General features: G+C 64.3%; 438 protein-coding genes, 5 tRNA genes and 3 pseudogenes (2 of these 446 running past the window's edge). 249 read left to right on the forward strand and 197 right to left on the reverse strand.

What is annotated here, in order from left to right:
* The 3 genes from SOQ14_RS06065 to SOQ14_RS06075 all read right to left on the reverse strand — a co-directional run.
* Positions 1–268, reverse strand: partial view of an amino acid aminotransferase gene (locus SOQ14_RS06065; protein WP_322897164.1) — the 5' portion only. It extends 908 nt beyond the left edge of the window; the window shows 268 of its 1,176 coding nt (coding positions 1–268); its start codon is at positions 266–268; its stop codon lies beyond the left edge, outside the window.
* 62 nt (positions 269–330) lie between these two features.
* The gene (locus SOQ14_RS06070; RefSeq protein ID WP_322897165.1) at positions 331–1,140 is read right to left on the reverse strand and encodes a DUF1134 domain-containing protein; all 810 of its coding nucleotides are present in this window, start codon (positions 1,138–1,140) and stop codon (positions 331–333) included.
* A gap of 94 nt (positions 1,141–1,234) precedes the next feature.
* On the reverse strand, positions 1,235–1,363 hold the full coding sequence (locus SOQ14_RS06075) for a hypothetical protein (protein WP_322897166.1): 129 nt from the start codon (positions 1,361–1,363) through the stop codon (positions 1,235–1,237).
* A 62-nt stretch (positions 1,364–1,425) separates the two neighbouring features.
* Here SOQ14_RS06075 and SOQ14_RS06080 point away from each other — a divergent pair.
* The 3 genes from SOQ14_RS06080 to SOQ14_RS06090 all read left to right on the forward strand — a co-directional run bounded on the left by SOQ14_RS06080 (position 1,426) and on the right by SOQ14_RS06090 (position 4,881).
* A tRNA-Ser gene (locus tag SOQ14_RS06080) sits at positions 1,426–1,516 on the forward strand.
* A 433-nt stretch (positions 1,517–1,949) separates the two neighbouring features.
* A complete protein-coding gene (locus SOQ14_RS06085) occupies positions 1,950–3,908 on the forward strand; it encodes a putative bifunctional diguanylate cyclase/phosphodiesterase (RefSeq protein ID WP_322897167.1) in 1,959 nt (652 codons plus the stop codon).
* A 604-nt stretch (positions 3,909–4,512) separates the two neighbouring features.
* Positions 4,513–4,881 carry a hypothetical protein gene (locus tag SOQ14_RS06090; RefSeq protein ID WP_322897168.1) on the forward strand — a complete coding sequence of 123 codons (369 nt, stop codon included), beginning with the start codon at positions 4,513–4,515 and terminating at the stop codon, positions 4,879–4,881.
* A gap of 6 nt (positions 4,882–4,887) precedes the next feature.
* On the opposite strand, the gene SOQ14_RS06095 is transcribed toward SOQ14_RS06090, so the two are convergent.
* From SOQ14_RS06095 to SOQ14_RS06115, 5 genes are all read right to left on the reverse strand, one after another.
* Positions 4,888–5,730 (reverse strand): hypothetical protein, encoded by an 843-nt coding sequence (locus tag SOQ14_RS06095; protein WP_322897169.1) that lies wholly within the window; start codon positions 5,728–5,730, stop codon positions 4,888–4,890.
* The gene (locus SOQ14_RS06100; RefSeq protein WP_322897170.1) at positions 5,727–9,896 is read right to left on the reverse strand and encodes a fimbria/pilus outer membrane usher protein; all 4,170 of its coding nucleotides are present in this window, start codon (positions 9,894–9,896) and stop codon (positions 5,727–5,729) included. The genes SOQ14_RS06095 and SOQ14_RS06100 overlap by 4 nt, the downstream gene beginning before the upstream one ends.
* A gap of 51 nt (positions 9,897–9,947) precedes the next feature.
* On the reverse strand, positions 9,948–10,655 hold the full coding sequence (locus tag SOQ14_RS06105) for a fimbrial biogenesis chaperone (protein ID WP_322897171.1): 708 nt from the start codon (positions 10,653–10,655) through the stop codon (positions 9,948–9,950).
* A gap of 84 nt (positions 10,656–10,739) precedes the next feature.
* Complete coding sequence (locus SOQ14_RS06110) at positions 10,740–11,291, reverse strand: hypothetical protein (protein WP_322897172.1); 552 nt, start codon at positions 11,289–11,291, stop codon at positions 10,740–10,742.
* A gap of 394 nt (positions 11,292–11,685) precedes the next feature.
* On the reverse strand, positions 11,686–11,889 hold the full coding sequence (locus SOQ14_RS06115) for an Arm DNA-binding domain-containing protein (RefSeq protein WP_322897173.1): 204 nt from the start codon (positions 11,887–11,889) through the stop codon (positions 11,686–11,688).
* A 31-nt stretch (positions 11,890–11,920) separates the two neighbouring features.
* On the opposite strand from SOQ14_RS06115, the gene SOQ14_RS06120 reads away from it, so the two are divergent.
* Positions 11,921–12,091, forward strand: coding sequence for a hypothetical protein (locus SOQ14_RS06120; protein ID WP_322897174.1), 171 nt, complete (start codon positions 11,921–11,923; stop codon positions 12,089–12,091).
* A gap of 168 nt (positions 12,092–12,259) precedes the next feature.
* Here the strand turns inward: SOQ14_RS06120 and SOQ14_RS06125 are convergent, their stop codons facing one another.
* Both SOQ14_RS06125 and SOQ14_RS06130 read right to left on the reverse strand, forming a co-directional pair.
* On the reverse strand, positions 12,260–13,918 hold the full coding sequence (locus tag SOQ14_RS06125) for a site-specific integrase (protein WP_322897175.1): 1,659 nt from the start codon (positions 13,916–13,918) through the stop codon (positions 12,260–12,262).
* Between the two features lie 88 nt (positions 13,919–14,006).
* Positions 14,007–14,093, reverse strand: a tRNA-Leu gene (locus SOQ14_RS06130).
* 230 nt (positions 14,094–14,323) lie between these two features.
* Between SOQ14_RS06130 and SOQ14_RS06135 the strand changes: the two genes are divergently transcribed.
* A complete protein-coding gene (locus SOQ14_RS06135) occupies positions 14,324–15,292 on the forward strand; it encodes a complex I NDUFA9 subunit family protein (protein WP_322897176.1) in 969 nt (322 codons plus the stop codon).
* Positions 15,293–15,501: 209 nt separating this feature from the next.
* Here the strand turns inward: SOQ14_RS06135 and SOQ14_RS06140 are convergent, their stop codons facing one another.
* Positions 15,502–16,365, reverse strand: coding sequence for a dienelactone hydrolase family protein (locus tag SOQ14_RS06140; protein ID WP_322897177.1), 864 nt, complete (start codon positions 16,363–16,365; stop codon positions 15,502–15,504).
* 115 nt (positions 16,366–16,480) lie between these two features.
* Here SOQ14_RS06140 and SOQ14_RS06145 point away from each other — a divergent pair, with 115 nt between their 5' ends.
* The 3 genes from SOQ14_RS06145 to SOQ14_RS06155 are packed head-to-tail and all read left to right on the forward strand — an operon-like array spanning position 16,481 to position 20,252.
* Positions 16,481–18,649, forward strand: coding sequence for a PQQ-dependent dehydrogenase, methanol/ethanol family (locus SOQ14_RS06145; protein ID WP_322897847.1), 2,169 nt, complete (start codon positions 16,481–16,483; stop codon positions 18,647–18,649).
* A 29-nt stretch (positions 18,650–18,678) separates the two neighbouring features.
* The gene (locus SOQ14_RS06150; protein WP_322897178.1) at positions 18,679–19,803 is read left to right on the forward strand and encodes a WD40/YVTN/BNR-like repeat-containing protein; all 1,125 of its coding nucleotides are present in this window, start codon (positions 18,679–18,681) and stop codon (positions 19,801–19,803) included.
* A gap of 2 nt (positions 19,804–19,805) precedes the next feature.
* Positions 19,806–20,252 carry a protein-tyrosine phosphatase family protein gene (locus SOQ14_RS06155; RefSeq protein ID WP_322897179.1) on the forward strand — a complete coding sequence of 149 codons (447 nt, stop codon included), beginning with the start codon at positions 19,806–19,808 and terminating at the stop codon, positions 20,250–20,252.
* Here SOQ14_RS06155 and purU read toward each other — a convergent pair.
* The 6 genes from purU to SOQ14_RS06185 all read right to left on the reverse strand — a co-directional run bounded on the left by purU (position 20,249) and on the right by SOQ14_RS06185 (position 26,659).
* Complete coding sequence (purU, locus tag SOQ14_RS06160) at positions 20,249–21,115, reverse strand: formyltetrahydrofolate deformylase (protein WP_322897180.1); 867 nt, start codon at positions 21,113–21,115, stop codon at positions 20,249–20,251. The two genes, SOQ14_RS06155 and purU, sit on opposite strands and share 4 nt — an antisense overlap.
* Position 21,116: 1 nt before the next feature.
* Positions 21,117–22,130, reverse strand: coding sequence for an NAD(P)H-dependent flavin oxidoreductase (locus SOQ14_RS06165; protein ID WP_322897181.1), 1,014 nt, complete (start codon positions 22,128–22,130; stop codon positions 21,117–21,119).
* Positions 22,131–22,141: 11 nt separating this feature from the next.
* Positions 22,142–23,326, reverse strand: a complete 1,185-nt coding sequence (gene purT, locus SOQ14_RS06170; RefSeq protein WP_322897182.1) for a formate-dependent phosphoribosylglycinamide formyltransferase — start codon at positions 23,324–23,326, stop codon at positions 22,142–22,144.
* A gap of 12 nt (positions 23,327–23,338) precedes the next feature.
* Positions 23,339–24,319 carry a GGDEF domain-containing protein gene (locus tag SOQ14_RS06175; RefSeq protein ID WP_322897183.1) on the reverse strand — a complete coding sequence of 327 codons (981 nt, stop codon included), beginning with the start codon at positions 24,317–24,319 and terminating at the stop codon, positions 23,339–23,341.
* A gap of 255 nt (positions 24,320–24,574) precedes the next feature.
* Entirely contained in the window at positions 24,575–25,240 is a 666-nt protein-coding gene (locus SOQ14_RS06180) for a helix-turn-helix domain-containing protein (protein WP_322897184.1), read from the reverse strand.
* Positions 25,241–25,372: 132 nt separating this feature from the next.
* Positions 25,373–26,659, reverse strand: coding sequence for an aspartate kinase (locus SOQ14_RS06185; RefSeq protein ID WP_322897185.1), 1,287 nt, complete (start codon positions 26,657–26,659; stop codon positions 25,373–25,375).
* Between the two features lie 52 nt (positions 26,660–26,711).
* Here SOQ14_RS06185 and ubiG point away from each other — a divergent pair, with 52 nt between their 5' ends.
* Positions 26,712–27,449: a bifunctional 2-polyprenyl-6-hydroxyphenol methylase/3-demethylubiquinol 3-O-methyltransferase UbiG gene (gene ubiG, locus SOQ14_RS06190; RefSeq protein WP_322897186.1), complete on the forward strand. Its 738-nt coding sequence runs from the start codon at positions 26,712–26,714 to the stop codon at positions 27,447–27,449.
* A 103-nt stretch (positions 27,450–27,552) separates the two neighbouring features.
* Here the strand turns inward: ubiG and SOQ14_RS06195 are convergent, their stop codons facing one another.
* Together SOQ14_RS06195 and SOQ14_RS06200 are read right to left on the reverse strand one after the other, a co-directional pair.
* Positions 27,553–28,590: a glycerophosphodiester phosphodiesterase family protein gene (locus SOQ14_RS06195; protein WP_322897187.1), complete on the reverse strand. Its 1,038-nt coding sequence runs from the start codon at positions 28,588–28,590 to the stop codon at positions 27,553–27,555.
* On the reverse strand, positions 28,569–28,922 hold the full coding sequence (locus SOQ14_RS06200; RefSeq protein WP_322897188.1) for an arsenate reductase: 354 nt from the start codon (positions 28,920–28,922) through the stop codon (positions 28,569–28,571). Before SOQ14_RS06200 ends, SOQ14_RS06195 begins: the two co-directional genes overlap by 22 nt.
* A 172-nt stretch (positions 28,923–29,094) precedes the next feature.
* On the opposite strand from SOQ14_RS06200, the gene SOQ14_RS06205 reads away from it, so the two are divergent.
* The 3 genes from SOQ14_RS06205 (at position 29,095) to SOQ14_RS06215 (ending at position 31,023) form a co-directional block, all read left to right on the forward strand.
* Positions 29,095–29,274, forward strand: a complete 180-nt coding sequence (locus SOQ14_RS06205; RefSeq protein ID WP_322897189.1) for a hypothetical protein — start codon at positions 29,095–29,097, stop codon at positions 29,272–29,274.
* 31 nt (positions 29,275–29,305) lie between these two features.
* Positions 29,306–29,755, forward strand: a complete 450-nt coding sequence (locus SOQ14_RS06210) for a hypothetical protein (RefSeq protein ID WP_322897190.1) — start codon at positions 29,306–29,308, stop codon at positions 29,753–29,755.
* Positions 29,756–30,093: 338 nt separating this feature from the next.
* Positions 30,094–31,023 carry a hypothetical protein gene (locus SOQ14_RS06215; RefSeq protein ID WP_322897191.1) on the forward strand — a complete coding sequence of 310 codons (930 nt, stop codon included), beginning with the start codon at positions 30,094–30,096 and terminating at the stop codon, positions 31,021–31,023.
* A 51-nt stretch (positions 31,024–31,074) separates the two neighbouring features.
* Here SOQ14_RS06215 and ruvC read toward each other — a convergent pair whose 3' ends face one another.
* Together ruvC and SOQ14_RS06225 are read right to left on the reverse strand one after the other, a co-directional pair.
* Positions 31,075–31,548, reverse strand: coding sequence for a crossover junction endodeoxyribonuclease RuvC (ruvC, locus tag SOQ14_RS06220; RefSeq protein WP_322897192.1), 474 nt, complete (start codon positions 31,546–31,548; stop codon positions 31,075–31,077).
* Positions 31,549–31,693: 145 nt separating this feature from the next.
* Positions 31,694–32,437, reverse strand: a complete 744-nt coding sequence (locus SOQ14_RS06225) for a YebC/PmpR family DNA-binding transcriptional regulator (protein WP_322897193.1) — start codon at positions 32,435–32,437, stop codon at positions 31,694–31,696.
* A gap of 50 nt (positions 32,438–32,487) precedes the next feature.
* On the opposite strand from SOQ14_RS06225, the gene SOQ14_RS06230 reads away from it, so the two are divergent.
* Positions 32,488–33,249 (forward strand): CPBP family glutamic-type intramembrane protease, encoded by a 762-nt coding sequence (locus SOQ14_RS06230; RefSeq protein WP_322897194.1) that lies wholly within the window; start codon positions 32,488–32,490, stop codon positions 33,247–33,249.
* On the opposite strand, the gene SOQ14_RS06235 is transcribed toward SOQ14_RS06230, so the two are convergent.
* From SOQ14_RS06235 to SOQ14_RS06245, 3 genes are all read right to left on the reverse strand, one after another.
* Positions 33,246–33,593, reverse strand: a complete 348-nt coding sequence (locus SOQ14_RS06235; RefSeq protein WP_322897195.1) for a heavy metal-binding domain-containing protein — start codon at positions 33,591–33,593, stop codon at positions 33,246–33,248. The genes SOQ14_RS06230 and SOQ14_RS06235 overlap by 4 nt on opposite strands.
* Positions 33,594–33,667: 74 nt before the next feature.
* Positions 33,668–33,913, reverse strand: a complete 246-nt coding sequence (locus SOQ14_RS06240) for a DUF2312 domain-containing protein (RefSeq protein ID WP_322897196.1) — start codon at positions 33,911–33,913, stop codon at positions 33,668–33,670.
* 80 nt (positions 33,914–33,993) lie between these two features.
* Positions 33,994–34,305 (reverse strand): DUF1244 domain-containing protein, encoded by a 312-nt coding sequence (locus SOQ14_RS06245; protein ID WP_322897197.1) that lies wholly within the window; start codon positions 34,303–34,305, stop codon positions 33,994–33,996.
* Between the two features lie 81 nt (positions 34,306–34,386).
* On the opposite strand from SOQ14_RS06245, the gene pyk reads away from it, so the two are divergent.
* A complete protein-coding gene (gene pyk / locus SOQ14_RS06250) occupies positions 34,387–35,871 on the forward strand; it encodes a pyruvate kinase (protein WP_322897198.1) in 1,485 nt (494 codons plus the stop codon).
* On the opposite strand, the gene gltX is transcribed toward pyk, so the two are convergent.
* The 4 genes and pseudogenes from gltX to rpoB form a co-directional block, all read right to left on the reverse strand.
* On the reverse strand, positions 35,868–37,232 hold the full coding sequence (gene gltX / locus SOQ14_RS06255; RefSeq protein ID WP_322897199.1) for a glutamate--tRNA ligase: 1,365 nt from the start codon (positions 37,230–37,232) through the stop codon (positions 35,868–35,870). The two genes, pyk and gltX, sit on opposite strands and share 4 nt — an antisense overlap.
* 242 nt (positions 37,233–37,474) lie before the next feature.
* Positions 37,475–37,708: a hypothetical protein gene (locus tag SOQ14_RS06260; protein ID WP_322897200.1), complete on the reverse strand. Its 234-nt coding sequence runs from the start codon at positions 37,706–37,708 to the stop codon at positions 37,475–37,477.
* A gap of 316 nt (positions 37,709–38,024) precedes the next feature.
* Positions 38,025–42,171 (reverse strand): annotated as a pseudogene (gene rpoC, locus SOQ14_RS06265) (DNA-directed RNA polymerase subunit beta'); the annotation flags it as partial.
* Between the two features lie 70 nt (positions 42,172–42,241).
* Complete coding sequence (gene rpoB / locus SOQ14_RS06270) at positions 42,242–46,432, reverse strand: DNA-directed RNA polymerase subunit beta (protein ID WP_322897202.1); 4,191 nt, start codon at positions 46,430–46,432, stop codon at positions 42,242–42,244.
* Positions 46,433–47,024: 592 nt separating this feature from the next.
* On the opposite strand from rpoB, the gene SOQ14_RS06275 reads away from it, so the two are divergent.
* The 5 genes from SOQ14_RS06275 (at position 47,025) to SOQ14_RS06295 (ending at position 50,641) form a co-directional block, all read left to right on the forward strand.
* The gene (locus SOQ14_RS06275) at positions 47,025–47,573 is read left to right on the forward strand and encodes a DUF2975 domain-containing protein (RefSeq protein WP_322897203.1); all 549 of its coding nucleotides are present in this window, start codon (positions 47,025–47,027) and stop codon (positions 47,571–47,573) included.
* A complete protein-coding gene (locus SOQ14_RS06280) occupies positions 47,573–47,815 on the forward strand; it encodes a helix-turn-helix domain-containing protein (RefSeq protein ID WP_322897204.1) in 243 nt (80 codons plus the stop codon). The genes SOQ14_RS06275 and SOQ14_RS06280 overlap by 1 nt, the downstream gene beginning before the upstream one ends.
* Positions 47,816–48,146: 331 nt before the next feature.
* Positions 48,147–48,662: a 50S ribosomal protein L10 gene (gene rplJ / locus SOQ14_RS06285; protein ID WP_322897205.1), complete on the forward strand. Its 516-nt coding sequence runs from the start codon at positions 48,147–48,149 to the stop codon at positions 48,660–48,662.
* A gap of 84 nt (positions 48,663–48,746) precedes the next feature.
* Complete coding sequence (rplL, locus tag SOQ14_RS06290; protein WP_322897206.1) at positions 48,747–49,118, forward strand: 50S ribosomal protein L7/L12; 372 nt, start codon at positions 48,747–48,749, stop codon at positions 49,116–49,118.
* A gap of 122 nt (positions 49,119–49,240) precedes the next feature.
* On the forward strand, positions 49,241–50,641 hold the full coding sequence (locus tag SOQ14_RS06295; RefSeq protein WP_322897207.1) for an MATE family efflux transporter: 1,401 nt from the start codon (positions 49,241–49,243) through the stop codon (positions 50,639–50,641).
* Here the strand turns inward: SOQ14_RS06295 and SOQ14_RS06300 are convergent.
* Both SOQ14_RS06300 and SOQ14_RS06305 read right to left on the reverse strand, forming a co-directional pair.
* The gene (locus SOQ14_RS06300; protein WP_322897208.1) at positions 50,613–51,470 is read right to left on the reverse strand and encodes a mechanosensitive ion channel family protein; all 858 of its coding nucleotides are present in this window, start codon (positions 51,468–51,470) and stop codon (positions 50,613–50,615) included. The genes SOQ14_RS06295 and SOQ14_RS06300 overlap by 29 nt on opposite strands.
* Before the next feature lie 147 nt (positions 51,471–51,617).
* Positions 51,618–51,941: a hypothetical protein gene (locus SOQ14_RS06305; RefSeq protein WP_322897209.1), complete on the reverse strand. Its 324-nt coding sequence runs from the start codon at positions 51,939–51,941 to the stop codon at positions 51,618–51,620.
* Positions 51,942–52,168: 227 nt separating this feature from the next.
* On the opposite strand from SOQ14_RS06305, the gene groES reads away from it, so the two are divergent.
* Together groES and groL are read left to right on the forward strand one after the other, a co-directional pair.
* Positions 52,169–52,456 carry a co-chaperone GroES gene (gene groES / locus SOQ14_RS06310; RefSeq protein WP_322897210.1) on the forward strand — a complete coding sequence of 96 codons (288 nt, stop codon included), beginning with the start codon at positions 52,169–52,171 and terminating at the stop codon, positions 52,454–52,456.
* Positions 52,457–52,515: 59 nt separating this feature from the next.
* A complete protein-coding gene (groL, locus tag SOQ14_RS06315; RefSeq protein WP_322897211.1) occupies positions 52,516–54,147 on the forward strand; it encodes a chaperonin GroEL in 1,632 nt (543 codons plus the stop codon).
* A gap of 116 nt (positions 54,148–54,263) precedes the next feature.
* On the opposite strand, the gene SOQ14_RS06320 is transcribed toward groL, so the two are convergent.
* On the reverse strand, positions 54,264–55,016 hold the full coding sequence (locus SOQ14_RS06320; RefSeq protein ID WP_322897212.1) for an SDR family NAD(P)-dependent oxidoreductase: 753 nt from the start codon (positions 55,014–55,016) through the stop codon (positions 54,264–54,266).
* A gap of 7 nt (positions 55,017–55,023) precedes the next feature.
* Positions 55,024–55,491: a hypothetical protein gene (locus SOQ14_RS06325; protein WP_322897213.1), complete on the reverse strand. Its 468-nt coding sequence runs from the start codon at positions 55,489–55,491 to the stop codon at positions 55,024–55,026.
* A 133-nt stretch (positions 55,492–55,624) separates the two neighbouring features.
* On the opposite strand from SOQ14_RS06325, the gene SOQ14_RS06330 reads away from it, so the two are divergent.
* On the forward strand, positions 55,625–57,244 hold the full coding sequence (locus SOQ14_RS06330; RefSeq protein ID WP_322897214.1) for an AMP-binding protein: 1,620 nt from the start codon (positions 55,625–55,627) through the stop codon (positions 57,242–57,244).
* Here the strand turns inward: SOQ14_RS06330 and SOQ14_RS06335 are convergent.
* Positions 57,241–57,654: a hypothetical protein gene (locus SOQ14_RS06335; RefSeq protein ID WP_322897215.1), complete on the reverse strand. Its 414-nt coding sequence runs from the start codon at positions 57,652–57,654 to the stop codon at positions 57,241–57,243. The two genes, SOQ14_RS06330 and SOQ14_RS06335, sit on opposite strands and share 4 nt — an antisense overlap.
* A gap of 124 nt (positions 57,655–57,778) precedes the next feature.
* Positions 57,779–58,387 carry an HNH endonuclease gene (locus SOQ14_RS06340; RefSeq protein WP_322897217.1) on the reverse strand — a complete coding sequence of 203 codons (609 nt, stop codon included), beginning with the start codon at positions 58,385–58,387 and terminating at the stop codon, positions 57,779–57,781.
* Between the two features lie 81 nt (positions 58,388–58,468).
* On the opposite strand from SOQ14_RS06340, the gene gluQRS reads away from it, so the two are divergent.
* The 4 genes from gluQRS to SOQ14_RS06360 are packed head-to-tail and all read left to right on the forward strand — an operon-like array spanning position 58,469 to position 61,139.
* Positions 58,469–59,359: a tRNA glutamyl-Q(34) synthetase GluQRS gene (gene gluQRS / locus SOQ14_RS06345; RefSeq protein WP_322897218.1), complete on the forward strand. Its 891-nt coding sequence runs from the start codon at positions 58,469–58,471 to the stop codon at positions 59,357–59,359.
* Between the two features lie 25 nt (positions 59,360–59,384).
* A complete protein-coding gene (locus tag SOQ14_RS06350; RefSeq protein ID WP_322897219.1) occupies positions 59,385–59,615 on the forward strand; it encodes a hypothetical protein in 231 nt (76 codons plus the stop codon).
* An 18-nt stretch (positions 59,616–59,633) separates the two neighbouring features.
* On the forward strand, positions 59,634–60,209 hold the full coding sequence (locus tag SOQ14_RS06355) for a cob(I)yrinic acid a,c-diamide adenosyltransferase (RefSeq protein WP_322897220.1): 576 nt from the start codon (positions 59,634–59,636) through the stop codon (positions 60,207–60,209).
* 60 nt (positions 60,210–60,269) lie between these two features.
* The gene (locus SOQ14_RS06360) at positions 60,270–61,139 is read left to right on the forward strand and encodes a 3-hydroxyacyl-CoA dehydrogenase family protein (protein ID WP_322897221.1); all 870 of its coding nucleotides are present in this window, start codon (positions 60,270–60,272) and stop codon (positions 61,137–61,139) included.
* 18 nt (positions 61,140–61,157) lie between these two features.
* Here SOQ14_RS06360 and mutS read toward each other — a convergent pair whose 3' ends face one another.
* Complete coding sequence (mutS, locus tag SOQ14_RS06365; RefSeq protein WP_322897222.1) at positions 61,158–63,791, reverse strand: DNA mismatch repair protein MutS; 2,634 nt, start codon at positions 63,789–63,791, stop codon at positions 61,158–61,160.
* 144 nt (positions 63,792–63,935) lie between these two features.
* Between mutS and SOQ14_RS06370 the strand changes: the two genes are divergently transcribed.
* Together SOQ14_RS06370 and SOQ14_RS06375 are read left to right on the forward strand one after the other, a co-directional pair.
* Positions 63,936–66,197 carry an NADP-dependent malic enzyme gene (locus SOQ14_RS06370; protein WP_322897223.1) on the forward strand — a complete coding sequence of 754 codons (2,262 nt, stop codon included), beginning with the start codon at positions 63,936–63,938 and terminating at the stop codon, positions 66,195–66,197.
* Positions 66,194–66,595 (forward strand): hypothetical protein, encoded by a 402-nt coding sequence (locus SOQ14_RS06375; protein ID WP_322897224.1) that lies wholly within the window; start codon positions 66,194–66,196, stop codon positions 66,593–66,595. Before SOQ14_RS06370 ends, SOQ14_RS06375 begins: the two co-directional genes overlap by 4 nt.
* On the opposite strand, the gene trmB is transcribed toward SOQ14_RS06375, so the two are convergent.
* The 4 genes from trmB to lptB all read right to left on the reverse strand — a co-directional run bounded on the left by trmB (position 66,582) and on the right by lptB (position 70,656).
* Positions 66,582–67,283 carry a tRNA (guanosine(46)-N7)-methyltransferase TrmB gene (gene trmB, locus SOQ14_RS06380; RefSeq protein WP_322897225.1) on the reverse strand — a complete coding sequence of 234 codons (702 nt, stop codon included), beginning with the start codon at positions 67,281–67,283 and terminating at the stop codon, positions 66,582–66,584. The genes SOQ14_RS06375 and trmB overlap by 14 nt on opposite strands.
* A gap of 165 nt (positions 67,284–67,448) precedes the next feature.
* Positions 67,449–68,144: a response regulator transcription factor CtrA gene (gene ctrA, locus SOQ14_RS06385; protein WP_322897226.1), complete on the reverse strand. Its 696-nt coding sequence runs from the start codon at positions 68,142–68,144 to the stop codon at positions 67,449–67,451.
* A 206-nt stretch (positions 68,145–68,350) separates the two neighbouring features.
* Complete coding sequence (rpoN, locus tag SOQ14_RS06390) at positions 68,351–69,868, reverse strand: RNA polymerase factor sigma-54 (protein WP_322897227.1); 1,518 nt, start codon at positions 69,866–69,868, stop codon at positions 68,351–68,353.
* A gap of 11 nt (positions 69,869–69,879) precedes the next feature.
* Positions 69,880–70,656: an LPS export ABC transporter ATP-binding protein gene (gene lptB, locus SOQ14_RS06395; protein ID WP_322897848.1), complete on the reverse strand. Its 777-nt coding sequence runs from the start codon at positions 70,654–70,656 to the stop codon at positions 69,880–69,882.
* 270 nt (positions 70,657–70,926) lie between these two features.
* On the opposite strand from lptB, the gene SOQ14_RS06400 reads away from it, so the two are divergent.
* Complete coding sequence (locus SOQ14_RS06400; protein ID WP_322897228.1) at positions 70,927–71,295, forward strand: hypothetical protein; 369 nt, start codon at positions 70,927–70,929, stop codon at positions 71,293–71,295.
* Positions 71,296–71,345: 50 nt separating this feature from the next.
* Here SOQ14_RS06400 and ppa read toward each other — a convergent pair whose 3' ends face one another.
* Positions 71,346–71,930, reverse strand: coding sequence for an inorganic diphosphatase (ppa, locus tag SOQ14_RS06405; protein ID WP_322897229.1), 585 nt, complete (start codon positions 71,928–71,930; stop codon positions 71,346–71,348).
* Positions 71,931–72,081: 151 nt separating this feature from the next.
* On the opposite strand from ppa, the gene hisS reads away from it, so the two are divergent.
* The 6 genes from hisS (at position 72,082) to metK (ending at position 79,404) form a co-directional block, all read left to right on the forward strand.
* Positions 72,082–73,362: a histidine--tRNA ligase gene (gene hisS, locus SOQ14_RS06410; protein WP_322897230.1), complete on the forward strand. Its 1,281-nt coding sequence runs from the start codon at positions 72,082–72,084 to the stop codon at positions 73,360–73,362.
* Between the two features lie 114 nt (positions 73,363–73,476).
* Positions 73,477–74,544: a peptide chain release factor 1 gene (prfA, locus tag SOQ14_RS06415; RefSeq protein WP_322897231.1), complete on the forward strand. Its 1,068-nt coding sequence runs from the start codon at positions 73,477–73,479 to the stop codon at positions 74,542–74,544.
* Between the two features lie 113 nt (positions 74,545–74,657).
* On the forward strand, positions 74,658–75,476 hold the full coding sequence (prmC, locus tag SOQ14_RS06420; protein WP_322897232.1) for a peptide chain release factor N(5)-glutamine methyltransferase: 819 nt from the start codon (positions 74,658–74,660) through the stop codon (positions 75,474–75,476).
* Between the two features lie 258 nt (positions 75,477–75,734).
* The gene (locus SOQ14_RS06425; RefSeq protein ID WP_322897233.1) at positions 75,735–76,442 is read left to right on the forward strand and encodes a DUF4167 domain-containing protein; all 708 of its coding nucleotides are present in this window, start codon (positions 75,735–75,737) and stop codon (positions 76,440–76,442) included.
* Positions 76,443–76,485: 43 nt separating this feature from the next.
* A complete protein-coding gene (lnt, locus tag SOQ14_RS06430) occupies positions 76,486–78,093 on the forward strand; it encodes an apolipoprotein N-acyltransferase (protein WP_416232746.1) in 1,608 nt (535 codons plus the stop codon).
* Between the two features lie 87 nt (positions 78,094–78,180).
* Positions 78,181–79,404, forward strand: a complete 1,224-nt coding sequence (metK, locus tag SOQ14_RS06435) for a methionine adenosyltransferase (protein ID WP_322897849.1) — start codon at positions 78,181–78,183, stop codon at positions 79,402–79,404.
* A 63-nt stretch (positions 79,405–79,467) separates the two neighbouring features.
* Here the strand turns inward: metK and SOQ14_RS06440 are convergent, their stop codons facing one another.
* The 5 genes from SOQ14_RS06440 to polA all read right to left on the reverse strand — a co-directional run bounded on the left by SOQ14_RS06440 (position 79,468) and on the right by polA (position 85,857).
* Positions 79,468–80,625 (reverse strand): CaiB/BaiF CoA transferase family protein, encoded by a 1,158-nt coding sequence (locus SOQ14_RS06440; protein ID WP_322897850.1) that lies wholly within the window; start codon positions 80,623–80,625, stop codon positions 79,468–79,470.
* Positions 80,626–80,627: 2 nt separating this feature from the next.
* Positions 80,628–81,098 carry a DUF2269 family protein gene (locus SOQ14_RS06445; RefSeq protein ID WP_322897235.1) on the reverse strand — a complete coding sequence of 157 codons (471 nt, stop codon included), beginning with the start codon at positions 81,096–81,098 and terminating at the stop codon, positions 80,628–80,630.
* 5 nt (positions 81,099–81,103) lie between these two features.
* A complete protein-coding gene (locus SOQ14_RS06450; RefSeq protein ID WP_322897236.1) occupies positions 81,104–81,784 on the reverse strand; it encodes a 3-oxoacid CoA-transferase subunit B in 681 nt (226 codons plus the stop codon).
* A gap of 95 nt (positions 81,785–81,879) precedes the next feature.
* On the reverse strand, positions 81,880–82,596 hold the full coding sequence (locus SOQ14_RS06455) for a CoA transferase subunit A (RefSeq protein WP_322897237.1): 717 nt from the start codon (positions 82,594–82,596) through the stop codon (positions 81,880–81,882).
* Positions 82,597–83,004: 408 nt separating this feature from the next.
* Positions 83,005–85,857 carry a DNA polymerase I gene (gene polA / locus SOQ14_RS06460; protein WP_322897238.1) on the reverse strand — a complete coding sequence of 951 codons (2,853 nt, stop codon included), beginning with the start codon at positions 85,855–85,857 and terminating at the stop codon, positions 83,005–83,007.
* Positions 85,858–86,073: 216 nt separating this feature from the next.
* On the opposite strand from polA, the gene SOQ14_RS06465 reads away from it, so the two are divergent.
* Complete coding sequence (locus tag SOQ14_RS06465; protein WP_322897240.1) at positions 86,074–86,352, forward strand: hypothetical protein; 279 nt, start codon at positions 86,074–86,076, stop codon at positions 86,350–86,352.
* A gap of 61 nt (positions 86,353–86,413) precedes the next feature.
* Here the strand turns inward: SOQ14_RS06465 and SOQ14_RS06470 are convergent, their stop codons facing one another.
* Positions 86,414–87,460, reverse strand: a complete 1,047-nt coding sequence (locus SOQ14_RS06470) for a serine hydrolase (RefSeq protein ID WP_322897241.1) — start codon at positions 87,458–87,460, stop codon at positions 86,414–86,416.
* Between the two features lie 289 nt (positions 87,461–87,749).
* Here SOQ14_RS06470 and SOQ14_RS06475 point away from each other — a divergent pair, with 289 nt between their 5' ends.
* From SOQ14_RS06475 to SOQ14_RS06485, 3 genes are all read left to right on the forward strand, one after another.
* Complete coding sequence (locus tag SOQ14_RS06475) at positions 87,750–90,098, forward strand: DUF305 domain-containing protein (RefSeq protein ID WP_322897242.1); 2,349 nt, start codon at positions 87,750–87,752, stop codon at positions 90,096–90,098.
* Positions 90,099–90,277: 179 nt separating this feature from the next.
* Complete coding sequence (locus tag SOQ14_RS06480; protein ID WP_322897243.1) at positions 90,278–91,177, forward strand: ABC transporter ATP-binding protein; 900 nt, start codon at positions 90,278–90,280, stop codon at positions 91,175–91,177.
* 15 nt (positions 91,178–91,192) lie between these two features.
* On the forward strand, positions 91,193–94,792 hold the full coding sequence (locus SOQ14_RS06485) for an ABC transporter permease/M1 family aminopeptidase (protein ID WP_322897244.1): 3,600 nt from the start codon (positions 91,193–91,195) through the stop codon (positions 94,790–94,792).
* Positions 94,793–94,799: 7 nt separating this feature from the next.
* Here the strand turns inward: SOQ14_RS06485 and asd are convergent, their stop codons facing one another.
* Positions 94,800–95,648, reverse strand: a complete 849-nt coding sequence (gene asd / locus SOQ14_RS06490; protein WP_322897245.1) for an archaetidylserine decarboxylase — start codon at positions 95,646–95,648, stop codon at positions 94,800–94,802.
* Positions 95,649–95,876: 228 nt separating this feature from the next.
* On the opposite strand from asd, the gene SOQ14_RS06495 reads away from it, so the two are divergent.
* From SOQ14_RS06495 to SOQ14_RS06520, 6 genes are all read left to right on the forward strand, one after another.
* Positions 95,877–97,502 (forward strand): NAD(P)/FAD-dependent oxidoreductase, encoded by a 1,626-nt coding sequence (locus tag SOQ14_RS06495; protein ID WP_322897246.1) that lies wholly within the window; start codon positions 95,877–95,879, stop codon positions 97,500–97,502.
* A gap of 10 nt (positions 97,503–97,512) precedes the next feature.
* Positions 97,513–97,950 (forward strand): GtrA family protein, encoded by a 438-nt coding sequence (locus tag SOQ14_RS06500; protein WP_322897247.1) that lies wholly within the window; start codon positions 97,513–97,515, stop codon positions 97,948–97,950.
* The gene (locus SOQ14_RS06505) at positions 97,947–99,731 is read left to right on the forward strand and encodes a hypothetical protein (protein ID WP_322897248.1); all 1,785 of its coding nucleotides are present in this window, start codon (positions 97,947–97,949) and stop codon (positions 99,729–99,731) included. Before SOQ14_RS06500 ends, SOQ14_RS06505 begins: the two co-directional genes overlap by 4 nt.
* 122 nt (positions 99,732–99,853) lie before the next feature.
* Positions 99,854–100,918 carry a glycosyltransferase family 2 protein gene (locus SOQ14_RS06510; protein ID WP_322897249.1) on the forward strand — a complete coding sequence of 355 codons (1,065 nt, stop codon included), beginning with the start codon at positions 99,854–99,856 and terminating at the stop codon, positions 100,916–100,918.
* Positions 100,890–102,518: a hypothetical protein gene (locus SOQ14_RS06515; protein WP_322897250.1), complete on the forward strand. Its 1,629-nt coding sequence runs from the start codon at positions 100,890–100,892 to the stop codon at positions 102,516–102,518. The genes SOQ14_RS06510 and SOQ14_RS06515 overlap by 29 nt, the downstream gene beginning before the upstream one ends.
* Positions 102,515–103,468 (forward strand): lysylphosphatidylglycerol synthase transmembrane domain-containing protein, encoded by a 954-nt coding sequence (locus tag SOQ14_RS06520; protein ID WP_322897251.1) that lies wholly within the window; start codon positions 102,515–102,517, stop codon positions 103,466–103,468. Before SOQ14_RS06515 ends, SOQ14_RS06520 begins: the two co-directional genes overlap by 4 nt.
* A gap of 149 nt (positions 103,469–103,617) precedes the next feature.
* Here SOQ14_RS06520 and purH read toward each other — a convergent pair whose 3' ends face one another.
* Genes purH through rpe form a run of 3 tightly spaced genes read right to left on the reverse strand, consistent with a single transcriptional unit; the run spans position 103,618 to position 107,759 of the window.
* Positions 103,618–105,219, reverse strand: coding sequence for a bifunctional phosphoribosylaminoimidazolecarboxamide formyltransferase/IMP cyclohydrolase (purH, locus tag SOQ14_RS06525; RefSeq protein ID WP_416232747.1), 1,602 nt, complete (start codon positions 105,217–105,219; stop codon positions 103,618–103,620).
* 15 nt (positions 105,220–105,234) lie between these two features.
* Entirely contained in the window at positions 105,235–107,097 is a 1,863-nt protein-coding gene (locus tag SOQ14_RS06530) for a heparinase II/III family protein (protein WP_322897253.1), read from the reverse strand.
* A complete protein-coding gene (gene rpe / locus SOQ14_RS06535) occupies positions 107,097–107,759 on the reverse strand; it encodes a ribulose-phosphate 3-epimerase (protein WP_322897254.1) in 663 nt (220 codons plus the stop codon). Before rpe ends, SOQ14_RS06530 begins: the two co-directional genes overlap by 1 nt.
* 193 nt (positions 107,760–107,952) lie before the next feature.
* On the opposite strand from rpe, the gene SOQ14_RS06540 reads away from it, so the two are divergent.
* From SOQ14_RS06540 to SOQ14_RS06595, 12 genes are all read left to right on the forward strand, one after another.
* Positions 107,953–108,468: a DUF2141 domain-containing protein gene (locus SOQ14_RS06540; RefSeq protein ID WP_322897255.1), complete on the forward strand. Its 516-nt coding sequence runs from the start codon at positions 107,953–107,955 to the stop codon at positions 108,466–108,468.
* A 157-nt stretch (positions 108,469–108,625) separates the two neighbouring features.
* Entirely contained in the window at positions 108,626–111,499 is a 2,874-nt protein-coding gene (locus tag SOQ14_RS06545; protein WP_322897256.1) for a monovalent cation/H+ antiporter subunit A, read from the forward strand.
* Positions 111,499–111,864: a Na+/H+ antiporter subunit C gene (locus SOQ14_RS06550; protein ID WP_527194248.1), complete on the forward strand. Its 366-nt coding sequence runs from the start codon at positions 111,499–111,501 to the stop codon at positions 111,862–111,864. The genes SOQ14_RS06545 and SOQ14_RS06550 overlap by 1 nt, the downstream gene beginning before the upstream one ends.
* A complete protein-coding gene (locus SOQ14_RS06555; RefSeq protein ID WP_322897258.1) occupies positions 111,861–113,372 on the forward strand; it encodes a monovalent cation/H+ antiporter subunit D in 1,512 nt (503 codons plus the stop codon). Before SOQ14_RS06550 ends, SOQ14_RS06555 begins: the two co-directional genes overlap by 4 nt.
* Positions 113,369–113,857 carry a Na+/H+ antiporter subunit E gene (locus SOQ14_RS06560; protein WP_322897259.1) on the forward strand — a complete coding sequence of 163 codons (489 nt, stop codon included), beginning with the start codon at positions 113,369–113,371 and terminating at the stop codon, positions 113,855–113,857. Before SOQ14_RS06555 ends, SOQ14_RS06560 begins: the two co-directional genes overlap by 4 nt.
* Positions 113,854–114,123, forward strand: a complete 270-nt coding sequence (locus tag SOQ14_RS06565; RefSeq protein WP_322897260.1) for a K+/H+ antiporter subunit F — start codon at positions 113,854–113,856, stop codon at positions 114,121–114,123. The genes SOQ14_RS06560 and SOQ14_RS06565 overlap by 4 nt, the downstream gene beginning before the upstream one ends.
* Positions 114,124–114,132: 9 nt before the next feature.
* Positions 114,133–114,573 carry a Na+/H+ antiporter subunit G gene (locus SOQ14_RS06570; protein ID WP_322897262.1) on the forward strand — a complete coding sequence of 147 codons (441 nt, stop codon included), beginning with the start codon at positions 114,133–114,135 and terminating at the stop codon, positions 114,571–114,573.
* 184 nt (positions 114,574–114,757) lie between these two features.
* Positions 114,758–114,952 carry a hypothetical protein gene (locus tag SOQ14_RS06575; RefSeq protein WP_322897264.1) on the forward strand — a complete coding sequence of 65 codons (195 nt, stop codon included), beginning with the start codon at positions 114,758–114,760 and terminating at the stop codon, positions 114,950–114,952.
* Positions 114,952–115,629: a peptide-methionine (S)-S-oxide reductase MsrA gene (gene msrA, locus SOQ14_RS06580; RefSeq protein WP_322897265.1), complete on the forward strand. Its 678-nt coding sequence runs from the start codon at positions 114,952–114,954 to the stop codon at positions 115,627–115,629. Before SOQ14_RS06575 ends, msrA begins: the two co-directional genes overlap by 1 nt.
* 32 nt (positions 115,630–115,661) lie before the next feature.
* Positions 115,662–116,132, forward strand: coding sequence for a Fur family transcriptional regulator (locus SOQ14_RS06585; protein WP_322897266.1), 471 nt, complete (start codon positions 115,662–115,664; stop codon positions 116,130–116,132).
* A 244-nt stretch (positions 116,133–116,376) separates the two neighbouring features.
* Positions 116,377–118,299, forward strand: coding sequence for a 1-deoxy-D-xylulose-5-phosphate synthase (dxs, locus tag SOQ14_RS06590; RefSeq protein WP_322897267.1), 1,923 nt, complete (start codon positions 116,377–116,379; stop codon positions 118,297–118,299).
* Positions 118,300–118,305: 6 nt separating this feature from the next.
* On the forward strand, positions 118,306–119,103 hold the full coding sequence (locus SOQ14_RS06595) for a crotonase/enoyl-CoA hydratase family protein (RefSeq protein WP_322897268.1): 798 nt from the start codon (positions 118,306–118,308) through the stop codon (positions 119,101–119,103).
* Here the strand turns inward: SOQ14_RS06595 and SOQ14_RS06600 are convergent, their stop codons facing one another.
* The 5 genes from SOQ14_RS06600 to SOQ14_RS06620 form a co-directional block, all read right to left on the reverse strand.
* A complete protein-coding gene (locus SOQ14_RS06600) occupies positions 119,104–119,781 on the reverse strand; it encodes an NnrU family protein (RefSeq protein WP_322897269.1) in 678 nt (225 codons plus the stop codon). It abuts the gene before it with no gap.
* 27 nt (positions 119,782–119,808) lie between these two features.
* Positions 119,809–120,270, reverse strand: a complete 462-nt coding sequence (locus SOQ14_RS06605) for an FKBP-type peptidyl-prolyl cis-trans isomerase (protein WP_322897270.1) — start codon at positions 120,268–120,270, stop codon at positions 119,809–119,811.
* 32 nt (positions 120,271–120,302) lie between these two features.
* On the reverse strand, positions 120,303–121,616 hold the full coding sequence (locus SOQ14_RS06610; protein WP_322897271.1) for an amidohydrolase family protein: 1,314 nt from the start codon (positions 121,614–121,616) through the stop codon (positions 120,303–120,305).
* Complete coding sequence (locus SOQ14_RS06615) at positions 121,613–123,028, reverse strand: amidohydrolase (RefSeq protein WP_322897272.1); 1,416 nt, start codon at positions 123,026–123,028, stop codon at positions 121,613–121,615. The genes SOQ14_RS06610 and SOQ14_RS06615 overlap by 4 nt, the downstream gene beginning before the upstream one ends.
* A 90-nt stretch (positions 123,029–123,118) precedes the next feature.
* Positions 123,119–124,657 (reverse strand): peptide MFS transporter, encoded by a 1,539-nt coding sequence (locus SOQ14_RS06620; protein ID WP_322897273.1) that lies wholly within the window; start codon positions 124,655–124,657, stop codon positions 123,119–123,121.
* 184 nt (positions 124,658–124,841) lie between these two features.
* Here SOQ14_RS06620 and SOQ14_RS06625 point away from each other — a divergent pair, with 184 nt between their 5' ends.
* The 6 genes from SOQ14_RS06625 to SOQ14_RS06650 all read left to right on the forward strand — a co-directional run bounded on the left by SOQ14_RS06625 (position 124,842) and on the right by SOQ14_RS06650 (position 129,634).
* Positions 124,842–125,180, forward strand: coding sequence for a GntR family transcriptional regulator (locus SOQ14_RS06625; protein ID WP_322897274.1), 339 nt, complete (start codon positions 124,842–124,844; stop codon positions 125,178–125,180).
* Positions 125,181–125,383: 203 nt separating this feature from the next.
* Positions 125,384–125,665, forward strand: coding sequence for an integration host factor subunit beta (locus SOQ14_RS06630; protein ID WP_322897275.1), 282 nt, complete (start codon positions 125,384–125,386; stop codon positions 125,663–125,665).
* A gap of 138 nt (positions 125,666–125,803) precedes the next feature.
* A tRNA-Leu gene (locus SOQ14_RS06635) sits at positions 125,804–125,888 on the forward strand.
* Positions 125,889–126,973: 1,085 nt separating this feature from the next.
* Positions 126,974–127,456 carry a hypothetical protein gene (locus tag SOQ14_RS06640; RefSeq protein WP_322897276.1) on the forward strand — a complete coding sequence of 161 codons (483 nt, stop codon included), beginning with the start codon at positions 126,974–126,976 and terminating at the stop codon, positions 127,454–127,456.
* Between the two features lie 200 nt (positions 127,457–127,656).
* Positions 127,657–128,985, forward strand: coding sequence for a TrkH family potassium uptake protein (locus SOQ14_RS06645; protein ID WP_322897277.1), 1,329 nt, complete (start codon positions 127,657–127,659; stop codon positions 128,983–128,985).
* On the forward strand, positions 128,975–129,634 hold the full coding sequence (locus tag SOQ14_RS06650) for a potassium channel family protein (protein ID WP_322897278.1): 660 nt from the start codon (positions 128,975–128,977) through the stop codon (positions 129,632–129,634). The genes SOQ14_RS06645 and SOQ14_RS06650 overlap by 11 nt, the downstream gene beginning before the upstream one ends.
* Before the next feature lie 10 nt (positions 129,635–129,644).
* On the opposite strand, the gene SOQ14_RS06655 is transcribed toward SOQ14_RS06650, so the two are convergent.
* From SOQ14_RS06655 to SOQ14_RS06680, 6 genes are read right to left on the reverse strand one after another with little or no spacing between them, the layout of a single operon-like run.
* Positions 129,645–130,325: a response regulator transcription factor gene (locus SOQ14_RS06655; protein WP_322897279.1), complete on the reverse strand. Its 681-nt coding sequence runs from the start codon at positions 130,323–130,325 to the stop codon at positions 129,645–129,647.
* The gene (locus SOQ14_RS06660; protein ID WP_322897280.1) at positions 130,318–132,957 is read right to left on the reverse strand and encodes an ATP-binding protein; all 2,640 of its coding nucleotides are present in this window, start codon (positions 132,955–132,957) and stop codon (positions 130,318–130,320) included. The genes SOQ14_RS06655 and SOQ14_RS06660 overlap by 8 nt, the downstream gene beginning before the upstream one ends.
* A gap of 9 nt (positions 132,958–132,966) precedes the next feature.
* Positions 132,967–133,521, reverse strand: coding sequence for a potassium-transporting ATPase subunit KdpC (kdpC, locus tag SOQ14_RS06665; RefSeq protein WP_322897281.1), 555 nt, complete (start codon positions 133,519–133,521; stop codon positions 132,967–132,969).
* 13 nt (positions 133,522–133,534) lie between these two features.
* Entirely contained in the window at positions 133,535–135,193 is a 1,659-nt protein-coding gene (gene kdpA, locus SOQ14_RS06670) for a potassium-transporting ATPase subunit KdpA (protein WP_322897282.1), read from the reverse strand.
* 34 nt (positions 135,194–135,227) lie between these two features.
* The gene (gene kdpB, locus SOQ14_RS06675; protein ID WP_322897283.1) at positions 135,228–137,237 is read right to left on the reverse strand and encodes a potassium-transporting ATPase subunit KdpB; all 2,010 of its coding nucleotides are present in this window, start codon (positions 137,235–137,237) and stop codon (positions 135,228–135,230) included.
* Positions 137,237–137,326 carry a potassium-transporting ATPase subunit F gene (locus SOQ14_RS06680; RefSeq protein ID WP_267619191.1) on the reverse strand — a complete coding sequence of 30 codons (90 nt, stop codon included), beginning with the start codon at positions 137,324–137,326 and terminating at the stop codon, positions 137,237–137,239. The genes kdpB and SOQ14_RS06680 overlap by 1 nt, the downstream gene beginning before the upstream one ends.
* A 283-nt stretch (positions 137,327–137,609) precedes the next feature.
* Here SOQ14_RS06680 and SOQ14_RS06685 point away from each other — a divergent pair, with 283 nt between their 5' ends.
* The 4 genes from SOQ14_RS06685 (at position 137,610) to SOQ14_RS06700 (ending at position 143,043) form a co-directional block, all read left to right on the forward strand.
* Positions 137,610–138,395: a transporter gene (locus SOQ14_RS06685; RefSeq protein WP_322897851.1), complete on the forward strand. Its 786-nt coding sequence runs from the start codon at positions 137,610–137,612 to the stop codon at positions 138,393–138,395.
* 336 nt (positions 138,396–138,731) lie between these two features.
* Positions 138,732–139,148 carry a DUF2946 family protein gene (locus tag SOQ14_RS06690; protein WP_322897284.1) on the forward strand — a complete coding sequence of 139 codons (417 nt, stop codon included), beginning with the start codon at positions 138,732–138,734 and terminating at the stop codon, positions 139,146–139,148.
* A 128-nt stretch (positions 139,149–139,276) separates the two neighbouring features.
* Positions 139,277–141,397 (forward strand): TonB-dependent receptor family protein, encoded by a 2,121-nt coding sequence (locus SOQ14_RS06695; protein ID WP_322897285.1) that lies wholly within the window; start codon positions 139,277–139,279, stop codon positions 141,395–141,397.
* 11 nt (positions 141,398–141,408) lie between these two features.
* On the forward strand, positions 141,409–143,043 hold the full coding sequence (locus tag SOQ14_RS06700; protein ID WP_322897286.1) for a PepSY domain-containing protein: 1,635 nt from the start codon (positions 141,409–141,411) through the stop codon (positions 143,041–143,043).
* 73 nt (positions 143,044–143,116) lie between these two features.
* Here the strand turns inward: SOQ14_RS06700 and SOQ14_RS06705 are convergent, their stop codons facing one another.
* The 7 genes and pseudogenes from SOQ14_RS06705 to SOQ14_RS06730 form a co-directional block, all read right to left on the reverse strand.
* Positions 143,117–143,749, reverse strand: coding sequence for a tyrosine-type recombinase/integrase (locus tag SOQ14_RS06705; RefSeq protein ID WP_322897852.1), 633 nt, complete (start codon positions 143,747–143,749; stop codon positions 143,117–143,119).
* 302 nt (positions 143,750–144,051) lie between these two features.
* Positions 144,052–144,369 carry a transcriptional regulator gene (locus tag SOQ14_RS06710; RefSeq protein WP_322897287.1) on the reverse strand — a complete coding sequence of 106 codons (318 nt, stop codon included), beginning with the start codon at positions 144,367–144,369 and terminating at the stop codon, positions 144,052–144,054.
* Positions 144,366–144,815, reverse strand: a complete 450-nt coding sequence (locus tag SOQ14_RS06715) for a hypothetical protein (RefSeq protein ID WP_322897288.1) — start codon at positions 144,813–144,815, stop codon at positions 144,366–144,368. Before SOQ14_RS06715 ends, SOQ14_RS06710 begins: the two co-directional genes overlap by 4 nt.
* On the reverse strand, positions 144,812–145,624 hold the full coding sequence (locus SOQ14_RS06720; protein WP_322897289.1) for a CPBP family intramembrane glutamic endopeptidase: 813 nt from the start codon (positions 145,622–145,624) through the stop codon (positions 144,812–144,814). Before SOQ14_RS06720 ends, SOQ14_RS06715 begins: the two co-directional genes overlap by 4 nt.
* A 397-nt stretch (positions 145,625–146,021) precedes the next feature.
* Positions 146,022–146,705, reverse strand: coding sequence for a Fe2+-dependent dioxygenase (locus SOQ14_RS06725; RefSeq protein ID WP_322897290.1), 684 nt, complete (start codon positions 146,703–146,705; stop codon positions 146,022–146,024).
* A gap of 37 nt (positions 146,706–146,742) precedes the next feature.
* Positions 146,743–147,444, reverse strand: a pseudogene (locus SOQ14_RS14465) (energy transducer TonB); the annotation flags it as partial.
* A 6-nt stretch (positions 147,445–147,450) separates the two neighbouring features.
* Positions 147,451–149,673, reverse strand: coding sequence for a TonB-dependent receptor (locus SOQ14_RS06730; protein ID WP_322897291.1), 2,223 nt, complete (start codon positions 149,671–149,673; stop codon positions 147,451–147,453).
* A gap of 233 nt (positions 149,674–149,906) precedes the next feature.
* On the opposite strand from SOQ14_RS06730, the gene SOQ14_RS06735 reads away from it, so the two are divergent.
* From SOQ14_RS06735 to SOQ14_RS06755, 5 genes are all read left to right on the forward strand, one after another.
* Entirely contained in the window at positions 149,907–150,605 is a 699-nt protein-coding gene (locus SOQ14_RS06735) for a PepSY-associated TM helix domain-containing protein (protein WP_416232737.1), read from the forward strand.
* A gap of 27 nt (positions 150,606–150,632) precedes the next feature.
* Positions 150,633–151,115 (forward strand): DUF2271 domain-containing protein, encoded by a 483-nt coding sequence (locus SOQ14_RS06740; RefSeq protein WP_322897292.1) that lies wholly within the window; start codon positions 150,633–150,635, stop codon positions 151,113–151,115.
* Between the two features lie 23 nt (positions 151,116–151,138).
* On the forward strand, positions 151,139–151,978 hold the full coding sequence (locus tag SOQ14_RS06745) for a DUF4198 domain-containing protein (RefSeq protein ID WP_322897293.1): 840 nt from the start codon (positions 151,139–151,141) through the stop codon (positions 151,976–151,978).
* Positions 151,975–152,961, forward strand: a complete 987-nt coding sequence (locus SOQ14_RS06750) for an FAD:protein FMN transferase (protein ID WP_322897294.1) — start codon at positions 151,975–151,977, stop codon at positions 152,959–152,961. The genes SOQ14_RS06745 and SOQ14_RS06750 overlap by 4 nt, the downstream gene beginning before the upstream one ends.
* 361 nt (positions 152,962–153,322) lie before the next feature.
* Positions 153,323–153,895: an MOSC domain-containing protein gene (locus tag SOQ14_RS06755; protein WP_322897295.1), complete on the forward strand. Its 573-nt coding sequence runs from the start codon at positions 153,323–153,325 to the stop codon at positions 153,893–153,895.
* 142 nt (positions 153,896–154,037) lie between these two features.
* Here SOQ14_RS06755 and SOQ14_RS06760 read toward each other — a convergent pair whose 3' ends face one another.
* The 11 genes from SOQ14_RS06760 to SOQ14_RS06805 form a co-directional block, all read right to left on the reverse strand.
* Positions 154,038–154,523 (reverse strand): DUF5946 family protein, encoded by a 486-nt coding sequence (locus SOQ14_RS06760; protein WP_322897296.1) that lies wholly within the window; start codon positions 154,521–154,523, stop codon positions 154,038–154,040.
* Between the two features lie 173 nt (positions 154,524–154,696).
* A complete protein-coding gene (locus tag SOQ14_RS06765) occupies positions 154,697–155,311 on the reverse strand; it encodes an HAD-IA family hydrolase (RefSeq protein WP_322897297.1) in 615 nt (204 codons plus the stop codon).
* Between the two features lie 67 nt (positions 155,312–155,378).
* The gene (locus SOQ14_RS06770; protein ID WP_322897298.1) at positions 155,379–156,122 is read right to left on the reverse strand and encodes a class I SAM-dependent methyltransferase; all 744 of its coding nucleotides are present in this window, start codon (positions 156,120–156,122) and stop codon (positions 155,379–155,381) included.
* A gap of 142 nt (positions 156,123–156,264) precedes the next feature.
* Positions 156,265–157,272 carry an acyl-CoA thioester hydrolase/BAAT C-terminal domain-containing protein gene (locus tag SOQ14_RS06775; protein WP_322897299.1) on the reverse strand — a complete coding sequence of 336 codons (1,008 nt, stop codon included), beginning with the start codon at positions 157,270–157,272 and terminating at the stop codon, positions 156,265–156,267.
* Positions 157,269–158,105: a MerR family transcriptional regulator gene (locus SOQ14_RS06780; protein ID WP_322897300.1), complete on the reverse strand. Its 837-nt coding sequence runs from the start codon at positions 158,103–158,105 to the stop codon at positions 157,269–157,271. The genes SOQ14_RS06775 and SOQ14_RS06780 overlap by 4 nt, the downstream gene beginning before the upstream one ends.
* A 107-nt stretch (positions 158,106–158,212) precedes the next feature.
* Positions 158,213–158,608, reverse strand: a complete 396-nt coding sequence (locus tag SOQ14_RS14470) for a GFA family protein (protein ID WP_416232738.1) — start codon at positions 158,606–158,608, stop codon at positions 158,213–158,215.
* The gene (locus tag SOQ14_RS06785; RefSeq protein ID WP_322897301.1) at positions 158,605–159,132 is read right to left on the reverse strand and encodes a DUF2239 family protein; all 528 of its coding nucleotides are present in this window, start codon (positions 159,130–159,132) and stop codon (positions 158,605–158,607) included. Before SOQ14_RS06785 ends, SOQ14_RS14470 begins: the two co-directional genes overlap by 4 nt.
* Before the next feature lie 543 nt (positions 159,133–159,675).
* Positions 159,676–160,746, reverse strand: coding sequence for a DUF3667 domain-containing protein (locus SOQ14_RS06790; RefSeq protein ID WP_322897302.1), 1,071 nt, complete (start codon positions 160,744–160,746; stop codon positions 159,676–159,678).
* Positions 160,747–160,967: 221 nt separating this feature from the next.
* Positions 160,968–162,203, reverse strand: a complete 1,236-nt coding sequence (locus SOQ14_RS06795; RefSeq protein WP_322897303.1) for a serine hydrolase domain-containing protein — start codon at positions 162,201–162,203, stop codon at positions 160,968–160,970.
* Positions 162,196–163,623: a carotenoid oxygenase family protein gene (locus SOQ14_RS06800; protein ID WP_322897304.1), complete on the reverse strand. Its 1,428-nt coding sequence runs from the start codon at positions 163,621–163,623 to the stop codon at positions 162,196–162,198. The genes SOQ14_RS06795 and SOQ14_RS06800 overlap by 8 nt, the downstream gene beginning before the upstream one ends.
* Before the next feature lie 11 nt (positions 163,624–163,634).
* The gene (locus tag SOQ14_RS06805; protein ID WP_322897305.1) at positions 163,635–164,111 is read right to left on the reverse strand and encodes a DUF2141 domain-containing protein; all 477 of its coding nucleotides are present in this window, start codon (positions 164,109–164,111) and stop codon (positions 163,635–163,637) included.
* A gap of 185 nt (positions 164,112–164,296) precedes the next feature.
* Here SOQ14_RS06805 and SOQ14_RS06810 point away from each other — a divergent pair, with 185 nt between their 5' ends.
* The gene (locus SOQ14_RS06810; protein WP_322897854.1) at positions 164,297–165,094 is read left to right on the forward strand and encodes a LytTR family DNA-binding domain-containing protein; all 798 of its coding nucleotides are present in this window, start codon (positions 164,297–164,299) and stop codon (positions 165,092–165,094) included.
* Here the strand turns inward: SOQ14_RS06810 and SOQ14_RS06815 are convergent.
* Entirely contained in the window at positions 165,091–167,616 is a 2,526-nt protein-coding gene (locus SOQ14_RS06815; protein ID WP_322897306.1) for a S41 family peptidase, read from the reverse strand. The genes SOQ14_RS06810 and SOQ14_RS06815 overlap by 4 nt on opposite strands.
* A gap of 566 nt (positions 167,617–168,182) precedes the next feature.
* On the opposite strand from SOQ14_RS06815, the gene SOQ14_RS06820 reads away from it, so the two are divergent.
* The 4 genes from SOQ14_RS06820 (at position 168,183) to SOQ14_RS06835 (ending at position 171,531) form a co-directional block, all read left to right on the forward strand.
* Positions 168,183–169,139 carry a 3'-5' exonuclease family protein gene (locus SOQ14_RS06820; RefSeq protein ID WP_322897307.1) on the forward strand — a complete coding sequence of 319 codons (957 nt, stop codon included), beginning with the start codon at positions 168,183–168,185 and terminating at the stop codon, positions 169,137–169,139.
* Between the two features lie 256 nt (positions 169,140–169,395).
* The gene (locus tag SOQ14_RS06825; protein WP_322897308.1) at positions 169,396–170,073 is read left to right on the forward strand and encodes an RNA polymerase sigma factor; all 678 of its coding nucleotides are present in this window, start codon (positions 169,396–169,398) and stop codon (positions 170,071–170,073) included.
* Between the two features lie 78 nt (positions 170,074–170,151).
* Positions 170,152–170,613 (forward strand): hypothetical protein, encoded by a 462-nt coding sequence (locus SOQ14_RS06830; RefSeq protein ID WP_322897309.1) that lies wholly within the window; start codon positions 170,152–170,154, stop codon positions 170,611–170,613.
* A gap of 279 nt (positions 170,614–170,892) precedes the next feature.
* Positions 170,893–171,531, forward strand: a complete 639-nt coding sequence (locus SOQ14_RS06835) for a PilZ domain-containing protein (protein WP_322897310.1) — start codon at positions 170,893–170,895, stop codon at positions 171,529–171,531.
* 5 nt (positions 171,532–171,536) lie between these two features.
* Here the strand turns inward: SOQ14_RS06835 and msrB are convergent, their stop codons facing one another.
* From msrB to SOQ14_RS06855, 4 genes are all read right to left on the reverse strand, one after another.
* The gene (msrB, locus tag SOQ14_RS06840; RefSeq protein ID WP_322897312.1) at positions 171,537–172,031 is read right to left on the reverse strand and encodes a peptide-methionine (R)-S-oxide reductase MsrB; all 495 of its coding nucleotides are present in this window, start codon (positions 172,029–172,031) and stop codon (positions 171,537–171,539) included.
* An 85-nt stretch (positions 172,032–172,116) separates the two neighbouring features.
* Positions 172,117–173,460: a cytochrome P450 gene (locus SOQ14_RS06845; RefSeq protein ID WP_322897313.1), complete on the reverse strand. Its 1,344-nt coding sequence runs from the start codon at positions 173,458–173,460 to the stop codon at positions 172,117–172,119.
* A gap of 127 nt (positions 173,461–173,587) precedes the next feature.
* Positions 173,588–174,865, reverse strand: coding sequence for an ABC transporter permease (locus SOQ14_RS06850; protein ID WP_322897314.1), 1,278 nt, complete (start codon positions 174,863–174,865; stop codon positions 173,588–173,590).
* Positions 174,862–175,854 carry an ABC transporter ATP-binding protein gene (locus tag SOQ14_RS06855; protein ID WP_416232739.1) on the reverse strand — a complete coding sequence of 331 codons (993 nt, stop codon included), beginning with the start codon at positions 175,852–175,854 and terminating at the stop codon, positions 174,862–174,864. Before SOQ14_RS06855 ends, SOQ14_RS06850 begins: the two co-directional genes overlap by 4 nt.
* Before the next feature lie 46 nt (positions 175,855–175,900).
* Here SOQ14_RS06855 and queG point away from each other — a divergent pair, with 46 nt between their 5' ends.
* Positions 175,901–176,962 carry a tRNA epoxyqueuosine(34) reductase QueG gene (gene queG / locus SOQ14_RS06860; RefSeq protein ID WP_322897315.1) on the forward strand — a complete coding sequence of 354 codons (1,062 nt, stop codon included), beginning with the start codon at positions 175,901–175,903 and terminating at the stop codon, positions 176,960–176,962.
* On the opposite strand, the gene SOQ14_RS06865 is transcribed toward queG, so the two are convergent.
* The 5 genes from SOQ14_RS06865 to SOQ14_RS06885 form a co-directional block, all read right to left on the reverse strand.
* Entirely contained in the window at positions 176,946–178,184 is a 1,239-nt protein-coding gene (locus SOQ14_RS06865; protein ID WP_322897316.1) for an NAD(P)/FAD-dependent oxidoreductase, read from the reverse strand. The two genes, queG and SOQ14_RS06865, sit on opposite strands and share 17 nt — an antisense overlap.
* Before the next feature lie 86 nt (positions 178,185–178,270).
* Positions 178,271–182,968, reverse strand: a complete 4,698-nt coding sequence (locus SOQ14_RS06870; protein ID WP_322897317.1) for an NAD-glutamate dehydrogenase — start codon at positions 182,966–182,968, stop codon at positions 178,271–178,273.
* Between the two features lie 100 nt (positions 182,969–183,068).
* Positions 183,069–184,064 (reverse strand): LLM class flavin-dependent oxidoreductase, encoded by a 996-nt coding sequence (locus tag SOQ14_RS06875; RefSeq protein WP_322897318.1) that lies wholly within the window; start codon positions 184,062–184,064, stop codon positions 183,069–183,071.
* Between the two features lie 4 nt (positions 184,065–184,068).
* Positions 184,069–184,926 carry a tetratricopeptide repeat protein gene (locus SOQ14_RS06880; RefSeq protein WP_322897319.1) on the reverse strand — a complete coding sequence of 286 codons (858 nt, stop codon included), beginning with the start codon at positions 184,924–184,926 and terminating at the stop codon, positions 184,069–184,071.
* 1 nt (position 184,927) lies between these two features.
* Entirely contained in the window at positions 184,928–185,683 is a 756-nt protein-coding gene (locus SOQ14_RS06885; protein ID WP_322897320.1) for an alpha/beta hydrolase, read from the reverse strand.
* 91 nt (positions 185,684–185,774) lie between these two features.
* On the opposite strand from SOQ14_RS06885, the gene SOQ14_RS06890 reads away from it, so the two are divergent.
* The 4 genes from SOQ14_RS06890 to SOQ14_RS06905 all read left to right on the forward strand — a co-directional run bounded on the left by SOQ14_RS06890 (position 185,775) and on the right by SOQ14_RS06905 (position 190,873).
* Positions 185,775–187,448, forward strand: a complete 1,674-nt coding sequence (locus tag SOQ14_RS06890) for an alkaline phosphatase D family protein (protein WP_322897321.1) — start codon at positions 185,775–185,777, stop codon at positions 187,446–187,448.
* A 258-nt stretch (positions 187,449–187,706) separates the two neighbouring features.
* Positions 187,707–189,710: a threonine--tRNA ligase gene (gene thrS, locus SOQ14_RS06895; protein WP_322897856.1), complete on the forward strand. Its 2,004-nt coding sequence runs from the start codon at positions 187,707–187,709 to the stop codon at positions 189,708–189,710.
* 2 nt (positions 189,711–189,712) lie between these two features.
* Positions 189,713–190,120, forward strand: a complete 408-nt coding sequence (gene copM, locus SOQ14_RS06900) for a CopM family metallochaperone (protein WP_322897322.1) — start codon at positions 189,713–189,715, stop codon at positions 190,118–190,120.
* A 9-nt stretch (positions 190,121–190,129) separates the two neighbouring features.
* Complete coding sequence (locus SOQ14_RS06905) at positions 190,130–190,873, forward strand: TSUP family transporter (protein WP_322897323.1); 744 nt, start codon at positions 190,130–190,132, stop codon at positions 190,871–190,873.
* Here SOQ14_RS06905 and SOQ14_RS06910 read toward each other — a convergent pair whose 3' ends face one another.
* The 3 genes from SOQ14_RS06910 to SOQ14_RS06920 are packed head-to-tail and all read right to left on the reverse strand — an operon-like array spanning position 190,874 to position 193,757.
* Positions 190,874–191,029, reverse strand: coding sequence for a hypothetical protein (locus SOQ14_RS06910; protein WP_322897324.1), 156 nt, complete (start codon positions 191,027–191,029; stop codon positions 190,874–190,876).
* Positions 191,030–191,064: 35 nt separating this feature from the next.
* Complete coding sequence (locus SOQ14_RS06915) at positions 191,065–192,048, reverse strand: agmatine deiminase family protein (RefSeq protein ID WP_322897325.1); 984 nt, start codon at positions 192,046–192,048, stop codon at positions 191,065–191,067.
* Complete coding sequence (locus SOQ14_RS06920; RefSeq protein WP_322897326.1) at positions 192,048–193,757, reverse strand: M28 family peptidase; 1,710 nt, start codon at positions 193,755–193,757, stop codon at positions 192,048–192,050. The genes SOQ14_RS06915 and SOQ14_RS06920 overlap by 1 nt, the downstream gene beginning before the upstream one ends.
* Positions 193,758–193,876: 119 nt before the next feature.
* On the opposite strand from SOQ14_RS06920, the gene glnE reads away from it, so the two are divergent.
* From glnE to SOQ14_RS06960, 8 genes are all read left to right on the forward strand, one after another.
* Positions 193,877–196,633, forward strand: coding sequence for a bifunctional [glutamate--ammonia ligase]-adenylyl-L-tyrosine phosphorylase/[glutamate--ammonia-ligase] adenylyltransferase (gene glnE, locus SOQ14_RS06925; protein ID WP_322897327.1), 2,757 nt, complete (start codon positions 193,877–193,879; stop codon positions 196,631–196,633).
* Positions 196,630–197,103 (forward strand): peroxiredoxin, encoded by a 474-nt coding sequence (locus SOQ14_RS06930; protein WP_322897328.1) that lies wholly within the window; start codon positions 196,630–196,632, stop codon positions 197,101–197,103. Before glnE ends, SOQ14_RS06930 begins: the two co-directional genes overlap by 4 nt.
* A gap of 3 nt (positions 197,104–197,106) precedes the next feature.
* Positions 197,107–197,901: a ferritin-like domain-containing protein gene (locus SOQ14_RS06935; RefSeq protein WP_322897329.1), complete on the forward strand. Its 795-nt coding sequence runs from the start codon at positions 197,107–197,109 to the stop codon at positions 197,899–197,901.
* Between the two features lie 90 nt (positions 197,902–197,991).
* Positions 197,992–198,714, forward strand: a complete 723-nt coding sequence (locus tag SOQ14_RS06940) for a M23 family metallopeptidase (protein WP_322897330.1) — start codon at positions 197,992–197,994, stop codon at positions 198,712–198,714.
* Positions 198,715–198,970: 256 nt separating this feature from the next.
* Positions 198,971–200,530 (forward strand): acyl-CoA synthetase, encoded by a 1,560-nt coding sequence (locus SOQ14_RS06945; RefSeq protein ID WP_322897857.1) that lies wholly within the window; start codon positions 198,971–198,973, stop codon positions 200,528–200,530.
* Positions 200,530–201,828 (forward strand): cytochrome P450, encoded by a 1,299-nt coding sequence (locus SOQ14_RS06950; RefSeq protein ID WP_322897331.1) that lies wholly within the window; start codon positions 200,530–200,532, stop codon positions 201,826–201,828. The genes SOQ14_RS06945 and SOQ14_RS06950 overlap by 1 nt, the downstream gene beginning before the upstream one ends.
* Positions 201,829–201,944: 116 nt before the next feature.
* Positions 201,945–202,574 carry an OB-fold-containig protein gene (locus SOQ14_RS06955; protein ID WP_322897332.1) on the forward strand — a complete coding sequence of 210 codons (630 nt, stop codon included), beginning with the start codon at positions 201,945–201,947 and terminating at the stop codon, positions 202,572–202,574.
* A gap of 41 nt (positions 202,575–202,615) precedes the next feature.
* Positions 202,616–204,394 (forward strand): flotillin family protein, encoded by a 1,779-nt coding sequence (locus tag SOQ14_RS06960; RefSeq protein ID WP_322897858.1) that lies wholly within the window; start codon positions 202,616–202,618, stop codon positions 204,392–204,394.
* A 40-nt stretch (positions 204,395–204,434) separates the two neighbouring features.
* On the opposite strand, the gene galU is transcribed toward SOQ14_RS06960, so the two are convergent.
* Positions 204,435–205,313 carry a UTP--glucose-1-phosphate uridylyltransferase GalU gene (galU, locus tag SOQ14_RS06965; RefSeq protein ID WP_322897333.1) on the reverse strand — a complete coding sequence of 293 codons (879 nt, stop codon included), beginning with the start codon at positions 205,311–205,313 and terminating at the stop codon, positions 204,435–204,437.
* 146 nt (positions 205,314–205,459) lie between these two features.
* Here galU and murA point away from each other — a divergent pair, with 146 nt between their 5' ends.
* Entirely contained in the window at positions 205,460–206,740 is a 1,281-nt protein-coding gene (gene murA / locus SOQ14_RS06970) for a UDP-N-acetylglucosamine 1-carboxyvinyltransferase (protein ID WP_322897334.1), read from the forward strand.
* 10 nt (positions 206,741–206,750) lie between these two features.
* Here murA and SOQ14_RS06975 read toward each other — a convergent pair whose 3' ends face one another.
* Together SOQ14_RS06975 and panC are read right to left on the reverse strand one after the other, a co-directional pair.
* Positions 206,751–206,987, reverse strand: coding sequence for a ribbon-helix-helix domain-containing protein (locus tag SOQ14_RS06975; RefSeq protein WP_322897335.1), 237 nt, complete (start codon positions 206,985–206,987; stop codon positions 206,751–206,753).
* A gap of 10 nt (positions 206,988–206,997) precedes the next feature.
* Positions 206,998–207,870, reverse strand: coding sequence for a pantoate--beta-alanine ligase (gene panC / locus SOQ14_RS06980; protein ID WP_322897336.1), 873 nt, complete (start codon positions 207,868–207,870; stop codon positions 206,998–207,000).
* 92 nt (positions 207,871–207,962) lie between these two features.
* On the opposite strand from panC, the gene SOQ14_RS06985 reads away from it, so the two are divergent.
* The 4 genes from SOQ14_RS06985 (at position 207,963) to SOQ14_RS07000 (ending at position 213,128) form a co-directional block, all read left to right on the forward strand.
* Positions 207,963–208,817: a division plane positioning ATPase MipZ gene (locus SOQ14_RS06985; RefSeq protein ID WP_322897337.1), complete on the forward strand. Its 855-nt coding sequence runs from the start codon at positions 207,963–207,965 to the stop codon at positions 208,815–208,817.
* Positions 208,817–209,134, forward strand: a complete 318-nt coding sequence (locus SOQ14_RS06990) for a J domain-containing protein (protein ID WP_322897338.1) — start codon at positions 208,817–208,819, stop codon at positions 209,132–209,134. The genes SOQ14_RS06985 and SOQ14_RS06990 overlap by 1 nt, the downstream gene beginning before the upstream one ends.
* Positions 209,135–209,209: 75 nt before the next feature.
* On the forward strand, positions 209,210–210,625 hold the full coding sequence (pgmG, locus tag SOQ14_RS06995) for a phosphoglucomutase/phosphomannomutase PgmG (protein WP_322897339.1): 1,416 nt from the start codon (positions 209,210–209,212) through the stop codon (positions 210,623–210,625).
* A 31-nt stretch (positions 210,626–210,656) separates the two neighbouring features.
* Positions 210,657–213,128 (forward strand): ligase-associated DNA damage response DEXH box helicase, encoded by a 2,472-nt coding sequence (locus SOQ14_RS07000; protein ID WP_322897340.1) that lies wholly within the window; start codon positions 210,657–210,659, stop codon positions 213,126–213,128.
* 64 nt (positions 213,129–213,192) lie between these two features.
* Here the strand turns inward: SOQ14_RS07000 and SOQ14_RS07005 are convergent, their stop codons facing one another.
* From SOQ14_RS07005 to SOQ14_RS07020, 4 genes are all read right to left on the reverse strand, one after another.
* Positions 213,193–213,651, reverse strand: a complete 459-nt coding sequence (locus SOQ14_RS07005; RefSeq protein WP_322897341.1) for an ExbD/TolR family protein — start codon at positions 213,649–213,651, stop codon at positions 213,193–213,195.
* Between the two features lie 31 nt (positions 213,652–213,682).
* Positions 213,683–214,213 carry an ExbD/TolR family protein gene (locus SOQ14_RS07010; RefSeq protein ID WP_322897342.1) on the reverse strand — a complete coding sequence of 177 codons (531 nt, stop codon included), beginning with the start codon at positions 214,211–214,213 and terminating at the stop codon, positions 213,683–213,685.
* 224 nt (positions 214,214–214,437) lie between these two features.
* A complete protein-coding gene (locus SOQ14_RS07015; protein WP_322897343.1) occupies positions 214,438–215,196 on the reverse strand; it encodes a MotA/TolQ/ExbB proton channel family protein in 759 nt (252 codons plus the stop codon).
* 72 nt (positions 215,197–215,268) lie between these two features.
* On the reverse strand, positions 215,269–215,940 hold the full coding sequence (locus tag SOQ14_RS07020) for an energy transducer TonB (protein ID WP_322897344.1): 672 nt from the start codon (positions 215,938–215,940) through the stop codon (positions 215,269–215,271).
* 391 nt (positions 215,941–216,331) lie between these two features.
* Here SOQ14_RS07020 and SOQ14_RS07025 point away from each other — a divergent pair, with 391 nt between their 5' ends.
* Positions 216,332–217,216: a hypothetical protein gene (locus SOQ14_RS07025; protein ID WP_322897345.1), complete on the forward strand. Its 885-nt coding sequence runs from the start codon at positions 216,332–216,334 to the stop codon at positions 217,214–217,216.
* 102 nt (positions 217,217–217,318) lie between these two features.
* The gene (locus SOQ14_RS07030; protein ID WP_322897346.1) at positions 217,319–218,617 is read left to right on the forward strand and encodes a homoserine dehydrogenase; all 1,299 of its coding nucleotides are present in this window, start codon (positions 217,319–217,321) and stop codon (positions 218,615–218,617) included.
* Positions 218,618–218,626: 9 nt separating this feature from the next.
* Here the strand turns inward: SOQ14_RS07030 and SOQ14_RS07035 are convergent, their stop codons facing one another.
* Positions 218,627–219,253, reverse strand: a complete 627-nt coding sequence (locus SOQ14_RS07035) for a hypothetical protein (RefSeq protein ID WP_322897347.1) — start codon at positions 219,251–219,253, stop codon at positions 218,627–218,629.
* 123 nt (positions 219,254–219,376) lie between these two features.
* On the opposite strand from SOQ14_RS07035, the gene glpX reads away from it, so the two are divergent.
* A complete protein-coding gene (gene glpX, locus SOQ14_RS07040; protein WP_322897859.1) occupies positions 219,377–220,333 on the forward strand; it encodes a class II fructose-bisphosphatase in 957 nt (318 codons plus the stop codon).
* Between the two features lie 165 nt (positions 220,334–220,498).
* Here glpX and SOQ14_RS07045 read toward each other — a convergent pair whose 3' ends face one another.
* Positions 220,499–221,842 (reverse strand): alkaline phosphatase PhoX, encoded by a 1,344-nt coding sequence (locus SOQ14_RS07045; RefSeq protein ID WP_322897348.1) that lies wholly within the window; start codon positions 221,840–221,842, stop codon positions 220,499–220,501.
* 88 nt (positions 221,843–221,930) lie between these two features.
* On the reverse strand, positions 221,931–222,335 hold the full coding sequence (locus SOQ14_RS07050) for a MerC domain-containing protein (protein ID WP_322897349.1): 405 nt from the start codon (positions 222,333–222,335) through the stop codon (positions 221,931–221,933).
* A 129-nt stretch (positions 222,336–222,464) separates the two neighbouring features.
* Between SOQ14_RS07050 and SOQ14_RS07055 the strand changes: the two genes are divergently transcribed.
* A complete protein-coding gene (locus SOQ14_RS07055) occupies positions 222,465–223,697 on the forward strand; it encodes a GTP-binding protein (RefSeq protein ID WP_322897350.1) in 1,233 nt (410 codons plus the stop codon).
* Positions 223,698–223,763: 66 nt separating this feature from the next.
* On the opposite strand, the gene SOQ14_RS07060 is transcribed toward SOQ14_RS07055, so the two are convergent.
* Both SOQ14_RS07060 and SOQ14_RS07065 read right to left on the reverse strand, forming a co-directional pair.
* Positions 223,764–224,768 (reverse strand): DUF6607 family protein, encoded by a 1,005-nt coding sequence (locus SOQ14_RS07060; RefSeq protein ID WP_322897351.1) that lies wholly within the window; start codon positions 224,766–224,768, stop codon positions 223,764–223,766.
* A gap of 38 nt (positions 224,769–224,806) precedes the next feature.
* Positions 224,807–227,107 (reverse strand): TonB-dependent hemoglobin/transferrin/lactoferrin family receptor, encoded by a 2,301-nt coding sequence (locus tag SOQ14_RS07065; RefSeq protein ID WP_322897352.1) that lies wholly within the window; start codon positions 227,105–227,107, stop codon positions 224,807–224,809.
* 423 nt (positions 227,108–227,530) lie between these two features.
* Between SOQ14_RS07065 and SOQ14_RS07070 the strand changes: the two genes are divergently transcribed.
* The 8 genes from SOQ14_RS07070 to SOQ14_RS07105 all read left to right on the forward strand — a co-directional run bounded on the left by SOQ14_RS07070 (position 227,531) and on the right by SOQ14_RS07105 (position 236,411).
* Positions 227,531–228,238, forward strand: coding sequence for a helix-turn-helix transcriptional regulator (locus SOQ14_RS07070; RefSeq protein WP_322897353.1), 708 nt, complete (start codon positions 227,531–227,533; stop codon positions 228,236–228,238).
* Entirely contained in the window at positions 228,202–229,716 is a 1,515-nt protein-coding gene (locus tag SOQ14_RS07075; protein WP_322897354.1) for a S41 family peptidase, read from the forward strand. The genes SOQ14_RS07070 and SOQ14_RS07075 overlap by 37 nt, the downstream gene beginning before the upstream one ends.
* A gap of 313 nt (positions 229,717–230,029) precedes the next feature.
* Complete coding sequence (locus tag SOQ14_RS07080; protein ID WP_322897355.1) at positions 230,030–231,073, forward strand: fatty acid desaturase; 1,044 nt, start codon at positions 230,030–230,032, stop codon at positions 231,071–231,073.
* Between the two features lie 81 nt (positions 231,074–231,154).
* Positions 231,155–233,002, forward strand: a complete 1,848-nt coding sequence (locus SOQ14_RS07085) for a DUF885 domain-containing protein (protein ID WP_322897356.1) — start codon at positions 231,155–231,157, stop codon at positions 233,000–233,002.
* A gap of 900 nt (positions 233,003–233,902) precedes the next feature.
* The gene (locus tag SOQ14_RS07090; protein ID WP_322897358.1) at positions 233,903–234,652 is read left to right on the forward strand and encodes a hypothetical protein; all 750 of its coding nucleotides are present in this window, start codon (positions 233,903–233,905) and stop codon (positions 234,650–234,652) included.
* 17 nt (positions 234,653–234,669) lie between these two features.
* Positions 234,670–235,245, forward strand: a complete 576-nt coding sequence (locus tag SOQ14_RS07095; protein WP_322897359.1) for a hypothetical protein — start codon at positions 234,670–234,672, stop codon at positions 235,243–235,245.
* A gap of 360 nt (positions 235,246–235,605) precedes the next feature.
* Entirely contained in the window at positions 235,606–236,061 is a 456-nt protein-coding gene (locus SOQ14_RS07100) for a hypothetical protein (protein WP_322897360.1), read from the forward strand.
* A gap of 179 nt (positions 236,062–236,240) precedes the next feature.
* Positions 236,241–236,411, forward strand: a complete 171-nt coding sequence (locus SOQ14_RS07105) for a hypothetical protein (RefSeq protein ID WP_322897361.1) — start codon at positions 236,241–236,243, stop codon at positions 236,409–236,411.
* A 273-nt stretch (positions 236,412–236,684) separates the two neighbouring features.
* Here the strand turns inward: SOQ14_RS07105 and SOQ14_RS07110 are convergent, their stop codons facing one another.
* Positions 236,685–236,840: a hypothetical protein gene (locus SOQ14_RS07110; protein ID WP_322897362.1), complete on the reverse strand. Its 156-nt coding sequence runs from the start codon at positions 236,838–236,840 to the stop codon at positions 236,685–236,687.
* Positions 236,841–237,038: 198 nt separating this feature from the next.
* Here SOQ14_RS07110 and SOQ14_RS07115 point away from each other — a divergent pair, with 198 nt between their 5' ends.
* Positions 237,039–237,713: a recombinase family protein gene (locus tag SOQ14_RS07115; RefSeq protein ID WP_322897363.1), complete on the forward strand. Its 675-nt coding sequence runs from the start codon at positions 237,039–237,041 to the stop codon at positions 237,711–237,713.
* 153 nt (positions 237,714–237,866) lie between these two features.
* A complete protein-coding gene (locus SOQ14_RS07120; RefSeq protein WP_322897364.1) occupies positions 237,867–238,385 on the forward strand; it encodes an HIRAN domain-containing protein in 519 nt (172 codons plus the stop codon).
* A 123-nt stretch (positions 238,386–238,508) separates the two neighbouring features.
* Here SOQ14_RS07120 and SOQ14_RS07125 read toward each other — a convergent pair whose 3' ends face one another.
* Positions 238,509–240,014: a tyrosine-type recombinase/integrase gene (locus tag SOQ14_RS07125; RefSeq protein ID WP_322897365.1), complete on the reverse strand. Its 1,506-nt coding sequence runs from the start codon at positions 240,012–240,014 to the stop codon at positions 238,509–238,511.
* Between the two features lie 92 nt (positions 240,015–240,106).
* Positions 240,107–240,181, reverse strand: a tRNA-Thr gene (locus SOQ14_RS07130).
* A gap of 110 nt (positions 240,182–240,291) precedes the next feature.
* Here SOQ14_RS07130 and SOQ14_RS07135 point away from each other — a divergent pair.
* From SOQ14_RS07135 to SOQ14_RS07175, 9 genes are all read left to right on the forward strand, one after another.
* Positions 240,292–240,450: a hypothetical protein gene (locus tag SOQ14_RS07135; protein ID WP_322897366.1), complete on the forward strand. Its 159-nt coding sequence runs from the start codon at positions 240,292–240,294 to the stop codon at positions 240,448–240,450.
* Between the two features lie 35 nt (positions 240,451–240,485).
* Positions 240,486–241,172: a 2,3-diphosphoglycerate-dependent phosphoglycerate mutase gene (gene gpmA, locus SOQ14_RS07140; protein WP_322897367.1), complete on the forward strand. Its 687-nt coding sequence runs from the start codon at positions 240,486–240,488 to the stop codon at positions 241,170–241,172.
* Positions 241,172–241,678, forward strand: a complete 507-nt coding sequence (gene purE, locus SOQ14_RS07145; protein WP_322897368.1) for a 5-(carboxyamino)imidazole ribonucleotide mutase — start codon at positions 241,172–241,174, stop codon at positions 241,676–241,678. The genes gpmA and purE overlap by 1 nt, the downstream gene beginning before the upstream one ends.
* Positions 241,678–242,745, forward strand: coding sequence for a 5-(carboxyamino)imidazole ribonucleotide synthase (locus tag SOQ14_RS07150; protein ID WP_322897369.1), 1,068 nt, complete (start codon positions 241,678–241,680; stop codon positions 242,743–242,745). Before purE ends, SOQ14_RS07150 begins: the two co-directional genes overlap by 1 nt.
* Positions 242,742–243,245, forward strand: coding sequence for a dihydrofolate reductase (locus tag SOQ14_RS07155; RefSeq protein WP_322897370.1), 504 nt, complete (start codon positions 242,742–242,744; stop codon positions 243,243–243,245). The genes SOQ14_RS07150 and SOQ14_RS07155 overlap by 4 nt, the downstream gene beginning before the upstream one ends.
* The gene (locus tag SOQ14_RS07160; RefSeq protein WP_322897371.1) at positions 243,245–244,183 is read left to right on the forward strand and encodes a bifunctional riboflavin kinase/FAD synthetase; all 939 of its coding nucleotides are present in this window, start codon (positions 243,245–243,247) and stop codon (positions 244,181–244,183) included. The genes SOQ14_RS07155 and SOQ14_RS07160 overlap by 1 nt, the downstream gene beginning before the upstream one ends.
* A gap of 113 nt (positions 244,184–244,296) precedes the next feature.
* Complete coding sequence (ileS, locus tag SOQ14_RS07165) at positions 244,297–247,305, forward strand: isoleucine--tRNA ligase (RefSeq protein WP_322897372.1); 3,009 nt, start codon at positions 244,297–244,299, stop codon at positions 247,303–247,305.
* Positions 247,302–247,838: a signal peptidase II gene (gene lspA, locus SOQ14_RS07170; RefSeq protein ID WP_322897373.1), complete on the forward strand. Its 537-nt coding sequence runs from the start codon at positions 247,302–247,304 to the stop codon at positions 247,836–247,838. Before ileS ends, lspA begins: the two co-directional genes overlap by 4 nt.
* A 2-nt stretch (positions 247,839–247,840) precedes the next feature.
* Positions 247,841–248,254: a DUF3035 domain-containing protein gene (locus SOQ14_RS07175; RefSeq protein WP_322897374.1), complete on the forward strand. Its 414-nt coding sequence runs from the start codon at positions 247,841–247,843 to the stop codon at positions 248,252–248,254.
* Positions 248,255–248,278: 24 nt separating this feature from the next.
* Here SOQ14_RS07175 and SOQ14_RS07180 read toward each other — a convergent pair whose 3' ends face one another.
* Complete coding sequence (locus SOQ14_RS07180; RefSeq protein WP_322897375.1) at positions 248,279–249,583, reverse strand: hemolysin family protein; 1,305 nt, start codon at positions 249,581–249,583, stop codon at positions 248,279–248,281.
* Between the two features lie 170 nt (positions 249,584–249,753).
* On the opposite strand from SOQ14_RS07180, the gene SOQ14_RS07185 reads away from it, so the two are divergent.
* The gene (locus SOQ14_RS07185) at positions 249,754–250,449 is read left to right on the forward strand and encodes a YiaD family glycine zipper/OmpA-like lipoprotein (protein WP_322897376.1); all 696 of its coding nucleotides are present in this window, start codon (positions 249,754–249,756) and stop codon (positions 250,447–250,449) included.
* Positions 250,450–250,541: 92 nt separating this feature from the next.
* On the opposite strand, the gene SOQ14_RS07190 is transcribed toward SOQ14_RS07185, so the two are convergent.
* A complete protein-coding gene (locus tag SOQ14_RS07190) occupies positions 250,542–251,330 on the reverse strand; it encodes a 3'(2'),5'-bisphosphate nucleotidase CysQ (RefSeq protein WP_322897377.1) in 789 nt (262 codons plus the stop codon).
* A gap of 128 nt (positions 251,331–251,458) precedes the next feature.
* Between SOQ14_RS07190 and sucC the strand changes: the two genes are divergently transcribed.
* The 4 genes from sucC (at position 251,459) to SOQ14_RS07210 (ending at position 255,547) form a co-directional block, all read left to right on the forward strand.
* Positions 251,459–252,658 (forward strand): ADP-forming succinate--CoA ligase subunit beta, encoded by a 1,200-nt coding sequence (sucC, locus tag SOQ14_RS07195; protein WP_322897378.1) that lies wholly within the window; start codon positions 251,459–251,461, stop codon positions 252,656–252,658.
* A 153-nt stretch (positions 252,659–252,811) separates the two neighbouring features.
* On the forward strand, positions 252,812–253,558 hold the full coding sequence (locus tag SOQ14_RS07200; RefSeq protein ID WP_322897379.1) for an electron transfer flavoprotein subunit beta/FixA family protein: 747 nt from the start codon (positions 252,812–252,814) through the stop codon (positions 253,556–253,558).
* Positions 253,559–253,672: 114 nt separating this feature from the next.
* A complete protein-coding gene (locus SOQ14_RS07205) occupies positions 253,673–254,602 on the forward strand; it encodes an electron transfer flavoprotein subunit alpha/FixB family protein (RefSeq protein WP_322897380.1) in 930 nt (309 codons plus the stop codon).
* 72 nt (positions 254,603–254,674) lie between these two features.
* A complete protein-coding gene (locus SOQ14_RS07210) occupies positions 254,675–255,547 on the forward strand; it encodes a TonB family protein (RefSeq protein ID WP_322897381.1) in 873 nt (290 codons plus the stop codon).
* Between the two features lie 9 nt (positions 255,548–255,556).
* Here the strand turns inward: SOQ14_RS07210 and SOQ14_RS07215 are convergent, their stop codons facing one another.
* From SOQ14_RS07215 to SOQ14_RS07240, 6 genes are all read right to left on the reverse strand, one after another.
* Positions 255,557–256,855, reverse strand: coding sequence for a DUF445 domain-containing protein (locus SOQ14_RS07215; RefSeq protein WP_322897382.1), 1,299 nt, complete (start codon positions 256,853–256,855; stop codon positions 255,557–255,559).
* 50 nt (positions 256,856–256,905) lie between these two features.
* Positions 256,906–260,364 (reverse strand): efflux RND transporter permease subunit, encoded by a 3,459-nt coding sequence (locus tag SOQ14_RS07220; RefSeq protein ID WP_322897383.1) that lies wholly within the window; start codon positions 260,362–260,364, stop codon positions 256,906–256,908.
* A 33-nt stretch (positions 260,365–260,397) separates the two neighbouring features.
* Entirely contained in the window at positions 260,398–261,588 is a 1,191-nt protein-coding gene (locus SOQ14_RS07225) for an efflux RND transporter periplasmic adaptor subunit (protein ID WP_322897384.1), read from the reverse strand.
* Positions 261,589–261,794: 206 nt separating this feature from the next.
* The gene (locus tag SOQ14_RS07230) at positions 261,795–262,076 is read right to left on the reverse strand and encodes a GlsB/YeaQ/YmgE family stress response membrane protein (RefSeq protein WP_322897385.1); all 282 of its coding nucleotides are present in this window, start codon (positions 262,074–262,076) and stop codon (positions 261,795–261,797) included.
* Positions 262,077–262,179: 103 nt separating this feature from the next.
* Positions 262,180–262,479, reverse strand: coding sequence for a CtrA inhibitor SciP (sciP, locus tag SOQ14_RS07235; RefSeq protein WP_322897386.1), 300 nt, complete (start codon positions 262,477–262,479; stop codon positions 262,180–262,182).
* Entirely contained in the window at positions 262,476–262,868 is a 393-nt protein-coding gene (locus SOQ14_RS07240) for a hypothetical protein (RefSeq protein ID WP_322897387.1), read from the reverse strand. The genes sciP and SOQ14_RS07240 overlap by 4 nt, the downstream gene beginning before the upstream one ends.
* A 134-nt stretch (positions 262,869–263,002) precedes the next feature.
* Here SOQ14_RS07240 and mnmA point away from each other — a divergent pair, with 134 nt between their 5' ends.
* Complete coding sequence (gene mnmA / locus SOQ14_RS07245) at positions 263,003–264,172, forward strand: tRNA 2-thiouridine(34) synthase MnmA (protein ID WP_322897388.1); 1,170 nt, start codon at positions 263,003–263,005, stop codon at positions 264,170–264,172.
* On the opposite strand, the gene SOQ14_RS07250 is transcribed toward mnmA, so the two are convergent.
* A complete protein-coding gene (locus tag SOQ14_RS07250) occupies positions 264,169–264,510 on the reverse strand; it encodes a hypothetical protein (protein WP_322897389.1) in 342 nt (113 codons plus the stop codon). The two genes, mnmA and SOQ14_RS07250, sit on opposite strands and share 4 nt — an antisense overlap.
* 47 nt (positions 264,511–264,557) lie before the next feature.
* On the opposite strand from SOQ14_RS07250, the gene SOQ14_RS07255 reads away from it, so the two are divergent.
* Complete coding sequence (locus SOQ14_RS07255) at positions 264,558–265,697, forward strand: serine hydrolase (protein ID WP_322897390.1); 1,140 nt, start codon at positions 264,558–264,560, stop codon at positions 265,695–265,697.
* 30 nt (positions 265,698–265,727) lie between these two features.
* Here the strand turns inward: SOQ14_RS07255 and SOQ14_RS07260 are convergent, their stop codons facing one another.
* Positions 265,728–266,531: a PhzF family protein gene (locus tag SOQ14_RS07260; RefSeq protein WP_322897391.1), complete on the reverse strand. Its 804-nt coding sequence runs from the start codon at positions 266,529–266,531 to the stop codon at positions 265,728–265,730.
* A gap of 10 nt (positions 266,532–266,541) precedes the next feature.
* Positions 266,542–267,204: a pyridoxamine 5'-phosphate oxidase gene (gene pdxH / locus SOQ14_RS07265; protein ID WP_322897392.1), complete on the reverse strand. Its 663-nt coding sequence runs from the start codon at positions 267,202–267,204 to the stop codon at positions 266,542–266,544.
* A gap of 225 nt (positions 267,205–267,429) precedes the next feature.
* Here pdxH and SOQ14_RS07270 point away from each other — a divergent pair, with 225 nt between their 5' ends.
* The 4 genes from SOQ14_RS07270 to SOQ14_RS07285 are packed head-to-tail and all read left to right on the forward strand — an operon-like array spanning position 267,430 to position 271,119.
* A complete protein-coding gene (locus tag SOQ14_RS07270) occupies positions 267,430–268,401 on the forward strand; it encodes a DnaJ C-terminal domain-containing protein (RefSeq protein ID WP_322897393.1) in 972 nt (323 codons plus the stop codon).
* Entirely contained in the window at positions 268,398–269,288 is an 891-nt protein-coding gene (locus SOQ14_RS07275) for a YihY/virulence factor BrkB family protein (RefSeq protein ID WP_322897394.1), read from the forward strand. Before SOQ14_RS07270 ends, SOQ14_RS07275 begins: the two co-directional genes overlap by 4 nt.
* Positions 269,285–270,091 carry an enoyl-ACP reductase FabI gene (gene fabI, locus SOQ14_RS07280; RefSeq protein WP_322897395.1) on the forward strand — a complete coding sequence of 269 codons (807 nt, stop codon included), beginning with the start codon at positions 269,285–269,287 and terminating at the stop codon, positions 270,089–270,091. Before SOQ14_RS07275 ends, fabI begins: the two co-directional genes overlap by 4 nt.
* Positions 270,092–270,105: 14 nt before the next feature.
* Positions 270,106–271,119 (forward strand): NAD-dependent epimerase/dehydratase family protein, encoded by a 1,014-nt coding sequence (locus SOQ14_RS07285; protein ID WP_322897397.1) that lies wholly within the window; start codon positions 270,106–270,108, stop codon positions 271,117–271,119.
* A 3-nt stretch (positions 271,120–271,122) separates the two neighbouring features.
* Here the strand turns inward: SOQ14_RS07285 and SOQ14_RS07290 are convergent, their stop codons facing one another.
* The 9 genes from SOQ14_RS07290 to SOQ14_RS07330 all read right to left on the reverse strand — a co-directional run bounded on the left by SOQ14_RS07290 (position 271,123) and on the right by SOQ14_RS07330 (position 278,534).
* On the reverse strand, positions 271,123–271,737 hold the full coding sequence (locus SOQ14_RS07290; RefSeq protein WP_322897398.1) for a hypothetical protein: 615 nt from the start codon (positions 271,735–271,737) through the stop codon (positions 271,123–271,125).
* 96 nt (positions 271,738–271,833) lie between these two features.
* Positions 271,834–272,355 (reverse strand): demethoxyubiquinone hydroxylase family protein, encoded by a 522-nt coding sequence (locus SOQ14_RS07295; RefSeq protein WP_322897400.1) that lies wholly within the window; start codon positions 272,353–272,355, stop codon positions 271,834–271,836.
* A 30-nt stretch (positions 272,356–272,385) separates the two neighbouring features.
* A complete protein-coding gene (locus SOQ14_RS07300) occupies positions 272,386–272,838 on the reverse strand; it encodes a disulfide bond formation protein B (protein WP_322897401.1) in 453 nt (150 codons plus the stop codon).
* A 9-nt stretch (positions 272,839–272,847) separates the two neighbouring features.
* Positions 272,848–274,197 carry a carboxyl-terminal processing protease CtpA gene (gene ctpA, locus SOQ14_RS07305; RefSeq protein ID WP_322897402.1) on the reverse strand — a complete coding sequence of 450 codons (1,350 nt, stop codon included), beginning with the start codon at positions 274,195–274,197 and terminating at the stop codon, positions 272,848–272,850.
* A 93-nt stretch (positions 274,198–274,290) separates the two neighbouring features.
* Positions 274,291–275,514: a murein hydrolase activator EnvC family protein gene (locus SOQ14_RS07310; protein WP_322897403.1), complete on the reverse strand. Its 1,224-nt coding sequence runs from the start codon at positions 275,512–275,514 to the stop codon at positions 274,291–274,293.
* A 17-nt stretch (positions 275,515–275,531) separates the two neighbouring features.
* On the reverse strand, positions 275,532–275,957 hold the full coding sequence (locus SOQ14_RS07315; protein WP_322897860.1) for a 23S rRNA (pseudouridine(1915)-N(3))-methyltransferase RlmH: 426 nt from the start codon (positions 275,955–275,957) through the stop codon (positions 275,532–275,534).
* A gap of 116 nt (positions 275,958–276,073) precedes the next feature.
* Positions 276,074–276,430: a ribosome silencing factor gene (gene rsfS, locus SOQ14_RS07320; protein WP_322897861.1), complete on the reverse strand. Its 357-nt coding sequence runs from the start codon at positions 276,428–276,430 to the stop codon at positions 276,074–276,076.
* Between the two features lie 147 nt (positions 276,431–276,577).
* The gene (locus tag SOQ14_RS07325; protein WP_322897404.1) at positions 276,578–277,246 is read right to left on the reverse strand and encodes a nicotinate-nucleotide adenylyltransferase; all 669 of its coding nucleotides are present in this window, start codon (positions 277,244–277,246) and stop codon (positions 276,578–276,580) included.
* Between the two features lie 7 nt (positions 277,247–277,253).
* Positions 277,254–278,534, reverse strand: coding sequence for a glutamate-5-semialdehyde dehydrogenase (locus SOQ14_RS07330; RefSeq protein WP_322897405.1), 1,281 nt, complete (start codon positions 278,532–278,534; stop codon positions 277,254–277,256).
* Positions 278,535–278,852: 318 nt separating this feature from the next.
* On the opposite strand from SOQ14_RS07330, the gene SOQ14_RS07335 reads away from it, so the two are divergent.
* Both SOQ14_RS07335 and SOQ14_RS07340 read left to right on the forward strand, forming a co-directional pair.
* A complete protein-coding gene (locus tag SOQ14_RS07335; RefSeq protein WP_416232749.1) occupies positions 278,853–279,962 on the forward strand; it encodes a M23 family metallopeptidase in 1,110 nt (369 codons plus the stop codon).
* A gap of 4 nt (positions 279,963–279,966) precedes the next feature.
* Positions 279,967–280,332: a bactofilin family protein gene (locus SOQ14_RS07340; protein WP_322897407.1), complete on the forward strand. Its 366-nt coding sequence runs from the start codon at positions 279,967–279,969 to the stop codon at positions 280,330–280,332.
* Between the two features lie 50 nt (positions 280,333–280,382).
* On the opposite strand, the gene SOQ14_RS07345 is transcribed toward SOQ14_RS07340, so the two are convergent.
* The 6 genes from SOQ14_RS07345 to SOQ14_RS07370 all read right to left on the reverse strand — a co-directional run bounded on the left by SOQ14_RS07345 (position 280,383) and on the right by SOQ14_RS07370 (position 286,799).
* Positions 280,383–282,047 carry a long-chain-fatty-acid--CoA ligase gene (locus SOQ14_RS07345; RefSeq protein WP_322897408.1) on the reverse strand — a complete coding sequence of 555 codons (1,665 nt, stop codon included), beginning with the start codon at positions 282,045–282,047 and terminating at the stop codon, positions 280,383–280,385.
* Positions 282,048–282,169: 122 nt separating this feature from the next.
* Positions 282,170–282,922, reverse strand: a complete 753-nt coding sequence (locus SOQ14_RS07350) for a DUF1013 domain-containing protein (RefSeq protein ID WP_322897409.1) — start codon at positions 282,920–282,922, stop codon at positions 282,170–282,172.
* A gap of 142 nt (positions 282,923–283,064) precedes the next feature.
* Positions 283,065–284,126, reverse strand: coding sequence for a glycosyltransferase family 4 protein (locus tag SOQ14_RS07355; protein ID WP_322897862.1), 1,062 nt, complete (start codon positions 284,124–284,126; stop codon positions 283,065–283,067).
* 41 nt (positions 284,127–284,167) lie between these two features.
* Entirely contained in the window at positions 284,168–285,085 is a 918-nt protein-coding gene (locus SOQ14_RS07360) for a UDP-2,3-diacylglucosamine diphosphatase (RefSeq protein WP_322897410.1), read from the reverse strand.
* 102 nt (positions 285,086–285,187) lie between these two features.
* The gene (locus SOQ14_RS07365) at positions 285,188–285,829 is read right to left on the reverse strand and encodes a glutathione S-transferase family protein (RefSeq protein ID WP_322897411.1); all 642 of its coding nucleotides are present in this window, start codon (positions 285,827–285,829) and stop codon (positions 285,188–285,190) included.
* A complete protein-coding gene (locus SOQ14_RS07370) occupies positions 285,822–286,799 on the reverse strand; it encodes an NAD(P)H-quinone oxidoreductase (protein WP_322897412.1) in 978 nt (325 codons plus the stop codon). Before SOQ14_RS07370 ends, SOQ14_RS07365 begins: the two co-directional genes overlap by 8 nt.
* 170 nt (positions 286,800–286,969) lie before the next feature.
* On the opposite strand from SOQ14_RS07370, the gene SOQ14_RS07375 reads away from it, so the two are divergent.
* The 5 genes from SOQ14_RS07375 (at position 286,970) to SOQ14_RS07395 (ending at position 292,958) form a co-directional block, all read left to right on the forward strand.
* Positions 286,970–287,182, forward strand: coding sequence for a DUF1192 family protein (locus SOQ14_RS07375; RefSeq protein WP_322897413.1), 213 nt, complete (start codon positions 286,970–286,972; stop codon positions 287,180–287,182).
* Positions 287,183–287,318: 136 nt separating this feature from the next.
* On the forward strand, positions 287,319–289,679 hold the full coding sequence (gene clpA, locus SOQ14_RS07380) for an ATP-dependent Clp protease ATP-binding subunit ClpA (protein ID WP_322897414.1): 2,361 nt from the start codon (positions 287,319–287,321) through the stop codon (positions 289,677–289,679).
* A gap of 67 nt (positions 289,680–289,746) precedes the next feature.
* The gene (locus tag SOQ14_RS07385) at positions 289,747–290,751 is read left to right on the forward strand and encodes a ligase-associated DNA damage response exonuclease (RefSeq protein ID WP_322897415.1); all 1,005 of its coding nucleotides are present in this window, start codon (positions 289,747–289,749) and stop codon (positions 290,749–290,751) included.
* Positions 290,751–292,349, forward strand: a complete 1,599-nt coding sequence (locus SOQ14_RS07390) for a cisplatin damage response ATP-dependent DNA ligase (RefSeq protein ID WP_322897416.1) — start codon at positions 290,751–290,753, stop codon at positions 292,347–292,349. Before SOQ14_RS07385 ends, SOQ14_RS07390 begins: the two co-directional genes overlap by 1 nt.
* A gap of 93 nt (positions 292,350–292,442) precedes the next feature.
* Positions 292,443–292,958, forward strand: a complete 516-nt coding sequence (locus SOQ14_RS07395) for a DUF1993 domain-containing protein (protein WP_322897417.1) — start codon at positions 292,443–292,445, stop codon at positions 292,956–292,958.
* On the opposite strand, the gene SOQ14_RS07400 is transcribed toward SOQ14_RS07395, so the two are convergent.
* Genes SOQ14_RS07400 through SOQ14_RS07415 form a run of 4 tightly spaced genes read right to left on the reverse strand, consistent with a single transcriptional unit; the run spans position 292,955 to position 296,842 of the window.
* Positions 292,955–293,533, reverse strand: a complete 579-nt coding sequence (locus SOQ14_RS07400) for a gamma carbonic anhydrase family protein (RefSeq protein WP_322897418.1) — start codon at positions 293,531–293,533, stop codon at positions 292,955–292,957. The two genes, SOQ14_RS07395 and SOQ14_RS07400, sit on opposite strands and share 4 nt — an antisense overlap.
* Positions 293,530–294,099 (reverse strand): GNAT family N-acetyltransferase, encoded by a 570-nt coding sequence (locus SOQ14_RS07405; protein WP_322897419.1) that lies wholly within the window; start codon positions 294,097–294,099, stop codon positions 293,530–293,532. The genes SOQ14_RS07400 and SOQ14_RS07405 overlap by 4 nt, the downstream gene beginning before the upstream one ends.
* Entirely contained in the window at positions 294,092–295,087 is a 996-nt protein-coding gene (gene hemB, locus SOQ14_RS07410; protein ID WP_322897420.1) for a porphobilinogen synthase, read from the reverse strand. The genes SOQ14_RS07405 and hemB overlap by 8 nt, the downstream gene beginning before the upstream one ends.
* Positions 295,088–295,135: 48 nt before the next feature.
* Positions 295,136–296,842: a M23 family metallopeptidase gene (locus SOQ14_RS07415; RefSeq protein WP_322897421.1), complete on the reverse strand. Its 1,707-nt coding sequence runs from the start codon at positions 296,840–296,842 to the stop codon at positions 295,136–295,138.
* Positions 296,843–297,038: 196 nt separating this feature from the next.
* On the opposite strand from SOQ14_RS07415, the gene SOQ14_RS07420 reads away from it, so the two are divergent.
* The 6 genes from SOQ14_RS07420 to SOQ14_RS07445 all read left to right on the forward strand — a co-directional run bounded on the left by SOQ14_RS07420 (position 297,039) and on the right by SOQ14_RS07445 (position 302,568).
* Complete coding sequence (locus SOQ14_RS07420) at positions 297,039–299,735, forward strand: helicase-related protein (protein WP_416232740.1); 2,697 nt, start codon at positions 297,039–297,041, stop codon at positions 299,733–299,735.
* Positions 299,732–300,106 (forward strand): S4 domain-containing protein, encoded by a 375-nt coding sequence (locus SOQ14_RS07425; RefSeq protein WP_322897422.1) that lies wholly within the window; start codon positions 299,732–299,734, stop codon positions 300,104–300,106. Before SOQ14_RS07420 ends, SOQ14_RS07425 begins: the two co-directional genes overlap by 4 nt.
* A 42-nt stretch (positions 300,107–300,148) precedes the next feature.
* A complete protein-coding gene (fdxA, locus tag SOQ14_RS07430) occupies positions 300,149–300,487 on the forward strand; it encodes a ferredoxin FdxA (RefSeq protein WP_322897423.1) in 339 nt (112 codons plus the stop codon).
* 261 nt (positions 300,488–300,748) lie between these two features.
* Positions 300,749–301,282, forward strand: coding sequence for a CarD family transcriptional regulator (locus tag SOQ14_RS07435; protein ID WP_322897424.1), 534 nt, complete (start codon positions 300,749–300,751; stop codon positions 301,280–301,282).
* Positions 301,283–301,418: 136 nt separating this feature from the next.
* The gene (locus tag SOQ14_RS07440) at positions 301,419–302,198 is read left to right on the forward strand and encodes a GIN domain-containing protein (RefSeq protein ID WP_322897425.1); all 780 of its coding nucleotides are present in this window, start codon (positions 301,419–301,421) and stop codon (positions 302,196–302,198) included.
* 40 nt (positions 302,199–302,238) lie between these two features.
* The gene (locus SOQ14_RS07445) at positions 302,239–302,568 is read left to right on the forward strand and encodes a hypothetical protein (protein ID WP_322897426.1); all 330 of its coding nucleotides are present in this window, start codon (positions 302,239–302,241) and stop codon (positions 302,566–302,568) included.
* A 6-nt stretch (positions 302,569–302,574) separates the two neighbouring features.
* Here SOQ14_RS07445 and SOQ14_RS07450 read toward each other — a convergent pair whose 3' ends face one another.
* The gene (locus tag SOQ14_RS07450) at positions 302,575–303,495 is read right to left on the reverse strand and encodes an L-threonylcarbamoyladenylate synthase (RefSeq protein WP_322897427.1); all 921 of its coding nucleotides are present in this window, start codon (positions 303,493–303,495) and stop codon (positions 302,575–302,577) included.
* A gap of 54 nt (positions 303,496–303,549) precedes the next feature.
* Here SOQ14_RS07450 and SOQ14_RS07455 point away from each other — a divergent pair, with 54 nt between their 5' ends.
* Both SOQ14_RS07455 and SOQ14_RS07460 read left to right on the forward strand, forming a co-directional pair.
* Positions 303,550–305,292, forward strand: coding sequence for an acyl-CoA dehydrogenase family protein (locus SOQ14_RS07455; protein ID WP_322897428.1), 1,743 nt, complete (start codon positions 303,550–303,552; stop codon positions 305,290–305,292).
* Positions 305,292–306,116: a DUF815 domain-containing protein gene (locus tag SOQ14_RS07460; protein ID WP_322897429.1), complete on the forward strand. Its 825-nt coding sequence runs from the start codon at positions 305,292–305,294 to the stop codon at positions 306,114–306,116. The genes SOQ14_RS07455 and SOQ14_RS07460 overlap by 1 nt, the downstream gene beginning before the upstream one ends.
* Here the strand turns inward: SOQ14_RS07460 and SOQ14_RS07465 are convergent.
* Positions 306,113–307,594: a PQQ-dependent sugar dehydrogenase gene (locus tag SOQ14_RS07465; protein WP_322897430.1), complete on the reverse strand. Its 1,482-nt coding sequence runs from the start codon at positions 307,592–307,594 to the stop codon at positions 306,113–306,115. The genes SOQ14_RS07460 and SOQ14_RS07465 overlap by 4 nt on opposite strands.
* Before the next feature lie 63 nt (positions 307,595–307,657).
* On the opposite strand from SOQ14_RS07465, the gene msrC reads away from it, so the two are divergent.
* Positions 307,658–308,158, forward strand: coding sequence for a free L-methionine (R)-S-oxide reductase MsrC (gene msrC, locus SOQ14_RS07470; RefSeq protein ID WP_322897431.1), 501 nt, complete (start codon positions 307,658–307,660; stop codon positions 308,156–308,158).
* Positions 308,159–308,182: 24 nt separating this feature from the next.
* On the opposite strand, the gene SOQ14_RS07475 is transcribed toward msrC, so the two are convergent.
* The 6 genes from SOQ14_RS07475 to SOQ14_RS07500 all read right to left on the reverse strand — a co-directional run bounded on the left by SOQ14_RS07475 (position 308,183) and on the right by SOQ14_RS07500 (position 314,119).
* The gene (locus SOQ14_RS07475; protein WP_322897432.1) at positions 308,183–309,154 is read right to left on the reverse strand and encodes a ParB/RepB/Spo0J family partition protein; all 972 of its coding nucleotides are present in this window, start codon (positions 309,152–309,154) and stop codon (positions 308,183–308,185) included.
* Positions 309,151–309,927: a ParA family protein gene (locus tag SOQ14_RS07480; protein ID WP_322897433.1), complete on the reverse strand. Its 777-nt coding sequence runs from the start codon at positions 309,925–309,927 to the stop codon at positions 309,151–309,153. Before SOQ14_RS07480 ends, SOQ14_RS07475 begins: the two co-directional genes overlap by 4 nt.
* Before the next feature lie 32 nt (positions 309,928–309,959).
* Positions 309,960–310,613: a 16S rRNA (guanine(527)-N(7))-methyltransferase RsmG gene (rsmG, locus tag SOQ14_RS07485; RefSeq protein ID WP_322897434.1), complete on the reverse strand. Its 654-nt coding sequence runs from the start codon at positions 310,611–310,613 to the stop codon at positions 309,960–309,962.
* Positions 310,610–312,463 (reverse strand): tRNA uridine-5-carboxymethylaminomethyl(34) synthesis enzyme MnmG, encoded by a 1,854-nt coding sequence (mnmG, locus tag SOQ14_RS07490; protein WP_322897435.1) that lies wholly within the window; start codon positions 312,461–312,463, stop codon positions 310,610–310,612. The genes rsmG and mnmG overlap by 4 nt, the downstream gene beginning before the upstream one ends.
* Before the next feature lie 87 nt (positions 312,464–312,550).
* The gene (gene mnmE / locus SOQ14_RS07495) at positions 312,551–313,834 is read right to left on the reverse strand and encodes a tRNA uridine-5-carboxymethylaminomethyl(34) synthesis GTPase MnmE (protein ID WP_322897436.1); all 1,284 of its coding nucleotides are present in this window, start codon (positions 313,832–313,834) and stop codon (positions 312,551–312,553) included.
* Positions 313,835–313,849: 15 nt separating this feature from the next.
* Entirely contained in the window at positions 313,850–314,119 is a 270-nt protein-coding gene (locus SOQ14_RS07500; RefSeq protein WP_322897437.1) for a DUF6489 family protein, read from the reverse strand.
* Between the two features lie 104 nt (positions 314,120–314,223).
* Between SOQ14_RS07500 and SOQ14_RS07505 the strand changes: the two genes are divergently transcribed.
* Together SOQ14_RS07505 and SOQ14_RS07510 are read left to right on the forward strand one after the other, a co-directional pair.
* Positions 314,224–314,919, forward strand: coding sequence for a dienelactone hydrolase family protein (locus SOQ14_RS07505; RefSeq protein ID WP_322897438.1), 696 nt, complete (start codon positions 314,224–314,226; stop codon positions 314,917–314,919).
* 32 nt (positions 314,920–314,951) lie between these two features.
* Positions 314,952–315,311: a nuclear transport factor 2 family protein gene (locus tag SOQ14_RS07510; RefSeq protein ID WP_322897864.1), complete on the forward strand. Its 360-nt coding sequence runs from the start codon at positions 314,952–314,954 to the stop codon at positions 315,309–315,311.
* Here SOQ14_RS07510 and SOQ14_RS07515 read toward each other — a convergent pair.
* The 4 genes from SOQ14_RS07515 to hemE all read right to left on the reverse strand — a co-directional run bounded on the left by SOQ14_RS07515 (position 315,308) and on the right by hemE (position 318,674).
* On the reverse strand, positions 315,308–315,700 hold the full coding sequence (locus SOQ14_RS07515; RefSeq protein ID WP_322897439.1) for a BLUF domain-containing protein: 393 nt from the start codon (positions 315,698–315,700) through the stop codon (positions 315,308–315,310). The genes SOQ14_RS07510 and SOQ14_RS07515 overlap by 4 nt on opposite strands.
* Before the next feature lie 46 nt (positions 315,701–315,746).
* Positions 315,747–317,012, reverse strand: coding sequence for a transcription termination factor Rho (gene rho / locus SOQ14_RS07520; protein ID WP_322897440.1), 1,266 nt, complete (start codon positions 317,010–317,012; stop codon positions 315,747–315,749).
* A 197-nt stretch (positions 317,013–317,209) separates the two neighbouring features.
* A complete protein-coding gene (locus SOQ14_RS07525; RefSeq protein WP_322897441.1) occupies positions 317,210–317,653 on the reverse strand; it encodes a CopD family protein in 444 nt (147 codons plus the stop codon).
* Positions 317,654–317,657: 4 nt separating this feature from the next.
* Positions 317,658–318,674, reverse strand: a complete 1,017-nt coding sequence (gene hemE, locus SOQ14_RS07530; RefSeq protein WP_322897442.1) for a uroporphyrinogen decarboxylase — start codon at positions 318,672–318,674, stop codon at positions 317,658–317,660.
* A 336-nt stretch (positions 318,675–319,010) separates the two neighbouring features.
* On the opposite strand from hemE, the gene SOQ14_RS07535 reads away from it, so the two are divergent.
* From SOQ14_RS07535 to SOQ14_RS07580, 10 genes are all read left to right on the forward strand, one after another.
* The gene (locus SOQ14_RS07535) at positions 319,011–319,856 is read left to right on the forward strand and encodes a pyruvate, water dikinase regulatory protein (protein ID WP_322897865.1); all 846 of its coding nucleotides are present in this window, start codon (positions 319,011–319,013) and stop codon (positions 319,854–319,856) included.
* On the forward strand, positions 319,853–320,446 hold the full coding sequence (locus SOQ14_RS07540) for a Maf family nucleotide pyrophosphatase (RefSeq protein WP_322897443.1): 594 nt from the start codon (positions 319,853–319,855) through the stop codon (positions 320,444–320,446). The genes SOQ14_RS07535 and SOQ14_RS07540 overlap by 4 nt, the downstream gene beginning before the upstream one ends.
* Complete coding sequence (gene aroE, locus SOQ14_RS07545) at positions 320,443–321,324, forward strand: shikimate dehydrogenase (protein WP_322897445.1); 882 nt, start codon at positions 320,443–320,445, stop codon at positions 321,322–321,324. Before SOQ14_RS07540 ends, aroE begins: the two co-directional genes overlap by 4 nt.
* The gene (coaE, locus tag SOQ14_RS07550) at positions 321,321–321,932 is read left to right on the forward strand and encodes a dephospho-CoA kinase (RefSeq protein WP_322897446.1); all 612 of its coding nucleotides are present in this window, start codon (positions 321,321–321,323) and stop codon (positions 321,930–321,932) included. Before aroE ends, coaE begins: the two co-directional genes overlap by 4 nt.
* A gap of 45 nt (positions 321,933–321,977) precedes the next feature.
* On the forward strand, positions 321,978–322,673 hold the full coding sequence (gene dnaQ / locus SOQ14_RS07555) for a DNA polymerase III subunit epsilon (protein WP_322897447.1): 696 nt from the start codon (positions 321,978–321,980) through the stop codon (positions 322,671–322,673).
* 63 nt (positions 322,674–322,736) lie between these two features.
* Positions 322,737–323,303, forward strand: a complete 567-nt coding sequence (gene hpf, locus SOQ14_RS07560) for a ribosome hibernation-promoting factor, HPF/YfiA family (RefSeq protein WP_322897448.1) — start codon at positions 322,737–322,739, stop codon at positions 323,301–323,303.
* A gap of 153 nt (positions 323,304–323,456) precedes the next feature.
* The gene (locus SOQ14_RS07565) at positions 323,457–323,918 is read left to right on the forward strand and encodes a PTS sugar transporter subunit IIA (RefSeq protein WP_322897449.1); all 462 of its coding nucleotides are present in this window, start codon (positions 323,457–323,459) and stop codon (positions 323,916–323,918) included.
* 12 nt (positions 323,919–323,930) lie between these two features.
* Positions 323,931–324,410, forward strand: a complete 480-nt coding sequence (locus tag SOQ14_RS07570; RefSeq protein WP_322897450.1) for a PaaI family thioesterase — start codon at positions 323,931–323,933, stop codon at positions 324,408–324,410.
* A complete protein-coding gene (locus SOQ14_RS07575; RefSeq protein ID WP_322897451.1) occupies positions 324,407–324,742 on the forward strand; it encodes a DUF1491 family protein in 336 nt (111 codons plus the stop codon). The genes SOQ14_RS07570 and SOQ14_RS07575 overlap by 4 nt, the downstream gene beginning before the upstream one ends.
* A 202-nt stretch (positions 324,743–324,944) precedes the next feature.
* The gene (locus SOQ14_RS07580; RefSeq protein WP_322897452.1) at positions 324,945–325,604 is read left to right on the forward strand and encodes a cell wall hydrolase; all 660 of its coding nucleotides are present in this window, start codon (positions 324,945–324,947) and stop codon (positions 325,602–325,604) included.
* A 106-nt stretch (positions 325,605–325,710) separates the two neighbouring features.
* Here the strand turns inward: SOQ14_RS07580 and xth are convergent, their stop codons facing one another.
* The 3 genes from xth to SOQ14_RS07595 are packed head-to-tail and all read right to left on the reverse strand — an operon-like array spanning position 325,711 to position 327,344.
* Positions 325,711–326,505 (reverse strand): exodeoxyribonuclease III, encoded by a 795-nt coding sequence (xth, locus tag SOQ14_RS07585; RefSeq protein ID WP_322897453.1) that lies wholly within the window; start codon positions 326,503–326,505, stop codon positions 325,711–325,713.
* A 38-nt stretch (positions 326,506–326,543) separates the two neighbouring features.
* Entirely contained in the window at positions 326,544–326,873 is a 330-nt protein-coding gene (locus SOQ14_RS07590) for a HesB/IscA family protein (protein WP_322897455.1), read from the reverse strand.
* Positions 326,874–326,912: 39 nt separating this feature from the next.
* Complete coding sequence (locus SOQ14_RS07595) at positions 326,913–327,344, reverse strand: CBS domain-containing protein (RefSeq protein WP_322897456.1); 432 nt, start codon at positions 327,342–327,344, stop codon at positions 326,913–326,915.
* A 124-nt stretch (positions 327,345–327,468) separates the two neighbouring features.
* On the opposite strand from SOQ14_RS07595, the gene SOQ14_RS07600 reads away from it, so the two are divergent.
* Positions 327,469–327,780 (forward strand): hypothetical protein, encoded by a 312-nt coding sequence (locus SOQ14_RS07600; RefSeq protein WP_322897457.1) that lies wholly within the window; start codon positions 327,469–327,471, stop codon positions 327,778–327,780.
* Between the two features lie 9 nt (positions 327,781–327,789).
* Here SOQ14_RS07600 and SOQ14_RS07605 read toward each other — a convergent pair whose 3' ends face one another.
* The 5 genes from SOQ14_RS07605 to SOQ14_RS07625 form a co-directional block, all read right to left on the reverse strand.
* Positions 327,790–328,206 carry a (2Fe-2S) ferredoxin domain-containing protein gene (locus SOQ14_RS07605; RefSeq protein ID WP_322897458.1) on the reverse strand — a complete coding sequence of 139 codons (417 nt, stop codon included), beginning with the start codon at positions 328,204–328,206 and terminating at the stop codon, positions 327,790–327,792.
* Complete coding sequence (locus SOQ14_RS07610; protein WP_322897459.1) at positions 328,203–330,359, reverse strand: S9 family peptidase; 2,157 nt, start codon at positions 330,357–330,359, stop codon at positions 328,203–328,205. The genes SOQ14_RS07605 and SOQ14_RS07610 overlap by 4 nt, the downstream gene beginning before the upstream one ends.
* Positions 330,360–330,431: 72 nt before the next feature.
* Positions 330,432–330,935: a DUF2497 domain-containing protein gene (locus SOQ14_RS07615; RefSeq protein WP_322897460.1), complete on the reverse strand. Its 504-nt coding sequence runs from the start codon at positions 330,933–330,935 to the stop codon at positions 330,432–330,434.
* Positions 330,936–331,000: 65 nt separating this feature from the next.
* A complete protein-coding gene (locus SOQ14_RS07620; protein WP_322897866.1) occupies positions 331,001–332,455 on the reverse strand; it encodes a TolC family outer membrane protein in 1,455 nt (484 codons plus the stop codon).
* Positions 332,456–332,469: 14 nt separating this feature from the next.
* Positions 332,470–333,090: a protein-L-isoaspartate O-methyltransferase family protein gene (locus SOQ14_RS07625; protein ID WP_322897461.1), complete on the reverse strand. Its 621-nt coding sequence runs from the start codon at positions 333,088–333,090 to the stop codon at positions 332,470–332,472.
* A gap of 165 nt (positions 333,091–333,255) precedes the next feature.
* Here SOQ14_RS07625 and fumC point away from each other — a divergent pair, with 165 nt between their 5' ends.
* The 3 genes from fumC (at position 333,256) to SOQ14_RS07640 (ending at position 336,823) form a co-directional block, all read left to right on the forward strand.
* Positions 333,256–334,674 (forward strand): class II fumarate hydratase, encoded by a 1,419-nt coding sequence (gene fumC / locus SOQ14_RS07630; RefSeq protein ID WP_322897462.1) that lies wholly within the window; start codon positions 333,256–333,258, stop codon positions 334,672–334,674.
* 141 nt (positions 334,675–334,815) lie between these two features.
* Positions 334,816–336,078: a sensor histidine kinase gene (locus tag SOQ14_RS07635; protein ID WP_322897463.1), complete on the forward strand. Its 1,263-nt coding sequence runs from the start codon at positions 334,816–334,818 to the stop codon at positions 336,076–336,078.
* The gene (locus SOQ14_RS07640) at positions 336,068–336,823 is read left to right on the forward strand and encodes a LytR/AlgR family response regulator transcription factor (RefSeq protein WP_322897464.1); all 756 of its coding nucleotides are present in this window, start codon (positions 336,068–336,070) and stop codon (positions 336,821–336,823) included. Before SOQ14_RS07635 ends, SOQ14_RS07640 begins: the two co-directional genes overlap by 11 nt.
* 133 nt (positions 336,824–336,956) lie before the next feature.
* On the opposite strand, the gene SOQ14_RS07645 is transcribed toward SOQ14_RS07640, so the two are convergent.
* Positions 336,957–337,280, reverse strand: coding sequence for a UrcA family protein (locus SOQ14_RS07645; protein WP_322897465.1), 324 nt, complete (start codon positions 337,278–337,280; stop codon positions 336,957–336,959).
* Between the two features lie 228 nt (positions 337,281–337,508).
* On the opposite strand from SOQ14_RS07645, the gene SOQ14_RS07650 reads away from it, so the two are divergent.
* Positions 337,509–337,781: a hypothetical protein gene (locus tag SOQ14_RS07650; RefSeq protein WP_322897466.1), complete on the forward strand. Its 273-nt coding sequence runs from the start codon at positions 337,509–337,511 to the stop codon at positions 337,779–337,781.
* Entirely contained in the window at positions 337,754–338,530 is a 777-nt protein-coding gene (locus tag SOQ14_RS07655; protein WP_322897467.1) for a metallophosphoesterase family protein, read from the forward strand. Before SOQ14_RS07650 ends, SOQ14_RS07655 begins: the two co-directional genes overlap by 28 nt.
* Positions 338,531–338,604: 74 nt before the next feature.
* On the opposite strand, the gene rpsI is transcribed toward SOQ14_RS07655, so the two are convergent.
* The 4 genes from rpsI to SOQ14_RS07675 all read right to left on the reverse strand — a co-directional run bounded on the left by rpsI (position 338,605) and on the right by SOQ14_RS07675 (position 341,159).
* Positions 338,605–339,120 (reverse strand): 30S ribosomal protein S9, encoded by a 516-nt coding sequence (rpsI, locus tag SOQ14_RS07660; protein WP_322897468.1) that lies wholly within the window; start codon positions 339,118–339,120, stop codon positions 338,605–338,607.
* Positions 339,120–339,599, reverse strand: a complete 480-nt coding sequence (gene rplM, locus SOQ14_RS07665) for a 50S ribosomal protein L13 (protein WP_322897469.1) — start codon at positions 339,597–339,599, stop codon at positions 339,120–339,122. Before rplM ends, rpsI begins: the two co-directional genes overlap by 1 nt.
* A 169-nt stretch (positions 339,600–339,768) precedes the next feature.
* A complete protein-coding gene (cutA, locus tag SOQ14_RS07670) occupies positions 339,769–340,092 on the reverse strand; it encodes a divalent-cation tolerance protein CutA (protein WP_322897470.1) in 324 nt (107 codons plus the stop codon).
* Entirely contained in the window at positions 340,089–341,159 is a 1,071-nt protein-coding gene (locus SOQ14_RS07675; RefSeq protein WP_322897471.1) for a COX15/CtaA family protein, read from the reverse strand. Before SOQ14_RS07675 ends, cutA begins: the two co-directional genes overlap by 4 nt.
* A gap of 136 nt (positions 341,160–341,295) precedes the next feature.
* Here SOQ14_RS07675 and SOQ14_RS07680 point away from each other — a divergent pair, with 136 nt between their 5' ends.
* From SOQ14_RS07680 to SOQ14_RS07690, 3 genes are all read left to right on the forward strand, one after another.
* Positions 341,296–341,685, forward strand: coding sequence for a MerC domain-containing protein (locus tag SOQ14_RS07680; protein ID WP_322897472.1), 390 nt, complete (start codon positions 341,296–341,298; stop codon positions 341,683–341,685).
* Between the two features lie 52 nt (positions 341,686–341,737).
* Entirely contained in the window at positions 341,738–342,721 is a 984-nt protein-coding gene (gene thiS, locus SOQ14_RS07685) for a sulfur carrier protein ThiS (protein ID WP_322897473.1), read from the forward strand.
* A gap of 102 nt (positions 342,722–342,823) precedes the next feature.
* Positions 342,824–343,360 (forward strand): hypothetical protein, encoded by a 537-nt coding sequence (locus SOQ14_RS07690; RefSeq protein ID WP_322897474.1) that lies wholly within the window; start codon positions 342,824–342,826, stop codon positions 343,358–343,360.
* On the opposite strand, the gene SOQ14_RS07695 is transcribed toward SOQ14_RS07690, so the two are convergent.
* The 4 genes from SOQ14_RS07695 to SOQ14_RS07710 all read right to left on the reverse strand — a co-directional run bounded on the left by SOQ14_RS07695 (position 343,357) and on the right by SOQ14_RS07710 (position 349,182).
* Positions 343,357–343,995 carry a Fic family protein gene (locus SOQ14_RS07695; protein WP_322897475.1) on the reverse strand — a complete coding sequence of 213 codons (639 nt, stop codon included), beginning with the start codon at positions 343,993–343,995 and terminating at the stop codon, positions 343,357–343,359. The genes SOQ14_RS07690 and SOQ14_RS07695 overlap by 4 nt on opposite strands.
* Positions 343,996–344,395: 400 nt before the next feature.
* A complete protein-coding gene (locus SOQ14_RS07700; RefSeq protein ID WP_322897476.1) occupies positions 344,396–346,264 on the reverse strand; it encodes an AMP-dependent synthetase/ligase in 1,869 nt (622 codons plus the stop codon).
* A 144-nt stretch (positions 346,265–346,408) separates the two neighbouring features.
* The gene (gene ggt, locus SOQ14_RS07705; protein ID WP_322897477.1) at positions 346,409–348,127 is read right to left on the reverse strand and encodes a gamma-glutamyltransferase; all 1,719 of its coding nucleotides are present in this window, start codon (positions 348,125–348,127) and stop codon (positions 346,409–346,411) included.
* Positions 348,128–348,138: 11 nt separating this feature from the next.
* Positions 348,139–349,182, reverse strand: a complete 1,044-nt coding sequence (locus tag SOQ14_RS07710) for a quinone-dependent dihydroorotate dehydrogenase (protein ID WP_322897478.1) — start codon at positions 349,180–349,182, stop codon at positions 348,139–348,141.
* A gap of 314 nt (positions 349,183–349,496) precedes the next feature.
* Between SOQ14_RS07710 and SOQ14_RS07715 the strand changes: the two genes are divergently transcribed.
* From SOQ14_RS07715 to SOQ14_RS07775, 13 genes are all read left to right on the forward strand, one after another.
* A complete protein-coding gene (locus SOQ14_RS07715) occupies positions 349,497–350,399 on the forward strand; it encodes a helix-turn-helix domain-containing protein (protein ID WP_322897479.1) in 903 nt (300 codons plus the stop codon).
* A gap of 62 nt (positions 350,400–350,461) precedes the next feature.
* The gene (locus SOQ14_RS07720; RefSeq protein ID WP_322897480.1) at positions 350,462–352,276 is read left to right on the forward strand and encodes a DUF885 domain-containing protein; all 1,815 of its coding nucleotides are present in this window, start codon (positions 350,462–350,464) and stop codon (positions 352,274–352,276) included.
* Between the two features lie 89 nt (positions 352,277–352,365).
* The gene (locus tag SOQ14_RS07725) at positions 352,366–352,806 is read left to right on the forward strand and encodes an SUF system Fe-S cluster assembly regulator (protein WP_322897481.1); all 441 of its coding nucleotides are present in this window, start codon (positions 352,366–352,368) and stop codon (positions 352,804–352,806) included.
* The gene (sufB, locus tag SOQ14_RS07730) at positions 352,803–354,299 is read left to right on the forward strand and encodes a Fe-S cluster assembly protein SufB (protein ID WP_322897482.1); all 1,497 of its coding nucleotides are present in this window, start codon (positions 352,803–352,805) and stop codon (positions 354,297–354,299) included. Before SOQ14_RS07725 ends, sufB begins: the two co-directional genes overlap by 4 nt.
* A 145-nt stretch (positions 354,300–354,444) precedes the next feature.
* Complete coding sequence (locus SOQ14_RS07735; protein WP_322897483.1) at positions 354,445–354,852, forward strand: hypothetical protein; 408 nt, start codon at positions 354,445–354,447, stop codon at positions 354,850–354,852.
* On the forward strand, positions 354,849–355,397 hold the full coding sequence (locus tag SOQ14_RS07740; protein ID WP_322897484.1) for a DUF559 domain-containing protein: 549 nt from the start codon (positions 354,849–354,851) through the stop codon (positions 355,395–355,397). The genes SOQ14_RS07735 and SOQ14_RS07740 overlap by 4 nt, the downstream gene beginning before the upstream one ends.
* A 116-nt stretch (positions 355,398–355,513) precedes the next feature.
* A complete protein-coding gene (gene sufC, locus SOQ14_RS07745) occupies positions 355,514–356,257 on the forward strand; it encodes a Fe-S cluster assembly ATPase SufC (RefSeq protein ID WP_322897867.1) in 744 nt (247 codons plus the stop codon).
* The gene (locus tag SOQ14_RS07750) at positions 356,257–357,021 is read left to right on the forward strand and encodes a SufD family Fe-S cluster assembly protein (protein WP_322897485.1); all 765 of its coding nucleotides are present in this window, start codon (positions 356,257–356,259) and stop codon (positions 357,019–357,021) included. The genes sufC and SOQ14_RS07750 overlap by 1 nt, the downstream gene beginning before the upstream one ends.
* Positions 357,018–358,244 carry an aminotransferase class V-fold PLP-dependent enzyme gene (locus SOQ14_RS07755; RefSeq protein WP_322897486.1) on the forward strand — a complete coding sequence of 409 codons (1,227 nt, stop codon included), beginning with the start codon at positions 357,018–357,020 and terminating at the stop codon, positions 358,242–358,244. The genes SOQ14_RS07750 and SOQ14_RS07755 overlap by 4 nt, the downstream gene beginning before the upstream one ends.
* Positions 358,245–358,250: 6 nt before the next feature.
* On the forward strand, positions 358,251–358,709 hold the full coding sequence (locus SOQ14_RS07760; RefSeq protein ID WP_322897487.1) for an SUF system Fe-S cluster assembly protein: 459 nt from the start codon (positions 358,251–358,253) through the stop codon (positions 358,707–358,709).
* A gap of 5 nt (positions 358,710–358,714) precedes the next feature.
* Positions 358,715–359,212 carry a GNAT family N-acetyltransferase gene (locus SOQ14_RS07765; RefSeq protein ID WP_322897489.1) on the forward strand — a complete coding sequence of 166 codons (498 nt, stop codon included), beginning with the start codon at positions 358,715–358,717 and terminating at the stop codon, positions 359,210–359,212.
* On the forward strand, positions 359,209–359,574 hold the full coding sequence (locus SOQ14_RS07770) for a HesB/IscA family protein (protein WP_322897490.1): 366 nt from the start codon (positions 359,209–359,211) through the stop codon (positions 359,572–359,574). Before SOQ14_RS07765 ends, SOQ14_RS07770 begins: the two co-directional genes overlap by 4 nt.
* Before the next feature lie 8 nt (positions 359,575–359,582).
* Positions 359,583–359,870, forward strand: coding sequence for a hypothetical protein (locus SOQ14_RS07775; protein WP_322897491.1), 288 nt, complete (start codon positions 359,583–359,585; stop codon positions 359,868–359,870).
* 2 nt (positions 359,871–359,872) lie between these two features.
* On the opposite strand, the gene SOQ14_RS07780 is transcribed toward SOQ14_RS07775, so the two are convergent.
* Positions 359,873–360,817: a hypothetical protein gene (locus SOQ14_RS07780; RefSeq protein ID WP_322897492.1), complete on the reverse strand. Its 945-nt coding sequence runs from the start codon at positions 360,815–360,817 to the stop codon at positions 359,873–359,875.
* A gap of 60 nt (positions 360,818–360,877) precedes the next feature.
* Positions 360,878–361,282: a hypothetical protein gene (locus SOQ14_RS07785; RefSeq protein WP_322897493.1), complete on the reverse strand. Its 405-nt coding sequence runs from the start codon at positions 361,280–361,282 to the stop codon at positions 360,878–360,880.
* A gap of 131 nt (positions 361,283–361,413) precedes the next feature.
* Between SOQ14_RS07785 and SOQ14_RS07790 the strand changes: the two genes are divergently transcribed.
* Positions 361,414–362,421, forward strand: a complete 1,008-nt coding sequence (locus SOQ14_RS07790) for an adenosine kinase (RefSeq protein WP_322897494.1) — start codon at positions 361,414–361,416, stop codon at positions 362,419–362,421.
* A 51-nt stretch (positions 362,422–362,472) separates the two neighbouring features.
* Here SOQ14_RS07790 and SOQ14_RS07795 read toward each other — a convergent pair whose 3' ends face one another.
* Together SOQ14_RS07795 and purD are read right to left on the reverse strand one after the other, a co-directional pair.
* Entirely contained in the window at positions 362,473–362,814 is a 342-nt protein-coding gene (locus tag SOQ14_RS07795) for a hypothetical protein (protein WP_322897495.1), read from the reverse strand.
* A 6-nt stretch (positions 362,815–362,820) separates the two neighbouring features.
* Positions 362,821–364,107 carry a phosphoribosylamine--glycine ligase gene (gene purD / locus SOQ14_RS07800; RefSeq protein ID WP_322897496.1) on the reverse strand — a complete coding sequence of 429 codons (1,287 nt, stop codon included), beginning with the start codon at positions 364,105–364,107 and terminating at the stop codon, positions 362,821–362,823.
* Here purD and xseA point away from each other — a divergent pair.
* Together xseA and SOQ14_RS07810 are read left to right on the forward strand one after the other, a co-directional pair.
* Complete coding sequence (gene xseA, locus SOQ14_RS07805) at positions 364,106–365,584, forward strand: exodeoxyribonuclease VII large subunit (protein WP_322897497.1); 1,479 nt, start codon at positions 364,106–364,108, stop codon at positions 365,582–365,584. The two genes, purD and xseA, sit on opposite strands and share 2 nt — an antisense overlap.
* A gap of 24 nt (positions 365,585–365,608) precedes the next feature.
* The gene (locus tag SOQ14_RS07810; protein WP_322897498.1) at positions 365,609–365,815 is read left to right on the forward strand and encodes a DUF2093 domain-containing protein; all 207 of its coding nucleotides are present in this window, start codon (positions 365,609–365,611) and stop codon (positions 365,813–365,815) included.
* 125 nt (positions 365,816–365,940) lie between these two features.
* Here the strand turns inward: SOQ14_RS07810 and rpmB are convergent, their stop codons facing one another.
* On the reverse strand, positions 365,941–366,231 hold the full coding sequence (gene rpmB, locus SOQ14_RS07815) for a 50S ribosomal protein L28 (protein WP_322897499.1): 291 nt from the start codon (positions 366,229–366,231) through the stop codon (positions 365,941–365,943).
* 120 nt (positions 366,232–366,351) lie between these two features.
* On the opposite strand from rpmB, the gene SOQ14_RS07820 reads away from it, so the two are divergent.
* From SOQ14_RS07820 to SOQ14_RS07840, 5 genes are all read left to right on the forward strand, one after another.
* The gene (locus SOQ14_RS07820) at positions 366,352–366,807 is read left to right on the forward strand and encodes a nucleoside deaminase (protein ID WP_322897500.1); all 456 of its coding nucleotides are present in this window, start codon (positions 366,352–366,354) and stop codon (positions 366,805–366,807) included.
* Positions 366,808–367,052: 245 nt separating this feature from the next.
* Entirely contained in the window at positions 367,053–368,507 is a 1,455-nt protein-coding gene (locus tag SOQ14_RS07825) for an efflux transporter outer membrane subunit (RefSeq protein WP_322897501.1), read from the forward strand.
* On the forward strand, positions 368,504–369,823 hold the full coding sequence (locus tag SOQ14_RS07830) for an efflux RND transporter periplasmic adaptor subunit (protein WP_322897503.1): 1,320 nt from the start codon (positions 368,504–368,506) through the stop codon (positions 369,821–369,823). Before SOQ14_RS07825 ends, SOQ14_RS07830 begins: the two co-directional genes overlap by 4 nt.
* The gene (locus SOQ14_RS07835; RefSeq protein WP_322897504.1) at positions 369,823–370,536 is read left to right on the forward strand and encodes an ABC transporter ATP-binding protein; all 714 of its coding nucleotides are present in this window, start codon (positions 369,823–369,825) and stop codon (positions 370,534–370,536) included. Before SOQ14_RS07830 ends, SOQ14_RS07835 begins: the two co-directional genes overlap by 1 nt.
* A complete protein-coding gene (locus SOQ14_RS07840) occupies positions 370,536–371,732 on the forward strand; it encodes an ABC transporter permease (protein WP_322897505.1) in 1,197 nt (398 codons plus the stop codon). Before SOQ14_RS07835 ends, SOQ14_RS07840 begins: the two co-directional genes overlap by 1 nt.
* 114 nt (positions 371,733–371,846) lie before the next feature.
* Here SOQ14_RS07840 and SOQ14_RS07845 read toward each other — a convergent pair whose 3' ends face one another.
* A complete protein-coding gene (locus tag SOQ14_RS07845) occupies positions 371,847–373,028 on the reverse strand; it encodes an acetyl-CoA C-acyltransferase (protein ID WP_322897506.1) in 1,182 nt (393 codons plus the stop codon).
* A 118-nt stretch (positions 373,029–373,146) separates the two neighbouring features.
* Positions 373,147–373,596, reverse strand: coding sequence for a MaoC family dehydratase (locus SOQ14_RS07850; RefSeq protein WP_322897507.1), 450 nt, complete (start codon positions 373,594–373,596; stop codon positions 373,147–373,149).
* Positions 373,597–373,920: 324 nt separating this feature from the next.
* On the opposite strand from SOQ14_RS07850, the gene SOQ14_RS07855 reads away from it, so the two are divergent.
* The 3 genes from SOQ14_RS07855 (at position 373,921) to gltD (ending at position 381,360) form a co-directional block, all read left to right on the forward strand.
* Positions 373,921–374,883 (forward strand): hypothetical protein, encoded by a 963-nt coding sequence (locus tag SOQ14_RS07855; protein ID WP_322897508.1) that lies wholly within the window; start codon positions 373,921–373,923, stop codon positions 374,881–374,883.
* Between the two features lie 260 nt (positions 374,884–375,143).
* Positions 375,144–379,790 (forward strand): glutamate synthase large subunit, encoded by a 4,647-nt coding sequence (gltB, locus tag SOQ14_RS07860; RefSeq protein WP_322897509.1) that lies wholly within the window; start codon positions 375,144–375,146, stop codon positions 379,788–379,790.
* A gap of 133 nt (positions 379,791–379,923) precedes the next feature.
* Positions 379,924–381,360 (forward strand): glutamate synthase subunit beta, encoded by a 1,437-nt coding sequence (gene gltD / locus SOQ14_RS07865; protein WP_322897510.1) that lies wholly within the window; start codon positions 379,924–379,926, stop codon positions 381,358–381,360.
* Positions 381,361–381,363: 3 nt separating this feature from the next.
* On the opposite strand, the gene SOQ14_RS07870 is transcribed toward gltD, so the two are convergent.
* A complete protein-coding gene (locus SOQ14_RS07870; RefSeq protein ID WP_322897511.1) occupies positions 381,364–383,661 on the reverse strand; it encodes a penicillin acylase family protein in 2,298 nt (765 codons plus the stop codon).
* A gap of 168 nt (positions 383,662–383,829) precedes the next feature.
* Here SOQ14_RS07870 and SOQ14_RS07875 point away from each other — a divergent pair, with 168 nt between their 5' ends.
* From SOQ14_RS07875 to SOQ14_RS07890, 4 genes are read left to right on the forward strand one after another with little or no spacing between them, the layout of a single operon-like run.
* Positions 383,830–383,991, forward strand: a complete 162-nt coding sequence (locus SOQ14_RS07875; RefSeq protein WP_322897512.1) for a hypothetical protein — start codon at positions 383,830–383,832, stop codon at positions 383,989–383,991.
* Positions 383,992–383,994: 3 nt separating this feature from the next.
* The gene (locus SOQ14_RS07880; protein WP_322897513.1) at positions 383,995–384,429 is read left to right on the forward strand and encodes a hypothetical protein; all 435 of its coding nucleotides are present in this window, start codon (positions 383,995–383,997) and stop codon (positions 384,427–384,429) included.
* Positions 384,426–384,629: a type II toxin-antitoxin system RelB family anti-toxin gene (gene relB / locus SOQ14_RS07885; protein ID WP_322897514.1), complete on the forward strand. Its 204-nt coding sequence runs from the start codon at positions 384,426–384,428 to the stop codon at positions 384,627–384,629. The genes SOQ14_RS07880 and relB overlap by 4 nt, the downstream gene beginning before the upstream one ends.
* Positions 384,626–385,498: an alpha/beta fold hydrolase gene (locus tag SOQ14_RS07890; protein WP_322897515.1), complete on the forward strand. Its 873-nt coding sequence runs from the start codon at positions 384,626–384,628 to the stop codon at positions 385,496–385,498. Before relB ends, SOQ14_RS07890 begins: the two co-directional genes overlap by 4 nt.
* A gap of 13 nt (positions 385,499–385,511) precedes the next feature.
* Here the strand turns inward: SOQ14_RS07890 and SOQ14_RS07895 are convergent, their stop codons facing one another.
* Both SOQ14_RS07895 and SOQ14_RS07900 read right to left on the reverse strand, forming a co-directional pair.
* Positions 385,512–386,294, reverse strand: coding sequence for an enoyl-CoA hydratase (locus SOQ14_RS07895; RefSeq protein WP_322897516.1), 783 nt, complete (start codon positions 386,292–386,294; stop codon positions 385,512–385,514).
* Between the two features lie 2 nt (positions 386,295–386,296).
* Positions 386,297–386,983, reverse strand: coding sequence for a uracil-DNA glycosylase (locus tag SOQ14_RS07900; RefSeq protein ID WP_322897517.1), 687 nt, complete (start codon positions 386,981–386,983; stop codon positions 386,297–386,299).
* A gap of 63 nt (positions 386,984–387,046) precedes the next feature.
* Between SOQ14_RS07900 and SOQ14_RS07905 the strand changes: the two genes are divergently transcribed.
* From SOQ14_RS07905 to SOQ14_RS07915, 3 genes are read left to right on the forward strand one after another with little or no spacing between them, the layout of a single operon-like run.
* Positions 387,047–387,667: a ribonuclease D gene (locus tag SOQ14_RS07905; RefSeq protein WP_322897518.1), complete on the forward strand. Its 621-nt coding sequence runs from the start codon at positions 387,047–387,049 to the stop codon at positions 387,665–387,667.
* 10 nt (positions 387,668–387,677) lie between these two features.
* Entirely contained in the window at positions 387,678–388,355 is a 678-nt protein-coding gene (gene lptC, locus SOQ14_RS07910) for an LPS export ABC transporter periplasmic protein LptC (RefSeq protein WP_322897519.1), read from the forward strand.
* Positions 388,352–388,924: an LptA/OstA family protein gene (locus tag SOQ14_RS07915; RefSeq protein WP_322897520.1), complete on the forward strand. Its 573-nt coding sequence runs from the start codon at positions 388,352–388,354 to the stop codon at positions 388,922–388,924. Before lptC ends, SOQ14_RS07915 begins: the two co-directional genes overlap by 4 nt.
* A gap of 10 nt (positions 388,925–388,934) precedes the next feature.
* Here the strand turns inward: SOQ14_RS07915 and SOQ14_RS07920 are convergent, their stop codons facing one another.
* From SOQ14_RS07920 to SOQ14_RS07935, 4 genes are read right to left on the reverse strand one after another with little or no spacing between them, the layout of a single operon-like run.
* Positions 388,935–389,999: a DNA polymerase III subunit delta gene (locus tag SOQ14_RS07920; RefSeq protein WP_322897521.1), complete on the reverse strand. Its 1,065-nt coding sequence runs from the start codon at positions 389,997–389,999 to the stop codon at positions 388,935–388,937.
* Positions 389,996–390,517 (reverse strand): LPS assembly lipoprotein LptE, encoded by a 522-nt coding sequence (lptE, locus tag SOQ14_RS07925; RefSeq protein ID WP_322897522.1) that lies wholly within the window; start codon positions 390,515–390,517, stop codon positions 389,996–389,998. Before lptE ends, SOQ14_RS07920 begins: the two co-directional genes overlap by 4 nt.
* Complete coding sequence (gene leuS / locus SOQ14_RS07930) at positions 390,517–393,105, reverse strand: leucine--tRNA ligase (protein ID WP_322897523.1); 2,589 nt, start codon at positions 393,103–393,105, stop codon at positions 390,517–390,519. The genes lptE and leuS overlap by 1 nt, the downstream gene beginning before the upstream one ends.
* A 50-nt stretch (positions 393,106–393,155) precedes the next feature.
* The gene (locus tag SOQ14_RS07935) at positions 393,156–393,557 is read right to left on the reverse strand and encodes a DUF3576 domain-containing protein (protein WP_322897868.1); all 402 of its coding nucleotides are present in this window, start codon (positions 393,555–393,557) and stop codon (positions 393,156–393,158) included.
* Positions 393,558–393,975: 418 nt separating this feature from the next.
* Here SOQ14_RS07935 and SOQ14_RS07940 point away from each other — a divergent pair, with 418 nt between their 5' ends.
* The 5 genes from SOQ14_RS07940 to hisN all read left to right on the forward strand — a co-directional run bounded on the left by SOQ14_RS07940 (position 393,976) and on the right by hisN (position 397,958).
* The gene (locus SOQ14_RS07940) at positions 393,976–394,734 is read left to right on the forward strand and encodes a hypothetical protein (RefSeq protein WP_322897524.1); all 759 of its coding nucleotides are present in this window, start codon (positions 393,976–393,978) and stop codon (positions 394,732–394,734) included.
* Between the two features lie 251 nt (positions 394,735–394,985).
* Positions 394,986–395,708, forward strand: coding sequence for an acetoacetyl-CoA reductase (gene phbB, locus SOQ14_RS07945; protein WP_322897525.1), 723 nt, complete (start codon positions 394,986–394,988; stop codon positions 395,706–395,708).
* 106 nt (positions 395,709–395,814) lie between these two features.
* The gene (locus tag SOQ14_RS07950; RefSeq protein WP_322897526.1) at positions 395,815–396,750 is read left to right on the forward strand and encodes a ribose-phosphate pyrophosphokinase; all 936 of its coding nucleotides are present in this window, start codon (positions 395,815–395,817) and stop codon (positions 396,748–396,750) included.
* The gene (locus SOQ14_RS07955; protein ID WP_322897527.1) at positions 396,750–397,097 is read left to right on the forward strand and encodes a ribose-phosphate pyrophosphokinase; all 348 of its coding nucleotides are present in this window, start codon (positions 396,750–396,752) and stop codon (positions 397,095–397,097) included. The genes SOQ14_RS07950 and SOQ14_RS07955 overlap by 1 nt, the downstream gene beginning before the upstream one ends.
* A 90-nt stretch (positions 397,098–397,187) precedes the next feature.
* A complete protein-coding gene (gene hisN / locus SOQ14_RS07960) occupies positions 397,188–397,958 on the forward strand; it encodes a histidinol-phosphatase (RefSeq protein ID WP_322897528.1) in 771 nt (256 codons plus the stop codon).
* 9 nt (positions 397,959–397,967) lie between these two features.
* Here hisN and SOQ14_RS07965 read toward each other — a convergent pair whose 3' ends face one another.
* Positions 397,968–398,795, reverse strand: a complete 828-nt coding sequence (locus SOQ14_RS07965) for a cytochrome b (protein ID WP_322897530.1) — start codon at positions 398,793–398,795, stop codon at positions 397,968–397,970.
* Positions 398,796–399,022: 227 nt separating this feature from the next.
* On the opposite strand from SOQ14_RS07965, the gene rpmI reads away from it, so the two are divergent.
* The 10 genes from rpmI to SOQ14_RS08015 all read left to right on the forward strand — a co-directional run bounded on the left by rpmI (position 399,023) and on the right by SOQ14_RS08015 (position 409,553).
* Positions 399,023–399,226, forward strand: a complete 204-nt coding sequence (gene rpmI, locus SOQ14_RS07970) for a 50S ribosomal protein L35 (protein WP_068865903.1) — start codon at positions 399,023–399,025, stop codon at positions 399,224–399,226.
* A 47-nt stretch (positions 399,227–399,273) separates the two neighbouring features.
* Positions 399,274–399,633: a 50S ribosomal protein L20 gene (rplT, locus tag SOQ14_RS07975; RefSeq protein WP_322897531.1), complete on the forward strand. Its 360-nt coding sequence runs from the start codon at positions 399,274–399,276 to the stop codon at positions 399,631–399,633.
* Positions 399,634–399,749: 116 nt separating this feature from the next.
* Positions 399,750–400,667, forward strand: coding sequence for a helix-turn-helix domain-containing protein (locus tag SOQ14_RS07980; RefSeq protein WP_322897532.1), 918 nt, complete (start codon positions 399,750–399,752; stop codon positions 400,665–400,667).
* A gap of 77 nt (positions 400,668–400,744) precedes the next feature.
* Entirely contained in the window at positions 400,745–401,845 is a 1,101-nt protein-coding gene (pheS, locus tag SOQ14_RS07985) for a phenylalanine--tRNA ligase subunit alpha (protein ID WP_322897533.1), read from the forward strand.
* Positions 401,842–404,274, forward strand: coding sequence for a phenylalanine--tRNA ligase subunit beta (pheT, locus tag SOQ14_RS07990; protein WP_322897534.1), 2,433 nt, complete (start codon positions 401,842–401,844; stop codon positions 404,272–404,274). Before pheS ends, pheT begins: the two co-directional genes overlap by 4 nt.
* Positions 404,271–405,020 (forward strand): SDR family NAD(P)-dependent oxidoreductase, encoded by a 750-nt coding sequence (locus SOQ14_RS07995; RefSeq protein ID WP_322897535.1) that lies wholly within the window; start codon positions 404,271–404,273, stop codon positions 405,018–405,020. Before pheT ends, SOQ14_RS07995 begins: the two co-directional genes overlap by 4 nt.
* Before the next feature lie 138 nt (positions 405,021–405,158).
* Entirely contained in the window at positions 405,159–406,679 is a 1,521-nt protein-coding gene (locus tag SOQ14_RS08000; protein WP_322897537.1) for a peptide chain release factor 3, read from the forward strand.
* Positions 406,680–406,800: 121 nt separating this feature from the next.
* Positions 406,801–407,670, forward strand: coding sequence for an alpha/beta fold hydrolase (locus SOQ14_RS08005; protein ID WP_322897538.1), 870 nt, complete (start codon positions 406,801–406,803; stop codon positions 407,668–407,670).
* A gap of 177 nt (positions 407,671–407,847) precedes the next feature.
* Positions 407,848–408,186, forward strand: a complete 339-nt coding sequence (locus SOQ14_RS08010) for a P-II family nitrogen regulator (protein ID WP_322897539.1) — start codon at positions 407,848–407,850, stop codon at positions 408,184–408,186.
* Positions 408,187–408,209: 23 nt separating this feature from the next.
* On the forward strand, positions 408,210–409,553 hold the full coding sequence (locus tag SOQ14_RS08015) for an ammonium transporter (protein WP_322897540.1): 1,344 nt from the start codon (positions 408,210–408,212) through the stop codon (positions 409,551–409,553).
* Positions 409,554–410,105: 552 nt separating this feature from the next.
* On the opposite strand, the gene SOQ14_RS08020 is transcribed toward SOQ14_RS08015, so the two are convergent.
* The 4 genes from SOQ14_RS08020 to SOQ14_RS08035 are packed head-to-tail and all read right to left on the reverse strand — an operon-like array spanning position 410,106 to position 413,547.
* Positions 410,106–411,689, reverse strand: a complete 1,584-nt coding sequence (locus SOQ14_RS08020; RefSeq protein ID WP_322897541.1) for a GMC family oxidoreductase — start codon at positions 411,687–411,689, stop codon at positions 410,106–410,108.
* A gap of 27 nt (positions 411,690–411,716) precedes the next feature.
* Complete coding sequence (locus SOQ14_RS08025) at positions 411,717–412,679, reverse strand: sterol desaturase family protein (RefSeq protein ID WP_322897542.1); 963 nt, start codon at positions 412,677–412,679, stop codon at positions 411,717–411,719.
* The gene (locus SOQ14_RS08030; RefSeq protein WP_322897543.1) at positions 412,672–413,100 is read right to left on the reverse strand and encodes a hypothetical protein; all 429 of its coding nucleotides are present in this window, start codon (positions 413,098–413,100) and stop codon (positions 412,672–412,674) included. The genes SOQ14_RS08025 and SOQ14_RS08030 overlap by 8 nt, the downstream gene beginning before the upstream one ends.
* 15 nt (positions 413,101–413,115) lie before the next feature.
* Positions 413,116–413,547: a protein tyrosine phosphatase family protein gene (locus tag SOQ14_RS08035; RefSeq protein WP_322897544.1), complete on the reverse strand. Its 432-nt coding sequence runs from the start codon at positions 413,545–413,547 to the stop codon at positions 413,116–413,118.
* 291 nt (positions 413,548–413,838) lie between these two features.
* On the opposite strand from SOQ14_RS08035, the gene SOQ14_RS08040 reads away from it, so the two are divergent.
* The 7 genes from SOQ14_RS08040 to SOQ14_RS08070 all read left to right on the forward strand — a co-directional run bounded on the left by SOQ14_RS08040 (position 413,839) and on the right by SOQ14_RS08070 (position 420,643).
* Entirely contained in the window at positions 413,839–414,600 is a 762-nt protein-coding gene (locus tag SOQ14_RS08040; protein WP_322897545.1) for a cold-shock protein, read from the forward strand.
* Positions 414,601–414,741: 141 nt separating this feature from the next.
* Positions 414,742–415,938: an aspartate aminotransferase family protein gene (locus SOQ14_RS08045; protein WP_322897546.1), complete on the forward strand. Its 1,197-nt coding sequence runs from the start codon at positions 414,742–414,744 to the stop codon at positions 415,936–415,938.
* A gap of 1 nt (position 415,939) precedes the next feature.
* Positions 415,940–416,869 carry an ornithine carbamoyltransferase gene (argF, locus tag SOQ14_RS08050; RefSeq protein WP_322897547.1) on the forward strand — a complete coding sequence of 310 codons (930 nt, stop codon included), beginning with the start codon at positions 415,940–415,942 and terminating at the stop codon, positions 416,867–416,869.
* A gap of 43 nt (positions 416,870–416,912) precedes the next feature.
* Positions 416,913–417,815 carry an Hsp33 family molecular chaperone HslO gene (gene hslO / locus SOQ14_RS08055; RefSeq protein WP_322897548.1) on the forward strand — a complete coding sequence of 301 codons (903 nt, stop codon included), beginning with the start codon at positions 416,913–416,915 and terminating at the stop codon, positions 417,813–417,815.
* 82 nt (positions 417,816–417,897) lie between these two features.
* The gene (locus SOQ14_RS08060; RefSeq protein WP_322897549.1) at positions 417,898–418,317 is read left to right on the forward strand and encodes a hypothetical protein; all 420 of its coding nucleotides are present in this window, start codon (positions 417,898–417,900) and stop codon (positions 418,315–418,317) included.
* 25 nt (positions 418,318–418,342) lie between these two features.
* Entirely contained in the window at positions 418,343–419,023 is a 681-nt protein-coding gene (gene queC, locus SOQ14_RS08065; protein ID WP_322897869.1) for a 7-cyano-7-deazaguanine synthase QueC, read from the forward strand.
* A gap of 51 nt (positions 419,024–419,074) precedes the next feature.
* Positions 419,075–420,643: a spinster family MFS transporter gene (locus tag SOQ14_RS08070; RefSeq protein ID WP_322897550.1), complete on the forward strand. Its 1,569-nt coding sequence runs from the start codon at positions 419,075–419,077 to the stop codon at positions 420,641–420,643.
* 403 nt (positions 420,644–421,046) lie between these two features.
* On the opposite strand, the gene SOQ14_RS08075 is transcribed toward SOQ14_RS08070, so the two are convergent.
* The 4 genes and pseudogenes from SOQ14_RS08075 to SOQ14_RS08090 form a co-directional block, all read right to left on the reverse strand.
* Complete coding sequence (locus SOQ14_RS08075; protein ID WP_322897551.1) at positions 421,047–422,189, reverse strand: OmpA family protein; 1,143 nt, start codon at positions 422,187–422,189, stop codon at positions 421,047–421,049.
* Positions 422,190–422,369: 180 nt separating this feature from the next.
* On the reverse strand, positions 422,370–422,780 hold the full coding sequence (locus SOQ14_RS08080) for a DUF2793 domain-containing protein (RefSeq protein WP_322897553.1): 411 nt from the start codon (positions 422,778–422,780) through the stop codon (positions 422,370–422,372).
* Positions 422,776–423,228: pseudogene (locus tag SOQ14_RS08085) on the reverse strand (terminase large subunit domain-containing protein); the annotation flags it as partial. The pseudogene SOQ14_RS08085 and the gene SOQ14_RS08080, both read right to left, overlap by 5 nt.
* Positions 423,225–423,662 carry a hypothetical protein gene (locus SOQ14_RS08090; protein ID WP_322897554.1) on the reverse strand — a complete coding sequence of 146 codons (438 nt, stop codon included), beginning with the start codon at positions 423,660–423,662 and terminating at the stop codon, positions 423,225–423,227. The gene SOQ14_RS08090 and the pseudogene SOQ14_RS08085, both read right to left, overlap by 4 nt.
* Positions 423,663–423,876: 214 nt before the next feature.
* Between SOQ14_RS08090 and SOQ14_RS08095 the strand changes: the two genes are divergently transcribed.
* Both SOQ14_RS08095 and SOQ14_RS08100 read left to right on the forward strand, forming a co-directional pair.
* Positions 423,877–424,524, forward strand: coding sequence for a YqaA family protein (locus SOQ14_RS08095; protein WP_322897555.1), 648 nt, complete (start codon positions 423,877–423,879; stop codon positions 424,522–424,524).
* A gap of 92 nt (positions 424,525–424,616) precedes the next feature.
* Positions 424,617–424,886, forward strand: coding sequence for an usg protein (locus tag SOQ14_RS08100; RefSeq protein WP_322897556.1), 270 nt, complete (start codon positions 424,617–424,619; stop codon positions 424,884–424,886).
* 48 nt (positions 424,887–424,934) lie between these two features.
* On the opposite strand, the gene spt is transcribed toward SOQ14_RS08100, so the two are convergent.
* Together spt and SOQ14_RS08110 are read right to left on the reverse strand one after the other, a co-directional pair.
* Complete coding sequence (gene spt / locus SOQ14_RS08105) at positions 424,935–426,173, reverse strand: serine palmitoyltransferase (RefSeq protein ID WP_322897557.1); 1,239 nt, start codon at positions 426,171–426,173, stop codon at positions 424,935–424,937.
* 2 nt (positions 426,174–426,175) lie between these two features.
* Positions 426,176–426,418, reverse strand: a complete 243-nt coding sequence (locus SOQ14_RS08110) for an acyl carrier protein (protein ID WP_322897558.1) — start codon at positions 426,416–426,418, stop codon at positions 426,176–426,178.
* 118 nt (positions 426,419–426,536) lie between these two features.
* Here SOQ14_RS08110 and SOQ14_RS08115 point away from each other — a divergent pair, with 118 nt between their 5' ends.
* The gene (locus SOQ14_RS08115; protein ID WP_322897559.1) at positions 426,537–427,079 is read left to right on the forward strand and encodes a Pycsar system effector family protein; all 543 of its coding nucleotides are present in this window, start codon (positions 426,537–426,539) and stop codon (positions 427,077–427,079) included.
* 22 nt (positions 427,080–427,101) lie between these two features.
* On the opposite strand, the gene SOQ14_RS08120 is transcribed toward SOQ14_RS08115, so the two are convergent.
* A complete protein-coding gene (locus SOQ14_RS08120) occupies positions 427,102–427,479 on the reverse strand; it encodes a response regulator (protein WP_322897560.1) in 378 nt (125 codons plus the stop codon).
* Between the two features lie 72 nt (positions 427,480–427,551).
* Here SOQ14_RS08120 and SOQ14_RS08125 point away from each other — a divergent pair, with 72 nt between their 5' ends.
* Genes SOQ14_RS08125 through SOQ14_RS08145 form a run of 5 tightly spaced genes read left to right on the forward strand, consistent with a single transcriptional unit; the run spans position 427,552 to position 430,785 of the window.
* Positions 427,552–427,821, forward strand: coding sequence for a DUF3572 family protein (locus SOQ14_RS08125; RefSeq protein ID WP_322897561.1), 270 nt, complete (start codon positions 427,552–427,554; stop codon positions 427,819–427,821).
* On the forward strand, positions 427,818–428,462 hold the full coding sequence (locus tag SOQ14_RS08130) for an HAD family hydrolase (protein ID WP_322897562.1): 645 nt from the start codon (positions 427,818–427,820) through the stop codon (positions 428,460–428,462). Before SOQ14_RS08125 ends, SOQ14_RS08130 begins: the two co-directional genes overlap by 4 nt.
* Positions 428,459–428,917, forward strand: a complete 459-nt coding sequence (locus tag SOQ14_RS08135; RefSeq protein ID WP_322897564.1) for a RidA family protein — start codon at positions 428,459–428,461, stop codon at positions 428,915–428,917. Before SOQ14_RS08130 ends, SOQ14_RS08135 begins: the two co-directional genes overlap by 4 nt.
* A 6-nt stretch (positions 428,918–428,923) precedes the next feature.
* Positions 428,924–429,652 (forward strand): glycerophosphodiester phosphodiesterase family protein, encoded by a 729-nt coding sequence (locus SOQ14_RS08140; RefSeq protein WP_322897565.1) that lies wholly within the window; start codon positions 428,924–428,926, stop codon positions 429,650–429,652.
* Entirely contained in the window at positions 429,649–430,785 is a 1,137-nt protein-coding gene (locus tag SOQ14_RS08145) for a GNAT family N-acetyltransferase (protein WP_322897566.1), read from the forward strand. Before SOQ14_RS08140 ends, SOQ14_RS08145 begins: the two co-directional genes overlap by 4 nt.
* Here SOQ14_RS08145 and SOQ14_RS08150 read toward each other — a convergent pair whose 3' ends face one another.
* Complete coding sequence (locus SOQ14_RS08150) at positions 430,786–431,115, reverse strand: SEL1-like repeat protein (RefSeq protein ID WP_322897567.1); 330 nt, start codon at positions 431,113–431,115, stop codon at positions 430,786–430,788.
* Positions 431,116–431,394: 279 nt separating this feature from the next.
* On the opposite strand from SOQ14_RS08150, the gene dksA reads away from it, so the two are divergent.
* From dksA to kynU, 4 genes are all read left to right on the forward strand, one after another.
* A complete protein-coding gene (gene dksA, locus SOQ14_RS08155) occupies positions 431,395–431,853 on the forward strand; it encodes an RNA polymerase-binding protein DksA (protein WP_322897568.1) in 459 nt (152 codons plus the stop codon).
* Positions 431,854–432,040: 187 nt separating this feature from the next.
* On the forward strand, positions 432,041–432,352 hold the full coding sequence (locus tag SOQ14_RS08160) for a PilZ domain-containing protein (protein WP_322897569.1): 312 nt from the start codon (positions 432,041–432,043) through the stop codon (positions 432,350–432,352).
* A 102-nt stretch (positions 432,353–432,454) separates the two neighbouring features.
* Complete coding sequence (locus tag SOQ14_RS08165) at positions 432,455–433,921, forward strand: ABC transporter substrate-binding protein (RefSeq protein ID WP_322897570.1); 1,467 nt, start codon at positions 432,455–432,457, stop codon at positions 433,919–433,921.
* A 16-nt stretch (positions 433,922–433,937) separates the two neighbouring features.
* Positions 433,938–435,173, forward strand: coding sequence for a kynureninase (kynU, locus tag SOQ14_RS08170; protein ID WP_322897571.1), 1,236 nt, complete (start codon positions 433,938–433,940; stop codon positions 435,171–435,173).
* Between the two features lie 27 nt (positions 435,174–435,200).
* Here kynU and SOQ14_RS08175 read toward each other — a convergent pair whose 3' ends face one another.
* Positions 435,201–436,382, reverse strand: a complete 1,182-nt coding sequence (locus SOQ14_RS08175) for an HPP family protein (RefSeq protein WP_322897572.1) — start codon at positions 436,380–436,382, stop codon at positions 435,201–435,203.
* 27 nt (positions 436,383–436,409) lie between these two features.
* Positions 436,410–437,264 carry a LysR family transcriptional regulator gene (locus SOQ14_RS08180; RefSeq protein WP_322897573.1) on the reverse strand — a complete coding sequence of 285 codons (855 nt, stop codon included), beginning with the start codon at positions 437,262–437,264 and terminating at the stop codon, positions 436,410–436,412.
* Positions 437,265–437,387: 123 nt separating this feature from the next.
* Between SOQ14_RS08180 and uraH the strand changes: the two genes are divergently transcribed.
* The 3 genes from uraH to SOQ14_RS08195 are packed head-to-tail and all read left to right on the forward strand — an operon-like array spanning position 437,388 to position 439,246.
* The gene (gene uraH, locus SOQ14_RS08185) at positions 437,388–437,786 is read left to right on the forward strand and encodes a hydroxyisourate hydrolase (protein ID WP_322897574.1); all 399 of its coding nucleotides are present in this window, start codon (positions 437,388–437,390) and stop codon (positions 437,784–437,786) included.
* 8 nt (positions 437,787–437,794) lie between these two features.
* Positions 437,795–438,268 (forward strand): GlcG/HbpS family heme-binding protein, encoded by a 474-nt coding sequence (locus SOQ14_RS08190; protein ID WP_322897575.1) that lies wholly within the window; start codon positions 437,795–437,797, stop codon positions 438,266–438,268.
* A gap of 51 nt (positions 438,269–438,319) precedes the next feature.
* Complete coding sequence (locus SOQ14_RS08195) at positions 438,320–439,246, forward strand: DMT family transporter (protein WP_322897576.1); 927 nt, start codon at positions 438,320–438,322, stop codon at positions 439,244–439,246.
* Positions 439,247–439,599: 353 nt separating this feature from the next.
* Here SOQ14_RS08195 and SOQ14_RS08200 read toward each other — a convergent pair.
* Positions 439,600–439,676 (reverse strand) — tRNA-Arg (locus tag SOQ14_RS08200).
* 179 nt (positions 439,677–439,855) lie between these two features.
* On the opposite strand from SOQ14_RS08200, the gene SOQ14_RS08205 reads away from it, so the two are divergent.
* The 14 genes from SOQ14_RS08205 (at position 439,856) to SOQ14_RS08270 (ending at position 452,541) form a co-directional block, all read left to right on the forward strand.
* On the forward strand, positions 439,856–440,263 hold the full coding sequence (locus SOQ14_RS08205; protein ID WP_322897577.1) for a hypothetical protein: 408 nt from the start codon (positions 439,856–439,858) through the stop codon (positions 440,261–440,263).
* 48 nt (positions 440,264–440,311) lie between these two features.
* The gene (locus SOQ14_RS08210; protein ID WP_322897578.1) at positions 440,312–440,794 is read left to right on the forward strand and encodes an MmcB family DNA repair protein; all 483 of its coding nucleotides are present in this window, start codon (positions 440,312–440,314) and stop codon (positions 440,792–440,794) included.
* A 55-nt stretch (positions 440,795–440,849) separates the two neighbouring features.
* Positions 440,850–441,638 (forward strand): sterol desaturase family protein, encoded by a 789-nt coding sequence (locus SOQ14_RS08215; RefSeq protein WP_322897579.1) that lies wholly within the window; start codon positions 440,850–440,852, stop codon positions 441,636–441,638.
* Entirely contained in the window at positions 441,635–442,072 is a 438-nt protein-coding gene (locus SOQ14_RS08220) for a DUF2141 domain-containing protein (RefSeq protein ID WP_322897580.1), read from the forward strand. Before SOQ14_RS08215 ends, SOQ14_RS08220 begins: the two co-directional genes overlap by 4 nt.
* 120 nt (positions 442,073–442,192) lie before the next feature.
* Positions 442,193–443,938, forward strand: coding sequence for a PAS domain-containing protein (locus SOQ14_RS08225; protein WP_322897581.1), 1,746 nt, complete (start codon positions 442,193–442,195; stop codon positions 443,936–443,938).
* A 63-nt stretch (positions 443,939–444,001) separates the two neighbouring features.
* Entirely contained in the window at positions 444,002–445,384 is a 1,383-nt protein-coding gene (locus tag SOQ14_RS08230; protein ID WP_322897582.1) for a M48 family metalloprotease, read from the forward strand.
* 9 nt (positions 445,385–445,393) lie between these two features.
* Positions 445,394–446,104, forward strand: coding sequence for a DsbA family protein (locus SOQ14_RS08235; RefSeq protein ID WP_322897583.1), 711 nt, complete (start codon positions 445,394–445,396; stop codon positions 446,102–446,104).
* Between the two features lie 14 nt (positions 446,105–446,118).
* Entirely contained in the window at positions 446,119–447,123 is a 1,005-nt protein-coding gene (locus tag SOQ14_RS08240) for a M48 family metalloprotease (protein WP_322897584.1), read from the forward strand.
* Between the two features lie 104 nt (positions 447,124–447,227).
* Positions 447,228–448,463 (forward strand): sensor histidine kinase, encoded by a 1,236-nt coding sequence (locus SOQ14_RS08245; RefSeq protein ID WP_322897586.1) that lies wholly within the window; start codon positions 447,228–447,230, stop codon positions 448,461–448,463.
* Positions 448,464–448,469: 6 nt separating this feature from the next.
* Positions 448,470–449,276, forward strand: a complete 807-nt coding sequence (locus SOQ14_RS08250; protein ID WP_322897587.1) for a LytR/AlgR family response regulator transcription factor — start codon at positions 448,470–448,472, stop codon at positions 449,274–449,276.
* A 206-nt stretch (positions 449,277–449,482) separates the two neighbouring features.
* Positions 449,483–450,355 carry a carboxylating nicotinate-nucleotide diphosphorylase gene (nadC, locus tag SOQ14_RS08255; protein ID WP_322897588.1) on the forward strand — a complete coding sequence of 291 codons (873 nt, stop codon included), beginning with the start codon at positions 449,483–449,485 and terminating at the stop codon, positions 450,353–450,355.
* Complete coding sequence (locus tag SOQ14_RS08260; protein ID WP_322897589.1) at positions 450,352–450,795, forward strand: hypothetical protein; 444 nt, start codon at positions 450,352–450,354, stop codon at positions 450,793–450,795. The genes nadC and SOQ14_RS08260 overlap by 4 nt, the downstream gene beginning before the upstream one ends.
* The gene (locus SOQ14_RS08265) at positions 450,773–451,483 is read left to right on the forward strand and encodes a ribonuclease T2 family protein (RefSeq protein WP_322897590.1); all 711 of its coding nucleotides are present in this window, start codon (positions 450,773–450,775) and stop codon (positions 451,481–451,483) included. Before SOQ14_RS08260 ends, SOQ14_RS08265 begins: the two co-directional genes overlap by 23 nt.
* A gap of 74 nt (positions 451,484–451,557) precedes the next feature.
* Positions 451,558–452,541, forward strand: a complete 984-nt coding sequence (locus tag SOQ14_RS08270; protein ID WP_322897591.1) for an alpha/beta hydrolase — start codon at positions 451,558–451,560, stop codon at positions 452,539–452,541.
* A 55-nt stretch (positions 452,542–452,596) separates the two neighbouring features.
* Here the strand turns inward: SOQ14_RS08270 and SOQ14_RS08275 are convergent, their stop codons facing one another.
* Entirely contained in the window at positions 452,597–453,073 is a 477-nt protein-coding gene (locus tag SOQ14_RS08275) for an OsmC family protein (RefSeq protein WP_322897593.1), read from the reverse strand.
* Between the two features lie 219 nt (positions 453,074–453,292).
* Here SOQ14_RS08275 and SOQ14_RS08280 point away from each other — a divergent pair, with 219 nt between their 5' ends.
* Positions 453,293–453,347 carry the start of a sterol desaturase family protein gene (locus tag SOQ14_RS08280; protein ID WP_322897594.1) on the forward strand. 809 nt of this gene lie beyond the right edge of the window, so the window shows 55 of its 864 coding nt (coding positions 1–55); its start codon is at positions 453,293–453,295; its stop codon lies off the right edge, out of view.

Consider the following 453,347-nt stretch of genomic DNA (forward strand, 5'->3'; position numbering starts at 1 on the left):
CCATCGTCGCATCCGCGCCGAAGATATAGGGCATCAGCGCGTTGACGAAGCCGATATCGCCTTCGGGGCCGAGATAGCTCTTGGAATCCTGCTCATCCACCAGCCGCTGTTCCGCAGCCTTGATCGCGCGGAACACCGGCGTTGCGCCCTCTTCGGTGCGATAGACCCCGACGCCGAGATCGATCTTGTCCTCGCGCGGATCGGCCGCGTGGAGACGGATAAGGGCGAGCAGCGGGTCAGGCGCTTGGGGGCTGAGTCGGTCAAGCATGGTGCCATGGCGCATGGCGCCATGCGCGCGCCTATGCAACCGGGTTTTCGCCGGAAAATCCCCTAGAATGGCACCCAGCGCTGCTTTTCGGAAAAGCGCATGTAACCCGCATTGACCCCGAGCCGCAGACCCGCGCCAACCCGGATCGGGATCAACACCACATCGCCCTTGCGCAGATAGCTCGCGTGGAACCCGCCGATGAAATAGGCCTGCCCTTCACCCGCCGGAAAGCGCGCAAACAGATCCTGGCTATCATAAAGGTTGTAGACGAGCACAAAGGTATTGGCGGCATTGGCACCGGCATCAAAGCCGATCGAAGGCCCGGTCCAGTACACTGGCCGCGCGCCTTCGATCTTATGATGCAAGGTGCCCGAGCCATAGCGCGCGCCGACGATCAGCGCGCCGCCCGCCTCGCGCCCGACAATATAGGCATTGGGGCGGCCTTGCTTCGCCAGCAGATCCTCGATCAGCTTGGCGAGCCCTTCGGCACCTTTGCCGAACAGGCCTTCGGCAGCGCCGATGAGATCATCCTGCCCATAGGTAGCAGAGCCGGTATCGGCAGGAGCGGGTGTCGCCGCGGAGGGATCGGGTGCCGGGGCGATGTCGCTGCCTGCCGCTGCGCCAACGGGCGCGCCCTCAGCCACGGCGCCGGGTGCGGGGAGCGGGGATTGGGAGTCCTGCGGCGCTGTCAGATCGCCATCGATCCCGCCGCTTGCGGGCGCATCGCGATAGGCCTCATCGGGATCAAACCGCTCGACGCTCTGGGCGTGGGCTGCCATCGGCATTGCTGCGGCCGCGAGCGCTACCGCGGTCAGCGCCAGCCGGGCTGCCAGCCCGCGGAGCGAGAAGAGAGGATGGGCAAGATCATTCATGGGTCAGCCTTTCACGCCGTCTTTGGGCAAAGACCGGCAGCCTCGAAAAGAATCCTGCCGGCACAGGCCTGCAAGCTTCCGGCGACGAGGCGAATCAAAATTGCGCCGGAATGATGGCTGTGCCGCAGGCGAGATGAACCTGCGGCGAATTGGCCGGGTTGGGCGAGGCTTGCCTGCGGTATCGGTAGCGCCGGGTACGCGGCGAGGGCGAAATTCTTGCCATGCCACCTTGCCGAGCCTTCTGCTGATGCTTATAGCGCCCGTTTCGCGCGAGCATTGCGCCGCGGAGACGTGGGTGAGTGGCTGAAACCAGTTCCCTGCTAAGGAACCGTACTCTATCAGGGTACCGAGGGTTCGAATCCCTCCGTCTCCGCCAGTGCATTTTATCTCGGAAAATTGAAATCTTAAGGGGTTCGCGCTTCGATTTCTGCGCGCTTCCGCTCCGCATGACCGTGTGTGACGCAGTCGGCTGAATTCCGGCGACGGTATCAAATGCGTTTCCCTGACCGCTCGACGAAAAAAGCAACAGTTCAATTCATCCAGCCATCCTCGACAGCTCTCAACCCAGAGCCGGTCGTTCATGAATGCCAGATTGAACGTCTGGCCACCTCGTCGCGCGCGAATACATCAACCGTTCAAGCAGTGAGGAACTGACCGGGAATTAAGGGACAACGATACTCGCGGCTGCCAATGGTTCGAAGACTAATGCTGCACTCGGCCCAACTGTGGCATTCTCCACTATGCTATTGGCAGACGACAAGCCCACCGATTAACGGATTGTTTGCCGCGGTTGCCCTAATATTGGCACCATGTTTCGCGCGCTCTCATATCTAATTCCTGCTCAATCTTCATGCGAGCTCCGCGAGCAGGCAGTGACGAATTTCAGGAGCCTTCGACAGCAAATTCCGCTGCTCTACGCCGCGGCTCTCGTAAACCTTGTCGGACTCCATGTTGCGACTGGTGGCGAAGAACTGGTTCTGATTTCGCCAGTCAGCCTTCTCACTGCCTTGCTGTCGTGGAGAATGATGGTCTGGCTGTTTTTTCAGCGAGACTCCGATGATTTGAATGTAATTGCCCCCCAATTGATCAAGATGGTGGCACTGACTGTGCTGCTGTGCGTCGGTTTTTCGATCTGGACACAGGTCCTCATATCGAAGCACCCCAACGAGACAATGAGTATTCTATTGTTCAGCATTCTGGCCGCGTTGGGCGCTGCCTACGGCCTCAGCAGTTTTCCGCGAGCTGCGATCCTACCGCTCGCCATCTTGGGCCTTCCGATCGCGACCAGACTTTTGTTCATGAATAACGCAACAACCACCGGGATCGGCATAAGTCTATTGCTGGTGCTCTTGCTGTTAATGCGCCTGCTTCACACGCATAGCCGTGCACTGGCGGGACTGGTGACCAGCAAACTGGCTGTTGCAAAAGAACATAACCGCGCCATTTCGGCGGAGGTTGCTGCCCTCAAACGAGCAGACCAAGATGCGCTAACCGGACTGGCCAACCGCGCAAAAATCTTCCGCGAAATGCAATCCCATATGTCTCAAGGGCCGTCATCAGGGGGCGGTAGCGTGGTCGCAATCTGCGACCTCGACGGATTTAAAGCTGCGAATGATGCATTCGGTCATGCGGCGGGAGATGCGATCCTTCAAGCTTTTGCGGCGAGACTGTCAGACGCGTTCGGCGATAAAGCCAGTGTAGCCCGAACTGGTGGCGACGAGTTTGTCATATTCTGGCGCGATGGCCTGACCAAGCGCGATATCGCCAAGGTAGGCAACGCGATTTGTGCCTTGGCCAGCACCCCGATTGAATGGGATGGGAAAGGCCTGAATATCGGGGTTTCTTGCGGCATTACTGAAGCGGGTCCTATTTCCTCTTCGGTCAGCGAATTTGTCCGGCAGGCCGACTCGGCGCTGTATCGCGCAAAAGCATCAGGGAGAGGTGTTTGGCGGCTATACGACCGAAAGATGTATGCCTTGGACAAGCGCCGTGCAGCGCTAGAAAACATGCTTATGGATCGCAAGGCGCAAATGGAGACGACAATCCATTTCCAGCCAATCATTTGCCTGGCATCGGGGCAAGTGGTGTCTTGTGAAGCGTTGGCCCGGTGGAACAATGAACAACTTGGGATTATCCCTCCCAGTGAATTCATTTCCGTTGCAGAGCAGCTCGGCGTCATTGAGGGGCTCAACGAAATCTTGCTACAGAAGGCCATAAACGCGGCTACGCCATGGCCGCCGGAGTTGAGGCTTTCGTTCAATTTGAGCGCCATACAGGTCAGTCAGGAGGGCTCTGCTGACAGGTTATTGGGCCTGCTAGAAAAGGACGGTTTCTCTCCTTGTTCAATTCAATTTGAGGTAACCGAAACCGCATTTCTTACCGATTTGGGAAGAGCGAAACGCGAGCTGCAGAAACTGAAGGATGCGGGCTGCATAATCGCGTTGGATGATTTTGGCGCTGGTTACGCGTCTGTTTCCTATCTGCGCGACTTGGTGTTTGATGTGGTTAAGCTCGACGGTTCCCTCACAACCGATATTCAACATTGCGAACGTTCGCGTCGAATCCTGCTTGGCCTGATCGAACTTTGCCATGCCAGCGGCGCGAAATGTGTCGCAGAGCACGTTGAAACAAAGGAGCAATTGTCCCTGATCCGAGCCATGGGTTGCGATTTTGCGCAAGGTTACCACGTCGGACGCCCGGCGCCCGGAATGACCATCCTTGCGATGAGTCCTGATCGGACCGCTATGCCATTGCAACAGACCGGCTAACCTTCGGCCAACGACTGCTCTGTCGCGAAAACAAACTGAAGGTGCAAGTTTGACCGGTCATCCGCCACATCAATTGGGAAGGGCAGGAAAATTCCACAACACGTCCCTCGCCTTCGCGCAAATCTCGACCCAGATCAGATCTTAGGCGACCGCCAACCTGAATCCCTGATTTTAACAGAAAAAGTCATCTTGTTTTCTTGATCGTGCATCTGACCCGGTCATGGCCGCAGATTAGCGGAAGTGTGCCCGACTGTTTTCGCGAGGCTTGCCAAATAACCACCTCGCGGGAGGGTCAGCTCTTCCAGAAACAGAGCTATCAGGCCTGATGGGGGATTCGACGCCAGACTTGGCATAGACCCACGCAAGTTGAGCGCGCCCTATGCCTGCGACCGAACCGCGGCAGGTTGCAATCCCGCCGATATCGCAACGCTCGAGCGCAAACAGCGCCACATCTGTTTCGGCAGCGATGAACAGTTGTTCGATTGACCCTGAAGAAGGCGCGATCATCCCTTTGCCCCGAAGCTAATTAATAGTTTGTATACTATAGTCGTTCCACACGATTTAATTCTAGTTCTGGCAACACAGGCGCGAAAGGATACGTGCAATGTTCGCTCTAACTTCTATCGCGCTGCCCGCGTTGCTATTTGGCTCTGCGGCGTCAACCGTTAGTTTCGAGCTACGGCTGCGGGTGCCTGTGGTTTGCGCAATCGAATCGTTGTCGGGCAGCCCGGACAACCCACGCGTCTTGCGGGTGTCGACACGTTGCAACACCGAGAACATCGACTTGTCATTTAGTGGCGACCTTGCCAACAACCGCATTACTGATGTTACATCAGGCAGTTTCATTGCGAGCCGTGGCGTAAACACTGTAAGGCTACGCCAATTCCGTCCCGGTCGGGGCGAAGTCGAAATCGTTTTTGATGATGAGATAAAAGACTTCTCAAGCAATTCGGTATCGCTGGCCGGTTACTGACCACCGCTAATTGGCGGTGAAGGTGATCGTCAACGTATCGCGGTAGGTGCCGGCGAAAGCAACCGGCTGAGGGTCAACATTGACGGCAAGTGTGCCGGTTCGCTGCCGGGAATCCACAAAGGGTAAGGTGACTGGGGATTGTCCCGTCAAATCTATGATCTTGCCGTCGATCCGCGCGGTGTAGGGAACGCGCCCGAAGGCCTCGCCATCTTCGTGAAGCAAGGTCCCACGGTTGTCGGAATAGGCCGTGACGAGCAGCGACGAATTGGTGCGATACAAGAAGTCCGATCTTGCAAATCCGCCGTCGCTCACATCGCCGAGCGAGAGGTTGCGACTGGCTCCGCCGTCCAACAGCGTGACAGAGGGAGCAACGAACAAGCTGACGCGGAAGCTCACGGGCGGCCCGCTGCCGACCCGCATCGCCAGGTCCGCTGAATATTCGCCAGGAGGCACAAATTGTCCGCTGGGCGCTTCAAGCATATCGAGAAGCAGAACCCGGTCCCTGATCATATCGCGCCGCGCAATACCGGTCAGACGGATTAGATTGTCGGCTGGCTGGGCGAAGCGCGGCGAACGGACGAAGCGCGTGTTGAGTTCATGTGACCCGTTGCGTAGCGCGATAGAGTAGCCTGCTTGCTCGGTGATCTCGATTTCCGCCGATTGGCAGGAGTTGTCCAGTTGCTCCGGATTCCGTTCCAACTGGACCGTAACGACCTTGAACCCGGGATCAGCCGGATCGTAGGTTCGTTCGCCAACTTGAACGGCGTCGGCTTCGTAGGTCGCGCAAGGTGCTGCCTGCAAGGACGTAGCCGGCAGCAGCCCTGCTCCGATGATAACAAGCCATTTCATTTGCCGCTCCTCAGCTCGATATTGCCCAGCGAAATGTTGGCCGGATCATCTTCACGCACTTCAAACTCGAACTGCAAGTCCGTTCCGTCGATTTCGGCCCGATATCGTCCCGGAACAAGCTGGGTGAATACGGCCCGTCCTACCCGATTGGTAAAAAAGGCAAGCGCCTTGCCCGTCTCGAGGTTGATCAGACGACCTGTGGTGAGACCGACGACTTTGCTGTCAAAACCTGTCAAGGTTGCGGTCGCGATGCGATACTCTTCGGACCCGACGGTAATGGCGATTCCAGTGCGCGCGCCCGGCATCGCGACATACTCTCCGGCGCCAATATTGTAGCCCATCGGCGCGTTCTCTGTAGAGACCCGGATTTCCTGCGCGCGATAGGGAATGAACACCGGCACAACTGCCGGGCCGGCTGAGTTGGCGAAGCCCAGGTCGCGGCCAACTGCGCCCGTCGAGACGCGAACCTGCGCATTTTCGAGCGACGGGTGTTTCTTGACCATGATGAATCCTCGCGAAGGATCGCGGCCAATACCAAAGGTGCCGTTGGCGAACCCGATCCCGGTTTGCAGCCGGACAGAGGACTGATTGCGAAACTCCGAAGTAGTGGAATCATATTCCTGCTGGATGTCCACGAGCGCCTCGAAACGCGATGTGCCATAGCCAAATCGGCCGCCGACCTCATAGCTGTCGGGGCCGTATTGAGCGCGCGCGCCGTAGTCGATTTCGGGCAAGGTCAGCGGACGAAGCTGCCGATACTCGACACGCGCTGTCTGGCTCACAGTGTCGACCGTCGCAAAGATGTTCGAGCGCCTGCCAAGCCGCATCGCGGCGGTCACCAGAGCGCCGAACTCGCGCCGCGAGTTGAACTCGGAATAACGGAGGTTGACGCCGAGATTGAAACGTCCGAGCTGCTTCTGGAGACCACCGAACAGCCCATACCGCTCCTCGTTGTTACGATGCGTGGAGAAATAGGTCGCCCCGACGATGGCCTGCATGGTCGGCGAAATGTTCGCGCGCACATCCGCAGCCAGATCAAACTCGATATCCTCTAGAAACCCGAAGCTCGCGAGGCTCTGAAATCGGGGCGTGCGATATTCAGCCCTGAGATTCGTCTGGGCGCCGCCGAAACCGAGATCGATAGGCGACCCCCGGTAAGTCAGTGCCACCACGGCGCCTTCACCGACATTGCTGCTGCTGGCCGCAACATCGATCTGGGTGACGCCCCGAAAGGCCGCAAAAGCCGCGGACAAGCCGATGTTCTGGTAATTTTCAGAGATGATCGCGCTTCCGGACAGGGTCAGCGATTCCGATATGCCCTGCCGGTAAAACAGGCTCGCGACGGGATCAGATGTGTAGGAAAATCCAACCACTCGGTTGTCGCGCAGCAGGCCAGCATTCAACGAAAACTCGTTCAAGCCTTCGCCAAGCAGGTTGATATCATTGCCAAGCGTAAAGCTGTCGACCTCGCGCCGCCCCAGCGCGTCCTCGATGACGATGGTGACCTGATTGCTAAGGTCTGCGGCAGGGATGTCGCGAATGTCGATCGGGCCGGGTCCGGCGCTGAACGTGCGGAGCAGGGCGCCATTAACGTAGATCTCGATCAGGGAGGGGCGCTCGAGCAAGAAAGAACGGCTGCCGAGGGGCCGCACGTTGCGGTCGGGCTGCAGGTCTTGGTAGAAACGTTGGACACCTATGCCGAGCAGATCGAAGTCGCCTCCGTAACGCGATTGCAAGGGCTGAATGTCGCCAGCGGAATAGCGCAGGACGTTGTTCGTGTCGTCCTTGAAGGCAATAATCCGGTCGCGGACGAAGAGCTTCTCGCTCCCGGTAAAGTCGAATTGCCCGCCGAACAGGATACTGACGCCGTCACTCCCCCCGACGTTAGTGAAGCCATTAACCAGGAGGCTAGAACTGACACGCTCCATCGCCACGATGTCGCCGGTGGTGAACGAGGAAAAGGAGAGGCCGGCCGAAAAGTCTGACGGCAATGCCACCGGAATTCCGGAATAGTCGATCTGCCGGCTCCCGGAAAAAACACGTTTTCCCCGCGACGCGAGTGGGATGTCGACAGACAAGCTCAATGTCGAAGGCACAAAGGTTATGACCAGCCCGATTTCGCGCAGGCGATCAACCGGCACGAGGCCCGAACCGAGGGGCAGCAGCCATTCGCGGGTCGCATCGTTGACAAGTGAGCCGAGAACCTTGGCTATATCTGCGGCAGAAACGCTAAGGACGCGGGTCGGCGTGATTTCGGCCTGCACATTGCCAAGGCCGGCACCTTCGAAGAGCAGAGGGACGCTTAGAACGGCCGAGCGTTCGGTGACACGCGACAATTCGGGCTTTTGCAGCGAGCCGGAACCAGACTCGGTAACGGGGAGCAGGGGGTCTTGGGTAACCGCGGGCGATGCGACAGGCTGTTGTTCGCCATCGAGACGCTGCGGAACGAGATCTGCTTCGCTGGCTGCCCTTTCGGGCGATGTCACCTGAAGACTGGCACCCCCGAAATCGGTTGCGGCCACCACCGCATTGGTCTCTCTCTGAACGCTATCAAGACTCGCATTGGTATCTTCGGCAAGCGCGACACGGCCGTGCGACCGGGCGTCGGCCGGGATTGCGGCCGGGATTGCGGCCGGCACCTCAATCGTGGTTTCATCGGGACTTAGGGGTCTTTCGGCAGCAAGTGCGAAGGTTGTCACCAAGGCTTCGTCCTGCACCGGCCGCTGCAGCTCCTGTTCGCGGACGAGGTCTGTCAGTTCGCCTGGGTCTTGGGCGGGGTTGGCGGTCGCATCAAATGCTTCGGCAGAGGGCGAAGCCGAAGGAGGGCCAAGCCCGCTAGTGCTCGCTGCCGCGCCCGGCGCGCCAAGCGTGAACGTGGTTTCCTCTGCGGGGGTCGGTTCGTGCAACTCGAACCCGTCGTGGATCGGATCGTATGAAACCGGAATGCCTGCTCTGCGCAAGTCCGCAAGCGACAGATACGCGTCAAGCGCGGACGCGTTTTCCATCCGAGCCAGCTCGCTCGCTGTGAACCGGTCGCTTAGCAGGTTGACCAGGGATCCGACCCGGACATAAAGCCCGTCAAGAGTTTGCTGGAACTCAAGCATTCCCGCCACCTGCTCGTCAATCATGATGGGCAGACGCGATTCGACCTTCAATGCGGGGACAATCGTTGCCGGAACCGATTCGGGCGAGGTGGCGAGGCGAAGCGCCTCGACATTCATGGTTTCCCCCGGAGCCGGTGCAGTGCCCGACACGGAGGAGTGAGCAAATCGGGGTGGGACAGCCGGTGACGTCGGCTCTAGCTGCTGTTCTTGGCCATCGCCGTCTTGCAAATTCTCAATCTGGCGGGTTTGCAGTTGAGCGAGAGGGGCCGCCGCGTCTGGTGTTGCCGAAGCGGCCGATACAGACGAGATTGGGCTGGGCATTTGATCCACGCCGGCCTCTTGGTCCCGGCTGATTGCTTCCATACCAATCGAGGAAAGCGGGGTCGAAGGTTGTATTTCTGCGGACGCCCCGCCCGCGAGATCGAACGTTGGCAAGGTCGGCACAACCTCTTCCGCAAGGATGGCCGCATCCGTTCCCGGCGTAGTCTCAAGGCCGAGCGGGAACGGCTCCTCGGCAGGAAAAGGCGCGGCCTCGCTTCGCTCCAGATCTGTAACGCTTTCGGCTGCAATCTTTGCCACCTCGGATGGCGACGCGGGTGCTGGCGAAATGATCGCGGCATCGATTACGGAAACCTTCGCCGGTGCGGGTTGCGATGACTGCGTAACCAAGATTGGAGGTGGATCTGCCTGCGCCGCAAAGAAAGCCTCCCCCTCCTCGCGCGCCGTTGGTAGAACGGCCATTGCCGGTGACGTTGTGCTCTTCAAGGAGCGTATGGCCGGGTCACGAAAAACCAGACCAGGTTCAGGTAAAACCGGCACCAAAAGATCCGGCGCTGCCTGCTTGCCCGGTTGCATGACGATGCGTTTGGTTTCCAACGGCTTGGGACCCGCAGGCAACTTCTGCGGCGGCATGGTTTCAATCACGAGCACGCTGCCAGGCAGGAGGCCGAGGAGGAGGCATCGACCTATCGCAACCTTGCTGGCTCCGCTCAGCGGCCACCATCGGTGCTTTCCGCCCGATTTTTTCTGGACGTCTCCAGATTTTCGCTCGCTCTCACGCATCCCTGCGCCCCCTGAGGCTGGCAAAAGGAGAAGGCTGCCCCCCTTCAAACACTAAGGTTGTCGGAACTCTGCCTGCAAGGTGCCAGTGGCCGGAAGGTTGTCTAGGGTCATGGCAAAAGAAATCCGCCCGCCAGGAGGAACAAGACCGTTCTGGATAAGCTCAGCCAACGCGGCCGACCCGTAGACCCGCCGGTTGCCATCCAACAAAAGAACCAGTTCCATTCCGGTCAGAAGCGCATACTTGCTACCGCTATTAGCGACATCAAGCAAAAGCTTGCCGTTCTCAATACGGGCTTTTGTGGCAAGCTTGGCAAAGGCGCGGGGTGGTTCGACATAGACGGCCACGCCAAAGTTATAAGCGAACTGCACGCCAGTGAACCCGGGGGGCACAACCGGAACCTCGGCTACTTCGATGACGTAACCGACGGCGGCATCTGTCGGCGGCGGGCCAATATATTCGAAGCGAAAGGCCTGCGACTTTCCTGCTGCAATCGCAATCTGCGGAGGGAAAACAATAAAATCTTCATCGGCCGGCACAAAACTCTGCGTGCCGTCTTCGGCGATGATGCGACGCTTGACGATGATTTCTACCGGGAGTTCGGTGTCGCGGATGTTATTGACAGTAATGGTGGAATTGGTCCGGCCTTCGGCAGGCACGAGCGTGACCCGCATCGGCGTCACTTCATAAGCATTTGCCGATGGCGTTGTGCCCACCAACACGATCACAGCGAAAAGCGCGGCGAGAAGGCCCTTGATCATGCCGGACAAAGATGTCGCTCCCCCGAAACGAGGAAGCAGGCAACCTTGACGGCGCCTGCTTCCCGAATTCACACCAGCTTAGGTTCAGTTCGCCACAACTGCAATGGTCACCACGTCAGTGTAATCACCAGCGAAAACGGTCGTGCCCGGCGCATTATTGCCGCCCAGGGCTGCAGCGACACCAGCCACGCGAAAGCTCACGCTGCCGGTCTGGCCCGCCAGGAATGCGGTCGAACCGCCAAGGTTCGTGACAAGGTTAGAGGTCAGCGCAACGAAACCTCCGGTGCCGAGGCCGCTACCGCCGCCATGGCTCATTTCGAACGGAATGGAATTTCCGGCACCGCCCGAACTACCGGTGCGGATCATCACACCATTGTTGGCTGACGAGATCGTCCGGGTGAAACCGCCCGGCGCGTTGCAGCGATAGGTTGCCGAGCCAGCGGCCGCGGTGACAAAGGTGTCTGAAGGTGTGGTCGACAGTTCGGCGAAGTTCACCGGAACGGTGGGACCGTCAAACTTGTAGACACCGCATTTCACGGCGACTTCGGCGTCAAGTTCGTAGGTCAGCGTCTGGGCAGCAGCGGGAGTAGCGGCCGCGACGGTGGCCGCGGCGGCCAAAAGCATTTTCTTCATCATAAGTCTTCCCTCTTCATGTTTCCAGGTCAGAAGCCATATCTCCACCAACAGGAGCGGCATCGTGCTCGCGACCACAGATCGCCAATTAACCTGTTAGCTAACCGACGAAGGATCATTAATCTCCTGTTTACTACAAGGCAACCATCGCCCGCAGACTTTCATCCAGCTGTTCCAAATTGGGAAGAAGGCCGCCCATAAGTTAATCCGGACATGCAAAGCGCTGAAATTTCGGTGGCAAGGAAAATGCTCCGGCGTCTAACTGCGAGTATAAAGTTAGCTGCCGCATGCCGCAGAATCACGGCAACGAGGCAGGCCTTGGCTGTCCTGACACCACATGGGCTATCGCGCTGCTACCCAAGCTTGGACCACGCGGCTCTGGAGTTTTCCGCGTTGCTCAGGTCCGGTGGGCTGCCTGAAGACTAACTTCAGGCCAGGCACCAAGAGCAATGCGCTTTTGCCTGCCGGCGAAGTTGTACTTCAGCCGCGAGATCTTTAAGCCGTTAGCGAAGACCTCAAGGTAGAGCCCGCGCTCATCGGCGCGCTTGTAGGCGGTAGCACCCGGCGAAAAAGCTCGGATTTGCAAGGCCGTCAGTGACATTTGGGGACATGACCTTTCGCCGGAAAGGGGCATGTGGGGGCGCGGCCTGAAACAGCGTGAAACACGCGACATCAACATCCAGCCCAAAGCGAGAGATTTCGGCGGTTTTTTCGAGATTTTTGATGCCACTCCCGCAGGAGTTTTGGTGCCAGAAGAGGATACGCTCACCCAGTCCATTACCATTAGAAAAACAACGAGTTAGCTCGCCGTCTGCGAGCAGTTGTGTAGCAGTCTGGTGGGGCGCGATCAAGGGGTGCCGGTCGTCACTCTAAGGCGTTGCAGATTTCGGCGATCTCAGCGGCTGCTTGCGTTAGGGTCGCTTCTTCTTCTGGCTCCAGATGGTGATTTACGGCGGCAAGGCATTGGAGCGTTAGGCGTGTTGCTGTTGCGATCGCTGGAGCCAGCCATGCCGGTTCAAAGTAATGGCTACGTGGCTTGGGGTGCTCAAAACATCCTCGCACATGGGATAGCCCGCGCCGCCATACTGGTCCGAACTTCCGGCCCGCTTGGTGCGTCCGACGAGCTCCTGCCCGATGTCCGAGTTGTGCAGCCCGGCGGCCCGCAGGCGATCCTGGAAGTTGTGGCGGAAGCTGTGCAGGCCCAGCCGGTTGCCGGTGACGCCGAGGTCCTTCAGCCGTCGCCCGAACCAGTCGCCGAGACTGTCGCCCCACTTGCCCGCGATGTCAGGCTCCTCGCCAGCGAAGAGCAGCTCCCCGCCTTCCTTGCGGCGGCGTTCGACGAACGCGAGGAAGCCCATGCGGATCAGCTCCGGGTGCACCGGCAGGGTTCGCCGGGCGTTGCGCGTCTTGAGACGCTTCGAGCCGCCGGGGCGGATGCGGATCGAAGGCACGCCGTCGACTTCGTCGATGTCGGCAATGTGGAGCTGGGCGATCTCGCCCCGCCGCATCCCATGGAACAGGGCCATGAGCGGCCCCCAGAAGCGGATCGGCTTTTCGCCGACGCCGTCAGGTGCAGTCCAGGGCTTTGCCGCGAAGATCGTCTTGAGCTGCGCGGGGGTGAAAGGATCGCGCTTGTCCTCGGGTGCCACCGGATCGGCCACCGCGAGGCCGCGGAAGGGATTGCCGCTCGTCCATTCTTCCTGGTGCGCCCAATTGAACAGCGCCGAGATGTGGGCGAGGTAGGCGCGGTTGACGGTCGCCGGGGCAATCACCGCGAGGCCGAGCTTCTCGCCTCGGTCTGCGGCGTCACGCAAGGAGAGCCCGCGGAGCTGCTTGAGCTTGCCGAGGCCCGCAGGCAGTCGCCGTAGGAGGGAGAGGACCTCGCGCGCCTCGGTGCGGCCGATCTCGGCAGCCGGGCGTTCGCCGATGGTTTCCCGCAGGAGCCGGTTTACGGGTTCCTTGGCGCGCAGGGTGGACGGAGCCCACCGCTCGCTCTCGGCTTCCTCGAAGGCCTCGATCAAGTCGTTGACGGTGCGCGCCGGTTTGCCTGCGGCGTGCACCAGGCTCGCGACACTCGCATCCGCCGGGCGATAATCCTCCACGCCCCGCAGCCGCGCCGCCACCCCGCGGTGCAGCTCGATCATGGCCCTGAGGTTCATCATGGCGAGATGCGCCAGCGAGCCGCTGTCCTCGGGGATGGGCAGTCCTTTGCGCTCCACCATGTTGCGCGTCAGCGCCGCCACCGGAGCGACATCGCGCCGCGCGAGGTGATCCTCCAGCGTCTCGATGGTCTTGTCGGTAGCTTCGAGGAGCTCGTCGCGCTGGGTGCGATCGAGCGGGCCGCGGACTTGGTAGTGGCGCAGCGCTTCGGTGTAGAACTCGGTTGCCAGCCGCCTGATCTCGACCTCGGAGAGATCGCGGAAGCGATTGTCGGCGAGCCGCCTGCGCGCGTCTTCCACGATCGCCACATATTCCGCGGAGATGATCGGGAGCTTCGCTTCGGCGAGCTTTCGGTCGCTCTCGCCGGTGGATCGGGTGAACTCGCCCTTAAGGAGCGGGGCAACGTCAGTCGGCCAGCGCTTACGCACCTGCCACAAAGACGAGCCTTTCCGCTTGCTGATCTTGAACATGAGATCGCCGCCCTGTGTAGCACTTTTGTGGTGCAGTCGGCGGGTTTTTCTCATGGTTTTTCAGTAAGATCAGAACCTTACATGGTGTTGGTGCCCAGAAGAGGACTCGAACCTCCACGACCTTGCGATCGCCGCCACCTGAAGACGGTGCGTCTACCAATTCCGCCATCTGGGCACTTTGCGCAACGCCGATCAAAGCATCGGCTGCGGGTAGGGGCGGGCCAATAGCGAGCCCTGCCCCTGCCTGTCAACGCAAACCTCGCGGCAAATCGCATGTCGCGCGGCAGAGGCGGAAATCACGGCGCTTTTCGTGCCCGGAACGCTTGCCCTGCCTTGCGCATTGAAGCATGGGGCAGCGCGTCAACCCACCGGGCCAATCACTCGCATTGCAAGAGCTTTCCTGCCATGACCACACCCTCCCCTCTTTCCGGCAAGCTTGTCACCCTGTTCGGCGGCAGCGGCTTTATCGGCAATCATGTCGCGCAAAAGCTGCTCGAGCGCGGCGCGCGCCTGCGCATTGCCAGCCGCAATCCTGAGAAAGCCTTTGGTCTCAAGCCGCTTGCCAACCTTGGCCAGCTGCAATTCGTCCCCTGCAATCTGACGCATGAGACCAGCGTGGCCGCAGCGCTGGCGGGGGCCAGCCACGCCGTCAATCTGGTGGGTGTCTTTGCCGGCGATGTGACGGCGGTGATGGGCGAAGGTGCGGGCACCCTTGCCCGCCTCGCCAAGGACAGCGGCCTCGAAGCGCTCGTCCATGTCAGTGCGATCGGGCCGGGCGCGGCGTCAAGCGTGCCCTATGCACAGGCCAAGGCGCTAGGCGAAGAGCGCGTGCGCGCCGCATTCCCCACGGCAACCATCCTGCGCCCCTCGATCGTGTTCGGGGGGGATGACAATTTCCTCAACATGTTCGGCGGGATGATCGAACTTGCCCCCGTCCTGCCGGTGTTCGCGCCCGAAGCGCGGCTGCAACTCGTCGTTGTCGATGATGTCGCCGAAGCGATCGTCACCGCGCTCGAGCACCCGGAGCTGCACGGCGGCCACACCTATGAACTGGGCGGGCCGGAACAGATCAGCATGATGGAGCTGAACCAGCGGATTGCCGCCGCCCAAGGGCGCAGCCGCCGCTTCATCGCCATGCCCGATACGCTGTCCGCGATCTTTGCCGCACTCCCCGGCACCCCGATGAGCCGCCACCAGTGGGCGCTGCTCAAACCGGGCAATGTTGTCGCCGAAGGCGCTCGCGGTTTTGCCGAGCTCGGGATCGAACCGCGCGCGCTCGGCCTGTTTCTCGACAAGTGGATGCTGCGCTTCCGCAAGCATGGCCGCTTTGGCCTCAGCAATGAACGCGCCAAGGCGCGCAAGGCCGCCGACTGATTCGCGCCCGTTTCATGCAGCAGCGGCGATGGGAGTCTGAATGTTGGAGACAGTTGAGACACTGTCTTGAACGCAAAAACGGCCCCTCCCCGCACGCCCGGATCACGGCGGAACGACAGCGGAAGGGATAGGCCGGGCTTGGGCATCAGGGCGCAATCCTAGCGGTGGATCGCCCGCGTAGGAAAGCGCCCCTGATGAAAGGCCGCAGGCTAGAGCTGGCGCTTGTAAAGCGCGAGCAGATCCGCCTCGCCCTTGCGGGCAACCGGTGCGGCATAGGCCGGGCTATCGGGCACCATCCAGCCGTGATTGCCATTATAGACCGCGACAGTCGCGGCCACACCGGCCGCCTTGGCGGCCTCGGCGAAAGTCACCTTGTCCGCGGGTGCCTTGGCATCATCATCCTTGGCGACTGCAATCAGCAACCCGGCCTTGACCGTGCCCAGCAGCGCATGCGGGCTCATCGCATTATCCGGCCGCACCAGCCCGCCGCCGTGGAAGCTCGCCGCCGCCTTGACCCGCGCAGGCACCGCAGCCGCGCTCCACACCGTGAACGGCCCGCCCATGCAATAGCCCTGCGTGCCGATCCCGCGCGCCGGATCGACCGCCGCCTGCTGATCGAGCCATGCGGTGACGGCGCGGGTGTCGCTCATGATCGCTTCGGCATTGAGCTTGCCGCGCCACGGGTCAACCTTCTGGAAGCCGCCCTTGGCGATGAAATCGGCAAAATCCGCAAACTGCTCACCGGCGACATCGCGGTAATAGGGGTTCATCACCAGCACGGCATAGCCTTGCGCGGCGAGTTCGCGCGCCATCACGCGCTTGGCCTCGCGCAGGCTGGCAATATCCGGCCACAGGATGACAGCGGGATGCTTGCCTTCGGACGGATGCACGAAAAAGCCATCGGCTGTCCCGTCGGGGGTCGCAAAGGTTACCTTGCGCTCGGTGAGCGCTCCGGCCGCCGCGAGCGGCCCCGCTGCGCCGGCCGCCAGCACGCCTGCGCCTGTCAGCGCACCGAATTGGCGCCGTGACAGCGTCTCGCGCGCCCAGTTTTGCAGATTTGCCTCATCACACATGCCAGTCTCTCCGGTGCCCCGTCCGGGGGTCTGATAGGCCCAAGCAACATGGATGGACAAGCGCCCATTGGCTTGGCAACATAACATCCGAGAAGCGGGGAGAATTTTTATGAAGATGGCTTATCGGACATTGCTGCCAGCCGCACTGCTTGTGCTGGGCGGAGCGACAGCATGCGCCGATCTGTTCGGTTCGGGGGAACAGGGCGGGATCGATGGCGCGATGCTGCTGGCGGCCGATGCCGACAGTGCCAACTGGATCACCCACGGGCGCACCTATTCCGAACAGCGTTATTCCCCGCTCGACAAGGTCAATACAGACAATGTCGGCCAGCTTGGTCTGGCGTGGTATGCCGATATGGATACGGCGCGCGGGCAGGAGGCGACCCCGCTGGTGATCGACGGCAAGCTGTACCTCACCACCGCGTGGAGCAAGGTGAAGGCCTTCGACGCCACGACCGGCGCCAAGCTGTGGGAGTATGATCCCAAGGTTCCGGGCGAAACCGCCGTGAAGGCCTGCTGCGATGTCGTGAACCGCGGGCTGGCGGCTTACGGCGACAAGCTGTTTTTCGGGACGCTGGATGGCCGCCTGATCGCGCTCGACCGCGAGACGGGCAAGGTCGCGTGGGAAAAGGTCACGGTCGATCAGTCCAAGAGCTACACCATCACCGGCGCGCCGCGCGTGATTGATGGCAAGATCATCATCGGCAATGGCGGGGCGGAATTCGGCGTGCGCGGCTTTGTCGCGGCCTATGATGCCAATGATGGCGAGCAGCTGTGGAAGTTCTACACTGTTCCCGAAGGCGGCGATGCCAAAGATCAGCCCGCCTATCTCCAGAAGGCCGCGCAAACGTGGAACATGGATGTGCTCGGCGCCAATGACGCGATTGGCGGCGGGGGCACGGTGTGGGATTCGATGGCCTATGATCCCGCGCTTGATCTGCTCTACATCGGGGTGGGGAATGGCAGCCCGTGGAACCGCGCCTATCGCTCGCCCGGCAAGGACGGGACGGGCGAAGGCGATAACCTCTACCTTTCGAGCATCGTCGCGATCCGGCCCAAGACCGGCGAATATGTCTGGCATTACCAGACCACGCCGGGTGAAACCTGGGATTTCACCGCCACCCAGCACATCATGCTCGCCGACATGGAAATCGACGGGAAGCCGCGCAAGGTGCTGATGCAGGCACCCAAGAACGGCTTTTTCTATGTGATTGACCGCGAGACCGGCAAGTTCATCTCGGCCAAGCCCTATGTCAGCGTCAACTGGGCGAGCGGGATCGATCCCAAGACCGGCCGCCCGATCGAAAATCCCGAAACCCGCGTCGACAAGACGGGCAAGCCCGCGCTGGTCACCCCCGGTGCGCTCGGCGGGCACAATTGGCACCCGATGGCCTACAGCCCGCAGGAAAACCTCGTCTATATCCCGGCCTTCGAAGCGGGGATGATGTATGCCCCCGAAGCCAATTGGAAGCCCGATACCGCGCGTGGCTTCAATGTCGGCTTCAACCTCGGGGCGGGCGATCTGCCGCCCGATAATGGCTTCCGCAAACAGGTCGCAGGCAGCTTGCGCGGGATGCTGGTCGCGTGGGACCCGGTGGCGCAGAAAGCGCGCTGGACGGTCGAGCATCCGGGGCCGTGGAACGGCGGCTTGCTGGCGACCGGCGGCGGCCTTGTGTTCCAGGGCACCACGGGCAGCGAATTCAACGCCTATGATGCCGGCACCGGCAAGAAACTGTGGAGCTTCGCCGCGCAGACCGGCGTGGTTGCACCGCCGATCACCTACACCGTCAATGGCGAGCAATATGTCGCGGTGCTGGCGGGCTGGGGCGGCGCCTATGCCCTCTCGGTCGATGGCGATATCATCAACCGCAAGGCGCCGGTGCGCAACGTGTCGCGCCTGCTGGTGTTCAAGCTTGGCGGAACCGCGAAACTGCCGCCCGAACCGGCGCTGGCCGAGCTCCCGCTTGATCCCCCGCCGAGCACGGCTTCGGCAGAGCTGATTGCTGTGGGGCAAGCCAAGTATGGCCGCTATTGCGCGGTCTGCCATGCGCCGGGCGCGGTCGGCTCGACCGTGCTGCCCGATCTGCGCCGCGCCGGATCGCTCGAAAGCGCGCAGGCGTGGAATGCCGTGGTCGAAGGCGGGATGCTCAAGGACAATGGCATGGCGAGCTTTGCCGGATCGCTCTCCAAGCAGGAGATCGAGGCCATCCGCGCCTATGTGATTCACCGCGCCAACGAAGAGAAGGCGCTTGAGAGCACGAGGAAAATCGCGCAGAGGGACTAATCTCTCACAAAGTCAAAGGGTCGCAAACCATGATGATACGAAATACGGCGGTGCTGTCCGCCCTTGTGCTGCTGTTCGGCATGGGGGCGGGGGCACCCCAGCCCTCCTCCGCCCAGCCCGCCGCCAGCGCTCCGGCAGCGGGCGAATGGCGGACCTTCGTGACCGAAGCCTATCCCGGCAAGCGCGATTCGATCAGCTTTGTCGATGACACGCATGGCTGGTACGGCACCGGTGCGGGCGATCTGTTCGCCACCAAGGATGGCGGCACCACCTGGCAAAAGGTCGCCAGCCGTCCCGGCACCTTTGTGCGCGCGGTCGGCTTTCTCGATAGGAAGAATGGCTTCATCGGCAATATCGGCACGGATTACTACCCCGGCGTCATCGACGAAACACCGCTCTACCGCACCCGCGATGGCGGGGTGACATGGGAGGCGGTCGATACCGGCGAGGCGACAATCAAGGGCATCTGCGCGATCGACATCCTGCGCACCCAGCGCATCTATCAGGGCAAGCTGGTGCCCCGCACTGTCATCCACGCTGCCGGGCGCGTGGGCGGGCCGACGGGCATCCTGCGCTCGGTCGATGGCGGTGAGACCTGGTCGGTTATCGACATGCGCGCGCATGCGGGGATGATCCTCGACGTGAAGTTCTTCGATGAGAACACCGGGTTGGTGTTTGCCGCCACCAGCGCCGATGCCGCCGAGGCAGAAGGACTGGTGTTGCGGACCGAGGATGGCGGCAAGACATGGCGTGAGGTCTATCGCTCGGGCCGCACGCTCGAACTGATCTGGAAGGCCAGCTTCCCGGCAGGCGGGCCAACCGGCTATGCCACGGTGCAAAGCTACGATCCTAAGCGCGCGACCCAGCTGGTGATCCGCAGCGATGATCGCGGGGCGACCTGGCGCGAGATCGAAATGGCGCAGGATGCCAGCGCGCGGCAATTCGGCATCGGCTTCGTCAACGCCGATATCGGCTTTGTCGGCACCGCAGCCGGGGGCTTTGCCACCCGCGATGGCGGCAAAACGTGGGAACGCGCGCCGATTGCGCGGGCGGCTAACAAGTTCCAGACGGTGACAACCGGCAGCGGCGTACGGGTCTATGCCATTGGCACGCAAGTGCAGGCGATTGATCTGCCCGCACCCCCTAAAGGCTGATGATGGCGCGTGATCCCGACGATATCCGCAACTGGCAAAGGCGGCCCGACGGGATCACCACTTCCGGCAAACTCGAAGCGCATGATCCGCCGCGCCTCGCGGCCATTGGCGTGCGGCACGTGGGGAACCTCGCGCTGGACAGCCATCCCGAAGCCTTGGCGCAGGAGGCCGCGCTGCTCGCGGCCGAGGGGATCGCCTACACGCACATCCCGGTGCCCTTCGACGCGCCGACGCCTGCCCATGTCGCGGCGCTGGCCGAAGCGCTCGCCGCCCATCCGAGCCCGCATCATGTCCATTGCATCATGAACTGGCGGGTGACGGCGTTCCTCTACCTGCTCGACCGCGCGGGCGGCGTGCCCGAGCCTGAGGCCCGCGCGCGGATGGCAAAGGTGTGGAACCCGCTCGAGGACGAGACCGCGCCCGCCGTGTGGCGGGCATTGCTTACCTAACCTCTGAACACCACTGTCCGCGCGCCGTTCAGCAGCACGCGCTCTTCGACGAACAGCCGCACCGCTTCGGCGAGAACGCGGCGTTCGGTGTCGCGGCCCTTGCGCACGAGGTCTGCGGGGCTGTCGGCATGGGTGATGCGCTCGACATCCTGATGGATGATCGGGCCTTCATCGAGATCGGCGGTGACGAAATGGGCGGTCGCGCCGATGATCTTCACCCCGCGTTCGTGCGCCTGATGGTAGGGCCGCGCACCCTTGAAGCCGGGCAGGAAGGAGTGGTGGATGTTGATGCAGCGGCCTGCGAAATGGGCGGATTGTTCGTCCGAGAACACCTGCATGTAGCGCGCGAGCACGATCAACTCCGCGCCTGTCGCATCCGCCAGCGCGCGGAATTGCGCCTCGGCGGCAGGCTTGGTCTCGGGGGCGACGGGGATGTGGTGGAAGGGAATGTCGCCAATATCCACCCGGATCGCGGCCTCGCGCGGGTGGTTGGAAACGATTGCCACCGGATCGATGGCGAGTTCTCCCGTGCGCCAGCGGTAGAGCAGATCGACCAAGCAGTGATCGAACTTGCTGACAAGGATGATCGTGCGGCGCGGCCGGTCTTCGCGCGCCATTTTCCATTCCATCGCGAACTCGGCTGCCAGCGCGGCGAAATCCGCGCGCAGCCCTTCGGGCGTTGCGCCATCGGGATCGAACACCACGCGCATGAAGAAGCGGTCGGTTCCACCGACTTCCGCGCGGTCGTTGAACTGCTGCGCGTCGAGAATGTTGCACCCGCGCGCGAACAGGAAGCCGGTAACCCGTGCCGTGATGCCGGGCCGGTCTGCGCAGGCGAGCGTGAGGACGAGGGGTGTCGCCACCTTACCGCGCGAGCGCCGCCTCGCACTGGCTCATCAGCTCGGCGATGATGTCGGCAGCGGGCTCTTCCTTGGTGACCATGCCGACCGACTGGCCCGCCATGACCGAGCCGTTCTCGACATCGCCTTCGATCACTGCGCGGCGCAGCGCGCCAGCCCAGAAGTGCTCGATCTGCAATTGCGCTTCGCCCATGTCGACTTCGCCCGCATCGAGCAGCGCGGCGACTTCGCGCTGCTTGGCGGTGAATTCCTCGGTGCCCTTGTTCTTCAATGCGCGCACGGGGATCACCGGCAGGCGCGGATCGACCTGCACAGAGGCGACGGCTTCGCGGGCCGAGGCGCGGAAGAAGGCCTTCTTGAAATCGGGGTGGGCAATGCTCTCGGTCGCGCAGGCAAAGCGCGTGCCCAATTGCACGCCCGCCGCGCCCATTTCGAGGTAGGAGGCAATCGCCTCGCCCCGGCCAATGCCGCCCGCAACGAAGATCAGGTGCTGGCCCGCGAGTTCGGGCAGGATTTCCTGCGCCAGCACCGAGGTGGAGACCGGGCCGATATGGCCCCCTGCCTCCATGCCCTCGATCACCAGCGCATCCGCGCCCGAACGCAGTAGCTTCTTGGCGAGTGCCAGAGTCGGCGCGAAGCAGATCACCTTGATGCCGGAATCGTCCGCCTTGATCGCCTCGACGCTGCCCTTGGGCGGGATGCCGCCCGCCAGCACCACATGGGTGACGCCATGCTTGCGGCATACCGCGATCAGATCGAACAGCGCGGGGTGCATTGTGATGAGGTTGACGCCGAAGGGCTTGGTCGTGAGCGCCTTGGTCGCGGCGATTTCCGTATCGAGCAGTTCGGGCGTCATCGCCCCGCAGGCGATCACGCCAAAGCCGCCTGCGTTGGAGATTGCGGCGACAAGGTTGCGCTCGCTCACCCAGCTCATCGCGCCGCACAGGATCGCGGTCTCGCAGCCGAGGAAGTCGGTGCCGCGCTTCATCAGGGCGGCGGTCTTGGGATAGGTGCTCATGGGCGCGGCGCTTAGTCGGCTTCGGAGGAATAGACAATCCGCACGGCTGCGGCGGCTTGCTTGGCAAGTTCGACAGCAGCGGGCGCGTCGGCCGCGCGGGCCAGCGCCACCCCCATCCGGCGATAGGGCCGGGTGACGGGCTTGCCGAAGATCCGCACATCGGTGTCGCCGAGTGCGAGCGCTTCGGTGAGGCCCTCGAAAGCGAAGCTGTCGCTCTCGCGGTCGGCGAGGATCACCGCCGAGGCCGCAGGCTGCGCGGCGATGCTTTCCGACACGGGCAGGCCGAGGATCGCGCGGGCGTGGAGATCGAATTCGGTGAGGCTTTGCGAGGCGAGCGTCACCATCCCCGTATCGTGCGGGCGGGGCGAGAGTTCGGAGAAGATCACCTCCTCGCCGCGCACGAAGAACTCGACCCCGTAGAGCCCCCAGCCGCGCCCTCCGCCTTGCAGCGCCATCACGACCTTGGCGGCCATGTCCTGCGCAGCCGCCAGCGCGGCAGCGGACATGGCGGCAGGCTGCCAGCTTTCGCGGTAATCGCCGCGCTCCTGCCGGTGGCCGATCGGCGGGCAGAAGCTGATCCCGCCCGCATGGCGCACGGTCAGCAGGGTAATTTCATAGTCGAAGGCGATGAACTGTTCGCAGATCACCCGCGCCCGGTCCCCGCGCATATTGGCCACGGCATAGTCCCATGCGGCCTCCAAGGCCACGGGCCCATCGACTTTGCTCTGGCCCTTTCCCGATGAGGACATCACCGGCTTCATCACCAGCGGATAGCCGATGCGCGCGGCAATGGCCTGCGCTTCAGCGTAGCTTTCGGCATAGCCGTATTGCGAGGTCACGAGGCCCAGCTCGCCCGCCGCCAGATCGCGGATCGCATCGCGGTTCATGGTGAGCTGCGCGGCGCGCGCCGAGGGGACGATGGTGAAGCCCTCACCCTCAAGCTCGGCCAGCATTTCGGTGCGGATCGCCTCGATTTCGGGGACGATCAGATCGGGCCGATGCTTTTCGGCGGCCGCCCGCAGCGCCGCGCCATCCAGCATCGGGAAGACCTCGCGCCCATCCGCCACCTGCATCGCGGGGGCATCGTCGTAGCTGTCACAGGCAATCACCCGCGCCCCGAGGCGCTTGGCGGAAATGACGAATTCGCGGCCCAGCTCGCCCGAGCCGAGCAGCAGGATGGTGGCAATGTGGCTCATAGCCGCAAGGCTTTAGCCGCGCTGCATCCCAAGTCCAGAGGAAGGCACGACTTCGCTGCGCGGCAAGACCCCGCGCACCACCTGCCCGCCGCCGCCCGCACGCGCCATGACAAGGCCAAGCTCGGCTTCGCGCAAGGTCCAGTCGATGGTGCAGGCCACCGGGGCAAACCCGGCGCTGGCGGACAGCCGCAAGCTGCGCGATCCGGCGGGTGTCGTCAGCGAGGCGAAAGTGGTCAACACCTCGGCGCACCAGGCGCGCGCTGCGGCTTCATCACGGTGGGGCAGGATCACCCCGAACCTTTCCCCATCAAGCTGCGCGATCTCGCTTCCCGGCAGGGCCATGGTTTCCAGATAGCGGGCAAAGCCCCACAGGACTTCATCAACGGTGCGCTGGCCATAGCGCATCAGCAGCGCGCGCAGCCCGTCCACCGCCAGCACGGCCGCCATCTGCCCGCCGCCCCGCGCGAGGTGGCGGCTCAGGCTGGCGCAAAAGGCCTGCCGGTTGGCGAGCCCGGTCAGCGGATCGGTGACCGCGCGGCTGTGCAATTCCCCTTCGAGATTGCGCACCTGCTGCACCGAGCGCAGCAGGCCGAGCGCGCCTTCAGGCTCGCCCGAATGGCGCATCAGCGGTCGCAGGCTGAGCGCATACCAGCGCCGGCATCCGTGGTGATGGCGATGGCGCTGCGCGGGCGCTGCGCCCGGCGCATCTGGCGCGCAGACCATGATCGGAAATTCCACCCAGCCCACCAGCGGATGGCCTGCGAGCACGCCATTGACCTTGCTGCCGACAAAGGCCGCGTGATCGCGATCGGCCAGATCCGTGATGTGCGGCGGCACGAGACTGGCAGCGACATCAAGCCCGATCTCGGCGATGTTGGCCGAGGCATGGGCCAGAAAGCCGCGCTCGTCCAGACGAATGACAATATCCCCCGAAGCCTCCTCCAGCAATCCGTGCAGGATCTTGCCTTCGACTTCACTCAAACCAATTTTCATGCCCACCTGCCCCAAGGTTACAGCATGATGATCCGTATTCAGGTCACTGTGATTGTTAATCAGGTTAACTAGCAATATAAAAACAATCACTTTTTAATCAAAAGGATGTTATTTACTTGTTAGCTAGAGTAAGATTAACTAACTAAAAAACGAATCAACTGCTAAAGTTCGTTTACCATATTTCAGGCGAGGGCCACCTTTCCATACGCATTCACCGGGTCCGTAATCATCCCGAGGTGCGTCAGCAGGGCGGGTTTACAGTTCGAGCATGATCCGCACGGCGGTGGGCGACAGGTTGAAGGCACCCGCGATCCGCAGGCGGCATTCCTCGATCACGGCCTGCGATTCCGCATCCGCGACGGTCGCTTCCTGAAGTTCATCGGGGCTGACATCGAGCGCGGCGGCAATCGCGGCGATACGATCAGGCAAGGGACGCGCCTTGCCCTTTTCCCACGCCCATACCGTCGGCTTGCTGACCCCGAGCGCGCTGGCGACATCGGCCAGCGTCAGCCCGCGCTCCCGTCGCAAGCGATTGAGTTTGGCGCCGATTCCCGGCCCGAAAGGTTCGCGCACCGGGGGCGTCGGTTGCACCGCCGGTTCGGCTGGCGGCAGCGCGCGCAACTGCACGGCGGCGAGCGCCGCGCTGCTCAGGGCCGTCGCAAAAGCGCAGCCATAGAGCCGCTCGCTGCGCCACACGATCACGGCATCCACCGCACCGGCTTCGGGCAGATCAATCGTGAGGTTTTCGCCTAGGCTGAGTGTGAGGCTGGTTTCCAGCAAGAGGCCTGCGGCTGACAGGTTATGCACCGTGACATTGGTTTCAGCCCCGTCATCGAGCCGCCCGCTGGTGTCGAGCCGCAACGAACGCCGCGGATTGGCGCGCTGCCCCTCACCGCTCTGCAATCGTGCCTTTATCGCCATGTCGTGCCACTCCTCGGGAAGAGCAGCGAGTCTCAGGGCAAAAGGTTAACTGGTACCGTGCAAACATGGTTAACGGCGCCGCTGAGTGCCTAAAAGCTGATAACCGGTTAGCCGCGCGCGCAGGGGCGGCGTTCAGTCCTTGGCGTCGAGGCCATAGGCGGTGTGCAGCACCCGCACGGCAAGCTCGGTTTCGTCCTCGTCGATCATCACGCTGACCTTGATTTCGGAGGTGCTGATCGCCTGAATGTTGATGCCCCGGTCGCTCAACGCGCGAAACATCGTGCTGGCCACGCCCGCATGGCTCTTCATGCCGACGCCGACCACGCTGATCTTGGCGATCTTGTTATCGGTGATGATGCGGTTGAACCCGATCGCGCTGCGACGATCCTCCAGCAAGGCCTGCGCCCGCGCGAGATCGGACTGCGGCACGGTGAAGGTCACATCGGTCTCGCCCTTGTCGCGGCCGACGTTCTGGATGATCATGTCGACATTGATGCTGGCCGCGGCAAGCGGTTCGAAGATATTGGCCACCGCGCCGGGCCGGTCAGGCACACGAGTGAGGATGACCTTGGCTTCGTTCTTGTCATGCGCGATACCGGTTACAAGCTGGCGTTCCATCAGGCCCTTCTCCACCAATTCATCCATTTCCTCGTCCGACACGATCAGGGTGCCGGGCAGATCATCGGCAGGCGGCGCGCCTTCGCCGATAAAGCTCGACAGCACCTGCACCCGCACGCCTTCCTTCATGGCAAGGCCGACGCTGCGGGTCTGGAGCACCTTGGCGCCGACCGATGCGAGTTCGAGCATTTCCTCATAGGTCACCGCCTTCTGCTTCTTCGCCTTGGCGACGATGCGCGGATCGGTGGTGTAGACGCCGTCGACATCGGTGTAGATATCGCAGCGATCCGCCTTCACGGCGGCGGCCACGGCCACGGCGGAGGTGTCCGAACCGCCGCGCCCCAGCGTGGTGACCCGGCCCTCTTCGGACACGCCCTGAAAGCCGGGCACGACCGCGATCTCGCCCGCTTCGAGCGCCGCGAGCATGGCAGGCGCATCGATCGAATCAATCCGCGCCTTGGCGTGGGCTTCGATGGTGCGGATCGGCAATTGCCAGCCGAGCCAGCTGCGCGCCTTGCAGCCCAGCGCTTGCAGGGTGAGCGCCAGCAAGCCGCTTGTCACCTGTTCGCCGCTCGCCACCACCACATCATATTCCGCCGGATCGAACATCGGGTTCGCCTCGCGGCAGAAATTAACGAGGCGATCGGTCTCGCCCGCCATCGCGCTGACCACGACGACGACCTGATCGCGCGTGCCATCGGGCTTGGGCGCAGCCTGCGCGCGCACGATATTGGCAACGCGGCGGATGCGCTCGGTTCCGGCCATCGAGGTGCCGCCAAATTTCATCACTATTCGGGCCACGGTGTGCCTGCTCCCGCTGGTGAGTTGTCGTGCGCGCTGTTAGTGTCGGGGAATGGATAAGGCAAACGGAACAAATGTAACCATTCGCCCGGAAGAAGCGGCGTTCTTTTCGGGCCTCGCACGGGACTGGTGGAATCCCAAAGGCCCGATGGCGTCCTTGCATCAGGTGAACCCGGTGCGGCTGGGCTTTGTCCGTGATGCCATTGATGCGCATTGGCCCGATGCCGCGCGCGCGGCCAAGCCGCTGGCGGGCAAGGCCGCGCTCGATATCGGGTGCGGCGCAGGCCTGCTGTGCGAGCCGCTGGCGCGGCTTGGCGCCGAGGTGACCGGGGTGGATGCTGCTGCCGATAACATCGCGGCGGCCAGCGCCCATGCCGAGGCGATGGGGCTCGATATCCGCTACATGGCGGGCGAGGTCGGCGGACTGGATATCGGCACCTTCGATTGCGTCACCTGTGTCGAGGTGATCGAACATGTCGCCGACAAGCCGGCCTTCCTTCGCGACGTCGCGGCGCGGCTGGCCCCTGACGGATTGCTCGTCATGTCCACCCCCAACCGCACGGCGGCTTCGCGGGTGCTGCTCGTCGGCGCGGCGGAGGCAGTTGGCTATGTGCCCAAGGGCACGCACCACTGGGAGGATTTCATCACTCCTGACGAACTCACCGCCTTGCTGGGCGAGGTGGGCCTGACGGTGACGGAAACGCGCGGTATCGCCTGGCGCCCCGGCAAGGGCCTGCACCTGTCAGACGATATGGCGCTGAATTATATTCTTTCGGCCAAGCGCGCCTGATTCACCACTTCCGTTCGCCCTGAGCTTGTCGAAGGGCCGCACTTTCTTTGACACGACGTTCGAAGAAAAAGGCCGTGCTTCGACAAGCTCAGCACGAACGGAGTTAAGGGCAAACCCGCCCTTTCAGCGCCCCGTCGCTGAACACGCCTGCAACGCCTGCCGCCCTGAGCATCCCGGCAAGCCGCACATCGCCGCAGCCCCGCCCCTTGGGATCAGCGCCGCTGCGCAAGCTCACGGGGAGAAATTCGTTCTCCGGCCGCACCGTCCACGCATGCACCGCAAGGCCTGCCGCCTTGGCATCGGCAACCAGCGGCGTCGGCGTGCCATCGGGCCCTAGCACCAGCGCGATATGCGCGCCGATCGCATCGGCATATTGCGCAATCTCGGCAAGGCCGGCCGGCGTGATCATCTCGGCATAGCGCTGCGCCGGCTCATCCGCCGGGCCGCTGATCGGGGCCAGCAGCTGCACCAGCCGGAAATCGCCGCGCTGCTTCAAGCGGCGCAGCGGAGCGATTTCAAAGCTCTGGATGAACAGCGGATCAGCCGCGGTCAGGCCCAGCGCCTTGAGATCGCGCAGCAGCAGATCGACCAGATCAATCCGTTCGGTCTGGAGCATGAAGGTCGGGTGCTTGAGTTCGGGATAAAGCCCGATCCGCCGCCCGGTTTCCGCTTCCTTGGCGCGCACCAGTTGCACGATCTCGGCAAAGGTCGGCACGGGATAGAGCCCGTCATAACGGATGTTCGCCGGCCGCAGCGAAGGGATGCGCTCCTTGGCGCGCAGCGTGCGCAATTCGGCGAGCGTGAAATCCTCCGCAAACCAGCCCGCCACGCGCTGACCATCAATGGTCTTTTCGCGGCGGCGGTCCTCGAACTCGGGGCGGCTGGCAACATCGGTGGTGCCTGAAAGCTCGTTCTCGTGGCGGGCGACCAGCACGAGATCCTTGGTCGCGACAAGATCGGGTTCGATGTAATCGGCGCCGCGATCAATCGCCAGCTCGTAGGCGGCAAGCGTATGCTCGGGACGATCCGCACTCGCCCCGCGATGCGCGATGACGAGCAGATCGCTCTCCCCCGCCGCCGCCAGCACCGGAGCTGCCAGCCCCAGGGCCGCTGCCGCCATCAATCGAGCAAGACGCGCCATTCATCCTCCTTGAAGCCCACCAGCAGCCCGCCGGCATGTTCGGCAATCGGCCGTTTGATTACCGAGGTGTGCTGGACGAGCAAAGCGACAGCCGTGTGACTATCCGCGGCCGCGGCCTGTTCCGCCTCGGAGAGCTTGCAAAAGGTCGTGCCCTTGCGGTTGACGATCTGATCAAGCCCCGCCGCCGCGATCCAACTGGCGAGCTTGGCGGGGTCGGCGCCTTCCTTTTTGTAATCATGGAAGGTGTAGGCGAGCCCGTGACGCTCAAGCCAGACACGCGCCTTCTTCACCGTGTCGCAATTGGGGATGCCGTAGAGGTCGATATGAGACATTGATATTCCTGATAGTCTGCTGGCCGGACTCGACGCCAGACTGCCTATGTCACAAAATCACGGCGGCTTTGCCATCGTTTTGAAAAAAGCTGCCATTCAACAACCGACCCCATTGTTGACATAGAAATCACATGGTTCGAGGCTATCGCAATGCGAGATCAAGAGGTTTGTAATGTCGAAGATCATGATTGCGTTGAGAAATGCGATGCTCGGTTCGACAGCCACGCTTATGGCGCTCGAATGGGCAGGAACCGCCTCGTTGACTCGAGAGATCGGGATGGCGTTTTCACTAGCGATTCTTCTGACTGTCTATACGTCGTTCGATCAGCCAAAGGCTGATATTTCGCGCTAAATTCTAGGGACTTAGCCTGGGAGACCAACAAATGATACTGTTGATGATAGCGCAGGCAACGCGCGTGTTGGGAGGCGATCCGGCCGAGGGCACCGACCATACTCAACAGGTCGCCATCGTCGCCGAGTTTTTGGCAGGGGAGCAAAGCGCGGTCAGCCCTTCAGTTATGATTTTGAACCGCGATAACCCGAACCTGGTCACGATGGCCGATCTTCGATCGTATGCTTCTGAATGCCCAATCAAAGAGATAACGGCGGTGCCCAGCGCCAGTAAACCACTGCCCATTGCTGTAAGCTGGTCGTGTCTGCGCTTCATCGAAGTCGACGGACAGGCAAAGTGGGAGGAGCGGAGCGCGGGCTTCTGGGTTGAAGGTGGAACGATCACAAAGATCACCTTCGGGACGCCGCCGACCATAGAGCTTGAAGATGTGCGAAAGGGCGCGGCAAAACGTCTGCGTGAGCGAGCTCAAGAAGGTCAATGACCTCGGCCGTATGATAAGCCTCATGGCAGGAATCCACCCACTTCCCGTCATTCGCAATTCGCGCTGGCCATCCCAGAAGCGGTCATCCAATCAATTTTTGTGCGGAAAGCCTGACAGGTTTCACGCAATTGGGGATGCCGTAGAGGTCGATACGAAGCATTGATATTCCTGATAAATTATCCCATTACAGGGGTGCTGGAGCGGGAATGCCCATGCGGCATATCTGCGGGCATGGTGGGGGCGAGCTGGCCCGGTCTTGTCGCGGTGCACGGCACTTGAGCCGGGAAACGGGACAGGAAACAGCAGATCATCGGAGGTTCGGGAGCATGTTTGCAGCAATGGCCAGAACACCGGCCTGCTGGGCCATTCTGGCCGCACTGGCTTTCAGCGCACGCCCTGCTGCCGCGCAAGATGCGCCTCTCGTCGTCGATCCGGACGAGCCCTTGGACATCGAGATTGATGGCACGATGCTGGCCGTGTCGCTGCACACCGGAAGCATCAACAATCTGACGCTTTATCCCGAGGCGACGGCTCGCCTCGCGATCAAGCCGGTGCCCATGTTCGGGAACTGGCGTTTGTCGATAGGGCAGACCAAAGTCCTGAGCGGACGGAGCCGCGCGACAAGGGTCATTCTCGAAGGCATCCCCTACCGAACGCGCGTGGTCTGGCTTGAAGGCGCAACGGGGGTGACGGGTGATGGCACGATCGGGCCCTTGGCGATCCCGGCCGATCATGTCGCGATCCGGCTGGGCGGCGCGAAGACCACCGTCCACAGCTTCCCCATGCTCGGCGTGATCAACAGCGAAGTGGGGACCGGCTTTGCCCATGATGGCGGCAAGATGCGCGTTGTCTTCGCGGTGGAGGCCACGGGCCGCTATCCCATTGCCTCGGCTGCAGCCGGGGCAGACATTGCCAAAGCCTATGCGGGCGTCCCCACGGACGAAGTCTGGGACGAGCCCATCGTCTTCGGGATCCGAAGGCCGGTGCGGCTGGTTCGGCTTGGCCGCCCACTGGTGATCGGGCCGTTCCGATTCGATGCCATTGCCGTGCGTGTGCGCGATCGGCTGGATGGAGCAGGCTCGGGCGATAAGCTCCCGGAACCGCCCGATCCTGATGCCGATGCGGATCGGTCAGAGATCATCGTCACCGGTCCTGACAAGAAGGGGCAACGGCCGATCTACTCGCTCACGATCGGGCGCCCTTTCCTGCAGCAATGCGGCATCCTGGAATATCGCAAGGCCGCACAGGAAATCCGGCTCAGCTGCTAGGGCGCCGGCACCTGCGCCCGGAGGCTGTGGTGTGACAGCAGGCAGGCTGGATCACGCCCGCGGCGACAGGTGCGCATCGGCAATCGCCACCGCCAGCGCATCGGCCGCATCCGCGCCGGTGATGACAACGCCGGGCAGCAGTACCTTGACCATCGCAGCGACCTGCGGCTTTTCCGCGCGGCCCGTGCCCACCACCGATTTCTTCACCAGCCGCGCGGCGTGTTCGGCAACCGCCAGATTGTGCCGCCCGCAGGCCGCCAGCACCGCGCCGCGCGCCTGCGCCAGCTTGAGAGTCGATTGCGGGTTGGTGTTGAGGAACACCTCCTCGCACGCCGCGCGGTCGGGCGCATATTGCCCGATCACCGCCGCGACCGCGGCGTGGAGATGGTCGAGCCGCGCCGTCATCGCCGCCTTGGGATCGGTCTTGATCTCGCCATTGGCGATGTGGCTGATCCGCGCGCCTTCGATGCGGATCAGCCCCCAGCCGGTGCAGGACAGCGAGGGATCAAGCCCGAGGATGATCATCAGTCCTCCCCCCGGGGGGGAGGGGGACCACCCGAAAGGTGGTGGAGGGGCCCGCACGGCTTCTCGGACACCGGCGCAGAGACGGCAAGCAGCCCCCGCCCCTCCACCATGCTGCGCATGGTCCCCCTCCCCGTGCCGGGGAGGATCAGGAGAGCTTCTCCATCACATCGTCCGGGATATCGTAATTGCCCCACACGGTCTGGACGTCATCATCATCGTCGAGCGTGTCGAGCAGCTTCATCAGCGTGCCCGCGGTGGCTTCATCGACCGCGACGGTGAGCGAGGGCTTCCACGCCAGCTTCACATTATCCGCCGGGCCAAGCACCTTTTCGAGCGCGCCCGCCACGCCATGCAGCGCATCCGCCGCCGTCCACACGGTGTGCCCGTCCTCGGAGGATTCGACATCATCCGCGCCCGCTTCGATCGCGGCTTCGAGCATGGTTTCCTCATCGCCCGCGCCGGCCGGATATTCGATCAGCCCGCGCCGTTCGAAGCCATGCGACACCGAACCTTCGCTGCCGAGATTGCCACCGTTCTTGCTGAACGCGGTGCGCACATTGGTGGCGGTGCGGTTGCGGTTGTCGGTCAGCGCCTCGACGATCAGCGCCACCCCGCCCGGGCCGTAACCTTCGTAGCGCACTTCGGCATAATCCTCGCCCCCGGCCATCCCGGCCTTGTCGATGGCGCGCTGGATATTGTCCTTGGGCATGGACTGCGCCTTGGCGGCGTTGACCGCGAGGCGCAGGCGCGGGTTCATGTCGGGATCGGGCAGGCCCATCTTGGCCGCCACGGTGATCTCGCGGCTCAGCTTGGAGAACATTGCCGAGCGTTTCTTGTCCTGCGCACCCTTGCGGTGCATGATGTTCTTGAATTTGGAATGGCCTGCCATGGGAATTGCTTCACTGCTGGGGTTGGAAAACAGGCGCAGGCCTTACTCCGATGGTTGACGCTGGCGCAAGGGCACTGTTTTCGCGCGACGCGCTGGTTGCCCTCCCCGCGCTGACCGCGGCGGCGCGGATCGCCGATGCGATGCGCTTTGCGCTGCGGCCGACGCCCTATGCCGCACGCCACCCGTGGGATGCCGCGCTGCTTGCAGCGCTTGTCGTGATGCTGGCGCTCAATCTGGCGATGAACGGGGCGGCGATCGGGCTGCTTGAGGCGTTGGACAAGGCAATGGGCCTGCTGCCGCCTCCCTTGCCCGAGACCCGCACGCCCGGCACGATGGCCTTGTCCGCCGTGATCTTCGCCCCCGTTCTGGAAGAAGCGCTCCACCGCGGCTGGATGAACGGGCGCATCGCAGCCTTGCGCTTTGCCGCTTTCGGCTTTGCCGCGACGGCGTGCCTGCTGGCCGGCCTTGCTCTGCCTGAACAAGGGCAGAAATTGACGCTGCTGCTGGCGGTGCTGATCGCGCTGACAGGCTTGGCGCAATGGCTCCACACCCGCGCGCGCGACACCGCGGTGCCGCAGTGGTTCACCCGCCATTTCGCGCTGCTGGTGTGGGGCGGCAGCCTGATCTTTGCCGCGATCCACCTTGGCGCCTACGCACCGCTGGCCCACCCGCTCGGCGTGCTGGTTGTCACCCCGCAACTGATCGGCGGGGTGATCCTGTGCTACGTCCGCACGCGGCTGGGCCTGCGCGCCGCGATGCTGCACCACGCCGCCTATAATGCGGTGATGCTGGCGCTGGAGGCCTGGGTCTAGATCCTGACAGCCGTGCCGCTGGCCGAGACCATCAGCATCGAGCCGTTGGCGCCGATCACCTCGTAATCGAGATCAACCGCGACCACCGCATTGGCACCCATCGCGGCCGCTTCGGCCTGTAATTCCTGAATCGCTTCGGTGCGGGCGCGCGAGAGCACCTGTTCGTAGGAACCCGCCCGCCCGCCGACAATGTCGCGGATCCCGGCAAACAGATCGCGGAACAGGTTGGCCCCGACAATCACCTCACCGGTGACAATGCCGCAATATTCCTGAATCGGACGCCCTTCGAGCGTCGGCGTGGTCGAAACGATAATTCCGCGTGCGTCTTTCCAAGGCGATGCCATGGGTGCCCTCCTCTTGCTGTGTTAGAATATTAACACAGCCCCATGGCCCTGCAAAGACGCCATTTGTGAAGCGCTTACACCATGCCAAGCGCGGCCTTGTAGGTTTCGAGCAGCATGTCCTGCTCGCTGCGATCATCGGGCTTCATTTTGCGCAGACGCACGATCTGGCGCATGATCTTGGGGTCGTAACCCACCGCCTTCGCCTCGGCATAAACATCGCGGATATCATCAGCGATGCCCTTCTTCTCTTCCTCGAGCCGTTCGATCCGCTCGATCAGCAGGCGCAGGCGATCATCGGCGGCGTTGGCGTTGTCAGACATCGGGGAATCTCCATCAGATACAGAATCAGTTGCCTGTCCCGATAGCCCCCGATCCTGACCGAATGAACCGCTGGCGCAAATTAATCCTGTGCGTTTTTGGCGATGCTGGCTTCCATCGCCGCCAGCTGTTCGGGCGTGGCGGGGGACTGGAAGCGCGCCTTCCATGCATCCGCGGGCATGCCGTGGATCACTTCGCGCGCGGCAGCCTTGTCACCAGCAAAGCCGCCCTCGATGATCCAGTCGGCAAGGCAATTGCGACAGAACCCGGCAAGGCCCATCAGCTCAATATTCTGGGCATCGTGGCGGTGGCGCAGGTGGCGCACCAGGCGGCGAAACGCCGCCGCGGCGACCGCATCATCAAGCGTGTCGAGCGCGTCTGTATTGCTATTCATCCCGGCATTCCTTTCCGCTGGCCCTTGAGTTGCAACACGTCTGTGCCATAGCCCAGCCCAACCAAAGGAACAGCCTCACTTATGGCAAGACGCGACCATACCCGCATTGATCCGCGTGGCCGCAAGGTCAAGATTCTCGCGACCATCGGCCCGGCGAGCCGTTCACCGCAGATGCTCGAACGCCTGCTGCGTGCCGGGGCCGACGCCTTCCGCGTCAATATGAGCCACGGCGCGCACGACGATCACGCCGCCGCGATCCAGGCGATCCGCGCGCTCGAAAAGCAGGTCGGGCGCCCGATCACCATCCTCGCCGATCTGCAAGGGCCCAAGCTGCGCGTGGGCACCTTTGCCAACGGGCAGGCGGTGATCCGCCATTCGGGCCACTTCACGCTCGATCGCGACCCTGCGCCCGGTGATGACACCCGCGTGCATCTGCCGCACCCCGAATTGTTCGGCATTCTCGAACGCGGTCAGCGGCTGCTGATCAATGATGGCAAGATCCGCCTCAAGGTGCTCGAAGCCGATGACACGCGCATCCTGTGCAGCGCCGAAGTCGGCGGGGTGATCTCGGATCGCAAGGGCGTGAATGTGCCCGATGCCGAAGTGCCGATCCCGGCCTTGACCGAGAAAGACCGCCGCGATCTCGCCTTTGCGGTGGAACATGGTGCGGACTGGATCGCGCTCAGCTTCGTGCAGCGCCCCGATGACCTCGCCGAAGCGCGCAAGCTGATCGCGGCGCGCAACGCGGCGCTTGGCCCGGCGCTGTGCGCCAAGATCGAAAAGCCGATGGCGGTGAAGCGGCTCGATGAAATCATCGAGATGGCCGATGGCATCATGGTGGCACGCGGCGATCTGGGGGTGGAGCTTGAACCCTACGAAGTCCCGCCGCTGCAAAAGCGGATCGTCAACGCGGCGCGCCGCGCGGGCAAGCCAGTGATCGTCGCGACCCAGATGCTCGAATCGATGATCGAAAGCCCCTCGCCTACCCGCGCCGAAGTGTCGGACGTGGCCAACGCGGTCTATGACGGCGCGGACGCGGTGATGCTTTCGGCGGAAAGCGCGGCGGGGGCATGGCCCGAGGAATCCGTGGCGATGATGGATGCGATCGCCACGCAGGTCGAAAATGATCCCGAATATAAAGGCCGGGTTCGCTTTCTCGACACCCCGCCCGATGCGACCACGTCGGACGCACTCAGCCATGCCTGCATGACGATTGCCGATACGCTGCCGATCAGCGCGATCACGGTGTTCACCACCAGCGGATCGACGGTGCGGCGGGTGGCGCGCGAACGGCCCGCCACGCCGATGCTGGTGCTCACCCCGTCGGTGAAGACCGCGCGCAAGGTCGGGCTCTTGTGGGGCGCCCATGCGGTGACAACCCGCGACATCGACAGTTTCGAAGAGATGATCGGCAAGGGCAAGCGCATGGCGCTGCGGCACGGCTTCGGCAGCGCGGGCAGCAAGGTGATTGTGCTTGCCGGGGTGCCGTTTGGCACGCCGGGCAGCACCAACCTGCTGCACATCGTCACCATCGCGGGTGACGAGCTGGAAAAGCACCGTAGCTAGGCAGCAGCGGCAGCCGCGCGCAACCGGGCGCGGGCCTCGGCCTCGCCGATGAGCGGCAGCAATTCGCCCATGTCGGGGCCATGGTCCATACCGGTCAGCGCTTGGCGCAAGGGCAGAAACAGCGTCTTGCCCTTACGCCCGGTCGCGTCCTTGAGGGCGGCGGTGAGTGCGCCCCACGGATCTTCGCCCCATGCAAGCGTATCTGCCGCCTGCGCGAGAAAGGCGCGGTCTTCTGCCGTGAAATCGCGCCCCTCGATCGGCCCGGTGACCAACCGCCACCATTCCGCGGCCTCGGCCACATGGGCAAGGTTGGGCTGCACCGCATGCCAGCCCGCCGCATCCATGCCCGCAGGCAGGCGATCCTTGACCGCGTCATAAGGCAATTGGTGGACAATCGCGGCGTTGAGCCGTTCGAGATCCGCTTCGTCAAACTTCGCCGGGGCGCGGCCGAAGGTCGACAGATCAAAACTCGCCGTCAGCACCGCACGATCGGCAATCGGCTCGATCGGCTGCGAGGTGCCCAGCCGGGCGAGCAACGCGATGATGGCTTCGGGCTCGATCCCCTGTTCGCGGAAGGCATCGCAACCAAGCGAGCCCAAACGCTTGGACAGCTTGCCTTCCTTGCCCACCAGCAGGGCTTCATGCGCGAAAGCGGGAAGCGTTTTTGCTGCACCCTCATTTGCAGCAAAGCCCGCAGCAAAAAGTGCGGTAAAGATCTGAATTTGCACCGCCGTGTTCGAGACATGGTCCTCGCCGCGCAGGACGTGCGTGACGCCCATATCGATATCATCGACCGCGCTTGGCATCATGTAGAGCCACGAACCGTCAGCGCGGCGGATCACCGGATCGGACAGCTGGCTGGCGGCAAACTTCTGCGCGCCGCGGATGCCATCATCCCATGTGATCGGCTCGTCATGATCAAGCTTGAAGCGCCAGTGCGGGCGTTCCCCTGCCGCTTCCTTGGCCGCGCGCTCTTCATCCGTCAGCGCGAGCGCGGCGCGATCATAGATCGGGGGCAAGCCCCGGCCGAGCGCGATCTTGCGCTTCACGTCGAGCTCCTGCGCGGTTTCATAGGCCGGGTAAATGCGCCCCGCTGCGCGCAGGGCCTCGAACGCGGCTTCGTAGCGATCGAGCCGCGCCGACTGGCGCTCCTCGCGGTCCCAATTCAGGCCCAGCCAGGTCAGGTCGGCCTTGATCCCGTCGACATATTCCTCGCGGCTGCGCTCGGCGTCGGTGTCGTCGATCCGCAGGATGAAGGTGCCGCCCGCTTGCCGCGCCAGCATCCAGTTATGCAGCGCGGTGCGGATATTACCAACATGGAGCCGGCCGGTCGGCGAAGGGGCAAAACGGGTGGTGATCATGCGCGCTCGGTAGAGCGCTGCGGGGAGTCTCGCAAGGATTAGCGCGCCCGCAGTTCCGCCGCGGCGAGCGCAAGCGCCGCCTCCCACAGGCGCGGGGCGCGATCAGCGCGGATCAGGCCGGTGATCGCGGCTTCAAAGCCCACGCGGTCGCCGCGCCCGGCGGCATCGACGAAAGCCCCGATGGTCGCCTCGTCAGGGCTGAGGAGGCCGCAGCAGAAGCGCGAGACGCAGATATTCTCGGGCTAGCTTGCTGCAATCACCTGCGCGAGCATCAGCGCCTTGGCAGCGATTTCGACGCCGCCGAGCTTCACCGCCAATTCCGGCACGGGATCGCGCCCGACCCGTTCGTGCAGCGCAATCAGCCGCAAGGCATGGACGTAACGCCCGCCGAGCGGCCCGAGTCTTTCGAGCCGCGGTGGCACGGCCAGCGCAGCAATGGTCTGGCGGGAAGCGGTGGTGGGGCGGTGCTGGGACATGAAACCTCGCAAGGGAGCCTAAAAGCCGGGATGACTCCGTGTTATCATTTTGCGAGTGATTTGCAATAGCGATCTATGCAGCACAGGCTGGCCCACGAAAAACCCCGCCAGAGCGATGCTCGGGCGGGGCCTTTCTCGTGCAGCCGTAAGGCGATGCGGGCTTATTCTTCGCCCGCGTCGTCCACGTCAGCCGCCGGAGCGGCCGCAGCCATCGCCGCCATCGCTGCCTTCATCTTCTCTTCCGAGCCGATGGCATCCGCCACCGGTTCGGCTTCACGCTGGCCCGAAGCGGCAAGGGCATCCTGCTGCTTCTTCCACGCCGCCTTGAGCGCGGCATCGCGGCTGTTCGCCGTGACGCGCAGGCGGTTCATGCCCGCGCCCGTACCGGCGGGGATGAGACGGCCGACGATCACGTTTTCCTTCAGACCGATCAGCGTGTCCTTCTTCCCTTCAACCGCCGCCTGCGTCAGCACGCGGGTGGTTTCCTGGAACGAAGCCGCCGAGATGAACGAGCGCGTCTGGAGCGAGGCCTTGGTGATGCCGAGCAGCACCGGGGTGCCCTGTGCCGGTTCCTTGCCCTTCGCCAGCTTGCCGTTCACTTCGAGCATCTCGGCCAGATCGACCTGCTCGCCCGGCAGCAGGGTGGTATCCCCGCCATCGGTGATCTCGACCTTTTGCAGCATCTGGCGAACGATCACCTCGATGTGCTTGTCGTTGATCTTCACGCCCTGCAAGCGATAGACTTCCTGGATCTCGTTGACGAGATATTCGGCCAGCGCTTCGACGCCCAGCACCTCGAGGATGTCGTGCGGGTTGGGCGAGCCGGAAATCAGGGTGTCCCCCTTCTTCACGTAGTCGCCTTCCTGCACGTCGATCACCTTGGTCTTGGGGATCAGGTACTCGACGGGTTCACCCTCCTCGGGAATGATCGCGATCTTGCGCTTCGCCTTGTATTCGCGGACGAATTCGATCCGGCCGGAAATCTTGGCGATGATCGCGACATCCTTGGGCATGCGCGCTTCGAAGAGTTCCGCCACGCGCGGCAGACCGCCGGTGATGTCGCGGGTCTTGGCGGCTTCGCGGCTGGCACGGGCCAGAATATCGCCCGCTTCCACCGTGTCACCATCCGCAACCGACAGCGTCGTGCCCGGAGCAAGCATGTAACGTGCCGCTTCGGTCTCGCCGCCGCCTTCACCAAGCAAGGTCATGCGCGGACGCAGATCTTCCTTCTTCTTGCGGCCCGTCGCACGGTTTTCCGTGACGACGCGCTGGGCAATGCCGGTGGCATCATCAACCGCTTCTTCGAGCGTGATGCCCTCGATCAGGTCCTGATACTTCACCACACCCGATTGCTCGGTGATGATCGGCAGGGTGAAGGGGTCCCACTCGGCGAGACGATCGCCGATCTTCACATGATCGCCATCCTTGAACATCAGCACGGTACCATAGGGCACCTTGTGCATTTCGCGCTCGCGCCCTTCGGCGTCGATCACCGCGATCTCGCCATTGCGGGCAAGGCTGAGGATGCGGCCACGCTTGTCGGTGATGGTCGGCATGTCACGCAGGGTCACGCGGCCTTCCGAAATCGCTTCAAGGTGCGAGGTTTCGTTGAGCTGCGCCGCACCGCCGATGTGGAAGGTCCGCATCGTCAGCTGCGTGCCGGGCTCACCGATCGACTGCGCGGCGATCACGCCGACAGCTTCCCCGATGTTCACCGGCGTACCACGCGCCAGATCGCGCCCGTAACAGGTCGCACAGACGCCCTGCTCGGCTTCGCAGATCAGCGGCGAGCGGATCTTGGCCGACTGGACTTCAGCCGCCTCGATTTCCTTCACCATCGCTTCGTCAAGCAGCGTGCCGGCCTTGACGATCACCTCGCCGGTGGCGGCGTTGATGATGTCTTCGGCCACGGTGCGGCCAAGGATACGCTCACCCAGCGAGGCAATCACCGAACCGCCCTGCACGATGGCGCGCATTTCGAGCGCGTTCTGCGTGCCGCAATCTTCCTCGACGATGACGCAATCCTGCGACACGTCGACGAGACGGCGGGTCAGGTAACCCGAGTTCGCCGTCTTCAACGCGGTGTCCGCGAGGCCCTTACGGGCACCGTGGGTCGAGTTGAAGTATTCAAGAACGGTCAGACCTTCCTTGAAGTTCGAGATGATCGGCGTTTCGATGATCTCGCCCGAAGGCTTGGCCATCAACCCGCGCATCCCGGCGAGCTGCTTCATCTGCGCCGGGCTACCACGCGCCCCGGAGTGGCTCATCATGTAGATCGAGTTGATCTGGGCTTCCTTGCCCGTTTCGGCATCGATCGGCTGCGCCTTGATCTCGGCCATCATCGCGTCGGCAACCATGTCACCGCACTTCGACCAGGCGTCGATCACCTTGTTGTACTTTTCCTGCTGGGTGATGAGGCCGTCCTGATATTGCTGTTCGTAGCCAGCAACCAGTTCCTTGGTCTCTTCCACCAGCTTGATCTTGGCATCGGGGATGATCATGTCATCCTTGCCGAAGCTGATCCCCGCCTTGAACGCGTGACGGAAGCCCAGCGCCATGATGGCGTCGGCGAACAGCACGGTGTCCTTCTGACCGGTGTGGCGATAGACCTGGTCGATCACGTCGCCGATCTCGCGCTTGGTGAGCAAGCGGTTGACGATGTCGAAGGGCACCTTGTGGCTCTTCGGCAGGCATTCGCCGATCAGCATGCGGCCCGGGGTGGTGACAAAGCGCTGCATCGCCACAACCCCGTTTTCATCGGCCTGCGGGACGCGGGCGATGATCTTGGTGTGGAGCGTGACCGCCTTGGCTTCAAGCGCCTGGTGCACTTCGGCCATATCGGCAAAGCGCGGCAGCTTCTCGATCTTGGTGCCGTCCTTTTCCTCGATGAATTCAGGGTGCTTTTCCTGACGTTCCATCGAGAGATAATAGATCCCCAGCACCATGTCCTGCGAAGGCACGATGATCGGCTTGCCGTTAGCAGGCGAGAGGATGTTGTTGGTCGACATCATCAGCACGCGCGCTTCAAGCTGGGCTTCCAGCGACAGCGGCACGTGGACCGCCATCTGGTCACCGTCGAAGTCGGCGTTGAAGGCCGAGCAGACCAGCGGGTGCAGCTGGATCGCCTTGCCTTCGATCAGCACGGGTTCGAAGGCCTGGATGCCCAGACGGTGCAGCGTCGGCGCGCGGTTGAGCAGAACCGGGTGTTCGCGGATCACCTCGTCGAGGATGTCCCAGACTTCCTTGCGCTCCTTCTCGACCCACTTCTTGGCCTGCTTGAGGGTCATGGAGAGACCCTTGGCATCCAGACGGGCGTAGATGAACGGCTTGAACAGCTCCAGCGCCATCTTCTTCGGCAGGCCGCACTGGTGCAGCTTGAGTTCCGGCCCGGTCACGATCACCGAACGGCCCGAATAGTCAACGCGCTTGCCGAGCAGGTTCTGACGGAACCGGCCCTGCTTGCCCTTGAGCATGTCGGACAGCGACTTGAGCGGACGCTTGTTGGCGCCGGTGATGACACGGCCGCGGCGGCCATTGTCGAACAGCGCGTCAACCGCTTCCTGCAACATGCGCTTTTCGTTGCGCACGATGATATCCGGCGCGCGCAGTTCGATCAGGCGCTTCAGGCGGTTGTTACGGTTGATCACACGACGATAGAGGTCGTTGAGATCCGAGGTCGCAAAGCGGCCACCATCGAGCGGCACCAGCGGGCGCAGTTCAGGCGGAATGACCGGGATGACATCAAGGATCATCCATTCGGGGCGGTTGCCCGAATCGATGAAGCTTTCGACAACCTTGAGACGCTTGATGATCTTCTTGGGCTTGAGCGCCGACTTGGTGGTGGCAAGCTCTTCGAGCAGGGCTTCACGCTCGGCTTCGAGATCAAGCTCGGCCAGCATGGTCTTGACCGCTTCGGCACCAATCGCTGCCGAGAACGCATCTTCGCCATATTCGTCCTGCGCATCGAGGAGTTCATCCTCGGTGAGCAGCTGATACTTCTCCAGCGGGGTCAGGCCCGGCTCGATCACCACATACTTTTCGAAGTAGAGGATCGCTTCGAGCTGCTTGAGCTGCATGTCGAGCAGCAGGCCGATGCGCGAGGGCAGCGACTTCAGGAACCAGATGTGCGCGACGGGCGCGGCCAGTTCGATGTGGCCCATGCGCTCACGGCGGACCTTGGTGACAGTGACTTCGACGCCGCACTTTTCGCAGACGACGCCCTTGTACTTCATGCGCTTGTACTTGCCGCACAGGCACTCGTAGTCCTTCACCGGGCCGAAAATGCGCGCGCAGAACAGGCCGTCACGCTCCGGCTTGAAGGTGCGGTAGTTGATCGTTTCCGGCTTCTTGATCTCGCCATAGGACCACGAGCGGATACGCTCGGGGCTCGCGATGCCGATCTGGATCTGGTCAAAGGTTTCCGGCTTGGCCAGCTGGTTGGTGAATTTGGTCAGGTCGTTCATGACATAATTCCCTTAGGGGGATGAATTTCGTTTGCGGCGGTGGCGGGGGGCCGTACGGCCCCCGCGCCCCTTACTCCGCTGCCTCCAGCATTTCGCCGTCGTCGTCCTCATCGAGGATCGACTTCAGTTCGACATTGAGACCCAGCGAGCGCATTTCCTTGACGAGCACGTTGAAGCTCTCCGGAATGCCCGCCTCGAAGGTGTCGTCGCCCTTGACGATCGCTTCGTAGACCTTGGTGCGGCCCACGACATCGTCGGACTTCACCGTCAGCATTTCCTGCAAGGTGTAGGCCGCGCCGTAGGCCTGGAGCGCCCAGACTTCCATTTCGCCGAAGCGCTGGCCGCCGAACTGCGCCTTACCGCCCAGCGGCTGCTGGGTGACGAGGCTGTACGGCCCGATCGAACGTGCGTGGATCTTGTCGTCGACGAGGTGGTGGAGCTTGAGCATGTAGATGATGCCCACGGTCACCTTGCGGTCGAACGCCTCGCCGGTGCGGCCATCATAAAGCGTGGACTGACCCGAAGCATCAATCCCGGCCTTCAGCAACATGTCGGTGACATCGCCTTCGCGCGCGCCGTCGAACACCGGGGTGCCCATCGGGACGCCCGCTGCCAGATTGCCCGCCAGTTCCACGATCTCCGCTGTCGAGCGGCTTTCGAGATCTTCGTGATACTGCTCGCCGTAAACGTCCTTGAGCCGCTCGACCACCGCCGCGGGCGGGGCCACATTGGCAAAGTCTTCCGCCGCATTGGGGTGGGCGGCGCGCCATTCGTCGAGCGCGTTCTTGATCTGGTGACCAAGCCCGCGCGCGGCGAAGCCGAGGTGCGTCTCGAAGATCTGCCCGACGTTCATACGCGACGGCACGCCCAGCGGGTTGAGCACGAGGTCAACCGGCGTCCCGTCTTCGAGGAACGGCATGTCTTCCTGCGGAAGGATGCGCGAAATCACACCCTTGTTCCCGTGACGGCCGGCCATCTTGTCGCCCGGTTGCAGCTTGCGCTTCACCGCGACGAAGACCTTGACCATCTTGAGCACGCCCGGCGCGAGTTCATCGCCGCGTTCGAGCTTTTCCTTGCGGTCCTCGAACTTGGCATCGATCAGCTTCACGGCTTCGTCGTATTGCGACTTCACCGCTTCGATCTGCGCCTGACGGCCATCATCCGCGACGGCGAACTTGAACCATTCGTGGCGCTCGATCTGATCGAGCATCTCTTCGGTGATTGTCTCGCCCTTCTTGCCGCCCTTGGGAGCAGCCGAAGCGGTCTGGCCAATCAGCATGTCCCGCAGACGGTTGTAGGTCGCGCGGTTGAGGATGTTGCGCTCGTCCGCGGCGTCCTTGCGCAGACGTTCGATTTCCTCGTTCTGGATCGCGCGGGTACGGTCATCGATCTCGATGCCGTGACGGTTGAACACGCGCACTTCCACCACGGTGCCCGCAACGCCCGGCGGCAGGCGCAGCGAGGTGTCGCGCACATCGCTCGCCTTTTCGCCGAAGATGGCGCGCAGCAGCTTTTCTTCCGGAGTCATCGGCGATTCGCCCTTGGGCGTGATCTTGCCGACGAGAATGTCACCGGGGTGCACTTCGGCGCCGATATAGACGATGCCCGCTTCGTCGAGGTTGCGCAGGGCTTCCTCGCCGACGTTGGGAATGTCGCGGGTGATGTCTTCCGGCCCGAGCTTGGTGTCGCGCGCCATGACTTCGAACTCCTCGATATGGATCGAGGTGAAGACGTCATCCTTCACGATGCGTTCGCTGATCAGGATCGAGTCTTCGTAGTTGTAGCCATTCCACGGCATGAAGGCGACGAGGCTGTTCTTGCCGAGCGCCAATTCGCCCAGATCGGTCGAGGGGCCATCGGCAATGATGTCGCCCTGCTCGATCACATCACCCACCTTCACCAGCGGGCGCTGGTTGATGCAGGTGTTCTGGTTCGAACGCTGGAATTTCTGCAGGGTGTAGATGTCCACGCCCGACTGGCCGGGTTCGACATCGCCGATCGCGCGGATCACGATACGGGTCGCATCGACCTGATCGACGATCCCGCCGCGCTTGGCCGCAATCGCCGCGCCCGAATCGCGCGCCACGGTTTCTTCCATGCCGGTGCCGACCCACGGCGCTTCCGCCTTTACGAGCGGCACGGCCTGACGCTGCATGTTCGAGCCCATCAACGCGCGGTTGGCGTCATCGTTTTCGAGGAACGGAATGAGCGAGGCCGCAACCGAGACGAGCTGCTTGGGGCTGACGTCCATCAGCGTGATCTGTTCACGCGGGGCCATCAGGTTGTCGCCGTTGTGACGCGCCGAGACCAGCTCTTCGACGAAAGAGCCGTCTTCGTTCAGCTCGGCCGAAGCCTGCGCCACGGTGTGCTTCTGCTCTTCCATCGCCGACAGGTAGATCACATCGCCCGTCACCTTGCCGTCCACCACCTTGCGGTAGGGGGTTTCGATGAAGCCGTACTTGTTGACGCGGCTGAACGAGGCCAGCGAGTTGATCAGACCGATGTTCGGGCCTTCCGGCGTTTCAATCGGACAGATGCGGCCATAGTGGGTCGGGTGCACGTCGCGGACTTCGAAGCCCGCGCGCTCGCGGGTGAGACCGCCCGGCCCGAGCGCCGAAACGCGGCGCTTATGGGTGACTTCCGAGAGCGGGTTGGTCTGGTCCATGAACTGCGAGAGCTGCGAGGAGCCGAAGAACTCACGCACCGCAGCCACGGCGGGCTTGGCGTTGATGAGATCGTTCGGCATCACCGTCGACACATCGACCGAGCTCATGCGCTCTTTCACGGCGCGCTCCATGCGCAGCAGGCCGACGCGGTACTGGTTTTCCAGCAGCTCGCCCACCGAACGCACGCGGCGGTTGCCGAGGTTGTCGATGTCGTCGACTTCGCCCTTGCCGTCCTTCAGGCCGACGAGTTCCTTCACCACCGCGAGGATATCTTCCTTGCGCAGCGTGGTGATGGTGTCTTCGCATTCGAGGCCCAGACGCATGTTGAGCTTCACGCGGCCGACAGCCGAAAGGTCATAGCGCTCGGCATCGAAGAACAGGCCTTCGAACAGCGCTTCGGCGGTTTCCTTCGTCGGCGGTTCGCCCGGACGCATCACCTTGTAGATTGCCTCAAGGCCTTCATCACGGTTCTCGGCCTTGTCGGCCTTGAGCGTGTTGCGGATCCACGGGCCGGTGTTGACTTCATCGATGTCGAGCAGCGGCAGGCGATCAACACCCGCCTTGTCGAGGGTCTCGACATGCTCGAGCGTCACTTCGTCGCCGGCTTCGATGTAGATGCGGCCGGTGGCTTCGTCGATCATGTCGACCGCGGCATAGCGGCTGACGACTTCCTCGGTCGGCAGCAACAATTCGGCGAGACCATCCTTGGCCGCCTTGTTGGCGGCGCGGGGGCTGATCTTCTGGCCAGCGGCGAAGACTTCCTCACCGGTCGCAGCATCAACCAGCGCGAAGGCCGGCTTGGCATTGCGCCATTGTTCGGCCACGAACGGAATCTTCCAGCCGTCCTTGGCGCGCTCCCACGTCACCGTGTTGTAGAAGTGGTGGAGGATATCCTCGGCATCGAGACCGAGCGAATAAAGCAGCGCCGTGACCGGCAGCTTGCGCTTGCGGTCGATGCGGACGTTGACGATGTCCTTGGCGTCGAATTCGAAATCGAGCCACGAACCACGATAGGGAATGACGCGCGCGGCAAACAGCAGCTTGCCCGAGGAATGGGTCTTGCCGCGATCGTGGTCGAACAGCACGCCCGGCGAACGGTGCATCTGCGAGACGATCACACGCTCTGTGCCGTTGATGATGAAGGTGCCGTTCTCGGTCATGAGCGGCATGTCGCCCATGTAGACGTCCTGCTCCTTGATATCGAGCACGGAACGGGTTTCGGTTTCGCTGTCCACCTCGAACACGATGAGGCGCAAGGTCACCTTCATCGGGGCGGCATAGGTGATGCCGCGCTGACGGCACTCGGTGGTGTCGTACTTGGGCTCTTCGAGTTCGTAATGCACGAAATCAAGCTCGGCGGTGCCGGCGAAATCGCGGATCGGGAACACGGAGCGCAGGGTCTTTTCAAGGCCCGAGACATAGCCCACCGACTTATCCGACCGCAGGAACTGTTCGTAGCTTTCGCGCTGCACCTCGATGAGGTTCGGCATCTGCACCACTTCGTGGATGTCGCCGAAGATCTTGCGGATGCGCTTTTTCGCGGTGCCTTGCGCCTTGCGGCTGCGAACGGGGCCGGATTTCGCCTTGGTTGCCATGGAGGAGTGTGCCTCTTTGTGTTGCGCCGCGCGCGAGAAAGCCTCCGGCGCGGACAGGAAAATTCGTGTGTCATCACGCGAGGAGGGACGCCAAGGGCAACGCAAACGCGAAAAAGCCGCATGCCCGGAAGCGCATCTCGGGAGCTTCCGGCAGCAGCAATGGTGTCAGCGTCGCGAAATTGGCGTGCCCGCAGCTTCCATCCGGGACCGAGACTCGCGCAAGAATCAGTCGTGCTCGAAGCGAACGAGAGCGGGTGATGTAGGAGCGCGCCCACGCCCTGTCAATGCAGGCGCGGTGGGGCGCAGACCTCCTAAGCCGGACTTACCGAAAAACGACGCAGGAAATATCGTTTTTCAATATTATTGATTGACGATAAGTCGCGAATCGGATTAGAAGATCCTTATTGAATAGCAATAAGGATTCTCAAGGAGAACGATATGCCCCACCATGCCAAACACGCCGTCTCGGCGCTCGTCGCCTATGCTCTCACGCTCAGCTCCGTGAGCGCGATCGTCGCGGCGCCCCCGGCGAAGGCAGCAGGGCACGCCGCAATTGCAACTGTCGAGCTCGCTTGAGATCGCAACCGGAGACATGATCATGACCCTCGCAAAAGACGATCTGCTGCTGAAACTCGGCAAAGTCATCGCCCTTGCGCTTCAGGCTCTTTGCGTGCTGGGAGGAGGCGTCTTTTTCCTTGTCATCGTGGTGGTCACACTGATCAGCGGAGGCATGCTTCCCGGGCTGTTCGACGCAAACTCCATCCCGGACGCAGCAAAGTATCCGCTTCTGACCGCCGGTATCGGCCTCACAGTCATGGCGAACTTTGCTGCGATGTTCTCCTTCTTCGGCAAAATGCGCGCGCTGATCGAAAGCGCCAGCAAGGGTGACCCCTTCATCCCTGACAACGCGTGGCGCCTCAACGCGATGGCGTGGCTGCTTCTCGGCTCGCAGGTTCTGACTGTGATAGTCGGTGAACTTCGGGTCTATGCCTTCAGCCTTATCGACCCCCAAAGTAAGAGCACACTCGACATCAGCCCTGCCGATCTGGCTGGCTTCCTGATCGTGCTGGTGCTGTTCATTCTCGCCCGCGTGTTCCGCCACGGCGCCGCGATGCGCGCAGACTTGGAAGGAACCGTGTGATGCCGCCGATCAACGACGACCTCGAAGGCACCCGCATCATGGTCAAGCTCGATGACCTGCTCCACGCCCGCCGCATGACGCTCACCGAGCTGGCCGAGCGGGTCGGTCTCACCCTCGCCAACCTGTCGATCCTCAAGACCGGCAAGGCCAAGGCGATCCGTTTCTCGACCCTCGCCGCGATCTGCCGCGAGCTGGAATGCCAGCCGGGCGATCTGCTTGCCTATGCGCCGGGCGAGGAGTGAGATGCCAATTCGCTTGACTTGCGCGCGCAAAACCATAAAGGCGCGCCCCGGCCTTCCTTTCGGGAAGATCATCCGTCCGAGACCGTTGGTGCAGGCAATCGGGCCTGCTTAATTTCCAGCCTAGACGGGGAAACGAGATTTTGCGGGGCGTTCACGCCCCGCGCGCATGCTGGCTTGGCCCTTTGATGGCCTGGCCATGATGCACCCCTCCTTCCCTTTGTCGACGGACTCGCTCGTGCGCGATGCCTTGTGGCGCCGTGTGCGGACAAACGTAGCCGGCCGCGGACGCAGGAGCCATTCCTGCCCACGGCCATAAGTGAAGGAGTATGGCATGGATCGTTCGCAAAAAGCCGACGCGGTTGCCCAGCTCAATGCGGTCTTCAACGAGGTGAGCGTGGTGGTTGTCACCCGCAATCTCGGCATGACAGTGGCACAAACCACTGCCCTGCGCGGCAAGATGCGCGAAGCTGGTGCTTCCTACAAGGTTGCGAAGAACCGTCTCGCCAAGCTCGCCATCAAGGACACCGATTACACCGGTCTGGATGACATGCTCACCGGTCCGGTCGGCCTCGCCTGGTCAACTGACCCGGTTGCGGCTGCCAAGGCTGCTGTCGAATTCGCCAAGACGAACGACAAGCTGGAAATCGTCGGTGGCTCGATGGGTGCAGTGGTGCTCGATCAGGCTGGGGTCCAGGCGCTTGCCTCGATGCCGAGCCTCGACGAGCTGCGTGCCAAGCTGGTGGGTCTCGTCAACGCCCCTGCGACCAAGATCGCACAGGTCGTTACCGCCCCCGCCGCCAAGGTCGCTCGCGTGTTCGGCGCTTATGCCGCCAAGGACGCAGCCTGAGAGACGCTATTCGTCAGACGAAACATCTTGGGACCAAGGACAATGGTGTCTGCCCGTCCCGCCACAATTTTGGAGTGAAACATCATGGCCGATATCGCCAAGCTTGTTGAAGAACTGTCGCAGCTCACCGTGCTGGAAGCTGCTGAACTCGCCAAGGCTCTCGAAGAAGCATGGGGCGTCAGCGCCGCTGCCGCCGTTGCCGTGGCTGCTGCCCCGGCCGCTGCTGCTGAAGCTGCCGAAGAGCAGACCGAATTTGACGTGATCCTCACCGGCGACGGTGGCAAGAAGATCCAGGTCATCAAGGAAGTCCGCGCCATCACCGGCCTCGGCCTGACCGAAGCCAAGGCGCTCGTCGAAGGCGCGCCGAAGGCCCTCAAGGAAGGCGTCAGCAAGGCTGAAGCCGAGGAAGTCAAGAAGAAGATCGAAGAAGCCGGCGGCACCGTCGAGCTCAAGTAAGCTTCGCGCAGACCTCTGCAACAAAGGGGGCGGTGCCGGAAGCGGCGCCGCCCTTTTTTGTTGGCCTTTTCATTTGAAACCCCGCTGCCCGGCCCCTAGAGCCGCAAGGCCCCCGGACCACCATGCACAACACCTCTCCTCTCGAAACGCCCGGCTGGGGGCAGGAACTGCGCGCCACGGCGAAGCTGGCGACGCCGCTCGCGCTCGCCAACCTGCTCCAGATGCTGACCTATGCGATCGATGTGATGTTCATCGCGCGCCTCGGCGAGGTGGAACTGGCGGCATCCGCACTTGCGGTCTCGCTGTTCGGGCTGGTGCTGTGGGCTTTGAGCAGCCTGTGCGGCGCGGTCGCCCCGCTGATTGCCGAGGCGATCGGATCGGGCAATCCCTCGCCGCGCCCGGTGCGCCGTTCGGTGCGCATGGCGCTGTGGCTGGCGGTGCTGAGCGGGCTGGCGGGCATGGGCATCTGCCTGCTGCTCGACCCGATCATGCGGCTTTCCGGCCAGGATCCGGTGATCATCGGACTCGCCCATGATTACAACCTGGTGATTGTCTTTTCGCTGATACCGATGCTGCTGGCCTCGGTGCTGCGCAATTTCGTCTCGGCACTGGGCCGGCCGATCTTCGCCACCGCCATCACCGCGCTTGGCATCGGGGTCAATGCGCTGGGCAATTACGCCTTCATCTTCGGCAAGTTCGGCGCGCCCGCGCTCGGCCTTGAAGGCGCGGCGATTGCGACCATCCTCACCGCGTTGTTCAGCCTTGCGGCCTATGTCATCGCCATCCGGCTTGATCCGGCGTTGCACCGCTACCGCGTGTTCGTGCGGCTGTTCGCGCCAGATTGGCAGCGCTTTGCCCTGATCCTCAAGATCGGGGTGCCGATCGCGCTGACCGTGACGGCCGAAGCAGGGATTTTCGGCGCTGCGGCTTTCATGATGGGCAATTTCGGCGCGGCCCAACTGGCCGGGCACACGGTCGCGCTGCAACTCGCCGCGTTGGCCTTCCAAGTGCCCTTCGGCGTCGGACAGGCCGCCGCGATCCGGGTCGGCTATTTCTACGGTGCGCGCGACCGCGCCGGGATCAAGCGCGCGGGCTGGGTGGCGCTGGCGCTCGGCACGGGGTTCATGGCGCTCACCGCCAGCGCGATGGTGCTCGCCCCCGAACTCTTGCTGTCGATCTATGTTGATCCCGCCGACATGGCCAATGCCGCGCTGGTCGGCTTTGCGCTGCAATACCTGCTGCTCGCCGCGATCTTCCAGCTTGCCGATGGTGTGCAGGCGGTTGCCGCTGGGGCCTTGCGCGGGTTGCAGGATACGCGCGTGCCGATGTGGATCGCGATCTTCAGCTACTGGGTGCCGGGCATCGGCCTTGCCGTGGGGCTGGGCTTCTTCACCCCGCTCGAAGGGACGGGCGTGTGGATCGGCCTTGCCACCGGGCTGTTCTTTGCTGCGGTGCTCCTGATCCGCCGCTGGGGGAAGCGCGATGCGCTGGGCCTCACTGGGGCGGTGCCGGAATTGTCCTGACCTCGCGCTGCGGGAAGGGAATCGAGATGCCCACTTCCGCAAAGCGGTTCTTGGCAGCCTCGGTCAATTCCCACGACACCCGCAGGTAATCGGGCGTCGCACACCACACCCGCAAGCCGATATTGACCGCGCTTTCCGCAAGCGCCGCGACAAACACCACCGGCTCGGGATCATCGAGCACACGCGGATCGGCATGGGCGAGCGCCAGCAGCTCGCTGCGCGCCTGCGCGATGCTGTCGGCATAGCCAATGCCGATCACCAGTTCGAACCGGCGGGTCGGCTGGCGCGAGAAATTGACGATCGGCTTGTTCCACAGCTCGTTGTTGGGCACCATCACGTAGAGCCCATCAAGCTGGGTGATTTCGGTGGTGAAGAGGCCAATCGCCTGCACCGTGCCCGCGACTGTTCCGCAAGTGATGTACTCGCCCACCCGGAACGGGCGTTGCAGCAGGATCATCACCCCGGCCGCGACATTGCTGAGCGTGCCTTGCAGCGCCAGACCGACCGCCAGCGCCAGACCGCCGAGCGCGGCGATGATCGTGGTGGTCTGCACCCCGAACTGGGTGAGCACCGTAACGCCGAGGATCACCCACAACGCATATTTGACGACATTGCCGAGGAACTTGGCGACGGTGGGTTCGATCCGCTCTGACCTGTTCAGCGCCTTGTCCGCTGCCCGCCCCAGCGTGCGCACCACGAAAAAGCCGATAACCGTCACGGCAAAGGCGCCGGACAGCTCGATCAGATTGGCACGCAGCCAGAGCCACGCCTGACCGGCAAAATTCAGATCCTGGCTCAACTGGTTCAGCGCTGTGGTGGGGTCAATCAAAGGATACTCGCAAGTCAGATGTGGCAAGAACGGGCCGCGCAAACTGCGCGGCCCGTGCTGTGCCTAGCCGCCCATGCCGGTGATTTCCACCCGCTGCGCTTCAGACAGTGCCTCGCCTGCGCCGGACGCCCGGCACTTTGCCCCGCGTCAGGGGGCTGGGGGGGCAGCCGCTTCCGCGCCCGCTTCGGCCGGGGCTGCGGCATCGGTGGCAGCGGCTTCGGCACCAGCCTCGGCATCGGCGGCCACATCGTCGCTGACCACCGGCTCGGCCGGGACAAGCGGCGCGGCGGCGGGTGCGGGCGCTTCAACCGCGACGGCATCTTCGGACTTGGAGCTGATATACATCGCGACAATCGCCGCCACGAGCATGATGATCGCGCCTGCGCCGAACACCAGCGCGGCCAGCCCGAAGAAATCGCCGCCCGCAGGTGCCGGGGCCGGACGCCCGCCTCTCTGGAAATTGTCTGCCATGCTTTCCTCCCCTTTCCTTTGACCCATCTGTCTGGCGTCGCGGCGCTTTCCCCATGGCCGTGACAGGCACGATCCTATCACGACCCGCATCCCGCGCCAAATCCCTGCAAGATTTTTCGCCCGCGCTGCTTGACTCCACCGCTGCCCACAACCATCTGCCACTCGTTGGCACTCCCCCTACGAGAGTGCCAATTCACGGAAACCCCTATTCAGGAAAGGTCATAGACATGGCATTTCGTCCGCTGCACGACCGCGTTGTCGTCCGCCGCATCGAAGCCGACCAGAAGACCGCTGGCGGCATCATCATCCCCGACAGCGCTCAGGAAAAGCCGAGCGAAGGCGAAATCATCGCTGTGGGTGAAGGCACCCGCGACGACGATGGCGACCGTATCCCGCTCGACGTCAAGGTCGGCGACCGCGTGCTGTTCGGCAAGTGGTCGGGCACCGAAGTCAAGATCAACGGCGAAGACCTGCTGATCATGAAGGAAAGCGACATCATGGGTGTGCTGGGCTGATCGCCTGACCCCTTTCGCTTCTTTTCCACCCCAAGAACATTATCTCAGGAGAAACAATCATGGCTGCCAAGGACGTGAAGTTCGGCCGCGAAGCCCGCGAAGGCATTCTGCGCGGCGTCGATATCCTCGCCAACGCTGTCAAGGTGACGCTCGGCCCCAAGGGCCGCAATGTCGTCATCGACAAGAGCTTCGGCGCGCCGCGCATCACCAAGGACGGTGTGAGCGTCGCCAAGGAAATCGAGCTCAAGGACAAGTACGAGAACATGGGCGCACAGATGCTGCGCGAAGTGGCCTCGAAGGCGAATGATGCGGCCGGTGACGGCACCACCACCGCCACCGTGCTCGCCCAGGCGATCGTGACCGAAGGCATGAAGTCGGTCGCGGCCGGGATGAACCCGATGGATCTGAAGCGCGGCATCGATCAGGCCGTGATCGCCGTCGTCGAAAACCTCAAGGCGCGTTCGAAGGACGTGTCGGACAGCTCGGAAATCGCGCAGGTCGGCATCATTTCGGCCAACGGCGACCGTGAAGTCGGCGAGAAGATCGCCGAAGCCATGGAAAAGGTCGGCAAGGAAGGCGTGATCACCGTCGAGGAAGCCAAGGGCCTCGAGTTCGAGCTCGATGTCGTCGAAGGCATGCAGTTCGACCGCGGCTACCTGTCGCCCTACTTCATCACCAACCCCGACAAGATGACGGTGGAACTGGATAACCCCTACATCCTGATCCACGAGAAGAAGCTGTCGAACCTCCAGTCGATGCTGCCGATCCTCGAGGCCGTGGTGCAGTCGGGCCGTCCGCTCCTCATCATCGCGGAAGACATCGAAGGCGAAGCGCTCGCGACCCTCGTGGTCAACAAGCTGCGCGGCGGCCTCAAGGTTGCAGCGGTCAAGGCTCCGGGCTTCGGCGATCGTCGCAAGGCGATGCTGCAGGACATCGCGATCCTCACCAAGGGCGAGATGATCAGCGAAGACCTCGGCATCAAGCTCGAGAACGTCACCGTCGGCATGCTCGGTCAGGCCAAGAAGGTCTCGATCGACAAGGACAACACCACCATCGTCGATGGCGCCGGTTCGGCTGACGACATCAAGGCGCGCGTCGCCGAGATCCGCACCCAGATCGACAACACCACCAGCGATTACGACCGCGAGAAGCTGCAAGAGCGTCTCGCCAAGCTCGCCGGCGGTGTGGCCGTGATCAAGGTTGGCGGTGCGACCGAAGTCGAAGTGAAGGAGCGCAAGGATCGCGTCGATGACGCCCTCCACGCGACCCGCGCTGCGGTGGAAGAAGGCATCGTTCCGGGCGGCGGTACCGCGCTGCTCTACGCCACCAAGGCTCTCGAAGGCCTCAAGGGCGCGAACGAAGACCAGACCCGCGGCATCGACATCATCCGCAAGGCGATCACCGCCCCGATCAAGCAGATCGCCCAGAACGCCGGCCACGATGGCGCGGTCGTCGCGGGCAACCTGCTGCGCGAGAATGACGAAACGCAGGGCTTCAACGCTGCGACCGACACCTACGAAAACCTGGTGAAGGCCGGCGTGATTGACCCGACCAAGGTTGTCCGCACCGCGCTGCAGGATGCGGCCTCGGTTGCCGGCCTGCTGATCACCACCGAAGCGGCGATCGTCGAGCGTCCGGAAGACAAGCCGGCCGCGCCTGCGATGCCCGACATGGGCGGCATGGGTTTCTAAGCCGCTAGGGCGGGCTGGGGCCAGCGCAAGCTGGCGCCGCCTCGCCCGAGGCGACCCAAGCACCAGAACAAGAAAACCCCGGCGGAGCGATCCGTCGGGGTTTTTCTTTGCAAAAGCTACAAGGTCTGCCCGTCGTCGAGCACGAAGTCCGTCCCCGTCACAAACTCTGCCGCATCGGAGCACAGGAACAGGATCATCGCATCCAGCCCTTCCTCACCCATGAGGCGCCGCTTGGGGAACTTCGCGATCTGCTTCTTGCCGCCTTCGGTATCGAACCACGCATCGTTGATCGCGGTGCGAATATAGCCGGGCGAGACGGTGTTGACGTTGATCCCGGCCCGCGCCCACTCGCGCGCCAGCGTGCGGCCCGCTTGCACCACCCCCGCCTTGGACGCGGCATAGGCGACAAGGCCGGGCGAAGGCTCAAAAGCGGTGATCGAGGCGATCATCACGATCCGGCCCTTGGTGATACCGTGCGCCATCATGCGCTTGGCGCCCTCGCGCGCGGTCAGGATCGCACCTTTGAGGTTGATCGCGAGGGTCTGTTCGATCTCGTCTTCGGCAATGGTGGTCGCCATGCCCGCGCCGTCCACCCCGGCATTGGCGATGACGGTATCGACGGGGCCGAAAGCAGCCTCCGCCGCGTCGAACCCGGCGATGATGTCGGCCTCGCGCGCGACATCCATCCGGATCGCGGCGGCCTGCGGGCCGATTTCGGTCGCGAGCGCTTCCAGCCGCTCCTTTCGCCGCGCGCCCAGCGCCACTTGCGCGCCGCTTGCCGCAAGGATGCGCCCGAAGCGGGTGCCAAGGCCCGACGAAGCGCCGGTAATGAGCGCCGTGCGCCCGGTGAGGTCGAAGGAGAAGCTCATACGTGTCTCATTTCATCGTCATTGCGAGCGACCGAAGTCGGCGAGGGGTCACCCTTAGCGGATGGGAGAGGAATACCCCAACTGTCCCGCCTTGCAGATCGTCTGCGCGCGGTTGAAGCTGTCGCGCTTCTCGGCCGCGCGTTGGATATGATAGCGGATCGTGGCGCGTGACCATCGCGAACGGCGTCCCGAATTCGGCAAATTCGCGGCTGAGATCCTCCCACCAGCGCGTGCCCTCTTCCAGCCAGCGGAAGATATCGGCGTTGCGGATCGTGCCATCGGCATCGACCATCGGCTCCTTCGAAGAAATGTCATCGCACACCGCAATCTGCATGCCGCGTTCGCGCGCGATGCGGGCCAGATTGACCGCCGCATCATGAATGTCTTCGGGGCAAGTGATCCTTACCTGATCGAGAAATTGTTCGAGTGTCTCACGCCCTTGGGGAGTGCGAAGATCGACAAGATTGCTGGCCATTTCGCGCGCTCTCCTCTCAGATCCCACTGATTCGCGAGCGGAGTCTCTTTTCAACGGGATTCTCTCCCAATTAAACTAGGGGAAGAGCGAGCCCCGAGCAGCTAGTGAAGGCGCCAGAAGGGAGCTTGGCACAATGGTCTGGAAAGGTTCGAATTTCGGTGTCGCATTGAAGGCGCTGGCGCAGGCCATGCCGCCCGATCGTCCCGCGATCCTGCACGGCAGCCGCGTCATCAACTGGCACGATCTGGACGCGCTGACCGACAGAATCGCCGCAGGTCTGGCCGCGCGCGGGCTCAAGCCGGGCGACATTGCCGGGCAAATGCTGCGCAACACGCCCGACTATCTGCTGGCCTATTTCGGCTGCATCAAGGCAGGCGTCACGCCGGTCAATGTGAACTACCATTACAAGGCCCGCGAACTCGCCGATATTGTCAGTCGCTTTGGCCTCAAGGCGCTGTTCACCGAAAGCGACTTTGCCACCATCGCCCGCACCGCGATGCTAGGCGGCACGGCGACAGTGGATGTCGGGAGCCCGGACTGGGCGGCGCTGTGCGACACGCCCCTGCCCGCGGGTTTTGCCGCGCATGATGATCCGGCGGCGCTGTTTCTCACCGCCACCGGCGGCACCACTGGCATGCCCAAGGCGGTGATGTGGCCGATGGAGGAAGCCTGGGGTGCCTTCAGCATCTCGGTCTGGCAGCGCCCGCCCGGCACGCCGCCGCTGGTGACGACGAGCCTCGATGAGCAGGTGGCAGAAGCGGCCCGCATCGGCCCGGATCATCCCGCCAGCACCTCGCCGCTGCTGCTGCTTTCCCCGCTGATGCACGGCGCCGGGCAATTCAGCGCGGTGATCCACCTGCTGAAAGGCGGCACGCTCGCGCTGCTTCCGGCGGAGAAGTTCGATGCTGACCTCGCGCTCGACGAAATCCGGCGCGTGCAAGCACGCGGCGTGTTCATTGTCGGTGATGCCTTCGCGCTGCCGCTAGCTGATCGGCTCGATGCGCGCGCGGATCGCGCCGAGATGGTGGCGAGCCTCAAAAGCATCACCTCGTCTGGCGCGGTGTTCTCGCCCGCGCTCAAGCAACGCCTGCTGGCGCATAATCCGGCGCTGATGATTGTCGATGCGCTCGGCTCCTCCGAAAGCTCGGGCACCGGGATTGTCATCACCACCGCGCAAGGTTCATCCGGCGGAGGCAAGTTCCAGCCGCTGCCGGGGCGCGAAACCAAGCTGTTTGACGAAAACCTCACGGAAATCCCGCCCGGCTCGGACGGCGTCGGGATAGTCGCGCGCACCGGGCCGTTGCCCTTGGGCTATCTCGGCGAGGACGCAAAGAACGCGCAGACCTTCCCCGTGATTGGCGGCCAGCGCTGGCTGATGACGGGCGACCGCGCGCGCTGGGCGGCGGACGGCACGCTCGAATTCATCGGGCGCGACAATATGTGCATCAACACCGGGGGCGAGAAAGTCTTCCCCGAGGAAGTCGAAGCGGTCTTGCAGAATCACCCGGCGGTGCATGATGTCCGGGTGGTAAGCCTGCCGGACGCCCGCTTTGGCCGCAAGGTGGTGGCGGTGGTGCAGCCCGCAGACGATGTTGCGGGCTTGGCCGAGGCCCTCGATCAGCACGCTCGCGCGGGGCTGGCGGGCTACAAGATCCCGCGGCTTTACCTGTTTACCGAGCGCGCGCTTCGGCTCAACAATGGCAAGCCTGACTACAAGACAGCGCAAGCGCTGGCGGATGCAGCGGCGGGTTAGCGCGACACGCCGCCACCGATCCGGCGGCATTTCAGCGCGATCACCTGCTGCGCCAATTGCGATGGCCGGCCGCCCGCGCGCCGCACTTCCCGCTCGACACAGGCTTGCTCCGGCGATCGGCTATCCACGGTGTCGCCGCGCAACAGACGCTCGAAATCGATGACATCCTGCAAATCCTGCGCCGACAGATCCCCGGCCGAGAGATTACCGCTCAAGAGCGCTTCATAATTAGCGCGTGCGCGGGCCGGGCGATCATTGTCTGCGGCTGGCAGCGGCGAGGCCGCGGGCGGCGGGGCGCGGTTGATGACGGTCGGAGGCGGCGAGGCCTGCGCCGCACTGGCCTGCGCCGTGATCAGCAGCGCGCCCGCCGAGATGACCAGCACGGAGACTGACTGGATGGCTTTGATCATGACCTGTCTCCCTCCGCCCGAGCGAGGCGCGCGCGGCAACTGCGGCAGACGGGGTCTCATGCAGCGGCTGAACCGGTGCTGACGAGCGCTTCGGGCCCCCGCCTTTACCCGCTGGCATCGCCGATCAGGCTTCGAGCTCGATGTCCCAATACAGCCAGTCGCGCCACGTTTCGTGGAGGTAATTGGGCGGAAACTGCTTGCCATGCTGCTGCAATTGCCAGCTTGTCGGGCGGATCGGGGTGCGGTGCACCGGCATCCCGGCCTGCTTGGGGGTGCGCCCGCCCTTCTTCATGTTGCACGGCGCACAGGCGGTGATGATGTTCTCCCACGTGGTGCGCCCGCCCAAGCGGCGCGGCGTCACATGATCGAAGGTGAGATGTTCGGTGCTCCCGCAATACTGGCACTGGAAGCGATCGCGCAGGAATACGTTGAACCGCGTGAAGGCAGGAAATTCGCTCTGCTTCACATATTGCCTGAGCGCGATCACGCTCGGGATCTTCATGTCGAGCGAGGGGGAATGCACCTCGCGATCATAGCTCGCGACAATATCCACCCGATCAAGGAACACCGCCTTGATCGCGGTCTGCCAGGGCCACAGGCTCAAAGGATAGTAGGACAGCGGGGTGTAGTCCGCGTTGAGCACCAGCGCAGGACAGGCCGACAGATTGCGTGTCGGATCCTCGTCAACCCCGCGGAAACGGGCGGCGTTTTCGATCAGTTCGGCATTGAACACGTGTCGCGCTCTCCCTGATTGACTGCACTGTGCAATGCCAAGGCAAAGAGTCAAAGCCATGACAGCGGTGATATCCACAGGATGAGCCTGTGGATATCCTGTGGGCAGGGCAAGGATATTTCACCGGCCGCCCGCCTGTGGCATGGCCCGCGCGTGGACATCGTCACCCGCTTCGCCCCCAGTCCGAACGGCCCGCTGCATCAGGGCCACGCGCTCAGCGCGATCTTCGCGCATGATCTGGCGCGCGCGGCAGGCGGGCGGTTTCTGCTGCGGATCGAGGATATTGACGGGCCGCGCTCGCGTCCGGAACTCGCCGAGGAATTCCGCCGCGATCTGGCATGGCTGGGGCTCGCATGGGAGGAAGTCCCGGCCCAATCGACCCGCCTTGCCAGCTATGTCGCGGCGGCAGAGCGGTTAAACGCGCTCGGCGTGCTTTACCCCTGCACCTGCACCCGCAAGGAGATCGAGGACGCCGGCGCCCACCCCGGGTGGGAGGGTCTGATCTACCCCGGCACTTGCCGCCACCGTCCCCCCGATCCGTCGCGCCCCGCCGCGTGGCGGCTTGATGCGAAAAAGGCGCTGGCGCTCACCGGGCCGCTGGTGTGGGACGATGCGCTGGCTGGCGCGCAGACCGTCGACCTTTCTGGTCTTGGCGATGTGGTGCTGGTGCGCAAGGATCTGCCCGCAAGCTATCATCTTGCTGTCACGCTGGATGATGCCGCCGATGGCGTCACACTGGTGACCCGCGGCGCCGATCTGTTTGCCGCGAGCCATGTCCACCGCACCTTGCAAGCCTTGCTCGGCCTGCCGGTGCCGCGCTGGCATCATCACGCGCTGCTGCGCGATGAAACCGGCGAGAAACTCGCCAAGCGGCGCGGCTCCCCTGCGCTTGCGGATCGCCGCTTGGCGGGCGAGGATGGCGCGATGCTCGCCGCACAACTGCGGTTGCAACATTTGGCACTTGGAACCTGAGCGCGAAGCGTCCATTGTAGCGGGCATGAACTACGTCCTCGTCCCCGTTCTGCTCGTCCTCATGGGATTGGTGGCCTTCTCGCTCATCAAGGGTATTGTCGCCTTCCTCAAGACGACCAAGATCGATCTTGAAACCGGCGAAGGCAGCACCGCCACGGATATGCAGCTTGCCCAGAACCGGGCGATGTTCGCGCGCATCAAGTATCAGGGGCTTGCCATCGCGGTCGTCGCGATCCTGCTGGCCGTTTCGCGCTGATCGCGGCGCGGCGCGGCGATGGTCAAACTCAACCGCATCTACACCCGCACCGGCGATGATGGGACGACGGGCCTTGTCGATGGCTCGCGCTCGCCCAAGCACGCCTTGCGCATTGAAGCGATCGGCGCTGTTGACGAAGCCAATGCCGCGCTCGGCTTTGCCCTGCGCAAACTGAGCGCCGAGCCGGCCGATCAGGTGTTCCGGATCCAGAATGATCTGTTTGATCTCGGCGCTGACCTCGCGACCCCGGCGGGTGACGGGGATGATTTCGCACCGTCCGACATGGTGCTGCGCATCGTGCCGTCACAGGTCGCGTGGCTGGAAGCGCGGATCGATGCGCTGACCGCCGTGCTCGAACCGCTCACCAGCTTCATCCTGCCGGGCGGGACAGAGGCCGCAGCGCGGCTCCACCTCGCCCGCACCGCCGTTCGCCGCGCCGAACGCGCGATGACAGCGCTGGCCGCGAGCGAGCCGACCAATCCGGCCGCCTTGCACTACATCAACCGCCTGTCGGATTATCTCTTCGTCCTGGGCCGCGCCGCCAACCGCGGTGGCAAGGACGACATAAAGTGGGTTCCGGGCGCCAACCGCTAGCCAAGGCCAGCCATCCTCGCTAGGGCAGCGGCATTTGCTGCACTTGCGAAGGGAATTGCCATGCACAATGTCGCCGTGATCGGAGCGGGCCAGATGGGAACGGGCATCGCCCAGACCGTCGCGGGCCACGGCATGCAGGTGCTGCTGGCCGATGTCGATCTGGCGCGCGCGGAAGCGGGCAAGGCTGTGGTGGAGAAAGCGCTCGCCAAGCTGATGGGGCGCGGCAAGATCGATGTGGCCGAGGCGGAAAGCCTGCTCGCCCGCATCACCCCGGTTGCCGATTATGCGCCGATGGCCGATGCCGAGCTGATCATCGAAGCCGCGACCGAGCGCGAGGAAATCAAGAACGCGATCTTTGAAAAGGCGGGCCAGGTGCTGGCTGCGGGCGCGATCATGGCGTCGAACACCTCGTCGATCCCGATCACCCGCATGGCCAACCACTCGCCCGATCCGGCGCGCTTCATCGGGCTGCACTTCTTCAACCCGGTGCCGGTGATGGGCCTGATCGAGGTCATCCCCGGCCTTGCCACCTCCAAGGACACGACCGACCGGGTCACTGCCTTCGCCAAGGGGCTGGGCAAGGAAGTGGTGCTTTCGCAGGATGAACCCGGCTTCGTCGTCAACCGCATCCTGCTGCCGATGATCAATGAAGCGGTCTTCGTGCTCGGCCAGTCGACGGCGGGGATCGAGGATATCGACAAGGGCTGCCGCCTCGGCCTCAATCACCCGATGGGGCCGCTGCAACTGGCTGATTTTGTCGGGCTCGATACCTGCCTTGATATCATCAAGGTGCTCTACAAGACCACGCGCGACAGCAAGTATCGCCCGGCTCCGCTGCTGGTGAAATATGTCGAGGCAGGCTGGCTTGGCCGCAAAACCGGGCGCGGCTTTTACGATTACACCGGCGACGTCCCCGTCCCGACCCGCTGATCGCGAAGCGGCCCTCGCCTAGCCGAGATCGCGCTTCCACTGGTACAGCAGATCAAGCGCCTCGCGCGGCGAGAGCGCATCGAGATCGGCCGCGCGCAGATTGGCGAGCAGATCATCGGCGGGCGAAGGGGCGGCGGGTTCGGCCTTCACGCTTGCGGCAAACAGCGGCAGATCGCCCAGCCCTGCGGCGATCCCGCCGGTCTGCTCGCGGGTGGCCTCAAGCTTGGTGAGCACGGCCTTGGCCCGCGCGATCACCGGCGCAGGCAGGCCCGCCAGCTTCGCCACCGCAAGGCCATAGGAACGATCCGCCGGGCCTTCGGCCAGTTCGTGCAGCAGCACCAAATCGCCCTGCCATTCGCGCGCACGGACATGGTGGAGCGAGAGGCCCGCGCAGCTTTCAGCCAGCCGCGAGAGTTCGTGGTAATGGGTCGCAAACAGGCAGCGACAGCGGATCTGGCCATGCACCGCCTCGGCCACGGCCCAGGCCAGCGCGAGGCCATCATAGGTGGAAGTGCCGCGCCCCACCTCGTCCAGAATGACGAAACTGCGGCTGGTTGCCTGCGCGAGGATGGCCGCGGTTTCGACCATTTCGACCATGAAGGTCGATCGCCCGCGCGCGAGATTATCCGATGCCCCGACGCGGCTGAACAGCCGGTCAACCAGCCCGATCGTGGCCGATCCGGCGGGCACGAAAGACCCCGCCTGCGCCAGCAGCACGATCAGCGCGTTCTGCCGCAGGAAGGTCGATTTGCCGCCCATGTTCGGCCCGCCGATCAGCCAGAGATAATTCTCCGGCGTAAGCGCGCAGTCATTGGCGACAAAGCGCTCGCCGGCCTTGGCGAGCGCGGCTTCGACCACGGGGTGACGCCCGGCGATGATATGCAGCGCCGCATCTTCGGTGATAGTCGGACGGGTCCAGTCGCCTTCGGCCGCCCGTTCGGCATGGCCTGCCGCAACATCAAGCCGCGCCAGCGCCGCCGCCGTGCGGGCAATCGCTTCGCGCGCCGCGACCGCCTGTTCAACCAGCTGCGCGAAATGGGCTTCTTCAGTGGCGAGGGCATGGCCGCCCGCTTCGGCAATCCGGCTCGCTTCGGCGTGAAGGGTAAGCGAATTGAACCGCACCGCATCCTTCATCGTCTGGCGGTGGGTAAAACCGCTGTCCGGCGCCATCAGCCGATCAGCATGGCGCGCGGGCACTTCGATAAAATAGCCGAGCACGCCATTATGGCGGATCTTGAGCGCGGCAATCCCGGTTTCATCGCGGTAGCGCGCTTCCATCGCCGCGATGGCGCGGCGGGCATTGCCCGCAGCCGCGCGCAATTCATCGAGCGCGGCATCGAACCCTTCCGCGATGTAGCCGCCCTGCCCCCGTTCGGTCGGCGGGCTTTGCACCAGCGCGCGGGAAAAGTGATCGGTCAGTGCGCCGTGGCCGGTCAACCGGGTCAGAATATCATCGAGCAGCGCCGGACGATCCGGCGCGCCCGTGAGCCAGCCATGCAGCCGCTGCGCTTCGCCAAGACCATCGCGAAGCTGGCCGAGATCGCGCGGCGAGCCGCGCCCGGCCACCACCCGCCCTAACGCCCGCCCAATATCCGGCAGGCTGCGCAAGGCTTCGCGCAGCCGGGCCCGCTCGATCGGGCGGTCGCGCCAGAATTGCACCAGATGGAGCCGCGCTTCGATCGCCGCCTTGTCCGTCAGTGGGGCGGAGAGATCTTCCGCGAGCAGCCGCGATCCCGCCCCGGTGGCGCAGCGATCCACTGCTCCGATCAGGCTGCCGGCGCGGCCGCCGGTGCTGGCCTCAAGGATTTCGAGGCTCGCCCGCGTTGCCTCGTCCATCGCGAGCCCGGCATCGCTGGCGCGCGCCACCGGCGGGAGCAGCAAGGGAAGCGAGCCGCGCCCGACATGATCGAGATAGGCAATCAGACCACCCGCCGCCGCCAGCATCGCACGGCTGAACTGGCCAAACCCGTCGAGCGTCGCCACGCCGTGCAGGCCGCACAGCCGCTCACTGCCCGCATCGCTCGAAAAGCGGGCGCGGGGATGGAGGATCGCCCCGTCCGGGCCGTGTTGCCAATCTTCCGGCACCACCACTTCGCTCGGCCCGAGCCGCGCCAGCGCCGCGCTCAGCAAGGCGGGCGGGCAGTCCTCGAGCACCATCGCGCCCGTCGAGATATCGCAGGAGGCGAGCCCGATCGTGCCCCGCACCTCGGCAAGCGCGACCAGCAGATTGGCGCGGCGCGGTTCGAGCAGGGCTTCCTCGGTAAGCGTGCCGGCCGTCACCAGCCGGACAATATCGCGCTTCACCAGCACCTTGGACGAAGGCAGGCCTTCGCGCTTGGCGCGTTCCTTGGCTTCGTCCGGCGTTTCGACCTGTTCGGCTATGGCGACCCGGCAGCCCGCCTTGATCAGCCGCGCGAGATAGCTTTCCGCCGCATGCACCGGCACGCCGCACATCGGGATCGGCGTGCCGCCATGTTCGCCTCGCGTGGTGAGCGCGATATCAAGGATCTGCGCGGCGGTGCGCGCATCATCGAAGAACAGCTCGAAGAAATCGCCCATCCGGTAGAACAGCAAGGCCTCGCCCGCTTCTTCGCGCAGCGCGAGGTATTGCGCCATCATCGGAGTGGGTTTCGAGGCGGGATCGGCGACCATTTCCTCCGAGTAACTGCGCCCCGCGCGATTCGCCACCGCTGGACGCGGCGCTTTCCCCCAAACTCGCCCCTATCGCTTTGCGTCTGCCCAAGCTAAGCGTCACCCGTGGCCGGGGGCGGACGCGCAAGAGAAGACTGGAAGAGCATGGCTGACGATAAAAAGAGCGGTTTCACCACGCGCGAAGCGCTGTTCTATCACGAGACGATCCGGCCGGGTAAGCTGGAGATCGTCGCGACCAAGCCGATGACAACGCAGCGCGATCTCAGCCTCGCCTATTCGCCGGGCGTGGCCGCCCCGGTCGAAGCGATTGCCGCCGATCCCTCGCTCGCGGCGCGCTACACCGCCCGTTCGAACATGGTGGCCGTGATTTCCAACGGCACCGCGATCCTTGGCCTCGGCAATCTCGGCGCGCTGGCGTCGAAGCCGGTGATGGAAGGCAAGGCGGTGCTGTTCAAGCGCTTCGCCGATGTCGATGCGATCGATCTCGAACTCGCCACCGAAGACCCCGATGCCTTCATCAATGCGGTCGCGCTGATGGAGCCGAGCTTCGGCGGCATCAATCTTGAGGATATCAAGGCGCCCGAATGCTTCATCATCGAAGCCGCCCTGCGGGAGCGCATGAAGATCCCGGTGATGCATGATGACCAGCACGGCACCGCGATCATCACCGCCGCCGGCTTGCTCAACGCCTGCCATCTGACCGGGCGCGACATTCGCGATGTGAAGGTGGTGGTGAACGGTGCGGGCGCGGCCGCGATTGCCTGCACTGAGCTGATCAAGGCGATGGGCGTGCGCCATGATAATGTGATCCTGTGCGACCGTTCCGGCCCGATCACGCCGGGCCGTGACGGGGTAGATCAGTGGAAAAGCGCGCACGCTGTCGCGACCTCGGCAACCAATCTCGAAGAGGCGCTGGTGGGCGCGGATATCTTCCTCGGCCTGTCGGCCGCCGGCGCGCTCAAGCCCGATTGGGTGAAGAAGATGGCGGACAAGCCGATCATCTTCGCGATGGCCAATCCGGTTCCCGAAATCATGCCCGACGAAGCCAAGGCCGTGCGCCCCGATGCAATCATCGCCACCGGGCGCAGCGATTTCCCCAATCAGGTCAATAATGTGCTCGGCTTCCCCTTCATCTTCCGGGGCGCGCTTGATGTGCAGGCGACCACGATCAACGAGGAAATGAAAGTCGCCGCTGCCGAAGCCATCGCCGAACTCGCGCGCCAGCAGGTGCCCGAAGAAGTGGCGAGCGCCTATGGCAAGAACCAGAAATTCGGCACGGATTACATCATTCCCGCCCCCTTCGATCCGCGTCTGATCGAAGTCGTCTCCTCGGCCGTCGCCAAGGCGGCGATGGATTCGGGCGTGGCCCGCGCGCCGATCGAGGATTTCGAGGCCTACCGGGTGCAATTGCGCTCGCGCCTCAATCCCACGACCTCGGTGCTCACCGGGATGTATGAAATCGCCAAGGCCAATCCCAAGCGCATGGTGTTTGCCGAGGCCGAGGAAGAAGTGGTGCTGCGCGCCGCGATCCAGTTCCGCGATTTCGGCTATGGCACGCCCATTCTCGTGGGCCGCACCAAGGCGGTACTCGACAAGCTGCACCAGCTTTCGGTGAGCGATCCCGGCAGCTTCATCATCGAGAATTCGGCCGACAGCGCGCATGTGCCAGCGATGGTCGATTATCTCTACAAGCGGCTGCAACGCCGCGGCCACACCCTGCGCGATGTCCGCCGTCTGGTGAATCAGGAACGCAATGTCTTCGCCGCCCTGCTGGTGGCGCTGGGGCATGGCGACGGGATGATCACCGGCATGACCCGCACCTTTGCGCAAAGCGTGCGCGAGGTGAACATGGTGCTCGACAAGAAGCCCGGCGCCTTGCCCTTCGGCATTCATATGATGATCGGGAAGAACCACACCACCTTCCTCGCCGATACCACCATCAATGAACGCCCCAATGCCGAGGAACTGGCCCATATCGCCAAGGAAACCGCGGCCGTGGCGCGCCGCATGGGGCATGAACCGCGCGTGGCGTTCCTGTCCTATTCGACCTTCGGCAATCCGTCGGGCCAGTGGCTGGCGAGCATCCGCGATGCGGTGGCGATCCTCGACAAGGACGACCCCGGCTTCGAATATGAAGGCGAGATGGCGCCCGACGCGGCGCTCAACCCCAAGGTGATGGCGCTCTATCCCTTCAGCCGCCTGTCGGGCCCGGCCAATGTCCTGATCATGCCGGGGCTGCAATCGGCGAACCTTTCGGCCAAGCTGCTGCGCGAACTCGGCAGCAATGCGACCGTCGGCCCGATGCTCATCGGGATGGAAAAGCCGGTGCAGATCGTGCCGATGACAGCGCTTGCGCCTGACGTGCTGACCCTTGCCGTGCTGACTAGCGCGGGGGTTGTGGGGTGACAGTCGCCCGCGCCGCCATTGCCTATTGGGCGGTGGTGTTTGCGCTGGGTTTCGTGCTGGGCACGCTGCGCACGTTGTGGCTTGCGCCCGCGATCGGACTGCTTCCCGCGACCCTTGCTGAATTGCCGGTGATGCTGGCGGCAAGTTGGTGGGCAAGCGGCTGGCTGGTGCGACGCTGGCAGATTGCCAGCGCCACAGCCGCGCTCGCCATGGGCGGCCTCGCCTTTGCCTTGCTGATGGCGGCCGAGCTGGGCCTCGCGATGGTTCTGATGGAGCTATCACCGGCGCAATGGCTCGCCGGGCTGCGCCAGCCGCATGCGCTGATCGGGCTGGCCGGTCAGCTGGTGTTTGCCGCCCTGCCGTGGTGGCGGGTGCGCGGGGCCGTCACTTCCGCCTGAAGCGGAAATACCACACCTCGTGCCCATAGACCGTGCGGGCCTTGTGCTCATAGCGCGTGGCCGGCCAGCCTGACGGGCGCACCTGCCAATCGGCAGGCTTTTCCACCACCCATTCGAAGGTGTCGGTGTGGCGCTGCATCACCATCAGTGCGTGGCGCAGATAGATGTCATGATCCGTGCCAAAGCGCAGCTCGCCGCCGGGCTTCAGCTTGTCGGCGAACATCTGCACCGGGCCGTCATTCATCATCCGCCGCTTGGCATGGCGCGCCTTGGGCCAGGGATCGGGGTGCAGGAGATAGATCATGGTGAGCGCGCCGTCGGGCACGCGCTGCAACACTTCGAGCGCATCGCCATGCTGGATGCGGATATTGGGAAGGCGCTGCTCCTCGATATGGGTGAGCGCCTGCGCCACGCCATTGAGGAACGGCTCGGCCCCGATAAAGCCGTGATCGGGCAGCAGATCGGCGCGGTAGGCGAGATGCTCACCTCCGCCAAAGCCGATCTCGAAATGAAGCGGGCGCGAATCGCCGAACAGGCGTTCCGAGGTAACCGGGCCTTCGCCAGGCACGGCGATCTGCGGCAGGAGGTTATCGACCAGCCCCTGCTGGCGGGTGCGCAGCGGCTTGCCTTGGGCGCGGCCATAGAGCCGGTTGAGCGTGGTCGGATCGCCGGGTTTGAAAGCTGTCATGCGCGCGCCCATAGAAAAACGCCCGCGGTGTGACCACCCCGGGCGTTTGATAATCCTATTCAGCCAGATGCCAGCCCGCAGGGGCTATCGCCCTCAAGCAGCGAAGCGGTGGGGCAGCAAAGACGCACCGAGGGCGAGGGCCCGGACGGGCCCTCGCAAAACCGATTACGCCGCTTCGGCTTCCTCGCCTTCGTCGCGCAGCACGTAGCCGCGGCCCCACACGGTTTCGATGTAGTTCTCGCCACCGCAGGCCAGCGCCAGCTTCTTGCGCAGCTTGCAGATGAACACGTCGATGATCTTGAGCTCGGGCTCGTCCATTCCGCCATAAAGGTGGTTGAGGAACATTTCCTTGGTCAGCGTGGTGCCCTTGCGCAAGCTGAGCAGCTCGAGCATCGCATATTCCTTGCCCGTCAGGTGCACGCGGGCGCCATCGACTTCGACGGTCTTGGCATCAAGGTTAACCGCCAGCTTGCCGGTGCGGATCACGCTTTGCGAATGGCCCTTCGAACGGCGCACCACGGCGTGGATGCGGGCAACCAGCTCTTCGCGATGGAACGGCTTGGTCACATAATCATCCGCGCCGAACCCGAAGGAACGGATCTTCGAATCCATTTCCGCCACGCCCGAAAGCACCAGAACCGGGGTCTGCACCTTGGCGACGCGCAGCTTCTTGAGCACGTCATAGCCATGCATGTCAGGCAGGTTCAGGTCGAGCAGGATGATATCGTAATCATAGAGCTTGCCCAGATCGAGGCCCTCTTCGCCCAGATCGGTCGAATAGACGTTGAAACCCTCGGTGGTGAGCATCAGCTCGATAGCCTTGGCAGTGGTCGGTTCGTCTTCGATCAACAGAACGCGCATGGCTGTCCCCTTATCTTGCCCCTTGGTAACCCCAGCTTAGGAGAGGTTGCCGCGAATTAACCACGCCACGTGTCACCAAAAAAGGTTAATAAGATGTTTAAGGCGTTAACACATTTTGACTGAGTCCTTGGTGCCACACCGGAAATCCCCGCGCGAGAATGTGAAGATGGCACCTTTGCGGGGTTAAAGCGAATCAACGGGTGCGTTCAGGTCAGCCCGGCAAGCTTCTTGGCGCGGCGGCGTTCCGCGCTTGATCCGAGCCCGATCGCCTCGCGATATTTGGCCACTGTCCGGCGGGCGAGATCAAAGCCTTCCTTTTGGAGCATTTCGGCGAGTGTCTGGTCAGACAGGATCGCCTTTACATCCTCGGCATCGATCAGCGCCTTGATCCGCGCCTTGATTGCGGCAGAGGAGGCGCCTTCGCCATCGGCCCCCTCGCCGACCCGGCCCACCCCGCTGGTGAAGAAGAATTTGAGCTCGAACGTCCCGCGCGCGCAGGCCAGATATTTGTTGCTGGTGACGCGGCTGATCGTGCTTTCGTGCAGCTCGACCCGCTCGGCAACCTCGCGCAAGGTCAGCGGGCGCAGCTCGGACACCCCGCGGCGGAAGAACCCGTCCTGCTGGCGCACGATCTCGGCCGCCGTTCTGAGGATCGTCCTTTGCCGCTGGTCCAGCGCGCGAATCAGCCAATGCGCATCAGCGAGCTTTTCTTTGAGCCAGGCATCCGCGGCCGGATCGCCTGCGCTGCCCTTGGCGATTTCGGTGGCGTAGCCGCGGTTGACGATGAGGCGCGGCAGGGTTTCCTCGTTGAGCGCAATGTCCCAGCCGCCCTTGCCGTTATCGTGCACCAGAATATCGGGCACCACGCTGCTGATCGCGGCCGGGGCAAAGGCCAGCCCCGGCTTGGGATCATAGCCGCGCAATTCGCGCAGCATATCGGCGAAATCCTCGTCATCGACCCGGCAGAGCCGCTTGAGCCGTTCGATTTCCCCCCGTGCGACCAGATCAAGATTGGCGATCAACGCCGCCATGCAGGGATCGTAACGATCCGCCTCGCGCGCCTGGATGGCAATGCATTCGGCCAGATCACGCGCGCCGACGCCCGAGGGATCGAGCGACTGGACCAATCGCAGCGCCGCTTCGGCGGTGCGCTGCGCGATGCCGAGATCATCGGCGACTTCCTCAATCGGAAAAGGCAGATAGCCTGCCTCATCGAGCAGGCCGATAATATGCCGCGCGGCGAAATCCTCCTCGTGGCTGCGCGACAACGCGCCAACCTGCGCCTCGAGATGTTCGCGCAAGCTGATCTCGGCGGCCTGCCGTTCGGCGAAATCGCCATATTCATCCTCGCCGCCGCCACCGCCCCCGGCGCTCGCGCCCCATTCGGCATCCCGCAGCGACCGCGCGCCATCACCCGTGTCGACATCACGATCAAGCGCCGCGCCGCCCAGATCCAGTGGCGCGTCCGCCTCGCCCCGCCCGGCCAGCATCAGCTGATCGGCAGTGGGGGCTTCGGGCGGAAGTTCAGGCGCATCACCCGCAGGCGCGCCAGCGACATGCCGCACCTCGCCCGCTTCGAGCAAAGGGTTGGCTTCGAGCGCTTCGGCAATGAACGTCTCGATCTCGAGGTTGGATGCCGCCAGCAGCCGGATCGCCTGCTGCAATTGCGGCGTCATCACCAGCGATTGCGATTGGCGAAGGTCAAGGCGCGGACCGAGTGCCATGCCTGTTCCCGCTAGAGCGTGAAGCTTTCACCGAGATAGAGCCGCCGCACGTTTTCATCGGCGACAAGCTCCTGCGGGCTGCCGGCAAACAGCACTTGCCCGCCGTAGATGATGCAAGCGCGATCGACGATGTCGAGCGTTTCGCGCACATTGTGATCGGTGATCAGCACCCCGATGCCACGTTGCTTGAGGTCTTTGACCAGATCGCGGATATCGCTGATCGACAGCGGATCAATGCCCGCAAAGGGTTCATCGAGCAGCATGATCGAAGGCTTCGCCGCCAACGCCCGCGCGATTTCGCAGCGGCGCCGTTCCCCGCCCGACAGCGCCATCGCGGGCGAGGCGCGCAGCCGGGTCAGGCCGAACTCATCGAGCAGGCGTTCCAGTTCGTCGGCGCGGGTGGCCGCATCCGGCTCAACCAGTTCGAGCACGCAGGCAATGTTCTGTTCCACCGTCATGCCGCGAAAAATGCTGGTTTCCTGCGGCAGATAGCCCAGCCCCAGCACCGCACGGCGATACATCGGCAGCTTGGTGACATCGACGCCGTCCATCAGGATGCGGCCCGAATCGGGCTTCACCAACCCCATGATCGAATAGAAACAGGTGGTCTTGCCCGCGCCGTTCGGGCCAAGCAGGCCGAGCACCTCGCCCTTGGCTACTGTCAGCGAAATATCGGTCAACACGCTGCGCTTGTCATAGCTCTTGGCGATGGAAATGACTTCGAGCCCGCCGCCCGCAGGCGCGGAATTGGCCGGACCGGTCGGCGTATCGAGAGCGAGAGCTTGCATCATGCGCGGCCATGTTTAGCAGACAGGGCGGACCGCGAAAGTCCCCTTGCGCGGATAAAATCAGCGTTTGGCAGGATTTTTGCTGTCCGCACCCCAGCTTGGGCCGACTGGTTGCCAAATCCGCCTGAATACTTCCTCTTTTCAGCCCCATGGCATGAAGCGCGCGCCTAACCGGCTGACTAACGGCACAGCCCAAAGGGGTTGTTGCATCGCGTCTGCTTGTTTGCGATACTCGGCGCTCTGGGGACACAACCGTTGGGGAGCGGTGACATGGCAAAACTAACCCAAGTCAGCAGGCCGAAGTCGGCCAAACCGCTCGACTGGCGCCGCGCGATCAGCGACCATGTCGCCTATGCGCTGCTGGTCTACACCGGCTTGCAGATCTTCTTCACGGTTCATGCTCTCAACGAAGGCGCTTCGGGCATGCTGCCCTATCTGGCGCTGATTGTGCTGGTCGGCGGGATCATCCCGGTGTGGCGCCGCTTTGAAGCGCGCTGGAGCGGGCTGGACGATGCCGATGCCACCAATCCCGCTTATGCGACCGCCTTCCGCCGCGATATCACGGCGCTGTGGGCACTGGCCATCGGCCTGCCCTTTGCGCTGACGCTGCTGTTCAAAGGCCTGCTCGCCGCTTTCTGACAAGGGCGACAGGCAGGCACACAGAGCGCCTGCCTGACTTGCATAATGCCTCAGCCGCGCGGCGCGCCGGGGTGTTCCTTGTGCTCGATCGCCAGCGCGCCAGCCTGTTCGGCCTTGTAGCGATCGATTGATTCGATCAGCAGGCGCTCAGCCGTGGCCTTGCCTTCCCAGCCTTCGCACTTGACCCACTTGCCCGGCTCCAGATCCTTGTAATGGGTGAAGAAATGCTCGATCTGATCGAGGAGGATCTTGGGCAGATCGCTGTATTCGGCGACGTTCTCGTAATAGGGGTAAACCTTGTTGACGGTGACGCACAGCAGCTTGGCATCGCCGCCGCCATCATCTTCCATCATCAACACGCCAACAGGGCGCACGCGCACAACCGAGCCGGGAAGCAGCGGCGAGCGCCCGACAATCAGCGCATCCATCGGATCGCCATCTTCCGCGAGCGTGTGCGGAATGAAGCCGTAATTGCAGGGGTAGCGCATCGGGGTGTGGAGGATGCGATCGACGAACAGCGCGCCTGATTCCTTGTCGAATTCATACTTCACCGGCTCGCCGCCCAGGGGCACTTCGATGATGACATTGACATCGTGCGGAGGGTTCACGCCAGTCGGGATCAGATCGATACGCATGGTGGTCTCGTTTATGGCTGAGGCCCGGAGCGCAGCGCAAAGGGCTGCGGGGCCGAGAGGAAACAGGCTTGGGCGGTGCCCTTAATGCCTCTCGCAGGATTGCGAAAGACCCCGCGTGGCCTTAATCGCGCGCTGCACGGTAAGGATACCCATGAGCAAGAACACCCCGCAAGCCATCAGAGGCACCCAGGACATCTTCGGCGCGGACGCCGAGGCTTTCGCCTTCGTGGTCGAAACCTTCGAGCGCGTCCGCCGCCTCTATCGCTTCCGCCGGGTGGAAATGCCGGTGTTCGAAAAGACCGAGGTGTTCGCGCGCTCGCTGGGCGAGACGACCGATGTGGTGTCGAAGGAAATGTATTCCTTTGACGACCGCGGCGGGGAGAGCCTGACCCTGCGCCCCGAATTCACCGCCGGGATCGCCCGCGCCTTCCTGACGAACGGCTGGCAGCAATATGCGCCGCTGAAGGTCGCGACCCACGGGCCGCTGTTCCGCTACGAGCGCCCGCAGAAGGGCCGCTACCGCCAGTTCCACCAGATCGACGCCGAGGTTATCGGCGCGGGCGAGCCGCAGGCCGATGTCGAGCTGCTGGCGATGGCCGACCAGCTTTTGAAGGAGCTGGGCATTCACGATGTGACGCTGCATCTCAACACGCTCGGCGATGGGGCGAGCCGCGAGGCGTGGCGCGCGGCGCTGATCGACTATTTCCGCGCGGTGAAGGGCGAGCTTTCCGAGGAATCGCAGGAACGGCTGGAGAAGAACCCGCTACGGATTCTCGATTCCAAGGACCCGCGCGACAAGCCGTACCTCGCCGATGCGCCCAAGATCGACGCGTTTCTGTCAGACGAGGCCAGCGCGTTCTTCGCTGCCGTCACCAGCGGGCTGGATGCGGCGGGGGTGAAGTGGGTGCGCGCGGAAAGCCTCGTTCGGGGCCTCGATTACTACCGCCACACCGCCTTCGAGTTCATCCCCGACGCAGGCAGCGCCTCGGCAGCGGCCTTGGGGAGTCAGAGCACGGTGCTCGGTGGCGGGCGCTATGACGGGTTGATGGAAAGCCTCGGCGGCGCACCGACGCCTGCGGTCGGCTGGGCTGCGGGGATCGAGCGGCTGGCGATGCTGGTGGGGGCGCGGGAGGATGAGCGGCTTGAATTTGCGGTAGCCGCAGAACATGCTTCCCGAGAGCAAGAGGCACTAGAAGCGGTTAGCATGTTTCGCCGTATGGGCTTTCGTGCAGAGCTATTTGCCAGCGGAAGCCCCCGCAAGCGATATGACAAGGCTCGCAAGGCATCTCCTGCGGTATTGATTTCTATGGACGTCCGCAACGACCAAAGCGTTCAAAACTGGCTGACGACATTCCCTGAAGTCGAAAGAGAAGAGGAGGCATTTCAGGCCTTCATCAGTCGATGGGATATTCCCGACGATATCGAAGTCTAGTCTTCACACCCCGCCCCGGGCTTGACCCGGGGCCCCGCTTTTCTTCTCGCGGCGGGCCATTAAGTAGCGGGATCCCGGGTCAAGCCCAGGAAGACGAGAGACACACCGAACCCCATGCAAATCCCCCCCGAACGCCTTGACCAGATCGCGCACCGCTTTGCGGAGCTGGAAGCGCGCATGGCGTCCGGCACGCTCGAGGGCGACGCCTTTGTCCGTGCCTCGCGCGACTATGCCGAGCTCGAACCCGTCGCCAAGATCGCCGCCGAGGTGAAATCCGCGCGCGAGGAGATGGACGGCTTGCACGACATGCTCGCTGATCCCGAAATGAAGGCGATGGCCGAGGAGGAACTGGCCAACATCAAGGCGACCCTCCCCGAGCTCGAACGCCGCCTCGCCATTGCGCTCCTCCCGCGCGATTCCGCCGACTCCAAGCCCGCCATGCTCGAAATCCGCGCCGGAACGGGGGGCGATGAGGCCGCGCTGTTCGCCGCCGACCTCTACCGGATGTATGAACGCTACGCCGCCGAACAAGGCTGGAAGGTCGAGCCGGTCAGCATCAATGCCTCGGACATCGGCGGCTTCAAGGAAGTCATCGCCAATGTCACCGGCACCGGCGTCTTCGCGAAGCTCAAGTTCGAAAGCGGCGTCCACCGCGTCCAGCGCGTCCCCGTGACCGAAAGCGGCGGGCGCATCCACACTTCGGCGGCGACCGTTGCGGTGCTGCCCGAGCCCGACGAGGTCGACATCGCGATCGAGGACAAGGACCTCAAGATCGACGTCTACCGCGCCTCGGGCGCCGGGGGCCAGCACGTCAACACCACCGATTCGGCGGTGCGCATCACCCACTTGCCCACGGGCACCGTGGTGACCTGCCAGGACGGCCGCAGCCAGCACAAGAACAAGGAAAAGGCGATGCAGGTGCTGCGCACGCGGCTCTACGATGCCCAGCGCGAAGCGACGCAGGGCGCCGAGGCCGAGGCGCGCAAAGCGATGGTCGGCTCGGGCGACCGCTCCGAACGCATCCGCACCTATAACTTCCCGCAGGGCCGCGTGACCGATCACCGCATCGGGCTGACACTGCACAAGCTGGAAGAAGTGCTTGCCGGGCCGGGGCTGGGCGAGCTGATCGATGCGCTGATTGCCGAGGACGAAGCCAAGCGGCTGGCGGCGCTGGCGGAATAAACTCACAATCCGTTCGTGCTGAGCTTGTCGAAGCACCGTTTTTATCTTTTCAGTGCGAGGCCAAAGTGAAGGACGGCCCTTCGACAAGCTCAGGGCGAACGGATTTGGTTCTGGTGGGCGAAGCCATCCGCGCTGCTGCCGAGACGCTCGCCGCCGTCAGCGACACCGCGCGGCTCGATGCCGAATGGCTGATGGCGCATGCGCTCGGGGTGAGCCGTTCCGACATGCTGCTGCGCCACATGCGCGACCCCGCCCCGCCGGGCTTCGCCGCCTTGGTCGAGCGCCGCGCCGCGCATGAACCCGTCGCCTATATCACGGGCACCACCGAGTTCTTCGGCCTCACGCTCGCCGTCACCCCCGCCACCCTGATCCCGCGCGGTGACAGCGAGACGCTGGTTGCGGCCGCGCTGGAGGCTGGCCCGCCCACAGGGCGCGCGCTTGATCTCGGCACCGGCTCGGGCGCGCTGCTGCTCGCTGTGCTGGCGAACCGCGAAGGCTGGGAGGGGGTCGGGATTGATGCCTCGGCGCCTGCGCTGGCGGTGGCGGCAGGCAATGCTGCCGCGCTCGGCCTGAGGCCGCGGAGCGCATGGCATCATCGCAACTGGCACACGCCTGGCTGGGCGGATGGGCTCGGCACCTTCGACCTCATTCTGTGCAACCCGCCCTATGTCGAGACCGAGGCCGCGCTGGATCGGCAGGTGCGCGACTGGGAACCAGCCAGCGCGCTGTTCGCCGGGCCGGAGGGGCTGGATGATTACCGCGTCCTGATCCCCCAGCTTCCGGTGCTGATGAAGGCAGGGGCACGCGCGATCCTCGAGATCGGCGCAGGGCAAGCCGATGCCGTTGCCGCCATCGCCACTGCGGCCGGCTTCACCAGCGCCTTGCGCCGCGACCTTGCCGACAGGCCGCGCGCGTTGATCTTGCAGGCATGAATTTTGGCGGGGGGCTTGGCAAATGCTGCGCGCACCGCTAACCCCGAATCAGGTCAGACGACTTGCGAAGGGCGCAAATCGCTGAGCCTTGCTCCAAAACTCAGCTGATCGGCCATCAGGGTCATGCCCTCGGTCACAGCGGCGCGGAGTGCGCCGGGCGTCTGCCGGAACAGCCGGTGGCACTGCGCAAAGACAAGGGGTCTGTGGACCGCGAGTGCTTGTTTTCACATCGCCGGTCACTGATGAGGAACCGCTTCCTTGAATAACAACCGCAATAATCGCCGCCGTGGTCGCGGCAATCGCAATCAGGCTGGCAGCAGCAATCAGGTCAACCGGATTGACAGCCGGGCGCGCGGCAATGCCCCGCAATTGCTTGATAAGTACAAGAAGCTCGCGCAGGATGCCCAGCACAATGGCGATCGCGTGCAGATGGAATATTATCTGCAATTCGCCGATCACTATTTCCGCGTGATTGCCGATAACAAGGCTCGTCAGGAAGAATCCCGTGGTCGCCGCTTTGAAGAGCGCGAGCAACCGCAGGACGAAGCGGACGACGATTTCGATTTTGATCGGCCGCGGCGGGTCGAACGGGCGCCCCGCCCGCGCCCCGATGAAGAGCAGGCCGTGGTCGCTGACGAAGGCGAATTCGGCAGCGAAGGGCCCTTTGCAGCCGAAGGCGAAGCGTTCCTCGGCGATCCTGCCGAAGATGCCGCAGCGGCGGCCGATGCGGCGGCCGAGCGCGCCTCGGCGCGTCGCAGCCGCCAGCGCAAGCCGCGTGACACCAGCGGCGAAAAGCGTGCCGATCGGGGCGATCGCCCCGAGCGCGGTGACAGGCCGCGTCGCAAGCCGCGCCGCGGCGATGATGCCGATGATGCTCCGGCGGGCATTGATTCCGCCGTGCTCCCGCCCTCGCTGCGCGCGGACGAGGCGGGCGAGAACGATGGCAATCTCGAAACAGTCGGCTGAGCCTTGCGGCTGACCTTCTGACATCCCCCAAGGGCGAGGCATGATGCAGAATCGCTTGCCCAAGGTGGCTGAGTGGATAGAGCGCTTTCCCAAGGGGATCGCGCTGGTGCTCGGCCTGATTGCGGCCTGCGCCTATCCGCCTTTGCACCTCTGGCCGCTTGGCCTCGCTGCGCTGGCGGGCTTTGTCTGGCTGATCCATCGGGCGCCGAACTGGCGCGCCGCGCTTGCCCGTGGCTGGGTATTCGGTTGGGCGCATCTGACGCTCGCCAACAACTGGATCGCCACAGCTTTCACCTACCAGGCGGAAATGCCCGCCGCGCTGGGCTGGGCTGCCGTGCCGCTGCTGTGCATTTACCTCGCGTGGTATCCCGCTTTTGCTGCGCTCGCGGCGCATCTGTTGGCACGGCGCGCGCCGCTCTGGGCCTTCGGGCTGGTGCTGGCGGGGACATGGATCATCACCGAAGCCTTACGCGGCTGGGTGTTTACCGGCTATCCGTGGCCGCCGGTGGGGCTGATGCTGCTGAGCGGCTGGGACGCGCCGGGGTTGGCGCTGCTGCTGCCGTGGCTTGGCACCTATGCGCTCTCCGGGCTGGCGATGATGATCGCGGCGGGCCTGCTCTGGGCGCTGGTCGAGCGGCGCTGGCTGGCCTTCAGCGGGATCGCGCTGCTCACGGGCACCGGGATGCTGGCCGATCCCTTGGCCGAACGGGCGAGCAGCGCCACCCGCTACACGTTGGTCCAGCCGCTGATCCCGCAGGACGAGATCAATGATGGCTCAAAGTATGAAGAGCAGTTCCAGCGCATTGCCCGCCTGACGGCCAAGGGGCGCGACACCTCGCGGCTGGTGCTGTGGCCGGAAAGCGCGGTGCCCGATTATCTCGAAGATGGCTATCCCGAACGCTACTATCTGCAAATGACGGTGCGCGGCGATCCGGCCTATGCCCGCGAACGCATAGGGCGGGTCATCGGGCCGCAATCGACGCTGCTGACGGGTGTCGTCAATCTCGACATCGGCACACGGCCGGATGGCACGCGCGGCGCTGTCAGCGCGCGCAATTCGGTGCTGGCGCTCAATGGCGCGGGCGAGATCACCGCGCATTATGCCAAGGCGCATCTGGTGCCCTATGGCGAATACCTGCCGATGAAGCCGCTGCTCGAACCGCTCGGGCTGGCGCGGCTGGTGGCAGGCACGATCGATTATGATCCCGGCCCCGGCCCGCGCACGCTGGATCTGGGCAAGCATGGCAAGGCGGGCATCCAGATCTGCTATGAAATCGTGTTCTCCGGGCATGTGGCCGACCGTACGAACCGCCCGGACTATATCTTCAACCCGTCGAATGATGGCTGGTTTGGCCGCTGGGGGCCACCGCAACATCTGGCCCAGGCGCGGATGCGCGCGATCGAGGAAGGGCTGCCGGTGCTGCGCTCGACCACCACCGGCATCAGCGCGGTGATCGATGCCAACGGCGTGGTGCGCGGGCATGTGGCAGGTGGCAAGGCCGGTGCAATCCACGGCCGCATTCCCGCGGCCAAACCGCCGACCCTGTTCGCGCAGTTGGGCCACGCGCTGACGCTGGCTTGGGCGGCATTGCTTCTGGCGCTGGGCCTTGGCCTGCCAAGATGGCTTGCACGCCGCGCGCAGCAAGGCTAGGGCAGCGATCAAAGGCCAGACATAAAGGTTTCCTTATATCTGCATAAGGGCACGGGTCTGGTGCAACCCTATCTGCCGGAGGCTCCCTTGCGCGAGAATTACCTGTTCACCTCTGAAAGCGTTTCCGAAGGCCATCCCGACAAGGTTGCCGATCAGATTTCCGACGCCATCGTCGATCTGTTCCTCTCCAAGGACCCCGAAGCGCGCATCGCTTGCGAAACGCTGACAACCACGCAGCTGGTGGTGCTGGCGGGCGAAATCCGCTGCAAGGGCGTCTACGAGAACGGCCAATGGGTCCCCGGCGCCAAGGAGGAAATCGAGGCGACCGTGCGCAACACAGTGAAGCGCATCGGTTACGAACAGACGGGCTTCCACTGGGAAACCTTCCGTTTTGAAAACAACCTCCATGGCCAGTCGGCGGAAATCGCGCAAGGCGTGGACGCGGGCGACAACAAGGATGAAGGCGCAGGCGATCAGGGCATCATGTTTGGCTATGCCACGGATGAAACCCCCGGCCTCATGCCCGCCACGCTCTATTACAGCCACAAGATCCTTGAACGCATGGCGGCCGATCGCCACGCGGGCAAGGCGCCGTTCCTCGAACCCGATGCCAAGAGCCAGGTGACGTTGCGCTACGAAGGTTCGCTGCCGGTCGCGGCCACCGCCGTGGTGGTTTCGACCCAGCACAAGCAGGGCTATTGCCTGACCGGCGATCATGCTGATCCCGCCAAGTATGCCGAGCTTGAAGCCTATGTGAAGAAGGTGGTGGCCGATGTGATCCCGCCGGTGCTGCTGCGCGAGACCAAGTATTACATCAACCCCACGGGCGCTTTCGAGATTGGTGGCCCGGATGGCGACGCGGGCCTGACGGGGCGCAAGATCATTGTGGACACCTATGGCGGCGCAGCCCCCCATGGCGGCGGCGCCTTCAGCGGCAAGGATCCGACCAAGGTTGACCGTTCGGCTGCCTACATCACCCGCTATCTCGCCAAGAACGTGGTCGCGGCGGGCCTCGCCACGCGCTGCACCATCCAGATCGCCTATGCGATCGGTGTGTCCGAACCGCTTTCGCTTTATGTCGACACGCACGAGACCGGCACGGTCGGCGACGACACAATCGAACAGGCGATCCTGGGCATTGCCAAGCTCGGCGGGCTGACCCCGCGTGCGATCCGCACGCATCTTGGCCTCAACAAGCCGATCTACCAGCCGACGGCGGCCTATGGTCACTTTGGCCGCGATGCCGAAGGCGACTTCTTCCCGTGGGAGCGGCTCGATCTGGTCGCTGATCTCAAGGCCGCGCTGGCTTAACCACCCCGCCTCTTGCGAACATAGGGCAGGCCTCCCACCCCGCGGTGGGGGGCCTGCTTGCTTTCAGCCCTCGTCATCCGCGCCCAGCACGGGCGACGGACGATCGAGCGCGAGCTCGGCCTCGGAAAAGGTGAAGGGGCTGCGCACCCCGGCCATGCCGCCCAGCTCCACTCTGAGGCCGCGCGCGATCACTTGCGGATCGGCAAAGACTTCATCCAGCCGGTTGATCGGCCCGGCGGGAACGCCTGCCGCGTGGCACGCATCGAGCAAGCCCTGCTTGCTCCACCCGGCCGTGGCCACCGCAATTGCGGCATCGAGCGCAGCGGCGTTGGCGGTGCGCTCGCCATTGGCGGCAAAGCGCGGATCGCGCGTCAGGTGATCGAGGCCCAGCACGCCCATCAGCTTCACGAACAGCCCGTCATTGGCGGGGGCAAGGATCACATGGCCATCGCGCACCGCGAACACCCCATAGGGCGCAACCTGCGCGTGGGCATTGCCCATCCGCGGCGGATTTTCGCCGGTGGCGAAGAAATAGCTTGCCTGATTGGCCAGCAGCGCCACCGAGGAATCGAGCAGGCTCATGTCGATCTGCTGCCCGCGCCCGGTGCGGTGCCGCATCAACAGCGCCGCCTGCACCGCATTGGCGGCCCAGATGCCGGTTGCGAGATCAGAGATCGAAACCCCTACACGCACCGGATGCCCCGCCGGATCGCCGTTGAGCGACATCAACCCGCTCATCCCCTGTGCGACAAAGTCATACCCGGCCTCGTGCGCGCGCGGCCCGGTCTGCCCGAAGCCGGTGATCGAACAGGTGACCAGCGCCGGATTGGCGGCCGCGAGGCTCGCATGATCGAGGCCGAATTTGGCGAGCGCGCCAGTCTTGAAATTCTCGATCACCACATCGGCCGTTGCCGCCAGTGCCTTGACCCGCGCCAGCTGCGCGGCGTTCGTGAAATCGGCGATGATGGAACGCTTGCCGCGGTTGCAGGCATGGTAATAGGCCGCCTCGCGGTGCACCTTGCCCTCGGCATCCACCCGTTCGACCCACGGCGGCCCCCACAGCCGGGTGCCATCACCTTCCGGGCTTTCGACCTTGATCACATCCGCGCCGAGATCAGCGAGGATCTGCCCGCAAAACGGCCCCGCCAGCACGCGCGCCAGTTCGAGCACCTTCAAGCCCGCCAGCGGCGCCTTGGGATTGCGCGGGTGATCAAGCCACACGGTCATGCCGGCTTCACCACCATCAGCCACAAGACGGCGACCATCGGGACGGTGCTGATCAGGCCCCAGGTGATCCAGCGGCGCGACAGCGCGCGGTATTCATCAGACACCACGCCGCCATCCGCGAACCCATGCGCCAGCCGCGCCTGCCGCACCTGGATCGGCACCAGAATACCCAGCCAGATCAGCCCGGCGACCACGAACAGGATCTGGCTCGCAATCAGCCACAGATCCTCGAACAGGGGATAGCCCATCAGCAGCGCGCAACCGTAACCGCCCACCATGGTGAGCACGATGCCGGGAATGGTGAGACCGAAATCCGTGCCTGTCACCAGCCTTTGCCCGAACGCAATGATGCGGGCATCGCCGGTGCGGTTGGCAAACACCTTCCACACTGCTGTCACCGTGATGTTGCCGACAAGCAGGATCACCCCGGTGTAATGGAGGAACAGCAGGAGGTAATAGCCGGTCATCAGGTTCAGGCGTGTGCGAGCGCCACCTCGTAATGGGCGGTGGTAAAGGCCGCGATATCCGCCTCGCTTACCCCCGGCGCCAGTTCGATCAGGCGGAACGGGCTGGCATGATCGGCGCGGGCGAACACCCCGAGATTGGTGATGATCATGTCGACCACACCCTTGCCGGTAAGCGGGAGCGTGCAAGCGGGAATGAACTTGGGGCTGCCGTCCTTCGCCGCGTGATCCATCACCACGATGATCTTCTTGACACCGGCGACAAGGTCCATCGCCCCGCCCATGCCCTTGATCATCTTGCCGGGGATCATCCAGTTGGCGATGTCGCCGTTCTCGGCCACTTCCATCGCGCCCAGCACGGTGAGATCAATGTGCCCGCCGCGGATCATGGCGAAGCTCGAAGCGCTGTCGAAATAGGCGGAATGGGGCAGCTCGCTGATGGTCTGCTTGCCGGCATTGATCAGATCGGGATCAATATCCTCCTCATAGGGGAAGGGCCCGATGCCCAGCATCCCGTTCTCGCTTTGCAGCGTCACCATCATGCCTTCGGGGATGTGGTTCGCCACCAGCGTCGGGATGCCGATGCCGAGATTGACGTAATAGCCGTCGCGCAATTCCTTGGCGGCACGCGCGGCCATCTGGTCGCGGTTCCAACCGGCGGGCGGGGTCTTGGCCTCGGGAGTGGTCATGGAATGAGGGCCTCACTAATGGCGTTGCTGACAAGGGGGTTGGCGATGAATGACCAGGCGGCGCAACCTGCCGTTACGCGCCGCATGCCCACCGCCTACACCCGCTCGCGGATGGTGCGGAATTCGATCTTCTTGTCGTAGGGCGCGCCGACGATCATGCGCTTCACATAGACACCGGGCAGATGGATCTGATCGGGATCGAGCGCGCCCGCGGGCACCACTTCCTCAACCTCGGCGACGCAGATCTTGCCGCAGGTGGCCGCGGGCAGGTTGAAATTGCGCGCAGTCTTGCGGAACACCAGATTGCCGGTCTCATCGGCCTTCCACGCCTTGATGATCGCCAGATCGGCAAAGATCCCGCGTTCAAGGATGTAGGTCTGCATCACGCCGTCGCGATCGGGGAATTCCTTGTGCTCCTTGCCTTCGGCGACCAGCGTGCCGACGCCGGTGCGGGTGTAGAAGCCCGGAATCCCCGCGCCGCCCGCGCGCATCCGCTCGGCAAGCGTGCCTTGGGGGCAGAATTCGACTTCGAGCTCGCCCGCGAGATATTGCCGCTCGAACTCCTTGTTTTCGCCAACATAAGACGAAATCATCTTCTTGACCTGCCGCGTGCGCAGCAGCTTGCCGATGCCTTCATTGTCGATCCCGGCATTATTGCTGACAAAGGTCAGGCCGGTGACCCCGCTGTCGCGGATGGCATCCAGCAGGCGTTCGGGCAGACCGCACAGGCCAAAGCCGCCTGCGGCAATCAGCATGTCGTCGCGCAACAGATCGGCGAGAGCCGTGGCGGCGTCAGGATAGAGTTTGCTCATGCGCGCTGCCTAGTATTTGCATCCGCATTGCACAACACCGGGAACGCCACGCCGCGCATTTCGCCATGGCCGCAGTGCGATCAGGAGAATCACCGGAGAATCACCAAATTGCTGCATCGCAATATAGATTGTGAGCGATCACAATGACCGTGAGATAGGCATTTGCCTATTTTCTCGGCACAAACATGCAGAATTTTTCACATAATAGTCAAAAAATTGGGATCAATGACGAATTTTGCAACCCGATCTGCGCCTTTCGCACTTGCGCAAAGGCGCATTTTGCTGCAAATGCGAAAGTGCCTTTCAGGCATCCTCTCCCAAACTTTCAAAGCCCGGCCTCGTGCCGGGCTTTTTTTATGCCGGGCGAGCAAAGGGAGGCGAGGGGTTTGCCGGCACCACGCCCGCTCGTCAGTGCGCGGCATCCCACGACAGGCCAGTGCCGATGTCCACGCCCAGCGGGACGCTCAGGGCGACGGAGGGCAGCGCTGCCTCGGCCATGACTTGCCGGATAATCGGGGTGGCGGCTTCGACGCGCTCTTCGGGCAGCTCGAACACCAATTCGTCATGGACCTGCAACAGCATCCGCACATCATGCAACCCGGCTTCGGCGAGCGCGGGCAGCATCCGCGCCATCGCGCGCTTGATGATATCGGCGCTGGTGCCCTGGATCGGCGCGTTGATCGCAGCGCGCTCCGAACCCTGCCGCTCGGCCTGATTCTTGGAATTGATCCGCGGGAACCACGTCTTGCGGCCAAACAGGGTTTCGGAATAGCCCTTGGCGCGCACGCTTTCGAGCGTTTCCAGAATGTAGCGCTGGATGCCGGGGAAGCGTTGGAAGTAGGTGTCGATCATCGCCTGCGCTTCTTCGGGCGCAACTTCGAGCCGCGCCGCCAGCCCCCAGCGCGAAATGCCGTAGAGGATCGCGAAATTGATCGTCTTGGCGCGGGCGCGGGTGTCGCGGGTGACTTCGCCGAACATCTCCCGCGCGGTGCGGGCGTGGATATCCTCGCCCTGCGCAAAGGCATCCTTGAGCGTCTCGACCCCGGCCATATGCGCGGCGAGCCGCAATTCGATTTGCGAATAGTCCGCCGCCAGCAGCACATTGCCCGTTTCGGGCACGAACGCCTCGCGGATCTGGCGGCCGATCGCGGTGCGCACCGGGATGTTCTGCAAATTGGGATCGGTCGAGGACAGGCGCCCGGTCTGCGCGCCCACCAGCGAATAGCTGGTGTGCACCCGGCCGGTGGCAGGATTGATCGCCTCTTGCAGGGCATCGGTATAGGTCGATTTGAGCTTCGCAAGCTGGCGCCATTCCAGCACCAGCCGCGCAATCGGCGCCCCTTCGGCAGCCAGCTTTTCCAGCACCGAAACATCGGTGGAATATTGCCCGCTCTTGCCTTTCTTGGCGCCCTTGTAACCCAGCTTCTCGAACAGGATATCGCCAAGCTGCTTGGGGCTGCCGACCGTAAATTCCTGCCCGGCCGCCGCATGGATTTCGCCTTCGAGCCGGGCGATTTCCTTGGCGAATTCCTCCGACAGCTTCGCCAGCCGCGCGCGATCAACCTTGATCCCTTCGCGCTCCATCGCGGCCACCACCGGGATCAGCGGGCGATCAACCCGCTCGTAAATCCGCGAGCCGCCTTCCTCGGCAAGGCGCGGCTTGAGCACGCGGTAAAGCCGTAGCGTCACATCGGCATCTTCCGCGGCATATGCGGTGGCGCGATCCAGCGGCACTTCGCCAAAGCCGATGGCCTTCTTGCCGGTGCCGCAGATATCCTTGAACGCCAGCGGCGTGTGGCCGAGATGGCGTTCGGACAATTCGTCCATCCCGTGGCCGCCGCCCATGCCGCTTTCGCCGCGCCCCGCATCCAGCGCGAAGCTGATCACCATCGTATCCTCGATAGGCGCAACCATGATCCCGCTGCGGGCGAACAGGTTGAGATCATACTTGCCGTTCTGGAACACCTTGATGACGCTATCGGCCTCGAGCAGGGGTTTGAGCGCGGCCAGCGCCGCATCCAGCGGCACCTGCGCGGGCTTCTGCGCGAACATGTCGTCGCCGCCCCCGCCGATATTATGGTGCGCGAGCGGGATGTAGCACGCATCATTCGGGCCAAGCGCGAGGCTCACCCCCACCAGTTCGGCGCGCATCGCGTCCAATGATGTCGTCTCGGTATCGACCGCCACCAGCCGCGCGGCCATGGCCCGGGCCACCCATTCTTCCAGCCGTGCCAGCGTCTGCACGGTTTCATAGGCGCTGCGGTCGATCTTGGGCATTTCGGGCAGCGGCTGGCGGTTCTGTTCCGCCGTGCCATTCGCCCCCGCCGTGCTCGGCTTGGGCGGGTTGAGATCGGTTGCGCGCGCGGGTGAGCCATTGCCGGTCTCCAGCCGCTTGAGCAGCGAGGTAAAGCCGTGCTTGGCCAGAAACGCCGCCAGCGGTTCGGGCGGGATCTTGCCGAGCTTCATCTCCGCGATCGGCTGGGGCAGCGCGCAATCTTCCTTGAGGGTCACCAGCACTTTCGACAATTCGGCATCGGCGCGGCCTTCGATCAGGCGTTCCTTGAGCTTGGATGGCTTCATGGCGGGCGCTGCATCCAGCGCAGCGGTGAGCGAGCCATGCTCGGCAATCAGCTTGCTCGCCGTCTTCGGCCCGATCCCGAAAATCCCCGGCACATTGTCGACGCTGTCGCCCATCAACGCCAGCACATCGCCGACCAGCTCGGGCGGGACGCCGAATTTCTCCTCGACTTCCTCAAGATAGATGCGCTGGTTCTTCATGGTGTCGAGCATGTCGATGCGCGCGCCATTTTCCTCGCCCACCAGCTGCATCAAATCCTTGTCGGACGAGACAATCGTGACGTTCCAACCCATGCGCTGCGCTTCGCGGGCGTAGGTCGCGATCAGATCATCCGCCTCCAGCCCGGGCACTTCGATGTAAGGCAGGCTGAAAGCGCGGGTCGCATCGCGGATCAGCGGGAACTGCGGCACGAGGTCTTCGGGCGGCTCGGGGCGGTTGGCCTTGTAATGTTCGTAGATGTCGTTGCGGAAACTCTTTCCGCTCGCATCAAGGATCACCGCCAGATGGGTTGGCCCGTCGGCCTCGTCGAGATCAGCCGCCAGCTTCCACAGCATCGTGGTGTAGCCATAGACCGCACCCACGGGCGTGCCTTCGGGGTCAGTCAACGGCGGCAGCCGGTGATAGGCGCGGAAGATATAGGACGACCCGTCGACGAGGTAGAGATGCTGTTGTGGCTCGGTCATGCCGCTTGCTAGCAGGCACGCGGGCGCGGCGGTAGGGGGCGATCAGCGTGGGACGAAATGCGTCAAATCCGGGGCGAGGTTCGCCGGGCCGGGTTGCCGCCCGGGATCGCACTCTCTAGCTTCGTCCGCGGGGCGCGCATTCAGGCTGCGCCTTGGCGCGCGGCTGATGCCAAGTCAGAGGCGCGTGGAATATCCGGTTCTTCAGGAGATTTCATCATGCGTAAGATCATGCTCGCGGCTGCTGTTGCCGCTTCGGCGCTCAGCCTTGCCGCCTGTGGCGAAACCGCAAAGGAAGCCGATGACGTCGCCGGCGCGATGGCCGAAGACGCCGACAAGATGGGCGAAGACATGGAAGCCATGGGCGAAGAAATGGGTGAAGACATGGAGGCCATGGGCGAAGACGCCATGAAGGCCACCGAAGCCACCGCTGACGAAGTCAACGCAGCCGCCGAAAAGGCCGCCGCTGATGCTGAAAAGATGATGGAAAGCGAATAAGCTTCATCATAGCCAACACCAAAGGGCGGCCCCGCGCGGGGTCGCCCTTTTTGATGTCGGCTTACTGCCCGCCCACACCGTAAGGCGCGCTGGTCCAGGTGCGGTTGGGGTTCTTGATGAGGCTTTCCTGCGCCCGCGCCGCAAAGCCATCGTACAGTGCACGCGCGATCTCGGCGATTTTCGCCTCACGCGCCGCGCGGGTGCCCTGCCCGGTGACATAGATCGCCACCGCGATCGTGCGGCCATCGGGGGTTTCAATCAGGCCGATATCGCTTGACGTGTTGTTGAGCGATCCGGTCTTGTGGCTGACGCGCGCATCATAGGGCATCAGCGCCGGAATGCGGCGCTTGCCGGTGACCGTGCGGCTCATCGCGCTGAGCAACACCTGCCGGCTCTGGGGCGAGAGGAAGTCGCCGCGATACAGCCCTTGCAGGAACTTCACCATGGTGCGCGGGGTCGCGGCATCACGCGGATCGATGCGGGTGGCCGGGTCCACTTCGCCATCATCGCGCACCAGTGTGGCGATATCGCGGTTGATGCTGAAATCCTTGAAGCCATGGCGCCGCATCCAGCCATTGACCTCGCTCGGCCCGCCCACAGCGGCGAGCAGCGAGTCGGTGGCCGGATTGCTCGAACGGGTGATCATGATCTCGATCAGATCGAGCGCCTGCATGTAATTGCCGGGGCGCACCGGCGCCTTGGGCGAGGAAAACTTCGCCGAGGCGACCGGCAGCAGCAGGGCATATTCCGAAGACAGGCTGGCCTGGCCGCGATCGACCATCTCGAGATAGGTGGCCGCCACGGCAACCTTGCTGGTTGATGCCATCGGGAACAGCTGATCGCCCAGCAGCATCACTTCCTCACCCGTGGTGAGATCGACCGCCGCCACACCGATGCGTCCGCGCGCCGGATTGGCGAGATCGGCAATGCGCGCTTCGAGGTTGGTGGCATGGAGCGTATCGAGGCTCTGCGGCGCGCGCAGGGCGGTGCCGAAAGTGCTGTCGAAAGCGGATTGCACATCATCATTGCGCGCCGAAGCCGGCGCAGCAACCAGCACCAGCGCAGCCAGCGTGGCAGAACAAAAAGTGGCGAGGCGATGCGCGATCATGGTGCCAGACTACCCCTTTGTGCTTGCCACCGTGTTAACGCTGCGGACTATGCCCCTACGGCACACAAGGGCAAGCCTTTGTGTGGTCTGGCGCGCCCAAAGGTGGCGAAACCACGACCGGATTCGTCCAAACCGGCATTCGGGCGGTGCAAGGGCGTTGCTCGATAGCTGTGTGCGCTTGGTCGATTGCCCGGCCATGGGGCAGGGTAGCCCCTTGACTGGGGGCCGCAAGGCGGCAGTCTGCCGCATCACCTTCCGGGCAATCCTTCACACGGGCAACAGGATCATCATGACTGCTATCAAACCGCTGCTTTCGACTTCACGCCTTGTCATGTCCGGGCTGCTGCTGAGCGCCTCGGGGCTGGCGCTGGCGCAGACCGTGCCGATCGTCCAGCCGGGCGCACCGGGGCAGGACAGCCGCGTGCTGAGCGCCGATCAGGCGATCAAGCTCGCCTCGGCCAGCTACACCACGGCTGATGTTGCGTTCATGCAGGGCATGATCATGCACCACCAGCAGGCGGTCGACATGGCGGTGCTGGTGAAGCAGCGCACCAACCGCGCCGAGCTCGTCACCATCGCGGGTCGCATTGAATCGAGCCAGGCCGATGAGATCGCTTTCATGAAAGGCTGGCTGGGCGAACGCGGCGAAGCGCTCACCATGGCCGCGATGAAAGATCACGCGCAGCACCACGCGATGGCCGGGATGGCCACGCCCGCCCAGATGAAGGCGCTCGCAGCCGCCAACGGGGTGGAATTTGATCGCCAATTCCTCACGCTGATGATCGCGCATCACGAAGGCGCGCTCACCATGGTCAGGGAATTGCTGCGCGAGCCGGGCAGCGCCGCTGATCCGGTGCTGTTCCAGTTCATCAGCGATATCGAGACCGAGCAGAAGGGCGAGATCGAGCGGATGGACAAGCTGCTCGCCGGGCTTTCGGTCGATCCGCGCGCCGGGCTGGCTGCGGGCTATGATAATGCGGGCGAAGCGATCTGGAACCTCACCAAGGTCGCCAGTTTCCGCAAGCCTGCGGGCTTCTTCAATCCGGAAAATCCGGCTGATCTGCGCCCGGTCAAGCCGGCCAAGGGCAAGAAGCCGGCCGAAGCCGCGGCCACCCCGGCTGCGGCCAAGCCCGCTGCGGCCGATCATGCCGGGATGGACCACGCGCAGCACATGGCGCCCAAGGTGGCCGCGGCAGAAGCTGCACCTGCCCCTGCCGATGCGCCGGAAGGCGAAGCTGCCGAGCGCGGTTCGGAGGACACCCTTACCCAGTTCGCCGAGCGTTCGCCCCTGCTCGATTTCGCCAACACCGACATGGCGTTCTTTGGCGATGTGATGGTCGCGGGCAATTACCACGGCTTCAACATCTACAAGCTCGGCGAAGGCGGCGTGCCCAACCTGATGAGCTCGGTCGTCTGCCCCGGCGGGCAGGGCGATGTCTCGGTCGTGGGCAAGCTGCTGATCATGAGTGTCGAGCAGACCCGTGGCCGCGTCGATTGCGGGCTTCAGGGCGTGACCGGCGAAGTCAGCCCCGAGCGGTTCCGCGGCCTGCGCATCTTCGACATCACCGATCTGGCGCGCCCGCGTCAGGTCGGGCTGGTGCAAACCTGCCGTGGCAGCCACACCCATTCGGTGGTGCGCGCCGATGACAAGACCATCGTGGTCTATAACTCCGGCACGGCCGGGATCCGCGATGGCAAGGAACTGGCGGGCTGCGTCGGCGAAGTGGCAGGCGACAGCCGCACCGCACTGTTCCGGGTGGACGTGATCGAAATCCCGGTGGCAAACCCGGCGGCGGCGCGCATCGTCAAGAGCCCGACGGTGTTTGCGGACGAGCAGACCGGCGAGATCGCGGGCCTGTGGAACGGTGGCGATCACGGCGAAGGCACGCAGCGCACCAGCCGCACCGATCACTGCCACGATATCACCGTGTTCCCGTCCAAGAACATCGCGGCAGGCGCGTGTTCGGGCAATGGCATCCTGTTCGACATCTCCGATCCCTATAATCCCAAGCGGATCGGCGCGGTGCTCGACAAGGGCTTTGCCTATTGGCACTCGGCCACCTTCAACAATGATGGCACCAAGGTGATCTTCACCGATGAATGGGGCGGCGGCGGGCGTCCGCGCTGCCGCGCATCGGACCCGATGACCTGGGGCGCGAACGCGATCTACGACATCGTCGATGGCAAGCTGGTGTTCCGCAGCCATTACAAGATGCCCGCGCCGCAAAGCGACAAGGAAAACTGCGTCGCGCACAACGGCTCGATCATCCCGGTGCCGGGGCGCGATCTGTTCGTGCAGGCGTGGTATCAGGGCGGCATGAGCGTGATGGACTTCACCGACAGCAGCAAACCGCGCGAGGTCGCCTATTTCGATCGTGGCCCGATCGATGCCAAGCAAATGGTGCTCGGCGGTTACTGGTCAACCTACTGGTATAATGGCCGCATCTACGGCACCGAAATCAGCCGCGGGATCGATGTCTTCGCGCTGAAGCCGAGCGAGTTCCTTTCCGAGGAAGAAATCGCCGCGGCAGGCAAGGCGATCTATGCGGGTGAATTATTCAACCCGCAGACCCAGACCGAAGTGACCTGGCCCGCCGATGTGGTGGCCAGCCTCGAAGCCAGCCGCAAGGGCGGCTGACACGGTGTGCGATAGCCTGATGGCGCGGCGGGCCCATGCGCGTCCGCCCGCCATCAGCAGCCCACCTGATCCGACAAACCGCTGATATCTTCGACAAAGCGCGTGACGCGCTCCATCAGTATGGTTTCCCTCGGACGCGCAACAGGTTAGGGTGCGCGCCGATCAGACAGGGGATCACCATGCTTGAGATTACCAACGTCGGCCACACCTACCCCAATGGCACCCGTGCCCTCGACAATGTGACCTTGTCGATCCCCAAGGGGATGTTCGGGCTGCTCGGCCCCAACGGGGCGGGCAAGTCGACGCTGATGCGCACGATCGCGACCTTGCAAGCGCCGACCACCGGCAGCATCCGCTTCGGCGAGATCGACGTGCTGGCCGAGCCTGAACGGCTGCGCCGCACGCTGGGCTACCTGCCGCAGGATTTCGGCGTCTATCCGCGCGTCTCGGCCTATCAGATGCTTGATCACATGGCGGTGCTTAAGGGCATCGCCCATGGCAAGCAGCGGCGCGAAGTGGTCGAGCATCTCCTCAATGAAACCAACCTGTGGGCGGTGCGCGGCAAGGCGATTGCCGGATTTTCGGGCGGGATGCGCCAGCGCTTCGGCATTGCGCAGGCGCTGATCGGCGATCCTGAACTGATCATCGTCGATGAACCCACCGCCGGGCTCGATCCCGAAGAACGCAACCGCTTTCTCAACCTGCTAGCCGGGATTGGCGAAAATGTGGTGGTGATCCTGTCGACCCATATCGTCGAGGATGTCGCCGATCTGTGTCCGCGCATGGCCGTGCTGGCCGGCGGGCGCGTGCAGCTCGAAGGGGCGCCGCGCGATCTGATCGCCTCGACCAAGGGCCGGGTCTGGCAGCGCACCATCCCGCACCAGCAACTCGCGGAAATGCAGGCGATCCACGAAGTGATCTCGCACCGCTTCTTCGCCGGTGAAATCGTGGTGCATGTGCTGGCTGACAGCCAGCCCAATGGCTTTGCGCCGGTATCTGGTGGGCTTGAGGATGTCTATTTCGTCACGCTTGCCGAAACCCGCCGCGCCGCCGCTGCCGCCGCCGCGCAAGCCGCCTGACAGGAGCGCCCGTCCATGCTCAGCGCTTCGCTTGCCGGATTCGAAATCCGCTACCAGCTTCGTAACCCGGTCTTCTGGGCCTCGATCGCGATTTTCTTCCTGATCGGCTTTGGCCTGTCGGCCAGCTCCAATGTCAGCCTTGGCGGGACCAGCGGGGTGCATGAAAACGCGCCCTATATCGTCACGCTGGCGATGGCGGTGCTCGGCCTGTTCTATCTGTTCGTGATCACCTCCTTCGTCGCCAATGCCGTGGTGCGCGACGATACCACGGGGTTCGGCCCGATGATCCGCGCCACCCCGGTGGGACGCAGCAGCTTTCTCGCCGGGCGCTTTGCCGGGGGGCTGGCCATTGCCATCCTCGGCTATCTGGCCCTGCCGCTTGGCATCGCCACGGGCACGATGATGCCCTGGGTCGATGGGGAAACCATCGGCCCCGGCGGCTTTGCGACCTATGCCTGGCCCTTCCTGATCATCGCGATCCCCAACATCATCATGTCCTCGGCGCTGCTGTTCAGCCTCGCCACGCTGACGCGATCCATGCTCGCCAGCTATATCGGCGTGCTGGTGCTGGTGATGGGCTATCTGACAGTCGCCACGGTGCTCGGCAACCAGCCGGAATATCAGGATGCCATGGCCCGCTTCGAACCGATGGCGGTTGGCGCGATCGGCGAGGCGACCCGTTACTGGACAGCCGCGGAGATGAACACGCGGGCGATCCCGCTTGAAGGCAATCTGCTGATCAACCGCGTGGTGGCTCTGGGCCTTGCCGCGCTGTTCCTGACGCTGGCATGGTTCGGCTTCAGCATGACCGAGCGCGCGCCATCGCGCAGGCGGCTGAAGCGGCTGACACGGCAGGCGGAACGCGCCGCCCAAACATCGCCTGCGCGTGTGGCAGCGGGCACAGCCCCGGCGGTGCGCCCGGTGTTCGGGGCGGGCCATGTCGCGGCGAGCTTTGCCGTGCGGCTCAAGGCCGAAGTGTTGCAAGTGCTCAAGAGCCCGGGCCTGATCGTGCTGCTGCTGATCGCCCTGGCCTTCACCGGGCTCAATCTCGCACTGTCCGAGACGATATATGGCACGGCCTCCTATCCGCTCACCGCCGATGTCATCACAACGGTGATCGGCAGCGGGGCGCTGTTCAGCCTGATCATCGCAGTGTTCTATGGCGGCGAGCTGGTCTGGCGCGAACGCGATGTGAAGATCGGCGAGATCATCGACACCACGCCGGTGCCGGGCTGGGTGATGTTCATCCCCAAGATCCTCGCGATCTTCACCGTGCTGCTCGCCATGTCGCTGACGGGCATGCTGACAGGGATCGTCTATCAGCTGATCCGTGGCGGCGAGAACATCGATGTGGCGTTGTATCTCAGCGCCTATGTCTTCCCGCAAAGCGTCGATCTGGTGCTGATCGCGGTGCTGGCGGTGTTCCTGCAAGTCGTCAGCCCCAACAAATATGTCGGCTGGGGGCTGGTGCTGGTGTGGTTCCTGGGCCGCATCTTCCTCAACAATCTTGGCTATGCGAACATGCTCTACCTGTTCGGCGGCACGCCGTCCGAACCGCTGAGCGACATGAACGGCACCGGCGGCTTCTGGGTCGGCGGGCTGTGGGCGCGGGCCTATTGGGCGGCTTTTGCCGTGCTGCTGCTGTGTTTCGCGCATTGGGCTTGGCCGCGCGGCACGGTGGTGGCGGTCTGGCCGCGGATCAAGGCCGCACCCAAGCGCATTACCCCTGCCTCGGGCGGGATCGCGGTGGCGGCGGTGGCGGCGATGATCGGCACCGGCACGGTGATCCATCACAATATCAAGGTGCTCAACACCTACGAGACCTCGGACGAGGCCGAGGCGCGCACGGCAGAATATGAACGCAAATATCTGCGCTATGAAAACCTGCCGCGCCCGAATGTCACCGATGTGGCCTTTGATGTCGCGATCTTCCCCGACGAACGACGGCTGGAAGCCAGCGGCTATTATCTGCTGCGCAACAATACAGACGTGCCAATCCGCGATGTCCATATCCGGCAAGGCGACAGCACGACACAATTCACCCGGCTGACCTTGTCGGGCGCGCGCCTCGCCAGCCACGACAAGCGCCATCATTATCGCATCTACCGCTTTGCCGAACCGCTCGCCCCGGGGGCGACCGCGCGGCTCGATTTTGCAGCGCAGGTGTGGCGACGCGGCTTTGCCAATCGCGGCGCGGCGACCGATCTGGTCGACAACGGCACCTTCGTGAACAATTACACCTTTGCCCCGGTGATCGGGATGGATCGCAGCGGGCTGTTGCAGGATCGCACCGAGCGGCGGCGCCAGGGTCTGCCTGCCGAACTGCGCACGCCCAAGCTCGAAGACACCGCCGCGCAAGGCGAGAATTATGTTCGCGCGGACTGGGTCAATTCGCGCATCACCATCAGCACCGCCGCCGATCAGGTGCCGATCGCGCCGGGCAACAAGATTGCCGACAAGGTCGAAGGCGGCCGCCGCATCGCCGTGTTCCAGAGCCCGGCGCCGATCCTCAATTTCTTCTCGGTGCAATCGGCGCGCTATGCCGTGGCTGAACGGCGCGCGGGCGATGTGCTGCTATCGGTCTATCACGATCCCCGCCATGCGTGGAACGTGCCCGCGATGCTCAAGGCGATGGAGACCTCGCTCGGCTATTTCACCCGCAATTTCGGCCCCTACCAGTTCGGCTATGCCCGCATCATCGAGTTTCCTGGCTACAGCAGCTTTGCGCAGGCCTTTGCCGGGACCATGCCCTATTCCGAAAGCATCGGCTTTGCCGCCGATGTGCGCGATGAGGACGCGATTGATTACGTGTCCTACGTGACCGCGCATGAATTCGGCCATCAATACTGGGCGCATCAGGTGGTAGGGGCAGACATGCAGGGTTCGACCCTGCTGTCCGAAACGCTGGCGCAATATTCAGCGCTGATGGTGATGAAACAGCTCTATGGCGAGGACAAGATCCGCCGTTTCCTCAAATATGAGCTGGATCAGTATCTCGCCGGACGCAAAAGCGATGTGCTCGATGAACAGCCCCTGCTCCGGGTCGAGAACCAGGGCCACATCCACTACCGCAAGGGCAGCCTCGCGATGTATCTCCTCCAGCACCGGCTGGGCGAGGATGCGGTGAACCGCGCGCTCAGCCGCCTGATCGCCCGCTACAAGTTCAAGGGCGCGCCCTATCCGCGCAGTCTCGATCTGATTGCCGAGCTGCGCAAGGAAGCGACCACTCCCGAACAGCAGGCGCTGATCACCGATCTGTTCGAAACGATCACGATCTATGATCTCTCGGCCAAATCGGCCAAGGCGACGCGCAACGCCGATGGCACCTGGACGACACGGATCACCGTGGAAGCAGGCAAGTTCCGGGCCGATGGCAAGGGCAAGGAGACCCCGGCCCGGCTGGCAGAGAATATCGAGATCGGGCTGTTCACGGCGCGCCCCGGACAAGGAGCCTTCGGGCGCAGCAACGTGCTGATGATGGAGCGCCGCCCGCTGCGCGATGGCAATCAGGTCATCACCGTGGTGAGCAAGGACAAGCCCGCCTTTGCCGGGGTTGACCCTTACAATACCTATATTGACCGCAATTCCGACGACAATGTGGTGGCGGTGGATTGAGGGGCGATCAGGTTTTGACCCGCTGCGCGATCGGCTCACCCATCCGCAGCGGGGTGCCTGCCGCGAGGTGATCGAGCCATTCCACCCGCCCCGGCTCGAACAGCAACACCACGGTTGAGCCGAGGTAGAACCGGCCCATTTCATCGCCGGCGGCGAAATCATGCGCGGTGGCGGTGAAATCCTCACGCAGCGGCACGCGGGCGTGGCCGACAAAACGATGCGGCCAGACCGTGTCGATCCCGGCGACGATCATCGCGCCGACCATGACGCTGGCAAATTGGCCATCCGGCCCGTCGAACAGGCAGGCGAGGCGCTCGTTGCGCGCGAACAGCCCGTCCACCCCTTCGGCGGTCGCCTGATTGACCGAGAACAGCTTGCCCGGGCAATAGGTGGTGGCTTGCAGTCGGCCCGCTGCGGGCATGTGGACGCGGTGGTAATCGCGCGGACTGAGATAGATCGTGATGAAGCGCCCGCCTTCGAAACGGCGCGCAGCCTCTGTATCGCCGCCGAGCAATTGCGCCGCGGTGAAGTGCCGTCCCTTGGCCTGAAAAATCCGTCCGCCTTCGATCGTGCCAAGCTGGCTCACCGCGCCATCGGCAGGGGACAGGATGAAGCGCGACGCATCGCCCAGCGGACGCGCGCCGGGCTTCAATTCGCGGGTGAAGAAGTCGTTGAAGCTGGCGAAGTCAGCGATCCCGCGCGCGGCCTCGCGCATGTCGACCTGATAGGCGGCAGCAAAGCGGCGGATCAGCATGTCTTTCAGCCAGCCCCGCTCGCTCGCGGCCACGCGGCCCGCCAGCCGCGACAGCGCGTGTTGCGGGGCAAGATGCTGAAACAGGATAAAGGGCGATGGCATAGGTGTTGGCACGCAGCGTTGGGAAGGGAGCGCTGCCCTATGCCGCAACGCCGCGCGGCTGTCGACCGGGCGCTCTTTACATTGCCAGACTGCAACAACCTGCTTTTTTGTCGCAGAAACGCGCAGTTTTCACCTTTTGCTAACCATTTTTGTTCATCCCGATGTTCAGCCAAGGCACTGCCACCCGCTCACGGGACATAGCAGTGCTGCCAAGAGGGGGCTTGTTGAATGTCAAAGGGTTACGGATCAAGCCGCGGTGCAAATGACAAACGGGGGGTGCTTGACGTTGACGTCGCGATCATTGGCGCTGGCCCTGCCGGTCTGACTGCAGGCTATCTCCTCACCAAGGCGGGCAAGCGGGTTGCCATCATCGAACAGGACCCGGTCTATGTCGGCGGTATCAGCCGCACGGTCGAACACGAAGGCTACCGCTTCGATATTGGCGGGCACCGCTTCTTTTCGAAGTCGCAGGCGGTGGTCGATCTGTGGAACGAGATCCTGCCCGACGACTTCATCCAGCGCCCGCGGATGAGCCGCATCTATTACGAGGGCAAGTTCTATTCCTACCCGCTGCGCGCCTTCGAAGCGCTCGGCAATCTCGGCATCTGGCGTTCAAGCGCCTGCATGGCGAGCTATCTGTGGGCCAAGCTCTTCCCGATCAAGGATGTGAAGAGCTTCGAGGACTGGACCACCAACCAGTTCGGGCAAAAGCTCTATGCGATTTTCTTCAAGACCTACACCGAGAAGGTGTGGGGGATGCCCTGCAACACCATGAGCGCCGATTGGGCCGCGCAGCGGATCAAGGGCCTTTCGTTGTGGGGCGCGGTGACCGATGGGTTGAAGCGCAGCCTTGGCCTCAACAAGCGCCCCAATGACGGGCAGGCAGTGAAGACCCTGCTCGAAACCTTCCGCTACCCGCGCCTCGGCCCGGGCATGATGTGGGAGGCCGCGCGCGACAAGATCGTGGCGACGGGCAAGGGCGCGGTGCTGATGGGCCACAGTCTTGATCGCCTCGCCAGCGATGGGCAGGGCGGCTGGTCGATGACGGCGCAAGGCCCCGATGGCCTCATCCAGATCCGCGCCGCCCATGCGATTTCCTCCGCCCCGATGCGCGAACTTGCCAAGCGGCTCCATCCGCTGCCGGCCACCACCCTCGAGGCGAGCAAGCTGCGGTATCGCGATTTCCTCACTGTCGCGCTGATGATCGACAGCGAGGACCTGTTCCCCGATAACTGGATCTACATCCACGACAGCAAGGTCAAAGTCGGCCGGGTGCAGAATTTCCGCTCGTGGTCGCCCGAAATGGTGCCCGATCCCAAGGTCGCCTGCGTCGGCCTCGAATATTTCTGCTTCGAAGGCGATGGTTTGTGGAGCGCGCCTGACGCCGAGCTGGTCGAACTCGCCAAGCGCGAAATGCAGATCCTCGGCCTTGTCGATCCGGCCAAGGTTATCGGCGGTGCGGTGGTGCGGCAGGAAAAGGCTTACCCCGTCTATGACGAGGATTACGCCGCCAATGTCGCCGCGATGCGCCACGAGTTGGAAGAGCGCCACCCCAGCCTGCACCTGGTCGGCCGCAACGGGATGCACCGCTACAACAATCAGGACCATGCGATGATGACCGCGATGCTGACGGTCGAGAACATTCTGGCTGGCCGCCGCGTCTATGACACCTGGTGCGTCAATGAAGATGCGGAATATCACGAGGCCGGCGACGAGGGCGCCCAAACCGCTCTGCCCGCGCGCGAGGCCGCCGAAACCCGCCCGCTCAGCGATGACCAGATCGCCGCGCTTACCAGCTTGCGCGGTGTGCCGGAGCGGATCGCGGCGCCTGAACCCGAACGCAAGTCCGCCTGAGCGCGCATCCGTGGTCGCCGCTGTGATCCGTCCGCTTGCCCGCATTGCCGCGCGGATTTCCGATATCCGGCTGGCGCGCTATCTGGCCGCCAGCATCGGCGCGCTGGCCGTGGATGTCGGGACGTTTCTGGCACTGCTCGCCAGTGGCGTGACAGCGGGGCCAGCAGCAGCGCTTGCCTATTCGCTCGGCATCGCGGCCCATTGGCTGATGTCGAGCCGGGCGGTGTTCACCGACACGGTTGCCGCGCGCGGCTGGGCCCGCACGTGGCAGAAGGCCCTGTTCGTTGTCTCCGCGCTGGCGGGGCTTGCGCTGACGACGATCATCGTCACGCTGGCGGATCGGGGGGGGGTTGACCCGCGCTTCGCCAAATTTGCGGCCATCGTCACCAGTTTCGCGCTGACCTACGCGCTGCGAACACTGGTGGTGTTTAAAGACGGCAAGGCGTGATGACACCCGCCGCGCAGATCGCGGCGCTGGTGCAGCGCCGCCCCCTGCTGATGATCACTCTGGGCTGGGCCGCGATCAGCCTGATGCTGGCGCTTGCCTCGCCGCATCTGGCGGAGCGCCGCTTTCCCGATGTCGATGATGCGCTGCGGCTGGTGCAGGTGCGCGATCTGCTGGCGGGACAGGCTTGGTTCGATGTGCATCAGTATCGCATCGCCCCGCCCGAAGGGACGCTGATGCATTGGTCGCGGCTCGTCGATATCCCGCTTGCCGCCTTGCTATGGCTGTTGATGCTGGTTTTGCCTGCGTCGCAGGCCGAGTTGATCACGACCATCGCCATCCCCCTGCTGTTGCTGCTGGCGACCATGCTGGTGGTGGGGCGGCTGGCATCCGAACGGCTCGGCGGCGCCGTCGCGGTCTGCGCCGGTCTGGCAATGGTGGTCGCGCCCGTGGTGGCGACCCAGTTCCAGCCGATGCGGATCGATCACCATGGCTGGCAGATCCTGTGTGTTGCCGTAGCGCTTTGGGCAGTGTTCCGGCACGATGCGCGGCGCGGCGCGATGATCGCGGGGCTGGCGATGGCGAGCGGCATGCTGATCTCGCTCGAAACCATCGTCATGGCCGCGAGCTTTGCCGCGCTCCTTACCCTGCGCTGGCTGGCTGACCCGCGGGCAAGCATCTGGCTGGTGCGTTATCTCCAATCCCTTGCGCTGGGATTGGCCGGGCTGTTTGCCGCGACGCGCGGGCTCGGCGATCTTGCGCCCCATTGCGATGTGATCGCGCCGGCGCATCTCGGCTTCTTTGGAATTGTCGCCATCGGGGCGAGCCTGCTGGCCCTGCGGCGAGGCCTCCATCCTGCGGCCCTTTTGGCCGGACTGGCGGCAAGCGGGCTCGCGGGGCTTGTCTGGGTGGCCTGGATGGCCCCTGCCTGCCTGGCGCCGCCCTTTGCCGGGCTTGATCCTCTGGTGCGGGATAACTGGTATCTCAACGTCACCGAAGGATTGCCGATCTGGCGGCGGCCCTTGCCCGAAGCCCTGCCCGCCGCGCTGCAAACGCTGCTGGCGCTTGCGATTGCAGGCTACGCCGCGCTGCGCGGCGCGCCGCCAACCCGCGGGTGGTGGCGCGAATATGCCGTGCTGCTGGCGCTCGCGATCCTCGCAGGGTTTGCCACCTATCGTTCGATAGCCTTTGCCGGCATGATGGCGACCATTCCGCTCGGCTGGTTTACGATGCAGATGATTGCCCGCTGGCAGGCGTCGCCACGCCTTCTTGGCAAGCTGGGCGCAGTGGCCATGCTGTATGCCGCCTTGCTGCCCGGTGCGATTATCTTGCTGGCCTTATCGGTGATTGATCCGGTCAACACGAAGCAGATTTCCGGAGCAACTGCTTCGAACTGTGCCCTGCAAAGAAACGCACACAAGCTTGATGCTCTCACGCCTGCGAAACTGTTTGCGCCCCTCGATCTTGGCCCCGAGATCCTGAACTACAGCCATCATAGCATTGTTGCTTCGGGCCATCACCGCTCCGAACGCAGGATGCGGGATGTCATCGCAGCCTTTACCAGTGATGCTGAAACCGCCCGCAAATTGGTGCTGGCGAATGACGCGCAATTTGTCGTGGTATGCACCGATTTGATGGAAGTGGCTCTTTATCAGACAAAGGGTGGGCACGACAGCCTCGCCGCGCGCCTCGCCAAGGACGCGCCGCCCGCGTGGCTCGAACCCGTTGCGCTTGGCATGCCGGAAAGCTTTCGGGTCTGGCGGGTGGTGCCTGCGCCCAAGTGACTGGAGGCTGCATCCCTGCAGCGCCCCTATCCCGCTTTGGATCAAAGGATTACGCCGCCAGATGCCTTTGCGGCTTGTGTGACCCGCGCGCTCGGCATAGGGGCGAGGCTCGGAGACGCTCTATGACCGTTGCAAAACCCTCACCCGCGCGCCGCGCCCGCACCGCACTGCCGACAATCGTTGCGATGCAACCGCAGCCGCGCCCGCTGCGCCTGATCATCCAGATCCCCTGCTACAACGAGGAAGCGAGCCTGCCCGAAACCCTCGCCGCGCTGCCGCGCGCGATTGCGGGGGTCGATATCATCGAAGTGCAGATCATCAATGATGGCAGCACTGATCGCACTGTCGAAGTGGCGCGCAGCCTCGGCGTCGATCACATTGTCGATGTCCCGGTCAACAAGGGGCTGTCCAACGCCTTCATGGCGGGGCTTGAACATGCGCTGGCCAAGGGCGCGGATATCATCGTCAATCTCGATGCCGATAACCAGTACAACGCCAATGACATTCCGCGCCTGATCGCCCCGATCCTCGAACGGCGCGCCGAATTCGTGGTGGGCGACCGTCCGATCACCACCATCGCGCACTTCTCCTATCTCAAGCGCCTGCTGCAATTGCTCGGCAGCGCGGTGGTGCGGATGGCCTCGCAAACCACCGTGCGCGATGCGCCCAGCGGCTTCCGCGCGATTGCGCGCGATGCAGCGCTGCGCCTCAACAGCTTTGACAGCTACACCTACACGCTGGAAACCATCGTGCAGTCGGGCCTTTCGGGCATCCGCATCGTCTCGGTGCCGATTGGCGTGAACGGCGAGACGCGGCCGTCGCGCCTGATCCGTTCGATCCCGCAATATATTTGGCGGTCGAGCAAATCGATCTTGCGCACCGCGCTGGTCTATGCGCCGGGCAAGTTCCTGTTCCGCTTGAGCCTGCCGCTGCTGGTGGCAGGGCTGATCCTGATCGGCCGCTGGCTGTGGCTCACCATCGACGGGACCGACCGCGCGCATGTGCCCAGCCTTGTCGCGGCGGCAGGGCTGCTGCTCACGGCGGTGATGCTGTGGGTGGCGGCGATCACGGGCGAGCAGATGGCGATCAACCGCCGCCTGTTGCAGGATATCCAGTACCGTCTGCGCAAGGCCGCTCTCCCGCCGCTGCTTGAGCGAGATGACGCCGGTGACGACCAGCAGCCCTGAGGGCGCGCGCGCGCTGCTCGCAGCCGAGGCGCTGGCCCATCTTCCCAAGCTGCTCATGCTGCAAGATCGCAGCCCGACAAGCCCGACTTTCGGGTGCTTTGATCGCGGCTACTGGCACATGCGCACCAGCGATTTTCCTTGCGGCATCACGCAGACGTTCCTGCTGCCGCTGGCGCTGGCCTTCAGCCTGCCGATCCCCGGCAGCCCCTATTTCCAGCAACCCGAATTGCGCCGCTGGGCGATTGCAGGCGTCCGCTTTGCGGCGCGTTCGGCCCATCCCGATGGGTCTTGCGATGATTACTACCCCTTCGAGCGCGCATCGGGCGCGGCGGCGTTTTCGCTGTTCGCCTGCCTTGAAGCGGCGGAGATGTTCGCGCTGTGGGACGATGCCGAGATTACTGCCTTCCTGGAAAAGCGCGCGCGCTGGCTCGCGCAGCACGAGGAAAGCGGGCGGCTCTCCAATCACGAGGCGATCATCATCGCCTGCCTCGCGCGGCTGGCGGAGAAGTTCGGCGGCGAATGGCCCGCCCTGATACAAGCCCGCGCCAAGCGCCTGCTCGGCTGGCAATCCGCCGAAGGCTGGTTCGATGAATATGGCGGGATAGATCCGGGCTATCTCACGCTCACCATCGCGATGCTCACCGATGCCGACCGGCGCTTCCCGGCGCTCGGCCTGCGCGAGCCCATCCGAGCCGCGATCCGGTTCCTGTCGCACTGCATCGCGCCCGATGGCTCGCTCGGCGGAGAATGGACAAGCCGGGCGACGGTCAATTTCTTCCCGCACGGGCTCGAAATGGCGGGCGCGTGGGAGCCGCTCGCCTTGCAGATCGCTGACGTGGGCTATCGCCGCTTCGCCGCCGGAACCCAGCCGTGCCATGCGGATGACCGGATCGGTGGGCACCATGTGTGGAGCCAACTGCTCGCGTGGCGCGAATGGCAGGCGGCGCGGCCCGCACCGCTCACGTTTGATGAGGGGCTGCAAGATTTCGTGCAAGCGCAGGTGCGGATCCAGCAAAAGGGCGCGCTGCGGCTGATCTGCGGCTGGTCGCGCGGGGGTGCGTTCCGGCTGTTTGATGGTGCGCGGCTGCTGCATGCCGATACCGGGCCGAGCCTGCGTCTCACTGACGGGCGGGTGGCCATCGCCAATCTTGACGGGGCGGAGGTGATCGAGCGCGCCGAAGATCGCCTCGTGATCGAGGCCCCGCTCGCCTATGCCAAATCGACGCTGCTGACCCCGTTCAAATCGATCGTGCTGCGCGCGATCATGCTCACCGCCGGGCGGTTCTTCCCCGATCTGGTGCGGCGGATGCTGCAAAAGCTGCTGGTGACCGGGCGCAAAGATGCGCCCTTCCACTTCCGCCGCGCGCTGGTGTGGGACGGCGATACGCTGGTGGTCGAGGACGAGCTGCGCGCCGAACAGGGTTGGCAGGGTGTGGCCGAAGCCGGGCAGAGCGGCTTTCAGGTCGGGCTGACAACGGTGATGGCGCGGGTGTGGGAACCGGCGCAGTTTCAGGAATGGCAGGATCTGACCGCACGGATCGCGGCGCTGAGGCCGGATGAGCCGCTGGTGGTGCGGCAGGTGTTCCGTTCACAGCCATGACAAAGCGGCTCATCAGCCTTGCGGTGAGCGCGGTGATCCTCGCGCTGCTGTGGCGCAGCATTGATCCGGCGGCGATCCTCGCGGCGGCGCAGCAGACAGCCCCGGCGTGGTTCTGGACTGCGGTGGGCTTCACCCTGCCGCTGACGCTGGCGACCGCGTGGCGCTTTGCCGCGCTGTCATCGGGGCACGTGAAAGGGGGCGAGGCGATGCGGCTGATCCTTGCTGCCGCGACGCTCAACATGGTGCTGCCCTCCAAGATGGGCGATCTCGCCAAGGCATGGATCCTGCGGCGCGACGGCACGATGAGCGGCGGCCGCGCGCTGGCGCTGGTGGTGCTGGAAAAGCTGCTTGATCTGTGGTCGCTGGTGGCGGTGGGCGCGCTGGCGCTGAGCATTACGCGGCCCGCCCTGCCGGGCGGCGATGCCAGCCTCGCGCTCGCGCTGCTGGTGCTGTGGGGCGGCGCGATTGGCCTGCTGCTGCCGATGCTGGCGGGCAAGCGGGTGCTGGCGCCGCTGTTGGCGATGACGCAGCGGTTCGCAAAGCTGCATGGCAAGCTCACCAGCCTTATCTCCGATTGGGACGAGTTGATCGGATGGTTCTGGGCGCGGCCCGCCCGCGCGGTCGCGATGCTGGGTGGCTCGCTACTGCTGTGGGGCGGACACATGGTGCAGATCTGGCTGTTCGCCAGCGCGATCGGGGAGGTGCCGCTTGGCCTCACCATGGCCTTTGCGGTGATCGCGATCCTTGCCGGGCTGCTGCCCTTCACCTTTGCAGGTGTGGGCACGCGCGATGCCGCGCTGGTGGTGCTGTTCGCTCCGTGGCTTGGCGCGGGCGGGGCAGCGCTGCTCGGCCTGTGCGCGACCTTGCGCTATCTGATCCCGGCGCTGGCGGGCCTGCCCTTTGTCAATGCTTTCTGGCAGGCGAGGCCCAAGGACGACGCGAGCTTATAAGGGCCAGTATCGGTGCGCAGCGCCGCAAGCGCGACCGCGCGCCCGCAGGTGCCCGCAGCGAAGCGAAGGAACAGCACCGAGGACGAGCCTGCGGACGCAGGCTCGCAAACAATCAGTGCCCTAAAGTGGCGAAGCGGTAAGGGCAAAAATTAATGCCGGAAATGCCGCATCCCGGTGAAGACCATCGCCAGCCCAGCCTCGTCCGCCGCGGCAATCACCTCATCATCGCGGATCGATCCGCCCGGCTGGATCACCGCGGTCGCACCCGCCTCGGCTGCGGCAAGCAGACCATCGGCGAAGGGGAAGAACGCATCCGAAGCCACCGCGCTGCCCACGGTGCGCGGAGCCGCCCAGCCATAGGTTGCGGCCGCCTCCTTCGCCTTGATCGCAGCGATCCGTGCCGAATCGCGGCGGTTCATCTGGCCCGCGCCGATCCCGGCGGTCGCGCCCTCCTTGGCATAGACAATCGCGTTCGACTTCACATGGCGGGCGACGGTCCACGCGAACAGGCAATCCTTCAATTCCTGTTCGGTGGGCGCGCGCTTGGTCACCACTTTCAGGTCATCAAGGCTCACCGCGCCCGCATCGCGCGATTGCACCAGCACGCCGCCTGCGATGGTCTTGAGCGCAAGACCCGGACGACGCGGATCGGGCAGCGGCCCGCTTTCCAGCAGGCGCAGGTTCTTCTTCTTCGCGAAAATCTCTCGCGCTTCGGCGCTCACACTCGGCGCGATCACCACTTCGGTGAAGATCGCGCTGATCGCCTCGGCGGTGGCGGCATCAAGTTCCGTGTTGACCGCCACGATCCCGCCAAAGGCCGAGACGGAATCGCATTCCAGCGCCGCCTGCCATGCCTCGATCAGCGATGCGCCCTGCGCCACACCGCAAGGGTTGGCGTGCTTGACGATCACCACCGCCGGTTCCTGCGCGGCAAATTCCGCCGCCAGTTCGAAAGCGGCATCGGCATCGTTGAGGTTGTTGTAGCTGAGTTCCTTGCCCTGCAACTGCGTCGCCTGCGGGACGCCGCGCGTTCCGATCACCTGCGGCACATAGATCGCCGCCGCCTGATGCGGGTTCTCGCCATAACGCAGCGTATCGGCGCGCTTGAAAGCAAGCGGCAAGGTGGCGGGGAAGGGTTCGGCCTGCGGCACACCGGCGGCGCTGTCGGCAAAGGCAAACCAGCTCGCGATCGCAGCGTCGTAGGCCGCGGTGCGGGCATAGGCCTTGCCCGCCATGCGAATGCGGAATTCAGCCGACGTGCCGCCATCATGCTCGGCCATTTCGGCAAGCAGCACGGGGTAATCGGCCGGATCGGTGAGGATCGTCACGAAGCCGTGGTTCTTCGCGGCAGAGCGCACCATCGAAGGCCCGCCAATATCGATATTCTCGATGATCTCGGCGCGGTCGGCACCCTTTGCTACCGTGGCTTCGAAGGGATAGAGATTGACGACGACCAGATCGATCGCGCCGATCGCATGGGCCTCCATCGCGGCGACATGTTCGGCATTGTCGCGCAGTGCCAGCAGGCCGCCATGCACCTTGGGGTGGAGCGTCTTGACGCGCCCGTCCATCATTTCGGGAAAGCCGGTGAGATCGGAAATGTCGCGCACGGCAAGGCCTGCCTCGCGCAGCGCCTTGGCGGTGCCGCCGGTGCTGACCAGCTCCACGCCGCGCGCCGCAAGGGCTGCGCCCAGTTCCGCCAAACCCGTTTTGTCGGACACTGACAGCAGCGCCCGCTTGATCGTCACCATGCTCACGAAATTGCCCTAACCTGTTTTCCGGAGCAGCCAGGAGAAATGCCCCCCGCTGCGCAATGCCAGCCCTTCGATCACGAGCTGTTCGGTCGCATGCGGGCGGCCATCGCCATCAACCCACAGGCTGTCCTCGGCAGCAAGCGTGATCTCTTCGCCGCCGCCCCTATCCGCAGCGAGCCGGAATTGCCAGAGCCTCCCGTCAGGCAAAAGCAGCATCGCGCCGCGCTTGTCGGGGGACAATTCGACTTCGACCCCGCGCCCGAGATGGAACCGGATGGCAAAGGCGATCTTGCCGCGCTTGCCCTTCTTCGAGGCGGGGATGAGGATATCCTCGCCCGCAAGCTCGGTGCCGTCGGCGCTCAAGGTCAGGATGCGCTGGTGCTTGAGGCCAAAACGGGCGGCATAGCCATCATGCGCGGCCTCGATGCGGGTCGCCTGCCGGCCACGCTGTTCGACCATGCGGCGCTCGATCTCGACGGTTTCGACCCCCTTGCCGAGCTTGCCGTGGAGCAGCACCGCCGTCGAATTGGCATTGTCGAGGACGAGCGTGGAAAAGGCCGCCGTTGCACGCAAAGCCTGCCCGATGCGCGAGGGCACTTGCCCGCCCGCCAGCGCGGCCCCGCCGCAATTGACGATCACCCGCGCCGGGCCATCGGACAATTCGAAGGCCAGCGTCGAGGCGCAGCCCATCCGCGCATGGCGCGCGCGGGGCGGCGGCGCAGCATCGAACTGCACCTGCGTATCGCCGCCGCGCATCCGCTGGAAACCCCAATGTTCGACTGCAACCAGCGGGCGCGTGCGCACGCCGCTGGCCGCGATCAGCGCCGCGAGCGCATCAGCGCGGATCGCGCCCTGGCCCTGCCAGCTGCCCAAGCCGCCGTCGCCGTGCCGCAAGCTCAAGAGCGGCGGCACCAGCAATTCGCGCATCACCCCAAAGGCGCGCGGCGGTTCTTGCCCTACGGCGGCATAGCAGGCGATGAGATCGGTCAGCAGGCGGATCAGGTCCATCTGCGCCGCCGGGCAGCGCGACAGCACCCCGCCATCTTCCCCCACCACATCGCCCAGAGCGCGCAGCAATCCGGCTTCGGCATAAAGGCGGCGGGGGCGGCCATTGGGCAGGAGCAAGCCCGCGGCAACCAGTGCGGCCCATCCGACCACGCCGCCCATGTCCGAACCCTCGCGCGTAACCTTGCGATCAAGCCAGCTTGCGGTGTCCTCGATCTGGGTGAGCAAACGGGCCTTGAGCCCCTTGGTCTGGCCCGCCAGCACCAGCGGGGCATGGATCAGCCACGCGAGCAGCCGCCATCCGGCATGTTCGACTTCCCAGCCCGCGCCCTTGCCAATTTCGCGGTTGGCATCGAGCCAGAGGCCGGTGATGCGCTCGGCCAGCGCGATGCCATCAGCGCGCGGGGCGCAGGCGGTCAGATCGGCCAGCCATGAAAAGCTGTGCACCACGCGCTCGACCCCGGGATTGACCCGGCCCGAGGCAGCGAAATCAACCTGCCCGATGGCATGCTTGGCGCCGTTCACGAGGAAATGCCCGGCCCGCAACGCCACACCCGCGGTGCGATCACCCGGGACGCTGCCTTCGACGGTCGCCAGCACCCGCGGCGCGGGGGGACGGCGGAAGGGTGCGGCAAGCGTATGGCCCGGCACACCGAGGCGATAGGCGAGCCGGATCAGCGCTTCACCCGCGCTGGCGCGCGGCGCGATCACATCCGACAGCGCCAGCGCGCGCGAGGGAGCTGCCGCTTCGGGAACGGGCGCCTCAGAGGTCGGGGTTACCCCGCCCAACGCCAGCGCCGGGCGATCCTGCGCAGACTCCGCCAGCTGCTCGCCGCGCTGCTCCGCTGCGGTGCGCAGCACGGTCGCCATCACGCCTCCCCCTTGAGCGCGGCAATATTGGCGGCATAGCGCGCAGCCCCGCCGCTGAAGGCCGCCGAACCCGCCACCAGCACATCCGCCCCCGCGGCAAGGCAGAGCTTGGCAGTGGCCGGATTGACCCCGCCATCAACCTCGAGATGGATGGGCCGGCCCGTCTGTTCGATCATCGCGCGGATCCGCGTGATCTTGGCGAGCTGCGAGGCGATGAAGCTCTGCCCGCCGAACCCGGGGTTGACGCTCATCACCAGCACCAGATCGACAAGGTCCATCACATTATCGAGCACTTCGACCGGCGTGCCGGGGTTGATCACGACCCCTGCCTTCTTGCCAAGCGCCTTGATGGTTTGCAGGGTGCGGTGGATGTGCGGCCCGGCTTCAGGGTGCACGGTGATGATATCGGCCCCCGCCTCGGCAAAGGCTTCGAGAAAGGGATCGACCGGCGCGATCATCAGGTGGACATCGAAAGGCTTGGCGCTGTGCGGACGCAGCGCCTTCACCACCGCCGGGCCAATCGTGATGTTGGGCACGAAATGCCCGTCCATCACATCAATATGGATCCAGTCGGCACCAGCGGCGTCAATGGCGCGCACGTCCTCGCCCAGCCGGGCAAAATCGGCAGAGAGAATGGAGGGCGAGATCAGCGGTGTCGGCATGTCGGCGGCGCACCTTCGGTTAGGCCCTTTCGTCTTACGGGAGCGGCGAATCCCGCCACAAGGGTTAAAGGGGTGTTTTCCACGGTGACGGGCAGGCGAAACACCAGATTTTGTGGTCGGAGGACAATTCAGCCGCAATTCACGCTTGGCCGCCTAAGCCGCGCGGCCTTGCGCAACGAGACCTGAGAAAGCCATGATCGCATCCCTCTCCCGCCTGTTTTGCGCCCTGCTTGCCACGGGTCTTGCCGCGACGGCAACGGCCGGCCTTGGCGCGCCACCCAAATTCACCAATCTCATCCCGAACGACATGGCACGCTGTGCGCCCGGCGCGGGCCCGGCGGTGCGGGTTGATGTGTCGGGCATGAAATCGGGCGACGGCCTGCTGATCGTGCGCGCCTACAACGCGCGCGAGAACGAATGGCTCAAGGCCAAGAAATACTTCGCCAAGATCCACGAGCCCGCCCGCAAGGGCCGGATGAGCGTATGCGTCCCGGTGCCCAAGGCCGGCGGCAATTACGCGATTGCGGTGCAGCACGACGTCAACGGCGATTATTCGACCAGCTTTTCGGTTGACGGGGCGGGTATGTCGAACAACCCGGTGGTCAAGTCCTTTCTCGGCATTCCGCGCCCGCCTGCGCTCGAAAAGGTCGCCTTCCCGGTCGGCTCCGGCGTGACAACGATCAGCATCGCGATGCGCTACCGCGACTGAACACCCGCCCCTATCTGGCGCTGCACATGGATCATTTCCCCGCGCTGAGGCGTTGAAAGGGTTGCGCCTGCCGGATCGGTAGGCAAAAGGACAGCCGTCCGATCGCTTCCCGTTCTTGCCGCTTGTATCCTGCGGCCCGACCCAAGGAGATGAGCGCTTGTATCTGGTCTGGCTGACGCTGCTGCCCTTCATCGGTGCGATGCTGATGCCGCTGGTGCGCGCGCAGGGGCGCTCGCTGCAAACGCTGGTTGCGGCAGGCCCGGCAGTGATCGGTCTTGTCATGCTGGGGACAATCGCGCCGCAAGTGATGGCAGGCGAAGTGCCAGCGCTGCGCGCCGCCTGGGTGCCTGCGCTGGGGCTGGATGTCAGCCTGAGGGTCGATGCGCTGGGCTGGCTGTTCGCGGCGCTGATCCTCGGGATCGGCCTGCTGATCATCGCCTACACCCGCTTTTACCTGTCGCCCAAGGATGATTTCGCGCGCTTTCTTGCGCTGCTGCTGCTGTTTCAGGGCGCGATGCTGGGCATTGCGCTGTCGGGCAATGTGCTGCTCTTGCTGATCTTCTGGGAGCTCACGAGCCTTTCCTCCTTCCTGCTGATCGGGTTCAAGAACGACAAGGCCGAAGGGCGGCAAGGCGCGCGCATGGCGCTGGCGGTTACCGGCGGCGGCGGGCTGGCGCTGATCGGGGGTCTGGTGCTGCTCGGCCAGATCGCCGGCTCCTATGAACTGGCCGATATCCTTGCGCGCGGCGCCATGATCCAGGCCTCGCCGCTCTATCCGGCGGCGCTGGTGCTGATCCTGCTCGGCTGCTTCACCAAATCGGCGCAATTCCCGTTCCATTTCTGGCTGCCGCACGCAATGGCCGCGCCCACGCCAGTAAGCGCCTATCTCCATTCCGCCACGATGGTGAAGGCCGGCGTGTTCCTGCTGGCGCGGCTGTGGCCGGCGCTTGCCGGAAGCGAGCTGTGGTTCGCGCTGGTGGCGACCACCGGCCTGGTCACGATGGTGGTGGCCGCCGCGATTGCGCTGCACCGCCATGATCTCAAAGCCATCCTCGCCTATTCGACAGTCAGCCATCTCGGCCTGCTGACCATGCTGCTCGGCTTCGGGACGCCCGCCGCCGCGCAGGTCGCCATCTTCCATCTCATCAATCACGCGCTGTTCAAGGCCGCGCTGTTCATGAATGCCGGAATTGTCGATCACGAAACCGGCACGCGCGATATCCGGCTGCTCGGCGGTTTGGCGGGCCTGATGCCGATCACTGCGACCCTCGGCACCGTGGCGGCGGCTTCGATGGCAGGGTTGCCGCCATTTGGCGGGTTCCTGTCGAAGGAACTGATGCTTGAAGAAGTGTGGCACACGCCGTTCCTTGGCACGCAGGGATTGCTGCTGCCCGCGTCGGTGGTGATCGGCGCGAGCCTCTCGGTCGCCTATTCGCTGCGCTATCTTTACGGGCTCTATTTCGGCACGCGGCCTGACAGCTTCCCGCAGGCACCGCATGATCCCGGCATCGGCCTGTGGCTTCCCCCGGCGCTGCTGGTGGCGGGCACTGTGCTGGTCGGCCTGTTTCCGCAAACCCTGACCAAGGGGCTGGTCAGCGCGGCGGCAGCCGCCACCACTGGCGGCACCGCGCCGCTGTTCAAGCCGATGCTATGGCACGGCCTGACCCCGGCGCTGGCGATGAGCGTGATCGCGGTGGCTTTCGGCACCATGGCCCTGTGGCAGCACCGCCCCTTGCAAAAGCTGTGGGACAGCCTCGCCCTGCCCGATGCCAAAATGCTGTTCGAAAGAGGCCTCGCAGGCACCATCGCCATCGCCCGCGCGCTGACCGATGCGGTTCACAACGGCGCGCTGCAACGCCAGCTTGCGCTGCTGTTCGCGGCCGCCATCGCGCTGGGCGCATGGGGCATGGCCGCTGTGCCCTTTGCCGCGGGCACCCGCCCCACCCTGCCTGCACCGCCTTTGGCGATCATCGCCTGGCTGATGCTGCTGGCAGGGGTGATCGCGGTGTGCCTGGTGCAAGCGCAGCGGTTCCTGAGCCTGATTTACATCAGCATCATCGGGGTCGTGGTGTCGCTCGCCTTTGTTTATCTCTCCGCGCCCGATCTGGCGCTGACGCAGATTTCGGTCGAGGTGGTGACAGTGCTGCTGCTGCTGCTCGCGCTCAATCTGCTGCCCAAGCAGCCAGCGGCCCTGTCCGGCACCGGGCGCAGGCTGCGCGATGCGGCGATCGGTGTGGTCGGCGGGGGCGCAATCGGGTTTGCCGCCTATGCTGTCATGACCCGCGCCCCGCTTGATCCGATCTCGGCCTATCACTGGGCCAATTCCAAATCGGGCGGCGGCGGCACCAATGTCGTCAACGTGACGCTGGTCGATTTCCGCGCCTTCGATACGTTTGGCGAGATCATCGTGCTCGGCATCGCAGCGCTGGCGATCTTTGCCTTGCTGCAACCGGCCTCGCGCGGGCCTTCGGGCCAGCGGCTGCGGGCATGGCTGCCCGATATGCCGCGCTCGCCCGAATATCATCCGATGATGTTCGCGGTGGCCGCCCGCCTGCTGCTGCCGCTGGCCAGCATGATCGGGATCTACATCTTCCTGCGCGGCCACAACCTGCCGGGCGGCGGGTTCATCGCAGGCCTCGTGTTCTCGATTGCGATGCTGATGCAATACATGGCTTCGGGCTACGAATGGTCGACCCAGCGCCGCCGGATCGACGAGCATCTGATGATCGGGCTGGGCGTGCTGATTGCGGCGGTCACCGGGCTGGGATCGCTCCCCTTCGGCGCGCCGCTCTTCACCAGTTGGTTCGATTACTTCACCCTGCCGCTGGTGGGCGAATTCGAGCTGACCAGCGCGATGGCCTTTGACATCGGCGTGGCGCTGACCGTGGTGGGCGCGGTGATGCTCGCGCTCAAGGAACTCTCCCACGTCGCCCAGCGCGCCGAAAAGGACGAGGCGCATGATGATGCGCCGATGGATATTGATCCGGCCAAGCTGCGTGCTGCCCCGGCGGCGGCGGAGGATGTGCCATGATCAGCATGGAATTCCTCATTGCCAGCGCCATTGGCGTGCTGACGGCCGGGGGCATCTACCTTGCGCTGCGCGCGCGCACCTTCCCGGTGGTGCTGGGGCTGGCGATGCTGTCCTATGCGATCAACCTGTTCCTGTTCGCGATTGGCCGCCTCGCGGTGGGCCAGCCCCCGATCTACGCCAAGGGGCTGACAGACTACACCGATCCGCTGCCGCAAGCGCTGGTGCTGACCGCGATTGTGATCAGCTTCGGGATGACCGCGCTGATCGTGGTGCTCGCCTTGCGCACTTTTCTCGAAACCGGCACCGATCAGGTCGATGGCAAGCCCGACGAGAGCCCGGCTGAAGATCAGGAGGGTCAGCCATGAGCAGCACCCTGATCGCCGCCCCGATCCTGCTGCCTGTGCTGGCGGGCACGGCCACGCTGCTGTTCCGCCGCCGCCGCCGCGCCATCGGTGCGGGCATTTCCATGATGTCCTGCGCCGGATTGCTGGCAATTGCCGCGCTGCTGCTGGCGCGCACCTATGGCACCGCGCCCGAAGCCTATGCGCTGGGCGATTGGCCGGCACCGTTCGGGATCGTGCTGGTGCTCGATCAGCTTGCGGCAATGATGCTGGTGCTGACCGCGCTGCTGGGGCTGGCGGTTTCCGTGCATACGGCGCTGACCGGGCTTGATCGCAAGGGCTGGCACTTCCACGCGCTGTTCCAGTTCCAATTGCTCGGCGTCAACGGGGCCTTCCTGACAGGCGACCTGTTCAACCTCTTTGTCTTTTTCGAAGTGCTGCTGATCGCCTCCTATGGTCTGATGCTGCACGGCCAGGGGGCCAAGCGGCTGACCGCGGGCGTGCAATATGTGATCATCAACCTTGTCGGCTCATCGGTGTTTCTGGTGGCGCTCGGGCTGCTTTACGGGGTCACCGGCACGCTCAACATGGCGGATATGGCGGTGCGGGCCGCCACCCTGCCCGATGGAGACAGGGGCCTGCTCAACGCAGGCGCGTTCCTGCTGATGCTTGTGTTCGGGCTCAAGGCGGCGCTGCTGCCGGTGCATCTCTGGCTGCCGCGCACCTATGCCAGCACCGCCCCCGCCGTGGCGGCGATGTTCGCGATCATGACGAAGGTGGGCGCCTATGCGATCATCCGCACCGCCACGCTGATCTTCGGCGATGCGGCGGGCGCATTCCTGCTGCCTGCGGCCCTTGCCACGATGGTGCTCGGCTATGCCGGGATGCTCGCCGCGCGGCAATTGCGCGACTTGGCCGCGTTCGGCCTGCTGGGGTCGACGGCCACCTTGCTTGCCGCGATCGCGCTGTTTGACGAGACAGCGATGACAGCTGCGCTCTATTACCTGCTCCACACCACACTCGCTGCGGGCGTGCTGTTCCTGCTGGTTGATCTGGTGGTGGGCTGGCGTGCGGTCGAAGGCGCCGACATTGTCCCGACCCCAGCCTACAAGGGCAAGATCGCGCTCGGCGTGATGTTCTTCATCACCGCCATCGGCTTTGCCGGATTGCCGCCGCTCTCGGGCTTTATCGGCAAGCTGCTGATCCTCGCGGCTGCGCAATCCGCACCGCTTGCCCCGTGGATCTGGGGCATAGTGCTGGTGACGAGCCTGATGGGGATTGTCGCCTTGGCGCGTGCAGGCAGCACGCTATTCTGGAAGTCGGATACTTCGCCGCCGATCCCCGCAAGCCGGGCCGCGCCCGATTATGCCGAAGCCGCGCCGGTGATCGCGCTGCTCGCCCTGCTGGCGCTGCTCGCCGCAGCGGCCGGGCCGATCACCGCCTACACGCAGGCAACCGCTGCACAACTCTTCGAACGGCAGGCCTATATCACTGCCGTGCTCGGCACCCCGGACAGGAGCACCGCGCCATGAACCGCCTGCTGCCCCACCCCGGCCTTACCGTGCTGCTGGTGATCATCTGGATGCTCGCGCTCAACGCCTTCACCTTCGGAGGCTTTGTGGTGGCGCTGGTGCTGGGGATTATCGTGCCGCTGTTCACCGCGCCCTACTGGCCTGATCGGCCCTCGGTCCGGTTTGGCCTGCCCCTGCTGAAATATGTCCTGCTGGTGATCGGGGACATCGTGATCGCCAATTTCCAGATCGCGTGGATCATCCTGTTTCGCAAGACCCGCGACATGCGCCCGGCATGGCTCGCGATCCCGCTCGATGTCAGCTCGACCGAAGCGATCACCGTGCTGGCCGCAACCATCAGCCTGACGCCGGGCACCGTTTCGGCCGACATCTCGACCGATGGGCGGCACCTGCTGGTCCATGCGCTTGATACGCCCGATCCCGCGGCCGAAATCGCCCGGATCAAGGCGCGTTACGAACGGCGCCTGATGGAGATTTTCCGATGATCGCAGGCGCACTCACGATCGCGCTGGGCTGCGTGTCGCTGGCCCTTGTGCTGACGCTTTACCGCCTGTTCAAGGGCCCGAGCGCTGCGGATCGGATCCTCGCGCTTGATACGCTGGTGATCAATGTCATTGCGCTGATCGTGCTGCTCGGGATTCTCGAAGAAACCATGGTCTATTTCGAAGCGGCATTGCTGCTCGCCATGGTCGGCTTTGTCGGCACGGTGGCCTATGCCAAGTTCCTGCTGCGCGGCGATATTGTGGAATAGGAGCGGATGATGGCCCCCTTTGTCGACATCATCATTGCCGCGCTGATCGTGCTGGGCGGTGCCTTCGCGCTGATCGGCAGTTGGGGACTGGCGCGCCTGCCCAACCTCATGGCGCGGCTCCACGGCCCGACCAAGGCGACCACGCTGGGCGTGGGCGGGTGCCTCGTGGCCGCCATGCTCTATTTCCCGACCCACGGCATGGCCTTTTCGATGCACGAATTGCTGGTGACCCTGTTCTTGTTCATCACCGCGCCGATATCGGCCAATATGGTCGCCAAGGCCTATCTGCATGAACGCATGACCGCTGCACGCGATGGCACCGCGCCCGAACCCGATCTGCCGCCAGCCTATCGCATGCCCTTGCCCGAAGCCGCGAGCGAGAGCTGCGGCTGGGCGACCTTCGGCGCGCCCGAGGAAGCCCCACAGCCAGACACCACGCCGCGGCGCTGAGCGCTTTGGCCCATCACGGGCACAGCTGATCGAATTTGCGCCAGCGGTAACTTTTCCGAGGGAACTGCCGATGTAGAGGGCGCGCTGCGGCTAAACGGTTCCTGCACGGGGCGTTCAGGGCGCGGCAAGATAGGTGCGGCCATGAGTGAGCCCACCCGATAACACCTGATTGACGAGCCTTCCGATGCGCCTCTTCGCCCCCGATCTCTATCGCAACTTCGCCATCGGCTTTGCCGTGGGCGCCGCGCTGATTGCGGGTGCGAATGTGGAAAACTGGGGCGATGAACTGGCCTCGCCCGCGCGCGCTGCGGAAACGCCGCATGCGCCGGGGCCCTCGCCCGAAGCCTTCCTTGGCGCCGAAAGCACGCAGGCCAAGTGATGCGTGCGGTTCCGGCCCTGGCGGTGATCACGCTCGCGCTGTCGGCCTGCTCCGGCCCGGTGCAGGCTGCCGAAGAGCCGGTCAACGCTCCCGCCGCCAAGCGGACCGCCAAGGAGCAAGGCCTGCAAACCGCGGTCTTCGCCGGCGGGTGCTTCTGGGGCGTCGAAGGCGTGTTCAGCCATGTGAAGGGCGTGACATCGGCAGTATCGGGCTATCACGGCGGCAGCGCGGAGACCGCGAAATACAACACCATTACCGCAGGCGGCACCGCGCATGCCGAATCCGTCAAGGTCACCTATGACCCGGCGGTGGTGCGGTATGATCAGTTGTTGCAGATCTTCTTTTCGGTGGTCGCCGATCCGACACTGAAGAACCGCCAGGGCCCTGATGTGGGTTCGCACTACCGCACCGCGCTGGTGCCGACCACGGCCGAACAGAAGCAAGTCGCTGCTTCCTATCTCGCGCAGCTTGAAGCCGCGAAATTGTGGCCGCGCCCGATTGTCACCCGGATCGAACCGCTGCGCAAATTCTATCCGGCAGAAGGCTATCATCAGGACTTCATGGCGAAGAACCCCCGCCACGGTTACATCCAGCGCTGGGACAAGCCCAAGGTCGAAGCGCTCAAAGCTATGTTCCCCGCACAATACCGCCCCGGCTTCCTGCGGGATGCCAGCTAGGAAAACCGCATTGAGGGCGCTATATTGCAGCCATGGCCAGTCACGCGCATTCGCACACCCACCACGAACACCACGGCGAAAGCCTGATTCAGGCGGCCGCCCGCTCGCTCAGCGCCGCGGGTGAGCAATGGACCGCGATGCGCGAGGCGGTGTTTGCCGAACTCGCCCGGCATGATCGGCCGGTCTCGGCCTATGACATTGCCGATAATCTCTCGGCCGCGCGCGGCAAAAGAGTCGCGCCCAACAGCGTGTACCGCATTCTTGATGTCTTCGTGACGAACAACCTCGCGATGCGGGTGGAAAGCGCCAATGCCTTCCTCGCCAACACCCATCCGGGCTGCGCGCATGACTGCATCTTCCTGGTCTGCGACGAATGTGGCGAGGCCGCCCATGTTGATGATGAGGATGTGAGTCGCGCCGTGCGCGGGATCGCGGCGGCGCGCGGGTTCAAGGCGGAACGCCCGGTGCTCGAGATCCGTGGGCTGTGCAAGGCCTGCACCTGACGGGCAGGCTGGCGGATTTCCTACGGCCCCGATGTTCGGTAGGCTGGTGTCATGATCCGTGCGCCCCGTGGCCCCTTCCCCGCTTTGCTGATCAATCCGGTCGATCAACCGGCGCGCGGTGATCGATTGCTTTTTCGACACAAGACAGTGTCTCAATTGTCTCCAACATTGTCAGGAAAACCGGTGGCAAGCTTGCGCAACTGCGCATCGACAGGCCGGAAATCAGCGTGTAACGCTGGAAACCATGAATCAACCACCGCACACTCCCCTGCTTGATCAGGTCAACACCCCTGACGAGCTGCGCCGCCTCAAGCCTGAACAACTTCGCCAATTGGCCGATGAACTGCGCGCCGAGATGATCGACGCGGTCAGCGTCAGCGGCGGGCATCTCGGGTCCGGGCTCGGTGTGGTCGAGCTGACGGTTGCGATCCACTATGTGTTCAACACCCCCGAAGACAAACTCGTGTGGGATGTCGGCCACCAGTGCTATCCGCACAAGATCATCACCGGGCGGCGGGATCGCATTCGCACCCTGCGTCAGGGTGGCGGGCTTTCCGGCTTCACCAAGCGGTCCGAGAGCGAATATGATCCGTTCGGTGCCGCGCACTCCTCGACCTCGATCAGCGCGGCGCTCGGCTTTGCCATCGCCAACAAGCTGAAGGGCGGGCCGGGCCGCGGCATTGCGGTGATCGGCGATGGTTCGATGAGCGCAGGCATGGCCTATGAGGCGATGAACAACGCCGCGCAAGCGGGCAACCGGCTGATCGTGATTCTCAATGATAACGACATGTCGATTGCACCGCCGGTCGGCGGGCTTTCGGCCTATCTCGCGCGGATGGTGTCTTCGAGCGAGTATCTCGGCATCCGCAGCCTTGCGAGCCGCGCGGTCAAGAAGATGAGCCGCCGCCTCCACGACACCATCGGCAAGGCCGAGGAATTCACCCGCGGCATGGTGACCGGCGGGACCCTGTTTGAGGAATTGGGGTTCTATTATGTCGGCCCGATCGACGGGCACAATCTCGACCACCTGCTGCCGGTGCTCGAGAACGTGCGCGACACCTCGGAAGGCCCGGTGCTGATCCATGTCGTGACCGAGAAGGGCAAGGGCTATGCCCCGGCCGAAAACTCTGCCGACAAGTATCACGGCGTCCCCAAGTTCAACGTCGTCACCGGCGAAAAGGCCAAGAGCAACCCCACCGCGCCGGCCTATCAGGACGTGTTCGGCCTGACGCTCGCCAAGCTTGCCGAAACCGATGACAAGATCTGCGCGATCACCGCCGCCATGCCTTCGGGCACGGGGGTCGACAAGTTCGCCAAGGCGCATCCCGCGCGCACGTTCGATGTCGGCATTGCCGAACAGCACGCGGTGACTTTCGCTGCGGGCCTCGCGGCGGAAGGCATGCGGCCCTTCGCGGCGATTTATTCCACCTTCCTCCAGCGCGCCTACGATCAGGTGGTGCATGATGTGTGCATCCAGAACCTGCCGGTGCGCTTCGCGATTGACCGCGCCGGGCTGGTCGGTGCGGACGGGGCGACCCACGCCGGATCGTTCGACATCACCTATCTCGCCACCCTGCCCAACATGGTGGTGATGGCCGCCGCCGACGAGGCCGAGCTGGTCCACATGACCTACACCGCTGCCGAGTATGATGACGGCCCGATTGCCTTCCGCTACCCGCGCGGGAACGGCACCGGCGTGCCGCTGCCCGAAGTGCCGGTGAAGCTCGAAATCGGCAAGGGCCGCCTCGTACGCGAAGGCAGCAAGATCGCGATCCTCTCGCTCGGCGCGCGCCTTGCCGAGGCGCTCAAGGCCGCCGATCAGCTCGAAGCCAAGGGGCTTTCCACCACCGTCGCCGACCTGCGCTTTGCCAAGCCGCTTGATGAAGATCTGATCGTCCGCCTGATGCGCAGCCACGAGGTGGTCGTGACGGTCGAAGAAGGCGCGATTGGCGGGCTGGGCGCCCATGTGCTGACCTATGCCAGCGACACGGGGCTGACGGATAATGGCCTCAAGATCCGCACGCTGCGCCTGCCCGATACCTTCATCGATCACGATGATCCGATGAAGCAGTATGACGAGGCGGGCCTCAACGCGCCGCAGATCGTCGACACCGTGCTCAAGGCGCTCAAGCACAATTCCGCCGGTGTGGAAGAAGCGCGGGCCTGAGCGCGGATGCCGCTGCTTCGCATCGCGCAGGACGGCCCCGTCACCACGCTGACGATTGACCGGGCGGAGACGATGAACCCGCTCGGCGCGCCGGGCGACGGGGACGAATTCACCGCGGTCTGCAACGCGATCAACCGCGACATGGGATGCCGCGTGGTGATCCTGACCGGCGCGGGCCGCGCCTTCAGCGCGGGCGGTGATGTCAAGGCGATGCGCGACAAGACGGGCAGTTTCGGTGGCACCGCGCCTGCCATCTCGGATGGCTATCGCAACAATATCCATCTGATGCTGCGCGCGCTGCATGGCCTGCGCGTGCCCGTGATCGCGGCGGTCAATGGCCCGGCAATCGGTTTGGGCTGTGATGTCGCCTGCCTCGCCGATATTCGCATTGCGAGCGAGAGTGCGAAATTCGGCGTGACCTTCCTCAAGCTTGGCATCATTCCCGGCGATGGCGGCACGTGGATCCTGCCGCGCGTGATCGGGATGAGCCGCGCGGCCGAATTGTTCTACACCGGCGATGTGATTGATGCGGCGACCGCCAAGGACTGGGGTCTCGTCAGCCGGGTGGTGGCCGCAGACGCTCTGATGGACGAAGCGCGCGCGCTCGCCGCACGCATCGCCGCGATGCCGCCCCATGCGCTGCGCCAGTCGAAGATGCTGCTGCGGCAGGGCCAGCAGATCAGCTATGACAGCGCGCTGGAACTCGCGGCGAACACGCAGGCGATGATGCACACCACCGCCGATCATGCCGAAGGCGTCGCCGCGCTGATCGAAAAGCGCGGCGCGGTGTTTACGGGCGAATAATCACCCCAGCCATTGCCACACGCCCGCCGGAATACCGGCGCGCCACAGGTGCAGCCAGCTTCCCGCCAGCCACAGCCCCGTGCCCGCCACGAGCGGGACCACGCCGACAGAAAAGAGCTTGTGAAGCTGCGGCCAATAGCTGGTCTTTGATGACCATGCGCCCCACGCCTCGCCCATCTGCATGCGCTTCTTGCCATCCTGGAACTTCGCGCCGAGCAGCGCGAGAATGCCCATCGCCAGCGCGGTGATCATGGTACGGGTGCTCCACAGCAGCACGAGATGCGAGGCCGCCCACAACCCGATCCCCCACATCATCGGGTGACGGGTGACCAGGAACACGCCCTTTGGTTCGGCACGCGCCTGCGCTTCGGCCATCGGGGTTGGCAGCGCGGGATTGCCGATGAGCGATCCCGCCAGCAGCACCATCGCAGGCCATGTCAGCACCGTGGCGATGATCCAGCCCGCATCGCCCGAACCGCCAAGATCCGCGGCAGGCGCGCCGATGAAGGCGAAATAGACCCACGCCAGCGTGGCAAAGCTCACCAGCGTATAGACGCCCTGAAACCCGCCCGCGCCCAGCGCTTTCACCATCGGCGCGCGCAAGGGGTGCGACATGGCAAAATGGCTGCCGACAAAGGCGATGTTCGCCGCGAGAAGATTGACAAGGGTCTGGTTCATGATCGCTCCCCCAAGGATGCCGCGAACCTAGCCTTCGATCCCGATCAATTCCACTTTGAATATCAATGTCGCATTGCCGGGGATCGGCCCGCGTCCGACCGGGCCATAGGCCATGTCGGCGGGGATCGCGATCTCGATGGTCTCGCCCACGCCCATGTTCGGGATGGCGACCTGCCAGCCTTTGACAAGCCGTCCGAGCGGGAATGTCGCCGGTTGCCCCCGCGCATAGGAGCTGTCGAACACCGTGCCATCAAGCAGCTTGCCCTCGTAATGGACGGTGACCACATCGGCGACACTCGGCTTGCGGTCTGAGGCCTGATAGGTGATCCAGCGCCAGCGCACCCCGCCTTCGGCGAAATGCCAGCCATCCTGCGCCGTGAGGCCGAGCAGATAAAGCTGCTGCTGCGCGTGCCACGTGGAGCTTTGCGGCTCCGGTTGGCCCTGTGCATGGGCAGGCGCAAGGCCGATCAGCAGCGCGCCGCCCAGCATGCTGGCGGAAAGACACCGAAACACCGCCTGCCTCACCAATCGAAGGCCTTGGGCCGCGCGCTTTCATCGAGCGTCTTGTAACGATCGCGCAAGCGGCTCTGGTGGCTGGCAAGATCCTGCTCGACCCCGCTAATATAGACCTTGGTGGGCACGCTGCCCACTTCGAGCGGATCGCCATCCCAGATCACCACATCGCCCAGCGCACCGGGCGCAAGCACGCCGGCCTTGCCGCCCATGCCGCTGATCGCTGCCGGGATCGAGCTGATCGCCGCGAAGGCTTCGCCCCAGGACAGCCCGCTTGCCCTCGGCACCCGCGAAAGCGCCACCAGATTGCCCGCCGTCTGCGGCAGGCGGCGCGGGTTCTGCGCGGCGTCGGCATTGATCGCCACCGTGACCCCGGCTGCCTTCATCCGTCCGACATTGCTTTGCGTTGCGGCAAGCTGCTGGAAGGTATCGGGCAGATCATTGAGCCCATTGGCAATCACCGGCACTTTGGCCGCGGCGATCTCGCTGGCGACAAGCCAGCCTTCGCTCACCCCGACCAGCACCAGATCAAGCCGCGGAAACTCCGCCTTCAATGCCAGTGCAGCGCGGATATCAGCCGCGCGTTCGACCGCGACGTAGAGCTTCTGCCGCCCGGTCACGACCGGCACCAGCGCTTCGGCATCGAAGCGCCCGAGCATGACCTTGTCACCCTTGGTGATCTCGGTGGTGCCGGGAATGCCGCTGCGCCCTGCCAGCGCCTGCGCCTCGCGCAGGGCGCTGCGGAACAGCACGTGGGCGGCGGCCCGGCTGCCGCCCGCGATGCGTCCGCCACCTTCCGACAGGTCAACCATCTGGAACGCGCGCGCCTGCATCACCGGATTGGCATCGCCATCCAGATCAATGATCGCGCCCTGCCCGCCGAAGATCGAGCCCGAAGGCATCGTCGTGCTGGCTGCGCGGGTGATCCCGGCGGCACGGTGGACAAGGATGTTCTGCGATGTCGGGTTGATCGCCTGTGCGGCATCAAGCGATGCACTGAAAGGCGCACCGCCTGCCCGGCTGTCATTCGATTCGTCGACCGCATCGACATCGGCAAGGCCAAGCGTGGTGATGGTGGCGAATAGGCCAGGGGTGACCCAACGCCCGCCTGCATCCATGCTCGGCACGCCTTGCGGCGCAGCGACATTGCGGCCCGCTGCGACCACGCGCCCGCCGCGCACCAGCACGCTCGCGCCGTCGATCGGTGCGCTACCATCGCCGATCACGACCTTGGCATTGGTGATGAGCATGTCCTGCGCCAGCGCAGGGGTGGCAGCGGTGAGAGCGGCGAGGCTGGCGCCTAGAGCAAGGAGGCGGTTCATTTCACATCTCCTTCGCCGGGCTGACCAAGCTCGAAATCGCTTACCGGCCGGGTCTTGGGGTTCATCGCATCAAACATCAACGCGCCATCGACCCAGACCTTTTCGGGCCGCGAATAGACACTCAGCGGATCACCGTTCCACAGCACGACATCGGCCATCTTGCCCTTTTCGAGGCTGCCGGTGAGATCGCCGATCCCCATCGCCTTGGCCGCGTTGTAGGTGATCCAGCCGATCACTTCGGCATCGGAGATATTGATCCCCAAGCGGCGTCCGGCCGCCTGCGCCTTGGCCGCTTCCTGATTGAGCCGCTGGATATCATTGGCATCATCCGAGTGGATGACCACGCAAGCCCCTTCGCGCTGGAGGAAGGCGGCGTTTTCGAGAATGCCGTCATAGGCTTCCATCTTGAAGCCATACCAATCGGCCCAGATCGCGCTGCACACGTCGTTTTCGCGCAGCAGATCGCCGATCTTGTAAGCCTCAACCGCGTGGTGGAAGGCGGTGACCTTGTAGCCCATCTCCTTGGCCATATCCATCACCAGCGCCATTTCATCAGCGCGATAGCAATGGTTGTGGACGAGAATTTCGCCGCGCAGCACGCCGGCCAGCGTCTCCTTGCCGAGATCGCGCTTCGCCTTATCGTTGTTGGCGTATTCGATCGCGTCAAACCAGGTCTGGCGGTTGACAGCAAGGTTGCCCATCCGGGTCGACGGCATCCGGCCGCGGCTGCCATAGACCCGCTTGGGATTTTCGCCGCAGGCCATCTTGAAGCCATAGGGCGCGCCGGGGAACTTCATCTGCTGCACGGTGCGGCCGGGCACGTTCTTGAGCGTTACCGAACGCCCGCCCATCAGGTTGGCCGAACCGGGCAGGATCTGCAAAGCCGTGATCCCGCCATTGGCGAGCGCGCGGGTAAAGCCGGGGTCTTGCGGCCAGACCGAATGTTCGGCCCAGACTTCGGGTGTGGTCGGGCTGGTGGCCTCGTTGCCATCCGAGTGGGCATCCACGCCGGGCGAGGGATAATCGCCAAGGTGCGAGTGGATATCGATGATGCCGGGGGTGACGAATTTGCCCGTGCCGTCGAACACCGCGATGTCGGCCGGGATCGGGGTATCGGGCCCGCCAACCGCGACAATCTTGCCACCCGACATGAAGACGACACCATTCTCGATCTTGCCGCCCTTGCCATCATAGATGGTGGCACCGCGGATCGCGGTCGCAACATTGGGAAAGGGCTTGTAGGTCGAGGCGAAGGGATCATCCTTCGGCCCCTTGGCGGCGAATGCGCGCGCCTTTGTGTCTGCCGCCGCTGCCGGTGCGCTGTCGCTTTGTGCGTTGGTGGTGGCGCAGGCGGCAAGCGCCCATGCGCTCACCAGCGCGAGTCCCGCGCTGCGCGTGAATTTGTATGCCATCAATTGCCCTTCCCGTTTTCCCGGCCACAGGTGTGACGGGAAAACGGGGGGATGTCCATGCTGTTGGACGATTAGCGTGTCAGATGATTCTTACTCAGCGGGGCGCGCGGCGGCGGGATAGGCCTCTTCCGCGGGCTCATCATCCTTGAGCGTATCGAGATGCATCAGCTTCTTGATCAGCGGGCTGACCACCAACACACCGACTCCGACGGCAATCGCGATCCAGCCGATCTGGCTATAGACGCCGAGCACCACTTCCTTGCCCGCGCCTTCACCCGAAGCGGCTTCCGATCCGGTGGCCGCCGCGATCAGCCCGGCGGCGAAATTGCCGGTGGCCGAAGCGAAGAACCACGTGCCCATGATGAGCGAGGCCATGTGCGCCGGGGCCAGCCGGTTCATCGCCGAGAGGCCGACGGGGCTGAGACACAGCTCGCCGGTGGTGTGGAAGAGATAGATCAGGAAGATGAACAGCACCGGGGTAAGATTGCCCGTCGCAGCGCCCGCCACCAGCACGAGGAAGCCGAAGCCCAGCTGCATCAGCGCGAGGCCGAACTTGGCCGGGGCCGAAGGCTCAAGCCCCTTGCGGCCCAGCCACGTCCACAGCCCGGCGAACAGCGGGGCAAGCAGCACGATGTAGATAGCGTTGACCGACTGGAACACCGAGGCGGGCACATCGAAACCGAAGATGGTCCGGTCAACATGGCGATCAGTGTAGAGGTTCAGCGAGGAACCGGCCTGTTCGAACAGCGCCCAGAACAGGATCGAGCCAAGGATCAGGAACATCGCCGCAAAGATGCGATCACGGTCATGCGGTTCGAGCTTCACCACCGCGGTGAACAGCACATAGGCCACCAGCACCGCGCCGCACAGGCCGAGCAAGGTGCCGACCACCGACTGATTCTGCACCAGCCACCAGCACACCCCGACAGCCAGGACGCCGACGGCGTAGAGGCCCCATTCGGTGCCCTTGGCCAGCGCCTTGGGCGGCTCGCCGCGGCCGAGCAGCAGCGGCTTGAACACGGTGAACACGACGAGGCCCAGCAGCATCCCGAAGCCCGCCGCGCCAAAGCCATAGGCCCAGCCATAGGTCTGGCCGAGATAGCCGCACAGGATCGAGCCGATCGCCGCGCCAAGGTTAATCCCCATGTAGAAAATGGTGTAGGCGCCATCGCGCCGGACATCGGTGCGCGGGTAAAGCTGGCCGACGATCACCGAAATGTTGGCCTTGAGGAAGCCCGAGCCGACGATGATGAAGGCCAGCGCCAGCCAGAAAATGTTGAGCGCCGCCGGATCCTGCCCGCCGCTACCTTCAAAGCCCATCAGGAAATGACCAAAGGTCAGCAGCACCGCGCCATAGGTCACTGCCTTGCGCTGCCCGAGATATTTATCCGCCAGATAACCGCCCAGCACCGGGGTGATGTAAACCAGCGCAGTGTAGGCCCCGTAGATCACGCCCGCCTGGCTGTCGGAAAACAGCCAGTGCTGGGTGAGATAGAAGATCAGCAGGGCGCGCATGCCGTAGTAGGAAAAGCGCTCCCACATTTCGGCAAAGAACAGAACGAACAGACCCTTCGGGTGGCCGAGGAAAGTCCCGGCGCTGTCCCCGTGCGGAAGCTCAGCAGTGGCCATGAAAAAAGATATCCCTTTTGCGCGCCCTCCCTCAGGCGCAATCCCATGGCGGCGCAACCTAGCGGACAATTTCCGCGTGTGAAGCTTTTGTTGCGCGTGCAACCATAATGTCGCGTGGCGTTCACCTTGACCTGCATGGCTGTATTATGGCACTGATGCACCTCGCCAGAGGACACACACGCTCATGAGCCCGAACCGGCCCGTCTATTTGAAGCTGCGCGATCAGATCGCCGCTGCCATCATGCTCGGCAAATATCCCGAAGGCGAAATGCTGCCTTCGGTGCGCGCGCTCGCGGCGGAACAGGGTGCCAACCCGCTGACCGTGGCCAAGGCCTACCAGCAGTTCCAGAATGATGGCCTCGTCGAAGTGCAGCGCGGGGTCGGCATGTATGTTGTCAAAGGCGCGGCGGAGCGGCTGCGCGCGCGGGAACGGGATCTGTTCCTGCGCGAGGAATGGCCCGAAATCCGCAGCCGCATGGAACGGCTCGGGCTGGATCCGGCCGAACTCACCCTGCGCGGCTAGGCTCCCAGCACTTTTCACAGGGGCAAAGGCTCCGCAACCAGCCGCAATTTCTGATAAAGTTGGCAATGCGGGATTGCGCGATGCCGCTCGGGCCGTCTATATCGAACGGGCCTAGGGTCGCGGGCACGTTGAGAACAACAGCGGGTATACCCGCCATAGATGCGGCCTCCATGCATAATGTTGGCCGGCATCGGGAGGCCAACATGATCCGATCCGAATTGCTGCACGAGCTGCATAAGGACAATCCTGAATTGCACGCCGACGAAATCGAACAGGTCGTCGACATTTTCTTTGATGAAATCGCCCAGCGCCTTGCCGAAGGTGGCCGGGTCGAACTGCGCGGTTTTGGCGCATTTTCGACGCGCGAGCGCGAGGCCCGCACCGGTCGCAATCCGCGCACCGGCGAATCCGTTTCGGTGGATGCCAAGCGCGTGCCCTATTTCAAGGCGGGCAAGGAAATCCGCGAGCGCCTCAACGCCGATTGAGGCACGCGTCGGACGCGAAATCGCACGGGTCGCACCCCTTTGGGTGCGGCCCGTTTCGATATGGGCGCCCGGCCGACAGGGGCAAATGCGCGATTGCCGATCCCGCGCTGTGCCATTATCGCCCGCGCGAACCACACAGCGGGTGTGGCGGAATGGTAGACGCCGGGGACTTAAAATCCCCTGAGCTTTGCTCGTGCGGGTTCGAGTCCCGCCACCCGCACCATTTCCGGTCAAAGCTGGGCACTCCTCCCTTTGACCGTGCGACACTTGCGGTTGCTCTCGCCAAAGCATTGAGATCACCAGATATCTTGATGTCTGTCCCGACACGGACCTGACTGATGAATGCCCGCGCTATGTTTTGACGAGCGTTAGCATCACCATTGTGCAGACGATCCCTCACGATTTCCCCAAATCTGCGCACGGCGTCAGGGGTGATTCTGCCTGGTCCCCGATTCAGCTGCTGCCCGAGTGTTCGCTTGGCAGCGTTGAGATCGTCGATCTCGGTGCGCACGGCCTTGATGCGCGCGCTGAGGCGTGCCGCCGAAACATCCGGAGCAGGTAGGACTCGGCACAGTTCAACCTGTCGAACTCGATGTCGGCCTCCCACCCACGGAAGCACCTTCGAGCGCAGTTTTAGGGACCCCAGCGCATATTCCGCTCACGCAGAGCGCCAATCCGCCGCCTGCCATCCTTGACACGCAATTGCCCAATACAGTTCCGCCGCGCCTCGATGCTGGCACTATGCCGCCGTCATACCCTGAGATCTCGATTGCGCCGCTTCGTGCCCTACCCATCATCCCTCCCTCTGACGAGCCGCCTGCAGCGCCGGTCGACATCGCGAACGAAATGTTCAGCGCGCTAAACAGGCCCACGCCGCCGCCGCCGGAACCAGATCCTGCGCCAGAGCGGAAACGGGAAACCGAAACCGAAGAGGACGAAGATGAGGGAGAAGAGCCCATCGGTCAGCCGGAAGATGCCCCGGGATATACTATGTCCACGTGGTGGCGCGATATTCTTCGGCGCGAAGGGCCCGCAAAGCCGCACAAAGGCATGGATGCAGATGAAGGCAAAGCCAGGGCAATCCGGCAGAAGGCCGCGTCCGATAGCGCTTCGAGCGACACGGCCACGCATGGTCTTGCGCGCGTCCTAGCCACGCGGGAGGAGGCCAGCGCACGTCGTCCGACACCACCTTCACAGCCGCAAAAGGCTCCGGAAAACCGTCACCCGCTTGACGATATCCTTGACGCGGAGTTCGCGCATCTTGCCGCTGGCGCGCTTGGCCATTGAGACATCGCGGATGAAAAGCGCGTGGCAGCACAAAGCGCCCAGACAGCGACCACTCTTGCCCGGCGCGACGGCCTTGACCGGGATGTCGCTGAATTCATCTTGTCGCTTGTTCCGCGTCTTTGCCGAAAGGCTGACTCAAAGGCCGTCAAGGAGGGGGATGACGCCATAATTGACAAGGTGGAAGCCGAAAAAATGGATCGGTTGCGCAAGGCACTTGCCGACGAGAAAATGCGCAAGCTGTGGCGACTTCTGCTCGCGCGGCTTGAGGAAGCAGGCAAGCGCCATGCCCGCCAGATGCGTGAAAAATGGCTCACAGCAGATCTCGGCAATGACGAAATGCGTGACCATAGGGCGTGGCTTGCGCGGCGAGCCCATCAGCGTTGGCCGGATACTGCCGCCTCACCGCCACCTCATCGAATGCTAGAGCAGGCCAAAGCTCATGACGAAAAATTGACGAAGCTGGAACTCGCACGGCGGCAATACGGATACGGTCCGGGGCGGTAAGCGGCAGCTAGCGACCGAGAGCCAGTCGTTGACGATCACCCAATTGAACGTCTGATTTCCCCAGAAGCCGTCATTCGTCTTTCTTGGTCGCGCGTTGGCCACGCTAATGACCCACCTTGGTAAGGTTCTGCCAATAGGCCGGCCCCCAAGCCCCTCAAACAGTTGTTGCCGACGCTAGCAACCTTCGCCAAGTCAGCGGAATGAAGCTGCTGCGCAACCCGATCCGCCTTGTGCCGAGCCTGTTTCTGCTCGCCATAGGTATCGGGACATTATTGCTCAGCCTTCCGGTCGCGACTGCCGACGGCACCCGCGCGCCAATCCTGACTGCGCTATTCACCGCCACCTCGGCCGTCGCGGTAACCGGGTTGGTGGTCGTCGATACCGGCACTTACTGGTCACCGTTCGGGCAAGTGGCGATCCTGCTCATGTTCCAGATTGGCGGACTGGGGATCATGACAGCGGCCACGCTGTTTGGCCTCATAGCCGGACGCGGGTTCGGTTTGCACGACCGGATGGCCACCCAAGTCGAGCGCGGTCGGCTTGAGACCGGCGACGCATTGTCGGTGCTCAAGCTGGTGTTCGGCATCACCGTCGTGGTGGAGGGAATCGTCGCGCTGATCCTCGCGCTGCGCCTTGCCGTCAGCTATGATATGACGCTGGGGAGCGCCCTGTGGCATGGGGTGTTCCATTCGGTGAGCGCGTTCAACAACGCTGGTTTCTCGACCCATTCCGACAGCGTCATGGGCTATCAGAGCGATCCGCTGATCCTGGTGCCGATCATGCTGGCGGTGATCCTCACAGCGCTGGGCTTTCCGGTCATGCAGGATTTACGCGACAAGCGGTTCGAATGGAGGCGCTGGTCGCTGCACTCGAAGGTCACAGTATCTGGCACGGCCATCCTGCTGGCCATCGGCTTTGCCGCAATTCTCGCGATGGAGTGGGGGAATGCAGCGACGCTCGGCCCGATGGACGTAGGCACTAAGGTGCTCAATGCCGCGTTCCATTCGGTCATGCCGCGCACGGCGGGTTTCAACAGTGTCGATGTCGGCGGGTTTCATGACCAGACGCTGATGGTGACTTACCTCCTGATGTTCATTGGCGGGGGCAGCGCGGGCACGGCGGGCGGGATCAAGGTCACGACCTTTGTCGTCCTGTTCGCCATTGTGCTGTCCGAAGTGCTCGGTCGCCGCGATGCGGGGCTGTTTGATCGCCGTTTTGGACATGAGGTCGAACGACAGGCGCTGACAGTGACAGCGATGGCAGGCGGCATTATCTTCGCAGCGGCCACTTACATTTCATCGGTCACGAACCTTGCTTTGCCCGAGATCCTGTTCGAATGCATTTCCGCTTTCGCGACTGTCGGCCTTTCCACCGGCATTACCGCAGACTTGCCGCCCGGCGCACAGATCGTCATCGTGCTGTTGATGTTTGTCGGCCGGGTCGGCACCATCACTGTGGCTACCGCGCTTGCCATTGGCCGAAACCCTCGCCCCTATCGCTTCCCCAAGGAGAATCTCATTGTCGGCTGACAAGCGCAAACCTGTCCTCGTCGTCGGACTTGGCCGTTTCGGCGGCGCAGTGGCACGCACCCTGACCAGCATGGGCAACGAGGTGCTGGGCGTGGATAGCAATCCGCAGCTTGTGCAGGAATATGCCGCCGATCTGACCAAGGTGATCGAAGCGGACTGCACCGATGGAGATGTGCTGCGCTTGCTGGGCGTGGCTGATTTCGAGGCCGCGGTTGTTGCCATAGGCACGGATATCGAGGCCAGCGTGCTGACTGTTCTGGCGCTGTCCGATCTCGGCCTCACGAACATCTGGGCAAAGGCGAGCAACGCCAATCACACGCGCATCCTGGAACGGATCGGCGCGACCCATGTGGTCTTTCCCGAGCAACGCATGGGCGAGCGGGTCGCGCATCTGCTCAACGAACGGCTGCTCGACTTTATCGCTTTCGACGATCAGTTTGCCATTGCACGCCTCGCCGCGCCCGAGCCTATCGTCGGGCTGCCGCTGGTCACCAGCGCTTGCCGCAAGAAATATGACGTGACGGTTGTGGGTGTGAAGCGCAAGGGCGAGGCCTTCATTCACGCTGTCCCGGACACGATCATCTTCCCGGATGATGAATTGGTGGTGTCGGGCCGGATCAGCGACATCGAGCGGTTCTCCGCGATCTGAAGTGCGGAGGCTATCCGGCGACACGGTAACCCACCCCCGGCTCATTGATGATCAGTTGCGGCGCGCTTGGGTTGGGCTCCAGCTTGCGACGCAAGGATCGCACTGCCACGCGCAGGTAGTTGAGATCATGGCGATGAGCCGGGCCCCAGACCAGTTCCAGCAGGCGTTCGTGTGTCACCACCCGTCCGGGATGATCGGCCAGCGTCCAGAGCAGATCGAATTCGCGCGGCGTAAGGTCCACATGCTCGCCCCGGACGACAACTTCGTGCGCGTCCCGGTCGATATGTCCGCCGGCGAACTCACGCCGCGCGGTGGTGGAGAGCGGCCCCGCCTTGCGGCGCAGCGCCGAGCGGATGCGGGCGAGGAGCTCCTCGCTGTCGAACGGCTTGGTTACGAAATCATCGGCCCCAAGGTCGAGCGCGGCGACTTTCTCCTCGGTGGCGTCGCGGGCGGTGAGCACAATCACCGAAAGCCCAAGTGCCGCAAGCTGCGGCACCACCTCCAGCCCGTCACGATCAGGCAGGCCCAGATCGAGCAGGGCGACCAGCGGTGCAGGCGCGGCACTGGCGATGCGCAAGGCTTCGGCAGCGGTGGCGGCCTCGACGTGAGCGATGCCAGCCCGATCAAGCGCGCCGATCAGCAGCCGCCGGATGGCGGGTTCGTCGTCGATGATCAGCACATCCTTACGCATTGGCAGGTTCAGTTCGCGAGTTTGAGGCCGGGAGGCGAACCGCAAATTCAGCCCCGCCATCGGGCCGGTTGTCAGCCGATATCACACCGCCCACCGCCTCGACGAGGTTCTTGGCGATCCACAGTCCGAGACCCGTTCCCCCGACCCGGTCGCTGCCCTCAAGCCGCGCGAAGCGTTCGAACAACCCGTCGTGCTGTGCGGGCAGACCGGGTCCGCGGTCGAGCACCCGGCAGGTCACGTGGCTACTATCGCACTCAAGCACAATCTCCACAACGCTGGTCTCTGGTGAGAACTTCAATGCATTGTCGACAAGGTTGATCAGCGCATGGCGGAGCAGCACCGGATCGCTGGCAATCAACGGGCCATCGTCGGGGATACGGGTCACGACTCTGCCGCCTTCGCGGTTCTGGCGCAGATCGCGTAGCACGGCGTGGATCACATCGGTAAGATCGATGCTCTCGATGCGGGGCTTGACCCCGCCATCCTCGATGCGTGACGCCTCCAGAAGATCGCCTAGGAAGCGTTGCAGGCGGCGGGCTTCGCTGCGGGCGATCAGCACTTCTTCGGCATAGGCACCTTCCGCCGGGATCGCCTCGGCAGCAGCAATGACCGAGGTGAGCGGTGTGCGCAGGTCATGGGCGATGCTGCCCAGCAGTGCGCCGCGCAGGCGGTCCCGTTCGCGCAGGGTGCCGACCTGCCGGGCCTCGTCCTCCAGCACCAGACGCTCATGCGCCAGCGCGGTCTGATCGATCAGCGAGGCAAGCAGCGTCGCATCGTCGGCGCGGATGATCCGGCCCTGTTCGGGGCGTGCGACGCCCAAGGCTCCCATGATGCCGAGCGCGGTCTGGAGCGGGTGGAACTGCCAGTCGGAGGCATTGAGCGTGCCGGTGTCGCGCCCGGTCACCTCGCCGCGCTCCAGCGTCCAGCGCGCCGCTGCCTCGTCGACAAGGCTGAGCGCGCCGTGAGCCGGATTGCCGCGCACGGTCAACCGGTCGCCTTCAAGGCTGACGATGATGGCCTCCACATCAAGCAGCGCACCGATTTCGCGGCAAGCAACCCTCGCTGTGTCCTCGCGATCCGAAAGCCCGCCGAGCAGCCCGGCAAAGCGCGCAAGCGAGGCATTGAGCCGAGCGACACCGGCGCTGGTCTCGGCCTGACGCCGCACCTTGCCCGCCAATGCGCCGATCACACTTGCCACCAGTGCAAGCACCACGAAAGTGATGACATCGGCAGTGTCATTGATGATCAGCGTAAAGCGCGGCTCGGTGAAGAAGTAGTTGTAAGCCAGCGCCGCAAACCCCGCCGCCCACAATCCGGCATAGGTCCGCAGCAGGCTCGCGGCGATGATCACCGGCACCAGCAGCAGCATGTCGATCGCCCCGCGTGGTAGCCAGCCTTGTGCTGCGAACACCGGGCCGACCGTCGCGGCGACGATTACCAGCGCTGACAGGGGGGCGCGCCACGGATGGTAGTCACTGGTTCGAGCCGGGCGTTCATCGGCATCTTCAAGCGGGACGATCTGCACTGCAATCCCGCGCGCCTTGCGGATCACGTCCTGCGCGATGGAACCGTGCCGCCATTCGAACCAACGGCTACGGCGGCTCTTGCCGATTACGATCTGGCTGGCCCGAAGCTCGCGCGCCTGATCGACCAGCGCCTGCGCCACATCGGTTGCCGCCACTGTCATCAGCGCCGCACCCAATGACGATGCCAGCGCCAGGTTCTCGGCCAGCTGCTCGCGCTGTTCCCCGACGACCCCGCGCGCACCGCCGCTCTCGACCACCACTGCCGTCCACGGGGCATAGGCAAGATCAGCAAGGCGTTTGGCGTGGCGGATCACCTGCGCGCCGCCCTTGCCCGGGCTGACCGCCACGAGAATACGCTCGCCCACCGCGTAATCGCCTTCGTCCCCGGCGAGGGCGAGCTGATCGGTCAGCCGCCGGTCAACCGATCCCGCGGCAAAGCGCAAAGCCAGTTCCCGTAAGGCGGCGAGCTTCGATGGCGTGAAGAAGTTCGTCAGTGCTTGCCCGGCAGTATCGGCAAGGTAGACCTTGCCCGCCCGCAGCCGTTCGATCAGCGCCTCGGGCGGGAGATCGACAACGATGATCTCGGCGGAATCGAGGATGCTGTCGGGCACTGTCTCGCGCACCCGGACATGGGTGAACCCGGCGACAAGATCGTTGAGGCTCTCGATGTGCTGGATGTTGAGCGTGGTGGCGACGTCGATCCCCGACACCAGCAATTCGGCGACATCCTGCCAGCGCTTGGGGTGGCGGCTGCCCGGCGCGTTGGTGTGGGCGAGTTCATCGACGAGGATCAGGCCAGGACGCCGTTCCAGCGCGGCGTCGATGTCGAATTCATCGAGCGTGTGGCCCTGATAGGCAATCGCCCGGCGCGGCAGCACTTCGAAGGGCTCAAGCAGCGCAGCTGTGTCGCTGCGTCCGTGGGTCTCGGCCACGCCAACGAGCACATCGAGGCCTTCCGCCTGCCGCCGAGCAGCTTCCTGCAACATCCGGTAGGTCTTCCCCACGCCGGGTGCAGCACCAAGATAGACGGTCAGCCGCCCTCGCTCCTCACGCTGTGCAAGGCGCAGAAAACGCTCGGCATCATTGGCGGGGCGCGGCTCGTCCATGAATCCCGCCTACTGCGCCTGCCGGTCGAGCGCCAGATTGAGTTCGAGGACGTTGACGATCCGCTCCGGCGCAAAGGGGCCAGCGGCGCTGACTGCCTGAGCCTCGATCAGGCGCCTGACCTCGGCAGGCGCTAACCCGCGTGCAGCGGCAACCCGGTCTGCCTGAAAGAGCGCTCCTTCAAGGCTGACATGCGGATCAAGCCCGCCACCTGATGCCGCAACAAGATCGGCGGGGATCGGGATATCCGCCGTCGCACCGTAGCGGGCGATGAGCTCTTTTGCCCGGTCCGTCAGCTCCGGACTGGTCGGCGATGTGTTGCTGCCGCCCGCACCCATGCCGTCGTAATCCACCGCCGAGGGCCGCGGCCAGAAGTAGCGGGGGCTGCTGAAGTCCTGCGCGATTAACTTGCTGCCGACCGCCCGGCCATCGGCTTCGATAATCGACCCATTCGCCTGAAACGGTGCGACGCTCTGTGCGAAGGCCAGCACCAGCGCCGTGTAGCCCACGACGCATATGGCAAAGGTCACCAGCCACAAGCGCAGTGAGGGGAGAAGATATTGCATCGGTCAGTGCTCCTTAGCGCATCAAAGTGACATGCTCGGCGATCGGGCCAAGCGCGGCGGCAGGGAAGAAGGTCAGCGCGCCGAAAATCAGGATGACGATGAACAGCATCACCCCGAAGGTCGGCCCCTCGACGCTCAGCGTCCCCGCGCTCTCGGCGCTGCGGCGCTTGGCCATCAGCGATCCGGCGATGGCGAGCGGCACGATGATCGGCAGGAAACGTCCGATCAGCATGACGAGGCCGGTGGCGATATTCCAGGCGAGGGTATTGTCGCCCAATCCCTCGAACCCCGAACCGTTGTTGGCGGCGGCGGAGCTGAACTCGTAGAGGATTTCCGAGAAGCCATGCGCGCCAGTGTTGTTTAGGGTGTCCAGCCCCCACGGGGTCGCAGCAAACAGCGCGGTGCCGCCGAGGATCAGCAGCGGGTGGGCAATTAGCGCCAGCACCACGAGCCGCATCTCGCGCCCCTCGATCCGGTGGCCCAAGTATTCGGGCGTGCGCCCCACCATCATCCCCGCCACGAACACGGCGAGCCCGATGTAGAGGAACATGTTGATCATGCCGACACCGATGCCGCCGAAGGTTTCGTTGAGCCACATTCCGGCCATCGGCACCAGGCCGGTGAGCGGATTGAGGCTGTCATGCATCGCTCCCACCGAGCCGTTGCTGGTCGCGGTAGTCAGCACTGCCCATAGCGGGCCGGTGGTCGCACCAAGGCGCAGCTCCTTGCCTTCGAGGTTGCCGACGTCCTGCGTGACGGCAAGCCCTGCGAAGGCCTGCGTCGGCGCGCTCTCGAAGGTGACAGCAGCGGTGAGCTTGATCGCCAGAAGGGCTGCCATGACACAGAAGATCACGGCGGCGTGCCTGGGGCGGCCGATGATGCGCCCGAACATCCACACGCAGGCCATCGGGATAAGAATAATCGCGATCATTTCCAGCGCGTTCGACCAGAATGTCGGGTTTTCCAGCGGGTGTGTCGAGTTCGGCCCGAAGAACCCGCCGCCATTGGTGCCGAGTTGCTTGATTGCAACGAAAGCAGCGGCCGGTCCGCGCGCAATGGTCTGGGTCGCGCCTTCCAGTGTCGTCACCTCCGCTGCTGCGAGCAGGGTCATCGGCACGCCCGCCAGCGCGATGGCACCCGCCAACAGGATTGCGAGCGGCAGCAGCAGCATGAAAGCAGCACGTTGCACATCGAGGAAGAAGTTGCCCATGCTGGCCTTCCCCCCGATGCCGCGCGCCAGCGCTGCCAGCGCGGCAATCCCGGTCGCCGCCGACACGAATTGCAGCCACATCAGCCCGCCCAATTGCGCGAGGTAGCTCCAGGTGCTCTCACCCGAATAGTGCTGGAGGTTGGTGTTGGTGGTGAAGCTCGCCGCCGTGTTGAACACAAGGTCGAGGCTGGCAGCGCCCTGGCCATCGGGGTTCAAGGGCAGCAGATGCTGGGTTGCCAGCAGGACAAAAATGAAGGCGAACATCACCACGTTGAAGGCGATCAAGGCGAGCGAGTATTGCTTCCAGTTCTGCTCTTGCGTGCCGCCCGCGGCAGCGGCGAACAGCTGGTCTGCGCGTGCAAATCGGCCGGAGAACAGTGCCGCCATGTATGCGCCCAGCGGCCAGGAGAGCAGCGCCGTGCCTCCAACGATGAGAGCAATGGTAAGAATGCTTGCAAGCATGGGGATTTCCTTTGCGGCTCAGACACGGTGAAGTTCAGGCAAGGCCAAGGCCGGACACGGCGAGGTCGATGAGCTTGATGCCGACGAAGGGCGCGATCACCCCGCCGCCGCCGTAGATGCCAAGGTTGCGCAGCAGCTGGCTGGCTGCGGGCATGGGGCGATAGGCCACGCCCTTCAGAGCCAGCGGCACCAGCAGGGGAATGATGATCGCGTTGAAGATGATCGCGGACAAGATCGCGCTGTTGGGACTCGCCAGCCCCATCACATTGAGCGCGCCGAGCCCGGGATAGAGCACCACGAAGATCGCGGGCAGGATCGCGAAATACTTGGCGACGTCATTGGCGATCGAAAAGGTGGTCAGCGCGCCGCGGGTCATCAGCAATTGCTTGCCGATGCCCACGACCTCAATCAACTTGGTCGGATCGCTGTCGAGATCGATCATGTTCCCCGCCTCGCGCGCGGCCTGGGTGCCGGTGTTCATGGCGACGCCCACATCCGACTGGGCGAGTGCAGGCGCATCATTGGTGCCATCGCCGCACATGGCGACCAGCTTGCCCTCGGCCTGTTCCCTGCGGATGTAGGCGAGCTTGCCCTCGGGCGTCGCTTCGGCGAGGAAATCGTCCACCCCTGCCTCGGCGGCAATGGCGGCGGCGGTGAGCGGGTTGTCGCCGGTGATCATCACCGTGCGGATGCCCATGCGGCGCAGTTCGACAAAGCGTTCGCGGATACCTGCCTTGACGATGTCCTTGAGATGCACCGCGCCCAGCAGGCGTCCGTTCTCAGTCACCGCCAGCGGCGTGCCCCCAGCCTGCGCGATCTTGTCGGTGATGCGGCGCAGTTCGGCGATGGCGGGTTCGGGGAAGTCCCCGAGCCTCAGAACGGCATCGACCGCACCCTTGCGGATGCTGCGACCCTGCTGGTCGATGCCGCTCACCCGCGTCTGCGCGGTGAAGCCCACCACCTCGGCGTCAGGCGCAAGCGGCTCGCCTTCGCCTGCCAACAAGACGATCGAGCGGCCCTCAGGCGTCTCGTCAGCGAGGCTCGCGAGACGGGCGGCGGAGATCAGGTCAGCCTCGGCCACCCCGGTCAGAGGCACAAACTCGCTCGCCTGCCGGTCGCCTATGGTGATCGTCCCGGTCTTGTCGAGTAACAGCGTGCCGATGTCGCCCGCTGCCTCGACCGCGCGGCCCGATTTGGCGAGCACGTTGAAGCGGATCAGCCGGTCCATGCCTGCAATGCCGATGGCCGAGAGCAGCCCCGAAATGGTGGTCGGGATCAGCGCCACGAACAGCGCGATCAGCACCGGGATAGGAATGCTCCCCCCGGCATAGGCGGCGAAAGCAGGCAGCGTCCCGACCGCGATCAGGAACACCAGCGTCAGACCGGTGAGGAGGATGGTCAGCGCGATTTCATTAGGCGTTTTCTGACGGCTCGCGCCCTCGACCAGCGCGATCATCCGGTCGAGAAAGCCGCTGCCGGGTTCCGCTGTCACGTTGATCTGGAGCTGGTCGGAGATCACGGTCGTCCCGGCAGTTACCGCAGAGCGGTCTCCTCCCGCTTCACGGATTACGGGGGCACTTTCACCAGTGATCGCCGCCTCGTTGACCGAGGCAACTCCGGCGACCACCTCCCCATCAGCGGGAATCTGCTGGCCTGCGACCACGATCACGATATCGCCGCGCTTCAGCTGAGTCGCAGGAACCTGTTCCCTCAGCCCGTCGCGCCCGATGCGGCAGGCGGTCAGCTGATCCTTGGTCGCCCTGAGGCTCGCTGCCTGCGCCTTGCCGCGCCCTTCGGCGAGCGCTTCGGCAAAGTTGCCGAACAGCACCGTGACCCACAGCCAGAACACCAGCTGCCCTTCGAACAGCGCATCGCCGGTGCCCATCGCAAGGTGATAAAAGAAGATCAGCGTTGCTGCCGCTGCGACGACCGCCGTGGTGAACATCACCGGATTGCGTATCAGCGTGCGCGGATCGAGCTTGGTGAAGGCTCCGCGCGCGGCGGGGCCCAGCAGCGCGCGGTCGAATATGCCGGTGGCAGCCATCAGAACCGCTCCGGCCGCAGCAGCACGATGCCGAGGTAAACAAGCAGGCCGAGCGCCACCAGCGCCGCCAGCAGAAGGTCGAAGGTCATGAAGGCTCCTTTCGCATTCGCAAAAGGGCCAATGGCGCAAGGCGGCGTGAAATCTCGCCGGGGGAAAGGGCCCTCAGGCATTAAATCTGCGTGAAATTGAGTCTGACTTGATCGATGATGAGATAGCTTTTCACGCAGATTTCACGCGGCACATCGGCATTCCGCATGGTGATTTAAGGCGCATCGGGACGAAAAGCGGGGCTGTCGAGCGGCGCACAGGCCGCAATCAGGAGCTTCCACAATGCGTTTTCGGTTTTTCCCTGCCGCTGCGGCCTGCGCCATGATGTGTGCCGCGCCACCTCTGTCCGCTCAACATGCCCCCACCGCCGGGCCGGTTGATGAGCGCGCGCCGATCTGCACCGATCGCCCGACCAAGGGCACAGCAGCTTGCACCGTTCCCAAGGGCATGATCCAGATCGAAAGCGATGCGATCCTCTGGACCAGAGCGACCACCGGAGGGGAGCGCAGCGATGCGCTGCTCTACACCAACCCGACCGTGAAGTTTGGGCTGACCGACAGCAGCGACATCCAATTCAACCTCGCCCCCTTGGTCGAAGTGCGCAGCCGCATCGCCGGGCAGACCGTCACGCAGCAAGGGGTGGGTGATCTGACGGTGCGCTTCAAACAGCGCCTGACCGATCCCGGCGACCGCGTTCAAATCGCCGTAGTCCCCTTCGTCAAAGTCCCGACCGCCGAGCGCGGGATCGGCAATGGCGAATGGGAGGGCGGCCTCGTCACATCGGTGCAAGTCCCCGTCGGCCCCGCGACGCTGACCATGGTGCCGCAATTCGCACTGCTCGCCGACAGTCTGAAGCCCGACAATCGTCACATCGAGTTTCAAGGTCTGGTCAACCTCGCCTATCCGCTGGCCTCGCGCACCACGATGGCGGTCGAACTGTGGACGGCGCAGAACTGGGATCCGTCAGGGACGGTGCGTCAATACTCGGCCGACGCGGCGATCAGCCATCTGTTGAACAACAACCTGCAGATCGATTTCGGTGGCAATTTCGGCCTCAATCAGGCGACGCCGGCCGTGCAGCTTTATGCCGGCGTGTCAGTGCGGTTCTGACGCCTCCCGTTGAAGGGAAGCGGTCGACACTGCGATGACCGGTTTCGGGTCAATTTGACGATGGCGTTGATTGTGAATAGAATCCTGATGTGCCGCCATGATCGGCCCGAGCTGGGCAGGGTCAGCTGCCGACCCAGAGTCGGTCGTTGGCGGCCGCCGCGTTGAACGACTGGTTCCGCCAAAAGCCGCCATGCAGCTCTCGGGGTCGTGCACCGCCCGCTTACGATCGTTCGTCGGTGGAGAGCGGAATGGCAGTTTCGCCCTGTTTTCCGCATCAGGAATTGTCGATGTTACACGGTGACATGGCAATTTCTCTGCGCTAGTGGCGCGCCCGTAATGACCTGCCTTCGCGCCTTATCCCATAGATATGCCCGGCTCGCGCTGGTGCTCGTGGTGGTCGCCCTGGCGGTAAAGGCGCTGGTGCCCGCAGGCTACATGATCTCTGCCACGGGCGATCGCTTTCTGACGGTCACGATCTGCGCCGATGCCAGCGGCACGCCGAAGCAGATGCGGATTGCCATTCCTGACAAGGATGGGACGGGCGGCGATCATTCAGAGGCGGCGGACAAATCCCAGCCTTGCGCCTTTTCGGGGCTTGGTCATGCCGCGCTGGGCGGGGCCGATCCGGTTCTGCAGGCCGCCGCGCTGGCGTTCATTCTGCTGGTCGGGTTTGCGCCGCTCCGGGCGCCACCTGCCCGCGACATCCCCTTTCTGCGCCCGCCGCTGCGCGGGCCGCCTTCCCTTTCCGTCTGATCGTCAGACCGTGCGCGTGGGGGACTGAACCCCGCTCGCAAGGCCCTCTCGTTCACTGACCCGCAAAGCAGGGTCGCTGGCGCTGCGCCGCATCGCGGCCACGCGCTTACGGAATTTCGGGATACATCATGCAAATCAATACTGTGAAGCGCGCTCTCATGGGCGCCACCATGCTTGCCGCCACCACCACCGCCTTCGACGCCCCGCTCCATGCGCAAGGGATCGGCCAACGGCAGGACGAGATCATCGTCACCGCCAGCCTCCAAGGCACCGCCACTGCCCCCACGCCTGAGGCTGCCCGCAAGGAACTGGAGCGCGTCCCCGGCGCGACAGGCCTCGTCGAGGACGAAGGCTTTGCCGACATCTTCGCACAGTCCATCGGCGATGCGCTGGAACTGACCCCCGGCGTCTTCGCCGACACCAGCGCCCCGCGCGAAAGCCGCATTTCGATCCGCGGATCGGGGCTTAATTCCAGCTTCGAGCGGCGCGGGCTCACCGTGCTGCGCGACGGGGTGCCGATCAGCCGTGCCTCGGGCGCGACCGAGTTTCAGGAAGTCGACCCACTGACGGTGCGCTACATGGAGGTGTTCAAGGGCGCCAACGGGTTGCGCTATGGCGCAGCCTCGCTGGGCGGGGCGGTCAATATCGTCAGCCCGACCGGGCGCACCGCCCGCGCGCCGATTGCCCTGCGCGCCGAGGGTGGTAGCTTCTCCACCTTCCGCGGCAATGCTTCGCTGTTCGGCAAGAGCGGGGATGTCGACTATTGGGGCGGGATCACCGGCCTCACCAGCGACGGCTACCGCGAACACAGTGAAGTGCGCAGCCTCTATGGCCACGGCAACCTTGGCTGGCGGGTGTCAGACAATATCGAGACGCGTTTCTACGTCACCGCGCTGTCGGACAATTTCGAACTTGCAGGCTCTCTTCGCCTTGCCGACGCCCTCGCCAATCCGCGCGCAGCGGGACGCCCGGTCCGCGCCGGGCCGGTGGTGATCGACCCCGGCCCGGTGGCGGATGACTGGGACCGCAATCTCGATGTCTACCGCGTCTCGAACCTCACCGTGATCGACCTCGGCTCGGCCGATCTTGAGTTCGGTGCATGGTATGCGCGCCGCAATCTCGACCACGCGATCACCCGTTTTGCCGGGATCATCGTGCAGGGCGAGGATGAGGTTGGCGTTTCGACCCGCTTGTCCGGCAGCCTGCCCTTCCTTGCTCCCCAGAGCCGCTGGCAGGTGGGGGCGATCTATGCCTCCTCGAGCAATGACGCGAAGACCTTCGCCAACAATTCGGGCGCGCGGGGGGCGCTGCGCACGCAGTCCGATCAGGATTCGGACACGCTGACGGTCTATGGCCAGGCCGATCTCGGGCTGACCGAGAGCGTCACGCTGATCGCAGGCGGACAATATGCCCGCGCCACCCGCGATGTGACCGCGATCCTCAACGCGGTGACCGGCCGGGGCGAATATGACCAGTTCAACCCGCGCGTCGGCCTGCTGGTGGATGCGGCCGAGGACATCCAGTTCTTCGGCAATATCAGCCGCAGCTTCGAGGCGCCGAGCCTTGCCGATCTCACCAGCGGTGGGGCCTTCCCCTTCGCGCCGCTCGATCCCCAGCGAGCGACCGTGTTCGAGGTGGGCACGCGCGGGCAGGCGGGCATCCTCTCGTGGGATATTGCGCTCTACCGGGCCGAGCTGGAGAACGAGTTCCTCGACCTCGCCGTGCCGGGCGCGCGCGGGCTGGTGACGGTGACGGCCAATGCCGACCGGACCGTGCATCAGGGGCTCGAATTCGGGGTCGACCTGCGCCCGTTCAAGGCGGCGCTGGAGCAGAACGGTCACGCCCTGCGGCTGAGCGCGGCCTATACCTTGAACGACTTCAGCTTCGATGGCGACGCCACTTACGGCGACAATGATCTCGCGGGTGTCCCGCGCCATGTGCTGATCGCCGAGGCGCGGTTCGACCAAGTGGACCGGTTCTACCTCTCCACCACCCTGCGCTGGATCCCGGAAGGACCGTGGGCGGACTACGCCAACACCGAGCGCGCGCCGGGCTACGCCATCGTCCAGCTTACCGCCGGGGTCACGCTGACCGATGGCATCGAACTGTTCGGATCGGTCGAGAACCTGTTCGACACGGTGTTCATCTCCAACGTCACCACCAACGCCAACCAGCGCCTTACCAACGAGGCGATCTACACCCCCGGACAAGGGCGCGCCGTGTTCGGCGGCCTGCGGGCGAAGTTCTGAGGAGGCGGGTGATGAGCGCAAAGAACAAGACCGCACGCTGGTCATACTCCAAGCACCAGTGGCTGGGGCTGATCGGCGGGATCAGTCTCCTGGTGTGGGGCCTGTCCGGCCTCACCCATATCGCCATGGTGCTGTTCGGCCCGCAGCAGGCGCAGTTCATGCCCCCTGCGGCCACGGTGGCGCTCGAAGGGGCGCGGCCGATTGCCGCAACCCTTGCCGAACGGGGCATTGCCGAGGCGGTGGCGGTCAAGACCGTCCCCGCACCCGGCGGCGGGGTCATGTGGCAGGTGACCCCTGCGGCGGACGGCGCGCGGCGCTACTTCCGCCCCGCCGACGGCAGCGAGGTGGCGAACGGCGACCGGGCACAGGCCGAATTCCTCGCCCGCCACTATCTTGCGACCGACCGGCCGATCACCTCGGCCAGACTGCAAACGCAGTTCGACGCCGATTACCCCTGGGTCAATCGCCTGCTGCCGGTGTGGAAGCTGGAATTTGCAGGCGACGACGGCCTCACCGCCTATGTCCATACCGAAACCTCCAGCCTTGCAGGCGTCAACAACACCACCAAAACCCGCCTGCAAAGCGTGTTCCGGGCGCTGCACACCTGGGAATGGGTGCCGCCGGGGATGGACTGGCTGCGGGTGGTGGTGATCGCGCTGATGGTCGGGAGCCTGCTGGCGCTCGGCCTCACCGGCATCGCGATGCTGGTGACGGTGCGGCGCAAGAAGCGGCTGCCGGGCGCGCGCGGCTGGCACCGGATCGCGGGCTATGTGCTGGCGCTGCCGCTGATCATGTTTGCGGCTTCGGGAATCTATCATCTGATCCAGTCGGCCATGGTTCCGCCGCAGAGTAATCTCGCGATGGGCAGCCCGGTGAATGTCGCGAGCGGCAAATGGCCGATCGAGGCAGACTGGGCGCTGATCGCCAAGGACCGCGATATCGCCTCGGTCGCGCTGGTTGAAGGGGCTGAGGGCCAGCCGCTCTACCGCATCGGCCTTGCCCCGAAAGGCCCGATGGGCGGCGGCGAGCATGACCACGGCCCTGCCAAGGCAGCGGCGGCGGCTCATGGCATGGCAGGGCACGACCACGCCGCGATGATGGCGGCGCAAGCCAAAGCCCCCACCACCGACGCGGAAATCCGCGAGGCGCGCTTTGCCGGGATCAAACCCGATGGCCCGGCGATCTACCTCGATGCGGCCACCGGCAATGTCGTGACGTCAGGCGACGAGGACCTCGCCCGCGCCATCGCCCGCCGCTTCACCGGCGCGCCCGACAGCGCGGTGACGGGGGTGGAACTGGTGACCCGCTTCAGCCACGAATACGACTTCCGCAACAAGCGCCTGCCGGTCTGGCGGGTCGATTACGGCGCGCCGGTCAGCGCCAGCCTGTTCGTCGACACGGGCGCGGGCGTGCTGGTGGATCGGGTTGCCGACGGCGAGAAGCCTGAACGTCTGGTGTTCAGCTTCATCCACAAATGGAACTTCCTGTTCCCGATCGGACGCCTCGCGCAGAATGTGGTGGTCGGCCTGTTTGCCATTGCTCTGATCGGCTTCATGGCGGTGCTGGGGCTGCGGATGGATCTGGTCCGCCGCCTTCGCGCGGGCCATGATCGCCAGAGGCGGGACGAGGAAGTTCGCGCAACGTAAGTCAACAGAGCGGTCTCTGCCGATCCTAATCGTAGTGTTGTCTGCTCCTCGTCGTCAGCGAGGAGCAGACCAATCATATCTCGGTGCTTTCGGCGAGTGTGAGCGCGCCTTCGACGTCGATCCCGAGGTAGCGCACCGTATGCTCGATCTTGCTGTGACCGAGAAGTATCTGGACGGCACGCAGATTGCCGGTCGCCCTGTAGATGATCGACGCCTTGGTCCGCCTCAGAGAGTGGGTGCCGTATTCGCTCCGCATCAAGCCGATCCCGCTTACCCATTCATCAACAAGCCGGGCATATTGGCGGGTGCTGAGGTGCCCGTTGCGATCAACACGGCTTGGGAAGACGTAATCGTCCACGCTGCCACCTCTGCGCTCAAGCCAGGCCAGCAGACTGGTCTGGGCATCTGTCAGCAACTTGAACTGAACAGGACGCCTTGTCTTCTGCTGCATGACAAGGGCGCATGTTCGGATTTGCCCGCCGCTAACAATATCGCCGATCTTCATTCGAACCAGGTCGCAGCCGCGCAGTTTGCTGTCGATGGCAAGGTCAAACAGTGCTCGATCACGCAAGCGGCGGCGTTCGTTGAGGTAAAATCGGATTTGCCATATCTGCTTCGGCTTGAGCGCGCGCTTCGCGCCAACAGTCCTTCCTGCATTCCAGACGGGGCGCTTAGTCGTGGTTGTTTCGTTTCCAGACGTTTCCATGATCGTTCTCCAGTGACCAAAATGGTCACATGAAGGATGCCCCTCGGCCTGAAGATTGAAAATGCTGCGGCTGTCGACCCAGACCCCGTCGTTCACGGTAGCGAAGTTGAATGTCTGGTTCCGCCAGAAGCCGTCATTCCGGTTTCGGGATTGATCGACGACCATGCTTATGACCGCAGCTGGGTGGAATTCGGAATGTCGGCTTTTGGTTCAGGACGACGCAATAGCTGACTTCCAAGTGGTCTACCGAGTATGGAAGATATGCGGAATAAGGCGTCAGAGCGTACATCGGATTTCTTGACCTATCCGGACACGAATCCCCCGAATTTTCTGTCAGCCGCAGAGATCATTTCCTGCAAACCGGCGACATGCTTCCGGAAAGCACGGCGGCCTTTTGATGTCAGGACGGCCCACGTCCGCTGACGACCATCGCGAGGTGCCTTTGTTATGGAAACATAGCCGGCTTCGGCTAGGGTTGAGAGGTGTTTGGAAAGTACAGAATCGCTGACATTCACTATTTCGCGGATAACCGCGAATTCAGCTTCATCGGCTCGGGCGAGAATGGCCGCGATCTGCAGACGCACAGGCGCATTCAGCACTTCGTCTAGGGCAACACTCATATGCCGCCTTCACGAATGTCTTTTCGATAAACCCTCTCCCAAGCGATGCTGAGCATTGAGGTTCCAAGAAAGACGATAGCCATGGTGATCCAGAATGTTGCATTGACCACGCCATCATCCAGTAGTGTCCGCACAAAGATTACTGCACTCAGATTTAGGGCGATGATGGCCCCTATAACCCAAGCGGTACGACCTCGCTGATAGCCGCTGACAAACATACCGTAGCGCTTTTTGTCGTCCCTCACTATCGCGATCGTAAGAACAATGGCCACGAGTAGAATGACCATCGCGAGCCCGCGCGGAAGTCCCACTGAACCGACAACGAGGGTCATTAGCAGACCCGCCGCTGCGTGCCGCCAAAAGGGCCACCGCATTCGCTCTGCCAAACGACCATTTGTGATTTCCAGCGCTATCAATGCAGTTCGGGCGTCTTTCATACTTGTCACCGTCTCAACTCCGTCCCGTCTGCAACAGTCACTGACGCATCCCTCGCCTTCGTGCGATGTTTGATGGTGCGGCTTGTCATATGCTGGGAAATGATAGGCCTGATCACCAAGCCAATCATATCGATCAGGATATGCACTGCAATTGGCTTGAGGATTGAGCCGCTCGATAAATAGAGCCAGAACATGAACACACCCACCGCTGTAGTTGCCATCGCGCCCTTCCAGCCTTGGTACCAATGCGCCATCCCAAACGCTGAGATTGAGATTAAGAGAGATGCGGCAATCGAACCGGTAGCCTCCATCGCCAGCAATGGCAGCGCTATCCGGTAGAAAATTTCTTCGCTGATGCCGGCGTTCAGCGCCAACGGAATGCACCAAGCCACCTCTTTGCGGTTGCGGGGCAAAAGGGCGTCGATGTCGCCAATCATTGGTTGACGCATCTTCTTCAGTCGTTTCCGCCAAACAATTGCACTGATGGTAAGCCCAAATGTCATTCCGACGGCTATTCCCAGCATACTTTCAAGATTGGGGCTTTCCGACGGTGATCGGGGCTTAATCAGTTCGATCACTGCGGCGAGTTCGGTGGGGAGATTCCACAGCGCATCAATCCGGCCGAGGGCTAGCAGCAGCACAACACCCCCGACGCCAAACAGTGCCATCGGCACCAAAGTCCACTTGCGATAGAAGCGTATACGATCGGCGCTTTCGTCAAACAGCTTGAACGCCGCATAGTCCCGAGAATCCCGCCAAGACATCCATAATAGTCCGGCCAAGACGCTTGAAAGCGCCAAACTCGCCACAAGGTTCATAGCTTCGTTCCTTCACTTTCCATGATGGAAAGTCTTTAGGTGACACTTTCCGTGACGGCAAGTGGTGAGTTTCCCTTGAGGAAAATGAAATTGGGCTCGATCGATCCCCGAAATCGAAACAGAACCAGGTCAAGCGGCCCCTGTCGGAGACCTAGGATCGTCCGCTTTTTGGAAAGCGTCGGCGAGCGCGGAACGTCTTCCTTGGGGTCGATTGCAGAATGGCAGGATTTTTTCAGATTCAAAGCAAAGCCGCTATGCCGCTTTTGGGATCTCGGATCAGCTCCCCTCATGGCTGTTGATGGGTGGTTAAGCGAATAGCGGCTCTTGGCGTCAATCTTTACCACCGCAGTCGAATAGCCTGACTGTTGCCATGACCAGATCCGGCAACCCACGCCGATCAGGCGTCGGCGGTATGGCGCAGCAGATTGTGATAGGTTGCTGTCAGCGCGATCACCGAGGGATCATCCAGTCCCAGCCTGGCCGCCAGCGTCTGGATCGCCTGATCCATTTGATACAGGTTTCCGCGAATGGTTGGATCGCGCACCATCGACTGGATCCAGAAGAAGCTGGCGATGCGCCGTCCTCGCGTTACAGGCTCGACCCGGTGGAGCGAGGACGCGGGATAAAGCACCCCGTCGCCCGCACCCAGCTTGACCCGCTGCGGCCCGAAATCGGTCTCCATCACCAGCTCGCCCCCGTCGTAGGCTTCAGGCGGTTCGAGGAAGAGCGTCATCGACAGATCAGCACGCACCCGCCAGTCAGTGCCAGACCGCACGCGCAGCGCATTGTCGACATGATTGCCGAACGCCTGCCCGCCGCTGTAGCTGTTGAACATCGGCGGATAGAGTCGGTGCGGCAGGGCGGCGGCGATGAATTGCGGGTTGCCCTGCAAGGCCGCCATCACCATCTGGCCGGCCTTGCGCGCGGCTTCGCTGTCTTCAGGCAATTGGAGGTTGTTCTTCACCATCCGGGCCTGCATCCCTGAGGTCACGGTCCCGTCGGTCCACTCGGCCGCGTCGATCACCGCGCGCAGCATCGTCACCTGCGCCGCATCGAGGATTTGGGGTATCGCAATCAGCACGTTCTTGGCCTTTTCTGCCTAAGGTGAGGACGAAGGGTATCTCCACGATGCCGCGAACCTTGACCGGTTGCCCTGCAATGCGCCGAGGCTGCCAGCGCCAGCCGCTGACCGCCTCGAGCGCGGCCTGATCAAGCCGGGGCGATCCGCTGGATCGTGCAACCGATATCGCCTCAACGTGTCCTTGCGTGGAGACGATGACAAGCAGGGAGACGGTCCCCTGCTCCTTCTTGCGCCTGCTTTCGCGAGGGTAGCGCGGCGGTTCGCCGGCCACAAGCGATGCCTCGAGACCATCGGACGAAACCGTCGCGGGCGAAGCCGAGGGTGCCGCTCTGGAGGGTCCTGCCGCCAAAGGGTGCTCGGGGGCCGGAACGGGAGCGTTCATTGCTGTAGTTGAAGGCAGTGCTCTCTCTGGCACCACCAGTGCTGCATTGGCGAACTCGAAGGGCACCGGAGGCGCGGAGATCGCGACAGTTTGCTGGGGTTCGGCGGGCTGATCGGGCGGCTGTTCGACCGACGAGGCTGGCGGTGGCGGAGGAGGAGGCGCGGATGAGGACAGGTCCATCGTCACCAGCCGCTCCACTTGCGGGGCGCCCGCCTGATGGCTCAGGCTCAGCGCCAGGGGCAGGAACGCCGCATGGGCGGCCGCCGCCAGCACCAGCCCGCGCAGGCTGGGGCGCCGAGCAGCGCCGAAGCCTGCGCCGCCCCCGCCTGCCGGGTCGAGAAGGCCGACGGCGGCCATCGCGGATCAGAAACCGACCCGCAGCGTCGCTACCACCGTGCGCCCTTCGCCGGGCACGGCGATCACGTAGCCGTCGGTAGCGCGGATGCGCTGGAGATAGCGCTCGTCGGCGAGGTTGTTGGCATTGACCTGCAAGGCGACGGTGTCGGTGAAGCTGTATTCCGCCATCGCGTTGAACAGCACGTAGTCGCCTGCCTGCCAGGCAGGGACAGTGAGGCTGGAATTGCGCGTCGCGAATTCGCCCACGTAGTTGAAGCCGCCGCCGAGCCTGAGACCGATGCCCGTGTCGTAGGTGGTCCAGAGTGTGCCGCTGTGCCGGGGCATGCCGGCCAACTCCTCACCCTCGGTGAAGGCTGATGCGGTCGCCGCTCGCAGGATCTCGGAATCGAGGAAGGTGTAGGCGGCAAAGATCTGCCAGGCATCGGTGATGTTGCCGGTCGCGGACATTTCCACCCCCTGCACCCGCTGGCGACCGGTGAGCGCGATATCGCCATCGACGGTGATCGGCTGATTGACGCGGCTGTTGCGGAACAGCGCCGCGGTAAGCGCAAGTCCGCCGTCCATCAGATCGACCTTCGCGCCGATTTCGTAATTCTCGTTCTTAAGCGCAGGCAGCGCGGCGTTGGCGGTCGTGACCGTGCCGGTCGCTGTGGCGGCAAGCGTCTGCGGCTGGCGCGCATCGGAATAGCTGACGTAAAGGCTGGCGTTCTCGGCCGGCTTCCAGACTAGCCCGGCCTGCCAGCTGAAGAGGTCTTCGGTGAATTCCCGCTCAGTGAGGGCGGCATAATTCGTCCCGCCCAGTTCGACCTCGAAGCGCTCGTAACGCCCGCCGAGATTGATGTGCAATGCCTCGCCGATCTTGAGCGTGTCGGTGCCGTAGATCGCGATCCGATCCGCGCTGTTGTCGAACAGGCCGAAGGTGCGCGATTGGGTGATGGGACCGGCGAAGTCGGGATCAGGGGCGAACAGGTTGCGCGCCGCTCCTGAAAGGCCGGTGGTGGTGATGGTTTCGCGGGTCAGGCTTTCGCGGCTGACCTCGGCCCCGATCACAAGCGCATTGCCGATCCCGCCCTCGCGCACCGGATGGTCGACCACCACAGCCGCACGCGCGGCGGCGACTTCGTTGCGGCTGATGCGGCCAAATCCTTGCGGGCCGCCGATCACATAGGTCGCACCAGCGGTGTTGCCGGCAGCGATCGCATTAACCGCGGCCTGAAGGCTGGCCTGACTTGTGGGGCGCGGGGTCGACCACACCGCCTCACGCCGCACCTCGCCCCAACGCACTCCGCCGGTCAGGCTGACGACGTCGCTGATCTGGTGATCGATCGTCACCGTGGCGATCAGCAATTCCTGATCTTCAAAGTCGATATTGCGCCACCCGTAATAGTTGCTGAGCGGGAAATTGGCCGCCGCGCCGCTCGCCAGCACGGGCACGCCATAATCGATGAGATTGTCATCTTCCTGATACTGGAGACTAGCGGTGACGGAGGTGTTCTGATCGAGCCCGAAGGCGAGCGAGGGCGCGATGCCGAAACGCTTCTGGCCCACGAAGTCACGCCCGGCGATGCCCTGTTCGTGCGCCATCAGGTTGATCCGCGCGGCGATGCCCTTGTCCGCGTCGAGCAGCACATTGGCATCGGCGGTCGCGCGCAGCCAATCGCGGTTGCCCACGCCCGCATCGGCGTTGACGAAAGTGTCGGCCACCGCTCGCTTGGTGACGAGATTGATTTGTCCGGCCGCACCGCCAGCACCCGAAAGGGCGGTGTTGGCGCCCTTGAAAACCTCGATCTGTTCGAGGTTGAACACATCCGAGCGGCTATATTGAAGACGGTCAGCAAAACCGTCGATTGCGATATCGTTGCTGGCATCGAAGCCGCGCAGATTGATGAAATCGCCCGATCCGGCACCGCCTTCGCCAACACCCAGCGTGATGCCCGGCACATTGCGCAGCGCGTCGGCGAAGCTGACCGCCTGGTTGTCTTGCAGGAAGCTCTTGTCGAGCACGGTGACTGTGCGCGGGGTATCGCGCAGCGGCTGGGTGACAAGCGGATTGCTCACACCCTCGGGCTTGTAGCTGTCTTCGATCACTGTGTCGGTGACGGTGACCCCGCCCAGCTTGCGCGCAGGCTCTGCATCTCCGGGCTGGGTTTGCGCCTGAGCCGGAAGCGCAAAGGCAGCGGCCCCCACACAGCCGAGCGCCAACATCCGCGGCACAAACTGGTTTGTCATCATTCGATCCCTTGCATCCATTGATCCAGAGTGTCGAGCCGCTATTGCGAGTCATTCGCAGAGTCAAGCGCTTTGTTGCGTGTCTCTGAAGATTTCGCAGGACGGTGTAAGATCAATATCTTGCAATGTGACGCCGGCTGCACAGATGGAAGGGCGTGGCATATTATTTTTATTGCAAACTATTTGCAATAAAGGTTAGGGGCGTTTGTCATTTTTGCAGGAGTCGTTCCCCCGTGGCCAGCCAACCCTCAGCCGAGGCACAGACCACACCCCGTGCCACGCGGCCAGCACCGGCAAGCCCCGCCGCGCGGGGCAAGCGCGGGACCCTGCGACAGTTCTGGCTGAAGCAACTTTACGCGTGGCACTGGATCAGCGCTGCCGTGTCGCTGGCAGGCATTCTGGTGTTCTCAATCACCGGCATCACCCTCAACCACGCATCCAGCATCAGCGCCGAACCGGAGGTGCGCATTGCGACGGGACAGCTTTCGCCCGCCGCGCTCGCTGCCTTGGCAAAAGGCGCGGACGGCGGCCTCGCACCGCTGCCTGCGCCGGTTGCCCGCCAGATCGATGCCGAAATCGGGATCATCGCCGGCCAGCGCGAAGCGGAATGGTCAGCCGATGAAGTCTACCTCGCCGTGCCCGGGCCGGGCCGCGACGCCTGGGCCAGCATTGATCGCGCCACCGGCCGGATCGAAGCCGAATTGACCGATCGGGGCACCGTGTCGTTCCTCAACGATCTGCACAAGGGCCGCAACACCGGGGCAGCCTGGTTCTGGTTCATCGACGTCCTGGCGGTCGCCGCGATCATCTTCACCATCACCGGACTGCTGCTGTTGCAATTGCACGCGCGCAAACGACCGACGACCTGGCCGCTGGTCGGAATTGGCACTGCCGTGCCGGTCATCGTGATCCTGTTCTTCATGCATGTCTGACGCCCCCGTTTTCAGGAGAAATGCGCCATGAAAATTTCTGCCCTGCTGGCCGCCGGCGTCGCCGTCACGCCTGCCATTGCCGCCGCCCAAAGCGTGACCATCACGATCCCGCAAATGAAGGTGTCGGAATATCACAAGCCCTATGTTGCCGTGTGGCTTGAGCCTGCGGCCGGCGGAAAGGCGCGCACGCTGGCAGTGTGGTATGACATCAAGAAAGGCGGGGCCGAACCGGGCACCAAGTGGCTCGCCGACTTGCGAACCTGGTGGCGCAAGGGCGGGCGCAGCCTGAACATGCCGGCTGACGGGGTGAGCGGTGCCACCCGCGCGCCCGGTTCCTATCGCATCCCTCTGCCCGCCAATCTGGCACCCGGTGCCTACACCCTGCACGTCGAAGCCGCACGCGAGGACGGCGGGCGCGAGCTTGTATCGGTGCCGCTGACCATTCCCGCCCCCAAGGGACGCGCTGCCGGCAAGACCGAGCTGGGCGCTGTCACCATCGCCGCCCGCTGAACCTCGTATTGAAAGGAACTGACATGATCCGCAAGACCGTTCTGCTCGCCGCCGCTTTCGGCATGGCCACCTCGGCTGCAGCGCACAATGCCTGGCTGCTGCCGTCCAACACGGTGCTGTCCGATCTCGGTCAGTCGGTCACGGTCGATGCCGGGGCATCGACCGCCCCGTTCGAGGCCGATCATGCCGCACTGCCAGCCGCGACCGTCAAGGTGTGGGCGCCTGACGGGACGATGGGCACGATCGAGAATGCCGCTCGGCTGCGTTACCGGTCCACCTTCGATGTGCGGGTCGACAAGCCCGGCACCTGGCGGATCGGGATGGAGAACCGCGCGGTGACCGGCAGCTTCACGCTCGAGGGCGAAAAGTGGACGGTCGGGCGGCGGCGCGGCCCTGCGCCGGCCCCCGGCGCGCCGGTGCGCAACATCGCCACTGTCGATGAACTGCCCGAGGGCGCGACGGACCTTGATCTGACCGAGGTGCTGGGCCGCAACGAATTCTTCGTAACCGCAGGTGAGCCCACCGAAACACTTTTCGCCACCACCGGCAAGGGGCTGGAATTCGTGCCCGTCACCTTCCCCACCGATCTGGTGGCGGATGAGCCCGCCCAGTTTCGGTTCATGGTCGATGGCAAGGCTGCCGCCGGCCTCGAGGTCGAAATCATCCCCGGCGGGCGCCGTTACCGCAGCGATCACCAGAGCATAAAGCTTGCCACCGATGCCGATGGGCTGCTCACGGTCAACTGGCCGGGCGCAGGCTTCTACTGGCTGAATGCCACGCTGACCGATGCCAAGGCCGCACACCCCGGGGCCGCCAAGCGGCGGATGAGCTACACGGCCACACTGGAAGTGCTCGCCCCGTGACGCAGGTGCAGGCGCCGCCGCGCATCGCCGTCCCGCCATTCATCGATCCGGCGATGCTGGAAACGTTCGATCCGGGAGCGCCTGTTGTCCGGCTTGGTGGTGATACCATGGGCACCACATGGCATGTGCTGGCGGTGGTTCCCGCCCGTCAGCATATACCGGTGGCGGAGCTGGAACGACGGATCACCGCGAGACTGGCGGCAATCACGTGCCAGATGAGCCATTGGGACAAAGGTTCCTTGCTCAGCCTGTTCAACCACGCGCCCGCTGGGACGCTCTACCCCCTGCCTCATGATTTCAACGCGGTCGTCGCCTGCGGCTTGCAAATCGCCGCAGATAGCGAGGGAGCCTTCGATCCGGCGATCGGCCGCCTGACCGATCTGTGGGGCCTTGGCCCGAACCCCGCCTCAGACCCACCCGATGCAGCAGCCGTCCGTACAGCGCAGGCTGTCAGCGGATGGCGCCGATTGGGGTATGATTCCGAAGCCCCCGCGCTCTTACAGCCGGGCGGCGTGTGGCTCGATCTCTCCGGCATCGCCAAGGGCTACGCCGTGGACGCGATCACCGATCTATTGGGCGATCTTGGCGTGCATCATGCGCTGGTGGAGATCGGCGGAGAATGCCGTGGCCGCGGGATGCGGCCCGATGGCGATCCGTGGTGGGTGGATATGGAATCCCCCCCGGCCTGCCGTCTGCCGCCGCTCCGGATCGCCTTGCACGAGCTGGCGATTGCCACCTCGGGCGATTACCTGCGCGGCGCCCACACGCTGGACCCGCGCGATGGACTGCCGGTGCGCCACGGCGCGACCACCGTCAGCGTTGTGCATTCCGCTTGCATGGTGGCCGATGCGTGGGCGACCGCGCTGGGCGTGGCGCCTTTGCCGCACGCGCAGGCGCTGGCCCGCAAGCATGGCCTTGCAGTGCGTTTTGTGTCGCGAAGCGGCGATGAATGGTTCAGTCCGGCTTTGCAAGCGATGCTGTGAGATTTTGCGCGGGCAGACGTGCGTCGTGCGAGCAGCCCCAAATTGGCTCGTCGACCTAAGGCGTTCCGGGCGTGTCTGAGCATTTAGATTAAGCGCGATATCCGTCCCTGAAATCATGCGCCGCCACAACGTCGACTTTGCGGTCGATTGCTGAACGGCAGCAAATTTCCAGAAGCGAGGCCAATCCGCCATTATGAGCGCGGCAGCACCCGACCCAGAAAGGGTCGCTCCCGGCCGCGGCGCTCAATGTCGGGGTTCGCCAGAAGGCGCCATGCCGGTTTCGGGATGGCGCATCGCCCCTGCTCATGACCGGGTCTGGGTGGTTTGCTGAATGGCCGCTTGTGGCCTTGCGTGAACTGTGATGGGGGTGGCTGATACGGGAGCTTCCAAAATGACAGGTCAAGTTTTTGCAGTTGCAATGGATGGAAGTCATCGCTTCTCAAAGCAGATCGTGCCCGAAATCACGATTGTTGCAGGCCTCGGGGTGGACGGAGATGCGCACCAGGGCGCGACGGTGAAGCATTGTTCGCGCGTCAAGGCTGATCCAACCCAGCCAAATCTACGCCAAGTGCACCTCATCCATTCCGAACTGTTCGACGAAGCCGCCGAGCAAGGTTTTCGAGTTGGGCCCGCTGACCTGGGCGAGAACATCACGACCAAGGGCATAGATCTGCTTAGCCTCCCGCGGGGAGCACAACTTAGGGTCGGCGAGGAAGTGGTTCTCGAGATTACTGGCCTTCGCAATCCCTGTGCTCAAATCGATAACTGGCAGAAGGGATTGCGGTCTGCGGTGCTCGACCGGGGGCCGAACGGTGAGCTGATCCGCAAATCCGGCATAATGTCCGTCGTCTTGAGAGGCGGGCGTGTGCGTGCCGGTGATCGCATTGCTGTCGAGCTGCCTGAGCCGCCATTCTTGCCACTGGAACGAGTGTAATCCGCCGCGCGCTTCCGACCGTTATGGGGTCGGTGTCCAGATGGCGGCTGCTGGCGGAAACAGGCCGAAGCAGCCGTATAGATTTCGGGATCGCGGACTGGCCTCACCTATGACCGGTGATGGGCGGATTCCGCCGTTCTAGCTAAAGAGACTTCAGCATCGCGACGGTCTGATCTCCGAGTTCGGCCCAAGCGTGGAATGCGCAGTCGGCCCATGCCTTCACCGCCGATTCATGATTTCTCTCCCCTTGGGCGAGAACGTCCTCGAGTGTGACATCGAACTCGGTGGGAGCAGGCGGCAGCACCGGGAAGGTGCGCAAGGTTAGCTTCTTCATGATCGAGGGTATTCTCGATTGATCTTCGTTATTGCGAAGCGACAAATAAAGAGCAGCATAGTGAACCCAGACGGATTGTCGGGCGCGTCTATCTGAAGCATCGCCGGGATGTTGAAGCGCATAAGCGTCCACGGTCAGTCGGTGGACGGCACCAAACAGCATGGGGTTCTCATATTCGCGCGCCAGAACCCCACCATAGGCTTTCCAACACCCTGGAGAAGAAAGCATGTATTTGTGCGTAGGACCTTCGACAGCCACAAAGCTGCCGCCGCAAGCAAAGCACTTATGGTTCATACGGATACCGCACCGCACCGCCTCGCCTCACGCAACATGGATCAATGCCGACATTGACGAAACTCCGCTACGTGGTCGTTTTCATTATGGCAGCTAGGGCCGAGAAACCCGATGACGCTGCATGGAAGATATAGTGCTTGTGAAAATTGCCGCCGAGGTAGGCACCGGGTTGTTCAACGGTATTCCCACTGCATCACATCCATGAGTTCCCGGACAGTGCTGCCCCCAGTCCACATTGCGGCAGTCCAACCGCATTCTCTTGCCGCTTCCACGTTTTCGATCTTGTCGTCGATGAAGAAGATCGCTGCGGGAGGGATCTGCACAGCGGCTTCAACCGCCCGGTAGAAGGCATGATCGGGCTTGGAACAGCCGAGCGAGGCAGCGTAGTGCATGCCGTCAAAGCTGTCTCGCAGCGCCAGATGATCCCACAGGTAGGCGGCTCGCTCATGCTCCTGGACTGTGGCCAGATGGAGCTCGAAGCCTGCGTCTCGCAGGTGCTGAAGCTCTCCGAGCAAACGCTTGTCGATGTGCGCGTCGTTGTCGAACCAGTATTCGATCAGGGCTGCCGGAGAGACCGACGGCGCAATATCGGCGAGAGAGAGTGCCAGTCGATCTCGCAGAGCAGCGCGTCCATGCACGACATCAGCCCAATGGCGACGAAAAAATCCATCATGGAGCAAGGCAGGCGGGATGCCGAGGTCGTGCTCAAGATTGGCAGACCAGCCATCTGCATCCGGGTGCGTGATGAGCACGCCGTCCAGATCAACCATGATCGCCTTGCGCCGCATGCTTGTGCCTTTACCTTCTTCTCCGAAAGCACGCGGTGGCCGCGCGCTGATGGCCGGCGTCGGGTGGCTAGCTGCCTTGCAGCTGATTGCCGATCACCAGCCTGTATCCCGCATCATATTCACGCTGATCGCGAAGATATCCGTGCTTGCTGTCCCACTGCCCGGTTTCCAGATCATGCGACAATCGCGCAAGGCCCTGCTCCAGACCCTTGATCGACCAGAACGAAGAGCTGCCCGACCTGATCCGCGCGTCCAAATATGCCTCCGGTCGGCGCCAATATGCATACAGGAATCCGTCCGTGCAGTCATGCGGAACCAAGACCGGCTCAATAGTCACTGGTCCCAGCCATTCTTCATATTGCGACATCTGTGGCATTTGGCCTTCGTCCAGCGACACGAGTTTGGGCAGGTAGTCGGTCAACCATGGCCGGTGCGCTGGATCGAAGGTCAGCAGCACGATGGGGCCGCGCGTCACCCTCCTGATTTCGCGCAGGCCCGCAGCCTTGTCGGGCCAATGGTGGATGGTCAGAATTGCCATTGCGGCATCGAAGGACTGATCTTCGAAAGGCAGGTGCTCGGCGCTTGCCTGAATGACGGGAGCAGCCGACGGTTTTCGCTTGCGGATCATCTCCATCGACGGCTCGACCGCTGTGACCTGTCGGTCCGTCGGTTCATACGATCCGGTTCCGGCTCCGACGTTCAGGACGGTCGCGGCCGTTCCCAAAGCGTGGTTGATCTGCCTGGCGATCCGGGGATCCGGCAATCGCAGCTGATCATAATTGATCCCGATTGTGTCGTATCGCGCTGTCATGGATTGAGGTTAGACCCATCTGCAAGACCTGGACAATGGCACCGGGAGCCCCAGAATGACATCTCCCGTGAGGCCTTGAGCGGGCTGGTCGAGACCATTTCGAGCACGATCGCGCCCTGCAGCAAGACCTGGGGATTGGTCGTCATCGCGAGGCCTTTCGAGCGGCAGGCTCTGCCAGCGCGGTTTCAAGAAAGGCGAGCGTGCGCGGCCAGCCATCCTTGCGCGCGGCGTTATTGCCTTGTTCGGTGCCGCCGAACACGGTCAACATGAAAGGCACGTCCTTGCCCTCGGGAAGCGGCGGGCCGACGCCGAAATGCCCGGCATCCTTGTACGCGAGCAAGGTGGTTTGGAGGTCCGCCCCGCTGCCATCACGCCGCGTCTTGACCGCACGAGCCATCGGGCACGACGGCCACAGGCTGTCCGCCTCGCCGCACAGCAGCAGCACTGGCCCGGCGATCCGTTCCACGGGGATTACCGCTTCGCGATGCTGCGGCAGCGCGGCGAGCGCCGGGGTATAGACATCGCTGCTGAAACCACCCGGTGTAAGTGGCAGGAAGGGCACGGGCTTGCCCCCTTCGCTCCAGCTGGAGCTTTCCACCGGCGTGAAGTTCCAGTCGAACCCCTGCCACACCACATGGCTCGGCACCGCGGCGACCACCGCAGCCACATCCGAGCGGCGGCTTGCCACCAGCAGCGCCGCCTCAGCGCCCTTGGAAGTGCCCATGATTGCGATGCGCGCGGGATCAACCGTGGGCTGCGCTTTCAGCCAGTCAAGCGCACGGGTGATGGTTTCGAGCGGCACATCTTCAAGCTTTTCGGGCTGGCCGGGCAGGCGATAGTAACCGATCGCCAGCGCGGCAAAGCCCTGCTTGGCGAGCAGTCGCGCTTCGGCCTCGCTCGCCCCGCCAAGACCGCCTTCCGATCCGCCGAGCACCAGAACCGCGGCGCGTTTGCCCTCGGCTTCACCGGGGTAGAAATTGCCGATCAGTCCAGGCTGGTTGATCCGTTCGCCGCCCGGCCCCGGCTCAGCCAGTTCAATGGCAGGGATCCAAGGCTTGGTGGTCCACAGCCACGTCCCGGCGGCAAGCAGCAGCACCAGCACCGCCCCCAGCACGATGCCGAACCATTTTATCCATTTGCGCATTGTCATTCCGTCTCCTGAGGTGTGTTTGCCTGCATCCACGGGGGCACCGGGCCAATATCCTCGCCGCGCGCCAGCGCCGCGCTGGTTGCTGCGCTGATGAAACGCCACACCGCGCCGTCAAAGCCGGGATCAAACCCGCCTTCGCCGCGCCAGTTATCGACATCGTCATAGATCGCGCGCGCGCCTTCCCACATGGCAGGCGTTGCCACCTTCGAGAACGGCGCAAGCAGGGCCATCCATTCGCGCACAAAGCCAAGCGCTGCCGCGTTGTCGGGCGCGAGCGGCAGGGCTGCGCTGATCCGCGCGCCGAGATCGCGCCACCTCGCGTTGTATTCCTCGCTCGAAAGATCGCAGTCGATGGTCGGCATTGCGCGAACGAATTCGGCCTGCACGCTTTCATCCATGTAGCGGTTGGCAAAGGCCTGCCAGGCGACCATGTCGCCGCTGGCGGCGTGCTGGCTATCATGGATAAGCTGACACAAGGTTGCAGGGTCGAGCGCCTCGTGCCGCGCGAGCCGGGATTTAACCGCCACCAGCAGCTCGCGGATTTCGGCAAGGCGCGCCGCTTCTGTTTCGATCACTGTAAGCTGCGCATCGATCATTGCGCTAAGATCATGCGGCCCGCGCCCGAGCACCCGGCCAATCGCCTCCAGCGTCAGCCCGGCGCGCTTGAGAGTGACGATCTGGTGGATGCGTTCCAGTTCGGCCGCGCCATAAAACCGTCGTCCGGAGCCCGCCCGCAGCGGCGCGATGAGCCCGCGGGCCTCGTAAAAACGTAGGGCGCGCGAGGTAAGGCCAGTGCGGCGCACTACCTCTTGAATGGAAAACGAATCGCTCACACCTCGGGTGTAGCAGTTGACGTGGCGTCAACTTCAAGCGCCGAGTTCAGGAGCAGCTTCGATCCCGCTAATTACCCGACATGAGGGTGAAGACCAAGATGAGCCTACTAAGGATGATGCTGGGTCTCAGCACCCGTAATGCTGACCCAGGACTGCCTGTTCTTTTCGAAGATCGAATATGCGGGTTCCGGAAAATCTGCCTCATCGAAAAGACCCACAGGGACCGCGATCAGGTCTGGCCACTCATCGATCATGTAGGACACCGTCGATCCGCAACTCGGGCAAAATCGGTACGTGACCTCGCGGCCACTGTCAGCGATCCGCACAAATTCGAGCCAGTTCCCCTCAACAGTGACAGCATCGACAGGAAAGCGGACTTGGGCCGAAAAGGCGCTCCCGGTCCGTTGCTGGCAGGCCCGGCAGTGACAGACAGAAAGTCGGATCGGCTCACCTGAGCAATTCGCTCTGAGGCTACCGCAACGGCAAGAGGCGACGCGCATCATTTCGTTTCCTGATCGCCTGCGCCTGCCCTGAGCAGGCTGTTGATGTAGAACCGCACGTCTTCGGGCCAGTGCGCGATGGCGGACGCGAACATGGTGCCATCAGAACGGTATAGCGCGCGCAGCGCTTCCTCGTAGCCTTCCATATCGCCGCACAGGCCCTGCATGAACCGATAGGCCGCGTCCTGGCGCTCACGGACAGTGCGCCCTTGTGAGCGTGCAGCATCGACGAGACGCCTGAGCGCAGCAGAAGCGCCGCCACTTTGCCCAGAGAGCCAATCCCAGTGTCGCGGAAGCAGCGTCACCTCTCGCGCCTGAACGCCCAATTTCGGGCGCCCGACAGGCTGAGGCGTAGTCCCAGCCATTGTTCCCCGAAAATCGAGGTCGGTCACCCGCCCGGTCTCGTCATCGAAGACAAGGATGGCGTCCTTGTGCTCTGCGAAGTCCGACAGGATTTGCCTTTGGACTTCATCGCGCGTGCCAGAGGCGACTCGCTCGTGCGCGAGAAAAGCCGTGTAATTTGTCATCGATAATTGCCTCCTGAGAGGCGGGATTATACCCGGATGAAAACCGAGTCAAATTATATCCGGGTAATAATATGCTCGCGCCTGCTTGAAGGCCGTTTCGGGGTCGCTTGCTGAACGGCAGCAATTATCCGGAAGCGGGGCAAAGCCGCCATTTGCGGCCCGAGATGAGCAGTGACGGCTCCCGCCCCCGAGGCAGTCGTTCCCGATCACCGAATTTAACGTCTGGTTTCGCCAGAAGCCGCCATGCCGCTTTCAGGGCGGCGCACCGGCCCTACTGATGACCGGGTCTGGGTGGGAAGCGGAACGGCCGCTTTGGAACGACAGCACCCAATAGCTGTCGCAAGTCGCTGGCGAGCAATGCACCGCCTGCTGACCCCGACCCTTTCACACCGGCTCGCCACGCTTGACGTCTGAAGTCGGCGGGCGCGACGACACTGCCATCTAACTTAAGATGCCGCTGTGTTCATGATTGGATTTGGTCGTCGCTAAGGTTGGTCATATTGAAAGACGCTACAATCCTTGGAAGAGGTCGCGAAAGCCGGGCTAAAAAGCGCCGAGAAGCCCAATACCGAGTAGAAAGAGCCCCATTACGAACATCATAAAGACCAGCAGAACGAGAAGTCGCCACAGGGCCGAGAGGTACGAAATGCCATATGCATGGCGTAGTTGTGTGTAAAGATGAAGGGGCGCTGCGATAGCAAAAAGCACAGCACCTACCCAACCGGCCCCGTGCCCGATCGCGCTTAGTATCGAAATCGCGATGAACAAAAGCGACATGAAACTAAGCGAGTAGGTGACGAATATGGCATGTGCATATGCCTTGAAATGTGGCGCACGTAGAAACAGCAAGAAAAGAAAGGGAATCGAGAGTGGAATGAGAAGCCAGCTGAATTTGTATGCATTAGCTTGTATTTTATACATCATCAGACTGGGGTTTTTGCGCCATTTCTCAAACACATCATCGATCAGCTCGATGTCCGTCTTGGTAAATGTAAAGCCCGACCCAAGACTCTCGCTGAGGATGATGCTGCGGGCTTCCTCATAGACGGCCAACTCTTTCTGCATCTGCTTTAGTTCCGCTTTCTCCGCCGTCGCAAATGTGCCCTGCCGCTCGATCTCGGAAATTTTGGCTTGCAACGCAGCGATGTCGCTCTTCAGCCTGTCCTTTGCATCTTGCATCTCCCGCGGAAGTGTACGTTCGGCCTGTATGTCCGTCGGCGCTGAGATGCCGACCATCTGAAATACAGCGAACATCGCGAACACGCTAAACAGGAACATTGCCATTGGGCTGACAAATTTCGCTCGTTCGCCAGCAACATAACGGCGAGTGAGTTCGCCTGGCTTGAACGCCAATAACGGAAGCGTGTCCCAAAGCTTGCCGTCGAGGTGCAACACGCCATGTATGAGGTCGTGGCCAATCGCGGCGAGGCTATTATGCAAGTGGGCCTTCTGGCCGCATTTGGGGCAAAAATCCCCATGATGGACCGTGCAGCAGTTTGCGCAAGTGACAGGGGTCGCGGCTGATGCGGCACTGCCTGCAACACCGAGTTCGGCCGTGCGGCCGATTGGTCCACCTTCGATACATTCGCCTATTGCTTCGCCCGCTTCACCCATCTGCACGCGCCCCCTGTGCAAAATTGGCGAAAATGAAGTCCAAAAGGTGTTCAAATATCGCGATTTGGGTAAGACGTAGACGGAAACTCATCACCAACGTCAATTATCAAATCTCGATGGGTCAGGTGCGCGTCTGTTCCTGCCGAGTGCTGCCAGATCACCACGTGACTAAGCCTCAATTTGATCGAACCCAGAGACTGTTTTGAGGCAAACTGGCTGCATCAATTGGCAACCGAATCGGGATACTCCCACGCAAAGGGCACCCCCGTATCGCCCAGCAATGAGCTGACCAGCGCCGGAAATGCCTTTCCCGATCGCACGTCGTTCGACAGGATCAGCACGCACCGACGATCACGCTCCAGACATACCACCGTGTTGGCTGTCACATCATTATGTCCACCCTTGAACCAGCCAGGGCCCTGCGGCCCAGCAAAGGTGATCACGCCAAGCCCCGCCATTGACCCCGACCTTTGCTCAATCGGAGCATCGGGAAGCAGGGTGGGAAATTGCTGACGCGTGGTGATTGCCAGCGTGCCCCCAGGATAGGCGGCCTTCCATCCATCGGGCAGCCCGTCCTTGCGCACCATATAAGCCACCATGCGGGCCATGTCGGCGATCGTCGTATCCATCGATCCGGCGGCCCGCACCCGGCTGCGTTCATCGTGCAGTTCGCTCCTGCCCGCTTCGTCCCAACCATCGGCGATATTGGGTGCGAATGACGATTGCCACTTGAGGCTGGTGCGCGTCATGCCCAGTGGGCGGAAATAACGGCGCTGCAATTCGGCTTCGAGGTCAAGGCCGAGACCCTGCTCCAGCCCGAACTGAAGCAACATCATCCCCTCACCCGAGTAGGCATAGCGGGTGCCCGGATCGAAATGGATCCGCAGCTTGCCGTCAGGTTCGAAAAACGCGAAATTGGCAAAGCCGGTGGAATGGGTCAGCACCATGCGCGGCGTGATTCGCCGCCAGCGATCGTCGCCGAAAAGATCGCCCCAATGGCCGTAGGCATCAATGTTGCCGTATTCGGGCAACGGCTTGGGCAGCATTTCGGCGATCGGCGTATCAAGTTCGACGACCCCTTCTGCTGCGAGATGCAGCGTCAGATACCCAACCACAGCTTTTGTGAGCGATGCGCCGTACATCACGGTATCGCTATCAAGCGGGTCGCCCTCAACGTTCCGAGCGCCGAAGGTACGGACCCATGAGACATGGCCATTTGCGATGAGCGCCACCGCAAGGCCTTTGGCTCCCGTCTCCTGGAGCGCTTTTGCGATGGCAGCGTTTTGTGCCGGTGTGGGGGCTTCAGCCATCGCAGGGGACCATACGATGAGCGCAAGCGCAGCACCTGTAAGACGTAAGCCTAGGCCCGCTGAGGTCACCAAGTATTGGCCTAAGGATCGTGTCGCCTGCAATCTTCGCTCCCATGTGCACAGAATTATCGTATCCTTCTCAGACATTCACCCAGCTACCATGGAACGACACCGGCAATGCCACCCCACTGCGCCATGAAGCGACCGGGCCATCGGCCATGCGGCGGACATCGAAGATGTGCAACTCTGTTGCTTGGGCGGCAAGGTTGAGCGTGGTGCCCACCAAATAATGACCCGTGGGCACGAATTCCTCGACCAGCTGCCGCGCGCCAAAATCAAAGCTATCGGCGCGGCCAGCTTCCCAGTCCCATACCCCGACGGTCCGGGCAAAGGGGCGGTCGCCGCCGAAGCCGCCAACGAACACGGTGTGTCGGCGCGGCAGGCCGGCGATGTCAGGGGCGACACGCGGAAACTCGGCGGTGATCCCGGCGGGTACAAGCGCGGCGCGGCCATCAGGATGGAGGCTCACCAGCGTCAGTTCAGGCCGTTCGACTTTGTCCTGCCGCCCCTCGATCAACCCCGGTGCCCCTTGAAGCGCGAAGGTGGGGTCTTTGTGGAAACAGCCATCGAAACGGATCGTACCATCCGCCTCCTCCCATGCATCGCCCAGATGGAAGAAGAACAGCGGCGGCAGTTCGAATTCGCGTCTTTTGGTAAGATCGCTTTTGTCGAGCACCAGAACCCGCGTGCCGCGTTCGGGCTGCCAAGCCATGCTTTGCGAGAAGGGCAGGCGGCTCGATGCGGCGACCCAGGGCTGACAGACAATCACCAGGTGACGCTCGGTCGCGGTGAAATCATGCATGTAGCTCGCCATCGGCAGCTCTACGAGTTGGCCCGCTTCGAAGCTGCCGTCCGCCGATAGGCGCCAGATATAGGCATATTTGCCGCCCGGGCCGACATTCCAGATCCGTCCCGAAGGCTCGATCCGCGGATGGGCGAGGAAAGGCATGTGCTTAAGGTCTGGGCGAAAGGTGACCGGGCCTTGGGTGGCGAGAGTCTCAGGGTCGAGCGCGAAGGCCGATCCTGCCTCCCACAAAGCCAGAAGCTTGTCCCCGGCGGCAATCACATGGGTGTTGGCGGCGTTGGCATCATCGGGATTGGCGACGACCGCCCCCGGCCCTGACGCCGTTCCAAAGCCAGGCTGGACGATGGCGCCGAGTTGCTCCTCGATGCGCCGCTTGGGGGTGTCGACGAAGCGCGCGGCGAGACGCGCCTCCTGCCCGGCGATGCGCCATGCGCGCACCAGCCCGTCGCCATCGAACCAGTGGCCCGAGGTGCTGCTCCCCCGCCGAAAGCGCGCCGGGCCATTGCGGTAGAGCGTGCCCGCCAGGTCATCCGGCGCGCGGCCGTGGAGCCGGGTAAGGGTCTGCGGGGCGATATTCTCAAGAATGTCTGTGAGGCCGAGCGTCCAGTCGGGCAGGGTGGGCGCGGCCGTTAGGGGCGCCGGCAGAGCCGCGGCGGCAGCACCGGCGAGGCCGCGGGCAATCAGGGTGCGACGGGTCAGCACGGCAGCGTTCCTTACTTGATGGTGATCGTGATGGTGTTGGCACCGGCCGCGACAGGAAACCGTGCCGCCGCCCACTTGGCTGGCCCGGCTTCGGCTTTGGCGTCGTTCGAGAAGGCGAATGGTTCCAGCGGCATTCCGAAGGGATTGGTGCCCATTTTCCCGTCGCCGTCCACATCGTGAAACGCCTTGACCGCGTAGTCTCCCGGGGCGAGGCCTTCGAACTGCACGACGGCGCTGGTGCTCTCAACCGGGACCGCCGCAACCCGCACCGGGGCGCCGTTCTGGTCATGTGCGCTTTGGCTGTCGAACATGCTGAGCATGATTTGGCCTGTGGGCGTCTCGATCCCTTGGAAGCGTATGGTGAGTGAGGATTCCATCGGGGCGGGAGCGCGCGCGATCTCGGTGGTCTTGCCGATGTTAATGGCACAGCCCCCCAGCGGCAGCGCGGCAGCTGCGGCGAGAACTATTGTACGCAGACGGTTATTCACTTCAGCTTCTCCTTGATGTCGGCCTGTTCGAGCCGGACCTTGCGAAACCCTCTTTGCCCTCGCTAAGGCATGGTCGTCGCGCCGGTTTTCGCCGGTTGCGCCGTGGGATACGCCAAATGACCGGGCCTGCAGTTCACGCTTCGCCAATTGCACATCCGCTGCGCGCCCGTGCGCTGCGCGGGGTGATGATTGGCCTGGCGGCAGCGCTGGTGCTGGCCGTGCTCGGTGCGATGAACACGGGGCAAGCGCCCTTCGGTTACCGGTTGCTCTACTGGGCTTGCGTGATCCTGCCGGGGTCTTTGCTCGGCATTGCAATACAAACGGCGGTGCTGGCCTGGGGCGGCCTTGCCGGCCGGCGCTGGACCGAGATCGCAGTCGTCGCAGTGCTGGTTTCGGTACCGCACACCTTTATGGTAATCGTCGCGACGGCACTCTTCTTCGGGATCGACGCAATCACGCCGGGGGTGGTGGGGTTCTTTGGGCTGACAGTGCTGATGGTGGCGCTCGTGCTGACCACAATCAATCACCTCGCCGCTGTTCCCGCGTCAGAGCCAGTCCCTGCGGCCGTCCCCAACGGAGCCGTTGGCGTACCGATCGAGGCTGCTGCGGCTGAATTCCAGCCGTCGTCGGAACCACAACCAGCCGCACCATCGACGCTGCCCACACTGCCCGAACTGATCGCCGAAAAGCTCCCTGTCCGCCTGCGCAGCGCGCGGCTGATCGCCATTGCTGCCGAAGATCATTATCTGCGCATCCACACTGATGCCGGAAGCGATCTGGTGCTGATGCGCATGACCGACGCCTGTGCGCTGCTGCCCGAGGCGGCAGGCGCGCGGGTCCACCGCAGCTGGTGGGCGGCGCGCGCCGCGGTGGAGACGCTGGCGCGGCGCGAGGGCAAGGCCGAATTGACGCTGCAAGGCGGTCTCACCGTCCCCGTCAGCCGCGCGATGTTGGCGAGCCTTCGCGATCAGGGTTGGGACTAGCTGCGACCTGCGCACCATGCTGCGGCCGCCTCGATCACCGGATTCTTTGCCGCCCCGATCCACACCGGGTCGAAGGGCAGCCGCACATCGGGGTCGATCCCCCGGTCGGGCTGCGCGCCGCGCCCGACATAGCCCTTGAGCGGCAGGTCGAATTCGATCCCGCTATAGGGCAGCTTGACGAACAGAAACGCGCCCCCGTTGATGCTCCGCCGGTTGCCGCCGGTCGTCTCGCCGAACAGGCGCACCTTGCCGCTCGCGCGGGCGGCATTGATGAAGCCGAAGGTCGCCGATGAATTGGTCGGCCCGATCAGCGCCGCGACCGGGCAGGCGATGCGCTTGGGCGAAGGGGCGATGGCGTTCTGGATCACGTCCTCGCGCGGTGCCCATTCGCCGTTGCCGAGCGGACGCGCGCCCTCGCCGAGTTCGTAGAAGCTCTTGTCCCACGTGCTGGAATGCTCACGCAGCACGGCAGGCATCGTCGTGAAGCGCAACCGCGTCTCGAAGGGCCAGCCGGCCAGCGGGCGGTCGATCAGGCGCGCGATGATCGGATCGCCGCAATCGTCGCCGCCCTCGTTCTCTCGAATGTCGATCACAAGGCCCCGCGCGCCGGCGAGGCTGTCGAGCCGCTCCTCCAGCCAACTGCGCCAGTCCCACGTGCTGTTCCACATCGCCCAGCCTGGCATGGTCAGCAAGCACACCCCATCCGGGCGCTCCTCCCACGTCCAGCGCGGTCCATCACCGGTTTCAGGAGCGCGGGTCATGGTCGCTCGGCGACGCTCCAGATCGATCGCGGGAAGTTCGCGGGTGTGTCGGCGCCCGTCGGGCGTGCGCAGGGACAGGCGGTGCAGCCCGTCTGCGCCCGGCGGGGCGATCAGGCCCTGAAAGATGTCGAAGGTCTCGTAGTCCTCCTGCCCCTGCACGCTGAGCAATGCGCGGCGCTTGCCATCATTGCTGCCATCAGCGCGGGTGAGGGGCATCAGCGATGCCAGCAAATCGGCAGCGCGCTGGCCGTTCAGCTGTTCGACCTCGCTTCCTGGCACAAGCCCGTGCCCCTCGGTGTCGCGGGTCACGATCATGCGATCCCCGACCCAGCGGAACCAGAAGGGCAAGCGCGTCTTTTGTGAGAACAAGGCTAGAACATCCTCGTCGTTCTGGTTGAAAAAATTGGCGTAGCTATGACCGCAGCGAAGCGTTGTCAGATAGCGCGACAGGGCAAGATAGGCGGCAGCCATGTCTTCGCGTTCAGCAGCGGCGCGGTAGGCGACCTCGAAGCCTGCAAGCGCGCGTGATGCGGTGCGTGGGCCTTGATAGCGGTAAAGGCCTGGGTGGATATTCATGGCTGCGCGCACGATCGCCAGGTCAAGATCAGTGCCGACCCTCGGACGTATGTCGAGCAGCGCGGCTGCTGCAGATGTGGAAGCGCCGGCTGCGATGAGCCCGGCGAGCGAGGTTCCGGCAAAAGCGGACAGGAAATGGCGACGGTTCATAAGCGATCGGCTAATCGCCCGACCGCGTTCCGCCCGCGCCTCGAGAGCGAGATCGGTCAATTTGTATTGCTCGATTAGTGGGAATACGTGCTGCTCGAAGACTTCGCGGGCACCCTCCGGTGTGGCCATGATCTTCAGCATTTCGTCAGCGAGTTCTTGCGCCGCGACGGTCGCGGATCGTCCAGCACCGACCGAAGCATAGAGCTTGGAGGCTTGAATGCGCCGCATCATCGGAGGTAGGCCTAGACGGACCATTACGGTCGACCAAAGGTTTAGGGCGTCAGCCAATCGCTTGACGTCGTCGGGGTCGGACTCTCCTAGAAGCTCGATGAGCGCCCGGCCATTTTTGAAAAGCAGATCATTTTCGCGCAGACCAATCGCCTTGTGCATGTCCTCGATCAACGGTTCCAACGCATTTCGCGTCTGCTCAAGCGCTCCGGTTCGATACAGCGCTACGGCACGATTATAGCGGAGAATGCGGCCGGACTCGGCATCCGTGGCGACCTTACGTCCTTCGCGATAATAAACCTCCACGAGTTTACGGTCCCCAGATGACCCTGCGATGATCATTTGTTTGAAAGTGAGATTAAGCCGTTCACGCGCTTCGAACGGATTGTTCGCGACGAGTTCGGCCATTTGCGCGACGCGTTCCCCGTCGGGAATGCCTCCATCGCGGCTTTCCCAGTACGCCAAGGCATCGAGCGCCCAGAATCGGTCGCGCGGGCTGTAGGTCGGATCCTCCGCGGCCTCGACGAGCGTGTCCCACATCATCGTCATGTTGCCTTGCTCATAGAACATCTCGGACGTGGCGAGATCGACGAGCGCATCGGTGCGGCCGACACGGGGCAGAAGCCGTATCAGGAAGGTGAGGCGTGGGATGTCCTGTCGCGAGTGCAGGGATGCGATCAACAGCAACTGAAGGCGTTCCAGTGCTTCGTCGATCGCCGCTTGAGGCATTTGCGCGCGATGTCCGGCGGCTAGTGGACGGAGGGCGTCGTGCAGGCCACTTCGGGCTTCCGCGAAATTGACGAGCATCGAGGCCCGCCGGAGCTCCCGCAGAGCCTGGGCCGACACCGACGGTCCGCCGAGTACCGCTAGGACCCCCGACGTCTCAACCGCGTCGAGAGGTATGTCGCATGCACCGAGGATCGCGGCCGCATCTTTCGCCATATTGGAAAGCGACGCGAACGCAACCTCAAGGATTAGATCCTGGGCTGTGTCCTGCTGGTGCGTGCGAGCAAGGATGGAAGCGCAAAACGCTTGCGCCGAGCCGCCGAATTGTAGCGCCGAGATCCGACGCGCTCGGCCTACGACATCACCTGCCTGTCGGCTGCGCGTCAGGCATGGTGGGCGCTCGAAAAGGCGCGGCCGATCCACTTCTGAGCCGCTGCAGCATCCGAACCGATGATCATGTGATCTGATCCCCTGATCACGTGATCAGCTGAATCCACGAACTTCTCCGCCGTCAGCCTTGGCTGCTGACCCGGTCTGCCGCTCGGGCAGTCCGGCGATGCGCTCTGCGCTGATCCCATCAACCCCTAACCCAACCGAGCACCAACCAACCGCAGGCGATGCCTGCTCAACACAAAAAGGAAATGAACATGAATACCCATACCCCTGATGCCTATGAAGCCAAACCCGCCAAGGCCGAGGCCGAATGCGGGATCGACAACGCGAACCGCGCCAACACCGGGAGCGGTAGCACGCCTCAGGATCCCGACGGCACCCAACTTGAGCACAAGCTCATGCGGGAAAAGAACCTGTTCGAAGCGCGGCCTGACCGCCATGAGAACCGGGAGAACGGGTCGCGCTGGATCATATTGGACCTTGAATATGCCTATGATCGTGATCGCCACAGCGCCTATCAGGCTGCTGAGGGCGCTGGTGCGGAGAGGTCAACCCGCTGGCCCTTCCATCGGCCCGTAGCGGCAAGCTGGATAGTCATGCACCACAACCCGGTGACCGAACTCATCACCATCGAGCAGACCAGCACCATCGCCATCGATACCATGGATGAGCGCATGCTGGTCCAGACTGTGTTCGACGTTCTGAACGCCCACAAGACTGCTGTTCTGGTAACCTGGGGCGGCGAAAACAAGGATGTGGCCGTCTTGCGTCTCTGCGCCAGCAAGTTCGGACTGCTGCTCCCCAATCATCTGCGCGACCCGTCGCCGAAATCACATGCGCGGCTTGATCTTTGCTATGCAGTCTCGGGCGGTGCCAAGAGTGTGCACCTACCGGAATATGCCTGGGCCTCGGATATCCCTGCCAAGCCTTCGCCCAGCAAGGATATCGGGCCGCTGGTGCAAGCTGGCAAATGGCATCAAGTGCGCGAGCAGGCATTGGCGGACGTGCTCACGACGGCGGTGATCGGGCTGCGTCACTTCAAATCCCATGGTGTGATCGGAGGAAGTCTGCCCACCGCCTATCTTGCCATGGCGGATGCCGCAGCCGCTGCGCTGCCCTCATCGCAGTTCGTGACGACCACCTTTGCACCATGGGCTCGGCATCAGGCCACGCTCGCCAAGCTGCATGGCGTGATCTACCGGGCTGCTTGAGCGATTACAGGGTTGGCGGTGGCTGGCTTTCGCCTGAGGGCGGGGCGCCAATCAGCCAAGGGCACAAGAAGGGCAGCGTCGGGAGTCCCGCTCTGCCCGTGATGCGCCAGCGACTATATGGCTGGCCTATGGGACAATCAGCACCACGCGCGCCGGCCGGCCTCAGCTAAAACCATGATAACATAGCCTTAGGAAACGTGATGTAGCGTGCCACCGGTCGAAAGGAGCAACATGGCACATCAGTCCTCACTCACTCATGCGCCGCTTCGGCAACTTGCGGACAGCCTGTCCGAATTTTTTATGTGCAGCGCATGTGTTGGTAGGAGCGAACTCCATGTCGGCTCCTGAACCCCGGCCCGAGCCTGCTCGCCATCTGACGCCCGACGAGGTGCGCGCCGAGCTTGCACACATCAAGCCCGGTGTTCGATCCCCACTTCGTGATGCAATCGCCGGACATGCGGCGCGCTCCGGTCAGGAAGCGGCTGAATTGCTCAACGAGGCGGTCAAGCGCGCTTTGTCATCTAGGGCGATCCCTGCCGATGTCCCGTTCGATGCCGTCCTTGCCGAAATCGCGCGGTCTATTGCCAGCAGCGCCAACCTGAGCCGCAGCCGGGCTCGTGAACGCATCATCGATCTGCCCATCGAAGACCTTCTCGATCTCATCCCTGCTGGTGGTTATGCGGTCTCAAGCCCTGACGACGTAATCGAGCAGGAGCGCGTGCGTCAGATCTACGCCGATGCGCTCGACAGGCTTGCCGCCAATGACGAAAAGCGCGCCGCGCTGATCGACGCCATCGACCAGGGCAAGCGCGGCGATGATCTCGCCGCCACCATCGGGATCACCAAGCGTGAGCTTGCCACCTTACGAAAGGCCCTCAAACGCGAGGTCAAGCGGCTCTGGCCGGAGGTAGAAGCGCAACTCGGAGTGAATTGAACCTGCGAGGTCATTTCATCACCTACGCCTTCGCCAAATCTGACGGCAGTCAACCTCGTTGACCGTAAGAGCATTGCAGTGATCAGCGCTGGCGTTGAGCTGTTGGGCGCCGCGTCTTTCAACGCCGCCCTGGCGAGTGGGGCCTCCGAGCAGGACTTCCGCCATGCATGCAATGCCCAATTCAATGCAGTTTTTGGGGATGCTTGCCGCTGGAGCCGGGGCGGAAACGGCTTTCACCGCGATCTTCGATCACGCGACGTCCAATTGATAACGACTGGCGGTGGATGCGCCACTCAGCTTCACGCCGACTTCATTAACAGCAAGAACACCCCTGAAGTTCTCGGCACTGCAGCAATTGTGCAGCCTGAGCCGCCGGCCACATGTGCAAGCGAGGCCTGTGATCTCTCTCGCCTGCTGCTCGCCTATGGCCTTACGCGAGACGTGCCGGAACTGCTCGAACTCAAGCTTCCCTCGCAGGTTCCCAGCATAACGCGTCCCAACCGACCGGGTGCCACATTTATTGACAAGGACATGGTGTAGATGTCGGTAGCTGCTACCCCGGGCTTATTTCGTTGAAGATTTTACAGCATTTCGAGGCAAATTTCCCAATGATTTGAGTGCCCATTTTTGTCCTCCACGGGGCACCAAATTGCTCCTTGTGGTTAACGCCATTGCTTACGTACCCCCCTGAAATCGACGGATAAGGGGTTATCCTGCTCTTAACCGGAGCTCGGTATTTTTTGGCCATGTTCCAAGACCATTGGCGCGGCGCGGATCCATCCCTCTGATCTCGCCCGCCAGCAACGAGGCGACTTGGCGATGGATTTTTCGGCGCGACAACCGGATATGGGAGATGCGGCGCAGGAGACAGGCGAACAGCGTTCGGCGCAGCGCTTCACACTGCTGATCCGTGCGGCCAAGCTGGTGTGCGCCGCGGGCGAGTTCGTGTGCGTGGTGCGCGATGTCTCGGAAACCGGGGTGAGCGTGCGGCTGTTCCACCGCCTGCCTGCCGAGGAAAGCTTTACCCTGCACATGCCGGGCGGCGCGGCCTATGCCATCATCCGCGTATGGGAGCGCGGCCTCGAAGCGGGCTTCCAGTTCGCCGAGCCAGTTGCAGTCAACATGCTGATCAACGAAGTCGTCGCCTTCCCCAAGCGCGGCCTGCGCCTTGCCGTGTCCTTCCCGGTCACGCTCACCACGATTTCGCAGCGCTGCACCGCGATGGTGGAGAACCTCTCGCAGCAGGGCGCGCAGCTCGAATGCAACGGGCTGTTCGCGATCGATCAGAACCTGCGGATGGAAGGCGGCGGCGTGGCGTCCGAATTGCGCGAAATCCGCGCCAAGGTGCGCTGGCGCCGCGGGACGCGCTACGGGCTGGTGTTCGACGACACGTTCACGCTTGGCGATTTCGCCAAGCTGATGGCCCGCCTGCAAAGGCCGGATCTGCTCGCGGATTAACCCTCTCAGGCCGGCTCGAAGGTCAGCGCGAGGCCATTGATGCAGTGGCGCTTGCCCGTCGGCCGCGGCCCGTCTCCGAAGATATGCCCCAAATGCCCGCCGCAGCGCGCACAATGCACTTCGGTGCGCGGGTACCCGATCTTGTAGTCGGTTGAGGTACCAACCGCCTTGGCGTTGATCGCCTGCCAGAAGCTCGGCCAACCGGTGCCGCTGTCATATTTGTGCGCCGAGGAATACAGCGCCTGCCCGCAGCCCGGACAGGCAAAGGTGCCCTTGCGCTTTTCCTTGTTCAGAGGCGAGGTGAAGGCCCGCTCGGTACCCGCCTCGCGCAGGACATAATATTGGTCACGTGTGAGCGCACGGCGCCATTCGGCCTCGGATTTGCTGACAGGAAAGCTCTTGGCCTGAGCCTCGGCACCGCAAGACGCCAGCCACGGCACGGCGGCCGCCATGCCGGTGGCAGCAAGCAGGCGGCGGCGGGTGAGTTCAGGCAAGCGCATGGCAATCCCATCCGATAGCAACACAGGTTCTGCCCTATATACGCGCAAACCGCCTGCGTGGTTTCGTGCGCCCGGCTAAGCCCTGTCAGAAGTGGGTGATCTCGACCTCAAGCTTGCGGAAGCCGTGGACGAAATTGGCTTTCACCCGCTCAACATCGCCGGCCACATGCACCCGCATCCGCCGCTTGTGCATCTCCTCGAGCAACACGCGCAGTTGCAGTTCAGCGAGCCGCGCACCAACGCAGCGGTGAATCCCATAACCGAACGCAATGTGCCGGCGGGCGTTCTCGCGGGTGATGTCGAGCTTGTGCGGGTTTGCGAACACGCTCTCGTCGCGGTTGGCGGCGAGATACCACAGCACCACCTTGTCGCCCTGCTTGATGGTCTGCCCGAAGACTTCGGCATCCGCGGTGGCCGTGCGGCGCATATGGGCAAGCGGGGTCTGGTAGCGCAGGCATTCCTGCACCGCATTGGGGATCAGCCCGGGGTTTTCCTCGAAGAGTTTGCGCTGATCGGGGAATTGATCGAGCGCGTGGATGATCCCGCTCATGGTGTTGCGGGTGGTGTCATTCCCGCCGACAATCAGCAGCACCAGATTGCCCATGAATTCCTGCGGGCTCATCTGGTTCATCGCATCGGAATGGATCATCATCGAGATGAGATCATCGCCGGGTTCCTTGTCCTGCGATTTCTGCATCCACAATTGCTGGAAATAGGCGGCCATTTCCATCAGGATCCCGCGGCGGAATTCATCCAGTTCGCGCACGGTGGCAAGTTCGGTATCGCCCGCCCAGTCCGACCAGAAGGTCAACAGGCGGCGGTCTTCCCACGGGAAATCGAACAGCAGTGCGAGCATCCCGGTGGTCAGCTCGATCGAGACCTTGTCGACCCAGTCGAACACCTCACCGCGCGGCAGGCTATCGAGCAATTCGCCGGTGCGTGCGCGGATATCGGCTTCCATATCGGCCATCGCGCTGGGGGTGAATTTGGGCGCGACCGTGCGGCGCTGGCCGGTGTGCTTGGGCCGGTCCATCGCGATGAACATCGGCAGTTCAAAGCGTTCCTCACCCTCGGGGATGTCTTCATCCTTGGGCCGTTCGAGAATGGTGATGCCGCCATATTCCCAGCTCGACGAGAACAATTCGGGCAACGCCTCGATATGCTGGATCGCGCGGTGGCTAACGACCGCCCAATAGGGGCCGAACGGGCTTTCCGGGATGTAATGTAGATCGCCGGCATCCTGCATCTGCTTGAAGATCGGCTGCCAGGTGTCGTTGAAATAGATGTCCGAACGGCTGACATCCCAGGGGTGCGGATGGTTCGGCACATCTTCGGGGTGGGCGGAGAGATGCGTCCTCAGCGCTTCATAGGCCGTGGGCGCAGAGCGCCATTGCGGTTTGCTGGTCTGCTCGGGGGCGATGGTTGCCATGTCTCTCTCCCGTCCGGCGGCATGTGCTTGTCGGGGCCGCTCGTGACGAGTCGCATCCTGACCTAACTGACAGGCTTGTCAATAGTCGGTTGCAATTCGGGACTGTTCCGCGCGCGGGCGGCGCAGGCTACTCCGCCGGATCAGCCAGCGGGGCGCGCTTGCCGAACCACGGCTTTTTGGCCCGCCCGGCATTGCCCGATTTCATCACCCGCTTGCGGAACAGCAGCGAGCCGCCCTTGACGATCAGCACCACCGCCAGCGCCTGCCAAGCCAGCGCCGCGGCATGGGGCCACAGCGCGGGGTCCATCGCGGCGCGCGCCAGCATCGCAAAGGGCGAGGACAGCGGAAAGGCCATCGCGGCCTTTTCCAGCGTCGATCCCGGCTGGGTGATGGTGTAGGCGGCGAGGAAGAACACCAGCAATTGCATCATGGTGACCGGCATCGACAGGGTCTGCACTTCGCGCACCGTGCTCGCCATCGCCCCGATGGTCAGGAACAGCCCGCCAAGCAGCAGATAGGCCATCGCGAAATAGGTCACCCCCAGCACGAAAAACAGCGGCCAGCCCACCGCAGGCGCGGGCAGATTGGCAATATCCGTGCCGGTGCCTGCAACAATCGCATCTCCGGCGAGGCTCCAGAAGCCGAAGCCGCAAAGCCCCCACACGATGATCCCGACAAAGGACACGGCGAGCATCGCAAACAGCTTGCCCATGAACACCGCATCCATCGGGATCGCAGCAGCGAGGATTTCGATGATCTTGTTGGCCTTTTCCTCGACCAGGTTCGACAGCACCATGCCCGCCAGCAGCATTGTGAGCAGGAACAGCAGCAATTGCGCGGCCTGCGCGGTGGCAATGCGATTGGAACGCTCGCTCGCCGCGCTGCTGGTGACGAGTTCGCTGGTGGCCTCGGGCATGGCGCTGGGCGCGGTCTGCATCGCGGTGGCGGCAATCAGCTCGATCGGCCCGCGCCAGCGCGCGGCCTGTTCGGCGGTGCCGACCACCTGCGGCGCGCGCAGGCTGCCGGTGACGATGACGGCATAGGCGCCGCGTCGCTCTTCGAGGAAAGCGCGCGCGTCAAAAGCCGGATCGCGCGTTGCTTCGGGCACGATGGTAAGCGGCGGCACGGCCCCGCCCAATTGGCGGGTCAGGCCCGCGGCGGCCGACACCATCGCGGCGCTGTCCGCAGGGCTCATCGCGACCCCGACGACCACGCTATCAGCCTCGCGCATCACTTCGCCGGTGATGCTGCCGGCGAGCCCGCCGACGATAAAAGGAAACAGCGGCCCGAGCAGGAAGAACAGGAAGGTGCGGCTGAACAGCACCGCGACAAAATCGCGCCGCGCGATCACCCATGCCGCCTCCAGCGTCGAGAGACGCGGGCTGACCTGCGCAGGCTGGCTCATGCGGCGACTCCTTCCTCATCAGCTTTGAGCGCGCGCGCCGCCGCTTCCCCGGCAATCGCGACAAAGGCATCGTGCAAACCGGCACGCTCGATCGACAGCGAAAGGATCCCCGCATCGCCTTCGATCAGCTGGCGCAGCAGTGGCTCAACCCCGCTTTCGGGCAGCGGGAAATGGAAGAAATCGCCGTTGCGGCGGGTATCCTTGGGCAAGGCGCCCAGCCAAGCCCCCTCCCGCGCGCGAGTTTCGAGCCGGACTTGCGCCGGAATGCGATCCCGCGCGGCTTCGACACTGCCGGCATAGGGCACGCGCCCCCCGGCAATAATCGCGACACCCTCGCACAGGCGTTCGGCATGGTGGATCACATGGGTGGAGAAAATCACGGTCACCCCGTCATCCGCTAGCGCTCGGATCATCGCTTCGAGCTTGCCCTGATTGATCGCATCAAGGCCCGAAAAGGGTTCGTCGAGCACCACCAGCCGGGGGCGATGCACCAGCGTGCCGAGCAATTGCACGGTCTGCGCCATGCCTTTGGAAAGCTGGCGGATCTGCCGGTCGGCAGCATGGGCAAGCCCGTGGCGTTCGAGCATGTCGAGCCCGCGGGTGCGCCCTTCCTTGAGCGAAAGCCCGCGCAAGGCGCCCATGAAGGCAATCGCCTCAATCGCTTTCATCGACGGATAAAGCCCGCGCTCTTCGGGCAGATAACCGATCAGGCGGCCGATTTCGTGCGGGCGATCATGGCCGAACACGCGGCGCACGCCTTCATCGGGATCGATGATCCCGAGCAACATGCGCAAGGTCGTCGTCTTGCCCGCGCCGTTCGGCCCGAGCACGCCATAGATCGCGCCTTGCGGGACCGCGATATCGACCCCGTCGACCGCGCGGATGCCGTCAAAGCTCTTGACCAGCCCGCGCGCCTCCACTGCGAGCGGGCGCAGATCACCCGCTGCACGATTGCCGAGGTCGAATTGTTCGCTTACCGCCATATCCATTGTGCCTTGCCCTATCGCGGGTGCCTAAACAGGAGCCTCTTCAAGCATGGTTAACGCCGCTGCAAGTCATGACCTTGCAAGGCGCCTTGCGCAAGTGGCTGAATCGCTTGGCTTCGCGGCCTGCGGGATTGCGAGCGCGGGGGAAGATCCGCTGCGCGGCGAGCGGCTCGAACAATGGCTGGGCGAGGGGCACCATGCCAGCATGGAATGGATGGCGACCCGGCTAGATCATCGCCGGGCGCCGCAAGGGCTCTGGCCCGAAGCGCGCAGCGTGATTGCGCTGGGGGCAAGCTATGCCCCGGCGCAGGATCCTTTGGCGCTGGAAGGGGACAGCGAACGTGCTCGTATCTCGGTCTATGCACAGGGGCGCGATTATCATGACGTGGTCAAGAAGCGGCTCAAGGCGCTTGCCCGCTGGCTGGTGGCCGAAGCGCCCGAGGCGCAGGTCAAGGTCTTTGTCGATACCGCGCCGGTGATGGAAAAGCCGCTGGGCGAGGCGGCGGGGATCGGGTGGCAGGGCAAGCATACCAACCTCGTCAGCCCCAGCCACGGGAGCTGGCTGTTTCTGGGGGCGATCTACACCACGCTCGACCTCGCGCCCGCGCAGCCGCACCGCGACCAGTGCGGATCGTGCCGCGCGTGCCTTGATGCCTGCCCCACCGATGCCTTCCCCGCGCCCTACCGGCTCGATGCGCGGCGCTGCATTTCCTATCTCACCATCGAGCACAAGGGCCCGGTGCCCGCAGAATTTCGCGCGGCGCTCGGCAATCACATCTATGGCTGCGATGATTGCCTCGCGGTGTGCCCGTGGAACAAATTCGCCGCCGCGAGCCAGGCCATGACCGAATTCCTGCCGCGCGCCGAACTGGTCGCGCCGCGCCTTGCCGACTTGCTCACATTGGATGATGCCGGGTTCCGGGCGCTGTTTTCGGGCTCACCGATCAAGCGCATCGGGCGGGATCGGTTCGTGCGCAATTGTCTCTACGCAGCGGGCAACAGCGGCAATGGCGCCTTGCTCGCGCAGGTCACGGCGCTGCTGTCGGACCCCGATCCGGCGGTGGCTGACGCGGCAGCTTGGGCGCTGGCGCGGCTTACAGCAAATCCTTGAGCGGCAACTCGGGATCAGCCAGCAGCGCCGGATCAACCTTGCCGATCCCGCTTTCCAGCAGTTTGCGGCCCTGCACATAGTCCTTCATCGTGTTCACACAGTCGAAGGCAATCGGCTTGCCATCCTTCAGATAGACCACGGTAAACTTGCGGCTGTCGGGATCGCCGCGCAGCACGGTCGCATCAAAGCCGAGATTGAGCCCGGCGGTTTGCAGCTTGAGATCATACTGGTTTGACCAGAACCAAGGCAGCGCGTGGTAGGGCTCTTTCTCACCCATGATCGCGCGGGCCACGGTGTTCGCCATGTCATGCGCGTTCTGCACGGATTCGAGCCGGATCACCGCGCCTTGCGCGAAATCATTGGCATGGGCTGCGCAATCACCAATCGCATAGACATCATCCAGCGTGGTGCGGCAGCAGAAATCGACATCGACCCCGTTCGAAGCCGCCGCGCCGGCCGCGATCAGTGGGCCGACCGCAGGCACGATCCCGATGCCGACCACCACCATATCGCAGGCAAGCCGGGTGCCATCATCGAGCACCACGCCGGTCGCCTTGCCATCCGCATCGCCGAGGATTTCGGTCACCCCGCAAGCCAGCCGCACATCAACGCCCTGCCGGCGATGCTCTGAGGCATAGAAAGCCGACAGCTCTTCGCCCGCAACCCGCGCGAGCAGGCGCGGCAGCATTTCGACCAGCGTCACCTCGCAGCCGAGCTTGCGCAGGACGGCAGCAGCTTCCAGCCCGATATAGCCGCCGCCGATCACCACCGCGCGCTTGGCACCAGCGGCGAGCGCGGCCATCATCGCATCGGCATCAGCCTTGTCGCGCACATAAAAGACATGGCTGAGATTGGCGCCCGGGCACGGCATCCGGCGCGGATCGCCCCCACCCGACCAAATCAGCTTGCGATAGCTGATCACGCTGCCATCGGCGAGCGTGACGCTGTGCCCTTTGGCGTCAATCGCGGTGACCCCCGCACCGAGCCTCAGCGCAATATCCTTGTCAGCCCAGAACTTTTCCGGGCGGATCATGATTCGCTCGAAGCTCTTGTCGCCGGCGAGATATTCCTTCGACAGCGGCGGGCGTTCATAGGGCGGCACCGAATCGCGCCCGATCATCAGGATCGAGCCTGCAAAGCCGTGCTGGCGCAGCGCGATCGCAGCCTGCGCGCCGCCATGGCCAGTACCGACAATCACCACATCGGCGTGATCCACGGGCATTCCCCTCAGCTATCCCCGATTGCGGAACTCGCGCCAAAACGCCCCATCGTCAAGGATGTGCGGCAGGCGTGGCACGCAGACATCGGCTAGCGATCGAGCAGATTGCGCGCCTGACTGGCGATCTGGGCGAGCATCGCGGGCATCACCGGCGGGCGGCTCTGCGCCCGGGTGATAAGCCCGCGCATCTGCACCACACCCGCCGCGTTGCGCGCGGCCCATTCGGCCACCGCCGCGCCGGGATCATCCTTTACCCCTTTACGCTTGAGCAGGCGGCGCAGGAAATCGAGCCGCATGTGCTGGAAATCGCGCGCCAGACCATCGACCAGCAGGCGCTCCCACACATCCGAGGGCGACATGTGCGCGGCGGTCCCCTGCGCCCAGTCCAGCCCCAGCCTGCCCCCGATATCGGTAAAGGCATGGGTGAGCCGGGTCGGTTCAACCCCGGTGTCGAGTGCCAGCCGCGCCAGCCCGACCGCGCCGTCATAATCGAACAGGTCGGCCACGCGCCCGGCCAAGGCTGCCGGTGCACCAAGCTCCACGAAATGCGCGCGCAGCGCCTGCGATTGTTCGCGGGTCTTGCCGACCAGCAATTCCTCGTGTGCAGCGGCAAGCCGGGTGACGCCCGCAGCCAGTTCGCCGATCATCGCGCTGACCGCGACCTTGCCCGATGCCGTGCGCAGCACATCCGACATCAGATTGCCGACAGCGGCGGCAACGCGTTCAAACAGTGTGAGGCGCACCGCTTCGGGAATGGCGGCGTCATCAAGATCGCGCCACAGGCGATCAAGCCCGAAGAGGTTGTCGGTGACGACAAAGGCCGCTGCGACTTCGGCAAAGCCGACGCCTTCTTCCTCGGCCAGTTCGAAGGGGTGGATCAGCCCCAAGCGGTTGACGATGCGGTTGGCAAGGCTGGTCGCGATCATTTCACGGCGCAGGCGATGCCCCTTGATCTCGCTGGCAAAGGCGGTGCGCATCGGGGCGGGGAAACGCCCGATCAGCAGCGTTTCGAGCGCGGGATCATCGGGCAGGCTGCTTTTCTCGATCGCATCCTGCAACGCCAGCTTGGCCGAAGACAGCAGCACCGCCAGTTCCGGACGGGTCAGCCCCTTGCCATCCGCGGCGCGGCGCATCAGCGTTTCATCATCCGCCAGTCCCTCGGTGCGGCGATCCAGCCCGCCCAGCTCTTCAAGCCGCTGGATCAGATGGAGATGCGAGGCGCTCGCGCCCGGCCCGCCGGCTTCGGCAATCGACAGCGACAGGGCCTGCAAGCGGTTGTCTTCGAGCACGATCGTGCCGACCTCGTCGGTCATGCTTTCGAGCAGCGCGTTGCGCTTTTTCGTCGAAAGCTTGCCGCTGCGGGTCGCCGCAGCCAGCGCGATCTTGATGTTGACCTCGTTATCCGAACAATCGACGCCCGCCGAATTGTCGATGAAGTCGGTGTTGATGCGCCCGCCCTTCAGCGAAAAGGCAATGCGCGCGGCCTGGGTCACGCCAAGGTTGGCGCCTTCGCCAATCACCTTGGCGCGCACTTCATCGGCATTGATGCGCAGCGCATCATTGGCGGGATCGCCGACATCGAGATGGTTTTCCGAAGGCGCCTTGAGATAGGTGCCGATGCCGCCGAACCACAAGAGATCAACCGGCGCGCGGAGGATCGCGGAAATCAGCGCTTCCGGCTCGATCTCCTTGGCCTCAATCCCCAGCACTTCACGCGCCTGCTTCGAAAGCTTGATCTGCTTGGCCGAACGCGGAAATACCCCGCCGCCCTTGGAAATCAGCGCGGCATCGTAATCCTCCCAGCTTGAACGCGGGAGCGCGAACATGCGCTTGCGCTCCTGCCAACTGGTCGCCGGATCGGGCGCGGGATCGATGAAGATATGGCGGTGATCGAACGCCGCCACCAGTTTGATCGCCTTCGAGAGCAGCATCCCGTTGCCGAACACATCGCCCGACATGTCGCCGCAGCCCGCGACCGTGATCGAGTCTTTCTGGACGTCGATCCCCATTTCGCGGAAGTGGCGCTGCACGCTCACCCACGCGCCGCGCGCGGTGATGCCCATCGCCTTGTGATCATACCCGTTTGAGCCGCCGCTGGCGAAGGCATCATCCAGCCAGAAGTCGCGGCTTTGCGCGATGCCATTGGCAATGTCGGAGAAGGTCGCGGTGCCCTTGTCGGCGGCCACCACGAAGTAGGGGTCTTCCCCGTCGCGCACCTGCACCGCCTGCGGGTGAACCACCTTGCCTTCGACGATGTTGTCCGTGACCGAAAGCAGCGTGCGGATGAAGATTTCATAGGCCGCGCGGCCTTCGGCGGCCCAGCCTTCCCGGTCAAGCGCGGGAGAGGGAAGCTGCTTGGGGTAGAACCCGCCCTTGGCACCCGTGGGCACGATCACCGCGTTCTTGACGCGCTGGGCCTTCATCAGCCCGAGGATTTCGGTGCGGAAATCATCGCGCCGGTCCGACCAGCGCAGCCCCCCGCGCGCCACCGCACCCGAGCGCAGGTGGATGCCCTCGACCCGGCGCGAATAGACGAAGATCTCGCGCCATGGCACCGGCTTTGGAAGAGCAGGCACGAGGCTTGAATCCAGCTTGAAGGCGAGCGCTTCGGCAGCCGCAGGCGCATAGGCATTGGTGCGCAGCACCGCCTTGATCGCGGCCATGTAGCGCCGCAGCAGACGATCATCATTGATCGCGGTAACTTTGGCGAGCGCGCGGGCAAAGGCCGTTTCGGCAGCGGTTTCAGCCCCGGTGCGATCACCGCCAAACGCCGGATCGTGGCGCGCCGTGAACAGATCGATCATCGCCTTGGTGGCCGCAGGCGCGGCCGCCAGCGCATCAACCACGGTGTAAATGGTAAAGCCCATCCCGGTCTGGCGCAGATAGCGATAGAAGGCGCGCAGCCAATCGGCTTCGCGCGCGGCAAGGCCAAGCCCGGGCACCAGCCGGTTGAAGGGATCATCCTCCGCCGCGCCGTTGAGCACATCATCCAGCGCGCGCTCGATCAGCGCCGAGCGGCCCAGCAAGGTGGCCGCTTCGAGACCCGCCGGCAGGCTCAGAATGAAATCATGGATCGAACCGAGCGCGGGGTCGGCAAGGAATGTCGGGACTTCGGCCATCACCCGGAAGCCGAAATTCTCAAGCGCAGGCACGGCATCGGACAGCGGCAGCTTGCCCTTGATGCAGTAGATCTTGAGCCGCAGCACATCGCTGGCATCGCTGTCGAGCCGGTAAAGGCGCACGGCCCGTTCGGGCGCGCCATCGTGCCCATCATCAGCGGCAACAGCGAGCGGGCGCAGCTTGGCAATATCGCGCGCGGCTTCAGCCGGGCCATAGGTCATGCGGTAGGCGGGCGGGAAAGCCGGGGCATAGCGCGCGGCAATCGCGGCGGCGCGGCCATCATCGCCCGCGCTGGCGAGCTGGCTTTCGACCGCCTCGTTCCAGCCGCGCAGCATTTCGACAAGGCGCGCTTCGATCACGGCATCATCGGGCATGTCCTCGCAGGCGCGCACATCGATGAGAAAACGCAGCAGGGCGAGCGTGCTGCTTTCGACCTCAAGGCTCCAGTCGAGCAAGCCCGCGCCCGGCGTTTCGAGCAGCATTGCCTGAATCTGGAGGCGCACATCGGTGGAAAGCTGATCGCGCGGGAGCCAGACAAAGGCAAAGACATGGCGTTCAAGCGTCGAGCGCACCATCACCACCCGCGGACGCGGGCGATCGATCAACGCCATCTTGGCTGTCACCAGTTCGGCCACCTTGGCGGGCGCGAAGGCGATCAGCAGATCATTGGGCAGCGAGGTAAAGGCATGCACCAGCGCCTTGCCGGCGTGACCTGATGGCGCGAAGCCAAGGCTCTGGGCAAGCCCGCTGAGGGTTTCGCGCAGCACCGGCACTTCAGCCGGGCGCGATGCGAGCGCGGCGCTCGTCCACAGACCGGCGTGGATCGAAAGCGCGGTGATCCGGCCTTCCTCACGCAGCGGGACGATGAACAGATCGAGCGGGCTGAGACGGTGCACCCGCGCCTGCCGGTTTGACTTGATGACCAGCAGGTGACGCGGGGTGCCGGCCTTTTCCTGGGCATCAAACCAGTCAAAGGCGCGCTGGATAGAGGCTTCGGCCAGCAATTCACGCGCCGAGGTGCGGCAGATGCCGAGAATGCTGTCTTCGCGCCCATCCCGATAAAGGGTGAGGTGGCCAAGCTGGGTCAGCATCCCGGTGTTGAGCCAGCCCAGCAGCGCCCCGGCCTCGCCCGCATCCGGAGCAATCCGCGCCGCATCCGCCGCCATGGCCTGCTGCATCGCGGGCCAATCAGCCACCGCCGCGCGCACATCGGCAAGCGTGTCTGCCAGCAAGGCCTGCAATGCGCGGCGCTGGCGCGCATCGGCACGCGGGGTTTCGATATAGACCAGCGATTCGGGCGCACCCGCCTCGCCGCTCAGCCCGGTCACCGCCCCTGCCGCATCGCGCGCGACCTTGGCCACAGGATGCAGCAGCACATCGATCGCAAGGCCCTGCGACGCGATCGCGCCCGCAATCGAATCCACCAGAAAGGGCATGTCATCATTGATGACCGCAATCCGCAGGCACCGCTTGTCGCCCGTGCTCGAGGCGATTTCGACCAGCGATTCGCCGGGTGCGCGGCGTGCCATGGCTGCCAGCAGGAAATCCGCCGCTTCGTCGAGCGCTTCCTGATCGAGCGGGCGCTCCCCCGGCAGGATCGAATGGGCGAGACGCTCGCTCAACACGGTGCGCAGCGTGGTGGATTTGGCAGCAGTTTTCGAGACCATGTGAGGGGCTCCCGGCATCCTCTGTTCCGGCGCGGCAAGGTAATTTTATTGTGCCGGATTGTTTGTATGTAACGTGATCGCGATACGCCTTTAGCGCGCCTCACGCAAGGACAGGCGCACGCATCGCCGCAAGCGTCAGTTCGAGCGAACGGATGCGCGCCGCCGGATCATAGGTCGCCCCGCACAGCATGATTTCGTCCGCCCCGGTGCGCGCGATGAAGGCATCGATCCCGGCGCGCACTTCGGCGGGCGTGCCCACAGCCGCCGCCTGTCCGAGATGGGCCAGCATCGCTTGCGCCGGAGGCGGCAGGCTGGCGCGATAGCCCGGCACCGGCGGAGGCAGCTTGCCCGGATTGCCGGTGCGCAGCGCGACAAAGCTCTGCGCCTGGCTGGAGGCAATCAGTTCGGCCTCTTCGGTGGTATCGGCAGCAAAGACATTCATCGCCACCATCACATGCGGGCGCGGGCAGGCGTCGGACGGCTGGAAATCGCGGCGGTAAAGCGCCAGCGCGGCATCGAGATGATCGGGCGCAAAATGCGCCGCAAAGGCATAAGGCAGACCGAGCTTTGCGGCGAGGCTTGCGCCGAACAGGCTTGATCCGAGCATCCACAGATCGACCTTGGCCCCGTAGCCGGGCGTGGCGCGGATCGGCAGATCGACATCGCCCGTCAGCAAGGCGCGTAGCTCGATCACATCATGCGGGAAATATTCGGCTGCCTGATGGAGATTCTTGCGCAGCGCGCGCTGCAATTCCGGCCCCGCCCCCGGCGCCCGGCCAAGCCCGAGATCGATCCGCCCCGGAAACAGCGCATCGAGCGTCCCGAATTGTTCGGCAATCTGGAACGGGGTGTGATTGGGCAGCATGATCCCGCCCGAACCAAGCCGGATGTGGCGTGTCGCATTGCCGATATGGGCAAGCACCACCGCCGTAGCCCCGCCCGCAATGCCATCCATCGCGTGATGTTCGGCCACCCAGAACCGCTTGCACCCCAGCCGCTCGGCCGCGCGGGCGAGATCGACACTCGCTGCAAAAGCCTCGTGCAGGGTGCCGCCCGCGCGCACCGGCACGAGATCGAGCACGGAGAAATCGGTCATCAGGTCAGCTCCCTTGCGGCGGCTCCAGTTGAGCGAGATAGCCGCGCGCAGTCTCGGCGAAGGGCGTGGCCGGATCAAGCGCAATCACGGATTCCCAGCTTGCCCGCGCGGCCGCGTCGCGCCCGTCGAGCACCGCAATGACTCCGGCTTCCAGGCCCACTTCGGGATCTTTCGGAGCGAGCGTGGCAGCGCGGGTGATCGCGGCCTGCGCCTCGCCGAGCCGGTCAAGCCGCCGCAGCAAGGTCGCCTGCAGCAGCCAGCCTTCGGCGCGTTCGGGCGCGAGCCGGATCGCGTCCTGCAAGGCGGCAAGCGCCGCATCGGGCCGGGCCAGCGCCACCAGCACGCGGGCGGAATCAATCGCGGCGATCGCCTCGAGCGTCGCATCGCTCGCCACCCGCGCATCTTCACGCGCCAGCGTCAGCAGTGCGAGCGCTTCCTCCTGCCGGGCGCCTTCGAAAGCGGCATTTCCCGCCATCGTGGCAAAGCGCGCGCGCGGACGCGGTTCGGCAGCCGGCGTGCCTTCGCGCGCGGCGAGGAAGGCATCGCGCGCATCATCCCACCGCGCGAGTTCGGTTGAGGCTGCGCCCAGACACAGGTTGGCCAGCACCCGATCCGCGCCGGTCGCTTCGGTGCGGCGGATCTGCGCGGTGGCATGGGCGCGGGCGGGATCCTCTTCGATCTGGTTGAGGCAATCCTGCAACCACTGGCTCGACGGGGTGATGCCCTCGATCTCGACGATGCCATTGCGCCCGCGGACCCGGCGCGGCGGCGGCCGGTTGATCAGCGGATCATCAGCCGTGGGCATGGTATCGACCCCCGGAAAGGGGCCAACCTGAAGGAGCAGGGCAAGCAGCAGCGACACATCAATTCCCCTGATAGAAAGCGGCCACCGCGCGTTCGACCACCGTAAGATCCTGCGGGCGCGAGAGGCGGTGATCGCCGTCCTTTATCAGCGTAACCTGAACCGCATCCGAAGCGAGCGCCGCGGCGAGCTTGAGGCTGATCTCCCACGGCACATCGGGATCGCGCTGGCCGTGGACCAGATGCACCGGGCAGGTGAGCGCCACGCCCTGTTCAAGCCGCTGGTGCTGCGCGGCATCGGCATGGAACGCGGCAAAAGTCGGGGTCGGCTCGGGCCCGTAGGGATTGGATTCGAAGATTGTCTCGCCCGCCGCCAGCGCGGCTTGTTGTGCGGGGGTATAGCCCCAACGGGTGAAATCCGGGGCGGGCGCGATGCCGATCAGCCCCGCAAGCTGCGGCCCAAGCTGTTCGCCCACCAACAGCATCAGCCACCCGCCCATCGAGGAACCCGCAAGGAGGACCGGCCCTGCGACCTGCGTGGCGATCAGGCTGAGCACCTCGTCACGCCAGCGCGTCAAGGTGCCATCGGCAAAGGCGCCCGAACTCATCCCGCAGCCCGAATAGTCGAGCAGCAGGCAGCCGCGCCCTGCCGCGGCGGCGCTCGCGAACAGGCGCGTCGCCTTGCTACCGCTCATGTCGGACATGTAGCCGGGCAGGAACACGAGGGTCGGCGAAGTGGCATGGGCGGGTGTCGGAAGGACGTGACGAAACGCGATGCGACGGCCATCGGGCAGGGTGTGGAAAAGAGGTGCGCTCATGCCGCCTCTCTTGCCTTGCTCTTTGTGTGAAGCGCAACCATTGTCGCGGCCGCGATTGTCACAAGGCCGCAACGGGAGAGGGTTAGCGCGCATGTCCATGTCCGAAGATCACACACTCCGCCTTCCCGCCGCTTCGCCCGCCACTGCGCTGACACGGCGCGGCCTGTTCACGCTTGCGGGCGCTTCGGCGGCGCTCGCGGCCACCCCGCTCGCCGCGCGCAGCTTCGGCAGCGGCTTTACCCACGGCGTCGCGAGCGGCGAGCCTGCGGCCCATTCGGTGCTGCTGTGGACGCGCTTTGTCGCGGATGCCGAAACGCGGCTCATCTGGGAGGTGAGCGCATCGGAAGATTTTTCCCGTCCGCTTGCCAGCGGCGAGGCCTTGGCCTCACCTGCACGCGACTGGTGTGCCAAGGCTATCGCGGGCAGCCTTGCCCCGGGGCAATGGTATTTCTACCGCTTTGTCGCGCCCGATGGCGCGGTTTCGGACATCGGCCGCACCCGCACCTTGCCGCAAGGGCCGACCGCGGCGTTCCGGCTCGCGGTGTTTTCCTGTTCGAACTATGGCTTTGGCTGGTTCAATGCCTATGGCCACGCGGCCGAGGTCGCCGATTGTGATCTCGCACTGCACCTTGGCGATTATCTCTACGAATATGAAAAGGGCACCTATCCGACCGCGCAGCAGGCTGCCGCTGACCGCGTGCTCGCCCCCGAAAACGAGATCGTGACGCTGGCGGATTATCGCCTGCGCTACGCGACCTACCGCGCCGATCCCGATCTGCGCCGCATCCACCAGATCATGCCGATGATCTGCATCATGGATGATCACGAAAGCGCCAATGACAGCTGGCACGGCGGCGCACAGAACCACACCCCCGCCACCGAAGGCGCGTGGGACATGCGCAAGGCCATCGCCTTTCAGGTCAACCGCGAATGGCTGCCGGTCTCGGATGATCCCTATGCCGCCTATCAGGTGGGCGATCTGGCAACCCTGTTCCGGCTCGAAACCCGCCTGCTGGCGCGCGACAAGCAGCTTGATCTCGGCGCGGTGCTCGCAGGCAAGAGCGATCCGCAGGAGGTTGCGCAGGCCTTGGCCGCGTTCCGCGATGGCGCCTATGCCGCTTCGGATCGCACCATGCTCGGTGCCGCACAGGAACAATGGCTGGCCGAAGGGCTTGCCGCCTCGGTCAAGAACGGCACGGCATGGCAAGTGCTGGTGCAGCAAGTGCTGATGGGCAATTTGAGAACGCCATCGGGGCTGATCGATCAGCTTGGTAGTGCCCTGCCCGATTATGTCCGCCAGCGGCTTACCGCGGCGAGCCTCGCGAGCAAGGCAGGCCTGCCCTTCAACATGGATGCATGGGACGGCTATCCCGCCGCCCGCGCGCGGGTGATCGCCTCTGCGCTTGCCGCTGATGCAAACCTGCTGGTACTGGCAGGCGACACGCATAATGGCTGGGCCTTCGAACTGGGCCACGAAGGCGCGAAGGCAGGTATCGAATTTGGCGTGCAGAGCGTCTCGTCACCGGGCTTTGAAAGCTACCTTTCGTTTGTGCCGCCCAAGGATCTTGCGACAGCCATGGTCACCACCAATGCCGGGCTCAAATGGGCCGACACGTCGCAGCGCGGCTATATGGTGGTGGAGCTCACCCCGGCGCGGGCGACCACCGAATACCGCTTTACCGGCGGGGTGCGCCAGCGTGCAGCGAAGCTTACCGGAACCAAGCGGGTGTCCGCCGCAGCCGGTTCGGGCACGCTCGAAATCTAGGCCCCTGTGCCGCCGGTAATGACATCGCAGCAATTGCCCGCTATGGGGCGTGCTATGCGCAAGCCGATCACCACCCGTGTGACCACGACGACCCGGACTACCATCCGGGGGCGGCGGCGCGCGCGATAGGCACGCAAGGCCCGCCCCCCGGTCAGGGGCGGTGCGGTGTCCTCCCCTGAGCCGATCCTCGCAACACCGCTCTTCCGGTGCGCGCCCAACTATGCCAAGGCGCGCGCCAAACGAGACGGACGCAAGATGATGACGGAACTGCTCAAGATCAGCCTGCCCGATGGATCGGTGCGCGAGATGCCGCAAGGCTCGACCCCGGCGGATGTCGCCGCGGCGATCGGCCCCGGCCTTGCCAAGGCGGCACTCGCCGCGCGCGTCAATGGCGAGCTGCGCGATCTCACCCGGCCCTTTGATGGTGACGCGGAACTCGCGCTGGTCACCGCGCGGGACGAGGCCGATGCGCTCGAACTCGCCCGCCACGATTACGCCCACGTCCTCGCCGAAGCGGTGCAGGCGCTGTTCCCCGGTACGCAGATCACCTTCGGCCCCGCGACCGATGACGGGTTCTATTACGACGTGAAGGCCCCCGACAACCGCGAGCCGTTCAGCATGGATGATCTCCCCGCGATCGAGGAGGAAATGCGCCGCATCATCCGCGCCGACAAGCCGCTGCGCCGCGAGGTGTGGAGCCGCGAAGACCTCATCGCCAAGTGGGCGGGCGAGGGTGAGACCTTCAAGGCCGAATGGGCCAAGGAACTCCCCGAAGGCGAGGAGCTGACGGTCTATTGGAGCGGCAATGACTGGCTCGACATGTGCCGCGGGCCCCATCTGCCGAGCACCGGCAAGCTCGATCCCGAAGCCTTCAAGCTGATGCGCGTCGCCGGGGCCTATTGGCGCGGCGACCAGAACAATGCGCAGCTGACCCGCATCTACGGCACCGGCTGGCTCAACAAGAAGCAGCTTCAGGCGCATCTCATGCGCCTTGAGGAAGCCGCCAAGCGCGATCACCGCAAGCTGGGGCGCGAGATGGACCTGTTCCACTTGCAGGAAGAGGCTCATGGCAGCGTCTTCTGGCACCCCAAGGGCTACCGCATCTGGCGCGAGCTCGAATCCTATATGCGCCGCAAGATGGACGGCGCGGGCTATCGCGAGATCAAGACCCCGCAGCTGATGGACGTGCGCCAGTGGACGCAATCGGGCCACTGGGGGAAATATGCCCAGAACATGTTCGCCGTGCCCGACATGGTGCCCGAGGTGGACGAGGAAAGCGGCGCGGCCTCGCCCAAGGTTGCCGATGATGCCACGTGGATGGCGATCAAGCCGATGAACTGCCCGGCGCATGTGCTGGTATTCAAGCAGGGGATCACCTCGTACCGCGACCTGCCGATCCGCCTCGGCGAAATGGGCTGCTGCCACCGCAACGAACCCCACGGCGCGCTCCACGGGCTGATGCGCGTGCGCCAGTTCACGCAGGACGATGCGCATATCTTCTGCACCGAAAGCCAGGTCGTCGGCGAAGTGCAGAGCTTCATCGCGCTCGCTGATTCTGTCTATCGCGACTTCGGCTTCACCTATGACATCAAGCTCGCGCTGCGCCCGGAAAAGCGGTTCGGGAGCGATGCGGACTGGGACAAGGCCGAGCAGGAACTGCGTGACGCGCTGACTGCGAACGGCCTCGCATGGGAAGAACTCCCCGGCGAAGGCGCCTTCTACGCCCCCAAGCTCGAATGGCACCTCACCGACGCGATCGGGCGCACCTGGCAGGTGGGCACGATCCAGTCCGACCGCGTCCTGCCCGAACGTCTGGACGCGAACTATATCGGCGAAGATGGCGAAAAGCACCGCCCGGTGATGCTCCACCGCGCGATCTTCGGAAGCTACGAACGCTTCATCGGCATCCTGATCGAGCACTTCGCCGGACGCCTGCCCGCATGGCTTGCCCCGGTGCAGGCGGTGGTCGCCACCATCGTCTCGGACGCGGATGGCTATGCCCATGAGGTCGAAGCGCAGCTGAAAGCGGCGGGCATCCGGGTCGAAACCGACACCCGCAACGAGAAGATCAACTACAAGGTCCGCGAACACTCGCTCGCCAAGATTCCGCACTTGCTGGTGGTCGGCAAGCGCGAGGCCGAGGAAGGCACCGTCGCGGTCCGCACGCTGGGCGCCGAGCACCAGAAGGTGATGCCGCTCGCCGAGGCGATCGCGATGCTCACCAGCGAAGGCACGCCCCCAGACCTCAAGACGGAGAACTGACCATGAAGCCTATTGTCATCCTCGCCCCCGTGGCGCTTGCCTTGCTCGCCGCGTGCGGGAAAGACACCGATACCGCTGACAAGCCCGCTGCCGTCGACCATGCAAGCATGGACCATTCTGGCCACGACATGGGCGGTGAGGCCAAGCCTGAGCTGACCGAGGCGCAGGCGGCTTACAAGGCAGTCAACGACAAGATGCACACCGGAATGGCCGACATCCCTGCCGATGCCGATGTCGCGTTCATGCAGGGAATGCTGGCCCACCACCAAGGCGCGGTCGAAATGTCCGAAGTCGCTCTGAAATACGCGAAGGATGAAAAGGCGCGCGATCTTGCCGCCCGGGTGATCGCGGCGCAGAAGGCCGAGATCGCCGAGATGGAAGCCTGGCTGAAGGCGCGCGAAGCGAAGTAAGCGTCCGGCGTGGAACTCATCGGGGGCCTCACCGCGCTACAGATCGCCGTTGCTTGTGGTGCGGCGCTCGGCTCGGCCTTTGTTCGCGGGTTGACCGGCTTCGGCATGGCGATCCTGCTGGTGCCGGTGCTGGCCTTGGCGCTCCCGCCGGTCGAGGCGGTGGCGCTCACCAATGCGCTTTCGCTGATGCTTGGCGCGACCGAGATCCGCACCCTGGTGCGTGACGCCGAAAAGAGCGCGTGGATGATCGGCGCCGCGGTGGTGGTGACGACCCCACTCGGCCTTTATGCGCTGTCGCTGACGGGCAGGGATGTGGCGCGGCTTGTCATCGCGCTGATTGCCGTGAGCGCTTTTGTCGCAATCCTGCTGCCCCGTCGGGGAAGCGCGATGCCGGGACGGGCCGTGACCGGCGGCGTCGGCGTGCTGAGCGGGTTGATGACCGGCTATGCCGGGATGCCCGGCCCGCCAGTGGTGCCCTATTACGCGGGGCGCGATTTGCCGCGAGCGACGGCCAAGGCCTCGATGCAGCTGATCTTCACCATCGCCGCCACCACCGGGCTGGCAAGTGCCGCATGGCTCGGTATCCTGCGGCCGGAGTTGCTGCTGTTCGCACTGCTGATCCTGCCGGTGATCATCGCGGGCAACAAGCTGGGGGCGCGGGTTTCGGGCCGGGTCAGCGATCCGCTATGGCGCACGAGTGTCGGTCTGGTGCTGGGAGGAGCGGCTGTTGCCGCGATGCTGCGTCTGATCTGATCAGAAGGGCAGAAAGCTGCCAGCCGCGATCAGCGCCAGCGCGCAGCCCAGCACCATCGCACTGCGGGCGATCTCGAGCAGATTGATCCGCTGATCAACCGCCGGCAAAGCCACGGCACGGACAAGGTTCTGGACGCGTTCCATGCCCCCATGCATGCGCCCGAAAATCCTAACAAAAGGTAAACCCGTCCCTAGGCAGAGGGCATTTGCTGGCTGGCGCAGTGGAAGCCGCCGCCGCCCGCCAAGACAGCTTCGCCGGGCAAGCCGATGGTGTCGCGATCGGGGAACAGGGCGGCAATCGCGGCGACACCATCGGCATCATGCGGGCTGCCGAAGGTCGGCACCACCACCAGATGCGAGGTGATCGCGAAATTCACGTAGCTCGCCGGTTCGATCACGCCATCGCGGATGATAAGGCCGGGTGAGGGAATGCGCACAACCTCGACCCCGAACGCTGCGGCACGCGCGGCCGCATCGGCATAGATCGCGGCGTTGGGATCATCCTTGCCGGTCGGCTCCGGCACCACCAGCCGGTTGGGCGCGACAAAGCGCGCGAGGTTATCGACATGGCCATCGGTGTGATCATTGATCAGCCCTTCGCCCAGCCACAGCACGCGGTCAAAACCGAGCTGTGTTGCCAGTTCCGCTTCGATCGCTTCGCGGGTCAGATGCGGATTGCGGTTGGGGTTGAGCAGGCATTGCTCGGTCGTCGCGACAAGGCCCGTGCCATCGCCATCCACCGCCCCGCCTTCGAGGATTATCGGCGTGTGCGTCACGGCAAGCCCGGCATCACGCGCGATCTCTGCGCCGATTTCCTGATCACCAGGCATCAGGTATTTGCCGCCCCAGCCGTTGAAGCCAAAGCGGCGCGCGATGCGGGTGCCGTCCGCTTCGCGCACCACCAGCGGCCCGGTGTCACGCAGCCAGACATCGCCATAGACGCGCTGCTCGAGCGTTACCTTGCTGCTCACCAGCGCGCGCGCGCGGGCCGCGTTGGCTTCATCGCGCACCAACAAACGCACCTCCTGCCCGCTTTCCGCGACGGCCGAGGCGAAAGCCGCCATCTGCTCCTGCGCCGGTTCAAGCCAGCCGGGCCATTCCTCGGCAAGATGGGGAAAGCCGATCCAGATCCAATCCTGCGGCGCCCATTCGGGCGGCATCAATGGAGCGCGCATCAGCAGCCTTTCTTGCTGTCAGCGCAGCTCGCATCGCGGATGCTGCGGAATTCGTCACCCTCGTTCCAGTTCGGCCAGCTGGTGCTCATCGCGAGGCTGCGCCCGATGCGGAAATAGAGCTGGAGATCGGCCATCACCCCTGCCCAGTTCCAGTTCGGATCGAATTCGTCCTTTGGCCCGTGATAGCGATTGGCGCGATAATCTTCGGCCAGCTTGGCACCGGCCGCGCGGCCGCCTTCGATCAGATCCTCGCCGCCATCGAGATAGAGCATCGGCACCCCGCGCTTGGCCATCGAGAAGTGATCGGAGCGATAGTAATAGCCTGCCTCGGGCGCGGCATCGGGTGTCACCACGCGGCCATCAGCCTTGAGCGCAGCCATTAGGAAGGCATCAAGCTGCGACTTGCCCCCGCCCACTGCGGTCATGTCCTTGGACGGCCCCGCCACCAGAAAGGCATCCATGTTGACCCCGCCCACCGTCTGCGCGAGCGGGAAGATCGGATTGGCACCATACCAGGCCGAGCCGAGCAGCCCGGATTCCTCCGCCGTCACCGCAAGGAAAACGAGGCTGCGGCGCGGCGCGCCTGCCTTGGCATGGGCTTCGGCGAGCGCGACCAGCGCAGCCGTGCCAGTCGCATTGTCGACCGCGCCATTGCAGATATCATCGCCATCGGGGGCAGGGGTGCAGCGCCCCAGGTGATCCCAGTGCGCGGTGTGGAGCACATATTCGTCAGGCGCTTCGCGCCCCGGCAGCACGCCAATGACATTGTGCGACATGAATTTGCGATTGGTGTTGTCGAAACTCGTGGCCAGTTTCAGCCCGAGCGGCACGGCTTTGAAACCCTTCTGCTGCGCAGCCTGCGTGAGCTTCTCGAGATCCTGCCCGGCGGCGGCCAGCACCGCGCGGGCGGAATCCTTATGGAGCCAGCCGTTCATCTGCGTGAGCGGCGGTGCCTTGTCGCCATATTGCGGATGGGCCTGCGGGCCGGTCCACGAGCTTTCGACCACGTTCCAGCCGTAGCTGGCGGGTTGGGTATCGTGGATGATCAGCGCCGCCGCCGCACCCTGCCGGGCGGCCTCTTCATACTTGTAGGTCCAGCGCCCGTAATAGGTCATCGCCTTGCCGTTGAACGGGCCTTCCAGTTTGGCGGATTGCCAATCGGGATCATTGACAAGGATGATCACCGTCTTGCCCTTCACATCGAGGCCCGCGTAATCATTCCAGCCCTTTTCGGGCGCGTTGATGCCATAGCCGACAAACACCATCTCGCTGCCGGTGATGCTGGTCTTCGCCTCTTCGCGGAACGTCACGCCGACCCAGTCCTTGGCGAAAGAGAAGGACAGCGGAGTCTTGCCGCCAGTGATGGTAAGCGGCGCATGGTTCGCGCCGGTGATTTCCATCAGCGGCACCTCCTGAAGCCAGCTGTCGCCATTGCCCGGCTGGAGCCCCGCCGCCTTGAAGCGTTCGATCAGGTAGGCCAGCGTCTTTTCCTCGCCGACGCTGCCGGGCATGCGGCCTTCGAATGCGTCGCTTGCCAGCACGCGGGTAACCTCGCGCATGGTGTCTTCAGAGATATCGCCCGGCGCGATCTCGGGAATATCAAGCGCGCTGGCGGTGTTCGCGGCGAAATCGTCACACCCGGCGAGCGCCAATGTGGCAGCAGCGAGCGTACCGAGTGTCGCTGCGATTGCGGATTTTCTGAAAGCCATGGCGATGCTCTCCCCTGCGAAATGCCAATGCGTGTGCGCTTCCCTTGCAGAGCGGCGGCCAGCGCGCAAGGCACGCCGCCCCTTGCAGGCGCGGCTGCCTGCCGCCAAGGAAGCAGGCGATGGGAGAGACGCTATCACCCGATTGGAGCGGCGCGCTGGCGCGGGCACAGGCGCATGCGCCCTTTCTGGCCCGTGCGCTGGAACGCCAGCCTTTGCTCGCCGAGTGGCTGGCTGCCGGCGATGCCGAGGCCGCATTTGCCTTTGCTCGCGCGCACGGCACGCATGAAGACACCGCCACGGCGCTGCGGCGCGAACGGCTTGCGCTTGCCACAGTGCTGGCGATTGGCGATCTCGCCGGAGCCTTTCCGCTGGCGCAGGTCGTCAGCGCGCTTACCGGCTTCGCCGACCGGGCGCTGGATCGCGCGATCCGCACCGCCATCACCGAACGCACTGAGGAAGCCAGCGCCGCGGGCATGATCGCGCTCGCCTTGGGCAAGCAGGGCGCAGGCGAGCTCAACTACTCTTCGGATATTGATCCGATCCTGCTTTATGATCCCGCCACGCTGCCACGCCGGGCCAAGGATGATCCGGGCGAGGCTGCCAATCGCTACGCCCGGCGGGTGGTGGCGCTGCTTTCGGAGAACACGCCCGACGGCTATGTGCTGCGGGTCGATCTGCGGCTGCGCCCGGCGAGCGAAGTCAGCCCGCTGGCGGTGTCGCGCGGCGCGGCGCTGGCGCATTATCAGGGCGCGGCGCTGGCGTGGGAGCGCGCGGCCTTCATCCGCGCCCGCGCCGCTGCCGGAGACATCGCGGCGGGCGAGGCATTCCTTGAAGAGATCGGGCCGTTCGTGTGGCGCAGCCACCTCGATTTCGGCGCGATCGAGGAAATCCGCGAACTCACCCGCCGCATCCGCGACAGCCATGATGGCCCCGCAACCCCCGGCCCCGGCTTTGATGTCAAGCGCGGGCGCGGCGGCATTCGCGAAATCGAATTCTTCGCCCAGACCCACCAGTTGATCCACGGCGGGCGCGATCCCTCCTTGCGGGTGCGCGGAACACGCGCAGCGCTTGATGCGCTGGCCCGCGCCGAACGCATCAGCCCCGAGGATGCCGACACGCTCGGGACGGGCTATGATCGGCTGCGCGCCATAGAGCACCGCTTGCAGATGGTGCATGATCGCCAGACCCATGCGCTGCCCGATGGGGCTGCCCTCGATAATGTGGCACGGCTCGACGGGCTGGCCGATGGTGCGGCCCTGATCGCCGAACTGACGGCGCTGACCGCGCGCACCGGCAGCATCTATGAACAGTTGATCGGCGTGCGCGCCGCGCCCGTGACAGCTGTCGCGCAGGCGAGCGATCTGGCCACGCGGCTGGCCGAACTGGGATTTGCCGATCCCGCCGCGCTGGCGAAGCGCATCGAAGGCTGGAGCGAAGGGCGCTTTGCCTGCCTGCGCACCCCGCAAGCGCTGCGCGCCTTTGCCGCGCTGCAACCGCTGCTGATCGCGGCGATGGCAGCGAGCGATGATCCGATGCGGGCGATCACCCGGTGGGAAAGCATTCTCGAACGCGTGCCCTCGGCGATCACGCTGTTCCAACTGCTGGCCGCACAGCCGGTGCTGCTTGATCGACTGGTGGCCACCCTGACCCTCGCGCCGGTCCTTTCGGACGAACTCGCGCGGCGCCCCGAATTGCTCGACACCCTGCTTGATCGCGATGCGCTCGACCTGCCGGGCGAGACCGCTGCGATCATGGCGCGGATGGAGGCCAAGGCCGCGCGCCGTGATTACGAGGCGCTGCTCGATGCGATCCGGGTGGTGACGGGCGAGGTGCGCTTTGCGCTGGGCGTGCAACTGATCGAAGGGCTGGCCGATCCGCTCGCGATTGCCCGTGCGCTGTCACGCTTGGCCGAAGCCGCGCTGGCGCTCGCGATGCAGGGTGCGGTCCGCGAGTTTGAAAGCAAGCATGGCCGAATTCCCGGCGGCGAATTGCTGGTGCTGGGGCTCGGGCGGCTGGGCGGAGGCGCGCTGACCCATGCTTCGGATCTCGATATCGTCTATCTCTTCACCGGCGATTTTGCCGCGCGTTCGGATGGCGAGCGGCCTTTGGGCGCGACGCAATATTTCAACCGGCTCGCCAGCCGGGTCAGCGCCGCGTTGTCGGTTCCGACCGCGCAGGGCGCGCTCTACGAAGTCGACACCCGCTTGCGCCCGCAGGGTAATCAAGGCCCGCTGGCGGTCAGCTGCGAGGCCTTTGCCAAATATCAGCGCGAAGCCGCGTGGACGTGGGAGCATATGGCGCTGGCCCGCGCGCGGGTGCTGGCCGGATCGCCTGCGGCGCGCGCGCAGCTTGACGCGATCCTTGCCGAAGTGATCCGCGCCCCGCGCGATGCCGCGAGTTTGCGCACGGCGGTGGTCGAGATGCGCGAGCGCATGGCACAGCACAAGCAGCCGGGCGGCGCGCTGGATGCCAAACTGCTGCGCGGTGGGCTGGTCGATTGCGAATTCATCGTCCAGTTCCTGCAATTGCGCGGGCTCGACGCCAACGGCGCGCCGCTGGCGCACAGCCAACCGGCCGCGCTTGATCCCGATCTGTCGGTTGCGATCACCGCGCTGGTGGAGGCGGGCCTGTTGCCGCCCGAGATCGTCCCGGCGCATGAATTGATGAGCCGGATGCTTGTCGCCGGACGCTTGCTCGCCCCTGATGGCAAGGAGCCCCCCGCTTGCGGCGCGCAGGCGATGGCCCGCGCCTGCGGGATGGCGGATTACGATGCGCTCTTGCACAAGTTTGCCAAGGCGCGGCAAAGCGTCGGCGGGGTCTGGAAGGCGATTCTCGGGACGGATATTGTGGACGTAAAGCAGGAGACTACGCGATGAGCACTTTCCCCGCCGTGGGCGACATGATCCCCGATATTGCCATGACGACGCCCGATGGCGGCAGCGTCAAGCCTTCGGATTTCAGAGGGAAGAATCTGGTCGTGTTCTTCTATCCCAAGGATGATACGCCCGGCTGCACCACCGAGAACAAGGATTTCTCGGCTATGAAGGCGGATTTCGATGCCGCCGGTGTCGCGCTGCTCGGGGTGAGCAAGGACACCCCGGCCAAGCATCAGAAATTCATTGCCAAGCACGGCCTGACCGCGCCGCTCGCCAGCGATCCGGAAGAAGGCGGGCTGTCCGATGCGCTCGGCGTGTGGGCGGAAAAGCAGATGTATGGCAAGACCTACATGGGCATGGTGCGTTCGACCTATCTGGTCGATGCCGAAGGCCGCATCGCGCAGGTGTGGGACAAGGTGAAGGTCAAAGGCCACGCCGAAGACGTGCTCGCCGCTGCCAAGGCACTCTGAATTTTGCCGCAAACCGTTGCTGCCGCGATCCGTGCCGCGCTGCTGACGGCAGAGCCGCGCGCCAAATGCTTTGCCACCCGTGAGGTGGCACGGGCATGGCGGCGCGGCGATCTGGCGTTCGTCTTTGATGTCGCCATGCCTGACGAACCGGCACGGCCCGCACGGCCGGAACTGCTCGCGCCCAGCCAGATGCCCAAGCGCGGCAAGTTCGGATCGGAACGCGCGCGCATCGCCTTGTGGCATTCGCTCGCGCATATCGAATTTGTCGCGATCGATCTCGCGCTCGACATGGCCGGGCGCTTCGGGGCCGAGATGGGCGAGGGCTTCGTCAGCGATTTTCTCGCCGTCGCTGCGGACGAGGCGATGCATTTCGCGCTGCTGGCGCGCAAGCTCGAAAGCCTTGGCAGCCATTACGGCGCGCTGCCTGCGCATGGCGGCTTGTGGGAAGCGGCCCATGCCACACGCCATGATGTCGCCGCGCGGCTTGCGGTGGTGCCGATGGTGCTCGAAGCGCGCGGGCTGGATGTCACCCCGGCGACGCTCGAACGGGTCACGGCGGCGGGCGATGAGGGCGGCGCAAAAATTCTCGCACGTATTCTTGACGACGAAATCCGCCACGTCGCTTTCGGCACCAAGCACTTTTTGCGTTGTGCCGAAATGACGCAGGCGAATCCCCAAAGCCTCTGGCAAAGCCTCGTGAAACGCCACTTTAGCGGCGCGGTTAAGCCACCGTTCAACGACTCAGCGCGTCTTGCAGCCGGTTTATCGCGGGAATTCTATGCGGCGATTGCCTCTTAACGACTCCCCTGCATAACTCCGATCCAACAAGGCGCGGCAAGCGCCGCTATCACGCAAGGCACCAAGCCTGGCTATGGGGATCGGGTCCGGATGAATTCTTTTCTGCGCAAGTGCACCGGATTGCTGGCCATTGGCGGCGCGTTCCTCTCCCTGACGATTTCCGGTCCGGCGCTTGCCAACAGCGCGGCCAATGCTGCCAACAGCGCCTCTGCCAATGCCGCCGCTGCCGATGTCAAGGAACCGCTGCGCGAAGCCGAAGGCGAAGGCATCGCCGCGAGCGACCAACGCTTCCGCGCCCTGTTCTCAAGCTGGACAGCGATGGATCGCACCGGCTCGACCCCTCCGACCGAACGCCCCACTGTCTCGATCCCGTCGCGCATGCCGTTGATCGGTTCGGTGCTGACGAGCTCTTACGGGATGCGCACGCACCCGGTGCTGGGCGGGATGCGCCGCCATTCGGGCATTGATCTGGCCGCGCCCACCGGCACCCCAGTCTATGCGACCGCTGATGGTGTGGTGAGCCGCGCTGACTGGTATTCGAGCTACGGGCTCTACATCAGCCTCGAACATGGGGCCTCGCTGCAAACCCGTTACGCCCACCTGTCGCGCCTTGCGGTTGCGGCAGGTGACACGGTCAAGAAGGGCGACCTCATCGGCTATGTCGGTTCGACCGGCCGTTCGACGGGCCCGCACCTGCATTATGAAGTTCGTGTTGATGGGGTTGCAGTCAATCCGATTCCGTATATGATGGAAGACGAACGGCGGTTCGCAGCGAACAAAAGCAGCGAATTGACGGGCAGCGGCGGCGAATAAACTCGCGCTTCTGCATGCCAGTTTGCCCGCGAAAAACGGGCCGGACATTGGAGAGGGTGTCCGATATCGGCGGCGGGTTATCCCGCCGCCTTTTTTCTTGTGCGACCGGCAGATGCTCTCACCGTAGAATAAGTGGCATTTGCTATACTGTTTTCGCTTGGCATTGCCCGAGCGCTCGTTAGATTTCTGACCCGAGAAAGAACCCGGGCAGGCTCCGTATATCGGGCCTCAAAGGGCAGGGAGAGAAATCATGTCGATGCACCCGATCGCGCACGCCGCGACCCGCCCCGATCATCCCGCTGTCATCATGACCGGATCGGGCAAGCAGATTACCTATGGGGAAATGGAAGCGGAATCGAACCGCTTCGCCCACCTGCTGCGCGCGCACGGGATTGGTGCGGGCGATGCCTTTGCGGTGCTGCTCGAAAACCGGCTCGATTATTTCACCCTGATCTGGGGTTCGCAGCGCGCGGGCACCATGCTGGTGCCCATCTCCTCGCGGCTAACCGCGCCCGAGGCGGCCTACATCATCCGCGATGCGCAGGCGAAGCTGCTGATCACCAGCGGCTATTTTGCCGAGATGCTGGATGACATCCGCAAGGAATGCCCCGGCCTCACCGTGCTGGTGATGGACGCCAAAGAGCTTGGGAGCGATGCCAAAGATTTCGCCGCCGCCCTTGCCGCGCAACCGCCCGATCCGATCGCGGATCAAAGCGCGGGCATGGTGATGCTCTATTCTTCGGGGACGACCGGGCGGCCCAAAGGTATCCGCCCGGCTCCGCCCGAAGATCCCGATCCGCAAGCCGTCGTGCCGCTGGTCGGCCTTGCAGTGATGGGGGCCGGCATGCCGACCGATGGTTCGATGGTCTATCTCTCCCCCGCGCCGCTCTACCATGCCGCCCCGATCGGGTGGTGCTCGGTGGTGCACCGGCTCGGCGGGACGGTGGTGATGATGGAGAAGTTCGATCCCGAAGAAGCGCTGCAAGCGATCGAACGCTACAAGGTGACAGACAGCCAGTGGGTGCCGACGCATTTCGTGCGGTTCCTGAAACTCGATCCGGCGGTGCGCACGCGCTACGACCTCTCCAGCCACCAGCGCGCGCTCCACGCGGCTGCGCCTTGCCCGGTGCCGATCAAGCGCGAGATGATCGAATGGTGGGGCCCCATCGTCAATGAATACTACGCCGGGAGCGAGAGCATCGGCATGACGATGATCCGCTCGGCCGACTGGTTGACCCATCCCGGCAGCGTCGGGCGGGCGATCTACGGCACGCTCCACGTCTGCGGGCCGGATGGCGCGGAAGTGGGGCCGGGCGAGGATGGGTTGATCTATTTCGAGAACGCCCTGCTGCCGACCTATCACAATGATCCCGCCAAGACCGCCGAGGCGATGCACCCCAAGGGCTGGATGACCCTCGGCGATATCGGCCATCTCGACGCCGACGGCTTCCTGTTCCTGACTGACCGCAAGAGCCACATGATCATCAGCGGGGGCGTGAACATCTACCCGCAGGAGATCGAGAACCTGCTTGTCACCCATCCCAAGGTGATGGACGCCGCCGTGATCGGCGCGCCCTGCCCTGATCTGGGCGAAAAAGTCGTCGCGGTGGTGCAGCCGAAAGACATGGCCCATGCCGGGCCGGGGCTGGAGGCGGAACTGCGTGATTTCCTCAGCGCCAGCCTGTCGAAGATCAAGATGCCCAAGCTGTTCGATTTCCGCCCCGATTTGCCCCGCGAGGCCAATGGCAAGCTCTACAAGCGCGAGTTGCGCGATGAATTTGCCGCGAAGGCGCGCGCGGAAGGTGTCGCGGCGTAATGGCACCCGCCCCTGCGGCCACGCTGGCACCGGATATCGCGCGGCAGGTGATCAGCCCGCAGGCCTATGGCGAATGGCATGGCCTGCTCGATCTGTTCGATCATATCCGATCGACCACACCGGTCGCGCGGGTTGAGCCGGACACCCCCGGGCTGTTCGAGCCGTTCTGGCTCATCACCCGCTATGATGATGTGATGCGCATCTCCAAGGACAATGCGGGCTTCCTCAACAACCCGCGTCCGGTGGTGTTCAGCTTCAACGAAGCGATTGCGTTCAGCCGCGCGGCGACTGGATCGAACATGCTGGTCGATTCGCTGGTGGTGTTCGATGCGCCGGTGCATCCGAAGTATCGCAAGCTGACGCAGGAATGGTTCATGCCGCGCAACCTTGCGCGGCTCGAAGGCGAATTGCGTGCGCTGGCCGCGCGGACGGTCGACCGGATGCTCGAACAGGGCCCGGAAGTGGACTTCGTGAAGGAGGTCTCCGGCCCCTATCCCTTGCGCGTTGTCATGCAGATCCTCGGCGTGCCCGAAGCGGACGAGTTGCGGATGCAGATGCTCACCCAGCAATTGTTCGGCGGGCAGGACAAGGACCTGTCGGGCACCGGCATGGAGAACATGACGCCGGAACAGGTGGTGCAGCTGGTGGCGGGCGCGGTGCGCAATTTCGAGGATTACTTCGCCGCACTCGCCGAGGAGCGCCGGAAGAACCCCACCGAGGATGTCGCCAGCGTGATCGCCAATGCGCTGGTCGATGGCCAGCCGCTCCCGCCGCGCGACATGGCGGGGTACTACATCATCGTCGCCACCGCCGGGCACGACACCACCTCGGCCAGCACGGCGGGCGCGATGCAGGCGCTGGCTAATGACCCCAAGCAATGGGCGCGGTTCAAGGCCGACCGCTCGCTTCTGCCCGGCATCGTCGAGGAAGCGATCCGCTGGACCTCCCCCGTGCAGCACTTCATGCGCACCGCGGCTGAGGATTGCGAGATCGGTGGGCAGCAGATCAAGGCGGGCGACTGGCTGATGATCAACTACGTCGCCGCCAACCACGACCCTGCGCAGTTCCGCGACCCGCGCCGCTTCGATGCGGCGCGTGTCCCCAATCGCCATCTCGCCTTCGGCGCAGGCGCGCACCAGTGCCTCGGCCTGCATCTGGCGCGGCTGGAGATGCGGATCCTGTTCGAAGCCCTGCTGGATCGGGTGGCGGCCATCGAACCGGCAGGCGCCGCGCAGCGTGCCACCAGCACCTTTGTCGGCGGGCTCAAAACCCTGCCGCTGAAAGTAACGCCTGCCTGAAAAGGCGGAGAAAATCGCACTAGGATTGTCCGATTCCGCTAGGGTTTTACGCCTGTTTCCCCTAGCCTCGTTGGCATGGGATTACATCATCGCCTTAGTGATCGGGCGCTGGTCGCATGAACTTGCTTGCGTCCTCCAACCTGCCGTTCCTGATTGCGCTCGGCGCCCTGGCGCTGGTTGCGCTCTTTCAGATCACGGGCCTCGGCGACATGCTGGAGGGCGCGGGTGATTTCGATTCGCCCGATGGACTGGAAGCAGGCGGCTTTGGCGAAGCGCTGACAAGCCTGCTGGGACTGGGCCGGGTGCCGCTGCTGATCTGGTTGGCCAGCCTGCTGCTCACCTTCGGATCGATCGGGCTGATCGGGCAAAGCGTGATTGCCGAGCTGCTCGGCGCGCCGCTTTCGGCGGGATGGGCCACGCTACTGGCGGGTGCTGCGGCACTGCCGCTCAACAGCCTGGCGGTGCGTCCGCTCGGCGCCGTCATGCCCAAGGATGAGACCACCGCCATCACGCTTGACGAGCTGGTGCGGCGCGAGGCCGAAATCCAGATCGGCACCGCACGCGCCGGATCACCAGCGCGCGCCAAGGTGATCGACCGCCACGGACAGGCCCATTTTGTCATGGTTGAACCCCATGACGCCACCATCGCATTGCAGACGGGTGACACCGTCCTGCTGGTGCGCCGCGAAGGACCGACCTTCTACGGCGTGCATTACGAAAGCCCGCTGCTCGGGCTGACCAGGTAAAAGGGGGAACGCGCATGTCTTTGACCACGACCACCGGCGATATGACCACAAGCGGTGATCTTGCCTCTTCGACGGGGGGGCTCATCACCTACGGCGTGGTTGGTGTCAGCGCCGTGCTGTTCTTTGTCGTATTCTTTATCTTCCTGATCCGGCTCTACCGCCGTGCGACCAAGGAAACGGCTTTTGTGCGCACCGGCTTCGGCGGCGAGAAGGTCGTGATGAACGGCGGCGCGCTGGTGTTCCCGGTGTTCCACGAGGCGATGCCCGTTAACATGAACACCCTCGTCCTCAGCGTTGTGCGGCGCGATGCAGAAGCGCTGATCACGCTTGACCGGCTGCGGATCGACGTGAAGGCCGAATTCTATGTCCGGGTCCGTCCCGATGCGACCGCAATTGCCATGGCGGCGCAGACCCTCGGCCAGCGCACGATGCAGCCCGAGCTGCTCAAGGACCTCGTCGAGGGCAAGTTCGTCGATGCGCTGCGCTCCGTGGCGGCGGGAATGACGATGAACGAGCTGCACGAACAGCGCGCGGATTTCGTGCAGAAGGTGCAGCAGGTCTCGTCCAACGACCTCGCGATGAACGGTCTCGAGCTGGAATCGGTGTCGCTCACCGGCCTCGACCAGACCAGCATTGAGCATTTCAACGCCAACAACGCCTTCGACGCCGAGGGCCTGACCAAGCTCACCGAGCAGATCGAGGCGCGCAAGAAGCTGCGCAACGATATCGAGCAGGACACCCGCGTCCAGATCGAGTCCAAGAACCTCGAAGCCGACAAGCGCAGCTTCGAAATCGCGCGCGATCAGGAATATGCACGGCTTGAGCAGGAGCGCGAGGTCGAAGTGCGGCGTGCGGCGCAGGCGGCGGAAATCGCGCGCGAACAGGCCGAGCGTAACCGCGAGGCCGAAGTTGCCCGGATCGAGGCAAAGAAGCTCGTCGATGCCCAGCAGATCGAGGCCGACCGCCTCGTCGAGGAAGCGCGCATCATCCAGCAGCGCGCGCTCGAAATCGCCCGGCAGGAACAGCAGATCGCGGTGCAGAACAAGAGCCGCGAGGAAAGTCAGGCCAAGGCCGAGGCTGATGAAGCGCGCGCCAAGGCGGTCGAGGCCGAGGAACGCGTCGCCACGGCGCGCGAGCGCGAGATTGCCGATCGTCAGAAGACGATCGAATTGATCGAGGCCGCCAAGCAGGCCGAGCGCGACGCGATCGGAGTCAAGGTGCAGGCCGAGGCCGAGAAGGACGCGGCCGCCAACCGCGCTGCGGCACTGAAGCTCGAAGCGCAGGGCGAGGCCGAGGCCGAGAAGCTGCGCGCCGAAGCTGCGCGGGTGCGTTTCGAAGTCGAGGCCGCTGGTCAGCGCGCCATCAACGAAGCAGCGAATATCCTCTCAAGCGACCAGATCAGCCTCCAGACCAAGATGGCGCTGCTCAAGGTCCTGCCCGAGGTGATCCGCGAGAGCGCGAAGCCGATGGAGGCAATCGATTCGATCAAGATCGTGCAGGTCGATGGCCTCACCAACGGCGGACGTGCCGCCAACGACGGAGGTGCCGGTGGCACGGGTGGTGGCGCTGGTTCGGGGAACCTCGCCAGCGATGCTGTCGCCGCGGCGCTCGCCTACCGCGCGCAGGCACCAGTGCTCGACGGACTGATGAAGGAGCTGGGGCTCGACGGCTCGTCGCTCTCGGGACTGGTCAAGACGGTGGCCGAGGCAGAAGCCGAACCGGCCCCTGCGCCGGCAGCGTCTCCGGCCAAGTCCGCAAAACTCACCAAGCCGCAGGATAATGACTCTGGCGCCTTGCCGAGCGACGAAGCCGCCGAATAAGCGATGAAGACAGGGGCGGCCAAGCGGCTGCCCCTGTCCGCTATTTCAGAAGATTGAGCGCCATCTTCCGCACAGCCGCGCCCATATCGGGCCGCGCCAGCGCAATCGCCAAAGTCGCCTCGACAAACCCGGTCTTGCTGCCGCAGTCATACCGCGTGCCATCGAAGGTCACGGCGTGGAACGGCTGCTGGCCGATCATCTGCGCCATCGCATCGGTAAGCTGGATTTCCCCGCCCGCCCCCTTGCCCTGGGTTTCGAGTACGCGCATCACTTCGGGCTGGAGGATGTAACGGCCCGAGACAATCTTGTTCGACGGCGCTTGCTCCACCGGCGGCTTTTCCACCAGCCCGCGCACTTCGGTGATCGCCCCGCGCGTGCTGCCGGGATCAATCACGCCGTAGCTTGATACCTCTTCACGCGGGACTTCGAGCACCGAGATGAGATTGCCGCCAAGCTCGTGGTAGGCCGCGACCATCTGCTTCATGCAGCCTGTGCCGCCTTCGCGCGCCACCATCAGTTCATCGGGCAGGAAAATCGCAAAGGGTTCATCACCGACAATCGCGCGCGCGCACCAGATGGCATGGCCGAGCCCCAGCGGCACCTGCTGGCGCACAGCAATGACATCGCCGGGCGTCGCGCGGGTGGAATCAAGCGCAGCAAGGCTCTTGCCGCGCTCGCTCATCGTCATTTCGAGCTCATAGGCCATATCGAAATGTTCGATAATCGCGCTTTTGCCCCGGCCGGTGACGAAGATCATCTGCTCGATACCCGCCTCGCGCGCTTCGTCGACCGCATACTGGATCAACGGGCGATCCACGATCGGCAGCAATTCCTTGGGAATCGCCTTGGTCGCGGGAAGAAAACGGGTGCCAAGCCCGGCAACGGGAAAGACAGCTTTGCGGATCGGCTTGGGAGACATGCGGTGCTCTCGCTGGTAAGGATCGGGAAACGCGCCCTGCTGCTCTTTTTCTTTTCCGTGCCCCGCGCCCAGTACAAGGTCAATCGAAGATCGCGCTAACTGCACGCAAGATTGCACCAGACGCGCATTTCGCTAAGGCAGTGGGCATGGACAAACTGATCATTCGCGGCGGCAACCGCCTTTCCGGCAGCATCCCCATTTCCGGCGCCAAGAACGCGGCACTCACGCTGATCCCCTGCGCGCTGCTGACCGAGGAGCCGCTCACCCTGCGCAACCTGCCGCGGCTGGCCGATATCGACGGGTTCCAGCACCTGATGAACCAGTTCGGCGTCACCACCGTGATCCAGGGCACGCGCCCTGAGGATTTCGGCCGGGTGATGAGCATGGAGGCGACCCGCATCACCTCGACGGTGGCGCCCTATGATCTGGTGCGCAAGATGCGCGCCTCGATCCTCGTACTCGGGCCGATGCTGGCGCGGGCGGGCGAGGCGACGGTCTCGATGCCGGGCGGCTGCGCGATTGGCAACCGCCCGATCGACCTGCATCTCAAGGCGCTCGAGGCCTTCGGCGCGCATATCGAGCTTGCGGCCGGCTATGTGAAAGCCACGCAGCCTGACGGCGGGATGCCGGGCGGCGACTTCGATTTCCCGGTGGTGTCGGTCGGCGCGACCGAGAATGCGCTGATGGCCGCCGTGCTGGCAAATGGCACCAGCCGGTTGTTCAACGCCGCGCGCGAGCCGGAGATCGTCGACCTGTGCAACATGCTGGTGGCGATGGGCGCGGAGATCGAAGGGATCGGCACCTCCACCCTCACCATCCATGGGGTCAAGCGGCTGCACGGCGCGACCTACCGTGTCATGCCCGATCGCATCGAGGCCGGCTCCTATGCCTGCGCGGCGGCGATCACCGGCGGGGGAGTGCGGCTCGAAGGCGCGCGCGCCGACGAGATGATGGCGACAATCCACGCGCTCCAGGCCATTGGCGTCGAGGTCACGTGGGATGCCAAGGGCGTGAATGTCGCGGCCAAGGGCGCGCTCAAGGCGACCAATCTCACCACCGCGCCCTATCCCGGGCTTGCCACTGATATGCAGGCGCAGCTCATGGCGCTGCTGTGCAAGGCCGAAGGCACCAGCGTGCTCAAGGAAACGATCTTCGAGAACCGCTTCATGCATGTGCCCGAACTCACGCGGATGGGCGCAGACATCACCACCGAGGGCCGCACCGCAATCGTGCGCGGGGTAGAACGGCTGACGGGGGCGGAGGTCATGGCAACCGACCTGCGCGCCTCGATGAGCCTTGTCATCGCCGCGCTCGCGGCGGAAGGCGAGACGACCGTGCGCCGCCTCTACCACCTCGATCGCGGGTACGAGCGGTTGGAGGAAAAGCTCCAGCTGGTCGGCGCGGATATCGAGCGGGTGGACGACTGACGCTTGCGCGCTACGGCTGATTGACCGCCAGCCACACCCGGATTGCCGAGGCGAGGCCCGGCGGGGTGGGCGATTTGATCCGTTCCGCATCAATCCGCGCCACCAGCCCATTGATCGGCACGCCCTCACGCGCAGCCGCCGCCCGCAGCATGTCCCAGAACAGCGGTTCGAGACTGATGCTGGTGCGGTGCCCGGCGATCTCGACCGAGCGCTTGACCGGTGGGTGAAAGGGCGAGGGCTTGCTCATCGCATTCGCCCTAGGCGGCGCCCACCGCCATATTGTCAATCAGCCGGGTGGTGCCGATCCGCGCGGCGACGAGCAACCGAGCCGGGCGGTCGCCAAGCGCAGTGAGCGGCGTGAGATCAATGGCATCGGCCAGCACGGCATAATCGACACTGCCAAAGCCTGCGGCGAGCAGATCAGCCTGTAAGGCTGCGAGTGCTGCGGCGACATCACCACCGCTTTCGATCTGCGCGATGGCCGCGTGCATCGCGCGCGGCAGGCCCGCCGCGGCGGTGCGCTGATCGGGAGAGAGATAGCGGTTGCGGCTCGACATCGCGAGGCCATCGGCCTCTCGCACTGTCGGCACACCGATGATGGCATCGACATGGGGGCGGGTCAGATCAAGATCGCGCGCCATGGTGCGGATCACCGCGAGCTGCTGGAAATCCTTCTCGCCGAACAGCGCAAGATCAGGCTCGACCTGATTGAACAGCTTGAGCACCACGGTGGCAACCCCATCGAAATGGCCGGGCCGTGCCGCACCGCACAGCCCTTCGCTCACCCCGGCAACGCTGACCGTGCTGGCAAAGCCCGCCGGATACATCACCTCGGGCGTGGGCGCCCACAGCAGCGCGCAGCCTTCCGTCTCAAGCATGGCAGCATCGGCGGCCAGCTGGCGCGGATAGGCGGCAAGATCCTCGTTGGGGCCGAACTGCTTGGGGTTCACAAAGATTGAGGCCACGACATGATCGGCCCGCACGCGCGCTTGCCGGACCAGCGTGAGATGGCCTTCGTGCAGCGCGCCCATGGTCGGCACCAGCGCGATCCTCGCCGGTGTCCTACCGTTGTCGCCGCGCAGCCGGGCAAGCGCGGTTCTCAACATGTCCAGAGTCTTGACCGTTTGCACCGATGCGCCTCCGAGGATAAACCGCTTTGAGCGCCCGTAGCGGCCAACCCTGCCTTGTTTCAAGCTGCCCTGTGATGGAAAGTTCTGCCGCCATGTCCTCAGCCGCCTCCACCCCGGCGCAACCCGGCGAACCCACCCGCAATCGCCATGCGCATCGCATTGTTTTCGCGAATGAAAAGGGTGGAACGGGCAAATCAACCACCGCCGTGCATGTCGCCGTCGCGCTCGCCTATCAGGGCGCGCGGGTGGCCTCGCTTGATCTCGATCCGCGCCAGCGCACCATGCATCGCTATATCGAAAACCGGCTGGCGACGCTCGAAAAGCGCGGTCTGACGCTCCCGACCCCGATGTGCGAGGTGTTCCGCGGCGAGACGACCGGTGAACTCATTTCGATAATCCGGCGGCTCGAAGCAAATTACGATTTCCTGATTATCGACAATCCGGGCCGCGATGATCCCTTTGCGCGACTGGCAGTGGAACACGCCGATACGCTGGTCACCCCGATGAACGACAGTTTCGTCGATTTTGACCTGATCGGACAAGTTGATGCCGAAACCTTCAAGGTGCGCAAGCTTTCATTCTTTGCCGAACTGATCTGGGAAGCGCGGCTAAAGCGCAGCCGCATGACGATCGAACAAAGCCGGCCGGAAATGGACTGGATCGTGGTGCGCAACCGCACCGGCCATGTCGAGGCGCGCAATATGGCCCGCCTGCAGATGGCGCTGGGCGAAATGTCGAAGCGGGTCGGCTTCCGCGTGACCCACGGCCTTTCGGAACGTGTGATCTACCGCGAATTGTTCCCGTCGGGCTTGACCTTGCTTGACAAGGGGCATCTCGGCGAGCTTGGCACCAGCCATCTCGTGGCGCGGCAGGAATTGCGCGCGCTGGTCAAGGCGCTCGCCCTGCCCGGCTATGCCCGCGAACAGGCGGAGCTGGCGCTCGCCTGATGCTGCTGCGGATCGCCCTGCTGCTGGCCATTGGTTGCGTGTTGTTCCGCTGGGCATTCGGGCAGTGGCCGTGGCAAGGCCTGGGGCAGGCTGGCGGTGCCGCGCGACGGCAGGCGCTGGGCAAGGCGCGCGCCTTGCTCGGCGTGCCCGCCGCAGCCAGCCGCGAGGAGATCATTGCCGCGCACCGCAGGCTTGCAGCGCTGGTGCATCCCGATCGCGGCGGGAGCAGCGATGCCCTGCGCGAAGCCAATGCCGCACGCGATCTGTTGCTGGGTGCGCTGCCGCCAGCCGGTGAGGGCGCGCAAGGGGAGCCCTAGGCCGCATCACAGCCTTGACACATTGCGCTACCAACCTCAGGCCCAAGCTCACAACCACAAGAAGGCCCAACCCTCATGCAGCATACCTTCGATCCCACGATCCTGCGCGAATATGACATTCGCGGTGTAATCGGCGAAACTTTGGGCGCCGAGGATGCCCGTGCGATCGGGCGGGCTTTCGGCACACTGCTGGCCCGCGCCGGGGGCAAGACAGTGGCGGTCGGCTATGATGGGCGGGTGTCATCCCCTATGCTCGAACACGCGCTGGTCGAAGGCCTTGCCGCGAGCGGCTGCGATGTGGTGCGGATCGGCATGGGGCCGACCCCGATGCTCTACTATGCCGAAGCCTCAAGCGAACAGGTGGATGGCGGCATTCAGATAACCGGCAGCCATAATCCCCCCAATTACAATGGCTTCAAGATGGTATTCCAAGGGCGTCCGTTCTTCGGCGCCGATATCCAGCGGCTCGGCGCGCTGGCGGCGGCGGGGGATTTCGCCAGCGGCACCGGCACCGTCACCACGCGCGATATCATTGACGAATATGTCGAGCGCCTGCTCGCCGGATTGGCCGGGGTCGATACCGCGGCGCTCGCCAGCCTCAAGGTCGGCTGGGATGCCGGGAACGGTGCGGCTGGCCCCGCGCTCGAAGCGCTGGCAGCCCGGCTGCCCGGGGAACATCATCTGCTGTTTACCGAGGTCGACGGCCATTTCCCCAACCACCATCCTGATCCGACTGTGGAAGCCAATCTCGCCGATCTGCGCGCGCTTGTCGCAGCCAAGAACCTCGATTTCGGCGTGGCTTTTGACGGCGATGGCGACCGGATCGGCGCGATCGACGGGACGGGCCGGGTGATCTGGGGCGATCAGCTCTTGATGATCTATGCCGAAGATGTGCTCAAAGACCGCCCCGGTGCGACGATCATCGCCGATGTAAAGGCGAGCCGCGCGCTCTTCGACCGGGTGGCGGAATTGGGCGGGGCGCCCCTGATGTGGAAGACCGGCCATTCGCTGATCAAGTCCAAAATGAAGGAAACAGGTGCGCCGCTTGCCGGCGAGATGAGCGGGCACGTGTTCTTTGCCGATGATTACTACGGGTTTGACGACGCGCTTTACGCCGGGGTGCGTCTGCTTGCGGCGACCGCGCGGCTCGGCCAATCCGTTACCGCGATGCGCGGTGCGGTTCCGCCGATGCTCAACACCCCGGAAATGCGCTTTCAGGTCGATGAAAGCCGCAAATTCGCGGCGATGGCCGAAATCACGGCGCGGCTCACCAGTACGCCCGGCCCGGATGTCGAAAGCGTCAACGCAACCGACGGGGTGCGGGTCAACACCGCCGACGGCTGGTGGCTGCTGCGTGCCTCGAACACGCAGGATGTGCTGGTCGCCCGCGCCGAAAGCGACAGCGCGGAAGGCCTTGCGCGGCTGATCGCGCAGATCGATGCGCAGCTCGCGCTGTCGGGCCTCGAACGCGGCGAAAGCGTCGCCCATTGATTTGGGGGGCAGCGCGCCCCATCAGGATGGGGTGACATCCTCGCCCTCACCCGCCATCCCGCCCGAAATCGCCGCTTGGTTTACTACGCGCGGCTGGCGGGTGCGGCGGCACCAGTGGGACATGCTCGCCAAGGCCGAGGCCGGACGCCACGCGCTGCTCGTCGCTGATACCGGCGCGGGCAAGACGCTGGCGGGGTTCCTGCCGACCCTGTGCGATTTCGCCCCGTCGCGCGGTGCGCCCCCGGCCGATGGCCTGCACACGCTCTATGTCTCGCCGCTCAAGGCGCTGGCGCAGGATGTGAAGCGCAACCTGCTGACCCCAATCGCGGAAATCGGCCTGCCGATCCGGGTCGAGACCCGCAGCGGGGATACCCCATCGGACCGTAAGAAGCGCCAGCGCGAACGCCCGCCGCATATCCTGCTGACGACGCCGGAAAGCCTCTCGCTGCTGCTGTCCTACCCCGAAAGCGCGGAGCTGTTCGCCGGGCTGAAGCGCATCGTGATCGATGAGGTTCATGCCTTTGCGGCGGGCAAACGCGGCGATCTGCTCGCCCTGAGTCTGGCACGTCTTCACGCGGTCGCCCCGCAGGCACAGCGCGTTGCGCTGTCGGCGACGTTGGCGAACCCGCGCGCCTATCAGGAGTGGCTGGCCCCGCAGGAGGCGGCGGATACGGGCGAAATCGCTGCTGCCGATCTGGTGCTGGGCGAAGAAGCTGCGCCGCCTGATCTCGAAATCCTGCTTCCCGAGGAAGAACGCGTGCCGTGGGGCGGCCATGCCGGGCGCTGGGCCGTGCCGCGCCTTTACGAGCTGATCAAAGCCAACCGCACCACACTGGTCTTCACCAACACGCGTTTTCTGGCGGAATTCATCTTCCAATGCCTGTGGGAGGAGAACGAAGCCCATCTCCCGATTGGCATCCACCACGGCTCGCTCAGCACCGAGGCGCGGCGCAAGGTCGAGGAAGCGATGGGCCGCGGCGAATTGCGCGCGCTGGTCTGCACGGCCAGCCTCGATCTCGGGATCGACTGGGGTAATGTCGATCTGGTGGTGCAGATGGGTGCGCCCAAGGGCTCGTCGCGCCTGCTCCAGCGGATCGGGCGCGCCGGACATCGGCTCGACATGCCAAGCCGCGCGGTGCTGGTGCCGGGCAACCGCTTTGAATTCCTCGAAGCCATCGCCGCCAAGGATGCGGTGGATGCAGGCCAGCGCGATGGTGAGGAATTCCGCGCTGGCGGGCTCGATGTGCTGGCGCAGCATATCATGGCCTTCGCCTGCGCCGGGCCGTTCGACGAGAAGGCCTTGCTGGCCGAGATCCAGAGCGCCCTTGCCTATTCCTGGGTCGATGAGGCCACCTTCGCCCGCGTGCTGAATTTCGTCGCCGATGGCGGCTATGCCCTGCGCGCCTATGACCGCTTCAAGCGGATCGTGCGCGACAAATCGGGGGTGTGGCGGCTGGCCCATCCCAGCCATGCGCAGCGCCACCGGATGAATGCCGGGATCATCGTTGATTCCGAAATGCTGGTGGTGCGGTTCAAGAACGGACGCAGCCTCGGCAAGGTCGAGGAACGCTTTGCGGCGCAGCTATCGCCCGGCGATACCTTCTTCTTCGCCGGGATGAGCCTTGAGGTCGAAAGCGTGAAGGACATGGATGTCATTGTCCGCGCTGCCAGGAAAAGCGCGACGATCCCGAGCTATGGCGGGCTGCGCATGCCGCTCACCACCCATCTTTCGCAGCGCGTACAGGCGATGCTGGCCGATCGCGCGGGATGGGGGCGCTTCCCCGATGATGTGCGCGAATGGCTGGAGATGCAGGATTACCGCTCGCGCCTGCCCGCGCCCGGCGAATTGCTGGTCGAAAGCTTCCCGCATGGCGGCAAGCATTACACCGCCTATTACACTTTCGAAGGCTGGAACGCGAACCAGAGCCTCGGGATGCTGATCACCCGGCGGATGGAAGAGCGCGGGCTGATGCCAGCGGGCTTTGTTGCCAATGATTATTGCCTCGCCGTATGGGGGCTCAAGCCGGTGCGCGATCCCGCGCCGCTGCTTTCGCCCGATATCCTGACGCATGAATTCGTCGACTGGGTCACCGAAAGCCATCTGCTGCGCCGGGCGTTCCGCGAGGTGGCGGTGATCAGCGGCCTCGTCGAACGGCAGCATCCGGGCCAGCGCAAGAGCGGCAAGCAAGTCACCTTCTCGACCGATCTGATCTATGATGTGCTCAGGAAATACGAGCCCGATCATGTGCTGATCGAGGCGGCTTGGGCTGATGCCCGGGCGCGGATGACCGATGTGGGGAGGCTCGCCGATTTGCTCGAGCGGTCAGAGCGCGAGCTCGTGCATGTCGAACTGGAGCGGGTCTCGCCGCTGGCCGTGCCGGTGATGACGATGATCGGGCGCGAAGCGGTGCCGCAGGGCGCGGTCGATGAGGAATTGCTGCTCGAGGCCGAAAGCCTCGCCGCCGCGGCGATGCGGCCCGATCCCCCGCGCGAAGGCGATTAGCCAACCCAACGAAAAAGGGCGGCACCTTGCGGCACCGCCCTTTTGCTATTCATGAGCGCGGCGATCAGTCCTGACCGCCCGCGCCGGGGCCGCCCTTACCGAAGGTGCGATACCGCTCGTTGCCGACAAAGCCGAACTTGGTCACGCCCGAGGCCTTGATGTCGTTGAGCACGCGCGCGGCGATTTCATAGCTCGCCATACGCTCGGGCTCGAACTGCAATTCCGGCTCGGGATTGATCTGGGTGGTTTCAGCCAGCAGGGTGACCAGCTGGCCCTCGTTCACCGGCGTGCCGTTCCACAAGATGACATCCTGTTCGGTGAGGATCAGCTTGTTCTTGATCGGATCGATCACGATATCCTGCGGCGGCGGATTGCCCTGCGGAAGATCGATATCGACCGAGTGGGTCGCCACCGGGATGGTAATGATGAACATGATCAGCAGAACGAGCAAGACGTCGATCAGCGGCGTCATGTTCATATCCATCATCGGTTGGCCGTCGAGTTTGCCTCCGGACATACCCATGTCAGTTACTCCTTAAATCAGACTGGCCGGATCAGATGCCGGGCTTGACCGGGTTCGAGATGAAGCCGACCGTTGGATAGCCTGCGGCCTGCACGTTGTAGATCGCACCAGCCACACAGCCCCACGGCGCGTTCACGTCGGCACGGATGTGAACCTGCGGGATCTGATCGGGGTCTTCCATGATCGCTTCGGGACCACCGGCACGCGTCACGATCGCATCAAGCCGTGCGAAGGCCCTGTCGTAGAGCTCTTCCGAGGTCACGGGCGTGATGTTGTTGAAATAGACCCGGCACTCGCCGCCACGATAGGCGCCTTCGAAGCCGGGCTCACCCGCGCTGCGACCGCCGGCATCGGTGGTGCTGATGGTGAGCAACAGGTTTTCAACCTTGTTCTTCGATTCGACCGACGCGAAAACCGGAATTTCCAGTTTCTCGATGGTCTGAATCGCGACCGGAACCGCGATAAGGAAGATGATCAGGAGCACCAGCATCACGTCCACGAGCGGCGTGGTGTTGATGTCCGACATGGGGGTATCGGCCCCGCCTCCCGTCGAAATCGCCATTGTGAATTCCTACCCTAGCAAAATATTGGCGCCAATCGGCTTGGCGTGGAACCCTTGCGTCTGACCTTCGCGACAAAGGCGGGGGATGGGGCCGGCTGGTATCCGGCAGTATCCCCCAGGCCATTGGCCGCGGTCAGTGCGAACCGGCGCCTTTAGGGGGCAGCCGGGGCGAAGGGTGGGAAAGGCGGCAGGTGCCGCTGTCCCAACCCTTCGCCGGGACGCAATCAGGCCTTCTTCGGTGCGGCGTTCTGAGCCGGCTTGGCAGCAGGCGCAGCCTGCACCGCCGGCTTCACGGCGCCGTTCGAGTTGATGTAGGCAAGAATGTCGGTCGAGAAGCCGCCGAGCAGTTCCGAGATGCGACGGTTGCGCGACTGGAGCCAGTTGAACGCAAGCACCGCAGGCACGGCGACGAGCAGACCGATCGCGGTCATGATGAGTGCTTCACCCACCGGGCCGGCGACCTTGTCGATCGAGGCCGAACCTTCGATACCGATGTTGATCAGCGCGCGGTAGATCCCGATCACGGTACCGAGCAGACCCACGAACGGCGCGGTCGCACCGACGGTGGCGAGGAACGGCAGGCCGCCCGCGAGCACCGCGTTGATCGAATCCTCCGAACGCTGCAGCGTGCCGTGCATGTAATCGTGCGATTCCAGCGCATCGGCCATCTTGCCGTGATCTTCCTGGGCCTTGACCGCATCGTCGGCGAGCTGGCGCCACGCGCTGTCTTTCTCCAGCTTGGTGGCTGCTTCCTTGAGGCTGGCAGCGCGCCAGAAGGTCGTCTGGACGGCCTTGTACTGCTTGAAGATCTTGTTCTGCTCAAACAGCTTGGTGAACATGATGTAGAAGGTGCCGACCGACATGATCACCATCACGGCGAGGATCGACCAGGCGACGGGGCCGCCTTCTTCCATGGCCTTCATGAAGCCGAATTCGTTGACCGGCGCTTCGGTGGCGGCAGCCGCAAGGTAGGTAAGGTTCATTGCGAGTAGTCCTCTTGAAAAATTGTCCCCAAGATCACGCGCCGTGCGGGCAACCGTGATCCCAACACTGCACTAATTGATACGGTACACAATCCGGGTCGAATAAGAGCCTTCGGTCGGGTTGCCGTCGCGGTCGAGCGCGGGATTGAACTGCGCGTAGCGCTCCATCCCTTGGCAGGCCGCCTGATCGAGATCGGGCGAGCCGCTCGAAGCGGTAACCTGACAATTGGCGGCCTTGCCATTGGCTGTCACCGTGACGCGGACACCAACCGTACCCTCGCGCTCTTCGCGCAGCGCACGTGCCGGATAGTTGTCCTGAATGCGCGCAGCCCAGCTGCGTTCATTCTTGGTGCTCGCACCACGAGCCTTGGAAGGCGCGGGCGGCGGCGCCGGCGGCGCAGCGGGTGCGGGCGGCGGAATCGTAATCGCAGGGGGTGCCGGAGGCGGGATCGTCGCCTGCGTCTGGATGGGTGGCGGCGCCGGAGCAATGCTGATCGGCGGCGGCGGCGCAACCGGCGGCGGCGGAGCCTGCGGCTGATCCGGCGGCGGCGGCGGCGGTTCTTCCTCGGGGGGCGGGGGCTCCTCGATGTCGACGGTCGTCACCCGCTCGATTTCTTCCTTGATTGCCTTGATCGCAAGGCCGACGACCATAACCACCCCAATACCGCCGACAATCGCAAGCGCGATGATCAGCGAGACGAGCTTGGTGCCAGTCAACCCTTGTTGTTGCTCAGCGTAGGACATCCAGCGCTTTCTCTCCATTCTCACGCCAGCCAGGGGCCAGCGGATCTCCCGTACCTCGCTTGTCACAGACAGGCAAAGCACGGATCCCAAAGACGGGCATACCGGATCCGGCTAGCGACGTACGTGCACTGGCAGACATGCCATTGTCACTGCACAACCATGCGCCCCGCCGGCCCGTGATCACCATGCGTTTGATTCGCAGGATCATCAAGCCCAATCGGAGCACGGAACCATGCTGCGTCCCGTACCCGACAGCGCGGGCTTTAACGAGCAACCCCTAGCCGATCAAACGCTTTTGCGGTTAAGCGTGAATTCACAACACAACCTGTCCAAACGCGAACGCAATTTGTGCGTTCCCGGCTGGGGCTTCGGCAGTGCGATAGGGTTCTTCATGCTTGGAAGTTTAACACAATATTTCAGATCGGTATCGGGGATAGCTGCGGCGCTTGCTGCGCTGGCGGGAAGCACGGTGCCAGCATCGGCACAGCCGCTTGCCCGTTCGATCGACGAGGCTAGTCAAATTGCCACCTATGCCGATCTGGTAACACTTTCTGACGGCAGCGCGATGGTCGTGCGGGCGCAGATTCGGCGTCAGACCGCGCTCAAACCCGAACGTGCGCCGGGCCTTGCGCCCGGATTCGTGCGGCTGTTCATCGAGGCGCGCACCACCGCGCTGATCGCGGGCACATCAGGGCTCGCAGGCGACATCAGCTATCTTGTCGACGTTCCGCTTGATGCCAAGGGCAAGGTGCCCAAGCTGAAAAACCGCGATGTGCTGTTGTTTGCGCGCGCCGTGCCGGGCCGGGCCAGCGAATTGCAACTGGTAAGCGAGCACGCACAACTCGCCTTCACACCGGCGCTCGACGCACGGCTGCGCCCGATCCTGACCGAGCTGGCGAGCGGGAAGGCGCCGCCGCGAATCACCGGGATCAGCGATGCGCTGGCCGTGCCGGGCACGCTGGTCGGCGAATCGGAAACGCAGATTTTCCTCGCCACCACCAACCGTTCGCCCGCCTCGATCACGATCCTGCGTCGCCCTTCGCAGCGCCCCGAATGGGGCATTTCCTGGGGCGAGATCATTGATTCGGCGGCGCGCGCGCCCGCGCCCGAGACCATCGGCTGGTATCGGCTCGCCTGTTCGCTGCCGCGCCAGCTTCCGAGCAATGCCAATCTTGCACGCGATGCCAATGCGCGGCGGCTGGCGATGGCGGATTACGGGTTCGTGCTCGAACAGCTCGGCCCCTGCGAGCGGCGTATCACCCGCGCAGAGGGATGATTCTGCACGCTTGACCACACGGGCGGCGGGGCTAAGCGCTGGAGCGGACACCCTCGACGGAGACCCGCCTTGCCCGACGCCGCGCCTGCATCCGCTGCCCCTTTGCGTATTGCCATTGCCGGACTCGGCACAGTCGGCGCGGGGGTTATCCGGCTGCTCGATACCAACCGCGATCTGATTGCGGCACGAGCGGGCCGCGCCATCGAGGTCGTCGCGGTCAGCGCGCGCGATCGCGCCAAGGATCGCGGCGTCGATATCGCCCGCTTCGCCTGGGAAGACGACATGACGGCGCTGGCCCGCCGGGATGATGTCGATGTCGTGGTCGAACTGGTCGGCGGCTCGGACGGGCCCGCGCTGGCGCTGTCCCGCGCGGCGCTGCAAGCGGGCAAAGGGCTTGTCACCGCCAACAAGGCAATGATCGCGCATCACGGGCTGCATCTTGCCGAGCTGGCCGAAGGCGCGGGCGCGCCGCTCAAATTCGAGGCCGCCGTGGGTGGCGGAATCCCGGTGATCAAGGGGCTGCGCGAAGGCACCAGCGCGAACGCGCTCACCAAGGTTTACGGCATCCTCAACGGCACCTGCAATTATATCCTCTCCACCATGGAAGCGACGGGGGCCGATTTCGCCGAGGTGCTGAAGGACGCGCAGCGGCTCGGCTTTGCCGAATCCGATCCTGCTTTTGATATCGAAGGCGTCGATGCGGCGCACAAGCTGGCGATCCTTGCCGCCATCGGTTTTGGCACGCGGATCGATTTCGGCGCGGTCAGCGTCAGCGGGATCACCGCAGTGCGCGCGGCCGATATCGCGCAGGCCGGCGCGCTCGGCTTCGTGATTCGCCTGATCGGTGAGGCCGATGTCGAGGAAACGCCCGAGGGCGCCCGGCTGCTGCAGCGGGTGCGGCCCTGCCTGATTGCCAAGGGCCACCCTCTCAGCGCGGTCGACGGGCCAACCAATGCCGTGGTGGCAGAAGGCAATTTCTCGGGCCGCCTGCTGTTTCAGGGCGCGGGGGCAGGCGATGGCCCGACGGCGAGCGCGGTCGCCGCTGACCTCATCGATATTGCTCGCGATGAAGTGGGCGCGCCCTTCTCGATCCCCGTGGCCCAGCTGGCCGCGCTGCCCCCGGCCGAGCCCGGACACCGCATGGGGCGCAGCTACCTGCGCTTCATGGTCAAGGACCGCCCCGGCGTGCTCGCGGAAATCACCGCTGCGATGCGCGATGGCGCGGTGTCGATCGAAAGCCTGATCCAGCAGGGACGCGGTGCCGATGAAGGCGCCGATGTGATGGTCGCCATGGTCACGCACGAAGGCCCCGAAGCCAATGTGCGGCGCGCGCTTGATCTGCTGGCGGGATCGGACAGCCTCACGGGCGAGCCCTTGGTCTTGCCGATCCTCGCAGCCTAGGCGCCAGCCTTAGCGTTTCGTCTTGGGATTGCCCGGCGGAGCCGTGCGCGGCGGAGGGGTCTTGATCCCGAGCGCCTCGCGCCGGGCCTTTTCCTGCTCCTCAGTCAGTTCGAGCTCTTGCCCGAGCGGCGGCAGGCCGCGCGCAATCCTGTCGGCATCCGAACCGGCGGGTGCCTTGGGCAGCGCGGCCACATCGATCATCAGAGCCGGTGGCGGCGGCCGGCCGAACCCGATCCCTTTGCCGTTATCGGGAATGCCGAACACATCCGGCGGCGGCGGAGCGTTCTTGTTGGCCGTCGCTTCGGCATAGCGTTTGCGCGCTTCTTCGGGGTTGCTGTAGACATTGGCCGGATCTTCTCCGGTCTGGCGGCACACCACGATCTCGCCGCTGATCGCGCTGGCGTCGGCGCGATCGACACATTCCTTGGCCTGCGCCTGGTTGACGTCGCCGCGTGGCACGGTGACCATGAGATTGATGCGGTCGCGCGGCGCCGACGCCTCCAGCGCGGCACCAGCCGTCGCCGTGGTGTCATCCTGCGCCGCTAGCGGCGTGACAGCCATGGAGAGCGCGGCCACCACGCCCAGCGCCATGGCGGTGCGCAAATGTTTTACAGGGGTCACAGCATTGCTCGACAAACCCAGCTCCTTGGGCTTAAGCGCACCGGGCATCAATTCTGAGTGACAGAGGCTGACACACGCATGAACGATCTCACCGATACTGACCACGCGGCCGCGACGCAAGCCAGCGCCCACAGCGCGATGCAGCGTGTGCTGGTGCTCGAGATGGTCCGCGTGACCGAAGCCGCGGCTATTGCCGCGGCGCAAATGGTCGGTCGCGGCGATGAAAAGGCCGCCGATGCCGCCGCCGTCGAAGCGATGCGCCGCGCCTTCGACAATCTCTATATTGATGGCACCGTGGTGATCGGCGAGGGCGAGCGCGACGAGGCGCCGATGCTTTATATCGGCGAGAAAGTCGGCATGGGCAAAGGCCCCAAGATCGACATCGCGCTCGATCCGCTCGAAGGCACCACCATCACCGCCAAGGCCGGGCCGAACGCGCTCGCCGTGCTGGCCGCTGCCGAGGAAGGCTGCCTCCTGAACGCGCCCGATGTCTATATGGACAAGCTGGCGATCGGGCCGGGCTATCCCGAAGGCATTATTGATCTGGCCAAAACGGCGACGGAAAACGTCCGCGCGGTGGCTGCGGCCAAGGGGGTTGATCCCTCGCGGATCAATGTCTGCGTGCTCGATCGCCCGCGCCATGCTGAGCTGATTGCCGAGTTGCGCGCGCTCGGCTGCGGGGTGGTGCTGATTGGCGATGGCGATGTGGCGGGCGTGATCGCGGTGACCGACGAGGACACCACCGTGGACATGTATATGGGCCAGGGCGGCGCGCCCGAAGGCGTGCTGGCGGCCGCGGCGCTGCGCTGCGTTGGCGGGCAGTTCAATGGTCGGCTGGTGTTCCGCAACGAGGATGAAAAGGCCCGCGCCCGCAAGTGGGGCATCGAGGACTTGAATCGCATCTACAAGCTTGAAGATCTCGCCAAGGGCGATTGCATCTTCGCAGCGACGGGTGTGACGAGCGGCTCGCTGCTCGATGGGGTCAAGCGTCGCCGCAAGCCGACCGGCGAAGTCTATATGACCACCGAAAGCGTGGTGATGCGCGCGTCATCGGGCACGGTGCGCTGGATCCGGGGCGAGCATCGTATCGCCTGATTGCCGACGGGGGCTGCCGTTGCAACGGGCGCGGCGGCCCTGCGCACCATCAAACCAGAACCCGCGCTGGATCCGGGGCGAGCATCGCATCGCCTAATCAGCGGACAGGGGCTGCCGTTGCCGCTGGCGCGGCGGCCCTGCGCTGTATCAAAGTTGACTGGCGCGCTACGCTAACCGCTCCCACGGGCCGTTGATGGCGAGCGTGCGCGTCGGCGAATAGGCATTGACGAACAGCGTCTGCCCATCGGGCGAGAAGCAGGCCCCGGCCAGCTCGGTCTGGGCATGCAACCGCGCCAGCGGATAAGCCGTGCCGGCGGGCGTGATGCCGCGCAGATAATTGTTGACCTCGTCGGTGTACTGATCCTCGCACACCACCAGATGGCCATTGGGCGCAACGGTGAGATTGTCGCCGAAATTGAACTGCTCGGGACTGTCACTTTCGAAGAACAGCTCGACCCGGCATGGCCCGGTCCCGCGCCCCGGCACCAGCCGCAGGATCTGGCCGAGCTGCTTGGCGCCCCCGCTGGTGGCGCAAATGTAAAGATCATCCGTGCCCATGTGCAGGCCTTCGCCGCGGGCGATCAGCGCAGCGCCCGCTGCCGCCGCGCGCAGGCGCAGATCATCCTTGGGCGCTTCGACCTCATCAAGATCAATCCAGCGCACCGGGTAGAATTGCCGCCGCGCCATCGCGGTGCTCTGCCAGTTGCGGGTGTCGGGAAGCCCGTCGATCACCATCGCCTGCAAGCGCCCGCCCTTGGCGAGATCGCCCGGCACGGCCGGGATGAAGCGATAGAACACCCCGTCATCGCGATCTTCGGTGAGATAGACCATGCCCGTGACCGGATCGACGCAGGCCGCTTCGTGATTGAAGCGCCCCATCGCCGTCAATGGCACCGGATCGACCAGGCCGGTCGCCTGGGCGGGCACTTCAAACACCCAGCCGTGATTGCGCGCCAGCCCGTCGCCATATTTCTGGCCCGGCCCGGTCGGCGCTTCCTCACAAGTCAGCCACGAGCCCCACGGTGTCACCCCGCCCGAACAATTGCGGATCGTGCCGCCAAGAGTGCGGAACTGGCGTTTGACCGCGAGGGTCGCAGGATCGAGCACCAGGGTGGTCGTCCCGCCAGCCACAAAATGGCCATTATGCGTGCCGAAACCGCGCGCAATCGGCCCGCCGGCATCGTGCCGCTGGGTCAATTCATGATTGCGCACCAGCGCGATCTCACCCCCGGGCAAGGCGAAGCACCCCATCCCGTCAGCGTGATCGGGCACGGTGCCGCCATCATCCATCGCATCGCCGAGCCGCGAAATCACGCGGTAAGAAAAGCCCTGCGGCAGATCGAGCAGCCCGGCCGGATCGGGCAGCAGCGGGCCATAGGACAGCCCGCTCGCCCCGCCGCCTGCCAGCGCGCCCGAACCGCGCAGCATCGCCCCGCTCGCCAGCAAGGCAGCAAAGGCGCTGCTGGTGGCGGCAAGGAACCGGCGGCGATCAGTCACGGCAAGGGTCATGGCAGAAAACATCCTCGAACAGCGGGCAGGCAGCCACCTTGCCCATTATGGGGACACGCCCCCCACCACAGCAAGGGGCCACGCTGTCTCACGCCGCGCCATGCACCCGGCATTGGCGCAGCGCAATCCGGTGAGCGAACAGCAAGCCCAACGCCCCGGCGACAGTAAGGGCCGTTTCGAGCACATCACTCGCCACAAACACGGCCGCGATCAGCGCCGCCAACGCGGCCACCAGCACGCCGATGCGCCGCGCGCCGCCGCGCCACAAGACCGGACCGCTCACCAGTACCACCGGCACCAGCAGCGCGGCATGAAACCACTCGGCCCCAAGCCACGCAGTCGGCAGGTTCGCCAGCACCATCACCGGCGCGGCCACCAGCAACAGTGGCAGCATCAGGCAATGCACCAGACACAGGCCCGAGAGCGCCATGCCAGCGCGGTGCAGCACAATCTCGCGCCGAAAGGCCGGTGAGGTGGATGCGATCTGGTTCATCAGCTTGCCCTGTCGATTTGCCCCTTTACGCAAACCGCTATCGGATGATATGTTGTAACATACAAGCAAAGAATGCGGCGCGCCTGCCGTCCCTTGCCCCGATACAACCCCCTCAGGACACCCTCACTCATGCTGCAAACCTCTGACACCCGCCTGCCCGTGACCGTGCTTTCCGGCTTTCTCGGCGCGGGCAAAACCACCCTGCTCAATCACATTCTCGCCAACCGCGAAGGCAAGCGGGTTGCGGTGATCGTGAACGACATGAGCGAGGTCAACATTGATGCTGATCTGGTGCGCGGCGGCGAGGCGGCGCTGAGCCGCGCGGAAGAAAGCCTGGTCGAGATGACCAATGGCTGCATCTGCTGCACCCTGCGCGACGATCTGCTCAAGGAAGTGCGCGGGCTCGCCGAGGACGGGCGCTTCGATTATCTGGTGATCGAAAGCACTGGCATTTCCGAACCCCTGCCGGTCGCGGCGACCTTCTCCTTCCGCGACGAGGATGGCGCTTGCCTCGGCGATGTCGCCCGGCTCGATACCATGGTCACCGTGGTCGATGCGGTGAACCTGCTGGCGGATTATTCGAGCACGGATCTGCTCTCGGCCCGCGGCGAGACGGCGGGCGAAGGCGATGATCGCAGCCTGGTGGGCCTGCTGGTCGAACAGATCGAATTCGCTGACGTGGTGATCGTCAACAAGGCGAGCGCTGTCAGCCCCGAACAGCTCGCCACCGTCAAACAGGTGGTCGCCTCGCTCAACGCCGATGCGCGCATCATCACAGCCGATTACAGCAAGGTGGCGCTCGATGATGTGCTCGATACCGGCCTCTATGACGAAGAACGGTCCGAACAGCATCCGCTATGGATGAAGGAGCTTTACGACTACGCCAGCCACCGGCCCGAAAGCGAGGAATATGGCGTCGAAAGCTTCGTCTATCGCGCCCGCCGCCCATTCCACCCGGCGATGTTCTATCGCTTCCTGACCGGCGACGCGCTTGATCGCGTTATCCGCGCCAAGGGGCATTTCTGGCTTGCCACCCGGAGCGATTTCCTCGGCGAACTCGCCATTGCCGGGCACCAGAAAAGCGTCAGCCGCATGGGTCGCTGGTGGGCCGCCGTGCCCAAGAACCGTTGGCCCGATGATGGCACTTTCGAGGAATTTGTCGTCAAGCACTGGCACCCGGTGTGGGGTGACCGGCGGCAGGAGCTGGTGTTCATCGGCATCGGCCTAGACAAGGCGGCGATCACCGCAGCGCTGGATGCCTGCCTTGTCCCGACCGACGCCTTCACGCCCGAAAAGTGGGAACGGCTCAATGATCCCTTCCCCGCCTGGGGCGAGGCCCAGACGATGTTGCAGGACGCCTGAGAGCGGCGCCATCGGGTTTGAGCCACGCCTCCGCCGATGGGGCTGCGTGGCTCTTGCCCCAAGCGGTCAACCGCCCTTTTGCGCTGTGCCCTCAGCGATCATGGCAACCGCCTTGGCGCTGGCTTCCGCCACCCCGGTTTTGCCGTCCTTGATCAGATCGGCAAGGATCAGCAGCTCATCAGCGATCTGCGTCCCGGCGCGGGCTTCCTGCGCAATGCGGATACCGCCCTGCGCAGCGGCAACTTCGGCCCATTTGGCGCGCACGGCTTCCCAATAGGGTGCGGTTTTCGCCCAATAATCCTCGGCAGCCTGCACGTTATAGCCATCAAACCGCTCGTAGGTGTTGAGGACATATTCCTGCACCACCGGCACCAGCTTGCCGCTGCCGTCCTTGGCCGGCATCATCTTGGTGTTGTCCTGCCAGTGGATCCAGCCCTTGGGCGTCAACTGGTGGCGGTTGATCCCGACATAGCGATCATAAACGGGGTTACGGATCGCATCGCGGCGGGCCAGCGGGCGCGCGGTCCAGCTTGAACGCCAGCGCTTGATGCCCTGCGTATCGTCCCAGGCGCCCCACGCGGCATAGCGTGGGCTGTCATCGACCTGATAGACCGTCTGCGACCAGCGCCCGGCGCGCAGGTTTTCGGGCACCGCGGTCATTTCCCAGACCTCGCCGCCCTTGTAGGCCAGCACTTCCTTAGGTTCATACTGCCAATCCTGCCGCCAATGCTTGACGACATAGGGATTGGCCTGATCGCCCGTCACCAGCAGGTGTTGCAGCACGATCCGCGTGCCGGTGTCCTCGATCACGCGGACGGATTCGTAACCGCCCGAAACCTTGCGTTCGAGCGGGGTGTAGCCTTCCATCCACGGGGTGGATTCCTGCATGTCGAAGGTGACCTTGAAATCGCCCGCCATGGCAAGGATGGTCTGGCGGTCGGCCTCGAAAGCGGCCTTGTGCGCGGCGGCATCGCGGATGATCGGATCATCGGCCCAAGCCGGTGCCGGTGCGGCGGCCAGCGTCAGCGCAGCAAGGCTAGCGCCAAGGATCAGACGGGATAAGCGTGGCATTGCAAGAGCTCCTTTCCTGATGTTTATGCAAGTGAGACTTAAAAGCGATAAGAGGCTGAAATGCTCGCGTTGCGACCCGGTCGGGTAAAGGCATCGGCAATCGCCGCATCCTGCATCCGCAGGCCGCGCACATCCGACCACAGCGCATAGGTTGCATTGGTGAGGTTGAAGATCCCGGCGCGCAGTTTGAGCCGGTCTGTCACCGCGAGAAACGCGGTCAGATCGAACACGGTGGACGCGTCGGGCCGCACGAACAGATCGGCGCCGGTCACGGAATCGCGCTCAAGCTCGCCCTTTTCCTTGCGGGCATTGTGCGTGAGGATCAGTTCGGCACCAAAGCGGCCCGAAGGTGCCCGGTAACCGAGGCTCGCCACGATGTTGAAGGGGTCGATGGTGTCGAGCGGCACGCGCCTGCCCGCCAGATCGACCGTATCGCCATTGGCATAGGCCATCGCCAGCCGCGCGTTCCAGCCGCTCGGGAGCGTCATCTCGCCGCGTGCTTCGAAGCCTTCGATCCGCGCCGCGGCAAAGTTCACAAATTGGAAGATCGCCGGGTTCTGGGGCGTGAACCCGCCGCGCACCACCTGCTGGCTGATGAAATTGTCATAGTCCCCGCGAAAGCCGGTGACTTGCAGCGAGAAGATGTCGCCGACATAGCGCGCGCCGGCCTCAAAACTTTCGCTGGTCTCGGGGCGCAGAGCGGGATTGGGGATCGAGGTATATCCCCCGGCGATAAACTCGAAGAAGTTGTTCACCTGCGACGGAGTCGGGGCCAGAAAACCCTGGGCATAATTGCCGAATAGCACCACATCGGGCGCAAGCTTCACCGTCGCGCCGAACTTCGGACTGAGGCGGCTGTCGCTTTGTGCCGCCGGGCGAAAGCTCGTGAGCAGGGGATCGTCCATCGGGTTGAGATCGTAGAAATCGAACCGCAGCGCCGGGAACAGGGTCAGCGCGCCATCGAACAGGGTGATCTCATTAGAAAGAAACAGCCCGCCGAGGGTGAAATCGGTCACCGGGAAGGCCCGTGTGGGAAAGCTTTCCCCGCGACCGGGGAAAGTGCCATCGCGCAGCCCTTCCTGCCGGGTCCAACTGACATCGCCGCCAAGCGCAAGGCGGTTCCTGATCCCGCCAAGCGCGAACGACGAACGCACCTCGCCCGTGACCCCATAGAGGCGGTTGTCGAAGGTGTTGAGCCGCTCACGATCCGGCGCCGGGGTTGGGGTGAGCGTGGTGCGCTCTTCGAAGGCGAATTGGCCATCTTGGGTGTCCTGCCAGAAAGCCGACAGGAAAGCATATTCGATCGCATCATCGCGATTGCCGTCATAGGTCCAGTCGAGCGAGGCCCGCACCCGGCTGTTGGTATCGCGCGCGGTCAGCGCATCGACCGTCCACACCGGCCGCGGACCAAAGGTAAAGGCCGGGCCAAGCCCGGTGAGCACATCGGTTTCAACCACGGCGTCAAGCCATTCGCCGGTCAGGCGCAGGCGATGCGCCCCCTTGTCCCACACCAGCTTGCCCAGCACGGCGTTGCTCTGGCCCTCCTGCGGATTGGGCGCGGTGCGGGTGGGCCCTGTCCCATCGTTGGTGCCGCGATTGGCAAGCTCGGCAAAATCACGGCGGGTGTAGGCCACCATCGCCGAGAGATCGCCGCTCTGCCCGGCGAGCGTCGCGGTCTGCGCGAATTCCTGATCATCGCTCGCATATTGCGAGGTCACGAATCCTCCGACATCCGCACCCTTGATCAGATCCACCGGATCAGCAGTGACAAAGCTGACCGCACCCGCAAGCCCGTCGCTGCCATAGAGCGCCGAGGCGGGGCCGCGCAGGATCTCGACGGATTTGACAAGGCTGACATCGGCAAAGCCGCCGCGCCCGGCGTCCTGCGGCCCGAAGCTGAAGCCTTGCGGGGCGCGGATACCATCGACCTGAACCAGCACCCGGTTGCCGCCGATGCCGCGAATCGTGAAGCCTTCGTTGCGGGCGCGCCCGGTCGAGCCGATGGCTGCGCCGAAGCGCGCTGGCGCCCGGCGGACCGAAACACCCGGTTCAAAACGCACCAGATCCTTGATGTCGGTGGCGAGCTGATCGGCGATGTCTTCGTCGGTGATCACGGTAACGGTGGCCGGCACCTCTTCCTGCACCCGCGGCGCGCGCGTGGCGGTGACGACAATCCGCCCGGTCTCGCGCGGCTCTTCAGCGGCGTCATTGTCTGCACCAGCCGCCGCAGCCGCATTTGGCGCTGCGACAGCAGGGGTGAGCGGCAAAGCAGCCGCAAGCAGAAGGGCTAGGGCAAGGTGGGATGATCGCGCCTGCACGGCGCGCGGGAGGGAAGACACGTCCGATTTCCTCTGAAGGTTGTGGGGCACATCTGCCTTTATTGCGAATGAGAGTCAATACTAATGCTATCAGGAGTCATTCGCAATGATGCAGTCGCAAGGGTGGCCTCGGCTCGGCCCTTGGCCCAACCCCCACAAAATTGACGATTCGCCCTGCCCACGTGCTGGGCTATCCCTTGCAGCCACAACAACTTGCCAGGGAGAGGCGCGCCATGGATCTGGGACTGAAGGGCAAGAAGGTCATCATGAACGGCGGGGCGCATGGCCTCGGGCTGCAAGCGCTCAAGCTGTTCGCCGCCGAGGGCGCCGACGTCGTTGCCCGCGCCTGAGGGGATTGGCATCGCAAATACAGGCGGTTATCATCCCGAGGCCCCGCATGCATGTCTGCGGGCCAGCGAGGTCGCCGCCGCCATGACACGCATAATGATGTTGCGACCCGATCGCCACACCGCCGATGGCCCGGTGTTTTCGGTGATCCCGCATGGCAGCGTTCAGGCCTTTATCCCCCTACCCGGCGTCACCGCGTCCTTCCAGCGGCCGGGCGAAATGCGGCTCGACGGGCCGGTGCTTGCGGGCGCCCATACGCTGGCCACGCTGTGCCGGGTGTGGGCGAATGGCCCGGTTGCGGTGGTGCCGCTGTCGAGCCGCACGCTCACCAGCCATGGCGTGATCTTGCCGCAGCTGAGCGCGCGTCTGAAGGGGATTTCGCAGCAGCTGGCCATGGCCCTCTGCCGGGCAGAGGAGACAGCACCCAGTGCGGACGACCCGATGCCGGCCCGCCCCGGCGGCCTCTCTTTGCGGCAACACCAGCGCCGCGCCCGCGCGGCAACCGGCCTGACGATGATCGCCACACACCGCTTGCAACGTCTGGTGGCGGCGCGGCGCGAGGTGCTCGATGGCGCCAAGCCCCTCGCCGAGATTGCGCTGGATCACGGCTTTGGCGAGCAGTCCTACTTCACCACGATGTACCGGCAATGGTGCGGGTTCACCCCCGGAGCGGATCACGCACGCGGCTGCGGCGATGTCGTTTTTCTGCAAGACGGGCAGCGCTGCTCCTCCCTACCTGATCGCCTGATCGAGGTGAGGGAGGCACCATGGCTGTTGGCGCAAGATATCTGGTTGCAGGAATAGGCGCATGGGCGCTGGCAGGCTGTGCGGCGGCGCAGGGCATCCGCGGGCCGATCATGCTCGACGCCCCCGAACAGACCGTCGCGGGGACTTTTGATCGCAGCGCCGTGCTCGAAGATCTGCGGGCGATTGATGATACCGTGCGGGCCACGGTGCCTGATGGCACAGCCCTGCCGGAAGAGGCGACAAGCGCGGAAGACCGGGCGATGCTGGCCGCGCAGCTCCCTCCGCAAGCTTCGCGGCGACAGGTCGCCGCTGCCGTGATGGCGCGGGCCGGAGCCTATCGTTCCTCGCATATCTATGTGCTGTTTCCCTTCGAGAACTGGAACGCGGCGGCTGCGCAGGGCGGGCGTCAGCTGGATCGCGCCATAGCCATGACGGGCGATGACACCTTGCTGATTGATGGGCGCGCGGTCAGCACGATCAATGATCGGCCGGCCCGCGACTTCATGGCGTGGGTGCGGATAAGCTACGGACAAGGCAATCCCCTGCGCCTGCCCGAACGGGTGCGCGAGCGCGGGGCGGATATGCTCTGGCTGTGGGGTATTGATGCGCCCTTCCGGATCACCTTTACCGATGGCACGCAGGAAAGCTTCGCGGGTACACCCATGACGCCGCGAAGCCACCCGCTGGCAGGCCGCGCGCAAGGCGCTGCCTCGGCGCAAGCAGCGGCAGCGCCATTTTCACTTCATATGGAACACGGCACCGCACGCCTCGTGATCGAACGGCTGGACCAGCGCTTCGAGGAACCGTGGAACAGCCTAGTCGCCGCGCTTGAGGCAGGCATCAGCCAAGGTCGTATCACTCGCCTGATCCTTGACCTGCGCGGCAATCCCGGCGGCTCGGGCCGCCTGTCCGCCCGTCTGCTGGCCATGCTGGCAGGAGCGCCCGTGCCGACGAGCGGCGGCAAGCGGTGGAAGCACTCGCAAGCCTATGAGGACGGGCTCGCCGGTTTTGTCCCGCCCATGCTGCGGCTTGGGCCATGGCGACGCGCGATCCTCGGCACGGAGGGCGTGGCCGTGCTCGACAGCATCCCGCTTGGCGAAACCCGTCTGATCGGCGGGGCGGTCCGCCCTGTCCTCAAACCTATCCTGCCCGCCGCGAACATCACAGTGCTGATCGATCAGAACACCGGATCATCCGCCACCCAGCTCGCCCGCGCGGTGCAGGTCTTCGCGCTCGGTCGCCTGGTCGGCGCGCCGACGGGGAACCCCACGACCGAGCTCGGCGAGATCGCGTTTTTCCGCCTGCCGCAGAGCCAGTTGATCTTCGCCTCCCCTTCCGCGCAGTTCGTCGATGTTTCGGGTGAACCGACCGAAGGGCCGGTGATGCCCGATATCCTGTTATGCGGGTCTGACGGGCAATTCGCCGCCGATCAGGCGCTGGCAATCGCGCGCGGCGCGGCCCCGCCCGATATCCGGCAGATTGCCGCGCCGGTCTTCCGGCCCGCCGCCAGCGAAGCCGATTATTGCCGCAGATGACAGCCCATCGACGGCGTGTGCCGACAATGCAGGGCGGCAGGGGTGACAGCACATAATCCGCCTGCCACCTTCGCAGCTATGTATTCCTGCGGAGCCTCACATTTAATGCTTGCGTCGAAACAGGCCTCCATGGATGAAGAGCGCAAATCTGCAAGCGGAGCGTCACCGGCCCATGTTGCCATGCTCAACATGATCGTCATGTCTCTCCGATACCATCCGCCGAGCACCCACCCTGCCCGCAAGGGATGGTGACCGCTTTGCCACGGATGCTTGCAGCGGGATTGGGAAGTTTGCGTTTTTGAAAAGGGATTTGATGTCCGATACCCTCTCCGCAGACGGCGGACGCGCCGCTGTGCTGGAACCCCGTGCGCTGGTCTCCGCGCTCAAGCCCTTTGCCACACCCCATACCGGGCGGAGCATCTGGGAGCTGGCCATCACCATTGTCCCGTTTTTCGCCGTGATGCTGGGCATGCTGTTCGCACTCGATGCTGGCTACTGGATCGCTCTGTCGCTGGTTCCGCTGGCCGGGCTGTTGTTGCTGCGCACCTTCATCATCCAGCACGATTGCGGCCACGGCGCGTTTCTTGCCAAGCGCAACGGCAATGACTGGATCGGCCGGGCGCTTGGGGTGCTGACTTTCACCCCCTATGATTGCTGGCGCCGGTCGCACACGCTGCATCATGCCAATACCGGCAATCTCGATGCGCGCGGGTTCGGCGATGTCGATACGCTGACGATCCGTGAATATTACGCAGCAAGCCCACTCAAGCGGGCGTTCTACCGCGCCTATCGCCATCCGGCGGTGCTGCTCGGAATTGGCCCGGCCTACCTGTTCCTGCTGCGCCACCGCCTGCCGGTGGGCCTGATGGGGCAGGGCATGGTCTACTGGATCAGCGCACTCGCGACCAATCTTGCAACGGCGGTGATCCTGGCCATGCTGGTGTTCGCCTTTGGCGCGGCCACCACCGCGCTGGTCGTGATCCCGAGCCTGCTGTTCGCGGCCTCGATGGGCGTGTGGCTGTTCTACATCCAGCACCAGTTCGAAACCGCCCATTGGGACGCGGGCCAGGATTGGTCGTTCCACGAGGCGGCCCTGCACGGCAGCACCTATCTCGATCTGCCCCAGCCGCTGCGTTGGTTCACGGCGAATATCGGGATCCACCACGTGCACCACCTCGCCAGCCGCATCCCGTTCTATCGCCTGTCGCGGGTGCTCGATGCGCATCCCGAGCTGCGCAGCCTCAACCGCTTCACGATGCGCCAGACGATCAGCCCGCTCAAGCTGGCACTGTGGGATGAGGATAGCCGGCGGCTCGTCACCTTCCGCGAAGCCGCCCGCCTCGCCCCGCAAGGCTGAAAAGCCCCGCACGCTTGACCTGACGCCGCAAGCCGCCAAAGCTTGCAGCGCCATGTCCTTCACGCGCGAAAGAGAAGTCCGATGAAACACACCTCGCTTGCCAGCCTTGCCGCCATGGTCGCGGTGCTTTCACTTCCCGCCACACCAGCCCTTGCGCAAGGCCCCGCCCCGGCGGCCAACGCAGCCGCCGCCACACCCGCGGCTGAGGATGCGCGCCTCACGGCGTTTCTCGACGGCGAATTCGCCACGTGGCTCGGGACGCAGCCGCAACTGGCGACCCGGCTTGGCATCAAGGAGGGCGGCGACAAATGGAACGACATCAGCGACGCAGCCGCCCGCGCCGAAGTGGCGTGGCGCAAGGCCAGTGCCGCCAGGATGAAGGCCCAGTTTGACCGCGCCAGGCTTTCGCCCGAAGCGCAGGTCAATCTCGACATCTGGGCGCTCGAAGCCGAGCGGGCCGAATTGTCCTTTAGCAACCGCCTCTATCGCCCGCCGTTCTATTCGCGGCTCTATTCAGCGCACAGCCAGTTGCCTGATTTCCTGATCAACACCCACACTGTGCAGGACGTTACCGATCTCAAGAACTACATCGCCCGCCTCAGGGGGATGCCCGCCGTGCTTGATCTGGCGATTGAACGCACCCGGGCGAGCCAGGCCGCCGGGATCAACCCGCCGCGCTTCCAGATCGAGACCATCATCGCGGGCAGCAAGCAGCTGACCTCGGGCGCGCCCTTTGGAGACGGCCCGGATGCCGCGCTGTGGGCCGATGTGAAGGCCAAAACCGCCGCGCTCGTGACCAGCGGCAAGCTCGCGCAGGGCGAGGCCGATACCCTGCTCGCCGAGGCGCGCGAAGCGGTGCTTGCGCTCCAGCCTGCCTATGCCCGCGTGATCCAGTGGGCCGAAGCGAGCCTCCCCACCGCGCCGAGCGGCAAGGTCGGCGCGCTGACCCTGCCCGATGGGCTTGCCTATTACGAAAACGAGCTCAAGCTCGTCACCACCACCGACATGACCGCCGCCGAAATCCACGCGGTCGGCCGTGCCGAAGTCGCGCGGATCGAAGCCGAGCAGGATGCGCTGGCAAAGCAGGCCGGCCTTGCCGATCGTCACGCCTTCTATGCCGAGCGGGCCAAGCTCTATCCGCCGCGCCCCTATGATGACGCCGCGCGCAAGCAGTATCTCGATACCGCCAACGCCTTTGTCGCGCACACGCGCAGCCTCCTCGCCCCCTATTTTGGCACGCTTCCGGCCTACGGGATCGAAGTGGTGCGCGAGCCCGCCTTCTCCGAAGTTGCCGGCGGCGCGGCCCATGCCTCGGCCCCCAGCCCTGATGGCAAGCGCCCGGCGCGCACCTACGTTCACCTTGTCGGCACGGTGCCCGATCCCGCGACGATGTACACGCTGATGTGCCACGAAGCGGTGCCGGGCCATAACATGCAGGGCGATATCCAAGTCCGCCAGCAGGGCGGGCCGAAGTTCCGCGCCGTCACCGGCTATGTCGCCTTTGGCGAGGGCTGGGCGCTCTATGCCGAGGCGCTGTGCAAGGAAATGAACGCCTTTCCCGATATCGCGGCGGATTTCATGCGGCTCGATGCCGAACTGTTCCGCGCTGCGCGGCTGGTGGTCGACACCGGGCTTCACGCCATGGGCTGGAGCGAGGACGAGGCGGTGGCCTATATGAACACCACCGGACGCCAGCCGATCGAGCGCTCGCGCTCGGAAGTGCGGCGTTACATCACACTGCCGGGGCAGGCGACGGGCTACAAGATCGGGATGCTCAAGATCATGGAGCTGCGCGCGCGGGCGGAAGCCAAGCTGGGCGACAAGTTCGACATCAAGGGTTTCCACGATCTGCTGATCGCGAGCGGATCGCAACCGCTCTCGATTCTCGAGCGGCGGGTGGATGATTGGATCGCGCGCGTCTCGGCCTGATCGCCGGGGCGCACCTGCGATTCCCGACGATGTGCGGGAATGGTGCTGCTGGGGAGGATTGAAAGCCCTATGCCAGCCTCAAAAATGGCGGATTTCTGCGGTTTCTGGCCGCGTTGCCGATGGCCTTTTGTACCTGAGCCTTGTACCGCTGGCAAGCCCTTGGACGCCGGAGGGTGATCCCCAAAAGGCCACCTATAGCAGGAGAACCCCGAAGGCCCGCCCTCACGCAGGCTCGCTGCGCCTTCATCCTCCGCCATGGTCATTATGAAGATGGCAAGGTAAGTCACTGGAATCCCTAGAGGGGATCACCAAAGTCCCCCTATAGCACAAACAACCCGAAGGCCAGCCGTGAGGCACCTTTGCGATGGCAGGGTAAGTCACTGGAGTCCCTAGAAGGGATCACTAAACCCACCCTATAGCACAAACAACCCGAAGGCCCGCCGTAAGGCACCTTTGCGATGGCAGGGTAAGTCACTGGAGTCCCTAGAAGGGATCACAAAGGTTGCCCTATAGCACCGGAACCGGATGCCGAGGGGATCACCAACATCTTCCTATAGCACCTCCGACCGGATGCTGAGGGGATCACCAAGGTTGCCCTATAGCACAAACAACCCGAAGGCCTCCTTACGTCAGACCACACGACCGCCCCAGCGGCTGCGCTGAGAGACGACCACCCAGAATGGGGGGTAAGGGGGGTAGTAGTACTACCCCTAGGACTGACACTAAGGCGTTCCTAGGACTGTCATGGTAGGGAAGGTAGTAGAGAGAATAGCAGTACTGCTACTCCATACTGCTACTCAGTACTTCCCCCAGCCCTGCTGTCCCCGTCATCCCCATCATCACCTGACCCCCCAAGGGATGCCCCACGGCGGGGCTGTCCCTGCAAGGAGTCATCCCAACGTGAACCCTCACGCAACGCCCTACGTCTTCCCAAAGGGGAAGTACCGTGAACTGGCCAAGTACCTCACCGAGAACACCGAGTATGACGCTGCCACGGGCTGCCTTGAGTGGACGGCGGGTCTGGCAAAGGAGGGAACTGGTCGGGTCTCAAAGGCTATCGCCGCTGAGTACGGCACCACACAAGCCGCCCGCCTTTCGTGGTTGGCCGGTCACGAAAAGAAGCTGGACAAGAAATCCCAGCTAGTCCGCCGCTGCGGCAACCCCAAGTGTGTCCACCCTCATCATCTGCGAGAAGCAACCACCGCCGACAGGTGGAAGGGTGACGATGGACTTAGCCCCCGTCGTCAGGACAGCATCGGCTGGCTGAAAGTCGGCACTCGTCTCCTGTCAGCGCAAGAGGTCTACCAGATTCAGACCCTGCCCCCACCCCGCGACCCGTCCTTGGGTCTCCGCTGGGCCTTCCGCTACGAGGTCACCCTCCTCGGGTCGCATGGCCTGCCGCTGAACTACGCGCAGCGGGAACGGCTCAGGGTCATCCGCGCTGTGCGCCGCTGCCCCATCCGCGCCACCCTTACCGAACTCCCCAACGGCTTCCGCCGTTACGATCTCCCTGCGGGGATCACCGAGATCGCGTTCACTGCGCCGCCACCGCCGTCCTACGAGGAGGCCTATGGCTGGCAGGGTGAACCCGATGACGTTCCCGAGGCTGCCCCAGAGGCAGTCTGGGAACCCACCGCCAAGGCCGCCTGACGGCCACCCGTCCCCCCATGAAAGCCAACACCACAATGAACCACACCGAACTCCCCGACTCGCTGAAGCCGAACGCCGAGACCTTCGCCCGCGATAAGGAACTGGCAGGCCGCCAAGAGGCCATCCTGCAAGAAGCCGAGAAGGATGGCTACCGGATCAAGGTCAACAAGCCTTACTCAGAATCCATCCAGTACGGCACCGATGGCGAAGTCGTAGACCGCCGCATCAACGGCGAGTCGATGTTCAGCCGCGAAGAGATCGCAGTCCGAGCAGCGCAGTCGGCACACAACACCCAACTGATGCGGCTCAAAGCCGAGCACGATCGCGTTATCGCCGCCCGCGATGAGATCCGTGGCTACGACCGCGACGGAAAGCCCCTCTACGTCTACGGCGAGGAAGCGCGCAAACAGATGACGCTGGAGGCCCGTGGTCTTGAGTTCAGCCTTGTCGGTCAGGCCCGTCTGTCCGAACGGGCATGGCGGGAGCAAGCCGCCCCTGCCGTGCGCCAAGCCGAGCAAGACCGGATCAGCGCCGCCGAACTTGAGCAAGAACTGCGAGCCAAGGGTCGCGTCATCCGCTGCAAGGGCTGGTGATGGCCCAGCTGCCCCGTCTGTCTGACGCTGCACTGGTGGTCACCATCGCCATGCTGGCCATCTCGCAGACCATCACTGCCATCACGGCCATCGCCGCGCTGGCGCTGCCGTAAGGCCAACCCATAGGAGTCTCCCTGTCATGATCGTCGAACCCTTCCGAGTTCCCGCCCATGGCGGGGGTGACCTCCCCGCGCTGTGGGAGGATATCCAAGCACTGGCTGCCTACGCGCCGCACTGGTTACCTCCCCCGCCCCTGTTTCCCTGAGCGCAGTCGCGAGCGTCTCAGCTTCGGCCCCGCCTGTTTGGTCATGTGCGGGCGGGGCCATCTACCTCCATCACATGACCAACCCCGAAAGGAACATGACCTCTCCCAACACAACACCGGCCCGCGCTGGCCGTGAGCGTATTTGCACCCAATGCGGGGCAACCTACCGCTCGCAGCGCAACTCATCACTCTACTGCTCCCCTGCCTGCCGCAAGAAGGCCAACCGAGGGACTGCCCCAACGGGCGGCCCAGCTGCCGGCCCTGCGGGATTCACCGTCATCACCAAGGCCTTGCTGGTCGCGGGCTATGTCGGCCCCATCACTGGCGGTAAGCCCGTGCCTGTCTATGCCCTCACCGTCCCGTTCGAACACGCGCTCGACGAACTGTCCTTCCAGTTCAATCGCAAGGGCTGGGGCTATATCAGCCGCGATGAGTTCACCGAGGCTCTGAGGTCTGACGGCATTCAAGGCTTCGCCACGCGCAGCCCTGCGGCAGTCGAAGAGAAACGCTGGCAGGATCGCCAGAGGCAGCGCGAGAAGCGCGCCACGTGATGCCCCTTAGCGTCCCGTTTTGGCGGGTACCCTACCTGACCTACCGCCCTTGGCGACACGGGACGTTAAGCACCGCCGAAACCCGCAGAAATGCGTGGGTCTGAGAGGCCACTTTTGCAGACCGAGGGTCTGCCTTCCCGCCCTCCCCACGCCTGCCCCTCCAGAGAATGGAAAAGACCATGACCGAGACCACCACACCAGCGGCTGACGGTTCCCTGATCATTGAACGGATCGAGCAAGAGCTCGGCGAGCGGCAGGCATCCGATGCCCGCCTGCAAGCCCTGCTGGGCGACCTTCACGGAGCCTTCAAGGCTGCCCTGAAGATTGGCCAGGGGACTGCCCATGGATAAGTTCCCCGCAGCCAACTACGCCCGCACACTGTCTGCGGCAGAGCGTGATCTCTTCGCCAACTTCGCCTTGCGCTCCCGCGACCCTCGCAGGGCCATCGCTGTCTTCGAACGCCAGCGCCGCCGCCCTCGCTGACACTGCCCCCGAAATATCTCACGGAAAAATCCGATGGGGTATTGATAGATCGGGACGCGCCAGTTTCCCCCATGGGGGGTGCCTTGGCGGCAAAGGGGGAGGCTCGCCGCATTGACGGGCCTCCTTCCCTCTTCACCCAATCAGGGCCGCCGCCAGTTCACCGAGAAGGCGACAGGCCCCAGCTTGATCACCAGCCCATCCCACTGGGGGTAGTCCTTGGGGTCAACCCTGCGGGCTGCCATCGGGCTGGCCGAGGGATACGGGCTGAGGTTGGACGGGTAGAAGACAATCGACATTGCACTCTCCTTGCTGTGAGGCCTGTCGGGTATCTCCCCTGCCCAGCCATTAAAAATGCCAACGGGTACGCATCGGCCTGCTTTGAGTCCAACCGAGTCCGAACTGCGGCGAGCCGTTGGGCAGCCCATTGCCCAGCCCCATCTCAGTCCGTACAGAATCGCCTTACGCCCGATGCGCGTTTCTGTATGGAGAAGATCATGTGCCGTGTTGTTGCCTACTACCGCGTCTCCACACTCCGTCAGGGGCAGTCCGGTCTTGGCCTTGAGGCCCAGCGCCAAGCCGTCCTGGCACTCTGCCAGAGCCGTGGCTGGGAGGTGATCGCAGAGCGCACCGAGATCGAGAGCGGGAAGAACGACAACCGCCCTCAGCTGGCCGCTGCGCTGCACCAAGCGAAAGTCACAGGGGCAACCCTAGTGGTCGCCAAGCTAGACCGCCTGAGCCGCTCTGTGGCCTTCCTCTCTGCCTTGCAGGACAGCGGGGCCAAGTTCGTGGCAGCGGACATGCCCGAGGCCAACGAACTCACCGTCCACATCATGGCAGCCGTGGCCCAAGCCGAGCGGAAGGCCATCAGCAAGCGCACCAAGGAGGCCCTAGCGGCTGCCAAAGCGGCAGGCCGCAAGCTGGGCAATCCGAATGGCGCTGAGGCTCTCCGCAGGGCTGGCAAGGGCAACGCCGCTGCGGTGGAGCAGTTGAAGGCTGGGGCCGATAGCTACGCCCAAGACCTCGCCCCTGTAATCGCCGACATTCAGGCGAGCGGGGTGACCTCGCTGGGGGGCATCGCGGCTGAACTCAATGCCCGCCACATTCAGACCCGCAGGGGTGGCCGATGGTTTGCCTCAGGGGTGGCCAACGTGCTGGCCCGCCTTGGGTAGGTGTATTATCCGCCTAACACACTCGCGATGCTTTGCGCGTGGTGGTCTGATTTTTTTCGATCCGGCACAGCAGCCCAGCCCTGTGCGCATCCCCTTGGGGCATCCCTGCCATCATCCCCTTGCCGCCCTTGGGATATCCGCTAGGTTGTCCACATGGCAGCACCCACACGCAAGAGGCTCTTCGACATAGTCGGCGAGTCCAAGAACGCGGCGGACGGTACCCCGCGCCAGCACCTCCTCGCTAGGGTCGACCCCGCTGACGCGGTCACGCTCCAGCGCCAGCCGGAGAATCCCTACGACCCGAACGCGGTGGCAGTGCTGTGGGAGGGGAGGGACATAGGATTTCTGCCGAGGGAGGATGCCGCCACCATCGCCCCCGCTCTGGATGAGGGCAGGCCGTATGCCGCTCACGTTCACGAACTCAGGGGCGGGGTGAAGGGGTACACCTCCTACGGGGTCAAGATCGCCATCGCTTGGGACGGCAAGCCGCTGCCCCCCGCCAAGCCCCTTGATGAACAGCAGGAGCGGTCACGGCGGGGCAAGCTGGCAGCGATGGGAAGAGAGCGGGATGCCACTGGAGCATTCGCTGGGGACAGCCCCAAGGGCGGATGCATGGGGGTTCTCATCGCCGTCTTGCTGGTCGGAACGGCTGGTGTTTACAGCTTCGTCTGAGGGCCGTTAGCGTCCCGTTTTGGCGGGTACCCTACCTACCCTACCTCTCTTGGCGACACGGTACGCTAAGGGTACCTCAAACCCGCAGAAATGCGTGGGTCTGAGAGGCCGCTTTGGCAGACCCTAGGTCGCGTACCTGTCCAGCTTCTCCAACTCAGCCCTGAGAGTCTCCATATCCCACTCCCCGTAGTTCTCCGCTTCGGTTCTCGCAGCGTGACCCTGAATGGCATCCCGCGCCCCTGAGTCCATGCCAACCTTGCGAGCCAAGGTCTTGAAGCGATGCCGCCACCCATGATTTGGCGACTCCACCTCCGTCACCCCCAATCCGCGCACCCACTTGGCCAGCTTGCCGCCCATCTGCTCATGCAGCGGGTGACTTTCTGAGCCCTTCCGGATGCCGTTGGGATCATAGAATAGCGGCGTGGCATCGCCTGCCTTACCTAGTTTGTGGAAGCCCTGTTCGATGAGGTGCGAGTGGAGCGGCACCATGCGGGCCTTGTCCGTCTTGGTCTTGAGAATGTGAATCACCCAGACACCATCGACCTGTCGGATATCCATTGCCCGCAGCTGGGTGATCTCATTCACGCGCGCACCAGTGTAGGCGCAGACCCACGGAACCCAGCGCCGCGCCCGTGCATGGGTCGGACTGAGGCCCGCCGGCTGCTCACCGAGCGCCGCCGCTAGGATCATCATTGCCTCATCATCGGAGAGGCTCTTGCGCTGGGTCTGGGCCACCTTCGGGCCAATCACCTCCAGCCTCGCAAACGGGTTCTCGGACAGCTGCCCCCGATCATAGGCCACCTTGAAGACCCGCGAGAGGGCAGCCCTGTAGGTCATCGCCACGGTCTTCACCGTAAGACCCCCAGCGACAAGCGCAGTAAACCACCCCGAGGCATCCGCACGGGTGACCTTGGTGGCATCGTCATGGCCGATATGAGCGACGAACTTGGCGACAGCCGTGCGCCACTTGCGCTCCGTGTGGGGGCTGGGCTTTCGTGCGGTGGCGTAGTCTTCGAAAAGCTGGGTGATGGAGACCGCGACCGTGTCTGTCTTCGCTGGGGCTGCCTCAAGGGCTGGCAAGGTGTCGGCCAACGGGTCTGGCCCATAGTCACCCTGCGCCCGCCGCTCCATGAGGGCGCAAAGAGACAGCCACAGATCGCCCATCTCCTGCAAGAGTGCCTCACCAGATGAAGGCGTGAGCGTCAGCCCCTTGGTCAGCAAAAGGGCATCCCGCTCTTCGATCAGCCACCCCGTAGGCTGGATGCGGCCAGCTTCGCGTTGCTCATTGTCATCCGGCTCAAGTTCATCACGGGAGAACCACCAGCCCTCGGGCTGCCCTGGGTTCTCTTCATGCTGTGCCTTCTTGGCTTTGTACCACTCGCCAGCAAGGGCGCGCGTCTGGCGCTGCGAGAGAGCCACTGGGGTCTGGTCTGCCATCGCCCGCAGCATGGCAATGCGTTCTTCGATCAATGTCAGCCACGAGGCGTACTCGGCCTTCGCCTGCGCCTGCGAGAGCGCAGCAGGCCAAGTCTTCTTTTCCTCGCGCTTGCCGTATGCGCTACGAATGTCCGCAGGGATGACCTTGCGGGCTGCCCATTGGCCAGAGTTGTTGCGGGTGAGTGCCACCATTACGATGCCCATCTTTGTACCGTCCCTTTGTACCTTGGACGGCCAAAAACCCTAGGAAAATCGCCAGTGTATTGAGAATGCACCGAAAAAGGTGGTGCTGCTGGGGAGGATTGAACTCCCGACCTCACCCTTACCAAGGGTGCGCTCTACCACTGAGCTACAGCAGCGCCGGGGGCGCACAGATCGTGGCGCCCGGACAGGCGCGCGCTATTGTCGCGCGCGGCGGCAATGTCAAGCGGACTTGCAAGCGAAGCGCGCTGACGGCAAGGCGTTTCGTATGGCTGAACAGTCCAGCAACAATCTTACGCGCGAAGAGCGGCTCGCCGCCAGGCTGCGCGAGAATTTGCGCCACCGCAAGGCGCAAGCCCGCGCCCTGAACGGCGCAGAGAGCGAATCGCCTGCACAAATGCTTCCCAAGCACGCCGACGAAAGCTAACGCGGCGGCTCGCCTTGCCGGAGACTTCCCGAACCATGCCCAAACTGATCCTCATCCGCCACGGACAGAGCCAGTGGAATCTCGAAAACCGCTTCACCGGCTGGTGGGATGTCGATGTGACCGAACAGGGCGTCGCCGAAGCCAAGGCCGCAGGCGCCTTGATGAAGGCCAAGGGCGTGTTGCCGACCATCGGCTTCACCAGCTTGCAGACCCGCGCGATCAAGACGCTCAACATCGCGCTCGAAGAAGCGGGCCGCTTGTGGATCCCGGTGATCAAGGATTGGCGGCTCAACGAGCGTCACTATGGCGGGCTGACCGGGCTCGACAAGCAGGAAACCCGCGAGAAGCACGGCGATGAGCAGGTGCTGATCTGGCGGCGCAGCTTTGATGTGCCGCCGCCGCCGCTTGAGCCGGGCAGCGCGTTCGATCTCGCCTCCGATCCGCGTTACGCGGGTATCCCGGTCCCGGCGACCGAGAGCCTCAAGCTGACGATCGAACGTGTCCTGCCCTATTGGGAAAGCGATATCCTGCCGGTGCTCGCGCGCGGCGAGACGGTCATCATCTCGGCCCACGGCAATTCGCTGCGCGCGCTGGTGAAACACCTCTCGAACATCTCGGATGAAGACATTACCGCGTTTGAGATTCCCACCGGCCAGCCGATCATTTATGATTTTGACGATGCCATGCAGCCGGGTGAGCGCTACTATCTGAAGGACGCCTGATGGACACCGGAGCCGCCACCAGCGAAGGGCAACGCGTCGCGATTGTCATGGGCAGCCAGTCTGACTGGCCGACCATGAAAGCCGCCGCCGAGGTGCTTGACGAGCTTGAGGTCGAATATGATGCCCGCATCGTTTCGGCCCACCGCACGCCGGATCGGATGGCCGCCTTTGCCAAAGGGGCAGAAGGCGAAGGCTTCGGCGTTATCATCGCCGGCGCAGGCGGCGCGGCCCATCTGCCGGGCATGATCGCCAGCATGACGCATCTGCCGGTGCTGGGCGTGCCGGTGCAATCCAAGGCGCTGTCGGGCATGGATAGCCTGCTGTCGATCGTGCAGATGCCCGCCGGGATCCCGGTCGGCACGCTGGCCATCGGCGAAGCGGGCGCGCGCAATGCCGGCCTGCTGGCAGCGGCGATCCTGGCCTTGGCCGACAAGGACTTGTCCGAACGCTTGCAGGATTGGCGTGCGGTGAAAAGCGCCGCCGTGGCCGAAGTGCCGGAGGATTGATGCTCGCACCCGGCGCCACCATCGGCATTCTCGGCGGCGGCCAGCTCGGCCGGATGCTCGCCATGGCGGCCGTGCAGCTCGGCTACCGCGTGGCCGGTTTTGCTCCGGCGGGCGAGAATGTCGCCGTCGAGGTGAGCGGCTGGTTCTGGGAAGCCGATTGGTCTGATGACAAGGCGCTGGGCGAATTTGCCGCCGCCTGCGATGTGGTGACGTGGGAATTCGAGAATGTCCCGCTTGCCACGATTGCCGCCCTGCCCGCGGCCTTGCTCGCCTGCCCGGCGCGCGCGCTGGAAGTGGCCCAGGATCGGCTTGCGGAAAAGCAATTCGCCGAACAGCTTGGCGGGCGCGCCGCGCCCCACGCCCGCGTGGAGAGCGAGGAGGATTTCGCCCGCGCGATCGAGCGGATCGGGACGCCCGGCATCCTCAAGACCGCGCGCGAAGGCTATGATGGCAAGGGCCAGTGGCGCATCGGATCGGCCCATGAGGCGACCGGCGTGCGCCTGCCCGGCCAGCGCTGCATCTATGAAGGCATGGTCGCGTTCGAAGCGGAATTCTCGGTCATTCTCGTGCGCTCGCGCAGCGGGGAAGTGCGCTTTTGGGATTCCACCGCCAACCACCACGAAGGCGGGATGCTCGCGCAGTCGACTTTGCCCGCCGGTGCGCTGATCGAAGCGCAGGTGCCGCAGGCGCGGGCGCTGGCCGCCAAGGTGGCCGAGGCGCTGGGCTATGTCGGGGTGCTGACGCTCGAATTCTTCGCCACGCGGGATGGCCCGGTGTTCAACGAAATGGCCCCGCGGGTGCACAATTCGGGTCACTGGACGATCGAAGGCGCGGCCACCAGCCAGTTCGAGAACCATATCCGCGCGATTGCCGGCCTGCCGCTTGGCAGCACCGCGACCCGCTTTGCCAGCATCGCCATGCGCAATATCGTCGGGCCGGAGGCGCTGACGGCGCACCAGATCCTGGCCGAGCCGGGCGAGCCGCACTTGCATCTCTATGGCAAGCGCGAGGCGCGCGAGGGCCGCAAGATGGGCCATGTCACCCGGGTGGGGCATCCGCTGCCGTGACGCCGGATATCGTGCTGATCTATGCCCGCGCCGCCAATGGCGCGATTGGCCATGAAGGCGACCTGCCGTGGCGCCTGCCGGCCGATCTCAAACACTTCAAGGCGCTGACTCTCGGCAAACCGATGATCATGGGCCGCAAGACCTTTGAAAGCCTACCCGGCCTGCTGCCCGGTCGCCGCCATATCGTGCTTTCGCAGCGCGATGACTGGCAGGCGGACGGCGCCGAACTGGCCGGATCGGTCAACGCTGCGATTGCGCTGGCGAGCCAAGGCAATGACTCCGGCGAAATCGCGGTGATCGGCGGCGCGGCGATCTATGATCTGTTCTGGCCGCTGGCGACCCGCATCGAGCTGACCCAGATCCACGCCGATTACCCCGGTGATACCTTCATGAAAGCCCCGGGAGCGGATTGGCGGCTGGAGGCCGAAACGCATCACCCCGCACAAGGCGCGCACCCCGCTTTCACATTCCAGACGTTCCGCAAGGCAGGCACAGCCTGATGCGCTGGCTCGATCACCGCGATCCCGTTCCCGAGGCGCTGCGCGGCGCGGTGATCGCGCTTGGCAATTTTGACGGGTTCCACCGCGGCCATCAGGCGGTGGCTGGTGAAGCCATCCGCTGGGCGCAGGCCGAAGGGCGCCCTTCGATCATCGCGACCTTCGATCCGCACCCGGTGCGGTTCTTCCGCCCCGATGCCCCGCCCTTCCGCTTGACCACGCTCGAACAGCGGCAGGAACTTTACCTCGCCGCCGGGGCGACCGCGATGCTGGTGTTCCACTTCGATGCCGCGCTGGCCGGGACCAGCGCCGAGGATTTCATCGCCGACATCCTGATCGCGCGCTTCGGGGCGCATGGCGTGGTGACAGGTGGCGATTTCACCTTTGGCAAAGGCGCGAAAGGCAATGTCGATCTGCTGCGCACCCTCGGCGGCGAACTTGGCCTGCAATCGCGGGTCGTCGAAGCCGTGGCGGACGGGGCCGAAATCGTCTCTTCCAGCCGCATCCGGCAGGCCTTGCGCGAAGGCGATCCGCAACTGGCCGCGCAACTGCTGACCCGTCCCTTCGCGATCCGCGGGATTGTCGAGCATGGCGACAAGCGCGGGCGCACCATCGGCTATCCCACCGCCAATCTCACGATCGAAAACTACCTGCGCCCGAAATACGGCATCTACGCGGTGACGGGGCGCATCCTCGCCACCGGGCAAGTGCTGCATGGCGCCGCCAATATCGGCATCCGCCCGCAGTTCGAGCCGCCCAAGGAGCTGCTCGAGCCCTACTTCTTCGACTTCAGCGGCGATCTTTACGGGCAGGAAATCGAAGTTGCCTTCCATCACTATCTGCGCGGCGAGGCGAAGTTTGACAGTCTTGAGGCACTGATGGCGCAGATGGACAAGGATTGCGCCGAGGCGCGGCGGCTATTAGGGCAGCGCGGAATCTGAACCCAACCCGTTCGTCTCGAGCGGAGGTTCGAGCGCAGCCGAGAACCGCAGTCGAGAGACCCCGCGCCGCAGTGTCTCGACTTCGCTCGACACGAACAGAAATGTGAAGTGCGATGACCGACGATACCACGCGCGATTACCGGGACACCGTCTTCCTGCCGAAGACCGATTTCCCCATGAAGGCCGGCCTCCCCCAGAAGGAGCCGGGGATTGCCGCGCGCTGGGAGCAGATCGGGCTCTACGACAAGCTGCGCGCGGCGCGGCGCGGGCGCGAGAAGTTCATCCTCCACGATGGCCCGCCCTATGCCAATGGCGACATGCATATCGGGCACGCGCTGAACCACATCCTCAAGGACATGGTCTGCCGCACCCAGAACCTGCTGGGCCACGATGCGCCTTACGTGCCCGGCTGGGACTGCCACGGCCTCCCCATCGAGTGGAAGGTCGAGGAGCAATATCGCAAGGAGAAAAAGGCCAAGCCCGTCCTCACCGGCGCTGCGCGCGACGAGGCGGCGGTCAAGGCCTTCCGCGACGAGTGCCGCGCCTATGCGCAGCAGTGGGTCGATGTGCAACGCAGCCAATTGAAGCGTCTGGGCATCATGGGCGATTGGGATCACCCCTATCTCACCATGCAGAAGGAAAGCGAGGCGGTGATCGTCGCCGAGCTGCTCAAGCTGGCCGAGGCGGGGAACCTCTACCGCGGCTCAAAACCGGTGATGTGGTCCCCGGTCGAACAGACCGCGCTGGCCGAGGCGGAGGTCGAATACGAGGACATTGTCTCGACCCAGATCGACGTGGCGTTCGAGATCGTCGAGAGTCCGATTCCCGAACTGGTCGGCGCCCACGCGGTGATCTGGACGACGACGCCGTGGACGATCCCGGTGAACCAAGCTTTGGCCTATGGGCCGGAGGTTGAGTATGTGCTTCACGAGGCTTGGGCGTCGCGTGAGCGTGTTGACGGGGTTCCAGTGCAGGCACCCCAACACCAACGTCGGAAAGTGCTGATTGCCGCCGACGAAGCCCTGAAAAACGAGTTCAATGAGCGCATGAGGGCGTTCGGTGACGGCTTCGAATTGGTCGGTGAGCCAATCTGGCGTGGCAAAGGCAAAGACCTCGCAGGCACCCTCGCCCATCACCCGATGCATGCACTGGGGGGCTTCTTTGAGACACTCCGCCCGCTGCTCCCCGGCGACTTCGTCACCACCGATAGCGGCACCGGCCTCGTCCACATGGCGCCCGATCACGGCGAGGACGACTTCGAGCTGTGCAGGGCGCACGGGATCAATCCCGTCTTTGCGGTGATGGACGACGGGCGCTACCGCGACGATTGGCCGTGGCTGGGCGCGGGCGATGTCGATGCGGAAGGCAAGGAACGCCGCCGCGCCGTGATCAACAATGCCTTCAACGCGCCTGATGGCCCGATCTGTTCGGACCTGCGCGAAGCGGGCGCACTGCTTTCCGCGGGGGACTATCACCACTCCTACCCGCATTCGTGGCGGTCCAAGGCCAAGGTGATCTTCCGCTGCACCCCGCAGTGGTTCGTGCCGATGGACAAGCCGTCGCCTTCTCCCCTCCCCGAGGGGGAGGGGTCGGGGGTGGGGGGTCCGCCCTCCGTGAACGCCGAACACCCATCCCCAACTCCTTCCCTCCAGGGAAGGGGCTCGACGCTCCGTGATGTCGCTCTGTCCGAAATCGCGCGCGTCCAGTTCACGCCGGACAAGGGCCGCAACCGCATCGGCGCGATGGTCGAAGGGCGGCCCGATTGGGTGCTCTCGCGCCAGCGCGCCTGGGGCGTGCCGATCACCTTGTTTGTCCGCCCTGACGGCACCTACCTGCAAGACGCTGCCGTGAACGCCCGCATCGTCGCGGCGGTCAACGCCGAAGGCATGGACGCGTGGAACAGCGCCAACAAGGCCGCTTTCCTCGGCCCGGATTACGATCCGGCCGATTTCGAGATGGTCGCCGACATTCTCGACGTGTGGTTCGATTCGGGCTGCACCCACGCCTTCGTGCTCGAAAGCGGGCGCTGGCCGGACCTCAAATGGCCTGCCAACCTCTACCTCGAAGGCTCTGACCAGCATCGCGGCTGGTTCCAGTCCTCGCTGCTGCAATCCTGCGCGACCCGCGGGCGCGCGCCTTACGACCAGATTCTCACCCACGGCTTCACCATGGATGCCAAGGGCAAGAAGATGTCGAAGAGCCTTGGCAACACCATCAGCCCCTTGAAGGTGATGGAAGAATATGGCGCGGACATTATCCGCCTGTGGGCGCTGAGTGTCGATTTCACCGAGGATCACCGCATCGGCGATGAAATCCTCAAAGGTGTCGGCGATCAGTATCGCAAGCTGCGCAACACCTTCCGCTATCTGCTCGGCGCGCTCGACGGGTTTAGCGAAGCAGAGCGCGTCCCTTACGCCGCGATGCCCGAGCTTGAACGCTATGTGCTCGACAAGCTGTTCCGGCTTGATGGGACATTGCACCGCGCCATCACATCCTATGACTTCAATGAATATGTCCGCTCGCTGACCGAGTTCTGCAACGAGGACCTTTCGGCCTTCTTCTTCGATATCCGCAAGGATTGTCTCTATTGCGACGATCCGGCGGACACGCGGCGCATGGCCTATCGCACGGTGCTCGACATCCTGTTCGAGCGCCTGATCCGCTATGCTGCGCCGGTTCTCGTGTTCACGGCCGAAGAAGTATGGCTGAGCCGTTATCCCGAGAGCGACAGCGTCCACCTCGTCGAAATCGACGCGGCACCCGACAGCTGGCAAGACCATGATCTGGCACGCAAGTGGGATACGCTGCGTGCCCTGCGCGATTCCGTCAACGAGGCGATCGAGCCGCTGCGCCGCGACAAGACCATCCGCTCCAGCCTTGAGGCCGAGGTCGTGGTGCCCGGCGAAGCCGTGCCCGAAGGCGTCAGCGACGAGGCTCTGGCCGAGGTGTTCATCACGGCGACAGTCACGCGCGGGCAAGCGGGCAGCGTGAGCGTCACCAAAACCACCCATCACAAATGCGCGCGTTGCTGGCGTCACCTGCCCGATGTCGCGGCAGACGACGGCGCCTTGTGCGGCCGCTGCGATACGGTGGTCGGCGCGTTGGAGCAGGCCGCCGCGTGAGTGCGCTGTTCACCCGCAACCGGCTGATCGGGCTGGCGCTGGCCGTGGTGATTGCGGCGGTGGATCAGCTCACCAAATGGATTGTGATCGGCCCGCTCGCGCTGCGCCGTGTCGGCCATATTGATCTGCTGCCGTTTCTCGATCTGACCTATATGGAGAACCGCGGCATTTCCTATGGCATGCTCCAGGCGACCAGCACCGACACCCGCTGGTTGCTGGTGGCGATGACTGTCATTATCGCGATCGTGGTGCTGGTGTGGCTGCTGCGCGAGGCCAAGCTGGGCGATATTCTCGGGCTGGGGATGATTCTCGGCGGGGCAATCGGCAATATCTTCGATCGCGCGACGCTTGGCTATGTTGTCGACTTCGTCGATTTCCAGGTTCTCGATTATCGGCCCTTTGCCATCTTCAATGTCGCGGATGCGGCGATTACCATCGGCGTTGTCATTATCCTTGCCCGCAGCCTGCTGGTAAGCGACAAGGACGATGCAACCGGCCCGGCCCAAGCGGCTGATGCTGTCTCGGAGAAGTGAACATGCGTAACCTCAAAACCCTCCTGGCCCTGATTGCGGGCGGAGCCCTGCTGGCAAGCTGCGGCGGCGGCGGTCTGTTCAACCGCGACCGGCCTGATGAATTCGCGGTGCAGCGGCAGGCGCCGCTGGTGGTGCCGCCCGATTTCTCGCTGACCCCGCCCACCGCAGGCGCGCCGCGCCCGGTCGAAGGCACAGCCGCTGATCAGGCGCTCGATGCCCTGTTCGGCGGGCCTGCCCCGCGCAGCCGGGTCGAAACCAGCCTGCTCGATCGCGCCGGCAGCGCGGCGCCGAGCATTCGCAGCACGGTGGGCGATACGGCGACCAACACCGTCGCCAAGGGCCGCGTCACCCGCGATATCATCGCCGCGCCGGAAGGCGACGGGGCTTCGGCGAGCGCCATCATCCCGACGGCTTGAACGCAGCGGAGCGAGGGCAGAGGCCTAGTCGCTCTCGTCCTCTTTGCTCACCAGCAGCTTGTCGATGCGGCGGCCATCCATGTCGACCACCTCGAAGCGCCAGCCCTGATCGCGGAACACCTCGCCTTCAACCGGCAGCTTGCGCAGCACGGACAGGGCATAGCCCGCGGCCGTGCCGAAATCGCGATCCTCGCCATATTCGAGCCCGAGCCGGTCAGACAGCGCATCGGCTGACAACGCGCCCGACACCAGCAGCGAGCCATCCTCGCGCTCGATGATCTGGGGGATATCGCCCGCGTCCTGATCGCTCGCGAAGTTCCCGACAATCGCCGTCAGCAGATCAATCGGCGTGACGATCCCCTCGAAATGCCCGTATTCATCATGCACCAGCGCCATCGCCACATCGGCGCTCTGGAGCACGCGCAGCGCATCCATCGCATCAAGCTGATCGGGCACGACTTCGACCTTGCGCGTCAAGGCGCGCACCTTGGCGGTGCCATCCGCCACCAGCGCGGCGAGCACATCGCGCACCTTCACCACGCCCAGCACATTATCGGGTGAACCCTCGGCGACGAGCAGCAGCGAATGCGGGCTGGTGGCAATCCGCGCCCGGATTTCCGCATCGGCAGCATCCGCTTCGATCCAGTCGACTTCGGTGCGCGGGGTCATCATCTCGCGCACCGGCCGTTCGGCAAGCCGCACCACGCCGGTCAGGATCTGGTGCTGTTCCGCCTCGATCACGCCCGAGCGCGTCGCTTCGGCAAAGATGATCTGCAATTCTTCGGCGGTGAAGGTTTCCTGATCGCGGTTGCGCAGGCCGAACAGGGCAATCAGCAAGGCCGAGGATTTGTCGAGCACCCACACCAGCGGGGCCGCCGCCCGCGCGAGCAGATCCATCGGGCGCGCCATTACCATCGCCACCGCGACCGCGTTGCGCAGCGCCAATTGCTTGGGCACCAGCTCGCCGACAATCAGGCTGAGATAGGTGGTCACGGCGATCACCAGTGCAAAGCCCGCCTCGCTGGTGAACCGCGCGGGCACGCCCAGCAGCGCGAGCCGCTCGCCCACCGGGCCGCCCAGGCTCGCCCCGGAATAGGCACCGGCGATGATGCCGATCAGGGTGATCCCGATCTGCACGGTCGAAAGGAACTTGCCCGGATCCGCGGCCAGCCGGATCGCCATGCGCGCGCTTGATGAACCGGCCTCGGCGCGGGTTTCCAGCGTCGAGGTCTTGGCCGAGACAATCGCCAGTTCAGACATGGCGAACACGCCGTTGAGCACAATCAACGCAATGATGATGACAAGATCTGTCCAAGGAAAAGGTGTCACCCGCTGCCGTTAGCACATTCGCAGCGCTGCGCCAGCCATTGGAAGATAGCCCGTTCAACTCTCGCTAAGACTGGCCGCCCCACAGCGGCGACAGGGCGTGCCTTGCGGCTTGCCGCAATCGGTGGTCCGTGTCATCTTCACGGTGGAAATTCAGGAGCGAGGACGGGACAATGAAAATTTCAAGAATTCTTGTATCGAGCACGGCAGCCCTTGCGCTGCTCACCACCAGCGCCTGCGTGACTGATCCCAACACCGGGGAACGCAAGGCCTCGCGCACCGCGATCGGGGCGGGCCTCGGCGGCACGCTCGGCTATCTGCTCGGCGGCGCCATCGGCGGCGATACCGGCCGCATCATCGGCGCGGGCATCGGCGGTTCGGCCGGGGCGGTGATCGGCAAGCAGTATGACGACCAGATCAAGACCCTGCGCGAACAGACTGCCGGCAGCGGCATCGATGTCGAAGAAGTGGGCGATCAGGAAGCGATCCTCGTGCGTCTGCCCGATGGGGTGACCTTCGCGCGCGGCTCGGCCTCGATCAATCCGGGCTTCTACGACACGCTCAATTCGGTGGCGGATTCGCTGGTGCAATATCCCAACAGCCTGATTGACGTGTTCGGCTTTACCGATACGACCGGCTCACCGGCGACCAACCAGCGCCTGTCGGAACAGCGCGCACAGGCCGTGGCGGATTATCTGATCGCCCGCGGGGTGGCCCGCTCGCGCATCGAGACCCGTGGCTATGGCGAGGATCGTGCCTATCTGCGCGTACCCACCGCCGATAATGTGGATGAGCCGCGCAACCGCCGCGTCGAAATCAAGATCATTCCGATCAGCCAGGAAGAAGTGAATCAGGCCCGCGGGCGCTGATGGGCACAAGGGCGCCTTGGCGCTCTTGACCTCGGGCTTACACCAGATTGCGGGCCGCCTTCGGGTGGCCCGTTTTCTTATGGGTGGCGCGGCTAGGCCTTGTCCTGGCTGAGCCGTGCGGCGCGCTCGGCCAATCGCGCGACCGCCGCGGCATGGATATGCGGCGAACACACCAGCAGGCCAAAGGCGCGCGGATCATGCTTGTTATAGGCGAGCGGCGCGCCAAAAGCGTCGGTCACCTCGGCCCCCGCCTCGCGCGCGATCAGCGTCGCCGCGGCAATATCCCATTCATAGCCCCAGCGCATTGTCGCCACGAGATCGGCGCGGTTATCCGCGACCATCGCGATCCGCAGCGCAATCGAATTGGGCTGCTCGACCGCGACGAGATCGCGATCCTCGCGCGGCAAGGTGTGCACCGGGACCCGGGCGCCGGAAAACTCCGCGCGGGTGCTGGCGCGGATCGGCGCATCGTTGCAGGTGGCCCCCTGCCCTGCCACCGCCACCCATTCCTCGTCCCGCGCCGGGGCCGCCAGCATGCCGATCAGCGGCCGCCCGCTGCTCACCAGCGCCACCGACACCGCCCAGCCGCGGCGGCCCGCCACGAAATCACGGGTGCCGTCGATCGGATCGACCAGCCAGATCAGCCCGCTTGCGGTGCGCGCCTTGTCATCGGCGGTCTCTTCCGACAGCCAGGCCGCGGACGGCAGCAGCGCGCCCAGTTCGCGCCGCAGGAACCGATCCACGGCCAGATCGGCCTCGCTGACGGGGTTGTTCGGGCTCTTGTCCCAGCTTGCCAGCGCATGGCCCGCACCGGGCCAGCGCGCATAAGCAATGCGCCCCGCTTCGCGGACAATTTCGAGAAGGCGATCACGATCTATCATTTTTGGCAATCAGGCTCGGCGTGCAGCGTTGCCCCTGCACAGGGCACTTTTCAAGAGGGGCGATCCGTGCTTAGGCCGCCGCCAGACACATCCTCCCCAAGGACGATCAAGGAAGGGATCACATCACCATGAACATCCACGAATATCAGGCCAAGGAACTGCTCGCAGAATACGGGATCGCCGTTCCCGCCGGGCATGCCGCACTGAATGTGGAACAGGCCGTCGAAGCAGCCAAGAAGCTGCCGGGACCGCTTTACGTGGTGAAAGCCCAGATCCATGCCGGGGGGCGCGGCAAGGGCAAGTTCAAGGAGCTTGGCCCCGATGCCAAGGGCGGCGTGCGCCTCGCCAAGAGCCTTGAGGAAGTCGAAGCCCATGCCCGCGAGATGCTCGGCAACACGCTGGTGACGATCCAGACTGGCGAAGCGGGCAAGGAAGTGAACCGCCTCTACATCACCGACGGGGTCGATATCGCCAAGGAATACTACCTCTCGCTGCTGGTGGACCGGGCGACCGGCCGTGTCGCTTTCGTCGTCTCGACCGAAGGCGGGATGGATATCGAGGCCGTGGCGCATGACACGCCCGAACTCATCACCACCTTCACGATTGATCCGGCGCAGGGCTTCCAGCCGCATCACGGCCGCGCGGTGGCCTTTGCGCTCAAGCTCAAGGGCGATCTCAACAAGCAGGCGCAAAAGCTCGCCAAGCAGCTTTACGAAGCTTTCATCGCCACCGATTGCTCGATGCTCGAAATCAACCCGCTGGTCGAGAGCGAAGACGGCAAGCTGCTGGTGCTCGACGCCAAGATGAGCTTCGATTCGAACGCGCTTTATCGCCATCCGGCGATCGAAGCGCTGCGCGACATCACCGAGGAAGATCCCGCCGAAGTCGAGGCGAGCGAATATGATCTCGCCTACATCAAGCTCGATGGGAACATCGGCTGCATGGTGAACGGTGCGGGCCTCGCCATGGCGACGATGGATATCATCAAGCTGAATGGCGCCTTCCCCGCCAACTTCCTCGATGTCGGCGGCGGTGCGACCACCGAAAAGGTGACCGCAGCCTTCAAGATCATCCTCAAGGATCCGGCGGTCGAGGGCATCCTCGTCAATATCTTTGGTGGGATCATGAAGTGCGATGTGATCGCCAACGGGATCGTGCAGGCGGCCAAGGATGTGAACCTTCAGGTTCCGCTGGTCGTCCGCCTAGAAGGCACCAATGTTGATGAAGGCAAGGCCATTCTCAACCAATCGGGCCTTGCCATCGTAGCTGCCGATAACCTTGGCGATGCGGCGCAGAAGATCGTTGCCGAGGTCAAGAAGGCCGCCTGACAGGGGTCTGGTCTGGTAAACCCATCGCGGGCGAGGTTGGCCGCAAGGCCATCCTCACCCGCTGCCCAAGCCCGACTTGACGTTTACGTAAACGCAAGCTAGGCGGGCATCCATGTTCTGATGTCAGTGATTCTTTGAGAGGAAGGAACACCCATGAAAATCCTCGTCCCCGTCAAGCGGGTGATCGATTACAACGTCAAGCCGCGCGTCAAGGCCGACGGCACCGGCGTTGATCTTGCCAACGTCAAGATGAGCATGAACCCGTTCGACGAGATCGCGGTCGAGGAAGCCATCCGCCTCAAGGAAAAGGGCGCGGCCACCGAAATCGTCGCCGTCAGCGTCGGCCCGGCCAAGGCGCAGGAAACCCTGCGCACCGCGCTCGCCATGGGTGCAGACCGCGCGATCCTGATCGAAACCGATGAGGACGTGGAGCCGCTGGCCGTCGCAAAGATCCTCAAGGCGATCGCCGATGAGGAACAGCCCGGCCTCGTTATCCTTGGCAAGCAGTCGATCTCGGACGATTCGAACCAGACCGGCCAGATGCTCGCTGCCCTCATGGGGCGCCCACAGGGCACCTTTGCCAACACTGTCGAAGTCGCTGGCGATTCGGTGACGGTGAAGCGCGAAGTCGATGGCGGCCTCCAGACTGTGAAGCTCGCGCTGCCCGCGATCGTCACCACCGACCTGCGCCTCAACGAGCCGCGCTATGCCTCGCTGCCCAACATCATGAAGGCCAAGCAAAAGCCGCTCGCGACCAAGACCGCCGCCGATTACGGCGTTGATCTGACCCCGCGTCTCAAGACCCTCAAGGTCGCCGAGCCGCCGGTGCGCCAGGCGGGCGAAAAGGTCGCCGACGTCGCCGCGCTGGTCGAGAAGGTCAAGGCGCTCGGCATCGCGTAAGCCATTGGTTTTCCTCTGGTGTCGTTCGTGTCGAGCGAAGTCGAGACGCACCGGCACCACGCCTCTCGACGACGCTCGAGGCGAACGGGAATAGGTATTTGAAAGGATTATCAGATGAAGACTCTGGTTCTCGTCGAACATGACAACACCAAGGTGAACGACGCGACGCTCGCGGTCGTCACCGCTGCGGGCAAGCTCGGCGAAGTGCACCTGCTGGTTGCCGGTCACAATTGCGGCGCGGTGGCAGAAGCCGCCGCCAAGATCGCCGGCGTGGCCAAGGTGCACGTCGCGGACGACGCCGCCTATGCCAACGGCCTTGCTGAAAACGTCGCCCCGCTGGCGGCCGGCCTGATGGCCGATCATGACGCTTTCCTCGCCGCTGCCACCACGCAGGGCAAGAATGTTGCCCCGCGCGTCGCTGCGCATCTCGATGTGATGCAGGTTTCGGAAATCCTGTCGGTCGAAGGCCCCAAGACCTTCACCCGCCCGATCTATGCCGGCAACGCCATCGCGACAGTCGAATCGACCGATGCCAAGTTGGTGATCACCGTGCGCGGCACCGCTTTCGAAAAGGCAGCGACGGAAGGTGGCTCGGCAGCCATCGAAGCCGTTAGCGGCGCAGGCGATGCCGGTGTCTCGACTTTCGTGAGCTCGGAAATTGCCAAGAGCGAGCGCCCTGAACTCACCAGCGCCAAGGTGATCGTCTCGGGTGGCCGCGCGCTCAAGGACGCGGAAACCTTCGAAGCCGTGATCACCCCGCTCGCCGACAAGCTCGGCGCCGCGATTGGCGCGAGCCGCGCAGCGGTGGACGCGGGCTATGTGCCCAATGATTACCAGGTCGGTCAGACCGGCAAGATCGTCGCACCGGAAGTCTACATCGCGGTCGGCATTTCGGGCGCGATCCAGCACCTTGCCGGGATGAAGGACTCGAAGGTGATCATCGCCATCAACAAGGACGAAGACGCCCCGATCTTCCAGGTCGCGGATATCGGCCTCGTGGCTGACCTCTACAGCGCCGTCCCGGAGCTGACCGGGGCGCTGTAAGCGGTTCGTCGCAAGAGACTTTATTTTGAAATGAGCCTCCGGCAGTCTCCCACGGCTGTCGGAGGTTTTTTCATGCGTCACGTTGTTCCTGCTCTCGCTTTTCTCGCCCTTGCCGCTCCCGTGCTTGCCGAACCTGCCGCGCTCAAACCGAGCAGCAATTGGCACGTGGATTACGGCGAAGACGTGTGCCGCCTGAGCCGTGAATTTGGCGACGAAAAGAACAAGCACTATCTCACCTTGCGGCAATACTGGCCCGCCCGCGAGGCGGGGTTGACGGTGGCCGGCCCCGCATTTCGCAAGTTCGCCAGCCGTCAGAAGACAAGCCTGCGCTTTGCCGAAGACAGGCCGGAACTGGAAAGCCGCCCCTTCGCCGGAACTGTCGAGGGGTACGGACCGGCGGTGATTTTCGCGACCGTCAACATCGCGAAGGCCGAGCCTGAGTCCAATCAGGCTGATTCGGCAGTGAAAGAAAATCCCCGCGGCGGGCTGGATCTGAGTGAAGCGGCCAAGGCGCGCTTTGTCGAATTGAAGCAAGGTGTTCACGTCGTGCGGTTGGATACCGGGCCGCTGACCGAAGCCTTCAAGGTGATGAATGATTGCACCACGTCACTGGTGAAGGAATGGGGCCTCGATCCCGAGCGCCTGCGCACCGCGCAGAATGGCCCACGCTGGCTCAATCAGGCCTCGCTGGTCCGCAAGATCGGCTCACTCTATCCCGGCGGCGCGCTGCTGGGAGGGGAGCAGGGCATCATGCGCATGCGCGTGATCGTCGATGATCAAGGCGCGGTCGAGCAGTGCAGCATCATCAAGGCGACCAACACCCAGAATCTCGAATCGCCCGCCTGCGAGGTGATGAAATCCGCCAAGTTCGAACCGGCGCGCGACGCGGCTGGCCAGCCCATGCGCTCGTTCTACGCAACGTCGATCAGCTACGTGATCAATTGATCGGGATTGCTACAGCACCGCTGTGGTGAGGAAGTGCAGGCTCATCCCCACCAACCCGCCGACAATCGTTCCGTTGATGCGGATGAACTGGAGGTCGCGGCCCACCGCGCTCTCGATCCGGTCGGTGATGGTGGTGGCATCCCAGCGCTTGACCGTTTCTGACACCAGCTTGACGATCTGCCCGCCATAGCGCGTCGCAATGCCCACCATCGTGCGGCGGGCAAAGCGGTTGATCTGATGCTGAAGCCGCGCATCCTGCTGGAGCGCAACGCCCAGATCGGCAAGGCTCTTGCGCATTTCCTGCCCCATCATGCTGTCGGGCGTGCGCGCGCGGCGGATCAGCGAAAGGCGCGCCCGCTCCCACACGCCAAGCCACCATTCGGCCACCGCCGGGTTTTCGAGCAGTTCGATTTTGAGGCTTTCGACCCGTTCGCGCGTCTCGGGATCGTGCTGCAAGTCCTGCCCGAGCTTTTGCAGACCTTCCTCGATCTTGAAGCGCAAGGGATGATCAGGATCGATCAGCACTTCGGCGAGCAGCTTGTAGAGGCCATCAAGCACGTTGGAGGAGATCGTCTTGTCGAGCCCGGCCCAGCGTAGCACACCTGCGACACGGCCATGGATGATCTCGCGCAGGGTTTCCTCATTATCCTCGATGGTAAGGCCCGCCCAGCGCACAAAGCCATCGATCAGCGGCTGGTGACGCCGGTCGACCATCGCGGATTCGAGCATCCGTCCGGCCAGCGGCGCAATCTCAAGCTTGGCAATCTGGCCGGCGAGCCCTGATCGCACCTGATCGCCGAGCCGTTCGGGATCGAGGCTTTCGAGCACCTCGGCGAGCAGTTCCGCCGCGCCGCTGGTGATGCGGGTGCGCGGATCGCTGCTTTCGCTGCGTTCGGGCGCCGCCGTGAGGAATTCGCCGAGCGCGCGGGCGACATTCATCGCCGCCATCCGCCGTGCGACCACGGCGGGCGTCAGGAAATTCTCTTGCAGGAACTGCGCCATGGTATCTGCGATGCGATCCTTGTTGCGCGGGATGATCGCGGTGTGCGGGATCGGCAGGCTGAGCGGATGGCGGAACAGCGCTGTCACCGCAAACCAGTCGGCCAGCCCGCCCACCATCGCGGCTTCGGCAAAGGCATTGATGTAGCCCCACGCGGGATGCACGCCGAGCAATCCATGGGTGCTGACAAACACCGCCGCCATCGCGGCGAGCATGCCGGTGGCCGTCCAGCGCATCCGCCGCGCGCGATCCGCGGTGAGCGGTTCGCCGCCGAAAGTCAGAGGCCGTGGGTTCGCGGTGCTCGCCATGCCAGCGGCTTTAGCCGGAATTGCCGCCAACAGTCACGCCCTACCGTGGCCTACTCGGCCGGCTGCGGCGCTTCCTGCGAACGGCCCTGCTTGTCATCGCCCGGCTTGAAGGTCAGGAAGCGCTTGGTCAGCCACGGGCCCGCGCGCTTTTCGAAGCCATCGGCAAGGCTGAAGCCCGCCGGGACAATCAGCAAGGTCAGCAGCGTCGAGAGCAGCAGCCCGCCGATCACCACAATGCCCATTGGCTGACGCCACGCCCCGTCGCCCGAGAGCGAGAGCGCCACCGGCACCATCCCCGCGGTCATCGCGACGGTGGTCATGACGATCGGCTGGGCGCGCTTGTGACCGGCATCCATGATCGCCTCAAGCTTGGGAATGCCCTTGTTCATTTCCTCGATGGCGAAGTCGATCAGCAGGATCGAGTTCTTCGAGACAATGCCCAGCAGCAGCAGGATCCCGATATAAACCGGCATCGATTGCGGCTGGCCAAGCAGCCAGATCAGGAACACCCCGCCCAGCGGCGCCAGCGCCAGCGAGGTCATGTTGACCAGCGGGCTCATCAGACGCTTGTAGAGCAGCACCAGCACCGCAAACACCAGCAGCACACCGGCGGCGACGGCGATGATCAGGCTCACCACCAACTCGGCTTGCCACTTGTCCTCGCCCACCACGTCGCGGATCACCCCGACAGGGAGCTGCTTGAGGATCGGCAGCGCATCGATCTGCGCCTGCGCCTCGCCCTTGAGCACGCCCGCCGCGAGATCGGCGCCCACGAGCACGCGGCGGTTCTGGTTGTAACGCTGGATCGCGGTCGGGCCCGAACCGAAGGTGATCTCGGCCACCCGGCCCAGCGGGACCGAGCCGCCATTGAGCGTCTGCACCGGCAGGTTCTCGATGGTGCGGAAATCGCCGCGCGCATCTTCCGAAAGGCGAACCTTGATCGGGATCTGGCGATCGGACAGCGAGAAACGCGCCGCGTTCTGCTCGATCTCGCCCAAGGTCGCGATACGGATGGTCTGCGACAAGGCCGCGGTGGTGACCCCCAATTCGGCGGCAATCTTGTCACGCGGCGTGATGATGATTTCTGGCCGGTTGAGGTCCGCGCTGATCCGCGGAGCCACAATCGTCTTGAGCGCCTTCATCTGTTCGACCAGCGTGGCGGCGGTCTTTTCCAGCAGCACCGGATCGGACCCGGCGAGCATGATCGTGATGTCCCGGCCCGAGCCGAACCCGCCGCGCTGGGTCTGGAAGCGAACCCGCGCATCGGGGATCTGCGCCAGTTCCGCTGCGAGCTCGCGTTCGAACTCGATCGAGCTGCGGTCGCGGTCTTCCTTGAGCGTGATGAAGATCGTCGAGCTTTCGCCCAGGCGGATCCGTTCGAGCAGCCGCTCGACATCGGGCTCTTCGCGCAGGCGCGCTGCGACCGAATTGACGAGGCGCTTGGCTTCGGCGAGTGAGGTGCCCGGCACCATTTCAATCTCGACCCGGCTGTTTTCGCTGTCGATGCTCGGTTGGAACTGCGGCGGGATCTGTCCGAACAGCAGGATCGTGACGAGCAGCGAGAACCAGCCGACCGCGAGCATCCACACCCGGTGATCGTAGAGCCGCGCCGTCAGATAGCGGACGCTCTCGGCAAAGCGGCTGGCGCCCTTGCCGAACAGCTGGATACCTTTGAACGCGATGATGCCAGCGGCCAGTGAGGCCACCGAGACCAGCAGCAGCTGTGCCACTTCGATGGTCTTGACTACAAACAGGTGGCCGACGCCGTAGCTATCGGTCGTCACCGCTGCGGCAACCGTCTTGGGGATGCCAAGCGACCAGATGAAGTTGAAGCTCTGGAACATCGCCAGCCCTGTCACCGCCAGCAGCGCGACAACCGTGAAGAACAGCCCGGCGACATAGCCTCCGCGCGAGCGCGGCGGGGTCAAGCCTGCGCGGCGTGCCTGCATCGCGCTGGTATCCAGCGTCCAGGCGAGCACCGCGAGATAGCGGTCCATCCACTTGCCGCCGCCATGCTCGGCATGGCCCTTGGCTTCGAGGAAATAGGCCGCCATCAGCGGCGTCACCATCCGCGCCACGGCAAGGCTCATCAGAACAGAAACCACAACGGTCAGGCCGAAATTGCGGAAAAACTGGCCGGAAATGCCCGGCATGAGGCCAACCGGCAGGAACACAGCAACAATACAGAAGCTGGTCGCCACCACGGGAAGGCCGATTTCGTCAGCCGCATCGATACTGGCCTGATAGGCATTTTTGCCCATGCGCATGTGGCGCACGATGTTTTCGATCTCCACGATCGCATCATCGACCAGCACGCCCGCTACCAGCGCCAGCGCGAGGAGCGAAAGGAAGTTGAGGTTGAACCCCATCAGATCCATGAACCAGAAGGTCGGGATTGCCGAAAGCGGGATCGCCACCGCCGAAATAAAGGTCGCGCGCCAGTCGCGCAGGAACAGGAACACCACCACCACGGCGAGCACCGCGCCTTCAATCAGCGCCCAGATCGAGGATTTGTACTGCCCGCGGGTGTAATTGGTGGTGGTCGACAGCTTGATAAACTTCACGCCGGGCGTTTCCGCCTCGATCTTGTCGAGCTCTTCCATCGCCGCGTCATAGACAGCGAGATCGGAAGCCCCGCGGGCGCGGTTCATGAAGAAGTTGACGACTTCCTTGCCGCCGACTTCGCTGATCGAGGTGCGCTCGGAATAGCCATCGCGCACGGTCGCCACGTCGGCCAGGCGAATGGTGCGCCCACCGCCCAGCTGGATCTGGAGTTGCGAGAGTTCATAAGCGCTCTTGGTGTTGCCAAGCACGCGCAGCGATTGGCGGGTGCCGCCGACTTCGGCTAGACCGCCTGCCGCATCAAGGTTGACCTGCCGCAGCACGGCGTTGATCTGCGAGGCGGTTACGCCGAGCGCCTGCATCCGCGCGCTGTCGAGAATCACCTCGATCTCGCGGTTGACCCCGCCGAAACGCCCGACTTCGGCCATGCCTTCGATCTTGAGCAAGCGCTTGGCGACCGTATCATCGATGAACCAGCTGAGCTGTTCGATCGTCATGTCATTGGCTTCGACCGCAACATAGCCGATCGGTTCGCCCACTGCGTTTACCTTGTTGATCCGCGGTTCGAGAATGCCATCAGGCAGGCTGCCACGCACCCCGCCCACCGCTGTCGTCACTTCGCTCAGGGCATCGGTAACGTCGGTGCCAATCTCGAATTCCACCACCGTGTTCGAGCTGCCCTCGCGTGCGGTGGACTGGATCGATTCGACACCGTTGATCGAACGCACCGCACTTTCGATGCGCTGGGTGATCTGGTTCTCGATCTCGGTCGGCGAGGCGCCGGGCTGCGAGATGTTGACGATGACCGCGGGGAATTCGACATCCGGGTTGTTGGTCACGTCCATGCGCGAGAAGCTGACCATTCCGGCCAGCAGCAAGGCAACAAAGAACACCAGCGGAATCACTGGATTGCGGATCGACCAGGCCGAGATGTTGCGAAGACTCATTGCGGTGGACGCCTGTTGCTGGAGGTGTTCGGATCAGGACTTGAGCGGCTGCGGATTGACGCTTTCGCCCGGCGTGAGGAAGCCGCCGGCGCGCAGCACCACACGTTCGCTCCCGGTCAGACCTTCGATCACCACGACGCCAGCCTTGGTCACCATGCCGGTCTTGATCGCGCGGCGTTCTGCCTTGTTGTCTTCGCCGATGACATAGACAAAGCTGCCATCGCCATCTGCCAGCACCGCGCTTTCAGGCAAGATCGTCGCGGTGACGGTGCCGCTGCTGATCCGCGCGGTGGCAAAGCCGCCGGGGCGCAGCTCGGGCGCCCAATTGAGCGCGATGCGCGCGGTGCCCTGACGCGAAGCCTGATCGATGATCGGAGCAAGCTGCCAGATTTCGCCGCGGAAACGCTTTTCCGTCCCGGTGGGAATAACGGTTGCCGTCGTGCCAACCGGGAGTTTGGCCAGTTGGTCTTCGCTCAACTGAGCGAGCAATTCGAGCTCGCCGCCGCGCGCGATGGTGAACAGTGCGCCGCTTCCGGCGCCGACGGTCTGCCCCGGCTCGACATTGCGTTGCAGCACATAGCCAGCCGCAGGGGCATAGATATTGAGCCGTTCGTTGCGCGCGCGCAATTCGCGCAGCTGCGCTTCAGCCACCTTGACGCGGGCCACCGCTGCATCGCGGGTTGCAGTGAGCTGATCGACGTTGGCCTTGGTCACAAAGCCGCGCTCGACCAGTTGCAGCGCGCGATCAAGATTGGCCTGCGCCAGCTTGGCATCGGCGCGCGCGACTTCGATCTGGGCGGCCTGCGCATCGGCTTGCTGGACCTGCACCGCGCGATCAATCACAGCAAGCACCTGTCCGGCCTCGACCCAATCGCCCGCATCCACCAGCACGCGCAGCACCTGCCCGCCTTCACCGGCAACGCCCACCGGCATCGGACGGCGCGCGGCGAGCGTGCCGGGCGCTTCGATTTCGCCGGTCACGGTGGTCTGCCCGGGCGTGATCACGGTCACCGCCGGGGCCTGCGCATTATCATCGCCCGCCGGAACCGGTTGCCCGCCGACCAGCGCGAAATAGGCCGCAATCGCCAGCCCGAGCCCGAGGATCGCGAGCCCGCCGATGATCACCCCGCGCGGGATCGCCGGGCCTCTGGCCGAGGCAGGCGCGCCGATATCGGCGGGAATGCCGTCAATCGCTTCGGCGGTGATCGTGGTTTCGTAATTCATTGCCATTCCTTCGTGCGGGGTTGCGCTGCCGCCTGCCCGCTGGCGCTCATCAGGCAGCGCCGGAGTGTATTACTCTGATAAGTCACTTTGCGCAATTCCTGTTAGGGCAGCGACCGGCAGCCAACAATGGCGTTATCGACTGATGACTTTGAGCCTAGACGAAGCGCACAGGCCAAAGTTCCCGGATTTGCGCAGGCAACGGCGCCTCAGCGCAGCCGTCCGCGCTGGATCAGATTGACAATCGCAAGCAGCAGCGAGGCCCCGGCCACCGCTGCGAGAATGCCCGAGAGATCGGGCGGCCAGCCGCCAATCCGTCCGCTACCGAAGATAAAAGAGAACACCGAATTGCCGATGAACGAGCCGATCACGCCCACCACCACATTGGCGACAAGGCCCATATCGGCATCGCGGCGCATCACCAGACTGGCGAGCCAACCGACAAAGCTGCCCATCAGCAGAAACCAGACAAATCCCAGAATTTGGCCCACAACGCCTCCGCCCCGCTGGCACAGCGCCAGCAAGGCCCAGTCTAGGCAAATTTTGTGGCAGGGAAAAGACGCCGCGCCCGCATGGGCGCCGCGAAGCAAATGCTCAGTACTTGAGTTGGCGCTCGTACAGCTTGCGATAGTCCTGCAAGCGGGTGACGCGCAGGCCCTTCATGCCCGAGCGATCGACCGCGCGTTGCCACGAGGCGAATTCCTCAAGCGTGAGGTTGTAGCGCGCCAGCACTTCATCGATGGTCAGCAGCCCGCCGCTGACCGCAGCCACCACTTCGGCCTTGCGCCGCACCACCCACCGCTTGGTATCGGGCGATGGCAGATCGGCAAGCGTCAGCGGTTCGCCGAGCGGACCGATCACTTGTGCAGGGCGGAAGTCCTGGTTTTCAATCATTGCTCATCTTTCGCATCATCCCGGCTTGAAAGCGCATCCGCCGAAAGTTCAGCGACGCCGCTCTGCTGAGCCGCGACAATAGGGGTCGAACGTTTAGACACCTCTAAAGCACCGGGGTTAACAGGTCGTTGGCAATCCTCGAGCTTGCGAAAATATTGTGCTGCAACATCGCTGAAGCTGGCTGCGGTGTCCTCGATATTGCGGCGCGCTTCGAAGCGCAGCGCCTGTCGCAGATCGCGGGCAGCCTCAAGCCGCGCCGTAAGATCGCTCCAGGCAATCGCCTTGAGCGCGGTCTCGCCGCGCCGCAGGGCGGCGGGGTGGGCCAGCGTGTCGCTCCGCTCGGACGAGCCAGCCTGCGCGGCGCGAAATGATCGTGATTCCTCGAACATGGCGACAAGGCCTAGCGGCCGTTGGTCAAGATTGCGTAAAGCCGCGGTTTACCCGCTCTTAGGATTAATCCGGCGCCCTCGCCAAAGACTGGCGCAATCCCTGCCTGCTCGCTATAGGGCGCGCGCTGGCTCCCATGGACACGACCTCACCTCCCGACGCCCGCCCGGATTTCGGGCTTGATGCGGCTGCGCTGTTCGATCTGCCGCGCGCCGCAGCGCAGTGCCGCATTGTGGTGGCGATGAGCGGCGGGGTGGATTCCTCGGTGGTTGCCGCGCTCGCCGCCGCCAGCGGCGCGGAAGTGATCGGCATCACGCTCCAGCTGTATGATTACGGCGCGGCGACCGGCCGCAAGGGCGCATGCTGCGCGGGCGATGACATCCGCGATGCGCGCGCTGTCGCCGACAGGCTCGGCATTGCGCATTATGTCTTCGATCACGAAACCGCCTTCCGCGAGGATGTGGTCGAACAATTCGCCGATGAATATCTCGCGGGGCGCACCCCGGTGCCCTGCATCCGCTGCAATATGGGGCCCAAATTCACCGACCTGTTCCGCATGGCGCGCGAGTTGGGGGCGGATTGCCTCGCCACCGGGCATTATGTCCGCCGGATCATGACGGCCGAGGGGCCGCACCTCTACCGCGCCTGCGATCCCGCGCGCGATCAGTCCTATTTCCTCTATGGCACCACCGAGGCCCAGCTCGATTACCTGCGCTTCCCGCTGGGCGGCTTGCACAAGACACAGGTGCGCGAACTGGCGGAGATCGCGGGCCTGCGCAACGCGGCCAAGCCTGACAGCCAGGACATCTGCTTTGTCCCCGATGGCGACTACGCCAAGATCGTCACCAAGCTGCGGCCCGAAGGGGCGGCGGCGGGCGATATTGTCCACGCCGCAACGGGCGAGCGGCTCGGCACCCACAAGGGGATCATCCACTTCACCGTGGGCCAGCGCAAGGGCCTCGAGATCGGCGGCCAGCCCGAACCGCTCTATGTGATCGGAGTCGACGCAGCGTCGCGCGAAGTGCGGGTCGGGCCGAAGCGGATGCTCGCGGTAGAAGCCGCGCATCTGATCGAGACCAACCGGATCGGATCGCTGCCCGATGAACCGCTGACAGCGAAGGTGCGCAGCCTCGCCAAGCCGGTGGCGGTTATGCTCGAAGGGGGTTTGGGCGACGGCGCACCGGCCACGATCCGCTTTGCCGCGCCGGAATTCGGCGTCGCGCCGGGGCAGGCGGCGGTGATCTATGCGGGCGAGCGCGTTGTCGGCGGCGGCTGGATCGACAGCACCGCAAAGATCAGCGCCTAGCTGTCCCACGTCTCCAGCACGCAGCCATAGCCTTCGCGGTAGGTTGCGGTGGTCGAGGCAATCAGCGGAAAGCGCGCGGTGACACTGCGCGCGGCTTCATCATCGACCAACGTGACAAGCTCCATCCCGGCCAGCTTGTCCTTGGCGCAATCGCCGAGGCTGCGCCCGGCGACAAAGCGGCACGAACAGGCGACCCGCGCCGAATAGGCGGTGCTGATCCCGGCATAGCCACGGAGCGGTTCGCGGAAGACCGCAAACAATCCGGCCAGCACCACCAGCACAGCCAGCAGAACCCACCAGAATGCCGAGCGCGCGCGCGAACGCGTCGATTGTGCCATTGCTTTCACCATTGCCAAGCGGGGTTCCATCGGGGATTGAGAGCGCGATGATGCCGCGCTCCCTGCTCCTTAAACCCGCCCTTGCCCTTGTGCCAACCCTGCTCTTGGCCGGATGCGGCAATGCCCCGGCCGCGCCGCCGCCCTTGTCCGAAGCCGCCTTGGCCGCTGTCACCGACACGGGGGGCGCGCCGCGCGATCAGTTGGCGCGCGCGGTGGATGATCTGTTCACCCAGCCCGGCCTTGGCGAAACCCGCGCGGTGGTGGTGATGGCGAACGGCAAGCTCGCTGCCGAACGCTATGGCCCCGGTTATTCGGAGGATACCCGCTTCGTCAGCTGGTCGATGGCCAAGACGGTGACAGGGGTGCTGATCGGGATGTTGGTGGCCGATGGCCTGCTCAGCCTCGATGCGCCCGCGCCGGTCGAGCAATGGCAGCGCCCCGGCGATCCGCGCGCCGAAATCACGCTGCGCCACCTGCTCCAGATGCGCAGTGGGCTGCGCCATGTCGAAAGCGGCGACCCGCCTTACGAATCAAGCGAAGTGCGGATGCTGTTCCTCGACGGGCGCGACGACATGGCGAAGTGGGCCGAAGAACAGCCGCTGGCCGAGGAGCCGGGGGCGAAATTCGTCTATTCGTCCAACACCAGCGTGATCCTTGCCGATATTGCGGCGGCGGCGCTGACCGACAGCACCGATCCTGCAACCCGCGTGCAGGTGATGCGGACCTATCTCAAGGAGCGGCTGTTCGCCCCGCTCGGGATGGATTCGATGGTCCCCGAATTCGATGCCTCGGGCACGCTGATCGGCGGCAGCCTGATGCATGCCACCGCGCGCGACTGGGCGAAGTTCGGCGAATTCCTGCGGCGCAAGGGCCGCGCGGCGGACGGCACCCAGCTTGTCCCCAGCCGCTGGATCGAAGCCATGCTCACCCCGAGCCCGGCGAGCCCGCATTACGGCTTCCAGATCTGGCTCAACCGGCCCTTGGCGCAGAGCGAGGGCCAGCATCCGCTGTTCCCTGATCGCGCGCCGCACCGCCTGTTTTCGCTGATCGGCCATATGGGCCAATATGTGCTGGTCTCGCCGCAGCAGGGCGTGACGATGGTGCGGCTTGGCCATTCCGACAGCACCGAGCGCCCGCTCATGCTGCAACAGGCGGCCGATGTGCTGGATCTCTATCCGGTGAAGTGATCGGCGCCCCTACGCAGAGCGCCGCCACCCTTACAGGTGGAACACACCCTCGACCACGGTGACGCATGGCCCGCCGAGCCATGCCCGCTCGCCATCGCGCTGCAAGGTGAGATCGCCGCCGCGGGTGCTCGCCTGATGCGCGGTGAAGCTGTCCCGCCCGAGCCGCTTGGCCCAGAACGGCGTGAGCACCGCGTGGGCCGAACCCGTCACGCTGTCCTCGTCCACCCCGCCGCCCGGCACGAAGACGCGGCTGACGATATCGGTCGCATTGCCCGGCGCGGTGACAATGAACTGGTCTTTGCCCAAGGCTTCAAGGCCACGGATATCGGGCGTCAGCGCGCGAATGGCGGCTTCGTTTTCATAGAGATAGATGTTGTAGCCCAGCTCTGAACGCCAGACTTCGGCAGGTTCGGCACCGAGCAGACGGATCGCTTCGGCCTGATTGGCGGCGGTGTCTGCCGTTGTCGCAATCGCCGGGAGCGCCAGCGCATAGCCTTCGCCATCGCGCCGCACTTCGAGAATGCCCGATTTGCGGGTGCGGAAGGTGATCCGATCACCGCCATCACGGGTCAGCAGCACATGGCCGCTCGCCAGCGTCGCATGGCCGCACAGCGCGATTTCATAGGTCGGCGTGCACCAGCGCAGCTCCCAATCGGCTTCGCCGGTGGCATCGCGCACGACAAAGGCGGTTTCGGCAAAGAGGTTCTCCCCGCCAATTGCCACCAGCACATCATCGGGCAGCCATTCATCGAGCACCATCACGGCGGCCTGATTGCCGCCAAAGGGGCGGGCGCTGAAGGCATCGACATGCCAGTAGGGGATCGGCTTGGGCATTTTCATATCCTCAAGGGTAAAGGAGGGTATCGCTCCACACCGCGCTGGCATCGGCGCGCACGAATTGGCGGCGATCATGCAGGCGGTTGTCGCGATCGATCCAGAATTCGATCAGGCGCGGGGAGAGGGTGAAGCCCGTCCAATGCGGCGGACGCGGCACTTTGCCTTCGGCTTCATGCGCGGCCCACAGCTCCTGCACCCGATCAAGATAGGTCTGGCGGGCAGGCAGAGGGCGCGACTGGTCGCTCGCCGCGCTGCCGACCTGGCTCTTGTAGGGGCGCGAGTGGAAATAGGCATCGGCCCGTTCGGGAGAGACTTCGATCAGCGGGCCTTCGATGCGGATCTGGCGGCGCAGGCTTTTCCAGTGGAACAGCAGCGCGGCCTGCATATTGGCGCGGATCTGGCTGCCTTTGCGGCTTTCGGCATTGGTGAAGAAGGTGAAGCCGCCGCCTGCGATCTCGTCCTTGCCGTGCCCTTTCAGGAGCACCATGCGCACCGAAGGCGCGGCATCAGCGGTGGCGGTGGCGAGCGCCATGGCGTTGGGATCATTCAGCTCTGCACTTTGTGCGGCCGCGAACCATTCATCGAACAGCACGAAGGGATCGCCGCCCGCGGGCAGCACGCTATCGGCCAGTTGGGCCTCGTTGAGCGCGGATTGTGCGGGATTGTTCATCATATCGCCTATGAAGCTGAAGTTGGAGACAACTGAGACACTGTCTAAAGACCCAAAAGCCCCGCAGCTCAGACATACCGGGCCTTACAACACACCACCGGGCAGGAAGGTCCGGCGATCTGCTGCGAGATAGGTCGCTCCGGCGGGTTAGGAAAGGCTTGGCATGTTGCAATCATTGTACCCTTGCACCTTGCAGGCGGCGGATGCCTCACCTAGCTAACAGGGATGCGCGATCCCTACAGCATTCTGGGCGTTCCCCGCACGGCTTCCGAGGCCGACATCAAGAGCGCCTATCGCAAGCTTGCCAAGGAACTGCATCCCGATCGCAACACCGATAATCCCAAGGCGGCGGAGAAATTCTCCGAAGCCACCCGCGCCTATGATCTCCTGTCGGACAAGCACAAGCGCGCGCAATTCGACCGCGGCGAAATCGATGCCGATGGCAATCCGGCCAATCCTTTCGCCGGGATGGGCGGACGGGGCTATAATGCCGGCGGCAGCGCAAGGCCGAGCGATTTCGGGGGCTTTGGCGCAGATGATCTGGATCTGTCCGATCTGTTCGAGGGCCTGTTCGGCGGCGGTGGCGGCAGAGGCCGTCAGGAAGCCCCCGGCACACGGCGCGGCTTTGGCCAGCGCCCGCCTCCGCCCCCGCCGCGCAAGGGCGCGGACATCACCTACCGCCTCGCCGTGCCCTTTGTCGATGCAGCGGCCGGGCGCGAACAGCGCATCACGCTGGCCGATGGCAAGACAATCAGCCTGAAACTGCCCGCCGGGGTCGAAGATGGCACGCTGATGCGCCTCAAGGGCAAGGGCCAACCCGGCCCGGGCGGCAATGGCGATGGCATTGTCGAGATCCAGATCGGCCCGCACACCTTCTTCCGCCGCGATGGCGACCATATCCGCATGGACCTGCCGATCACCCTTGATGAAGCGGTGCGCGGCGCCAAGGTCAAATGCCCGACCGCTGATGGCCCTGTGATGCTGACGATCAAGCCGGGCACCAGCAGTGGCACGGTGATGCGGCTCGCTGGCAAGGGCTGGAGCCGGAAGAACGGCAAGCTCGTGGATGGCAAGCCCGAGCGCGGCGATCTGCTTGTCAGCCTCGAAATCCAGCTGCCGCAGGATCTCGCCCCGTTGCAGGAACGCCTCGCGGATTGGGCCGATCCGACGCAGGTGCGCGAAAAATTCGGGCTGTGAACACCGCACTGCGCGGCCTGCTGGCGCCCGGAAACCGCGCTTTCGCTGTCGCCCGCGGAACGGTGCACGGCACCTTTTCGGATGGCTTCATCCACGCCGGCAATCTCGCCTATCTCGCGATGGTGGCGCTGTTTCCTTTCTTTGTGCTGGGCGCGGCGCTGTTCCAGTTGATCGGCGGGCCGCAGCAGGCCGAAACCCTTGTGCTGAGCGTAGTGGCCAGCCTGCCGCCTGCCGTGGCCGAAGAGATTCGCCCCGCTGCCATTGCAGCCGTCCGTGCCCGCACCGGCTGGGTGCTGTGGCTGGGGGCCGCTGTCGCGCTGTGGACCGTATCAAGCCTGATCGAGACGATCCGCGATATCCTGCGCCGCGCCTATCGCGCCGACAGCACCGGCACCGCGTTCTGGCGCTACCGCCTGGGTTCGATCGGGCTGATCCTCGCCAGCGTGATCGCGATGATGCTCTCGCTGTTTGCGCAGGTCGCGATCGGCACGGCGGAAGAAGTGATCCGTTCGATCTTTCCGCAATTTGGCGATGTGATCGCGCTGCTCCGGCTCAGCCGGCTGGCACCCGCCGTGCTGCTGGGTGCGTCGCTCTGGGCGCTATTCTACAGCCTCACGCCGCAGCCCTATCGCCAGAAGCGCAGCCCGACATGGCCCGGCGCGCTGGCGACGGCGATCTGGTGGATTGCGGTGGCCACCGCCCTGCCGATCATCCTGCGATATTTTCTCAGCTTTGATCTGACCTATGGATCGCTCGCCGGAATCATGGTCACGCTGTTCTTTTTCTGGCTCATCGGGCTTGGGATCGTTATCGGCGCGGAATTGAATGCGGCGCTTGCACGGGAGGGGAAACCGGCGCAAGGGCAGGCCAAGGAGGTAATAATATGAAGGGTTTAATGCACGGCAAGCGTGGCCTGATCATGGGACTTGCCAATGACAAATCGCTCGCATGGGGCATTGCCAAAAAGCTGGCCGAGCAAGGGGCGGAACTTGCCTTTTCCTATCAGGGCGAAGCGCTTGCCAAGCGGGTGATTCCGCTCGCCGAACAATTGGGTAGCGATTTCACCTTCGAATGCGATGTGTCGGATATGGCCTCGCTCGATGCCGCCTTTGACCTGCTGAAAGCGCGCTGGGACCGGCTTGATTTCGTCGTCCACGCCATCGGCTTTTCCGACAAGAACGAGCTGCGCGGCAAATATGTCGACACGAGCCTCGAAAACTTCCTGCTGACCATGAACATCTCGGCCTATTCGCTGGTCGCGGTCACCAAGCGCGCAGCGGAGATGATGGGTGAGGACGGAGGCTCGATCCTCACGCTGTCCTATTACGGCGCGGAAAAGGTCGTGCCGCATTACAATGTGATGGGTGTCGCCAAGGCGGCGCTGGAAACCAGCGTCAAATATCTCGCCAATGATCTCGGGCCGCGCAATATCCGCGTCAACGCGATCAGCGCGGGGCCGATCAAGACGCTCGCCGCCAGCGGGATCGGCGACTTCCGCTACATCCTCAAGTGGAACGAACTCAATTCGCCGCTGCGGCGCAATGTCACCATCGAAGATGTCGGCGGCTCCGCACTCTATTTCCTCTCAGACCTTGCCTCGGGCGTCACAGGCGAGACGCATCATGTTGATGGTGGCTATCACATCATCGGGATGAAGCAGGAAGATGCCCCGGACATCGCCCTGTCCTGAGATTGACCCCCATAATGAAAACAATCCTCGTCACCGGTTCGGCCGGGTTCATTGGCTATCATCTGGCAGACCTGTTGCTGCGCGAAGGCTTTCGCGTGATCGGCTATGACGGGATGACCGATTATTACGATGTGAAGCTCAAGCAGCGGCGCCATGCCATGCTGGCGGATCATGCCGGTTTTGTGGGCCATGAAGGGATGCTCGAGGATTTCGACCGGCTCCATGCGCTCGCCATGGCGGAAAAGCCGGATGTGATTGTCCACCTCGCGGCCCAGGCAGGGGTGCGCTATTCGCTCGAAAACCCGCGCTCCTATATCAATGCCAACCTTGTTGGCACTTTCAACGTGATGGAATGCGCGCGCGAGCTCGGGGTCGATCATCTGCTGATGGCGTCAACCTCGTCGGTTTATGGCGCGACCAGCGCAATGCCGTTTCGCGAAGGCCAGGAGACCGATACCCCGCTCACGCTTTATGCCGCCACCAAGAAGGCGAACGAGGCGATGGCGCATTCCTACGCCCACCTCTGGGATCTGCCGACCACGATGTTCCGCTTCTTCACGGTCTATGGCCCGTGGGGGCGGCCCGATATGGCGCTGTTCCGCTTTACCCGCGGGATTCTCGAAGGGACGCCGATCGATGTCTATAATCACGGCGAGATGCACCGCGATTTCACCTACGTGACCGATCTGGTGCGCGGCATCCGCCTGTTGATCGATCAGGTGCCGCAGCGCCCGGCCAGCGCCGAGGCCATTGCGCCGAGCGACAGTCTTTCACCCGCGGCGCCCTATCGCATCGTCAATATCGGCAACAGCGAGAAGGTGCGGCTGCGCGATTTCGTGGCCGCGATCGAAGAGGAATGCGGGCGCGAGGCGATCCGTAATTACATGCCGATGCAGGCCGGCGATGTCCCGGCGACATGGGCGGATGCAAGCCTGCTGAAAGAGCTCACCGGCTATGCCCCGCAGACCCCCTTGCGCGAAGGGGTGCGGCAATTTGTCGCGTGGTATCGCGACTATTACCAGATCTGACAATTACTCGTCGGGCGAGGGCGTGGCCTGCGGTGCGGGCGGCGCGATCGGCGGAAGGGGAGCCGCATCCGGCCCCGGCTTGCCCGCTTCGCCCGGCAACTCGCCCGCGCGTTCGCGTTCGAGACGCTCCATATATTCGCGCTCGATCATTTCGACCCGCGCCTGTTCGGCAGCGGCCGACTCGTCAATCTCGCTGAGGCGTTCCTGACGGGCCTTCTCGATCAGCTGGCCGAAGCGCACCGATTCCGCTTCGGACTTGTCCTTGGCCCAGTCATCGATAAATCTCTGAGTGCAGCCCGTAATTCCGCCCGCGCCCGCCGGGCTGCAGCTCATGGTGCCGAAATCGCCGACATAGCGAATCTTGTCGACCCGGCGTGACCATGCGGTGTTTTCGGGCGAATCGCTGAACCGCAGGTTGGAAGGGATGCGATAGCGTTCGGCCTCAACCAGGATTTCGCACACCACGATCTCGCCCTGCTTGGCGACGGGGCATTCATCCTCGCTATAAGCGATCACCATGTTGATGCGCTCGCCCGCAGGGCCTTGCGCAGCCGCCGGGCTGATGGTCAGAAGCGCCGCTCCCGCGGCAGTACTTGCAGCAGTGATCAACGCTTTCATCAGGCCCCATCCTTGTCTTGGCAGCTTGGCTGCCATGCCCGTTCTGGCGGGTGCTTGTCTAGGCCTTGCGGTCTGAACCGGCGGTGAAGCGCCCGTTTACACCCGTTCGCTGACCTTGATCGCAATCCGGCAGCCCAGTCGGATCGCGCCTGCGAGCAACGGATAGGCCGGTGCCCGCTCGGCGCCATTCGCAAGGGCAGCATCGCGATGTTCGCGTTCATCCTCGCGGAAGGCCTCGATCATGTCGGCGAGTTCGGGATCAGCGCCGGTATCCTTCAGCCGTTCGAGCTGTTCGCTGTAATGCTTGTCGATCTCGGTCTCGACCGCCGCGGTGCAGGCCATCGCCGCTTCGGGCCCGAGCAGCGCCGTGCCCGCGCCCAGCAGGTAGCCCGCCGCCGACCAGAAGGGATGCAGCGCGGTCGGGCGCACCCCGCGCGCGGCGAGCAGGGCATCAAACTTGGCACGGTGTTCGGCCTCTTGTTCGGCCATGTGACGGATTTCAGCCGAATGCGGCCCGCGATCGCCCATCACGGCAAGCTGGCCTTCGTAGATCCGGGTCGCGCCGAATTCGCCTGCCTGATCAACCCGGATCATGCGGTGAAGTTCTGTGCGGTCCATCATCGGCTCCTTGGCAATTGCGGGGATGTCTTACCGACGATACGCAGCGAGCGCCACGATGGCCGCACCGGCAAACGAGGAAATCAGGAAGTTGAAGCCCGCGAGCGAAATGCCGAACAGCGTCCACGGCGCGCGATCACAGCGGATCAGAGGAGCGGCGCGCGGGTCCATGACGTCAACCGCCGAAGGGATCGTCGAACAGCCGGTGACGCCTTGCCACCAGCCATATTCGACCCCGGCGTGAAACCCGCCGATCAACCCCGAAGTGAGGATCGCCAAGCCCGCCAGCGCGGTCCACACCGCTGCGGGGCGCATCGCAAAGGCCGCAGCCGCCAGCGGCACGGCCGCAAAATGCGGGTAGCGCTGCCACCAGCACATCTCGCACGGCGGCAAGCCAAAGCCATATTGTGCGATATAGGCCCCGCCGAGCAGGCTCGCAGGGACCAACAGCGCCAGCCAGCGCGCGGTGTTCAGATGAGCCATGACCGCCGCTTACTTCTTCGGGGGCATCCGCAGTGCCACCGTGCTCTTGGTGGTGCGGCGCAGGGTTTCCAGCGCATAGTGGAGCTGGAAATCCTCGACCCCCTGATCCTTGAGCTGGGCCGCGGTAAGCTGGAAGCGCGGATCATCGATCTGATCCTTCTCCATTTCCTCGTCCTTAATGCCAAGCTCGTTGATCAGATGGCCGCGCAGATCGCTTTCGCGGGTCTGGTATTTCTGGCGCGTGGCGTAATCGGGATCGGAAATCTGCGGCACGGTGATATCGGGCTTGATCCCGCCTTCCTGCACCGAACGGCCCATCGGCGTGAAGTAACGCGCCGTTGTCAGCTTGAGCGCGGCATCCGGCCCCAGCGGCAGCAGCGATTGCACCGAACCCTTGCCGAAGCTGCGCTCGCCCATGATCAGCGCGCGGCGGTGATCCTGCAAGGCGCCCGCGACAATCTCCGAAGCCGAGGCGGACCCGGCATTGATCAGCACGATCACCGGCACGCCTTCGGCCATATCGCCGCGGAACACGCTTTCGGCATCATAGAGGATCGTCTCGCCCCGCGCGCGTCCGCGCTGCGAGACAATGCGCCCGGTCTTGAGGAACAGATCGGAGAGCGCGACCGATTCATCGAGGCTTCCGCCCGGATTGTTGCGCAGATCGAGCACCAGCCCAGAAATGCGGCCGCCCGATTCCTTCTTGAGCGCCTGCCACGCCGAATAGACATTGGCGCCGACATTGGCGGAAAATTCGTTGACCGAAATGACGCCGACATTGCCCGCCGCCAGTTCATGCGTCACCGGCTCGAGCGTGATGACACCGCGTGTCACCGGCACTTCGAGCGGTTCGTCGCGCCCGGGGCGGAACACCGTCAACTGGATCGAGGTGCCCGCCGGGCCGCGCATCTGCGCCACGGCATCATCAAGATTGCCGCCATAGATCAGCTTGCCATCAAGATGCGTGATGAAATCGCCCGCCTTGATGCCCGCCTGCTCGGCCGGCGAGCCACGGAAGGGCGAGATCACCTTGACCGCGCCCTGCTCCATCACCACCGAAAGGCCAAGGCCCGAATAATTGCCCTCGATCATGGTTTCGAGCCGTTGCAGCGCGGCACCATCGAGATAGGCCGAATGGGGATCAAGCGCGGCGAGCATGCCATCAATCGCGCCGCGCACCAGCACATCATCCTCGACCTGATCGACATAGCTGGCCTTGACGCGCTGGAACACGGCGAACAGCCGCGCGAATTCCGGCCCGGCACGGCCATCGACTTGCGCCATGGTGGCGGTCGCAGTGGGGATCAGGGCAACCGCCGTCACCAGGGCGGCGCTGCGTAGCAAGGCGGCAATCTTCATAGGGTTCAGCAAGGCTCCTTACGGGTGCTGGTGTATAGCGTTGCGGGGCTTAACGCCAGATAGACGCACATCCGGCCTGTCGAACGGCTGAATCTAGCCGACAAAGCCCAGCGGATTGACCGGCGTGCCCTCGCGCCGCAGCTCGATCGTCACCGGCTCGTCCCCCCGTCCGGCAACGCCAAGCGGGCTGCCGCCGATCACGCTCTGCCCGACGGCGACATCGACCCGCGCCAATCCGGTGACAAGGCTGGTCCACCCGCCTTCATGTTCGATGATCACAATCCGGCCGAACCCGCGGTAAGGAGCGGCAAAAGCCACCCGTCCGCGCGCTGGGGCCACCACCTGCGCCCCCGCAACCGGCGCAAGGGTGATCCCGGTGTTGCGCTGGCCGCTCTCGCGCAGCGTCCCGAACCCGGCAAGCGTGCGCCCGGCGACCGGCAATTGCAGCCGCGGCGCGGCGCTGGTGGTGGGCGTTGCCGTGGGCATCTCGATCGGCACCGCGCTGGCAAGGTCCGCCGGACGCAGGATCGGCCCCGGCAGCGCCGCCAATTCGCGGCGCAGGCTGGCCTGCCGGTCAAGCTGATCAACCAGCCCGTCAAGATCGCGGGCCTGTTCGGCAAGGGCGAGCGCGCGCTCTTCCTCGCGCAGGGCATTGGCCCGCGCCGCGCGGAATGCGAGGCGCTGGCTCGCCTCAAGCCGCGCCAATTCCTGTCGCCGCGCACGCAGATCGACCTCACCGTCGCGCAGATCAGCCAGCGAGCGCGCCGCGGTGTTCTCCGCCGCGCGCCGCGCTGCCAACTCCCCGCGCAGGCCCTCCGTGCGCGCCCGGATCTGCGGAACGGCGCTCGCCAGCACGGCGCGGATATGCACCACATCCTTGAGCGAGCCGGGTTGCAGCGCGGATAGCGCAAGCGGGCGGCGCGCCGCGGTTTGCAGCGCTGCGGCCAGCCGCGCGGTTGGTTCCTGCTTGGCCGCCAGCCGCGCCGCGATCTCTGCCCGCTGCGCCCGCGCCAGCGAATAGCGCGCCCGCGCGACCTCGATGGCGGCTTCGGCCTGCTGGATCTGCGCCGCCAGGGCGGCGGCCTCTCTGGCTGCGCGCTCTGCGGCTGCGCTGGCCTGCTGCGCCTCTCGGGCAAAGCGCGCCGCACGCGCCGCGGCGGCAGAGCGTTCACGGGTGGCACGGGCGAGTTCGTCCTGCGCTTTGTCGGGCTCGATCAGCAAAACCGATGGCCCGGCATGGCCTTGCGGCCCGAACAACGCCCAGCCACCCAGCGCGGCGAGAGCTGCACAGGAAGCAAGGAACGGGCGCGGTGTCATGACGTCACTCTGCCCGATTAGCCGGCGCGATGATAGGGGTGTCCGGCAAGGATGGTAGTGGCCCGATAGAGCTGCTCGAGCAGCATCGCGCGGGCGAGCATGTGCGGCCAGGTCGCCGGGCCAAAGGCGAGAAGGAGATCGGCAGCGGCGCGTTCGGCATCCGAATGGCCGTCTGCCGCGCCGAGCATGAAGCGCACCTCGCGCACGCCATCATCGCGCCAGCGCCCGAGCAGCGCCGCGAAATCTTCCGACGCCATCGCCTTGCCGCGTTCGTCGAGCAGCACGGTCTTGCAGGGGGTGAGCGGCTCTGCCGCCTTGCCCGCGCCGGTATCGGGCCATTCGGTCAGCTTGGCCGGCCAGGTCAGCCGCTTGGCATAGCGCTCCACCAGCTCGCCTTCGGGCGAGCGGCCAATTTTCCCGCGCGCGATGATGTGGAGAAGGATAGGAAAATCCTCAAAGCTTGGCGCCGAACGGTCGCGCAGCGACCGGAAGCGCTCAAGCCCGCAGGGCTTGAAACAGCGCCGGGGACGAAGGCGCGCAAGCGCCTTCGCAAAGACAATCACGCGCGGCCCGAGGCTGCGCTTTCCGAGCCCTCGAATGACCACATGCGTTCAAGGTTGTAGAAGCTGCGCACTTCGGGGCGGAACAGATGCACCACCACGTCGCCCGCATCGATCAGCACCCAGTCCGCTGCGGGCAGGCCCTCAAGCCGCACCGGGCCGAGCCCGGCCTGCTTGATCCGCTCGGCCAGCTTCTGCGCCATCGCGGCGACCTGACGGGTCGAACGCCCGCTGGCGATCACCATGTGATCGGCAATCGAGCTCTTCCCCGCGAGCGGGATCGACACGACGTCCTGCGCCTGATCATCATCAAGCTGGGACAGCACCAGATCGTGCAGGTTGGCAGGGCTGTTCATGTCAGCCACCGCCTTGACCGCGCCCAGCGGCACGGCTGCGTAAAACGCCTCGGTCATCGGCAAGTGAGGTTCTCCAGAGTTCAGGGCTGATAGGCCCGGCACAAGGCGGCATATGGGGCGCAACAGCCAAAACGCGAGTCTCGCGCCTCATGCTGGTGGCAATCCTGTGATGCGGCGATGGGTCAGGCGGTCGCGCAAGGGGGGTGCAGGTCGTTCAGCGGTTCCAAGGTAATTTTCGGCCCACCCGGCATGGGCACGGCGAAGCGCCGTGGCCGAGCGGTGATCCGGATCGAAACGCAAGAAGACCAGTGCCGGTGCGCTCCATTGCCCCCGTTTCCGAAAGCTGGCCGCAGGCACCGAATAGCGCCTGAACCAGGCCATGGCGGGGCTCGTCATGACGGCATCACTATAGCCGGGACGGGCGATCACCGCAATCGGCATTGTCCGGGCAATGGCGCGCCAGTCCTTCCAGCGGTGGAACTGGGCGAGATTATCCGCGCCCATCAGCCAGATGAAGCGCCGCTTGGGATAGCGCCGCTTGAGCGCGCGCAGCGTGTCGATGGTGTAGCGGGTGCCAAGCCGGGCTTCGATCGCGGTCGGGATGATCGGCGCGCGCCGCGCCTGCGTCCGCGCGGAGCCGAGCCGGGCGCGCAGCGGCGCCATCCCTTCTGTGGGCTTGAGCGGATTGCCCGGCGACACCAGCCACCACACCTGGTCGAGCCCGAGAACTTCTGCCGCGAACAGGCTGATACGCCGATGCCCGCCGTGGGCCGGGTTGAAACTGCCGCCAAGCAGGCCGGTGAAAGTCGCGTTCACGAAGGTGTCAGGGCCGGATCTGGCCGCTCCCGCGCACCTGCCACTTGTAGGTGGTGAGCCCCTCTAGCGCGACGGGGCCGCGCGCGTGCAGACGCCCGGTGGCAATGCCGATTTCCGCGCCAAGCCCGAACTCACCCCCGTCGGCAAATTGCGAGGAGGCGTTGTGCATCACGATGGCGCTGTCGACTTCGGCAAGGAACCGCTCCGCCGCTGCGTCATCCCCGGTGACGATCACATCCGTGTGCGCCGAGGAATGGCGCGCGATGTGGGCCAGCGCCGCATCAAGCCCGTCGACCATCGCCACCGAGAGAATCGCGTCGAGATATTCGGTGTCCCAATCATTCGCGCTCGCTGGGATGACGCGGGCATCGAGCGCGCGAATCCGTTCATCGCCGCGCACCTCGCAGCCCTTGTCGAGCAGCGCGCGCACCAGCCCTGCGGGATCGGCAAAGGCGCTGTCGATCAGCAGCGTTTCCATCGCCCCGCAAATCCCGGTGCGGCGCAACTTGGCGTTGAGCGCGAGCGCCGTCGCCATTGCCGGATCAGCAGCGGCATGGACATAGGTGTGGCAAATGCCATCAAGGTGGGCGAGCACCGGAACCCGGGCATCGGCCTGTACGCGGGCGACCAGCCCCTTGCCGCCGCGCGGCACGATCATGTCGATCAGCCCCGCCGCTGTCAGCATCGCGCCCACCGCGGCGCGATCCTGCGTCGGGATGAGTTGCACGGCATCGGCCGGGACGCCGCCTTCGACGAGGCCCGCGACCAGCGCGGCATGGATCGCGCGGTTGGAATGCACCGCCTCGCTCCCGCCGCGAAGGAGCGCGGCATTGCCGGCGCGCACGCACAGCGCAGCGGCATCGGCCGTCACATTTGGGCGGCTTTCGTAAATGATCCCGATCGTGCCAATCGGCACCCGGATGCGCTGGAAGCGCAGCCCATTGGGTCGCGCCGACTGATCAATCACCTGCCCGACCGGATCGGGCAGATCGGCCACCGCATCAACCCCGGCGGCGATGCTCTCAAGCCGCGCGGTATCGAGCGCCAGACGATCAAGCATCGCAGCAGACAGCCCGACGGCCTTGCCGGCGGCCAGATCCTCGGCATTGGCGGCGATCACAGCAGGCGCTGCCGCGCGCAAATGCGCAGCCGCGCGGTGCAGGGCCGCGGCGCGGGCAGCGCTCGGCATGGCAGCCAGCGCGGATTGGGCCCGCCGCGCACGGCGCGCGCAATCGGCCACCAAGGCGATGGGGTCAGCAGCGGGGACAGACACGGGTGCAGTGCTCATGACACGGGCTCTTAGCAGGCCTTGCGCGGGCTGTCAGGCGTGGCGGGCCGTGCGCATCCGCCAGACGGGACACATCTTCAGATTATTGAATTTACAGCAAAACGTGTGTCGGGACCAGCCTTGCAACGGTTCGTCGCATTTCGCTCTCGACTCGGCTTGTCGGCTCAGACTCGATTCGCATCCGGCGTTCTGCGCTGCTAGCCCACCGCCGGGCACATTGTAACAATCAGAAGATTCGGGGCCGCAGTGTCAGATCCAACCACCGCACGTTCGTGGCAGGCTCGCCTCAACGCGTGGTTCCCAGATCGCGAATTCTTCATGCGCTCGCATGGCGAAGTGCGCTTCATCCGGCTGTCCTCGCGGCTGCAAAAGCGCGTTGCCGGAGGCGCTGTTGCCGCGGTGGTCGTGTGGCTCTGCGCGCTTGCGGTGATGGGTTGGAACACCTGGCGCGCCGAAGCCGATCTTGCCTCTTTCGCCGATGAAAAAGCCCGTGTCGCCACGGCGAGCGAACGGCTCGAGGCCTATTCCGGCGATATTGACCGCGTGGTTGCCGATCTGGAAGCGCAGCAGAAGTTCCTCGAACAGATGACGCAGATGCTGCCCGAAGACACGGTGGCAGATGCACCGGATTCAAGCGTGACGGATTCGCGCGCCGAAACCACCGAGACAATCCGCAAGGTCAGCGCTGTCTTCCCCGAAGCGCGCGGGCTTGCCGAGCTGGAAGCGCGCCAGATCGCGCTCGCTGAAAAACTCACCCGCTTCGCCAATGCCCGCGCGCGCCGCGCCGAAGCGGCAATCCGCAAGCTCAATCTCGATCCGCGGTTCCTGACCCGCGAAACCCGCGAGGCGATGGGCGGCCCGTTCGAAGCCCTCACGGATTTGCGCGCCACCGATGCGCTTGATCCGCGCTTTGAAAAGCTCGGCTTCAGCCTCGCGCGCATGGCGGTGCTCGAACGCGCGCTTGAGGGCATCCCGCAGGTCGTTCCGGCCACCATCGCCAGCATCACGTCGGGCTTTGGCTATCGCCGCGATCCCTTCAACGGACGCGGCGCAATGCATGCCGGGCTCGATTTCAAGGGTGCCATCGGCTCGCCGATCTATGCGGCTGCGATGGGCACGGTAAGCTTCGTCGGATGGAAGTCGGGCTATGGCAAAACCGTCGAAATCACCCACGGCAACGGGCTGATGACGCGCTATGCCCACCTTTCGCGCTTTGATGTGAAGCCCGGTCAGGCGGTTGCCGCCGGGGATCGCATCGCCGGCATGGGCAGCACCGGCCGTTCGACGGGGCCGCACCTGCATTTCGAAGTCCGCATCAATGACCGCGCGATCAACCCGCGCCCGTTCCTGGAGGCTGCTCCCGATGTTCTCAAAGAAGCCCGCGGATCAGACCGCACCGGCCCCCTCAACCCCGCGCGCAGCCGGTAAGGCGATGGGCGCGGGCGCAACCTTTTCGGTCATCGGGGCCGATGTGACGATCACCGGCGATATCGTGGCCTCCGCCGATCTTCATATCGATGGCACGATCGAAGGCGATATTCGCTGCGCCTCGCTGGTGCAGGGCGAGGGCAGCGCGATCCACGGCGCGGTGACGGCGGAAAGCGCGCGGCTGGCGGGCACGGTCACCGGCTCGATCACCGCGCGCGAGCTGGTGATCCTCAAAAGCGCCCGCATTGATGGTGATGTCCATTATGATGCGCTCACCATCGAACAAGGCGCACAGGTTGATGGCCGCTTTGCCCCGAACGGGCGCCAGCCGCTCAAGAGCATTGATGGCGGGATCGCCGCTGCCGAATAAGGCCGCGTCCCTGATCTGAACGCCCGGCCGCGCCCGGCCGGGGTTCCCGATTACAGAACTTCGGCGCGCAATGCCTTGCGATCGAGCTTGCCGATGATCGTCTTGGGCAGGCTTTCCCGGATCACGATGGCATCAACCCGTTCGTGCTTGCCGATCCGGGCGTTGAGCCAGTCGCGCAATTCATCCGCGGTGGCCGTCGCCCCCGGCTCGAGCGTGATATAGGCGCGCGGCACTTCGCCGCGATATTCTTCGGGCACGCCGATCACCAGCGCCTCTTTGACCGCCGGGTGCTCAAGGATCACATCCTCAACCACGCTCGGGAACACCTTGAACCCGCCGACCGCGATCATGTCCTTGATGCGGTCAACGATCTCGAGGAACCCGTCTGCATCGACGCGGGCGACATCGCCGGTGCGCAGATAGCGCTTGCCGTCGCGCTCGACGAAGGTGTCAGCATCGGTCTCGGGCCGGTGCCAGTAGCCGCGCATGATCTGCGGGCCGCACACCGCCAATTCGCCCGGCTCGCCTTCGGGGGCAAGCTTGGTGGGGTCTTCCTTGTCGAGCAGGACGATTTCCGTGCCCGGCACCAATTGCCCGATGGTGCCGCGCTTGCGCCTGCCTTCATAGGGGTTCACCGAAACCACGCCCGCACTTTCGGTGAGGCCATAGCCTTCGACCAGCCGCACCCCTGTCACCTCTTCGAAGCGCGCATGGACCGGCGCAGGCATGGGTGCGCCGCCCGAAATGCAAACTTTCAGGCTGGAGAGATCATACTGCGCCAGATCAGGGTGATCGAGGATCGCCTGAAACATTGTCGGCACGCCGGGAAAACCGGTGCAGCGATAGCGCTGGATCGTCTCGAGCACCTGTTTGGTTTCAAAGCGCGGCACCATCGCGATCGAGGCCCCCGCCGCCACGGCGTGATTGAGCAAAGCGGTGTTGGCAAAGACGTGGAAGAACGGCAGCGCGCCCATGAAGACTTCGGTCGAAGGATCAGCGAAAGGATTGATCGCGGCAACCTGCTGCGCGTTGATGCTGAGCTGATCATGGCCGAGCATCGCGCCCTTGGGCCGCCCGGTGGTCCCGCCGGTATATTGCAGCAGGGCGAGATCCTTGTGCGGATCGATTGCGAAGGGCGCAGGCGGTGTGTTGGGTGTCAGCTCCGCCCAGCGGCGCACGTTCGGCCCATAGGCGACATCGGCAATCTGGCTGCGCCGCAGCAGTTTGAGCGCGACGCCCTTCACCCACGGCAGCATCGCGGCGAGTTCGCCCACCACCAGTGTTTCGAGAGCGGAGGTCGCCAGCACCTTGGCCGCGGTGGCATAAAGTTCAGGGACGTTCAGCGTCACCAGCAGGCGCGTGCCCGAATCGGCAACCTGCCAGGCGAGCTCCTCGACCGAATAGAGCGGCGAGAAATTCACCACCACCGCGCCCGCCATCATCGCCCCGTAATAGGCCGAAGCATAGATCGGGACATTGGGCAGAAACAGGCCGACCCGGTCGCCGGGCTTGATCCCTGCGGCCTGCAAGCCCGCGGCAAAGCACCGCGCTTCGCCAAGGATGTCGCTATAGGAATAGGTCCGCCCGAGAAAATGCAGGAACGGCGCGGCGGGCGCCTTGCGCGTGGTGCGCTCCAGCATGGCGGGCAGGGCCATGGCCTCGAAACGCGTCTGATAGGGGGCCGGGTGGTGATAGGGGAGCTTACTTACATCCATGTCAGCAGTTTGACCGAGGTCACCGCCGCGTGCAAGCAAAAGCGGCGCAAATCGCTGGGGATTTGCGCCGCCTGCTTGTGTTGGTGATGGCCAAGGCAGGCCGTGGTCCGGCCCCCTGCCGATCAATCGTCGCTGCGTGACGGGGCGAAACCGCTTTCCGGGTCGATCGGCTGTTCCGCCGCCTCGGCCGCACGGCGCGCCGCCAGCCACGCTTCGGCTTCAGCCTCCTGCGCGGCTTCATTGGCGGCCTTGGCCTGCGCTTCGCGCTCGGCGCGCAGTTCCTCGATCAGCTTCTCGCGATCATTGCGCTCACCCTTTTCGGGCAGCGCTTCCCCGGTCACACCGGCGCGCTTGGCGGCCTTGGCCACCATCGCATCGAGTTCGCGCTGCGAACACAGGCCAAGCGTCACCGGATCCTTGGGCTGGATGTTGGCAATGTTCCAGTGGCTCCGCTCGCGGATCGCGGTGATGGTGTTGCGGGTGGTGCCGATCAGCTTGGAAATCTGCGCGTCCGACACCTCGGGGTGATTGCGGATGATCCAAGCGATGCCATCGGGCTTGTCCTGCCGCTTCGACACCGGGGTATAACGCGGGCCCTTGGTGCGGGTCACTTCAACCGGGGCCTTGTGCATCTTGAGCACATGCGACGGGTCGGCCTGACCTTTCTCGATCTCGGCCTGGGTGAGTTCGCCCGCATGCACCGGATCGCGGCCGGTATACTTGCTGCTGGCAAGATCATCCGCCATCGCCTGCACTTCGAGGATGTGCAGGCCGCAGAATTCGGCGATCTGTTCAAACGACAGCGCGGTGTTGTCCACCAGCCAGGTCGCGGTGGCGTGGGGCATCAGCGGCTTGGGCTGATCCTTGGTGGCCATGGGAAATCTCCGTTCAAAATGTAAAGGGCCGCCCCTCGCGGAGCGGCCTTTGTGTCGCCCAGATAGGCGATCAGCGGCGAATCAGCAAGAAATGGATTCGTTGGGGTTGGAGGTCCGTGCCGTGCCCATGCCCGGCCTGAGATCAAAACGCAGGCGCAGTGGCGAGCGCAACCGCCGCGCCTTCCTCAAGCGCGACCAGACCGCCAAGGAATTGGCGCGTCGCCGCCTCCCAGCTGAAGCGCGCGCCATGCGCGGCGCAGGCAGCCCGATCACAATAGCGCGCGGCATCAATCGCGCGGGCCAGATCATCCGACAGCGCGCCCACCGCATCGGTCACAATATCGAGCGGGCCGGGCACGGGAAAGGCAGCCACCGGCGTGCCGCAGGCCAGCGCCTCGATCATGACCAGCCCGAAGGTGTCCGTGCGGCTGGGGAAGACAAACACATCAGCCCCGGCATAGCAGCCCGCCAGATCGCGCCCGGTGCGCTTGCCGAGGAACACCGCTTGCGGAAACCTCGCAGCCAGTGCCGCGCGCGCCGGGCCATCGCCCACCACCACCTTGGTGCCCGGATAGTCGCAGGCGAGAAAGGCCGCGATATTCTTCTCGACCGCAACCCGTCCGACATACAGCAGGATCGGCCCCGGCAACCCGGCATATTCCGGCGGCGGCGGCGCATCGGGCGAAAAGCAGGCGAGATCGACACCCCGGCCCCAATGCGTGAGCTGGGTCAGGCCCTGTTCGCGCAATTGCGCGCGGATCGTCGCGGTGGCGACCATGATCGTCGTCGCCGGGCGGTGGAACCAGCGGATGTAGGGCCAGAACAGCCGCGCAGGCAGGCCGGTGCGGCGCGCGAGGTAATCGGGAAACTGGGTGTGATAGGCGGTGGTGAAAGGCACTTTGCGGCGCAGGCAATAGGCCCTCGCGGCAAAGCCCAGCGGGCCTTCGGTGGCGATGTGCACCGCATCGGGCTGGATCGCGGCGAGCCGCCGCCCCACCGCGCCGGGCGCGGTGAAGGCAAGGCGGATTTCGGGATAGGTCGGCGCCGGGATCGAGCGATATTGATCGGGCGAAATCACAGTGACGTCATGACCCCAGCCGCGCAGCACCTCGCAAGTGGTCGCAAGCGTGCGCACCACCCCGTTGGTCTGCGGATGCCAGGCATCGGTGATGATCGCGATCGACTGCGGCCCGTGCGTGCTGATCGGCGCCGCGGTCGCATCAAAGGAGAAGGTTGCAGGCCGGTTCACGCCGCCTCACGTTCACGGGTTGGTGCATCCGACGGCGCGGCGAAGGGCGCGCGGCGCTTGATCACGTCGGCCCAGTGCAGGATCTCCATGCGCCCATCATGGTGTTCGACCAGCGCATTGCACCCTTCGACCCAATCGCCATCATTCCAGTATTCGACCGGGCGGCCATTGTGCTGGAAGGTGCGGAACTCCGCGGTGTGGATGTGCCCGCACACGACGCCATCAACCCCGCGCTCACCCGCCGCGCGGGCAACGATTTCCTCGTAGCGGGAAATGAATTCGACCGCGTTTTTGACCTTGTGCTTGGCGGCTTTTGACAGCGACCAATAGGGCTTACCCAGCCAACGGCGCACCGCGTTGACGGTGACATTGAGCTTCATCACCGCGTGGTAGGCATGATCCCCGACGAAGGCGAGCCAGCGGTGCGAGAGCATCACGGCATCGAATTCATCACCATGCAGCACCATCAACCGCCGGCCATCGGCAGTATCGTGGAAGGCCGCACGCCGGATTTCGATCCCCCCGAAATTAAGCCCGGTGAACTGCCGGAACATCTCATCGTGATTGCCGGGGATATAGATGATGCGTGTGCCGCGCTTCGCCCGCTTGAGAATGCGCCACACGATATCATTATGCGCTGCGGGCCAGTAAAACTTCTTCTTGAGCCGCCAGCCATCGATGATGTCGCCGACGAGATACATCACCGCGCTATCAGTGTGGTCGAGAAAATCGATCAGCATCTCGGCATTGCAACCCTTGGTGCCCAGATGGACATCGCTGATCCAGATGGTGCGAAAAGAGTGCCGCTGATGGCCTTCCGGCTCGGGCCGCTGGGGCGCGGCGAGCGGAAAGTTGGCGATATTGGCAAGATCTGCGCGCGGGCCAGGCAGATCGGACAGCATGAAACCGGTCATGGGCAGAGCCTCGGGTGGAATTTGCTCCACCCGCCATAGCGTCCGATTGTTACAGGGGATTCTCAACGGGGTGACTGTTCCGCGTCTTGCGACGCGCGATTGTCACGCCATCGGAACAAAACCGGGCAGCGCCTGGATCCGCGCGATCCACGTCTGGACGTGAGGATATTCGGCAAGCCTGAACCCGCCTTCTTGCGCGACATGGGTGTAGGCGAACAGGGCAATGTCGGCGAGGGTGACAGCATGGCCGCAGAAAAAAGCCCTGTCGGCCAGATGCCCGTCCATCAGCTGCAGCGCTGCGCAACCGGCAAGCCGCTTGGGCATGACCTGCGCGCGCTGTTCATCCGAAAGGCTCGCCTCGCCGAGGATGCTCAGCCAGAAACGCAGCGTGGCGACGTTGGGTTCGTGGCTGTATTGTTCGAAGAACATCCACCGCAGCATATCGGCCTGCGCGAAGCGATCTTCGGGGATCAGCGCGCTGCCATGCGCGAGATACCAGCAAGCGGCGTTGCTTTCGGGAAGGAAGCGCGCGCCCTCGCCCTCTGGTGCCCCCTGCCCGATCTGGAGCACGGGGATGCGACCATTGGCGTTGACCTGCGTGAGAAACTCCGCCGTCCGCGTCTCGCCCCTGGTGATGTCATATTGCCGCGTCGCCAGCGGCAAGCCAAGCAGCGCGGCTGTGAGCTTGATCTTGTAGCAATTGCCGCTGCGCGGATCTTCGTGAAGGATCAGCGCCTCAACCACCCGACACCTCGAGCACGATCTTGCCGATATGCTGGCCTGCTTCCATCCGCGCATGGGCGGCGGTGGCATCGGCCAGCGGGAATACCCGGTCCATCACCGGCGCCAGTTCGCCGCCGGTGAACAGCGACCACGCATTGGCCGCGATCTCGTCGGCCAAGGCGGACTTGAACGCATTGGAACGCGGGCGCAACGTCGATCCCGTCAGGGTCAGGCGGCGGCTCATGATCACCGCCATGTTGAGATTGGCCTCCATGCCGCCCAGCACCGCGATGGTGACATGGCGGCCATCTTCGGCAAGGCACTTGAGATTGCGCGCGACATAATCGCCCGACACCATGTCGAGCACGATATCGACACCCTTGCCGCCGGTATGCGCGCGGATCGCCTCGACGAAATCCTCTGTGCGGTAGTTGATCGCGAGATCCGCACCGATACTGCGCGCGGCGTCGCACTTGGCTTCGTCCCCACAGGTGGCGATCATTTCGAGCCCGAAGGCCTTGCCGAGCATGATCGCCATGGTGCCGATCCCGCTGGTGCCGCCATGCACCAGCACGCGCTCCCCGTCGCGGGCCATGCCGCGCTCGAACAGGTTGTGCCACACGGTGAACAGGGTTTCGGGCAGCGCCGCCGCCTCGGCCAGCGCCATATTCTCGGGCACGGGCAGGCAATGCTGCCACGGCGCCGCGCAATATTCGGCATAACCGCCACCTGGCGTCAAAGCGGCAACCCGCGCGCCGATCATTTCACGCGGCGCTTCGGACCCAACCGCAACCACCTCCCCCGCGACTTCCAGTCCCAGCAGGGGCGATGCACCCGGCGGCGGCGGATAGGCACCGGCGCGTTGCAGGCAATCGGGGCGGTTCACCCCGGCATAGGCGACGCGGATCAGCACATCATCGGGGCGCAGGACGGGTAAGGCAACGCTGCCCGGCGCCAGCACCTCGGGCCCGCCCGGCGCGGTAAAGACCATTGCGCGCATCGTTGCAGGAAGTGACCCTGCGGAATCCCCCACCATCGCGATTTCCCCCTGACCGGCCGAAAGCCCAGCAAGACGCGTGGTTTCAGGCTGATAAGTTAGCGGGGCGCATAACCGTCTCCCCGATTGACAGCAAGCCCGTTCCCTTGCGATGTTGGTGGCTGATGGATGAAAGTGATCTGCCACGGCCAAGAGGCGATGCGGCGAGCCAGCTTGCGAGCGAGGATCTCGGCCCCTATTCGCAGGCAGAACTCGCGGCGCGGATCGCGCAGCTTGAAGCGGAGATCGCACGGGTGAAAGCCCATCGCGACAAGGCGGCGGCCCACCGTGCGGCGGCCGATGCCCTGTTCGGCGGGCCGAAAGCAGGCGCGGGATGATCGCCCGGCACGCTCCTGCCACAATTCGTGCGCATGAAGATTCGCAATCTCGCAAAGCGCGCCCATATCTGATGCCAACCCCTCCCGCCGCTCGAACTCCGCGAGCATCCGCCCTTTTCTGACAGAGGCCAAGCCCATGCCCAGTTTCGCCCAGAATCTTGAACGCACGCTTCACAACGCGCTCGGCAATGCGTCCGAGCGGCGGCACGAATATGCGACGCTCGAGCACCTCCTGCTGGCGTTGATCGATGACGAGGATGCCGCGCAGGTGATGGCCGCCTGCGGCGTCGATCTGGCCGAGCTTGGCGAGGTCGTGAAGCAGTATCTCGATCAGGAATACCAGTCGCTCAAGACCGAGGATGATGCCGATCCGCAGCCGACCGCGGGGTTCCAGCGGGTGATCCAGCGCGCGATCCTGCATGTGCAATCCTCGGGCAAGGACACCGTCACCGGCGCCAATGTGCTCGTCGCGCTCTTTTCCGAGCGCGACAGCTATGCCGTCTATTTCCTCCAGCAGCAGGATATGAGCCGGCTCGATGCGGTAAGCTATATCAGCCACGGCATTGGCAAGGGCGGGCGGCAGATCGATGCGAAGAGCCCGCAGGGCACGGATCAGGCGGCCACCAACAACACCGAGGCCGCCAAGGACAGCGGCAACAAGAAAGAAACCGCGCTCGATCAGTTCACGGTCAACCTCAATGCCAAGGCGGAAGCCGGGAAGATCGATCCGCTGATCGGACGCGGGCCGGAAGTGGATCGCACAATCCAGATCCTGTGCCGCCGTTCCAAGAACAATCCGCTCTATGTCGGCGATCCCGGCGTCGGGAAAACCGCGATTGCCGAAGGCCTCGCGCGCAAGATCGTCGAAGGCGATGTGCCCGAAGTGCTCAAGGAAGCGGTGATCTACTCGCTCGACATGGGCGCCTTGCTGGCGGGCACCCGCTATCGCGGCGACTTTGAAGAGCGATTGAAGCAGGTCGTCTCCGAGCTGGAACAGATGCCGCATGCGGTGCTGTTCATCGACGAAATCCACACCGTGATCGGCGCGGGCGCAACCAGCGGCGGGGCGATGGATGCCTCGAACCTCTTGAAGCCCGCGCTGTCGAGCGGGGCGATCCGCTGCATCGGTTCGACGACCTACAAGGAATTCCGCAACCACTTCGAAAAGGATCGCGCGCTGCTGCGCCGCTTCCAGAAGATCGACGTGAACGAGCCCACCATCGAGGACACCATCGCGATCCTCAAGGGGCTGCGGACCGCCTTCGAGGAACACCACAAGGTCAAGTACACGCCCGACGCGATCAAGACCGCGGTCGAGCTGTCGGCCCGCTACATCAATGACCGCAAACTGCCCGACAAGGCGATCGACGTGATCGACGAAGTCGGCGCGATGCAGATGCTGGTGCCGCCGAGCCGCCGCAAGAAGACCATCACCGCGCGCGAGATCGAACAGGTCATCGCGACGATGGCGCGCATCCCTCCGAAGTCGGTCAGCAAGGACGACAAGAAAGCGCTCGAAAACCTCGAACGCGATCTCAAGCACGTCGTCTTCGGGCAGGACGAGGCCATCACCCGCCTCGCCACCGCGATGAAGCTGAGCCGTGCGGGCCTGCGCGATCCCGACAAGCCAATCGGCTCTTTCCTGTTCTCCGGCCCCACCGGCGTCGGCAAGACCGAAGTCGCGCGCCAGCTCGCCACCATCATGGGGATCGAGCTCAAGCGCTTTGACATGTCGGAATATATGGAGCGCCACTCGGTCTCCCGCCTGATCGGCGCGCCTCCGGGCTATGTCGGCTATGATCAGGGCGGTCTGCTCACCGATGCGGTCGATCAGAACCCGCATTGCGTGCTGCTGCTCGACGAGATCGAGAAAGCCCACCCCGATCTGTTCAACATCCTGTTGCAGGTGATGGATAATGGCCGCCTCACCGATCACCACGGCAAGACGGTCGATTTCCGCAATGTCGTGCTGATCATGACGACCAACGCGGGCGCATCGGACATGGCGCGCCAAGGCATCGGTTTCGGCGATGTGTCGAAGGAAGATGCGGGCGATGAAGCGGTGAAGAAGATGTTCACCCCCGAATTCCGCAACCGCCTCGATGCGATCGTGCCGTTCAGCTATCTCGGCCGTTCGACAGTGGCGCGGGTGGTCGACAAGTTCATCCTCCAGCTCGAACTGCAACTGGCCGAACAGAACGTCCACATCCAGTTTGATAGCGACGCGCGGGCATGGCTCGCCGACAAGGGCTATGACAAGCTCTACGGCGCGCGCCCGATGGGCCGCCTCATTCAGGAGAAGATCAAGCAGCCGCTCGCCGAAGAACTGCTGTTCGGCAAGCTCGTCGATGGCGGCGAGGTGCATGTCAGCATCAAGGATGGCAAGCCGGTGTTCGAACTGACTCCGGCCCCGCCCAAGGTGAAGGTCAAGCGCAAGCCGCCCGCCAGGAAGAAGTCCGCGGCGAAGAAGCCGGCTCCGGAAACCGACGAGGGCTGAGGCAGGCAAAAACACATTCGGGGCGCGGGAGAGGAACCTCTCTCGCGCCCTTTTTGTTAAGTGCACCATGACCGCCCCCTTCTCCTGGGTCCGGCCCGAACCGTGGGGCATCCACATCGCGCCCGCCGATGTGTGGATCGATCCCGCGCGGGCTGTCCCCAAGGCGCTGGTCACCCATGGCCATGCCGATCACGCGCGCGGCGGGCATGGCGAGACCATCGCGACGCCCGCGACACTAGCGATCATGAAGTTGCGCTACGCGACTTCGGATGGTGCGGTGCCGGTGGAGTATGGGGAGAGCATCGGCCTAGGCGGCGGCGTTACCGCGACCTTCCTGCCTGCAGGCCATGTGCTCGGCTCGGCGCAGATCCTGCTCGAACACGCGGGTGAGCGGGTGATCATCACCGGCGATTACAAGCGCGCGCCCGACCCGACCTGCGCCCCCTTTGCCGTCACGCCCTGCGACATCTTCATTACCGAGGCGACCTTCGGCCTCCCTGTCTTCACCCATCCCCCCATCGAGGAGGAGATTGGCAAGCTGCTCGCCGCGCGCGCCGCCAATCCCGATTCCGCCATCCTCCTCGGCGCCTATGCACTCGGCAAGGCACAGCGGGTGATCGCGGAATTGCGCGCCGCCGGGCACAGCGACACGATCTGGCTCCACGGCGCGATGGAGAAGATGTGTCGCCTCTATGAAGAGCACGGCATTGCACTCGGCGATCTCAAGCTGGTGAGCGATGCGGGCAAGGACGATCTGCGCGGCGCCATCGTGATCGCGCCGCCCGCCGCGCTCAATGATCGCTGGAGCCGCCGCCTCCCCAATCCTGTCACCGCGATGGCAAGCGGGTGGATGCGGGTGCGCGGCCGCGCCCGCCAGCGCGGGGTCGAACTGCCGCTGGTGATTTCCGATCATGCCGATTGGAACGAACTCACCCGGACCATCGCCGACGTGAACCCGCAGGAAACCTGGATCACCCATGGCCGCGAGGAAGCGCTGCTGCGCTGGTGCGATCTCTCCCAACGCCGCGCCCGCGCGCTCGCGCTGGTCGGCTACGAGGACGAGGATGACTGATGGAGGACTTCGCCGCCCTCCTCGATGCGCTGGTCTATACCACCAGCCGCAACCGCAAGCTGGCGCTGATCGCGGATTATCTGCGCGCCGCGCCCGATCCGGATCGCGGTTGGGCGATGGCGGCGCTTACCGAAAGTCTCGATTTTCCCGCTGTCAAATCCTCCACCATCAAGGCGCTGATGATGGAGCGGGTCGATCCGCTGCTGTGGCAGCTTTCGCGCGATTTCGTCGGCGATACGGCGGAAACGGCAAGCCTGCTCTGGCCCGAACCGCAGGACGCCGCGCCCCAGCCGCCTGCATCACTCAGCGATGTGGTGGCCCAGCTTTCCGCGCTCACCCGGGCAAGCGCGCCGACCCAGCTTGCCCAATTGTTCGACCGGCTCGATGCCAAGGGCCGGTTTGCCGTGATCAAGCTGGCGACCGGCGGCATGCGGATCGGGGTATCCGCACGGCTTGCCAAAACCGGGTTCGCGCAGGCTTTCGACGTCAATGTCGAGGAGGTCGAGGAATATTGGCACGCGCTCACGCCGCCTTATGCCGATCTGTTCGCATGGGCCGCGAAGGGCGGCCCTGCGCCCGATCTGGCGGGCAAGCCGCGCTTCCGCCCCTTCATGCTCGCGCACCCGCTGGAAGAGAGTTCGGTTGATCTCGGCGATTACGCCACCGAATGGAAGTGGGATGGCATCCGCGTGCAACTCGTGCGCGCCGGGGATGAAACGCGAATATATTCGCGCTCGGGCGATGATATCTCCGCGACCTTCCCCGAATTGCTCAACCAATTGCCGTTCGAGGCGGTGCTCGATGGCGAATTGCTGGTGCGGGGCTCGGCGCAGGGCGGCGAAACAGGCGGCGCGGCCAGCTTCAACGCGCTGCAACAGCGGCTGGGGCGCAAGAACGTCTCGGCCAAGCTGCTGCGGGACTATCCCGCTTTCGTGCGGCTCTATGACGTCTTGCTGGCAGATGGCCGCGATTGGCGCGCGCACCCGTGGAAGTTGCGCCGCGCAACTCTCGAAGCGTTGATGCCGCGCCTGCCTGCGAGCCATTTCGATCTGTCCGCGCTGGTCGAAGCGCCCGATTTCGCCAGCCTTGCCGCGATCCGCGAGACCGCGCGCGATGAAGCGATCGAGGGCCTGATGCTCAAGCATCGGGAAAGCCCCTATGTGGCGGGGCGCAAGGCGGCGCTGTGGTACAAGTGGAAGCGCGATCCGCTGCTGGTGGATTGCGTGCTGATGTATGCCCAGCGCGGCAGCGGCAAGCGATCGAGCTTCTATTCGGATTACACCTTCGGCTGCTGGACCGGCGATCCCGAGGCAGGCGGTGAATTGCTCCCCGTGGGCAAGGCCTATTCGGGCTTTACCGATGCCGAGCTGAAGGAGCTGGATCGCCATGTCCGCCAGCACACCATCGCCCGCTTCGGCCCGGTGCGCGAGGTGGAACGGCGGCTGGTGTTCGAAGTGGCGTTCGATTCGGTCCACACGAGCAAGCGCCACAAATCAGGGCTCGCCATGCGCTTCCCCCGAATTCACCGCATCCGCTGGGACAAGCCCGCGCACGAGGCCGACCGGATCGCGAGCCTTCGTGCGCTCATCAAAGATTAGCTGATCCTCGGCGTTGATCCTGTGCGGGCCGATGCCGATTGCTAAAGCCCTGCGCGGCCCCTACCTCCGCCGCACACAACGGGAGACTCGTCCATGTCCTATGCCACCGCCGCGCTTGCCACCTATGCCCATCTGCTCGACACGCTCGATCACCTCATCACTAAGGGGGAAGCCCACGAAAAGGGCGAAGCGCTGCTCCAGGCCCGGCTGGCGGAGGACATGTTCCCGCTCCACACCCAGATCCGCTTCACCATCACGCAGGTGCTCGTCACGCTCAACCGGCTGGGCAACCGCGCGATGACGACCGATGACAGCGACATTGCCAGCTTCGCCGAAGCCCATGCGCGCATCGCCAAGGCGCGCGAACAGGTGGCCGCGACGGATCCGGCAAGCTGGCCCGCGGCGGGCGACACGGTGGAATTCGATCTGCCCAACGGCATGGCCTTTGCGATGCAGGCGCATGAATATTGCCGCGATTGGGCGACTTCGCAGTGCTATTTCCACCTGATGGCGGCCTATATGATCCTGCGTGCCGAAGGGGTGGCAATCGGCAAGGCCGATTACCTGCCCTATGTGACGCAATATCTGCGCAAGCCTGCGGCGGCTTAATCCGCTGCGGCTGCGGCCACGGCGGCGGCGTGATGCTTGGCGTTCTCGGCATAGTGCATCACGCCAACACGCATGCCGGCAATCGCGGCGTCCGACAGGTCCTTCATCTTCACCGCCGGGCGTCCGCCCCACAGCTCGCGCTCGCCCATCACCTTGCGCTCGGTCAGCATCGCGCCTGCGGCCAGCATGGCGTCGGAACCGATCACGGCCTTGTTCATGACAATCGCGCCGAGGCCGACAAAACCGCGATCATGGATGGTGCAGCCGTGGACCGTCGCCATGTGGCCGATCAGCACATCATCGCCGATCAGCAGCGGACACCCTTCCTCGTCGCCGGGGCGCGGCGGATCGCAATGCAGCACGCTGCCATCCTGCACATTGGTGCGCTCCCCGATGCGGATGGTGTAAACGTCCGCACGCACCACGCAATTGTACCAGATCGAGCTGCCCGCCCCGATCACCACATCGCCGATGATCACCGCGCCGGGCGCGATGAAAGCCGTGTCGTGGATCTGCGGCGTCTTGCCGTGTATCGCAATGATATGGGCACCGGGAAAGCGCGGATCCTTGCTCATGATGTCGCCTTGTTCGGTTTCGCCCACTCCGCACGGGTGATCGCATACTGGATGGTGGGTGTTTCTTCAGGGGGGTCTTCGGGATTGCAGAAGGCGAGGTCGTCCCGCCGCGTCATGCCGAGCTTTTCCATCAGCCGCCAACTGCCTTCATTGGCATGGCAAGTCATCGCCACGATGTGCGGCGCATCATGGGTGCCAAAGCCCCAGTCGACCACGGCGCGCATCGCTTCATAGGCATAGCCCATGCGCCAGCGATCCTCGCGCACCAGCCAGCCGATCTCGTGATCGCCCGGATTGGGAGCAAGCGGATGCGCGATCCGGCGCAGCCCGCAATGGCCGACCAGCGCGCCACTCGCCTTCTCGATCATAATCATGAAGCCGAAGCCTTCGCGCGCAAAGCCTTCGCGCGACGCCGCATGCTTGGCCGCGATCACCGCACGCGGCTGCACGCCGCCAAGCCAGCGCATCACCGCGGGCGTGTTGAGCACCGCCATGTGAACATCAAGATCGTCTTCGCCGATCTGGCGCAGCACCAGCCGCGCCGTTTCCAGCACGGTGTCAGCCATGGAGCAGGCGCGCAGCGTGCGGCGCATGATAAGTCAGGATGCCGCTCGCCCCGGCCCGCTTGAAGGCGAGCAGGGTTTCGAGCACCAGCGCATCGCGATCGCCTGCCCCCGCTGCGGCGGCGGCTTCGATCATCGCATATTCGCCGCTCACCTGATAGGCGAAGACGGGGACCGCGAATTCATCCTTCACCCGCCGCACGATATCGAGATAGGCCAGCCCTGGCTTCACCATCACGCTGTCGGCGCCCTCGGCGAGATCAAGCGCGACTTCGCGCAGCGCCTCATCGCCGTTGGCCGGGTCCATCTGATAGGTCTTCTTGTCGCCTTTCAGCAGGCCGCCGCTGCCCACCGCATCGCGGAACGGGCCGTAGAAGGCGCTGGCATATTTCGCGGCGTAGGACATGATCTGGACATTGGGAAAGCCGTTCATTTCCAGGGCCTGACGGATCGCGTGGATGCGGCCGTCCATCATATCCGAAGGGGCGATGATATCCGCACCCGCACGCGCCTGATTGACAGCCTGATCGACCAGCGCGGCGACGGTTTCGTCATTCAACACATAGCCCGCTTCGTCGACCAGCCCATCCTGCCCGTGCGAGGTATAGGGATCGAGCGCCACATCGGTGAGCACCCCGAGGGTGTCGCCGCAGGCGGCCTTGATCGCACGGATCGCACGGCACATCAGGTTATCGGGATTATGCGCTTCCGCGCCATCGGCGCTGCGCAAGTCATGCGGCGTGTTCGGAAACAGCGCCACCACCGGGATGCCCAGCGCGACCGCCTCCTGCGCGCGCGCGACAATCAGATCGACCGACCAGCGCGAGACACCGGGCAAGCTGGCGATCGGCTCTTCCACCCCTTCGCCCGAGGTGATGAACAGCGGCCAGATCAGATCGGCCGGGGTGAGGATGTTTTCACGGTGAAGCGTGCGGCTCCACGCGCTCGCACGGGTGCGGCGCAGGCGGGTCAAAGGGTAATTGCCAGTCATGCGATGCGGTGTAGGCGCATTCGCGCGCGTCCGACAAGAGGCCAGACCCTATCCTTGCGGGATCGGCTGCGCCCCGCGCGCCAGCAGATCAACCTTCTCGATCTCGCGCGTCGGCTCTTTGCGTTCGGTCGGCAGCGGGGCCATATCCGCCAGCGCCGCGCCGACCTCGACCTGCTTCAATTCCTGCAAGCGGCGGCGGAAATCAGCCAGCTCGGCGCCCGAAAGCTGCGCGCGGGTGACGAATTGCACGCTCGCCGGATTGATCGCCCGCCCGCCGCGATACATCTCGTAATGGAGATGCGGCCCGGTCGAGAGCCCGGTCGATCCGACATAGCCGATCACCTGCCCGCGTTTGACCGCTTGGCCGCGGGCCACCGCCATCCGGCTCATATGGCAGTAGCGGGTGGACAGGCCATCGCCATGCTCAAGCCGCACCGCGATACCGCAACCGCCGGCACGCCCTGCTGCGCTCACCCGCCCGTCTGTTACCGCCACGATCGGGGTGCCATGGTTAGCCTTGAAATCCAGCCCTTCGTGCATCCGGCGATAGCCCAGGATCGGATGCCGCCGCATCCCGAAGCCCGAAGTCGTCGGGCCGGGCACCGGGGCCAGCAGCCCGCGGCGTTGTTCGCCCACGCCCGAAGCCTCGAAGAAGCGGCCCTCACGGCCCCAGCGCAGCAACTGGGTCTTCGGCTTCCCGCCGCGATCGATCCCGGCATAAAGCAGCTTGCCGGCCTGTCGTTCGCCCGTGGCCGCGCGGCGATATTCGAGAATGATATCGAATTCGTCTGACGGGCGGGTATCGCGCGACAGATCGATCTGATCGTTGAGCGCGCGCAGATAATCCTGCGCGGCCGAGCCCGGGACACCCGCCTGCCGCATCGAACGATAGAGGCTGTTCCCGATCGGGCCGCGCAACCGCAGCGGGGTATCATCAACGCGGATCACATTCCGCTGCAGCGCAAGCGGCCCGGCGCGCAGCGGCGCGGCGCCTTCGGCAGCAGGCTGAACCAGCGGCCGGGCAATCTCCAATTCAAGATCGAACCGCGCGCGAAACGCCAGCTTGTCGAGCGGGCGGGGCGCGTTGGGCCCGGGGCGGCGGCCAAGCACCACATCCATCTGTGTGCCGGGGGTGATCTCCGACAGCGGCATGACCTGCCCGACCAGCCCGGCAACCTGCGCACTATCATCCCCCGAAACCCCGGCACGGCGCAGCATCGAGGCAAAGCTGTCGCCGGGGGCCAGTGTCATCACCAGCTGGATCTGCGGGCGTTCGGGCGCGCTTGTGAGCGGGATGACCTGCGCGGTCGGCCCCATGCGGCGGCCGCTATCCGCCCCGAAGGCTAGCGGGGTGATCATCTGGCTGCGGAATTCATCGCGGATTGCAGGGCTTTCCGGCATGGCAGAGGAAGCCTCAAGCGGGGCGAATTCCGGCCAGAAGGCAAAGGCGAAGGCCCCCAGTGCCAGCATCGTGGCAAGGCCGCGAAACCAGCGGCGGCTGCCGATGTCTTCGGCGAGATCCGGGGCAAGATCGAGCCCGGCAAGCCAATGTTCGGCGTCAAGACGCCATTCTTCATAGCGATCGCCAAGGGTGCGGGCACGGGCAAGCACCTTGCGAGTCATATCCTGCGGGGCCGCGAGCGCCGCCGCGCTCTGCAACGCGGCGACATCACGCTCCGCATAGCGCTCGGCCAGCGGCGCGGCGCTGATGGCCTCGTCGAGCGGCGTTTCAGCCAGATTTCGCGGATATTCCAACACGTCTGTCCCGCAATTCCCCGTACATGCGGCGTAAGCGTGCACCTCATGCCCGCTTTTCCTGCCGGAACAAAGTAAAGTTCGCATTAACCATCGGCCAAGTGATTGCTGATCGCGGCAAGCCGTTGCGAGGCGCTGTGCAGGACAGGTTTGCAGCCCCTTGCCCGCCTTGGGCAAGCCTGACACAACCCACAATGTGACCTTTCCAGCCAGCCATCACCCCGCGAGGGTCGCGCCGGGCGATGAGCGGGTGCGTGCCGTGCTCGGGCCGACCAACACCGGCAAGACCCACCTCGCGATCGAGCGGATGTGCGCCCATTCCTCGGGCGTGATGGGCTTTCCGCTGCGGTTGCTGGCGCGCGAAGTCTATGACCGGGTGCGCAAGATCAAGGGCGACAAGCAGGTCGCGCTGATCACCGGCGAGGAGCGGATCGAACCGCCCGAAGCGCGCTATTTCCTGTGCACCGCCGAAGCCATGCCGCGCGTTGCGGGCGAGCATGCCTTTGTGGCGCTCGATGAAGCCCAGCTTGGGGCCGATCCCGAACGCGGCCACATCTTCACCGATCGCCTGCTCCATGCCCGCGGGCGCGAGGAAACGATGCTGCTCGGTTCAGCCACGCTCGAGCCGATTGTCAAAGCGCTGATACCGCGTGCCGAAATCGTCACCCGGCCGCGTTTTTCGACATTGAGCCATGCCGGCAGCGTCAAGCTCTCGCGCCTGCCGCCGCGCAGCGCGATTGTCGCCTTCTCGGTCGAGCAGGTCTACGCCATGGCCGAAGCGCTGCGGCGCTTTCGCGGCGGCGCGGCGGTGGTGATGGGCGCGCTGTCGCCGGAAACCCGCAACAAGCAGGTCGCCCTGTTCCAGTCGGGCGAGGTCGATTACATCGTCGCCACCGATGCCATCGGCATGGGCCTGAACCTCGATCTCGATCATGTCGCCTTTGCCGCGCTCTCGAAGTTTGACGGGCAGCGCCAGCGGCGACTGACCCCGGCGGAAATGGCGCAGATCGCCGGGCGTGCCGGGCGGCACCAGCGCGATGGCACCTTCGGCACGCTGTCGGGGATGGGTGCGCGGAACGGGCGCGGGGGGGAAGCGCTCGAATTTTCCGAAGAAGAAATCTACGCCATCGAGGAACACAGATTCGCGCCGCTCACGCACCTGTTCTGGCGCGAGGCCGAGCCGCGTTACGATTCGCTCGCCGCGCTGATTGCCGATCTCGAATCCAAGCCCGATGCGGCGATGCTGCGCCCCGCCCCGCAAGCGATTGATCTGGCCGTGCTCAAACGGCTCGCCGAAGAGCCCTTCGCGCAGGATATTCGCGGGCTGGCGCGCGTGCGGCGCTTCTGGGAGGCGTGCTCGCTTCCCGATTTCCGCCAGCTCGGGGTTGATCCCCATGCGCGCTTCGTCGCGCGGCTGTGGCAGGATCTGCGCGGCGGCTATCTCGGCGCGGATTTCGTCGCGGCGCGCATTGCCGAGCTCGATCGCACCCAGGGGGATATTGATACGCTGCAAGGAAGGATAGCCGCGATCCGATCTTGGGCCTATATCTGCCAGCGGCCCGATTGGGTGCTGGCGCGTGACGAGATGGCGGCTCGCGCCCGCGCGGTCGAAGCCCGGCTGTCCGATGCACTCCACGCACGGCTGACCGAAAGATTTGTGAACCGAAGGACGACACTCTTGATGAAATCGCTTGGGGCCGATGCCAGCCTGTTGCCGGTCGCGCTTGAAGAGGATGGCAGCCTGACTGTCGAAGGCGAAGTGATCGGCCGGCTCGATGGGCTGCGCTTCACCGTCGATCCCGCAGCGGGCGTGGCGGATCGGCGGATGCTGCTTGCCGCGGGCGAGAAGGCGCTGCCGGGCCTGCTCGCCGAGCGGGTGGCGTGGCTGCTCAGCGAAGGGCGTGCCGAGCTGGCAATCGGCGGCGGCGCGGTGCGCTGGCAAGGTCAGGGGCAAGGCCGCGCGCTGGCAGAGATCCGCTTTGCCGGCAGCAATATGCCGGGCGATTTCGGCACGCCGCGTCTCACCCTCACCCGCGACTGTGCGCTGCTGAACGAGGCCAGCCGCGCCCAGCTTGAAGCCGGGCTGGCAGCGTGGCTGGACGAACAGCTCGCCCCGCTCGAACCGCTGCGCAAGCTCGCCGAGGCGGCGCGCGATCCGGCTGCGGGCACAGAAGCGCGCGCGCTGCTGATTGCGCTGATCGAAGCGCGGGGGGTGATTTCCCGCGAGGAAGCGGGCCTGCAACACCTCCCCAAGGAAGCCCGCCCGTTCCTGCGCAAGCTGGGGGTGACTTTCGGCGCGCTCGATATCTTTGCCGCGCCCTTGCTCAAGCCCGCGCCGCGCCGCCTGTTGCATGCGCTCGGGCTCGATCTGCGCCCGCTCAACGAAGCGATGCTGTCGGTGCTGGCCGAAGGCAGCTGGCCCAAGGGGCGGCTGCCCGCAGGCTACCGGCTGGCGGGCGATCAGGCGATCCGCGTCGATCTGGCGGAGAAGATTTTCCGCGCCGCTTTCGAAGCCCGCGCGGCAAAGCCCGATGCCGCGCAGTTCCGGCTTGATCTCAGCCTGCCGGTCTCGATCGGCCTGACCGACGAGAACGCCCGCCGCCTGCTCGGCAGCGCGGGCTTCCGCTTTGATCGTGCCCGGCCCCTGCCCGAAGGCGCGCAAGGCGCACCCGCACCCGATCGCTGGAGCTGGCGTCCGCGCCGGCAAGGGGGGCGAACAGGAGAAGGCCCCGCAGCGCGCGCACCCCATAACCGCGCCAAGGGCAAACCCGCCCCGCGCGGCAAGCCCCATGGCAAGCCGCAACCGCGCGCACCCCAGCCGCGCCAAGCCGAAACCGGCCCGGCGCGCGCAGGCGGCGCCTTTGATGCCCTGGCAGACCTTCTCAAACGATGACAGGCGCGCCCGGCGCTCCTCCACCCACGGCCCTGCGGCTTGATCGGCTGCTGGTTTACCTGCGTTTCGCCAAGACCCGATCCGCCGCCAATGCGCTGATCGCCGCCCACGCGGTGCGGCGCAATCGACAGCCGGTGCGCCGCGCCAACGAACCGGTGCGGGTCGGCGATGTGCTGACCATCGCACTCGCAGCGGGTGTGCGGGTGTGCGAGATCACCGCCCTGCCAGCCCGGCGCGGCTCACCCGCAGAGGCGCAAAGCCATTATCGCGAGATTGATCTTGCGCTTTCGGGCATTACCAATCTTGACTCTGGCAATCTTGACCCCATTGAGCAAAAGGCCCTAGCAGCGCCCCTCCCGGAGCGCGGCTGACCGCCCATTCCGCTTTTCGAACGCTTCGCAGAAAGAGCCGCAATGACCTATGTCGTGACCGAAGACTGCATCAAGTGCAAATATACCGACTGTGTGGAAGTGTGCCCGGTCGATTGCTTCTACGAAGGCGAGAACATGCTGGTGATCAATCCCAGCGAATGCATCGATTGCGGCGTGTGCGAGCCGGAATGCCCGGCCGAAGCGATTCTCCCCGATACCGAGGACGGGCTGGAAAAGTGGCTTGAACTCAACACCAAATATTCCGCGCTCTGGCCGAATATCACCAGCCAGAAGGCGCCGCCCGAAGATGCCGATACGCACAAGGGCGAAAAGGACAAGTTCGAGAAATATTTCAGCACCGAACCCGGCGAAGGCGACTGAGTCGCCGCAGGGCCGCACCTATCTGCGAACCTTCGCAGGTCTGCAGAACGGGTGACTCGCAATTTTGCTGTCAGTGTGTTATATAATACGCAACCGCGCCGGCAGTGCCGCGCGTAGGTGTCGATAACCAGAAAGGCCGCGCACCAGCAAACCTCTATCCGGACACGATTTCCCGGTGTTGGATCCGCCCCCTCGGATGCTGCGCCGTCAGGGTATTTGTCCGCTCTCATGCTGGTAGCAAGGCTGCAGAAAGGAACTCGCATGGCAAGCGTCGCAAACGCATTCACGGTTGGTGATTACGTTGTTTACCCCAAGCACGGCGTAGGACGGGTGATCGAACTCCAGAGCGAAGAAATCGCCGGGATGAAGCTCGAACTCTATGTCCTTCGGTTCGAAAAAGAACGCATGACCTTGCGAGTGCCGGTGAACAAGGTCGAATCGATCGGGATGCGCAAGCTGTCTTCGGACAAGACGCTCAAGCAGGCGATGGAAACCCTCAAGGGCAAGCCCAAGGTCAAGCGCACCATGTGGTCGCGCCGTGCGCAGGAATATGAAGCCAAGATCAATTCGGGCGATCTCGTCTCGATTGCCGAAGTGACCCGCGATCTGTTCCGCCCGGAAGACCAGCCCGAGCAGTCCTATTCGGAACGGCAGATCTTCGAAGCCGCCTCGAGCCGCCTCGCACGCGAACTCGCCGCGATGGAAGAAACCGACGAGCCGACCGCGCTCAACAAGATCCTCGATGTGCTGCGCGAACACGCGCCGCAATATTACGAGACCAGCGAAGAAGGCTGAGACCTTCCTCCCATCTCCGGATACCAAAGGGCTGCCCCACCGGGCGGCCCTTTTTGGTTTGGAATTCCGGCCACTTGAATCCCCCACCCTAGTGTATTATATCGCCAACACACATGAGGTGGTGAGGAGTTTCGTGATGCGATTCGAACGGTTCCTGAAAAGCATGGCCCCGCTGGTGATGATGGGCATGGGCGTCAGCCTTGCCGGATGCGACGGGGTTTCGGTCAATGTGGGCGACAGCGAAGGCGTGCCCTTGGCCGAGCTTGATCTGTCCGGGCCAGTGCCGACCCGCATCGCGCTGGGATCGGGCGACAAGGTGATCCTCACCGAAGGCGATCAGCTCGCCATCACCATCGAAGGCGATGACGCCGCGAAAGAAGATCTGCGCTTCGTGCGCGACAAGGATCTGCTCGGCATTGCACGCAAGTCGGGCCTCTTCAACAAGGACACTGCGCCCGCCACGATCCGCGTGACGATGGCCCCGCCGAGCGAGCTGATGATCGGGGGCAGCGGCACGATCGAGGCGCAATCGCTCGACCCCAACGCCACTTTAGCCATTGGCGGCAGCGGCACGATCAACTTCGCGCGGTTCATCGGCGAATGGCTCGAAATCAGCATTGGTGGCAGCGGCAATGTGAAGGGCGGCGGCACGGCCAAGCAGCTTGAAATCAACATCGGCGGCAAGGGCAAGGTCGATCTCGCCGGGCTCAAGACCGACCGCGGCGAAGTCTCGATCGGCGGCAGCGGCGATGTTGCCTTCGCCTCGGATGGCGAAGTGGAAGCCAACATCGCTGGCTCGGGCACCGTCAAGGTGACGGGCCGCGCCAAGTGCACCACCAACAGCTTCGGCTCGGGCAAACTGATCTGCGAACCCGCCGCCGAACCGCAGGAACCCGCGCCCGCAGCCGCGCAATAGGGTTTGCCTTTTCATAAGGGGTGCGCGTAGGATCATGCCCATGCGCACCCCCCACCTTCTCGCTGTCGCCCTCGCCGCGCTGGCCTTGCAGGGCTGTCTCGCCAAAGCCGCCGTGGGTGCGGTGACCTTACCGGTCAAGGTTGCCAGCCGCGGGGTCGATCTTGCCACCGAAAGCCAGTCCGAAGCGGACGAGAAGCGCGGCCGCGAGATCCGCAAGCGCGAGGAAAAGCTCGGCGCCCTCCAGCGCGATTATGACAAGGCGATGCAGCGCTGCGGCGATGGGGACGATGTGGCGTGCGAACGCGCCCAGGCGGCCCGGGCCGAGATGAAAGCGCTGATGCCGGGCGTCCCGGTCGAACCGGAACGCTGAGCGCGGCTAGGCCGCCGCCCGCCGCAGCCGATCATTGATGGCAAGGCCGATCCCCGCGTTCGGCACCGGGGCAACTGCGATGCGCGGCTGCACAGCCTTCGCCCCTTCGTGCAGGCAGGCATAGAGCCGCGCCGCAGCCTCGGCGAGATCGCCTGTGGCTGACAGCGTGACGTCACCGGCAACCGGCCCGAACCCGATCAGGAATTCATCGGCCTCTGCCGCTTGCGCATCAAGCCGCACCGGCTTGCCCGGCGCGTAATGGCTGGCAAGCTGGCCCGGGGCCTCGATCGCGCCGCTGGCCGGGGCCTGCGCCTCGATCAGCACCGGGCCGGGGCGCAGTTCCTCGATCCGGCCATCCGCCCGCAGGGCCACGATGGTGGATTCCACCCCGGCAGCACAGGGACCACCATCGAGCACCATGTCGATCCGCCCTTCGAGCGAGGCAAGCACGTGGGCCGCGGTGGTCGGGCTAATGAAGCCTGATCGGTTCGCCGAAGGCGCAGCGAGCGGGAAATCAACCTTTTCGAGCAAGGCGCGCATCACCGAGTGCGCCGGGGCACGCAACGCCACGGTTGGCAAGCCTGCCGTCACGGCGTCCGCCAGCATCGCATCGGCACGGCGCGGCAACACCAGCGTGAGCGGGCCGGGCCAGTATCGGGCCATCAGATCGCGCGCCGGATCGGTCAGCACCGCATAGCGCTCGGCCTGTTCCGCGCCCGAGACGTGCACGATCAGCGGGTTGAAATCCGGACGGCCCTTGGCGGCATAGATTTTCGCCACGGCGGCGGGCGAATCCGCGCGGGCAGCGAGGCCGTAAACCGTCTCAGTCGGCACCGCGACAAGCCCCCCTGATTCGAGGCAGAGCGCCGCCCGCGCGATCCCCGCAGCGTCGGCCGCCAGCACTTCCGTAACGTTCTTGCCGCTCATGCCAAGGCGCTATATTCAAAGCCGTCCGCTGCCAAGTAAGGATGTAACACCCCCGTGAACGCCTATACCCCTCCCACCGCCGACCAGCTGCTCGCCATCCGCGTCAATGCCGGGATTGAAGAGCTCGCGCAGAGCGAGAAATTCGCTCACGCCGAAGCCGATCTGGTCGAAGCGATTGTCGAAGGCGTCGGACAATTTGCAGCCGGGGAATTCGCTCCGCTCAACCGCATTGGCGATCTCGAAGGCGCGCGGCTTGAAAACGGCGTGGTCCGCCTGCCGGACGGGTTCGAAAGCGCTTACAAGGCCTATGTCGAACAAGGCTGGAATGCGATTGCCAGCCCGGCCGAATTCGGCGGGCAAGGCATGCCCTTCACCCTCGCGTGCAACGTGTTGGAAAACCTCGGCGCGGCGAACATGGCCTTCACCCTGCTGCCGATGCTTTCAGTAGGCGCGATCGAGGCGCTCGAACATCACGGCACGAAAGATCAGCAGGCGAAATATCTGCCCAAGCTGGTGAGCGGCGCATGGTCCGGCACCATGAACCTGACCGAGCCGGCCGCGGGCAGCGATGTCGGCGCCTTGCGCTCGACCGCAGAGCCCATCGAAAGCGGCCCACATACGGGCAAGTACCGGATCACCGGCCAGAAGATCTACATCACCTGGGGCGAGCATGATCTGGCGGAGAACATCATCCACCTCGTCCTCGCCCGCCTGCCCGGCGCGCCCGAAGGTTCGCGCGGGATCAGCCTGTTCGTGGTGCCCAAATATCATGTGAATGATGATGGCAGCCTCGGCCCGAAGAATGATCTGCGCTGTGTCAGCCTTGAGCACAAGCTCGGCATCAATGCCTCGCCCACCTGTGTGATGAGCTATGGCGACAATGGCGCGTGCATCGGGGAACTGGTCGGCCAGCCCAACAAGGGTCTCGCTGCGATGTTCACGATGATGAACAATGCGCGCATCAATGTTGGCAACCAGGGGGCGCAGATCGCCGAACGCGCGACCCAGCAAGCGCTCGCCTATGCGCGCGACCGGGTGCAATCGGCCCGCGCGGGTTCGCCTGACAAGACTCCGGTGGCGATTATCGAGCATCCCGATGTGCGCCGCATGATCCTGCGGATGAAAGCGCTGACCGAAGGCTGCCGCGCGCTGCTTTATTACTGCGCGGGGCAGGTCGATCGCGGCAATTGCGGCGATGAGGCCGCGAAGAACCGCGCCGAGATCATCGTGCCGCTGCTCAAGGCATGGGGCACGGATATTGGCGTCGAGGTGGCAAGCCTTGGCATCCAGATCCACGGCGGGATGGGCTTTGTCGAGGAAACCGGCGCGGCGCAGCACTGGCGCGATTCGCGCATCGCGCCGATCTACGAAGGCACCAACGGGATTCAGGCGGCTGATCTCGTCACCCGCAAGCTCGGGCTTGATGGCGGCGAAGCGATGATCGCCTTGTTCGAAAGCATCGCGCGCGAGGCCGCAGGCGAACGGACGCTGGCCACTTTGGCCGAGGATTGCGCCGGGATCGCACGCTGGATGCAGGGCGAGGCCAGCCTCGATGATCGCCTCGCCGGCAGTGTGCCCTTCTGCACCATGGCCGCCGTGTGCGTCGCGGGCTGGCAATTGATGAAGCAAGCCGCGGCGGTTGCCGCAGGCGCGGCGCCGTCGTTGGCGGAGAGCAAGCCGGTGACCGTGCGCTTCTTCCTTGATCGGGTGGTGCCCGAGGCACTGGGCCTCAAGGCGGGCGCGGTGGCGGGTGCAGACCTGCTCTATGCTCTGCCGGCGGAAAAGCTCGCCGGGTGATGACGGGCGGCGGCGACGTCTGGGACCGCATTGCCGCTGCGCTCGAACGGCTAGCGCCGCCTGCGCCGGAGCCGACCGATTGGGGCGCAGCCCCCGCCTATTGGTGGGATGGCACCCACGCGCAGCCGCTGGCGATGCTCCCCGCCCTGCCGCTGGCAGGCCTGATCGGGATTGATCCGCAGAAAAGCGCCGTGCGCGCCAATCTTACCCGGCTGGCAACAGGCGCGGCGGCGCAGGACATGCTGCTGTGGGGCGCGCGCGGGATGGGCAAGTCGGCGCTGGTGCGCGCTGCCCTTGCCGATGTGGCACAGGCGCATCCGGGCCGGATCGCGCTGGTGCAGATGGCGGGCGGCAGCCTTGCCAGCTTTCCCCGCCTGATCAGCGCGCTGGCCGGCAGCGACCGGGCCTTTCTCCTCTTTATCGATGATCTCGGCTTCGGGGCTGACGCCAAGGCGGAAAACCTCGCGCTGCGCAGCCTGCTCGATGGTGGGATCATCCCGCGCCCGGCACGCATCCGCATCGCTGTCACGTCAAACCGGCGCGGCATTGTCACCCGCAGTGCCGATGAAAGCGCGGCGTTGCACGAGCGGGACGAGCGCGATGATGCGCTCGCGCTAGCGGACCGGTTTGGCCTCACTCTCGCGTTTCATCCGGCGGATCGCGAGACCTATCTCGCGATCATCGCTCACTATCTTGATCCGCCGGGTCTGGCGTTCAGTGCAGAGGAAGCGATGGCCTTCGCCATCCAGCGCGGCAACCGATCAGGTCGCACCGCGCTGCAATTCGCCACCGAGATAGCCGGACGGGCGGGCGTTGCGCTCTAGCTGACCTTCTGCCCCGCCTGCTGCCGCAAGTAATCCGCCTCGCGCTCGCGGGTGGGATCGCGCAGCTCGCGCGCGGGCGGCAAGCGCTCGCTCTTGACCCGGGCGATCCCTGCGCCCGGCGCGGCACCGGGAGCAACAACCCGCCAGATAATGCCCGCGGTGTCGTCCGAAATCAGCAGCGAACCATCGCCCGCCCATGCGGCCCAGGTCGGTCGCCCGCTGGTTTTGCCATCGTCGCGCAGGAACCCCGTCAGCACCGGCACCGGCTTGCCCACCGGGTTGCCGCGTGCATCAAAGGCCACATAGACGACATCATAGCCCGACGGCGGCTTGCGGTTCCACGAACCATGCCGCGCGATGAAGGCGCCGCGGGCGAATTTGTCGCCCATCCGGTGGCCTTCGGCCGTGAACACCATGCCCAAGGCCGCGACGTGCGGCCCCAGCGCATATTCGGGATTACGGGTATATTCGGTGAGGAAGGCGGGCATCGGATGCTTCACCCGCCGATCGAAATTGTCTTTGTAATAGACCCACGGCCAACCGTAATGTGCGCCAACCGGCACATTGGTGAGGTAATCGGGGACGAGATCGGAGCCGAGCATGTCGCGCTCGTTCACCGTGGTCCACAGCTCCCCGCTCCACGGCGAGAAATCGAGACCATTGGGATTGCGCAGGCCGAGCGCAAAGGGTCGCTGGCGCTTTTCGCTGAGATTATACTCCCAGATCATCGCGCGGCCTTCTTCCACCGCCATGCCGGATTCGCCGATATTGCTGACCGAGCCGACCGCGACGTAGAGCAGATCATCAGTCGGATGCAGGGCGAGATTGCGCATCCAGTGGCCACCGCCCGGCGCCAGATTCATCAGCTTGCGCGGGGTGCTGGTCACCGTGTCGCCGCCGAGCGCGTAATCAAACGCCAACACGGCGTTGTGATTGGCGACATAAAGCGTGTCATCGCGCCAGGCGAGGCCCGAAGGGGAATCAAGCCCGTCCTCAAGCAGCACGGTGCGCTTGTCCGCCGCGCCATCACCATCCGTATCGCGCAGCAGCACGATCTGGTTGGCCGAGGATCCGGCCGAACCGGCCTTGGCGAAGAGATAGCTCGCCACCCAGCCCTTGATCCGGTCCATGATCCCACTCGGCGCCTGTTCCATCCTGGGCGCGCGGGTCAGGCTCACCAGCACATCGCCATTGGGAAGGGTGTACAGCGTGCGCGGGTGATCGAGCCCTTCGGCAAAGCGGTTGACCGCGAGCCCTGCGGCAGGCTTGGGCGCTTCGTCCGCAGCCCAGCCCACCGGCTCGGCAATCTGAACCGTCGGGAAGCTTTGCTCCTGCGGCTTGGCGAGGGTCGGATCCGTGCCGACCACATCCTCCACCGCCAGCTCGGCGGTCTGCCCGCGAGTCAGGAAAAACAACGCCGCCCCGGCCACCACGACCAGCACGGCAAGCGCGATTGCGATCTTGCGAAAAATGCCCATGTGCGCAGGGATAGAGGGCGCTTGCCCTTGCGGCAATGGGCGAACTCGTCAAAGGAGCGCAGCATGTATGATTTCAAGGCGCAACCCGGGGCTGATCCGGCCGAACTCTATCGCGATCTGTGCGCTGCGGCCGATGCGCTGACCGCGGGTGAGCCCGATGCGGTGGCCAATATGGCCAATGTCGCCGCGCTCCTGTGGGAATTCCTGCCTGATCTCAACTGGGCGGGGTTCTACCGCGTCGCGCCTGCCAAGGATGGCGCGGCGGATGAGCTGGTGCTTGGCCCGTTTGTGGGCAGGCCGGCCTGCATCCGCATTCCTTTCGGCAAGGGTGTCTGCGGTACCGCAGCCGAAAGTCGCGCCACGCAACTTGTCGAGGATGTGCACGCCTTCCCCGGCCATATCGCCTGCGATGCCGCCAGCCGCAGCGAATTGGTCGTGCCGGTGCTGCGCAACGGCGCGGTGGTGGCGGTGATTGATCTCGACAGCCCCTCACCCGCCCGTTTCACGCCAGCGGATGCGGCGGGGATCGAAGCGCTCGCTACCTTGTTGGCCGAACGGGTCTAAGCAGCGTTCAAACGCCAGGCGCTGTCAGAATTCGCCGCCGGTGAGGCGCTGGCACAGCAGATCAAGCTGATCGAGCGTGGTGTAACGGATCGACATCACGCCCTTGCGCGGATCGCCTTCGGGCTTGATCCGCACATTCAGACCAAGAAACTCCTCGAGATGCTGCTGCACCGCGAGGATATCCGCATTGCTCGCCGGGGCTTCTTGCGGCGTCGCTGTCCCGGGGGTACCGGCGGCATTGGTGGATTTGCGGGTGAGCTTGCGCACCAACATCTCAACCTCACGCACCGAAAGATTGTCGCGCACGGCAATATCGGCAAGCTCGGCGGCATCCTCGCGCCCGATCAGCGCGCGGGCATGACCCATCGTCAGCTGGCCCTGCTCGACCAGATCAAGCACGGCATCGGGCAAGTGAAGCAGGCGCTGGAGATTGGCGACATGGCTGCGCGATTTATCCACAAGCCGTGCAATTTCGGCCTGAGTCAGGCCTTCATCATCAGCAAGCCTTTGATAAGCCTTGGCTTCTTCGATAGGATTGAGATCTTCGCGCTGGAGATTCTCGATCAGCGCCAGCGCCATCACCTCGCGCTCGTCCAGCGTGCGCACCAAAGCGGGGATTTCGTGGAGCCGCGCCTTCTGCGCCGCGCGCCAGCGCCGCTCGCCCGCCACCAACTGGTATTGGCCCGGACCCACCGGGCGCACGATAATCGGCTGGATCACGCCGCGCGCCGCGATCGAAGCTGCAAGCTCATCCAGCGCGGCTTCATCGAAATGCTTGCGCGGATTGCCCGGCAGCGGCTTGATCGCGGCAACCGCAATCATCCGCAGCGGGGAGGCATTCGCTCCGCTCTCCGGGATGGCGGCACCGCTGGTGTCACGATCGACCACCAGAGGCTCTTCCCGACGGGTTTCGCCGAGCAGCGCGCCAAGGCCGCGTCCGAGCCGCTTGGGCTTGTCGGCAACCATCCGCAACGGCTGGATAGTGTCCTCGCTCATGCTGCTTGCCTTTCTGCCGGAAAGCGCCCGATCAATTCGCGGGCGAGCGCGATATAGGCGCGGCTGCCCGCGCAGGAATGATCATAGACCAGTGCGGGCAAGCCATGGCTCGGCGCCTCGGACAGGCGCACATTGCGCGGGATCACGGTTTCGAACACCAGCTTGCCGAGGCATTCGCGCACATCTTCGGAGACCTGATCGGTCAGCCGGTTTCGACGATCATACATCGTCAGCGCCACGCCGATAATGCCCAGTGCCGGGTTGAACAATTGCTGCACCTTCTCAACCGTCTGGAGCAGTTGGCTCAGACCCTCGAGCGCGAAAAATTCGCATTGCAGCGGCACCAGCAAGGTATCAGCGGCGCACAGCGCGTTGAGCGTCAACAGCCCGAGCGATGGCGGGCAATCAATGAAGCAGATATCGTGGCCCTTGTGGCCGCGCAGCGCCTGGGCGAGCCGCGCGGTGCGCTCTTCCACCGACACCAGCTCAACCTCCGCACCGGAGAGATCAACAGTTGCCGGCACGAGATCGAGACCGGGGATCGTCGTCGGCACGGTCGTGCTTGCCAGCGACACCTGATCAACCAGCAGATCATAGCTCGAAAGACTGCGCGCAGCCGCCGAGACGCCGAGCCCGGTCGAAGCATTGCCTTGCGGATCGAGATCAATCAGCAGCGTGCGCCAACCGGTTGCAGCCATCGCCGTCGCGATATTGATCGCGGTGGTGGTCTTACCCACCCCGCCCTTCTGGTTGGCTATGGCGATTGTCAGCATAGTTGTGACCCTACCTCTCGCGCGCACATCTATCACAGCTTGAGGATGATTCCGGCATCCTTATCCGTCAAGGATTGTTCCACGTGGAACATTTTCCGAATCGACGGCCTGAGCGAAGCCAATTCGTGCGCCGCCGAGCGGCCCTTGGGCAAGACGTAGCGCGTGGCGGCTGTGGAGAAAGGCGCGGATAAGCTGAGCAGGGTTTCAAGCGGCGCAAAGGCGCGCGCCGAAATCGCCCGCGCAGGAAAGGGTGTGATGCGTTCAAGCCGCTCACCGATCACCTGCGCCTTGGGCAGCGCCAGCTCGGCAAGGCAGTGATTGAGAAAGGTCACGCGTCGGGCGCGGGATTCGACCATGGTGACAGGCATCTGCGGGCACAGGATCGCGATCACCAGCCCCGGCAGGCCGGGCCCCGAGCCGAGATCAAGCCATGGCCCCTGCGCGCCGCTGCCCAATGTTTCACGTGGAACAAATTGCAAGAGCTGCGCCGAATCGGCGATATGGCGCTGCCAGAGCTGCGCCTCGCTTGGCTTGCTGATGAGGTTCTGGCGCTGGTTCTCCTCCAACAGAAGGACGGCATAGCGATCAAGCATCGCCATCGCGTCAGGTGCGGCCAACTCGTCAGCAAGCCGGGCGACAAAGTCGCGTGCCTCCTCCTCGCAGGAAATCAGTTCGGCGGCGCTCACGCCGCTTGCTCGCGGCGGCGCGCATGCACCAGCAAGGCCGACAGCGCGGCAGGCGTGATACCCGCCACCCGCCCTGCGGCTGCAAGCGAAACCGGCGCCGCCTTGCTCAAGCGTTCGACCATCTCGTTCGACAGGCCCGGCACCTGTCCATAGGGAAAGTCGGCCGGCAGCGGCAGGGCTTCCGAAGCACGCAGATCGCGCAGCTCGGCGTCCTGCCGCGCGAGATAAGGCGCATAGGCCGCGTCTTCGGCCATTTCCTCGGCCAGCAGGGGATCCAGCGCCGTCACCTCACCCAGCCACGGGGCAAGCGCTTCCAGGGTTACGCCATCATAGCGCAGCCATTCGGCCAAGGGCTTTTCGCCGTGATCGCGCCGCACCGGCAAGCCCATATCTGCCAACTCGCGCGCATGGACCCTCTGCGCATGTTTCACGTGGAACATCGCGCGGATCTCTTCGCGCCGCTCCCACCAACCGCGGCGCTCCTCGCCAATGCACCCCGCCGCGATCCCCAACCCGGTGAGCCGGGTTGAAGCATTGTTGGCGCGCAGCCGCAGGCGATATTCCGCCCGCGCGGTGAGCATCCGGTACGGTTCGGACACGCCCTGCAAGGTCAGGTCATCAACCATCACCGCGATATAGGCATTCGCACGGTCCAGCGCCGGTGCTGCCTTGCCCAGCGCGGCGGCTGCAGCCTCAAGCCCTGCCACAAGACCTTGCGCAGCGGCCTCTTCATAGCCGGTCGTGCCGTTGATCTGCCCTGCGCAATAGAGCCCGGGAATGGCGCGCAGTTGCAGATCGGACGTCAGCGCACGCGGATCAATATGATCATATTCGACCGCATAGCCCGGCTGCACGATCTCCGCCCGCGCGCAGCCCGGCATCGCGCGCACCACCACCTCTTGCACGTCAGTCGGCAGCGAGGTGCTGATTCCGTTGGGATAGACGAGATGCGTGGTCAGCCCCTCGGGTTCGAGGAACACCTGATGCCCGTCACGATCACCGAAGCGATGGATCTTGTCCTCGATCGAGGGGCAATAGCGCGGACCCGCCGCAGCAATAGCACCCGAAAACAGCGGAGAGCGGTGCAGATTGGCACGGATCGCATCATGCCCTTCCTGCGTGGTGCGGGTGATCGCACAGAAGACTTGGGGATTGATGCGGCGCGGGGTGAGCGGCGACATCGTCCAGGCATCCGCGTCGGAGGGCTGTTCTTCCAGCGCGGCCCAATCAATCGTGCGCCCATCAAGCCGCGGCGGTGTGCCTGTCTTGAGCCGCGCCATCGGCAGATCAGCCCCGCGCAATTGCCGGGCAAGGCGATGCGCAGCATTTTCGCCAATGCGCCCGCCCTCAAAGCGCTCCTCGCCGCGAAACAGCACCCCGCCAAGGAAGGTGCCGGTGCAAAGAACCACCCGCTCGGCGTGGAGTATCGTGGCATCGGCAAGTTCCAGCCCGGCAACCCGCCCGCCCTGCATCACCAGCGCCGCCGCCTCGCCTTCGATCAGGGTGAGACCACGCTGTGCGCGCACCATGCGCTGCACCGCGGCCTTGAACAGCACGCGATCCGCTTGCACGCGCGGGCCCCAGACGGCACTGCCCTTGGACCGATTGAGCATGCGGTAATGAATCGCGCCTGCATCCGCCGCACGGCCCAGCACACCATCAAGCGCATCGACTTCGCGGACGAGATGGCCCTTGCCCAAGCCGCCAATCGCCGGGTTACAGCTCATCGCGCCAATCGCGGACAGATCAAAGCTGACAAGCGCCGTGCGCGCACCCATGCGCGCGGCGGCACAAGCCGCTTCGACCCCGGCGTGTCCTCCGCCGACCACGATGACATCAAATTGGTGCATGATGGTGCGGCAAATAGGCGTTTGCCGCGCCTTCGTCAAAGTTGTTCCCGCACCTGTTTCACGTGGAACATCGCCGGGTTGCCAAGGCTACTTGCCAATACAAAACCGTCCGAACAGCGCGTCGAGCATGTCTTCGGTCGTCGCGCGCCCGATCAGCCGATCAAAGGCGAGGCGCGCGCGGCGCAGTTCCTCGGCCGTCAACAGCGAGTCTGTGAGGCTTTGCGCCGCAGCCAGTGCCTCCGCCGCCTCTGCGAGACGCGCGTGCTGCCGGGCGTTGAGTGCAGCCTCGCCCGGCTTGGGGAGGGCTGCCCGCGCCGCCTCCACCAGCGCGGATTTGAGCGGGCCGAGCCCTTCGCCTGTCGTCGCCGATAGCGTGAAGCGCGCCTGCGCCTTCGCCATGAAGTCTGCCCGATCCGCCTGCGCGGCGATCTCCCACGCCGCAGACGGCCCCTTGCCTTCCGGGCCCAACCACAGCACCACATCGGCCCGTTCAAGCTCCCCGCGCGCGCGATCAATCCCGATCGTCTCGATCGCATCGTTGCTGGCATCGCGCAGCCCTGCCGTGTCGACGAAGGTAAAGGGTACGCCGGCAATCGCCACCGATCGTTCGATCACATCACGCGTCGTGCCCGCAATCGGCGAAGTTATGGCTGCCTCGCTTTCGACCAACGCATTGAATAGAGTCGATTTTCCAGCATTGGGCGGGCCAGCGAGGACGACCCGAAAGCCCTCCCCCAGTTTCTCGGATCGTGGCCGCGCCAGCCACTCGGCCAGTTCCCCGGCCAGCGCGGCGATGTTCCACGTGAAACCATCGGGCAGATCGGCGGCGTCTTCCTCGTCGGAGAAATCCAGCACTGCCTCCAATTCAGCCGAAAGGCCCAGAACCCGCGCGCGCCAGCCCTCGACCTGCCGTGACAAGGCTCCCTGCATCGCGCCAAGCGCGGCGGCGCGTTGCAATTCCGTCTCGGCGCTGAGCAGATCGGCGAGCCCTTCGGCCTCAGCCAAATCGAGCCGCCCATTGGCAAAGGCGCGCCGGGTAAACTCGCCCGGCTCGGCCCGGCGCAGCCCCGGCAGTGCAGCGAGCGCAGTCTCAATCGCGGCGATAACCGCTCGCCCGCCATGGCAATGCAGCTCGGCGAGATCCTCACCCGTCGCGGTGTTGGGGCCGGGAAACCACAAGACCAGCGCCGAATCGAGCATCACCCCCGCCGCATCGCGCAAGGTGGCAAGGCTCGCCCGGCGCGGCGCTGGCAACCGGCCCGTCAGAGCCTGCACGGCAAGCGCAGCCTGCGCCCCCGATATGCGGATCACACCGATCGCAGCGGGCGGCGCGCCGCTCGACAGCGCGAAAATGGTGTCAGAGGCATTCACGTGAAGCGGGCGGTGCTATTCACCAGACTTGCCACCGCCGCCCTCGCGCTTGGAGGCGGCCGCCTTCATCCCGCCTTCGACAAAGCTCTGGAACAGCTTGAGCCCCACCTGCCCCATCGGCGCAAGTGCCTGCGCATATTCCTGCAACTGATCGGGATTGGAGACGCCCTTCATCGCCTTGGCGATGTTTTCGACATAGATGTTATTGGCGCTGCTCACATCCGGCAGGCCCATGAAATTGCGGGCTTCTTCCGGGGTGCATTCGATTTCGATATTGATCTTCATGGGGCTCTCTCCCGTCCGGCACGCGGCCAATATGCCCTATTTGGGGTTGGCAAGCGGGCAAGGCAATAGATAGGAGGCAGGGCATAACCTAAGGAGAGACCCTGATGACCACCGTCACCATCCCCACGCTCGACAGCGATGCCAGCTTCACCGGCTATATCGCCCGGCCCGAAGGTGGCGCCAAAGCGGCTGTGATTGTCATTCAGGAGATTTTCGGGGTCAATCCGGGCATCCGCCAGAAGTGCGACAAGCTCGCTGCCGAAGGCTATCTCGCGCTGGCGCCCGATCTGTTCTGGCGGCTCAAGACGGGCATTTCGCTCGATCCCGATATCGCAGCCGAGTTCACCGAAGCGCTCGATTGGATGGGCAAGTTCAATCAGGATGCCGGCATTCGCGACATTCAGGCCGCGATCAATTACCTGCGCGCGCATGAAGGCGCAGCCAAGGTCGGTTGCGTGGGCTATTGCCTCGGCGGCAGGCTCGCATTCATGACCGCCGCGCGCACCGATATTGATGCCAGCGTCGGCTATTATGGGGTGGGCATTGACGGGTTGCTGGGCGAGGCCAAGGCCATTGCCAATCCGGTGATGCTGCACATCCCGACAGCCGATGGCTTTGTCCCGCCCGAAACGCAGGCCGCGATGCATGCCGGGCTTGATGATCACCCCAAGGTCACTTTGCATGATTACGCCGGGCTCGATCACGGCTTTGCCACCGAGGTGGGCAAGCGGCGTGATGAAGCCGCTGCCACGCTCGCTGATGCCCGCACCAGCGCCTTTTTCGCCGAGCATCTCGCGTGAGTGCGGCCAACCTCGCGCGCTGGCATGCCTATATGGAGGGCGGGAGCGATCCCGCGCTCCTTGCCGCCATGCTGGCCGAGGATGCCGTGTTCCATTCTCCGGTGGTCCACACTCCACAGGCCGGAAAGGCCGTGGTGATGGCCTATCTGGTGGCCGCCAGTCACGTGCTGGGGAATGACACGTTCCACTATGTCCGCGAGCTGGTGGACGGCGACGAGATGATGCTCGAATTCGTGACCGAGCTTGACGGCACCACGATCAACGGGGTCGATATCATCCGCTGGAACGCGGAAGGGAAAATTCAGGATTTCAAGGTGATGGTACGCCCGCTCAAGGCGATCAACAAGGTGTGGGAGATGATGGCGGCGCAGCTCGCCGCCACCAAATCCTAATTCAGCACCGCGAAATTGACGATCATCTTGCGCACTTCGGGCGCGATCCCTTCGGGCAATTCGCGCTCGAGCATCTCACGCCGGCTGGCGATGCTTTCGGCAATCAGCACCCGCTTCATCGCCCAATCCGGGCAGGACCGTTCCTCGATTGCACGGCGATCCAGCAAAGTGATCCCGCTGTGGCGGGGATCTTCGGTGATGCGCAGCATCAGCGCCACCAGCGCTTCCTCCTCGCCTTCGATCAGCTGGAGGAAGTTGCGCCCATTATAGAGCAGCAAGCCGGTGATTTCCCGCGCCGGATTGTTGCGCGCGCTGGTCGCGAGAATCGCGTCCACTTCATCGCGCGATAGGGTCGGCGCGGTGCTGATGTAGAGATATTGACTGAGCACTGGCCGAACCGCTTTCCCGTCGCTGTAAACCGCCCCCCACCGGGCCTTACTGATTCATGGTATCGAAGAAATCCGCGTTGGTCTTCGAATCCTTCATCTTGTCGAGCAGGAATTCCATCGCATCTACGGTGCCCATTTGCATCAGGATGCGGCGCAGCACCCACATCTTCGAGAGCTTGTCCTTCTCGACCAGCAGTTCTTCCTTGCGGGTGCCCGACTTGCCGACATCAAGCGCCGGGAAGATGCGCTTGTCAGCGACCTTGCGATCAAGCACGATTTCGCTGTTACCGGTGCCCTTGAATTCTTCGAAGATCACTTCGTCCATGCGGCTGCCGGTGTCGATCAGCGCGGTGGCGATGATGGAAAGCGAGCCGCCTTCCTCGATATTGCGCGCCGCGCCGAAGAAGCGCTTTGGGCGCTGGAGCGCATTGGCATCGACACCACCTGTCAGCACCTTGCCCGACGAAGGCACCACAGTGTTGTAGGCGCGGCCGAGACGCGTGATCGAATCGAGCAGGATCACCACGTCATGCTTGTGCTCGACGAGGCGCTTGGCCTTCTCGATCACCATTTCGGCCACCTGCACGTGACGCTGCGCGGGTTCATCGAAGGTCGAGGACACCACCTCACCCTTCACCGAACGCTGCATGTCGGTCACTTCCTCGGGCCGTTCGTCGACCAGCAGCACGATCAGGAACACTTCGGGGTGATTATCGGTGATCGCCTTGGCGATGTTCTGCAACAGCACCGTCTTACCCGTGCGCGGCGGCGCGACGATCAGGGCGCGCTGGCCCTTGCCCTGCGGGGCAATGATATCAATCACCCGCGCGCTCTTGTCCTTGACCGTCGGATCAAGCGAATCGAGGATCAGCTTCTCATCGGGGTAGAGCGGCGTCAGGTTGTCGAAATTGGTGCGCAGGCGCACCGCATCGGGATCATCGAAATTTACCTTGGAAAGCGTCGTCAGCGCGAAATAGCGCTCGCCATCGCGCGGGGCGCGAATTTCGCCTTCGACAGTGTCGCCGGTGCGCAGGCCCCATTTGCGGACCTGGTTGGGCGAGACATAGATATCATCCGGCCCGGCAAGGTAATTGGCCTCGGGGCTGCGCAGGAAGCCGAAGCCATCCTGCAACACCTCGATGGTGCCGATGCCCATGATCTTTTCTTCGTATTCTTCATCCTCGGCGAGTTCGCGCAGGATCGAGAACAGCAAATCCTGGCGGCGCATCGTCGAGGCGCCTTCCACGCCGAGCTCTTCCGCCATCGCGACCAGTTCGGCCGGGGTCTTCTGCTTGAGGTCTTTGAGATGCATGTCGTCTTCATCCGCAAGGGTCAGGTGGGCCGGATGGTCAGTGCCTCTCTGGGAAAGAGAGGTGCCTTGTGCGCCAGGGGCAGCAAGGCCGGGCTTGGAGAAAGCAGACCGCCGGGATCATCATCGTCCCGGTCAACCGGATATGGTGAGCACGGCCATAGAATTGGCCCTGCCCGAGGTCAATCGCGGAAAATGCCTCAGAACGGCTTGAGATAAACCAGCACGACGATGACGATCAGCACCAGCCCCGGCAATTCGCCGATCATCCGCAGGCGTCCTTCGGTCAGCGGGCGCTCACCCCGTGCCATCTTCTTGGTCTGGCCCACCAGCCAGCCGTGAAAACCCGTCAAAACCAGCACCAGCGTCAGCTTGGCGTGGAACCAGCCCGAGGAAAAATGGCCGCCTGCATAGGCCATGGTCAGCCCCAGCACCCAGACAATGATCAGGCTGGGGGTGAGGATGATTTTCCTCAGCTTGCCCATCCGGTCCGCCCATTTGGCCTCCCCCGCCGAGCCCGGCGCGTGATCGAGCATGTAGATGCACTGACGCGGCAGCATGAACAGCCCCGCCAGCCAGAACACCATGAAGATCACATGCCCCGACTTCAGGAACAGGTAGATCGAAAGCAGCGCATCCTGCATCGGCTCAGCCCCTTAATGCGGCGAGAAGTTGGTGCACGTGATCAATCGGGGTGAATTGACCGATCCCGTGGCCCAGATTGAAGACATGCGGGCGATCTTCGAATGCCGCGATGATGGTCTTGACCCGCGCGGGCAAGGCCGGGCCGCCGGCTTCCACCAGCAGCGGATCGAGATTGCCCTGCACCGGCATGCCTTCGGGCAGGCTCTGATGCGCCCACACCGGATCAAGCGTTTCATCAAGGCCCACCGCATCGACGCCGGTTTCGCGGGCATAGGCGGGCAGCTTGGCCCCCGCACCCTTGGGAAAACCGATCACCGGCGTATCGGGGTGCGATTGCTTGAGCGCGGCGGTGATTTTGGCATTGGGCGCGATCACCCAGCGTTCGAACTGGTCGGGCGCAAGGCTGCCAGCCCAGCTGTCGAACAATTGCACCGCTTCCGCGCCCGCATCGATCTGGCCGCGCAGATAGGTGACCGAGTGATCAATGATTGCATCAATGATCGCCTGAAGCCGCGCCGGATCGCGATAGGCAAGCAGCCGCGCCGGGCCCTGATCCTTGGAACCTTCGCCCGCGATCATGTAGGTCGCGACGGTCCACGGGCTCCCCGCAAAGCCCAGCATCGTCACATTATCGGGCAATTGGGCGCGAGTCAGGCGCACGGTTTCATAGACCGGATCGAAATGATGCAGCGCCGGGGCGAATTCTGACAGATCGACCTCAAGCAAGGTCGGCGAAAGCTTGGGCCCTTCGCCTGCCATGAAAGCCAGCCCCTGCCCCATGGCATGCGGCACGATCAGGATATCGGAAAACAGGATCGCGCCATCGAAACCGAACCGCCGGATCGGCTGCACGGTGATTTCCGCCGCCGCTTCGCTATCGTAAACGAGTTCGAGAAAGCCGCCCTTCTTGGCGCGCAATTCGCGATATTCGGGCAGATAGCGCCCGGCCTGCCGCATCAGCCACACGGGGGCTGTGGGCTGACGAATTCCTTTGAGCGTATCGAGCAATGGGCCAGGCATGGAGTTCCTCTAAGCAAATATAAATAGATTTTAAAAGGATTGAGGGAGTCTGTTGGCCCTGTGGATAGCGGGAATTCCCCGGCGCTGCCGGACTTATCCGGCGATGGATGTGTGCAAGATCCCCTCTCGACTCTGCGGCAATGCCCGGTCAAGCCTGAGATATCCCCATTGTCCCCAGCCTGTCGATACAATCTCGATTGTGTCGAGAAAGACCCGCAGGAAAGCGCCGGTAGCGGGTATGAAAACGTCTCCCCACCTTGCCCACGCTTTCCTCCCGTGGTTTATGCGGCAACCTGTCCACAGGCGGGACCGCAAGACAGGCAGGGCGGGCTGATGATGAATCGAATCAATCTCCATCTTGTCTCGGATTCAACCGGCGAGACGCTGGAAATGATCGCCAAGGCTGCGCTTGCCCAGTTTGATGATCCCTCGGTCAACCGGCATTTCTGGCCGATGGTACGCTCGCTCCAGCATCTTGATCGCATTGCGCCTGATCTGGCGCAGAATCCGGGGCTGGTGCTGTATACGCTGGTCAATCCCGAAACCCGCAAGCGGCTGGAAGAGCATTGCCGCCATCTTGGCCTGCCTGCCCTGCCGGTGCTCGATCAGGTGACCGCTGCGCTCGAAGCCCATCTCGGGCAGGAACAATTGCACAAGCCCGGCCGCCAGCACGCGATGGACGAGGATTATTTCCGCCGGGTCGAGGCCATCCAGTACACCATCGCCCATGATGACGGGCTCGGCCATGAGGAATGGGAACAGGCCGATATCGTCCTCGCAGGGGTTTCGCGCTCGTCGAAAACGCCGACCGCGATCTATTTGGCCAATCGCGGCTACAAGGTCGCCAATATCCCGCTGGTGGTGGAAAGCCCGCCGCCCAAGGCGTTGTTCGGCCTGCGCCAGCCGCTGGTGGTGGGGCTGACGACTGCGCCCGAACGGCTCATCCAGATCCGCCGCAACCGTCTGCTTACGCTCAACGAAACCGGCGAGACGGCCTATGTCGATTCCGAAAGGGTCAAGGAAGAGCTGCAATTCGCGCGCCGGATGTTTGCTGATAATGGCTGGCCGGTGATTGATGTGACCCGCCGCTCGATCGAGGAAAGCGCGGCCGCGATCATCCGGCTGGTGCAGGAACGCCAGCGCCGTGACCGGCAGATTGATGGTGTGGGCAAACCGATATGACCGCGCGCCTGATCCTTGCGAGCAAATCGGCCTCGCGCCGCGCCATGCTTGATGCTGCCGGTGTGGCTTACGAAGCCGTGCCCGCTGCGCTTGACGAACGCGCGCTTGAGGCGAGCCTTGTGGGGGCGAGCCCCGCCGAAGTTGCCGAAGCGCTTGCGGTGGCCAAGGCAGCGGCGGTTGCGGCGGTGCATCCCGATGCGCTGGTGCTCGGCTGTGATTCGCTGGTGGTGGCGGGCGGACAGCGCTTTGATAAGCCCGCGAGCCGCGAAGAGGCAGCCGAACATCTGCGGTTCTTTTCGGGCCGCGAAATGGCCTTGCACAGCGGTGCGGCGCTGGTGCGCGGCACCACCTGCGAATGGAGCCACAGCGCGCTCGCGCGGCTCCATGTGCGCCCGCTGTCCGAAGATTTCATCGCGCATTATCTCGATCAGGAATGGCCCGAGGTCAGCCACACCGTCGGCGTGTTCCGGATCGAAGCCTTGGGCGTGCAGCTGTTTGAACGGATCGAAGGAGAGCATTTCACCATTCTCGGCATGCCGCTGCTGCCAGTGCTGGGCGCGCTGCGGGAGGCAGGGATGTTGTGCGCATGAGCAAGCTCCTTCAACAAGGCTCAGGACAGGCCTACGCCGAAGTGATCGGAGATCCGATCGCACAGTCCAAGTCTCCGGCGATCCACAATTTCTGGCTGGCAAAGCTCGGGATCGCGGCGGAATACCGTGCCTGCCATGTCCGGCCCAAGGAACTGGCCGACTATCTCAAGACGCGTCGCGGCGATCCCTGGTGGCGCGGCTGCAATGTCACCATGCCCCACAAGCAGGCGGTGATGGCGGGGCTTGATCGCATCGAAGCGCCCGCTGAGGCCATCGGCGCCGTCAACACCGTGCTCCCTGATGGTGCGGGTGGATTGATCGGCACCAACACCGATGCGGTGGGCTTTCTCGAACCCCTCGCCAAGGAACTGGCCCAAACGCATTATTTCCGCATGGCGCGGATCATCGGCACGGGCGGTGCGGCGCGCGCGATCATCACCGCGCTGGCGGGCCAAGGTTTCACGCTGGTGGTCGCGGGGCGCGATCCCGCCAAGGCACGCCGCCTGCTCGACGAGCTCGCGCCCCAGGGCGAACATCACACGCCGCATCTGTCGCATTTTGCCGCGCCCACCGATTTCGCGTTTGATGACCGCGAAGGCTGCTGCGATCTGGTGATCAATGCTTCCAGTCTCGGGATGCAGGGCCAGCCGCCGCTTGCCTTTGACTGGAGCCATGCCCCGCCTGGCGCCATCGCCTATGATATTGTCACGGCGCCGCTCGATACGTCCTTCCTGAAAGGCGCGCGTGCGGCGGGCTTCCGCACGATTGATGGCCTTGCGATGCTGGTCGGACAGGCTGCCGCCGCCTTCGAACGCTTTTTCGGCCAAGCCCCGCCGCGGGAGCATGATGCCGAACTGCGCCGCGTGCTGACTTCATGAAAAAGCCGAAGATCATTGGCCTCACCGGCTCGATCGGCATGGGCAAATCGACTGTCGCGGCGATGTTTGCCGAGGCCGGGATCCCGGTGTTCGATGCCGATGCCGAAGTCCGCGTGATGCAAGGTCCGGGCGGTGAACTTCTGCCTGCGATCGAGGCCGCTTTTCCCGGTTCAACGGGGCCACAGGGGGTCGACCGTGACCGGCTCGGCCATCAGGTCTTTGCCGACAAGGCCGCGCTCGCCCGGCTTGAGGCGATTGTCCACCCCGCTGTCGGCGCCAGACGCGCTGCGTTTCTTGCGGCGCATGCCGATAAGCCTGCGGTGGTGTTCGATATCCCCCTGCTATTCGAGCGCGGCGGGCATGAAGCGGTCGATGCGATCGTCGTGGTCTCGGCCCCGCACCACGAACAGCGCGCACGGGTGCTGGCCCGTCCGGGTATGAGCGCCGAGAAACTCGAACACATCCTTTCGCTGCAAACGCCCGATGCGGAAAAGCGCGAACGCGCGCATCATGTGATCGATACCGGCACCTCGCTGGCGGAAACCCGCGCGCAAGTCAGTGCGCTGATTGCCGAATTGCTCGCCCCCGATGCCGGGACGGGCTCATGAAAACTTCGCTTGCGTCGCGGGCGTGCCAGGCAGATAGTGCGTCAAATGCGTGAGGTTATTTTCGACACCGAAACCACCGGGCTCGATCCCAAAACCGGGGATCGCATGGTGGAAATCGGCTGTGTGGAAATGATCGGCCGGGTCGAAACGGGCCGCACCTTCCACGCCTATTTCAATCCCGAACGCGATATGCCGGTGGAAGCGGAAAAGGTGCATGGCCTGTCGTCTGCCTTCCTCGCCACCAAGCCGCGCTTTGCCGATACGGCGGATGAATTGCTCGCCTTTCTCGGCGATGCCCCGCTCGTCGCGCATAATGCGGGCTTCGATTTCGGCTTTCTCAACAACGAGTTGAGCTTGTGCGGGCGCGCGCCCATCGATCTTGGGCGCATGGTCGACACCGTCGCCATTGCGCGCAAGAAACACCCCGGGGCCAAGCTTTCGCTCGATGCGCTATGCACCCGTTATGGCATTGATCGCTCGCACCGGGTCAAGCACGGCGCGTTGCTCGATGCCGAATTGCTTGCGCAGGTCTATGTCGAGCTGACAGGCGGGCGCCAGATCGGCCTCGAACTGACTGCTGATGCCGACAGCGCGCACGCCGCCAGCGATGCGCCGTGGTATCGCCCCGTTGCCAACCGCCCGCGCCGTGAACCGCGCCCCCATGCCGCGTCTCCCGAAGAGCGGGCGCGCTGGGAGGCCTTTCTTGCCGCCGAAATCAAGGAGGCGGTCTGGACGCGCTGATGGCTTGAACCGGGCGGGCAAGGGATGGCCTGTCCACCACTTGGGAAGAAGGGGGTACACCGCATGGACATTCGCATTTCCGGCCACCAGATGGACACCGGAGCCGCGCTCCAGGAACATGCTTCGGAAAAGCTCGCCGCGATCGTCGACAAATATTTCGATCGCGCGCTTTCATCCCACGTCACGTTCGGCAAGGCCCCGGCGGGTGCCTTCACCTGCGATATCGTTACCCATGTGATGCAGGGGCTGATCCTCAAGGCACAGGGCGCCGCGCAGGATGCGCATCTCGCGCTCGATGAAGCGGTCGGCAAGATCGAAAAGCAGCTGCGCCGCTACAAGCGCCGGCTCACCGATCATCACCAACAGGCGCTGGCCAGCCGGGCCGAGGAAGAAGCCGCCTACACGATTTTCGCCCTCCCCCCTGACGAGGAAGAGGAAGTCACCGTTGATGCGCCGCTGGTGATTGCCGAGACCCGCGTTGACATTCCCACCGCCACGGTTGCTGACGCTGTCATGCTGATGGACCTGCGCAACACGCCGGCGCTGTTTTTCAAAAACGCTGGCACCGGGCGGCATAATATGATTTACCGGCGTGCCGATGGTTCGATCGGCTGGGTCGAACCGCGCTAGGGCCTCGCTGGGCTATGCCCGGAGCTTGATCAAGAAGGCCCGGTCGGCGGATGCAGGAGGGGCTTCCGCCTCGCCCTCGCGCACTGGACCTCAGGCGCGAAGGCGACTATCTGCCTGTTGCCGGGGCATATTCAGTCTGGATTTCATCACGCAATGGACATCAATCTCGTCGTTTTGCCCGAAGCCGTGACCTTTGCCCGTCTCGATAGCAAATCCAAGGTTTTTGCCGCGCTGGCCACGTCGTTTGCGGCGGCCTACGGGCTCGACAAGACCAGCGTCCTCGAAGGGCTCGAGCAGCGCGAAATGCTCGGCAGCACCGGTTTCGGGCGCGGCATCGCGATTCCGCATTGCCGCCATCCGGGCGTGAAGCGCCCGACGCTGGCGCTGATCAAGCTGGAAACCCCGGTCGAATTCGGCTCGCCCGATGCGGTTCCGGTGAGCCTGGTGTTCGGTCTGGTCTCGCCGGAAAATGCCGGGGCGACCCATCTCCACGCGCTCGCTGCGATCTCGCGGCTCACCCGTAGTGAAGCGATGGTGCAATTGCTGATGGAAGCCGAAACGCCCGAAGGGCTCTATGCGCTGCTCTCCAACCAGTTCTTGCAGGACGCGGCCTGAGCCGGCCATCCCATGAGCGGCGCGCATTCGGCGAAAGGCCCGTTGGGGGCTGCATTGCATTACCGCGCGCTGGAGCAGCTTTACGCCTCGGCGCCGATCAATCGCAAATTCGCCTCGACGCTTCACATCCCCGGCGAAGGGCTGTCGCGACTGACCTTTGATGTCACCGCGGCGGATTACCACGCGGCAGGCGCCGCGCATGGCACGATCTACTTCAAGATGCTTGATGATGCCGCCTTCTATGCGGCGAACACCTTGGTGACCGATCGCTTTCTGCTGACAACCGGGTTCAACCTCCATTTCACCAAGCCGGTGCGTACCGGCACGGTGGTGGCCGAAGGGCGCTGGATCAGCGGCAAGCGGCGGGTGTTTGTGGCCGAGGCGCGGCTTATCGATGCCGAAGGTGAAGAAATCGGGCGCGGCACCGGCACCTTCATGCGCTCGCGCATCGCGCTGTCGGGGCTGCCGGGTTACAGCAGCGCCGCGCAGTGAGCGACGCGCGCCTGCCCGCGCATCTTGAGGTGGCTGGCCTGATCCGGCTTGTCGAATCGCTGGGCGGCTTCGCCACGGTGCTTGCCAAGGGTGAGCGCGACGGCGGCACGATCCTGATTGCAATCATGTGTCGCGGCGGCCCCGCCCAGCTCTATGAAAGGATGCCGGGGTTGGATGGATCGCGCAGCTTTGTTGCGACCAAATCCCAAGATTCTGAGAATCCTGCGGAATTTTCCGAATATCTCGATCGCCGCCGCCGTCAGGACCCGGATTTGTGGATTCTGGAGGTGGATATCGACGCAGCGGAACGCTTCACCGCAATTTTGCCATAATTGCTTGACCCCTGCCACCTTATGGCTAACGGGCCGGCAATCTTCTCGCGCAGGCTGATCGGGTAGCAATCCGGCTATCCGCACAGCACGCAGACGGGGAGCCGCCGGCAGGCTTAACGCGAACCACCCCCTCTCCTTGCGAAACATCGCAACAGGTTCCCGCCTGCGTCTGTGCGCGCTCACCGCCTAAATTGTTGAGATAATGAGTCGTAAGACCCTGTCTTTTGGTGCGATCGCCGCCTGTGCCTTCGCCAACCTGATCTTTTCCAGCGCCAACAGCGCGGAAGCTGAAACGACCGAAGGGGCCGCCGCGCAAGCCATCGCGAGCCCCGGAACCACCACTCCGGATGAGGGGATCGAGATCGTCCCCGCGACCCCGGTGTTCGTTTCGCGTGAAGTCATTCAACCCCTGCCCGAAAACTGGGTCGAGCCCGATCCGCAACCGGCCTCGCTTGCCGAATTGGTGAAGCAGGTCGACACGCGCCGCAAGCTGAGCGCCGAGATGCGCTGTCTTGCCGGCGCGGTCTATTTCGAATCGCGCGGCGAGCCGCTGGCAGGCCAGCTTGCGGTGGCGCAGGTCATTATCAACCGGGCTGATGATCCGCGTTTCCCCGCCAGCTATTGCGGTGTGGTGCAGCAGGCCGGTCAATTCTCGTTCATTCGCAACGGCCGGATGCCGCATATCCGCGAACATTCCGCCGCCTGGGCGCGCGCGCGGGCGATTGCCGAAATCGCGCATCGCGGGTTGTGGCAGTCCGAGGCGAATGACGCGGTGTTCTTCCACGCGCGCTATGTCAGCCCCGGCTGGAGCCAGCGCAAAGAGCGACTGGCCCAGATCAGCACGCATATCTTCTACAGGTGATCCCATCTCATCCCCGTGGGGAGGGGGTTAGGGGGTGGGGGCTTCTGCCCCGGTGAGGGCATACCCCCCATCCCAACCCTTCCCCAAGGGGAAGGGCTTTTGTGATTCACGCCTTCAGGCGCGCCCAAACCGGCGCATGATCGCTCGCTTTCTCGCGCCCGCGATGCGCCTTGTCGACGCCCGCAGCCTCCAACCGGTCGGCGCATTCGGGTGACAGCAGGATGTGATCAATGCGGAAGCCGTGATCGCGCTGCCACGCCCCCGCCTGATAATCCCAGTAGGTCCACACCCCGCCGCGCGGATTGCGCGTGCGGAGCGCATCACACCAGCCATCGCCGAGCAGCCGCGCATAGGCCGCGCGCGATTCGGGCTGCATCAGCGCATCATCCGCCATCGCCTTGACCGACCAGACATCATCATCTTCGGGGATGACGTTGAAATCGCCGAGCACCACCGCGGGCACTTCTTCGGCCCAGATCGTCGCCATGCGCGCGCGCAGGGCTTCCATCCAGCGCAGCTTGTAGTCGAATTTCGGCCCCGGATGCGGGTTGCCATTGGGCAGGTAAAGGCAGGCAATGCGGATGCCGTTCACTTCGGCTTCGAGGTAACGCGCCTGTTCGCCTTCGCCGTCATTGGGGCCATTGACCCCCAGCCCGCGCTGGACTTCGCAGATGGTGAGGCCCGCCTGCGTATCCACCAGCATGGCCACGCCGTTGAAACTTTTCTGACCGTGCCAGATCGCGCTGTAGCCCAGCTCTGTGAATTCCTCGGCGGGGAAGCCATCATCCTGCGTCTTGATTTCTTGCAGGCAGGCAACCGACGGGCGCGTTTCGGCGAGCCATTCCTTGAGCCGCGGCAGCCGCGCCTTGATCCCGTTGATGTTGAAGGTGGCAATTTTCATGGGCGCGGTGATGCCCCACATGGCTGCCCAAGTCTAATTCAAATCCCGAAGCTTGCCCCGCAGCCGCAACCTGCGGCGGCTTGCGGGTTTTCGACCTTGAAGGCCGCTCCGCCCAGCGATTCGACGAAGTCGACGGTGCTGCCCGCGATCAGATCGAGGCTCACCGGATCGACCACCAGCTTGACCCCATCGGTTTCGCTCACGCTGTCATCGGCTTCGGGGGCATCGGCAAGATCGAACTTGTACTGGAACCCCGAACAGCCGCCGCCTTCGACCGAGAGGCGCAGGATCGCAGGGCGCGTCTGCTTGGCGGCGATCTTGGCGATGCGATCCGCAGCGGCGGGGGTGAGCGTGAGAGGTTCGGCCATGGCTCTGATGTAGGTCAGGCAGGGGCGATCCTCAAGGGATCAAACCGTCTGGATATAGTCGCGCAAGGCCGCAGCCTCGTGCTGCACTTGATCCATCTTGTGCTTCACCAGATCGCCGATCGAGATGAAGGCAATCAGCTCCCCATCATCCACCACGGGAAAATGGCGGAACCGCCGCCGGGTCATCAGGCCCAGCGCTTCGTCGATGGTGGTGCTCGGCGAAACCGTGATGGCGGGCGAGGTCATCAGCTTTTCGACCGGCTGGTTGAGACAGGCGCCCGCGTCCTCGGCGATGCAATAGACCACATCGCGTTCCGAGATGATCCCGACAACGCGGCCCTCGCGCAGCACCGGCATGGCCCCGATGCGCTGCTGGCCGAGCATGCGGATCGCTTCGACGAGCGGGGTTTCGGCGGTACAGGAAATGATCGCTTCGGAACGACGCCCGGCGATGATCGCGGCAATGTTCATGACATTCTCCCTCTCTCTCCCGACAGGCAGAATGCCATTTTTGCCGGCGGAAAGCGAATCCTGCCTGCACGCGGCTCGCCGCGAGGCCGTTGCAAAGCGGCGCGCGGCGGCCCATGGGGGAAGCATGGTTCAGAAATCCCCGCTCGATGATCCGATCAACGCCGCGCATGCCTGGGCGCGTTACCGCCAGATCATGAAAGTGCTGATGGCGGTGACCGTGGTGACCGTGGTGCTCGCGCTTGGCCTGCTGTTTGCCTTTAACGGCGCGATCTCGGTGCATTACTACATCGCCGTAGCACTCGGCATCAGCTTCACCATGCTGCTGGGCGGCGGGCTGATGGGCCTTGCGTTCCTGTCCAACGGAACGGGCCACGACGAATCGGTCGACAACCGCATGCCGGGCCGGGATGAATTTTGGTCGCCTGACGAGAAGTAAGCCCGCCGCCTAGCGCTGCGGATAGAGCCGGTATTCCTCGACCGGAACCCCGCCGATCAGATGCTCCTCGATGATCCGGTCGAGCACCTGCGGGCTGCACGAGTGATACCACACGCCATCCGGCCACACGACCGCGACCGGGCCGACTCCGCAGATCTGGAGGCAATCAGCCTTGCTGCGCTGTACGCCGCCGCCCGGCCCCTTGGGATGATCCGGTGCGCGTAGCGGCCCGATTAGCCCGCGCTCCTTGAGCCGCTCTTTCAGGAATTGCCAGCTTTCCGCCCCCGCCTTGCGCGAGCAGCACTTGGCCTTGTTCGACAGCGCGCACAGGAAGATGTGGCGCTCCACCGCATTGCCCGGTGCATCGCCGCCATAATGGCGGGCCAGCGCGGATTGCGCGGCCATCAGCGGGAGGTTCTCGCTCATTTTGACGCGGGTTCCTCGCGCAACCAGCGATCGAGCCAGGCGAATACGGTCTCGTGCCATTGCAGCGAGTTCTTCGCGCCGAGCACCCAGTGGTTCTCATCGGGGAAGACCAGCAATTGCGCCGGAATATTGCGCTCCTGCAAGGCGGTGAAGGCGCCGAGCCCTTGCGTATAGGGCACGCGGAAGTCCTTTTCGCCCAGCACCACCAGCATCGGGGTGCGCCACTTGTTGACATGGGCAACCGGGTTCCACTTCTCGTAGGTGTCCGCGGTCTGGGCATAGGTGCCGCCGAAATCCCAACGCGGGAACCACAGCTCTTCGGTCGCATAATAGAAGGCGCGGGTATCAAACAGCCCATTGTGATTGACGAGGCAGCGGAAGCGCTCGGGCCACTGTCCGGCAATCCAGTTGACCATGTACCCGCCATAGCTCGCCCCCATCGCGCAAGCGCGGGTGCCATCGATCTGCGGATCAAGCGTCAGGGCATGCGCCAACCCTTTCTGCAAATCTTCGAGCGGCTTGCCGCCCCAATCGCTGTTGATCGCATCAGTGAAGGCCTGCCCGTATCCGGTGCTGCCGTGGAAATCGATCGAGATCACTGCATAGCCCTGGCTCGCGAAGACGCGCGGGTTCCAGCGGGTCGACCACGAATCATTATAGCTGCCCTGCGGCCCGCCATGGATGTTGAGCAGCGCCGGGATCGGGCCTTTCTGGTCTTTCAGCCGGGTGATCTGGCCCCAGACGGTCGCACCATCGGCACCCTTGAAGCTGAACCGCGTCGTCATCGTCGGCGCCATCCGGCCCATCCGGGTGGTGACGACATCGGTGAGCGGCTTGGCCTGCGCGAGATCGGCCGACAGGTAAAGCTCGCCCGGCTGGCCAATCGAATCGCGGGTGAACAGCAGGCGGTTGCCGGGCAGCGGCGTGAGGTTGGCGATATGCGCTTCGTTGCCTGCCATCAGCTCAAGCCGGGTGACAGCGCCGCTTGCGAGATCAATCCGGTAGGCGGGCGTATCGAGCACCTCGCCTGCGGTCGCCAGCAGGAAAGTGCCATCCGCGCTCCACACCAGCCCGCCGAAGCTCAGATCGGTGTTGGCGGTGAGATTGCGGGTCTGACCATTGAAGCGATCAAGCAGCCGCACCGACAGCCGGTCTGCCTCGTAGCCCGGACGGTCCATTGCCAGCCACGCGACGAAGCGCCCGTCGGGCGAGATCACCGGGTTGGTGTCGGTCGCCGGGTTGCTGCGCGTCACCAAAGTGGGGGCCGCCCCGTCGAGTTCGGAGACGTAGATATCGAGATTGGTCGAACCCGGTTCGGTGCGGTTTGCAAGGCGGGCGGTGAAATAGACCGCGCTGCCATCGGGCGTGAAGGCAATGTCCTCGCTGCCGCCGAAGGGCAAGGTCGGGGTGTTGGCGGTGATCCCGCTGGACGGATCGCGCCCGTCGATCGGCACGCCCTCGCCCGCGACGGCGCCATTCTCGAGACCGAACACGAACACGCGGTGCGGCGCGGCAGGGTTTGACCACGTATCCCAGTGGCGCACGAAGCCTTGTCCGCCCTCGTAAAGCCGGCCGCTGCCGGGGCCGGGCAAATGGGCGTTGACCCGGTCGCCGCAGCCAAAGGTCGGGCAATCGCGTGGAACCTGCGCCCACACGGCAATCCGGTTGGCTTGCGGGGCCAGCTTGAACCCGGCGATATCAATGTCGGGAAACGCGGCGACGACTTGCGGCGCGCCCGTCACCCCGGTGCCGCTGATCGCGATGCGCCACACCCGTGCCCGGCGCGGGGCCGCACTGTCGGGGTGTTCGCTGCTGAGGAAATAGAGGTGCCCGTCGCCAGCCAGTGTCAGGCCCGATGCGCGCAACGGCAGCGCGAGCGGCCGGGGCTGTGCGCCCGGCGTGGCGAGATCAAGCTGATAACAGACCGGCTTGCGATCCAGCGTCGTCGCGTCCGTCGTGGTGACAGCATAGACAACAAAACTGCCATCGGGCGCGGCCACCGGCGCGCCGAGGCGCGGCAGGGTGACAAGATCGCGCGCGCTCATCGCAGGCGCCGGGGATGGTGACGAGGTCTGCGCCGCCAGCGGGGTTGTGGCGGCGATTACGGTGGCGGCGGGCAGCAGGGCTGCGGCCAATCGGGTGGTCCAATGCATGGGGAGCGGATTAACGCGCCGGACGCCTCATGGCCAGAGGCGAGACGCCGGAAGGCGAGCGCTCGCCGCCGGTTACATCCGCTTGCCGACGATCCGCGCGATTTCCGCCTGCACCATGCGTTCGACCATGGCGGGCAGGTTCTTGTCGAGCCATTCCGCCAGCATCGGGCGGAGCAGATCGCGGGTCAGCCCTTCGAGCGAGGTTTCCCCTGATCGCACGATCTGCGGGCGGGCACCCGGTTCGGCGAGCATCGCCAGCGCGGCGAGGTTTTCCTGCATGGCTTCGCGCAACGCTGGGGTGATCAGCGGCGCATCCTCGTTGCTGGCCTCTGCTGCGGACTCAGGCTCGACCGAGAGTTCCATATCGGCAAGATCAAGCACCTCGGCTTCATCGCGCACGGTATGCGGGCGGCCAGGTGTGCTGGACGAATCGGCGGATTCCCCGGCTTCGTCGGTCGTTGCCACCAACCCGCGTTGCCGCCGCGCTTCCAACGCGCCGGCGCGATTGTCGCGGGCGATCACTTTCTTGATCGATTCGAGGATCTCTTCCACCGAAGGTTCACCGCTGTGCGACATGCTGCCCTGCTTCCTGATCTGACCGTGCCCCGATTGCCTGTCCCGAATCGGGAAAAGACGAGGGCTTACGGTTCGAGTTGCGGACCGATCTTTGCGTCAGGCGCGGGAATGTCAACGGTGCTGGTGGAACGCGCGGCGGCTTCGGGATCGCGATCCCAGTCCCACGCCTTGCCCTTCACCCGGCGATAATTGACATCGGGATCATACAGCACGCCGCCGGTGTCGAGATTGAGATCCTTGGCTTCCGCGCGGCCCATCAGCGCCAGCAGGTTGAAGCCCGCGACATAGGCATTGCGCCGCGCGGTGACGAGTTGGGCGCGGGCTTGCAGCAATTCCTGTTCGGCGTTGAGCACTTCGATGATCGTGCGATTCCCGATCGAATTTTCGGCGCGCACGCCTTCAAGGCTCAATTCCGCCGCCTCGACCGCTGCCTGCGCGCTGCGGATCACCGCATTGGCGGCCTGCCAGTTGGAAAACGTGGCGCGGGTTTCGGCAATCACCTGCCGTTCGGCCGCAATCAGATCTTCGAGCGCCGCGCTTTCGCGCGCCCCGGCCTGACGCTGCTGTGCGGCGGGCAAGCCGCCCTGAAAGATCGGGATTGTCACCCGGATGCCGGCATTGGCGGTGGTTTCAGCCTGGACGAAATTGGCCGCAATCGGGCCGCCCAGCGTCCCGAAAAAGTCGCTATATTGCCCGTTCGCGAACAGACCGACCGTGGGCAGGCGACCGGCGCCGGCGGCCTTGGTGTCAAAGCCCGCCGCCTCGGCGCGTTCCTTGGCCGCGATCAGATTGGGGTTGTTTTCGAGCGCGATCACCATGGCATCGCCGGGCTTCTCCGGCAGGCCGGGCAGTGGCGGCGGTGCTTCGAGTTCGCCCGGCGCACTGCCGACCAGCCGGATATAAGCTTCGCGCGCGGCGATCAGGTTGGCTTCGGCCTGCTGGAAATCGGCTTCGGCCACGGCAAGGCGCGAGCGCGTCTGCGCCACATCCGTGATGGTGAGATCGCCGATCTCGAACCGATCACTCGCCGCTTCGAGATTGGTACGCAGCACATCGACCTGGTTGGCAGCCAGCCCGACCAGCGCCTCGGTGCGCAGCACATCCATGTAAGCGGCGACAACCTGCGCGAACACGGTGCTTTCGGTGTTGCGCAGATCAGCCTGCCCGGCTTCGACGCGCTGTTTGGCCGCGGCGATGCCATTGCGCACGGCCCCGCCCGAATAGACCGGCACCAGCAACTGCGCGCCGACATTGAGGTTGCGCTCCGGCGCGGTGAAGGCGTTGGCCGACTGCCGGACGAACTCGGTCTCCGTCGCGGTGATATTCACCGACGGCAGGCCTTGCGCGCGCTGGATCGCCACGCCTTCATCGGTGGCGCGCTGCGTCGCACGCGCCGCTTCGAGCGTGGGGTTGTTGCTATAGGCCCCCACCAGTGCATCACGCAGGGTATCGGCTGCTGCAGGCGTCGCCGCCAGCGCGGCAAGGGCCAGCAGGCTGGCCGTTCCGGCGAGCCGCGTCATGGGGCGCGAACCGGTCACGCGAACGACCAGCTCTTGGGTGCGTCGAAAGCGTGCAGCACCGGAATGCCGAGATCTTCCACCGGGCGCAGTGTCATCCGGCCATCGATCTTCCGCCCAGTGGCAAGCCGGGTCACCTGGCGCAGCACCAGACCGGATACGATCCGGCCATCATCAGCCAGTTGCGCCGCCAGCGCATCGGGGATCTGCTCGACCGCACCATCCACCACGATCAGCGTGAAGGGTGCGCCCGCTGCAGCCTTGCCCGCAGCAGCATCGGCCGCGCTCAAAGTCGTCACTTCGCTGACCAGCGGTTGCAGCAGCGCGGTGAGGTAGCCCGTGCCGCCCTCGATCACCAGCACGCGATCCGCGCGCACCGGAGCCGCTTCGAGCAGCAGTTTGCCATAGAACAGCGGCGCGGCGAGATGGCCTGTGGCACCCAGCAGCACGGCGCGATCAATATAGGCAACCGCGGCCTTGTCGGCAGGGAGGAAGTCCTCGCGCGGGACAGCGAGCATCCGGGCGAGCACGAATTCTTCGTTGACCCCGCTGGTGCGCAGCTGGCTGTCAATCATCGCGCGGCGCGCGGGTCTGCTGTCGTGGCCTGCGGTGTCTTTCGTCATGGTGGCTTCGATCATATCAACTCCGTCTCCGCTGTATTAGACGTGCAATACAGCAGATCAAGCCCCTCTCTAGCCATCGTGCGCTCGTGTTCCAAGCGCTTTGCCGCATTCAAGACCTTTGACCTGTCGCCATTTGCAGGTTTAGGGGAGCGCGCATCGACCGGGATAAGGATAGCTTCGATGAGTGACATGATGACGGCGCAGGCAGCAGATGTGCGGATCGAGACGGATTCGCTGGGCGAAGTGGCGGTTCCGGCGCATGTTCATTGGGGTGCGCAGACCCAGCGCTCGATCGTCAATTTCCCGATTGGCGGCGAGAAAATGCCGCCGGCGCTGGTGCGCGCGCTCGGGATCCAGAAGCTCGCGGCGGCGCGCGCCAATATGAAGCTTGGTGTGCTCGATGCCACGCTGGGCGAGGCCATCGTGCAGGCCGCGCGCGAGGTGATCGACGGCACGCTGGCCGACCAGTTCCCGCTGGTGGTGTGGCAGACCGGCAGCGGCACCCAGTCGAACATGAATGCCAATGAAGTCATCGCCAGCCGCGCCAATGAAATCCTCACCGGCAACAAGGGCGGCAAGACCCCGGTTCACCCCAATGATCACTGCAATATGGGGCAATCGTCGAACGACACTTTCCCTACCGCCATGCATATCGCCGCGGCGGTCGAGGCGATGGATCACCTGCTGCCGGCGCTCAGGAAACTGCACGGCGCGCTCGATGCCAAGGCGCAGGAATTCGCCGACATCGTGAAGATCGGCCGCACCCACCTCCAGGACGCGACCCCGATGACGCTGGGGCAGGAGTTCTCCGGCTACGCCAAGCAGGTCGAATACGGCATCGCCCGGGTCGAGGCCGCGCTGCCCCGCGTGCTCGAACTGGCGCAGGGCGGCACTGCCGTGGGCACCGGGATCAACGCCAAGGTCGGCTTCGACACCGCCTTCGCCGCGGAAGTCGCCGCCGAGACCGGCCACGCCTTCGTCACCGCCTCCAACAAGTTCGAGGCGCTCGCCGCGCATGACGCGATGGTCGAGATCTCGGGCGCGCTCAATGTGCTGGCGGTCAGCCTGATGAAGATCGCCAACGACATCCGCCTGCTGGGCTCGGGCCCCCGCAGCGGCCTCGGCGAACTCTCGCTCCCCGCCAACGAGCCGGGCTCCTCGATCATGCCGGGCAAGGTCAACCCGACCCAGTGCGAGGCGATGACGATGGTCTGCGCGCAGGTGATGGGCAACCACATGGCGGTGACCGTGGCGGGATCGCACGGGCACCTCGAACTCAACGTCTTCAAGCCGGTGATCATCTACAACGTGCTGCAGTCGATGAAGCTGATCGGCGATGCCGCCCATGCCTTCACCGACAATTGCGTCGTGGGGATCGAGGCCAACACCACCCGCATCACCCAGCTGCTCAATGAAAGCCTGATGCTGGTGACCGCTCTCAACCCGCATATCGGCTATGACAACGCGGCCAAGATCGCCAAGAAGGCCCATGCCGAAGGCACGACGTTGAAGGAGGCGGCGCTGGCCTTGGGCCTCTTGACCGAAGAGCAATTCGTGCAGTGGGTGGTGCCCGCCGACATGATCCGTCCGCGGGATTGAGCCGGAACGGAGGGCGCTCCGGCACCCTCCGCCGCTCGATGAACAGACGTTCAGCTTTCGACCAATGCGCCATCTCGCCCGATAACCCGTCCGCCAAGACGTGGCGTGCCGGGCCGGGGTGGGTTATCGCTTGGCACTATCATGGCGATGTTTGAAACCGATCTTGCGCCCGCGCCCTCGCGGGTAAGCGTATCTTTCCGCACCGTGCTGCTTTCCATGGTGGCACTATGGGCAACCTATTTCCTGCTCACCACCTTCCGCAGTCTGGTGATGGATTTCGGATTGCAATTCGAAATGGCGTGGCGGCGCGGGCTGGTGTCGGCCGTCGGCATTGGCCTTACCATTGTCTTGTGGTTGCTGCTGCGGCTGTTCGATCGCCACACGCTCCCGGTGAAGATCGCGGCGGCAACCGTGCTGGCGCTGCCGGTCGCGATGGCCATCGGGCAAGTCAACCAATGGGTGTTCGAGGATATCCAGCAGGCGCAGGAAAAGCTCTACGCCGAGAAGTATAATCTCAACCTGCGGCGCGACGAGGCCGGTAACCTGCTGGTCGATGTGCCGGTGCGCCGGGTCAGCCCGGCACAGGGCGGCGGCCAGCCGTCCGAGGAAGTGGTCGGCTCGGAAAGCGTGATCATCGCCCCGGCCGATCCGAATGGCGATTTCTGGAAGCGGCTGCTCGAAGTCGCGCTCGGCCGTTATTTCCTGCTGCTGGCGTGGGCAACAACCTATTTCGCCTTGCTGGCCGGGGTGCAGGCGCGTGAGGCCGAGCGGCGCGAGGAGCAATTCCGTTCAGCGGCCAAGGCGGCCGAGCTGCGCTCGCTGCGCTATCAGGTGAACCCGCATTTCCTGTTCAACACGCTCAATTCGCTCTCGGCGCTGGTGATGACCGGCAAGGCCGAACGGGCCGAAGAGATGATCCAGACCATGAGCCGGTTCTACCGGCATTCGTTGGCCGACGAACTGACCAGTGATGTGCCGCTGCGCGACGAATTCGATCTTCAGCGGCTTTATCTCGATATCGAAGCCGTGCGCTTTCCCGAGCGGCTGCGCTCTTCCTTTGATCTTCCGCCTGCGCTCGCCGATGCGCGCGTGCCGGGGATGATCCTGCAACCGCTGGTCGAAAACTCGGTCAAATATGCGGTGTCGGCGGTGACCCGACCCGTCACGATTTCTGTCGCCGCGCGCGAGGAGCTCGGCGAGCTGGTGATCACCGTCAGCGATGATGGCCCCGGTGTGCCCAAGGGCAGTGTGCACGGGCTGGGCATCGGGCTCGCCAATGTGCGCGATCGCCTGCAAGCGCGCTTCGGCCCCGAAGTCGGCTTTGTTTCGGGCGCGGGCAATGGCGGCTATCACACCGAAATCCGGATTCCCCTGACGCGTATCGAGGTTGGCCATGGGCACTGACAGCGAAGAGCAGAACACGCTCAGAACCCTGATTGTTGATGATGAACCGCTGGCGGTCGAACGGATTCAGGTGATCTGCGCCGAGATCCCCTCGATTCGCGTGGTGGGCACGGCGAGCGATGGCGCCGCCGCGCTGCGGCTCGCCGAGAAACTCCACCCCGATCTGGTGCTGCTCGACATGACGATGCCCGAACTCGACGGGCTGTCAGTGGCGCGCAAGCTGGCCGAAGGGGAAACCCCGCCGGCCGTGATCTTTGTCACCGCGCACGACAATTTCGCGGTCGAGGCTTTCGATCTCGAAGCGGTCGATTACGTGCTGAAGCCGGTTGCCGCCGACCGCCTTGATCGCGCGATCGAGCGCGCGCTCGCGCGGCGCGGGCCGACACGGGCGAAATCAGGACGCCATCTCGACGAATTGTGGGTGCCGAACCGTTCCGAACTGCTGCGGATTGCGGTGAGCGAGGTTCACCGCATCGATGCCGAACGTGATTATGTGCGGCTGCATGTCGGCACCAGCGAAGCGCCGCGATCCTATCTCTTGCTCCAGACCATTGCGGGGCTGGAGTCGCGGCTCGATCCCGAACGCTTCATCCGCATCCATCGCTCGACCATCCTGCGGCGCGATGTGATCCGCGGGCTGCGCCATGATGGGTTGGGGGTGTGGTCGGCCGAATTGCACAATGGCGAGGCGCTGCGGATCGGGCGCACCTATCTCCCCAAAGTCAAGGCCATGGCCGGACGCTGAGCGCGCCGTCGGGCAGAAAGAAAATGACCCGACGCGCTGAAGGCCTCAGGCGCGCCGGGTCAGGTTGCTGCATCCGCTCGGGGTAAGATCGCGATGCAGTCAAAGTCAAAGCGGTATCAGGGGCAACCAGAGGTCAGCCGCCCTTCTGGGCATCGCTGGCCATCAGCTGTGCGACCTGCTTCTGCGCGCTGGCATGGGCCTTGGCCATGCAGGCCTTGGCATCGGCGCTCAGAATGCGTGAGCTCGAGTCAGGGACCGAGACCTGGCACACATTGCGCACGGCGCGGGTGATCCGCCAGTTCAGTTCCTTCTGGCCCTTGGGCGTCGCCAGATCGATGTCGTTCGTGGCAAAGGCGACGATCCGGGTTTCGGGCTGCACTTGGCTGATCTGGGCCAGCGCGGGGGTCGCGGCCAGAACCAGCCCAAGGGCGGCGGTAGCAGTGGCAATCAGTTTCATCTCTTCCTCCATCATGCAGGGCCTGCCAGATCCGGGCGGGGGCCGGGCGGGGTTACCGGAAGGCCTGCTGAAAGTCGTTTTACCTCAGGGCTTAACGGGGATCATGGCCTGCTCGACCAAACAGGGGCGCGCATCCGATTGACGATGCGCCGTTTGGATGTGCGACAGAAAAGCGCCGACGAAAGGTGGTTTCCAACCGACGGGCGCGAGCCCATAGTGGGACTTGCGATGAATGTAGCGGTGATCATCATCTTCGTGCTGGGCATCGGCAACTTCACCATGCACCGCGCGGTGATGGAGAGCCGCCATCCGTTGCTGCGCGCCTGGCCGGGCTTGGCTCATCCGCTCGGACGCAAGGTTGCGTTCGGGACCGAATTTCTGGTGCTGCTGCTCGCCCTGATGCTGGCGAGCAACGGCTGGCCGGGCTTTGCCTTTGCCTATGGGATCTACACTGTGTGCAATGCGCTGGCTTCGTGGCTGATGCTGAGCGGGCGGGTGTAGCGGTGATGACGACCCGTCTGTTCCATATTTCCGACGTGCATTTCGGGGTCGAGAACCGCGCTGCGCTGGCCGAAGTCGCGCGGGCGGTGGCCGCCGAACAGCCCGACGCCGTGATCTGCACCGGCGATCTCACCCAGCGCGCCAAACACAGCGAATATGCGGCGGCGCGGGCGTGGTTTGCCGGATTGGGCGTGCCGGTGATCCTGCAACCCGGCAATCATGACATGCCCTATTACAACCCGTGGGAACGCTTTGCCGATCCGTTCCGGCGCTACCGCGCGCTCGATGCGGCGGTGGGCCGTTCCTTTGCATCGGAGGATGTCGTGCTGGTGCCGTTCCTGACGACGGTGCCTGCGCAGTGGCGCTTTCCGTGGTCTGACGGGGTGGTGAAGGCCCCCGCCCTCGCGCAAACCGTGGCCGCTCTGCAAGACCTCAAGGATGATCCCCGGCACAAGCTGGTCTTGGCGCACCACCCGCTGCTCGGGCCGCATGATGAGGGCAAGAACCCCACGATCGGCGGCGATGCTGCCTTTGCCGCGCTGGCAGCGGCGGGGGCTGACGCGGTGCTTTCGGGCCATGTCCATGTCCCGCTGGATGAGGTGCGCAGCCGCGGCGGGCACGCGATGCGGATGATCGGCGCGGGCACGCTCTCGACCCGGCTGCGCCACGGCGCGCCGCCATCCTACCGCGTCATCACAGCGGCGCGCGGGCAGCCGCTCACCAGCGAGCTGCGGGTGATCGCCGCCTGATCCTGTCACCGCAGATGCAAAAAAGGGCGACCCGTGAGGGCCGCCCTTTTCCACGTACCAAAAGGTAAAACCGTTTAGCGCTTCGAGAACTGGAAGCTGCGGCGGGCCTTGGCCTTGCCGTACTTCTTACGCTCGACCACGCGGCTGTCGCGGGTGAGGAAGCCAGCGGCCTTCACCGTGCCGCGCAGTTCCGGCTCATACTTCGAAAGCGCCTGCGCGATGCCGTGCTTCACGGCACCGGCCTGACCCGACAGACCGCCGCCGGTGGTGGTGGCGATCACGTCATACTGGCCGACGCGGTCGGTGATGGTGAAAGGCTGGTTGATAACCAGACGCAGGGTCGGACGCGCGAAATAGGTTTCCTGGTCCTTGCCGTTGATGGTGATCTTGCCGGTGCCCGGCTTCACCCACACGCGGGCCACGGCGTCCTTGCGGCGGCCGGTCGCATAGGCACGGCCCTGCGCATCGACTTCACGCTCGCGCAGCGGCGCGGTGACGCGGGCGATTTCGGCGGCATCACCCTGCGGGGCGTTGCCAGCGATGTCCTTGAGATCGGCGAGATCGGACACGGTGTTGTTCTCGTCAGCCATTATGCGGTGACCTTGTTCTTGCGGTTCATGGAAGCAACGTCGAGCACTTGCGGCTGCTGGCCAGCGTGCGGGTGCTCGGTGCCGGCATAGAGGTGCAGCGCCTTCATCTGCTGACGACCCAACGGGCCGCGCGGAATCATCCGCTCAACCGCCTTTTCCAGCACGCGCTCGGGGAAACGGCCGCCCAGCACCTTGGCCGGGGTGGTTTCCTTGATGCCGCCGGGGTGGCCGGTGTGCTTGTAGTAGAACTTGTCGGTCATCTTGTTGCCGGTGAACTTCACCTTGTCGGCGTTGATGACAATGACATGATCGCCGCAATCGACATGCGGGGTGAAGCTCGGCTTGTGCTTGCCGCGCAGGATGTTGGCGATGATCGCGGCGAGACGGCCGACGACCAAACCATCGGCGTCGATGATGTGCCAGTTCTTTTCGACCTCGGCCGGTTTGATCGACCGGGTCTGCTTGCTGAGCGCCTTCATGGCTTTGGATCCTTAGGTTCGAAGATCGGACTGCGGGATGAGCCGCTGTCCGGAGAATCGCCGGGGCAAGGCACGCCCGCCCCTTACGAAGTGGCGGGCATTTGTCGTTTGGTGCCGTTTAAGTCAAGCAAAACCGCGCCTTTCGGCGGTGGTAAAATAATACCGTGACTCAAATCATGCGGTCCAACCCACCCAGCCATTGCGCGGTCGGGGGGTGCGCGGCATCCGCGTGCCAGCCGATAATCGCCGGGGTTTCATAGGGGTGCAGCGTGCCGATCCGCGCGATCGCAGCCTCAATCTGCGCGGGAGTGGTCTTGCACAGCATGCCCACTTCCTGCGCGCTGTCGGCCTTGCCCTCCCACAGGAACAGCGATTCCACCTGCGGCAAGATATTGGCGCAGGCAATCAAGCCATCGGCCAGCAATTGCCCGGCAATCCGGCGTGCGCATTCCTGATCGGGGCACGGGCACCAGATCAGCGCGGCCCCGTTCATGCCGGGCGCCGGGCACCGCGTGCGTGCATCGCCCAGGCCGTGCTCGCCACCAGCAACGCGCCGACAAGCTGGTGCGCAGCGGCGACCCACAGTGATACGCCGCTCATCACCGTGGCGATGCCGAGCAGCACCATCACCCCAAAGGCGCTGTGCACCGCGATGCTGGCGAAGCGATCAGCCATGCGCACCGCGCGCGCCAGCCACACCAGCGCCGCTACCGCCACCCATGCCCACCAGCGATGGAGGAATTGCAGCAGGAAGGGATCATGGGTGAGCGTCCACAGCACGCCGCCGCGCCAGTCGATCGTCGGGATCAGCTGCCCGTTCATCAGCGGCCAGTCATAGGCGGCATGGCCTGCATTGAGTCCGGCGACCCACGCGCCCAGCAGCAGTTGGATGAACAAGACGCCGCCGACTAAGGCGGCCCCGGCGGTCAGGCGTGCCGGCCGCGCCGCCGGATCGCGCGCCAGCATCCGCAGATCGCGCGCGGTCCACACCAGCCCGGCAAGCAGGAACAGCGCGGTGAGCAGATGAGCCGACAGGCGGAAATGGCTTACATCGGTCAGATCGGTTTCACCCACGCCTGATGACACCATATACCAGCCGAGCGCGCCCTGTCCGCAGATCAGCGCGAACATCGCCCCCAAGCGCCAGCCGTAGCCCGCCGGGATCATGCGGCGCGCCGCGAGCACGATCAGCGGCAGCAGAAAGGCCAGTCCGATCACCCGGCCCAGGATGCGGTGGAACCATTCCCAGAAGAAGATGAACTTGAAGGCGGCAAGATCCATCCCCGCCGGGCCGCTTTCAAGGCGGTATTCGGCGGTGGTCTGATACTTGGCGAATTCGGCCTGCCATGCCGCCTCGCTCAGCGGGGGCAGGATGCCGCTGACCACGTTCCATTCGGTGATCGACAGGCCGCTTTCGGTCAGGCGTGTGATCCCGCCCACCATCACGATAAGCACGACCAGAAAGGCCACGATCTCGAGCCATCGCGCCAGCGCCAGCGGGCGCGCACGTGTGGGCGTTTGCGCCGCAGGGAATACAGCAAGACGAGCAGATGTGGCCATGATCCTGCGGCAAATGTGCCGAACGGGACGAATCTGCAAGCCTGTTTGCCGCAAAGGCCGATGCGCGGCTTGCAAGGGCAGCCGGTCGCGGCGGAATTGCCTTGCGAAATGTCACAACATTACATAGGGCGAGGCGATGGCCTCCTCGCCCGCTCCTTATGCGAATCGGATTTCGCTGCGCCGTCGTCTCGATCATGTCGGGATCGCGCTGGCGGGGCTGTGCGCGGTGCATTGCCTTGCCACGCTGCTGATTGTGTCGGCTTTGGGGCTGGGCAGCCACTTCCTGCTGGCAGAAAGCATCCATCGCACCGGCCTGATGCTGGCGGTGATGGTGGCCGCCCTCGCGATCGGCTGGGGTTTCATGCGGCATCGCCGGGTCGCCCCGCTCGCCATTGCGGGCAGCGGGATCGCCTTGATGGCAGCGGCGCTATTGGTGGAGCATGGCGTTGGCGAATTGTGGCTGACGCTCGCCGGGGTCGCGCTGGTCTCGGCCGGCCACGTGCTCAATCTGCGCGCCGCGCGCTGAACCCGGCAAACTTGCGGTTGCACCCTCGGGCTGAGCGCCTATGTCACGCGCCATGACCAGCCCCAAGACCATCACCTTGAACGGCGATCCGCGCCGCACCACTGCCACCACGATTGCCGAGCTTGTCCGCGAACTGGACCTCGCGCCCGAGAAAGTCGCGGTCGAGTGCAATGGCGCCATCGTGCCGCGCTCGACCTTGGCAGAAGCGCCGCTTGCTGAAGGGGATGTGCTGGAAATCGTCCATTTCGTCGGCGGCGGCGATCATGCCCCGGACACCTGGACCGTGGCGGGCCGCACCTTCACCTCGCGGCTGATCGTCGGCACAGGCAAGTACAAGAGCTTCGAACAGAACGCGGCGGCTGTGGCAGCAAGCGGCGCGGAGATCGTCACCGTCGCAGTGCGGCGGGTGAATGTCTCGGATCCCAAGGCCCCGATGCTGACGGATTACATCGACCCGAAAAAAATCACCTATCTCCCCAACACCGCCGGATGTTTCACCGGCGAAGAAGCGGTGCGCACCCTGCGGCTGGCACGCGAGGCGGGCGGCTGGGATCTGGTGAAGCTCGAAGTGCTGGGCGAAGCGCGCACGCTCTATCCCGACATGCGCGAGACTCTCAAGGCGACCGAAGTGCTCGCCAAGGAAGGGTTCCTGCCGATGGTCTATTGCGCGGATGATCCGATTGCCGCCAAGCAACTGGAAGATGCCGGCGCGGTCGCGATCATGCCCTTGGGTGCCCCCATCGGTTCGGGCCTCGGCATCCAGAACCGCGTGACGATCCGCCTGATTGTCGAAGGAGCCAAGGTGCCGGTGCTGGTCGATGCCGGGGTGGGCACGGCATCGGATGCGGCGGTCGGCATGGAGCTCGGCTGTGATGGCATCCTGATGAACACCGCGATTGCCGAGGCGAAAGACCCGATCCGCATGGCCCGGGCGATGAAGCTTGCGGTTGAGGCCGGGCGCGAGGCCTATCTTGCCGGGCGCATGGCGCGGCGGATGTATGCCGATCCCTCAAGCCCCTTGGCCGGGTTGATTTGAGAGCCGTTCCCGCATCGCGAAGGCGAAGCGGACCCCAAGAACACACCTAACCTTTAATTAACCATAGTGCGCGACAGTCTGCCGGTAACCGGGGAGACCGTGATGACCCTTGCCCACAGCAGCAGCGCCCAGATGACCATCAACGAGCTGCGTGAATTCGCCAGCTTCGCGCCGTGCGAGCAGCGCTATATCAAGCGCAGCCTCGATATCGGGCTTGCGCGCTGCGATGCCTTCCGTCTGTGGGGCCGCAGCGAGTCGGAGAACGTCGCGATCCGCCGCCAATATGTCGCCTATCAGGATTTGAAGGCCTTGCGCGCGGCGATCCCGCACGAAGGGACGGCGGGTGAGGTTGAAAACCTGCTGGCCAAGCTGGTGCGGCTCGCCGCCTTTGATCTCGAACAGGAACGGCTGGCAAGCTTTGCCGCTTTCCGTTTCCTCTATGAACGCTTGCTCGGGGCGCGGGTGCGCCCGTGGCTGCCTGCGGCCTTCTGCGCAGCGGCAGCGCTGCCTTCGATCCGCCCGGAGCGGCGCAAGCTGCTGCTGCAATCGCTCTCCGAGGCCGCAGCGACGGCGCCGGGCTGGTCCCCGCGCGAGCCGATCTTTTATCCGGAATATGTCGAACACGTCGAGGCGGCTTAAATTGATGAGAGTTGCTGCGCCAGGAGTCGATCAACCATCTCAATCATGGGCTTCAGATTAGGAGCGCCGCCATCTTTGAGGCTTTTATCACCTATCCCCAAGGCCGTGTAGTAATCGGTTGGATCATCCATGATGAGGTCAATAAGAGTCTTCTGACCCGGCAATATGAAGCCCAACTTCAAAGATATCACCGCATAGGCAAACGCTCGTGCTGTCCGCCCATTACCATTCTTAAATGGGTGTATCCAATTGATCATCCAAAGAGAATAAGCCGCTAACTCAAACACAGAGGCAGATGCCCAATGCGTTTTAAGATGATTATTGAACACCTCTAGATGCTCGTGCACATCATCGTGGCGTGGCGGCTGATGCACCACGACCCCACCCTTTACGACTAGAACGGCCTCTTCTCGGATTTCACCGGGCTTCAACAACAGAAACAGAGTCGCGGTCCGGTGAAACTCTCGCAGCGTCCAAACTGGCGGTGCCTCGGAACAACTGTTGTCCGCACCTCGCTTGTGGAACATCATCAAATGGACCAGTGCCTCAATGACGTTCACTTGGTTGGAATAATTCAGAACCTCGATCGCGTGGGCCGGCTCCCCGGTGATCAGATCCCAATTGTCATCGATCATGCTGACCTCGAAAGCGACAGAAGAATTATCTGTTTGCTTTCATAGGGCTAGGTCAGGCCTTGGGCAATCCCTCGATCTCCGCAAGGAGGGTTTCAACCTTTTCTCTGGTTAGAGTCGATTTGTCTCCGCGCATGCCCATAACAAGGCTTACCCGCTGCTGACGCCTCTCCGCTGGCGTCATTTTGTGAGCTCTGGCTCTTTCAATTAACTCTTGGGTTGTGTGCTGCACGGCTATGACTCCCGTTTGTCATCGTTTCCAAGAATCGGGCAAACCTCTTCCATGGGATTCAGGTCTTTGTGTTTGATCTTGCGATGTTTCGGTGTCGAATATCGTAATGAAATTAAATGAATCGGCAATGAGTCAAATGTGCCACACCTGTATCACCCGAGGCTTTAGGCCCTATCCCCGGTAAAGCCCGTCGATCCGTTCCTGATAGCGTTCGCGGATCTTGTGACGCCGGATCTTCATGCTCGGGGTCATTTCCTCGTTCTCGATGGTGAAGGCCTCATCGGCGAAGGCGAACTGGCGCACCTTTTCGATCACCGACAGGTCGGCATTGGTGCGATCGACCGCCGCGCGCACCGCGTTCTTGAAGGCGGGGAGCTGCTGGAGCGCGGCGAGATCGAACTTCTCGCCATTGGCGCGGGCCCATTCGAGCGCCCATTCGGCATCGGGGACGATCAGGCCAACAACGTAGGGGCGCTTGTCCCCGCTCACCATCGCCTGCGCGATTTCGGGCTGCAAGGTCAGCATGCCTTCGACCTTTTGCGGGGCGATATTATCGCCCTTGTCGTTGACGATCATATCTTTCTTGCGGTCGGTGATCTTGATGCGGCCTTTCTCGTCGAGATAGCCGATATCCCCGGTATGCAGCCACGGAGCGCCCTGCGGATCGGCGGGATCGACCTTGAGCGTCCGCGCGGTTTCCGCCTCGTTGCGCCAATAGCCGTGCATCACCAGCTCGCCGCGGCACAGGATCTCGCCATCCTCGGCGATTTTCACCTCGACCCCGCGCAGCGGCGGGCCAACTGTGTCCATCTTGAGCCCGACCTTGGGCCGGTTGCAGCTGATCACCGGGCCGGCCTCGGTCTGGCCGTAGCCTTGCAGCATGGTGAGACCCATGGCCTCGAAGAAATTGCCGACTTCTGGGTTGAGCGGCGCGCCGCCCGAAACCATCGCCTTGATCCGCCCGCCGAACTTGGCGCGGATCTTGGGGCGCAGGGTTTTCTCGACGAGGAAATCGAGCGGCTTGTCACGCAGGCGCTTTTTGCCCTCGGTGGAATTGTCCGCGATTTTCAGTGCGGCATCCATCATGAAGTTGGCGACCTTGCCCTGTTTTTCGACCTGTTTCATGATCCGTGTGCGCAGCACTTCGAACAGGCGCGGGACGACGACCATGATGGTCGGGCGGGTCTCCTCGATATTGCTCGCGAGCTTTTCGAGGCCTTCGGAATAGAAGATCTCCGCGCCAATGCCGATTGGCAGATATTGCCCGCCGGTGTGTTCATAGGCGTGGGACAGCGGCAGGAACGACAGGAAGCGTTCGTCCTTCACCCCGAAATCCTCGATCAGCACTTCGGCCGCGCCCGCGATATTGCACAGGATCGCGCCGTGGTGCTGCATCACCCCGCGCGGCGCACCGCCCGTGCCGCTGGTGTAGATCAGGCAGGCGGTGTCCGCGCGGCTGATCCCGGCAATCCGCGCGTCGACCGCCGCGCGCGCCGCCGCGGCATCGCCCACAGTCAGCGCTTTCCAGTCATGATAATCAAAGCTGCCCGATTGCTGGCGGTGCAGATCCTCGATCCCGATGACATGTTCGACCAGGCCGGTTTGGGTGATCGCCTCGGCGAGCGGCTTGAGCAGTTTGGTGTCCGACACAAACACCGCGCGCGCGCCCGAATTGTCGAGAATATGGGCGTGATCGCGCCGGGTGTTGGTGATGTAGGTGGGAACGGTGATGCAGCCGGCGGCCATGATCGCCAGATCGGCGATGCACCATTCCGGCCGGTTTTCCGAGACCAGCGCCACACGGTCGCCATCCTCCAGACCAAGGCGGCGCAACGCTTCGGCCAGCAGGCAGACCTGCTCGGCTGCTTCGCGCCAGCTTTGCGTCACCCACTGGCCGCCTTCCTTGTGGCCGAGAAAGGGCGCATCGCCTTTCTGATCGGCGCGCGTCAGGAACAGATTGACAAGATTGGCCGCATTATCAATATCTTGCAAAATCTGATCGTCCGCCGGATTGGCGTGCGGCGCGCCCGAATGGCGCATCTGGGGGGCATGCACTGGCAAAGGCTCCTGGTCCCTTTGTTTTGTTCTGTGAAGGGGCAAGGGATTGCCCCGAATGCCATCAAGTTAGGCGCGGATTTCCCGAGCGGCAAGCACCCGCGATGCGGATGCCCGCAGGTCGTGGGCTCAGGGGGTGACGAGGCTGGTGAGGCGCGGTTCGGTCGCCACTTCCCACGTTCCATCGGCCCTGCGGCCAAGCGCATTGGCCTTGATCGGGGCGGCGCCGGGGCGGATTGCGGTGTGCCCGCGCGCGGCGAGATCATCCTGCATCGCCATCAGCGCGCTGTCTTCCTCGATCAGCAAGGTGTTGCCGAAAGCCATCGCGAAGGGCAGCGCCAGCGCGTCCTGTGCACCGAGCCCGAAATCCAGCACGCCGATGATCCCGCGCGCGACCGAGACCGGGATGGTCGGCCCGCCCGCAGCGCCGATCACCAGCACGACCTTGCCCTTGGCATCATAGACGATCGTGGGCGCCATCGACGAACGCGGCCGCTTGCCGCCTTCGACCCGGTTGGCGACCGGCTTGCCATCGGCTTCGGGCGTCAGGGTGAAGTCGGTCAATTCGTTGTTGAGGTAGAACCCGCGCCAGTGCAGCCCCGATCCGAAGGCGCCTTCGATGGTCGAGGTGTAGCTCACCGCGTTGCCCGCGCGGTCCACCACCGAAAAATGGGTGGTGCCGTTCTCCGGCTCTTCCGGCCCATCCCCGCGCGCGAGCGGCGCCCCGGGCGGCACCCCGGCTTCGACCTTGGGGTTGCGCGCGGCCGGGTTGATCAGCGCCGCGCGCGCAGCGAGATAGGCGGGATCGATCAGCCCGGCGACCGGGACTTCGACGAAATCGGCATCACCGGCGTAAAGTTCACGATCGGCATAGGCGAGGCGCTGGCTTTCGATGAAAAGGTGCCAGAACTCGGGCGATTGCGGCCCCATGGCGGCAAGATCGAAGCGCTCAAGCTGGCCGAGCATCTGCGCCACCGCGATCCCGCCTGAAGATGGCGGCCCCATGCCGCACACGCGGTAAACGCGGTAACGGGTGCAGACCGGCGCGCGCTCCTTGGCGCTATAGGTGGCGACATCGCGGGCGGTCATCTTGCCGTCCTGCGGCGTTGCATCGGCGACATAGGCAGCCAGCGCGGCGGCAGGCTGGCTGCCATACATCGCCTGCGGGCCATCCTTGGCGAGCGCGCGGAAGGTTTCGGCCAGCAGTGGCACCTTGACCGTCGCGCCAATCGGCAAAGGCTCACCATCCGGCCCGAAGAACACCGACCGGGCATAGTCCGATTTGTCGGCACGGCCCTTGTTGCCCTTGAGCGACTGGTGAAGCCGCGGGTTCATCACAAAGCCGTTTTCGGCGAGCGCGATGGCGGGTTCGAACAGCTTGGCCCAGGGCAGGGTGCCGTGCGCGGCATGGGCCTTGGCCGCAAGCGCGATATTGCCCGGCACGCCGACACTGAGGCCCGAGAACACGCGGGCATCGCGCCCGAGCAACTTGCCCTCTGCATCAAGGAACCGCGTTGGCGTTGCGGCGGCCGGCGCGGTCTCGCGCCCGTCATAGGTGACAAGCGCGCCGGTTTCGCCATCAGCGCGCACCAGAAAACCGCCGCCGCCAATGCCCGAGCTTTGCGGCTCGACCACGGTCAGCGCGAGCATCACGGCAATCGCGGCGTCAACTGCCGAACCGCCTTGCGCAAGAATCGCCTCACCGGCGGCGGTGGCGCGGGGATCGGCACTGCTGACTGCGCCGGCCACGGTGGGCGCAGGCGCGTCCGCCAAAGCGGTCTGGCTGGTGGTGGCACAGCCCGAGAGGGCCAGCGCCAGCGGGGCGAGCAGGGCGGGAATGAAACGCATGGGGCCTCCTGCTATTCGCTTCCCACCGCTTCGGCAATGCTGGCAAAGCCGTCGCGCTGCATCAGCGGGATCAGGCCGCGCGCGATCCGTGCGCCAAGCCCGGGGCCTTCATAGACCAGCGCGGAATAGAGCTGCACCAGCGATGCCCCGGCGCGGATGCGCTCCCACGCGTCTGCGGCGCTGGCAATCCCGCCGACGCCCACCAAAGGGATGGCGCCGCCGGTCGCCTTGCGGAAATCACGCAGGCGTTGCAGCGCCAGCGCCTTGAGCGGCGCGCCGGACAGCCCGCCGCTTTCGCCCGCGTGGTGCGAGCGCAAAGCCGGGCGGGTGATGGTCGTGTTCGAGACAACCAGCGCGCCCAGCCCTTTTTCGAGCGCGATGCGGGCAATCGCATCAATATCCGCCGGTTCGAGATCGGGCGCGACCTTGAGAAAAACCGGCGGCGCGCCCACCGGCATGGCATCGGCGCGCGCGGCCAGCACCGCATCGAGCAAGGCGGTGAGCGCGCCTTCATCCTGCAAGGCGCGCAGGCCCGGCGTGTTCGGGCTGGAGATATTGACGCACAGATAGCTCGCCAGCGGCGCCATCAGTTCTGTCATGCGGGCATAATCGGCGATCCGGTCGGCCGCATCCTTGTTGGCGCCGATATTCACCCCGACAATCCCGCTCCGCCCGGCGCGGGCGCGCAGACGGGTGAGCGCGGACTCGGCGCCCTGATTGTTGAACCCCATGCGGTTGATCACGGCATGGTCTTCAACCAGGCGGAACAGGCGCGGCTTGGGATTGCCCGCCTGGGGCAAGGGTGTGATCGAGCCGACCTCGGCAAAACCGAACCCGAGATCAAGCAATTGATCGGGCACTTCGGCATCCTTGTCGAACCCGGCGGCAACACCCACGGGATTGGGGAAATGCAGCCCGGCCACCTCGACCGCGAGCATCGCGGGTAGCGGCATCGGCGCGCGCGGCGGCAGCGCTTTCAGCCCCGCCAGCGCGAGGCGGTGCCCGGTTTCCGGATCGAGAGCGAACAGCGCGGGGCGCAGCAGACGAAACAGCATGGCCCAAGCGCCTATGCCAGCTTCGCAGCCTTGTCGACATATGCGCGGCGGATTGTCCGGCTAGGGGCGATCGCGCGCCCCATTCTTGTCGCTTAGCTACAATTCTCCGGCTGATTCGCGCGCTATAGGGACCCTTGCGACCCGAAGGGCTCGAAGCAGTGATGCAACGAGTTCCTCAACTTTAATGGGCGGCTCCCCTCATCTGGGGGCCGCCCAATTTTTTTTGGGTCTTTTGAGCCATTTCGACGGGAACTTTGCCGTCGCCTGTTCGCTGGCTGGCCTGTAGGGTCATAAAAAGAACAGGGGCGTAAGCCGTGTCGGGGCAAGCAAAGCTTTTCGCAGTCCAAGATGCCGCGCTGACAGCCAGCGCGCTGATGGCGGTCGACTATATCGCCGCCCCTCCTGAAATCAGCGATTACGTCACGACGCTTTATCATTTCCGCTGCGATGAACCGCTGATCCGCGATATCCAGCCCGCGTCGATCGGGAATCTCAGCCTGTTTCCCTATGGCAAGGGCGAGTTGCAATTTCCCAAGGGTCACCGCGATCCCAATCATGAAATCGCTCTGATGACCCCGCTGAGCGCGGCCTGCCCGATGGAGGTGGTGGGGCCGTTCCATTCGATCGGCGCTGCGCTTTCGCCGCTTGGCTGGGCGGCGCTGACAGGGCTGCATGCCGGCCAGCACCGTGATCGGCTATACCCTGCCGCCGATGTGCTCGGCCCTGAGATCGCCGCGCTCGGCGAACGGCTCAATGCGGATTATCGCAAGGGCGCGATCACTGGGCGCGAGGCAGCGCTTGCCATCGGTGATTATATTGCCCGCACCGTGCGCCCAATCGATCCGCGCCATCACAATCTGATTCGCGAGGTCAACCGCTGGCTTGGTACTGCGCTCAATCCCTCGATCGATGACCTGCTGGCGCGGGCGAATTATTCGCAGCGTCAGGTGCAGCGGCTAGTCGAGCGTTATTTCGGGCTGCCGCCGCAAGCGCTGGCGCGCAAATACCGCGCGCTCAGAGCGGCGGCCTTGCTGTCTCTTCCGCAGCTTTCGCCCGAATTTGAGGCCGAACTGGCGGAAGCCTTCTTCGATCAGTCGCATATGATCCGCGAGATCACCCGATTTGTCGGGCGCACCCCGGCGCGCTTGCAAGACAAGACCACGCCCTACCTCGCCGAGATGATTGCCCCGCGCAACCTGCGCGAGCTCGAAGGCTAGCGCGCGGCCCGGGCGATGGGTACACCGCATCGCAGGTCTGCCCCACAAGAGAGAGAAGAGCCATGCCCCCCCGTCCGTTCCGGAATGTGTCGATTATTGCGCTGACGCTCGCGCTCGCGCCTGCCAGCCTTGCCGCACAGGAAGCCGCGCCCGTTGCAGCGGCGGCCGCCACGCCCGACGAAGCCGCCGCGCTCGACGCGCTGTTTGCAACCTATGATGCGGCAAGCCTTGCGGCCTCGCCGCTCTCCAAGGCCTCGCGCGGGATCAGGGATGGCGATTACGGCAAGTGGGATGATCCGTCGGATGCGGCGGACGAGCGCGATTTCGCCCGGCTTAAGGATGCCGCTGCGCAGATGCGCGCGCAGTTCGATCCCGCGCGCTTGCCGACGCAGCAGGCGCTCTCGTTCCGGCTGTTCGATGCGCTTGCCCAGCGCCGCGCCGCGCTCCACCCGTTCCGCAAATATGGCTATATCTTCGATCAGATGAACGGCGCGCAAAGCCGGATGCCTGCCTTTCTGATCGGCACCCACAGGGTTGCGAACCTTGCCGAGGCCGAAGCCTATGTTGCGCGGATCGCGGGGATGGGGCCGCAGCTTGATGCGCTCACCGCCGAGGCGGCGAGCCGCGCGGGCAACGGCGTCATGCCGCCCCGCTGGGTGTATCCCTATGTGATCTCCGACATCGGCAATTTGCTCGGCGCGGGGGATGGCAATGCGGTGCTGGAGGACTTCGCCAAGAAGGTCGCCGCGCTCGATCTGCCCGATGCGCAGAAAGCTGATCTGAACGCCCGTGCCGCGGCGGCATGGAACAGCTCCGCCGTGCCCGCCTACCAGCGCCTCGCTGCCGAAATGGAACGCCAGCAGGCGATCGCGCCGACCGAGGATGGGGTCTGGCGCTTCAAGGATGGCGACAGATATTTCGCCGCGCTGCTCGCAAACTACACCACCACCGATCTTTCCGCCGATGAAATCCACGACATCGGCCTCAAGGAAACCGCCCGCATCCACGGCGAAATGCGGGCCATTATGGCCAAGGTCGGCTTCACCGGCAGTTTGCAGGAATTCTTCGCGTTCACCCGCGATGATCCGCGCTTCTTCCACACCAGCCGCGAAGATTATCTGGCCGAGGCGAGCCAATATCTCGCCGCAATGGAAGCCAAGCTGCCGGAGTTTTTTGCCACCCTGCCGACCGATCCCCTCGAAATCCGCGCGGTCGAAGCGTTCCGCGAAAAGAGCGCGGGCAAGGCCTTCTACCAGCGCCCCGCGCCGGATGGTTCGCGCCCCGGCGTCTATTACGTGAACCTCTATAATCTGCGCGATATGAGCAAGAACGAGCTCGAAGCGCTCGCCTATCACGAAGGCTTGCCGGGCCATCACTTGCAGCTTTCGGTGCAGACCCAGCTCGGCGACCTGCCTGCCTTCCGCCGTTTTGGCGGGGTAACGGCCTATTCCGAAGGCTGGGGCCTCTACACCGAGGAACTGGGCAAGGACATGGGCTTCTACACCGATCCTTATTCCGATTTCGGGCGCTTGGGCATGGAGTTGTGGCGCGCCGGGCGGCTGGTGGTCGACACCGGCATCCATCACAGGCGCTGGAGCCGCAAGCAGGCGATGCAATGGCTCGCCGACAACACCCCCAACCCGCCCGGCGATATCGAAAAGGCGATCGAGCGCTATATCGTCTATCCGGGGCAGGCGACGGCCTACATGATCGGCAAGCTCAAGATCATGGAGCTGCGCGCCATGGCGCAGGCCGCGCTGGGGGATCGCTTTGATATCCGCGCGTTCCATGATGTCATTCTCACCAGCGGGCCGGTGCCGCTGTCGATCATGGAAGAGAATGTGCAAGGCTGGGTGACGAGTCAGCAGGGCGGCTAGGGGACAGGCGCATTTGCGGTTGAAATCGGAGCGCATTGCTCCTATTTCCAATTCGGAACGAATCCGTCCGAATTGAGAACCGCTCGCAAATGCGCCTGTCCAACCTTGCCGATTACGCCGTCATCACGATGTGCCAGGCCGCCTTGCATTGCGGCAACGGGCGGGTAAGCGCGGCGGAACTGGCGAGTGAAACCGGCCTGCCGGTGCCGACCGTGCAGAAGCTGGTGTCGAAGCTGACGGCGGCGGGCCTGCTGCGTTCTGTGCGCGGCGCGCATGGCGGCTTGCAGCTCGGGCGCCCGGCGGCGGCGATCACGGTGGCGGACATTGTCGAGGCGATCGAAGGCCCGATCACGCTCACGGCCTGTGTCGATCACACCCCCTGCGATTTCGAGGCCGGCTGCAACATGAAACCGCACTGGCCGATCATCAACGACGCGCTGCGCGGGGCGCTGGCGGGCATCACGCTGGCCCAGCTGCGCGGCCCCACGGCGCTTGCGCGCCTTTCTGTTACCGAGGACCATCTGGCATGAGCGAAGAGATCGACATTCAAGACCGGCCCGAACTCGACAAGGACGCGCGCGAAGCCGCCGCCAAGGTCGCCGATTACGAGCATGGCTGGTCGGCCGATATCGACACCGAATTCGCGCCCAAGGGTCTCAACGAAGACACCGTCCGCTTCATCAGCGCCAAGAAGAACGAACCCGAATGGATGCTCGAATGGCGGCTGAAGGCCTTCCGCCTGTGGCAGACCATGGAAGAGCCCGATTGGGCCAAGGTCGGTTATCCCAAGATCGACTATCAGGACGCCTATTACTACGCCGCGCCCAAGAAGAAGGTCGAGCTCGGCAGCCTTGATGAACTCGATCCCGAGATCAAGCGCGTCTATGACAAGCTCGGCATCCCGCTGGGCGAGCAGGAGGTGCTGGCCGGGGTGAAGGGCGCGAAGAAGGTCGCCGTGGATGCGGTGTTCGATAGCGTTTCTGTCGCCACCAGCTTCCGCGAGGAACTGCTTCGCGCAGGCGTGATCTTCCTCTCGATTTCCGAGGCGATCCGCGAATATCCCGATCTGGTGAAGCAGTGGCTCGGCAAGGTCGTGCCGGTGCGCGACAATTACTTTGCGGCATTGAACTGCGCGGTCTTCTCCGACGGCACTTTTGTCTACGTCCCCGAAGGCGTGCGCTGCCCGATGGAGCTCTCGACCTATTTCCGCATCAATGCCGAAAACACCGGCCAGTTCGAACGCACGCTGATCATCGCCGACAAGGGCGCCTATGTCAGCTACCTCGAAGGCTGCACCGCGCCGATGCGCGACGAAAACCAGCTTCACGCCGCCGTGGTGGAACTGGTCGCATTGGACGATGCCGAGATCAAGTATTCGACCGTGCAGAACTGGTATCCCGGCAACGCCGAGGGCAAGGGCGGGATCTACAACTTCGTCACCAAGCGCGCGCTGTGCCAAGGGGACCGTTCGAAGGTCTCGTGGACGCAGGTCGAGACCGGCTCGGCGGTGACGTGGAAGTATCCCTCCTGCGTGCTCAACGGCGAGGATAGCGTCGGCGAGTTCTACTCGGTCGCGGTCACCAACAATTACCAGCAGGCCGACACCGGCACCAAGATGATCCACAACGGCAAGAACAGCCGCTCGACGATCATCTCCAAGGGGATTTCGGCCGGCAAGTCCAACAACACTTATCGCGGCCTCGTCCGCGTCGGCCCGACCGCGAGCGGCGTGCGCAACTTCACCCAGTGCGACAGCCTCTTGCTCGGCAACCAATGCGGCGCCCATACCGTGCCCTATATCGAGGTGAAGAACCCCAGCGCGCAGATCGAGCACGAGGCGACCACCTCCAAGATCAGCGACGAACAGCTGTTCTACGCGATGCAGCGCGGCCTCGGCGAAGAGGAAGCCGTGGCGCTGATCGTCAACGGCTTTGCCAAGGACGTGCTGAAAGAGCTGCCGATGGAGTTTGCGGTCGAAGCGCAGAAGCTGCTGGCGATTTCGCTTGAGGGTTCGGTCGGATGAAGGCCCTCTCTACCCTCGTCATTGCGACCCCGGACTTGATCCGGGGGAAGCAATCCAGAGCGGCACGCGAAACGCTCTGGATTGCCGCGTCGCCTGCGGCTCCTCGCAATGACGGATGGACGATTTCGCTTGAGGGGAGCGTGGGGTGAAGATTTCAATTATCAGTGTGTTGCTTGCCAACTTGGCGCTTTCGCAACCAGTGATGGCGCAGTCCCAGCTTGAAGGTAGGGCAAAGGCCATCGACGATGAGTCCTCTTTCACGGCGACCGCAGAGTACTCCGACGCCCTGTCACCCGCCTTGCGGCCCTACTTGCAATGCGAGCTGCGTAGGGCTGGCTCGAGGGTGGTTTCGAAGGGCGAAGTGGTTGAGGGGCCAAGCGGCGAGTCCGAGTGTCAGGCAATTCGCGAAACTGCTTTGGTGAACGTGAACAAAGTCCTCGATCGTGAAGGCATCAAATCCGAAGAAGCTCGAACGCGCATTATCAAGCGGGCATTCGGAGCGATCGACGCTCTCGCGGCCTCGCAACGCGTTTGGCGGGCAGCAAACCAATGACCACCCGCAAAACCCTCGCCCTCAACCCCGAGGCCGCTTCCACCGCCGAAGCCCCCGCGCTCAAGAAGAAGGGGCGCGGGTGGGAGATTTCGGACAAGCGGCTCGATGCCCTGCACGAACAGGCGCGCGAGCTGCGTCGCCATTCGTCCGAGGCGCACAAGGCGCTGGCGGCCAAGTTCGCCGCCGCCGACATGGGCCGCTACACCTTCAAGCGTCACGCCGTGGTCGGCAGCGCGATCGTCGATTTCAACTGCCACAACCTCGGCCTCGCGCTCGCGATCGACGAGGAGGGGCAGAACGACACCCTCGCCAAGCGCCGCGACAAGAGCCTCGAGAGCGTCGGGATCAAGGTGATGCGGATCGCGGCGAAGGATATCCTCGACGACCTCGACACCGTGCTCAAGCAGCTCACCCAGGTCATGCGCGAGCGGATCGAGGAACGCAAAGCCGCCGCCCGCGCGCACAAGGCGGCCAATCCGAAGCAGACCTATTCGCGCCCCAAGCGTGCAGACGCAGGCAACAAACCGCGAGGGCGCAGGACGTGAACTCTCCCCTTCCCCGTCATTGCGAGGAGCCGCAGGCGACGCGGCAATCCAGAGCGATGCGCGTGCCGCTGTGGATTGCTTCGCTCCGCTCGCAATGACGAAATGAAAGAATGACGATGCTCGAAATCACCAACCTCCACGCCTCCGTCGGCGACAAGCCCATTCTTAAGGGTCTCACCCTGTCGATCCCGGCAGGCGAAATCCATGCAATCATGGGGCCCAACGGCGCGGGCAAATCGACCCTTGCGCATGTGCTCGGCGGGAAGCCCGGCTACGAAGTGACCGCAGGCAGCGTCACCTTCCGCGGGCAGGACCTGCTCGCGCTCGAACCGCATGAGCGCGCGGCGGCCGGCCTGTTCCTCGGCTTTCAATACCCGGTCGAGATCCCCGGCGTCTCCAACGTGCAATTCCTGCGCGAGGCTTTGAATGCGCAGCGGAAAAGCCGCGGGGAAGAGCCGCTGAGCGGCGGCGAGTTCCTGAAGCTTGCTAAGGAAAAAGCCGCGCTGCTCAAAATGGACATGGAAATGCTCAAGCGGCAGGTCAATGTCGGCTTTTCGGGCGGCGAGAAGAAGCGCGCCGAAATGGTGCAGATGGGCATTCTCGACCCGGCCTTCGCGGTGCTCGACGAGACCGATAGTGGCCTCGATATTGATGCGCTGCGGATTGTTGGCGCCGGGATCAATGCGATCATGCGCAGCCCGGACAAGGCGGTGCTGCTGATCACCCACTATCAGCGCCTGCTTGATGTGGTTGCGCCCGACAAGGTCAGTATCCTTGCCGGTGGCCGCATCGTTGAAACCGGCGGGCCGGAACTCGCCCTGCGGCTCGAGGCCGAGGGCTATGACGCGGTGATGGCATGATGGCTGAGGCCGCTACCCTGACCCTCCCCACCCGCCGCGACGAAGCATGGCGTTATGCCGATATGGACGCGGTCGCGCGGCTGGGCGTGACGGCGCTTGACCAGTGGCAGACGATCAACGTCGCCGCTGGCGAGAGCGTGACCCGCTGCATGATCGTCGGCAGCGATGCGCCCGAAGTGCACCGGATGCGTGTCACCCTTGGCGAAGGCGCGAGTGCCGCGTTCTTCGTTACCAATGCGGGCGGCGATTACACCCGTGTCGAAATCGAGGTACGGCTCGCCAAGGGCGCGCATTTCGAATTCGGCGGGGTGACGATTGGCGGAGCAGGCGTCACCCGCGAATTCGTGACGCAGGTTGTCCATGCCGAGCCCGAAGCCACCAGCAACCAGACGGTGCGTGCGGTCCATTGGGGCGGGGCGACCGGCAATTTCCTCGGCGAGATCAAGGTCGCGCGCCACGCGCAAAAGACCGATGCCGCGCAGGATTTCAAGGGCCTGCTGCTCGAAGCCCGGGCGAGCGCCAATGCCGTCCCGCAGCTCGAAATCTTCGCCGATGATGTGAAATGCGCCCACGGCGCCACGGTGGGCGCGCTGGACGAAGCCGCGCGCTTCTACATGATGGCGCGCGGGCTCGATCCCGCTACCGCGCAGCGCCTGCTGGTGCAGGCCTTTATCGGCGATGCCTTCGTCGCGCTGACGGACGAGGCCAGCCGCGAAAAGCTGCTCGATGCCGCGCTCGGCGCGCTGGAAAGGGCACGGCTGTGAACGCGCCCGCCACGCTCACCCGCGACTGTGCCGCTGATTTCCCCGGCATGGTCACCCATGATGGCAAGCCGTGGCATTATCTTGATACCGCCGCGACCGCCCAGAAGCCGCGCGCTGTGATTGAAGCCATGGCCCGCGCGCTGGGCGAGGATTACGCCACCGTCCACCGCGGGGTTTATGCGCGCTCTGCTGACATGACCTTCGCCTTCGAAGCGGCGCGGCGCAAAGTCGCCGCCTTTATCGGCGGGAGCGAGGACGAGCTGGTCTTCACCCGCGGGGCGACCGAGGCGATCAATCTCGTCGCCAACACCTGGGGCCGGACGAATCTCAAGCCCGGCGATCGCATCCTGCTCTCGCAATTGGAGCACCACTCCAACATCGTGCCGTGGCAGATGATCGCCGCTACGACGGGCACGGTGATCGATGTCTGCCCGCTGACGGATGATCACCGCATCGATCTTGATGCGGCGGAAAAGATGCTGACCGAAGCGCACAAGCTGGTTGCCTTCGGCCATGTTTCGAACGTGCTCGGCTCGGTTCTCGATGCCCCGCGCGCTGCTGCGCTGGCGCACAAGGTCGGCGCGAAGCTGCTGCTCGATGGCTGTCAGTCGGCACCGCATATGCCGGTGGATGTGCGCGCGCTCGGCTGCGATTTCTACGTGTTCTCCGCGCACAAGCTTTACGGGCCGACCGGGATCGGCGCCTTGTGGGCGCGCGCGGACATTCTCGATGCCATGCCGCCATGGGAAGGTGGCGGGGCGATGATCGACCGGGTGACCTTCGCTGGCACCACTTACGCCTCCGGCCCGCAGCGGTTCGAGGCGGGCACCCCGGCCATCACCGAAGCGATCGCTTTCGGCGCGGCCGTGGATTATGTCAGCGGCATCGGCCTTGCCGCGCTGCACGAACGCGAAGCGCGGCTGGTTGCCCAGCTGCGCCGCGAACTCATCGCGATGAATGATGTGACTGTGTTCGGCCCCGAAGATAGCGCCGGGATCGTCAGCTTCACCATCGACGATATTCACCCGCATGATCTCGGCACGATCCTCGACGAGAGCAATGTCGCGATTCGCGCCGGGCACCACTGCGCCCAGCCGCTGATGGATTACCTCGGCGTCCCCGCCACGGCGCGCGCCAGCTTCGGGCTCTATTCGAGCGAGGCGGATATCGCGGCGCTGCTCAAGGGCATTGCCCGCACCCGCAAGATTTTTGGCAAAGGATAAAGGCGAATGGACAGCACCCGCGATCCTTCGGACATGACAGCGCAAAAGCCACCGCGCGCCCGCGTGGAGGATGCTGTCGACAGCGATGCACCCCGCACCCGCGACTATCTCGACGGCTTCCTCGCGGCCAAGCCCGCCGCCGATGCCGTGGGCGGAGATGGCAGCGATTTGCAGGCCGCGGTGATTGAGGCCCTGCGCGAGATCTATGACCCGGAAATCCCGGTCAATATCTATGATCTCGGCCTTATCTATGGGGTCGAGGTCGATGACGAAGGCGATGCCACCGTCACCATGACGCTGACGACGCCGCACTGCCCCGTCGCCGAGACCATGCCGGGCGAGGTTGAGCTGCGCGTCACCTCGGTGCCGGGCATTCGCGACGCAGAGGTGGTGCTGGTGTGGGAACCGGCGTGGGGCCCGCACAAGATGAGCGATGAAGCCCGGCTCGAACTGGGGATGCTGTAACGCTCATGCTCACCAGCGCCCCGGCCCTGACGATTGCCTTGGCAGACTATGCCGATCCGCGCGATGCGGCGGATGTGGTCGCGCTGCTCGATGCCTATGCGCGCGATCCGATGGGTGGCGGCGAACCCCTGTCTGACCCGGTAAAGGCGCGGCTGGTGCGCGATCTCGCCGCCAATCCGCACGCCTTTTCGCTGCTGGCACGGCTGGATGATGCGGCGGTTGGCGTGGCCAATTGCTTCATCGGCTATTCGACCTTTGCCGCCGCGCCGCTCGTCAACATTCATGATCTGACGGTGCTCCCCGGCCATCGTGGGACAGGCATCGGCACGGCTTTGCTCGCCGCGATCGAGACCGAGGCCTTGCAGCGCGGGGCCACCAAGATCACATTGGAAGTGCTGAGCGGCAATCCGGCGCGGCACTTGTATGAACGCCAGGGTTATGGCGATTACCAGCTCGATCCCGCAGCTGGCCACGCGCTGTTCTGGCAGAAGAGGCTGACATGACCGAGACGACCACGACTTCTCGCCCCGCCCCCAAGGCTGCTGTCACGCTGACGCCTTCTGCCGAGGCGCGCATTGCCGAGCTGATGAGCAAGGCCCCGGACGACGCGATCGGCGTGAAGCTGTCGACGCCGCGGCGCGGCTGTTCCGGCCTTGCCTATTCGGTCGATTACGTCACCACCGAGGCCAAGTTTGACGAGAAGATCGTGACCCCCGGCGGGGTGTTCTATATCGACGGGGCCAGCGTGCTCTATCTCATCGGCTCGGTGATGGACTGGCGCGAGGATGATTTCACCGCCGGCTTCGTGTTCGAGAATCCCAACGCCAAGGGCGCGTGTGGCTGCGGCGAAAGTTTTATGGTATAGACAGCCCTATGGCTGAGACCGAACACCCGAACCGCAGACTCGTTGGCGATCTTGTGCGCATCGGCGCAGGGTTGCTGTTTGCGGCCAGCCTGGCCGCGCGCGCGCTCAACAAGCGTCAACGTGCCAGCCGTGTTGAGGCAACTGCCAGCCCATTCTCGCCGGATCAAATGTTCAGAAATCGTCAGCGCAGGCCCCGCAAACCACCCGAAGATGGCATGATGGCTCCCGCAGTTCCGCCGCGCGGGCCACTGCCGCTACAAGGCGGCGCGGCGGCACCCCTGGATTTCGGCGCCTAGCGTTATTCCCCTGCCGCGAGGCGCGCCAGCAAACGGCTTTCCAGCTCGTCAACCTCGCCATCGGCATCGATCATCTTCTCGAGCCATTCCTGCTCGAAGTCTGTCACTGCTTCGCCCGCCGTGGCGAGGGCGGCGTAATCCGTGCCTTCATCCCTACGCCTGCCGAAAACCTTGCCGAAATGATTGCGCGCCGCCGGCACCTCGCGCGCCACGCGCCCGAAGAAGCGGCGCACATCGGGCCGCGCATCCTCGACAAAGGCTTTCAGCTCCAGCGCGCGTTCGTGGCTGATCTGGGCGTGGGGCAGGGTGAAGCCCTTGAGATAATTGAGCACGCCATCGATGAAGAGCTCGTCCCATTCGGCGGCGTTCTCATCGGCGAGGGTCGCGTCCTTGATGCGGAACAGCATCTCGGCATCAAAGCGGCTGACCGCAGCCGGCCCATGCCCGCCGCTGGCAAAGATCACGCGGCGGATGATGCGGCATTCCGAGGCGGTGATGTGGGTGGCGGCGAGTTCCCCGCCCGAGCGCGTCGGCCCCGTTCCGGTGAGGACGGCGCGTTCGACCGCGGCGAGCACATAATCCTTGAGCCGGTCGGGCACATTCTGCGCGCGCTCGATGATGCGCACCATGCATTCGAGTTCGACCATGGTCTCGACCACGCCATCGCGATCAATCTGGTCGATCAGCCACTGGGCCTCGCTGTCGGAGCATTGCAGCCGCGGCGCGGTGCCGTTGAGCACGAATTCCCCGATCGCCTCGACGAAGAAATCGCACCAGTCGGGGCTGCGATCAGCCAGCGCGTCATTGGCGGCGAAGAGGGCTTCGGCCTCGGCCTGCGAGACAATGCCGTCACCCCACAGGTAGCGGCGCAGTTCCATCAATTCCTCGGGCGCGATCTGCCCATCGGCGGCCGCGCGGGCGGCGATTTGGCTGAAATGTGTCGTCATGGCGCGGTCAAACCCCTGCAATTCAAGGGGGGTGATGCCACAAACAGGCTTAAGACGGGGTTACCGCCGCGTGATTTCCCCGAGGCACTGGCGCCGGTCAACCGCTGCGCCGCCCTGGCGCTGGCGCGCTTCGACATGGGTGGCGACCGGCTCGCCCCCAGGTTGCAGCGGATAGAGATAGATATCCATCACGCAATCGCGTCCGGCGAATTGCAGCTTGCGGACATCGCCTTCGGCAACATCGAGCCGCGGTTCGCCAAACCGCCGGGTGAGCGAATTTGCCGATGCGCCGATCACGTTTTCCAGCCCGGCGGCTTGCATCACATCGGGCATGCGGATGATCGCGCTGCCGGGCGTTCCGGCCACAACCGGGCGTTTGGCAGCAGGCGCGCCGACGCAGCTTGCGACCAGCAAAGCAAGCGCACCCCCCACCATGGGGCGAAACAGGGCAGAGTGAGGCGTCATCGGCGCCTGCGATGCTTGCCCGCTCGCCCCAAGTCAATGTGCAAAGCCGCAAGCAGCGCTTGGCCTGCGACGACAAGCGAGCTAGGCGCTCTGGCCAATCGCGTATTTTCGCTTTGCAGCAACAGGAACCCATGCCCGTGCCCGAGATCAATCCGCCCCGTTATGATGTCATCGCGATCGGCAATGCCGTGGTCGATGTGATCGCCTCGTGTGAGGAGGATCTGATTGATGAGCTCCAGCTCAACCGCGGCGGGATGACCTTGATCGACGAAGCGCGCGCTGAGGAACTTTACGAAGCCATGCCGCCCGCGCGCGAGGTTTCGGGCGGCTCGGCGGCGAATACGCTGGCGGGCCTTGCAACGCTGGGCCTGCAATGCGCTTTCATCGGGCAGGTAGCCGACGACCAGCTTGGCAAGGTGTTCCGCCACGACATGCGAGCCACCGGCATTGATTTCGACACGCCTGCCCGCGAAGGCGAACCGGCCACCGGCCGGGTGCTGATTTTCGTGACGCCCGATGGCGAGCGCACCATGAACACTTTCCTCGGGGCGGGGCAGTATCTCCCGGCCTCGGCGCTCGACGAAGATCTGATCGCAAGTGCTGCCATCCTCTATCTCGAAGGCTATCTGTGGGATCCCGACGAGCCGCGCCGTGCGATGCGCCGCGCCATCGAGGTTGCGCGCAATGCCGGGCGCAAGGTCGCTTTCACCGCTTCAGAAAGCTTCGTGATCGAGCGGCACCGCGATGATTTCTGCCAGATGCTCGATGATGGGGTGATCGACATCCTGTTCGTCAACGAAAGCGAGTTGGCAACGCTGACGGGTGAGGACGATTTCGAGGCGGGTCTCGCCTGGCTCAAGGACAAGGTGCCGGTGCTGGTCGCCACGCGTTCGGAAAAGGGTGCGGTTGCCATTGCGCATGGCGAGCGTGCCGATGTGGCGGCGGTGCCGGTGCTCAAGGTCGTCGACACCACCGGCGCAGGCGATCAGTTCGCCGCCGGGTTCCTGTCGGGCTATGCGCGCGGCGAAGCTCTCACCCGTTGCCTCAAGCGCGGGGCGATTGCCGCCTCCGAAGTGATTGCGCATTACGGCCCGCGGCCCGAGGCTGACATGATCGCGCTGATGAACGAGCGGCTGTAGGGGGATTAGGCCCGCCTGCCTCCTTGGGGGAGGGGGCGGATCGTATCCGACCTATTGCTCCGGCACGTAATCCGCGCGCCGCAGCGTGATCATGTAATCGGCGATCTGCTGTGCCTGTTCGCGGGTGAGATCGAAATCCATCTGTTCGGGATAGTTGTGCGCGTCCACCAGCCATTCGGCGAGCGTGGCCTTGCTCAAGCCTTCGCGGTTGGCAATCGCGGCAAAGCTGGGCGATTCGGGGTTCGGGGAGAGGAAAGGCGGTTCCACCGCATGGCACCCGCCGCACGCCGCCTCTACAAAGGCAGGGGGTTTGGGCGCTTTGGTTTGCGGCGCGGCGGTCTGGCAGCCGGTAACAAGCAGGGCGGCAGCGGAAAGCAGGGCGGTGCGGATCATGGGCGTTTACTCCTGTGCTGCGGCCGCCTCCCGGGCCACCTCGCGCCAACCTATATCACGCCGGCAGAAGCCCGAAGCAAATCCGATCCGGTCCACCGCCGCATAGGCGCGGGCCTGCGCTGTGGTGACATCCGGGCCCATCGCCGTCACATTGAGCACCCGCCCGCCGGTGGCGACCAGGGCGCCATCCTTGTTGAGCCCGGTTCCCGCGTGGAACACCTTGGCGCCATCGGCCTCCGCGTCATCCAGATCAATCGCGCCGCCTTTTTCGGGCGTGCCGGGGTAGCCCTTGGCGGCCATTACCACAGTGAGCGCGGTCTGATCGCTGAACTTGGCCTCGATGCCCGTCAGATTACCGAGCGCGCAGGCCAGCATGATTGCGACGAGATCGCTTTCCAGCCGCATCATCAGCACCTGGCATTCGGGATCGCCGAAGCGGGCATTGTATTCGATCAGCTTGGGCCCTGCAGCCGTCAGCATGAGGCCGGCATAGAGCACGCCCTGATAGGGGATGCCGTCCGCGCGCATAGTGGCGACGGTCGGCGCGATGATCTCGGCGATGACACGCGCCTGCAAGTCCGCCGTCAGGACGGGGGCGGGGGAATAGGCCCCCATCCCGCCGGTGTTCGGCCCGACATCGCCATCGCCCACGCGCTTGTGATCCTGCGCGGAGCCGAAGGGAATGATCGCGGTGCCATCCGTCAGCGCGAAGAAGCTCGCTTCCTCGCCCACCATGAATTCCTCGATCACCACTTCGGCGCCCGCTTCGCCAAAGCTGCCGCCGAACATGTCGGCGAGCGCGGCTTCGGCCTCGGCAAGGGTCTCGGCGATCACCACGCCTTTGCCCGCCGCAAGGCCATCGGCCTTGAGCACATAGGGCGGTGCAAAGCGGGTGAGCGCGGCGCGGGCCTCTTCGAGCGAGGCGGTGCGGACATAGCCCGCGGTCGGGATACCCGCGCGCGCGCACAGATCCTTGGTAAAGCCCTTGGAGCCTTCGAGCTGGGCAGCCGCCTGCGACGGGCCGAACACCGCGAGCCCTGCGAGCCGCAAGCTGTCCGACAGGCCATCGACCAGCGGCGCTTCCGGCCCGATCACCACCAGGCCCACCACGTTCTCGGCGCAGAAGCGGATCACCGCATCGTGATCCTTCACCCCCAGCGGCACGCATTTGGCGATGGCGGCGATCCCCGGATTACCGGGGGCAGCGAAGAGTTGATCGGTCAGCGGGGATTGCGCCAGCTTCCATGCCAGCGCATGTTCGCGCCCTCCCGAACCCAAGAGCAGGATATTCATGGCCCCTCCGCCCATTTCCGATGACAATTCCGGGCTGGTAGCGCGTGACCGCGAGGGCGACAATGCCGCGCCGCTGACGATCACCGAGATTTCGCAGTTGCTGAAGCGCACGGTCGAGGATCGCTTCGGCTTTGTCCGGCTGCGCGGCGAGCTTTCGGGGGTGAAGCGGGCGGCTTCGGGGCATTTCTACTGCGCGCTGAAAGACGAAGGCGCGGTGATCGACGGGGTGATGTGGAAGGGCAACGCCGCCCGCCTCAATTTCCGCGCGGAAGACGGGTTGGAGGTCATCGCGACCGGCAAGCTGACAACCTATCCGGGCCGCTCGAAATACCAGATCGTGATCGACAGCCTCGAACTCGCGGGCGAAGGCGCGCTGTTGGCGCTGCTGGAAAAGACCCGCGCCCGGCTGGCCGCCGAAGGCCTGTTCGCTGTCGAGCGCAAGCGGGCCTTGCCCTTCCTCCCCAAGGTGATCGGGGTTGTGACTTCGCCCACCGGGGCGGTGATCCGCGATATCCTCCACCGGCTGGCGGATCGTTTCCCCAGCCATGTGCTGGTGTGGCCGGTGCTGGTGCAGGGGCAGGGCGCGGCCGAACAGGTGGCGAGCGCGGTGCGCGGCTTTTCCGCGCTTGGCTCCGGCGGGCCGGTGCCGCGTCCCGATCTGGTGATCGTGGCGCGCGGCGGCGGCTCGATCGAGGATCTGTGGAGTTTTAACGAGGAAGTGGTCGTGCGGGCGATTGCCGAATGCACCATTCCGGTGATTTCGGCGGTGGGGCATGAGACCGATACCACGCTTGCCGATTTCGCCGCCGATCGCCGCGCGCCGACGCCCACCGCAGCGGCGGAAATGGCAGTGCCGGTGCGCGCGGATCTCGCCTTCACCCTGACCGATCTTGGCGCGCGCCAGCGCCGCGCGGTCTATCGCCCGGTTGAACTGGGGCGCGAACGGCTCGACGCCCGCGCGCGGCTGCTGCCGCGGCCCGAGAACCTCCTGCAAGCCCAGACCCAGCGGCTCGATGATCTCGCCGAGCGGTTGCGGCGCGGGCTGGTGACTCGCGCAGGCGCCGGGCGTGAGCAGCTCGCAGGTGCGGCTGCGCGGCTTTCGCCCAGTCTGTTGGTTCGCAGCCATGGCGAGGCGTGCCGCCGGCTTGAGCGGGCGCAGCTTATCCCCGCACTGGTGCAACGCCCGCACTCACTCGCACACGAGCGGTTGGCCGCGCTGGCGCGGCTCGCCGGGCAGCTCTATCCCGAAAAGCCGCTCGAAAGGGGCTATGCGATCATCCGCAATGCCGCAGGCGTGGCGCTGACGACCCGTGCGGCTGCGGCCCAGGAGGCTGCGCTCACGTTGCAATTCCGCGACGGCACGCTGGGTGTGGCTCCCATTGGCGCGGCGTCCCCGCCGCCACCCGCTGCGCCGCGCCCGCCTGCGCCCAAGCCCGCCAAAGCCGCGCCGCCGCAACAAGATGATTTGTTCGGCTAGCCTGCCGGTGCTACAGGGCTTGCCATGTTGATGTCCGGTTCTGACAAAGAGGCCAAGCTTTACTACGGCCCATCGAGCTTTCGTGTCCTGCGCCCCGGGCGCTATGTGCTGTGCGCCGTGACGGGCGAGGCGATCGCGCTCGAAGAATTGCACTATTGGAGCGCGGCCCGGCAGGAAGCCTATGCCTCGTGCGAGATCGCAACCCGGCGGCTGCTCGGCCTCGACGGCTGAACGCCGCGCGCCAAGCGATCAAGCGATACGGCATACTGCAAAACGCGCACAAAAAAGCGCGGGCGAGGTTACCCCTGCCCGCGCTTTTTGTGATTCGCTGCGCCCGGCCCGAGCCGGGGGGATGATCAGGCGGCTTGTGCCTGCGCCTTCACCAGCTCGCGCTTCACCTTGAGCGCGCGCGGCGAGAGCTTTTCGTCATTGGTCTTGAGCAGCCAGTTATCGAGCCCGCCATTGTGCTCCACCGAGCGCAGGCCGTGGGTCGACACGCGGAACTTGAAGCTGCGATCGAGCTTTTCGCTCATCAGCGTGACGTTCTGCAAGTTGGGCAGAAACACGCGCTTGGTCTTGTTGTTGGCGTGGCTGACATTGTGGCCGGTCATGCGGCCCTTGCCGGTCAGTTCGCAGATGCGCGACATGGTGTGTCTCTTCTCGTGAATAAGGCAGCTAGTGCTGGGAAAGCGGCGCGCATAACGGGCGATAGGCGAATCGTCAAGCAAGTTGCGCCCCTCCCGCACCAGCGCTAGCGCTGGGGCATCATGAACCGCTGGCCGCTGCCTTCTCCGATGCACCTTGCCCTTGATGCGGCGCGCGAGGCGGCGGCTGCGGGCGAAGTGCCGGTCGGCGCGGTGATCGTCAAGGGCGATAGGGTGATCGCGGTGGCAGGGAATGCGACCCGCCTGCCGCCTGATCCCACCGGCCATGCCGAATTGCGGGCGATTCGCCTTGCCGCCGAAGCGCTGGGCGATGAACGGCTGACGGGCTGCGATCTCTATGTCACGCTTGAGCCTTGCGCGATGTGTGCCGGCGCCATTGCCCATGCCCGGATCGCGCGGCTCTATTACGGCGCGGCTGATCCCAAGGGCGGCGCGGTCGAACATGGGGCGCGGGTGTTTGATCAGGCGCAATGCCTCCACCGGCCCGAAGTCTATTCCGGCATGGGTGAGGCTGAAGCGGCCGACTTGCTGCGCGGGTTCTTCCGCGAACGGCGCTAGCGGGCGGGGTGCCGGAAGGACAGGCGCAACTGCCCCGCGGCGAGCCTCTGTTTCCATAGATGAAGCGCACATGGTGATCGATGGATGCGCGTTGTGCGGGCGGTGCCATGCTGGTAGCACAGCGATCATACTGCGCGCAGTCCTGCCCATGCCGTCATCCGTGCGGTGTTCGCGCGAGGGCGTCAGTGCCAGGAACGGGATAGGGGGTGCGACGTGCCGCAGGATCAGCAACAGGGCCCCGCATAGTGGCCACCAGCGAGCGCCGCCGGGTAAAGATCCTTGCCGCCGCCAGCGCGGCGCTTGTTGCGACGCTGGCCTTGGGCGGTTGCGCCAGCCTTGGCGCTGATCCCCCCGCCATGGCGCGCGTCCAGCCGGTCCCCGAACGCTGGGTGCTGGCCGCACCGGGGGAAACCGCGGTGCCGCTCGATCGCTACTTCGAAATGCTAGGCGATCCGCTGGTGGATACTTTGGTCGCCCGTGCGCGGCGCGACAATCTCGATATTGCACAGGCCGCCGCCCGGCTGCGCGCGGCGCGGGCGGGGCTGCGGCAGGCGCGGGCTGATCTGCTGCCAACCTTCAATGCCAACGGCGGGGCGCGGCGCGATGTTGGCGATCTTGCCAGCGACGATGTGCAGCTCTCGCTCGGTGTGGATGCCGCGTGGGAGATCGATCTGTTCGGCCGGATCGATGGTGCGATTGATGCCGCGCGCGGGGATTTGCAGGCGGCAGGCTATTCGCGCGGCGATGTCGAGCGCCTGGTTGTCGCGCAGGTCGCAACCCAGGTCGTCAGCGCCCGTGCGCTTGCCGCCCAGCTTGCCATTGCCCGCGACACGCTCGCCAATCAGGACGACAATCTCCAGATCGCGCGCTGGCGCAATCAGGCGGGCCTCGCCAACAGCCTTGATGTCGAACAGGCGCGCACCCAGCGCGCCCAGACCGCCGCCACCATCCCGCAGCTTGAAAGCAATCTCGTCGCGGTCGCCAATGCCATTTCAACCCTGATCGGTGAGCCGCCGGGCGAGGTCTACCGTGCGCTCACCACTGGCCCGCGCGCGGTCCCCGCTCCGCCCGCCAATGTGGCAATCAATGCGCCTGCCGATACGTTGCGCCGCCGGCCGGATGTGAGCGCCGCCGAGGCGCGGCTCGCCGCCGATCTTGACCGGGTGGGCGTGGCGCGCACCCAGCTTTATCCTCTGGCCCGCTTGTCCGGCACGATCGGCACCAGTGCCCGCAATGTGGGGAGCCTGTTCGATCTGGTTTCGGGCAATATCTTCGCCAGCCTGTCGCAACTGATCTTTGATGGGGGGCGGGCGCGCGGGCGGATCGATGGCGCCGAGGCCGCCGCCGATGCCTCGCTTGCGGCATGGCGGCAGAGCATTCTTGTCGCCCTGCAGGAAGTCGAAAGCGCGGCGGTTGATCTCGAGGCGAATGCCGCACAAGTCCGCGCGCTCGCCGAAGCGAGCGAGGGCGCGCAGAACGCCGCCCTGCTCGCGCGCAGCCAGTATCAGGCCGGGCTGATCGATTTCCAGCGGCTGCTGGTGGCGGAAAGCCAATTGCTCGCCACGCGCAACGCGCTGGTCGGGGCCGAGGCCGCGCGGGCGCAGGCCTTCGTCAGTCTCGCCCGTGCGCTCGGCGGCGGATGGTCAGTGCCCGAGGGCGCGGGCCTTGAACCAGAATCGGTAAGGGAGCCTTCCGCGTGAACGACACGAGCAAGCTGGCAGAGGCGCCCAGCGTCGATGATTTCCTCGGCACCAAGCCAAGGCCGCGCTGGCGGCGCTGGATGAAATACTGGCTGCCCGCGCTGGTGGTGGCGCTGCTGATTGTCGGCATCGCGCAATGCACCGCCGAAGCCCCACCGCCTGACTACATCACCGAAGCCGTGGCGCAGGAATCGCTGGCACTGTCGGTGACCGCGACAGGCAATCTGCGCCCGACCAATCAGGTTGAAGTCGGCGCCGAAGTGACCGGGCCGATCGATAGCGTGCTGGTCGATGTCAACGACGAGGTGACCAAGGGGCAGGTGATCGCGGTGATCAACACCGAGATCATCGATCAGCAGATCGCGCAGGCGCGCGCCAATCTCAATGCGGCGCGCGCGGCCTTGGGGCAGGCGCAGGCGACGCTCGACATCGACAAGGTGCAGCTGGCCCGGCTTGAGGAAGTGCGGCGCCTGTCGGATGGGCGCGTGCCTTCGCAGATCGAGGTCGAGCAGGCCAAGGCGGCAGTCCAGCGCGATCTTGCTGCGGTCGCATCCGCGCGCGCCAATATCGAGGCAGCGCAGGCCTCGCTCAATGGCAACCTTACCACCCGCACTCGCGCGGTGATCCGCGCGCCGGTCAATGGCGTGGTGCTCGCCCGCCGGGTCGAGCCGGGGCAGACCGTGGTGGCCGCCTTCAACACCGTCACCCTGTTCGTGATCGCCGAAGACCTGTCACAGATGCAGCTGCGGGTCTCGATCGACGAGGCTGATGTCGGGCAGGTTCAGGCCGGACAGCAAGCCAGCTTTACCGTTGATGCCTATCCCGGCCGCCGCTTTCCGGCGACGCTCCAGCGGGTTGATCTCGCCTCGCGCAACACCGTCGACAGCCAGTCGGGCGGTGCCAGCGCGGCTGTTGCAAGCGGGAGCGGATCGGTGGTGAGCTACGAGGCGCGGCTTGATGTGGCAAATCCTGAAGGCCTGCTCCGCCCCGGCATGACCGCGACCGCCACCATCGCCACCCAGAACACCGGCAATGCGCTGCTGGTGCCCAATGCCGCGCTGCGCTTTCGGCCTGATGAAAAGAAGGAGGAAGGTGGCGGGGTGTTCCAGCCGCAGATCGGGCTTGAGGATGGCAAGCAGCAGGCGACCATCGGCGAAGGCAGCCGCCAGCAAGTGCAGGTGTTGCAAGCCAACGGCACCCTGAAGGCGATCGAAGTCATCACCGGCCGCAGCGACGGGCGCCGCACCGTGGTGCGGTCAAACACGCTAAAGCCGGGCATGAAGGTCGTCACCGGGGTCAAGGCGGCCCGCAAGTAATGGCCGAGCCGCTCATCCAGCTTGAAGGCATCACCAAGACCTTCGGGAGCGGAGCGGCGGCGTTCCAGGCGCTCAAAGGCATTGATCTGACGATCGAACGCGGCGAATTTGTCGCCATCATGGGCCCTTCGGGTTCGGGCAAGTCGACGACGATGAACATCCTCGGCTGTCTTGATGTGCCCACCGGGGGCGTGTTCCGGTTTCGCGGCGTCGAAGTGCAGAAGCTTGATCGCGATCAGCGCAGCCTGCTGCGGCGGCGCTATCTCGGTTTCGTGTTTCAGGGCTTCAACCTGCTGGCCCGCACCACCGCGCTCGAAAATGTCGAACTGCCGCTGCTCTATCGCGGCGAGCCCAAGGCGGCGCGGCGCGCGGCGGCGCTGCGTGCGCTCGATCAGGTCGGGCTGGTGCCGTGGGCCGATCACACCCCGGCCGAACTTTCCGGTGGCCAGCAGCAGCGCGTCGCCATTGCCCGCGCGCTGGTGACCGAGCCCGATGTGCTGCTCGCCGACGAGCCCACCGGCAATCTCGACAGCGAACGTTCGGTCGAGATCATGGAGCTGCTGCGCCGCCTCAACCGCGAGGGTATCACCATCCTGATGGTCACCCACGAAGAGGAAATGGCCGCCTTTGCCGGCACTATCGTGCGGTTCCGCGATGGGCTGGTCGAACGCATCGAGCGCGGCGCGCGCACGGATCAGGGTAGCCCCGCCTGATGCTCGGCACCTCGATCCTCCTCGCGCTGCGCGAAATCCGCCGCCACATCCTGCGCTCGATCCTGACGACGCTTGGCATCATCATCGGGGTTGCCGCGGTGGTGACGATGGTGACGCTCGGCAACGGGGTGACGGCTTCGGTGCAGGAGGAAATCTCCTCGCTGGGGGCGAGCAATTTCATCGTCTTCCCGGTGCGCACCACGCGCGGCACGGTTCGGCCTTTCGACGAGGCTGATGTGCGCGCGGTCGCCCAGCAGATCGCCGGGGTCGAGATCGCGGCGGGGCAGGTTTCGGCCAATGCGACCGCGTTCTACAACGGACAGGACTGGGACACGCGGGTGCAGGGGATCGGCAATGCCTTCCTCGAGGCGCAGGCGATCGCAGTGGAAGAAGGGCGGCGCTTCACCCGCGAGGAAGAGGAAGCGGGCAAGAATGTCTGCCTGCTCGGCATCAAGGTGCGCGAGGCGATTTTCCCGCCCGGCACCAGCCCGGTTGGCGCGCGGATGCGGCTTGGCAATGTGTCGTGTCAGGTGATCGGGCTGGTCGAGGAACGTGGGCAGGGCGGCGGCGGCGCGGATGATGATGATGCGGTCTACCTGCCGCTCAAGAACGTGCAGCGCCGGTTTCGCGGCAATGACAATCTCGATTACTTCGTGATCAAATATGATCCGGCCTATGCGCCGGGGGTGATCCAGGATTCGCTGGTCGATCTGCTGCGCGAACGGCGGCTGCTGCAAGATGCAGAGCCCAATGATTTCAACGTGATCGATACCGCACAGGTCAATCAGGCGCTCGGCGCAGCGACGGGCGCGTTGACAGCGATGGTCGCGGTGATTGCCTCGATCAGCTTGCTGGTGGGCGGGATCGGGATCATGAACATCATGCTTGTCTCGGTGACCGAGCGCACCCGCGAGATCGGCATCCGTCTCGCCATCGGCGCGCTGGCCCGGGAGGTGCGGCTGCAATTCCTGACCGAGGCGGTGGTGCTTTGCGCGCTGGGTGGCCTTGCCGGGGTTGCGCTGGGCTTTGCCGCTTCGGTCGGGCTCGCTGCCGTGATCGACGTGCCTTTTCTGTTCGATCCAGTGATTAACATTGTCAGCTTCGTGTTCGCGGCCTGCATGGGGATCGTGTTCGGCTATTACCCGGCACGGCGCGCCTCGCAGCTCGATCCGATTGATGCGCTGCGCCACGAATAGCCCGCTTCTGCGGGATCATTGGCCACCCGCTTTGTGAAAGCGCATCGCGCATACAGCAACGGCGCGGGAGCATGACCCCCGCGCCGCTGTCTGTTCGCGCCATGAGGCTGCGGATCAGAACACTTCGAACAGGCCTGCCGCACCCATGCCGCCGCCCACGCACATGGTCACGACGACATATTTCGCGCCGCGGCGCTTGCCTTCGATCAGCGCGTGGCCGGTGCAGCGCGCACCCGTCATGCCATAGGGGTGGCCGATCGAGATCGAGCCGCCATTGACGTTGAGGATGTCGTTGGGGATGCCCAGCTTGTCACGGCAGTAGAGCACCTGCACCGCGAAAGCCTCGTTGAGTTCCCACAGGCCGATATCATCCATCTTGAGACCGGCGGCCTTGAGCAGCTTGGGGATCGCGAAGACCGGGCCGATGCCCATCTCGTCAGGCTCGGTGCCCGCGACCGCCATGCCGACATAGCGGCCGAGCGGCTGGAGCCCGCGCTGTTCGGCGAGCTTGGCTTCCATCAGCACGGCGGCCGAGGAACCGTCCGACAGCTGCGAGGCATTGCCGGCGGTGATGTTCATGCCGGGGCCCATCACCGGCTGGAGCGCTTGCAGCCCTTCCAGCGTGGTTTCGGGGCGGTTGCCTTCGTCCTTGGTGAGAGTCACTTCGACTTCGCTGACTTCGCCGGTCGCCTTGTCCTTCACCTGCATGGTGGCGGTGACGGGGACGATTTCGGCGTCGAACAGCCCGGCCGCCTGCGCGGCGGCGGTGCGCTGCTGCGATTGCAGGGCGTATTCATCCTGCGCCTCGCGGCTGATGCCGTAGCGCTTGGCCACGGTTTCCGCTGTGCCGAGCATCGGCATGTAGACATCCTTGTGCATCGCGATCAGCGAGCGATCAGGCGCCACGCGCATTTCCGGCGTCTGCACCATCGAGATCGAATCCTGCCCGCCGCCGACAACGATATCCATGTTGTCGACGATGATCTGCTTGGCCGCGGTGGCAATCGCCATCAGGCCCGAAGAGCACTGGCGGTCGATGGTCTGCGCTGCGACGGTGACAGGGCAACCGGCGCGCAGGGCCACCTGTCGCCCGATATTGCCCGATTGCGTGCCCTGGGTGAGCACTGCGCCCCACACCACATCATCAATCGCACCGGCTTCGATCCCGGCCCGTTCGATGGCAGGAGCAAGCGAGAGCGCACCCAGCGTGGCGCCGGGGGTGGCATTGAACGCGCCCTTGTAGGCACGCCCAATCGGCGTGCGGGCGGTGGAGACGATAACAGCGTCGCGTGACATAATATGGGGTATCCTTTTCTTTACAGCCGCCATCCCAGCGCAATCTGGGACCTCGGGCGGCCGGGAGGGGCGCTGAAGGCCCTGGGCCCCAGCTTGCGCTGGGGTGACGGGATAGCGATCAGACGAAGAACAGCGTCATCCACTCGCAGATCAGCGCGGGCTTGTCCTCGCCTTCGATCTCGATGGTGATCTCGACGGTCTGCTGCCACTGACCGGGGCGCTTCTCGGCCATTTCGAGCAGCTTCCACTGGCCACGGATGCGCTTGCCCGAGCGGACCGGCGCGATGAAGCGGGTCTTGTTGCCACCATAGTTGACGGCCATCTTGATCCCGTCGACGCGCGGCATGTCGCTGTTGGCCGACAGGTAGGGGATCATCGACAGTGTCAGGAAGCCATGGGCAATGGTGCCGCCGAACGGCGTCATCTTGGCCATTTCTTCGTTGACGTGGATGAACTGGTGGTCACCGGTCGCCTCGGCGAACTGGTTGATGCGCTCTTGGCTCATCTCGACCCATTCGCTGGTGGCAAAATGCTCCCCAACCTTGGCGGCGATTTCTTGCGGGGTCATCGGGCTCCTCCTCTTCAAAAGGCGGCGAAATCCCGTGTCCGCCGCTGCTGTGACGCGCCGCTTCATGGCGCATCATCGGGGGGAGTGCAACGCCGAGCGCCCTGCCGTTACGGCACGGCGAGGCTGGCGCGGCACATGGCGGTGGCGGGGCGCGGGTGGGCGCGAATCACACCATGCCGGACGGGCGCTGACCAAAGGATCACGGATCAGCGCCGTGCGGCAAATTATCTGCCTGTTTACTTACTCTTGCTAGGACAAAGCATCACCTTGGCCGTGCGGATGATTCCGCCGGGCCAGTGGCAGGACAGGCAGGGAACGGGCAGCATGGCTTTCGGGCGCGAGCACAGGGCAAAGGCACGGGCGATGGCGCAGCCGCGCGCCGGGCAAGCGCGGACACGGGTTCCGCTGCGTGCGCATCCCGCCTTTGCACCGCTGCTCGGCATCTGGGGCGCTGCGCTTGGCGGGGTTATGATGGGCGTGCTTCCCGCCGCAATCCTTGCGTCTCTCGCCAGCACCATGCCGGCCGAACTCGCGCCTTTCCCGGCGCGCCTGACCTTCGCGGTCGGCGGCGCCGTCGTGCTGGGCCTTGTGAGTTTTGCGCTGGCCCGCGGCCTTGGCGCTCGCGCCGCTTCGGCTGCCGCCGAGAGCCCGCAGTCGAGCCGCGTGCGCCCGCTCGATCCGGCGGAGGATCTTGATGGCGCAAGTCTTGATGCCCCGCTGCCCGCCGGCCTGTTTTCGCGCAGCACCGATTGGCTGCCCGATCAGCCCGCTGATGAGGTGCTGGCCGAAGAAGCGGCGGCCGAACTTGCCGCCGCCCGCGCGGATGTGCTGCCGGGCCCTGCGCCCGTGCCCGAGGTGATCGAGGCGGTATCTGCTGCGCCGCGCGAACTGGATCTGGCGGAATTTGCCGTGCTGCCGGGCCGCAACGCGGTGTGGGTGGAAGAGCCTGCCGCGCAGGCCCCCGCGGCGGAGCCTGCCACCGCCATGCCCGCTGCGCTGGCCAAGCTGCGCGCCGTACCCCCGGCCGAGCTCAGCCTGTGCCAGATGGTCGAACGCTTTGCCGCCGCCTTGCAGGATTATCAGGCCGGACAGCCTGATCTGCCCGCCGCCACCCCGGCACCGCCACCTGCCGCCCCGACCGCCGCGGCGACAACCGTAACCCAGCGCGAATTGATGCTGGGCGAAGCGCTCGAAGCGCTGGCCCGGGTGTCGCGCGCCGAACTCGCGCGCCGCCGCGGCACGGACACGATCACTGCCGTGCCGTGGATGCAGCAAAACGCGGGGTAAGCGCGCGCGATGCAAGTGTGCGGCGGAAATGATGCTTGCCGCGCAATCTAACTAAAGTTTTTCCTTTGGCTCGCGTAATAATCCATCGCCTTATCCCATTGCCAAATCCGCTTCCTGTCGGCATGAGGGAAGCGAAACAGGGTGAATATGGCCGTAACCGGCTCAAATCGCCCATCATTCCTGCCGGTAAGCACACGTGATTCGTGCCTTTTCGCACGGTGACGGCGTGCCTGTCGGCGTCTGACAGAACGGATAATGCCATGGGATACCCCCATCCCCAGGGTCTCTATGACCCGCGCAACGAACATGACGCCTGCGGTGTCGGGATGGTCGCTCATATCAAGGGCGACAAGAGCCATGGCATCATCACGCAGGCGCTCGAGATCCTCGAAAAGCTCGATCACCGCGGCGCGGTTGGCGCGGATCCGCTGCTGGGTGATGGCGCGGGGATTCTCATCCAGATTCCCGATCCGCTGATCCGCCGCTGGGCGCAAGGCGCAGGCCATGATCTGCCTGCGCCGGGCGATTATGCGATTGCGATGTGCTTCCTTCCGCAGGACGAGGCCGCGCGTGCTTTCGTGAAGGAGCGGATGGAAGTCTTCACCGCCAAGGAAGGCCAGCGGTTTGTCGGCTGGCGCACCGTGCCGACAACGCAGGACGGGCTTGGCGCGGCGGTGATTGCCTCGATGCCGGTGATCGAGATGGCGGTGGTCGCGCGCGGGGAGAACTGCGCCGATCAGGATGCATTCGAACGCAAGATCCTCACCATCCGCAAGCAGGTGCAGAACCCGCTGGCGCAGCTTGCTGAAAAGCACGGCCTGCCGACGCTGGTGGATACCTATCTTCCCAGCTTCTCGACCCGAACGCTGGTCTACAAGGGCCTGTTGCTGGCGACGCAGGTGGGCAGCTTTTACGACGATCTGCGCGATCCCGATTGCGTCTCGGCACTCGGCCTCGTCCACCAGCGTTTCTCGACCAACACCTTCCCGAGCTGGCGGCTCGCCCACCCGTTCCGCTTCATCGCCCACAACGGCGAGATCAACACGGTGCGCGGCAACGTCAACTGGATGAACGCCCGTCGCCGCACCATGGAAAGCGAGCTGCTCGGCCCCGATCTCGACAAGATGTGGCCAATCATCCCGCACGGGCAATCGGACACGGCGTGCCTCGACAACGCGCTCGAACTGCTGCTGGCAGGGGGTTACAGCCTCGCCCATGCGATGATGATGCTGATCCCCGAAGCGTGGAGCGGCAATGCGCTGATGGACCCTGCGCGGCGCGCCTTCTACGAATATCACGCCGCGCTGATGGAGCCATGGGACGGCCCGGCGGCGGTCTGCTTCACCGATGGCCGCCAGATCGGCGCGACGCTGGATCGCAACGGGCTGCGCCCGGCGCGTTACTGCGTGACCAAGGATGATATCGTCTGCCTCGCTTCGGAAAGCGGCGTCTTGCCGTTTGCCGAAGAGGATATCGTGCGCAAGTGGCGGCTTCAGCCGGGCAAGATGCTGCTGATCGATCTCGAACAGGGGCGCATCATCGAGGATGATGAGCTCAAGGCCGATCTCGCCGCCGCGCAGCCCTATGCCAAGTGGCTCGCTCAGGCGCAGTACAAGCTCGAAGACATCACCGGCATCGAAGCCGCGCCCGGCGCGAGCGAGGCGGCCTCCGAAGGGGTAAGCCTGCTCAAGCGTCAGCAGGCCTTCGGCTACACACAGGAAGATATCGGCAAGTTCCTCGAACCGATGGCGGTTGCGGGGGATGATCCGGTCGGCTCGATGGGTACGGATACGCCGCTTGCGGTGCTGTCGAACCGTTCGCGACTGCTCTATGATTATTTCAAGCAGAACTTCGCGCAGGTCACCAATCCGCCGATCGATCCGATCCGCGAAGAACTGGTGATGAGCCTTACCAGCATGATCGGCCCGCGCCCCAATCTGCTCGGCCGCGATGCCGGGACGCACAAGCGGCTTGAGGTCGATCAGCCGATCCTTTCGAACGAGGATCTCGCCAAGATCCGCTCGGTCGAAGAAGTGCTGGATGGCGCCTTCCGCTGCAGCACCATCGACATGACGTGGGACGTCGCGAGCGGGGCTGCGGGCCTCGCGCAGGCGATTAAGGAAATGTGCTGGGCCGCCACCGAAGCGGTGTTGCAGGACAAGAACATCCTTGTTTTGTCCGACCGCGCGCAAAGCGAAAGCCGCGTGCCGATGCCCGCGCTGCTCGCCACCGCCGCGGTGCATCATCACCTCGTCCGGCAGGGTCTGCGGATGCAGACCGGGCTGGTGGTGGAGACGGGCGAAGCGCGCGAAGTGCATCACTTCTGCGTGCTCGCCGGTTACGGCGCGGAAGCGATCAATCCCTATCTCGCGCTCGAAACGCTGGAAGATCTGCGCGCCCGCCGCCACCCCGATCTTGCGGCCGAAAAGGTGCGTTCGAACTATATCAAGGCCATCGGCAAGGGCATCCGCAAGGTCATGTCCAAGATGGGCATCTCGACCTACCAGTCCTATTGCGGCGCGCAGATTTTTGACGCGGTCGGGCTGTCCTCGGCCTTTATCGAACAATATTTCACCGGCACGGCAACCACCATCGAAGGCATCGGCCTTGCCGAAGTCGCCGAGGAAGCCTTGCGGCGGCACAGCGCCGCCTATGGCGATGATCCGCTCTATGAAACGATGCTCGATGTCGGGGGGATCTACCAATACCGCCTGCGCGGTGAGGAACACGCCTGGACGCCGCAGAATGTCGCCCAGTTGCAGCACGCGGTGCGCGGCAATGATCCCAAGAACTACGAGGAATTCGCCAAGTCGATCAACGAGCAGTCGGAACGGCTGCTGACGATCCGCGGATTGCTTGAATTCAAGAAAGCCGATCAGCCGATCCCGCTCGACGAAGTCGAACCCGCGGCCGAAATCGTGAAGCGCTTCTCCACCGGGGCGATGAGCCTCGGCTCGATCAGCCACGAAGCGCATTCGACCATGGCGATCGCGATGAACCGCATCGGCGGGCGTTCGAACACGGGCGAGGGCGGGGAGGAGCCGTTCCGCTTCAAGCCGCTGCCCAATGGCGATTCGATGCGCAGCCGGATCAAGCAGGTTGCTTCGGGCCGGTTTGGCGTGACGACGGAATATCTCGTCAATTCGGACGATATCCAGATCAAGATGGCGCAGGGCGCAAAGCCCGGCGAAGGCGGCCAGCTGCCCGGTCACAAGGTCGACAAGCGCATCGGCGCGGTCCGCCATTCGACTCCGGGTGTGGGCCTGATCTCGCCGCCGCCGCACCACGACATCTACTCGATCGAAGACCTCGCGCAGTTGATCCACGATCTCAAGAACGTGAACCCCGTCGCGCGGATTTCGGTCAAGCTGGTGTCCGAAGTCGGCGTCGGCACGGTCGCGGCGGGCGTTTCCAAGGCACGCGCGGACCATGTGACGATTGCGGGCTATGACGGCGGGACGGGCGCCTCGCCGCTGACCTCGCTGACCCACGCGGGCTCACCGTGGGAGATCGGCTTGGCCGAGACCCAGCAGACGCTGTTGCTCAATGATCTGCGCAGCCGCATTGCGGTGCAGGTCGATGGCGGGCTGCGCACCGGCCGTGATGTCGCCATCGGCGCGCTGCTCGGCGCGGACGAATTCGGCTTCGCCACCGCGCCACTGATTGCCGCCGGGTGCATCATGATGCGCAAGTGCCACCTCAACACCTGCCCCGTTGGCGTCGCCACGCAAGACCCGGTGCTGCGCGCGCGCTTCACCGGCCAGCCCGAGCATGTGGTGAACTACATGTTCTTCGTCGCCGAAGAACTGCGCCAGATCATGGCCGAAATGGGCTTCCGCACGGTTGCCGAGATGGTCGGCCGGGTCGACCGGCTCGACACCCGCCGGATGGAGCGCCACTGGAAGGCGCGCGGGATCGATTTGTCGCGCATCCTCCATCAGGTCCCGCTCGCCCAAGGGGCTTCGCTGCGCCAGATCGGGGTGCAGGAGCATGGGCTTGAAGGTGCGCTCGACAATCAGCTCATCGCCGATTGCCGGAACGCCATCGACACCAAGGCCCCGGTGCAACTGGCCTATGAAGTGCGCAACGTGAACCGCACGGTCGGCGCGATGCTGTCGGGCGAAATCGCCAAGGCGCACGGGCACGAAGGCCTGCCGACCGACACGATCCGCATCAATCTGACGGGCGTTGCCGGGCAGAGCTTCGGCGCGTGGCTCGCCCATGGGGTGACGCTTGATCTCGAAGGCGATGCCAATGACTATGTCGGCAAGGGGCTTTCGGGCGGGCGCATCATCGTGCGCCAGCCTGCCGAGGCACCGCGCAGCAGCCAGGATAACATCATCGTCGGCAACACCGTGATGTATGGCGCGATTGCGGGCGAGGCTTATTTCAACGGGGTCGCGGGTGAACGCTTCGCGGTGCGCAATTCGGGCGCCATTGCGGTGGTCGAAGGCGCGGGCGATCACGCCTGCGAATACATGACCGGCGGCGTGGTGGTGGTGCTGGGCAAGACCGGGCGCAACTTTGCCGCGGGCATGAGCGGCGGGGTCGCCTATGTCTACGATCCGGAAGGGCGGTTCACGGACCTCGTCAACCATGCGCAGGTCGATCTGCTGCCGGTCAGCGCCGCGCCCGATGCCGAGGAAGGGACGGGCCGCCCGTCACAGCGCCCGCGCTCGGTCCACGATTTCGGCATGGGCGACATGCTGCGCCACGATGCCGAGCGGCTGCGCATTCTGGTGGAACGTCACCAGCTCCACACCGGCAGCAAGCTCGCGGGCGAATTGCTGGCGGATTGGGACGCGGCGCTCACGCGCTTCGTCAAGGTCATGCCGCGCGATTACGCCAAGGCGCTCAAACTGCTCGAAGCGGAACGGGCCGAGGCGGCAAGCGTAGCAGCGGAGTGATGTCGGATTGTCTCGACATTGCGACCCCGGCCTTGAGCCGGGGGAAGCAATCCAGAGCGGCAGGGCGCAGCTCTGGATTGCTGCGGGGCCTTCAGCCCCTCGCAATGACGAATTGAAGCGAAGGTAAAGACACGTGGGCAAGGAAACCGGATTTCTCGAGCTGGACCGCCGCGAGCGGGATTATCTCGATCCGAAAGAGCGGCTGAAGAATTACCGCGAATTCGTGATCCAGCCGGACGATGCGACCCTGCAATCGCAGGCCTCGCGCTGCATGGATTGCGGCATTCCCTATTGTCACAACGGCTGCCCGGTGAACAACATCATCCCCGACTGGAACCATCTGGTTTATGAAGGGGATTGGAAGAACGCGCTCACCGTGTTGCATTCGACCAACAATTTCCCCGAATTCACCGGCCGCATCTGCCCCGCCCCGTGCGAGGCGAGCTGCACGCTCAACATCATTGATCAGCCCGTGACGATCAAATCGATCGAATGCGCCATCGTTGATCGCGGGTGGCAGGAAGGCTGGATCAAGCCGCAATTGCCCGAGAAGAAAACCGGCAAGCAGGTCGCCGTGGTCGGCTCCGGCCCGGCCGGGCTCGCCTGCGCCCAGCAGCTTGCGCGCGCCGGCCATTCGGTGACGGTGTTCGAGAAGGCGGATCGCGTCGGCGGGTTGCTGCGCTACGGCATCCCCGATTTCAAAATGGAAAAGCACCTCATCAACCGGCGCTGTGTCCAGATGGAAGCCGAAGGGGTGACCTTCAAAACCTCCAAGGAAGTCGGCGTCGATATCTCCTTCAAGACCTTGCAGGAGAATTACGGCGCGGTGGTGCTGGCTGGCGGCGCTGAAGAAGCGCGCGGGCTGGATATTCCGGGTGCGGAAATGCCCGGCGTGCGGCTGGCGATGGAATTCCTCACCCAGCAGAACAAGCGCGTTGCGGGCGATGATGAATTGCGCGCCGCGCCGCGCGGTTCGCTGTTCGCCACGGGCAAGCATGTCGTGGTGATCGGCGGCGGCGATACGGGCAGCGATTGCGTCGGCACCTCGAACCGGCAGGGCGCGGCAAGCGTCACCCAGCTCGAAATCATGCCCAAGCCGCCGGAAAAGGAAGACAAGGCGCTGACTTGGCCCGATTGGCCGATGAAGCTGCGCACCTCGTCAAGCCATCAGGAAGGTGTCGAGCGCGACTGGGCGGTGCTGGCCAAGCGGGTGATCGGCGATGGCGAGAAAGTCACCGGGCTTGAATGCGTGCGGGTCGAATGGTCGGGCGGCCAGATGCGCGAGGTGGACGGCAGCACCTTCACCATTCCGGCAGACCTGATCCTGCTCGCCATGGGCTTTACCGGGCCGAAGAAGGCAGGGCTGCTCGAGCAGGCAGGCGTCGATCTGTCGGCGCGCGGCAACGTTGAGGCCGACACCGACAGCTACGCCACCAATGTGCCGGGCGTGTTTGCTTGCGGCGACATGCGGCGCGGGCAGAGCCTTGTGGTCTGGGCGATCCGTGAAGGACGCCAATGCGCGCGCAGCGTCGATGAAGCGCTGATGGGCGCGACCGCGCTGCCGCGCTGAGTTTTATTCGGCGATCCGCCGCGTCTTGCCGATCCGCTGTGCGGTGATATCGCGCTGGCGGAACGGCAGGCGGTGCCATTGCTTGGTGGCATAGGCGCGGGTCTGATCGGCATAATGCGGCGAGGCCGGGTTGGTCGATTGCGAATAGCTGAGCAGCGCATCGGCGACCGGGCCTGCCGCGTCAAAGCCGACGATCTGGATGTAGCTGGTGCCATGCACCGGCACGAGCCCGCCGCCCGGCGCCGGACGCGCGTCCTGATAATTGAGCACACCCGCCGTGCCCGGCCCGCCATGGATCGGGATGCGTTCGTCCCCGGCGCGCCAGTGCTGCACACTGCCCCATGGCGCATCGAGCGCGATGCCCGCCTTGTCGAGCGCCGCTGCGGCATCACCCAGCGCGGCGAGCAGCTTGTCGCCCTGCTTGTCTGTCGCCAGATCGTGCGGCGTGTTCACCGGATCGGCGGGATCGAACGGCACGGCCCATAGCCCCGCCATCGTCCCGACCTTGGCCCAGAATTCGCGGAACAGCGCTGCGCCCCGGCTGTCGCTGTCGAACCGGCGATCCCATCTGCCCAGCGCGGCGCAGCCGCGCGCGACATCCGCTGCCGGCGCGCTGGCGGCCGCGCACAGCGCAAGCACTTCGTCCACGGCCATATCAGCGGCGAGACTCTTGTTGGCGAAGGCCAGAGCCTTGGCCCGGGCGTGATCGACCTTGCCTGCGGCGAGCATGGCTTCGGTCTCGATGAAGTTGGAACGCGTGCGCAAGGTCAGCCGGGCCGCGTATGCACCCATCATCGGAGACAGCCGCCGGTGCGGCATGCGCGGATTGCTCAGCCAATAGCTATCATTCGAATTGGTGAGATAGTCGCGCACGATGGTGGCGGCCTGATCGCTGGCCGGCATCAGTCCGGGTTCGGGCGTGCCGTTTGCCGCATCCCAATCACAGGCGGATTTGCTGCCGTCGAGCAACACGGCGAGTTCGGCAAAGAGCGGCGTGAACGGCGTGGCGCAAGCGGTCGCCTTCTCCGCCGAGACATTGGGCACGGCAGTGACATCGGCATGCAATGCGTCACCGTAGCGATCGGCGGCAATGGTGTTGACCCATGGGATGCCGAGCGTTTCGCTGACTGCGGCTTTGATCTCGGCGACATTCTTCGCCTCGCCAATCCGCAGCCACGCTTCGACAGCGCGTTGGTTGCCGCGGTTGGCATCCTTGAGCGCGAAGGCGCTTTGCGTGTTCCAGGTGATCCCGCGGGCGGGCACGACGAAGACCGGGCCGAAGCGGGTTGACCACAGCGTCCGGGTGACAGGCGGTGTGCCCTCGGGCATCGGGACCGTGACGGTGCGCGGCGTCATCGCCTCGCTGATGCCATCGACGAGGTAGCGGGTCGGATCGGCGGGATCGAGCTTTAGGTGGAAGAGCGTGAAATGGCGGGCCGCGGTCACGGTGTGCGTCCACGCGGCGTCCTTGTTGAAGCCGAGCGTCGGCAAGGGCGTACCGGCGAGGCCGACACCCATCACCTCATAGCCATCCGGCCCTTTGACATGCATCTGCCAGAAGCGGCTCGGCCCCTGCCACGGGAAGTGCGGATTGCCGATGACAAGCCCGCGCCCGTCGGCCGTGGCATCGCCGCCGAAGGCCCAGCCATTGCTGCCAAGGCCCAGTTCGCCCGGCTCGGGCAGCCGGATCGCGACCTTGGGTGGTGGGCTGCCCGGCGGTGCGGCGCTGGCGATGGCCGGTGCCAGATTGAGCGAGCTCGCTAGCAGCATCTGCTTTTCATTGAGGCGCAGCAGATCATCGGTGGTGATCGGCCGCACCCATGCCTTGCCGCGGCATTCGGCGGAAATGCCCGCTGTCCCGGCATCGCGCAGGAAGCGGTTATAGCCCGCGGCATAACCTTCCATCAGTTCCCGCGCGCGCGGTGTGAGCGACCGGGTGGCTTCCTGCAAGGCGGGCAGATCGATCACCGCGCGGAAGAACACATCCGATGACAGGTTATCGACCTCCTGAAAGCCGAGCGTCGCCTTGTTCTCCGGCCCGAAATGGCGCGAACGTTCGCCTGCGACGGTGGCGATCTCCTCGGCCAGCAGGCACAGATTGTCCTCGGCATAGGCATAGGCGACACCATAGCCGACACCGCGCCAGTCGCGTGCGGTGATGTGCGGGATGCCATAGGTCGTGCGGGTGATGCTGGCCTGATAGGTCTTGCCCGCGAAGGCCTCGCTCGCGGGGACCACCAGCATCCCTGTCATGGCTGCTGCCGCCAGCGTTATCCGCCCAAGTGCCATCCGTCCTGTCATAGCCCCACCCGTCGAGTCTGCGTGATTATGGACTCGAGCCTAAGGTTCCCATGCGCGGCTGGCAAGCTGGCCAAACCATCGAGCCGCAGCCACATCATGGAAAGGAGGCTTGACATAGAGATTCACAGAAAGTAAAGCGACCTTGTCATTATGAAAACGGAGCTTTCCATGACTACGACGCGTGAAGCCTTGCTGCTTGGCAGCGCCCTGATTCTCGTCGCGCTGCTCGCCGTGTTCGAGATCGTTCCCGAGCAGGTGGCGCAGTTTGCCCCTGTCGCTGCAGTGCCGTTCCTGCTGCGCCGCCGCTCTTGTGTATCGGGGGCCTGCTGAGCCATGGTGCCTCACCCCAGCAACCCCGCAGCCGGCCGCTACACCAAGCGCATGATCGTGATTTCGTTGGCCTATGTCGGCGGCATTGTACTGGCCAGCCTCATGATTGATCGCGAGGCCCCGCTTGGCGCTCTGACGGTCGGACTGGCATTGATACCCGGTCTTGCGATGCTGGCAGCGGTGGGCGCAATCGGACGCTATGTGGCCGAGATCAGCGATGAGTATCTGCGGATGCTCGAAGTGCGCAAGCTGATCATCGCCACTGGTGTGACACTGGCGATCACCAGCGTGTGGGGTCTGCTGGAACTCTATGCGGCGAGTCTTCCGCGCCTCCCGGTGTTCTATGTCTTCCCGATCTGGTGCGGGGGCCTGTTTGTCGGGCAGATCGCCAACCGTTTCGCTTTCGGCGACGATGACGATGCGGGTTCTTGCCCATGAACAACCGTCTCAAGGTGCTGCGCGCCGAGCGGGACTGGAGCCAGCAGGATCTCGCTGACCGGCTGGGTGTTAGCCGCCAGAGCGTGAACGCGATCGAGAAGGGACGTTACGACCCCTCGCTCCCGCTCGCCTTCAAGATTGCCGACGTATTCGGCCTGCCGATCGAGGCCATTTTTCTCAAAGATGGAGAGCCTGAATGACCTGTGCCGTGCGATATGTCGTGGTGCTGGCGGCCTTGCTGCTGGCGAAGGTGGCTGCGGCGGAAGACCGGGTCGTGCCATGCCCCGGATTCACCGTGATGGGCGAAGGGCCCGATCTGGTGCTGGTGCCGGGACTCGGTTCCTCGCCCGCAGTGTGGGATGGCGTGCGCGACAGTCTGGCCAAGGATTATCGTCTGCACCTCGTCCATATTGCAGGCTTCGCGGGCCGTGCGCCATCAGGCGAACCGGAAGGCCTGCTCGAACGCAGCCGGGCCGAGATTATCCGTCATCTCGATTGCACAGGCGTCACCAGCGCAGCCTATGCCGGGCATTCGCTTGGCGGATTTCTCGGTCTGACGCTGGCCGCCCGTCACCCTGATCGGATTACGCGAGTGGTGGTGATTGATTCGCTGCCGTTCTTCCCGCTGATCTTTGATCCCGCCGCCACCCCCGAACGGGCCGCACCGCAGGCGGATGCGATGCGGGCAAGCATCATGGCGCAGGATGATATGGGATTTGCCGCTGGCCAGCGCATGGGCGTTGCGTCGCTCGTGCGCGATCCGGCCTATCATGAGCAGGTGGTGGAATGGTCGCTCGCCAGCGACCGGGCGAGCTTTGCCGGCGCCATGCACGCGCTGATGACGACTGATATCCGTCCGGAACTGGCAGGTATTCGGCAACCTGTGACGATCATGGTGGCTGCCAATCGTTTTGCCCCGCGCGCGCTGGTCGAGCCGCTCTACCGCAAGGCCTATCAGGAGCTGGCGGGTACCGAGTTCCGGGTGATCGAGGATTCCTACCACTTCATCATGTTCGATCAGCCCGAAGCCTTCCGCGACACGCTCACCGCAGCGCTCCCGGCGCCGTAACCGCGCGCGGGCGCTATCCCTGCCCGCGCCCGCGCTGCTGCACGGCGGCGCGGCGCGCCTCGACCGCCTCGGGCGCGACAGCGGCATTGGCTGCGCCCGAGCGCGCGGCTTCCAGCGCCAGCCCCTCGCCGAAGGACAGGGCAAAGCCATCATCGATCAGGCGCTTGTACTGGGCCAGAAAGGCCGGATCGATGCTCGCCATGTCGCCTGCCAGCTTGCGGGCGAGCGGCAGCAGCGCATCAGCCGCAACCACGTGGTTGACGAGGCCCCATTGCAGCGCGGTCGCGGCATCGAGGAAGTTGCCGGTGAAGGCGAGTTCCTTGGCACGGCTGATCCCGATCATGCGCGAAAGTTTTTGGGACAGGCCCCAGCCCGGCACGATTCCGACCCGCGCATGGGTATCGGCAAAGCGCGCATTCTCGCTCGCGATCAGGACATCGCAGGCGAGCGCGACTTCGAACCCGCCGGTGATCGCCACTCCGTTGATCGCGCCGATCACCGGCTTGGAACAGGTCTCGATGGCCTTGACCGGATTATCCGCCGGATCGGTCGCATTGGCGCTGCCGAGCGCGCTCGCATCGCTGCCGAGTTCCTTGAGATCGAGGCCCGCGGTGAACGCCCGCGTGCCCGCCCCTGTCAGGATCACCGCGTGCACTGCATCATCGCCATCGACCTGCCGCATCACCTCGTATAGGCGGCGGCGCAACGCGCGGTTCAGCGCGTTCATCGCCTCCGGGCGGTTGAGTGTGACAGTCGCAATGCCATCGGCAATATCGAGCAGGATCACCTCATCCATCTTCACAAACTCCAATCAATTGTACCGCGCCCGTGGCGTTCGAGAAAGGCATTGGTCTGGCTGAACGGGCGCGAGCCGAAAAAGCCATTATGCGCCGAGAGCGGGCTGGGATGCGCCGAAGTCAGCACCAGATGATGCGCACAGCGGCCCAGCGCGGGCACCCGGCTGGCTTTCTTGCGGGCATGGCTGCCCCACAGGATAAAGACGGTCGGCGCACCGCGCTCGGCCACTGCGGCAACGCAGGCATCGGTGATCGCATCCCAGCCGCGCCCGGCATGGCTGCCTGCCTGCCCGGCGGCGACGGTCAGCGTGTTGTTGAGCAGCAGCACGCCTTGCCGCGCCCAACCGGACAGATCGCCGTGCGCCGGACGCGGCAGGCCGAGATCGCTGGCGAGTTCCTTGTAGATATTGACCAGCGAGGGCGGCACTTTCACCCCGGGCGCCACCGAGAACGCCAGCCCATTGGCCTGCCCTTCGCCATGATAGGGGTCTTGCCCCAGAATCACGCAGCGCACGTCTTCAAGCGGGGTCATGGCGAGCGCCGCCAGCCGGCGGCCGCGCGGCGGGTAGATCGGCTTGCCCGCGGCTTCCTCGGCGCGCAGCCAACCGCCCAGTTGGCGGGCTTCGGGGCTGGCCAGCACCGGTTCGAGCACTGGTCGCCAGCTTGCCGGGATCGTCTCGTGTGTCATCACCTGGGCCTGCTACACGCCTTGCCCCTTCCCCTCTATCCCCAATGTCTCTAGTGCGAAGCCATGGCTGTTTATTTTCATGAAGAAGATCTTCCCGCCGGCGTTCTGACCGGCACCAGCGCGCTGGCTGTCGATACCGAAACCATGGGTCTGATCACCGCGCGTGACCGGCTGTGCGTGGTGCAGATTGCCGATGGTTCGGGGGATGAGCATCTCGTCCGTTTCAATCCCGGCAGCGCTTACGACGCCCCCAATCTCAAGGCGGTGCTGGCCGATCCGTCGCGCACCAAGCTGTTCCATTTCGCCCGCTTCGATCTCGCCGCGATCGAGCACTATCTCGGTGTGCTCGCCGCGCCGGTGTTCTGCACCAAGATCGCGAGCAAGCTGGTGCGCACCTACACGGATCGCCATGGCCTCAAAAACCTCGTCGAGGAATTGCTCGGCCAGTCGATTTCCAAGCAGCAGCAAAGCTCGGACTGGGGCGGCCCGGTGATCAACGAAGCCCAGCGCGATTACGCGGCGAGCGATGTGCGCTATCTCCATGCGCTGCGCGATGAGCTGGTGATCCGGCTGGAGCGCGAAGGCCGCATGGAACTGGCGCAGGCCTGTTTCGATTTCCTCCCGACCCGCGCCCGGCTTGATCTCGCCGGCTGGGCCGAAAACGACATCTTCAGCCACATGTAGGCCGCAGACCATGACCGATCCCGCCCGCACAGCCGTTCACGAAACCCGCGAGGCGAGCGCGCTGCGCAGCCGCCGCCAGCGGTTTGCCGCCCCCGGGGGTTCGCATGACCGGCTGATCGGTGTGCTGGCGCGGGTTCTGCCGATGGGAGTGGGGATTGTCGCGGCCCTGATGGTGATCTCCCCGCTCGCGCCGCGCGGCGAGGTGAGTTTCCTGCTTGATCGCACCAAGGTTGCGATGATCGATGAACGCCTCAGCGTCAGCAATGCGATGTATCGCGGGCGCGACACCGGCGGGCGGCCCTTTGCCCTTACCGCAGGCGAAGCGGTGCAGCGGTCGAGCGTCGAAGGGCTGGTGCGGATGCGCGAGCTGGTCGGCCAGATGACCTTGAGCGATGGCCCGGCGCGGATCAGTGCGGGCGGCGGGGTTTACGATATTGCCAGCGAAGTCGTGACCGTCGATGGCCCGGTCTTGCTGACCGCGAGCGATGGCTACACAATGGTGGCCAAGGGTGTTTCGGTCAATCTGCGCGAGCGGCTGATTGCCGGTGACGACGGCATTTCGGGCGAGATCCCGGCAGGGACTTTCTCGGCCAACCGGATGCGCGCTGATCTTTCCACGCGGGTGCTGACGCTGGCTGGCGATGCCCGTGTTTCCATGGTTCCAGGCAAGCTGAGGATCCCGCAATGACGCAGTCTCGAAATCCCCGGCAGCTGGGCCGCATCGCGCTCGCCTATGCGGCGGCAGGCTTTGTCGGCACGGCGGCGCTGATGGCGGGTATCACCGGCCATGCGCAAGCGATCGCTGCGCATGATTCCCGCGCGCCGGTATCCTATGCCGCCGACCGGATCGAATTGCAGGATCGCGAAAACCGCATCATCCTCACCGGCAATGTCGCGATCGAACAGGCAGGCCTTGCGCTGCAATCGGCGCGGATGCTGGTCAATTATGACGATGCGGGCGCCTTGCGGATTGATCGCATCACGGCGAGCGGCGGGGTCAATATCGCGCGCGGCAATGAACGCGCGAGCGGCGATACCGCGATCTATGATTTCAACCGCCGGATCATCACCATGGCGGGCAATGTCCGGCTGCGGCGCGGTTCGGATACGCTCAACGGCGGGCGGCTAGTGATCGATCTGCAATCCGGGTTGTCGAGCGTGGATGGCGCCCCTGCGGGCAGCGCGGCACCGGGCAGCACCGGGCGCGGCCGGGTCACCGGGACTTTCGCGGTGCCGCAGGGCAAGGACAAGCCCTGAGCCTTTGGCCCTAACGCTTCGCGGCGAAGCGGGCGATCTGGGTCAACTCCTGCGCCAGCAGCAGTTCGGCCGCAGCGCTGTTGCCCAGCAGCAGGCGGTGCAACGCGGTCAGGCGCGGGATCAACCGATCAAGCCGGGTCTCGCGCGAGCCGCGCGCCGCCGGTTGCATCCAGCGCGAAAACTGCGCGCGGATATCGCGCTCCTCGCGGAAAAAGATGCCAAGCTGCGCCTTGTCACCGGGGCCGAGCCGGTCAATCGCGCCGCTTGGCCCGATGCGGCTGACGATCTGCGCCAGCACCGCGGCCCGCCGTTCCAGCGCGAGCGCGACACCGACCGGATTGAGCCCGAGTTCGCGCATCCGGCGGATTTCCTGCCCGATCCGCCCAGTCTCCCCGCCGAGCACCGCGTTGACGATCGGCATGAAGCCATCTTCTTCGGTGGCCGCGCCGATGGCGTCGTAATCCTCGGCGGTGGCGGGCTTGGGCGATTGCGGATCGGCCCCGCAATAGAGCGCGAGCTTGGTGATTTCCGACTGCGCAAGGCGCACATCGAGCCCGGCGGCGCGCGCGATGCGTTCGGCGAGATCCCCGCCGAGCCTGAGCCCCGCCGCATCGGCCATCCCCCTGACCGCAGCGGCGACCGAGCCGAGATCGGGCGGATGGAACATCGCCACCAGCGCATCGCCGCGTTTTTCCAGCAGCTTGGCCGTGCGCGACTTGTCGGTGGCAGACGTGGCGACAATCACCACCGGGGCAGCGGCGCCTGCACCGGCCTCTGCCGTTTCGATCAAAACCTTGACGGCATCATGGGCATCATCGCCGCTCGCGCGCACGTAGATGTGCCGCTTGTCGCCGAACAGCGAGCCGGAACGCGCCTCATCTCCCAGCAGTGCGGGATCGCGCCGGAGGTCTGCGCCCGACAATTCGACCCGCTCGCCCGGATCGGGCAGGGCTTCGATCACGCGCTGGGCGGCAGCGGATGCGCCCGCTTCGTCCGGTCCGCAGAAGAAGAATATCCCGGCTTGCCGCGCGGCGGCGGGCACCCCGCGCAGGAAATCCTTCTGCGTGGCTTTCATGGCGCCGCGTCGGCGGGTTTGGCCTGATCGCGCGCCCGATCCCGCAAGGTCAGGGCGATGCGGGTTGCCATGCGATCGGCGACTTCGCGCGCGAGGTTTTCGAGCGCGGTCTGTTCGGCCGCGATGGTGGCATATTCGCTCGACACCACGTCGATCCCGGCGTCCGATCCGGCGGTGGCATCGAGCACGATGGTGCCGCTGGCAAGGTCAACGAGCTGGTAGCGCGCGCGCAGGATGCGGCGCTGGCGGGTGACGGTATCATCGCCAAGCACGCCGAGCGCATCGAGCCGATCATCGAGCCGCACATCGAGGCGATAGGCCGGAGTCGCCTGCCCGGCCGCGCCGAGGCGTTCTTCCAGCGCATTCTTGACAAGCCAGCCGCTGCGCCCCGGGATCGGCGGAATATCGACCGCGGCCAGCCCCTGCGCGACCGCTGACGAGCTGCCGCCCGCATACATCGGCGACAGGCCGCAGGCAGTGGTGGCAAGCAGAGCCAGCAGGGCAAAGAGAATCCGCATCAGGTGACGATATTCACCAATCGATCCGGTACGACAATGACCTTGCGGATTGCAGCGCCATTGATCGAGCGCTGGAGGTTGGTCGAGGCCATTGCCAGCGCTTCGAGATCTTCCTTCGCAGCGCCCTTGGGCGCGGTGATGGTATCGCGCAGCTTGCCCATGTGCTGGATCGCGATGGTCACCTCGTCATCGACCAGCAATGCCGGATCGACTTCGGGCCATGCGGCGTCGGCGATGAGACCTTCTCCGATTGTCGTCCATGCTTCTTCCGCGAGGTGCGGCATCATGGGAGCTGCCAGATGGACCAAGGCCCGGATGGCAGAGCTCCGGCTGGCCGAGGGCGCGGCCTTCTCGACCGCGCCGGTCAACTCGTAAATGCGCGCCACGGCCTTGTTGAAGCCCAGCGCCTCGATGTCCGACGCCACCGCCGCGATGGTCTGGTGGGTCTTGCGCATCAAAGCCTTGTCCTCGCCTTCGGCGGAGGCGTCGTAGGCTTGGAACAAGCGCCACAGCCGCTGCACGAAGCGCGCGCAGCCTTCGATCCCGGCATCGGACCACGGCAGGTCGCGCTCGGGCGGGCTGTCCGACAGCATGAACCAGCGCACCGCATCGGCGCCATGCTTGGCAATGATCGCATCCGGGTCGACGACGTTCTTCTTCGACTTCGACATCTTGATGACGCGGCCGACTTCGATTGGGTCGTTCGTTCCTCTGACGAACAAGCCCTCCGGGCGTCGTTCCACATCTTGTGGATCTACCCAGTAAAACTCTTCCATTTTGAAGCGCGGAGGGTGCCCCAGGTCTTCCTCGGTTATGGTGTGCGCCGCCCGATAGGTCTCGTGCGTCACCATGCCTTGTGTGAACAGCGCGGCAAACGGCTCCTGCACGGTGATCTTGCCGATATGCGCCAGCGCGCGCGTCCAGAAACGGGCGTAGAGCAGGTGCAGGATCGCGTGCTCGATCCCGCCGATATAGTGCTGCACCGGCATCCATTTGGCGACCTCTTCCGGGTCGAAGGGACGGTCGGCAGGCTGGCTGGCGAAGCGCAGGAAGTACCACGAGCTGTCGACGAAGGTGTCGAGCGTATCGGTCTCGCGCCGCGCGGGCTTGCCGCACTTGGGGCAATCGACGTGCTTCCAGGTCGGGTGGCGTTCGAGCGGGTTGCCGGGGATGTCGAAGCTGACATCCTCGGGCAGGGTGACGGGGAGCTGATCCTTGGGCACCGGCACCACGCCGCAGGCATCGCAATGGATGAAGGGGATCGGCGTGCCCCAGTAACGCTGGCGGCTGACGCCCCAGTCGCGCAGCCGCCACACGGTGCGGCCCTCGCCCCAGCCGCCTTGTTCGGCGCGGGTGATGACCGCTTGCTTGGCCTCCTCAACGCTCATGCCATTGAGGAAATCGCTGTTCACTATCACCCCGTCCCCCGCCTCGGCCTCGCCCTTGAAGGATTCGTCGGCGCGGGCAGGATCACTGGCGACGACCCGCAGGATCGGCAGTTCGTATTTGGTCGCAAACTCGAAGTCGCGCTGGTCATGCCCCGGCACGCCCATCACCGCGCCGGTGCCATATTCCATCAGCACGAAGTTGGCGATGAACACCGGCAGGGCTTCTCCCGTGAAGGGATGCTTCGCGGTGATCGGTGTGCGATAGCCCAGCTTCTCCGCCGTTTCGAGCGCGGCAGCCGTGGTCGCGCCCTTCTTGCACTGCTCGATGAAGGCGGCGACTTCCGGATCGCCTGCCAGCCCCTGCGCGATCGGGTGATCGGCGGCGATGGCGCAGAAGCTTGCGCCGAAGATCGTGTCGGGACGGGTCGAGTAAACTGCCAGCTTCCCGCCGTCCGACAGGTCGAAACTGAACTCCAGCCCTTGGCTCTTCCCGATCCAGTTCTCCTGCATCAGGCGGACCTTCTCAGGCCAGTCCTCCAGAGTGCCGAGGCCCTCCAACAGATCATCGGCAAAGTCGGTGATCTTGAGGAACCACTGGTTGAGCTTGCGCTTCTCGACCTCCGCGCCCGAGCGCCAGCCCTTGCCGTCGATCACCTGTTCGTTGGCGAGTACGGTCATGTCGACCGGATCCCAGTTGACGGTCGATTCCTTGCGATAGACCAGACCCGCCTCATACAGGTCGAGGAACAGCGCCTGTTCGTGGCCATAATATTCGGGATCGCAGGTGGCGAGTTCGCGCGTCCAGTCGAGCGCGAAGCCGATGCGCTGCAACTGCGCCTTCATCTGCGCGATGTTCTGGCGGGTCCAGCCGCCGGGGTGCACGCCCTTTTCCATGGCGGCGTTTTCCGCCGGCATGCCGAAGGCGTCCCAGCCCATCGGGTGCAGCACCTCGAACCCGCGCATCTTCTGGTAGCGCGCGAGCACGTCGCCCATCGTGTAGTTGCGCACGTGGCCCATGTGGATGCGCCCCGAAGGATAGGGGAACATCTCGAGGATGTAGCTCTTGGGCTTGGAGCTGTTGCTGTCTGCCGTGAAAGTGCCTGCTTCGGCCCATGCCGCTTGCCAGCGCCCGTCAGCCACGGACGGATCGAAACGCCCGCGGCCGCCACTGGCGGACGGATCAGTAGGAATATCACTCATGCAGCAATCCGCTCGGATAATGACAGGAGAACCGGCGCGTGTCCGGCTGATCAGCCTCGCGACATCGCCTGACGGCGCAGATCGCGCGCTTTGGTAAGAATGATGTCTTCCAGCTTCTGCACCGTTGCGGCCTGCACCGGGGCATCGACCCAATTGCCGCCCTGCGAGGTCTGGCGGCTTGCGCTCACCCGCAAGGCATCGGCGCGCAGATCCTGATCAAGGATCGCAATGGTCAGCTTCACCCGCTCGCCCGGGTTGGCCGGATTGGCATACCAATCGGTGATGATCACGCCGCCCGCGCTATCGGCTGTCAGCAGCGGGGCAAAGCCCGCAGTTTCGAGCGCGGCACGCCACAGGAAGGCATTGACCCCGATGGTGTTGACCTGCGCCGCTTCCATTTTCGCGACCTTGGCGCGGCTCCCGCCGCCGCAGCCCGGCAGCACCAGCAGCATCGCCAAGGCTGACGAGGCCAGCACCAGACGCGCAGCCGGGCGGCGCAGAATGGGGGATTGGGCATTGAGAGCGCGTTTCACTGGCTGAATTCCTTCCGTCGTCGGCGCAGGGCTGTATAGCTTTCAGTCCGTCTGCGGCAAGCGTCATCACGGGCTATGGCCGCTTTATCCTGTCTGAACACGCTTGGCGAGGCCGCGTGGGGCAAACGAAATTGTGTGTCTAGCGCAACAGGTGACTGGGGAATCGCGCTATTGGTCTTTCTACGCATTGTGTGACACGGGCATTGGCCTATTGCTTTACGGGCAGTTGTGCTGCGACTCGGATCGCTTTTTGTCAGCGAATATTCAGGGACGTTGCACGATACACGCCGCGACGCTCCTGGTTGGTTCGGTCGCGGGTTCAGGGGAAGCGGGCATAATGGTACGGCAGACAGGCAAAGCAGGGGGCAAGCGGCATGCTGCGCCGCTGTTCGCGCTTGTGGCTGCCGCGATGCTCGCGCTGCCCACGGCAAGTCTTGCGCTGGTAACGGCTCAGAATGGCCCTCGCTCGATCGAAGCGCTCGGGCTCAACGTCTTCACCCCTGCCAGCGTTGATCCGGCCCTCGCCGCGCGCGTTGCCGAGAAGGCGCAGGCGAAGGGCATCCGCTTCACCCCGGCACGTGCCACCCCCACCGTGGGCAAGCGCACGGTGACGGTTGCGGTGCGCGTGGATGATGATCTGGCGCAGGCCATTTCGGTGCGCCGCGCGCTTGAAAACGCGCCGGGCCTTGGTAACAGCGGGACGCTGATCGGGTTGCAGGCCAGCAAGTTCGAACTGGGCGCCGCGCGCGGTTACAAGACGTTTGCCCGTCCGATTGATCTGTCGGCCAGCGTCCGCAAGATGACAATGCCTGATCTGGCAGAGTTTGAACCTTCGCGCCCCACGGCCGAAGACAAGCCCGGCCGTCTCCAGCCGCGGATCGGTCTGGAAGATCGTCAGGTCGCGGGCCGTTCGCCCAATACGCTGGACTCGCTGGCCTCGCAGACGGTGGATCTCGGCGGCAGCTTCCGGCTTTCGCCCAATCTCGATGTGCGCGCCGGTGTGCGCATCTCGCAGGAACGTGATCGGCTCGATCCGCTCACCAATTCGATCCAGGATAGCCAGGCGGTTTACGTCGGCACCCAGATCAAGTTCTAGACTGCACCGACATTCAGCGCTGGCGGCCTGCAAATGGCGTGTTTCCGGGCTTCCGGTGCTCACGGCCATCAAGGCCGCTGCGCTCCGGGTCCCGCAACCCCACCATTTTCGGCTCTCCATCATCTGAATGTCGATCCAGTCTGGTCACACCTGCCCTCGGTCCCACGCATAGCTATTCCGCGCTTTTCCTGACGCTACGGCACGGCTAGGCTTGCCGCCAACACAATCAGTCAAGCGAGGGAGGAATTGCCATGGGCCGGGTTGCCATTGTCACCGGGGGAACGCGCGGCATCGGGGAGGCGATCTGCAAGCGCCTGCAGAGGCAAGGCCACACCGTCATCGCCAATTATGCCGGCAATGACGCAAAGGCCGCCGCCTTCACCGCCGAAACCGGAATTCCTGCGCGCAAGTGGGATGTCGGCGATCACGAGGCTTGTCTTGCGGGCTGCGCTGCGGTCGAGGCGGAATTCGGCCCCGTCGACATTGTGGTCAACAATGCCGGGATCACCCGCGATGGCACCTTGCACAAGATGAGCTTTGAAGACTGGAACGAAGTGCTGCGGATCAACCTTGGCGGGTGCTTCAACATGGCCAAGGCGACCTTCCCCGGCATGCGCGAACGCGGCTGGGGCCGGATCGTCAATATCGGCTCGATCAACGGGCAGGCGGGGCAATACGGTCAGGTCAATTATGCCGCCGCCAAGTCCGGCATCCACGGCTTCACCAAGGCGCTGGCGCAGGAAGGTGCGAAGTTCGGGGTGACGGTCAACGCCATCGCGCCGGGCTATATCGATACTGACATGGTCGCCGCCGTACCTGCGCCGGTGCTGGAGAAGATCGTCGCCAAGATCCCGGTCGGCCGATTGGGTATGGCGGAGGAAATCGCCCGCGGTGTCGCCTTCCTCACCAGCGAAAACGGCGGCTTCATGACGGGCTCGACGATGAGCATCAACGGCGGCCAGCACATGTATTGAGCGTGGGCGCGGCTTCTGTCTGCCAACAAACCATCCCTCGCATGTTGCGTTTCCATGACGCGGCGCTAGGCGGGGACGGGGCGCCATTCAGGGGATTCGCAGCACCATGAAAATCATGTCCGGCAATTCAAACCTGCCGCTCGCCCGGGCGATTGCCGCCTATCTCGAAATCCCGCTGACCGATGCCAGCGTGCGGCGATTCTCGGACGAGGAAGTCTTTGTCGAAATTCACGAGAACGTGCGCGGTGAGGATGTCTTCGTCGTCCAGCCGACCAGCTTTCCGGCCAATGACAATCTCATGGAATTGCTGATCTGCATCGATGCGCTGCGGCGCGCGTCGGCCAAGCGGATCACGGCCGTGGTGCCCTATTTCGGCTATGCCCGGCAGGATCGCAAACCTGGCCCGCGCACGCCCATTTCCGCCAAGCTGGTCGCCAACCTCATCACCGAGGCAGGGGCTGACCGTGTGCTCGCGGCCGATTTGCATGCCGGGCAGATTCAGGGCTTTTTCGATATCCCGACGGATAATCTCTATGCCGCCCCGGTGATGGCTGCCGATATCCAGGCGCGCTACGGGGATCAGGATCTTATGGTGGTCTCGCCCGATGTCGGCGGGGTCGTGCGCGCCCGCGCGCTCGCCAAGCGGCTCGATAATGCCCCGCTCGCGATTGTCGACAAGCGCCGCGATCGCCCCGGCGAAAGCGAAGTGATGAACATCATCGGGGATGTTTCGGGTCGGCACTGCATCCTGATCGATGATATCATCGATTCGGGCGGCACGCTGTGCAACGCTGCCGAAGCCTTGCTCGAAAACGGCGCGGCCAGCGTGGCTGCCTATATCACCCACGGCGTGCTTTCGGGCGGCGCGGTGGCGCGGATCAACGGCTCGCGGCTCAAGGAGCTGGTCATCACCGATTCGATCCGCCCGACCGAAGCCGCCGAACAGTCCGAGCGGATCCGCATCCTCACCATCGCACCGCTGATCGGCGAGGCGATCCGGCGGATCGCGGATGAAAGCTCGGTGAGCTCGCTGTTCGATTGATGTTTGACCCCGACGAGATTCGGGGCATGCTCATCAGCGCGGCGCAGCAGCGCATGGCGCTCACCTATTCCGAGGTGCTCCATGCGCTTGGCCACCGCTTTACCCGCCCGTTGATGCGCCAGCTTTGCAAGGTGCTCGACGCGATCGACGAAGATGGCCGCGCCGCCGGGGAGCCAGGCCTTGCCGTGTTGGTGGTGCGCCAGTCCGATGGCTTGCCGGGGCAGGGCTGGTTCGTTGCGCGCTCGGGCAGCCACGCGGATCTGCCGCTCGATTGGGAGGGCACGGAAGCGCGCCGCTATGTCGAGGCTCGACAGGGCGAAGCCTTCGACTATTGGGCCACACGATAACCCCCGCCGTTCGTGTCGAGCGAAGTCGAGACACGAGGCGCCCCGAATCAGCGTCTCGACTACGCGCGAGGCGAACGGAAGATTTGCTGGATGACTGATAAAGACCTCGCCCTTGCCCTCGCGCTTGCCGATGCCGCCGGGGCCGCAATCCGCCCGCTGTTCCGCGGCGCCTGGAGCCACGAGCGCAAGCGCGATCGCACCTTCGTGACCGAAGCCGATCGTGCCGCCGAAGCCGCGATGCGCAAGCTGATCGAGGACACCTTTCCCGATGATGGCATCATCGGCGAGGAATATGGCACCCGCAACGAAGGCGCAGGCCGCCAATGGGTGCTCGATCCGATCGACGGCACCACCAGCTTTATCGCCGGCCGCCCGATCTTCGGCACGCTGATCGCCTTGTTGCAGGATGGCTGGCCGGTGCTCGGCGTGATTGATCAGCCGATTGCGGGTGAGCGCTGGGTCGGCCGGATCGGCCATCCGACGCTGTTCAATGGCAAGCCGGCGCAGACCAAGCCGCTCAAGGAGCTGGGCGATGCGGTGCTCGCCACCACCAGCCCGCATCTCTTCACCAACGAAGAAGCCGATGCCTTCATGTCCGTGGCGAAGCAAGTCGCGGAAAAGAAGATCGTGTTCGGCGGGGACTGCTACAATTACGCGCTGGTCGCCTCGGGCCATGTCGATATCGTGATCGAGGCCGGGCTCAAGCTTTATGATTATGCCGCGCTGGTGCCGGTGGTCGAAGGCGCAGGCGGGATGATGGCTGATTGGCAGGGCAATCCGCTCGATGCCGGGAGCGATGGCACCGTGATCGCGCTGGGCGATCCGGCACGGCTCGAGGATGTGCTCGACGCGATGGGTTAGCCCCGAGGCTCAGCGCAGCATCCGGCGCACTGCCGCTGTGTCGCCATCGGCAAAATGGCGCTTCACCACGGCTGAGAGATGCGCGGCCAGCGTCAGATAGAAGAGCAAGGGCAGCACCCAGGCATGGACCCACACGGCGATGGCGGATGCAGCCGGCCAGTCGGGCCGCGGGATTGCCCAGCCGTAGAAATCGACGCTGCGCCCCTGATCGATGAGATAGCCGCTCACCGGGAAGGCCAGCAGCGCGGTGTAGAGGCACAGATGCACCGCACGCGCCAAGCGATGATCGCGGCTGCCTTGCCGGGAAAGCGGTGCGGGCGGCGGGCTTTTCATCAGCCACACGATCCGTCCGGCGACCAGCACCAGCACCGTGAGGCCGAGCGATTGGTGCGCGCTGACAAAGTCACCGCGTTCCGCTGCGCTGTCGGGCAGGATCGCCATGAACAGGCCGATCGGCACGAGGCAAAGCATCATGATGCCGATCACCCAGTGAAACCCGCGTGACACCGCGCCGAACTGGGCGTCGGTGTTGCTCACGGGCATGGGCGTTGCCACCGGGCGCCGCGCCTGTATCCAGGCTGACCACAGCAGAAACAGGATGGCCATGGCGGCGATGCCGGCTTGCAGGTTGAGAATGGCGGGGGTTGCGCGCGCGATCAGCGGAGCGGTGGGCGGCACCGCGGCGAAAGTGCCGTCGAGATCGGCAAGGATGATCGAATAGACCATCATGAACAGGCCGAGCGCGGCGATCAGCGTTCCTGTAACCCGCAGCCATGCCGGACGCGCATTGAGGGTTGCCGCCAGCACAAGCGCCAGCACCAGATATCCGATCGCCATCTCTATCCTGCAAAAATCCTTGTGGTGTGCGGCGCGCATATCAGGCAGCGCGGGGCGGGCTGTCAATTCACCGGCCGGGCCGTGGCGGGCGCATTATGCGCAAACCGCTTGCCTTTCGCCCCCCGCACGCCTAATCGCGCGCACTTCACTGACACGAATCAATCAGCCAGCCTGGCGACAAGGGCTGCCATGGCCGGTTCCGACGTGTCTCTGCACAGGAGATGAAAATGCCCAAGCTGAAGACCAAGAGCGGTGTGAAGAAGCGCTTCAAGATCACCGCCACCGGCAAGGTCAAGCACGGCGTCGCTGGCAAGCGTCACCGCCTGATCAGCCACAATGCGAAGTATATCCGCACCAACCGCGGCACCTCGGTCCTGTCGGAAAACGACACGCCGACGATCAAGCGCTGGGCGCCGTACGGGCTGGATTGATGCGACGGGCCTCGTGCCCCGCGTCCTCACAATAAGGATATACTCACATGACACGCATCAAACGCGGCGTTACCACCCGCGCCAAGCACAAGCGGATTCTGGAGCAGGCCAAGGGCTATCGCGGCCGCCGCAAGAACACCATCCGCATCGCCCGTCAGGCGGTCGAGAAGGCTGGCCAGTACGCTTACCGCGATCGCAAGATCAAGAAGCGCAACTTCCGCGCCCTGTGGATCCAGCGCATCAATGCAGCGGTCCGCATGGAAGGCCTCACCTATTCGCAGTTCATGCACGGCATCAAGCTGGCCGGCATTGAACTCGACCGCAAGGCGATGGCCGATCTCGCGATGAACGAGGGCGGCGCCTTCAAGGCGGTGATCGCACAGGCCAAGGCAGCACTGCCCGCCTGAGCCATCCGGTTTGTTTATCATTCAGCGGGGCGGGTTCCTTCACGGGAATCCGCCCCGTGTGCGTTCGGCCCGTTGTGCGCTTGTAAAAATGCGTCATTTGCGCCACGTTCCTCGCCATGGAGGGGTATCGCAATACGGGTGAGCCGACCGGGTCGGGATCAGAGGCGCCCGCCTTCACATTGCACAGCGAATTCCGCGCGGCGCCGGAACACTTCGCGGGCTGCTTTACCAGCATTTATCACATGACGTTGACGGTGCATCACGGCGATGCGCTGGTTGATTATCTCCAGCCCGAATGGGGCAATATCCGCTTCTTTAGCGGCAACGCGCCCGATGCGGTCATCGGCACCACGGCGGTAAGCGGCGCGCGCTTTGTCGCTACCGGGCCGAGCGCCCTGCCCTGTCGCTTTACGCTCGGCACATCGCGGATGTGGGGCATTGGCTTCCTGCCGCTCGGCTGGGCGCGGTTCTTTCCCTGCAATGCCAGCAGTCTTGCCAATGTCATTTGCGATGGCGCGCAGCACCCGGCCTTTGCTCCGTTCGACGGGCTGTCGCAGGTGTTGTGCGATCCCGACGGCGATCTTGATGCGCAATTCGGCGCCATCATCGCCGCGCTCGACACGCTGATGCGTCCCACCCCCGATGATGGCAAGATCGCGCGCATTCACGAAGCGATTGTCAGCGGCGACCATGCCACCGTCCACGATCTGGCTGCGGCTTGCGCGATGAGCACCCGCACGCTCGAACGGGTGTGCCTGCGCTATTTCGGCTTTGCGCCCAAGCTGCTGATCCGGCGCCAGCGCTTCATGCGCAGTCTCACCAATTTCATGCTGCATGATGCCGCCCGTTGGACCGAAGCAATGGACGCGCATTATCACGATCAGGCGCAATTCACGCGCGAGTTCCATGAATTCATGACGATGAACCCGCGCGAATATGCTGCGCTTGATCACCCGATCCTCGCCAGCTTCATGGAAGCGCGGGCGCGGGTCTGGGGCAGCGCGGCCCAGACGCTCGATCCGCCGCGCCGCTGAACGCCTGTCGCTGTACGGGGCGCGGGCCACAAAGCCTTTTGCAAGAGCGGCGATTTGCCGCTAGCGGGCGCGTTGCTATGTCCGAACTCCACAACCAGAAAGCGGCCGCGCTGGCCGCGATTGCCGCCGCAAGCGATCTGACCGCGCTCGAAGAGACGCGTCTTGCCGCGCTCGGCAAGAAGGGCTGGGTCAGCCTCGCTCTCAAAACGCTCGGGCAGATGAGCCCCGAAGAGCGCGCTGCTGCCGCGCCCGCGATCCAGGCGGCCCGCGCCGAGATCGCTGATGCGCTTGATGCCAAGAAGGCCGCGCTCGAAGCGGCCGAGCTGGCCGCGCGGCTCGCGAGCGAGACGGTTGACCTCACGCTGCCTACCCCTGCCCAGCCCAAGGGTTCGGTGCACCCCGTCAGCCAAGTGATGGACGAACTCGCCGAAATCTTCGCCGATCTCGGCTTCGCGGTCGCCACCGGCCCCGAGATCGAGGACGACTGGCACAATTTCACCGCGCTCAACATGGACGAGACGCACCCCGCGCGGGCGATGCACGACACGTTCTACTTCTCGGATAAAACGGCTGACGGGAAGGATGTGCTGCTGCGCACCCACACCTCGCCGGTGCAGATCCGTTCGATGCTCGATCAGGGCGCACCGATCCGCATCATCGCGCCGGGCCGGGTCTACCGTTCGGACAGCGATGCGACCCATACGCCGATGTTCCATCAGGTCGAAGGTCTGGTGATCGACCGCGACATTCACCTGGGTCACCTCAAGTGGACGCTCGAGACCTTCTTCAAGGCCTTCTTCGAGCGTGAGGATATCACCTTGCGCCTGCGCCCGAGCTATTTCCCCTTCACCGAGCCGAGCGTCGAAGTCGATGTCGGTTACTCCACCGAAGGCGGCCGCCGCGTCGTCGGCGGGCATGGCGATGCGCCGGGCCATGCGTGGATGGAGCTGGGCGGCAGCGGGATGGTCAATGCCCGCGTGCTGGAATTCGCCGGGCTTGATCCCAAGGAGTGGCAGGGCTTCGCCTTCGGCCTCGGTATCGACCGCATCGCGATGCTCAAATACGGGATGAACGACCTTCGCGCCTTCTTCGACGGCGATCCGCGCTGGCTGGCGCATTACGGCTTCTCGCCCTTCGACCAGCCGACCCTCTCTGCGGGTGTGGGAGCACGGGCATGAAGTTCTCCCTGACCTGGCTCAAGGACTACCTTGATACGACCGCCACCGTCGCGGAAATCTGCGACGCATTGAATGCCATCGGGCTCGAGGTCGAGGGCGTGGAGGACCCGGCGGAGAAGCTGGCGGGCTTCCGCATCGCCCACGTGCTGACCGCCGCGCGCCACCCTGATGCCGACAAGTTGCAGGTGCTCACCGTCGACACGGGCGACGGCGCACCCTTGCAAGTCGTTTGCGGCGCGCCCAATGCGCGGGCCGGGATGAAGGGCGTGCTGGGCCTGCCCGGCGCGGTCGTCCCCGCCAATGGCATGGTGCTGCGCAAGAGCGCGATCCGGGGCGTCGAGTCGAACGGCATGATGTGCTCGACCCGCGAGCTGGAGCTGGGCGAGGATCACGACGGGATCATCGAACTGCCCGATGATGCGCCGGTCGGCACGGCCTTTGCCGATTACCACGGCTCCGATCCGGTGATCGAAGTTGCCGTAACCCCCAACCGCCCCGATTGCATGGGCGTCTACGGCATCGCCCGCGATCTGGCGGCCAAGGGTCTGGGGACGCTGAAGCCCATTGCCATGCCGGCGTTCAGCGCATCGGGCGCGTGCCCGGTCGAAATCCGCACCGACGATGCCGAGGGCTGCCCGGCCTTCTATGGCCGCGTGGTCAAGGGCGTGAAGAACGGCCCCTCGCCCGAGTGGCTGCAAGCGCGGCTCAAGAGCGCGGGGCAACGACCGATCTCGCTGCTGGTCGATCTGACCAACTACCTGATGCTCGGCTTCGGTCGTCCGGCGCACGTCTATGACCTCGCCAAGCTGCAAGGCGCAGTCGTGGCGCGGCGCGCGAAGGACGGCGAGCAGGTGCTGGCGCTCAACGAGAAGACCTACACGCTCGACAGCGAAATGGTCGTGATCGCTGACGAGAGCCAGGTGCATGACATTGCCGGGATCATGGGCGGCGAGCATTCGGGCGTTACCGACGACACCACCGATGTGCTGCTCGAAATCGCCTATTTCGATCCCGCGCGCATCGGCGCGACCGGGCGCAAGCTGGGGCTGTCCTCCGATGCCCGCACCCGCTTCGAGCGCGGGGTTGATCCGGAGTTTCTGGACGCGGGCCTCAATCTGCTCACCGGGCTGATTGTGGAACTGGCGGGCGGCACGCCCAGCGAGGCCGTGCGCGCCGGTTCGCCGCCTGCACAAGCGAAGGTCGTCGCCTTCGACCCCGGTTTGACAAAGGAGCTTGGGGGAATCGATGTCTCGCTAAGAGAGCAACGTGACATTCTGGCGAAGTTGGGTTTCACCAGCGACAACCCAAATTGGGTATCTGACGACGAGCTTATTCAGAAACTTATCGTCCCTTGGCAGATCACCTGCCCGCTGCGCCGCCACGATATCGAAGGCCCGGCTGACCTCGTCGAGGAAGTCGTGCGCATCCACGGCCTCGACAAGGTCGCGAGCGTCGCTCTGCCCCGCGCAGAAGGCATCGCCCGCCCCACCGCCACGCCGCAGCAGAAGCTTGAGCGGGGCCTCAGGCGCGCCGCTGCCGCCAGCGGGCTCAACGAGGCGGTGACCTGGAGCTTCCTCCCCACCTGGGCGGCGGAGCATTTCGCATCCGACCAGCCCCTCTGGGTGCTCGCCAACCCGATCAGCGAGGACATGAAGGCGATGCGCCCCTCGCTGCTCCCCGGCCTGCTGATGGCCGCCAAGCGCAACGCCGATCGCGGCGCAGCCTCCTCGCGCCTGTTCGAGATCGGGCGGCGCTATTTCCGGGGCGCGAACGGCCTCTCCGACGAGAAGCCGACGCTCGGCATTGTGCTCGCGGGCGAGAAGACCCCGCGCGGATGGCAGGCGGGCAAGGCCAAGCCGTTTGACGCCTATGACGCCAAGGCGCTGGCGATGCAGCTGCTCGAAGCCGCTGGCGCGCCGGTGGCGAACCTCATGGTGATGGGCGAGGCGGGGCCGCAGTTCCATCCCGGCCAGTCGGCCACCCTGCGGCTCGGCCCCAAGGTGGTGCTGGCGCGCTTCGGGATGGTGCATCCGGCAACGCTCAAGGCCTTCGACGCTGACGGCCCGATTGCAGCGGTGGAGCTGTTCCTCGACGCGATCCCGGCCAAGAAGGGCGCGGCTTTCGCCCGCCCGGGCTTCACCCCGCCCGCGCTTCAAGCCGTGACCCGCGACTTCGCCTTCCTCGTGCCCGCGAACCTCGCGGCAGGTGACCTCGTGCGTGCCGTGCAAGGTGCCGACAAGGTAGCGATCACCGGCGTGCGCGTGTTCGACGTGTTCGCCGGGCAGGGCGTGCCCGAGGGCCACAAGTCGATCGCGGTCGAAGTCACGCTCCAGCCGGGCGAGGCGAGCTTCAAGGATGCCGAGCTCAAGGCCATCACCGAGAAGGTGGTGGCCGCCGCTGCCAAGCTGGGCGCGGAGCTGCGCGGATGAGCAAGACCGCGTTCGTCACCGGCGCGACTGCCGGGATCGGCCTCGCCACGGTGCGCCGTCTGGTCAAGGACGGCTGGCGCTGCGTCGCCACCGGGCGGCGGCAGGAGCGGCTTGACGCACTGGTTGCCGAGCTGGGCGCGGACAAGGTGCTGCCGCTGTGCTTCGACGTGCGTGACACCGCCGCGATGGACGCGGCGCTTGCGAGCCTGCCCGAGGGATTCCGCGAGATCGACTTGCTGGTGAACAACGCGGGCCTCGCCCAAGGCCTTTCGCCCGCGCAGGATGCCGATCTCAATGACTGGCAGACGATGATCGACACCAACATCACCGCGATGGTGGTGCTGACCCGCATGCTGCTGCCCACCCTGATCGCGCGCAAGGGCGCGATCATCGCGATCGGCTCGGTCGCGGGGAGCTACATCTATCCGGGCGGCAACGTCTATGCGGGCTCCAAGGCCTTCGTGAACCACTTCACCCTCGCCCTGCGCGCCGACCTGCACGGCACCGGCGTGCGGGTGACGAGCATCGAGCCGGGGATGGTCGAGACCGAATTCACGCTGGTGCGCACCGGCAGCCAGGAAGCCAGCGACAAGCTCTATGCCGGCGTCCACCCGATGACCGGCGCGGACATTGCCGACACCATCGGCTGGATCGCCAGCCTGCCGCCGCATCTCAACATCAACCGGATCGAGCTGATGCCGGTCAACCAGGACTTCGCGGGCTTCCGGGTGGCGCGAGAAAACTAGCCTGCACTGTCTTTTCCCGTTCGCCCTGAGCTTGTCGAAGGGCTGTTTTTTCTTTCCCCGCACCGCACTTGAAGAAAAGACGGTGCTTCGACAAGCTCAGCACGAGCGGGTGTTGAGATTGCTATCTAGAGACCAAAGATGACCTCCAACCGCCGCACCTTCGCGATCATTTCGCACCCTGACGCGGGGAAAACCACGCTGACCGAAAAGCTCCTGCTTCAGGGCGGCGCGATCCACCTTGCGGGCGAGGTCAAGGCGCGCGGGCAAGCGCGGCGGGCGCGGTCGGACTGGATGAAGATCGAGCAGCAGCGCGGGATCTCGGTGACGTCCAGCGTGATGACCTTCCAGAAGGACGGGATCGTCTTCAACCTACTCGACACGCCCGGCCACGAGGACTTCTCGGAAGACACCTACCGCACGCTGACGGCGGTGGACTCCGCGGTGATGGTGATCGACGCGGCCAAGGGCATCGAGCCGCAGACCCGCAAGCTGTTCGAGGTCTGCCGCCTGCGCTCCGTTCCGATCATCACCTTCGTCAACAAGGTTGACCGCGAGGGCCGTGATCCTTTCGAGACGCTCGACGAGGTCGCCGACATGCTGGCGCTCGACGTCTCGCCCCAGATGTGGCCCATCGGCATGGGCGGCGAGTTCGAGGGCCTGCTCGATTTCGCCACCGAGACCGTCAGCCGCCCCGATGGGCCGAGCCGCGAATTCCTCGGCACGCGCGACACAGCAGCGATCCCCCAGCGCTTCGCCGACGAGATCGAGCTGGCGCGCGGCGGCTATCCCGAATTCGACCTCGAAGCCTTCCGCCACGGCGACCTAACACCCGTCTATTTCGGATCGGCGCTCAAGAATTTCGGCGTGACCGAGCTGATCGACGCCATCGCCCGCTTCGCCCCGCCGCCTCGGCCCCAGCCTGCGGGCGATACCCAGATCGAGCCGAGCCGCGACGAGGTCACCGGCTTCATCTTCAAGGTGCAGGCCAATATGGACCCCAACCACCGCGACCGGATCGCCTTCATGCGGCAGGTTTCGGGCACCTTCAAACGTGGCATGAAGCTGACCCCGAGCGGGCTCGGCAAGCCGATTGCGGTCCACTCGCCGATCCTGTTCTTCGCGCAGGACCGCGAGCTGGCTGACACCGCCGAAGCGGGCGACATCATCGGCATCCCCAATCACGGGACTTTGCGGGTCGGCGACACGCTGTCTGAACGCAATCAGGTGCGCTTCACCGGCCTGCCCAACTTCGCGCCCGAAATCCTGCGGCGCGTGCAGCTGAAAGACCCGACCAAGACCAAGCAATTGCGCAAGGCGCTGGATGATCTTTCGGAAGAAGGGGTCATTCAGGTGTTCTATCCCGAAATCGGCTCGGCCCACATTGTCGGCGTGGTCGGCCAGCTTCAGCTCGAGGTCCTGATCAGCCGGCTCGAGGCCGAATACAAGGTCGAAGCCGCGCTCGAACCTTCGCCCTTCGCCACCGCGCGCTGGATCAAGGGCGACGCCAAGGCATTGGACGACTTCGCCAGCTTCAACCGCGCGAACCTCGCCAAGGATCGTGACGGGGACATGGTGTTCATGGCCAAGAGCCCGTGGGACGTCAGCTATCAGGTCGAGAAGAACCCCGAGCTGACCTTCTCGGCCACCAAGGAACGCTGAACAAAACCCCGTTCGCCTCGAGCGAAGTCGAGAGGCCTGTGCGCAGGTGTCTCGACTGCGCTCGACACGAACGGATCAGGGTGACTTGCCCAAACCCTGCAGTTTGGCCAAAGCGTCCCCCATGCACGACACCGGCCCGACTTCGCAAAGCTTCATCTCGCAGCGCCTCAAGCTGAACTATCTCGACTGGGGCGGGCGGGGGAAGCCGCCGCTGGTGCTGGTGCATGGCGGGCGCGATCATGCGCGCTCGTGGGACTGGACCGCCGAGGCGCTGCGTGCGGATTACCACGTCATCGCGATGGATCACCGCGGGCATGGCGATTCCGACTGGGTCTCGGACGGGGTCTATTCCGCAGGCGACATGGTCTATGATCTCGCCCAGCTCATCCACCAATTGGGCGTCGGCCCGGTGCGGATGGTGGCGCATTCGATGGGCGGCAATGTCGCGCTGCGCTATGCCGGGGCCTTCCCCGACATGGTGACCAAGCTCGTGGCGATCGAGGGCCTCGGCCCTTCGCCCGAATACCGCGCCAAGCAGCGCAGCCAACCCTACCCTGAGCGCCTCGCCGAATGGATCGCAAAAAAGCGCAAGGCTGCCGGGCGCACCCCGCGCAAGTATGAGAGTATCGAGGCGGCTTTTGCCCGCATGATCGAGGAAAACGCCTACCTCACCGAGGAGCAGGCGCGGCACCTCACCGTCCACGGGGTCAACCGCAACGAGGATGGCACCTATAGCTGGAAGTTCGATCCGCACCTTAATGTCTGGCCGGTCGAGGATATCGGCGATGAATTCATCGAGCAGCTCTGGAGCGCGATCACTTGTCCGACGCTGCTGCTGTACGGCGCGGACAGCTGGGCCTCGAACCCGGAGAAGGACGGTCGCATCGCGCACTTCAAGACCGCCAGCGTGATCGAGTTCGAAAAGGCCGGCCACTGGCTCCACCACGACCAGTTCGACCGCTTCATCGCCACGCTGCGGGATTTCCTGTAAGATTGCGGCAAGATTTGCCTAAAAATCAGGCGGACGCTTAAATTCTAGGCAAATTTGCGTTCGCAGGTGCGGAAGAACCGCGCCTTTACCCCGGCATTCACCAGTGAATCTGGTTTGGCACGCTTGTTGCTGATCCCCTGACAAGCCGGATCGCCCGGCGGGTCACAGGGGTATGTGATGAAGTTCATCATCGCCGTAATCAAACCGTTCAAGCTTGACGAGGTGCGCGAAGCGCTCGGCGCGATTGGCGTTGCCGGGATGACCGTGACCGAGGTCAAGGGCTTCGGCCGCCAGAAAGGCCAGACCGAGATTTACCGCGGCGCGGAATATTCCACCAACATGCTCCCCAAGGTGAAGCTGGAAATCGCCGCGAGCGACGAGGTCGCCGAACAAGTGGTCGAAACCATCCAGCAGACCGCCAACACCGGTTCGATCGGCGATGGCAAAATCTTCGTGTTCGATCTGGCGTCCGCCACCCGCATCCGCACCGGCGAATCGGGCGAGACCGCTCTGTGACCGCGATTTTTAGGGGCAACAGCATGACGCGTGATCTTGTGAAACTGGCGGGTCTGGGGATGGCAGCGCTGCTGGCTGCGCCGGCCCTTGCCGCACCTGTGGCGCCGCCGGTGCCCAATCCGGGCAACAATGCCTGGATGATGACATCCACCCTGCTGGTGCTGATGATGATCCTGCCCGGCCTCATGCTCTTCTATGGCGGCCTGACCCGCTCGAAGAACATGCTGTCAACGATGACGCAGATCGGTGCGACCGCATCGCTCGCCATGCTGATCTGGGTGATGTGGGGCTACAGCCTCGCCTTTGGCGATACTGCCTACCCCGCGCCACTCGGCTGGTTTGTGAGCGGGGGGAGCTATTTCCTCAAGGGCACCGATCTCAGCAGCACGGCTGCCACGTTCAGCGATGAAGTCATCAGCAAATATGTCTTCGTCAGCTTCCAGATGACGTTCGCGGCGATCACCGCCTCGCTGATCCTTGGCGCGACGGCAGAGCGCATGAAGTTCTCGGCCGTGATGATGTTCGTGCCGATCTGGCTGACCATCGTCTATTTCCCGATTGCCCACATGGTGTGGTTTGACGGCGGCGATGCGGGTGCAAGCGGCCTGCTGTTCGAAGACGGCGCGCTCGATTTCGCCGGCGGCACCGTGGTGCACATCAATGCGGGCGTTTCGGGCCTTGTCCTTGCCTTCCTGCTCGGCAAGCGCCGAGGCTGGCCGAACGAGCCGATGCCGCCGCACAGCCTCACCCTGACGATGGTCGGCACGGGGCTGCTGTGGGTGGGCTGGTTCGGGTTCAACGCGGGTTCGGCGCTCGAAGCCGATGGCTCGGCGGGCCTTGCGATGATCAACACCTTCGTGGCCACGGCGGCAGGCGCGCTTGCCTGGATGGTGGTGGAGCGGGCAGCGGGCCACAAGGGTTCGGCCCTCGGCTTCTGTTCAGGCGTGATCGCCGGGCTGGTGGCGGTGACCCCGGCCGCGGGCAACAGCGGGCCGTTCGGCGCGATCCTGCTCGGCATTATTTCCTCGGTGGTCTGCTACTTCTTCGTCGCCAAGGTGAAGGCCAAGTTCGGCTACGACGACTCGCTCGACGCTTTCGGCATCCACGGCGTGGGTGGCATTGTCGGCGCGATTGGCACGGGCGTGGTGTACCAGCCGTTCCTTGGCGGGCCCGGCGACGGCTCGGTGGCCTTGGCCGAGCAGCTCTGGGTGCAGATCTTCAGCGTTTTGGTGACAATCGGCTGGGCCACCGCCGGCACGCTGATCGCAGGCTTTGCCGTCAAGGCGACCATCGGGCTGCGCGTCCACGAAGAGGACGAAGTCAACGGCCTCGACATCTCCGAACATGGGGAGCGCGCCTACAACTAGATCAACCCTTTCACCAGTTTGGCGGGGTGAGGCCTCTCTCCCTCTCCTCCTCTCCCCGCCTCACCTTGTTCCTCCTGCGAACGAACAAACTAGGCATGGCCGGAGCGGTGTAAAAACCCTCCGGCCCTTTTTTGTTTTGGAAGATTGCAGGACCCTCCGCGGAGATCAGTGCAAAAAAGCCCTTTCCTAGGGCACCAAAACCGCAACCAACGATTCACTTGTTTCAATCACCAAATTTTTCTTCACAGATTCAATTTGATGCTTGCGGCGGGCGCGACTCGAGCTTTGTCCACGCGTCGCGTTCGTTGACTGTGTCCTCGAAATGACGCGGGCGCTGATTTGACGGTTAATCGTCAGTTGACGGGATTTACCCGCTGATTCATCATCTAGTGATCGACCGGGTCCAAACCGCAAGACAGGGGGCGCGGCGCTCAGGTGGCAGCCCATCAGACTATTCATACGTCTGTATGCGCGACGTCGCCCCCGCTTTAGATAATCCATGATGAGGCAGGGTGAGGCAAGACCAAGTTGGCCTTACCCGATTATTTCCCTTCACTCCCCCGCCATCACAAAGTCGGCGCAGCGTTCGCCGATCATGATGCTCGGCGCATTGGTGTTCCCGCCCACGATCTTGGGCATGATGCTGGCATCGGCCACCCATAGCCCTTCGAGCCCTTTGAGCCGCAGCGTCGGATCGACCACCGCTGCCTCATCCGCGCCCATCCGGCAGGTGCCCACGGGGTGATAGACCGTATCGGCGCGGTTGCGGATCATTTCGTTGAGCGCGGCATCGTCGTTGAGATCGACCGGATGGCGATCCGTCGGGCCGAAGGCCTGCATCGGCGGGGTATCGACGATCCGGTGCGACAGGCGCACGCCCGCGCGCAGCACCGCCAGATCGCGGTCATCATCAAGGAAGTTGGGATCAATCACCGGCGCTGCACCGGCATCGCGCGATCCCAGTCGCACTGTGCCGGTGCTTTCCGGGCGCAGCACGCAGGCATGGAGCGAGAAGCCGTGCTTCTTCACCTTCTCGCGCCCGTGATCTTCGAGCACGGCAGGGACGAAGTGCCATTGGATGTCGGGCGCGGGGCTATCGGGCATGACCTGCCAGAACCCGCCCGATTCGGCATAGGGTGTCGTCATCACCCCGGTGCGCTTGCGGCGGTGTTCGATCATCGCGGCGACCATCCGCAGGCTGCCCTTGAGCGTGCTGCCGATCGGCACATCGCTCTGCGTCTCCCAGCCCGAGACGTAATCAATATGGTCTTGCAGGTTGCTGCCAACGGCGGGTTTGTCGAGCACGACATCAATGCCATGCTGCCTGAGGTGGTCAGCCGGGCCGATGCCCGACAGCATCAGGATCTGCGGCGAGTTGAACGCGCCCGCCGACAGCACGACCCCGCGCCGGGCGTGGAGCACCTCGGATGCGCCTCCGCGCCGCACCTGCACCCCGGTGACTCGGCCATCGGCAATCACGAGCTTTTCCACCAGCGTATCGGTGCGCACCGCGAAATTCCCCGCCTCGCGGATCGGCTCGACGTAGGCGCGCGCGGCGGACCAGCGTTCCCCGTTGTGCTGGGTCACCTGATAGAGCCCGAACCCGTCCTGCCGCTCGCCGTTGAAATCGGAGTTGGTGCGCAATTGCAGGGCGGCCGCGGCCTCGACAAAGGCGTGGCTGGCGGCGTTGGCGGCGGTCTGATCGGAGACGAACAGCGGTCCGCCGCTGCCGTGGTAGTCATCGCCGCCGCGTTCATTGGCCTCGGCGCGTTTGAAGTAGGGGAGCACATCCTCATAGGCCCAGCCGGTGCAGCCCATGTCAGCCCAATTGTCGTAATCCCAGCGGTGCCCGCGGATATAGACCATCGCGTTGATTGCCGAGGAGCCGCCCAGCCCGCGCCCGCGCGGCTGATAGCCGGTGCGGCCGTTCAGACCCTTCTGCGGGACGGTTTCATAACGGTAGTTCGACTTTTCCGGGATGAAGGGCATGAAGCCCGGCGTCTTGATCCAGACATTGTCATTGCGACCGCCCGCTTCGAGCAGGCACACCCGCCGCGTTCCATCAACCGCCAGACGCCCTGCCACCGCGCTACCCGCACTGCCACCGCCGATCACGATGTAGTCGAAACTTTCCATGCTCTCTCCCTTGTATGGGGCGAGAGACTAGGCAGCTTCTTGCGCGCCCGCAATCCGGTTTCGATCCGCCACTGATGTTGCAGCGGGCGCAACAGCGGCGCCAGCACGGGCTTCCCAGCGCGCGCGGATCATGTCGGAGGTCTCGCGGCTGTTGTCGTGGCTCCAGCCGGGTTCGCGCAGCAGATAGGACAGCTTGTGCCGCCACGGCGCACGCCAGATATCGGTGATCATCCCGATCCATTCGTGGAACACCGCCCACAAGAGGTTAAAGCTGCCAAGCTGCGTGATGATGCCATAGCGGATCGGCTCGTCATCGACTTCGGGGGTGAAGGTGCCGAACAGCTTGTCCCACACGATGAAGACGCCCGCGTAGTTGCGATCAAGGTAGCGCGGATTGGTGGCGTGGTGGACCCGGTGATGGCTCGGCGTGTTCATCACGGCTTCGAACCAGCGCGGCATCCGCTTGATCGCTTCGGTGTGGATCCAGAACTGGTAGGTCAGGTTGAACCCGCCGCAGATCGCGATCATCACGGGGTGGAAGCCAAGCAGCACCAGCGGCACGGCAAACAGGAACCCGAAGGTGATCGGTCCCGTCCAGGTTTGGCGGAGCGCGGTCGAGAGATTGTAATGCTGGCTCGAATGGTGGTTCACATGCGCCGCCCACATCCAGCGGATGCGGTGCCCGGCGCGGTGGACCCAGTAATATTTGAAATCATCAAGAAGGAAACAGACGGGCCACGCCCACCATACGGTCCACCACTGGGGCCCCAGATCAAAGACCCGATATGCGTAGGCGGCGAAGAACACCCATACCGCAAAGCCGCCCAGAAGCGCGCCCGCCACGGTTGATCCGAGCCCGAAGGCAAGACTGACAAGAGTGTCCCTCGGTTCATAGGCTGCCGGCGCGCGGAATTTCGCCCAGATCATCTCGGCCAGCACCGCGATCACGAACAGCGGCACGGCATATTGGGTGGGGTTGAGATCAGGCATTGTGCGCGTCCTTTACCCGATTGATCGCAGCGGCCCAAGTCTCGGGATCGGGGATGGTCAGAACGGTCCGGCCGAAGCGCGTCTCGCCGCAATCGATCACGATTGTGCCGTTGCCAGGATGGCTCTCGCAAGTTGCGCGCGCCTGTGGCGTCAACACCCGGCCCGCCCAGTGGTTGCCATGGCGGCGGATCACCATGATCCGCCCCTGCGCATCGCGCACCAGCGCGCCCGCGCCCGCGGCATCGCAGGCCGAATCAACCGGGGTGAAGCCATCCTCGACGAGATGCGCTGCACGGCTGGCATCGGCTGCGTTCTCGATCCGCGGCGCGCTGCCAAGCTTCATCCAGCGGGCAAGCCCGGCCAGTGCGAGAATCGCCACCAGCGATCCGGCGGTCTGGATCAGGAGCGGCGGCAGGTCCATGCGCCAGCAATGGTCTTAGCGCGCGGCCAGCATATCCACCATCGGGCGCACCGGGCTGATATCGTAACCCGCCTGCGCGGCAGCGGCGGCAATCGTATCAGGCGCCATGCCACGCTTTGCCTGCGCCAGCGCCCACAACAGCGTGGAGCGCGTACCCGATCGGCAATAGCCCAGCGCCACCCCCGGATTGGCGTCGAGCGCGGCGTTCAGGGCATCGACCTGCGGTTCGCTGAAGCCCGCATGGCCAATCGGAATCGCGACATAGGCAAGCCCTGCGGCCGCGGCGGCTGCGGCGATTTCATCCCCCTGCGGCGCCGAAAGGTCTTCGCCGTCCGGGCGATTGTTGATGATCAGGGTGACGCCCGCGGCCTTGGCGGCGGCCACATCGACAAGGTCGATCTGCGGGCTGGCCAGCATGGTTTCGGACAGCTTTCGAAAAGCGCTCATGGCGTCGACTTCCTCTCTCGGCGGCGCGCAGGGCGCCGGTGGTTGCGACCGGGCTTGTACCGCGCTGTGACCATGCTGCAAGGGCGCGCGGTGTTGCCCGACAATTGCACTTTTTTACAAAAAGAGCCGCCTCTGTAAAATTATTCGCAAAGTAACTCTTTGTGCGCTATGTGCCAGCTGACGACCTACGTGTGCTTCCCGGCACTGGGGTCTTGCGTCGGCCATGGCTCACCGCTCCGCCATAGTCTGCGTGAAAGTTCAGTGGCGGTGTGACAAGGTATGAATTGATTTATGGGTTATGATAGGGGGCGCCGTCGCGGCAAAGACAAGCGTGACGGCTTCGGCGAAGACGGTTTCGATCCGTTTGGCGGCGGCATGGACGGATTCCCGCCGCCGCGCAGCTTCGGCAGCGAGCGCTCCGGTTTTGATCGCGGCAATGATCGCGGTGGCTTTGGCGGCGGTGATCGTGGCGGCTTCGGTGGCGGCCCGCGCGGCGGCGGTGGCCCGCGTGGCCCCGGCGGCGGTGGTGCTGGCGGTGGCGGCGGTTTCAGCCGCATGCCCGCCCAGGTTGTCGGCACCGGCAAGGGCGTGGTGAAGTTTTTCAACGCGCAAAAGGGCTTTGGCTTCATCCAGCAGGAAACCGGCGGCGAAGATGTGTTCGTGCACATCAGCGCGGTCGAACGTGCTGGCCTTGAAGGCCTCGCCGAAGGTCAGCAGCTCGAATTCAACCTCGTTGATCGCGGCGGCAAGATTTCCGCACAGGATTTGCAGGTCGTCGGCGATGTGATCGCTGTCGCTCCGCGCGCCCCTGCGGCTCCGCAGCGCGAGCTGACGGGTGAGCGGGTGACGGGCACCGTCAAGTTCTTCAACGGCACCAAGGGCTTTGGCTTTCTGGTGCGCGATGATGGGCAGCCGGATGCCTTCGTCCATATCAGCGCCGTCGAACGTTCGGGCCTTGCGGGCATCAACGAAGGCGAGCGTTACGAATTCGATCTGGAAGTTGACCGACGTGGCAAGCATTCGGCGGTCAATCTCGTTCCGATCGAGGCCTGATCCTGTCCTGACGGGTGCCGCGTTTGACGCGCGCTTCGGGCAGGATTATTGACACGCCAATGGCGGCTCTCAACGGGGCCGCCATTTGCTTTTTGACTCCGTATCTCTCCAGTCTTTCGTAACAATCATCGGGAAATTGCCATGTCGATCACGCCGCTCATGCCTGTCTATCCGCGTTGCGGGGTGAGGCCCGTGCGCGGCGAGCATTGCCATCTGATCGATGAGAACGGGACGCGCTATCTCGATTTCGCAAGCGGGATTGCCGTGAACCTGCTCGGCCATTCGCACGAAGGCCTGATTCGCGCGATTCAGGATCAGGCGGCCACCCTGATGCATGTGTCGAACCTCTATGGCAGCCCGCAGGGCGAGGCGCTGGCCCAATCGCTGGTCGATGTGACGTTCGGGGATACGGTGTTCTTCACCAATTCCGGCGCCGAGGCGGTCGAATGCGCAATCAAGACCGCGCGCGCCTATCACCAGAACGCCGAAGGCGGCGATGCGAGCCGGTTCGAGATTATCACCTTCCACAATGCCTTCCACGGCCGCACCATGGCGACGATCAGTGCCTCCAACCAAGCCAAGATGCATCACGGCTTCGCCCCGCTGCTCGACGGGTTCAAATATGCCCCCTTCGATGATCTCGAAGCCGCCAAGGCCCTGATCGGCCCGCACACCGCGGGCTTCCTCGTCGAGCCGATCCAGGGCGAAGGCGGCATCCGTCCGGCTTCGGATGAATTCATGAAGGGCCTGCGCGCGCTTGCTGACGAGCATGATCTGATGCTCGTGCTCGATGAGGTGCAATGCGGTGTCGCGCGCACCGGCACCTTCTATGCCTATGAGCAATATGGCATTGAACCCGATATTCTTGCCACGGCCAAGGGCATTGGTGGCGGTTTCCCGCTTGGGGCCTGCATCGCCACCGAGAAAGCCGCCCGCGGCATGACCTTCGGCACCCATGGTTCGACCTATGGCGGCAACCCGCTCGCCATGGCGGCGGGCATGGCGGTGATGAAAGCTGTCGCCAATCCGGAATTTCTCGCTGCGGTGCGCGAGAAGGGTGAACGCCTGCGCACCCGGCTCGAACAGTTCATTGGCAATTACCCCGATCTGTTTGAACTGGTTCGCGGCAAGGGGCTGATGCTCGGGCTCAAGATGAAGTTCGAAAGCCGTCCCTTCTATGTCCACCTGCGCGACAATCATCAGTTGCTGACCGTGGCGGCGGGCGACAACACCATCCGCATCCTGCCGCCGCTGGTGATTGGCGATGCCGAAATCGAGGAATTCTTCGACAAGCTTTCCGCTGGCGCGGCCAGCTTCGCCATCCCCGAGGCTGCGTGAGATGGCGCATTTTCTCGATCTGAGCGATGCCGGTGCCGATGCACTGGCGGCGATGATCAATGATGCGCTCGATCGAAAGGCGGCACGGGCTGGCCTTCCCAAAGCGGCGCCCGATCCCGATGCGCCGCTCGAAGGCCATGTGCTTGCGCTGGTGTTCGAGAAGAGTTCGACCCGCACAAGGGTCAGCTTCGATATCGCGATGCGCCAACTGGGTGGTTCGGTGCTGTTGCTCGATTCGGCATCAAGCCAGCTCGGGCGCGGCGAAACCCTTGCCGATACGGCCCGCGTGCTCAGCCGCATGGTTGATGGCATCATGCTGCGCACCGATGATCACGCCAAGATCGAGGAGATGGCGCGCCACGCCAGCGTGCCGGTCATCAACGGGCTGACGGATCGTTCGCACCCGTGCCAGATCGTCGCCGATCTCCTCACGGCGATCGAGCATGGCAAGGCCCTGCCCGGTCTGGAGGTGGCGTGGTTCGGCGATGGCAACAACGTGCTGCACTCGATCCTCGAAGCCGCCGGGCTGATGAAGTTCAATGTCCGGGTGGCGACGCCTGCGGGCTATGAGCCCGATCCGACCTTTGTCGCGATGGCCCGTGCGGGCGGCGCGGCGGTCACGCTGACGCAGGATGCGGCAACAGCGGCACGCGGCGCGGATGTGCTGGTCACTGATACGTGGATTTCGATGGGGCAGGCCGAGGCCGAGGAGAAGCTTGCGGCGATGGCCCCCTATCAGGTCAACGCGGCGTTGATGGCCGAGGCCAAGCCGGATGCGATCTTCCTGCATTGCCTGCCCGCGCATGTCGGCGACGAGGTCAGCGAAGAGGTGTTCGAAGGGCCGCAATCGGTCGTTTTCGACGAGGCCGAGAACCGCATTCACGCCCAGAAATCCGTGCTGTTGTGGGCTTTCGGCAAGCTCGGCGTTTGAGCAGGGCTTACGCCTGCGCTCTGCAACCCCATATAGGCCCGTGATGGATTATCTGATCGAACCTTCCGCCGAGACTTTTTCGGACAAGTTGCTGGGCTTCACCCTGCCGTCGCGCGGTGCGCGCGGACGCATGGTGCGGCTTGATGCGCTGCTTGATACGGTGCTGTCGGCGCATGATTATCCGCCACCGATCACGCATCTCCTGAGCGAGGCGCTGGTGCTGGCGGCGCTGATGGGTGGGCTGCTCAAGGGCGACAAGGCGCAGCTCACCATGCAGGCGCAAACCCAGGGCGGGATCGTGAACCTGCTGGTGTGCGATTATCGCGACGGCGCGGTGCGCGGCTATGCCGATTTCGATCCCGAGCGGCTAGCGGCTTTGGGGGCCAATCCGTCGCTCGCGGCGCTGTTCGGCGCGGGCTATCTCGCGGTGACGTTCGAGACCGAGCACGGCCAGCGTTATCAGGGGATCGTTCCGCTCGAGGGCGACAGCATGGCCGAGGCCTGCGAGATCTATTTCAGCCAGTCCGAACAGGTGCCGACTCTGATCCGCGTCGCCAGCCGCGCGGTTGGCGGCAAGCGTTCGGCTGCCGGCATCCTGATCCAGCACCTCCCCGATGGCGAGGAAGGGCGCGAGCGGCTCCATGTGCGGATGGATCACCCCGATTGGGAGCATGTGGCGATTCTCGGCGGCAGCATCAGCCATCAGGAATTGCTGGACCCTGCTCTTTCGCTTGAGGCGATTGCCTGGCGGTTGTTCCACGAGGAAGACGAGATCCGCGTCCAGGAGGGCGCGCCGTTGACCCGGGGTTGTCGCTGCACGCTCGAGCACTACGCCTCGGTGATCGCGCGCTTTCCCGAAGAGGAACAGCGCGAGATGTGCAACGCGGAAGGGATCATCGCGATTGACTGCGCGTTCTGTTCGCGTGTTTTCGAACTTACGCTGTGACGAATCCAGCCAAGACATCCGCAGGTCGCAGGGCCTATTCTCTGCCTCGAACAAAAGGGTGGTGCATGATGGACCAACGGGCATGAACAGGCGCGCAGCCATCACCGCGGGACTGGTGGGCGTTCTTGCTGTGGCAGGGGGGCTTGGCCCGCTTGTCCTGTCCGAGGCCGCTGCCCAAGGGCAAGGTCTGGCCATGCTCGGGCGGCTCACCAAAGGGCAGTGGACGGTCAAGCATCGTGATGGCTCGCCGGATCGCAAGATCTGCGTGCGCAGCGGTCAGGAGCTGATTCAGCTGCGCCACCCGGAAAGCGGGTGTAGCCAATTCGTGATCGAAGATGGCGAAGCCAAAGTAACGGTGCAGTACACTTGCCCCAATAATGGCTTTGGCCGCACCAGTGTCCGCCGCGAAACGGCCGGACTGGTCCAGCTCGAAAGCCAGGGTATTGCTGATGGCTTGCCGTTCCAGTTCACGGCCGAGGCGCGCCACACCGGGCGTTGCTGAGCGCGGCATGCATTTCGGCGAAGACATGGATAACCGCCCGGTTGCGGTCGTGCTGCTGTCAGGCGGGCTGGACTCGATGGTCACCGCCGCGCTGGCGCAGGAGCGGGGTTTCGCTGTTCACGCGCTGAGTGTCGATTACGGCCAGCGTCACCGGCTCGAACTGGAATCGGCGCGGCGGATCGCCACGCGGCTCGGGACTGCTCGCCATGTCGAGATCGCACTCGATCTGCGGGCCTTTGGTGGTTCGGCTCTGACCGATAGCATCGATGTCCCCAAAGGCGGCGTGGGTGAGGATATTCCTGTCACCTATGTGCCGGCACGCAATCTGGTGTTTCTGGCGCTGACCACGGCCTTTGCCGAAGCGTCCGGTGCACGCGACGTCTTCATCGGCGTGAACGCGCTCGACTATTCGGGCTACCCTGATTGCCGGCCGGAATTCATCGCCAGCTTCGCCGAAACGGCCCGACTGGGCACCAAGGCGGGGGTCGAAGGATCCCCTTTCACCATTCACGCGCCCTTGCAGCACATGACCAAGGCCGACATCGCGCGGGAATGCGCGCGGCTCGGGCTTGACCCGGCATGGAGCTGGTCGTGCTATGATCCGACCCCTGAAGGCACGGCTTGCGGATTGTGCGATTCCTGTCGGCTGCGCAAAAAGGGTTTTGCCGAAGCGGGAATTATCGATAGCACCCCATACCGCGCATAAGCGCGCCTCGGGCCGTTGCGGTCGGGCAAGTCTTGGGATTGGGGATTTTCGTTGAGCGACGAAGCGACGGCGGCACAAGGCCGCGGCGAAGAGGCAGCGTCTGGCTACAGCTGGTATGTGCTGGGCGTGCTGGTGGTGGTCTATATCCTCAACTTCATCGACCGGCAGATCCTTGCGATCCTCGCGGTCGACATCAAGCGCGACCTCGGGTTGTCGGATGGTGATCTGGGCTTTCTCGGGGGCGCGGCTTTTGCGGTGTTCTACGCACTGTTCGGCGTGCCGCTCGGACGGCTGGCGGATCGCTGGAACCGCGTGCGCTTGCTGACCATCGGCCTGCTGCTGTGGTCGACGATGACGGCGCTTTCGGGCTTTGCCCGCAACTTTGCCACCTTATCGCTCGCGCGCATGGGCGTCGGCGTGGGCGAGGCGACCGCCAGCCCGACCGCCTATTCGCTGATTTCCGATTACTTCCCCTCGCGCCAGCGTGCGACCGCGCTCGCGATCTATTCCTCGGGCCTGTATATCGGCGGAGGGGTTTCACTGCTGATTGGCGCCAATATCTCCAAGTGGTGGGATGCAGCCTACCCCGGGGGCGGGATCGGCGGGCTGGTGGGCTGGCAGGCGGCCTTCTTGACGGTAGGCCTGCCGGGCGTGTTGCTCGCGATGTGGGTTGCCTCGCTGCGCGAACCTGTTCGGCAGCCTGATGCGGCCAGCGGGACGCGCCATCCTCTGATCGATTTCTTCATAGATCTGTCGATGCTGCTGCCGCCCCTGACGCTCATCCATGCCCTCCTACGCGGGCCAAAGGCTTTGCTCGTCAATCTGCTCGCGGCCGTGGCGATGACGGTCTTCGCGCTGGTGATGATTAAGCTGACCGGGAATATCCCGCAGTGGAGCTCGATCGCTTTTGGCTACTACGCGGTGTTTTCGTGGGCTTCGACCCTGCGACGTCATGATCCGGCAACCTTCCAGCTGATCTGGGGGACTCCGGCCTTTATTTGCACGGCTTTGGGCTATGGGCTGGTGTCACTGGGCGCCTATGCGCTGGCATTCTGGTCGGCGCCCTACGCCGAGACGGTGCTGAAGCTGCCCAAGGATGAACTGGCCTTCATTCTGGGCGGCTGCGGGGCAACCTCTGGATTCCTCGGCGTGATCCTTGGGGGGCGGATGTCCGACTGGCTCCGGCAGCGCAATCCATCGGGACGGATTTTGGTGATCATGTTCGGGATTGTTGCGCCTGTCATTCCGATCTGGATCGGCTTTACCACCGCGAGCGCGCTGGTGTTCTACGTGATGAACTTCCTGGCGGGGATGTTCGCGGCGACAGCTTTGGGCGCGGCGGCAGCGACAACGCAGGATCTGGTGCTGCCGCGAATGCGGGGGACGGCCACGGCCTCGTTCTTTCTGGCGACCACGCTGGTCGGGCTGGGCTTGGGACCGTTCATGGTCGGCGCGATCTCTGATCTCAGCGGAAGCCTGCGGATCGGAGTGCTTTCGCTGATAGGGGTTGCGCCGATCTCGCTGGTGCTGCTGATCTATCCCTATCGCGTCTTGCCGAAGGCCGAAGCGACGATTGCGGAACGCGCCAGCGCAGCGATGGGGACGGCTGCGAGCGGCTAGGGCGCATGTGCCCTGCTAGGCGCAAAGCGTTCCATGCTAGGGCGCAGGCGGTCAGGTGTCCGGTTAAGTGGCGTCGCGATTAGCGCGATGGCTTATGGGCCCTTGTAAGCGTCGGAAGTGCGCTTTTGACGCCTTGGGCCTGCGACGGCGTGCCAGTCTCTTGGTTTGGTAACAGTCTGCGCACCGCATCTGGTGCGCTGTGTTCCCTGCTTCGAAGCAAGAAGCAGTGGGGTAATCGGGACTTGCGTGATTGACAGCCAAGCAAGTCCCGATCCTTGGCGCTTTGCTATCGCGAGAAGATCGTTCGTCGCCCCGGTACTGCGATTGATTGCTACATAGGGGCAAGGCAACAAAAAAGGGGCCGGATCGCTCCGGCCCCTTTCAAGATACGGTTGGAAACCGATTACATGCCCGAACCCGGACCGTAGGTGATTTCCACGCGGCGGTTCTGCGGTTCGCGCACACCGTCAGCAGTCGGAACGCGCGGCTTGGCTTCACCGAAGGCTTCGCCCGAGATCCGGCCAGCCGGGACACCGCGACCAACCAAGTACTCGCTCACAGCCGCGTTGCGGCGGCCAGCCAGTGCCATGTTGTAGGTCGCGCTACCGGCGCGGTCGGTGTGACCAGCCAGCATCACGTTCGCCGTGCCGCAGTTCGCGTAAGCCGTCACAGCGCTGTTCAGGATAGCCGAGGCTTCAGCAGTGATAGCCGAAGAATCGAAATCAAAGAACACGATGTAAGGCCCGGTGTTGCACGGGGCCGGCGGCGGCGGCGGCGGCGGCGGCGGAGGGGGCGGCGGCGGAGGGGGCGGCGGAGGCGGCGGCGGCGGCGGCGGGGGCGGCGCTTCCTGACCACCAAAGTTGTACGAAATGGTGCCGAGGATCGAGTGGCTCGTCATGTCCGTTTCGAACGAACGGCCAACCGGATCAACCAGTCCGAGGCTGGGTGCGTTGAAGTAGCGATAACGCAGACCAACGTCCCACGACTTGCTGATCGGCGCGCGGATGCCCGCGAGCACTTGCCAAGCAAAGCCGGTGTCGGAATCGTTGATGAAGCCAGTGCCAGCAGCATTCTGACGGTCATAGGTTCCTTCGAGGCCCACGCGAGCGACGCCCACACCGCCGCCGATGAAGCCCTGGAGGCCGTCATCGTCGCCAAGGTCGACCAAGCCGTTGAGCATGAAGCTCAGCGCGTCAATGCTGCCTTCGGCAGGTGCCTGACCGCTGAAGAAGCGGGTGGTGGTGCCCGTACGAGCGACCGGGAGACCCGGTGCCTGAGCGTTTGCACCATTGATCGTGGCGCGACGGTAGCTGGCTTCGGCTTCCAAACGGAACGGACCGAAGTCATGGCCAACGATACCACCGACGTCATAACCGGTGTTATACTTGAGGCGAGCAACGTTTTCGACACCAGCCACATCAACGTCGCTTTGCTCAACAATCATCGCACCGGCATTACCCTCAATATACCATTGGCCTTCACGGGCCATGGCGGGTGCAGTCAGCGCGGTCGAGGCCATTGCCATCCCGATGACAATTTTGCGCATTATGTTATTCCCCTTCGTTATCAAACTTAGGCACTATTGGTCTGTATCTTTTCCACCACCAAGAGGCAAGATATCGTAAAGATCAAAGCCACTCAGGTGTTGCAATAAAGCCTCATACAGCTGTGTTGCGTGGTATTACCGATCCAACAAAACTTCACCAGCACATTCCAGGGAGCTGAATCATGCTGGTTCGGTCGCCACTAGCCCCAGTTTGGCAAGGGCGTCAATGACCTGTGCCAGTAATGCGCGCGCCTCCGCGTCGACGGTTGTCCCGGTGGTTGCAGCGGGAGGCAGACAGGCACGCTGCCAAGCGCCATCAAACACAATGAACTGCTCGAGAGAACGGTCGAAGAGCAGATTTCCTCTGCTGGGGCGCACAAAATGCCAATCACCAGCGATGGCGAGCGCCAATTGGTTTTCCTGTCCTACCCAGGCCCCGGTGGCGGGCGCGGCGATGCGATAACACTCCCCATCCTGCGGCGCCTGAGGCGGCGCGGACAGCGCGCCTGCCACCGATCGCATCATCAAACCGTCGATCACCGACAGCGACTGATTGACGAAGAACTCCTTCTGCGCCTGCCCTACAAGCATGGCTGTGCTGCGGCCCGCGCAGGCTTTCGGGCTCCTGTGCGGAATAGATCAGCGCCTGCGCCCCATTGGGAAACCGCAGCCGTTTGAGCGAGGCTTCGAACACCGGGCGGCGTTCCGGCGGCGAGCAGGCGATGATCCCGCTTTCCCCTTCCACCATCACGGCGCGGGCTTCCGCCAGGGTTGCCGCGACGAGTGCGATGCGCGCCTCGGGGCAGGCTTCGGCGGTGGCGCGGACCCATTCGGCGCCCGCGCGCGTCTTGCCGAAGCCGCGCCCGGCGAGAATGAGCCAGATGCGCCAATCGCCCGCCGGGGGCAATTGCTCGGCGCGCGCCTGCATGCCCCAGTGATAGGCGAATTCCGACTTTTCGGCCGGATTGAGCGCCCGGGAAATCTCGCGGGCGGCGGTCGGATAGTCCTTATCGATCCATTGCAAGCGGTCGCTGATCATGCGCCGTTACTTTTGAGCGCCTTTTCGCGCTCCAGCCGCAGACGGATCGCTTCGACCTTGCGATCGATCGAGGCGCGCACTTCGGCGGCGCTGACATTGCGTTGCTGTGCTGCGGCGTGGGCGGCATTTTCGCGGTGCGCGACCAGCAAGCGCAGGGCATTGGCAAAGTCATAGCGTTCGCCATCCTTGGCTTTCTGATCGCCTTCGCGCAGCCGCCGCAGGACTTCGATCTCGAGCAGAAAATAGCCTTCCCACAAGGCGGCGAGCCATGCCCGGGCGAATTCGGGATCCTGCCGCCGCTCCTTGTAGACCTTGCTGGTGCTGACCCCGGCCCGGCGGGCGCTTTCGGTGATATTCGAGCTTTCGGCGAGGCAGGCGAGGAAATGTGCCCGCCAGCGCCGGCAGGACGGGCCGGTCTCTCCTGCATCGTCCATGATCGCTCTCCCACTTGCAGACACGCAAAAAGGCGGCGCTTCCGCTCCCGGAAGGCCGCCTGTCGGCGAATCACACTTTTGTGATGATGTCCTTTGCTAACCCAATAGCGTTACGATGTCAAGAATAAAGAACCATATAGGTTAATCATGGCCGCTTGCGCGGGCGCGCCGCCTCGCCTAGGGGCGCAGCGTTTGGGCCTGTCGGGGATCGCATATGGCGTGGCTGCGTAATCTGTATGATTGGACGATGGACAAGGCCGCGCATCCGCATGCGCAGGCCTGGCTGGCGTTCTTCTGCTTTATCGAAGCCAGCTTCTTTCCCATTCCGCCGCATCCCTTGTTGGGTCTGATGTGCCTTGCCGAGCCGAGCAAGGCGATGCGCTTTGGCGTGATCGCCACGCTGTCGTCGGTGGCGGGCGGGCTGTTCGGCTATCTGATCGGCGCGGTGCTGTATGATTCGGTCGGCCAATGGCTGCTGGGTGCGATCGGGCTTGCCGAGCAATTCCCGGTCGCGGCGTGCTATCTCAAGCAATATGACTGGGAGGCGATCATCATTGCCGGGGCCACCCCGGTGCCGTTCAAGCTGATGACCATCACCTCCGGCTTTATCGGGATGAACCTTGTCACCTTTGTGCTGGCGAGCCTTGCCGGGCGCGGCATGATCTTCTTCACCGTGGGCGTGTTGTTCCGCATCTTTGGTGCGCCGATCAAGAGCTTCATCGATCGCTATCTCGGGCTGGTGACAGCAGGCTTCGTCGCGCTGGTGATTGGCGGGATCTTTCTCATCACCCAGGTTGGCGGCGGCGAAGACAAGGCGGGCGATCCCTGCGCTGCGGCAGCTTTGCAACAGCCCGCTGCGTAATTCCTATGTGAATCTACCAAGCGGGATTGAATCCGCGACATTTTGTGACACTCTGATGGCGGCCCTTCTCAGCCTAGACCAGAGGAGTGTTGATGAGCGATCGCGACTTTATCCGCCAGATGGAAGGCTACGGCCTTACCACCGTTCAGATCCACTATTTCATGCCCGATCACCGCAGCCTGCTGCAGCAATTTGTGATCCAGCAATATGATGTCGCCCCGCAATTTCCCGAGCTTGACCGCTTCCTCAATTTCTGGCGGCGCGAGATCGATGCGGTGCTGCATTCGGTGCGGGTCGCGCACAAGCATCTGATCGGCCCGCAGGAATGGCGCGCCGTTGACGGGATTATCACCCTGCATTGAGGGGGTGAGCCGCCGACCCCGGCCCATCCCCTTCGGGGGCCGCGGAGATCAGATGATCCCGATCGCCTTGCCGGCGCGTTCGAACATGCCGAGGATCGTCTGCACCTCTTCCGCCGAATGTTCGGCGCAGAGCGAACAGCGCAGCAAGGTCATCCCGGCCGGGGTTGCCGGCGGGCGTGCGAGATTGACGTAAAGGCCTTCGCGCAGCAGCGCTTCCCACATCATCGCGCCCTTTTCGAGATCGGGCATGATCACCGCGATAATCGCGCTCTGCGGGGTATCGGTGCCAAGCTTGAAGCCGAGTGCCGTCAGGCCTGCATGCAGCGTGCGGGAATTCTCCCACAGATGCGCCCGCTTGTTCCCGCCGTGCATCAGCTTGCGGATCGAGGTGGCGGAGCTCGCCATTACGCTCGGCGGCAGCGCCGCGGTGAACACATAGGGACGGCACACCAGCCGCAGCACTTCGAATTTCGGGTGGTTCGACACGCAGAACCCGCCCACCGTGCCGACGCTCTTCGAGAAGGTGCCGATGATGAAATCGACCTGATCGATCACACCCTGCGCTTCGGCAACGCCGCGGCCATGCTCGCCGATGAAGCCCATCGAATGCGCTTCATCGACCAGCACCATGGCGCCATAGCGCTTCGAGATTTCGACCATTTCCTTGAGCGGCGCGACATCGCCCATCATCGAATAGACGCCTTCGAGCACCACCAGCTTGCCCGCTTCGGGCGGCAGGCGCTTCAAACGCTTTTCGAGCGCTTCGATATCATTGTGCTTGAACGGCACGACTTCGGCGCGGCCCATCGCGCAGCCATCATAGATCGAGGCATGGCTGTCGATGTCGAGGATGATGTAATCGCCCTTGCCCGCCACCGTCGAAATGATGCCAAGGTTCGCCTGATACCCGGTCGAAAACACCATGGCATGATCCATGCCGTAGAATTCGCGCAGCGCCGCTTCGACATCGCGGTGATCGCGGAAGGTGCCGTTGAGCACGCGGCTGCCGGTGGTGCCGGCGCCGAATTCGGTCATCGCCGTGCGGCCCGCTTCGAGCACATCGGGATCGAAGGTCATGCCCATGTAGTTATAGGTGCCAAGCAGAATCGTATCGCGCCCGTTGCAGATCGCACGGGTGGGCGAGAGCACCTGCTCCATCACCAGATTGAACGGATCTTCCACCCCGCTCGCCAGCAAGCTCTCGCGGGTCTGGATGATGGGATCGAACTTGGCGAGCAGGTCAACCGGCTCGGCAGCGGTGGTCGTCTCGGTCATGGCGGTCGCCATTATCAGCTATCCTGCAATTTGTGGACTGCCGTGATCAGCTGGCCCCAGTTTTCGATCTCGGCCTGCTGGTTCATCGAGATGATCACGTCGAATTCGTCTTCGATCTCGGCGACAAAATCCATCACCGTCAGACTGTCGAACTCGAGATCATGGGCGAAGGTCGTGGCGTCCGTGATGGCGATGCCCTTCTTGTTGAAGGGCTCGACCAGAGTGCGGATGCGCGCGTCAATATCGGCTGGGCTCATAGTGGCGAATGGCTCTTGTTCGGTTGGTTGTGGGGCAGACCTTAGCCCGCTATTACGGCTGCAAAGCGGCGGATGATGCAGCTTGTCAAGTTTTGCGCGCATTCTCGGGGGCATAGGGATGGACGAAAGCAGCCCGCAGCACAGCGAGAAACGGTCTGAGCCCGCGCCGCTTTCGCAGCAAGGTGTGCATCTTATCCGCACCGCGCAGGTCAACACGCTCGCGCTCTCGCAGATGGCAGATGGCAAGGCCAACATCCTGATCGGCGCGACCTTCGTGGTGTTTTCGCTGGTCGTCACCAAAGTCCTTGGCGATGAGATCCAGTGGTCGGTGATCTGTCTGGCTGTGACGGCCTTTGCCTCAGCGATCTGCGCGGTGCTCGCGATCACCCCGCCAACCCGTGCCAAAGCGGTGCCGCAGGACCAGTTCAACCCCCTGTTCTTCAGTCACTTCTCGCTTGAAAGCGAGCAGGAGTGGACCGAAAACATGCTCGCACGGTTGCGCGATGATGAACAGATTTACCGCGCAATGCTGCGCGATCTCTATCAGGACGGGTTGGTGCTGCATCGCCGGAAATATCGCTATCTGGCGATGGCCTACCGGATCTTTCTGGGTGGGCTGGGGCTGACCTTGGCGATCTTCCTGATCGAGACCGCGCTGTAACCCCACGCCCCCTGCGCGGATGTCAGGCGTCTTCGGCTGCCAACAATTGTCGCACCGCGTTCATGAACGGGCTGATCGAGACCGGTTTGGCGAGATAGCCCGCAGCGCCTGCGGAACGGATGCGTTCCTCGTCCCCCTTGGCCGCAAAGGCGGTGACGGCCAGCACTGGGATTGCACGCAAGGCCTTGTCCTGTTTGGCTGCGGCAATAAGATCAACGCCCGACACACCGCCAAGCTGGATATCCATGATGATCAGATCAGGCGCAACCCGCCGTGCCGTTTCCAGCACCAGATGGCCATCCGACACCGGTTCAACCGCGAACCCGTTGGCGCGTAGCACATCGCAGAACAATTTGCGGTTGAGGTCGTTATCCTCGACAACCATGATACGTTTTGTCACTGCTGGCCCCGCATCTGACATACCCCTGCCTAACCCCGCTTCGAGGTAACCACAATCCCGCAAGGACCCGAAATGTCGCAGAGCCTCCCCGAGACTGCGCCCGACATGCTCGCTTTGGCAGCCCTTGGCTGGCTGCTGGGGGAACCAGCGCGGGCGCAGCGCTATCTTGATCTGACCGGGCTTGATGCCGATAGCCTGCGCGCCGGGCTCGGCAATCCGGTGGTGCTGGCCAGCGCGCTCGAATTCCTGAGCGCGCACGAGCCTGATCTGATAGCGGCCGCCGAAGCACTTGCCGTCGACCCCGAAGACCTGATTCTCGCTGCCAAGGAACTGAACCGATGAACCGCCCTCTGATCATCAGCGATTGCGATGAAGTGCTGCTGCACATGGTCGTGCACTTCAAGGAATGGCTCGAGACGAGCCAAGGGGTCAATTTCCACCTTATAGGGCACAATTTTGCCGAAGCCCTGCGCTGGCAGACGAGCGGCGAATTGCTGCAACCGGTCGATATCTGGCGGATGCTGGGGCGGTTCTTCGATACCGAAATGGACAGACAGCAACCCATCAAGGGGGCGGTCGAGGCGATCAACACGCTTGCCGAAGTGGCCGATGTGGTGATCCTTACCAATCTGATCGATGAACGGCGCGACAAGCGCGCCGCCCAACTCGCAGCCATCGGCATCCATGCCGAGGTCTATACCAATCAGGGGCCCAAAGGCCCGGCCTTGCAGAAGATCATCGCCGAACATGCGCCCTCGAAGGCGCTATTCATCGATGATCTGGCGCAGCATCACGCCTCGGTCGCCGAAACCGCACCCCAGGTCACGCGGCTGCACATGTGCGGCGAACCGATGATCGCGCACGCCATTGATTGCGCGCACAAGGCAGGCCATGCCCATTCGCGGATTGATCGCTGGGACGAGGCGCTGCCGTGGATTCTCCAGCGCCTCGAAGAACCAGCCCGTGTGGAGGAAATTGGATGACTATTGCAGCCCGTCTCGCCGATCTCGGCATCACCTTGCCGCGCCCTGCCGCGCCGGTTGCGAGCTATGTGCCGGTGGTGGTGCATGGCGGCGTGGCCTATGTCTCGGGCCAGATCGCGTTCCACGATGGCCATGTGATCAAGGGGCGTCTGGGCGAGAATGTCACGCTCGAAGATGGCATTGCCGCGGCGCGCGCCTGCGGGCTGATGATCCTGGCCCAGCTTGAAGCGGCTGGCCTGCTCGAACAGGTCGAGCGCGTGGTCAAGCTTGGCGCTTTCGTCAATTCGACCGCGGATTTCACCGATCACCCCAAGATCGCCAATGGCGCTTCCGATCTGATGGAGCAGGTCTTTGGCGGGGCCGGTCAGCATGCCCGCGCCGCTGTCGGGGTGGCGGCCCTGCCGCTTGGCGCGGCGGTTGAGGTCGATGCGATCGTGGCGCTGAAGTCGGCCTGATCCGCGATGGAGACGCGGCGCGCTCCGGCATGGCTGACGCAGTGGGAATATGCCCATCGCGGGCGTCATGCCCCCGGCGTTCCCGAAAACTCGCAGGCCGCGGCGGCGGCGGCCATCGCGGCGGGCATGGGTATCGAATGCGATATCCAGATGAGCCGCGATCACGTGCCGATGGTATTCCACGATTGGGAGCTTGACCGGCTGACCGGCGAGCGCGGCAAGGTGGCGGCGCGTGCTTCGGGCGATCTTTGCCGTATCCCGCTTGTGGAAACGGCGCAGACCCTATGGCGGCTGGAGGATTTGCTCGATCATGTGGCGGGCGCCGTGCCGCTGCTGATCGAAGTCAAATCGCGCCCCGACTTCGCGCTGCCCGAAGCCTGCATCGCGATTGCGAAGGTGCTGGCAAGCTATAACGGGGCCTATGCCGTGATGAGCTTTGACCCGCGCATGGGCGAATGGTTTGCCAAGCACGCGCCCGAAACCCCGCGCGGGCTGGTGATCACCGATACGCTTGACCACGGCTTCAAGAGCGCGTGGCGCGCGCCGCATGCGCTGGAACGCGCCCAGCCGGATTTTCTCGCCTGCGATGTCCGCGATCTTCCCAATGCGTTCACGGGCCTGTGGCGTGAGACGGGCCGTCCCCTGCTGACCTGGACAGTGCGCTCACCCGAAACCCGCGCGCGGGGCTTGGCCCATGCCGATGCGCTGATTGCCGAAGGGGCGGGCCTCGCGTGAGTGATCAGGAGCTGACGGTCCGGCTCGCGCCCTCGGTCGGCCAGTTTGCCGCGGCGGAATGGAACGCGCTGGGCGGCGATCGCAATCCGTTCGTCTCGCACGAATTCCTAACTGCGATGGAAGATTCGGGCAGCGTGGGTGAGGGCACCGGCTGGGATCCGGTGCCGATTGTCATCACGGACAGTGCGGGCAAGCTGGTGGCCGCCATGCCTTCCTACGCCAAGGGCCACAGCCAGGGCGAATATGTCTTCGATCACAGCTGGGCCGATGCCTGGCATCGGGCAGGCGGGCGCTATTACCCCAAGCTCCAGATTGCGGCACCTTTCACCCCGGCGAATGGGCCGCGCCTGCTGCTGCAAGACGAAAGCCTCGCTCCGCATCTCTTGAAAGCGGCCGAGACGGTGTGCGCCAATAATGGCCTGTCCTCGGTGCATGCGACCTTCATCGCGCCGGAACAGCGCGGGCTGTTCGAAGCGGGTGGCTGGCTGATGCGCAGCGATATCCAGTTTCACTGGCTCAATCGCGGCTACGCAAGCTTCGACGATTTCCTGGGTGCCCTGACGTCGCGCAAACGCAAGGACCTGCGCAAGGAGCGCGCGGCGGCCTGCGCGGGTCTGACCACCCGGCACCTTTCGGGCAAGGATATCCGCGAAGAGCATTGGGACGCGTTCTGGGTGTTCTATCAGGATACCGGCGCGCGCAAATGGGGGCGGCCCTATCTGACCCGCGAGGCGTTCAGCCTGCTGGGAGAGCGGATGGGGGATCGGATCATCCTGATCCTTGCCTATGACGGCGCTACGCCGATTGCGGGCGCGCTCAATTTTGCCGGGTCGGATGCGCTCTACGGGCGCTATTGGGGGTGCACCCGCGAGGTGCGCTTCCTCCATTTCGAGCTGTGCTATTATCAGGCGATCGACATCGCGATTGCCCGGGGTCTGGCGCGGGTCGAAGCGGGCGCGCAGGGTGGGCACAAGCTGGCTCGCGGTTATGAGCCGGTGCAGACGGTTTCAGCCCATTGGATCGCCGATCCCGGCTTTCGCGCCGCGATTGCCGATTTCCTTGCCCGTGAGCGGGCAGGGGTGGCATCGGATCAGCTCTACCTCGACGCACGCACCCCTTTCAGGAAAGCGTGATCAGGCAACCTTGCGGCGTTCGGCCGCGAGGAATTCGCGGGCGCGGCGCTGGGCTTCGGCGATTTCGCGCGCGGTCATCTCGTCGGCAATATCCGCGCGGCAATCGGCCGCTTCTTCGTGGCCGCGCGCGGCGGCGAGGTTGAACCACTTGTGCGCTTCGATGAGATCGCAGGCAGCGCCCTGATCGCCGGTCGAAAAAGCAACGCCGAGATCGAAACAGGCATTGGCATCGCCGCGGGCCGCGTTGGCAAGCGCGCGCGCCAGGGTCAGATCGGTAATGGCCGGAGCGATGACAGTGGCCCGGTTGGTTGCAATCGCGGTCAGGTGCATTTCAATTCCCCCTTGATGTGCCGGCTTCGCGGCCTGTGCTGGTGCCGCCGACAGGTCTGAAATTCGCCCAACATGGCTAACAAATGGTTAACGATAATTTCGGGGTGTGTGAGACGGTTTACGCGGGGATAGACATGCAAAGCCGCTTGTGCGCCCCAAGGGGCTTGCCTATAGGCGCTGGCAACGCTTCGACTTGCGGTTGGTCAGGTGTGCCAATGAAAAAATTCAGGTGCTGTTCTGAGATGGCTGCGTGCGAGGCCTATGGGATTAGAGGGCCATATGCCATCGGCACTGTCTGACGACATCGACGTACTCGAAAAAGCCAAGCGCATGCTTGCTCCGGATTACACACCGAGCGAGGATGAGGAATATATGAACGAGGCGCAGCAGGCCTATTTCCGGATGCTGCTGATCGAATGGAAACGCTCGATCCATTCCGCCGCGGGCCAGACCTTGCAATCCCTCCAGGACGGACCGATCCGCGAAGCCGATCTCACGGATCGCGCGTCGAGCGAGACCGACTGGGGAATCGAATTGCGCACACGTGATCGCCAGCGCAAGCTTATCGCCAAGATTGATTCCGCGCTGCGGCGCCTTGATGAAGGCGAGTATGGCTATTGCGAAGTCACCGGCGATCCGATCGGGATCAGGCGCCTGATCGCCCGCCCGGTCGCGACCATGACAGTCGAAGCACAGGAAGCCCACGAACGCCGCGAGAAGATCTCCCGCGACGATTGAAGGCGGGCCTGCTGGCCCTGCAAGTCTCCCTTGCTGGTGTTTTCTGCATCACAGTGCCAGATTGGCACGGTGATGCAGGCGTTGCAGCGTTTTTACGCCTCATTAACCGTGTTGTCGCAAGAGGAAGGGCGACACACGAACGGGCGCACGCATCGCCCGGCGGATAGTTCACGGAGGCAGGGCAGCGATGACAGCAACGGAATCACGCAGCACAGCGCGCGAGAGCCTGTTCCAGCTCGCGAGCGTCCAGATCGAGCAGGAGTCCGAACGCCACCGCGTCCGGGTGCGCAACCTTTCCGACGGCGGCATGATGGCCGAAGCCACCAACACCCGCGTTCAGCGCGGCCACCGGGTGACTGTCGAACTGCGGGATCTGGGTGCGGTGCGCGGCAGTGTCGCCTGGGTGCAGGATAATCGCTTCGGCATTGCCTTTGATTCGCCGATTGATTCGCGGCAGGCCGACAGCAGCCAAACCAGCGAAAGCGACGCTGCAGCATAGAACGGCTGCGCCATGCAGCCGCGCGGCCATATCCGCAAAAACTGCTGCAATTTCCCGTCATGCAGGCCTGACCAGCGCGCTCCAAGCTGCTAGAGGCTTGGCATGCGGCGCATGATCGGGATCTTTGCGGCCATTCTTGTGCTTGGTGCCTGTGGCCCTTCGGGCAGTGGGCCGCTTGGTGTGGCGATCATTGGCGAGCCGCAAAGCCTGTTCCAGCAAGGCGTCCGTCTTGCCCCGGCGGCGCAAGCGATGCGAGCGGCAAGCTACGAAGGGCTGGTTGCGCTCGATCCTGCCGGGCAGGTGGTGCCGGCCTTGTCCGAACGCTGGATCGTGACCGATGACGGTCTGAGCTACATCTTCCGCCTGCGCGACAGCACATGGCCCGATGGCGAACCGATCACGGCGAGCGATGTGCGGGTGCAACTGCGTGAGGCGATGGCGCGTCTCAGAGGCACGTCGCTCGGGCTCGATTTCGCCAAGGTTGCCGAGGTGCGCGCGATGACCGCGCGGGTGATCGAAATTCGTCTGACGGGCCCGATGCCGGATTTCCTGCGCCTGCTCGCCCAGCCGGAAATGGGCTTTGTCAAAAGCGGCAGCGGGGCAGGCCCGATGGTGCTGTCGCGCGATGATACCGCGCCGGTTGCCCGGCTCAGCGCGCTCCCGCCCGAGACGCGTGGCTTGCCCCCGCGCGAGAACTGGCAGGAATTGTCTCGCCCGCTGGATGTGCGTGCGCTGCCGGCCGAGCAAGCCGTCAAGGCGTTTGCCAATGGCGAGGTTGATCTGGTGCTCAACGGCCGGATCATTGATTTCCCGCTCGCCCGTGTGGGGCCGCTATCGCGCGGGACCATTCAGGTTGATCCGGCGATCGGCCTGCTTGGCCTTGTCATCGTGACAGACAGCGGCGTGCTCGCCGATCCGGCGCGGCGCGAGGCGCTCTCAATGGCGATTGAGCGCGCGGCGCTGATCCAGCCTTTCGGGCTTGGCGGCTGGCAACCGAGCAGCTGGATAGTGCCACCCGAGCTGTTTGCGACACCGCCTTATCCTGCCTCGCGCTGGGAGAACCTGTCGCTCGATCAGCGGCGCGGGCTTGCCCGTTCGCGGATCAGCGCGTGGGAGGCGCAAACAGGCGGCGAGGCGCGCGTCCGGCTTGCCTTGCCCCCGGGGCCGGGCAGCGATCTGCTGTTCGATCAGCTGGCCACGGCATGGACCGATATCGGCGTGGAAACCGTGCGCGTCCGGCCGGGTGAGCCTGCCGATCTCGAACTGCGCGACACGCTGGCGCGCTATGCCTCGCCGCGTTGGTTCCTCAACCAGTTTCACTGCGCGCTCAAAGCCGGGCTGTGTTCGGATGAAGCCGATGAACTGGTGCGCCAATCGCTGGTGCAGCGTGATGCCGGTGCCAAGGAGCGTCTGCTCGCCGAAGCGCACGCAGCGTTGGTGAAGGCCGAGGTGTTTATCCCGCTGGGTGCGCCGGTGCGCTGGTCGCTGGTGCGCAGCACGGTGCGTGGCTACCAGGCCAACCAATGGGGCCTGCATCCGCTGTTCCCGCTCTCGCAACCGGAAAACTGAAAGGTCTTCACCGCGCATGCCGCCTCGCGACCGCATTGCCGAACGCGCCCGCGCGCTTGATGCTGCTGATGGGCTGGCCGCCTATCGCGCGGCGTTCACCGTGCCGGAGGGCGTGATCTATCTCGACGGCAATTCGCTGGGCGCGCTTCCGGTGAAAACCGCCGATGTGCTCGCCCGCGTGGTGACGCAGGAATGGGGTGAAGGTCTGATCCGATCGTGGAACAGCGCGGGCTGGTTTGACATGGCCGCACGGATCGGCGGCAAGATTGCCCCGCTGGTCGGCGCTGCCCCGCACGAAGTGATCGCCTGCGATTCGACCAGTGTGAACCTGTTCAAGCTGATTGCAGCGGCCTTGCAGATGCGTCCGGGGCGCAGCGTGATCCTGTCGGAGCCCGGCAATTTCCCGACCGACCTCTACATGATTGCCGGGCTCGAGGCGCAAGGCTTGGCCCAGCGGCGACTGGCACCGCGCGAAGAGCTGGCCCAAGCACTGGGCGAGGATGTCGCGCTGCTGATGCTCACCCATGTCCATTACAAGACCGGTGCACTGCATGACATGGCGGCCCTGACCCGCGCTGCGCACGAAGCGGGGGCGCTGGTGCTGTGGGATCTGTCGCATTCGACGGGGGCACTGCCGGTTGATCTGCGCGGTGTGGCTGCGGATTTTGCGGTGGGCTGCGGCTACAAATATCTCTGCGGTGGGCCGGGCGCGCCCGCCTTTGCCTTCGTCGCCGAGCGGCACCATGGCCGCTTCGCCCAGCCGTTGACCGGCTGGTTCGGCCATGCCGCGCCGTTTGCCTTCAGCGATGATTACGACCCCGCGTCCGGCATCGGCCAGTTGCAATGCGGCACCCCGCCGGTGCTGGGGCTGGCCGCGCTCGAAGTGGGGGTTGATCTGATTGCCGAGATCGGGGTCGCCCCGCTCTATGCCAAATCGCGCGCGCTGTCGGAGTTCTTCCTTGCATGCCTTGCGGATCTGGATGTGGCGCTTGCGCTTGTCAGCCCGGCGGCGAGCGCGCAGCGCGGCAGCCAGCTCTCGTTCCGCCATCCCGATGCCTATGCGATCTGTCAGGCCTTGATTGCCCGCGGGGTGATCGGCGACTTCCGCGCGCCTGATGTGCTGCGGCTGGGCTTTGCCCCGGCCTATCTGCGCTTTGCCGATGTGGCCGAGGCTGCCCGTCATCTCGCCGAAGTGGTGACCGGGGGCGAATGGCAGAACCCGGCCTTCCGCCAGCGCGCGGCGGTGACCTGACGCTGTGCCGTGCGTGGCAGCGCGGCGCTAGGGCGTCGCCGCGCCTGCTCCGGCCAGCACAGTCTGGCGAGCCAGTACCGCCAGCAGATCGGATCGGGTCACGATGCCGACCAGCCTCTCTTGCGCGATAACCGGTGCTGCCTGCACCCCGCCATCGGCCAGCATCTGCACCAGCACGCCGATGCCATCGGCCGGGCTGACGGTTTGCAAGCGTTGGGTCATGATGTCGCGCGCGGTCTGTTGGCCAAGCGCAGGTGCGAACAGGCGGCGCAGGGCTTGGCTAAACCCGCCTGCTCCCGAAAAGGGCAGTCCTTGCGCGCGCTGGATCAGATCATTCTGCGAGATGATCCCGAGCAACCGCTTGTCGGTAGCGACAACCGGGAGGGTCTTGAAGTGATGCTGGCGGAACAACCGCGCGATGGTGGCCAGCCCGGTTTCCGGTCCGACCGATACGACATCGTGCGACATGATCTCCCCGCATGTCAGGCTTGCGAAATGGCGGCGGGCCGCCTCGGCTTCGGCCACGGCAAGGATGCGCCCGAAATCCTCGGCCCCGATATTCGCGCCGAGATTGAACTGGGCCAGCACCTGTTCGAGCGCGCTGGCGGAGAGGCCGAGCCTTCTCTCAGGCCCGGCATCGGCGGTGGCATGCACTCCCGGCGCATCCGGCTGGCGGAAGGGGTAGTGGCGCCCTGTCAGGCGGTTATAGGCAATCGCCAGCAGCACCAGCAGCGCGGTATCGAGCAGCACGGGAGAGATGGCAAAGGCCAGCCCGACGGGTGTCCCTTCCTGCGCAAGCAACACCGTCGCCAGTGCCACCGCGCCGCCCGGCGGGTGCATGGCGCGCATCGCGGCCATCGCGATAATCGCGCCGCCGACGGCCAGCCCGACACTGATTTCGGCGGGCAACCCGAGTTGGAGCACCGCGATCGCCACCAGTGCGGAACCGGTGTTGCCGACCACCGCCGAGAACGGCTGGGCCAGCGGCGAATTGGGGACGGCAAAAAGCAGGAACGCGGTCGCCCCAAGCGGCGCGATCAGCAGGAAACTGGCCATGTCGCCGCGCCAGCCATGGAGGATCACCAGCAGCCCGCCGCACAGGGTCAAGGCCAGCCCTGCACCACAGGCAGCGCGCAAGGCTTCGGACGCGCGCGGGCGCGGCATGGCGGGTCCGATCATGCGCAGCATCCGCCGCAGGTTGTTCGTCATGGTGATTTCTCATCCCACCTTGTCGGATCACCCGGCCTCGCCGGTGCGATCCCGTGTGACCTGCGCGATCACGCCTGACAGCAACGCCCGGGTCACCGCATCCTGTTCCCACGCATAGACCGATAGGGTCATGGGGGCAGGCGGCGTCAGCGCGGTGCATTCCCGGACTGCGTAGCCGCCGATTGTGCCGCGCGGCAGGATTGCCAGACCCAGCCCGGCTTCCACCGCGCGCAGGACGCTCATCAGGCTGTTGCCGGTAAAGGCCAGATACCAGCGCCGCCCCGCTGCCTCGATCAGGTCGATCATCTGATCGCGATACAGGCCTCCCGGCGGGAAGGCCACCAGCGGCAGCGGATCGGGCCACGGCGCGGCGCGGCGGGCGGCTTCCACCCAGACGAGCGGTTCGGGAAAGCTGACGCGGGCATCGGCCTGCGCCTGCGGTTCCTTGACGATCACCACATCGCATGCGCCTTCGCGGAAACGCTGCGCCAGCTCCCGGCTGAGCCCGGTGGTCACGTCGAGGCGCACTTCGGGGAATGCTGCAATGAAGCGCGCGAACTCGGCGCTCATGCAGGCCGTCACCAGATCATCGGGCACGCCAAGCTTGATGGTGCGCGTGCCCGCGGGATCGGTGAGCAGCAGCTCGGCCTCCCGTTGCAGCGCGAGAATACGGCGCGCATAGCCGATCAGGCGCTCGCCCGTCGGAGTCAGGCTGACCGGCCGCGCGCTGCGATCGAGCAGCACCGCGCGCACCCCTTCTTCAAGGCGGCTGATCTGTTGGCTGACCGTCGATTGGGTCGAATGCAGTCGCTCGGACGCGGCAGTGAAGCTGCCGGTGTCAGCCACGGTCACGAAGGTCAGGAGGAGCTTGTGATCAAACACGCCCAAATCATTACAAATGCGAATGATAAATATCCAATCATTTAATTCGCAAATGAAATGCTGCGAGCCTATTGCGACCTCCACCCCCCAAAGGCCGCTTTGCCCCATCTCAGGATCACGCCGATGACCATCACCCGCCTGCTTGCTCCCCTTGCGCTCAGTCTGCTTGCCGTTCCCGCGACGGCGGCAGAGATTTCGACCCATGTGCTTGATCTCGCCGGAGGGGTCGGGGGTGCCGATGTCCCCGTCACGCTGTCGCAGCGCGATGCGCGCGGCGACTGGGTTGAGGTCGGCAAGGCCCGCACTGACGCGAACGGCCGGGTGCGCCGGTTCGAGGAAGGCGCGGATTTCGCGCCGGGCATCTACCGCCTGCAATTCGACATGACGGCCTATCCCGATGCCGCGGCGCAGCCGTTTTTCCCGGAAATCACCGTCACCTTCCGGGTCACTGATCAGGCTGGTCATTACCATGTCCCGGTGGTGGTCAGCCCGTTTGGCTATTCCACCTATCGCGGCAACTGATGATGACCATGCAGGCTGCCATCACGCTGGGGCTCGCGCTTGCCGCCACCCCGCACAACCCGCACGCCCCGCTGGAACAGCGGACGGTCTCGCTCGCGATGGCCAAGGCTCTCGCCGATGCGGCGCTCGCCTCTTGCCGCGCGATCGACCGGGATGCAGTGGTGGCCATTGTGGATCGCGGCGGCAATCTCGTCGTGTTGCAACGCGGCGACCAGGTCGGGCCGCACAATACGCGTGCTGCCGAACGCAAGGCCTTTACCGCCTTGTCGACCAAAACCAGCACGGCAAGCCTTGCCGAGCGCGCGGCCTCCGATCCCGGATCACGCAATCTGACTTCGGTTGCCGAGCTGCTTTTGCTGGGCGGCGGGTTGCCGATCCGCCATGGTGAAGAAACCATCGGCGGCATCGGGGTGGCAGGATCGGGTAGCTCTGCCAGCGATGATCACTGCGCGCGGGCGGCGCTCGAACAGGTCGCCGGATAGCGACGCGTGCCGCTGCGGCGCGCCCGATCAGAAACGCAGGACCACATCGCCATGCCCTCCCCCGGATCACGCCTGCGCAGCTGGTTCTGGTCACGCCCGTACCTGCTGTTGACCTTCACCGCGCTGTTCTGGGCGGGCAATTCGCTGGTCGGACGGGCGGTGCGCGATGTCATGCCGCCGGTGGCCTTGGCGTTCTGGCGTTGGACCTTGGCGCTTGTGATCCTGCTCCCCTTCGCCTGGCCCTATCTGCGACGGGATTTCGGCGTTCTTAAACAGGAATGGAAATGGCTGCTCGCGCTGGGAACGCTCGGCATCGGCGGCTTCAACACGCTGCTTTACACCGGCCTGCAAACCACCACGGCGGTGAATGGTCTGCTGCTCCAATCCTTGCAACCGGCGCTGATCACCTTGCTCGGCGCATGGGTGTTCCGCGAGGCCGTTCGCGGGCCGCAGATCATCGGGATCGCGCTTGCCATGATGGGCGCTTTGCTGATTGTGCTCGGCGGCGATCTGGCTGCTCTGGCCAAGTGGCAGTTCAACCCCGGTGATCTGGTGATCTGCGCCGCAGTGGTGGTCTGGTCCTTCTATTCGATACTGCTGCGCAAGCGCCCGGCGGTCCATCCGCTGAGTTTTCTCGCCGCGACCTTCCTCATCGGGATGATGGTGATCGCGCCCTTCTATCTCGCCGAAATCGCCCGCGGCAGAGTGATGGCGCACCAGCCGGAAAGCTGGCTGGCGATTGCCTATGTTGGCCTGTTCCCGTCGCTGATTGCCTATCTCTTTTTCAATCGCGGGGTGGAATTGCTCGGCTCGGCTGCCGCTGCGATGTATCTCAACATCATGCCGGTGATCGGGGCCGGGCTGGCTGCCCTGTTGCTCTCGGAGCCGATCCGCTGGTTCCATGTCCTTGGCGTCTTGCTGGTCGGCAGCGGAATTGCCGCAGCGGCGCGTCGCGCGGTGCCCTCGCGCGCCTCCTGATAAGAGTTGCCTGGTTGGTGGGCTGAGGTGGTCGAACGCGCTACGGGCGAGCAGAATTGTCGAGCATGATGGGTTGAAGGTGGAAGGCTATGCTACGACCAGACCAGTTTTCCAGCCGAGTGAAGCTCTTTGGGGCAGAAAGTTAGCTGCGACCGCGAGCACTCTTCCTGCGCCAAGCCAATTTACGCCCAAGGCTCTCGATCTTCCGTGCAGGCAGCTCCAACAGGGCGTTCCGTCCTCTTCGGCGCAAAATTTCGCCGCTGACATTCGTTGCGGTGCTGAATTGGGACCGGCATGGAGCTGGTTCAGCCTCGCTCTGGCCGAAGCGGTCGCCCCTGAGGTGATTGAAAAAATGGCGCACCCGACAGGATTCGAACCTGTGACCTCTGCCTTCGGAGGGCAGCGCTCTATCCAGCTGAGCTACGGGTGCATCTGGGCCTGCGCCGGGGCGCGGTTGGCAGCACGGCACGCGATTAGCAAGCCTGTGGCTGCAGCGCTAGCCCCGGAATTGCCCGCCGCGCCGCAATCGCCGCGATCTTCGCTTCGGCCTTGCATCCGCCGCTACGCCGTCTTAACCAATCTTCAAGGCAAGGTGCCTAGTATCGAGCCATGCCTGCGCTTACCCCTGATGACATGCGCAACCTGCGCCAGACCGCCTTTGCCGCGCGGCACCCGGTCGATTCGATGATCGCCCGCTGGCATGCGATCCAGAACAGCGCACGCAAATTGGCCGGGCTGGCCGAACTCGGGCAGGACAGCCTGCCGCTTGGCGAGACTGATTTCATCACCGCGCTGGAACAGGCTGGGGACTGGCAGCGCGAACTCGCCTGGCAGGCTGTCGAGGACATGGCCGCGATGCTCGATGTCGGCATGGCGGCGCTGGCGGTGCTGGAAAGCCGGGGCATCGCGCCGCGCATCCCGGCTTTGACGCTGTGGCGCGAAGTCGATGCGGCGCAGCGCAACCTGCTGGCGATGTTGCGCCTCGCCAACGAGAGCACGGCCACGGCCACCGCCTGAGCCCATCGCAGGCTTGACCGATGTTCGATCTATGTTCCATGCAGGGCCATGGTCGAGCCCGCGCCTGCCCCTTCTGATTCGTCGCTTGGCGCTGCCGATGTCGCGCGCGGAATCGCGCGGCTGTTTGCCCGCAATGACATCTGGTGCCTTGGCGAAGTGCCGTTGCGCAACGGGCGCCGCGCCGATCTGATGGGGATTGATGCCCGCGGACACGTGGTGATTGTCGAGATCAAGGTCGCCCGCAGCGATCTGCTGGGCGATGGCAAATGGGGCGATTACCTCGACTATTGCGACCGATTTTACTGGGGGGTGCCGCCGCTGCTGGACCGCGCACCGCTCGCCAGCGATGCCTTCCGGCCCGAGGCCTGCGGCGTGATTGTCGCCGATGGCTATGATGGCGAGATCCTTCGCCCGGCCCCGCTGGCTCCGCTGGCCGCCGCGCGGCGGAAGGTGCAGGTCGAACACCTCGCGCGGATCGCGCTGCGGCGACATGCCGCGCTAATCGATCCGCTCTGCGCCGTGCTGGATTAGCCCCGCCCGCATTTCACCGCTGTCGCGCCGCGCAAAATTGCGCCATGATGCCACCATGATCCCTGCTCACTGGCCTGTCCCGCTGGCGCTGTTCGTCGCTGGCTTTGCCGTTACCCTGATCGTCGCGCTGCGTTACCTGCTTACCAGCGGGCTGTTTGCCTGGCTGACGCATCGGGTCCGCCCCGGTCTGTACGATGGCAAGCGGGCGCAGATCGGCAAGGAGATCCGCTGGTCGCTGATGTCTGCCGCGATTTACGGCGTGCCAGCCGGGATCGTGCTATGGGGCTGGCGCAAGTTCGGCTGGACCGAGATCACGCTGGCGTGGGACGCGCTGCCCGCGTGGTATTGGCCGGTCTCGGTGCTGATCTACCTGTTTGCGCAGGATACGTGGTTTTACTGGAGCCACCGCGCGATGCACCGCCCGCGCCTGTTCCGGCTGGCCCATGCGGTGCATCATCACAGCCGCCCGCCCACGGCGTGGACCGCGATGAGCTTTCACCCGATCGAGGCGGTGAGCGGGGCGCTCCTGATCCCGCTGCTGGTGTTCCTCGTGCCGATCCACCTGTCGGCGCTTGCTACAGTGCTGACCGTGGCGACCGTCATGGGCGTCACCAATCACATGGGGTGGGAGATGTTCCCGCGCTGGCTTGTTCATTCGCGGTTGGGCGACTGGCTGATAACCGCCAGCCATCACGAGCGGCATCACGAGGATTACCAATGCAATTACGCGCTCTATTTCCGCTTCTGGGACCGGCTGTGCGGCACGGACCGCGGGTTGTCGCGCCGGATCGTCGAAGCGGCGGGGCGCGCCGTCCCTTCGCCCGCCTCAGTGCCCGCCGAGTGAAGCGGCTCGCGCTCTTCACGGGCCTGATCGGAGCAGGCTTCGCTGCGGCCCCCGCGAGCGCTGGCGAGGTGGTGATCACCGTCACCGATCTGCGCAGCACCAAAGGCGTGGTGCGGGCGTGTATGACCACGCGCGAGGATGTCTTTCCCAAATGCATCAAGGACCCGGAATCGCACCGCGTGGTGGTGCCTGCTGGAGAAAAGGTCGAAATCCGCTTCACCGGCGTCAAACCCGGCCGCTATGCGATCGCGCTGCTCCATGATGAAAACAACAACGGCAAGGCGGATCGTGCGATGGGGATGATGCCCAAGGAAGGCTATGGCTTCTCCCGCGATGCGCCCGTGCGCATGGCTCCGCCCAAGTTCCGTGACGCCGTGTTCGAACAGGGCGAGACCTCCCAGCGCCTGACGGTCAAGATGCGCTATTTCCTTTAGCGCTCCACCACGCAGGCATGCCTGATCGGGCATGCGACGACTTTCGCGCTGCACTTAACGCAATGTTTACTACAACCTGCCACTTTGCCCTGAGATCGACATAAGGGGCAGGTTGCGGCCATGGACACTTTGCGAGGCACTTTCGGTTCGGGCGACTCGGCCGGCCTGGATGATGCAGACAGCCCCGAGGATGAGGGCGTGGCAGCGCGCGCGTCTGCTGCCGGAACCGTCTCGGTGAGCGCGATTGGTCAGGACGAGCGCCGGATGCAGGTGCGCGCCTATAACCATTGGGCCAGCCAGCTTGAAGACCGGATGTTCCCGCTGATCGAAGATCTCGATCCCGCCAGTCTCGCCGATTTCGGCCCATTTAGCGTGCTGATCGACTTCACCGGAGGGATCGAAGACCCGGCGGTGCAGTTCCTCGGCGATCGCCTTGCCGCTGAATGCGGCGCCTCTGGGCCGATCCAGCACTTGTCCGATGTGCCGCCGCGTTCGCTGCTCTCGCGCATCACCGATCACTATCTGCAAATCCTCGCGAACCACGCGCCGATCGGGTTCGAGGCCGAATTCGTCAACCAGCGTGGCGCTTCGACGCTCTATCGCGGCATTCTGCTGCCCTATTCGAGCGATGGTGAGACCATTGATTTCCTCTATGGGGTGATCAACTGGAAAGAGATCGCTGATCAGGTCGCGGCTGACGAACTGCTGCTCGAAATTGATCAGGCGCTCGACCTCGATTCCGCCATGGCGGAGGACGATGGCGAGAATGAGGAAGTACCCGGCCGGGCGCCCGATGCGCTTACGACCTGGGCCGATTCGCCCGCTGCGGAATTGGCGGGCGACGACTCGAATATCGCGTCGCTTGGCCTTGGTGCTTACCCGGTGAACCTCGACGAAGACTTCCCGATGCCGCAATTCGGAAGTGCCGGGGAAGATGAGGACGAGGGCGAGGACGATTTTGCGCGCTACGCGCTTGAAGGTGCGTTCGACGAGGATGACGACGACGAAGAAGAAGGTGCAGAGGATGCCAGCGCGTCCTACAGCTTCGCCTCGTTGACAAAGTGTGTCGAAGGCACTGGCAAGAAGGCGATCGATCCAAGCGCCTTCGTGCTGCAAGAGGATGACGCGCCCGAATATGACGCGGGTGCCGATTACGCTGCTGTCGAGCCGGGTTACACCGCTTTCGAGTCGGATCATGCGGACGACGAACCGCACGAGGCCGCCGACGTGGTCCCGGTGGCAGCCCCTGAACTTGGCGCGGATGCCAATCTCCATGATTTCCTCGCCGCCGCGCGTGAACTGGCTTACGCCGCTACCACGACCGAGGATCGCAGCCGCTGCGCGCTCTATGCGGCGGTGAGCCGGGCCTATGATTTCTCGCTCGCTGCCGAGGAATCGCCCGAAGATTATGCCGAACTGATCGCCGAGGCGGGCCTTACGGTCCAAGAGCGTGCGCCGATGACCCCTGTGGTCAAGCTGGTGTTTGGCGCGGATTACGACAAGACGCGGCTTACCGAATATGCCGCCGTCCTCAGCCATGCCCACCGGCTCACGCTGGAGCGCGGCACGTTGGCGCGCTTCCTTGAGGATTATGACGGCGGGCTCAAAGCCGTCGTCAAGGCCGAGCGCCGCCTGCGCCGTGGCGAGGCGGGCAAGGAAGTCGAGGATGATGGCGCGGTGCGTGAAGCGCTCGCGCAAGCGCTGCGCGCGCTCGAAGCGATGAGCCTCGAGGAGCTCGATGGCGGCGGCCCCGAATTCGCGCTGGTGCTGGTGCGCCGCGACGAGGTTGGCTGTGTCGAAATTCTCGGCGAACTGCCCGAGGATGTCGCCATGATCGAACGGGCCGCGCGTAAACTGGTCGGCTAAAAGCGCGCCTGCGGGCACGCTTCAGTTTCGGTTCAGGCCAAAACCTTGTAAGGCGGGTGGGTAATGCGCGCTTCACCCCCGTTTCAGCCGTTCCGCCTGCTCGCTCGCGTCCTTGCGATGCTGGCAGCCAGTGCGCTGGTGGTGCAGCCGATCGCAGCGCAATCGATCCTGCGCGATGCGGAAACCGAACAATTTATGATCGATCTGGCCGCCCCGCTGGTGGCGGCCTCCGAACTCGAGCCGGGCAATCTCGAGCTTGTGCTGATCAATGACGGCTCGATCAATGCCTTCGTCGCGGGCGGGCAGATGGTGTTTGTCCATTCCGGCCTGCTCAATGCCGCGGATACCGCCAATGAAGTGCAGGGCGTGATCGCGCACGAAATCGGCCATATCACCGCAGGCCATGTCAGCCGATTCGAGGAACGGACCAAGGCGGCCACCGGCATCAGCATCCTTTCGCTGCTGATTGGGGTGGGCGCGGCCTTGGCAGGCGCGCCGGAAGCGGCGTTCGGATCGATCATGGCTGGTCAGACCGCGGCGATGGGCTCGTTCCTTGCGTTCAACCGCGATCAGGAAGCCGCCACCGATCTTGCCGGGGCGCGCTATCTGTCGGGCGCGGGCATTTCCGGGCGCGGCATGATCAAGTTCTTCGAACGTCTGCGCAGCAATGAAATCCGGCGGGGTTTCAGCCAATCGCAAGAAGCGGGCTATATGCGCACCCACCCGCTGACGGGTGATCGTATCCAGACCCTGCGCGATCTGCTTGAAGAGGACGCGGCGTGGGATGCCCCCGATGATCCCGCCTTGCAGGAGCGCTTTGTCCGGGTGCGGGCCAAGCTTTACGGCTATCTTGCCGAACCGCGCCGCACGCTGACCTATTTCCCGCCCTCCGATACGACGATCCCGGCGCGCTATGCGCGGGCCTATGCCTACCACAAGGACGCGCAGATCAACAAAGCGCTCGCCGAGGTGGAGGCCCTGATCGCGCGCGAGCCGGACAATCCCTATTTCCTTGAGCTGAAAGGCCAGGTCCTGCTTGAATCAGGCCGGGTGCGTGAAGCGCTCGAGCCGCTCAAGCGGGCGACCGAGCTGACCCGCAATCACCCCCTGATCGCCTCGGTCTATGGCCATGCGCTGATCGCGACCGAGGACAGCGATTTCCACGGCGAGGCCGAGCGGGTGCTGCGGGCGGCGGTATCGCGCGATCGCTTCAATCCTTTCGCGTGGTATCAGCTCGGCGTTGTCTATGCCGAACGCGGTGATATTCCCCGCGCGCGGCTGGCCAGTGCCGAACAGCAGGTGATGAACCGCCGCTATCCCGAAGCGCTGCGCAACGCACAGGCTGCCGAGGCTGCGCTGCCCTATGGCTCGCCCGACTGGATCCGCGCGCAGGATATCTCCTTGCAGGCGCGCGCCGAACTGGAACGGCTGAGCAAGCAGCGCTAAGGACCTCTGATGACCGATCCGAACCCCCGCCAGCCGCTGCGCTGGTCGCACACCCTGCTTACCGCGCTGCTCGCGCTGATATTCGGCTTCGCTGGCGCGGCGATCTGGTCTTATTCCGGGCTGGGTGACAGCCGCACCCGCACCTACTTGCTCGCCAATCCCGATCTCCTGCCGCAGATGGTTTCGGCCTACGAAGCGCAGGAAGCGCAAAAGCGGCTTGCCAATATCGACAGCCAGGTCTTCACGCCTTTTCCCGGCGCGGTGATCGGCAACCCGCAAGGCAAGCGGGTGCTGGTCGAATTCACGGACTATAACTGCCCCTATTGCGCCAAGAGCCTGGAAGATGTGGAGCGGCTGGTCGCGGATGACCCCGATCTCAAGGTCGTGATCCGCGAATGGCCGATCTTTGAGGGCAGCAACATTGCCTCGCGGATGGCGCTGGCTGCCGCAATGCAGGGCAAGTATCGCGCTTTTCACGAAGCCATGTTCCGTATCGGCGATCCCGCCGAAGCCGCGCGCGCCGCCGGGCTCGACATGGCGCGGGCGCAAGCCGACGGGATGTCGCAGGCCGTCAACGATGAACTCGCGCGCAATGCCGAACTCGCCCGGACGATGGGCTTCAATGGCACCCCGGCATGGATTGCGGGCAAGCAGACGATTTCCGGTGCGGTCGGCTATGCGGCGCTGAAGCGCGCGCTTGAGGATAGCAGTGCAAGCTGAACGGTGGGGCAGCCGTGGTTGCGTTTCCCCGGCACGCAGGCACGCTGCGTGTTCTTGTCGCCATCATGGCGACGCCGCTGGCCGCTGCGACCCCGCCACCTCTCGAGGGTACCAACCTTGCCGCTGAACGCGCTGCCATCGCTCGCTTTCAGGATCATGATCAGCGCTTGCAGGATCTGGGCTGGCGGCTGGTGCGTGGCAATGCGGCATTCTGCCCGCAGGTGATCCCGTCGATCGGGCTGCAATTGCAGGACGCGGCAAGTTATGGCCGCCCCGACATCGCCCGTGCCGCGCTCGGGCTTACCGGCGATTTCGCGGTGCAGACCGTGGCTGCGGGCTCCCCGGCGCAGCAGGCAGGAAGCCTCACCCGCAACCGCGAGATCACCCGCTTGGAGCGGTTTGATCCCAATGGCTGGCCGGCGGGCGCGCAGTTGGACTGGCGACGGGTCACCCGCGCGCATGACCATATCACCGCGATGCTGACCGAGCATGGCGGTATCGCGATCGGCTTTGCCGATGGCGCTGCGGTGCGTGTTCAGCCTGCCCTCGTCTGCGCAACCCGCTTCGAACTGATGGGCGAAGGCACCGCCGCGGTGGCTGATGGCACGCGCGTGGTGATCGGGATCGAAGCGCCCGGCTTTGCCGATGATGATGCCATGATCGCGGCCATGCTCGCCCACGAGCTGGCGCATAATCTGCTGGGCCATGCCGCTTGGCTTGATCGCAAGGGCCGGGCCGCGCGCCAGATCAGGCGCACCGAGCGTGAGGCTGATCGCCTGATGCCATGGCTGCTCGCCAATGCGGGCTTTGCGCCCGAGGTGGCGGTGGGCTTCATGCAGGCATGGGGGCCGCGCCTTCCTGCACGGCGCCTGATCGCACCCACGCATGATAGCTGGACCAGGCGGGTGCGGGCGATTGCGGCGGAATTGCCGCTGATCGCTGCCGCCCGCGCGGTTGAAGGCCAGGCCGATTGGCGGCGTCATTTCCGCCGCGAGATCGTCCCCGACGATGGCGGGTGACCGCCGCTGATCTGCGACCAATGGTGGCATATGCGCGCCTTTCGCTGCCCACGGCGCGCGAAAGGCGGTGCAGGCCCTCGCAAAATCAGCTAGGCTCGTTCCCTATGGCAGTGCTTGCAATCCAGCCCGCGCCGTTCTTTGCGAGCAAGAACAGGGCGTTCTGGAACCTTCAGCTGGCGGGCTGGGGGGGCGCTTTCGTGCTGCGCGGCGCTTCGCAGATCGTGAGCGGTCAGCCGCCGAGCGTGCTGGTGCTGATCCTGCTGACCACGATCACCGGCTTTTCGATCAGCTGCATTCTTTCGGTGGTCTATCGCCAATTGATCCACCGCCGCCCTCTGATCACCTGGGGCGTGACAACCTTGGCGCTGATGCTGGCGGTGATCTGCCACGCTTCGATCGATGCCTGGGTACAGGGTATCTATTACCCCAACACCGCCGAAATCACCTTTGCCCAGCGCTTTATCGCGCTGATCCTGTTCCCGCTTACGTTGCTCGGCGGGTGGAGCGCACTCTACTACGCGATCAATTTCTTCCTGACGGTTGAGGAACAGGCTGACCGGTTGGAGCGGCTCGAAGCCCAGACTACCGCGGCCCAGCTGGCGATGCTGCGCTATCAGCTCAACCCGCATTTCCTGTTCAACACGCTCAATTCGATTTCGACGCTGGTGCTGCTCAAGCAGACCGAACCCGCCAATGCCATGCTGACACGGCTTTCGGGGTTTCTGCGCCACACGCTGATCACCGAGCCGGGGAGCCTTGTCACCCTCGCGCAGGAGATCGAGACCTTGCAGCTCTATCTCGATATTGAACGGATGCGCTTTGAAGAGCGTTTGCGCACTCATTTCGAGATCGACGATGCCGCGCTGGGGGCCCAGCTGCCCTCGATGCTGTTGCAACCGCTGGTCGAGAACGCGATCAAATATGCCGTCACCCCGCAGGAAGAAGGCGCGCGCATTTCGGTGAGCGCGCGGGTGCTGGGCGAGCGTCTGCGCATCACCATCGAGGATACCGGGCCGGGGACGGAAGAGCCGCTCAGGCTTGATCAGCTCGATCCCGGCCGCCTGCGCGCCGTGAGCGAGCCGGGCCAGCCCGTGTCCACCGGGGTCGGGCTTGCCAATATCCGCAATCGCCTGATCCAGGCCTATGGCGATGCCCAGCTTTTCGAAACCCGCTCCGAGCCGGGCGGCGGGTTCACGGTTCTCATCGAAATTCCCTATGTCCGGGCCAAACCGCCCGAGGCCGCCGCACCCCCCGCATCAGCGGCCACCCCGTCCCAGGCTTCCGGCGCTGAGCCCGGGCGGGTCATCCCCCTCAATCCCCAGCGCTCCACGGGATCCTAAAGACCTATGACGATACGCACGATCCTCGTCGATGACGAGAAGCTCGCCATTCAGGGTTTGCAATTGCGTCTCCAGCCCTTCGAAGATGTCGAGATCATCGACACCTGCGCCAACGGGCGCGAGGCGATCCGCAAGATCAAGACGGAAAAGCCCGATCTGGTTTTCCTTGATATCCAGATGCCCGGTTTCGATGGCTTTTCGGTGGTCAAGGGCGTGATGGATATCGAACCGCCGCTATTCGTCTTTGTCACCGCCTATGAAGAACACGCGATCCGCGCCTTCGAGGCCAATGCCGTCAATTATCTGATGAAGCCGGTTGACGAACAGAAGCTTGCCGACACCATCGAGCGCGTGCGCCAGCGCCTCGCCGAGAAGAAATCCGCCGAGGATGCCGAACAATTGCGCGATGTGCTCGCCGAAGTGGCCCCGGATATCGCCGCCGATCTCGCCGAAACGGCGTCGACGGCGGTGGATACCGCTGACCGCTTTGAAAAGCTGATCAATGTGAAGGATCGCGGGCAGATCTTCCGGGTCGAGGTCGATACCATCGAACATATCGAGGCGGCGGGTGATTACATGATCATTTCGACCGGCGACAATTCGCTGGTGCTGCGCGAGACGATGAAGGATCTCGAACGCCGGCTTGATCCGCGCAAGTTCCAGCGCGTCCACCGTTCGACAATCGTGAACCTCGATCTGGTGCGGCAGGTGCGCCCGCATACCAATGGCGAATGCTTCCTGGTGCTGGAAAGCGGTGCCGAGGTAAAGGTGTCGCGCAGCTACCGCGACGTGGTCGCCCGCTTTGTGCATTGATGTGTGCGAGCCCGCCTCCGCGGGCTCGTCCTCGCTAGACGCGCAGCAAGCTGCGCCCGCTGCGGGCGGGCGGTCGCCCTTGCGGAGCCTGCGGCTCCGAGTGTGAACAAACACCGTTCGTGCTGAGCTTGTCGAAGCACTGTTTTTCCTTCTACCAAAGACAAGGACAGCCCTTCGACAGGCTCAGGGCGAACGGAGTTTATCTTTTGACCTTCACCCTCCCCGGCTTCGACCTCGCCCGGTTCGTTCGCGCAACCCTCGCCGAAGATCTTGGCGAGGGGCTGCCCGGCGGCGGGCGGGACGTTACATCCGAAAGCGTGATCCCCGCCGATGCGCGCTTTTCGGGCGTGATGGACAGCCGCGATGCGATTGTCGTCGCGGGACTGCCGCTCGCCGAGGCCTTCTTCCGCGAGCTTGATCCGGATTGCACCATCGAAAGCTTGGTGCATGATGGCGATCAGGTCGCGCCGGGCACCGATCTCATGCGGATCGAAGGCCGCGCCCGCGCGCTGCTGACGGCGGAGCGCAGCGCGCTCAACACGGTGCAGCATCTCTCGGGCATCGCCACCCTGACCCACGCCTATGTCACCGCGATGCGCGGGCCGGGCGGCAACCCTGCCTGCACGCTGCTCGATACCCGCAAGACCATCCCCGGCCTGCGCGCCCTGGAGAAATACGCAACGCGGCAGGGCGGGGCGCAGAACCACCGCATGGGACTGTGGGATGCGGCGATGATCAAGGATAATCACGTTGCTGTTGCCGGTTCTGTCGAGGAAGCGGTGCGGCGCGCGCGCGCGGCGGGTGTGGATCGCATCATCTGCGAAGTCGATGAACTCGCCCAGATCGAACCGGCGCTCGCCGCCGGGGCGCATCACCTGCTGCTCGACAATATGGCGCCGGACATGCTGGCCGAAGCCGTGCGGATGGTGGCGGGCCGAGTGCCGACTGAAGCGAGCGGCGGGGTGAACCTCCAGACCATCGCGGCCAAGGCTGCGAGCGGGGTTGATTACATTTCGGTCGGACGCCTGACGCAAAGCGCGCCTGCCGCGGATATCGGGCTAGACTTCAAGCCCCTATGATCCCGCTGTCGCAGCCTCGCCCCACCGCGATCAACATTTTTGCTGCTGCGTTCTTTACGGCGGCCTTGGTGCCGTTTCTCGACGGGATCAGCGATCTCGCGCTGACGGAAACCCGCTTGCAAGTGGAATATCCCTATTTTCCGTGGGACCGCGACCGCGTGATCATCTGGCTATCGAGCTGGCTCACGATTGCCCTGATCCCGCTGGCGATGGTGTGGCTGCTGGCGGCGCCCTTTGCGCGTTGGCTGGTGAGCGCGATGACGCTGCTAAAGGCTCCCGGCGCGCTGGCGAGCGCAGCGGTGCTGTTTGAAGGCAATGGCGAGGCAGAACGACTGATCAGCTTCGCCTTTGCGGTGCTCGGCGTCGTGATGCTGTTCCTGCCTGCGAGCCAGCAATGGTTTGCTCGGCCCAAGGAGATTGATCCTGCGGTGTTCGAATAGCCTGCTGGCTCTGGCCGCGCTGGCGCTGTCCGCCGCAGCCCATGCCCAGGCCTATCAATGCCGCGCGCCGCAGGTGGCCCGCGTCCCTGCGATCACCCCCGATGGCCCGCGCCGGGTCCTGCCTGTAAGCGGCTACACGCTGGCGCTGTCGTGGAGCCCGGAATTCTGCAAACCGCGCCAAGACGCGCGCGCCCATGCGTTCCAGTGTTCGGGCGCGCAGGGCAGCTTCGGGCTGGTGGTGCATGGGTTGTGGCCGGAAAGCGGGCAGGGCTGGCCGCAGTGGTGCCCATCCGAGGCAAAGCTCACCCCTGCCGATGTGCGCGGCGCGCTGTGCATCATGCCCTCGGACCGGCTGGTTGCCCGGCAATGGGCGAAGCACGGAGCCTGCATGACCAAGCGGCCTGCGACCTATCTCGGCGTCACCCGGATCTTGTGGCAATCGCTGCAAATTCCCGATTACGACCGGCTTAGCCGCGAGGAGGCGCTTACTGCCGGTGACATCCGCCGCGCCTTTGCCGCGGAAAACCCCGGCTGGCCGGTGAGCGCGATCGGGGTCAAGCTCAACGCGCGCGGTTGGCTCGAGGAAATCCGCCTGTGCTATTCGGCGCGGTTTCGCCCGATCCGCTGCCCCGCGGGGCGCTGGGGCGCGAAGGATGGCACGCCCGCGAAGATCTGGCGTGGGATGTAGCCACGCAGATCGCAGGACTTCGCACCGGAACTGGTGTAGATGGCACGGGTGAACAGGTCTTCAGCGGGGGTCCTATGAAGCGAGGGATCGGCGGATTTGCGGTTCTGATCGCGCTTGTTGTTGCGGCATTTTTCGTCAGTCCATGGCCGAGTGTTTGGATCATCCGCGCGGTCTTTGATCGCGGGGCTGCCGAGGCTTCGGCCAAGCTTGCGAACCTTGTTTCGGACTCCATCACGACCACGCGCCATCGCTATGATCCGGCTGATCCGCAGGCGATGCTTGATATTCACCGGCCTGCCAATCTGGTCGCCGGCGCGCCGGTGGTGGTGTGGATCCACGGCGGCGGATTTGTTTCGGGCCGGCGCGGGGACATCACGAATTACGCCAAGATCCTCGCCGGCAAGGGCTTTGCTGTCGTCAACATCGATTACACGATCGCGCCCGAGGCGACTTATCCCGGCCCGATCCGCCAGACCCTGCGCGCGTTGGCCTTCCTCGACCGCGAAGGTGCAAGTCTCGGACTGCCGAGCAAGCGCTTTGTGCTCGCAGGCGATAGCGCGGGCGCGCAGATCGCCGCGCAGACCGCGGCGGTCGTTAACCATCCCGCCTATGCGCGGGTGGTGGGTGTGACGCCCGAGCCGGGCGCCTACCGCATTGCCGGGGCGCTGCTGCATTGCGGGGTCTATGATATCGCCGATATGGGCCGGGACGGGGGGCTGCTGGGCTGGTTCGTCGGCGCGGCGGGCTGGGCCTATAGCGGCAAGCGCGACTGGCGCAATGACCGCCAGTTCCTCACCATGTCGCTCGCTCCGCACCTGACCAAAGCCTTTCCGCCTGCCTTTATCAGCGCGGGGAATGCCGATCCCCTCGGCCCGCAATCCGTGGCGCTCGCCCGCAATCTGGCCGCCGCCGGGGTGCCGGTCGAGACGCTGTTCTTCCCGCCCGATCATCAGCCAGCGCTGGGGCATGAATACCAGTTTGATCTGGCCACGGCAGCGGGGCGGCTGGCGCTGGAAAGATCGGTGGAATGGCTGCGTCAATTGGACGAAGCGCCCTGAGCGCGCGTGGTGTGCGGCAAGGCGCGCTCGCGTAGGGCGCAGCCTTGTGGCGGGATCAGCCGGTCAGGATTTCAAACCTTGGTTCATAGGTGATCGGGAAGTTCACCGACCGTGCAATGAAGCAATAGCGATGGACATCGTGATGGATCGCTTCGGCTCGGCCAAGGTCAGTGCCGTCCGCGACCACGATCATCGGCCGCAAGGTCGCGCGCAGGAATTGCCCCGAACCATCAGCGTGCACCTCACCCATGCCAAGCGGATCATCGGTGTAGCGGTGGACGACAATCCCGGCGTTGCTGGCGAGGTGGAGATACCACAGCATGTGGCAGCTCGAGAGCGATGCCAGCAGCAGGTCTTCCGGATTGGGCAGGGCCGGATCGCCGCCGAGGAGCGGATCATTCGAACAATGGATAACCGGCTTGCCGGGCGTCACCACATCCCACGTGCGATCATAGCCCCGATAGGTCCGCGTCCCCTCGCCGCGATTGCCGGTCCAGTCGATCCGGCAGGTGTATGCGTGTTCCCGTGCCATCCCGCCTCATCCTTCCCACGGCTGGCTTGCAATTTCCGATCCGATAGCACCATCCCCTTGAAAGGGAACTCGGTTGCTGCGCATGCGCGCCGTCGCTTTCGGCCATCCAGCTTCCTGCCTCATCTCCCGCTCACTCGACGGGATGCGCAAAATGGCGTATTTCTTCCTCCGGATCGCCTACCTAGGGGTGTCAGCCCACCATCTGGCAAGGGACGTGCGATGAAACAGGGGCTTGTCAATCTGTTGCCGCCCGCGACACTTGCGGCGGTGTTCG

It is taken from the genome of Erythrobacter epiphyticus (assembly GCF_034653295.1).
Taxonomy (GTDB): domain Bacteria; phylum Pseudomonadota; class Alphaproteobacteria; order Sphingomonadales; family Sphingomonadaceae; genus Erythrobacter.

Coding starts and splice junctions, on each gene's coding strand:
- SOQ14_RS06070 (WP_322897165.1), bottom strand. CDS start 1,140: ATGAATGATCTTGCCCATCCTCTCTTCTCGCTCCGCGGGCTGGCAGCC.
- SOQ14_RS06075 (WP_322897166.1), bottom strand. CDS start 1,363: ATGGCAAGAATTTCGCCCTCGCCGCGTACCCGGCGCTACCGATACCGC.
- SOQ14_RS06085 (WP_322897167.1), top strand. CDS start 1,950: ATGTTTCGCGCGCTCTCATATCTAATTCCTGCTCAATCTTCATGCGAG.
- SOQ14_RS06090 (WP_322897168.1), top strand. CDS start 4,513: ATGTTCGCTCTAACTTCTATCGCGCTGCCCGCGTTGCTATTTGGCTCT.
- SOQ14_RS06095 (WP_322897169.1), bottom strand. CDS start 5,730: ATGAAATGGCTTGTTATCATCGGAGCAGGGCTGCTGCCGGCTACGTCC.
- SOQ14_RS06100 (WP_322897170.1), bottom strand. CDS start 9,896: ATGCGTGAGAGCGAGCGAAAATCTGGAGACGTCCAGAAAAAATCGGGC.
- SOQ14_RS06105 (WP_322897171.1), bottom strand. CDS start 10,655: ATGATCAAGGGCCTTCTCGCCGCGCTTTTCGCTGTGATCGTGTTGGTG.
- SOQ14_RS06110 (WP_322897172.1), bottom strand. CDS start 11,291: ATGATGAAGAAAATGCTTTTGGCCGCCGCGGCCACCGTCGCGGCCGCT.
- SOQ14_RS06115 (WP_322897173.1), bottom strand. CDS start 11,889: ATGTCACTGACGGCCTTGCAAATCCGAGCTTTTTCGCCGGGTGCTACC.
- SOQ14_RS06120 (WP_322897174.1), top strand. CDS start 11,921: ATGTGGGGGCGCGGCCTGAAACAGCGTGAAACACGCGACATCAACATC.
- SOQ14_RS06125 (WP_322897175.1), bottom strand. CDS start 13,918: ATGTTCAAGATCAGCAAGCGGAAAGGCTCGTCTTTGTGGCAGGTGCGT.
- SOQ14_RS06135 (WP_322897176.1), top strand. CDS start 14,324: ATGACCACACCCTCCCCTCTTTCCGGCAAGCTTGTCACCCTGTTCGGC.
- SOQ14_RS06140 (WP_322897177.1), bottom strand. CDS start 16,365: ATGTGTGATGAGGCAAATCTGCAAAACTGGGCGCGCGAGACGCTGTCA.
- SOQ14_RS06145 (WP_322897847.1), top strand. CDS start 16,481: ATGGCTTATCGGACATTGCTGCCAGCCGCACTGCTTGTGCTGGGCGGA.
- SOQ14_RS06150 (WP_322897178.1), top strand. CDS start 18,679: ATGATGATACGAAATACGGCGGTGCTGTCCGCCCTTGTGCTGCTGTTC.
- SOQ14_RS06155 (WP_322897179.1), top strand. CDS start 19,806: ATGGCGCGTGATCCCGACGATATCCGCAACTGGCAAAGGCGGCCCGAC.
- SOQ14_RS06165 (WP_322897181.1), bottom strand. CDS start 22,130: ATGAGCACCTATCCCAAGACCGCCGCCCTGATGAAGCGCGGCACCGAC.
- purT (WP_322897182.1), bottom strand. CDS start 23,326: ATGAGCCACATTGCCACCATCCTGCTGCTCGGCTCGGGCGAGCTGGGC.
- SOQ14_RS06175 (WP_322897183.1), bottom strand. CDS start 24,319: ATGAAAATTGGTTTGAGTGAAGTCGAAGGCAAGATCCTGCACGGATTG.
- SOQ14_RS06180 (WP_322897184.1), bottom strand. CDS start 25,240: ATGGCGATAAAGGCACGATTGCAGAGCGGTGAGGGGCAGCGCGCCAAT.
- ubiG (WP_322897186.1), top strand. CDS start 26,712: ATGGATAAGGCAAACGGAACAAATGTAACCATTCGCCCGGAAGAAGCG.
- SOQ14_RS06195 (WP_322897187.1), bottom strand. CDS start 28,590: ATGGCGCGTCTTGCTCGATTGATGGCGGCAGCGGCCCTGGGGCTGGCA.
- SOQ14_RS06200 (WP_322897188.1), bottom strand. CDS start 28,922: ATGTCTCATATCGACCTCTACGGCATCCCCAATTGCGACACGGTGAAG.
- SOQ14_RS06205 (WP_322897189.1), top strand. CDS start 29,095: ATGTCGAAGATCATGATTGCGTTGAGAAATGCGATGCTCGGTTCGACA.
- SOQ14_RS06210 (WP_322897190.1), top strand. CDS start 29,306: ATGATACTGTTGATGATAGCGCAGGCAACGCGCGTGTTGGGAGGCGAT.
- SOQ14_RS06215 (WP_322897191.1), top strand. CDS start 30,094: ATGGCCAGAACACCGGCCTGCTGGGCCATTCTGGCCGCACTGGCTTTC.
- ruvC (WP_322897192.1), bottom strand. CDS start 31,548: ATGATCATCCTCGGGCTTGATCCCTCGCTGTCCTGCACCGGCTGGGGG.
- SOQ14_RS06225 (WP_322897193.1), bottom strand. CDS start 32,437: ATGGCAGGCCATTCCAAATTCAAGAACATCATGCACCGCAAGGGTGCG.
- SOQ14_RS06230 (WP_322897194.1), top strand. CDS start 32,488: ATGGTTGACGCTGGCGCAAGGGCACTGTTTTCGCGCGACGCGCTGGTT.
- SOQ14_RS06235 (WP_322897195.1), bottom strand. CDS start 33,593: ATGGCATCGCCTTGGAAAGACGCACGCGGAATTATCGTTTCGACCACG.
- SOQ14_RS06240 (WP_322897196.1), bottom strand. CDS start 33,913: ATGTCTGACAACGCCAACGCCGCCGATGATCGCCTGCGCCTGCTGATC.
- SOQ14_RS06245 (WP_322897197.1), bottom strand. CDS start 34,305: ATGAATAGCAATACAGACGCGCTCGACACGCTTGATGATGCGGTCGCC.
- pyk (WP_322897198.1), top strand. CDS start 34,387: ATGGCAAGACGCGACCATACCCGCATTGATCCGCGTGGCCGCAAGGTC.
- gltX (WP_322897199.1), bottom strand. CDS start 37,232: ATGATCACCACCCGTTTTGCCCCTTCGCCGACCGGCCGGCTCCATGTT.
- SOQ14_RS06260 (WP_322897200.1), bottom strand. CDS start 37,708: ATGTCCCAGCACCGCCCCACCACCGCTTCCCGCCAGACCATTGCTGCG.
- rpoB (WP_322897202.1), bottom strand. CDS start 46,432: ATGGCAACCAAGGCGAAATCCGGCCCCGTTCGCAGCCGCAAGGCGCAA.
- SOQ14_RS06275 (WP_322897203.1), top strand. CDS start 47,025: ATGATCATGACCCTCGCAAAAGACGATCTGCTGCTGAAACTCGGCAAA.
- SOQ14_RS06280 (WP_322897204.1), top strand. CDS start 47,573: ATGCCGCCGATCAACGACGACCTCGAAGGCACCCGCATCATGGTCAAG.
- rplJ (WP_322897205.1), top strand. CDS start 48,147: ATGGATCGTTCGCAAAAAGCCGACGCGGTTGCCCAGCTCAATGCGGTC.
- rplL (WP_322897206.1), top strand. CDS start 48,747: ATGGCCGATATCGCCAAGCTTGTTGAAGAACTGTCGCAGCTCACCGTG.
- SOQ14_RS06295 (WP_322897207.1), top strand. CDS start 49,241: ATGCACAACACCTCTCCTCTCGAAACGCCCGGCTGGGGGCAGGAACTG.
- SOQ14_RS06305 (WP_322897209.1), bottom strand. CDS start 51,941: ATGGCAGACAATTTCCAGAGAGGCGGGCGTCCGGCCCCGGCACCTGCG.
- groES (WP_322897210.1), top strand. CDS start 52,169: ATGGCATTTCGTCCGCTGCACGACCGCGTTGTCGTCCGCCGCATCGAA.
- groL (WP_322897211.1), top strand. CDS start 52,516: ATGGCTGCCAAGGACGTGAAGTTCGGCCGCGAAGCCCGCGAAGGCATT.
- SOQ14_RS06320 (WP_322897212.1), bottom strand. CDS start 55,016: ATGAGCTTCTCCTTCGACCTCACCGGGCGCACGGCGCTCATTACCGGC.
- SOQ14_RS06325 (WP_322897213.1), bottom strand. CDS start 55,491: ATGGCCAGCAATCTTGTCGATCTTCGCACTCCCCAAGGGCGTGAGACA.
- SOQ14_RS06330 (WP_322897214.1), top strand. CDS start 55,625: ATGGTCTGGAAAGGTTCGAATTTCGGTGTCGCATTGAAGGCGCTGGCG.
- SOQ14_RS06335 (WP_322897215.1), bottom strand. CDS start 57,654: ATGATCAAAGCCATCCAGTCAGTCTCCGTGCTGGTCATCTCGGCGGGC.
- gluQRS (WP_322897218.1), top strand. CDS start 58,469: ATGAGCCTGTGGATATCCTGTGGGCAGGGCAAGGATATTTCACCGGCC.
- SOQ14_RS06350 (WP_322897219.1), top strand. CDS start 59,385: ATGAACTACGTCCTCGTCCCCGTTCTGCTCGTCCTCATGGGATTGGTG.
- SOQ14_RS06355 (WP_322897220.1), top strand. CDS start 59,634: ATGGTCAAACTCAACCGCATCTACACCCGCACCGGCGATGATGGGACG.
- SOQ14_RS06360 (WP_322897221.1), top strand. CDS start 60,270: ATGCACAATGTCGCCGTGATCGGAGCGGGCCAGATGGGAACGGGCATC.
- mutS (WP_322897222.1), bottom strand. CDS start 63,791: ATGGTCGCCGATCCCGCCTCGAAACCCACTCCGATGATGGCGCAATAC.
- SOQ14_RS06370 (WP_322897223.1), top strand. CDS start 63,936: ATGGCTGACGATAAAAAGAGCGGTTTCACCACGCGCGAAGCGCTGTTC.
- trmB (WP_322897225.1), bottom strand. CDS start 67,283: ATGACAGCTTTCAAACCCGGCGATCCGACCACGCTCAACCGGCTCTAT.
- ctrA (WP_322897226.1), bottom strand. CDS start 68,144: ATGCGCGTTCTGTTGATCGAAGACGAACCGACCACTGCCAAGGCTATC.
- rpoN (WP_322897227.1), bottom strand. CDS start 69,868: ATGGCACTCGGTCCGCGCCTTGACCTTCGCCAATCGCAATCGCTGGTG.
- lptB (WP_322897848.1), bottom strand. CDS start 70,656: ATGCAAGCTCTCGCTCTCGATACGCCGACCGGTCCGGCCAATTCCGCG.
- SOQ14_RS06400 (WP_322897228.1), top strand. CDS start 70,927: ATGGCAAAACTAACCCAAGTCAGCAGGCCGAAGTCGGCCAAACCGCTC.
- ppa (WP_322897229.1), bottom strand. CDS start 71,930: ATGCGTATCGATCTGATCCCGACTGGCGTGAACCCTCCGCACGATGTC.
- hisS (WP_322897230.1), top strand. CDS start 72,082: ATGAGCAAGAACACCCCGCAAGCCATCAGAGGCACCCAGGACATCTTC.
- prfA (WP_322897231.1), top strand. CDS start 73,477: ATGCAAATCCCCCCCGAACGCCTTGACCAGATCGCGCACCGCTTTGCG.
- lnt (WP_416232746.1), top strand. CDS start 76,486: ATGCAGAATCGCTTGCCCAAGGTGGCTGAGTGGATAGAGCGCTTTCCC.
- SOQ14_RS06445 (WP_322897235.1), bottom strand. CDS start 81,098: ATGACCGGCTATTACCTCCTGCTGTTCCTCCATTACACCGGGGTGATC.
- SOQ14_RS06450 (WP_322897236.1), bottom strand. CDS start 81,784: ATGACCACTCCCGAGGCCAAGACCCCGCCCGCCGGTTGGAACCGCGAC.
- SOQ14_RS06455 (WP_322897237.1), bottom strand. CDS start 82,596: ATGAGCAAACTCTATCCTGACGCCGCCACGGCTCTCGCCGATCTGTTG.
- polA (WP_322897238.1), bottom strand. CDS start 85,857: ATGACCGAGCCACAACAGCATCTCTACCTCGTCGACGGGTCGTCCTAT.
- SOQ14_RS06465 (WP_322897240.1), top strand. CDS start 86,074: ATGCGTAAGATCATGCTCGCGGCTGCTGTTGCCGCTTCGGCGCTCAGC.
- SOQ14_RS06470 (WP_322897241.1), bottom strand. CDS start 87,460: ATGATCGCGCATCGCCTCGCCACTTTTTGTTCTGCCACGCTGGCTGCG.
- SOQ14_RS06475 (WP_322897242.1), top strand. CDS start 87,750: ATGACTGCTATCAAACCGCTGCTTTCGACTTCACGCCTTGTCATGTCC.
- SOQ14_RS06480 (WP_322897243.1), top strand. CDS start 90,278: ATGCTTGAGATTACCAACGTCGGCCACACCTACCCCAATGGCACCCGT.
- SOQ14_RS06485 (WP_322897244.1), top strand. CDS start 91,193: ATGCTCAGCGCTTCGCTTGCCGGATTCGAAATCCGCTACCAGCTTCGT.
- asd (WP_322897245.1), bottom strand. CDS start 95,648: ATGCCATCGCCCTTTATCCTGTTTCAGCATCTTGCCCCGCAACACGCG.
- SOQ14_RS06495 (WP_322897246.1), top strand. CDS start 95,877: ATGTCAAAGGGTTACGGATCAAGCCGCGGTGCAAATGACAAACGGGGG.
- SOQ14_RS06510 (WP_322897249.1), top strand. CDS start 99,854: ATGACCGTTGCAAAACCCTCACCCGCGCGCCGCGCCCGCACCGCACTG.
- SOQ14_RS06515 (WP_322897250.1), top strand. CDS start 100,890: ATGACGCCGGTGACGACCAGCAGCCCTGAGGGCGCGCGCGCGCTGCTC.
- SOQ14_RS06520 (WP_322897251.1), top strand. CDS start 102,515: ATGACAAAGCGGCTCATCAGCCTTGCGGTGAGCGCGGTGATCCTCGCG.
- purH (WP_416232747.1), bottom strand. CDS start 105,219: ATGGTGACGATCAAGCGGGCGCTGCTGTCAGTGTCCGACAAAACGGGT.
- SOQ14_RS06530 (WP_322897253.1), bottom strand. CDS start 107,097: ATGGCGACCGTGCTGCGCACCGCAGCGGAGCAGCGCGGCGAGCAGCTG.
- rpe (WP_322897254.1), bottom strand. CDS start 107,759: ATGCCGACACCGCTGATCTCGCCCTCCATTCTCTCTGCCGATTTTGCC.
- SOQ14_RS06540 (WP_322897255.1), top strand. CDS start 107,953: ATGATCGCATCCCTCTCCCGCCTGTTTTGCGCCCTGCTTGCCACGGGT.
- SOQ14_RS06555 (WP_322897258.1), top strand. CDS start 111,861: ATGAGCAGCACCCTGATCGCCGCCCCGATCCTGCTGCCTGTGCTGGCG.
- SOQ14_RS06560 (WP_322897259.1), top strand. CDS start 113,369: ATGAACCGCCTGCTGCCCCACCCCGGCCTTACCGTGCTGCTGGTGATC.
- SOQ14_RS06565 (WP_322897260.1), top strand. CDS start 113,854: ATGATCGCAGGCGCACTCACGATCGCGCTGGGCTGCGTGTCGCTGGCC.
- SOQ14_RS06570 (WP_322897262.1), top strand. CDS start 114,133: ATGGCCCCCTTTGTCGACATCATCATTGCCGCGCTGATCGTGCTGGGC.
- SOQ14_RS06575 (WP_322897264.1), top strand. CDS start 114,758: ATGCGCCTCTTCGCCCCCGATCTCTATCGCAACTTCGCCATCGGCTTT.
- msrA (WP_322897265.1), top strand. CDS start 114,952: ATGCGTGCGGTTCCGGCCCTGGCGGTGATCACGCTCGCGCTGTCGGCC.
- SOQ14_RS06585 (WP_322897266.1), top strand. CDS start 115,662: ATGGCCAGTCACGCGCATTCGCACACCCACCACGAACACCACGGCGAA.
- dxs (WP_322897267.1), top strand. CDS start 116,377: ATGAATCAACCACCGCACACTCCCCTGCTTGATCAGGTCAACACCCCT.
- SOQ14_RS06595 (WP_322897268.1), top strand. CDS start 118,306: ATGCCGCTGCTTCGCATCGCGCAGGACGGCCCCGTCACCACGCTGACG.
- SOQ14_RS06600 (WP_322897269.1), bottom strand. CDS start 119,781: ATGAACCAGACCCTTGTCAATCTTCTCGCGGCGAACATCGCCTTTGTC.
- SOQ14_RS06605 (WP_322897270.1), bottom strand. CDS start 120,270: ATGCTGGGCGGCGCGCTGCTGATCGGCCTTGCGCCTGCCCATGCACAG.
- SOQ14_RS06610 (WP_322897271.1), bottom strand. CDS start 121,616: ATGAACCGCCTCCTTGCTCTAGGCGCCAGCCTCGCCGCTCTCACCGCT.
- SOQ14_RS06615 (WP_322897272.1), bottom strand. CDS start 123,028: ATGGCATACAAATTCACGCGCAGCGCGGGACTCGCGCTGGTGAGCGCA.
- SOQ14_RS06620 (WP_322897273.1), bottom strand. CDS start 124,657: ATGGCCACTGCTGAGCTTCCGCACGGGGACAGCGCCGGGACTTTCCTC.
- SOQ14_RS06625 (WP_322897274.1), top strand. CDS start 124,842: ATGAGCCCGAACCGGCCCGTCTATTTGAAGCTGCGCGATCAGATCGCC.
- SOQ14_RS06630 (WP_322897275.1), top strand. CDS start 125,384: ATGATCCGATCCGAATTGCTGCACGAGCTGCATAAGGACAATCCTGAA.
- SOQ14_RS06645 (WP_322897277.1), top strand. CDS start 127,657: ATGAAGCTGCTGCGCAACCCGATCCGCCTTGTGCCGAGCCTGTTTCTG.
- SOQ14_RS06655 (WP_322897279.1), bottom strand. CDS start 130,325: ATGCGTAAGGATGTGCTGATCATCGACGACGAACCCGCCATCCGGCGG.
- SOQ14_RS06660 (WP_322897280.1), bottom strand. CDS start 132,957: ATGGACGAGCCGCGCCCCGCCAATGATGCCGAGCGTTTTCTGCGCCTT.
- kdpC (WP_322897281.1), bottom strand. CDS start 133,521: ATGCAATATCTTCTCCCCTCACTGCGCTTGTGGCTGGTGACCTTTGCC.
- kdpA (WP_322897282.1), bottom strand. CDS start 135,193: ATGCTTGCAAGCATTCTTACCATTGCTCTCATCGTTGGAGGCACGGCG.
- kdpB (WP_322897283.1), bottom strand. CDS start 137,237: ATGGCTGCCACCGGCATATTCGACCGCGCGCTGCTGGGCCCCGCCGCG.
- SOQ14_RS06680 (WP_267619191.1), bottom strand. CDS start 137,326: ATGACCTTCGACCTTCTGCTGGCGGCGCTGGTGGCGCTCGGCCTGCTT.
- SOQ14_RS06685 (WP_322897851.1), top strand. CDS start 137,610: ATGTGTGCCGCGCCACCTCTGTCCGCTCAACATGCCCCCACCGCCGGG.
- SOQ14_RS06690 (WP_322897284.1), top strand. CDS start 138,732: ATGACCTGCCTTCGCGCCTTATCCCATAGATATGCCCGGCTCGCGCTG.
- SOQ14_RS06695 (WP_322897285.1), top strand. CDS start 139,277: ATGCAAATCAATACTGTGAAGCGCGCTCTCATGGGCGCCACCATGCTT.
- SOQ14_RS06700 (WP_322897286.1), top strand. CDS start 141,409: ATGAGCGCAAAGAACAAGACCGCACGCTGGTCATACTCCAAGCACCAG.
- SOQ14_RS06705 (WP_322897852.1), bottom strand. CDS start 143,749: ATGGAAACGTCTGGAAACGAAACAACCACGACTAAGCGCCCCGTCTGG.
- SOQ14_RS06710 (WP_322897287.1), bottom strand. CDS start 144,369: ATGAGTGTTGCCCTAGACGAAGTGCTGAATGCGCCTGTGCGTCTGCAG.
- SOQ14_RS06720 (WP_322897289.1), bottom strand. CDS start 145,624: ATGAACCTTGTGGCGAGTTTGGCGCTTTCAAGCGTCTTGGCCGGACTA.
- SOQ14_RS06730 (WP_322897291.1), bottom strand. CDS start 149,673: ATGACAAACCAGTTTGTGCCGCGGATGTTGGCGCTCGGCTGTGTGGGG.
- SOQ14_RS06740 (WP_322897292.1), top strand. CDS start 150,633: ATGAAAATTTCTGCCCTGCTGGCCGCCGGCGTCGCCGTCACGCCTGCC.
- SOQ14_RS06745 (WP_322897293.1), top strand. CDS start 151,139: ATGATCCGCAAGACCGTTCTGCTCGCCGCCGCTTTCGGCATGGCCACC.
- SOQ14_RS06755 (WP_322897295.1), top strand. CDS start 153,323: ATGGGGGTGGCTGATACGGGAGCTTCCAAAATGACAGGTCAAGTTTTT.
- SOQ14_RS06760 (WP_322897296.1), bottom strand. CDS start 154,523: ATGAACCATAAGTGCTTTGCTTGCGGCGGCAGCTTTGTGGCTGTCGAA.
- SOQ14_RS06765 (WP_322897297.1), bottom strand. CDS start 155,311: ATGCGGCGCAAGGCGATCATGGTTGATCTGGACGGCGTGCTCATCACG.
- SOQ14_RS06770 (WP_322897298.1), bottom strand. CDS start 156,122: ATGACAGCGCGATACGACACAATCGGGATCAATTATGATCAGCTGCGA.
- SOQ14_RS06775 (WP_322897299.1), bottom strand. CDS start 157,272: ATGACAATGCGCAAATGGATAAAATGGTTCGGCATCGTGCTGGGGGCG.
- SOQ14_RS14470 (WP_416232738.1), bottom strand. CDS start 158,608: ATGATGCGCGTCGCCTCTTGCCGTTGCGGTAGCCTCAGAGCGAATTGC.
- SOQ14_RS06785 (WP_322897301.1), bottom strand. CDS start 159,132: ATGACAAATTACACGGCTTTTCTCGCGCACGAGCGAGTCGCCTCTGGC.
- SOQ14_RS06790 (WP_322897302.1), bottom strand. CDS start 160,746: ATGGGTGAAGCGGGCGAAGCAATAGGCGAATGTATCGAAGGTGGACCA.
- SOQ14_RS06795 (WP_322897303.1), bottom strand. CDS start 162,203: ATGTCTGAGAAGGATACGATAATTCTGTGCACATGGGAGCGAAGATTG.
- SOQ14_RS06810 (WP_322897854.1), top strand. CDS start 164,297: ATGATTGGCCTGGCGGCAGCGCTGGTGCTGGCCGTGCTCGGTGCGATG.
- SOQ14_RS06815 (WP_322897306.1), bottom strand. CDS start 167,616: ATGCTCGTCAATTTCGCGGAAGCCCGAAGTGGCCTGCACGACGCCCTC.
- SOQ14_RS06820 (WP_322897307.1), top strand. CDS start 168,183: ATGAATACCCATACCCCTGATGCCTATGAAGCCAAACCCGCCAAGGCC.
- SOQ14_RS06825 (WP_322897308.1), top strand. CDS start 169,396: ATGCGCCGCTTCGGCAACTTGCGGACAGCCTGTCCGAATTTTTTATGT.
- SOQ14_RS06835 (WP_322897310.1), top strand. CDS start 170,893: ATGGATTTTTCGGCGCGACAACCGGATATGGGAGATGCGGCGCAGGAG.
- msrB (WP_322897312.1), bottom strand. CDS start 172,031: ATGCGCTTGCCTGAACTCACCCGCCGCCGCCTGCTTGCTGCCACCGGC.
- SOQ14_RS06845 (WP_322897313.1), bottom strand. CDS start 173,460: ATGGCAACCATCGCCCCCGAGCAGACCAGCAAACCGCAATGGCGCTCT.
- SOQ14_RS06850 (WP_322897314.1), bottom strand. CDS start 174,865: ATGAGCCAGCCTGCGCAGGTCAGCCCGCGTCTCTCGACGCTGGAGGCG.
- SOQ14_RS06855 (WP_416232739.1), bottom strand. CDS start 175,854: ATGGATATGGCGGTAAGCGAACAATTCGACCTCGGCAATCGTGCAGCG.
- queG (WP_322897315.1), top strand. CDS start 175,901: ATGGTTAACGCCGCTGCAAGTCATGACCTTGCAAGGCGCCTTGCGCAA.
- SOQ14_RS06865 (WP_322897316.1), bottom strand. CDS start 178,184: ATGCCCGTGGATCACGCCGATGTGGTGATTGTCGGTACTGGCCATGGC.
- SOQ14_RS06870 (WP_322897317.1), bottom strand. CDS start 182,968: ATGGTCTCGAAAACTGCTGCCAAATCCACCACGCTGCGCACCGTGTTG.
- SOQ14_RS06875 (WP_322897318.1), bottom strand. CDS start 184,064: ATGACCGATTTCTCCGTGCTCGATCTCGTGCCGGTGCGCGCGGGCGGC.
- SOQ14_RS06885 (WP_322897320.1), bottom strand. CDS start 185,683: ATGAGCGCACCTCTTTTCCACACCCTGCCCGATGGCCGTCGCATCGCG.
- SOQ14_RS06890 (WP_322897321.1), top strand. CDS start 185,775: ATGTCCATGTCCGAAGATCACACACTCCGCCTTCCCGCCGCTTCGCCC.
- thrS (WP_322897856.1), top strand. CDS start 187,707: ATGACGGAACTGCTCAAGATCAGCCTGCCCGATGGATCGGTGCGCGAG.
- copM (WP_322897322.1), top strand. CDS start 189,713: ATGAAGCCTATTGTCATCCTCGCCCCCGTGGCGCTTGCCTTGCTCGCC.
- SOQ14_RS06910 (WP_322897324.1), bottom strand. CDS start 191,029: ATGCATGGGGGCATGGAACGCGTCCAGAACCTTGTCCGTGCCGTGGCT.
- SOQ14_RS06915 (WP_322897325.1), bottom strand. CDS start 192,048: ATGCGCGCTCCATTGATGCCGCCCGAATGGGCGCCGCAGGATTGGATC.
- SOQ14_RS06920 (WP_322897326.1), bottom strand. CDS start 193,757: ATGGCTTTCAGAAAATCCGCAATCGCAGCGACACTCGGTACGCTCGCT.
- glnE (WP_322897327.1), top strand. CDS start 193,877: ATGGGAGAGACGCTATCACCCGATTGGAGCGGCGCGCTGGCGCGGGCA.
- SOQ14_RS06930 (WP_322897328.1), top strand. CDS start 196,630: ATGAGCACTTTCCCCGCCGTGGGCGACATGATCCCCGATATTGCCATG.
- SOQ14_RS06940 (WP_322897330.1), top strand. CDS start 197,992: ATGAATTCTTTTCTGCGCAAGTGCACCGGATTGCTGGCCATTGGCGGC.
- SOQ14_RS06945 (WP_322897857.1), top strand. CDS start 198,971: ATGCACCCGATCGCGCACGCCGCGACCCGCCCCGATCATCCCGCTGTC.
- SOQ14_RS06950 (WP_322897331.1), top strand. CDS start 200,530: ATGGCACCCGCCCCTGCGGCCACGCTGGCACCGGATATCGCGCGGCAG.
- SOQ14_RS06955 (WP_322897332.1), top strand. CDS start 201,945: ATGAACTTGCTTGCGTCCTCCAACCTGCCGTTCCTGATTGCGCTCGGC.
- SOQ14_RS06960 (WP_322897858.1), top strand. CDS start 202,616: ATGACCACAAGCGGTGATCTTGCCTCTTCGACGGGGGGGCTCATCACC.
- galU (WP_322897333.1), bottom strand. CDS start 205,313: ATGTCTCCCAAGCCGATCCGCAAAGCTGTCTTTCCCGTTGCCGGGCTT.
- murA (WP_322897334.1), top strand. CDS start 205,460: ATGGACAAACTGATCATTCGCGGCGGCAACCGCCTTTCCGGCAGCATC.
- SOQ14_RS06975 (WP_322897335.1), bottom strand. CDS start 206,987: ATGAGCAAGCCCTCGCCCTTTCACCCACCGGTCAAGCGCTCGGTCGAG.
- SOQ14_RS06985 (WP_322897337.1), top strand. CDS start 207,963: ATGTCCTCAGCCGCCTCCACCCCGGCGCAACCCGGCGAACCCACCCGC.
- SOQ14_RS06990 (WP_322897338.1), top strand. CDS start 208,817: ATGCTGCTGCGGATCGCCCTGCTGCTGGCCATTGGTTGCGTGTTGTTC.
- pgmG (WP_322897339.1), top strand. CDS start 209,210: ATGCAGCATACCTTCGATCCCACGATCCTGCGCGAATATGACATTCGC.
- SOQ14_RS07005 (WP_322897341.1), bottom strand. CDS start 213,651: ATGGGTATGTCCGGAGGCAAACTCGACGGCCAACCGATGATGGATATG.
- SOQ14_RS07010 (WP_322897342.1), bottom strand. CDS start 214,213: ATGGCGATTTCGACGGGAGGCGGGGCCGATACCCCCATGTCGGACATC.
- SOQ14_RS07015 (WP_322897343.1), bottom strand. CDS start 215,196: ATGAACCTTACCTACCTTGCGGCTGCCGCCACCGAAGCGCCGGTCAAC.
- SOQ14_RS07020 (WP_322897344.1), bottom strand. CDS start 215,940: ATGTCCTACGCTGAGCAACAACAAGGGTTGACTGGCACCAAGCTCGTC.
- SOQ14_RS07025 (WP_322897345.1), top strand. CDS start 216,332: ATGCTTGGAAGTTTAACACAATATTTCAGATCGGTATCGGGGATAGCT.
- glpX (WP_322897859.1), top strand. CDS start 219,377: ATGCAGCGTGTGCTGGTGCTCGAGATGGTCCGCGTGACCGAAGCCGCG.
- SOQ14_RS07045 (WP_322897348.1), bottom strand. CDS start 221,842: ATGACCCTTGCCGTGACTGATCGCCGCCGGTTCCTTGCCGCCACCAGC.
- SOQ14_RS07050 (WP_322897349.1), bottom strand. CDS start 222,335: ATGAACCAGATCGCATCCACCTCACCGGCCTTTCGGCGCGAGATTGTG.
- SOQ14_RS07055 (WP_322897350.1), top strand. CDS start 222,465: ATGCTGCAAACCTCTGACACCCGCCTGCCCGTGACCGTGCTTTCCGGC.
- SOQ14_RS07060 (WP_322897351.1), bottom strand. CDS start 224,768: ATGCCACGCTTATCCCGTCTGATCCTTGGCGCTAGCCTTGCTGCGCTG.
- SOQ14_RS07070 (WP_322897353.1), top strand. CDS start 227,531: ATGATGTTGCGACCCGATCGCCACACCGCCGATGGCCCGGTGTTTTCG.
- SOQ14_RS07075 (WP_322897354.1), top strand. CDS start 228,202: ATGGCTGTTGGCGCAAGATATCTGGTTGCAGGAATAGGCGCATGGGCG.
- SOQ14_RS07080 (WP_322897355.1), top strand. CDS start 230,030: ATGTCCGATACCCTCTCCGCAGACGGCGGACGCGCCGCTGTGCTGGAA.
- SOQ14_RS07085 (WP_322897356.1), top strand. CDS start 231,155: ATGAAACACACCTCGCTTGCCAGCCTTGCCGCCATGGTCGCGGTGCTT.
- SOQ14_RS07095 (WP_322897359.1), top strand. CDS start 234,670: ATGAAAGCCAACACCACAATGAACCACACCGAACTCCCCGACTCGCTG.
- SOQ14_RS07100 (WP_322897360.1), top strand. CDS start 235,606: ATGACCTCTCCCAACACAACACCGGCCCGCGCTGGCCGTGAGCGTATT.
- SOQ14_RS07105 (WP_322897361.1), top strand. CDS start 236,241: ATGACCGAGACCACCACACCAGCGGCTGACGGTTCCCTGATCATTGAA.
- SOQ14_RS07110 (WP_322897362.1), bottom strand. CDS start 236,840: ATGTCGATTGTCTTCTACCCGTCCAACCTCAGCCCGTATCCCTCGGCC.
- SOQ14_RS07115 (WP_322897363.1), top strand. CDS start 237,039: ATGTGCCGTGTTGTTGCCTACTACCGCGTCTCCACACTCCGTCAGGGG.
- SOQ14_RS07120 (WP_322897364.1), top strand. CDS start 237,867: ATGGCAGCACCCACACGCAAGAGGCTCTTCGACATAGTCGGCGAGTCC.
- SOQ14_RS07125 (WP_322897365.1), bottom strand. CDS start 240,014: ATGGTGGCACTCACCCGCAACAACTCTGGCCAATGGGCAGCCCGCAAG.
- SOQ14_RS07135 (WP_322897366.1), top strand. CDS start 240,292: ATGGCTGAACAGTCCAGCAACAATCTTACGCGCGAAGAGCGGCTCGCC.
- gpmA (WP_322897367.1), top strand. CDS start 240,486: ATGCCCAAACTGATCCTCATCCGCCACGGACAGAGCCAGTGGAATCTC.
- purE (WP_322897368.1), top strand. CDS start 241,172: ATGGACACCGGAGCCGCCACCAGCGAAGGGCAACGCGTCGCGATTGTC.
- SOQ14_RS07150 (WP_322897369.1), top strand. CDS start 241,678: ATGCTCGCACCCGGCGCCACCATCGGCATTCTCGGCGGCGGCCAGCTC.
- SOQ14_RS07160 (WP_322897371.1), top strand. CDS start 243,245: ATGCGCTGGCTCGATCACCGCGATCCCGTTCCCGAGGCGCTGCGCGGC.
- ileS (WP_322897372.1), top strand. CDS start 244,297: ATGACCGACGATACCACGCGCGATTACCGGGACACCGTCTTCCTGCCG.
- SOQ14_RS07175 (WP_322897374.1), top strand. CDS start 247,841: ATGCGTAACCTCAAAACCCTCCTGGCCCTGATTGCGGGCGGAGCCCTG.
- SOQ14_RS07185 (WP_322897376.1), top strand. CDS start 249,754: ATGAAAATTTCAAGAATTCTTGTATCGAGCACGGCAGCCCTTGCGCTG.
- SOQ14_RS07190 (WP_322897377.1), bottom strand. CDS start 251,330: ATGATAGATCGTGATCGCCTTCTCGAAATTGTCCGCGAAGCGGGGCGC.
- sucC (WP_322897378.1), top strand. CDS start 251,459: ATGAACATCCACGAATATCAGGCCAAGGAACTGCTCGCAGAATACGGG.
- SOQ14_RS07200 (WP_322897379.1), top strand. CDS start 252,812: ATGAAAATCCTCGTCCCCGTCAAGCGGGTGATCGATTACAACGTCAAG.
- SOQ14_RS07205 (WP_322897380.1), top strand. CDS start 253,673: ATGAAGACTCTGGTTCTCGTCGAACATGACAACACCAAGGTGAACGAC.
- SOQ14_RS07210 (WP_322897381.1), top strand. CDS start 254,675: ATGCGTCACGTTGTTCCTGCTCTCGCTTTTCTCGCCCTTGCCGCTCCC.
- SOQ14_RS07215 (WP_322897382.1), bottom strand. CDS start 256,855: ATGGCGAGCACCGCGAACCCACGGCCTCTGACTTTCGGCGGCGAACCG.
- SOQ14_RS07220 (WP_322897383.1), bottom strand. CDS start 260,364: ATGAGTCTTCGCAACATCTCGGCCTGGTCGATCCGCAATCCAGTGATT.
- SOQ14_RS07225 (WP_322897384.1), bottom strand. CDS start 261,588: ATGAATTACGAAACCACGATCACCGCCGAAGCGATTGACGGCATTCCC.
- sciP (WP_322897386.1), bottom strand. CDS start 262,479: ATGATTGAAAACCAGGACTTCCGCCCTGCACAAGTGATCGGTCCGCTC.
- SOQ14_RS07240 (WP_322897387.1), bottom strand. CDS start 262,868: ATGTTCGAGGAATCACGATCATTTCGCGCCGCGCAGGCTGGCTCGTCC.
- mnmA (WP_322897388.1), top strand. CDS start 263,003: ATGGACACGACCTCACCTCCCGACGCCCGCCCGGATTTCGGGCTTGAT.
- SOQ14_RS07250 (WP_322897389.1), bottom strand. CDS start 264,510: ATGGCACAATCGACGCGTTCGCGCGCGCGCTCGGCATTCTGGTGGGTT.
- SOQ14_RS07255 (WP_322897390.1), top strand. CDS start 264,558: ATGATGCCGCGCTCCCTGCTCCTTAAACCCGCCCTTGCCCTTGTGCCA.
- SOQ14_RS07260 (WP_322897391.1), bottom strand. CDS start 266,531: ATGCCCAAGCCGATCCCCTACTGGCATGTCGATGCCTTCAGCGCCCGC.
- pdxH (WP_322897392.1), bottom strand. CDS start 267,204: ATGAACAATCCCGCACAATCCGCGCTCAACGAGGCCCAACTGGCCGAT.
- SOQ14_RS07270 (WP_322897393.1), top strand. CDS start 267,430: ATGCGCGATCCCTACAGCATTCTGGGCGTTCCCCGCACGGCTTCCGAG.
- fabI (WP_322897395.1), top strand. CDS start 269,285: ATGAAGGGTTTAATGCACGGCAAGCGTGGCCTGATCATGGGACTTGCC.
- SOQ14_RS07285 (WP_322897397.1), top strand. CDS start 270,106: ATGAAAACAATCCTCGTCACCGGTTCGGCCGGGTTCATTGGCTATCAT.
- SOQ14_RS07290 (WP_322897398.1), bottom strand. CDS start 271,737: ATGAAAGCGTTGATCACTGCTGCAAGTACTGCCGCGGGAGCGGCGCTT.
- SOQ14_RS07295 (WP_322897400.1), bottom strand. CDS start 272,355: ATGGACCGCACAGAACTTCACCGCATGATCCGGGTTGATCAGGCAGGC.
- SOQ14_RS07300 (WP_322897401.1), bottom strand. CDS start 272,838: ATGGCTCATCTGAACACCGCGCGCTGGCTGGCGCTGTTGGTCCCTGCG.
- ctpA (WP_322897402.1), bottom strand. CDS start 274,197: ATGAAGATTGCCGCCTTGCTACGCAGCGCCGCCCTGGTGACGGCGGTT.
- SOQ14_RS07310 (WP_322897403.1), bottom strand. CDS start 275,514: ATGACACCGCGCCCGTTCCTTGCTTCCTGTGCAGCTCTCGCCGCGCTG.
- rsfS (WP_322897861.1), bottom strand. CDS start 276,430: ATGAACAGCCCTGCCAACCTGCACGATCTGGTGCTGTCCCAGCTTGAT.
- SOQ14_RS07330 (WP_322897405.1), bottom strand. CDS start 278,534: ATGAGCACTGCACCCGTGTCTGTCCCCGCTGCTGACCCCATCGCCTTG.
- SOQ14_RS07335 (WP_416232749.1), top strand. CDS start 278,853: ATGCGCTCGCATGGCGAAGTGCGCTTCATCCGGCTGTCCTCGCGGCTG.
- SOQ14_RS07340 (WP_322897407.1), top strand. CDS start 279,967: ATGGGCGCGGGCGCAACCTTTTCGGTCATCGGGGCCGATGTGACGATC.
- SOQ14_RS07345 (WP_322897408.1), bottom strand. CDS start 282,047: ATGGATGTAAGTAAGCTCCCCTATCACCACCCGGCCCCCTATCAGACG.
- SOQ14_RS07350 (WP_322897409.1), bottom strand. CDS start 282,922: ATGGCCACCAAGGATCAGCCCAAGCCGCTGATGCCCCACGCCACCGCG.
- SOQ14_RS07360 (WP_322897410.1), bottom strand. CDS start 285,085: ATGACCGGTTTCATGCTGTCCGATCTGCCTGGCCCGCGCGCAGATCTT.
- SOQ14_RS07370 (WP_322897412.1), bottom strand. CDS start 286,799: ATGGTCTTTACCGCGCCGGGCGGGCCCGAGGTGCTGGCGCCGGGCAGC.
- SOQ14_RS07375 (WP_322897413.1), top strand. CDS start 286,970: ATGGATGAAAGTGATCTGCCACGGCCAAGAGGCGATGCGGCGAGCCAG.
- clpA (WP_322897414.1), top strand. CDS start 287,319: ATGCCCAGTTTCGCCCAGAATCTTGAACGCACGCTTCACAACGCGCTC.
- SOQ14_RS07385 (WP_322897415.1), top strand. CDS start 289,747: ATGACCGCCCCCTTCTCCTGGGTCCGGCCCGAACCGTGGGGCATCCAC.
- SOQ14_RS07390 (WP_322897416.1), top strand. CDS start 290,751: ATGGAGGACTTCGCCGCCCTCCTCGATGCGCTGGTCTATACCACCAGC.
- SOQ14_RS07395 (WP_322897417.1), top strand. CDS start 292,443: ATGTCCTATGCCACCGCCGCGCTTGCCACCTATGCCCATCTGCTCGAC.
- SOQ14_RS07400 (WP_322897418.1), bottom strand. CDS start 293,533: ATGAGCAAGGATCCGCGCTTTCCCGGTGCCCATATCATTGCGATACAC.
- SOQ14_RS07405 (WP_322897419.1), bottom strand. CDS start 294,099: ATGGCTGACACCGTGCTGGAAACGGCGCGGCTGGTGCTGCGCCAGATC.
- hemB (WP_322897420.1), bottom strand. CDS start 295,087: ATGACTGGCAATTACCCTTTGACCCGCCTGCGCCGCACCCGTGCGAGC.
- SOQ14_RS07425 (WP_322897422.1), top strand. CDS start 299,732: ATGACAGGCGCGCCCGGCGCTCCTCCACCCACGGCCCTGCGGCTTGAT.
- fdxA (WP_322897423.1), top strand. CDS start 300,149: ATGACCTATGTCGTGACCGAAGACTGCATCAAGTGCAAATATACCGAC.
- SOQ14_RS07435 (WP_322897424.1), top strand. CDS start 300,749: ATGGCAAGCGTCGCAAACGCATTCACGGTTGGTGATTACGTTGTTTAC.
- SOQ14_RS07440 (WP_322897425.1), top strand. CDS start 301,419: ATGCGATTCGAACGGTTCCTGAAAAGCATGGCCCCGCTGGTGATGATG.
- SOQ14_RS07445 (WP_322897426.1), top strand. CDS start 302,239: ATGCGCACCCCCCACCTTCTCGCTGTCGCCCTCGCCGCGCTGGCCTTG.
- SOQ14_RS07450 (WP_322897427.1), bottom strand. CDS start 303,495: ATGAGCGGCAAGAACGTTACGGAAGTGCTGGCGGCCGACGCTGCGGGG.
- SOQ14_RS07460 (WP_322897429.1), top strand. CDS start 305,292: ATGACGGGCGGCGGCGACGTCTGGGACCGCATTGCCGCTGCGCTCGAA.
- SOQ14_RS07465 (WP_322897430.1), bottom strand. CDS start 307,594: ATGGGCATTTTTCGCAAGATCGCAATCGCGCTTGCCGTGCTGGTCGTG.
- msrC (WP_322897431.1), top strand. CDS start 307,658: ATGTATGATTTCAAGGCGCAACCCGGGGCTGATCCGGCCGAACTCTAT.
- SOQ14_RS07475 (WP_322897432.1), bottom strand. CDS start 309,154: ATGAGCGAGGACACTATCCAGCCGTTGCGGATGGTTGCCGACAAGCCC.
- SOQ14_RS07480 (WP_322897433.1), bottom strand. CDS start 309,927: ATGCTGACAATCGCCATAGCCAACCAGAAGGGCGGGGTGGGTAAGACC.
- mnmG (WP_322897435.1), bottom strand. CDS start 312,463: ATGCACCAATTTGATGTCATCGTGGTCGGCGGAGGACACGCCGGGGTC.
- SOQ14_RS07500 (WP_322897437.1), bottom strand. CDS start 314,119: ATGAAGATCAATATCGAAATCGAATGCACCCCGGAAGAAGCCCGCAAT.
- SOQ14_RS07505 (WP_322897438.1), top strand. CDS start 314,224: ATGACCACCGTCACCATCCCCACGCTCGACAGCGATGCCAGCTTCACC.
- SOQ14_RS07510 (WP_322897864.1), top strand. CDS start 314,952: ATGGAGGGCGGGAGCGATCCCGCGCTCCTTGCCGCCATGCTGGCCGAG.
- rho (WP_322897440.1), bottom strand. CDS start 317,012: ATGCATCTCAAAGACCTCAAGCAGAAGACCCCGGCCGAACTGGTCGCG.
- SOQ14_RS07525 (WP_322897441.1), bottom strand. CDS start 317,653: ATGCAGGATGCGCTGCTTTCGATCTACCTGTTCCTGAAGTCGGGGCAT.
- hemE (WP_322897442.1), bottom strand. CDS start 318,674: ATGCCTGGCCCATTGCTCGATACGCTCAAAGGAATTCGTCAGCCCACA.
- SOQ14_RS07535 (WP_322897865.1), top strand. CDS start 319,011: ATGAATCGAATCAATCTCCATCTTGTCTCGGATTCAACCGGCGAGACG.
- SOQ14_RS07540 (WP_322897443.1), top strand. CDS start 319,853: ATGACCGCGCGCCTGATCCTTGCGAGCAAATCGGCCTCGCGCCGCGCC.
- aroE (WP_322897445.1), top strand. CDS start 320,443: ATGAGCAAGCTCCTTCAACAAGGCTCAGGACAGGCCTACGCCGAAGTG.
- coaE (WP_322897446.1), top strand. CDS start 321,321: ATGAAAAAGCCGAAGATCATTGGCCTCACCGGCTCGATCGGCATGGGC.
- dnaQ (WP_322897447.1), top strand. CDS start 321,978: ATGCGTGAGGTTATTTTCGACACCGAAACCACCGGGCTCGATCCCAAA.
- hpf (WP_322897448.1), top strand. CDS start 322,737: ATGGACATTCGCATTTCCGGCCACCAGATGGACACCGGAGCCGCGCTC.
- SOQ14_RS07565 (WP_322897449.1), top strand. CDS start 323,457: ATGGACATCAATCTCGTCGTTTTGCCCGAAGCCGTGACCTTTGCCCGT.
- SOQ14_RS07570 (WP_322897450.1), top strand. CDS start 323,931: ATGAGCGGCGCGCATTCGGCGAAAGGCCCGTTGGGGGCTGCATTGCAT.
- SOQ14_RS07580 (WP_322897452.1), top strand. CDS start 324,945: ATGAGTCGTAAGACCCTGTCTTTTGGTGCGATCGCCGCCTGTGCCTTC.
- xth (WP_322897453.1), bottom strand. CDS start 326,505: ATGAAAATTGCCACCTTCAACATCAACGGGATCAAGGCGCGGCTGCCG.
- SOQ14_RS07590 (WP_322897455.1), bottom strand. CDS start 326,873: ATGGCCGAACCTCTCACGCTCACCCCCGCCGCTGCGGATCGCATCGCC.
- SOQ14_RS07595 (WP_322897456.1), bottom strand. CDS start 327,344: ATGAACATTGCCGCGATCATCGCCGGGCGTCGTTCCGAAGCGATCATT.
- SOQ14_RS07600 (WP_322897457.1), top strand. CDS start 327,469: ATGGTTCAGAAATCCCCGCTCGATGATCCGATCAACGCCGCGCATGCC.
- SOQ14_RS07605 (WP_322897458.1), bottom strand. CDS start 328,206: ATGAGCGAGAACCTCCCGCTGATGGCCGCGCAATCCGCGCTGGCCCGC.
- SOQ14_RS07610 (WP_322897459.1), bottom strand. CDS start 330,359: ATGCATTGGACCACCCGATTGGCCGCAGCCCTGCTGCCCGCCGCCACC.
- SOQ14_RS07615 (WP_322897460.1), bottom strand. CDS start 330,935: ATGTCGCACAGCGGTGAACCTTCGGTGGAAGAGATCCTCGAATCGATC.
- SOQ14_RS07620 (WP_322897866.1), bottom strand. CDS start 332,455: ATGACGCGGCTCGCCGGAACGGCCAGCCTGCTGGCCCTTGCCGCGCTG.
- SOQ14_RS07625 (WP_322897461.1), bottom strand. CDS start 333,090: ATGATCGAAGCCACCATGACGAAAGACACCGCAGGCCACGACAGCAGA.
- fumC (WP_322897462.1), top strand. CDS start 333,256: ATGAGTGACATGATGACGGCGCAGGCAGCAGATGTGCGGATCGAGACG.
- SOQ14_RS07635 (WP_322897463.1), top strand. CDS start 334,816: ATGGCGATGTTTGAAACCGATCTTGCGCCCGCGCCCTCGCGGGTAAGC.
- SOQ14_RS07640 (WP_322897464.1), top strand. CDS start 336,068: ATGGGCACTGACAGCGAAGAGCAGAACACGCTCAGAACCCTGATTGTT.
- SOQ14_RS07645 (WP_322897465.1), bottom strand. CDS start 337,280: ATGAAACTGATTGCCACTGCTACCGCCGCCCTTGGGCTGGTTCTGGCC.
- SOQ14_RS07650 (WP_322897466.1), top strand. CDS start 337,509: ATGAATGTAGCGGTGATCATCATCTTCGTGCTGGGCATCGGCAACTTC.
- rpsI (WP_322897468.1), bottom strand. CDS start 339,120: ATGGCTGACGAGAACAACACCGTGTCCGATCTCGCCGATCTCAAGGAC.
- rplM (WP_322897469.1), bottom strand. CDS start 339,599: ATGAAGGCGCTCAGCAAGCAGACCCGGTCGATCAAACCGGCCGAGGTC.
- cutA (WP_322897470.1), bottom strand. CDS start 340,092: ATGAACGGGGCCGCGCTGATCTGGTGCCCGTGCCCCGATCAGGAATGC.
- SOQ14_RS07675 (WP_322897471.1), bottom strand. CDS start 341,159: ATGGCCACATCTGCTCGTCTTGCTGTATTCCCTGCGGCGCAAACGCCC.
- SOQ14_RS07680 (WP_322897472.1), top strand. CDS start 341,296: ATGGCCTCCTCGCCCGCTCCTTATGCGAATCGGATTTCGCTGCGCCGT.
- thiS (WP_322897473.1), top strand. CDS start 341,738: ATGACCAGCCCCAAGACCATCACCTTGAACGGCGATCCGCGCCGCACC.
- SOQ14_RS07690 (WP_322897474.1), top strand. CDS start 342,824: ATGACCCTTGCCCACAGCAGCAGCGCCCAGATGACCATCAACGAGCTG.
- SOQ14_RS07695 (WP_322897475.1), bottom strand. CDS start 343,995: ATGATCGATGACAATTGGGATCTGATCACCGGGGAGCCGGCCCACGCG.
- SOQ14_RS07700 (WP_322897476.1), bottom strand. CDS start 346,264: ATGCGCCATTCGGGCGCGCCGCACGCCAATCCGGCGGACGATCAGATT.
- ggt (WP_322897477.1), bottom strand. CDS start 348,127: ATGCGTTTCATTCCCGCCCTGCTCGCCCCGCTGGCGCTGGCCCTCTCG.
- SOQ14_RS07710 (WP_322897478.1), bottom strand. CDS start 349,182: ATGCTGTTTCGTCTGCTGCGCCCCGCGCTGTTCGCTCTCGATCCGGAA.
- SOQ14_RS07720 (WP_322897480.1), top strand. CDS start 350,462: ATGCCCCCCCGTCCGTTCCGGAATGTGTCGATTATTGCGCTGACGCTC.
- SOQ14_RS07725 (WP_322897481.1), top strand. CDS start 352,366: ATGCGCCTGTCCAACCTTGCCGATTACGCCGTCATCACGATGTGCCAG.
- sufB (WP_322897482.1), top strand. CDS start 352,803: ATGAGCGAAGAGATCGACATTCAAGACCGGCCCGAACTCGACAAGGAC.
- SOQ14_RS07740 (WP_322897484.1), top strand. CDS start 354,849: ATGACCACCCGCAAAACCCTCGCCCTCAACCCCGAGGCCGCTTCCACC.
- sufC (WP_322897867.1), top strand. CDS start 355,514: ATGCTCGAAATCACCAACCTCCACGCCTCCGTCGGCGACAAGCCCATT.
- SOQ14_RS07750 (WP_322897485.1), top strand. CDS start 356,257: ATGGCTGAGGCCGCTACCCTGACCCTCCCCACCCGCCGCGACGAAGCA.
- SOQ14_RS07760 (WP_322897487.1), top strand. CDS start 358,251: ATGGACAGCACCCGCGATCCTTCGGACATGACAGCGCAAAAGCCACCG.
- SOQ14_RS07765 (WP_322897489.1), top strand. CDS start 358,715: ATGCTCACCAGCGCCCCGGCCCTGACGATTGCCTTGGCAGACTATGCC.
- SOQ14_RS07770 (WP_322897490.1), top strand. CDS start 359,209: ATGACCGAGACGACCACGACTTCTCGCCCCGCCCCCAAGGCTGCTGTC.
- SOQ14_RS07775 (WP_322897491.1), top strand. CDS start 359,583: ATGGCTGAGACCGAACACCCGAACCGCAGACTCGTTGGCGATCTTGTG.
- SOQ14_RS07780 (WP_322897492.1), bottom strand. CDS start 360,817: ATGACGACACATTTCAGCCAAATCGCCGCCCGCGCGGCCGCCGATGGG.
- SOQ14_RS07785 (WP_322897493.1), bottom strand. CDS start 361,282: ATGACGCCTCACTCTGCCCTGTTTCGCCCCATGGTGGGGGGTGCGCTT.
- SOQ14_RS07790 (WP_322897494.1), top strand. CDS start 361,414: ATGCCCGTGCCCGAGATCAATCCGCCCCGTTATGATGTCATCGCGATC.
- SOQ14_RS07795 (WP_322897495.1), bottom strand. CDS start 362,814: ATGATCCGCACCGCCCTGCTTTCCGCTGCCGCCCTGCTTGTTACCGGC.
- xseA (WP_322897497.1), top strand. CDS start 364,106: ATGGCCCCTCCGCCCATTTCCGATGACAATTCCGGGCTGGTAGCGCGT.
- purD (WP_322897496.1), bottom strand. CDS start 364,107: ATGAATATCCTGCTCTTGGGTTCGGGAGGGCGCGAACATGCGCTGGCA.
- SOQ14_RS07810 (WP_322897498.1), top strand. CDS start 365,609: ATGTTGATGTCCGGTTCTGACAAAGAGGCCAAGCTTTACTACGGCCCA.
- rpmB (WP_322897499.1), bottom strand. CDS start 366,231: ATGTCGCGCATCTGCGAACTGACCGGCAAGGGCCGCATGACCGGCCAC.
- SOQ14_RS07820 (WP_322897500.1), top strand. CDS start 366,352: ATGAACCGCTGGCCGCTGCCTTCTCCGATGCACCTTGCCCTTGATGCG.
- SOQ14_RS07835 (WP_322897504.1), top strand. CDS start 369,823: ATGGCCGAGCCGCTCATCCAGCTTGAAGGCATCACCAAGACCTTCGGG.
- SOQ14_RS07840 (WP_322897505.1), top strand. CDS start 370,536: ATGCTCGGCACCTCGATCCTCCTCGCGCTGCGCGAAATCCGCCGCCAC.
- SOQ14_RS07845 (WP_322897506.1), bottom strand. CDS start 373,028: ATGTCACGCGACGCTGTTATCGTCTCCACCGCCCGCACGCCGATTGGG.
- SOQ14_RS07850 (WP_322897507.1), bottom strand. CDS start 373,596: ATGACCCCGCAAGAAATCGCCGCCAAGGTTGGGGAGCATTTTGCCACC.
- SOQ14_RS07855 (WP_322897508.1), top strand. CDS start 373,921: ATGGCTTTCGGGCGCGAGCACAGGGCAAAGGCACGGGCGATGGCGCAG.
- gltB (WP_322897509.1), top strand. CDS start 375,144: ATGGGATACCCCCATCCCCAGGGTCTCTATGACCCGCGCAACGAACAT.
- SOQ14_RS07870 (WP_322897511.1), bottom strand. CDS start 383,661: ATGACAGGACGGATGGCACTTGGGCGGATAACGCTGGCGGCAGCAGCC.
- SOQ14_RS07875 (WP_322897512.1), top strand. CDS start 383,830: ATGACTACGACGCGTGAAGCCTTGCTGCTTGGCAGCGCCCTGATTCTC.
- SOQ14_RS07880 (WP_322897513.1), top strand. CDS start 383,995: ATGGTGCCTCACCCCAGCAACCCCGCAGCCGGCCGCTACACCAAGCGC.
- relB (WP_322897514.1), top strand. CDS start 384,426: ATGAACAACCGTCTCAAGGTGCTGCGCGCCGAGCGGGACTGGAGCCAG.
- SOQ14_RS07890 (WP_322897515.1), top strand. CDS start 384,626: ATGACCTGTGCCGTGCGATATGTCGTGGTGCTGGCGGCCTTGCTGCTG.
- SOQ14_RS07895 (WP_322897516.1), bottom strand. CDS start 386,294: ATGGATGAGGTGATCCTGCTCGATATTGCCGATGGCATTGCGACTGTC.
- SOQ14_RS07900 (WP_322897517.1), bottom strand. CDS start 386,983: ATGACACACGAGACGATCCCGGCAAGCTGGCGACCAGTGCTCGAACCG.
- SOQ14_RS07905 (WP_322897518.1), top strand. CDS start 387,047: ATGGCTGTTTATTTTCATGAAGAAGATCTTCCCGCCGGCGTTCTGACC.
- lptC (WP_322897519.1), top strand. CDS start 387,678: ATGACCGATCCCGCCCGCACAGCCGTTCACGAAACCCGCGAGGCGAGC.
- SOQ14_RS07915 (WP_322897520.1), top strand. CDS start 388,352: ATGACGCAGTCTCGAAATCCCCGGCAGCTGGGCCGCATCGCGCTCGCC.
- SOQ14_RS07920 (WP_322897521.1), bottom strand. CDS start 389,999: ATGAAAGCCACGCAGAAGGATTTCCTGCGCGGGGTGCCCGCCGCCGCG.
- lptE (WP_322897522.1), bottom strand. CDS start 390,517: ATGCGGATTCTCTTTGCCCTGCTGGCTCTGCTTGCCACCACTGCCTGC.
- leuS (WP_322897523.1), bottom strand. CDS start 393,105: ATGAGTGATATTCCTACTGATCCGTCCGCCAGTGGCGGCCGCGGGCGT.
- SOQ14_RS07935 (WP_322897868.1), bottom strand. CDS start 393,557: ATGCTGCTGGTGCTGCCGGGCTGCGGCGGCGGGAGCCGCGCCAAGGTC.
- SOQ14_RS07940 (WP_322897524.1), top strand. CDS start 393,976: ATGGTACGGCAGACAGGCAAAGCAGGGGGCAAGCGGCATGCTGCGCCG.
- phbB (WP_322897525.1), top strand. CDS start 394,986: ATGGGCCGGGTTGCCATTGTCACCGGGGGAACGCGCGGCATCGGGGAG.
- SOQ14_RS07950 (WP_322897526.1), top strand. CDS start 395,815: ATGAAAATCATGTCCGGCAATTCAAACCTGCCGCTCGCCCGGGCGATT.
- SOQ14_RS07955 (WP_322897527.1), top strand. CDS start 396,750: ATGTTTGACCCCGACGAGATTCGGGGCATGCTCATCAGCGCGGCGCAG.
- hisN (WP_322897528.1), top strand. CDS start 397,188: ATGACTGATAAAGACCTCGCCCTTGCCCTCGCGCTTGCCGATGCCGCC.
- SOQ14_RS07965 (WP_322897530.1), bottom strand. CDS start 398,795: ATGGCGATCGGATATCTGGTGCTGGCGCTTGTGCTGGCGGCAACCCTC.
- rpmI (WP_068865903.1), top strand. CDS start 399,023: ATGCCCAAGCTGAAGACCAAGAGCGGTGTGAAGAAGCGCTTCAAGATC.
- rplT (WP_322897531.1), top strand. CDS start 399,274: ATGACACGCATCAAACGCGGCGTTACCACCCGCGCCAAGCACAAGCGG.
- SOQ14_RS07980 (WP_322897532.1), top strand. CDS start 399,750: ATGGAGGGGTATCGCAATACGGGTGAGCCGACCGGGTCGGGATCAGAG.
- pheS (WP_322897533.1), top strand. CDS start 400,745: ATGTCCGAACTCCACAACCAGAAAGCGGCCGCGCTGGCCGCGATTGCC.
- pheT (WP_322897534.1), top strand. CDS start 401,842: ATGAAGTTCTCCCTGACCTGGCTCAAGGACTACCTTGATACGACCGCC.
- SOQ14_RS07995 (WP_322897535.1), top strand. CDS start 404,271: ATGAGCAAGACCGCGTTCGTCACCGGCGCGACTGCCGGGATCGGCCTC.
- SOQ14_RS08000 (WP_322897537.1), top strand. CDS start 405,159: ATGACCTCCAACCGCCGCACCTTCGCGATCATTTCGCACCCTGACGCG.
- SOQ14_RS08005 (WP_322897538.1), top strand. CDS start 406,801: ATGCACGACACCGGCCCGACTTCGCAAAGCTTCATCTCGCAGCGCCTC.
- SOQ14_RS08010 (WP_322897539.1), top strand. CDS start 407,848: ATGAAGTTCATCATCGCCGTAATCAAACCGTTCAAGCTTGACGAGGTG.
- SOQ14_RS08015 (WP_322897540.1), top strand. CDS start 408,210: ATGACGCGTGATCTTGTGAAACTGGCGGGTCTGGGGATGGCAGCGCTG.
- SOQ14_RS08020 (WP_322897541.1), bottom strand. CDS start 411,689: ATGGAAAGTTTCGACTACATCGTGATCGGCGGTGGCAGTGCGGGTAGC.
- SOQ14_RS08025 (WP_322897542.1), bottom strand. CDS start 412,679: ATGCCTGATCTCAACCCCACCCAATATGCCGTGCCGCTGTTCGTGATC.
- SOQ14_RS08030 (WP_322897543.1), bottom strand. CDS start 413,100: ATGGACCTGCCGCCGCTCCTGATCCAGACCGCCGGATCGCTGGTGGCG.
- SOQ14_RS08035 (WP_322897544.1), bottom strand. CDS start 413,547: ATGAGCGCTTTTCGAAAGCTGTCCGAAACCATGCTGGCCAGCCCGCAG.
- SOQ14_RS08040 (WP_322897545.1), top strand. CDS start 413,839: ATGGGTTATGATAGGGGGCGCCGTCGCGGCAAAGACAAGCGTGACGGC.
- SOQ14_RS08045 (WP_322897546.1), top strand. CDS start 414,742: ATGTCGATCACGCCGCTCATGCCTGTCTATCCGCGTTGCGGGGTGAGG.
- argF (WP_322897547.1), top strand. CDS start 415,940: ATGGCGCATTTTCTCGATCTGAGCGATGCCGGTGCCGATGCACTGGCG.
- hslO (WP_322897548.1), top strand. CDS start 416,913: ATGGATTATCTGATCGAACCTTCCGCCGAGACTTTTTCGGACAAGTTG.
- SOQ14_RS08060 (WP_322897549.1), top strand. CDS start 417,898: ATGAACAGGCGCGCAGCCATCACCGCGGGACTGGTGGGCGTTCTTGCT.
- queC (WP_322897869.1), top strand. CDS start 418,343: ATGGATAACCGCCCGGTTGCGGTCGTGCTGCTGTCAGGCGGGCTGGAC.
- SOQ14_RS08075 (WP_322897551.1), bottom strand. CDS start 422,189: ATGCGCAAAATTGTCATCGGGATGGCAATGGCCTCGACCGCGCTGACT.
- SOQ14_RS08080 (WP_322897553.1), bottom strand. CDS start 422,780: ATGCTTGTAGGGCAGGCGCAGAAGGAGTTCTTCGTCAATCAGTCGCTG.
- SOQ14_RS08090 (WP_322897554.1), bottom strand. CDS start 423,662: ATGGACGATGCAGGAGAGACCGGCCCGTCCTGCCGGCGCTGGCGGGCA.
- SOQ14_RS08095 (WP_322897555.1), top strand. CDS start 423,877: ATGGCGTGGCTGCGTAATCTGTATGATTGGACGATGGACAAGGCCGCG.
- SOQ14_RS08100 (WP_322897556.1), top strand. CDS start 424,617: ATGAGCGATCGCGACTTTATCCGCCAGATGGAAGGCTACGGCCTTACC.
- spt (WP_322897557.1), bottom strand. CDS start 426,173: ATGGCGACCGCCATGACCGAGACGACCACCGCTGCCGAGCCGGTTGAC.
- SOQ14_RS08110 (WP_322897558.1), bottom strand. CDS start 426,418: ATGAGCCCAGCCGATATTGACGCGCGCATCCGCACTCTGGTCGAGCCC.
- SOQ14_RS08115 (WP_322897559.1), top strand. CDS start 426,537: ATGGACGAAAGCAGCCCGCAGCACAGCGAGAAACGGTCTGAGCCCGCG.
- SOQ14_RS08125 (WP_322897561.1), top strand. CDS start 427,552: ATGTCGCAGAGCCTCCCCGAGACTGCGCCCGACATGCTCGCTTTGGCA.
- SOQ14_RS08130 (WP_322897562.1), top strand. CDS start 427,818: ATGAACCGCCCTCTGATCATCAGCGATTGCGATGAAGTGCTGCTGCAC.
- SOQ14_RS08135 (WP_322897564.1), top strand. CDS start 428,459: ATGACTATTGCAGCCCGTCTCGCCGATCTCGGCATCACCTTGCCGCGC.
- SOQ14_RS08140 (WP_322897565.1), top strand. CDS start 428,924: ATGGAGACGCGGCGCGCTCCGGCATGGCTGACGCAGTGGGAATATGCC.
- SOQ14_RS08150 (WP_322897567.1), bottom strand. CDS start 431,115: ATGCACCTGACCGCGATTGCAACCAACCGGGCCACTGTCATCGCTCCG.
- dksA (WP_322897568.1), top strand. CDS start 431,395: ATGCCATCGGCACTGTCTGACGACATCGACGTACTCGAAAAAGCCAAG.
- SOQ14_RS08160 (WP_322897569.1), top strand. CDS start 432,041: ATGACAGCAACGGAATCACGCAGCACAGCGCGCGAGAGCCTGTTCCAG.
- SOQ14_RS08165 (WP_322897570.1), top strand. CDS start 432,455: ATGCGGCGCATGATCGGGATCTTTGCGGCCATTCTTGTGCTTGGTGCC.
- kynU (WP_322897571.1), top strand. CDS start 433,938: ATGCCGCCTCGCGACCGCATTGCCGAACGCGCCCGCGCGCTTGATGCT.
- SOQ14_RS08175 (WP_322897572.1), bottom strand. CDS start 436,382: ATGACGAACAACCTGCGGCGGATGCTGCGCATGATCGGACCCGCCATG.
- uraH (WP_322897574.1), top strand. CDS start 437,388: ATGACCATCACCCGCCTGCTTGCTCCCCTTGCGCTCAGTCTGCTTGCC.
- SOQ14_RS08190 (WP_322897575.1), top strand. CDS start 437,795: ATGCAGGCTGCCATCACGCTGGGGCTCGCGCTTGCCGCCACCCCGCAC.
- SOQ14_RS08195 (WP_322897576.1), top strand. CDS start 438,320: ATGCCCTCCCCCGGATCACGCCTGCGCAGCTGGTTCTGGTCACGCCCG.
- SOQ14_RS08205 (WP_322897577.1), top strand. CDS start 439,856: ATGCCTGCGCTTACCCCTGATGACATGCGCAACCTGCGCCAGACCGCC.
- SOQ14_RS08210 (WP_322897578.1), top strand. CDS start 440,312: ATGGTCGAGCCCGCGCCTGCCCCTTCTGATTCGTCGCTTGGCGCTGCC.
- SOQ14_RS08215 (WP_322897579.1), top strand. CDS start 440,850: ATGATCCCTGCTCACTGGCCTGTCCCGCTGGCGCTGTTCGTCGCTGGC.
- SOQ14_RS08225 (WP_322897581.1), top strand. CDS start 442,193: ATGGACACTTTGCGAGGCACTTTCGGTTCGGGCGACTCGGCCGGCCTG.
- SOQ14_RS08230 (WP_322897582.1), top strand. CDS start 444,002: ATGCGCGCTTCACCCCCGTTTCAGCCGTTCCGCCTGCTCGCTCGCGTC.
- SOQ14_RS08235 (WP_322897583.1), top strand. CDS start 445,394: ATGACCGATCCGAACCCCCGCCAGCCGCTGCGCTGGTCGCACACCCTG.
- SOQ14_RS08245 (WP_322897586.1), top strand. CDS start 447,228: ATGGCAGTGCTTGCAATCCAGCCCGCGCCGTTCTTTGCGAGCAAGAAC.
- SOQ14_RS08250 (WP_322897587.1), top strand. CDS start 448,470: ATGACGATACGCACGATCCTCGTCGATGACGAGAAGCTCGCCATTCAG.
- SOQ14_RS08260 (WP_322897589.1), top strand. CDS start 450,352: ATGATCCCGCTGTCGCAGCCTCGCCCCACCGCGATCAACATTTTTGCT.
- SOQ14_RS08270 (WP_322897591.1), top strand. CDS start 451,558: ATGAAGCGAGGGATCGGCGGATTTGCGGTTCTGATCGCGCTTGTTGTT.
- SOQ14_RS08275 (WP_322897593.1), bottom strand. CDS start 453,073: ATGGCACGGGAACACGCATACACCTGCCGGATCGACTGGACCGGCAAT.